This is a genomic window from Shinella oryzae (genome assembly GCF_023038235.1).
Lineage (GTDB): Bacteria > Pseudomonadota > Alphaproteobacteria > Rhizobiales > Rhizobiaceae > Shinella > Shinella sumterensis.
This window is the reverse complement of sequence record NZ_CP081987.1, coordinates 2,655,001-3,107,779: the sequence shown is the minus strand read 5'-3', so window position 1 is coordinate 3,107,779 and position 452,779 is coordinate 2,655,001. Positions and strand designations below refer to the sequence as shown.

The following is a 452,779-nucleotide window of genomic DNA, read 5'->3' as shown; positions in this document are numbered from 1 at the left end:
ATCGGAAGCCGGCCGGAAATACATCAACGTCGCCAGCCGCGTCCTCAGCGGCAAATAAGGTCTCCCGCCCTCCATGACCGTCTCGAAAGAGCTCCTCATCATCAACAAGCGCGGCCTGCACGCCCGCGCCTCGGCGAAATTCGTCCAGACGGTCGATGGCTATGATGCCGAGGTCACCGTCTCCAAGGACGGCATGACCGTGGGCGGCACCTCCATCATGGGCCTGATGATGCTCGCGGCCAGCCCCGGATGCAGCGTGCACGTCACCGCCACCGGCGCGCAGGCCCAGGAAGTTCTCGACGCGCTCGATGCGCTGATCGCCGACAAGTTCGGCGAGGAGATCTAATCCTCCATCAGACATAAGGACATAAAGACTTCTTTATGTCTTGGTTGCTCCAGCCGGCATTTCCTGATAGGAAGCGCCATCAACCAGAGCCAGAAGGCTGGAGTATTTCATGACCACCACGCATGACTACCACGTCGCCGATATCGCGCTTGCCGATTTCGGCCGCAAGGAAATCGAGATCGCCGAGACGGAAATGCCGGGCCTGATGGCCTGCCGCGAAGAGTTCGGCGCCTCCAAGCCGCTCAAGGGCGCGCGCATCACCGGCTCGCTGCACATGACCATCCAGACCGCCGTTCTCATCGAGACGCTGGTGGCGCTGGGCGCGGACGTGCGCTGGGCCTCGTGCAACATCTTCTCCACGCAGGACCACGCCGCTGCGGCCATCGCCGCCGCCGGCATCCCGGTCTATGCCGTGAAGGGCGAGACGCTGACGGAATACTGGGAGTACACCGACAAGATCTTCCAGTGGACCGATGGCGGCCTCTCCAACATGATCCTGGACGACGGCGGCGACGCCACCATGTACATCCTGCTCGGCGCCCGCGCCGAAGCCGGCGAGAACGTGCTCTCCAATCCAGGCTCGGAAGAAGAAGAGATCCTCTTTGCCCAGATCAAGAAGCGCCTTGCCGCCTCCCCGGGCTGGTTCACCAAGCAGCGCGACGCCATCAAGGGCGTGACCGAAGAGACCACGACCGGCGTCAACCGTCTCTACCAGCTGCAGCAGAAGGGCCTGCTTCCCTTCCCGGCGATCAACGTCAACGACTCGGTCACCAAGTCGAAGTTCGACAACAAGTACGGCTGCAAGGAATCGCTGGTCGACGGCATCCGCCGTGGCACCGACGTCATGATGGCCGGCAAGGTCGCCGTGGTCTGCGGTTACGGCGACGTAGGCAAGGGCTCGGCCGCCTCGCTGCGCGGCGCGGGCGCGCGCGTCAAGGTCACGGAAATCGACCCGATCTGCGCCCTGCAGGCCGCCATGGACGGTTTCGAAGTCGTGCAACTCGAGGACGTCGTGTCCTCGGCCGACATCTTCATCACCACGACCGGCAACAAGGACGTCATCCGCGTCGAGCACATGCGCGAGATGAAGGACATGGCGATCGTCGGCAATATCGGCCACTTCGACAACGAGATCCAGGTCGCGGCCCTCAGGAACTTCAAGTGGACCAACATCAAGCCGCAGGTGGACATGGTCGAGTTCCCGAAGGGCAACCGCATGATCCTGCTTTCCGAGGGCCGCCTGCTCAACCTGGGCAACGCCACCGGCCACCCGTCCTTCGTGATGTCCGCCTCGTTCTCCAACCAGGTGCTGGCGCAGATCGAGCTCTTCACCAAGGGCGACGCCTACAAGAACGAAGTCTATGTCCTGCCCAAGCAGCTCGACGAGAAGGTCGCACGCCTGCACCTCGCCAAGCTCGGCGCGAAGCTGACCGAGCTTTCCGATGAACAGGCCGGCTATATCGGCGTGACGGTGCAGGGCCCGTTCAAGGCCGAACACTACAGGTACTGATCCTTACCCGGATTATCCACAACATCTAGAGGCGGCGTGCTTGACACAAGCGCGCCGCCTCTTTTTTAGGCCCATCCCTTCCCGACGATTCGGTAAACAAGTATCGTTAACGCGTTGATTCGGCGTGCAGATGCGGACCCTTCGCGCCGGATTGGGATGTCTTGTCGATCAGGCGGCAAACGGACGGAGACATACCGGGGATGATGTCGGAACTGAAACGAGGCCGTTCCGGGCAGGCTTTTGGCATGCCGGAGCGGGACAGGGCGCATTCGGTTGCGCCGCAAAATAGCTTTATGGTTAACAGACGGTTGATGCGCCCCGTGGCGCGCCGCCTGGCATCCGTGCTGGCGGCGGGATCGGCGCTGACGATGCTTGCCGGACCGGCCCATGCCGCCGGCCCCTATCTCGCCACCACGGAAATCGTCACCGTGTCGATGCTGCTCGGCGTGATGTCCGCGGCCATGCTCTCCGCCATCTGGATGATCCGCCAGCGCGGCCGCATGGAAGCGGAAAACCGCGAGCTGCGCGCCCATCTCTCCGACGCCCGCCACAACGTGTCGCGCCTGCAGGCGCTGATCGGCGACAAGGACCGCCGGATCGTCATGTGGGACGGCCTGTCGGGCAAGCCCGAATTCCTCGGCCAGCTGGCGCCGGAAACAGGCGCACCGGTCGCCGACCGCGATTTCCTCGCCTTCGGCCGCTGGCTGAAGCCCACTTCCGCCGCCGAGATCGAGCGTGCCGTCGAGCGGCTGCGCACGCAGGCACAGAGCTTCGACCTCATTCTCGAAACGGGGCGTGACGAAGTGCTGGAGGCACAGGGCCGCGTTTCCGGCGGGCAGGCCTTCGTGCGCTTCGTGGCGCTGAACAATCTGCGCGCGGAAGCCGCCGAGCTGAAGCTCGAACGCGAACGGCTCGTCGCCGCGCTGAGCACATTGCAATGCCTCATCGACCAGATCGATCTTCCCGTCTGGCAGCGTGCGCCCGACGGCTCGCTTGCCTGGGTGAACGAGGCCTATGCGGAGGCCGTCGAGGCGAAGGACGCCGCCGCCGCCGTGCGCGAGGCGCGCGAGCTTCTGCCGACCGTCGCGCGCGAAAAGATCCGGGCGACCAGCACCTACGACACGCCGTTCCGCGACAAGGTCTCGACCGTCGTTCGCGGCAATCGCAGCTTCTTCGACGTGGTGGACGCGCGCACGCCCAATGGCTCGGCCGGCATCGCGATCGACGTCTCGGATGTCGAGGCGGTGCGCGAGGAACTGACGCGCACGCTGAAAAGCCATGCCGAAACGCTCGATCACCTTGCCACGCCCGTCGCCACCTTCGACGGTGAGCAGCGCCTGCAATTCTATAACCAGGCCTTCCAGCGCATGTGGGAGTTCGACACTGCGTTCCTGGAGAGCAAGCCCGGCAACGGCGAACTGCTCGACCGCCTGCGCGCCGCCGGCAAGCTGCCCGAACAGCTGAACTGGAAGCAGTGGAAGGACACAGCCCTTTCCGTCTACCGCGCCATCGACACCCAGAGCGACCTCTGGCACCTGCCGAACGGCCAGACGCTGCGCGTCTTCGCCACCGCCCGCCCGCAGGGCGGCGCCACCTGGGTTTTCGAGAACCTGACCGAGAAGGTCGACCTCGAGACGCGCTACAACACGCTGATGCTGGTGCAGGACGAGACCATCGACCACCTGGCCGAGGGTGTCGCGGTGTTCAGCCCCGACGGGCGCATCCGCCTGTCCAACCCGGCCTTCCGCGCCATCTGGGGCATCAGCGAGGCCGAGGCGAAGTCCGGCACGCATATCCGCGCCATCGAGCAGGCCTGCGCGCCGTCCTATGACAAGCCGGACGGCTGGAAGCGCTTCGGCCAGATGATCACCAGCTTTGACGACGAACGGCCCTCCTCGCAGGGCATGCTGGAACTGCGCACCGGCCTCGTGCTCGACTACGCCGTCATCCCGCTCTCCAACGCGCAGACGATGCTGACCTTCGTCAACATCACCGACAGCGTGCGGGTCAGCCGGGCGCTTACCGAAAAGAACGAGGCGCTGCGCAAGGCGGACGCGCTGAAGAACGATTTCGTCCAGCACGTTTCCTACGAGCTGCGCTCGCCGCTGACCAATATCATCGGTTTCGCCGATCTCCTGAAGACGCCGACCATGGGCGAACTGAACGAGCGGCAGGCCGAATATGTCGACCATATCGCCACCTCGTCCGCGGTGCTGCTGACCATCGTCAACGATATCCTCGACCTTGCGACCGTCGACGCCGGCATCATGGAGCTCGACTATACCGAGATCAACCTGACGGACCTGCTCGACGACGTGTCCATGCAGTTCGCCGACCGGCTGCACGAGGCGCAGGTGACGCTCGAGATCACCGCGCCCGACAGCCTCGGCACCATCGTCGCCGACCAGCAGCGCCTCAAGCAGATCCTCATCAAGCTCCTGAGCAATGCCGCCAATTTCGCGCCGGAGGGCAGCGCCATCGGCCTGCGCTGCTGGCGCGAGGGGGCCGACCTCGTGCTGACCGTGACCGACCGTGGCCCCGGCATCCCGCAGGACCTGCTGACCACCGTCTTCAACCGCTTCGAAAGCCATGGCCGCCAGGGCGGTCCGGGGCTTGGCCTCTCGATCGTCGAGAGCTTCGTCAGCCTGCACCACGGCACCGTCACCATCGACAGCCAGGAAGGCCGCGGCACGAAGGTCGCCGTGCGCATTCCTTCCGCGTCGATGACCTCGTTTGCAGCGGCGGAATAGCATGGCGCTCGACATCGTCCTTGCCGATGAAGCCGCGACCATCCGCTTCGGCGAGGACATGGCACTGGCGCTGAAGCGCGGCGACTATGTCGCACTGTCGGGCGATCTGGGTGCGGGAAAATCCACCTTCTCCCGCGCCCTGATCCGCGCCATCGCCGACGATGCGTTTCTCGAAGTGCCGAGCCCGACCTTCACGCTCGTCCAGACCTATGACCTGCGCATTCCCGTCGCGCATTTCGACCTCTACCGCATCGCCGATGCCGCCGAGATCGACGAGCTGGGTTTCGACGAGGCGCTGTCGGACGGCATCTGCCTGGTGGAATGGCCGGAAAAGGCCGACGGCACGCTGCCCGCCGATGGCATAAGCCTGACCTTCGTGCATGAAGGCGATGGCCGGCGCGTCTTCATCGACGGCCCGGCAGCGGCGCTCGCCCGCATCCGCCGGTCGCTCGCGATCCGCGCATTTCTTGACGAAGCCGGCTACGGAAACGCCACGCGCCGCCACCTGACGGGCGACGCCTCCACGCGCGCCTATGAACATATCCATACCGGCGCGGGCCGCTTGGTGCTGATGGATTCGCCGGCGCACCTGCCCGGGCCGATCCTCGCGCAGGGCAAGTATTACCAGCAGATCGCCCATATCGCCGAGGACGTGAAGCCGTTCATCGCCGTGGGCCGCTATCTCGTTTCGCGCGGCCTGCGCGCGCCGGCAATCCACGCCATGGATATCGCGCAGGGCATTCTCCTGATCGAGGATCTCGGCAGCGACGGCGTACTCGATGCCGACGGCGCGCCGATCCCCGAGCGCTACCGCGAAAGCGCGGCCTGTCTTGCGCATCTGCACGGACAGGCTTTCGAACGCGACCTGCCGGTGGCCGACGGTATCATCCACCGCGTGCCGGATTTCGACCGGGACGCCATGCAGATCGAGGTGAGCCTGCTCACCGACTGGTACCTTCCCTTCACGCGCGGCACGCCGGCAAGCGACGCCGAGCGCCGCGACTATATCGCCATCTGGGACGGGCTGATCGAAAGCCTCGGCGCGGCGGAGCACAATCTGCTGCTGCGCGACTTCCATTCGCCCAACATCATCTGGCGGCCGGATGCCGCGGGCACCGACCGGGTCGGTATCATCGACTTCCAGGACGCGATGATCGGTCCTTCGGCCTACGACGTCGCCTCGCTGGTGCAGGATGCCCGCGTCGACGTGCCCGACGCGGTCGCGCAAGGCGTGCTCGACCACTATCTTTCGCTGCGCGCGGCTGAGGGCGGCTTCGACCGGGAGCGCTTCCTGCGCGACTGGCACGTTATGGCGGCGCAGCGCAACTGCAAGCTCATCGGCCTGTGGGTGCGGCTGATGCAGCGCGACGGCAAGCCGGCCTATATGCGCCACATGCCGCGCACCTTCCGCAATCTCACGCGCGCACTTTCCCATCCCGACCTCGCCCCCTTGCGCGACTGGTGCGAAAAGGCTGGAATCCTCGCGACCGAATCATAAGCGCGGGATAGTAATGAAGATCGAAGACGCCATGGTGCTGGCCGCCGGCCTTGGAACGCGCCTGCGGCCCATCACCGATACGATGCCGAAGCCCCTGGTGCCGATCGCCGGAAAACCGATGATCGACTACGGGCTCGATGCGCTCGCCGCAGCGGGCATCACGCGCGCCGTCGTCAACGTGCATCACTTCGCCGCGCAGATGCGTGCGCATCTCGTCCACCGCGCGGTGCCGGAAATCCTTCTCTCCGACGAGACGGACCGGCTGATGAATTCCGGCGGCGGGCTGGCCAGGGGCCTGAAGCTGCTCGGGCGCGGGCCGGTGATGGTGATGAATGCCGATCTCTTCTGGATCGGCGAGAAAGCCGGCGAAAGAACCAATCTCCAGCGGCTTGCCGAACGGTTCGACCCTGACGCCATGGACATGCTGATGCTCTGCGTGCGGCTGGAGGATACGACGGGCCATAACGGCAAGATCGATTTTTCGCTCGATGATGCTGGACGCCTCACCCGCTATCGTGAAGGCTTCGGCACGCCGGTCGTCTATGCCGGTGCACTGGTGCTGATGCCGGGCCTGCTCGACGACGCGCCCGACGACGCCTTCAACCTCAACATCTATTTCGACCGGGCCATCGAGAAGGGGCGGCTTCACGGCATGCTGCTCGACGGGCACTGGATCACCGTCGGCACGCCCGAGGCGGTCGGCGCTGCGGAGGCCGTGATCGCCTCGTTCGGCGAGGCGGCGGCATGAGCGGCGCGCCGGGCGGCCGGATCTATACGATCCCGGCGAGCCTGCCCTTCCTGAAGACAGTCGCCGAAGCGCTTGTCGACGGGCGGCTCGTACCCGGCTTCACCTACGATCCCGCCGACCCGCTGGCCTTGGCGGATGTCACCATCTATGTGCCGACCCGCCGCTCCGCACGCGTGCTGCGCTCGGAATTCGTCGACCTGTTCGGCGGCCGCTCGGCCATCCTGCCCACCATCCGGGCGCTGGGCGAGACAGAGGACGACAGCGGCTTCTTCGACGAGGTGGCGCCGGCCTTGCTCGACATGGCCGAGCCGCTCTCCGGCTCGACGCGGCTTCTGGAACTTGCCCGCCTCGTGCTGGCCTGGCGCAACCAGCTGCCGGCCGCCGTGACCGCGGTGCATGCCGAAAGCCCGCTTGTCGCCCCGGCGAGCCCGGCGGATGCCGTCTGGCTTGCCCGCAATCTCGCCGACATCATCGATGCGATGGAGACGGAGGAGCTGGACTGGACGGCGCTCGATACGCTCGATACCTCCAACCATGCGCTGTGGTGGCAGCTGACGGCCGAATTCCTGAAGATCGCCAGCGATTTCTGGCCGGCGCGGCTGGCAGAACTCGGTCGCTCCTCCCCTTCCCTAAGGCGCAATGCGACGCTGCACGCCGAAACGGAACGCTATCGCCACTCGCCGCCGGCCGGCCCCGTGATCATCGCGGGCTCGACGGGCTCGATTCCCGCCACCGCGGGGCTGATCGCGGCAGTGGCAAAGCTGCCGAACGGCGTCGTCATCCTGCCCGGCCTCGACCGCTTCATGAGCGATACGGACTGGCTGCTCGTCGGGCATCAGGGCGGCGGCGCGGACACGGCGCGCAAGCCGGATGCGGCCTCGCGCAGCCATCCGCAATACGGGCTCCACCGCCTGCTTGCCCGCATGGGCTGCACGCGCGACGATGTCGAGCCGCTGGGCAAGCCGCCGGAGACGCTGGAATACCGCGCGCGGATCCTCTCCAGCGCATTCCTGCCGACGCAGGCCACGGCGGGCTGGGGCGACGTGCGCTCGACGCTGGATGCCGGGCGCGTGGCCGACGCCTTCCGCGACGTCGCGCTGGTGGAGGCGGCCAATGAACGCGAGGAGGCCGTGGCGATCGCCATCGCGCTGCGGCTCGCGCTGGAGGACGGCCCGGACGCGCAGGCGGCGCTGATCACGCCGGACCGCAAGCTTGGCCGTCGCGTCGCCGCCGAGCTTGCCCGTTTCGGCATCGAGGCGGACGATTCCGCCGGCACGCCGCTCCTTTCCACCCCGCAGGGCACGCTGCTGCGCCTGCTCGCCGAGGCGGCCCTGCGCCCGGGCGATCCCGTGGCGCTCGTGGCGCTGCTAAAACATCCGCTTGCCCGCTTCGGGCTTTCCGCCGACGACCGGCGCGACGCGGTGACGGCGCTGGAGCTGACCGCCCTGCGCGGCGGCACGGCGGAAATCGACATTTCGACGCTGGAGCCTTTGCTCGACGCCGCCGTGGCGCGGCAGGCCGACGACCGCCACCCGCCGCGCTGGCGCAGTGCGCTGCCGGAAACCGCCCTTCCCCTGGCGCGCATGCTTGCACAGCGCGTGGCGGATGCAGTGGAGCCGCTTGCCGGTGTGCTCGTGCAGCAGAGCCGCACGGGGCGGCGCTTCTCTTCCAGGCTTGCCGTCTCGGACTGGGCGGAACGCACCGGCCGTGCGCTGGAGGCCGTCGCCATCGACGAGCGCAACGACCTGGCTGCGCTGTGGTCGGGCGAGGCGGGCGACAGCCTCGCCAACCTGCTCAAGAGCGTGATGGAGACCGACGGGCAGATCGAGGCCGACGGGCCGCAATGGTGCGATATCATCGAGGCGCTGGCGGCGAGCGAAAGCGTCAAGCCGCGCTCGATGCGCCATCCCCGGGTCTTCATCTTCGGCGCGCTCGAATCGCGCCTCCAGAGCGTCGATACCGTGGTGATCGGCGGGCTCAACGAGGGCACCTGGCCAGGCCAGGCGGCCAACGACGCCTTTCTCTCCCGCATCATGAAGGTGGAGATCGGCCTGGAGCCGCCGGAGCGCCGCATCGGCCAGCTCGGCCACGACCTGCAGATGGCTGCGGGCACGCGCAAGCTGACCCTCACACGGGCGTTGCGCAACGGCACCGCCCCGACCGTCGCCTCGCGCTGGCTGCAACGGCTGCTCGCCGTGGGCGGTCCTTCGCTGGCAAGCGACCTGCGCAGCCGCGGCCGCGACCTGATCGACTGGGCCGGTCGGATCGATCAGGGCCGGAGCGTGCCGAACGCGCCGCGCCCATCGCCCAAACCGCCGGCCGGGCTGCAACCGAAGAAATACTCCTTCAGCGAGGTCGGGCGACTGCGCCGCGACCCCTATGCGATCTATGCGCGGCATATCCTGCGGCTCGACCCCATCGCGCCGTTCAACCTCGACCCCGGGCCGACCGAGCGCGGTTCGCTCTATCACCGCATCGTCGACCGGTTCGTGCGCGAGGAGAAGACCGGCGAACCGCTTTCCCTGATCGACCGTATCCTGCACGAGGAATTCGATGCGGTGGCGCTGCCGCCGCATATCGATGCCGTCTGGCGGCCGCGCTTTGCCGCCGTCGCCCGCGCCTTCGTCGCCTGGCATGGCGAGCGCGCCGGCGGCGTGCGCGAGAGCCTGACGGAGGTGCCGGCGTCGCTCGATCTCTCGGTCGGCGACATAAGGCTGACCGGCATTGCCGACCGCATCGACATCCTGCCCGACGGCAGCGCCGACATTCTCGACTACAAGACCGGCAGCACGCCTTCGCTCAAGGTGGCGCGCGCGCTGCTTGATCCGCAGCTGGCGCTGGAGGCGGCGGCGATGCGGCGCGGGGCCTTCCGCGGGCCGGGACGCCGCGACCCGGCTAACCTTCTCTATGTGCGTCTGAAGCCCGGCGAGCGTTTCAAGGTCGAGCAGGTCAACAACGAACACACGAAATCCGCCAGCACTACGCCGAAATCCGCGTTCGATCTGGGCGAGGAGGCGCTGACGGAGCTGGAAAAGCTGCTGACCGGGCTGATCGAAGGGCGCTTCGGCTTCGCCTCGCGGCTCATTCCCGAACAGGAGCGCGACTATGGCGGCGAATATGACCATCTGGCGCGCGTCGCCGAATGGTCGTCTGCCGAAAATAGCGGGGAGAGCGACGATGCTTGAAGACGACCGTCCCGCATCGGCGGAGCCGGCCGCCTGGCTGAGCTGGACCACGCAGAAACAGGCGATGGCGTCCGATCCCGCCCGCTCGGCCTGGGTTTCGGCCAATGCCGGCTCGGGCAAGACCCATGTGCTGACGCAGCGGGTGATCCGGCTGCTGCTCGCCGGCTGCCGGCCATCCGCCATCCTCTGCCTGACCTATACCAAGGCCGCCGCCTCCGAAATGTCGAACCGCGTCTTCGAGCGGCTGGCCGAATGGGCGACGCTCTCGGATTCGGACCTGTCCGACCGGGTGGCGGCCATCGAGGGCGCGCGGCCCGACGTCTTCAAGCTCGCGGAGGCACGGCGGCTTTTTGCACGCGCGCTCGAAACACCGGGCGGCCTGAAGATCCAGACCATCCACGCCTTTTGCGAAGCGCTGCTGCACCAGTTTCCGCTCGAGGCCAATGTCGCCGGCCACTTCTCCGTGCTCGACGACCGTGCGGCCGCCGTGCTGCTGGCGGATGCGCGGCGCACGCTGCTGACGGCGACGGCGAGCGAGGACGACCAGGCGCTGGCGGATGCCTTCGCCACGGTGCTCGACATTGCCGACGATACTGGGCTGGAACGGCTGATCTCCGACATCATCGCCAGCCGCGGGCCGATCCGCGACGTCCTCGAGCGGGCGGACGCGGCGGGCGGCATCGAGGCGATCCTTCGCCGGGAAACGGGTCTTCGCCCGCAGGAAACGGCTGAGGACATCCTCGCCGCCTTCTGGCCGCTCGATGGGCTGAACGGCGCGGTGCTGGACGCCTATCTCTCGGCGGCGGAAAACCTCGGCAGCGAGACGGTGAAGACGTCAGCCGCCGGCCTGCGCGGCGTGATGCGCCTCACAGATGCCGAAGCGCGCCGGGCTGCGCTGCACGATCTGTTCTTCACGGCGACCGGCTCGCCGCGCAGCATCGACCGGTCCTTCCTCTCGAAGAAAGTGCGCGACAGCGCGCCGCATTTCGAGGCGGCCCTGCTTTCCGCGCAGGCCCATGTCATTGCCTGCGACGACCGCCTGCGGCGCTTTCGCATGTATGAGGCGACGAAGGCGGCGCTCGTCATCGCCGAGCGGCTGACCGGCGACTACGAAGACCTGAAGCGGGCGCGCAGCCTGCTCGATTTCGACGACCTGATCGACCGGACGGCGACGCTTCTGACGCGCGACCGGGTGAGCGCCTGGGTGCATTACAAGCTCGACCAGGGCATCGACCATATCCTCGTCGACGAGGCGCAGGACACCAGCCCCCGCCAGTGGGAGATCGTAAAAGCGCTGACGGACGATTTCTTCGCCGGCGAAACAGCCCGCATCGCCGGCCGCACGATCTTTGCCGTGGGCGACGAGAAACAGTCGATCTACTCCTTCCAGGGCGCGCGGCCCGAGCGGTTTGCCGAGGAAGGCCGCGCGGTCGCCCGTCGCACGCAGGTGGCCGAAACCGCCTTCAGCCCGATCCGCCTCCTCCTGTCCTTCCGCTCGACGCGGGACGTGCTTTCCGCGGTCGACCAGGTCTTTCTCGATCCCGCCAATGCGCGCGGGCTCACGCCCGACGGCGGCGATATCGTGCATGCCTCCAATCGCGGGCGCGAGCCGGGGGCCGTCGATGTGTGGGCCATGATCGCCGCGCCGCCCGGCCTCGACGAGGAGGACTGGACCGCGCCCTTCGACGCGGTGGCCGAGGAAGCGCCGATCAATGTGCTGGCGCGGCGCATCGCCGATACGCTTGCCGGCTGGATCGGCCACGAGACGGTGACGGAAAAGGGCAAGGCGCGGCCCATGGCGGCCGGCGACATCATCGTGCTGGTGCGCAAGCGCGACGCCTTCGTGAATGCGCTGACACGCACCCTGAAACAACGCCACGACCTGCCGGTGGCGGGCGCCGACCGGCTGGTGTTGACCAAGCACATCGCCGTGCAGGACCTGATGGCACTGGGCCGCTTCGCCGTGCTGTCGCAGGACGATCTGTCGCTCGCCGCGCTCCTGAAAAGCCCGCTCTTCGGCCTGAGCGAGGAGACGCTGTTCGAACTTGCCGCCCGGCGCGGCGAGAACGAGGCGCTCTGGGCGCATCTTTGCAGCGTGGCCGCGTCGGACGACCGACTTGCGCCCGTCGTCGCACGGCTGGAACGGCTGATTGCCGATGCGGGCACGCAGTCCGTGCATGATTTCTATGCGCGCATCCTCGGCGCGGGCGGCGGGCGGCGGGCGTTCCTTGCGCGGCTCGGCGTCGAGGCGGGCGAGATCATCGACGAGTTCCTGACCTTCGCCCTGGAGCAGGAGGACAACGGCCTGCCCGGCCTGCAGGCCTTCGTCTCCACGCTGGAACTGGAGGCGCCGACGGTCAAGCGCGAACAGGACAAGGCGCGCGGCGAGATCCGCATCATGACCGTGCATGCCGCCAAGGGGCTGGAGGCGCCGGTCGTCTTTCTCGTGGATGGCGGCGCCAAGCCCTTCAGCCACAGCCACATGCCGCAGCTGCGCTTTCTCTCAACGACGGATCTTGCCGGCGGCCTGCCGGCCTGGCTGCCGCTCAAGGACTTCGCCAACACGCTGACGGAAGCGGATGCGGAGCGCATCAAGGACAGCGCCGAGGAGGAATATCGCCGCCTGCTCTATGTCGCGATGACGCGTGCGGCCGACCGGCTGATCGTCTGCGGTTATCGCGGGCGGCAGGAGAACAAGGACACCTGGCACACGATGATCGCGACGGCGCTCGCCGCCGACACCCAGCGTTGCGTAGAAACAACCTTCTCGACGCGCAGCGAAAGCTGGGAAGGGCTGTCCTGGCGCGAGGCGGGCGCGGCGGCGATCGGCGAGGTGACGGTGGCAAGCGCCGAGGAAAAGCCGCAGATCCGGCTGCCGGAGGCGCTTGCAAGACCGCTGCCGCCGCAGAAATCCCTGCCGCGACCGCTCAGCCCCTCGGGTGCGGCGGCGGTGATCGAGACGGATGCGGCCGATCTGCTCGTGCCCTCCGCCCTGTTCGGCAAGGGCAAAGGCGGCCCGCCGGGCGCCGGGCTTGCGCTGGAGCGCGGGCGCATCCTGCACCGCTTCCTGCAGGTCCTGCCGGGCTTCGACCCCGCCGAGCGGCCGGCGGCGGCGCGGCGCTATCTGGAGCGTGCGGCCGCCCATTGGCCGGAGGGCGCGCGGGCCGGGCTGATTGCCGCGGCGCTTCACGTCATCGACGACGAGAGCCTGCGCGCCGTCTTCTCACCTGCGGCGCGCGCGGAAGTCTCCATTATGGGCACGTTGACGCTGGGCAGCCGGGAGTTTGCGGTATCCGGCCGCATCGACCGCATGGTGGTGACGGAGAGCGCGGTCGAGATCGTGGATTTCAAGACGAACCGCGTGCCGCCGGATACCGTCGACGCCATCCCGTTCGAGCACCGGGCGCAGCTTGCCATCTACCGCGCAATCCTCGCGCCGCTCTATCCCGGCCGGGAGATCCGCTGCGGGCTGATCTACACGGAGGCGGCGAAAACCTTCTGGCTGGAGGCGGCGCTGATGGAGGCGAGCCTTGCCGAACTCACGGCAAAGTGAGATACGGGACAGGACGTTTCGCTCACGGTGCGCGCCCTGACGGGCTTGAAAACGCAGCCCGGCGGCATCACATCTTGTGCAACACCCACCATTCAAGGAGCAGCCCTTATGGCTACCGTTAAAGTCGACCAGTCCAATTTCGAAGCCGAAGTGCTGAAGTCCGCAGAGCCGGTCGTTGTGGATTTCTGGGCCGAATGGTGTGGCCCGTGCAAGATGATCGCGCCCGCGCTGGAAGAAATCTCGACGGAACTCGCCGGCAAGGTGAAGGTCGCCAAGCTCAACATCGACGAGAACCCGGAGCTGGCCGCCCAGTTCGGCGTGCGCTCGATCCCGACGCTCGCCATGTTCAAGGGCGGCGAAGTGGCCGACATCAAGGTCGGCGCCGCACCGAAGACGGCCCTGTCGTCCTGGATTTCCGGCGCCGCCTGATCGGCCCGACCGGTCCAACCGAAAAGCCCGGCTTAAAGCCGGGCTTTTTGTTGTCAGGTGGGCGGCGTACCGTTGTCGGCCAGCACGTCGCCGACGAGATAGAGCGAACCGCCGATCAGGATGCGCGGCGGCACCGAATCCTCGGCCGTGATGCGCACGATCTCCACCAGCGCCTCGCCCACCGTCGCAAGCGGCGCGGCCTCCAGGCCCGCGCGTGCGGCATCCTCGGCGAGTGCGGCTGGGTCGAGCCCGGCATCGGAGCCGCGGATCGGCACGGTGAAGACCCGCTCGGCAAGGCCGCGGAACGGGTCGAAATAGCCGACGGGATCCTTCGTGTTGATCATGCCCGTGATGAGGAAGAGCGGACGCGCCTCGCGCTCCTCGAAATTGGCCATGGTCTCGGCAATGACCTGTCCCGCACCGGGATTGTGGCCGCCGTCGACCCAGATCTCGCTTGCGGGCGGAGCAAGGCGGAAGAGCGCCCCATCGGGGAGCCTTTGCAGGCGGCCCGGCCATTCGACGCGTGACAGCCCCGTCTCGATCGCCGGCTCGCCGACAGCGAAGCCGGCCGCCTTGACGGCGCGGATGGCGGCGGCGGCATTGGCATATTGGTGCCGGCCCGGCAGGCGCGGCAGGGGAAGATCGGCAAGGCCGAACTCGTCCTGGTAGACGAGGCGGCCGAATTCCTCATGGGCGAGAAAATCCTGGCCGTAGACGGCGTGCGGGCAGCCCAGCCGTTCGGCGGTCTCGATCAGCACGTCGCGGGCCGCCTCTTCCGGCTGGTAGCCGATGACGACGGGCACGCCGCGCTTCATGATGCCGGCCTTTTCGGCGGCGATGAGTTCGACCCGGTCGCCGAGATAGGCCTGGTGGTCGAGCGAGATCGGCATGATGACGCATGCGGCCGGTCGCGGCATGACATTCGTGGCATCGAAGCGGCCGCCGAGGCCGACCTCGATGATCGCCACATCCGCCGGATGCTCGGCAAACAGCAGGAAAGTGACCGCGGTCAGGATTTCGAAGACGGTGATCTTCTCGCCGCCATTGGCATCGGCCACGCGGCGCACGGCATCGGCGAGAACGGCGTCCTCGACGAACTGACCGCGGCCGCCAGCGACACCGAGGCGATAGCGCTCGTGCCAGTTGACGAGGTGGGGCGAGGTGTGGACGTGGACGCTGAGGCCCTGGGCCTCGAGGATCGCCCGGCAGAAGGCCGTGACCGAGCCCTTGCCGTTGGTGCCGGCCACATGGATGACCGGCGGCAGTTTCAGGTGGGGATTGTCGAGCGCCGCGAGAAGCCGCGTGATGCGGTCGAGCGAGAGGTCGAAGCCCTTGGGGTGGAGACCGAGAAGCTTCTCGATCTCCAGCGCCGCTTCGCTGACCGCGACGCCCGTCATGTTATTGCGCCGCGATGGCGACGGCGCCGGTTTTTTCCACCACGGGTGCGGAGGCGGCCGGCTTCTTCATCAGGATCTTGAGAAGGCGGGCAAGCGTGGCGGGAATATCGTGGCGCTTGACGACCATGTCGACCATGCCGTGCTCAAGAAGGTATTCCGACGTCTGGAAGCCCTCGGGCAGCTTTTCGCGGATGGTCTGCTCGATGACGCGCTTGCCGGCAAAGCAGATTTCGGCGCCCGGCTCGGCGAGATGGATATCGCCCAGCATGGCGTAGGACGCCGTCACGCCGCCCGTCGTGGGGTTGGTGAGCACGACGATATAGGGCAGGCCGGCTTCCTTGAGCATTTCCACGGCGACCGTGGTGCGCGGAAGCTGCATCAGCGAGAGGATGCCTTCCTGCATGCGCGCGCCGCCGGAGGCGGGGAACATGACGAGCGGGCACTTCTCGGCGATGGCGCGCTCGAAGGCCTTGATGATGGCTTCGCCGGCGGCGATGCCGAGCGAACCGCCCATGAAGCTGAATTCATGCACGACGGCGACCAGCTTGACGCCGCGCACCTTGCCGACGCCGGCGAGGATCGTGTCCTCGAGGTCCGTCTTGATGCGGCTGTCCTTCAGGCGATCGACATATTTCTTGGAATCGCGGAACTTCAGAGGGTCCTGCGCCACCTTCGGCTGCTGCAACGACTCGAAGACGCCATCGTCGAACAGGTCCTTGAGGCGGGCTTTCGCCGGCATCTTCATGTGGTAGCCCGAGGCCGGGATGACCCACTTGTTTTCCTCGAGATCGCGATGGAACACCATCTCGCCGGTTTCCGGGCACTTGATCCAGAGATTTTCCGGCACATCCCGGTCAGGGCGGCCGAGCATCGAGTTGATCTTCGGCCGAACGTAATTCGTGATCCAGTTCACGGTCTAGACTCCCGTTAATCTGCGCAATTCCGGGCGGAAAACCGCTTCACGGTTCTCCTGAAATTGCTTTCCGGTCCCATGTGGGAACTTTACTCCGCTGCCGCAAGGCGCGATGCGCGCACGCCGGATGCGAGGCTCCTGACGAGCGTCTCGACACCGGGAACGGTGGCCGCGCTCGCCTTGCCGTCCGCCGTCAGGCTGGAGGCGATCTGGTTGACGATGGTGGTGCCGACGACGACGCCATCCGCCGACGCGCCGATGGCGCGGGCATGTTCGGCCGTCTTGACGCCGAACCCGACGCAGACCGGCAGCCGGGTATGCGCCTTGATGCGACCGACCGCGTCGCCGATCAGCGACGGATCCGGCAGGGCCGAACCGGTGATGCCGTTCATCGAGACATAGTAGACGAAGCCCGAGGTATTCTTCAGCACAGCCGGCAGACGCTTTTCATCCGTTGTCGGCGTGGCGAGACGAATGAAATTGATGCCGCGTGCCAGCGCCGGGATGCACAGTTCGTCGTCCATTTCCGGCGGCAGATCCACGACGATGAGGCCGTCGATGCCGGCTTCCACGGCGTCATCGAGGAAACGCTCGACGCCGTAGATGTAGATGGGGTTGTAGTAGCCCATCATGACGATCGGCGTCGCATCGTCCTCACGGCGGAAATCGCGCGCCATCTGGATGGTCTTGGCGAGCGTCTGGCCCGCCTTCAGCGCGCGCTGGCCGGCCACCTGGATCGCCGGGCCGTCGGCCATCGGATCGGAAAACGGCATGCCCAGCTCGATGACATCGGAGCCTGCCTTGGGCAGCGCCTTCATGATCTCCAGCGAGCTCGCGTAATCCGGATCGCCACCCATGAAATAGGTGACGAGCGCCGGGCGACCTTCGGCTGCGAGATCCGCAAAACGTTTGTCCATGCGTGCGGTCATCTTAAAGCTCCATGCCGAGGATCTTGCCGACGGTGAAGATATCCTTGTCGCCGCGGCCCGAGAGGTTCATCAGGATGATCTGGTCCTTGCCCATCTGCGGGGCGCGCTTGATCACCTCGGCAATGGCATGGCTCGGCTCCAGCGCGGGAATGATGCCTTCGAGCTTGGTCAGCAGCTGGAAGGCCTCCAGCGCCTCGTCATCCATGATCGGCACATATTCGGCACGGCCGATATCGTGCAGCCAGGCATGTTCCGGACCGATGCCGGGATAATCCAGACCGGCCGAAATGGAATGGCCTTCCTTGATCTGGCCGTCCTCGTCCTGCAGCAGATAGGTGCGGTTGCCGTGCAGCACGCCCGGGGAACCCGCGGTCAGCGATGCGCAATGCTCCTCGCCCTCCAGCCCCCGGCCGCCAGCCTCGACACCGACGATCTGCACGTCCTTGTCGTCCAGGAACGGATGGAAGATGCCGATGGCGTTCGAACCGCCGCCGACGGCGGCGATCACCATATCCGGCAGGCGGCCTTCGGCGGCCAGGATCTGTTCGCGCGCTTCCGTGCCGATGACCGACTGGAAATCGCGCACCAGCTCCGGATAGGGATGCGGGCCGGCCGCGGTGCCGATGAGGTAATAGGTGTCGTCGACATTGGTGACCCAGTCGCGCAGCGCCTCGTTCATGGCGTCCTTCAGCGTGCCGCTGCCGGCGGTGACGGGCTTTACCTCGGCACCGAGCAGCTTCATGCGGAAGACGTTCGGCGCCTGACGCTCGACATCGGTCGCGCCCATATAGACGACGCAGGGCAGGCCGAAGCGCGCGGCGACCGTGGCGGAGGCCACGCCGTGCTGGCCGGCACCGGTTTCGGCGATGATGCGCGTCTTGCCCATGCGCTTGGCAAGAAGGATCTGGCCGATACAGTTGTTGATCTTGTGCGAGCCGGTGTGGTTCAGCTCCTCGCGCTTGAAGTAGATCTTCGCGCCGCCGAGATGCTGCGTCAGGCGCTCGGCATAATAGAGCGGGCTCGGACGGCCGATATAGTGGGCGCCGAGGTCCTTGAGTTCGGCCTGAAAGGCCGGATCGGTCTTGGCCTTGTTCCACTCTTCCTGGAGATCGAGGATCAGCGGCATCAGGGTTTCGGCAACGAAACGACCGCCGAAGATGCCGAAGCGGCCGTCTTCATCCGGTCCTTCGCGGAACGAATTCAGGTTGGGTGACTGGTTCACGTGCCTCTCCCTGCGACGGCGGTTTCGCTTTGCGCGTTTCGTGCCGCTTCAAAAAACGCTTCGATCAGGCCGAGGTCCTTGACGCCGGGCGCACTCTCGACGCCGGAACTGGCGTCGATGCCGGGCGCGCCGGTCAGCTGGATCGCCTCGGCGAGGTTATCCTTGTTCAGCCCACCCGAAAGCATGTAATCCACGCTTCCGTCAAGCAAATGCATGAGGTTCCAGTCGAAGGAAACCCCGTTGCCGCCCGGAAGCTCAGAGCCTGCCGGCGGCTTGGCATCGAAGAGGAACCGGTCGGCGATGCCGATATAGGGATCGATCTTCCTGAGGTCGTCGGCTTCGCGCACCGAGAAGGCCTTGATGACCGGCAGGCCATAGACCGCCTTGACGGTGAGGACCCGTTCGGGACTTTCCTTGCCGTGCAGCTGGAGAATGTCAGGCGAAAGCTGGTCGACGATCTCGTCCAGCGTATCGCTGTCGGCATCGACCGTCACCGCGACGATCTTGACGCGGCCGCGCACGCGATCGGCCAGCCGGCCGGCATCGGCCGGTTCGATGTTGCGCGGGCTCTTGGGAAAGAAGATGAAGCCGATATGAGTCGCGCCGAGCGCCACCGCCTTGTCGACGGCCTCCTCGGTCTTCAAACCGCAGATCTTGATATCGAGTGTCATGGGGGACGAAGTCGCACGAATCACCGGAAGAGTCGAGCCGAAAGACGGCGGCAATAGGGCTTGCTGCGACGCCCTTGTCCGCCGCGTTGCCGGGCCCATATGGAAGGAAACGACCGATCGGAGACCATCATGCGGCTCATCATCGCCATCCTCCTGCCCTTTCTCGCGTTTTTCACCATCGGACGGCCTGTTGCCGGCATCATCTGCCTTATCCTGCAAGTCACGCTGATCGGCTGGCTGCCCGCCGCGATCTGGGCCGTCTATGCGCTTGGCCAATACAACACAGACAGGAAGATCAGCGAAGCGCTCGGCAACCGGCGCTAGTCTTCACCGCGCTGTCGGGCCGGATCAGCCGAAATCGACTGCGTGCAGGAGGCTGCCGTTGCGTTTCAGCCAGCGCTTGGCCTCCTCCGTCGCGGGGCAGAGCCTTTCGCACAGCGCCCAGAAGGCCGAACTGTGGTTCATCTCCTCTAGATGCGCGACCTCGTGGGCGGCGAGATAATCGATGACATGGGGCGGCGCCATGGCGATGCGCCAGGAGAAGCTGAGCGCGCCATCCGCCGAGCAGGAGCCCCAGCGGCTGCGGGTATCGCGCAGCGTCATCGACTTGACCTTGCGCCCGATGCGGCCGGCATGGACGGCAACCAGCCGGTCGAGATCCAGCCGCGCCTCCTTCTTCAGGAAATCGCAGATGCGGCGGGGAATGCTTTCCTCCATGCCGCCGACACGCAGCACCGCCTCGTCGTCCACCACCACCGCTTCCGTGATCCCGCGCAGGCGGCCCGTCGCCTCGATGCGATGGGACACGCCGCGGATCATGACATAGCCGCCATCGGCCAGTTCGTTCGTCGTGCGGAACCTGGCAAGCTTCGTCATCAGCCAGCCCTGATGACGATCGAGAAAATCCTTGATGTCACGCTCTGCGATGCCCGAGGGCACCGTCATGCGCAGCGCCCGGCCGCCGGGTTCGATGCGCAGCGTCAGGCGCGTCGCGCGCAGATCCCGCCGGATGGTGAGCGGCAGCTGCCGGCCGTTGACGTCGATCTCCCGCCGCTCCGGCGGAGGCGGTGACTTCAGGGCCTTTCTGGGCGTGCGGAACGAGGGAAACATGCTGTTCTTCTTAGCCGATTCGAGACCGTCTGAAACGGCCCAACAAAAAACCGGCGCTCGCGGCGCCGGTCGATTTCAGTGCTTGTCCAGCCTCTCCGCATCATGGCCAGGTTGACCCGACCATGACGAGAACGGAGGCGGCTTACGTCGCCGGGAAGCCGGGGACGTCGCCTTTGCCTTCGCTGCGGCGCTCGCGCATGAAGCGGTCGAACTCCTCCTGGTCCTTGGCGCGGCGAAGCTCGCGGACATAGGAATCGAACTCTTCACGCATCTCGTCGAGCTTGCGGCGTTCCTCATCGAGGCGCGACAGTTCGGCGTCGCGCCAGTCGTCGAAGGCGACATTGCCGGTGGCACGGCGGAAGGCCGGGCCCTTGCCGCGGCCGAAGGCGCTGCGGCAGGAGGCGAACATGCCATCGACGGTATCATTGGCGTCCTTCCTAAAGGACTTCAGGCGGTCGCCGAAGATGATGTAGGCCAGCATGGCGAGGCCGAGCGGCCAGAACACCACGAAGCCGAGCACCATCAGGGCGATGGTCGCGGGGGTCCAGTCGGGACGGATCAAGGCTGACTGATTCATGTGCAATCTTCCTCACGATCGGCGGAAACCACCTCGGTTTCCGGTGAATCCGATGTGGTTAGACCGCCTGTCGCGTTCAAGACAGCGCAAGGTTAATTCGGGCAAGTGCCTGTAAACGGCCTGAAAAATCAGGCCGCGCCGTCGGATTTGCCGCCCTTGATGACCCGCGGCACCGGTTTGGCCGGCCTGGCCTTGGACGCCTTGCCATGCGCCTGCACGAAGGAGACGATGCGCGGCGCGATCTCCTTGCGGAAGCGCGAGCCGTTGAAGACGCCATAATGGCCGACATCGGGCTGCATGTAATGCATGCGCATGTCATCGGGGATGTTGGTGCAGATCGTCTGCGCCGCCTTGGTCTGGCCGACGCCGGAGATGTCGTCGTTCTCGCCCTCGACGGTCAAGAGCGCCACGTTGCGGATGGCGGTCGTATCGACCGGGCGGTCGCGATGCATCATCTCGCCCTTCGGCAAGGCGTGCTTCATGAACACGGTTTCCACGGTCTGGAGGTAGAACTCCGCCGTCAGGTCCATGACCGCGAGATATTCGTCGTAGAAATCGCGGTGCTTTTCGGCGGCGTCGCCGTCGTTCTTCACGAGATGGGCGAAGAACTCCTTATGGGCGATGACGTGGCGGTCGAGGTTCATCGACATGAAGCCCGACAGTTGCAGGAAACCGGGATAGACCATGCGCATGAAGCCCGGCTGCGGCCACGGCACCGGCATGATGACATTGTCGCGGAACCACTCGATCGGCTTTTCTTTTGCCAGCTGGTTGACGGCGGTGGGGTTGATGCGCGTGTCGATCGGCCCGCCCATCAGCGTCATGGTGGAGGGCGCGAGCGGGTCGTTGTCGGCTTCCATCACCGCGACGGCGGCCAGCACCGGCACCGCCGGCTGGCAGACCGCCACGACATGGGTATCCGGTCCCAGCGCATGCAGCATCTGGATGACGTAATCGATGTAATCGTCGAGGTCGAAGCCGCCGTCGGCCAAGGGCACCATGCGCGCATCCACCCAATCGGTGATGTGCACCTCGGCATGCGGCAGCAGCGCTTCCACGGTGCCGCGCAGCAGCGTCGCATAGTGGCCGGACATCGGCGCGACGATCAGGATCTTCGGGTCCTTGGGATGGCCCGCCGGCAGACAGCGCTCGAAATGGATGAGATTGCAGAAGGGCTGCTTCCAGACGATCTTCTCATGCACGGACACGCTCTTGCCGTCGATGGTGGTCTGCGGCAGGTCGAAATCGGGCTTGCCATAGCGGCGGGTGCTGCGCTCGAGAACCTCGAAGCCCGCCGCCATCGTGCGGCCGAGATAGGTGTGCGCGATCGGGTTGAGCGGGTTGCGGAAGGCGATCCGCATCTGGTCGGCCGCCGCGCGCCAGGGCGCCATCATCGCATGGTTGAGTTCATAGAGCTGATAATACATCGGTCGCGTTATCCCATTTCCCGATGCGGGCCGTTGGGCCGCCGCACCGTCTCACCCGGTTTCCGCAGTTGCGAAAACACTAACAGGTTTTCGCTGCGTGGCAACATGCCACGCCGGCATCCTAGACGCGCGATCCTTTCCGGGAAATGAACGGGTTGCGGCCAGGCCGCGCACCGCCGCGGTTCAGGCCGCGACATGCACGATGGCCTTGATCAGCCCGGATTTCTGGGTTGCCCAGCGGGCGAGATCCCCGGGCGCATCGTCCAGCGTGGTGCGGTGGGTGACGAGTGCCTCGACCGGCACCCGGCCCGCCCGCATGCTGGCCATGACGTGATCGAAATCGACGCGCAGCGCATTGCGGCTGCCGACCAGCATCATCTCGCGCTTGTGGAATTCCGGGTCGGAAAAGCGGATCTCGTCCTTCACCACGCTCACCAGCACCAGCGTGCCGCCATGGGCGACATGGGCGAAGGCGCCCTCCATGGAGCCGGCGTGACCGGTCGCGTCGAACACCACGTCGAAACCCTCGCCATCCGTCATCCGCGCGACACCGGCGGCGGCCGACGCGCCCGCAAGCAGGCCCTCGCGGAAGCCGAAATGCGTATCGGCCATGGCCAGCCGTTCGGCGGAGGTATCCATCATCGTGACCGCATGGCCGGCGATGCGCGAGAAGATCGCGGTGCCGAGACCGATCGGCCCGGCACCGATGACCAGCGCCCGTGACCCTTCCGGCGCCAGCGAACGGCGCACGGCATGCGCGCCAATGGCCAGGAACTCGACCATGGCCGCAGCCTCGGGCGACAATCCTTCGGCCGGATAGAGGTTTTCGCCGGGCACGACGATCTCCTCGCAGAAGGCCCCGTCCGTGTGCACGCCGAGCACGCGGATCGCCGTGCAGCAATTGGGCTTGCCCTTGCGGCAGGCAATGCAGGTGCCGCAGGAAATGTAGGGGTTGACCACCACGGTCATGCCGGTGGCCAGCCCACTCTCACCCGGCTCGACGACGGTGCCGGAGATCTCGTGGCCCATGATGCGCGGATATTCGAGGAACGGGTGCTTGCCCTCGAAGATGTGGTAATCGGTGCCGCAGATGCCGACATGGCTGACGGCGACGCGCGCCCAGCCCGGCGGCACGCTGGCCGGCGGCTCCCGTTCGACCAGCGCCAGGCGGCCGGGTTCAAGGCAGATGACGGCTCTCATCTCAGCGGCTTCCGCGGCGACGCAACTGGTCGAAATAGACGATCACGATGATCAGCAGGCCGGTGATGATGCGCTGCCAGAACGAATTGACGTTGAGCAGGTTGGCGCCGTTGTTGATCGTCGCGAGGATGAAGGCGCCGAGCAGCGGGCCGTGCACCGAACCGACCGCGCCGAACAGGCTCGTGCCGCCGATCACCGACGAGGCGATCGCCTGGAGTTCCCAGCCTTCCGCCTGCGTGGCATTGCCGATGCCGATGCGCGAGGCGAGCAGCAGGCCGACGAAGGCCGCGCAGGTGGCCGACAGGATATAGGCGAGATAGATCGTGCGATCGACATTCACGCCGGAAAGCCGCGCCGCCTCCTTGTTGGAGCCGACGGCGAAAAGATAGCGGCCGAAGCGCGAGAGATGGAGGAAGATGAAGGCCGGGATGCCCACCAGGATGACCATCCAGAACAGGCTCGGGATGCCCAGGAAATCCGCGCGGGAGAAGTTGGTGAACCCCTCGTGCGTGATCGAGATGGTGGAGCCGTTCGTGATCAGAAGGCCGATCCCGCGCAGCGAGGTCAGCGTCGCCAGCGTGATGATGAAGGGCGGCAGGCCCATGCGCACGATGCCGAAACCGTGGAAGGCCCCGATCGCCACGCCCATCAGCAGCGTGAGGATGATCGCGGCCCAGAGCGGCACGCCGGCCTGCAGCAGCCAGGCGACGATGACGCTGGTGAAGCCGACAATGGCCCCCACCGAAAGATCGATGCCGGCGGTGATGATCACGAAGGTCTGGCCGACGGCGAGGATCGCCGTCATCGCGCCCTGGCGCAGCAGGTTCGAGATGTTGTTCGGCGACCAGAAGGCATTCGTTGCAAAGCCCAATGCCACCCAGAGCGCCAGCAGGAGCCCGAGCAGCGTCAGGCCGAGCAGGATGTTCGTGCCCTTTCTGGGTGCCGGTGCGCTTTCCGTGGTCGTCTCAACGCTCATGTTCTTCTCCCTTTCTGCGCGACGCTCAGCCTGTCCTGCGCGGTTGCGGACGAATGCCGCCGCGCAGTCCTGCCGGCACTGCTCTAACTGCCGATGGCCTGGGTCAGGACGTCTTCATGCGTGGCCGCCCGGTGGTCGTGGCTGGCGACGAGCCGGCCGCCGCGGAAGACGTGCAGCCGGTCGGCGAGCTCGTAGACCTCCGGCAGGTAGGACGAGATCAGGATGATGCCCGCCCCCTGCTTGAGCAACTCGCCGAACAGCCGGTAGATTTCCGCCTTGGTGCCGACATCGACGCCGACGGTCGGCTCGTCGAAGATGAAGAGCCGGGCGCCATGGCTCAGCCACTTGCCGATGACGATCTTCTGCTGGTTGCCGCCGGACATGGCCGAGGCGAGCACGTGGCGCGATGGCGTCTTGATACGGAGGTCGGCGATCTGGCGCTCGGCGTTGCGGGCGGCATCGCCCCGCCTAATCGTCAGGCCCGAACTCAGCCGCTTGAGGACCGGCAGGTTGATGTTGAGCCCGATGGGCAGGTTGAGGCACAGGCCCTGGTCGCGCCGGCTTTCCGGCGCAAGCGCGATGCCGAGCGCCATGGCGACCCGCTCATTGGGAATGGAAACCTTGCGGCCCTCCCAGAAAATCTCTCCGGCGGTCACGGGCTGGCGGCCGTAGAGGCCGAGCGCGAACTCGCTGCGCCCTGCCCCGATGAGGCCGTAGAGGCCGACGATCTCGCCGGCACGGACCGTCATCGAGACATCCTCGAAACCCGGGCCGGACAGGCCCTTCGTCTCGACGATGACATCGCCGACGGGCACCTGTTCCTTGTGGTAGATCTGTTCGATCGAGCGGTTGATCATCAGGGCGATCAGCTCGTTCTCGTTGGTCTCGCCGATGAGGCGCGTGCCGACATGGGTGCCGTCGCGAAGCACGGACACGCGGTCGGCGAGCTCGAAGACCTCCTCCATGCGGTGGCTGATATAGACGACGGTGACGCCCTGATCGCGCAGGCGGCGGATGAGGCGGAAGAGCTGGGCGGATTCCTGGCGCGTCAGATAGGCCGTCGGCTCGTCGAAGATGATGAAGCGGATGCCGCGCATGGCGGCCTTGGCGGTGGCGACCAGCTGCTGCTGGCCGATGGTGAGGCTCTCCAGGCGCGCGCCGGCCGGCAAGTGGAAGCCGAGATCGTCCAGCACCGCCTGCGCGGCCTTTTCCATGGCGGCTTTGCGCATCAGGCCATTGCGGTTCATCTCGTCGCCGAGGAACATGTTGGCGGCCACGGAGAGGTGCGGGCACAGCACGACTTCCTGATGCACTGCATTGATGCCGCGGGAGATGGCCTCGGTGGGGGTGGCGAGCTGCACCGGCTTGCCGCACCAGAAGACCTCGCCGGCCGTGCGCCGGATAACCCCGGTCAGAAGCTTGATCAGCGTCGATTTGCCGGCACCGTTCTCGCCGACGATGGCGTGGATTTCACCCGCCAGGAAGCTGACCGTCACCGGCTTCAGGGCCTCCACCAGGCCGTATTTCTTCTGCAGGCCACGCAATTCGAGGATCGGCGCGCCGCGCGGGACGGTATCGGATTCGGCAAGCCCGGCCTGGTCTTCATGCCGGCGGCTGAGTTCTTCGAGGCTGCTCATGGCGTTTCCTCCCGGACTGGGGAAAGCATCCCGCCCGAAGCAGAGCCCGGGCGGGATGTGGCTGGGCCGCGAAGGCCCGGCCGATCAGTTGACCTTCGGGTTCAGCAGGGCGTCGATCTTGGGATCGGCCATGTTGTCCTTGGTCACGAGGTTGGCGCCGGTATCGACGAAGGTTTCGACCTTCTCGCCCTTGGAGACGGCGAGCGCCGTTTTCACGCCGTCATAGCCCATGCGGTAGGGATCCTGCACGACGAGGCCGGCCAGCACGCCTTCCTTGAGGAAACCGACGGTCTTTTCGTCGCTGTCGAAGCCGATGACCTTGATCTTGTCGCCGAGCTTGTTTTCCGCGATCGCCTGGCCGACGCCCTGCGCCATGATGAGGTTGGAGGCGAAGACTCCGACGAGGTTCGGATTGGCGGTGATGAGGTCGGTCATGATGTTGAGGCCGGTCGTGGCCTGACCGTCCGCATATTTGTCCGCGACCACCTTGAGGCCCGGATACTTGGTCTTCACCTCATCCAGGAAGCCTTCGCGGCGCTGGTCGAGCGAGCCGACGCCCGGAAGGCTGGTGATGATGGCGATGTCGCCCTCGTCCTTGCCGGTGGCGGCCTTGATGGCGGCGGCGAGGCCATCGGCGGCGATGCGGCCGCCCTGGACGTTATCCGTCGTCAGGAACGAGGTGAAGGCCTTGGAATCCGCCGACGAGTCGATGCCGATGATCGGAACGGACTTCGCCGCCTCGTCGATCGGCTTGCCGAGCGCCTTGAACTCCGTGGGCGAAATGACCACGGCGGCCGGTGCGCCGGCCACCGCGTTTTCGAGAATGGTGATCTGGCCGTTGATGTCGGCTTCCGACTGAGCGCCGAGTTCCGGCACCTTGACGCCGAGGTCCTTGCCGGCCTGGCGCGCGCCGGCCAGCACGATCTGCCAGTAGAAGGAGGTGGTGTCCTTCACGATGATCGGAATGGTGACTTCCTGCGCGAACGACTGCGCAGGCGTCATGGTGGCGAGGACTGCGGCACCCGCAAGCGCGGTGAAGGCGCGGCGGGTCAGAAGCGATCTTACAATGCTCATCTGGTTTCTCCTCTCAGGTGCTTCCTGTCCTCCTTGCGGGATCGGGTTGCAGGAAGCGAACAACTCGATCTTTTATCGATAAAAAACATTTATCGTTGCAAGCTACACCCGCTGCCATGCCTTGGCAAGCGGGGCATTTCTCTCTCGGAAACCTTGTTTTCCAGCACTCCAGTCCATGCCCTCGTCCTCCCAAACGACGGCGTCGGGTCCTAGACCCGGACGGATTCCTGCGGGTGCACGACACCCATCTTCAAGATCAGATTGCCATAAAGACGGGCTTCCGTCGTGGCCACAATGCAGGCGGCCTTGCGCGCCATCTCGTAGAAGGCGAAACGCTCGACTGGATGGATCGTGAAATCGCCCGCATGGCGATGCACGACCTCCTGGAAGGTGGCGCAGACCTCCGGCACCGCGCCCGGATCGCCCACGACCTCCATGCGCCAGGCGGCCTTCGGCACGAAGGTATCGAGCGGCATGTGGGTCAGGATCGCCTCGGCCATCGCGACGGCGTCCACACCATCCGCGCGCACGACCCTGGGCCCGAGGAACGTCACCGGGAAATTGGCATCGGCGATGACGATATCGTCGCCGTGGCCCATCGACCGCAGCGCATGCAGCAGGTCGGGACCGAGCAGGGGATGAATGCCTTTCAACATGGGTTTCGACCTTCCACGCTATTGCCGCACGGCCTCTTGCCCGAGTTCGGGCGCGACCAGCGTATACGGCTCGAAAGCCGGGTAAATGTTTTGGGGCAACGGCGCGCGCGCCAGCTGCATGTTCCGGCGCAGGCTCTCGGGCCGCGCGGTGCCGATGAGGATGGAGGCGACCGACGGGTTTTCCAGCGGGAACCGCAGCGCCGGTGCGGCGAGCGGCACGCCGTTCTTCTCCGCGATCTCCACCATCGCGCCGACCTTGGCGGCGACATCCGATGTTGCCGGCATGTAATCGAAATGCGCGCCCTCGACCGGCCCCGTCGCGAGAATGCCGGAATTGAAGACACCGCCCACCACCAGCGACGTTCCGCGCGCCGCGCAGAGCGGCAGGAGCGCGCTCTCGGCGGTGCGGTCCAGCAATGTGTAGCGTCCGGCAAGCAGGATGCAGTCGAGATCGGCATGGCGCATGACATCGAGGCAGACCGGCACCTCGTTCACGCCGAGCCCATAAGCCTTGATCGCGCCCGACGACTTCAGCTCCGACAGCGCTTTCAGGCCGGAATCGAGCAGCTGGCGCAGATGGAAGGCGTTGCGTTCGGCACCGTGCGTATAGACCCCGATATCGTGCACATAGAGGATATCGATGCGGTTGAGGCCAAGGCGTGCGTGGCTGAGTTCCACCGAGCGCATGATGCCGTCATAGCTGTAGTCGTAGCGCACATCGAAGGGCAGCGGATCGACATAGCCGTAGTCCGGCACCTTGTCGTCGGCGACGGGAACCATGATGCGGCCGACCTTGCTGGACAGCACATAGCTTTCCGACGGCTTGTCGCGCAGGAAATCGCCGGTGCGGCGCTCCGCCAGGCCGAAGCCGTACCAGGGCGCGGTATCGAAATAGCGGATGCCCTCATCCCACACCGCTTCGAGCGTCGCCATCGCCGCATCGCGCGGGCAGGCCCGGTACAGGCCGCCAAGCGCTGCCGTGCCGAAACTGAATTCGGTGACGGCAAGGCCGGTGCGCGCAATGGTGCGTGTCTTCATGGGTCCTCCCGACCGGCGTCCTCCCGCCGGCTATTTGTCTTTTATCGACAATAGACAGATCGTCGTCAATGGGTAATATGAAGTCCCCAACGCAACAGGACGGCGTGCACTCCGCCAGGACATCTGGCCATTCGCCCGTTCAGCCGCTAAGGGGCGCAGGACACAACGAACGGCAGCATTCATGGCCAAGCAGAACACCGTCTTCAAGGACGCCTTCAACCGCTGCCTCAAGCTTCTGGAACAGACGGCGAGCCTGCCTTCGGAACCGGAACTGGGCGCCACGCTCGGCGTGAGCCGCACCACCGTCCGCGCGGTGCTCGGGCGGCTGGAGGAGGTGGGCCTCTTGGCCTGGGACAAGCGGCGCAAGATCGTGCTCCGCAAACCCGTGGCGGCCGACTACTTTCCGACGGAAGAGACGGATTCGCTTTCCGAGATCATCGAGCGCAGCTTCATGCGCCGGATTCTCGACGGCGGCGCACAGCCCGGCATGCAGATCAACGAACTGGAACTTGCCCGCGAGATCGGCATCGGCACGACGGGCGTGCGCGAATTCCTGATCCGCTTCAGCCGCTTCGGCCTGATCGAGAAGAGGCCCAACAGCCATTGGGTGCTGAAAGGCTTTACCCGGGAGTTCGCGCTCGAACTCACGGAGGTGCGCGAGATCTTCGAACTGCGCTCGGCGGCGGCCTTCGCGCATCTGCCGAAGGATCACGCGGCTTGGCAGGAGCTGGACGCCATCGAGGCCGTGCACCGTGACATCCTCGCCGACATCGACAATCGTTACCTGGATTTCTCCGAGCTCGACGAGCGCTTCCATCTTCTGGTGCACCGCGCCTCGCGCAACCGTTTCATCGTCGATTTCTACGACGTGATCGCCATCGTCTTCCACTATCACTACCAGTGGAACAAGACGAATGCGCGCCAACGCAATGCCCGCGCGCTGGAGGAACACCTGGCCTATATCGCGGCCTTGCGCTCGCGGGACCCGATCGAGATCGAGCTGGCCTGCCGCCAACACCTGAAATCCGCCCGCGAAACCCTGCTTCAGTCCATCAACTGACGGAGCCGCCATGGCCACGCCGATCCTGCAATTCGGAACCAGCCGCTTCCTCCAGGCGCATGCCGACCTCTTCGTCGACGAGGCCCTGAGAAGCGGCGACGCGCTCGGCCGTATCACGGTGGTGCAGACCACGGGCGCGGCGGAACGCGCCGGCCGGCTCACCGCACTTGCGGCTCCCGGCGGCTATCCCGTCATCATCCGCGGCCGCAAGGACGGCCGCGACATCGAACGGCAGCAGCAGGTCGAAAGCATCGCCCGCACGCTTTCGACGGCAAGCGGCTGGGACGCGGTGCGCCGGGTGTTCCGTGACGAGGCCGCCGTGATCATCTCCAATACCGGCGATACCGGCTATCGGGTCGAGGCCGACGATCTGCGCAATCCGGTGCCGGCGTCCTTTCCCGGCAAGCTGCTTGCCCTTCTCAAGGCGCGCTTTTCGGCGAACGGCCGGCCGCTCACCATCCTGCCCTGCGAACTGGTGTCGCGAAACGGCGACGTGCTGAAGCGGATCGTGCTGGAGCTCCAGGTCGATCATTACCCGGATTCGGCTTTTCGGGACTGGCTGGCGAACGCCGTCATCTGGGCCAATACGCTGGTCGACCGGATCGTTTCCGAACCGCTCGAGCCGGCGGGCGCGATCGCCGAACCCTATGCGCTTTGGGCGATCGAGATGCAGCCGGGCCTTACCCTGCCCTGCCGCCATCCCGATATGGTGCTGGTCGACGACCTCACGCCTTACGAAAAGCTCAAGCTGCACATCCTCAATCTCGGCCATACCGTTCTGGCGGATATCTGGATGCGGGAGAGCCGGCCGGCCGATGAGACGGTAAAGGCCATTCTGGCCGATCCCGCCGTTCGTGGGCGGCTTGTCTCACTCTATCGCGGCGAAGTCATTCCCGGTTTTGCCGCGCACGGCCTTGGCGCAGAGGCCGAGGCCTATATTGCCGCAACGCTGGAACGCTTCGACAATCCGTTTCTGGCGCACGGCCTGCGCGATATCGCGAACCATCATGCGGAAAAGCGTGCCCGCCGCATCGGCGATTTCCTGGCCTGGAGCCCGTCCGTCCCGATGCCGGGACTGGCGGCCATCGCCCGCGGTCAGTAACCGCCGCCGCGCGCCGCTGGAGCGGCTTCGCTGAGAAACTGGCGTCGCAGATCGCCCACGGCCGCGACAAGGCAATTGACGTCGGTGCCGATCGCCATGAAATCCGCGCCGAGATCACGATAGACCGCAGCCTGCGGCAGCGAGACCGTCATGATGCCGCGGGCCTTGCCATGCGCCTTGATCCGGCTAAAGGCATGGATGATCGCAGCCAGTACCTCCGGCGCGCCGGGATTGCCGAGATGGCCCATGTCGGCGGCGAGGTCGGACGGGCCGATGAAGACGCCGTCGACACCCTCGACCGCCGCGATCTCGTCGATGGCGGCGAGGCCCGCGCGGTTTTCCACCTGCACGATGAGACAGATCTCGTCATTGGCGGTCGTCACGTAATCCGCCACGCGGTTGAAATCGCTGGCACGGCCGAGGCCCGCGCCGACACCGCGGATGCCGTGCGGCGGATAGCGCAGCGCCCGCACCAGCGCCCTGGCCTGTTCGGCGGATTCGACCATGGGAATGAGGAAGGTCTGGGCGCCCTGATCGAGCAGCTGCTTGAGGATCCAGGCCTCACCCATGGGCGGGCGGACCATGGCATGCGTCGGCGTATGGCGCAACGCGCCGAGCTGGGCGCCCATCAAGGGCACGTCGTTCGGGCCATGCTCGCCGTCGATCAGCAGCCAGTCATAGCCGCTGGTCGCGAGGATCTCGGCCGCATAGGCGCTGCCGAGCGCTGCCCAGAGCCCGAGCTGGAACCGGCCTTCGCGCAGCGCGGCCTTGAAGGTGTTTTTCGGAGCGGACACGGTCTTTCCCTTCTTCAAACGCAAACCGGCCGGCAAGCGCCGGCCGGAAACATCAAACCCTTGCCTGATCTCAGCCGATACCGCCGAGGCAGACATATTTGATTTCGGTGAACTCCTCGATGCCGTAGCGCGAGCCCTCGCGGCCGAGGCCGGAGAGTTTTACGCCGCCGAAGGGCGCTTCGGCCGTGGAGATGAGGCCGGTATTGACGCCCACCATGCCGTATTCAAGCGCTTCGGCCACGCGGAACACCCGCGACAGGTCCTTGGCGTAGAAATAGGAGGCAAGGCCGAACTCGGTGTCGTTGGCCTGCGCGATGACATCGTCCTCGTCCTTGAAGCGGAAGAGCGGTGCGACCGGACCGAAGGTCTCCTCGCGCGCCACCGCCATATCGGGCGTCACGCCGGCAATGACCGTCGCCTCGTAGAAGGTGCCGCCCAGTTCATGGCGCTTGCCGCCCTGGATGACCTTGCCGCCCTTCCTGACGGCATCGGCCACGTGTTCCTCGACCTTCTCCAGCGCGGCCTCGTCGATCAGCGGCCCGAGGATCACGCCCTCGTCGAAGCCGTTGCCGGTCTTCAGCTTTCCGACGGCCGCCGCGAGCTTTTCGGAGAAGGCGTCATAGACACCGTCCTGCACATAGAGCCGGTTGGCGCAGACGCAGGTCTGGCCGTTGTTGCGGAACTTGGCGATCATCGCGCCCTCGACGGCCGCATCCAGATCGGCATCGTCGAAGACGATGAAGGGGGCGTTGCCGCCGAGCTCCAGGCCGAGCTTCTTGATGGTCGGTGCGCACTGCTTGTAAAGCTCGGCGCCGATTTCCGTCGAGCCGGTGAAGGTGAGCTTGCGCACGGTCGGATTGGCGGTCAGTTCCGCACCGATATCGCGGGCCGAGCCCGTGACGACGGAAAACAGGCCGGCGGGGAGGCCGGCGCGCTCGGCCAGCACGGCAATGGCAATGGCCGAGAACGGCGTCTGCGAAGCCGGCTTCAGCACCATGGCGCAGCCGGCAGCGAAGGCCGGGCCGGCCTTGCGCGTGATCATCGCGTTGGGGAAGTTCCACGGCGTGATGGCCGCGACCACGCCGATCGGCTGCTTCATCACGAGGATGCGCTTGTCCTTCTGGTGGCCAGGCACGATATCGCCGTAGAGACGGCGGGCTTCCTCGGCGAACCACTCGATGAAGCTTGCGCCATAGACGATCTCGCCGGTGGCTTCCGCCAGCGGCTTGCCCTGTTCCATGGTGAGGATGCGCCCGAGATCGTCCTTGTTCTCGATCATCAGGTCGAACCACTTGCGCAGCACCGTGGAGCGTTCCTTGGCGGTGCGCGCCGCCCAGCCCTTCTGAGCCGCCGCGGCCGCGTCGATGGCTTCCTTCGTCTCCGCAGCACCAAGCTTCGGGACATAGCCGACCAGTTCACCCGTCGCCGGGTTCTTCACCGCGATGCCGCTCCCATCCGCGTCGATCCAGCGCGTGCCGACAAGGGCTGCCTGGCGCAGCAGGCTCGGGTCTTTCAGGCTCATCGGTATTCTCCCATGTCACGATGCCATCCGGTCTTCGACCGATGTTATAGGGCGCCAGCCACCCCTTCGACAATGCGACAGACATGCAATTTTGGCGCTTCGCAGCGGCCGGGCGCGGGTCTAATGTTTCGACGCACAGTCTGACATTCGAGGTTCGCAATGACCCATCCGACCGGCCGCAAGGCCGACCACACCATCGATCCAATCTTTCTCGACCGCTGGTCACCCCGCGCCTTTACCGGCGAAGCCATGCCGCAGGAGACGCTGCTGTCGCTGTTCGAAGCCGCCCGCTGGGCGCCGTCGGCCGCCAACAGCCAGCCGTGGCATTTCGTCTACGGCCACCGCGGCACGGAGGCCTTCGACACGATCTTCAACACGCTTTTCGAGGGAAACCGGCGCTGGGCCGACAAGGCCTCGGTGCTCGTCGCCATCGTGTCCCAGACCCATATTCCCTATGCCGAAGGCGAGTTGCGCCCGGCCTTTACCCACGCCTTCGATACCGGCGCGGCCTGGGCCTATCTGGCACTGGAAGCGACGCGCGCTGGCTACTACGCCCATGCGATGGGCGGTGTCGACCGGGAGGCCCTGAAAGAGGTTTTGGGCGTTCCCGACAATTTCCGGGTGGAAGCAGCGCTTGCCATCGGCAAGATCGCACCGAAGGAGACCCTGCCGGAAGACCTGATGCAGCGCGAAGTGCCGAGCACGCGCAAACCCGTCACGGCGTTCATTTCCGAAGGCAAGTTCTCCGCCTGAGCCCGATATGAAAGAGCCGCCCTGTGGGCGGCTCTTTGTCATCAGATGTCCAGGTTGGCGACGCTGAGCGCGTTTTCCTGGATGAAGTCGCGCCGTGGCTCCACCTCGTCACCCATCAGGCGGGCAAACAGGCCATCCGCGTCGGTGGCGTCGTTGACCTTGACCTGCAGCAGCGAGCGCACGTTCGGATCGAGCGTCGTTTCCCACAGCTGCTCGGCGTTCATTTCACCGAGACCCTTATAGCGCTGCATGGACAGGCCCTTGCGGCCGGCGGCGAAGACGGCGTCCAGAAGGGCGCGCGGACCGGTGATCTCCGTCTGGCCATCCTTGCGGCGCAGCACCGGCGGCACCGCGTAGGTTTCCTTCAGGCGGGCGGAGAGCTGATCGATATGGCGCGCATCGGCAGAGCCAATCAGGGCCATGTCGAGATGGGCGAATTCCTTGACACCGCGCACCATGCGCTCGAACCGCAGGCCGCCATCGGTTGCGACGGAACCCTCCCAGCCACGCTCGGTCTCCTCGGCAATGATGTCGAGGCGGCGGGCGACTTCCGTTGCCATGACGGCATAGGCGTCGCGGTCGTGGCTGGTTTCGAGGTTCAGCGCGCCGGCAATGGCGGCCTGCTCGATGAGATCACGGTTGTAGCGCGAATGCAGGCCTTCAAGCAGCGTGCGCAGGCGCAGGGCATCCTGGATGAGCTCCATGATATCGCGCCCGACGCGCACTTCGCCGGTCGAAAGCTCCAGCGCCGCATCATCGAGGCCGGTGCCGATCAGGTAGTCTTCCAGCGCCTTTTCGTTTTTCAGGTACTGGCTCGATTTGCCGCGCGACACCTTATAGAGCGGCGGCTGCGCGATATAGAGATGGCCGCGCTCGATCAGCTCCGGCATCTGGCGGAAGAAGAAGGTGAGCAGCAGGGTGCGGATATGGGCGCCGTCCACGTCGGCGTCCGTCATGATGATGATCTTGTGGTAGCGCAGCTTGTCGGCGTTGAACTCGTCCTTGCCGATCGACGTGCCGAGCGCGGTGATCAGCGTGCCGATTTCCTGGCTGGAGAGCATCTTGTCGAAGCGCGCGCGCTCCACGTTGAGGATCTTGCCGCGCAGCGGCAGGATTGCCTGGTTCTCGCGCGAGCGGCCCTGCTTGGCCGAGCCGCCGGCCGAATCGCCCTCGACGAGGAAGACTTCCGACTTGGCCGGATCGCGCTCCGAGCAGTCGGCAAGCTTGCCGGGCAGCGAGGAAATGTCGAGCGCGCCCTTGCGGCGTGTCAGTTCGCGCGCCTTGCGGGCGGCCTCGCGGGCGGCAGCGGCCTCGACGACCTTGCCGATCAGCGTCTTGGCATCCGTCGGATGCTCTTCCATCCAGGTGCTGAGCGCCTCGTTGACGAGGCTTTCCACGACGGGACGAACCTCCGACGACACCAGCTTGTCCTTGGTCTGCGAGGAGAATTTCGGATCGGGCACCTTCACCGAGAGAACCGCGGTCAGGCCTTCGCGGCAGTCATCGCCGGTCAGCGTGACCTTTTCCTTCTTCATAATGCCGGAGCTTTCGGCATAGGAGACGACCTGGCGCGTCAGCGCGCCACGGAAGCCCGCCATATGCGTGCCGCCATCGCGCTGGGGAATGTTGTTGGTGAAGCAGAGCACGTTCTCGTGGTAGCTGTCGTTCCACCACATGGCGACTTCGACGGTGATGCCGTCCTTCTCGCCGCGGATAGAGATCGGCTTGTCGACCAGCGGCTTCTTCGCCCGGTCGAGGAAGGTCACGAAGGCTTCGAGCCCGCCTTCGTACATCAGCTCGTCCTGCTTGATATCCGAATGCCGGCGATCGGTCAGGAGGATGCGCACGCCGGAATTGAGGAAGGCGAGCTCGCGCAGGCGGTGTTCAAGCGTCGAATAGTTGAAATCGATATTGGAGAAGGTCTCCGTCGAGGGCAGGAAGGTCACTTCCGTGCCGGTCTCGTTGCCGGCATCGCCCGTCACGGTCAGCGGGCCGTCCGCAACGCCATGGGTGAAGGACATTTCGTGGATCTTGCCGCTGCGGCGGATCTTGAGCTTGAGCTTGACGGAGAGCGCGTTCACCACAGACACGCCCACGCCGTGCAGGCCGCCCGACACCTTGTAGGAGTTCTGGTCGAACTTGCCGCCGGCATGGAGCTGGGTCATGATGACCTCGGCCGCCGACACGCCCTCTTCCTTGTGGATGTCGGTCGGGATGCCACGGCCGTTGTCCGTCACCGTGACGGAACCGTCCGGATTGAGCGTGACCGTCACGATATCCGCATGGCCTGCCAGCGCCTCGTCGATCGCGTTGTCGACGACTTCGTAGACCATGTGGTGCAGGCCCGAGCCGTCATCGGTGTCGCCGATATACATGCCGGGGCGCTTGCGCACCGCGTCAAGCCCCTTCAGAACCTTGATCGAATCTGCGCCATACTCGGCCGGGCCGTTTTCGGTCTCGGGTGTGTCAGTCATACAAACGTCTTTCCAGAGGTTTCGCGAAACGCGGGAGGCGCGGCGAATCACCGCTTTCCAAGTCCCTGAATATAGGGATTTTGGACCCAAGTTCCAAATCGGAGAGCACCGAAAACCGGCAGAATTCAGGGTATCTTCAGGGTTTTACCCGGGAATTGCACGCTTTTTCGAGAATACCCGCCAGACGGCGGACGGTCGCGGGCGGCAGATTGCGGATCTCGGCAGAAAGCCGGTTCGCCAAGGCGGTATATTCCGGTGGAAGACCCGATGTATCCACCACCACGCGGGGGTCGGAAATCTCGGCGATACGGAACAGTTCTTCCGCCTCGTCCCAGATGACGTTGAAGTAACCGGCGACGCGCTGGAGGAAATCGAAACTCGGTGTGCCGCGCTTGCCGTGTTCCAGCGCCGAGAGGTAGGCCGGGCTCACGCCGAGGGCCGCCGCCATCTCCTTTTGCGAAACGCCCTTGCGATCGCGCAGGTGGCGCACGGCCTTGCCGAAGGGCGTGGTCATCGCTTTTCCCCCGGCTGGCGGGCGAGCCGGACATAGAGCGCGCCCTCGCCGCCGTGATTGCGTGCGGCAGGCTCGTAGGACGAGATGAGCGGCCGGAATTCCGGCAGCGAGAACCAGAGCGGCACCGCCCGCTTCAGCGCACCGTCGCTGCCGAGCGACGTGCCCTTGCCGGTGATGACGAGCACGTGGCGCATGCCGCGCTCGTGGGCGCGGATAAGGAAGCCCAGCAGAAAGCCGTGCGCCTCGCTCTGGACCATGCCGTGCAGGTCGATGCGTGCCTCCAGCGCCAGGCGGCCCTTGGCGATCTTGCGCTTGACGGGAAGCTCCAGCGGATGGTGCCTCGTCTCCTTGCCGCGGCCGACGCTGAGCGCGATGCCGTCGCCGGCCGGCTTCTCCGCCTTCGCCTTTTTCGGTGCGGCAACCGGCTGCTCCTCGGCGGTCTCGATGAAAGCCGCCTCGAATTCGCTCAGCGCGTCGAGCTTGCCCGGCATGGCGCGCGTGCTGCGCGCCACCTTGCCCCACAGGATGCGATCCTCGCTGGAAAGGTTCTTATCCTTCGGCATGCAGGTAGCGCTCCGCTGCCGCCCGGGGGAGGAGAATGTGGAAGGTCGCGGGGTTGCGCACATGGCCCGCCAGCGCACCCGCCGCGTCGCCCGATCCGGTGAAGATATCGCCGCGCGCCGGCCCGACAATGGCCGTGCCGGTGTCCAGCGCCAGCATCAGCCGCCGGAACGGCTTGCCGCCGTCCATGTGGGTGAGGCTGTCGCTCGAGATGAAGAAGGGCAGGCCGAACGTATGGATCATCCGGTCGACGGCAAGCGAGCGTCCGGCGACCAGCGGCACCTTGGCGGCGGCGATCGGCCCGAGGTCGATATCGTCGACCACGGCCTCCTTGAAGAAGATGAAGGAGCGGTTGTGCCACAAGACGGCATCGACCTCACCCTCATGGCGGGCGAGCCAGTCGCGGATCGAGGCCATCGAGACGGTTGCCGCATCGATCTCGCCGCGATCGATCAGCAGCTTGCCGATCGGCGAGAAGGGATGGCCCGACTTGCCGGCATAGGTGATGCGCTTGAGCGTGCCATCGGGGTAGACGAGCCGTGCCGCGCCCTGCACATGCGCGAAGAACACGTCGACCTTCGAGCGGGCATAGGCGATTTCCAACCCGCGTTCCGAGAGGAAACCGCGTTCGATTTCGCCGCGATCCGGATGCTCGACGATGCCGCCCTCGGTCTGAAGGCCGAAGGCGTAGCCGGCCGGAAAACCCGCCGGCCGATTGTCGTCGTCGATATCGACCAGGTCGTCCGGCCGGCGATAGAACGGATAGCGATATTCCGCATCCGGTTCGGCATGCACGGACACTTCAGGCTCGTAGAACGCGGTGACGAAGCCGGGCGCGCCATCGGCCTTTTCGATCAGGAACGGAATGGTGTGGGCCTCGAAAAAGGCGCGCACGGCGTCCACGCCTTGCGGGTCTTCGGCGGCCATCGCATCCAGCAAGGACAAAAGCTCGCCGGCGGTGATGCCGAGCGAGCCTGTCTTGTAGGGCTTGACGTCGCGGATATGGTCGCGACAGCGGCGCATGGCCGCCATCAGCGGTGTCGGATCGTCCTCGTCCCAGCCGGGAATCGCGGAAAACCGGGCCGGAACCAGACGGTAGTCCATGACGCTTGCTCAGCCTTCCGATTCGGTGGCGATCAGTTTCCAGTTCGGATCGCGCGAGCGGGTGTCGCGGGCGAAGGTCCAGAGGTCGTTGACCTCGGCCACCGTCTCCGCGTCGCCCTCGACCAGCTTGCCTTCCTTGTCATAGGTGGCGGAAATCAGCTGGCTGACGATGCGCAACGTGATGTTCGCCTCGCTGTCCTTGACCTCGGCGCCGACGATATCGGCCTTCTCGATGCCGACGAACGAGGACCGCACGACCTCGCCCTTGCTCTCGCGCTCGGAAATCGCGGCGTCGAAGCCCTCATAAACCTCGCGGGAGAGAAGGTTCTTCAGCGTCTTGCGGTCGCCATCGGCGAAGGCGACGACGATCATCTCATAGGCCATGCGCGCGCCGTCGATAAATTTCTTCGGCTCGAAGGACGGGTCGGTCTTGGCGAGTGCGCGCAGCGACTCGTTGAGCGGCGTGCCGGGGGCGGCATAGGCATCGATCGCGGCATAGGGATTTTCATCCTCATCGAGATCCCGCCGCGGCAGGGTGACGACCTTGCCGCGATCGGCCGAATCAGCCGGCTCCACGCCTTCCCGCTTGGAATAGGGATCGAACGGCGGGCGCTCGTTACCGGTGCGGCGGCCGAGCACACTGCGCAACTGGAGAAAGATCACCACCGCAGCCACGAGGAAGAAAATCGTTACAAAGTCGAATGAGCCCATTATCGATCCGCTGCCGGTTCCTGTTTTTAGTTATCTTCCCCATATAGTCCGCAACGGCGGATCATTCAAATGGCGATGACGTGAATGCGCCGGCCATCTGCACGCGGTATCGGCTGACGGAAATCTATGCGACACTGGAGACCATGTTGAGACTTCTCTTTGCGTTCTTCTTTCTTCTCTTGCCGCTGGCGGAAATCGCCTGCTTCATCCTTGTCGGACGGCGGATCGGACTGATGCCCACGCTCGGGCTCGTCGTGCTCTCCGGCGTGGCCGGTATCGTGCTGATGCGCATACAGGGGTTCGGCGTGCTGGCGCGCATCCGCCAGTCCGGCCGGCAGGGCCGCGCGCCCGGCAAGGAACTGCTCGACGCCGCGATGATCCTGATTGCCGGCATCCTCTTCATCATTCCCGGCTTCCTGACCGATATCGTCGGGCTGGCGCTGTTTCTTCCGCCCGTGCGGACCTTTTTGTGGAACCGGCTGATGCGCAACATGGTTGTGGTGGATATCGGCAACATGCAGGGTGGATCGCGTCCGCAAACCGGACCGGACCGGACCATCGATCTCGACCGGGACGACTTCCATCGCGACGGCCGGCCTTGAGCCGAGGGTTGTAAGCCTATGGCCGAAATGCTAGATGGCCTGACTTTCCAGAGTCCCCGAGGATATTTCCATGACTGACGCAGCCACCCAGAACGACGCCGCGAACCCCTCGCTCAACATCCTTGCGCAGTATGTGAAGGACTTCTCCTTCGAAAATCCGGGTGCCCCGCGCTCGCTCCAGGCCCGCGACAAGGCCCCTGCGATCAATATCAGCGTCAATGTCAACGCCAACCCGCTGGCCGAATCCGATTTCGACGTCGTGCTTTCGCTGAACGCCGAAGCCAAGGACGGCGACAAGGTGCTGTTCAACGCCGAACTGTCCTACGGAGGCGTGTTCCGCATCACGGGCTTCCCGCAGGAGCACATGCTGCCGGTTCTCTTCATCGAGTGCCCGCGCCTGCTCTTCCCCTTCGCCCGCCAGATCATTTCCGACGCCACCCGCAACGGCGGCTTCCCGCCGCTGATGATCGACCCGATCGATTTCGCGCAGATGTTCGCCCAGCGCATGGCCGAAGAACAGGTCAAGGCAAAGGTCCAGCCGAACTAAGCGGCCGAACCACACGCACACGAAAACGCCCGGTCACCATGTGGCCGGGCGTTTTACTTTATCGGTCATGAGCCGGATTCAATCGCCGTATCTGTCCCAGATGGCCTTCGCGCCCATCTTCTCCACCATGGCGGCATGGGCGGCGCGCTCCTCGTCAGAAAGGCGGGGCGCAAGGGGCCTGGGCCGTATGCCGAGCGGCTGGATAATCTCGTCGTCCGCTTCGACCAGGGTCTTGCGGCCGTTCTCGGCGGTGCCGAGACCGAGCGCCGCCTGCCGGCCGCCGATCATCTCGATATAGACTTCAGCGAGAAGTTCGGAGTCGAGGAGTGCGCCGTGCTTCGTACGGTGCGAATTGTCGATGCCGTAGCGCCGGCAAAGCGCATCCAGCGAGTTGGGCCCCATCGGGTGCTTGCGACGGGCCAGCGCCAGCGTGTCCGTCACATATTCCATGGAGATGGGCGGCATGCCGAGCCGCTCGAATTCGGCGTTGATGAAGCCCATGTCGAAATTGGCATTGTGCGCCACCCAGCGGGCTCCCGCGAAGAACGTGGTGATCTCGTCCGCCACCTCGGCGAACGGCTTCTTGTCCTTCAGGAACTCATCGGTGATGCCGTGCACGGCAAGCGCATCCGGATGAACCTTGCGATCGCCCGGATTGATGAAGATGTGCAGCGTGCGGCCGGTCGGAAAATGGTTCTCCAGCTCAACGCCACCGATTTCGATGATGCGGTCGAGCTTGTTGTCGAGGCCGGTGGTTTCCGTGTCGAAGATGATCTCGCGCATCCGTCCGTCGTCCTTTCAAAGTCCTGGCCGCGCCTCATGCGCACAGGCGATTCACATCGGGGATGTGAGTTCCGCAATCACCTCTTCCACCTGTTTGCGCGCCGCTTCAAGCCCCCGGCCCGTATCGATGATGAAATCGGCCCGCCGGCGCTTCTCCGCGTCCGGCATCTGGCGCGACAGGATCAGTTCGAATTTTTCCTCTGTCATGCCCGGGCGGGCCAGGACACGCGCACGCTGCGTCTGTGGATCGCAGGTCACGACGACCACCTTGTCCACCCGCGTTTCGCCGCCGGTTTCGTAGAGCAGCGGGATATCGAGCACGACGAGAGGCTCGCCCTTCTCCCGCTCACGGGCGAGAAACGCCGCCTCACGCGCCCGCACCAGCGGATGGATGATCGCCTCCAGGTCGCGAAATCCGTCCGGCGCTTCGGCGAGAATGGCCGACAGCGCCTTGCGGTCGATGACGCCTTCCTTCAGCGCCTCGGGAAAGCGCGCCGCCACCGGCAGCACCGCCTCCCCCCGATAGAGGTCGTGCACGGTCGCGTCCGCGTCATGCACGGGGATATCCAGATCACGGAACATCGCAGCCGTCGTCGACTTTCCCGTGCCGATCGATCCGGTCAATCCCAACACGATCATCAGTGCGCATCCATGTCGGCCAGCACGACGGCGCGCAGCGCCGCGTCGACCTCAGGGCGAACGCCGAACCATTTCTCGAAACCCGGAACCGCCTGGTGCAGCAGCATGCCGAGACCGTCCACCGTCGCGAAGCCCTGTTCCTGCGCCTGGTGCAGGATCGGCGTGACGAGCGGCACGTAGACGATATCCGTCACGACCGCGCCGGGCGCCAGCGGCGAGAAATCGAAATCCGGCGCCGGCTCTCCTTCCATGCCGAGCGACGTGGTGTTGATAAAAAGCCCTGCCCCGCTCAAGACTTCGGCCAGCGCATCCATGGCATGCGCATGAACCCGCGGCCCGAACCGGTCGGCCAGTTCACGGGCGCGGGGTACGGTGCGGTTCAGCACATGGATTTCCCCCACGCCGCGATCGCGCACCGCCTGGATGATCGCCCGGCTCGCACCGCCGGCGCCCAGAACCACGGCACGCTCCGTCCTATCCCAGCCCGGCGCCAGCGCATCGAGATTGGCCAGGAAGCCGTAGCCATCCGTATTGGTGGCGTGAAGCTCTCCCTCGTCGAGCCAGAGTGTGTTGGCCGCGCCGAGCTCCTCGCTCAGGGCATCCGGCCTGTCGGCCAGCTGGAAGGCCAGCTCCTTGTGCGGGATGGTGACATTCCCCCCGATGAAGCCGGATTCACCGCTCTTGAGCCTTGATATGAAGCCGGCGAACTCAGCTGGGTCGACCTCCTGGCGCGTATAATTTCCCGCAAGGCCAAGCCTTTCCAGCCAGTGGCCGTGGATCAAGGGCGATCGCGAATGTTTGACCGGATAGCCCGTGACGAAGGCGCGGCGGGGGAATGTTTCACGTGAATCATGCATCGATGGCATCCAGATCGCGAAGTTTAGCCAGCAAGGGAAGAAGCGGCAGGCCGAGGATCGTGAAGTAATCGCCCTCGATACGCTCGAAGAGCTGCACGCCCTCCCCCTCCAGCTGGTAGGCGCCGACGCTGGCCAGAACGCGGGTTCCGACGCGCGCGAGATGGCGGTCGATGAAATCGGACGACAGCGGCCGCATCGTAAGATGGGCGACGGACACGTGACGCCACAGCACCGTCCCGTCCTGCACAAGCGCAATGCCGCAGTTCAGAGAATGGGTGCGTCCGGACATGGCGGCGAGATGCGACTTCGCTTCCGCCATATCAGCAGGCTTGTGAAACACGCGGCCTTCCAGCGAAAGCGTCTGGTCCGAGCCGATGACCAGTGCGCCGGGGTTGCGGCCGGACACGTCGCGCGCCTTTTCGACGGCAAGCGCCTCGGCAATCGCCTGCGGCGTCGGATTGCTTGCGGCCAGCGCTGCTTCGGCGGCGCGCTCGTCGATGGTCGCGGCCTCGGCCGTAAAGGCAAGGCCGGCATTCTCCATCAACATGCGGCGGAAGGGGCTTTGTGAAGCAAGGATGAGTGGCGGCGTCATGGCAATCTCCCGTTACCCCTCCGCGTTACCGAAGCTTGGGACGAAGAGCAACGATGGCGGCGGCCGTTTCCTCGATCGAACGGCGCGTGACATCGATGACGGGCCAGTTGTTGCGGGCACAGATCGCCCGAGCGTACTTCAGTTCCTCGGAAATCTGCGCGCGGTCGATATAGTCGTCACCGCGAAAATCCTGGGTCTGGCCGAGCACCCGGTTCTGCCGCACCTGGGCGATCCGGTCGGTGGTGGCGATGAGGCCGACGATCAACGGCCGCCTGGCCTCCGACAGGCGCTCGGGCAGCGGCACGCCGAGCACGATCGGCACATTGGCCGTCTTGATGCCCCTGTTCGCCAGATAGATGCTGGTCGGCGTCTTCGACGTGCGGCTGATGCCGATGAGAATGACATCGGCCTCTTCCAGATCGAGCGGAAGCTGTCCGTCGTCATGGTCCATCGTGAAGTTCAACGCATCGATGCGCGCGAAATAATCCGCGTTCATCACATGCTGCGCCCCGACGCGACGGCGCGACGGGGCGCCGAGATAGGACTGGAAGAGATCGATCACCGGCTCCAGCACGGAGACACAGGGCACGCCCATTTCCCGGCAGCGCTGGTCGATGATTTCCGAAAGCTCGCGGTCGACGACGGTGTAGAGCACGATGCCGGGGGCGCCGTCGATGGCCTCGAGCACCGGCATGAGCTGCTTGCGATTGCGAATCAGCGGATAGACATGCTCCAGCGCCTGGGAAGACTGGAATTGCGCGGCGGCAGCCCGGCCCGCGGCAATCAGCGTTTCGCCCGTCGAGTCCGAAATCAGGTGCAAATGAAAGTAGTTCTTGGTGCTGTCCACATTATCCTCCGCCCCCTGTTGATGACGCGGGACAAAGCGGAGCTAAGAACGGCCGGCGGGCGGAGGCAAGAGGATAAGTGCCGACTTGTCCACAATTGGCGATCGGCGGGAGACGGCGCGAAACGGCATGTGGATAAGACTCACGGCCATGGCATAGTGTCGCTGTTGCCCACAGCCTGTCCACAGACATGCGGTTTTGGAGGCCTCGGCAATCCGTTTGATTCCAAAGAGCGAATCGGCTTTTCCGCGTTTTGCATCCACAATCCGCTTTCGCAGATTGCTTTGTCCCGGCCACAACCGCAGCCGCTGGCTTTGTGTGGACGGGATTTAATCCTTGATAGTCACCGACTCTAAGAAATAGAAACCTCTTTAAAGAGATTATTTCTTGATTGGGAGAACCCTTGAGGTGTCTGTGAAAAGCCGGAAGATCGTCGATGTCCTGAATGGGAAGACGATTTCCCCTCCTCCCCTGTGGCTCATGCGTCAGGCCGGCCGTTACCTGCCGGAATACCGTGCAACGCGCGCAGCGGCCGGAAGTTTCCTCGATCTCTGTTATTCGCCGGAGCTGGCCACCGAAGTCACGCTCCAGCCGATCCGCCGCTATGGCTTCGATGCGGCGATCCTGTTTTCCGACATCCTCGTCATTCCCGATGCGCTCGATCGGAATGTCCGCTTCGAAGAGGGCCACGGACCGCGTCTCGATCCGATCGATACCGACGGCATCTTCGCCCTGAAGCAGGACGGCGTGCAGCAGCACCTCACGCCGGTCATCGAAGCGGTGAGCCGCATCCGCCACGCCCTTCCCGATGAAACCGCCCTACTCGGCTTCTGTGGCGCGCCCTGGACCGTTGCGACCTACATGATCGCCGGACACGGCACGCCCGACCAAGCGCCGGCGCGGCTGTTCGCCTATCGAGAACCGAAGGCCTTCGCGCATCTGCTCGATCTGCTTGCCGATCTCTCCGCCGATTACCTGGTGGCGCAGATCGATGCGGGAGCGGATGCCGTTCAGATCTTCGATTCCTGGGCCGGCGTTCTCGGTGAAAAGGAATTTGCCGACTATGCCATCCGGCCCGTGCGGCGTATCATCCAGTCGGTCAAGGCGCGGCGGCCGCATGCCAAGGTCATCGCCTTTGCCAAGGGCGCGGGCCTGCTCCTGAAGACCTATCGCCAGCAGACCGGTGCGGACGCGATCGGTCTCGACTGGTCGGTTCCGCTGTCCTTCGCGGCGGACCTGCAGAAGGAGGGACCCGTTCAGGGCAATCTCGATCCGATGCGGGTGGTGGCCGGCGGAAACGCGCTCGACGAGGGTATCGATGCCATTCTCCAGGCGCTCGGCAATGGGCCCCTGATCTTCAATCTCGGCCACGGCATCACGCCGCAGGCCGATCCGGAAAACGTGACGCGGCTGGTGGCGCGGGTGCGGGGAGACGTTCGGTGACCGACAGGCAGACGGGGGACGATGCGGGACGCCGCGCACGGATTCGCGCCGCCGCAGCCCTGACCGTCTTCGTCCTCGTGGCCGGCCTGCTGGTGCTCTTTCCGCCCGACGATCTCTATCTCTGGATCAAGGCGCTGCACATCGTGGCGGTGATTTCCTGGATGGCCGGCCTGCTCTACTTGCCGCGCCTGTTCGTCTATCACACGGATGCGCGTGCCGGTTCCCCGCAATCGGAGACGTTCAAGGTGATGGAGCAGCGGCTTTTCGGCACGATCATGCGGCCGGCCATGGCGCTTTCCTGGTTGCTCGGTCTCTATCTCGCCTGGTCGGTCTACGGCTTCCAGGGCGGTTGGCTGCATGCCAAGCTCGCTTTCGTGGTGCTTTTGACCGGCGTGCATCAATTCTACGGCCGCGCCGTCAAGGCCTTCGCCGAGGACAGGAACCGCAGGACCGGCCGGCAATGGCGCCTGTGGAACGAGGTGCCGGCGGTGCTGATGGTCCTCATCGTGATCATGGTCGTCGTCAAACCTTTGTGAGCCGCCGCGACAAATCGGACGAAATTCCAAAGCCCCCTTGCGAGCAGGGGCCGGAACCGCTATTTTCCGCGCATCTCATCTTTCGTGGCATGTGTATTCGTTCAGTGAACTGCATCCTTCCCCTCGCAGTTCGTCCTTGACCCGCACGCCTTTTTCCATCCCGATGACCCGCAGCATGGACCATTCATGGCCGAAATGAAGCTACAAGACCTCAAGAACAAGACTCCAACCGACCTCCTTGCTTTTGCCGAATCGCTCGAGGTCGAGAACGCGAGCACGATGCGCAAGCAGGAACTGATGTTTGCCATCCTCAAGATGCTGGCCTCCCAGGATGTGGAAATCATTGGCGAAGGCGTCGTGGAAGTGCTGCAGGACGGTTTCGGCTTCCTGCGGTCGGCCAATGCGAACTACCTGCCGGGCCCCGACGACATCTACATCTCGCCGTCGCAGATCCGCCGCTTCTCGCTGAAGACCGGCGACACGGTCGAGGGTCCGATCCGCGGCCCCAAGGAAGGCGAGCGCTACTTCGCCCTGCTCAAGGTCAACACGATCAACTTCGACGACCCGGAGAAGATCCGCCACAAGGTCCATTTCGACAACCTGACGCCGCTCTATCCGAACGAGCGCTTCAAGATGGAACTGGACATCCCGACGTCCAAGGACCTCTCCCCCCGCGTCATCGACCTCGTGGCGCCGCTCGGCAAGGGCCAGCGCGGCCTGATCGTCGCGCCGCCGCGCACGGGTAAGACCGTTCTGCTGCAGAACATCGCCCATTCGATCACCGCCAACCATCCGGAATGTTATCTCATCGTCCTGCTGATCGACGAGCGTCCGGAAGAAGTGACGGACATGCAGCGTTCGGTGAAGGGCGAAGTGGTTTCCTCCACCTTCGACGAACCGGCGACGCGCCACGTGCAGGTCGCCGAAATGGTCATCGAGAAGGCCAAGCGTCTCGTCGAACATGGCCGTGACGTCGTCATCCTGCTCGATTCGATCACCCGTCTCGGCCGCGCCTACAACACGGTCGTTCCGTCGTCCGGTAAGGTCCTGACCGGCGGTGTGGATGCCAATGCCCTGCAGCGCCCGAAGCGCTTCTTCGGTGCGGCGCGCAATATCGAAGAGGGCGGCTCGCTGACGATCATCGCGACGGCGCTGATCGATACCGGCAGCCGCATGGACGAAGTCATCTTCGAAGAGTTCAAGGGCACCGGCAACTCGGAAATCGTGCTGGATCGCAAGGTCGCAGACAAGCGCATCTTCCCGGCCATGGACATCCTCAAGTCCGGTACCCGCAAGGAAGACCTGCTCGTCCCGCGCCAGGATCTCCAGAAGATCTTCGTGCTGCGCCGCATCCTTGCGCCGATGGGCACCACCGACGCGATCGAGTTCCTAATCGACAAGCTGAAGCAGACGAAGAACAACGGCGATTTCTTCGACTCGATGAATACCTGATCATCGTTCGGGTAAAAATATCCGATGGTCCCGCCCTCGTGCGGGGCCATTTTTGTTTGAGACCATATTGATTCTCGACCGAAACGAACTTTTTCGATTCGTATCCGGAATAGCTTAGATGCGTGCTGGAACCATTTTTGCGCTGTCGAGCGGCGGCTTACCCTCCGGTGTTGCGGTCATCCGCATCAGCGGACCGGATTGCCGCACCGCGGTGGCGCAGCTTTGCGGCGCAGTGCCCCCTGAGCGCCGGGCCTCGTTGCGATCGATTCGGGACCGCAACGGTGATGTGATCGACCAGGGAATCGTGTTGTTCTTCCCGGGGCCCCACTCATTTTCCGGCGAGGATTGTGCGGAACTGCAAATTCACGGCGGGCGCGCGACCGTCGCCGCCGTGCTTGCTGCCTTGGGCGCTATCGACGGTCTGCGTCCGGCAGAGGCCGGTGAGTTCTCACGCCGCGCCTTCCTGAACGGTCGCATGGACCTTGTCGAAGTCGAGGGTTTGGCGGACCTGATCACCGCCGAGACCGAAATGCAGCGTCGTTTGGCAGCGGAGCAGGCGTCTGGCGGCCTGTCGCGCCTGTACGATTCGTGGGCGAAACGATTGACGCATGCGCGCGCGATGATCGAAGCAGAACTCGATTTCGCAGATGAAGACGATGTGCCCGGTTCCGTCGCTGCGTCCGTATGGTCGGATATGCGCGCCTTGTCGCAAGACATCCTTAACCATACCGACGGCGCGCGCGCGGGCGAGATTGTCCGAGACGGCCTGAAAGTCGTGATTGCGGGCCCGCCCAATGCCGGGAAATCGAGCCTTCTCAATTATCTCGCACGGCGTGACGTCGCTATTGTAACCGATGTCCCCGGCACGACGCGTGATGTTCTGCATGTCGATCTCGATATCGGCGGTTATGCGGTTCGTCTCTACGACACCGCGGGTTTGCGGGAGACGGATGATGTGGTGGAGCGCGAGGGTATTCGGCGTACCCAACTTTCGCTTCAACAGGCAGATTTGGTCCTTCTGCTTTCCGACGATGATGTGACGGATGCGGCAGACTTCCTGGGGAGCTACAGCGGACCTTTTCTACGCATTCGAAGCAAATCGGACATTTTTGGCGAGACTTTGCCGCAAGGTGCGATCGATGTTATGATCTCGACCAAGTCCGGTGACGGTATCGATGACCTGATCGAGCTGATCAGAGCTTATCTACCGACGCTCGAAGTCGGGAACGCTTTGGCCTTGCCGACACGCGCGCGACACAGGGACGGTCTTGTAGCCTGCCGGCAGCATATCCAGGCGGCTATGGAGAATGCGTCAGCGGGTCTCGATATCCAGGCAGAACATCTGCGTTTGGCGGGTCAGGCCCTCGGACGGATCACGGGCCGGGTCGATGTCGAGAATCTTCTTGACGTGATCTTCTCGGAATTTTGTATAGGAAAATGATTCACGTGAAACAATACAACGTCTACGAGTCGTGCGACGCGTTTCACGTGAAACAGGTGGATGAACCATGACCACAAAAGATCATTACGACGTCATCGTTATCGGCGGTGGGCATGCGGGCATGGAAGCGGCCGCGGCGTCAGCGCGTTTCGGCGCTTCGACCGCACTGGTCACGCACAAGGCGAACACGATTGGCGTGATGTCCTGTAACCCGGCCATTGGCGGCCTTGGCAAAGGGCATCTTGTCAGGGAGATCGACGCGCTCGATGGGCTGATGGGCCGCGTCGCGGACAAGGCGGGTATTCAGTTCCGCTTGCTGAACCGTCGTAAGGGCCCGGCTGTCCGCGGACCGCGCACCCAAGCGGACCGGAAGCTGTATCGCGAAGCCATGCAGGCCGAAGCCACTTCCATTGCAAATCTTGATATTATCGAGGGCGACGCCTTCGATATCGTCCTTGATCAGGGACGCGTCGCTGGGCTGACCCTCAAAGACGAACGGTCCCTATCCTGTCGTGCCGTGGTGGTCACCACCGGCACCTTCCTGCGCGGGCTCATTCATATCGGGAACGAAAAGATTCCGGCGGGGCGCGTGGGCGAAGCCCCATCCCTTGGTTTATCGGCGACCTTCGAACGTCTGGGTCTTGCTCTGGGGCGCCTGAAGACCGGAACGCCAGCGCGGCTGGATGGGCGCACCATCGACTGGGCGGCGGTCGGTCGCCAGGCAGCCGATGCAGATCCCGTTCCCTTCTCCTTTATGACGGACCGGATCACAACGCCGCAGATCGAATGCGGCGTCACGCGCACGACATCAGCGACGCATCGCATCATCGAAGAGAATATCGGCAAATCCGCCATGTATTCCGGCCAGATCGAGGGCGTTGGGCCGCGGTACTGCCCGTCGATTGAGGACAAGATCGTCAAATTCGGCGAGCGGGACGGGCACCAGATCTTTCTGGAGCCGGAAGGGCTGGATGATCCCACGGTGTATCCCAACGGTATTTCGACATCGCTCCCGGCGGACGTCCAAGCCGCGTTCATCCATACGATACCCGGGCTTGAGACCGTTACCATCCTCCAGCCGGGTTATGCCATCGAATACGACCATGTCGATCCGCGAGAACTTTCTCCGACGCTGGAAGTGAAGCGCCAAGAAGGTCTTTTTCTTGCCGGCCAGATCAATGGCACGACCGGATATGAGGAAGCCGCGGCGCAGGGTCTCGTTGCGGGGCTGAACGCCGCGCGCCGGGCCGCCGGTCGCGACGGGCACGTCTTCAGCCGGACGGACAGCTATATCGGCGTGATGATCGACGACCTGACCTCGCGCGGCGTCACGGAGCCCTATCGCATGTTTACCTCGCGGGCAGAGTATCGCCTCTCCCTGCGCGCGGACAATGCGGATGTGCGTCTGACGCCGCTTGGGATCGATCTTTGTATCGTCGGTCGCGAGCGGGCGGCCCGTTTCTCGGCCTGGTCCGATGCGATTCAGGCATTACGCGAGACGTTGCATGCGCTGAAGCTGTCCCCAAATGAAGCTGGTGCCCAAGGCATCCGCCTGAACCAGGACGGCGTGCGGCGCAGCGCCTATGAGCTTCTCGCCTATCCTGACATCGATTATGCGCGCCTTGCGGCCGTCTGGCCCGAAGCGCTTGCCGATGTGCCTGCTCGCGTTTCCGAGGCGGTTGAAATCGAGGCGGCTTATGCAGTCTATATGAACCGGCAGGAAGCGGATATTTCAGAAGCGCGCCGCGAGGAGCAGCGGCAGATTCCGGATGATTTCGACTTCAACACGCTGCCGGGCCTCTCCATCGAGCTGCGTCAAAAGCTGACGGTTGCGCGGCCTGCCAACTTAGCGCAGGCGGCCCGCGTGGATGGCGTTACCCCCGCCGCGCTCACCCTCCTGCTTGCCTATCTCAAACGCCTCGGTACAGAACCGGCGCAAAGAATTGCGAAGACATGACTGCACTTCCCCGGCTTTTGCGCGATCTCGATGTTTCACGTGAAACTGAAGAGCGTCTGACGATCTTTGTCGCGCTGTTTCAGAAATGGGCGAAAGCGATCAATCTCGTCGCGCCCTCCACCCTGTCGGAGCTCTGGAACCGCCATATCGTCGATAGCGCTCAGATTTACGCCCTTCGACCGGGCGCACGGATATGGGCCGATCTCGGCAGCGGAGGCGGCTTTCCGGGGATTGTCACAGGCATCCTGTTGGCCGGAATCGGTGACGGATGGGTGCATCTCGTTGAGAGCAACAAAAAAAAGGCGGCATTCCTGCGGACTGCGATCCTGGAAACGGGCGCCCGCGCTTCCGTTCATGCCATCCGCATCGAGCAGGCACCTGCTGTCATCGAGCATTGCGACACCATTTCCGCGCGTGCCCTCGCTGATCTCGATTTGCTGTTCGAATTCGGTTTGCCCTGGGCCGAACGAAATCCCGATCTCAGATTTTTTCTGCACAAAGGCCGGGATTACCAGCGCGAGGTCGATAAAGCGCTTGGTCGCTGGAGATTCGATCTGATAAAACATGCCAGTGTGGTCGAGCCGGATTCTGTCGTGCTCGAAATCGCAAAGCTTTCGCGACAACCTCAGTGAGACTGGCAGCGTCCATGATAGGCGATAAGAACCGGATCATCACCATTGCAAACCAGAAGGGTGGCGTCGGCAAGACGACGACGGCCATCAATCTGGCGACCGCCCTCGCCGCCATCGGCGAACGGGTTCTGATCGTCGACCTTGATCCTCAGGGCAATGCCAGCACGGGTCTCGGCATCGACCGGCGCAATCGCGAACTTTCGTCCTACGATCTTCTCGTCGGCAGCCACGGTGTGGCGGAAACGGCGTTGGCGACAGCGGTACCGAATCTCTCGATCATTCCGTCGACCATGGACCTGCTCGGTATCGAGATGGAGATCGCGCAGCAGAATGATCGGGTGTTCCGCCTCAAGCGCGCGCTGGCATCGGCCGATGCGATGGCTTACTCTTACGTCCTGGTCGATTGTCCGCCGTCCTTCAATCTTCTCACGATGAACGCGCTTGCCGCGGCGCATTCCGTTCTGGTGCCGCTGCAATGCGAGTTCTTCGCGTTAGAAGGTTTGAGCCAGCTGCTGGAGACCGTCGATCAGGTGCGTCGTACGGTCAATCCGCGCCTCGATATCCAGGGAATCGTGCTGACCATGTTCGATTCGCGCAACAATCTGGCGCAGCAGGTCGTCAACGATGTGCGCACCCATCTCGGCGAAAAGGTCTACCACACGCTCATTCCCCGGAACGTGCGGGTGTCGGAAGCGCCGTCCTATGGTAAACCGGCCATTCTTTACGATCTCAAATGCGCCGGAAGCCAGGCTTACCTTCAGCTCGCTTCCGAGGTCATCCAGCGTGAAAGGCAGCGCAAGGCGGCCTGAAATCCGTATCTGTGAGTAGAATCGATGAATGAAGACAACTCAAAGAGGCGGCTTGGCCGCGGACTTGCGGCCCTGATCGGCGAGATGGACCAGATTCCGGCCGCCGAGATCGGCGCTGCGCCATCGGTGAATCCCGACCGGCTCGTCCCCATCGAGTTTGTCGGGCGCAACCCTCGCAATCCGCGCCGGTACTTCGACGAGTCGGAACTTCAGGATCTTGCGTCCTCGATCCGCCAGCACGGCATCGTCCAGCCGGTCGTCGTGCGCACCACATCCGACAATCGCTACGAGATCATTGCCGGTGAGCGGCGCTGGCGGGCGGCGCAGCTTGCAGGCCTCACGGATATTCCTGTCATCATTCGCGACGTCGATGACCGTACGGCGCTGGAAATCGCCATCGTCGAGAACGTGCAGCGTTCCGATCTCAACCCGCTTGAAGAAGCGATGGGCTACGAGCTGTTGATCGCCGATCACGGTTATACGCAGAACGACCTCGGCGAAATCATCGGCAAGAGCCGCAGTCATGTGGCGAACAGCCTTCGCCTGTTGAAACTGCCAGATCCTGTTAGGGATATGCTGGCGTCGGGCACGATTTCGGCCGGTCATGCGCGCGCGCTTGTCCCGACCTCCGACCCGGTCGCGCTCGCCCGGACGATTGTCGCCAAGGGCATGTCGGTGCGCGATGCCGAGCGTCTGGCGCAAAACGATATCAAGTCGCAGAACGATCCGAACCACGGCCAGGCGCCGCGCAAGGACGAGAAGGACGCCGATACGCTGGCGCTGGAACGCACGCTGTCGGACGTCCTGGGCCTCGACGTGACCGTCAACCACAAGGGCAATGGCGGACACCTGAAGATTTCCTACAAGACGCTGGAGCAGCTCGAGGAAATCTGCCGGCTTCTGGAGCGCCGGTAACTTCTTTAGCCGGATTCAGCGCCGTGCGGATTGCAGCACCGTCGCCAGCAGGGTCTGCATGGCGATGGTGTCTTCCAGGGCCGGCCGCTGCCGGCTTTGCAGAATGGCGGCCTGCAGGCGCTGCGTTTCACGCCGGATTGCGGGTGACGCCCATGTCTTCAGCGCATTTTCCACGATCGGCTTGCGCCGGAAATGCAGATGGCGGCCGAGCGTTGCCATGGCCTGGGCGGCCGGTGCCCGTTTCTCGTCCATTTCCGCACGCATCAGTTCCAGCAGCTGGAACTGCCTGAGGCAGCCCTGCAGCACGAGGAAGATGGGCGTTTTCGACGTCACGATCTTCTGGATCGCGTGGAGAAAACCGTCCTTGTCGCCCTTGAGGATGGCATCGATCGCGTCATCCGTGGAGATGGCGCTGGCATCTCCGACGATCTCCTCGACATCCTGCTCCTCAATGAGCTCGCGTCCGCGGCAGTAGAGCGCGAGCTTGCGCAGTTCATTGCGGGAGGCCAGCCGGTCGCCGCCGATCGTTTCAACGAGTCGCTGGCGTGCGGCGGGCGCGATACGAAGGCCCTCTGCCGCAAGCTCCTGATCGATCAGTGCCTGAAGCGCGCGTCCGTCATCGGCATAACACGGGATCGCAACGGCCTGGGATGCGGCTTCCGCCGCCTTCCGCAGGGCCGAACCTTTTTTGAGGTCACTAGCCTCGACGATGAGTGTCGACGGACCGGGGGATGCGCTGGCCAGCATATCGATGGCGTCGGCGACGCCCTTTTCGCTTGCGGCATTGCGGACCCAGACGAGACGTTCGCCGCCGAAAAGGCCGATGGCGTTCATCTCGTCCATCAGGCGTCCCGGCTGGTTGCCGATTTCGCCCGCATCGAGCTTCACGACGGAAAAGGCGTCATCGAGATCAACGCCGCTGGCGGCCGCGATTGCCGCCGCCCGCTCGGACACCAAACCCCTGTCGGGGCCGTAGATCAGAAAAAGCCGCACGGGCAACGGCTTCCGTTTCAGGAAGGCGTCGAATTCGTGCGACTTCACTTCCGCCATGACAGATCAGCGACGGCTGAGCGCCGTGGCGACGTCGGCGCGGATCAGCTCGGCAAGCTCGCGGGCGGCGCGGTTTTCCGCGTCGCGAATGGCGCGGAGCTTGGCGAACTCCTGCCGGGGGAAGTCGACGAGAGCGATTGCGGAGCGCTTTCCGGAGGTGACCGTTTCGCCCGTATCGACCTTCACCAGGGTGAAGGTTCCCGAAACGGTCGTGCGGCCCGCGCGCATCGTGTCGGTCGCGGGGTCGTTGAGCACGCCACCGGTTCCCGCGGTGACGCCGAGGTTGAGCCGGTAGGCCGCATTCTGCGGCTCGCCCGCGCCGCCGGCGAAGAGGAAGATCAGGTCGTTGCGAACCTGCTGCCCGACGCGGTTGTTGATCTCCGGGATCGACACCGATGCAAGCTTGCCTTCCGTGCCGCTTGCCGTGGAGTAGAGGGGACGCACCTGGCAGCCGGCGACGGCGGCCAGAAGCAGGACACCCGCGATGGTCTTTCCAAGCCGCGAGAAACCGGTTCCGTTAGACAACAACATTCACGATCCTCTGCGGTACGACGATGATCTTCTTCGGGCGCTGGCCGGCAAGAGCGGCCTGGACCGCCTCTATGGTCAGAACCGCGGCCTCGACCGCACTCTGGTCTGCGTCGCGGCTGATTGTCAAATCCGCACGCTTCTTGCCGTTGATCTGCACGGGCAGCGTCACTTCATTTTCGGCGACCAGGCGCTCTTCGTATTCCGGCCACGCGCTCATGGCGATGAGGCCCTCGCCGCCGATGGCACGCCAGCATTCCTCGGCAAGGTGCGGCGTCATCGGCGCGACGATGCGGATCAGGATATCGACGGCGTCGCGCAGGGCAGCCACGAGGTCGTCTGAGGCCTTGCCGGCGGCGGCCGTGGTCAGCGGTGCGGCCAGCGCATTGACGAATTCGTAGATGCGGGCCACCGCCTTGTTGAAGGCAAGCTTGTCGTAGTCGCCCTGGACGGCCTTCAGCGTGCGGTGCGCGACCTGCGATACGGCCAGTGCTTCGCCTTCAGCGCCCGGCCGGCCTTGCACGGCCTTCAGGGCCGGTGCGGCTTCGGACAGCAGGCGCCAGACGCGCTGAATGAAGCGATGTGCGCCTTCGACGCCGGCTTCCGACCAGATCACGTCACGATCCGGCGGCGAGTCCGACAGCATGAAGAAGCGGGCGGTATCGGCGCCGTAAGAGGCGATGATGTCGTCGGGGTCGACCACGTTCTTCTTGGACTTCGACATCTTCTCGATCGAGCCGATGGCGACTTCTTCGCCGGATTCGACGTGGATCGCGCGCCGCTTGCCGTCGATATCCTCGATGCGGATTTCGGCCGGCGTCACCCATTCGCGCTTGGCACCCTCGCCGCGGCTGTAGGTTTCATGCACCACCATGCCCTGCGTGAAGAGGCCCTTGAAGGGTTCCTTGAGATCGAGATGGCCCGTCGCCTGCATGGCGCGGGTGAAGAAGCGCGAGTAGAGCAGGTGCAGGATCGCATGCTCGATGCCGCCGATATACTGGTCGACCGGCAGCCAGGCATTGGCGGCCGCCGGATCGGTCGGATTGTTTTCCCACGGCGCGGTGAAGCGGGCGAAGTACCAGGACGAATCGACGAAGGTGTCCATCGTGTCGGTCTCGCGGCGTGCATCCTTGCCGCAATTCGGGCAGGCCACGTGACGCCAGGTCGGATGGCGATCGAGCGGGTTGCCCGGCTTGTCGAAGGTCACGTCGTCGGGCAGTTTCACCGGCAGGTCGGCCTTCGGCACGGGAACCACACCGCAGTCCTGGCAATGGATGATCGGGATCGGGCAGCCCCAGTAGCGCTGGCGCGAAATGCCCCAGTCGCGCAGGCGGAAATTCACCTTGCGCTCGCCCACCGGCCTATTGCCGAGCGTGGCGGCGCTGAGGCGGTTGGCGACCTCCTCGAAGGCTTCCCTGGTGTCGAGACCATCCAGGAAACGCGAATTGATCATCACGCCGTCGCCGACATAGGCTTCGTCACCAATGGTGAAGCTGGCGGCGTCCGCACCCTTCGGCATGACGACGGGCACGACGGGCAGGTCGTATTTGCGGGCGAAATCCAGGTCGCGCTGGTCGCCGGACGGGCAGCCGAAGATCGCGCCCGTGCCGTAGTCCATCAGCACGAAATTGGCGATGTAGACCGGCAGCTCCCATTCCGGGTCGAAGGGATGGCGCACGCGAATGCCGGTGTCGATGCCCTTCTTCTCGGCCGTTTCCAGCGCAGCGAGCGATGTGCCGGCGCGGCGGCACTCCTCGGCAAAGGCTTCGATAGCCGGATTCTGCGCGGCAACGGCCTTGGCCCACGGGTGGTCGGCCGCAATCGCGATGAAGGACGCGCCGAACAGCGTATCCGGGCGCGTCGTGTAGACGGTGATTTCGGGCGAGAGCTGTTCTTCGGCGGCGAGCGCCGTGGCGGCCAGCTTTGCGTCCTTGACCACTTCCCAGCGGACCAGCATGCCTTCCGAGCGGCCGATCCAGTTGCTCTGCATCAGGCGGACCTTTTCCGGCCACTGGTCGAGCGTCTCCAGCGAATCCAACAGATCCTGGCTGAAATCGGTGATGCGGAAGAACCACTGCGTCAGCTCGCGCTGTTCGACCAGCGCGCCGGACCGCCAGCCGCGGCCGTCGATGACCTGCTCGTTGGCGAGAACGGTATGATCGACCGGATCCCAGTTCACCTTGGACTGCTTGCGGTAGACAAGTCCCTTCTCCAGGAAATCCAGGAAGAGGTGCTGCTGGCGCTGATAGTACTCGACGTCGCAGGTGGCGAATTCGCGCGACCAGTCGAGCGACAGGCCCATCGATTTCAGCTGGCCGCGCATGGTCGCGATGTTCTCGTAGGTCCAGCCCTTGGGGTGGACCTTGTTCTGCATGGCGGCGTTTTCGGCCGGCATGCCGAAGGCATCCCAGCCCATCGGATGCAGCACGTTATAACCGCGCGCGCGCTTGTAGCGAGCGACGACGTCGCCCATCGCGTAGTTGCGCACATGGCCCATATGGATGCGGCCGGAGGGATAGGGGAACATCTCGAGGACGTAGTACTTCTCGCGCGGATCGTCGTTGTCCGTCAGGAAGACGTTTTCATCGTTCCATTTTGCCTGCCAGCGGGGTTCGGCATCGCGCGGGTTGTAACGTTCGGTGGCCATGTCTTTGATGTTCCGGAAGTCTTTTGGGAGTCTTGGAGGGCGGTTCGCCCCTGCGAATATGGTGTCGAGACCTTCATCATGAAACCACCGAAGCGTCAAGTTTTCCGGGCTTGCGGCGCTTGGCAAGGCGTGCCGTTTTCGCTAGGTCCGGGGTCTGGATGCCCGCGCATGCCGTTTCCGCAGATTTGCCCTTTAAATCCGCCCGGCCTGCCTTCGCCGATGGAGAATGATCATGGAACTTGAGGACCGTCTCGAAGAGGTGCGCAGCCGCGTGCGCAAGGCCGCAAGCGAGGCTGGCCGCAACCCCGAACAGGTCACGCTGGTCGCGGTATCGAAGACCTTCGATGCCGATGCGATCCGGCCCGCCATCGCAGCCGGGCAGCGCGTTTTCGGCGAAAACCGCGTGCAGGAAGCACAGGGCAAGTGGCCGGAATTGCGCGCGCAGACGGCAGGCATCGAGTTGCACCTGATCGGTCCCCTGCAATCGAACAAGACCGCGGATGCCGTTGCCCTGTTCGACGTGATCGAGACCGTGGACCGGGAAAAGATCGCGCGCAGCATCGCCGACGAGATGAAGCGGCAGGGACGGGCGCTGCGGCTCTATGTGCAGGTCAATACGGGGCTCGAGCCCCAGAAGGCCGGCATCGCGCCTGACGATACCCTCTCTTTCGTGACCTTCTGCCGCGAGGAGCTGGGCCTGACCATCGAGGGTCTGATGTGCATTCCGCCGGCGGATGAAAATCCCGGGCCGCATTTTGCCCTGCTGGCCAAGCTTGCTGCCCGCTGCAGCCTCGACCGGCTGTCGATGGGCATGTCGGGCGACTATGAGGTTGCTATCGGCTTCGGCGCGACCAGCGTCCGTGTCGGTTCGGCGATCTTCGGCACGCGCTGACAAAACGGCGTCAAGGCATTCCGGCCGCCCATCTCAGGCTTTGGTCTGGCTTTGCGGCGGTATCGCCCTCCCCTATTCTTCCTCTCGGAGGAACCGGCCGCTGCCGGGCATGTGGGAGAAGACGATGCAAAAGACCTATGCCGAGATTTATCGCGCGTGGAAGGACGATCACACGCGTCACTGGGCCGAGGCCGCGCGGGTGATAGACTGGTTCACGCCACCGGATGCGATTTTCGACGAGCGGCAAGGTGTCTATGGCCGCTGGTTTCCCGATGCCACCGGCAATACCTGCCACAATTGCGTCGATCGCCATATCGCGGCCGGCCGCGGCGACCAGGTGGCGCTGATCTATGACAGCCCGGTGACGGGCTGCAAGGCGATCTACAGCTACGACGACCTGCTTTCGAATGTCAGCGCCATGGCGGCCGTGCTCGTCGATCACGGGGTGGAAAAGGGCGACCGCATCATTCTCTATATGCCGATGATCCCGGAAGCCGTGTTCGCCATGCTGGCCTGCGCGCGCATCGGTGCGATCCATTCCGTGGTCTTCGGCGGCTTTGCGGCAAGCGAGCTTGCAACGCGCATCGACGATTCGTCGGCCAAGCTGGTCGTCTCGGCAAGCTGCGGCGTCGAGCCGAACCGGGTGGTGGCGTATAAACCGCTGCTGGATGCGGCCATCGGGCTGGCCCGGCACAAGCCGGTGCGATGCCTCGTGTTGCAACGGCCGGAACTGACGGCCGAGCTTAATCCCGCGCGCGATGTCGATCTCGGTTCGGCGCTTGTTGCGGCCCAGGGCCGGACGGTGCCCTGTGCGAATCTGGCCGCAACCGATCCGCTCTATATTCTCTACACCTCGGGCACGACCGGCCAGCCGAAGGGCGTCATCCGCGACAATGGCGGGCATATGGTGGCGCTCGCCTGGACGATGCGGGCGCTGTACGGCGTCGAACCCGGCGAGGTCTACTGGGCGGCCTCGGATATCGGCTGGGTCGTCGGCCATTCCTATATCGTCTATGCGCCGCTGCTGAACGGCAGCACGACGGTGCTCTATGAGGGAAAGCCGGTCGGCACGCCGGATGCCGGCGCCTTCTGGCGCGTGGTGGAAGAATACAGGGTTTCGGTGCTGTTCACCGCGCCCACCGCCTTTCGCGCCATCCGCAAGGAAGACCCGGATGGTGTTCTCGTCAAACGGTACGATCTCTCCGGCCTGCGGGCGCTGTTCCTGGCAGGCGAGCGGGCCGATCCCGATACGGTGCGCTGGGCGGAGGCCGTGCTCGGCGTGCCCGTCATCGATCACTGGTGGCAGACGGAAACCGGCTGGGCCATCGTCGGCAATCCGCTCGGTCTCGACCGGCTGCCCGTGAAACACGGCTCGCCTACCGTCCCGATGCCGGGCTACGAGCTCCATGTGCTCGACGATGCCGGCCACGCGGTGGCGCCGGGCACGCTCGGCAACATCGCCATCAAGCTGCCCCTGCCCCCGGGCTGCCTTCCGACATTCTGGAACGCGGATGCGCGGTTTCGCGAGGCCTGCCTTTCGGAGTTTCCCGGCTACTACAAGACGGCGGATGCCGGCTATGTCGATGAGGACGGTTACGTTTTCATCATGTCGCGCACCGACGACATCATCAATGTCGCCGGCCATCGCCTTTCGACGGGGGCGATGGAGGAAATCTGCGCCAGCCACCGAGACGTCGCCGAATGTGCGGTCATCGGCGTGGCCGACGCGGTGAAAGGGCAGATCCCGGTCGGCTTCCTCGTTTTGAAGAGCGGTGTTTCACGTGAATCATCGGAGGTGGAGCAGGAGGTGGTCGCGATGGTGCGCGAGCGGATAGGCCCCGTCGCCGCCTTCAAGACGGCGATCTGCGTGAAGCGGCTGCCGAAAACCCGGTCGGGCAAGATCCTGCGCGGCACCATGCAGAAGATCGCCGCCGGTCAGGATTGGACGATGCCGGCAACGATCGATGACCCGGCGATTCTCGACGAGATCGCCCAGGCTCTTTCAGGGCGTAGGATCTGCTGAGATGGAAAGCCGGTTGGCAGCCAGAGCCTGAAGGTGCCGGAGACAAAAAAACCGGCCGCTTGTGGCGACCGGTTTGTCATTTCGATTTGACGACGGCTCAGAAATTGTCGTCTTCGTCCTCGTCCGGCGTGGACGACTTCAGCGACTTGAGCTTGGCGAAGACGGCGTCGGCGTTGATTTCCTGCTCGTCCTCGCGGTCGGTGCTGTAGGGCAGCTTTTCCGTTTCCTGGGCCGATTCGAGGGTGGCGCCGAGTTCGGCGGCGGTCGGCAGCGGACGGCCCTTGGAGGCGCGCTCGACTTCCAGGTCCAGGTCGATCTGCGAGCACAGGCCGAGCGTCACCGGGTCCATCGGCGCCAGGTTGGCCGAGTTCCAGTGGGTGCGGTCGCGGATCTGCTCGATCGTCGACTTGGTGGTGCCGACGAGACGCGAGATCTGGGCGTCCTTCAGTTCCGGATGGTTGCGCACCAGCCAGAGAATAGCATTGGGACGATCCTGACGCTTGGAAACCGGCGTGTAACGCGGGCCCTTGCGCTTGGATTCGGGAACGCGGACCTTCGGGTCGGAAAGCTTCAGCTTGTGGGCGGGATTGGCTTCCGCGCGGGCGATCTCGTCGCGCGAGAGCTGGCCGGTGGCGATCGGGTCGAGACCTTTGATGCCCTGGGCCGATTCGCCGTCGGCGATGGCCTTCACTTCGAGCGGGTGCAGTTTGCAGAATGTCGCGATCTGTTCGAAAGACAGCGCCGTGTTGTCGACCAACCAGACCGCGGTCGCTTTTGGCATGAGGAGCTGCTGAGCCATGCATATAGTCCTTCTGTCCGTCCGCGCCGGGGTCGCGGGCCGTGGGTCGTAAACCACAATGTTCCGGGAATTCGGCCCTCTATAACCTCACTGTCTCAGAAATGCAATTCTTCAAGCACAAATGACCTTTTGTCTAATTGCCGGAAGGATTTGACCTGATATGAATGGTGCCGGAATGGCCGGGGCCGGAGGAAAAGCGGTGTCCCGCGCATGCGCAGTGAGGAGGCATCCATGTTCGCAAAGACCTATCCGGTCCTGAAATCCGCAAAAAGCCGTACGCTGATCGACAACGACACCTATCAGAAATGGTATCGCGAAAGCGTCGAGAACCCGGAGCGTTTCTGGGACAAGCACGGCATGCGGATCGACTGGTTCAAGCCTTATACGAAGGTCAAGAACACCTCGTTCAATGGCAAGGTCTCGATCAAGTGGTTCGAGGACGGCATCACCAATGTCTCCTATAACTGTATCGACCGCCACCTGAAGGCGCATGGTGACGACATCGCCATCATCTGGGAAGGCGACAACCCGTATATCGACAAGAAGATCACCTATAACGAGCTTCACGAACACGTCTGCCGCATGGCGAATGTGATGAAGAAGCATGGCGTGAAGAAGGGCGATCGCGTCACCATCTACATGCCGATGATCCCGGAAGCGGCCTATGCCATGCTCGCCTGCGCGCGCATCGGCGCCATCCATTCGGTGGTCTTCGGCGGCTTCTCGCCGGATGCGCTGGCCGGCCGCATCGTCGACTGCGAATCGACCTTCGTCGTGACCTGTGACGAAGGCGTGCGCGGCGGCAAGCCGATCCCGCTCAAGGAAAACACGGACACGGCGATCGATATCGCCGCGAAGAACCACGTCATCGTCAACAAGGTCCTCGTCGTGCGCCGCACCGGCGGCAAGACCGGCTGGGCGCCGGGCCGCGACATCTGGTACCACAAGGAAGTGCTGACGGTGCCGCGCGATTGTCCGCCGGCAAAGATGAAGGCGGAAGATCCGCTGTTCATCCTGTACACGTCGGGTTCGACCGGAAAGCCGAAGGGCGTGCTGCACACCACCGGCGGCTACCTCGTCTATGCCTCGATGACGCACAAGTACGTCTTCGATTACCAGGACGGCGATATCTACTGGTGCACGGCCGATGTGGGCTGGGTCACCGGCCACTCCTATATCGTCTACGGGCCGCTCGCCAACCGCGCGACGACCCTGATGTTCGAGGGCGTGCCGAACTTCCCGGATGCCGGCCGCTTCTGGGAGGTGGTCGACAAGCACAAGGTCAACATCTTCTACACCGCACCGACGGCGATCCGCGCGCTCATGGGCGCCGGAGACGATTTCGTGAAGCGTTCGTCGCGTTCGTCGCTGCGGCTGCTCGGCTCGGTCGGCGAGCCGATCAATCCCGAGGCCTGGGAATGGTATTACAACGTGGTCGGCGAAGGCCGCTCCCCGATCGTCGATACGTGGTGGCAGACGGAGACCGGCGGCATTCTCATCACCCCCCTGCCCGGCGCGACGGAGCTGAAGCCCGGCTCGGCGACCCGGCCCTTCTTCGGCGTCAAGCCGGAACTGGTCGACAACGAGGGCCGTGTGCTGGAGGGTGTCGCCGACGGAAACCTCTGCATCACCGACAGCTGGCCGGGCCAGATGCGCTCGGTCTATGGCGATCACAAGCGCTTCGTGGAAACCTATTTCTCCACCTACAAGGGCAAGTATTTTACCGGTGACGGCTGCCGCCGCGACGAGGACGGCTACTACTGGATCACCGGCCGCGTCGATGACGTGCTCAACATTTCCGGCCACCGCCTCGGCACGGCGGAAATCGAATCGGCGCTCGTCTCGCACCATCTCGTGTCGGAAGCGGCCGTCGTCGGCTATCCGCATAGCCTCAAGGGCCAGGGCATCTATTGCTATGTCTCGCTGATGGCCGGCGAGGAAGGCAACGATGCGCTGCGCCAGGACCTGGTCAAGCACGTCCGCAAGGAGATCGGCCCCATCGCGACCCCTGACAAGATCCAGTTCGCGCCGGGCCTGCCGAAGACCCGATCGGGCAAGATCATGCGCCGCATCCTGCGCAAGATCGCCGAGGACGATTTCGGTTCGCTGGGCGACACCTCGACGCTCGCCGATCCCGCCGTCGTCGACGACCTGATCGCCAATCGCCAGAACAAGGCGGGCGGCTGACAAGCGGACGTCACGACAAAGCGAAACGGCGGCCGATCGGCCGCCGTTTTCGTTTGGGGATTTCTGACTCCGGAAATTCATGGCTTCCTGAGCCGGCTTCCTAAACCTCAGAAATCGATGGCGCGGCCCTTGATTTCCCAGTCGCCAAAGCGGGCGGGGTCTTCGCCGCCGCGGCCGCCGATCTCGGGTTCCCGTTCCACCGGAGCGGCCGCCTTGCGTCGCTCTTCGGCTTCCTTCAGAGCGCGCTGCGCTGCGGGCGTGAGCACCTTGCGGCCATCCGAATGATTGTCGTTGTCGCTTTCCATAAAAACCGGCATCCTCCAGGGATATTGAAGACGTGCTGTTGGTTCACCATCATATAGGAGCGTGAGCGCGCTGTGGAAAGCGCTGATTCACGTGAAACATTCCCTTGACACGGGGAATTGTCAGGCAAGCACACGATTTTTACGGGAGCCGGAAACGCATGAACATCCTTCGCACAGCCATGCTTCTCGCCTTCATGACGGCGCTTTTCATGGGCGTGGGTCTGCTCATCGGCGGCAAGGGCGGCATGATGATCGCGCTCCTCGTCGCGATCGCCATGAACTTCTTCTCCTACTGGAATTCCGACAAGATGGTGCTGTCCATGTATGGCGCCAAGGAGGTGGATGAACGCTCGGCGCCGGAATATTACGGCATTGTGCGCGATCTCGCCAAGCGGGCCGGCCTGCCCATGCCGCGCGTCTTCGTCATCAACAGCGAGCAGCCGAACGCCTTTGCGACCGGCCGCAACCCGCAGAATGCCGCCGTCGCCGCCTCCACCGGCCTTCTCCAGGCGCTGAGCTATGAAGAGGTCGCCGGCGTGATGGCGCATGAACTGGCGCATATCCAGAACCGCGACACGCTCACCATGACGCTGACGGCGACGATCGCCGGTGCGATCTCCATGCTCGCGAACTTTGCGATGTTCTTCGGCGGCAGCGGCAACCGCGAGAACAACAATCCGCTCGGCTTCATCGGTATTCTCATCGCCATGATCGTCGCACCCTTCGCCGCGATGCTGGTGCAGATGGCGATCAGCCGCACGCGCGAATACTCCGCCGACAAGCGCGGCGCGGAAATCTGCGGCAATCCTCTCTGGCTCGCCTCGGCCCTGAAGAAGATCGCGGTCGCCGCCGGCCGCATTCCCAATGATGCCGCCGAGCATAACCCGGCGACGGCGCATATGTTCATCATCAATCCGCTGTCGGGCGAGCGCATGGACAACCTGTTTTCGACGCATCCGAACACGGAAAACCGCATCGCCGCGCTGCAGGAAATGGCCCGCGGCATGCAGGCCCGCTCGACGGAACCGGTCCGGACTGATAATGCCTCGCGCAAATCGCGTTCCGTCCCGACCACCGGCTGGGGACGCGGTGGTTCCGAACCACCCAAGGGTCCCTGGTCTTGAACGACGAAAATCGCAGAAGCAAACCGCATCCCAACCGGCATCGTGGCACACGGGGCCCGAAACCCGCGCCGGCCGCGGATCACGTCGAAAAACCGGGCCTGCGTGCCCGGCAGGCGGCAGCCAAGATCCTTGCGGCGGTGGTCGACCGCAGGACGCCGCTCGACGGGATGCTGGATACCGAAAACGGCAATCCGGCCTATCGGCAGCTGAACGACGCCGACCGCGCGCTGGTTCGCGCTATCATCAACACGGCGCTGCGCCATCTGCCGCGCATCGAGGCGATCCTGGATACGCTTGTCGGCACGCCGCTGCCGGACGGCGCCCGCGCGCTGCATCATGTGCTGGCGGTGGCCGCTGCGCAGATCCTCTATCTCGATGTGCCCGATCATTCCGCCGTCGACCTCGCGGTGGAGCAGGCGCAGCTCGATCCGCGCAACCGCCGTTTCGCCAGTCTCACCAATGCCGTGCTGCGCCGCCTGTCGCGCGAGAAGGCCACGCATCTTGCGGCCACGCAGGCGCTGCCGGTCATTCCGGCCTGGTTCTATGAGCGGCTGATATCGGTCTACGGCGAGGCGCATGCCGCCAGCATCGCGGATGCCGTGCTGGAACCGTCGGCCATCGACCTCACCGTCAAATCGGACCCGAAGGGCTGGGCCGACAAGCTGGGCGGGCTCGTCCTGCCGACCGGCTCCGTTCGCCTGCCTGCCGCCTCCGGCGCCATTCCGGCGCTCGAGGGTTTCGAGGCGGGTGAATGGTGGGTGCAGGACGCCGCTGCGAGCCTGCCGGCCAGGCTTTTCGGTGACCTCGCGGGCAAGCATGTCGCGGATCTGTGCGCCGCACCGGGCGGCAAGACCGCGCAGCTTGTGCTGGCCGGTGGCGCGGTGACGGCGCTCGACCAATCGGGCAACCGGCTTCGGCGGCTGGAAAGCAATCTGGCGCGGCTTGGCCTTTCCGCGACCACGCTCGAGGCCAATATGGCGGATTTCCGCCCCGAGACGCTGTTCGATGCCGTCCTGCTCGATGCGCCCTGCTCCTCGACGGGCACGATCCGCAAGCATCCCGACGTGCTCTGGACCAAGGGGCCGGAGGATATCGAAAAGCTGGCACGCCTGCAGGAACGCCTGCTGCGCCACGCCTTGACGCTGGTGAAGCCGGGCGGCGATCTCGTCTTCTCCAACTGCTCGCTCGATCCCGCCGAGGGCGAGGACATGATCGACCGGGTGCTGGCGGACAATCCGGACTGGCGGCTCATTCCCGTCGACGCGGCGGACTGGCCGGGCCTGGAGGAGGCGATTTCGCCGCGCGGCGAATTCCGCACCACGCCCGCCATGCTGCCTGCGACCGCCAGTCACGCCGGCGGCGTCGACGGCTTCTATGCGGTGCGGCTGCGCAGAAAGGGCTGATCCCGCCTGCATATTGCCGTCATCAACAGTCCATCAGCAGGCGATGAATTGACGCCGCTCCTCTCCTCGGCCTACCTATAGGCTTGGAGGCATTTGTTAACCATGCAGCTTTCCGACCGCCAACGGCTACTCTATCTGTATCTGCGTGAGGGTTGGCGCCGCTTCTCGCGAAGGCTTGCCCTGGGCAAGATCAGCGCCGTTCGCTTTTCCGGCAGCGCGCCGGACCGTCTCATCGTCGCGCCGACGGACCTGCATCCTGCCGATTCCTTCGCCGGCGAAGAGATTACCGCCGGTCGTTTCCCGCTTGCCGGTCGCGTATTGGACTGCGAGGGCGAATCACCCTTCGCGCTGGAGCTTCCGTCCGAAGAATTCGCCGTCCGCCTGCATTCCTTTGGCTGGTTGCGCCATCTGCGGCTCGTCGATCCCGACAAGGCGGCGCATACGGCCCGCTTCATCGTCGACGACTGGCTGCAAAGCCATGGCCGTGTCATCGGCGGGCTTGCCTGGCGCCCGGATGTCGCCGCGCAACGCATCATCGCCTGGCTGTCCCATTCGCCCGTCGTGCTCAAGGATGCGGATTATCCGTTCTACCGCCGCTTCCTCAAGAGCCTTGCCTTCCAGGTGCGTTATCTGCGCCATGTCGCCGATACGACGCGCGACGGCGAGCCGCGGCTTCGTGTGCGCATCGCGCTGGCCATGGCCTCGATCGCCATGCCCGCGACTGCGTCCAAGATGCGCAGCGCCGCCCGCAATCTCGATGCGGAGCTGGATCGGCAGATCCTGCCCGATGGCGGCCATTGCTCGCGCAATCCGCGGGCGGCACTCGACCTGCTGCTCGACCTGCTGCCACTGCGCCAGACCTATGTGAATCTCGGCCACGACATGCCCTTGCAGCTCATACCGAGCATCGACCGCATCTTTCCGGCCCTGCGCTTCTTCCGCCACCAGGGCGGTGAACTCGCGTTGTTCAACGGCGCGACCTATACGCTCGCCAACGAACTGATGTCTGTGCTGCGCTACGACGAGACCGGCGGCGCCCCCTTCAAGGCCCTGCCTTCGATCAATTACGACCGGCTTGCCGTGAAGGAGACGGTGGTGCTGATGGATACCGGCATGCCGAAATCCATCGATCTCTCCACGACGCATTCCGCCGGCACGCTGTCCATCGAGATGTCGTCGGGCAAGAACCGCTTCATCGTGAATTCCGGCCGGCCGCGCTTTGCCGGCGATGCGATGCGCCAGATGGCACGCATGACGGCGGCGCATTCGGTCGCCACCCTCAACGACACCTCCTCGTCGCGCATCTCCACTTCCCGCTTCCTCGGGCCGATCATCATCGGCGGCGTCAGCAAGGTGAATGTCGCCCGCGCAGAGCGCGATTCCGGCGCCGACGGCATCACGGCGAGCCATGACGGCTATCTCCAGCGCTTCGGCCTGATCTACGAGCGGGATATCTTCGTTTCCGCCTCGGGCACGGAAATTCGCGGCAGGGAGCGCTTCTTCAAGCCGGGCGCGCCCGGTGCCGCAATCGACAAGGGCACGGCCGTCGTGCGCTTCCACGTCCATCCGAACATCCAGCTCTATCCGGCTTCCGACAATGAAGTGCGGCTGGTCGCGCCCGATGGCGAGGCCTGGGCGCTGACCTGCCTCGATATCGGCATCGAGGAGGAGGAGGATGTGTTCTTCGCCGATCCCTCGGGCGTGCGCGCGTCGCGCCAGCTGACATTGACCATGCCGCTTGCGGAGACGCCGGAAGTCCAGTGGTCGCTGGCGCGTCGGCGCTGAGCTTTTCTCATTCGAGGTTTTCTCCGGGCGGCGCCTGTGTTAACGGGGCGCATGACCATCCGGCCCCCTCCTCCCGGGCCGTCAGAACGGAGCGCCCAATGGCCGTTGTTTCCAAGAAGATCCCCGCCCCCGATCGTGTTGCCGTGCGCACCGCGCTGCTCTCCGTCTCCGACAAGACCGGGGTCGTCGCGCTCGCCAGGGCGCTCGCCGACAAGGGCGTTCGTCTGCTCTCGACGGGCGGCACGCACAAGGCGCTCAGCGATGCTGGGCTTGCCGTCACCGACGTGTCGGAGGTTACGGGCTTTCCGGAAATCATGGACGGTCGCGTGAAGACGCTGCATCCTTCCGTTCATGGCGGCCTGCTGGCGATCCGTGACGATGCCGAGCATGTCGAAGCGATGAAGGCGCACGGCATCGGCGCTATCGACCTTGCCATCATCAACCTCTATCCGTTCGAAGATGTCCGCGCCAAGGGCGGCGACTATCCGACGACCGTCGAGAACATCGATATCGGCGGCCCGGCCATGATCCGCGCTTCGGCCAAGAACCACGCCTATGTCACCATCGTCACCGATCCCGCCGATTACGAGGCGCTGATCGCGGAACTGGCCGACGGCACGACTTCCTATGCCTTCCGCCAGCGCATGGCGGCGAAGGCCTATGCGCGCACCGCCGCCTATGACGCCGCGATCTCCAACTGGTTCGCCGAAGCGCTCGACATCGCCATGCCGCGCCATCGCGTCATCGGCGGCGTGCTGAAGGAAGAGATGCGCTACGGCGAGAACCCGCACCAGAAGGCGGGCTTCTACGTGACCGGCGAAAACCGTCCCGGCGTCGCCACCGCGACGCTCCTGCAGGGCAAGCAGCTTTCCTACAACAACATCAACGATACGGATGCCGCCTTCGAGCTGGTCGCCGAGTTCCTGCCGGAAAACGGCCCGGCCTGCGCGATCATCAAGCATGCAAACCCCTGCGGCGTCGCCACCGGCAAGACGCTGAAGGATGCCTATGCGCGGGCGCTGGCCTGCGACCCGGTCTCCGCCTTCGGCGGTATCATCGCGCTCAATTCGACGCTGGACGGCGAGACGGCGGAAGAGATCGTCAAGCTGTTCACCGAGGTCATCATCGCCCCGGATGCGGATGAAAAGGCCCGCGCGGTGATTGCCGGCAAGCCCAATCTGCGCCTTCTCGTGACGGGCGGCCTGCCCGATCCGCGCGCGCCCGGCCTGTCTGCCAAGACCGTTTCGGGTGGTCTCCTGGTGCAGAGCCGTGACAATGGCGTGGTCGAGGACCTGGAGCTGAAGGTCGTCACCAAGCGCGCGCCGACCGAGCAGGAACTGATCGACATGAAGTTCGCCTTCAAGGTCGCCAAGCACGTGAAGTCGAACGCCGTTGTCTATGCCAAGGACGGCCAGACGGCCGGCATCGGCGCCGGCCAGATGAGCCGCGTCGATTCGGCCCGCATCGCCGGCTTGAAGGCCGAGGAAGCCGCCAAGGCCATGGGGCTTTCCGAGCCGCTGACGCGCGGCTCGGCGGTGGCGTCGGAAGCGTTCCTGCCCTTTGCCGACGGCCTGCTCTCCGCCATTGCCGCCGGTGCCACGGCCGTCATCCAGCCCGGCGGCTCGATGCGCGATGCCGAAGTCATCGCCGCGGCCGACGAGGCGGGCGTTGCCATGGTGTTCACCGGCATGCGCCACTTCCGCCATTGATCCTTAGCCGGATTCTTGCCTAGACGGAGACGCCCCGCTTGCGGGGCGTTTTGCGTTTCAGAGGGAGACTTTGGCGGCGGGATAAGGCGTGCGCAGCAGGAGCAGGAAACCGGCCACGAGGAAGACGATCAGCGCCATCATGCCCAGGCGCGCCGAACCCGTCGCCGTGGTGACGAGGGCGACGGAAAGCGGCGCCAGGAAGGATGTCGCGCGGCCCGAAAGCGCATAGAGCCCGAAATAGCGGCCCGCCTCGTCCGGGTGGATGCTCTGGGCGAGATAGGAGCGCGCAGACGCCTGGACAGGGCCGAATGCGAGCCCGACCAGCAGGCCGTAGAGGATGTAGGCCTTTTCCGCGGCCGTGCCGAACAGCCCGCCCGTACTCTCGATGGGCAGCGGGACGAGGCCGAAGAGCGTGAAACCCGGTCCCGTCGAGACGATGCCGATCGTCGCGATCGTCAGGCAGACGAGACTTCCGACGACCACGGCCTTCGAGCCGAGGCGCTTGTCCAGCCGGCTGGCATAGAGGCAGCCGCCGATAGCAACGACATTGAGGATGATGCCGTAGATGCCGAGCTCGAAGGTCTGCCACGCGAACATGCCGGCGGCGAAGGTGCCGCCGAGCGCGATGAGGCCGTTGACGCCGTCCTGGTAGACCATGCGTGCGATGAGAAAGCGCAGGATGCCCGGCCTGCTGCGAAGATCGCGCAAGGCTGCGGTGAGGTCCGCAAAGCCTGCGCGAACGGCGTGTGCGATCGGCAGGCCCCTGCTCTGGTCCGGCGTGAAGAAAAACATCGGCAGGATGAAGACGAGATACCAGATCGCCGAGATCGGTCCGGTGATGCGGGCATCCTCGCCGGTCGCGGGATCGAGCCCGAATATCGGCCTGATGCCGAGGACAGTCTCGCCCGTTACGGGATTGGCGGCGATCAGCGCGATGACGACGATCAGCACGATCATGCCGCCGAGATAGCCGAGGCCCCAGGCAATGTTGGAGATGCGGCCGGTATCGGCCGGGCTTACCAGCCGCGGCATCATGGAATCGTTGAAGACGATCGAAAATTCCGCCGCGACGGTGGCGAGCACGATCATCGCCATGGCGAAGACGAGGCTGCTGCCCGGCGTGGCATACCAAAGCCCCATGAGCGACAGGATCTTCACCACGGCGAAGGCGGCGATCCAGGGTTTTCGGGCGCCCGAGGCGTCAGCGATCGAGCCCATGACGGGCGCCAGCAAGGCAATCACGATACCGGCGATCGTCAGCGTGTAGCTCCAGGCCGCCTGTCCCGCGACCGGATCGTCCGTCAGGCGCGCGACGAGATAGGGACCGAAGATGAAGGTGGTGATAACGGTGAAAAAAGGCTGCGCCGCCCAGTCGAACAGCATCCAGCCGGCAATGCCGAGACGGCTTGTGCGCGGCGCGGCGGTTTTCGTGTCCATGTTCATCGCCCCTCCTTTGCCGGGGCGATGATGCGCCCGTCCTCAAGCCGGCTAACGGAGCGTCGTCCGCCAGCCGGCAGGGGACTGTGTCATTTCACCCTTTCCTGCGCAAGGTCGCTCAGGATGCCGGCGGCGACGCTGACCTTGGCGAGGGTCGCCTCGCCGGTCTCGGTCAGCGCGGAAAGGTTGGCCGTCACACGGGCCAGCCGCTCCTTCTCGCTCTGCTGCCAGGCGGCAAGCGGCGCCTTGTCGCCCTTGTGGCGGGTCAGCACGGCGGTGGTGAGATCGCGGCGGGCATTGGCGATGTCGGTGAGGCTGCGCTGCAGGGCCAGCGCCTCGTAGAGATCGCCGGTCGGAATGCGGGCGGCGGCGGCCAGCAGGCGGCCGATGTTCAAGCTGCCGCTGATGCCCGCGAAGGCCTGCGCGGTCTTGCTCAGCGTATCGCCGGTCGCCGTCGCGATCAGCATCACCTCGGGAACGAAGATCAGCATGGAAAGCGTCGTGATCTCGGCGGCCAGTTCCGCCGGCACGCCTTCGTCCTCATAGGCATGGGCCCTGCGGCGGGCTTCGTCGCCGGCGGCCTCCGACACGAGCGTCGAAAGATGCGGGCGAAGCTGCTTCAGCGCCTGCTTGAGCTTGTGGATCGCCTGGTCGAGCGGGCCGGACACCGCGCCCGTGGTCAGGAGCAGGCTGGTGACCGTCGCATAGATGCGGCCGATCTCCTCGTAGAGCTCGTTCTGGACGTCTCCGGAAACCTGGTTGTCCAGCGCATCGACGCCGGCATAGAGCGCCGGCAGGCCGTAGCCGTCCCGTGCGATGACGGCAGCCTTGACCGCGTCGGCCGGGCCGAAGCCGGTGCCGTCGGTGAGGCCGTTGATGAAGGCCGGACCGCCGCGGTTGATCACCTCGTTGACGAGGATGGTCGCGATGATCTCGCGGCGCAGCCGATGCGAACGGATGTCGTCGGCATAGGCCTTCTGCATCTTGGCGGGGAAGTAGCCCGCCAGCGTCGGCTCGAAATAGGGATCGTCAGGCAGGCTGGTGTGAATGAGTTCGTCGAACAGCACTAGCTTGGCATAGGAGAGCAGCACGCCGATCTCCGGGCGCGTCAGCGACTTGCCGGCCTGGTAGCGTTCGGCGAGCGTGCGGTCATCAGGCAGGGTCTCGACCTTGCGGTTGAGATGGCCGGAGCCCTCCAGACGGTCCATCAGGCGGGTCAGGGATGCGCGGTTGCCCGTGCCCTGCCGTTCCGTGAGCGAAATCGCCAGCGATTGCAGGTAGTTGTTGCGCAGGACGAGTTCGGCGACCTCGTCGGTCATGGAGGCGAGCAGCACGTTGCGCTTGGCGCGCGTGAGCCGCTCGTCGCGCATGGCCGAGGCGAGCGCGATCTTGATGTTGACCTCGACGTCGGAGGAATTGACGCCCGCCGAGTTGTCGATGGCGTCGGAATTGCTGCGTCCGCCTTTCAGGCCGAAGGCGATGCGGCCGCGCTGGGTGACGCCGAGATTGGCGCCCTCGCCGATCACCTTGGCGCGCACGTCCTCGCCGACGATGCGGATGGCGTCGTTGGCGCGGTCGCCGACCTCGGCATCCGTCTCGTTCTGGCCGCGGATATAGGTGCCGATGCCGCCGAACCACAGCAGGTCGACGGGGGCTTTCAGGATCGCCGTCATGATCTCGAACGGCGTCGCCTTGGCCTTGTCAATGCCGATGACCGCCATGGCCTCCGGCGTCAGCGTCACGGATTTTTCCGTACGCGGAATGATCATCGCACCCTTTGAAAGTACCGAGCGGTCGTAATCCTGCCAGCTGGAGCGCGGCAGGTTAAACATGCGGCGCCGCTCGGCAAAGGACGTGTCGGTATCCGGGTTCGGATCGATGAAGATGTCGCGATGGTCGAAGGCCGCGACGAGGCGGATCTTGCGTGACAGCAGCATGCCGTTGCCGAAGACGTCGCCCGACATGTCGCCGACGCCGGCCACCGTGAAAGGCGTCTTCTGGATGTCGATGTTCATTTCGCGGAAGTGGCGTTTGACGGTTTCCCAGGCGCCGCGCGCGGTGATGCCCATCTTCTTGTGGTCGTAGCCGGCCGAGCCGCCGGAGGCGAAGGCGTCGTCGAGCCAGAAGCCGGCTTCCTGGGCAAGGCCGTTGGCCGTGTCGGAGAAGGTGGCCGTGCCCTTGTCGGCCGCGACGACGAAATAAGGATCGTCACCGTCGAGACGGACGGTATCGGCCGGCGGCACGACGTCCTGCCCGACAATGTTGTCGGTGACGGAGAGCAGCGTGCGGATATAGGTCTTGTAGGCCTCGGTGCCGGCCTTGAAGATGGCGTCGCGGCTGCCGCCGGCGGGAAGCTGCTTGGGGTAGAAGCCGCCCTTGGCGCCGACAGGCACGATGACGGCGTTCTTCACCTGCTGCGCCTTCACGAGGCCGAGCACTTCGGTGCGGTAATCCTGCGCCCGGTCGGACCAGCGCAGGCCGCCGCGGGCGACTTTGCCGAAGCGCAGATGCACGCCCTCCACCTCGGCGCCATAGACGAAGATCTCGCGGAACGGCCGCGGTTCCGGCAGACCGTCGAGCGCCTTCGGGTCGAGCTTGATCGCCAGCGTCTTGCGCGGTTTGCCGTCGGCGTCATGCTGGAAGTAGTTGGTGCGCAGCGTCGCCTGCAGCGCATTGACGTAGCGGCGCAGGATCCGGTCCTCGTCGAGGCTCGGCACGTCGGCCAGCGCATCCTCGATGGCCGTTGCGGCTTCCGTGGATTTCTTGTCGCGCTGTCGTTCGGACAGTTTCGGGTCGAGGCGCGAATCAAACAGGCGGAACAGGCTTGCGGCAATGGCCGGGTATTTGTTCAGCGTATCGGCGATATAGCCTTGGGAATAGGCGATGCCGGTCTGGCGCAGGTAGCGCGAATAGGTCCTGAGCGCCATGACCTCGCGGGCGGAAAGCCCGGCGGTGATGATGAGCCGGTTCAACGCGTCGTCGTCCACCTCGCCGTGCCAGGCGGCGAGGAAAGCCTCCTCCAGCATCGGGCGCAGCTTGGCGAGATTGATCTCGATACCGTCGCGGTGCTTCAGCTCCATGTCATGCAGCAGCACGCGGCGCTGCTCGCCATCGAGACCGACGACGGTGAGGTCGTGCGTCTGCTCGCTGATGACGTTGAAACCGAGATTCTCGAGCAGTGGCACGCGGCGCGACAGCGAGACCGGCTCGTTGGCGTGGAAGATCTTCAGCTCCACGGAGCTGAGATCGGTGTTCCAGGCCTTGCGGTAGAAGGCGATGCTGATCGGGTTGTCGGCGGTCGCGGTGGTGATGAGCGCGAGGTCCGCATGGGCTTCCGCGGGGGTGAAGTCCTCCTGATAGCCGCGATCGGCGATGAGCCTGAGGCCATCCCTGTTGGACAGCGCCTCGAAGCGGTCCGTCCAGCGCGTCGCGATCTCGCGCACGGCCTGTTCGAGCTTGTTCTGCGCGATGCGCGGCGTCTTGCCGCCTGAGCGGCCGATGATGAAATGCACGCGCGCGAGGCCCCCTTCCGGGAAGGCCGGATAATAGGCGGAGACGCGGCCGTCGTAGGCCGACTTCAGGTAATTGCCGATCTTCTCGCGCACATCCGAATCATATTGCTCGCGCGGCACATAGACGATGACGGAGACGAAGCGGTCGAAGCGGTCGATGCGCGGCAGGACGCGGATGCGCGGCCGGTCGGACAGTTCGTTGATCTGTTCGCAGAAGGTGGCGAGCAGGCCGGTGTCGATCTGGAAGAGATCGTCGCGCGGATAGGATTCCAGCGTGTTCATCAGCATCTTGCCGGAATGGCTCTTCGGGTCGTAGCCGAAATGCTCGACGACATGCTCCACCTTGGAGCGCAGCAGCGGGATCTGGCTGGCTGCGTGGGTATAGGCGGTGGAGGTGAACAGGCCGACGATACGCAATTCGCCGATGACCTTGCCCTTCTCATCGAAGCGCTTGAGGCCGATATAGTCCATATAGGCGCGCCGGTGCACGACGGACTTGGCATTGGCCTTGGTGACGATGAGGAAATCCGGCCCCTCGAGGAATTCCAGGATTTCCGGTGTTGTCGTCACGGCATCCTTGCCGAGGCGCAGCACGCGGACGTCGGGATCGGAGAGAATGCCGAGGCCCTCGCCGCCACGCTCCACCGTCGCATTCGCGCCCTTGCCGGAATAGCTGTATTCCCGCATGCCGAGGAAGGTGAAGTTGTTGCCGCGCAGCCAGTCGAGGAAGGCGAGCGCTTCGCTCTTGCCGGCTTTCTCCTTGGCGAAGCGCTCCAGGTCGCCCCGCGCGCCATCGAGCTTTTCCAGCATGGCGGGCCAGTCGTCCACCGCGAGATGGACCTGATTGAGGACGTTTCTCACGCGCTCTGTGAGGGCCGCGGCTTCCGCTGCCGACATCTCGGGCAGGTGGATCTCGATATGGCTGACCCGTTGGCCGGGTTCGCTTGGCTCGTCCGGCGAAAACAGCTTCGGCGCGGCACCGGGCGCGACAACGAGAATGGGGTGGATCGCGAGAAGGATATCGCGGTAGCTGCTGGTCACCTCGCCCATCACCGAATCATAAAGGAACGGCTGGTTGCGGTCGGTGACGGCGAGGACGGAGACCGGCTGGCCCTGCGGTTTCACGTCCGGCAGGGTGGTGACCGTCACGCGCGGGGCGGTGCCGTCCCAGGCTTCCAGCTCGCCCATGGCATGGGCGGAAGCAACCGCCAGCATCGCGCCGGTATAGTGGTCGAGGTCGTCCTTGCTGGCACGTCCGAAGAGGATGTCCGGGTTCAGTGTTTTCGCGCCGAGGGCTGCGGCGGCCGCCTTGGCGGCCTCGATATGCTTTTCTCTTTTCATGCTCATCCTGGAACCCCTGGAAATTCCTTCGAATCCGATGCCGGGACGTTAGCAGAAGAAAAAAACGGCGCGATGAAATTTGTGTTTTCCTGAGAAAATTCAATCGATTTTGTCTGGAATAGGTCAGTTATACTGTCGTTTCGACGGGAAATTCATGGATTTTCGCCGGAATGCCGTTTGAAGCGGCTCTGGACTGTATCGGACGTCGGTCTGCATGATGCCTTCTGTAGGTGCCGACGTTGACAGGGCGTGGTGCGGTTTGCCATCACTTTTGCGCAGAAGGGGAGCAGGCCATGGGTGAGAGCGACAAGGGCGCGGTCATCGTCATTTCGAGCCATGTGGTGCGTGGCACGGTGGGCAATCGCGCGGCCGTCTTCGCGCTGGAGACGCTCGGCCATCCCGTCTGGGCGCTGCCGACGGTCATCCTGCCGTGGCACCCGGGCCATGGGAAATCCACGCGCGTCGTGCTGTCGCCGGAAGAGTTCGATGCGATGATCTCCGACCTGATCCAGGCGCCCTGGCGCGGCGAGGTCAAGGCCGTCCTGACCGGCTATCTCGGCAGTGCCGCGCAGGTGCGCTCCGTCGCGCGGCTGGTCGAGAGCCTCAGGGCCGACAATCCCGATCTTCTCTATATGTGCGATCCGGTCTGCGGCGACGAGAAGGGCCTCTACATCGCGGAGGAGACGGCGGTCGCCATTCGCGACGACCTTATTCCACTCGCATCGATCGCAACGCCCAACCGGTTCGAACTCGCCTGGCTTGCCGGCGCGCCCTTGGAGACGAACGGGCAGATCATGGAGGCGGCGCTGGCGCTCGGTCCCTCACGCATGCTGGTCACCTCGGCGCTGCCGCTGATGGCGGGCAGTACGGGCAATCTCTACCTGTCCGGCCGCAACGCGCTCTTGGCCGAGCACCGGCTCGTGCCCGACCCGCCGAACGGCACCGGCGACCTGCTGGCCGCCATTTTCCTGTCGCGCCTGATGGAGGATCTGACGGAGGAGCGGCGCCTGATGACGGCGACGGCCAGCGTCTTCGAGATCGTTGCGCGCACGGCCAAGCGCGGTGCCGACGAGCTCACGCTGGAACAGGACGCATCCAGCATCTCCACGCCGATGGCCATGGTGCACATGCGCCGGCTGATGCATCCGGCGCAGACGCGCAAGACCTGATGCGATCCGGCCTTGCGCGGTGGCCTTCGGGATGGTTTATGCAGAACCGGATGAGGCCATCCGCCAGATCGCACACGGGGTATTCCGACACCATGAACCGCTTTCCCGATCGCCTCCTGAACGGCTACCGCAATTTCATGTCCGGGCGTTATGCCGAGCAGTCGGCGCGTTACCGCGCGCTGGCCGAGACCGGCCAGAAACCCAAGACGCTCGTGGTCGCCTGTTGCGACTCCCGCGCCGCACCGGAGACGATCTTCGACAGCGGCCCGGGTGAACTCTTCGTCGTCCGCAACGTGGCCAACCTCGTGCCGCCCTATGAGCCGGACGGGCAGTTCCACGCCACGTCGGCCGCGCTCGAATTCGCGGTGCAGTCGTTGAAGGTCACGGACATCCTCGTCATGGGCCATGGCCGCTGCGGCGGTATCTCGGCCGCGCTCGATCCGGAAGCCGAACCGCTTTCGCCGGGCGATTTCATCGGCAAGTGGATGGGCATGCTCAAGCCCGTCGCCGAGCAGATCCAGGGTGCGGAAATGCTCACGCAGGGCGAGCGCCAGCGTGCGCTGGAGCGCGTTTCCATCCGCAATTCCATCGCCAATCTCAGGACCTTCCCCTGCGTGCGCATCCTGGAGGAAAAGGGTCGCCTCCAGCTGCATGGCGCCTGGTTCGATATCTCGACGGGCGAACTGTGGATCATGGATGCCGCCACCGGCGATTTCCGGCGCCCGAGCGCATGAAAAAACCGGCGTGGTTGCCCGCGCCGGTTTCATGTCCATGAGTTGGTAGCCTTGCCGCGGCGCGATGCGCCGCGCAGCAAGACGTTCCTCAGTTGCCGTCGATTTCAGCGCCGATGATGGCAATCGCGCGCTGGTAGACGCTTGCGGCGTTCCAGCCCTGAAGCGCGCCGAAGTTCGGCTGGCCGGGCTGGTAGCCCGCGCCCGCGCTCCAGCCATGGCCGCGCAGGAAGTTGGCCGTGGAGGCCAGCGCGTCGGCCTTGGAGCCGACGAGATCGATGCGGCCGTTGCCGTCGCCGTCGACGCCGTATTTCAGGACGTTTGCCGGCAGGAACTGCGTCTGGCCGATCTCGCCATGCGCCGCGCCGCGGGCCGTGGTCGAAAGCGTGCCGTTCTGCACGAGCTGCAGCGTCGCGTAGAGCTGGTTGGTGAAGTATTCCGAGCGGCGGCAGTCATAGGCGAGCGTCGCGACGGCGGAGATGGTGTGCTCCTTGCCGAGGAAGCTGCCGAAGCCGGTTTCCATGCCCCAGATCGCCAGAAGCGGGCCGGCGGGAACGCCGTAGCGGGCTTCGATGCGGTTGAAGAGGGCCGCGTTCTGCTGCTTCAGGCTCTTGCCGCGGCGAATGATCGCCTGGCCGCCGCGCTTCTGCATGAACTGGTCGAGGGAAAGCTTGAAGCTTTTCTGCCCGCGGTCGGCGCGGATCGTCGCGCGGGCGTAGCTGACATTGGAAAAGGCCTTGTCCAGCGTCGAACGGCTGATGCCGCGGCTTGCCGCCTCGCCCTTGAAAGCGTCGATCCAGGCGGGGAACCCGCCCGCGTCGTTGCCACACTTGGCAGCGTGTGCCGCCGCCGGCATCGCCGCGATGGCGATCATTGCGGCCAGAACCTTGCCCGCGCTCTTTGTCATGCCCATCAAGAACCCCGTGATCTCGTCAATACCGCTGCGGGAACATGCCATGCTCCCCTGTTCCTGTCATCGCAACTCGGCGTGAACCGGCCGAGGCCTTCAAGACAAAGCCCCGACTGTTCTTTAACGGAACAACCGGGACTTTTATTGAAACATGATTAAGAGAACGTTGCCATTTCTTGAGAAAGCCGGCCGAACCGTTCCCTTATCCTATCAGGCCGCCTGCTTCTTCGCCTTGATCAGGCCGCGGGCCACGAGCAGCTCCGCGATCTGGATGGCGTTGAGGGCCGCGCCCTTGCGCAGGTTGTCGGAAACGACCCACATGTTCAGGCCGTTCTCGACGGTCGCGTCTTCGCGGATGCGCGAGATGTAGGTGGCGTCCTCACCAGCGGATTCGTAGGGCGTGATGTAGCCGCCGTTCTCGTGCTTGTCGATCACCTGGCAACCGGGCGCCTCGCGCAGGATCTCGCGCGCCTCGTCGGCGGTGATTTCCTTCTCGAACTCGATGTTGACCGATTCCGAATGGCCGATGAAGACGGGAACGCGCACGGCCGTGCAGGTGACCTTGATCTTCGGGTCGAGCATCTTCTTGGTTTCGGCGAGAACCTTCCACTCTTCCTTCGTGTAGCCGTCTTCCATGAAGTTATCGATGTGCGGAATGACGTTGAAGGCGATGCGCTTGGTGAACTTCTTCGATTCGACGGGATCGGCGACGAAGACGGCGCGGGTCTGCTGGAAGAGTTCGTCCATGCCTTCCTTGCCGGCGCCGGAGACGGACTGGTAGGTCGAGACGACGACGCGCTTGATGGTGGCGCGGTCGTGCAGCGGCTTCAGCGCCACGACGAGCTGGGCGGTCGAGCAATTCGGGTTGGCGATGATGTTCTTCTTGCTGAAGCCCGCAATCGCATCCGGGTTCACTTCGGGAACGATCAGCGGAACCTCGGCGTCGTAGCGCCAGGCCGACGAATTGTCGATGACGACGCAGCCCTGGGCGCCGATCTTCGGCGAATACTTCTGCGAAACGGTGCCGCCGGCCGACATCAGGCAGATGTCCGTATCGGAGAAATCGTAGTTCTCGAGGTTCTGCACCTTCAGCGTCTTGTCGCCGAAGGAGACCTCGGTGCCCTGCGAACGGGCGGAGGCGAGCGCCACGACCTCATCGGCGGGAAAACCGCGCTCGGAAAGGATGTTCAGCATTTCACGGCCGACATTGCCGGTCGCGCCGGCGACTGCGATCTTGAAACCCATGTCTAAAGCTCTCTTTCTCTGTCTCTCCGCTGGGTCAGGAGGGGAAACCCGTCGGCCATGACGCGGGTTTCGGTCCCCGGCCATACCGGGGAGAGAGCGGTGGCCAGAGACGTCAGACGGTTTTCGTCGTCGTTTTGGCCGTTGTTTTGGAAATCGATACGCAATGACGAACCCGTCCGGCGTTGAAGGCCGGAGCGATCATGCGGGCGATGGAATTTCCAAGGCGAAACATGGCGGTCCCTTTTGCGTGCGTGCTGAATACGCTCATCTGGTGAAGAGTCAAGTGTTCCTTGACGCTCGGCGGCATTCATCAGCCACCCCCGCCTTCCACTTAAGTCTTACGCCAAAAGTCATAAGCCGAAAGCAGCGGTGATGTCACAATCTGTTTTCTGTCATCCTTTCATCAGGCGCACCCTGCCCTGTGTTCTCGGGAGGAACACGGGGCGTTTCACGGGCTGCCCGACACGCCGTTTTTGTGGAGGACAATGAAATGGCAAATGTTTCGACCGTGGGCGACGCCAAGGCCGCGCCCATGACGGGCGAGCAGAAGAAGGTGATCTTCGCCTCTTCGCTCGGCACCGTCTTCGAGTGGTACGACTTCTATCTTTACGGTTCGCTGGCCATCTATATCGGCGCGACCTTCTTCAGCCAGTATCCGGAAACGACGCGCAACATCTTCGCGCTCCTGGCCTTTGCCGCCGGCTTCCTGGTGCGCCCCTTCGGCGCGCTGGTGTTCGGCCGCCTCGGCGATCTCGTCGGGCGCAAGTACACCTTCCTCGTCACCATCCTGATCATGGGCGTCTCGACCTTCGTGGTGGGCCTGCTGCCCGGCGCCGCCACCATCGGCATTGCGGCCCCGATCATCCTGATCATCCTGCGCATGCTGCAGGGCCTGGCGCTCGGCGGCGAATACGGCGGTGCTGCGACCTATGTCGCCGAGCACGCCCCGCAGGGCCGGCGCGGTTACTTCACCTCGTGGATCCAGACGACGGCGACGCTCGGCCTGTTCCTGTCGCTGGTGGTGATCCTCTCGGTTCAATTCATCGTCGGCAAGGAAGCCTTCGCCGAATGGGGCTGGCGCATTCCGTTCCTGCTGTCGGTCGTTCTGCTGGGCGTTTCCGTCTGGATTCGCCTGAAGATGAACGAATCGCCCGCCTTCAAGAAGATGAAGGAAGAGGGCAAGGGCTCCAAGGCACCGCTGACGGAAGCCTTCGGCCAGTGGCGCAACGCCAAGATCGCACTGCTCGCGCTGTTCGGTGCCGTCGTCGGCCAGGCCGTCGTCTGGTATTCCGGCCAGTTCTACGCGCTGTTCTTCCTGACGGGCGTGCTGAAGGTGGACGGCCAGGCGGCCAATATCATGGTCGCCTGTTCGCTTCTCATCGGCACGGGCTTCTTCGTCTTCTTCGGCTGGCTGTCGGACAAGATCGGCCGCAAGCCCATCATCATGGCCGGCCTGCTGCTGGCGATGCTGACCTACTTCCCGCTGTTCAAGGCACTGACCTGGGCCGGCAACCCGGCGCTCGCCGAGGCGCAGGCGACGATCCGCGCGACCGTCACCGCCGCGCCCGGCGACTGCAAGTTCCAGTTCAACCCGACGGGCACGGCGAAGTTCACGACATCGTGCGATATCGCCACCTCGTTCCTCACCCGCAACTCGGTGCCCTATGACGTCGTCACGACGGCGCCGGCCGGCACGCCGGCCACGGTGAAGATCGGCGAACAGACGATCACGAGCTATGACGCGATCGCTGCCGGCGACCAGGCCAAGGCCCTCGACGGCGCCTTCCAGAAGCAGACCAACATCGCGCTCCACGACGCCGGCTATCCGCTGGTGCGCGGCGCGGCCAAGGTCCCGGACTCCAAGCTCGACGCCTTCGTCGCGGCCAATCCGGAACTTGCGCTCGATGCGACGGCGATCCGTGCCGGCGAGAAGGCAACCACGCCGGTCGCCGATCTGGTCACGGCCAAGCTCTTGACGGCCGAAGAGGCTGCCGGCGCCACCGAGATGGATGTCTACACGATTGCCAATGGCGGCGCCTTCACCATGGTCGCCGACCCCGCAAACGTGAACTGGATCGGCACCATCGCGGTCCTGACCGTCCTCGTGATCTATGTCACGATGGTCTATGGCCCGATCGCCGCGCTGCTGGTCGAACTGTTCCCGACCCGCATCCGCTACACCGGCATGTCGCTGCCCTACCATATCGGTAACGGCTGGTTCGGCGGCCTGCTGCCGGCAACCGCCTTCGCGATGAGCGCGGCCCAGGGCGATATCTATTACGGTCTCTGGTATCCGATCGTCTTCGCAGGCATCACGCTGGTCATCGGCCTTCTGTTCCTGCCGGAAACGAAGGACCGCGACATCCACGCCATGGATTGATCACCCCCTTCCGATCCGCCCATGGTGACCCGGCTCGTGGCAACACGGGCCGGGTTCTTTCATTTCGGGGGTGGAAGAAGCGTGGTCAGCCGCGGCCAGCCGCTTTCGCCGAACCGGAAGAGCCATTGTCGGCTGGCGAAGAAAAAGGCGGTTGCCACGGCCGTCCAGAGGCCGAGCAGGAGGCCTGCGGCCACGTCGCTCGGATAATGCGCGCCGACGATGACGCGCGAGACGCCGATCGTAAGAGCGCCCAGCAGGAAAAGCGGCCGCAGCCGCGGCGCGAGCATGGAGAAGGCGCCGAAAAAGGCCCCGACGGCCGCCGAATGGCCGGACGGGAAGCTGGAATAGAGATCGTCATAGGCGAACGGCGTCAGGCTGTAGGCGCCGTGGTCGGCAAAGAGTTCCGGCCGTGCCCGGCCCACGATCAGCTTGAAAAGGTGCACCAGCGCGCTCGTCGCGCCGATGGTCACGAAGAAATAGAGCGCGAGCCATCCCGCCGCCGTCGCCCGCTCTCCCAGCGCATGGTTCCAGCTCACGCGCCCGAGGATGTAGGCGAGGATCACGACCAGCCCGGAGCCGTAGATCATCCAGCGGAAGGTACCGAAATCCGTGATGTGCCGGTTGAAGGTGACGATGGCGTCCGGAAGCCCCTGCGCGTGTTGTGAAATCAACGGATCGAGGGGAAGCAGGGCCACGACGAGCACGGCCGTGGCGGCGAAAATCCAGAGCGAGGAGGTCGCAAGCGATCGGTTCATGGTGGTCCTTTGCAACAGGCGTCGTCTGCATGTGTTCGCCGGTTGTGACTTTTCAAGGGATGCAAACGAAAAAGCTCCCGGCGCGCTGGCGACGGGAGCCTTTTTGGACCACGCCGGCGGTGCCGGCGTGTGTTGTCAGGCAGAGAGTTTCTTGAAGGCGGCGAGGATGGCGTCGCCCATTTCGACCGTGCCGACCTGGCGGCAGCCTTCGGCCATGATGTCGCCGGTGCGCACGCCGCTGTCCAGGACCTCGGCGATGGCCTTTTCCAGGTTGTCGGCCTCGGCGATCATGTTGAAGGAGTAGCGCAGGCACATGGCGAACGATGCGATCATGGCGATCGGGTTGGCGATGCCCTTGCCGGCAATGTCGGGCGCCGAGCCGTGCACGGGCTCGTACAGCGCCTTGCGCCGACCCTTGACGTCGGGGGCACCGAGCGAGGCCGACGGCAGCATGCCGAGCGAGCCCGTCAGCATGGCGGCGACGTCGGAGAGCATGTCGCCGAACAGGTTGTCCGTTACGATGACGTCGAACTGTTTTGGCGCACGGACGAGCTGCATGCCGCCGGCGTCGGCGAGCATATGCTCCAGCTTAACGTCGGAATAGCTGCGCTTGTGCGTTTCCGTCACGACCTGGTTCCACAGGACGCCGGACTTCATGACATTGCGCTTTTCCATGGAGCAGACGCGGTTGTTGCGCGTGCGGGCCAGTTCGAAGGCAACGCCTGCGATGCGCTCGATCTCATAGGTGTCGTAGACCTGCGTGTCGATGCCGCGCTTCTGGCCGTTGCCGAGATCGATGATCTCCTTCGGCTCGCCGAAATAGACGCCGCCCGTCAATTCGCGCACGATGAGGATGTCGAGGCCTTCCACGAGCTCCGGCTTCAGCGAAGAGGCATTGGCAAGCGCCGGGTAGCAGATCGCCGGGCGCAGATTCGCGAAAAGCTGCAGGTCCTTGCGCAGGCGCAGCAGGCCGGCTTCCGGCCGCACTTCATAGGGCACGTCATCCCACTTCGGGCCACCCACGGCGCCGAACAGGACGGCGTCGGCCGCAAGCGCCTTCTCCATGTCGCTTTCCGAGATCGCCGCGCCATGGGCGTCGTAGGCGCTGCCGCCGACGAGGCCTTCGTCGGTGGTGAAGCCCGCGCCGAGTTCGGCGTTCATATAGGCGATGATCTTGCGGACTTCCGCCATGGCTTCCGGGCCAATGCCGTCGCCGGGCAGAAGGAGGAGGTTACGCGCTGTCATGGGATTGTCCTTGATGTCACGGAATGGTCGCGCGCTTCTTAGCGCAACTTCCGTTCAAGGAAAATCGCCGAAAAGAAAGAATTTTGCGCGATTGCCTCGGTCGTTCGGCTAGGTCCGGCGCAGGGCCGTCACTTCGATCTCGATCAGCATTTCAGGCCGGATGAGATCGCAGACGATCATGGTCGCAGCCGGCCGGACCGTGCCGAAGGTTTTGCCGAGAATGGGAAAGACGCGGTCCGCAAAGGCGGGGTCCGTGACGTAGTAATGGCAGCGCACGATGTCTTCGACGCCAAAGCCGGCCTCGGTCAGAACGTCGCTGATGGTGGCAAGGCAGTTGCGCGCCTGATCCTCGACGCTGTCGGGCATGGTCATGGTGGCATAGTCGTAGCCGGTCGTGCCGGAAACGAAGCACCAGTCGCCCTGCACGACGGCGCGCGAATAGCCCGCCGTCACTTCGAAGGGAGAGCCGGACGAGATCAGCCGGCGCATGGCATCAAGCCCAGGGGCGCGAGGATGCGGTCTGCTTCTCGAAACTGTCGATGGCGGTCGCCTTCTCCAGCGTCAGGCCGATGTCGTCGAGGCCGTTCAGCAGGCAGTGGCGGCGGAAGGCATCGATTTCGAAGCCGATGCGGCCACCGTCGGGACCGGTGATTTCCTGGGCTTCCAGGTCGACGGTCAGGATGGCGTTCGAACCGCGGCTGGCGTCGTCCATCAGCTTGTCCAGGTCTTCCTGGCTGACGACGATCGGCAGGATGCCGTTCTTGAAACAGTTGTTGTAGAAGATGTCGGCGAAGCTCGTGGAGATCACGCAGCGGATGCCGAAGTCGAGCAGGGCCCACGGCGCATGTTCGCGCGAGGAGCCGCAGCCGAAATTGTCGCCGGCAACGAGGATCGAGGCGTTCTGGTATGCCGGCTTGTTCAGCACGAAGGTGTCGTTGAGGCTGCCATCCTCATTGTAACGCGCTTCGGCGAAGAGACCCTTGCCGAGGCCCGTACGCTTGATGGTCTTGAGGTAGTCCTTCGGAATGATCATGTCCGTGTCGATATTGACGACGGGGAGCGGCGCGGCGACGCCGGTCAGCTTGACGAACTTGTCCATGCGGAAACCCTCGGAATATGGAAGTCGATTTCGCCAAGCGTTTAAATCAGTTTTCCCGGAATTTGAAGGAAAATCTTGATTAGGGCCGCAAGGGCGGCGCCGGGCGCGGAGGCAGGCGCCCGGATGTCCTCTTTCGGGAGGACGCCTCTGTCAGAGGTCGATGATCGTACCGCGGCCGTCGTTCCAGATCCGCGGCTCGCGCTGGCCGGCGGTCGCTCGGTCGTTGCGGGTGCGCGCCGTTGCGCGGACCGGGGTCGGCTGGAATTTCGCTGCAAGCAGGGAGCCGAGCATCAGGACGGCGGTGATGCCGACGATGGCGATGCCGACCGAGGCGGCGAACACGATGGTCACGCCGGCGACAAGCATGGCGAAGACGGTGAAGATGATGGAGCGAATGCGCTGCATTTTGATTTGCCCTTTTCTCTGACAAGCAATGTGGGGGGCGATTTTGTCCATTGCAAGGCTGAATCTCATCGTGCTTGCGGGTTGCGACAAAGCGCGTCACAAAGGCACGATGAACAGGACGCCCCATCACCATCCGCTTCACTTGCGCCGCTCGCTGTTGAGCGTTCCCGCGGTCAATGCGCGGGCGCTCGCGAAATCCGCGTCGCTCGATTGCGACGCGATCATCTATGATCTCGAGGATTCCGTCCTGCCGGAGAAGAAGGCCGAGGCGCGCGCCGCGCTGATTGCGCATTTCGCCGCGCTTGACCGTGGCGACGGGCGCGAGCACGTGATGCGGATCAACCCGCTCGACGGGCCGGACGGCCTGCGCGACCTCGAGGCCGCGCTCCAGTGCATGCCCGATGCCGTGCTTCTGCCAAAGGTGTCGGGGCCGCAGGACATCCTCGCGGCTGCCGACTGGTTTTCCGAAGCCGGTGCCGACGACGGGCCGCGCCTCTGGGCGATGATCGAGACGGCCGCCGCCCTTCTCAATCTCTCTTCCATCGCCGAGGCGGGTCGTACGCAGGGCGGACGCCTGGATTGCTTCATCGTCGGGCTGAACGACCTGCGCAAGGAAACCGGGATCGCCGATATTGCCGGCCGGCCCTTCCTCGTGCCTCTGTTGCTTCAGGTGGTCGTGGCCGCGCGCGCCTGCGGCCTCGATGTCGTCGACAGCGTCTTCAACGATTTCGCGGACAGCGACGGCCTGGCCGCCGAATGCCGGCAGGGCCGCCAGATGGGGTTCGACGGCAAGATGCTGATCCATCCCGCGCAGATAGCCGCCGCCAATGACGCCTTCGGCGTGACGGAAGCGGAAGCCGCCGAGGCGATCGCCGTCGTCGCTGCCTTTTCGGCGCCCGAAAATGTCGGCAAGGCCGTCGTGAATATCGCCGGCCGCATGGTGGAGAAGTTGCATGCCGAGCAGGCGGAGCGTCTGCTTAGCAAGGCCGACCTGATCAACGAGAGAAAGAAAGCATGAAAGTCTACCGATTCCTGACCGGCCCCGATGACGCATCCTTCTGCCACAAGGTTACGCTTGCGCTGAACAAGGGCTGGGAGCTGCACGGCTCGCCGACCTACGCCTACAATGCCGAGGCGAAGATCATGCAGTGCGGCCAGGCCGTGGTGAAGGATGTGCCCGGCAAGGACTACACGCCCGATATCAAGCTTTCGGAGCAATGAGCGCGATATAAAGCGGCTGCTACGTGCACCGCCGAAGCGCTTCAAGCCCGATTATTCCGGTATCATCGGTCGGGCTTGACCTGCCTCAGGAGGATTGCTCTGCCGCGATCTCCGCGCTCGCCTCGATGCGCTCCATGTCGTCATCCGACAGGCCGAAATGATGGCCGATCTCGTGGATGAGGACATGGGTGACGATGTCGCCGAGCGTTTCCTCGTTCTCCGCCCAGTAATCCAGGATCGGACGGCGATAGAGCGTGATGCGGTTCGGCATTTCGCCTGTCTCGACGGTGAAACGCTCGGTGATGCCGCGGCCCTCGAACAGGCCGAGCAGATCGAAGGGCGTTTCGAGCGCCATGTCCTCGAAAACATCGTCGCTGGGGAATTCGGAGATCTCGATGATCAGGTTGCCCGTCAGCGCGCGGAATTCCTCCGGCAGGTGGCCATAGGCCTCCAGCGCAAGGGATTCGAATGTGCTGATGGTCGGGGCGTGGCGGTTGCGCCAATCCTCGGTCTGGTCAATGCGGGCCATGAAGTCTCCTTTGACCGTCATATAGACGATTTCCAGCGTTTTTCGAGGGTTGAATTTGCACGCCGGGCATGCGCGCTGGGCGTCCCTCATGGCGAGGCGGGACGATTCGTGTCGCCAGAGGCAGGGCAAAGGCGTCAGACCGTCGGTTATGCAATAAAACGTGATCGGTCAGTTTGTCGCACGTTGTCGCGTTTTTTGCCCGCCGGCCCGAGCCGTAAGCGCATGAAAAGACGATATTTTTAATCAAGATTAGAACGACTCTAAGTTTGCGCGCGGCAGCAAGTGATGCGATCATTCTTGACAGTCAATGTCCTCTTTTGCTTAATCCCGGAAACTCAGTGCTTTGCGTATGATGGGCAAGTCGAAATGCTGGTTTGCAGCTGCAATTTCATCACCGAAAAGGACATCGTGGACGTGATCAACGGCCTCCTCGACGAGGACTGTTGGCAGCTCATCGTGCCTGCGAAAGTCTATCACGCGATGCAAAAGCGTGGCCGTTGCTGTGGCTGTTTTCCCAACGTCGTGGACATCATCATCCGCACGACGGAGCAATACCACGCCCGCGGCGACTCGACGGATGCCGAGATTTTTGATTTCATGACCCGCCTCAAACAATTCCATGAAGAAAACAGGAGAGCGGATCTTGAAAGGCGACACAAGGGTCATCGAGCAGCTTAACGAAGCGCTCTATCTCGAGCTGGGTGCTGTCAACCAGTACTGGCTTCACTACCGCCTTCTCGAGGACTGGGGTTACACGCTTCTCGCCAAGAAGGAACGTGCCGAGTCCATCGAAGAAATGCAGCACGCCGACAAGCTCGTCGCCCGCATCATCTTCCTTGAAGGCCACCCGAACCTGCAGACCGTCGCACCGCTGCGCATCGGCCAGAACGTCAAGGAAGTTCTGGAAGCCGACCTCGCCGGCGAATACGATGCCCGCACGGCCTACAAGAAGTCGCGTGACATCTGTCACGACGCCGGTGACTACGTCACCATGAAGCTGTTCGAAGAGCTGCTGATCGACGAGGAAGGCCATATCGACTTCCTCGAGACCCAGCTTGAGCTGCTCGGCAAGCTCGGCGAGGAAAAGTACGGCCAGCTCAACGCGGCGCCGGCGAACGAAGCCGAATAAGACCGGCCTTCATCGACAAATACGAAAATCCCCGGCTTGCCGGGGATTTTTGTTTGTCAGGGCGCGAGATAGGCGAAGGTCGCCACGACCTCCTCGTAGACCTTGCGCTTGAACGGAACGATGAGTTCGGGCAGGTCGCGCATGGGCTTCCAGGCCCATTCGTCGAACTCGGCCGTGTGCCCGCCCGGCGGCGGGTTGATGGCGATCTCGCTTTCATCGCCCTCGAAGCGGAAGGCGAACCAGCGCTGCGTCTGGCCGCGATATTTTCCCTTCAGGCCAATGCCGATCAGGTGTGCCGGCAGGTCGTAGTTGATCCAGCGGCCGGCATCGGCGATCAGCGAGACGCTCTTCATGCCGGTCTCTTCGTAGAGCTCGCGATACGCGGCCTCCAGCGGGTCCTCGCCCTCGTCGATGCCGCCCTGCGGCATCTGCCAGAGCTGCGGCGAGCCGTCATATTCGGAATTGCCGACCGCGAGCCGGTGCCCGGCCCAGACCTTGTTTTCGGCGTTCAGCACCATGATGCCCACACAGGGGCGGTAAGGCAGGTCCTCGGCCCTGACCACCTTGTCCTTTTCCTTGCCCATCGGGAGTTCCTATCGTTTGGCGGGGATGTCTGCGAGCGATGCGACGCCGACGATCTCGATGCCGCGCGTGCCGGCTTCCTCGCACCATTCGCGGATGGCGTCCACACTTTCGTCGAAGGCCGAGGCGATGCCGATCGCGGTGCCGTTGCGCCGTGCGATGCGTTCCAGCTCATCGAGCTTCTTCAGGACGGCCGTGCGCGAGAGATCGGCGTCGAGCTGGAGGTCGGCAAAGGCATGCGGTGCGGAGACGGCGCCGGCAATGGTGCCCGAAAGCGACTGGGCGGAGCTGGCGTCGTCCAGGAAGAGCAGGCCGCGGCTTGCCACGTCGCGCATCACGGGCTCCAGCGCGTCGGCGCTGGAGAGGAAGCGACCGCCCATGAAATTCACGATGCCGGTATAATTGGTGATCCGCGCCATCGCGCGGTGCAACTCGGCGAGGTTCTGCGCCTCGCTCATATCCGTGCGCAGCGTGTAGGGGCCGGGATCGTTCTGCGGATAATCGAAGGGTTCGAGCGGCAATTGCAGCAGGATTTCGTGGCCGGCGCGCCGCGCCTCCTGCATCCAGCGCTGCAGGCTGTTGCCGCTGGCGGCAAAGGCCAGCGTCACCTCGCCCGGCAGTTCGCGGATGGCGCGCTGCGTGCCCGTCTGGCTGAGGCCGAGGCCGCCCACCACGATGGCGATCCGCGTGCCGCGCGCGCCCGACCAAGGGCGGGCGTACTGGTCCATCGGGCGCGTGCCGTCGAGACCGATGATCGGGATCTTGCCGTCGGAGGTGTCTTCCAGGAGGTCTTCGTTCGGGAAGGCTGCCGTGCGGGCATCCTGGCCGACGCGGTTTGCCTCGAGGATAACGGGACCGGTGCCGTCGCGCGTGCCGGGCGCATATTTGCGCACGACGCTTCCGTCGTCGGTGACGGTTTCCTCGACGCGGGCGCCGGAAAGGCCATTGGCCCGGCGCACGCCGTCGCCGGGCTCGGCGGCCTTTTGATCGGGCCTAGCGTCTGCGGTTTCGATGGTTTCAGCAGGGGCGACGAACGGTTCGGTGCGCAGGCCGCTTGGCGCCAGCGCCGTCCAGCCGGACAGCCCGATCAAGCCCGCGACGGCCAAAGCAGACACGACCCTGCCGGCGGAGAACCGTGACGGTCCCCTCCGTCCTGGCCTTGCCTTGCGGTCCTGGCCGAGAGGTGCGTGAATGTCTGTGCCCAAGGTCAGTCCGCGCTGGCCGGAAGGTGCGTGAAGACAGGGCCCGCGCGGTGACGGGCCCTGCGAATGCGACTTACTGCTTCAGCTCGGCCTTTTCCGGATTGGCCGGGAAGGACGGGTCGGACTTCTGGCCACGCAGCAGTTCGAGCGCGTATTGAAGCTGGACGTCGTCCTTGGCTTCCGGCGGCACGTAGGCGGAGGAGCCCGAACCCGCTTCCGTCTCGCTCTGGCCCTGGATATGGCCGCGCAGGCTGGATTCGGCCGCGTTCTCGATCTTGCCCTGCAATTCGGGCGGCAGCGGCTGCTCGACGGTGATGTCGGGCGTAATGCCGGTGCCCTGGATCGATTTGCCCGACGGCGTGTAGTAGAGCGCCGTCGTCAGGCGCAGCGCGCCGGCGTCGCCCATCGGGATGATGGTCTGGACCGAGCCCTTGCCGAAGGACCGCGTGCCGAGCACGGTGGCGCGGCGCAGGTCTTGCAGCGCGCCGGCGACGATTTCCGAAGCCGAGGCCGAGCCGCCGTTGATCAGCACGACGACCGGCTTGCCGTCGGTGATGTCGCCCGGGGTCGCGTTGAAGCGGCGGGTTTCGTCATCGTTGCGGCCGCGCGTCGAAACGACTTCGCCGCGCTCCAGGAAGGCGTCGGAGACGTTGATCGCCTGGTCGAGCAGACCGCCCGGGTTGAGGCGCAGGTCGAGCACGTAGCCCTTCAGCTTGTCGGCCGGAACCTCTTCCTTGATCTTGGTGATCGCGGCTTCGAGATCGTCATAGGTCTTCTCCGTGAAGGAGATGACGCGCAGATAGCCGACATTGTCCTCGACACGCGACTTGACGGCCCTAACAGCGATGATGTCGCGCTTGATCGTCAGCTCGATCGGCTTGTCGGCGCCCTTGCGGATCAGCGTGAGCTTGATGGGCGTGTTGACCGCGCCGCGCATCTTCTCGACGGCGTCCTCGAGCTTCAGGCCGCGCACGTCCTGTCCGTCGATCTTGGAGATGAAGTCGCCGGCCAGAACGCCCGCGCGCGAAGCCGGCGTATCGTCGATCGGCGTGATGACCTTGACGAGTTCGTCTTCCATCGTGACCTCGATGCCGAGGCCGCCGAATTCACCCTTGGTCTGGGTGCGCATGTCCTCGGCATCCTTGGCATTCATGTAGGACGAATGCGGGTCGAGCGAGGTCAGCATGCCGTTGATGGCATTCTCGATCAGCTGGTCTTCCTTCGGCGGCGTCACATACTGGGCGCGCACGCGTTCGAAGACATCCCCGAAAATGGAAAGCTCGCGATAGGTCGACGAGCCGGCGGCTTCCGCGGGCAGCGTAACCGTGTTGATGACGCTCATGGCCGTGGCACCCATGAGTGCACCGACGATAACAAGTGAAGCCCTACGTATCATTGCGTGCCTTTCCAGAAATCTTGGCGGACCACCACGGTCGGGAATCAACCGGTTTTCCGTTCTTTCGAAACTCAATGTAAAGTGTCGGCTTGTCCGTTTCCAGCGTCAAAGCGTTCACACTTGCGATCCTCTTTTCGCCCATCACGGCGAGCGGCTCTCCCGCCACGACGAACTGGCCTTCCCGCACGTTCACCTTGTCCATGCCGGACAGGACGAGGTGGTAACCCTCCCCCGCGTTCAGAATGATCATGCGTCCGTAACTGCGAAACGTCCCGGCAAAGACGATCCATCCATCGGCAGGGGCCGTGACGAGCGCGCCGGGATTGGTGGCGAGCGTCAGCCCTTGGGAATCGTGGCCGGTTCCGTCGGCGTCGCCGAATTGGCGCAACGGGTCGCCTGCCACGGGATAATCGAGTTTTGCCTGCAACTGTGAAAATTCATATGCGGGAGCAATGCGGTTTTTGTCGGGCACGCTGTCGCGCGCCAGCGCCCTCGCCTTCTCGCGCTCGGCCTCGCTCAGGCCGCGCCGTTCCTCTTCCTTGGCGCGGGCAAGCGCAGCGGCATCACGCACCGAGCCGATCTCCTTCTCCAGGCTGCCGATCAGGCCTTCCAGGCTCGTCGCGCGGCCGGCCAGCTCCTCCGCGCGCCGCTTTTCGGCGGCAAGCGTGCGATTGTTGGTTTCCGTCAGCGCCTCGTTCTGGGCGACCAGCAGCTCCGAGCGCTTTTCTTCGTCCAGGCGGATCTGCATGGCGTCCGTCAGCTCGGTCTTTTCGCGGTCGATGTCGCTCTTGATGTCCATTAGGGCGGCGAGATCGTCGATCAGCGCATCGGTTTCCTTGCGGATGCCGGGCACGACGGCGCCAAGCAGGATGGCGCTGCGCACGGAAGCCAGCGCGTCGTCGGGCGTCACCAGCAGGGCGGGCGGCGGATTGCGGCCCATGCGCTGCAAGGCGGCGAGAACCTCGGCCAGCACGCCGCGCCGCTCGTGCAGCGAGGCGCGCACGCCCGCCTCCTGTTCGCGCATGCCTTCGAGCCGCTTTTCGCCGGCGAGAATCTTCTCCTCCATCTGCTTGCGCAGGGCGGCGGACTGCACGATGGCGTCGCGCAGGGTCTGGCGGGACTTGTCGAGCCGGGCGATCTCCGCCTCCAGCTCTTTCGTCTTTTCCTCGGAAACGCTGATGGACTGGGAGAGCGATTCGAGTTCGCGGCGCGTGCTGTCGCGGCGAAGGGCAAGGGCCGCGGCGGGATCCGGTTCGACGCGGGGCAGGGAACCGGTCTTTTCGGTCGTGACGACCGTTTCGTCCGGTTCGGCAAGCACGGGATGGGCAATCGCAGCTGCCAGGAGCACAGCCGACAGCATTGCCGGCCGCAGCAGGCGGCTGACACATTCACCGGGATGGGCTGTGCCAGTTTTCCTCATCGTCTTCCGAACATCCGTTCCCTTCGCTCTATGCTGATTTGCGGACTTCGCCAAGAAGAGCGCCAAAAATAGGGCTGGCGGCACAGTGCACGGTCAGGCTTGTGCCGCCATGGCGCGTGTGTCAGCTGCGATGATAGGGGTGGCCGGAAAGAATGGTGACGGCGCGATAGAGCTGCTCGGCCAAAAGGATGCGCACGAGCTGGTGCGGCCAGGTCATCTTGCCGAGGCAGAGTGTTGCGTCCGCGCGGTCGTAGAGGGCGGGATCGAGCCCGTCGGCACCGCCGATCGCGATCATCAGCTCGCGCTTGCCGGCATCGCGAAAGCCGCCGAGAAGAGTGGCGAAGCCGGGCGAATCGAGCGACTTGCCGCGCTCGTCGAGCAGGATCAGCATGGCGCCGTCAGGCAGTGCCTTTTCCAGCATCGCCGCTTCCTCGCGCTTTCGCGTATCGGCATTGCCGGCGCGGCTTTCGCCGACCTCCGTCATCTTGCCGAGTTCGAGGCCGATCGCCGGACCGGCCTTGGCGAAACGGTCGATATAGCGGGCCGCAAGATCCTTCTCAGGGCCGGCCTTGAGCCGTCCAACCGCAAAAAGTCCCACCCGCATCGCCGAAGCCCTGTCCGTTGTCGTGGTGCGGCGATCTCTACGCACGCACCGCTCTTCCTCGCCGGACAGGCGCCCGGCGTTATGTCAAAGCGCAGGTCTCGCGCAAAACCGCATCGCGGTCTTGCCGGATCCGCTCAGTGAACCGTACCGTCCTCGATTTCGGGAGCCGCCCACATCCGTTCGATGTTGTAGAACTCCCGGATTTCCGGCCGGAACACATGGATGATGATATCGCCCGTGTCGATCAGCACCCAGTCGCCGGCTTCAAGGCCCTCGACGCGGGCGTTGCCCAGGCCTTCGTCCTTGAGATCGGAGATGAGGTGATCGGCGATCGCCATCACATGACGGTTCGAGCGTCCGGACACGACCACCATGTAGTCGCCCAGCGCCGATTTCCCGGCAATGTTGATGGACACGATATCTTCTGCCTTCGAGTCCTCGAGGCTGGCGAGGACCAGTTGAAGGGCACGGTCGGCTGCATCGTCGCTGCGTCCCGCGCTCTTGGAGAAAACGCCATAGACGTTCCCCTTTGCGTGCACTGTTGTCAGGTTCGTTCCTTTCTGGATCAGAACAGCACGTCCCGTACCGGCAAAGCGCGCCGATACCTGCCAAATGTAGGCATCAATGGGTATCGGTTTCAAGACGTCACTTCTGAGGGATGGTTTTATCTAGGTCGGTGCGCGTGCGCAGGGCCGTGGAACTGAGCGCCGAGCGCGGCCCGTGGATGAAGGTCCAGGCGGGTGCGCGCCGGCCCGGCAGCGTCATGGCGTCCTCTTCGTCGACGCGGGCATAGTCGAAGGTCTTGGCCATGCGCGAGGAGAGATAGGCGAGCGTCGAGCCCGGCCGGTCGATGACGGCGATGGGGAAGGTGCAGGCGATCTTCCGCCAGTTCTGCCACTTGTGGAATGTCGCGAGATTGTCCGCGCCCATGATCCAGACGAAGTTCACCCCACGGTTCAGCGCCTGCACGCGCTCCAGCGTTTTGGCGGTATAGCTCTGGCCGAGCCGCTTTTCGAAGGCCGTCACCTTCACACGCGGCCCGGGCGCGATGGCCTCGCTCATGTGGATGCGCTCTGCGAGCGGCGCAAGCTGCTTGTGGTCCTTCAGCGGGTTTCCAGGCGTCACCATCCACCAGAGCTGGTCGAGGCCGAGCCGGCGCAGGGCCGTTTCGGCCACGAGCGCATGGCCCTCGTGCGGCGGGTTGAAGGAACCGCCGAACAGGCCGACCGCCATGCCTTTCTCGACATGGGGCATTCTCAGATAGCGTTCTTCGACCGCGTCCGACGTCACCTCAGGGCCGCACCTGTCCGGTGCCGCGCACTCGGTACTTGAAGGAGGTGAGCTGCTCGACGCCGACAGGGCCGCGCGCATGCATCTTGCCGGTGGCGATGCCGATCTCGCCGCCCATGCCGAATTCGCCGCCATCGGCGAACTGCGTGGAGGCATTGTGCAGCAGGATCGCCGAATCGATCTCGGTGAAGAAGCGCTCGACCACGTCGGGGTCGTCGGCGATGACAGCCTCCGTATGGGCAGAAGACCAGCGGTTTATGTGCTCGATGGCGCCCGAGATACCGTCGACCAGCGAAATGGAGATGATCGCGTCGAGATATTCGGTCGACCAGTCCGCCTCGGTCGCCGGCACGAGATTGGGGATGCGCGCGCGGATCTCGTCCGTCGCACGGACCTCGCAACCGGCGGCCAGCAAGCCTTCGACCAGCGGGGCAAGATGCGTATCGGCCACGGCGCGGTCGATCAGCAGCGTTTCGGCGGAGCCGCAGACGCCGGTGCGGCGCATCTTGGCGTTCAGGACGATGTCCCTTGCCATTTCCAGCCTGGCGGATTTGTCGACATAGACGTGGCAAAGGCCTTCGAGATGCGCGAAGACCGGCACGCGGGCCTCGCTCTGCACGCGCGCGACGAGGCTCTTGCCGCCGCGCGGCACGATGACGTCGATGGCGCCGCCAAGCCCGGAAAGCATGGCGCCGACGGCCGCGCGATCCGTGACCGGCACATACTGGATGGCGTGCTTCGGCAGGCCGGCGGCCTTGAGGCCGGCGACCAGGCAGGAATGGATAGCCTGCGATGAATTCACACTGTCCGACCCGCCGCGCAGGATCACGGCGTTTCCGGCCTTCAGGCACAGCGCGCCGGCATCCGCCGTCACGTTCGGGCGGCTCTCGTAGATCACGCCGATGACGCCGAGCGGCGTGCGCACGCGCTCGATATGCAGGCCGTTCGGCCGGTCCCATTCGGCAATGACGTCGCCGACCGGATCCTTGAGGCCGGCGATATCGCGGATGGCGGAGGCGATGCCCTCGATGCGCTCCGGCGTCAGCGTCAGCCGGTCGAGGAAGGATGCGGCGACGCCGCTTTCCTTCGCATTGGCAAGGTCGAGCGCATTGGCGGCAAGGATCGCGTCGCGGTTTGCCAGGATTTCGGCGGCCATGACCTCCAGCGCGCGGTTCTTCTGTTCCGCGCTGGCGATGGAAAGCGGACGGGCGGCGGCGCGGGCATTGCGGCCGATCGTGTCCATCAGGGCGTCGATATCGGTCCTGACCTGGTCAAGCATGGCTCAAATCCTTCCCTGCCTCGGCAGCGGCCGGCACGGCGAGGCCGGTCACCACGAGGTCGTCCCGGTGCACCATGGCGGCGCGGCCGGCATAACCCAGAATGGCGGCGATATCCGCCGATTTCTTGCCGACGATCAGCCGCGCTTCGTCGGCATCGTAGCCCGCGAGGCCGCGGGCGATCTCGCGGCCGTTCGTGCCGTAGATCGAAACCGTGTCACCGCGCGAAAACGACCCCCACACGCCGCGCACGCCGGCGGGCAGCAGGCTCTTGCCGGCGCTGAGCGCGGTTTCCGCACCCGCATCGATTTCCAGCCGTCCGGCCGGCTGCAACTGCCCGGCAATCCACGTCTTGCGCGCGGTCACGGGCGACCCCGACGGTGCAAACCAGGAGGAGCGTGCGCCTTCTTCGATGGCGCGCAGGGGATGGTCGACCTTGCCCGAGGCGATGATCATGGCGCAGCCCGCGCCCGTCGCGATCTTGCCGGCATCGATCTTGGTGCGCATGCCGCCGCGCGACAGTTCCGACGCCGCACCACCGGCCATCGCCTCGATCTCCGGCGTGATGGCCGCGATGGTCTCGAGGAATTTCGCGTCGGGATCGAGATGCGGCGGTGCCGTATAGAGCCCGTCGATGTCCGACAGCAGCACCAGCAGGTCGGCGCCCGTCATGGTGGCGACGCGGGCGGCAAGCCGGTCGTTGTCGCCATAGCGGATTTCCGTGGTGGCGACCGTGTCGTTCTCGTTGATGATCGGCACGGCGCCGAGCTTCAGGAGCTGGTTGATCGTCGCGCGCGCATTGAGATAGCGGCGGCGCTCCTCGGTATCGCCGAGCGTCAGGAGGATCTGGCCGGCGACGATCGCGTCGGCCGACAGGCTTTCCGACCAGGCGCGCGCCAGCGCGATCTGGCCCACGGCGGCGGCAGCCTGGCTTTCCTCCAGCTTCAGGGCGCCCGAGGGCACCCTCAGCACGGAGCGACCGAGCGCGATGGCGCCGGAGGAGACGACGAGAACCTCGGTGCCGCCGGCCTTCAGCGCGGCAATATCCTTGCACATCGCGTCAAGCCAGGCCTTCCTGAGGCCGCTTGCGCGGTCGACAAGCAGCGCCGAGCCGATCTTGATCACAATCCGGCGGTATTTTCCGAGCGGTTTGCGGTTCCTGGTCATCTCAGTCGTCGGATCCGGCATTCTTCGATTGAACGATGACGTCGCGCAGCGCGCGCAGCGTGCTGACCATGCCGACATTGGCGACGGCGGAAAGCTGCAGCACAGGCTGGCCGCAGGCCTTCTGCAGCGCCTTGGACTTCTTCTTCAGTTCGTCCTCGTCGAGCAGGTCGATCTGCGAGAGCGCCACGATCTCCGGCTTGTCGGTGATGCCGCCGCCATAGGCTTCCAGCTCGTGCTTCACCGTCTTGTAGGCCTTGGCGACATCCTCCTCCTGGGCGGAGACGAGATGCAGCAGCACGCGCGTGCGCTCGACATGGCCGAGGAAACGATCGCCGAGGCCCACACCGTCATGAGCGCCTTCGATGAGGCCGGGAATGTCCGCCAGAATGAACTCGCCGCCGTCGATGGTGGCCACGCCCAGATTGGGATGCAGCGTCGTGAACGGATAGTTGGCGATCTTCGGCCGGGCGCGCGTGCAGGTCGCGAGGAAGGTCGACTTGCCGGCATTGGGCAGCCCGACGAGACCGGCATCGGCAATCAGCTTCAGCCGCAGCCAGATGGTCTTTTCCTCGCCCTCCAGGCCGGGATTGGCCCAGTTCGGCGCCTGATTGGTCGAGGATTTGAAATGCGCGTTGCCGAAGCCGCCATTGCCGCCGGCGGCCAGCTTGAAGCGCTGCCCCTCCTGCACGAGATCCACGATCAGCGTTTCGTTGTCTTCCTCGAAGATCTGCGTGCCGACGGGCACCTTCAACGTCACGCTCGCGCCGTTCGCGCCGGTGCGGTTGCGGCCCATGCCGTGCGTGCCGATCGTCGCCTTGAAGTGCTGCTGGTAACGGAAGTCGATCAGCGTGTTGAGGCCGTTGACGGCCTCCACCCACACGTCGCCGCCGCGTCCGCCGTCACCGCCGTCGGGGCCGCCGAATTCGATGAATTTTTCGCGGCGGAACGAGACAGCCCCTGCCCCGCCGTCGCCGGACCGGATATAGACTTTTGCTTCGTCCAGGAACTTCATCGGCTCGCCGTTCGCTTTACTCTGATCAATATGGTCATTTTGCCGTCTTCGATATAGCCGCTTCCCGCAGAGGTCAAAGACTATCGTGAAATTCGTCAGCTATAACATCCAGTACGGGATCGGTCTCGACGATCGCCTCGACCTGCCGCGCATCGTCTCCTCGATCCATGGCGCCGACATCATCGCGTTGCAGGAAGTGACCCGCAACTTCCACCGCAATGGCGGCATCGACATGGTCGCCGAATTGCAGACCCTGCTGGCGAACCACTACTCCGTCTTCTGGCCGGCCTGCGATCTCGACGCCGGATCGGCGATCGAAAAGGGCCGCGTGGTCAATCGCCGCTTCCAGTTCGGCAACATGATCTTCTCCCGCTGGCCCATCCTCTCCAGCCGTCTCATCCCGCTGCCGCGCACCCGCACGCTGGACAAACTGAACCTCCAGCGCGGCGCCACCGAAGCGGTCATCGCCACACCGGGTGGCGCGCTGCGCGTCTATTCCGTGCATCTCGACCATGTGCACCGCGACGAGCGCATCGCCCAGATCCGGTATCTCAAGGACCGCGCCCAGCTCTACGGCTTCGAGGGCGGCGCGATTTCCGGCGCCCATGAACTCGGCCTGCCCGAACCACCCGTGCCGGAGGACTATGTCCTGATGGGCGATTTCAACATGGTGCCGGAATCGCCCGAATATTGCGAAATGGTCGGCGGCGTCGATCCGCTTTATGGCCGCCAGATCCGCGCCGGCAACCCGGTCGATGCCATCGCCGGCCTCGGCAAGCGCCATGCCGCGAGCTTCAGCTGGATCAATCCCCAGGACCATGCCGACCGCATGTTCCTCGATTACTGTTTTCTCAGCCACGGCCTCGTGGAGCGCCTGACGGATGCCTGGGTCGACGAGACGGCCTTCGGCTCCGACCACATGCCCGTCTGGTTCGAATTGTCGTAGACCGGGGCGGATCGCTCCGCCCCGGTCGATGTCAGTGCCGCGGCGCGGCCGGGCGAAAATCGCCCGGCGCCAGTACGGTCTCGAGATGTGGCACCATGGCGGCGCGCGCGACGCTGAAGACCTCGCTGCAGCCGGTGATGCGGAAGCCCGCCTTTTCCTGCACGCGAAGAGACGCGAGGTTGTCGGCGAAGATGCCCGAGTGGATTTCCGTGCCCGGCATGCGCATCAGGAAGCGGGCGATGGCCGCATGCACGGCCTCGCTCATATAGCCGCGCCGCCAATAGAAGCGGTTCAGCCAGTAGCCGATTTCCCAGCCCTTGCTCCGTCTCTCGAAGGAAACGCAGCCGATATGCACGTCGTCGCCAGCGGTGATGGCGAAGGCCCAGCCATCGTTAAGATCGGTGGTCGCCATGCCAAGCCATTCGGCGGCATCCTGCCGGTCATAGGGGGCGGGAACCCGCGCCAGCATGCGCGAGACCTGGAAGTCGGCAAGCGACTGGGCGATGGCGTCGGCATCGGACATGCGGTGCGGACGCAGCGTGAGGCGCGCCGTCGCAATGGTCGGGCAGGGGCCAGGCCCGGCGGTGCGAGCCCGTTCGACGGAGGTTTGCATGGCGTTCATCGCATGCCTCCCCAGCTCTTCAGCGAGACCCAGGTCTTGCGATCGAGCCGGTACCATTCGACGGGCACCATGCCGCCGACGGCAAGGCTCTGCACCATGCCGGTCGCCTGGAACTGGAAGCCGCACTTCTGGATGACCCGCCGCGAGGGGATGTTCATGACCCGGCAGCGCGCATCGATCTGTTCGATGTCGCGGGTGCGGAAGACCATGTCGATCAGCGCATGGGCCGCTTCCGTGACATAACCCTGGTTCCAGTAGGGTTCGCCCAGCCAGTACCCCAGCTCGACCGTGCGTCCGTCGTCATGCGGCTCGATCCCGCAGCAACCGAGGAAGGCGCCGTTGTCGGCTTTCGTGATGGCATAGACGCACTTGCCAATCGCGCCGTCGCGCGTGCGTCGCACGAAATCGGCGGCGTCCGCAACCGTGTAGGGGTGCGGCATGCGGGCGACCATGTTGGCGATATTGGCGTTGTTGGCGAGATGGGCAAGGGCGTCGATGTCGTCTTCGTGCGGGGCTCTCATGACAAGCCGCGGCGACAGTAAGATCGGGCAATCGGTCCTCGACCGGTCAGGCCTTGGCCTTTCCTGGGGAGACCTTGATTGGTCTTCCCGCAACAGTTCGGTTTGCATGTTCAGTCCTCCAGAACGAAAAAGGGAGATAAGGTCTTGCCTCATCTCCCTTTTTCTTCTTCAGGCCTGAAACCTGTCGCGCCAGCCGGGTCGATGAGACGCCGGCTGTTTTAGAGCGCTACCGGCTTATTCCGCTGCTTCCGCTTTCGGGGCTACAGACACGTAAACGCGACCGTTGGCCTTCGTACGGAAATTCACATTGCCAGCCGTAAGAGCGAAGATCGTGTGATCCTTGCCGAGACCGACATTGGCACCGGGATGCCACTGCGTACCGCGCTGACGCACGATAATGTTGCCTGCGAGGACGGCTTCGCCGCCGAACTTCTTCACGCCAAGACGCTTGGACTCGGAATCGCGACCGTTGCGCGAGGAACCGCCAGCTTTTTTGTGTGCCATGGGAGTTCTCCTTTACCTGTCCGGGTTATTCGGCTGCTGCAACGGCTTCGGCTTCAGACTTCTTGGAAGCCTTCTTTGCCTTGCCGCCGGCGGCTGCGATGTCGAGGATACGGACAGTCGTGTTGTGCTGACGATGTCCGCGCGAACGCTTCGAGTTCTGGCGACGACGCTTCTTGAAGGCGATGACCTTCTTGGCGCGGCCGTGCTCGACGACTTCTGCGGTGACGATCGCGCCTTCGACGAAGGGCGCACCGATCGTCGCATCGGCGCCGACGCCGACCATCAGCACTTCGGTGAATTCGATCTTTGCACCAGCGTCGCCCGACAGCTTTTCAATCGTCAGAACGTCGTTGGCGGCCACGCGGTACTGCTTACCGCCGGTCTTGATGACTGCGAACATTTTGTATCCTTTCATGTTCGTACCGGCTCTGCGCCCTGGGGCACGGCCGTCTTTTTATCAGTCGACAGGGATGGCGATGCATTGGCGCATCACCGGCTCGGGTGGTTCCCGCAGAACGCGGCGCCGAAAAATCAGGCCGCTCGACAAAAAGAACCATGTCGCGGCACAGGTCAGACCCATGCCACTGCACCTTGCGCAATAGGTGAGGGGCGGGAAACTGTCAAGGGAATTTCCGTCACCATGACAAATAGATGACCTTTCAACGGTCAAGGCCTCTTGCAAGCCTGCACGACACCCGCTATGTACCGCCCGCGCCTCAAAGGTGCCGACCGACATCCGGAGAGGTGGCAGAGTGGTCGAATGCACCGCACTCGAAATGCGGCATACCTGCAAGGGTATCGTGGGTTCGAATCCCACCCTCTCCGCCATTCCCCGCTGATGATCGCACTCAGAAAAATTGTCTTCACAGGCGTGCTGCAATACCCGCTGATATATTGGCTATAGCTGCAGAACGAGAGGGCAGTGATCCGAGACTTCCGGGTCGTGGATGACGTCGAACGATGTCACGGCGTCCACGCGGTTCACAAGCATATAGTCGGCGAACCGGCCCGGTTTCTTGTAGTGCGTGGTTCGGGTGCTCTCAATGCCACGCCCCGTCACCAGCTCATGCAGTCCGGCATCGGCCAAGATCGCGAGCGTTTCGCTGCCGGGTTCGACATTGAAGTCGCCGCAGACCACCACGATGTCACCCGGCTCTGAAATCTGTCGGGAAAGATCGAGCAACCTTCGTGCCTGCGCGGCGCGTTCGGGTGTGTCCATCTTGCCGTTCAGATCGCGCAACCCGTGCATATGCGTGATGCTGACGCACCGCCCCGCTCTGTCATCATAGACCCTGACGCCATGGGCGCTGCGAGACCGCGGATGGTCACCATAGCCGGCCGGTGAAAAGCCCTTGTGAACAAAGCCCTGTATCTGGCCGATGATGGGCAGAGAGCGGCGCACGAACGTCGCCAGCCCCCATTGCGACGGGACGGGTTGGTCCTGATCCCAGAGGACGCCCTGTGCCGCCGGGCAGAAGATGGCGACATGATCGGGTAAGGCGTTCGAGACATCGCGAAAGAAGTTGGCGCGCTGCGCCAGGACGTGGTCGCCATCGCGATAGGTCAGCCAGTCCTTGCCGGATTCGGGACTGTGAATGACTTCCTGCAGGCAAAGGACATCGGGTTCGCTGTTTTTGAGATAGGGCAACAGTTTTTCGTGCAGCTTACCGCCCCAGCCGTTCAGGCACATCACTTTCACGGATCTATCCTTCAAGCCGCAGAGTCTCGAAGTACACGACTTTGGATGCTTTGAGAAACGCCTGCAAGCCGGGTTAAAGCGAATGGGGTTATCCGTATCAGCGGCGCAATTTCAGCCGGGACGACAAGGTCCCAGAACATAACGATCCGGCATATTAAAGTTGAAAAAAATCATTAAAACGGGTGTTGGCCGCTGTTAGCCTCTTGGTAATCGGGAGGAGAAGAATGGCGACATTGGAGGAAATGTTCGACGTTCGCGGCAAGTCGGTCATCGTGACCGGCGGCGCCAGTGGCATCGGGCGCGCTTACGCCGAGGTCATGGCGGACAACGGCGCGCGGGTCTGTATTTTCGATCTCAATCCAGCGCAGCTCGACAGCGTCGTGGCCGAACTCAAGGCGGATGGCGGCGATGTCTGGGGGCAGGTGGTCGATGTGGCCGATCGTGCCCGCATGAAGGAAGCCTTCGATGCGGTGGCCGAACGCCATGGCCGCATCGACGTGGTCTTCGCCAATGCCGGCGTCGATGCCGGACCGGGCTTCCTGTCGACGACCGGCGAACGTATCCCCGAAGGCGCCATCGACGTGCTCGACGACCATCACTGGGACCGGGTCATCGAGGTCAATCTTTCATCCGTCTACACCACCGTGAAACATTCCGCGCGCCACATGAAGGCGACGGGCGGCGGCCGCATCATCGTGACATCCTCCATCGCTGCGCAGATCAACGAGGCGATCGTCGGTACGCCCTATATGCCGGCCAAGGCGGGCGTCGACCATTTCGTCCGGCAGATGGCGATGGAGCTGGGCATGTTCGGCATCCTGGTGAACTGCATCTCGCCCGGGCCCTTCATGACCAACATTGCCGGCGGGCGGCTGAAGATCCCGGCCGACCGCAAGGCCTTCGAAGAGCAGTCGCTGATCGGCCGGATCGGCGACACCGAGGATATCAAGGGGCTGGCGCTTTATCTGGCGTCGCCCTGCTCATCCTATGTCACAGGGAGCCAGATCGTGATCGACGGCGGTTCGATGAACCGCATCAAGTGAGGCGATTGCCGGGTCTGGGAGGACCGGCCGCCACCGCATGCGCGTCAGACGACAAGAACACCAGAGGGAGGAGACCAAGGTGGACCTGAAGACGAAATTTGCGCAGCCATCCCGCCGCACCGTGCTCAAGGGCATGGGGGCCGGCCTTGCCGCCGCCACGCTCGGCGCGCCGATGATCGCCAGGGCGCAATCGGCCGGCACGATCAAGCTCGGCTTCGTGACGCCCACGACCGGTCCGCTTGCGCTGTTCGGCGAGACGGACGGCTGGGCGGCGCAGAAGGTCAAGGAGATGCTGAAGGACGGGCTGGAGACAGCCGCCGGCAGGTTCGATGTCGAGATCCTGATCCGCGACAGCCAGTCCGATCCGAACCGTGCCGCAGAAGTCGCGGGCGACCTCATCCTGAACGACGGCGTGCATCTGCTCCTGCCGGCCTCGACGACCGACACCGTCAGCCCTTCGGCCGATCAGGCCGAACTCAACGAATGCCCGTGCCTGTCGACCGGCGCTCCCTGGCAGGCGGTCATCTTTCCGCGCGGCGGCCAGAACGAGCCGTTCAACTGGACCTACCACTTCTTCTGGGGTCTCGACGAGGCGCTGAACACCTTTGTCGGCCTGTGGAACACGCTCGACACGAACCGCAAGGTCGGCATGCTGTTTCCGCAGAACGCCGATGGCGAGACCTGGGGCAACAACGATTATGGCCTGCCCGCGCCTGCCCAGAAGGCCGGCTTCGAGATCACCGTTCCCGGCTTCTTCCAGCCGCGCACCAATGACTATTCGGCACAGATCGCCGCGTTCAAGAACGCCGGCTGCGAAATCGTCGGCGGCATCACCTATCCCGACGACCTCAAGACCTTCGTCAACCAGTGCGCCCAGCAGGGTTACAAGCCGAAGGCCATCACCGTGGCCGCAGCACTTCTCTTCCCGGGTGGCGTGCAGGCGCTCGGGCCGCTCGGTGACGGCATGTCCTCGGAAGTCTGGTGGACGCCCGCCTTCCCGTTCAAGTCGACGCTGACGGGCCAGGTGAGCCGCGAGATCGCCGACCAGTGGGAAAGCGAGACCAAGAAGCAGTGGACGCAGCCGCTCGGCTACAGCCATGCGATCTGGGAAGTGGCGCTCGACATCCTCAAGCGCGCCGCCAACCCGCTCGATCGCACCTCGATCCGCGACGCCATGGTCGAGACCAAGGTGGAGACGCTGATCGGCAAGGTCGATTTCTCCAGCGGACCGCACAAGAATGTCTCGACGACGCCGATTTTCGGCGGCCAGTGGGTGAAGGGCGATAAATGGCCCTACGACCTGAAGATCGTCGACAACACCGTCAACAAGCTGTTCGAGCCCGAGCAGAAGATGAAGGTAATCCCCTGGGCGAGCTGAGCCCGGGCATGCTGGACATGGCTGCCGGGCGGCAATGTGCCCGGCCACAGGCAGAACCATCCGAGTGCATGAGAAAACCGGGCACGCAGCGCGTGGAGGCGCCTGCCGCGGCCCGGGGCGGAGGATCGATTGGACGGCGTATTGCTAGAAGCGAGAGGATTGAGCAAATCCTTCGGTGCGCTCCGCGTGCTGCACGACATCAGTTTCGATGTCCGGCGCGGCGAGGTGCTGGGTATTCTCGGTCCCAACGGCGCCGGCAAGACCACGCTGTTCAACCTGATCAGCGGCGACCTGCACAACGATGCCGGCGACCTTGTTTTTGGCGGTGAACGGCTCGTCGGCCAACCGCCCTATGCGCGCTGCAAGATCGGCATCGGCCGGACCTACCAGATTCCCCGGCCCTATGTGGGCATGTCGACCTTCGAGAACCTGCTCGTGGCGGCCACCTTCGGGGGCGGGCGCACGGAGGCGCAGAGCTATGCGTTCTGCGCCGAGATCCTGCGCGACTGCGAGCTGGCGGACAAGGCCAATCGCTCGGCCGGATCGCTGACGCTGCTCGATCGCAAGCGGCTGGAACTGGCCCGCGCGCTGGCCTCGGGCCCGAGCCTGCTGCTGCTCGACGAAATCGCCGGCGGTCTCACGGACGAGGAAGGCAAGGCGCTCGTGCAGCTGATCCGCCGCATCCGCGATCGTGGCGTCACCATCGTATGGATCGAACATGTGCTGCACGCCCTGCTGGCGGTGGCCGACCGGATCATGGTGCTGAACTTCGGCGAGAAGATCGCCGAGGGCCAGCCGGATGACGTCATCAAGGACCCGGAAGTCCGCCGCGTCTATATGGGGATCGAGGCATGACGGCAAAGACGCTCCTCTCCACCCACGATCTCAAGGCCCGTTACGGCGATTTCCAGGCGCTCTACGGCGTCGATTTCGATATCGCCGAGGGTGAAGTCGTCGCCCTGATCGGCGCCAACGGTGCCGGCAAATCCACCCTCTTGAAATCGATCATGGGCCTGATCAGGGTCGCACCTGACATGGTGCGTCTCAATGGCCGGCCGGTCGGCGGCAGCAAGCCGCACCACATGGTGGCCGACGGCGTGGCCATCGTGCCGGAGGGGCGCCGGCTGTTTGCCGGCATGTCGGTGCTCGACAACCTGCGCGTCGCCGTCGACCATGCCGCACCCGGCCGCGGCGATGCCTGGACGATCGAGCGCGTCCATGCGCTGTTCCCGATCCTGAAGGAAAAACAGGCGGTGCCGGTCCAGTCGCTTTCCGGCGGCCAGCAGCAGATGGTGGCGATCGGCCGCGCGCTGCTCAACCAGCCGCGCCTGCTTCTGTGCGACGAGATCAGCCTCGGGCTGGCGCCGAAGGTGGTCAAGGAAATCTACCAGTCCATCCCGTCGATTTCGGCAAACGGTACGGCCATCGTTCTGGTGGAGCAGGATGTCGGCCTCGCCAAGTCCTCTTCGGACCGGCTCTACTGCATGCTTGAGGGCCGCGTGACGCTGACCGGCCGCTCCGCGGACCTGTCGCGAGAGGCGATCGGCGAAGCCTATTTCGGAGCATCCCATGCAGTGGCTTGACGGACTAGTCCAGGGCGTTCTTCTGGGCGGCCTCTATGCACAATATGCCCTCGGCATGGCGCTGATGTTCGGGGTGATGCGGGTCGTCAACATCACCCATGGCGACCTCATGATCCTGCTGGCGCTGGTCGGCATCAGCCTCGCCTCGACGTTCGGCCTCGGCCCTTGGTCGGTGCTGGTGGTGCTGGTCGCGCTCGGCGGCATCATCGGCATCATTTTGCAGCGGCTGATCCTCAACCGCGTCGTCGGCGCCGATCCGCTGCCATCGCTGATCGCTACCTTCGGCCTGTCGATCGCGCTGCAGAACGCGATGTTGCAGGTCTGGTCGGCTGATACGCGGTCGCTGCCGAGCGACGGCCTCGCCCAGGCGTCCTTCCAGCTTGGGCCGCTTTTCGTCGGCGTGCTGCCGGTGATCGTACTGGGTACGGCCACCGTGCTGACGGCGGCGCTTGCGGCCACGATGCAATATACCCGCTTCGGGCGTTCGCTGCGCGCGGCCGCCGCCGATGTCGAGGCGGCCGCGATGACGGGTATCGACCCGAAAGCCGTCTATGCCGGCGCGACCGCGCTTGCCGTCGGCATCCTGGGCTTTGCGGCTGTCTTCCAGTCGATGCGCTCGACGGTCTCGCCGGCCGATGGCGCCTTCCAACTCATCTATGCCTTCGAGGCGGTCATCATCGGTGGCATGGGCTCGATCTGGGGGGCCTTCATCGGGGCCATGGTGCTCGGCATCAGCCAATCGATCGGGTTCCGCATCGATCCCGGCTTCGGCATCCTCGCCGGCCACCTCGTCTTCCTCATCATTCTCGCACTGCGGCCGCAGGGCATCCTCGGAAAGGGCTGAGACCGTGACCCAAGCGTTCGCAACCGCATCAGCATCTGCCGCCGCCATGGATCTTCCGCCGGTGCGCGTTCAGCGCCAGACCCTGTCGGGCGTCATCGCGATGGGGCTCGGCATCGTCGCGCTCCTCGCCATCGCCGCGATGCCGTTCTGGGCGAGCCAGGGGCTGATCCGCGATGTCGTCGAGCTCTGCTGCTACATCGCCGTCGCGCAGATGTGGAACCTGCTTGCCGGCTATGCCGGGCTGGTATCGGTCGGCCAGCAGGCCTTCATCGGCGTTTCCGCCTACATGATGTTCGTGATGGCGCAGCTCTGGGGCATCAACCCCTTCGTCGCCGTCGTGCTGGCGATGATCGCGCCGGCCCTGCTTGCCATTCCCACCTATGGCCTGCTGCACCGGCTCGACGGTCCCTATTTCGCGATCGGCACCTGGGTCATCGCCGAGGTGCTGCGGCTTGGCACATCGGTCTTCGGCTATGTTAATGGCGGCGCGGGCATGAGCCTGCGCGTCATGACCGGCTACTCGCCCATGGAGCGCGCCATCGGCGTCTCGCTGCTCTGCGCGCTGATGCTGCTCGTCACGGTCGGCGGCAGCTACTGGCTGCTGCGCTCGCGCTACGGGCTGGCGCTCATCGCCATGCGGGACAATCCCGTCGCGGCGGCCAGCCAGGGGGTGAATGTCGGCCGGCTGCGCTTCCTTATCTGGGTCGCGGCGGCGGTCGGCACGGGCCTTGCCGGCGCCATCTATTTCATGGCGCAGCTGCGCATCACCCCGCCCTCCGCCTACGATCCGAGCTGGGCCAATATCGCGATCTTCATCGTCATGGTCGGCGGGCTGGGCTCGCTGGAGGGCGTGCTGATCGGGGCGCTGATCTACTTCTTCGCCGAGCGCTGGTTCGGTGAATATGGCGCGACCTACATGGTGGTGCTCGGCCTGCTCACCGTGTTCATGGCGCTGTTTGCGCGCGGCGGCCTCTGGGGCCTGATCTGCAAGGTCGTCGATGCCCCCTGGTTCCCGACGCGCCGCCGCCTGATGGAGGACCGTATATGAAGGCCGTTCTGTTCGATGCCGTCGGACTGCCGTTGACGGTGGGCGAGCGCCCCGTCCCGGAGCCGGCAGAGGATGAAGTCCTGCTGAGGATCGCAGCCTGCGGCATCTGCGGGTCCGACCTGCATATGACCGAGGACCCGAAGACCTTCGGGCTCAACCGCCATGACGTGCTCGGCCACGAATTCGCCGGCGAGGTGATCCGCTGCGGCAGCACCGTCTTGGGGCTCAAGCCGGGTGACCGCGTGGCGGTGGCGCCGATGCGCGGCTGCGGCGCCTGCGGCAGTTGCCGCAAGGGCGAACCGGCTTGGTGCGCCGAGATGCGGCTGATCGGCGGCGGCTATGCCGAATTCACCACCGTCGCCGCCCGTCAATGCCGCATCCTGCCCGACGACCTGCCCATCGAGGAGGGCGCGCTGGCCGAGCCGGTCGCCGTGGCGCTGCATTGCGTCATGCGGTCGGGCCTGAAGCCGGGTGATCGCGTGCTGATCCTCGGCGCCGGGCCGATCGGCCTGCTGGTCGCCTTCTGGGCGCGACGCCACGGTGCGCGCGACGTCATCGTCGCCGATATCAACCGGCATCAGGAAGAGCGCGCCGCCGCTGTCGGCGCCACCGGTTTTGCCCTTTCCGGTCCCGGCCTTGCCGAGGACTTCAAGGCCCGGACGGGCGGGGAGGCCGACATCGTCTTCGAATGTGTCGGCAAGCGCGGGCTCATCGATTTCGCCTGCAAGCTCGTGCGTACCCACGGAACGGTGGTTGGTGTGGGCCTCTGCGTCGGCGGTGACGAATGGGATCCGTTCGTCGCCCTGTCGAAGGAAATCCGGCTCGTCTTCGCGGTGTTCTTCAACATGGCCGAATTCGAGACGGCGCTGGGCGCGCTCGGCCCCGGCCGTTACCGCCCGCAGGCGCTGATCACGGATCGAATCGGCTTCGATGCCGTGCCCGAGACTTTCGAAGGGCTGAGGCGCCGCACGACCCAATGCAAGGTGCTGATCGCTGCCGATGCCGCGTGAAGCGAATGGACGAGGAGGAGAGGTTATGGAATTCGAAACGCTGACGGAGGACATCGACGGTGTGCGGACGGTCGTCAAGGCGATCGGCAACGGACCGGCCGTGATCGCCCTGCACGGCGCGGCGACGATTGAGGGTTACGACTGGGCGCGCGGCCTTGCCGACCGCTTCCGTGTCTACCTGCCCTTCCATCCCGGTTTCGGCGAGAGCGCCGAAGCGCCGCATATTGCCGGCATGCAGGACATGGTGGTCCACAATCTCCGCCTCGTTGCCGCGCTCGGCCTCGAGCGCCCGCATCTCGTCGGCCATTCCATGGGCGGCTGGATGGCGGCCGAGATCGCCGCCGTCGCGGGCGAGCGGTTCGGCAAGCTGGTGCTGAATGCGCCGGCCGGGCTCAATCATCCTGATCATCGCGGCGCTGACCTGAGCCGTATCCCGCCAGAGGAGTTTCCCGCCTATCTCGCCCACGATGCCGCGGTCGCGGCGCGCTACTTTCCCGGCGGTTCGGAATGCCATTCGGCAGAGGCCTTCGTGGCGGCCCGCGAGAAAGAGGGTCCGGCACTCGGCAACATTCTCAAGGTGCACGGCATGGGCCATCCCAATCTCGGCCGCTGGCTGAGCCGCATTCCCAACGAGACGCTGATCGTCTGGGGCGACAGGGACCGCATGCTGCCGGCCTCGCAGGCGCCGCTCTGGCAGGCCGCCATTCCCAATGCCCGAACGCTGATCATCGAGGAGGTCGGCCATTTCGCCATGCAGGAAGATCCGCGCACCGTCGCGGCCATCGGCGACTTCCTGGTCACGTGAAACCCGAGCGCGGCGCTTAGAGCGATCCGCGACAACAGGACCATCAAGGAGGAATTGTCATGAACGCACCTATCAAGCACGCATCCGGCTACTGGGGCACGAAGACGGACTTCGCATCCCTCATGGCGCATATCGAGACGGTCGGCCCGATCCTCGACAAAAATTCCGAGGCAAACGAGAAGCTCGGCCGCCTGAACGAGGAAACTTTCGAGGCGCTCAAGCCTGTCCGCATGAGCCATATCTTCGCGGGCGAGGATATCGGCGGCGCGCAGCTCTCGCCGACGCAGGGCCTGCAACTCATCGAGGCCATCACCTATCACAGCGGCGCGGCCGGCTGGGTGTCGATGGTCCATGCCTGCATCGGCGCGATGTCGGCGGCCTTCCTGCCCGATACTGCCATCAGCCGTCTCTATGACGGCAAGACCGACAACCGGTTCTCCGGCCAGGGTACGCCCACCGGCATGTTGAAGAAGGTCGACGGCGGTTATCGCCTGAATGGCAAGTGGGCCTATGCGAGCGGCATCTATCACGCGACCTACACGCACACCGCCGCCCTGCTCGACGACGGCAACGGCCAGCCGGCCAAGGATGAAAATGGCGACGTGATCGTGCTCTGCGCCCATGCGCCGGTGGACGAACATGAACTGCTCGGCAACTGGAACGTGCTCGGCCTTCAGGCCACGGGCAGCATCGATTACGCCGCCAACGATGTCTTCATCCCTGACGACATGGTGTTCCCGATCCTGACGGCCGAGCCGCAGCGCATGCAGGAATTTTTCAGCCTCGGCGTGGTGGGGCTTGCTGCCATCGGCCATTCCGGCTGGGCCATCGGCGCCGCGCGTCGCATGCTGGACGAAGCCGCGAAATATGCCAAGACCAAGACGGGCCGCGCCGGCCTGCTCGGCGAGAGCGACAAGTTCTGGTACGATTTCGGCCGTGCCGAGGCGCGCGTCCGCGCCGCCCGTGCCTTCCTGTTCGAAGTCTGGCGCGACGTGGAATCCTCCATCGAGGCCGGCAACCGCATGACGACACGCCAGATCAGCCTGGTGCATCTCGCCAAGTCGGAAGTGCACGAGGCCGGCGTGGATGCGTGCCATTTCGTCTACCGCTCACTCGGCGGGGCCTCGCTGCGCTACGGTGTGATGCAGCGGATCTACCGCGAGATGCTGACAGCGGCGAACCATTTCACCATCAACCCGAACATCGTCGGTGCCGCCGGCCGCGACCTTGCCGGCCTGTGGAGCGACCGCACCTGGCAGTTCTACGACCTGATCGAAAAGAAATGAGCGCGCCGGCGAAAGACATGCCGGGCAAGGGGGCTGCGCCTGAAACGGGCGCCGCCGCCGCTGGCTCCGGCCTCACCGAGGCGTTCCTGGCCGCCTTCCGGCATCATCCCTCCGGCGTCGCCATCATCACGGCGGAGGGAGCGGACGGGCCGGTGGCACTGACGGTGAGCTCGCTGATCTCGATCAGCGCGTCCCCGCCGATGGTCGCCTTCTCGCTTTCGGCATCGTCCTCCAGCGCGAAGGTGGTCGAGCGCGCCGCGTCGGTGGTCGTGCATTTCGTGCGCCGCGCCGACATGCAGCTCGCCCGGCTCTGCGCCACGTCCGGCAAGGATCGCTTCGGGCCGGATGTGCGGTGGTCGCGGCTCGACAGCGGGGAACCTTACTATCCGCAGGTCGAGTTGTGGTTCCGCGCCGAGCTGCGCGGCCGGCTGGAAACGCCGGGCGCCTGCCTGGTGACAGCGGAGCTGACCTCCGTCTCCGCCGGGGCGCATGCCACGCGGCAGGCCGAGGCACTGGTCTATTCCAACCGCGCCTGGCACGCGCTGGGGCCGGTGGTCGATACGGCATCGGCGCCGGTGCTGTTGTGGCCGGACGATTCCGCGACCTTCTGAGACAAGAGCCGGCGAGATGCCGCCGGCTCTCCCCTACATGCCCCAGATAACGGATTGTTCGTGGCGCTTGATGAGATGCCGCAGATTCTCGAAACTTTTGCGCAGATGCGCCGAAAACGCCTCGATCGCCGGGGCCCCGAGATCGCCCGAGCGCCGGAGCAGGCCGAGCGCCCGCTCCGGATGGGGGATTTCGACCGGCAGCGCGGTGATCGCGCGGTCGTTGCGATAGGCGAAGACGACGCTGTGCGGCAGGATCGTCAATGCATCGCTTTCCTTCATGTAGTTGATCGCGCTGGTCAGCGAACCGCCGGCATAGCGGATCTTCGTCTCGGTGGCGCCGAGCGAGAGGACGAGGCTGCGCAGGTCGGCGAGCAGCGGGCTGCCGGGCGGCGGCGCGATCCAGGGAAAGTCGAGCAGTTCGGGGCCCGAAAGCTTGCGCTTGAGCAGCAGCGGATGCGTGACGCGGCAGGCGACGACGTTTCGCCCGGGCAGCAATTCCTGGAAATGCATGCCCGAGCCCTCTTCGAGCATGTCGATCGGGCAGATGGCGAGGTCGATGCGATCCGCGACGATGGCGGCTTTCAGTTCCGAAAGGTAGCCGTAGCTCTGCTCGACGCGCACGTCGGGGAAGGCATTCTGGAAGCCCGCCAGCATACCGGCGATCAACGCATCCATGAAGAAGGGCGTGCCGCCGACGCGCACCAGCCCGGTGCGGCCATGACGAAAGCCTTCCACGAGGCTCGAAGCCTTGCGGGCGGAGGTCAGGATCGCCTGGCCGTGATCGGCCAGCGCCCGGCCGAGCGGCGTGGGTTGCAGCGGGCGCCGTCCCTTGAGGAACAGCGGCTCGCCCAGGCGCTTTTCCAGCATTGCAAGCGTGCGCGACACGGCCGGCTGGCTGAGGCCGAGCATGGTCGCGCCCTCGGTCACGCCACCCGCCTGGACGACCGCCGCAAGCTGCGCAAGGTGCCTTTCGTCAATCTTCATAACAATAACGAATATAAATCGCCGAAAAAATTATCAAGCACGCAGTTTCGGCCTGTTAGGTTCTCGTTATGGGAGAAGTCATGCCAGACATATCGTTCAGTGAGCGCACCTCTGCGCAGCGCGTTGCCGAGCGGCTCGACAAGCACGCCGCAGGACCGCTGCAAGCCTTCATGGTTCCCTTCATCGAGCACCTGCACAAGCTGATCCGGGAGACGCGTCCCTCGCAGGCCGACTGGCGGCGGGCGATGGAATTCCTGACGGATGTCGGCCATGCCAGCGATGGCCGCCGGCAGGAATGGGTGCTGCTGTCCGACCTGCTCGGCGTGACCGCGCTGGTGGAGGAGATCAACACGAACCGGCCGAAGGGCGCGACGCCCAACACGGTGCGCGGTCCCTTCTACCGGGCCGATGCGCCCCGGCTGCCGCTCGACGCCAACATATCGCTCGACGGTGTCGGCCCCGCGCTGTCCGTCAGCGGCCATGTGCGGGATCTCGACGGCAAGCCCATTTCCGGCGCCACGATCGAGACCTGGCAGGCCAACAGCGAAGGCTTCTACGAGAACCAGCAGCCGGACCAGCAGCCGGAATTCAACCTTCGCGGCATCTTCACGACCGATGGCCAGGGGTGCTTCCGTTACAAGACCGTGCGCCCGGGCGGCTATGCCGTGCCGAGCGACGGGCCCGTGGGCCAGATGCTGGGCGGGCTGGGTTTTGCCATGCGCCGTCCGGCCCATCTTCACTTCCTGATCAAGGCCGCCGGCTTCGAGACGATCAGCACGCATGTCTATGACGGCAGCGATCCGCATCTCGGCCAGGACGCATTGTTCGGCGTGAAGGACGAGCTGATCGGTGAATTCAAGCCGACCGGGAAGGGGGATGCGTCGACGCTCGACTTCACCTTCACCATGGTCCGGGCGAAGAAGGGGCGCGTCACGCCATGACACTCGACTTTACCTACCAGGCAAGTGCGGCGCGTATCGTCTTCGGCAACGGGGCGAGCGGCGATGTCGGCAAATGGGTGGAGGCGCTGGACTGCCGGCGCGCGGTGGTGCTGTCGACGCCGCATCAGGCCGCCGATGCGGAGGCGCTCTCGAAGCGGCTCGGGCCGCTTTCGGTCGGCACCTTCACCGAGGCCACTATGCATACGCCCGTCGATGTGACCGAGCGCGCCGTCGCGCGCGCGGCCGAAGTCGGCGCCGATTGCGTCGTCTCGCTCGGCGGCGGCTCGACGACCGGGCTCGGCAAGGCCATGGCTTATCGCACGGATATCCAGCAGATCGTGATACCCACCACCTATGCCGGTTCCGAAGTCACGCCGATCCTCGGCCAGACGGAAAACGGCGTCAAAACCACCGTCCGCAGCCCGAAAATCACGCCGGAAGTGGTGATCTACGATCCGCAGCTGACGCTCGGCCTGCCCGTCGGCATGAGCGTCACCAGCGGCCTGAACGCCATCGCGCATGCGGCCGAAGGGCTTTACGCGCCGGATCGCAATCCCATCACGACGATGATGAGCATCGATGGCATTCGCGCGCTCAAGGAGGCCCTGCCCGCCCTGATCGACAGCCCGCGCGATGGCGCGGCGCGCGAAAAGGCGCTTTACGGCGCATGGCTCTGCGGCACCGTCCTCGGCCAGATCTCGATGTCGCTGCATCACAAGATCTGCCACACGCTGGGCGGCAGCTTCGACACGCCGCATGCCGAAACCCATTCCATCATGCTGCCACACACGATCGGCTTCAACGCCTCCGCGGTGCCGGAGTTGATGACGCCGATCTCCGATATCTTCGGCGGCGCGACACCCGGACAGGCGCTCTACGATTTCGCCAAATCCATCGGCTCGCCGATGGCGCTGAAGGATTTCGGACTCAGCGAGGCGGACCTCGACCGCGCCGCCGATATCGCCACCAGGAACCCGTATTCCAATCCGCGCCCGATCGACCGCACGGCGATCCGCGCACTGTTACAGGACGCCTGGAGCGGAACACGACCGCCATATTGAATTCTTTTGGGAGGAGGAATGAATATGCTTACGAGACGTGACTTGCTGAAATCCGCAGCCGCCACGGGCGCATTGGCGGCGACATCCGGCCTCGCCATGCCGGCCCTGGCCCAGGGCGCGCCGATCAAGCTCGGCTATGTCAGCCCGCAGACCGGACCGCTCGCCGCGTTCGCCGAGGCCGACAAATTCATCATCGACGGCTTCTTGGCCGCGACCAAGGCGGCCGGCCTGAACTACGAAGTGGTGGTGAAGGACAGCCAGTCCAACCCGAACCGCGCCGCCGAGGTCGCCAAGGAGCTGATCGTCAGCGACGAGGTCAATCTCGTGCTCGTGGCCTCGACGCCCGAGACGACCAACCCCGTGGCCACGACCTGTGAGGCGGAGGAGGTGCCGTGCATCTCGACGGCCGCGCCCTGGCAGCCCTGGTTTATCGGCCAGCAGGCCAATCCGGGCGACCCGGCCTCGTGGAAGCCGTTCAACAGCGTCTTCCATTTCTTCTGGGGGCTGGAAGACGTCATCGCTGTCTACACCAATATGTGGGAACAGCTTGAGACCAACAAGAAGGTCGGCGGCCTGTTTCCCAACGACGGCGACGGCAACGCCTGGGGCGACAAGGCCGTGGGCTTCCCGCCGGTCCTGGAAAAGCTCGGTTACAGCCTCAACGATCCCGGCCGCTACCAGAACCTGACCGACGACTTTTCCGCCCAGATCAATGCCTTCAAGTCCGACGGCAGCGATGTCATCACGGGCGTGATGATCCCGCCCGACTTCACCACCTTCTGGAACCAGGCGCAGCAGCAGGGCTTCAAGCCCAAGGTCGCGTCGATCGGCAAGGCGATCCTGTTTCCGCAGGCGGTGGAAGCGCTCGGCAAGAACGGCCACAACCTGTCCTGCGAGGTCTGGTGGTCGGCGAACCATCCGTTCAAATCGTCGCTGACCGGCCAGAGCGCCGGGGAGCTCGCCGAGGGCTTCACGAAGGCCACCGGCCGGCCCTGGACCCAGCCCATCGGCTTCGTCCATGCGCTGTTCGAGGTCGCCGTCGATGTGATGAAGCGCGCCGATCCGACAGACAGCGAAGCGGTGATTGCCGCCATCGCCGCCTCCAATATCGAGACGATCGTCGGCAAGGTGGCCTGGGATGGCGCCCACCTGCCGCCCTTTGCCGGCAAGAATGTCGCCAAGACGCCGCTGGTCGGCGGACAGTGGCGCCTCAAGGACGGCGGCGGCTACGACCTCGTCATCGTCGACAACCAGACGGCGCCCAGCATTCCGACCGGCGGCAAAATGGAAGTGATCGGCTGAGCCATGCCTATCCTCGCCCTCGACCAGGTCTCGAAAAGCTTCGGTGCTCTCAAGGTCGCCGACCGGATTTCGTTTGCGCTGGAAAAGGGCGAGGCCCTGGGCGTGATCGGGCCGAACGGCGCGGGCAAGTCGACGCTGTTCAACCTCGTCACCGGCAATATCCGCGTCGATGCCGGCACCATCCGCTTCGACGGCGAGGACGTGACGCGCCAGCCGCCGATGGCGCGGTGCCTGGCCGGCGTCGGGCGGACATTCCAGATTCCGCAGCCCTTCGAAAAGCTGACGGTGTTCGAAAACCTGCTGGTCGCCGGCGCCTTCGGCTCGCGCAAGGCGGAGAAGGAGGTCGGTGACCGCTGCGCCGACATTCTCGTCGAGACCGGGCTTTACCCCAAGGCGAACCAGCCCGCCGGAAGCCTCGGCCTGTTGCAGCGCAAGCGTCTCGAGCTTGCCCGCGCACTTGCGACTGACCCGAAAATCCTGCTGCTCGACGAGATCGCCGGCGGATTGACCGAAGGGGAATGTCAGGAGCTTGTGGAAACGATCCGCGCCATCCACCGGCGCGGCGTCTCCATCATCTGGGTCGAGCATGTGCTGCATGCGCTGAATTCGGTGGTCGGCCGCCTCGTCGTCCTGCATTTCGGCCGGGTGATCGGCGACGGCGATCCCGAGACGATCATGGCGTCGAAGGATGTGCGCGAAATCTATCTCGGGATCGATGTGTGATGGCGCTGCTCGAGACCCATGGCCTGACGGCCTTCTATGGCGACTTCCAGGCCCTGTTCGGCGTCGATCTCGCACTCGATGAAGGCGAGACGGTCGCCGTGATCGGCGCCAACGGTGCGGGCAAATCGACCCTGCTGCGCTCGATTTCCGGCCTCATCCGCAATGTGCCGGGACAGATCCGCTTCGATGGGCGGGAGATCGGCGCGCTTGCCGCGCCCGATGTCCTGCAACTGGGCATCGCCATGGTGCCGGAAGGCCGCCGTCTCTTTCCATCGCTTTCCGTCGAGGAGAACCTGCTGATCGGCAAATACGGCCGCGCCGGCAACGGCGCCTGGTCGCTCGACGGCATCTATGAACTCTTCCCCGTGCTGAAGGAGCGCCGTCACCAGCCCGGCACCGCGCTGTCAGGCGGGCAGCAGCAGATGGTCGCGATCGGCCGCGGGCTGATGTCCAATCCGCGCGTGCTGCTCTGCGACGAGGTGAGCCTTGGGCTGGCCCCCGTCGTCGTCAGGGACATCTACGCGGCCTTTCCGAAGATCCGCGCGACGGGCGCATCCATCGTCATCATCGAACAGGATATCGGCCAGGCGCTGAAGGTCGCCGACCGGGTCTATTGCATGATGGAGGGACGGGTGACGCTTTCGGGAACGCCGGCAACGCTGAGCCGCGAGGATATCCACGCCGCCTATTTCGGAGCGCATGCGCGATGAGCTGGCTCGACACCATCCTTCAGGGCATCCTGCTCGGCGGCCTCTATGCGCTCTTCGCGGCGGGCCTCGCCCTCGTCTTCGGCATCATGCGGCTCGTCAATCTCGCCCATGGCGACCTGATCGTGCTCGCCGCCTTCCTGATCTTGCTGCTGGTCTCGGCGCTCGGCCTCAATCCTTTTATCGCCGCCGCGGTCGCGCTGCCGGTGATGTTCATGCTCGGCTGGGCGCTGCAATTCCTCGTGCTCAACCGCACGCTGGGCAAGGATATCCTGCCGCCGCTGCTGGTGACCTTCGGCCTTTCGGTGGTGATCCAGAACGGCCTGCTCGAGGGCTTTTCGGCCGATAGCCGGCGGATCTCGGCGGGCGCGCTGGAAACGGGGTCTCTGCAGATCGGGCCTATCAGCATCGGCACCATGCCGCTCCTCACCTTCCTGTCGGCGGTGGGCGTCATCGTCGCGCTCAACCTCGTCTTCTACCGCACCTCGCTCGGCCGCGCCTTCCGCGCCACCTCGGATGACAGCGCGACGGCCGGCCTGATGGGCATCCGCGCCGAGCGCATCTTCGCCACCGCCACCGGGCTTGCCATGATGGTGGTGACGATCGCCGCGCTCTATCTCGGCACGCGCGCGAATTTCGACCCCACCATGGGGCCGGCGCGGCTGATCTATGCCTTCGAGGCCGTCATCATCGGCGGGCTCGGCTCCTTCTGGGGCACGCTCGCCGGCGGCATCATCATCGGCGTCGCGCAGACCGTGGGCGCGGCGATCAACCCGGAATGGCAGATCCTTGCGGGCCATATCGCCTTCCTGCTGGTGCTGCTTGTGCGGCCGCGCGGCCTTTTCCCACGGGCGGTGGACTGACATGAGCGATCATCTTTCCGCATCCTCCTGGACCGTTTCGACCCGCACCCGCGGCTCCGCGGTATCGATGCTGGCGATCCTTGCGCTCGTGGCAATCGCCTTTGCCGCGCCGCTCTTCGTCTCGCGTTCGGTGGTGCAGGATCTCTTCTTCATCCTGACCATGCTGGTGCTGGCGCAATGCTGGAACCTGCTTGCCGGCTATGCCGGCCTCGTCTCCGTCGGGCAGCAGGCCTTTGTCGGCTTCGGCGCCTATGCGATGTTTGCCGGCGTCAGCCTGCTCGGCATGGACCCGATGGCGGCGATCCTGCTTGGCGGGCTTGCGGCGCTAGCGCTGTCGGTGCCCACGGCCTTCTTCGTCTTCCGCCTGCAGGGCGCCTATTTCGCCATCGGCACCTGGGTCATCGCCGAGATCGTGCGGCTGTCGCTGGCGCAGTGGAAGGCGCTCGGCGGCGGCACCGGCACGTCGCTGCCATCGGGCGCCACGCGCGACATGGTCGGTGTGCGCTTCGTGGCCGATCTGCTCGGCGTTCGCGGGCCGCAGGCCACCGATATCGTCTGCTACTGGCTGGCGCTCTTCCTGGCCGTCGTCACCATCGGTGCAATCTACAAGCTGCTGCGCTCGAAGCAGGGCCTGGGGCTTGCTGCCGTGCGCGATAACCGCGAGGCGGCCCGCTCCGTCGGCGTCGATCCGACCTGGACGAAGTCCTTCGTCTATCTGGTGGCCGCACTCGCGACGGGCCTAGCCGGCGCGCTGATCTATGTGCAGAAGGCGCGCATTTCGCCGGATGCCGCCTTCTCGGTTCCCGACTGGACCGCCTATGTGATCTTCATCGTGGTGATCGGCGGCATCGGCACGATCGAGGGGCCGATCGTCGGCGTGATCGTGTTCTACATCCTGCAGAACCTGCTGGCCGATTACGGCTCCTGGTATCTGCTGATCCTCGGCCTCATCGGCATCCTGATCATGCTGTTTGCGCCGCGCGGCCTGTGGGGCCTGTTTGCCGACCGCACCGGACTCCAGCTTTTTCCTGTCCGCCGTATCCTGGCGGGCCAGCCGAAACCCAAAGACATCAGAGGGAGTGACTGATGGCCGATATCGAAACCGACGTCCTGATCATCGGAACCGGCCCCGCCGGCTCTGCGACCGCCGCGCTGCTTGCGAGCTACGGCGTCGAGAACATGGCGATCAACCGTTACCGCTGGCTGGCCAACACGCCGCGCGCCCACATCACCAACCAGCGCACGATGGAGGTGCTGCGTGATCTCGGCCGCGAGGTCGAGGCGGAAGGCTACCTCCATGCCAGCCCGCAGGAGATCATGGGCGAGAACGTGTTCTGCACCGCGATTGCCGGCGAGGAACTGGGCCGTCTCAAGACCTGGGGCACCCATCCGACGTCGAAGGCCGAGCATCTGCTCTCCTCGCCGAGCGAGATGAACGACCTGCCGCAGACCTTCATGGAGCCGCTTCTGTTCAAGACCGCCTGCGCGCGCGGTACGCAGGCGCGCATGTCGACGGAATATGTGAGCCACGTGCAGGACGCCGAGGGCGTGACGACCACCTGCCGCGACCGCCTGACCGGCAAGGACTTCACCGTCCGCTCGAAATACCTGGTCGGCGCCGATGGCGGCAATTCGCTGGTCGCCCAGCATCTCGGCCTGCCCTTCGAGGGCAAGATGGGCGTCGCCGGCTCGATGAACATCCTGTTCAAGGCCGACCTCACCCGCTACGTCGCACATCGCCCCTCGGTGCTCTACTGGGTGCTGCAGCCGGGCTCGAATGTCGGCGGCATCGGCATGGGCCTCGTGCGCATGATCCGGCCGTGGAACGAGTGGCTGATCAACTGGGGCTATGACATCAGCCAGGGCGTGCCCGATGTCGACAACGCCTTTGCCGAGGGCGTGGCCCGCGACCTCATCGGCGATCCCGATATCGACATCGAGATCACCTCGGTCTCCACCTGGACGGTGAACAACTGCTACGCCACGCGCACCCAGAAGGGGCGCGTCTTCTGCATGGGCGACGCGATCCACCGCCACCCGCCGTCGAACGGGCTCGGCTCCAACACCTCGATCCAGGACGGTTTCAACCTCGCCTGGAAGCTCGCCATGGTGCTGAAGGGCCAGGCCGGTCCCGGCCTGCTCGAAACCTATACGGAAGAGCGCGCACCGGTCGCCAAGCAGATCGTCACGCGTGCCAACCAGTCGATCGAGGAATTCGGCCCGATCTTCGGCGCGCTCGGCCTGCTCGATTCCATCGATCCGGTGAAGATGCAGGAGAACATGGATCGCCGCTGCGAGGATGGCAGTGCCGCCGAAAGCCAGCGCGCGGCGCTGCGCGAGGCCATCGCCTTCAAGGTCTATGAATTCGATGCTCATGGCGTGGAGATGAACCACCGCTACAAATCCTCTGGTGTCGCGACCGACGGCCAGCCCGAGCCGGCCTTCACCCGCAATCCGGAACTGCATTTCGAACAGACCACCTGGCCCGGCGCGCGCCTGCCGCATGCCTGGCTGTTCGGCGAGGGCAACCGCAAGGCTTCCACGCTCGATCTGTGCGGCCACGGCAAGTTCACGCTCCTGACGGGTATCGGCGGGCAGGCCTGGGTCGATGCGGCCGAGACGCTGTCGGCGGAGCTTGGCCTGCCGCTCGTGGCCCATGTCATCGGGCCGCGGCAGACCTGGCAGGATCATTACGGCGACTGGGCGCGTGCCCGCGAGGTGGGCGATGCCGGCGTCGTGCTCGTCCGGCCCGATCATCATGTCGCATGGCGTTCGGAAGGGCTGGCGGCCGACCCCGCCGGCGAACTGCGCCGTGTGCTGAAGACAATTCTGGATCTGTGAGGCGACGATGGAAGCGCATGAGAAGGGTTATTTCACCGAGGAGAACTCCGTCGAGGTCGTGACCGGCCGCAATGCCGGCGCCAAGGACGCACGCCTGAAGGAGGTGATGGAGGTCATCACCCGCAAGCTGCATGAGGCGGTGAAGGAATTGGAGCCGACGCAGGAGGAATGGATGGAGGCGATCCTCTTCCTCACCCGCACCGGCCAGATGTGCAACGAGTGGCGGCAGGAATTCATCCTGCTGTCGGACGTGCTGGGCGTGTCGATGCTGGTGGATGCGATCAACAACCGCAAGCCCTCCGGCGCCTCGGAAAGCACCGTGCTCGGCCCGTTTCACGTGGCCGACGCGCCGGAACTGCCGATGGGCGCCAATATCTGCCTCGACAGCAAGGGCGAGGACATGGTCATCGAGGGGCGCATCCTCGATACCGAGGGCAAGCCGATCGCCGATGCCGTCATCGATGTCTGGCAGGCCAATGACGAGGGTTTTTATGACGTGCAGCAGAAAGGCATCCAGCCCGATTTCAATCTGCGCGGCATCTTCCGCACCGGGCCGGACGGGCATTACTGGTTCCGCGCCGTGAAGCCGAAATACTATCCGATCCCGGACGACGGCCCGGTCGGGCAGTTGCTCGGCCATCTCGGCCGCCACCCCTACCGCCCGGCGCACCTGCACTACATCATCAGCGCGGATGGTTTCGAGACGCTGACGACGCATATCTTCGATCCCGATGATCCCTATATCCATTCGGACGCGGTGTTCGGGGTCAAGGAAAGCCTGCTTGCGAAATTCGACCGGGTGAACGACCCGGCGCGCGCGAAGGCGTATGAATTCGATGGCGAATTCTGGGAAGTCAAACACGACTTCGTGCTGGCGCGCGACCACGCCTGACAGCAGTTCCGAAAGAAGAGGGGCGGATGCGCGGATCGCGTCCGCCCCCTTTTTCATTCTGCCGAATGAATGCGTTCGCGCTCGCCCATGAACGGTCCCTGCACCCACTGGATCGTCTTTTCGTGCTTTTCGACCGCGCGGCGAAGTTCGGCGAACTCCCGGCGCATATGGCCGAGAAACTTGCGGCCGGCGGGGTTTGAGTAGGGTTTCTTGCGCGTCATGACGCCGAGCACGCGTTCGGGCTGGGGAATATCGAGCGGGATGATGCTGATCTTGTTTTCGCCGCGGAAGGCGTGGACGACGGAATGCGGCAGGATCGCCAGCGCGTCCGTGCCGGCAAGATAATTCACGACACTCAGAAGCGAGCCGCCCGCATAGCGCAGCGACACCTCCGCCAGCCCCAGCGTCAGCAGGATATTGTGCAGGTCGAGCACCAGCGGCGAGCCCGGCAGCGGCGCGATCCAGGGGTAGTTGACGATATCCTCGGTCGCGAGGGTGCGCTTGCGCACCAGGGGATGCCCGGCGCCGCAGGTGAGCACGTTGCGCGCCGTCAGGATCGGCTCGAAATGCAGGTCGGCGCGCAGATCGACGGAGCCCGTCGGGGTCACCGCAAGGTCGATCTGTCCGGAATCCAACTCCGCCACGAGGTCGGGATAGTTTCCGTAGGACTGGTAGACCATGATTCCAGGCTCGCCGCGCTGGAACGAGGCGATCATCGGCGACACCACCGCATCCATGAAGAAGGGCACGCCGCCGATCCGCACCCGCCCCGACGAGCCGGACTTGAAGCTGCGGATGATTTCCATCGCCTTGCGCGACGATGCCAGGATGGCCTTGCCCTGCTGGCCGAGCTGTTCGCCGAGCGGTGTCGGCTGCATCGGCCGCCGGCCGGACACGAAGAGCGGTTCGCCGATGCGCTTTTCCAGGATCGACAGCGTGCGCGACACCGCCGACTGCGTCATGCCGAGCATGGCGGCCGCTTCGGTGACGCCGCCGGTCTCGATGACGGCCGCGAGCTGGACAAGATGGGCTTCGACGATCTTCATAGCAAATTGCTATAGCTTGCATGAACAAAGTCAATCACCGGCAGGCTCGAACCTCTATAGTGGAGACAATCACGGCCGGCTTGCGACAGGCGGGCTCCGGCCGTGGTTCCCGAGGCGGTGGAGGAACCGCATCCGGAATTGCAATGTCTTTGGAGGAGGACACCATGGCCCTTGTCAGCGGCTATCATCACCTGACGCTCTGCACCGACGGCGTGCAGGAGGATTACGATTTCTACACGAAGGTGCTCGGGCTCTATTCGGTCAAACGCACCGTGCTGTTCGACGGCACGATCCCCGTCTATCACCTCTATTACGGCTCGCGGAACGGCGATGCCTCGACCATCATCACCACCTTCCCCTTCCGCAAGCCGGCGGTTTTCGGCAAGCGCGGCACCAACCAGTCGAAGATCATCCAGCAGGCCATTCCGGTCGGCTCGGCCGACTATTGGGTCGACCGGCTGAACGAGAAGGGCGTCGAGGCCGCCAAGACGTCGCGTTTCGGCATTACCCGCGTGGCCTTCAAGCATCCGTGCGGCATTCCGCACGAGCTGGTCGAAAGCCCGGCCGACAACCGCCCGTCGATCGTCAACGAGGCGCAGGGCGTGAAGCCCGAGCACGGCATCAAGGGCATCTACGGCGCGGCCATCGCCGTCTTCGACCGCACCGCGATGGACGACTTCCTCGGCGTCGGCATGTCGATGACGAAGGAAGCCGACAGCGACGAGGGCCTGATGTTCTCGGTGCCGAATGCCGGCGGGCCGAACAGCATCGTCGAGGTGCTGCACGAATCCTCCGGTCCGCAGGGCACCTGGACCTTGGCCGGCGGCACGATCCACCACCTCGCGCTGAACACCGGCAACGAGGAAAACCAGCTCAAGCTCAAGGCGCATCTGGAAGGTCTCGGCTTCACCGACGTGTCGGACCAGAAGGACCGCAACTACTTCAAGTCCTGCTATGTCCGCTCGCCCGGCGGTGCGTTGTTCGAGATCGCCTGGTCGGTCGAAGGCGGCTGGGCGCTCGACGAGCCGGCCGACCAGATCGGCACGACGCTGGTCTTCCCGCCATGGTTCGAAGATCGCCGGCAGGAGCTTATTGCAGGCCTCGAACCCGCAGAATTCTGAGCCCGGCGCCATGTCGAACCACGACACGCCACTCCTCCTCGGCGCGAGCCCCGGGGAGGCCCTGGTGCACTGCGTCTTCATCCACGGGCGGACCCAGTCGCCCGAGGATATGGTCGAGCAGGTCATTTCCAGGCTGAAGGCGCCGGGCGTGGCCTTCGTGCTGCCCCGGGCCCGCGGCAACAGCTGGTATGATGCGCGCGCGACGGACGCGCTGACGGATCGCACCCGCAAACAGCTCGAGCAGTCGATCGCCTATGTCAGGCAGCTTGTCGGCGATCTCTCGGGCGCGAAAGATCATGCCAAGCCGCTCCTGCTCGGCGGCTTCAGCCAGGGGGCGTGTCTTTCGATCGAATATGCGATGCGGCACGGCCCGTGGAACGGCGCGCTCGCAAGCCTCACGGGGTGCCGCGTCGGCACGCCGGATTGCGACCGCCCCTTTGCCGATCTCGATCGGCTGCCGGCCTATCTGACCGGCTCGGACAAGGATCCCTGGATCCCCGTCGATGCCTTTGCCCAGGCAGCCGCGGCGCTCGCCCGCGCCCGCGCAAGGCTTCATTGCGATGTTCTGCCGGACAGGTCGCACGAGGTCTCGGCAAGCGAGATCGCGCAGTTCGAGACGATGCTGCGCGGCCTTTCGCATCAAAGCTGGTGGTAGCCGCGAACCGGGCGCTGGTTGGCGCCCGGTGCTTCATTCATTCGCCCAGGAAATCGGCCATTTCGACCTGATAGAAGGTCTTGGTGCGCGGGCCGGCGAGGAGCGGGTCGATGCGGCGCACGCATTCCTGGTAGTGCGCGGTCTTGCGGTGTTCGTCGACGGCTTCGGGCGAGGTGAACACCTCGTAGATCGTGAAGCTGTTTTCGTCCTCGGGATTGCGAAGCACGTCGAAGCGCACATTGCCCGGCTCCTGCCGAGTGCCTTCGTAATTGATGCGGAACGCTTCGAGAAACTCCGCGGTATGGCCCGGCTTGACGTTGATGCTGACCATCTGGATGAGCATGTCTTATTCCCTGTTATCTGTTGAAGTCCTGGATGAAGGGGTCAGAGGCCCGGCGCTTTCCACATGGCGGTGGTGACGCCCTCGTCGACGAGCTGGCGCTGAAGCGCGTAGGCCCGTGCCCAGCGTTCGCCCGCCTCGTCATAGATGGCCTTGTGCGTGAAATCGGGCTCGAAGTGCCTGTCCCAGCGCACCCAGCCGTCCGCCACCTCGACGAAATTCCGGCGCAGGCCGATGCCGATGGCCGCGGCCGCCGCGCAGCCGAGCGCGGTCGCTTCCTTCACGACGGGCGTGACGACGGGAAGGCCGGTGGCGCTCGACAGGATCTGCGACCAATGGGCGGATTTCGATGCGCCGGCGGCAAAGACGATCTTGTCGGGCGTCCTGCCCGACAGCTTGAAGATGGCGGCGAGATTGCGCGCCGCGACGATCGCCGCATTTTCCTGCAAGGCGCGGAAGATCGCCGCCTTGCCGGATTTTTCCGGATCGATGGAGAGGTTCAGCAGCGAGGGGGCTGCGTGATACCAGTTGCCGTAGTGCATGACGTCGGAAAAGACCGGGATGATGCCGTGCGCGCCGACCGGCACGTTAGCCGCCTTCTCCTCCAGCAGCCGGTAGGCATCGCCGCCGGGGCCAGCCGCCGCCACTTCCTCCGCGCCGAAACTGTCGCGGAACCAGCGCATGACGATGCCGACGAAGAAGCTGATCGCTTCGGCCTGGTTGAGGCCGGTCACGACATGCGGATTGATGCGCAGGTCCATCGACGGGTCGGAGACATCGAGGCCGACATTCACCACCTGCTGCCAGAAGGTGCCGCCGAGCACGGCGCAGTCGCCCTCGTTGACGACGCCGATGGCAGCAGCCCCGCTCTGGCAGTCGCCGCCGCCCATGACGACGGGCGTGCCGGGCGCAAGGCCGGTCTCGTCGGCCGCCTTTTCCGTGACGCGGCCGATGATCGTGCCGGGCTCGACGCTTTCGGGGAAGATATCGTCGCGCATGCCGGCCTTGGCCATCGCTTCCGGCAGCCAGTCGCGTTTCGAAAGGCTGTAGAGGCCGGTCGTTCCCGCATTGGACGGATCGCTGGCGATGACGCCGGACAGGCGTGCGAGCACCCAGTCTGACAGCATGCTGATCCGGTCGATGCGGGCATAGACGTCGGGCAGGTTGCGCTTCAGCCAGAGCAGGCGGGGCAGAGCGCCGAGCGCGAAGGTCTGGCCGCTTTGCGCATAAAGCTCGCTTTCGAGGCCTGGAAAATCGCGCTTGAGGTCGCGCACTTCGCTGACGGCGCGGCTGTCGACATTGGCGCAGGCCCAGATTTCCCGTCCGCCGCGATCATAGGCGACGATGGCCTCGCGCATGCTGGTGGCGCTGACGGCGCGGATATCGGCGGCCGTTATGCCGGCCTCGGCGATCGCCTGCCGGATGGCGCGCGAAAGGAGCGCCCAGTTGCCCTCCACGTCGAAATCCATCGAGCCGGGAAAGCGCGGATCGGTCTTGTGCCACCATTCGTGCTGGGCGCTGGCGATCTGGTTGCCGTTTTCGTCGAAGATCACAGCCCGGCCGCTGCCGGTGCCGGCATCGACAGCCAGCAGATATGTCGTCGTCATGGCGGTTCAGTCCTTGATTTCGAGGAGGCCGGCGGCCGTCGTCTCGTCCGTGATGAGGATGCCGACGAACTTTCCGCGCAGGGCGGCGTGGATGGCCTGGACCTTCTGGATGCCGCCGGCCGCCGCCACGACCTTTTCGGCGCGCGAGAGCCCCGCGAGCTTCACGCCGATCACCCGGTCGTGCAGGGGCAGGTCGAGCGCTTCGCCGCGCTCGTTGTAGAACTGGCAGAGGATATCGCCGACCGCGCCCTTGCGGCGCAGCGGCTCCACCTCGTCGGGGCTGACATAGCCGGCCCGCACCACCGTCGAGGCGGCGGAAAGCTCGCCGATACCGACGAGCTGGTAGGTGGCGTTGAGCGCCATGTCGAGCAGGTTCGCGACGGCCGGTTCGGAGGAAAGATTGCGCGCCACGTCCGGGTCGCGCACGACGAGCGGTGCCGGCACCAGATGCACGCCGCTGCCCCAATTGGCCGTGCGCATGCCGTCCACATAGGTGCTGACGCCGCCGGTGAGGCTGACGAGGCCGATATTGCGCTCGTTGGCGAGATGGCCGAGGCGCTGGATCGTGTTGGAGACGGTGGCGCCCCAGCCCACCGCCAGCAGGTCATCGGTCTGGAGGCGCTGCATCAGGAACTGCGCGGCGGCCTGACCGAGGCGATCGCTCGGATCCTGGTCGGGCAGCTGCGGCACGACATAGGCCTCGAGCAGCCCGTAGCGTTCCTTGATCTGCCGTTCGAGGGTGAGGCAGCCCTGATAACGCGAGTTGATGCGCACCTGGATGATGCCGGAACGGCGGCCGCTTTCGAGCAGGCGCGACACCTTGATGCGCGACATGTTCAGCTTTTCGCCGATCTCGTTCTGCGTCAGTCCGTCGTTGTAATAATACCAGGCGATGCGGGTGAGGATTTCCTCGTCCGTATCGGCATAACTCCATTCCCCGTTATCCGTCGCCATCAAGCGCCCTTTCGGTCATTTTCTGATCATTTGAATAACAAAAAAACTTTTGATACGTCAACGCATCGCGGCGGCTAAAAATTCTTCGCGCGGGCAATGCATTGATTTTCGCCGAGAAATCATATTTTGCAGTGCAATATCGCACGTTTGCAGCGACACCGCGCGCCTTGAGCATATTGACGGCCTTCGGTCACTATGATCACATGATTGCCGTGAATTACATATGAACAGGTGCAGAATGACGGATCAAGCGGCGACCGGGAGGGTCGCGCAGCTGACGGATATCTGGAAGTCCTACGGTGCCGTCCCGGTGCTGAAGGGCGTTTCGCTCGCCTTGCAGGCAGGGGAGGTGCATGCGCTTCTCGGCGGCAACGGTGCGGGCAAGTCGAGCCTCATGAAGATCATGTCGGGCGTCATTGCGGCCAATTCCGGCGCAATCGAGATCAACGGCCGGCCGCTCACCCAGGCCTCGCCGGCACTTGCGCAGGAGCTTGGCCTCTATCTGGTGCCGCAGGAAGCGCATATCCTGCCCAACCAGAGCGTTCTGGAAAACATCTGCCTCGGTCTTTCCGCCTCGCCGCGGGCGTTGCGCCCGCGTGTCGCGCAGCTGGTGGCGGAGCTTGCGGTGTCGCTCGATCTCGATGCGCAGGCCGCGGCACTTGAGATCGCCGAGCGGCAGATCGTCGAAATCCTGCGCGGCCTCGTGCGCGATGCGCGCGTGCTCATCCTCGACGAACCCACCTCGGCGCTGACACCCTTCGAGACGAATGCGCTGTTCCAGCGGGTGCGCAAGTTGCAGGCGCAGGGCGTCGGTATCTTTTTCATCTCGCACAAGCTGCGGGAAATCCGCGAAATCTGCCGCACGATCAGCGTTCTGCGCGACGGCGTCATCGTGCTGTCCGGTCCGCTCGACAGCTACAGCGATGCCGAGATCATCGATGCGATGAGCCGGGTTCAGATCAACGAGGCCTCCGGCAAGGACCGCACCGGCCGCAAGGTCTCGCAAATCGGCCAGCCGCGTCTCAGCGTGCGCGGCCTGAGCGGCGAGGGCTTCCGCGATATCAGCCTCGATGTCCGGGCGGGCGAGATCCTCGGCCTTGCCGGCGTCGTCGGCGCGGGCCGCACCGAATTCGCCGAAACGCTGTTCGGCCTGCGTCCCCAGACGGCGGGCAGCGTCGTCTTCGACGGCGCCGAGATGAAGAAGCGCTCGCCGCGTGTGTGCATCGACCGCGGCCTCGTCTACCTGCCGGAGGACCGCCAGCAGCACGGCCTCTTTCTGGAAGCGCCGCTGTTCTGGAATGTCTCGTCCTATCTCGTGCACCGCCTGCCGTTCTTCCTGCGCCCGGGCGCCGAGCGCAAGGTCTTCGACACGTTCCGGTCCTCCATGGGCATCAAGTGCACCGGACCCGGACAGGAGGCGCGTGGCCTTTCGGGCGGCAACCAGCAGAAGGTTCTGCTGGCGAAGTGCTTGTCGGCCCAGCCGAAGGTGCTGATCCTCGACGAGCCGACGCGCGGCGTCGACGTTGCGGCGCGCAACGATATCTACGATCTCATCCGCGAGCTTGCCGCCGAGGGCGTCGCCATCATACTCATCTCCTCGGATTTCGACGAGATCGAGCAGCTTGCCGACCGGGTGGAGGTCATGGCGTTCGGCCAGTCCGGCGGGGCGCTTACGGACAATATCTCGGTCGACGCCATCGCCCGGCTTGCCTTCGGCGCTTCGGAGGCCCGTCATGCTTGATCTTTTCGCACGCAACCGCGTTGCAACGCTCATCGTCGTGCTTACCGTCGCCTATGCGGCGATCGGCGCGGCCGCGCCCGGCTATCTCTCGGGCGCCACCGCCGCCGTGGTCATCTCCAACAGCCTCGTCTTGATGCTGATTTCGCTCGGCACGATGATCGTCATCCTGACGCGCAACATCGATGTGTCCAGCGGTTCGGTACTGGGGCTCAGCGCCGCCGTGCTGGGCCTCTCGCTCAATGCCGGCGCCGGCCTGCCGCTCGCCATCGTCTTCTGCCTGATGACCGGTGCCGCCGCCGGCGCCTTCAACGGGCTGATGGTCGCCTATCTCGGCATCCCCTCCATCGTCGCCACGCTCGGCACGCTCGGCCTTTATCGCGGCATCATGCTGGTGCTGACGGGCGGGCGGTGGATCGAGGACCTGCCGCAGGGCCTGAAGGCGCTGGCCGGCAATCTCGGCTTCGGCTTCTCGGCGCTGACCGTCGTCGTGCTTCTTCTCGTCGCGCTCGCCTGGTATTTCCTGCGCAAGACGCGCTTCGGCCGCTATTTCTACGCCGTCGGCGACAATCGCGCCGCCGCGCACCATCTCGGCGTGCCGGTCCGGCGCGTTCAGTTCACGGCCTTCGTCGCGACGGGCCTTTGCGCCGCCCTTGCCGGCCTCGTCTTCGCCGCGCAGATCGGCTTCATTCCCAACCAGGCCGGCAACGGTGTCGAGCTGAAGGCGATCGCCGTCAACGTGCTCGGCGGTGTCAGCCTGCTCGGCGGCACCGGCTCGGTCGCCGGCGTGTTTTCCGCCGTCATCTTCATCACGTCGATCGACAGCGCGCTCGTCTTCCTGAAGATCCCGGCCTACTGGAACGACTTCATCGCCGGCGCCATCCTGCTTTCGGTGCTTTTGCTCGACGGGCGCATCCGCCAGATCATCGACCGGCGCATCCGTGCCCGCCGCTACGCCGTGCATGAGCGCAGCCCTGTCCCATCCGATGAAACGACAACGGCACAGACCGTGGAGGCGGGCCGATGAAAAAGCTGATCTTCCGCTGGGAGACCGCGCTCCTCGTCATGCTGGTCGCCGAACTCGTCATCTTCGGCATCATCAATCCGCGCTTCCTCAATGTCGCGAACCTGATCTACGGCACCTCGGATTTCGTGCAGATCGGTATCGTCGCCCTGCCGCTCACCCTGGTCATCATCGCCGGCGGCATCGATGTGTCCTTCGCCTCGGTGATCGGCCTTGCCGCCATCGTCTTCGGTGTCGCCACCTTCTACGGCGTGCCGCTGCTGCTCTCGATTGCGCTGGCGCTTGTCGCCGGTGCGCTCTGCGGGCTGCTCAACGCTACCGTCATCCACCTGTCGAAGATCCAGCCGCTCGTCGTGACACTCGGCAGCCTCTATCTCTTCCAGGGCACTGCGACGGTCGCGTCGGGTCTTGTCGGCGCGGGCGGCTATGAGGGCATCGGCAACTTCCCGGATGCCTTCAACGCCTTCGGCTATGCCCAGATCCTCGGCCTGCCGGCGCCGCTCGCGCTGTTCCTTGTGCTCGCGCTGGTGCTGATCGTGCTTTTGCACTTCACGCGTTTCGGCCGCGCCGTCTTCCTGTCCGGCCAGTCGGAAAGTGCGGCACGCTTTGCCGGCATCCCGGTCGGACGCGTGCAGACCATCACCTATGTCATCACCGGCGTTTCGGCCGCCATCGCCGGTCTCGTCATGTCGGCCTATTTCGGTTCGGCCCGCGTGGACCTCGGTTCGGCGACGCTTCTGCCGGCGGTGACGGCCGCCGTGCTTGGCGGGGCCTCCATCTATGGCGGCCAGGGCTCCATCCTCGGCACGCTGATCGCCACCTTCGTGATCGGCTACCTGCAGCAGGGCCTGCAGGCCACCGGTGTGCCCAGCCAGATTTCCAGCGCACTTTCGGGAGGGTTGCTGGTTGTCGCGGTCGCATTGCGCCACGGAAGCGCCATGCTAGCCGATTTCATCGCCGTCGCCCGGCAACAGAAAAAATCCCGGGCGGCAGTCACTTCAGGAGGAGAATGATAATGATCAAGTCCATGTTGAAATCCGGTGCTCTGGCCGCCGCGCTCGTTGCCGGCACCATGCTCGCCTCGGGCACGGCCCATGCCGAAAACCAGATCGCCTTCATCCCCAAGCTGGTGGGTGTCGGCTTCTTCACCTCCGGCGGCGCCGGCGCGACGAAGGCGGGCGAGGAGCTCGGCGTGAAGGTCACCTATGATGGCCCGACGGAACCCAGCGTTTCCGGCCAGGTGCAGTTCATCAACAACTTCGTCAACCAGGGCTACAATGCGCTGGTCGTCTCCTCCGTCTCGCCGGACGGCCTGTGCCCGGCGCTGAAGCGCGCCATGGACCGCGGCGTGCTCGTGATGACCTGGGACAGCGACGTCAACCCGGATTGCCGCAGCTACTACATCAACCAGGGCACGCCCGAGCAGCTCGGCGGCCTGCTCGTCGACATGGCGGCCGAAGGCGTGACGAAGGAAAAGGCCAAGGTCGCCTTCTTCTATTCCAGCCCGACCGTGACGGACCAGAACGCCTGGGCAGAAGCCGCCAAGGCGAAGATCGCCAAGGAGCATCCGGGCTGGGAAATCGTCACCACCCAGTACGGCTATAACGACGCGCAGAAGTCGCTGCAGACGGCCGAAAGCATCCTGCAGACCTATCCGGATCTCGACGCGATCATCGCGCCCGATGCCAATGCCCTGCCGGCCGCCGCGCAGGCCGCGGAGAACCTGAAGCGCGCCGAAGGCGTCACCATCGTCGGCTTCTCCACGCCCAACGTCATGCGCCCCTATATCGAGCGCGGCACCATCCAGCGCTTCGGCCTGTGGGATGTCACGCAGCAGGGCAAGATCTCGGTCTATGTCGCCGATCATGTCCTGAAGAACGGCCCGATGAAGGTCGGCGACAAGCTGGAAATCCCCGGCGTCGGCACCGTCGAAGTCTCGGCCAACAAGGTGCAGGGCTACGACTACGAAGCCGACGGCAATGGCATCATCCTGCTTCCCGAGCGCACGGTCTTCACCAAGGACAATATCGCCAACTTCGACTTCTGATCCCGCATACGCGGCGGGCGGCTTCGGCCGCCCGCCGTATCCATTCGAAAAAACAGGACGATACGCATGAAAAGCCGCTGGAACGACGAGACCGCAGCCCGTTACGTGGAGGCCGCGCTGGCGGCAGGGCAGAGCGAGGCGCTCGGCCTTCGCATCTATACCTCCCGCATCATCGGCGGTGATCCCGATCTCGTGCTGCATGGCGGCGGAAACACTTCCGTCAAGGTCACGTCGGCGACGGGCGAGGCGCTGATGCATATCAAGGGCAGCGGCTGGGACCTCGACACGATCGAGGCGCCGGGCCTGCCGGCCGTGCGTCTCGAACCATTGCTGGAAACCCGCAATGGACCCAGGCTTTCCGACCCCGATATGGTGTCGCTGCTGCGCGCCAGCCTGATCGATGCTGACGCGCCCAATCCGTCCGTCGAGGCGCTGCTGCACGCCTTCCTGCCCTTCGCCTTCGTCGACCATACCCATGCGACGGCCATCCTGGCGCTGGCGGACCAGCCGGACATGCGCGAGACGGTCCGGCGCATCTATGGCGAGCGGCTCGCCTATGTGCCCTATGTCATGCCGGGCTTCGACCTTTCCATCGTCGCCGACCGCATCTATCGCGAGCATCCGGGCTGCGAGGGCCTCTGGCTGGAGAACCACGGCCTCTTCACCTTCGCCGACGATGCCCGCGCCTCCTACGAACTGATGATCGAATTCGTCACCATGGCCGAGCAGGAGCTTGCCCGGAAGGGCGTGGCGCTCTCCGGCCCACAGCCCAGCGACGGCCCGGAGGACATGGCGCTGAGGGCGCGGCTGGAGGCGGCGCTTGTCCGTGACGGCTCGCCTTTCGCAAAGGGCGTCTTCCTGGATTATCGCTCCACCGCCGCCATCCGCGCCCATGCGGGTAAGGCCAATGTGGAGGAGATCGGCCTGCGCGGCACGGTGACGCCCGATCACGTCATCCGCATCAAACCGTGGCCGATGGTCATCGAGGCCGATGCGGGTGCCGCCGCGATCGATGCGGCGCTTGCCGCCTATGCCGAGCGCTACCGCGCTTATTTCGCGCGCAACGCCACGCGCACCAGCGAGCCGAAGCAGATGCTCGACGTTTATCCGCGCGCCGTTCTCGTCAGGAACAATGGGGTCTACGCGCTGGGTGCGAGCGCCAAGGCCGCCGCGATCGGCGGCGATCTCTGCGAGCAGGCGACACGCGCCATCAATGCCGCCGAAGCCTATGGCCGCTTCACCCCCATCGGCGAGGCCGACCTGTTCGACATGGAATACTGGTCGCTGGAGCAGGCCAAGCTGAAGGTCGGCGCGGCGTAGCATCGCAAGCCCGTCGAATGCGTTGCCGTGAGGCCCTTGACCTTCTAGGACAATCGACCTAAAGCTAATTAGGTCGATTGTCCTAATGCGTTTTCGGGCTTCCCCGATTGCGCCATGGCCTGGAGGGTGGATCGTTGGGGGCTGGTGAAACACGCAGTCTGATCGTGGCCGCAGCCGACCGGCTCTTCTACGAGCGGGGCTATGAGGCCACGTCCTTTGCCGACATCGCCGAGGACGTCGGCCTGTCGCGCGGGAATTTCTATTATCACTTCAGGACAAAGGACGAGATTCTCGAGGCCGTGATCGGCCGGCGCATGGATAACACGCGCGCTTTGCTGGAGCGTTGGGAACAGGATGCGGACGCCCCTGTGGAGCGTATCCTTCGCTTCGTCGATATCCTCATCGCGAACCGGTCCAGGATCATGGAGCATGGATGCCCCGTCGGCACGCTCTGCACCGAACTGGCGAAGCTCGACCATGCCGCACACAATGACGCAGCCGAACTGTTCACGCTATTCCGGGACTGGTTGGCGCGGCAGTTCTCCAATCTCGGGCGCGCGGCGGATGCCGATGCGCTGGCCCTTCACCTTTTGATGCGCAGCCAGGGGGTCGCTACACTCGCCACGGCTTTCCGTGACGAGAAATTCATCCGCCGTGAGGTCGCCGACATGGAGGCCTGGCTGCTTGCGCAATGCCCGGCCGCTGCCCCCCCGTTCCAACTGATGGAGACATCATGTTCGTCATAACGCTTCGATTTGCCGACAAGACCAAGGCCGGACCGCTGATGGAGAGCCACAATGCCTGGATCAGCCGCGGCTTCGACGAGGGCGTCTTCCTGCTGGTCGGCAGCCTCCAGCCGGCCGCCGGCGGCGCGATCCTCGCGCATAACGCCTCGCGGGCTGAGATCGAGGCCCGCGTGCAGGAGGATCCGTTCGTTGTGGAAGGCGTCGTCCAGGCCGAGATCCTGGAGGTTTCGCCCGGTCGCCTCGATGAGCGGCTCGCCTTTCTGAAAGCCTGACGCCTCCCAAGAGGTGTCGTCGTGCATGCGAAATGTGCTAATGGCGCGCCATGAACTCGTATTCGGAAGATGCGCCGGTCTATCATCCGCCGCTGGAGCCCTATCTGTCGCTGCTTCACCGCGATGCCGACCTGCTCGTCTATGACAAGCCGAGCGGACTGCTTTCGGTGCCCGGACGGCATCCCGCGCTGCAGGACAGCCTGCTGACACGGGTGCAGGCGTCGTCGCCGCAGGCGCTGATCGTGCATCGGCTGGACAAGGACACCTCCGGCGTCGTCGTCTTCTCGCGCAATCGCAAGGCCCATGCCTTCGTGGCGCAGCAGTTCGAGGCGCGCACCACGCGCAAGTCCTATGTGGCCGTGGTCTGGGGGCGGGTCGCTGACGAGGCGGGCGAGATCGACCTGCCGCTGGCGATCGACCCCGAGAACAAGCCGCGGCACCGCGTGGATTTCGAAAACGGCAAGCCGGCCCGCACGCGCTTTGAAGTGATGGCGCGCGGCGAGACCACGACACGGTTGCGGCTCTTTCCGCTGACCGGCCGCACCCATCAGCTGCGGGTACACATGAAAGCGCTCGGCCATGTCATCCTCGGCGATGAATTCTACGCGGACGGTCTTGCGCTTTCGAGCGTGAACCGCTTGCATCTGCATGCGGAGGAACTGGGCTTCCGCCATCCCGATGGCTCGGAGGTCACTTACCGGGCTCCCGTTCCCTTCTGAGACCGACAGCGTGCAGAAACTCGAAAAATCGCCATTGATCGTCGATTTCGTCGGTGGAGCCGTCGGCCACCGCTTCCGTTCGGGTGAAGGGCGCGGGCAGGGGCTGGCGAAGGCCGCGGGCTTTTCCGCCGGCGTCACGCCGGACATCGTGGATGCGACGGCGGGCCTGGGGCGGGATGCGTTTCTGCTCGCATCGCTCGGCGCGCGGGTCACGCTCATCGAGCGGTCCGAACAGATGCATGCGCTGCTTGCGGAGGGAATCGAACGAGCGAAAGCGGAAGGCGGGCGCTATGCCGAGACGGTCGCGCGCATGACACTGATCCACGGCGATTCTCGCGAGTTATTGGCGGGACTGGCGCCGCAGGTCGTGCTGATCGACCCGATGCATCCGCCGCGCGACAAGACGGCGCTGGTGAAGAAGGAGATGCGACTGATCCGCGATATCGTCGGCGCCGATCCCGATGCCATGGAGCTGATGCAGGCCGCGCTCGAAGCCGCGCAGAACCGCGTCGTGCTGAAATGGCCCCTGCGCGCCGAACCCATGGCGGGCGTACGCAAGCCCTCCCACCAGATCATCGGAAAGAGCACGCGCTACGACGTGTTCGTCAAGGCGAAGATCGCCGCGCCGAAGAACTAGGCGGGCTCGGCCCCGGATTGTGCGGTTTGCCGTGACGAATGCGTGGACTTTTTGCGCTGCGTCATGGCATAGGGCTGGCACACGACGAGGCCCGTTTCCATGATCCGCATCGAGAATATCAGCAAGTCCAACAGCCATCGCATCCTCTTCATCGAGGCGGCCGCTGCGCTCAATCGCGGTGAGAAGATCGGGCTTGTCGGGCCGAACGGCGCCGGCAAGACGACGCTGTTTCGCATGATCACCGGGCAGGAGCAGCCGGACGAGGGGCAGGTCTCCGTCGAGAAGAACGTCTCGATCGGCTATTTCAGCCAGGATGTCGGCGAGATGGCGGGCCGCAGCGCCGTCACCGAGGTGATGGACGGGGCAGGGCCGGTCAGTTCAGTCGCCGCCGAACTGCGCGAACTCGAGGCCGCCATGGTCGATCCTGATCGCCTCGACGAGATGGACGAGATCATCGAACGCTACGGCGAGGTGCAGGCGCGCTACGAGGAACTCGACGGCTACGGGCTGGAAAGCCGGGCGCGCGAGGTTCTGGCGGGCCTGAGCTTCAGCGAGGAGATGATGGACGGCGACGTCGGCAAGCTCTCCGGAGGCTGGAAGATGCGCGTGGCGCTTGCCCGCATTCTTTTGATGCGCCCCGACGTCATGCTGCTCGACGAGCCGAGCAACCACCTCGATCTGGAAAGCCTGATCTGGCTGGAGCAGTTCCTGAAAAACTACGACGGCGCGCTTCTCATGACCTCGCACGACCGCGAGTTCATGAACCGCATCGTAACGAAGATCATCGAGATCGACGCCGGCTCGCTCAACACCTATTCGGGTGATTACGGCTTCTACGAGCAGCAGCGCGCGCAGAACGAAAAACAGCAGCAGGCGCAGTTCGAGCGCCAGCAGGCGATGCTCGCCAAGGAGATCAAGTTCATCGAGCGCTTCAAGGCGCGTGCCTCCCACGCCGCGCAGGTGCAGAGCCGCGTGAAGAAGCTCGACAAGATCGAGCGCGTCGAGCCGCCGCGGCGGCGCCAGACCGTGATGTTCGAGTTCCAGCCGGCGCCGCGCTCCGGCGAGGACGTCGTGAACATCCGCAACATCGACAAGAGCTACGGAAGCCGTGCGATCTACCGGGATTTCAGCTTCCTCATCCGCCGGCGCGAGCGCTGGTGCGTGATGGGCGTCAACGGCGCGGGCAAGTCGACGCTGCTGAAGCTTGTCGCAGGTGCCGCGGAACCTGATAGCGGCAGCGTGACCGTCGGCGCGAGCGTCAAGGTCGGCTATTTTGCACAGCATGCGATGGATCTGCTCGATGGCGACCTGACGGTGTTCGAATGGCTGGAGGCGGAGTTTCCGCGGGCCGGCCAGGGGCCGTTGCGCACGCTGGCCGGCTGCTTCGGCTTTTCCGGCGACGACGTCGAAAAGAAGTGCCGGGTGCTGTCCGGCGGCGAGAAGGCGCGTCTGGTGATGGCGGCGATGCTGTTCGATCCGCCGAACTTCCTCATCCTCGACGAGCCGACGAACCACCTCGACCTCGACACGAAGGAAATGCTGATCAAGGCGCTGTCGGACTATGAGGGCACCATGCTCTTCGTCTCGCACGACCGCCACTTCCTCGGCGCGCTGTCGAACCGGGTTCTGGAACTCAACGGCGACGACGTGCACCAATATCCGGGCGGCTATACGGAATATGTCGCGCAGACGGGCCAGGAGGCGCCGGGCCTGCACGGCTGAGCTATCGGCTGGCGGCGCCTGCCTGTCAGGCGCCCTTGCCGTGGTACTGTTCGTCCGTCACCTTTTCCAGCCAGGTTACCGGCGAGCCGTTCTCGGCTTCGGCGATGGCGACATGGGTCATGGCGGTCCTGTCGGTGGCGCCGTGCCAGTGCTTCTCGCCGGGCGGAAACCACACGACATCGCCCGGACGGATTTCCTCGATCGGGCCGCCCTCGCGCTGCGCCCAGCCGAGGCCGGCGGTGACGATGACGAGCTGGCCGAGGGGGTGGGTGTGCCAGGCGGTGCGCGCGCCGGGTTCGAATGTCACGATCGCGCCGCCGGCGCGACCCGGCGCTTCCGCCTTGAACGGCGTGTCGAGGCGCACATTGCCGGTGAAGTAATCCGCAGGGCCCGATGTGGAGGGGCTGGTGCCATTACGTCTGATATCCATGGCTGTCTCCGATTCGCTGCCGCTATCCTACACGCCGGACGGGCCACGATCACTGGCGCGGTCGCCGCGGAGCCTCTATGAGAACGGCGACGGGTTTGAAGGCGGGTGAGCGATGGGCAAGCGGATCGGGATCGTCGGCGGCGGGCCGGCCGGGCTGATGGCGGCGGAGGTGCTGTCGGCGCGCGGCCATGCGGTCACCGTGCTGGAGGCGATGCCCACCATCGGGCGGAAGTTCCTGCTTGCCGGCAAATCCGGCCTGAACCTCACCCACGCGGAGCCCTACGACCGCTTCGTCACTCGTTTCGGGGCCGCCAATGAACGGTTGCGGCCGGCACTCGATGGTTTTACGCCGCAGGATATGCGGGCCTGGGCGCAGGGCCTCGGTACGGAAACCTTCGTCGGCACGTCCGGTCGTGTCTTCCCGACGGTGATGAAGGCCTCGCCGCTGCTGCGCGCCTGGCGCGCGCGGCTCGAGGCGCAGGGCGTCGACATCCGCGTGCGCCATCGCTGGACCTGTTTTGTGCCGGGCGGGCTTTCGGTCGAGACGCCGAAAGGGCCCGGGACCATGGCCTTCGATGCGGTGATGCTGGCGCTCGGCGGTGCGAGCTGGCCACGGCTCGGTTCGGATGCCGGCTGGGTCGACATGCTTGCCGCGAAGGGCGTGGCAATGGCGCCGTTCCGTCCGGCCAATTGCGGTTTCGACGTGGACTGGTCGGCCTTTTTCACGGAGAAATTCGCCGGGGCGCCGGTCAAGGGCGTGACGGCGCAGTCGGCGGCCGGCATCATTCCGGGCGAGTTCGTGATTTCGAAGACGGGCGTGGAAGGCAGCCTGATCTATGCGCATGCCGCGGTGCTGCGCGATGCGCTGGAGGAGACGGGGGCGGCGACGCTGATGCTCGACCTGGCGCCCGGCCGCAGCGTCGAGCGACTGGAATGCGATCTCGCGCGGCAGGGCGGCAAGGCAAGCTTCTCCAGCCGGCTGCGCAAAGGCGCGGGGCTCGACGGCGTGAAGGCGGCGCTCCTGCGCGAAGGTTTTGCCGATAGCGCGGCACTCTCCCCCGCCGCGCTGGCGGCCGCCATAAAGGCGGTGCCGGTCCGGCTCGTGCGGCCGCGCCCGATCGCCGAGGCGATTTCATCGGCCGGCGGTGTCGCATTCGATGCCATCGACGCGGCCTTCATGCTCAAGGCGCTGCCGGGGGTCTTCGTCGCAGGCGAAATGCTCGACTGGGAGGCCCCGACCGGGGGCTACCTCCTGACCGCCTGCCTTGCAAGCGGACGCGCGGCGGCAAACGGTCTGGATCGCTGGCTTTCGGGCCTCAAAGACGCATTTGAGGGTGCTCCCGCCGGCTAGCGGAGGCTTTCGCTTGCCGCGTGGCAATTTCGACGCACTGGATGTCGCGAACCGGAAGGAGTCGCGGCAAGCGACAGCGTAGCTTTTGGCCATTCCAGGGGCTTGCACTGTCGCCAACCACCTGAAATATGCGCCAAGCCGTCGTTGCGGCCTCAGACAGGGGATTGCCGGGGCCACGCGCGCCGGCCGAACATGAGAAAAGAACCGATGACCAGCCACGTCCTGACCGTTTCCTGCCAATCGACCCGCGGCATCGTTGCTGCGATCACCGGCTATCTCGCCGAGAAGGAATGCAACATCGTCGACAGTTCGCAGTTCGACGATCTGGAGACCGGCCTGTTCTTCATGCGCCTGACCTTCACCAACGAGGGCGATGTGCCGGAGGAGGACATCACGGCAGGCTTCGCGCCGGTCGCCAAGCCCTTCGACATGAACTACCAGTTCCATTCGAGCGAGGAGCGCATGAAGGTGCTGCTCATGGTCTCGCGCTTCGGCCATTGCCTCAACGACCTGCTCTACCGCTGGAAGATCGGCGCGCTGCCGATCGACATCGTCGGCGTCGTCTCCAACCACTTCGATTACCAGAAGGTCATCGTCAATCACGACCTGCCCTTCTACCACATCAAGGTGACGAAGGAGAACAAGCCGCAGGCCGAGGCGCGCCTGATGGAAGTGGTCGAGCAGTCCGGCGCCGAACTCATCGTTCTCGCCCGCTACATGCAGGTGCTTTCGGATGCCGTCTGCAAGAAGATGTCGGGCCGCATCATCAACATCCACCACTCGTTCCTGCCGTCGTTCAAGGGCGCCAACCCCTACAAGCAGGCCTTCGAGCGTGGCGTGAAGCTGATCGGTGCGACGGCGCACTACGTCACGGAGGATCTTGACGAGGGTCCGATCATCGAGCAGGACGTCGCGCGCATCACGCATGCGCAGTCGGCGGAGGACTATGTGTCGATCGGCCGTGACGTCGAAAGCCAGGTCCTGGCGCGCGCCGTGCACGCCCACATCCATCACCGCGTCTTCATGAACGGCAACAAGACCATCGTCTTCCCGCCGAGCCCGGGCTCCTACGCTTCCGAGCGCATGGGGTGATTGAAGCCACCAACACAAAAAAGCCGGCGGAAACGCCGGCTTTTTTGTTGGTTTAAAGACCGAAGGCATCCTTGAACTGATACCACCAGGAGCCGATGGTGGAATATTGCGCGCGGAACATGCGCCCGCCGGGGAAGGGGATCCACGGCAGCTTCTCGAACTGGCTGAAGCGTGACAGGTCGCCATGGATCGCTTCGCTCAGGATCTTGCCGAAGAGATGCGAGCCGGTGACGCCGTGGCCGCTATAGCCGTGGGCGAAATAGGTGTTCTTGCCGATCTTGCCCATCTGCGGCACGCGGGAGAAGGACAGGGCGAAATTGCCGCTCCAGGCGTAGTCGATCTTCACGCCCTTGAGCGAAGGGAAGACCTTTTCAAGGTTCGGGCGGATCTTTGCGCGGACATCGGCGGGGTCGGTGCCGCCATAGACGGTGCCGCCGCCGAAGATCATGCGCTTGTCGGCCGACAGGCGGAAATAATCGAGGATGTAGCGCACGTCCTCCACGCACATGTCGGAGGGGATCAGCGCATCGGCGCGCTCGCCGAGCGGTTCGGTGGCGATCATCTGGGTCGAGACCGGCATGACGCGCGAGACGAGCTTCGGCACCACATGGCCGAGATAGGCATTGCCGCAGAGCACGGCCGTGTTGGCCGTCACGCTGCCCCTGGCCGTATGGATGACCGGCTTTTCCGCCTCGTGCTCGACGCGCACGACGGGCGACTGCTCGTAGATCACGCCGCCGAGCGATTCCAGTGCCGCCGCCTCGCCGAGCGTGAGGTTGAGCGGGTGCATGTGGCCGCCGGTCGTGTCCAGCATGCCGCCGATATAGGCGTCGGTGTTGACGAGCTTGCGCATCGCCGCCTTGTCGAGCATCTGGTGATCGTTCATCCCGTAGCTCGCCCACAGCGCCTTCTTGTGCTCCAGCTCCTTCATGTGGGCGGGCGTGTAGGCGGCGTAGATATTGCCGTCCTTCAGATCGCACTCGATGCCGTATTGCGAGACGATCCGGCGGATGATCCTGCCGCCCTCCTGCACGAGGCTGCCGACGAAGGCGCCCGCCTCGTCGCCGTAGCGCCGCTTGATCGTGTCGAGGCTGGCGTTGAGGCCGTTGACGATCTGGCCGCCGTTGCGCCCCGAGGCGCCCCAGCCGACGCCCGCACCTTCCACGACCACGACCTTGTAGCCTTTTTCCGCAAGGTGGATGGCGGTGGACAGGCCGGAATAGCCCGCACCGAGCACGGCGACGTCCGCGGTCACGGCGCCTTCCAGCACCTTGGGCGTGCGGATGATGTTGCGCGAGGCGGCGTAATAGCTGTCGGGATAGGCGCCGTTGCCGGCATAGGACGCGGTGTTTGCCATCAGACGATTTCCAGGTAGGCGCTGAATTCGAAGTCGGTCACCTGTTCGGCGAAACCGGCGATTTCCTGCCGCTTGCAGGCGATCAGCATGGAGCGGAGATCCTGGTCGAAGATCTCCGAGACGATCGAGCCATTCTCGAAGGCCGTCACGGCCGAGCCCCATTCGGAGGGAATGCGCGGCAGCTGGGACTGGTAGGCGCGGCCCGAGACGGGTGCCGGCGGCTCCCACTTGTTGCGGATGCCGACGAGGGCGGCGCCGAGGATGCCGGCCATGACGAGATAGGGATTGGCGTCGGCGCCGGCCACGCGATGCTCGATGCGCCGCGCCTTGTTGTTACCGCCGGGAATGCGGATGGCGGCGGTGCGGTTCTCGTAGCCCCAGGAGATGGAGGTCGGCGCGTGCGTGTCGGGGCGAAGGCGGCGATAGGAATTGAAATGCGGCGCAAAGAGCAGCGTCGATTCCGCCATGCCGCGCGTCAGGCCCGCCACGGCATGCTTCATGATGTCCGATCCTTCGGGCGTGCCGTCGTCGAAGACGTTGTTGCCGTCGGCGTCGACAAGGCTGAAATGCATGTGCATGCCGCTGCCCGAGCGCATGCCGTAGGGCTTGGCCATGAAGGTGGCGGCAAAGCCGTGCTTGCGCGCCACGCCCTTGATGATGCGCTTGAAGAACAGCGCGTCGTCGGCGGCCTTCAGCGGATCGTCGGAATGGATGAGGTTGATCTCGAACTGGCCGATGCCGTTTTCGGCGACGGCCGAATCCGCCGGCACGTTCTGCCGCTCGCATTCCGCATAGACGTCCGAGAAGAACTGGCCGAAATCGTCGAGCTCGTCGATGGACAGGATCGCGTCGGAATCGAGCCGCTTGCCGGTATAGGGCGAGATCGGCGGCTCGGCGTGGTCGGGCTCGGCGTCGATTAGGTAGAATTCCATCTCGGAGGCGACGACGGGCTTGAGGCCCAGGTCGTGATACTGGCGCACGATATTGGCGAGCGCCTGGCGCGGATCGGCAAGGAAGGGCTCGCCGTTTTCCTTGAACAGCCACAACGGTACCACGGCGGACGGTTTCAGCGTCCAGCTCACCGGCAGCGCGCCGCGGCCGGTCGCCGCGCAGATGCCGTCCATGTCGCCCGAAGCGAAGACGTGGCTCGAGCCGACGATATCCTCGCCCCAGACATCGACGCCGACGATGGACAGCGGCATGCGGATGCCGCCCTTCAGCACCTTCTCGGCCTGTCCGACGGGAACACGCTTGCCGCGCAGAATGCCGTTGAGGTCGCAGACGACGGCCTGGATGCTTTCCACGCCATCGGCATTGATCAGCCATGCGGAATCTTCGCTCAAGGTCATGGTTCCCCTTCCATATCACATAATTATTTTTGTGATCACATTTTTGAAATATGCACACTTTCTTGTCACGGGTCAAGCTGCTAGAAACTGTGACAAGGGATCGAACAGCACCCGGCAGCCTGGCACAGGAGGAATGGATTGGGCAACTTGGCGCTTGAGCCGCTGGACCGGCCGGACGGCATGACAACGCATGAATATGCGCACCGGCGCCTGCGCCAGGCGATCATGGTGGGCTCCATCCGGCCCGGTGAATCGCTGACGATACGGGGCATCGCCGAGGCTATGGAATCGAGCCCGACGCCCGTGCGCGAGGCGCTGCGCCGGCTGTCCTCGGAAGGAGCGCTCAGGGTGCTGGACAACCGGCGCATCATGGTGCCGCGCATGACGGCGGACCGGTTCAGTGAACTCGTCTCGCTCAGGGCTGTGCTGGAACAGCATGCCGCCCGCCGCGCCGTGCCGCACATCACCGAACGCCGCATCGACCGGCTCGAGGAGATCGATAAGGCGCAGGACGAGGCCATCGCCCGCAAGGACAACGGCACGGCGCTGTTGCTGAACCAGGAATTCCACCGCACGCTCTACACGGCCAATCCCGAGCAGGTGATCATGCCGATGGTGGAAAGCGTGTGGCTGCAGCTCGGGCCCTTCCTCGGCATCGCCATGGAGCATGTCGCCCAGCTTTACTTCGTCGATCGTCACCAGGAAGCGATCGCGGCGCTGCGCAAGCGCGATGCCGACGGCGTGGCCGCGGCCATCAAGGCGGATATTTCCGAGGGTATCGGCGGTTTCGAGCGTTCGGCGATCGAAAACCTGCTGCGGCTCGCCGGGCAGTAGCGCTAGACGACGGTCACGCCGTCGCCGCATGCCACGCGGCCCGTGTCCACCACGTTCGCCAGCACCCCGAAACCGCCGCCGCCATGCCGGGCGATCGCGTGCAGGACGTCCTTGTCGAAGGGGATGCCGGGCTGGCCGAGCGCGGTGAAGGCGCATCGAGCACAGGGTTCGGTGATCTCCACCGTCGCATTTCCAAGCGAGAGCCGACGGCCGACAAGCCTCTGCTCGGCGAAATCGGCATCGTCGTCATCGGTCGCGATCAGGATGTTCGGCCGGAACCGGCGGACATCCAGGACCGCTTGTGGCAGCAGGGCCTGAAGGCGCGCGAGCGAGGATGTCGTCAGGATGTGCAGGTGGCCGCGCTCGTAGCGCGGTGCGGCTTCCGTGCCGAAGGGCAGGAAGCGCACGGGAAATCCGAGATGGCCGGAGGCGGCTTCGTCGGCCTGCGGCGAGGGCGCGGCATGCCAGACCGCGCCACCGCGGCTGATCTCAAGCCCGCCTGCGCCGAGCCGCGAGAAAAGATCGGGCACGGGCCGCCAGCGTCGCGCGCTTTCAGGTGCTGCGGCTTCCAGGCTGCCTATGTCGAAGAGGCCCCATTGCCGGTCCCCGGCGACACCGCCATCGTCGAGATCCGCGGCCTCGAGCCGTTCGCCCATGAGCGAGCTTACGGGGTAGCGCCAGAGTTCGCGCACGGTACCGAACCGCATGCCGTTTCCTTTCCGTGCCGATCGGATGCGACGCTATCGCCACATTCGCCTGGTGTCGACCGTCGTCGCCCACGGCGCTTTACCGCGGCCGGGCGGCTTGCATCGCGCGTTCGGGCCATGCAATGGATCGACAAGCGTGGCTATCGACGAAGGGGCGGGTGCATGAAGACGGATGTCATCGTTCTCGGTGCGGGCGTGGTGGGCATTTCGACCGCGATCCATCTGGCGCGGCGCGGCAAGTCCGTGGTGCTGGTCGACCGGCGCGGCGCGGCGGAAGAGACCTCCTACGGCAATGCCGGGCTCATCCAGCGCGAGGGCGTGTTTCCCTATGGTTTCCCGCACGATTTCGGTGCGCTGTTCCGCTATGCGCTGAACAACACGATCGACGCGCATTACCATCCCTCGGCCATTCCCGGCATCATTCCGTTCCTCGCCCGCTACTGGTGGCATTCGGGCTTTCGCCAGCACCAGAGCATCGCCCATCTCTATGCGCCGCTGATCGAGAACTCGATTTCCGAGCATGCCGACCTCATCGCGGCCTCCGGTGCCGAGGACCTCATCCGCAAGGACGGCTGGATGAAGGTTTTTCGCACGGAGAAGGAGCGCGACAAGGCCTATGCGGATGCGGAAAAGCTTTCCGCCAATTTCGGCGTCAACCACCAGAAGCTGACGACGGCGGACGTGGCGGCGGCCGAACCGTCAATCCGGGCCGATCTCACCGGCGGCCTGCGCTGGACCGATCCATGGTCGATCCTCGATCCGCAAGGTCTTCTCAAGCGCTACCTTGCCTATTTCCAGTCGCTGGGCGGGCAGCTGAAGGCGGGCGACGCCGCGACCATCGAGCATGTGCTGGAAGGCGAAGGCTGGCGCATCGCGACCCCCGAGGGGCCGCTGGAGGGCAGGGAGGTCGTCGTGGCGCTCGGTCCCTGGGCCGATACGGTGACACGCAAGCTCGGCTACCGCTTCCCGCTCGCCGTCAAGCGCGGCTACCACATGCATTACGGCGCGCAGGACGGGGCAAGCCTCAACAACTGGGTGCTGGATGCCGAGCGCGGCTATTTCCTCGCACCGATGAACCAGGGCATCCGCCTTACCACAGGAGCGGAATTCGCCCGACGCGACACGCGCAAGACGCCGGTGCAGCTGCGCCGGGCGGAAAAGGTGGCGCGCGAATTCTTCCCGCTTGCGGAACGCCGCGACGAGGAGCCGTGGATGGGCTCGCGCCCCTGCACGCCCGACATGATGCCCATCATCGGCAAGGCCCCGCGCCATGCCGGCCTCTGGTTCGCCTTCGGCCACGCCCATCACGGCATGACGCTCGGGCCGATCACCGGCCGCGTGCTGGCCGAGAAGATGCTGGGCGAGCGCACCGTCATCAATATCGGCCCGTACCGGCCGGAGCGCTTCATCGCCTGATGGCGGTGATGTGAAGGCGGAAGCGCCGTGAAGGGAAGACGTCTGGGCAAAGGGTGCTGGCCAAGCAGGCTGATTTGCCGCTGCCGCCTACCCCACCCACCGTCATCCTCGGGCTTGACCCGAGGATCCACACCTCACGGCACGTCTTGAGTTTTGTGGCATGGATCCTCGGGTCAAGCCCGAGGATGACGAAAGAGAGGTGGTGCGCTTCCGTCGGGACCGTTCCCACCTGTACCACTGTCTTCCTACCGCCTTATCCGCGTCGACAGGATGATCGACGACAGCGTGCGCTCAACGCCCTCGATTTCACCGATGCGGTCGATCAGGTGGTCGAGTTCGGCGATTGACGTCGCCTCCACGATGGCGATCAGATCGAAGCTGCCGCTGACCGAGTGCAGCGTGCGCACGGCCGAGATGGCGTGCAGTTCCGTCGTGATTCGCGCCAGCGTCTTCGGCGCGATGGTGATGAGCACATGGGCCTTCACCATGCCGCTCTCATAGGCGTCGGAGAGTTTCACGCCGTAGCCGGCAATGACCCCGTCCCGTTCCAGCCGGTCGATCTTCGCCTGCACCGTCGTGCGGGACAGGCCGAGCCTGCGGGCGATGGTCGCCGTCTGCTCACGGGCGTTCTCGCTGAGGATGGCGAGGAGTTCGCGATCCTTGGCGCCTAGCGTCGAAATGCTCATCTTCACCGTCATTCTGCCGATACTAGTCATGTATTATGTCATGTATGGCGCTTTAAATCGACGGGTCCCGCCTCCAAAATGTGTGCATCAGTTCATGCCGGAGGGAAATCACATGAAGGACATCGTCGTCATCGGCGCAGGCAAGATCGGTTCGACCATCGCGCGCATGCTGGCTCACAGTGGAGACTACCGCGTCACCGTCGCGGACCGCTCGGAAGATCAGCTTGCCGGCATCGAACGCCACGCTGCCGTCGCGACCAAGGTCGTCGACATCGCTGACGCGGCCGCGATGAAAGCCCTCCTGTCCGGCAAGTTCGCCGTTCTCTCGGCTGCGCCGTACCACCTGACCGTTGCGATCGCCGAAGCGGCTGCCGCTGCCGGCGTGCACTATCTCGACCTCACCGAGGATGTCGAATCCACGCGCCAGGTCAAGCGCATCGCCGAAAACGCCAAAACGGCCTTCATTCCGCAGTGCGGGCTGGCGCCGGGCTTCATTTCCATCGTCGCCAACGATCTCGCCAGCCGCTTCGACACGCTCGAAAGCGTGCGCATGCGCGTCGGCGCGCTGCCGCAGTATCCGTCCAACGCGCTGAACTATAACCTGACCTGGAGCACGGACGGCGTCATCAACGAATATATCGAGCCCTGCGAAGCTATCGTCGAGAGCGCGCTGATCGAGGTTCCGGCGCTGGAAGAGCGCGAGGAATTCTCGCTCGACGGCGTGACCTACGAGGCCTTCAACACGTCGGGCGGCCTAGGCACGCTGTGCGAGACGCTGAAGGGCAAGGTGCGCACGCTGAACTACAAGACGATCCGCTATCCCGGCCATGCCGCCATCATGAAGGCGCTCCTGAACGACCTCGGCCTGCGCCATCGCCGCGACGTCCTCAAGGACATCTTCGAGAACGCGTTGCCGACCACCACGCAGGATGTCGTCATCATCTTCGTGACGGTTTCGGGCCGCAAGGGCGGGCGCCTGATCCAGGAAACCTATGCCAACAAGGTCTACAGCGCGCCCGTCGCCGGCACCCTGCATTCCGCCATCCAGATCACGACGGCCGGCTCGATCTGCGCGGTGCTCGACATGCTCGCCGACGGCACGCTGCGCGCCGAGGGCTTCGTGCGCCAGGAGGAAATCGCGCTCGACGCTTTCCTCGCCAACCGCTTCGGCCATCATTACGCCCAGGAGCAGCACGGCGCCCGCGCCGCCTGATTCTCCGAAGACTTCAGACGCCTCGGCCTCAAAAAGGGCCGGGGTGTTTTCGCATCTGTGGCCCAAGGCTGCGGGGAAGAGAGAAGAACGCCAGAAGGCGCGGACACATAAAAATGGGGCCTCTTTCGAGGCCCCTTTTCTTTGCCGGGCTCAGACGAGCTTGTCGCAGGCGTCGGCGATGCGTTTCAGGGCTTCCGTCAATTCCGCTTCCGACGTGGCGTAGGAGATGCGGAAATAGGGGGAGAGGCCGAAGGCGGAGCCGGGCACGACGGCGACATGGGCGTCTTCGAGGAGATAATCTGTGAAGTCGCTGTCGGCCTCGATGCGCTTGCCCTTCGGCGTCGTCTTGCCGATCATGCCGGCGCAGCCGGAGAAGGTGTAGAAGGCGCCTTCCGGGGTGCGGCAGGCAAGGCCGGGAATGGCGTTCAGCGCCGAGACGACGAGGTCGCGGCGGTGCTTGAAGCTTGCCTGGCGGTCCTTCAAAAAGTCCTGCGGGCCGTTGAGGGCCTCGACGGAGGCGGCCTGGCTGACAGAGGAGGGGCAGGAGGTCGCCTGGCTCTGTATGACGGCCATGGCCTTGATCAGCGCCTTCGGACCGCCGGCATAGCCGATGCGCCAGCCGGTCATCGCATAGGCCTTCGAGACGCCGTTGATCGTTAGCGTGCGGCTTTTCAGGCGTGGCTCGATGGCGACGGGCGTCACGAACTTGAATCCATCGTAGACGATGTGTTCGTACATGTCGTCGACCATCAGCCAGACATGCGGGTGCTTCAGGAGCACGTCGAGCAGCGGCCGGTAGTCGGCTTCGCTGTAGGCGGCGCCTGACGGGTTGGACGGCGAGTTGAGCAGCACCCAGCGCGTCTTCGGCGTGATCGCCTTTTCCAGCTGTTCGGCCTTCAGGCGAAAACCGGCTTCCGCGTCGCAGGGGATCAGCACCGGCACGCCGCCGCAGATTTCCACGATGTCGGAATAGGAGGTCCAGTAGGGCGTCGGGATGATCACTTCGTCGCCCGGATTGACGCTCGCCATGAAGGCGTTGAACAGGATCTGCTTGGCGCCCGTCGCGACGGTGACTTCGTCGAGTGCGTAGTCGACGTTGTTTTCGCGCCGAAACTTCTCCGAAATCGCCTTCTTCAGCGCCGGGGTACCGTCGAGCGCGGTATACTTGGTGTCGCCGCGGTCGATGGCGGCCTTGGCGGCTTCCTTGACGTTGTCGGGCGTATCGAAATCAGGCTCACCGGCGCCAAGGATGATGACCGGCAGGCCGTCCTTCTTCATGGCAGCAGCGCGCGCGCCGATCTGCAGGATTTTTGAAACGCCGATAGAGGCTATGCGCGAGGCGGGCTGGAAGCCCGCCTCCTCGATCTTGTTCTGACTGTTCATATCGGTTTACTCGATATCGAAGGAGACGCCCTGGGCGAGCGGCAGGGCCTTCGAGTAGTTCACCGTGTTGGTGGCGCGGCGCATGTAAGCCTTCCAGGCGTCGGAGCCGGATTCGCGGCCGCCGCCGGTTTCCTTCTCGCCGCCGAACGCGCCGCCGATCTCGGCGCCCGAGGTGCCGATGTTGACGTTTGCGATACCGCAATCCGAACCGTCGGCCGACAGGAAGCGCTCGGCTTCCTGGACGTTGAGCGTGAAGATCGACGAGGAAAGACCGGCCGAGACGGCGTTGTGGTCGTCCAGCACGGCGTCGAAGTCGGAATACTTCATGACATAGAGGATCGGCGCGAAGGTCTCTTCGAGAACCGGGCCGGCCTGCTTCGGCATTTCGACGATGGCCGGCTTCACGTAGTAGGCCGTGTCCTTGCCGGCCTCAGTGACGCGCTCGCCGCCGGTGACGGAACCGCCCTCGGCCTTGGCCGCTTCCAGCGCCTTCTGCATGTTGTCGAAGGCCTGCTTATCCACGAGCGGGCCGACGAGGGCCGAGGTCTCCAGCGGGTTGCCGACGGAAACGCTGGTATAGGCCTTCTTCAGGCGCGGCACGAGCTGGTCGTAGACGCTGTCGTGCACGAAGAGGCGGCGCAGCGTCGTGCAGCGCTGGCCGGCCGTGCCCATGGCGCCGAAGGCAATCGCGCGCAGCGCCATGTCGAGATCGGCGGACGGGCAGACGATGCCGGCATTGTTGCCGCCAAGTTCGAGGATCGAGCGGGCGAAACGCTTGGCCAGACGCGGGCCGACTTCCTTGCCCATGCAGGTGGAGCCGGTGGCCGAGACGAGCGCGACCTTGGGATTGTCGACAAGGGCTTCACCGATGGCGCGATCACCGATGAGGACCTGGCTGAGGTTTGCCGGCGCATCACCGAAGCGGGCGAGAGCACGCTCAAGGATGGCCTGGCTGGCGAGTGCCGTCAGCGGGGTCTTTTCGGAGGGCTTCCAGACGATGGAATTGCCGGCGACGAGGGCCAGCGCCGCATTCCACGACCAGACGGCGACCGGGAAGTTGAAGGCGGAGATGATGCCGACGACGCCGAGCGGGTGCCAGGTTTCCATCATGCGGTGGCCGGGGCGCTCGGTGGCGATGGTGAGGCCATAGAGCTGGCGGGAGAGACCGACGGCGAAATCGCAGATGTCGATCATTTCCTGCACTTCGCCGAGGCCTTCCGAGGTGATCTTGCCGGCTTCGATGGAAACGAGGCGGCCGAGATCGGCCTTGGCGGCGCGCAGCTCTTCACCGAGCAGGCGCACGAGTTCGCCGCGCTTGGGGGCGGGCACGAGGCGCCATGCCTTGAAGGCTTCATGGGCGGCGTCGATGGCCTTGTCGGTCTCTGCGCTGGAGACGGTCTTCAGCTTGCCGATTTCCTCGCCGCTGACCGGGCTGAAGGAGGCCATGTCGCCACCCTGCCAGGCGCTGCGGGCAACGCCGAGCTTGTCGAGAAGGGCTTCGGTTTCCTTTTTCACGTCGACTGTCGTCATGGGGTATCTCCCTGTTATCTCTCAGAATGTCATGGCGCCGAGCGGACCCGGCGAGGTGATGGTTTTCAGCCCGGCCGCGAGCTCGCGGAGCTTTTCCGGGGTGTATTGGTCGTAGAAGGTCTGGTTCTTGCGGCCGATGGCATGTTCGGCGCTAAAACTGCCGCCGAAGTTTTCGACGGCGACGGTGAAGACCCATGCGCGCAGGTCCGCCTCGAAATCGGGATCGGCAAGGCGCGGGTCGTCCTTGGCGACGACGAGGTTGAAGTGCACGCCGCCATCGCCGATATGGCCGAAGTCGCAGATCGTGACGTCCTCGAAATGCTCCGGCATCTCGGCCTTCATATGGGCGAGGAAGGGCATGATGTCACCCCGGCGAAAGGACAGATCGAAGGCGATCAATCGCCCGCTATGCTTCACGCCTTCGGACAGCGCGTGGCGCAGCGCCCAGATCTCGTGCGGCGGGCCGACGAAGGCATCGGCGAGCGGCGCATCCTCGCGTTCCCAGATCGCGGCAAGCACTTCCTCCAGCACCGCATCGAGCGGCTGTTCGCCTTCGCGTGGCGGGGTCGAGCGGGAGATTTCGGCGAGGATGACGAAATCGGGCACCACGCCGCCCTGGAAGGGATTGCGCAGCGAGGGCACATGGTCGAGGGCTGCGCTGATCGCGTTGCCGGACATGCCCTCGAAGGCCGAGAGGTAGCTGCCGAGCGCATCTTCCATGGCGACCAGCAGTGTCGCGACCTCAGCGGGCGAGGAGGGCACGAGCAGGGCGGTTGCGGACTGCTTCGGCGCAGGCTCCAGGTTGAGAACGCATTCCGTGATGATGCCGAAGGCGCCCGAGGTGCCGATGAACAGATGCTTCCAGTCGACGCCGGTGTTGTTCTTGCGCAGGTCCGAGGACAGGTCGAGCACGGTGCCGGCTTCGTCGGCGAGCACGACGGTGAGGCCCAGCGTGTTGCGGCGCACGTCGCCGTAGCGCAGGAAGCGCGAGCCGCCGGTGTTCGTCGCGATCATGCCGCCGAGGCGCGGATCGGCGCCGAGGTCGATCGGGAAGAATAGGCCGGTGTCTTCGAGCTTTGCGTTGAGGTCGGAGAGGCGAACGCCCGCGCCGGCCTTCACCGAGCGGTTCACCCGGTCCAGCTCGAAGGGGGCCGTCAGGCGGTCGAGGCTTAGAACGCCCTGTCGGCCGCTGTCGTCGGGTGTCGAGCCGGAAACGAGGCCGGTATTGCCGGATTGCGGGACGAGCGCGATGCCGTTCTGCACGCAATAGGCGACGATGGCGGAGGTCTCGGCGGTCGTCGCGGGTCGGGCGACGAAGGCGGCGCTGCCCTTGTCGTAGCGCGCGCCCGTCTCATAGGCCGCCCTATCGCCGGGCGCGGTGAGAAGGCCCTTCTCGCCGAGTAGGCTTTTCAGCGTTTCGATATGGCGCGCCTCGATCATCCGCTTGTCCCCTATTCCGCAGCGGCCGCCATGTTGACGATGCCGAGGCACTTTTCAAGCGAGGCGCGCTCGATGCCGGCATAGTGGGCGAACTCGTCGAGGACGGTGGCGCCGAGATCGCGTTCGAACATCACCTGGTTGGGGCTTGCGACGAAATCCTGCGTGGCGTCGTCGCCAAGGTTGGACTGGAAGATGCCGGCGGCGCTGACCGGCAGGAAATCCTCATAGACGATGGGGTCGAACTGGATGAGGCCGGCTTCGATCGCGGTTTCGAGGTCGGCGCTGCGGTCGGAGGACGCCTTGCCTTTTTCCGTCAGCGAATAGCGGAAATAGCCGAGGCCGGCCTTGCGAATACCGTCCCAGGTGTCCGGGAAGGCCTTGAAGACGTCGGCAAGCGCTGCCTCGTATTCCGCGGCGTTGGAGCCGTCGGCGGCCGGGCGCACGCGGGCGCGGGTATCGTTCAGCAGCTTGTCGTAGAGCGCGCGGCCCTTCGGGGTCAGCGCCACGCCGCGCTGCTCGATCTCGCCGAAGCGGGCGGTGTGCGAGCCCTTCTGCCAGCTGCCGTCCGCGCCGATGAAGGACACGGCCTCTTCCAGCGCCTTGAACGAGGTCTGGCGCAGCAGGATGGGGCAGGTGCGGGTCGGCGGACCCTCGACGATGGCCTTGGGCGCGATGCCTTCTTCCGGCATGCGGGCCTGCACCTTGTCGATATCGAGCGTGCGCGGCGTCAGGTGGTTGATGTGCGGGCCCTTGAAGGACACCACGTCGGCGATCAGGCGGTGCGCGTCGTGCAGGCGCTTGTACATGTCGGCGCTGACGATGGCATGGTCGTGCCAGCGGAAGGTTTCCAGCACTTCCGCCACGAAACGGGCGGCGTCGTCCTCACCGAGGCCGCCGTCACGCTCGGCCTTTTCGACCAGCCGGACGGCCTCGTCGGTGAAGATCTTGCGCGCTGCGAGCACGGCGGCGGCCTCTTCCCGGAGCTTTTCATCGGCGATCAGGTCGAGACGCAGCAGCGAGGTGAAGACGCGGAAGGGATTGCGGCTCAGGCTCTCCGCGCCGACCGGGCGGAAGGCCGTGGAGTGGACCGGCACGCCGGCCGTCGACAGGTCGTAATAGCCGACCGGGAACATGCCCATGACGGCGAAAACGCGGCGCATCATGGAAAGCTCTTCCGGCGTGCCCAGGCGGATGGCGCCGTGGCGCTCTTCCGAGATGCGGTCGAGCGAATCGGTCGCCTCCAGGCGTTCCTTCAGATGCGGATCGGCGGCGAGCGTCTCGTCGTTGACCCTGGCGACCAGCGCCATCAGCGTGCCATAGGCCGGAACCTCGTCGCGGTACATGGCCGACATGGCGGCGGAGAAATCCGAGCGGATCTTGTCGGCGGAAAGGATCGAATTTGCCTGCATGGGAAGTTGTCTCATCTGTTTGACGCGATTCCGGACGGAAAACCGTTTCACACTTTTCCTGGAATTGCTGTACAAGGTGGGAGGCCCTGTTCATTCTCAAAACGGATCATACCGGATCGTTTCCTTGAGTGATTGCGACCGTTCTGACTATGTTGATGCGAGGAATGAATGAAGCTCAGTCGAAGGCTGATCCCCGACGTCACCACGCTGCAGGCGTTCGAATGCGCCGCACGCCATGGCTCCTTCACGCAGGCCGCGCACGAGCTGAACCTCACCCAGAGCGCCGTCAGCCGCCAGATCAAGGATCTGGAGGAACAGCTCGGCGTGCTGCTCTTCGAGCGTGTGCGCCAGCGCGTGGTGCTGTCGGATGACGGGCGGCGCTTCCTGCCGGAGGTGCGCAAGCTCCTGCACCAGACGGAAGAGACGATGCTGCGCGCCATGGCATCCGCGTCGTCGGAACACAGCCTCGCCATCGCGACCCTGCCGACCTTCGGAAGCCGCTGGCTGACGCCGCGCATCCCCGGCTTCCTCGCGCAGCATCCCGGCACGATCATCAACATCGCCTCGCGCTCGGCGCCGTTCGATTTCGACGAGGAGAATTTCGACCTCGCGATCCATTACGGCCAGCCCGTCTGGGCGCGCGCCTCCTGCTCCTATCTGTGCAGCGAGATCATCCTGCCGGCGGCAAGCCCGGATCTCCTGAAGTCCTGGGCCCCGTCGGAGCCGAAGGATCTGGAAACGGCGCCGCTGCTGCATCTCGCCACCCGGCCGAAGCTGTGGGCGCAATGGTTCGAGCTGAACGGCGGATCGGCCGATACCGCCTATCGCGGCCACCGCTTCGACCAGTTCTCGATGGTGATCGAATCCGCGGTCGCCGGCCTCGGCTTCGCGCTCCTGCCGAAATACCTGATCGAGCAGGAGCTTGCGAGCGGACGCCTTGCCGTCGTCTTCGACCGGCCGATGGAGACGGAGAACAGCTACTATCTCGTCGTGCCGGAGGGCAAGCTAGAGAACCCGCTCAGCCAGGCGTTCCGGGCCTGGATCGCCGGGCAGGTGCCGGCCTGACAGCCCGCCGGCATCATGCGGTGGGGGCATGACCCGGTTCGCAATTTTTGCTTTAGTGAGAAAGCCGCATGGTCGATGCTGTGCGGACAATCCTCCTTGTGAAAAGACACACCACGATGCTCAATGATCCGCGCTCCCATGGCCTCTGGGAGATGACCGCCCCGCCCGCCCCCGACACCGTCGCCTTCTCCGGAAAGGCCGAAGCGGATGTCGTCATCGTCGGCGGCGGCTATACCGGGTTTTCCGCAGCGCTCCATCTGGCCGAACGCGGCACGGGGGTCGTCCTGCTGGAAGGCGCGGAGATCGGCTATGGCGGGTCGGGCCGCAATGTCGGCCTCGTCAATGCCGGCATGTGGGTGATGCCCAACGAACTGCCGGGCGTTCTCGGCGATGTCTACGGCAGCCGCCTGCTCGATGTTCTCGGCAACGCGCCACGCCTCGTCTTCGACCTCGTCGAAAAACACGGGATCGACTGCGAGATCAATCCGGCCGGCACGCTGCATTGCGCCGTCGGCCAATCCGGCCTCGACGAGCTGAAGCAGCGCGCCGAGCAATGGTCCCGCCGGGGTGCGCCCGTGCGGCTGCTCGATGCGGCGGAAACGGCCACGAAGGTCGGCACCGACGCCTATGCCGGCGCCCTGCTCGACATGCGCGCCGGCACGATCCAGCCGCTCGCCTATGCGCGCGGCCTTGCCCGCGCCGCCATTGCGGCCGGCGCGCAGGTGTTTACCGGAAGCCCGGTGACGGGGGCGGAGCGCAACGGCGCCCGCTGGACCGTGAAGACGGCGCGCGGCGACGTGACGGCCGATTGGGTGATCGTGGCGACCAATGCCTATACCGTCTCCCCCTGGAACGTGGTGCGCACGGAACTCGTGCACCTTCCCTATTTCAATTTCGCCACGGTGCCGCTGTCGGCCGAAATGCAGGCGAGGATCCTGCCGGAGCGCCAGGGAGCATGGGATACGAAGGAGGTGCTGTCCTCCTTCCGGTTCGACAAGCGCGGCCGGCTGGTCTTCGGCAGCGTCGGCGCTCTGCGCGGCACGGGGCTCGGCATCCACAAGGCATGGGCGCGCCGTTCGCTCAGGAAGCTGTTTCCCGGCATCGGTGACGTCGCCTTCGAGGCGGAATGGTACGGCAAGATCGGCATGACGGCAGACAACCTGCCGCGCTTCCACCGGCTGGCCGATAACGTCGTCGGCTTCTCGGGCTACAATGGCCGCGGCATCGCGCCGGGCACCGTCTTCGGCCGCACGCTGGCCGAGCTCGTGTCCGGCCGCATCGCGGAAGCCGACCTGCCGCTGCCGGTCACCGACCCGCAGGCGCAATCCTTCCGCTCCGCGCGGGAGGGTTACTACGAACTCGGCGCCCAGGTGGCCCATTTCGCAGGCGCGCGGTTCTAGACGATGCCACAAACAAGACGCCCGGCCGAAGCCGGGCGTTCTGCGTTTTTGGGCCAGCCTCAGTGCTTCGCCGGCAGGCGCGGCAGGAAGATCGTGAGGATGCCGAGAAGCGGCAGATACGAGCAGATCTGGTAGACGAAGTTGATGCCGTGGCTGTCGGCAACGCCGCCGAGCAGGGCCGCACCCAGGCCGCCCGCGCCGAAGGCGAAGCCGAAGAAGATGCCGGCGATCATGCCGACGCGGCCCGGCACCAGTTCCTGCGCGAAGACGACGATGTTGGAGAAGGCCGAGGAGAAGATCAGGCCGATCAGCACCGTCAGCGCGCCCGTCCAGAACAAGTTGGCATAGGGCAGCATCAGCGCGAACGGGATGACGCCGAGGATCGAGAACCAGATCACGAAGCGCGTGCCGAAGCGGTCGCCGATCGGCCCGCCCATGAAGACGCCGAGCGCGGAGGCGCCGAGGAACAGGAAGAGCATCAGCTGTGCCTGCTGCACATCGAGCCCGAAACGGCCGATCGTGTAGAAGGTGAAGTAGCTCGAGATGCTGGCGAGATAGGCATTCTTCGTGGTGGTCAGGAGGACGAGGACGGCGAGCGCCCAGGCGACGCGGCCGCGCGGCAGCGGCAGGTCGCGGCTGGCGGCGGGCCGGCCGGCGGCCAGGCGGCGCTCGCCGGCATACCAGTTGCCGACCCAGGTCAGGATCGTCATGCCGAGCAGGGCGGCGACCGAAAACCACGCGACGCTGGACTGGCCGAAGGGCAGCACGATGAAGGCGGCGAGCAGCGGACCGAGGGCGGTGCCGGCATTGCCGCCGACCTGGAACATCGACTGCGCCAGGCCGTGGCGACCGCCCGAGGCGAGGCGCGCGACACGCGAGGATTCCGGGTGGAAGATCGCCGAGCCGAGGCCGATCAGGCAGGCGCCGAAGACCAGCACGGGGAAGGAATGCGCATAGGCCAGCATGATCAGGCCGCAGAAGGTGCTGCCCATGCCGACCGGCAGCGAGAAGGGCATCGGCCAGCGGTCCGTCACGATGCCGACGGCCGGCTGCAGGAGCGAGGCCGTGACCTGGAAGGCGAGCGTCAGGAAGCCGATCTGCATGAAGTCGAGCGCGTAGTTCGCCTTCAGCAGCGGATAGAGCGACGTCAGGAGCGACTGCATGATGTCGTTCAGCATGTGGCAGGCGCTGACGGCGATGATGATGGAATAGGATGTGGTGGCGGCGCTACGGGGCGCCGCGGGGACGACAGTCGACATTTTTTCCTCGAGGTTTCGACCCGGACAGGTTTTTTCTTGCTGAATTACAAGGATTGCCTGCGGCCTGCTTTCGTGCTGAGGTCCATTTCTTACGCGATTGGGCCAAAGATGGAAAAACTCACGGAATCCCGCCTCAAGACGCTGATTGAGGAGCATGTCCGCAATCTTGCCCGCATGGAGCAGTCGAACGAGGACGTTCTGGTGCACAGCACCGACGTTCCGGGCGGCTATACCGTTCCGCCGCACCATCACCGCCGCACGCAGTTCCTCTGCGTTTTCTCCGGCGTCGTGCTGGTCGCGACGGATCGCGGCCGCTGGATGATCCCGCCGGGCCACGCCCTGCTCATCCCGCGCGGGCTGGAGCATTCCGTCGAGATGTATTCGGATGTCAGCATGCGCTCGGTCTATATCTATTCGCCCGAGGGACGCGCGGCGGCGCGCGAGCCCGTCGTGCTGGAGGTGACCGATCTCGCCCGCCAGCTCATCGCCGAGGCGCTGCGCAAGGGGGCGGTGGCCGAAGACCGGGTGCGGGGCGAACTGGTGATGGCCCTGCTGCTCGACGAGATCGGCCGCCTGCAGGAGCGCCGGCTGGGCCTGCCCTTTCCGGCGAGCGGCCGGCTTGCCGGGCTTTGCCGCGATTTCGTCGCGCAGCCTTCGCCGGCCGCCAAGATCGACGACTGGGCGCGTCGCCTCAACATGAGCCGGCGCACCTTCACGCGCTTCTTCCGGCAGGAAATGGGGGTCAGCTTCGTGACGTGGCGCCAGCAGGCCTGCCTTTTTGCCTGCCTGCCGCGCCTTGCGGCCGGCGAGCCGGTGACGCGGGTGGCGCTCGATGCCGGCTATGAAAGCGTGCCGGCCTTCACCACCATGTTCAGGCGCATGCTGGGGGCGGCACCGCGCGCCTATCTGACGAGCCGCGAGGCGGCCTAAAGTCTCAAAAAGACCGACAAAGGACGTGATCGGGGGGCTGTTTTCCGCGGGCTTTTGGGATTAGGAAGGGCTGCGGGACCCAAACCGGGCCGCAAACCGGGAGCGCTGGCCGCACGGGAGAGGGGCATGAAAAAGATATCGGTCATCGGCATCGGTGCGGGCAACCCCGAGCACATGACCATTCAGGCCATCAATGCGCTGAACCGGGCGGATGTGCTGCTCATTCCGCTGAAGGGCGACGAGAAGGCGTTCCTGGCCGATGCGCGCCGCGATATCTGCGCGCGTTTCCTCACCAATCCCGGCTGCCGCGTCCTGGATTATGCCGTGCCGGTGCGCAATGCCGACGGCGTCTACGAAGACGGCGTGCGCGACTGGCACCAGGCCATCGCCGCCATCTACGAACGCACGCTCCTGAACGAACTCGGCGACGACGAGACGCTCGGCCTGCTCGTCTGGGGCGATCCGATGCTTTACGACAGCACGCTGCGCATCGTCGATCACGTGCGCGCCGCCGGCCGCGTCGCCTTCGAGATGGAGGTCATTCCCGGCATCACCAGCGTGCAGGCGCTCTGCGCCGGCCACGGCATCGCGCTCAACCGTATCGGCCTGCCCGTCGAGATCACCACCGGCCGCCGGCTGGCGGAGGGCTGGCCGGCGGCGACGCGCGATGCGCTGGTCATGCTGGATGGCGTGCAGGCTTTCAAGACGGTGCAGGACCCCGACGCGGAAATCTGGTGGGGCGCCTATCTCGGCACCCCGCACGAGATCCTGCTGTCGGGCCGGCTTGCCGACATGGCCGAGACGATCACGCAGACCCGATCCAGGGCGCGGGCCGAACACGGCTGGATCATGGACACCTACCTGATCCGCCGCCCCGTCGCCGATGCCGGGGAGGACGCAGCATGACGGCCGCGTCCCACCGTATCGATACCGACACCCTGCGCCGCGGTGCCTGCCCCTCGCTTGCCGCGCCCATGCAGACCGGCGACGGCCTTCTCGTGCGCCTTCGGCCCGTCGCGCCTGCGCTGACGGCGGATGATCTGCTCGCACTCGCCAGCCTCGCGCGCGAAACCGGCAACGGGCTTATCGAAATCACCGCACGCGGCAATATCCAGCTGCGCGGTCTCACGGGCGCTTCGGTGCCGCGTCTGGCGCAGGGCCTTGCCGCCGTCGGCATCGTGCCGCAGACCGGCGTCGCGATCGAGACGCCGGCGCTGTCCGGTATCGACCCGTCCGAAATCGCCGACGCCACGCCGATGGCCGATGCCTTGCGCGCCGCAATCGCGGCTGCCGGGCTTACTCTCGCGCCGAAACTCGCCATCGTCGTGGATGGCGGCGGCGTGCTGTCGCTTGCCGATATGGTTGCCGATATCAGGCTCGATGCCGTCGTGGCGAATGAGGGCACCGTCTGGCGCCTGGCCGTCGGCGGCGATCGCGAAACGGCGCGTTCCGCCACCCTTCTGGCTGCGGATGCCGTTATCGACGGCACGATGGCCGTCATCGCCGCGCTGGCGGCCGCAGGTCCGGCGACGCGTGGCCGCGATCTGGACCTTCCGACCCTGAGCGCCAGCCTCCCCGAGGGGGAGACGGGGCAGGAAACGCTTTCCTGGTCCAAATCCGGCCCACGGCATCCGATCGGCAAACACAATATCGGCGGCCATCCGGTTCTCGGTGTCGCGCCCGCCTATGGCCAGATGCATGCGGATCGCCTTGCAGCCCTCATTCAAAGCCTCTCGGCCTGCGGCGCCACGGAGTTTCGTCTTGCGCCGCACCGCACCCTTCTGGTGCGCGGCCTTTCGGAAGACGGGCTGGTCGCCGCACAAGGGGCGGCTGAGCGCGAAGGCTTCTGGTGCACGGATCAGGCGCCGGGGCGTTCTGTCTCGATTTGCGCCGGAGCCGCAGGCTGCGCGTCCGCAAGCTTCGATACGCATGCCGCAGCCGATGCCGTGGCGGCCCACGCGGCCGGCCTGCTCGACGGCTCCGTCGATGTCCATGTTTCCGGGTGCCCCAAGGGCTGCGCCCATCCGGCGCGCGCGGCCGTCACGCTGTGCGGCACGGCGGGTGGCGTCGGCCTTGTCATGAGCGGCAAGGCATCCGATCCGGTGCTGGCAACCGTTCCCGCCGAGGGCTTCGTGCCGGCGATCCAGCGTCTCGGCGCCCTCTTGTCCAATCGCCGCGCCGAAAGCGAGACGGCGAAAACCCTTCTCGACCGCACGGCGCCCGACACCATCGTTTCCGCATATCAAGGCCATCCATGACTGAATACGACTACATCAAGGATGGCATGGCCATCTACGAGAAATCCTTCGCGATCATCCGCTCGGAGGCCGATCTTGCGCGCTTTTCCGAGGCGGAGGCCGATGTCGCGGTGCGCATGATCCATGCCGCCGGCCTCGTCGAGGCAGCACGGCATTTCGTCTTCTCGCCGGATTTCGTGTCGTCGGCGCGGGCCGCGCTTCAGGCCGGTGCGCCGATCTTCTGCGACGCCGAAATGGTGGCCCGCGGCGTGACCGCCGCCCGCCTGCCGGCCGGCAACGACGTCATCTGCACGCTGCGCGATCCGCGCACGCCGGAACTGGCAGGCGAGATCGGCAATACGCGCTCGGCCGCCGCCATCCGGCTCTGGCTGGAGCGCATGGCCGGCTCCGTCGTTGCCATCGGCAATGCGCCGACGGCGCTGTTCTACCTGCTTGAACTGCTGCGCGACGGCGCGCCGAAGCCGGCGGCCATCCTCGGCATGCCGGTCGGCTTCGTCGGCGCGGCGGAATCGAAGGATGCCCTGGCCGAAAATTCCTACGGCGTGCCCTTCGCCATCGTGCGCGGCCGTCTCGGCGGCAGCGCGATGACGGCCGCCGCCCTCAATTCGCTGGCGAGGCCGGGCCTATGAGCACGATGACGGGACGACTCTATGGCGTGGGCACGGGACCGGGCGACCCGGAACTGCTGACGCTGAAGGCGGTGCGGGCGATCGGCGAAGCTGATGTGCTCGCCTATTTCGCCAAGGCCGGCCGCTCCGGCAACGGGCGCGCCATCGTCGAGGGCCTGCTGAAGCCCGGCATGGCGGAACTGCCGCTCTACTATCCCGTGACGACGGAAATCGACAAGGGACACGACGACTACAAGGGCCAGATTACCGGCTTCTACGATGCGTCGGCCGACGCGGTCGCCGCGCATCTGGCGGCCGGCCGCACGGTCGCGATCCTCTCGGAGGGCGATCCGATGTTCTACGGCTCCTACATGCATCTGCATGTGCGGCTGGCCCATCGCTTCCCGACGGAGGTCATTCCCGGCATCACGGCGATGTCCGGCTGCTGGTCGCTCTCCGGCCTGCCGATCGTGCAGGGCGACGACGTGCTGTCCGTCCTGCCGGGCACGATGGCCGAGGGCGAGCTGGAGCGCCGGCTGGGCGACACGCAGGCCGCCGTCATCATGAAGGTCGGCCGCAACCTGCCGAAGATCCGCCGCGCGCTCGCAAGCGCCGGACGCCTCGGCGAGGCCGTTTACGTCGAGCGCGGCACCACGCCGTCGAGCATGTCCATTCGCCTGTCCGAAAAGCTCGACGACACCGCGCCCTATTTCTCGCTGGTGCTCGTGCCCGGCTGGGGCGGGCGGGCATGACGGGCAAGCTCTTCGTGATCGGCACGGGGCCGGGCAATCCCGACCAGATGACGCCGGAAGCGCTGCGGGCGGTCGAGGCGTCCAGCGAATTCTTCGGCTATTTTCCCTATATCGACCGCCTGAACCTCAGGCCCGACCAGATCAAGGTCGCCTCCGACAACCGCGAGGAGCTGAACCGCGCCCAGGCGGCGCTGACGCGCGCGGCCGCCGGGGTGAATGTCTGCGTCGTCTCCGGCGGTGATCCCGGTGTCTTTGCCATGGCGGCCGCGGTCTGCGAGGCGATCGACGCGGGGCCTGAGGAATGGAGAACGGTCGACCTCGTCGTCGTGCCCGGCGTCACCGCCATGCTGGCGGTCGCCGCCCGCATCGGCGCGCCGCTCGGGCATGATTTCTGCGCGATCTCGCTGTCCGACAATCTGAAGCCCTGGGAGATCATCGAGAAGCGGCTGCGCATGGTTTCCGAGGCGGGCCTCGTCATCGCGCTCTACAATCCGATCAGCAAGGCGCGGCCCTGGCAGCTCGGCAAGGCGTTCGAGATCCTGCGCGAGACGCTGCCGGCCGAAACCCCCGTCATCTTCGGCCGCGCGGCGGGCCGTCCCGACGAGCGCATGCTGGTCATGCCGCTGCGGGAAGCCGAGGCGGAGCGCGCCGACATGGCGACCTGCGTGGTCATCGGCTCGCCGGAGACGCGCGTCATCGCCCGCTCCGGCCTGCCCGACCTCGTCTACACGCCGCGCTTCCTCAGGGACGAGAGCAGATGATCGGCGAGCCGCTCCGCTTCCTCGGCCGTTCCGGCGCGATGCCCGTCATCGGCCGCCGCCCGCTCGACGAGCACGACGGGCAGGCCGAGAATGCGCGCGGCGACGATCTTGCCGTGGGTGGCCTCGCCGCCGGAATTCTTGCTGACGATCACTTCGATCCGGTGTTCGCGAAGAAGAGCGACCTCGTCTTCCACCGCGAAGGGGCCGCGCGCCAGCAGGTATTCGACCTGCGGCGCATCGAGCGGCGGGTCGACCGGATCGACGCTGCGCACGAGATAGCGGTGCTGCGGCGCGGCGTCGAAAGCCTTGGCCTCCTGCCGGCCGATGGCGAGGAAGACGCGGCGCGGGTCTTTTCCGAGCGCTGCGACGGCGTCGGCCATCGTGGCGACGCGCGTCCAGCGGTCGCCGTCCGTTTCGTCCCAGCCGCGACGTTCCAGTCGCAGAAGCGGAATGCCGGTTTCCCGGCTTGCGGCACGGGCATTGGCGGAAATCTGCCGGGCGAAGGGATGCGTGGCGTCGATCAGGAGATCGATCGCCTGCGCGCCGAGATAATCGACGAGGCCGGCCACGCCGCCGAAGCCGCCGCTGCGCACCGGCACGGGCTGCGGGGCGGGGTCGATCGTGCGGCCGGCAAGCGAGAGCGTTACGGCGAGATCGTCGCGTTTCGCCAGGCGCGCGGCGAGTTCGCGGGCCTCTGCCGTTCCGCCCAGTATGAGGATGCGTTTCTTGTCCACGCCTGATCCGACCCTTTCGACGGCCGCCCCGTGGCTTTCCATCGTCGGGATCGGCGAGGATGGTCTAGCGGGTCTGGGTGACGAGGCCAAGGCCGCCATCTCCGCCGCGACCGTGGTTTTCGGCGGCGCGCGGCACCTGGAGCTCGCCGACAGCGCCATTAACGGCACGCGGCAGGGCTGGCTCAGTCCGTTCGAGCGGTCGGTGGAGGCGGTGCTTGCCGCCCGCGGTCATCAGGTCGTCGTGCTCGCCTCGGGCGATCCCTTCTTCTACGGCGTCGGCGTCACGCTGTCGCGCCGCATTCCCCGCGAGGAGATGCGGGTCTTTCCCGCGCCCTCGGCCTTCAGCCTCGCGGCCTCGCGCCTGGGCTGGGCGCTGCAGGACACGGTCTGCGTTTCCCTGCACGGTCGCCCCGACGATCTCATTCGCCCGCACCTGCATCCGGGCGCGCGCATCCTGGCATTGACATCCGACAGCGACGGGCCGGCCGCGCTCGCTGCCCTTCTTGCCGAAAGCGGGTTCGGCGAATCGCGGCTTACGGTGCTGGAAGCGCTCGGCGGGACACGCGAACGTGTCAGCCATCACACGGCCGGGAGATTCGCGCTCGTGGGTGCGGATATGCTCAATGTCTGCGCGGTAGAGGTCGCGGCCGCGCATGATGCGCGCATCCTCGCTTTTACGCCGGGGTTGAACGACGCGCTCTTCGAGCATGATGGGCAGATCACCAAGCACGAGGTCCGCGCGCTGACGCTGTCGGCGCTGGCGCCGCGCCGGGGCGAGCTCCTTTGGGATATCGGCGCGGGGTCGGGCTCGATCGGCATCGAATGGATGCTGGCCGACCCGTCGCTCAGCGCCATCGCCATCGAAGGCCATCCCGAGCGCGCTGGCCGCATCCGCCGCAATGCCGGCAAATTCGGCGTGCCGGGGCTTGCCGTCGTCGAAGGCACGGCGCCGGATGCGCTGGCCGGGCTTGCCGCGCCGGATGCCGTTTTCATCGGCGGCGGCGGCAGCGAGGCGGGCGTGATGGACGCGGCGATCGCAGGGCTCAAGCCCGGCGGACGGCTCGTCGCCAATGCGGTGACCACGGAAATGGAGGCGGTGCTGCTGGCGCATCATGCCCGGCTCGGTGGCGTGCTCATCCGCATCGATATCGCACGCGCGTCGCCCGTCGGGCAGATGACGGGCTGGCGGCCGGCCATGCCGGTCACGCAATGGCGCTGGGTCAAACCGGCCGAACAAGTCGAGGACTAGCACATGACCGTTCACTTCATCGGCGCTGGACCGGGTGCCGCCGACCTCATCACCGTGCGCGGCCGTGACCTCATCGGCACATGCCCGGTCTGCCTCTATGCCGGCTCCATCGTCTCGCCCGAACTCCTGCAATATTGCCCGCCCGGCGCGCGCATCGTCGATACCGCGCCGATGTCGCTCGACGAGATCGAGGCGGAGTATCTCAAGGCCGCGGCAGCCGGTGAGGACGTGGCGCGGCTGCATTCCGGCGACCTGTCCGTCTGGAGCGCGGTTGCCGAGCAGATCCGCCGGCTGGAGAAGCACGGCCTCGCCTATACGATGACCCCCGGCGTGCCGTCGTTTGCGGCGGCCGCAGCGGCGCTCGGCCGCGAGCTGACCATTCCCGCCGTGGCCCAGAGCCTCGTTCTCACCCGCGTTTCGGGCCGCGCGTCGCCGATGCCGAACCGCGAGACGCTGCAGGGATTCGGTGCGACGGGCGCGACGCTTGCCATCCACCTCGCCATCCATGCGCTCGACCAGGTGGTGACGGAACTGACGCCGCTCTACGGCGCCGATTGCCCTGTCGCGATCGTGGTGAAGGCCTCCTGGCCGGATGAGCGCGTGGTGCGCGGCACGCTCGCCGACATCGCTGCCAAGGTGGCGGAAGAGCCTATCGAGCGCACGGCGCTGATCTTCGTCGGGCGGTCGCTCGGGGCCGAGGATTTCCGCGAAAGCTCGCTCTACGACCCCGCCTACCAGCGCCGCTTCCGCGGCCGCGGGGTGTGATTATTCGGCAGCTGCGACGGCGTTGACCGGCACGTAGTTCAGCACTGGACCAAGCCAGCGTTCCACCTCGGAAACCGCCATGGCCTTGCGGCGGGCATAGTCCTCCACCTGGTCGCGTTCCACCTTGGCGACGCCGAAATAGTAGCTTTCGGGCGAGGCGATATAGAGGCCCGAAACGGAGGAGCCAGGCCACATGGCGTAGCTTTCCGTCAGTTTGACACCGATCTGCTGTTCCGCGTCGAGAAGGCGGAACAGTGTCGTCTTTTCCGTGTGATCAGGCTGCGCGGGATAGCCCGGTGCCGGGCGGATACCGGCATAGGGCTCGCCGATCAGGTCGGTCGGGGCGTAAGTCTCGTCCGGCGCGTAGGCCCAGAGTTCCTTGCGCACGACCTCATGCATGCGCTCGGCGAAGGCCTCCGCGAAACGATCGGCCAGCGCCTTGACGAGGATCGAGTTGTAATCGTCGTTCGCCCGCTCGAAGCGCTCGGCAATGGCGATCTCGCCGATGCCGGCCGTCACGACGAAGCCGCCGAGATAATCGGGTTTGCCGCTGTCGACGGGCGCGACGAAATCGGAGAGCGCCACGTTCGGCCGGCCGTCGCGCTTGGAGAGCTGCTGGCGCAGCGTGAAGAATGTGGCCAGCTCCTTATTGCGGGCCTCGTCGGTGAAGAGCCTGATATCGTCGCCCACGGCGCCGGCCGGCCAGAAGCCGACGACGGCTTTCGGTGTGAACCACTTTTCCGAAATGATCTTCTCCAGCATCGCCTGCGCGTCCGCAAAGAGCTGGCGGGCAGCAGGGCCCTGCTTCTCGTCGTCGAGGATCTTCGGATAGACGCCCTTCAGCTCCCAGGTCTGGAAGAACGGCGTCCAGTCGATGTAGCGGGCGAGGTCCGCGAGGTCCCAATCCTGCCAGACGCGCGTACCGAGGAAGGAGGGCGTCTTCGGCTGGTAGGCCGACCAGTCGGCCCTGAACGCGTTGTCGCGCGCCTTGGCGATGGGCAGGCGCTGCTTTTCGGCCTCGCTGCGGGCATGGGCATCGGCCACCTTGCGGTACTCCGCCTGAAGCGTCTCGACATAGCCCGGCTTCATGTCGGCGGAGAGCAGGCTGCCGACGACGCCGACGGCGCGGCTGGCATCGGTGACATAGACCGCCTGGCCGCGATCGTAGCGCGGATGGATCTTGACGGCGGTGTGCACGCGGCTCGTCGTGGCGCCACCGATGAGGAGGGGAATGTCGAAGCCTTCGCGCTCCATCTCCGCGGCGACATGCACCATCTCGTCGAGCGAGGGGGTGATGAGGCCGGAGAGGCCGATGATATCAACCTTCTCGGCCTTCGCCGTCTCGAGGATCTTCGTCGCGGGCACCATGACGCCGAGGTCGATGATCTCGTAATTGTTGCAGGCGAGCACGACGCCGACGATGTTCTTGCCGATGTCGTGCACGTCGCCCTTGACCGTCGCCATCAGGATTTTTCCCGCACTCTGGCGTTCGCCGCTGCCGCCATTGGCGCGCTTTTCGGCTTCCATGTAGGGCAGGAGCACGGCGACGGCCTGCTTCATCACACGGGCGGACTTCACGACCTGCGGCAGGAACATCTTGCCCGCGCCGAAGAGGTCACCGACCACGTTCATGCCGGCCATCAGCGGTCCCTCGATGACGTGCAGCGGACGTTCTGCGTTCTGGCGGGCTTCTTCGGTATCCTCTTCGACGAATTCGGTGATGCCGTTGACCAGCGCATGTTCCAGCCGCTTCTCGACCGGCCATTCGCGCCAGGCGAGATCGCGCTCCTTGGCTTCCTTGCCGGCCGCGCCCTTGAAGCGTTCGGCGATGTCGAGCAGCCGTTCGGTGGCGGTGCCGCCGGCCTTCGGCTGGCGGTTCAGCACCACGTCCTCGCAGGCCTCGCGCAGGTCCGGTTCGATCGTGTCGTAGACGGCGAGCTGGCCGGCGTTCACGATGCCCATGTCCATACCGGCCTGGATGGCGTGGTAGAGGAAGACCGCGTGCATTGCCTCGCGCACCGGCTCGTTGCCGCGGAAGGAGAAGGAAAGGTTGGACACGCCGCCCGAGATATGGACATGCGGCAGCGTGCGCGTGATCTCGGCCGTCGCCTCGATGAAGTCGACACCGTAATTGTCGTGCTCCTCGATGCCCGTCGCCACCGCGAAGATGTTGGGGTCGAAGACGATATCCTCGGGTGCGAGCCCGGCAACCTCCGTCAGCAGCCTGTAGGCGCGCGTGCAGATTTCCACCTTACGGGCCCTGGTGTCGGCCTGTCCGGTCTCGTCGAAGGCCATCACCACGACGGCCGCGCCATAGGCGCGCACGAGCCTGGCGTGGTGCAGGAAGGCTTCCTCGCCTTCCTTCAGCGAGATGGAATTGACCAGCGGCTTGCCCTGCACGCATTTCAGGCCGGCCTCGATCACCTCCCATTTGGAACTGTCGATCATGACGGGCACGCGGGCGATATCCGGCTCGGCGGCGATGAGGTTGAGGTATTCCACCATCGCCCTGCCGGAATCGATCAGGCCCTCGTCCATGTTGATGTCGATGATCTGGGCACCGTTCGCGACCTGATCGCGCGCAACGTCGAGCGCTGCGGCATAGTCGCCGGCGGTGATGAGCTTGCGGAATTTTGCCGAGCCCGTGACATTGGTGCGCTCGCCGACATTCACGAAGGGAATGGCGTCGGTCAGCGTGAAGGGTTCGAGGCCGGACAGGCGCATGTGGCGCGGGATGTCGGGGATTTCGCGCGGCTTGTGGCGCGCGGCGGCCGCGGCGATGGCGCGGATATGGTCCGGCGTCGAGCCGCAGCAGCCGCCGACGATGTTGACCAGCCCGTCGCGCATGAAGCCTTCGATCTGGGCGGCCATTTCCTCCGGGCTTTCGTCATACTGGCCGAAGGCGTTGGGCAGGCCGGCATTCGGATAGGCGCAGACGAAGGTCTGCGCGACGGCGGAAATCTCGGCGAGATGGGCGCGCATGGCATTGGCGCCGAGCGCGCAGTTGAGGCCGATGGAGAAGGGATCGGCATGGCGAACCGAATTCCAGAAGGCCTCTGGCGTCTGGCCGGAGAGCGTGCGGCCGGAGAGATCGGTGATCGTGCCCGAGATCATGACGGGCAGGTGGATGGCCTTTTCCGCGTAGACCTCGTGCGTGGCAAAGATCGCCGCCTTGGCATTCAGCGTGTCGAAGATCGTCTCGATGAGGATGATATCGGCGCCGCCGTCGATGAGGCCGCGCACCTGCTCGGCATAGGCGATGCGCAGGTCGTCGAAGGTCACGGCGCGATAGCCGGGATTGTTGACGTCGGGCGAAATGGAGGCGGTGCGGTTGGTCGGCCCCAGCGCGCCGGCCACGAAACGGCGCTTGCCGTCCTTCTGCTCGGCGCGCAGGCCCGCGCGGCGCGCAAGGCGGGCGCCGTCGCGGTTCAGCTCATAGACCATGTCCTCCATGCCGTAATCGGCCTGGGCGATGGTGGTGGAGGAAAACGTGTTGGTCTCGAGGATATCGGCGCCAGCGAGCGCATAGCGGTAATGGATGTCCTCGATGGCGCCCGGCTGGGTCAGCGTCAGCAGGTCGTTGTTGCCCTGCTGGTGGCAGGCGCAATCACCGAAACGGTCGCCGCGGAAATCGTCTTCCACCAGCTTCAGCGTCTGGATCTCGGTTCCCATCGCGCCGTCGAGCACGAGGATGCGTTCGCGCGCGGCGGCCTTGAGGGCGGCGAGGACTTCGCTTCCGTCGCGCGGCGGCTGTTCGGGGCCGAACAGGTCGTCCAGGTGGGAATTGGCCATGGGAGAACCCTCCGGTACTTTCATTCAGTATCGGAGATCACATAAAGATATCTTTATGTCAACATATGTTTCGTGTTTCTGCCTAATGTAGCGGCCCGTCCGCGCCCGCCAGCGACGTGAACAGCGCCTTCAGCCGCGCGATATCAGGGTCGGGATTGTCGAGTCGTGCGAGCTTGTGCACTTCCTTCAGCGCCTCGGCGGCGAGGTCGGCGTCGCGCGGCTGCCAGAGAATCCAGGAAATGAACACGGATTCCGGGTTGCCGGTGCCGGATGCCTGTTTTTCGGTGAATTGAAACATGTCTTTCCCCAATCGGATCATTGGGGGATGGCCGGACGCACGTTGTTGCCAATCCATGGCATTGCAAGCGCACCCTTGGGACACCCCGCCCAGGTCGTTACAGCTATCAGGGCAGGTCTCCTGGCTTGCGGGTCGTCGCGTCTGTCTGGCCTTCCCGGTGCGCATGACACCAGTGGCGCGGATCGACAGACGCTCGCCGCTTACAGTTGCGGGGGCAGCGCCGGTTTTGATGCCCAAGTCTGATGTCCTGGGCTTCGCACCGGCTTCCCTCTTAGCCTCCGGACCGTTTTCGATTCGGAAGACCCTGATGCCGGCAACCTCGCGCCGCTTGGATTTCAAGTCAATGGCAGGCGGCGCGCATTCGGGCGGGAACCTTTTTTATCCCCGCGCATTGTTTGTCCGCCTGCACCTCGCGCGGGCTCGCCTCCCGTTCAGGGTGCGCGATTCACCAAAACCGCAGATGAGGGTCCATGCTGCGCCATCCTGCCCTGTTGACAGGTTGCAAGTCTCTGTCCTTACGGCTAAAAAATGCCGTTTTCATGCACCACGCGGCGTGGATGACAAACAGCGTGTCGCTTGAGCCAAAACCGCACCTGGAGCGCCATGAGGGCGCGGTCGGGTGTCATGGCTGATCGCGACAGCAGAACGAAGCCCGCCCGCGAAAGACAATCCGGCGCAACGGCCGCTGCCGGGTGGCTCAACATGGCCGGTTCCAGAATCAGAGACATGTCCTTTCATACTACGCCGCAAGCCCCTTCGCGCGACGCCGATATCCGGCAGATCGACTATAACGACTCGATCCGCGCCACCTATCTCACGCTGGAGGAGCTCGCCGCCTGCGGCGAAGCGCTCGCCCGAGACAAGACGGCGGTGCTTCCGGGTTTCCGCCCCTTCGATTTCCGGGCACGGCACAAGGAAAACGAGAAGGAGATCTTCCGCGTCTACCAGGTCACGGCCAAGGACGTGGAGGCCGGCGCGCAGATCACGCCGGCGGCCGAGTGGCTGCTCGACAATTTCTATGTGATCGAAGAAGCCATCCAGGAGGTCCGGCGCGACTTCCCCCGCCGCTTCTACCGGCAGCTTCCCACCATGGAGATCGACGGCCAGCCCTTTCCGCGCACGCTGGCCCTGGCCTGGCTCTATGTCGCCCATACGCACAGCAGTGTCTCGCAGGAAAGCCTGACCGCCTTCGTGCAGGGCTTCCAGACGGTGGATCCGCTGAAGATCGGCGAACTCTGGGCCCTGCCGTCATTCGTGCGCTTCGTGCTTCTGGAGAACCTGCGGCGTATTTCCAGCCGCGTCGAACGCTCGCGCAAGATGCGCTTCAAGGCCAATGACGTGGCCGACGAGCTGGTGCGCCTCAACGATCCGGAGAAGTCGATTGCGCATCTGCGCACCATCGAGAGCCTGACCGAAGACAACACTTTCGTCGTCCAGCTTCTCTACCGCCTGCGCGACGGCCTTCAGACATCGGGCGCGGTCATCCAGTGGCTGGAGCGCAAGATCGAGAGCCGGGGCACCGACCTCGAGGAACTGATCGTCGCGGAAAACAACCGCCTGTCTTCCGGCAACGTGACGATGAGTTCGCTCATCAAGGGCCTGCGTACGATAGATGACGCGGAATGGCCGGTCTGGTTCGAGAGCGTCAGCCGCCTCGACGAGGCGCTGCGCCAGCGGTCGGACTACAGCGATCTGGATTTCGGCTCGCGCAACAAATACCGCAACACGATCGAGCGTTTCGCCCGCCGCTCCGGCAAGAGCGAGCTGGAGGTCACCGAAATCGCGCTCGCCATGACCGAGGAAGACGCCGCGGAAAATGCCGGCGATCCCGATTATCGCGCCAATGTCGGCGCGTTCCTCGTGGGCAAGAAGCGCAAGCTGCTCGAAAAGCGCATCGGCTACCATCCCTCGGTCGTCCAGCGCGTCGTTCGCATGACGCGCAAGCTGAACTGGCTCGCCATTGCCGGCCCCAACATCATCCTCACGCTGCTGGCGATGATCGCGGTCTACTATTTCCTCGACCAGCTCGATATTCCCAATGGCGCCTGGCTGATCATGCTCGTGCTGTTCGCGCTGCCGGCCTCGGAAGGTGCCACGGGTCTGTTCAATACGCTCGTGACCTTCTTCGTCACGCCGTCACGGCTGGTCGGCTACGAGTTCAAGGACGGCATCCCTGAGGATGCGCGCACGATGCTCGTCGTGCCCTGCCTCATCTCGAAACGCGACCATGTCGATGAACTGGTGCGCAATCTCGAGGTCCACTATCTCGCCAATCCGCGCGGCGAGATCTATTTCGCGCTTCTCAGCGACTGGGCCGACAGCCAGAGCGAGGAAACGCCTGCCGATCTCGACGTTCTCGAATATGCCAAGCGCGAGATCGCCGAACTGTCGGCGCGCTACGCCTTTGACGGGCGCACGCGCTTCTACCTGCTGCACCGCCGCCGCCTCTACAATCCGTCGGAAGGCGCGTGGATGGGCTGGGAGCGCAAGCGCGGCAAGCTGCACGAGCTGAACCTGCTGCTGCGCGGCGATGGCGACACGACCTTCCTGCCGGGCGCCAACGTCGTGCCGTCGGACGTGAAATACGTCATGACGCTCGATTCCGACACGCGCCTGATGCGCGATGCCGTGACCAAGCTCGTCGGCAAGATGCACCATCCGATCAACCGTCCCGTCATCGACGAGGCGACCGGCGAGATCACCGCAGGCTACTCGATCCTCCAGCCGCGCGTGACGCCCTCGCTGACGACGGGCAAGGAAGCCTCGACCTTCCAGCGCATCTTCTCCGCCGATCGCGGCGTCGACCCCTACGTCTTCACCGTTTCCGACGTCTACCAGGACCTCGCGGGCGAGGGCACGTTCACCGGCAAGGGGCTCTACCACGTCGATGCCTTCGAGGCCGCCGTGAAGGGCCGCATCGAGGAGAACTCGGTGCTCAGCCACGACCTGCTCGAAGGCTCGCTGTCGCACTGTGCGCTGGTGACCGATGTGGAGCTCGTCGAGGACTTCCCGACCCGCTACGGCGTGGAGACCTCGCGCCAGCATCGCTGGGCCCGCGGCGACTGGCAGCTCCTGCCCTACCTCTTCGGACCGTCGAGCGGCATTTCCATGCTCGGCCGCTGGAAGATGTACGATAACCTCCGGCGCAGCCTCATCCCGATCGCCTGGCTCGTCGCCTCCGTGATGGGCTGGTACTATATGGAGCCGCGCCAGGCGCTGATCTGGCAGCTGGTGCTGATCTTCCTGCTCTTCGTGGCGCCAACGCTCTCGCTCATTTCCGGCCTCATGCCGCGCAGCAGCGATATCGTGGCGCGCGCCCATGTGCACCGCGTGTTCTCCGATATCCGCGCGGCCAATGCGCAGGTCGCCCTGCGCATCGCCTTCATCGCGCATTCCGCAGCACTGATGGGCGACGCCATCGTTCGCTCGCTCTACCGCACCTTCGTCAGCCGCAAGATGATGCTGGAATGGCGCACCGCCGCCCAGGCCGACAGCGCGGCGCGCGGCGGCATCCTCGCCCATTACAAGGCGATGTGGCAGGCCCCGGCACTCGCGGTCGCTTCCGTCGCCCTTGCCGCGATTTCCAAGACCGGCCTGCCTTTCATCGGCGTGCCCTTCGCGCTCGTCTGGATGCTGTCACCGATGATCGCCTGGTCCGTCAGCCAGACGGCGGAGACGGAAGACCAGCTCGTGGTGTCCGATCATGTCGCCAGCGAGCTGCGCAAGATCGCGCGGCGCACCTGGCGCTATTTCGAGACCTTCGTCACCGCCGAGCAGCACTTCCTGCCGCCGGACAATTTCCAGGAGACGCCCAATCCGGTTCTGGCCGAGCGCACCTCGCCCACCAATATCGGCGTCTATCTCCTGTCGGTGATTTCGGCGCGCGATTTCGGCTGGATCAGCTTCGAGGAAACCGTGCGCCGGATGGAGCAGACCATCGCCACCATCGACGGCATGCCGAAATACCGCGGCCATCTGTTCAACTGGTATCGCACCAACACGCTCGAAACGCTCGGCCCGCGTTATGTCTCGGCGGTCGACAGCGGCAACCTTGCCGGCCATCTCATCGCCGTATCCTCCATGTGCCGCGAATGGGCGGAGGCGCCCTCGGCGCATCTGCAGGGAAGTCTCGACGGTATCGGCGATGTTGCTTCCATTCTGTCGGAGACGCTCAAGCAGCTTCCCGACGACCGCAAGACTGTGCGTCCGCTGCGCCGTCTGGTGGAAGAGCGCCTCGCCGGCTTCCACAACGCGCTCGCCGCCGTCAAGCGCGAGCATGAATTCGCTTCCATCCGCGTCATCAACCTCGCGGTGCTGGCGCGCGACATCAACAAGCTCATCGTCAATCTCGATCACGAGGTGAAGTCGCCGCAGAGTGGCGAGTTCGTGCATTGGGCGGGCGCGCTGGTGGCGACCTGCGAAGCGCATATCGCCGACAGTGTCTTCGATCTCGGCAGCATCGAACAGCTGCGCACGCGGCTCATCGTGCTGCGCGACCGGGCGCGCGATATCGCGTTCTCCATGGATTTCGGCTTCCTGTTCCGTCCGGAACGGCGCCTGCTGTCGATCGGCTACCGCGTCGAGACCAACGAGCTGGACGAGGCCTGCTACGACCTTCTCGCCTCGGAAGCGCGCCTGACGAGCCTGTTCGCCATCGCCAAGGGCGACTTGCCCACCGAGCACTGGTACAAGCTCGGCCGTCCGGTCGTGCCGGTCGGTTCGCGCGGCGCGCTGATCTCCTGGTCGGGCTCGATGTTCGAATATCTGATGCCGCCGCTCGTCATGCAGGAGCGCCAGGGCGGCATTCTCAACCAGACGAACAATCTCGTCGTGGTCGAACAGATGAACCACGGCCGCCGCCTCGGCACGCCCTGGGGCATTTCGGAAGCGGCTTTCAACGCCCGCGACCACGAACTGACCTACCAGTACACCAATTTCGGCGTGCCGACGCTCGGCCTCAAGCGCGGCCTTGGCCAGAACGCCGTCATCGCGCCCTATGCCTCGCTGCTGGCGGCGCAATATGCGCCGAAGGAAGCGCTCGACAATCTGGAGCGGCTGCGCAAGCTCGGCGCGCTCGGCGTCTACGGCTTCCACGATGCCGTCGACTTCACGCCGACCCGCGTGCCGGAGGGCAAGACCTGTGCGGTGGTGCGCAATTACATGGCCCACCATCACGGCATGTCGATCGCCGCCGTCGCCAATGTCGTCTTCAACGGCGCGCTGCGCGAACGTTTCCATGCCGATCCGGTGATCGAGGCGGCCGAGCTTCTGCTGCAGGAAAAGGCCCCGCGCGACATTCCTGTCATCAACGCTAAGCGCGAGCCGGAAACCGTCGGCAGCACGCAGGCCGACCTGCTTCGCCCGGAAATCCGTATCTTCAAGGACCCGATCAGCCGCGAGCGCGAGACGGTCTTCCTGTCGAACGGCCATTATTCGGTGATGCTGACGGCGACCGGCGCCGGTTATTCGCGCTGGAACGGCCAGTCCGTCACGCGCTGGAAGCCCGACCCGACGGAAGACCGCTGGGGCTCCTTCCTGTTCCTGCGCGATACCGCGACGAACGAATGGTGGTCCGCCACCGCCGAACCGAAGCGCGCCGAGGATGAGGAGACGAAGACCCAGTTTGGCGACGACAAGGCGGAATTCATCAAGACCGTCGGCACGCTGACAAGCGAGGTCGAGGTCATCGTCGCGACCGAGCACGATGCCGAAGGCCGTCGCCTGACGCTCGTCAACACGGGCACGGAGGACCGCTTCATCGAGGTGACGTCCTATCTGGAGCCGGTCATCACGACCGACGATACCGACAATGCGCATCCGCTCTTCTCGAAGATGTTCATCCGCACCGACATCGACGAGCGCGGCGACGTGATCCGCGCGGAGCGCCAGAAGCGTCATCCCAACGAACCCGACATGGCGATCGCCCATCTGATCGTCGACAATGCCGGCCCCGCGCGCCGCACCGAGGTCGAGACGGATCGCCGCCGGTTCATCGGCCGTGGCCGCTCGCTCGCGACGGCGGCGGCCTTCGATGCCGGCGCGCAGCTCTCCGGCACGGATGGTTTCACGCTCGATCCGATCATGGCATTGCGCCGCGTCGTGCGCGTTCCCGCCGGCAAGAAGGTGAAGGTCATCTTCTGGACGATTGCCGCGCCGACCCGCGCGGACGTGGATGCGGCCATCGACCGCTATCGCCACCCGGACAGCTTCAACCACGAAATGATCCATGCCTGGACGCGCTCGCAGGTGCATATGCGCCATGTCGGCGTGACCTCGCAGGAGGCGGCGAGCTTCCAGATGCTCGGCCGCTACCTCACCTATCCGGATCTGCACCTGCGCGCCGACACCGGGACGATCCAGACCGGCCTGACCTCGCAGTCGGCGCTCTGGCCCATGGCGATCTCGGGCGATTTTCCAATCTTCGTGCTGCGCATCAACGACGAGATCGATCTCGATGTCGCCCGCGAGGCGCTTCGCGCGCAGGAGTATCTGCGCCATCGCGGTGTCACCGCAGACCTCGTCATCCTCAACGAGCGTGCGGCGTCCTATGCGCAGGACATGCAGCACACGCTCGATCAGATGTGCGAGAACCTGCGCATGCGCGGTCAGTCGGATGGCGTGCGCCAGCACGTCTTCACAGTGCGCCGCGACCTGATGGATGTCACGACCTGGCAGGCCCTGTTGGCCGCGGCCCGCGCCGTCTTCCACGCCCGCAACGGCTCGCTGGCCGACCAGATCGCCCGCACGGTCTCGCTCTTCTCCTCGCCGCCGCGCGGCGAGGACGAGACGAAGGCCGAGGCGCTGCCGGCCAAGGCCTTGCCGGCACCGGCAGCCGCTGCCGCTCCGGTGGCGATCGACGGAAACGGCCTGTCCTTCTGGAACGGGTTCGGCGGCTTCAATGCCGACCGCCGCGAATATGCCGTGCGCCTGCGCGGCGGCGAGGCGACGCCGCAACCGTGGATCAACGTGATCGCGAACCGTGAATTCGGCTTCCATGTCCCCGCAGAAGGTGGCGGCTTCACCTGGAGCCGCAATTCCCGCGACTACCAGCTCACGCCCTGGACGAACGATCCCGTCGTCAACCGGCCGGGCGAGGCCTTCTATGTGCGCGATCGCGACAGCGGTACGGTGATGACACCCTTCGCCGCGCTGTCGCGCAAGGCCTCGGTCAAATTCGAGACCTGGCATGGCCTCGGCTACACCGCTTTCCGCAGCTGGGAGGACGGCATCGAGCTCGACCTCGTGCAGACGGTCGATCCGGAAGACCCGGTGAAATATTCGCGCCTCGTCGTGAAGAACACCGGCGAGACCGAGCGCAGCCTCTCCGTCTACGGCTACGTCGAATGGGTGCTGGGCAACAACCCCGCCAAGACGGCGCCTTTCGTGCTGACAAGCCATGACCAGGAAAGCGGTGCTCTCTTCGCGACCAATCCCTATAGCCTCGAATTCGCCGGCCGGGCCAGCTTCTTCGGCGTCGATGCCGCCCTTTCAGGCTTCACGATGCGGCGGCGGGATTTCATCGGCCGCACCGGCGATATCGTTTCGCCGGCGGCGCTGTTCAACGGCCAGCCCCTGTCGGGCGCGGCCGACGGCATCAGCGATCCCTGCGCGGCGCTTTCCGTCGATCTCACGTTGAGGCCGGGCGAAAAGCGGGAGCTGCTTTTCGTGCTCGGCGATGCCGCGGATGCGGAGGGCGCCCGCGTGTTGGCCGAGAAGAGCCGCAAGGCCGATTTCGATGCCGTCATGGCGGCGGTGCGTTCGTTCTGGGAAAGCTTCACCGGCACGGTGCAGGTCAAGACGCCCGATCCGGCGCTCGACCGCATGGTGAACGACTGGCTGCCCTACCAGGCGCTCGGCTGCCGCATCATGGCGCGAACCGCCTTCTATCAGGCGAGCGGCGCCTATGGTTTCCGCGATCAGCTGCAGGACACGCTGGCCTTCATCCTGCACCGGCCGGACCTCGCCCGCGCGCAGATCCTGAACGCCGCCGCACGCCAGTTCGTCGAAGGCGACGTGCAACACTGGTGGCTGCCGGACACCGGCGCGGGCGTGCGCACCATGATCTCCGACGATGTGGTCTGGCTTGCCCACGCGGTCGAATACTACTGCCGCGTCACCGGCGACCGCCGCGTGCTCGACGAAAGGCTTGCCTTCATCGACGGCCCGCCGCTTGCGGAGGGGCAGCACGATGCCTTCTTCAAACCGGGCCATTCGGCCGAGGATGCATCGCTTTACGATCATTGCTCCCGCGCGCTCGACCTGGCGCTTGCCCGCACCGGCGAGAACGGCCTGCCGCTCATTCTCGGCGGCGACTGGAACGACGGCATGAACCGGGTCGGCGAAGCCGGCCGCGGCACGAGCGTCTGGCTGGGCTGGTTCCTTGCCGGCACGCTGCGCGGCTTCATCCCGCTTGCGCGCGAGCGGGGCGATGACATCCATGCCGAGGCGTGGGAGATCCACCTCGATCGCCTCAAGCAGGCGCTGGAAACGGCCGGCTGGGACGGCGAATATTATCGTCGCGGCTACTATGACGACGGCACGCCCCTCGGCACGTCCGACAGCGCCGAATGCCGCATCGATTCCATCGCGCAGAGCTGGAGTGTTCTGTCCGGCGAGGGCGATGCCGGGCGCTCGCGCCAGGCCATGGATGCCGTCATGGCGCAACTGGTCGACCGCGAGAACGGCGTCATCCGCCTGTTCACGCCGCCGCTTGTCGAAACCGTGCAGGACCCGGGTTACATCAAGGCCTATCCGCCCGGCGTGCGCGAGAATGGCGGGCAGTATACCCATGCCGCGACCTGGGTCGTCATGGCGCTGGCGCGCCTTGGCCGGGGCAATGAGGCCTTTGCCTGCCTCGACCTGCTCAATCCGGTCAAGCATGCGCTCGATGCCGAGGCGGCGGAACGCTACCGCGTCGAGCCCTATGTCGTGGCCGCCGATGTCTATGGCGAAGGCGAGCGGGCGGGGCGGGGCGGATGGTCCTGGTACACCGGCTCGGCCGGCTGGCTCTACCGCGCCGCCGTCGAGGGCATTCTGGGCATCCGCAAGGAAGGCGGCCGCCTCTTCGTCGAACCCGTCCTGCCGGACGTCTGGAACGGCTACAGCGCGACGCTCGTTGTCGATGGCCGCAAGCTGACGCTGCGTGTGGATCGTGGGGATGACGGCGGGTGGCAGGCCACAATCAACGGCTCTGTCATCAAATCTTCAAAAGAGGGCTATTTGCTCTGATCCACCCATGTGGATCAGAGTACCATGACAGACACATCTGGACCGGTGGGCGTCCTGCCGCGGCAACGCGACACGCGCCTCGACGTCTTCCGGGCCCTCGCCCTCCTGACGATCTTTGTCAATCACGTTCCGGGACAGTATCTGGAACATCTCACGCACAAGAATTTCGGCTTCTCGGATTCCGCCGAGGCCTTCGTGCTGATTTCGGGCATGTCGGTGGGGCTTGCCTATGGATCGCGCTTTGCCGTCGGCGCGCGGCTCGCCGTCACGCTGCGCATCCTGCGCCGGGCCCTGACGCTCTACGTCGCCCACATCATGACCAGCATCCTCACCTTCGCGATCTTCGCGGGTGGGGCCCTGTGGTTCGGCCGGCCGGATCTCCTGTCGGAGATCAACCTGCGCGCCGTCGTCGACCGCACGGAGCAGGGCGTGGTCAGCATGGTGCTGCTCGGCCACCAGTTCGGCTATAACAACATCCTGTCGATGTATGCCGTGCTGTTCCTCATGCTGCCCGGCTTCCTCTGGCTTTATCAGCGCGGGCCGCGCCTGCTGCTCGCCGTCTCCGGCACGATCTGGCTCTGCGCCGGCATCTGGCGCATCGCGCCGTCGAACTTCCTCGATGACGGCAAGTGGTTCCTCAACCCGCTGTCCTGGCAGTTCCTTTTCGTCATCGGTTTCGTCGGCGTGTTGCGGGCACGGTCGAAGGGCATCCCGCGCAATGCGCTGCTGTTTGCGCTCAGCGGCACCTATCTCGCCGTCTCGATGCTGTGGGTCGTGCTGGGCTGGTGGCACATCGACTTCTCGTATGGCCTGCCGGCGGTGCTGACCGGCTTCGACAAGACCTACCTGTCGGCGACGCGCCTCCTGCATGTGCTGGCCGGCGCCTATCTCATCGCCACGATCCCGGTCCTGTCGAACTGGGCGGCCCTGCCGCTTTCCCATCCGCTCGTCGCGATCGGGCGCCATTCGCTGGCCATCTTCATCTTCGGCACCATCCTGGCCATGGTGGGGCAGGTGCTGATGTTCGTGACGGGAAAGAACCCGTTCTTCGGCACGCTCTATGTGGCCGGTGGCATCGGGCTGCATTTCGCCTATGCGCGCTATCTCGACTGGCAGGCGGATGTGATCGCCGACCACGCAAAACGGCAGGGCATGCGAGCCCTGCCGGTCAAGGGGCGCGACGGCCCGAAGCGCTGATGCCGATCAGGCGGCGGTGTGGCTCTTGCGCACGTCGTCGTCCGTCAGGATGCCGCTGGCGCGCAGCAGGGCGGCGAAGCGGCCGTTGCTCTGGCTGAGCTCGTTGAACGTGCCCATCTCGGCGATCCGGCCGTGATCGAGGAAGATGACCTTGTCGGCCTCGCGCACGGTGGAGAGGCGGTGCGCGATGATGAAGGTCGTGCGGTTCTTGCGCAGCGAGTCGATCGCGGCCTTCACCCGGGCTTCCGTTTCCACGTCGAGCGCACTCGTCGCCTCGTCGAGCACGAGGATGGGCGCGTTCTTCAGGATCGCGCGGGCAATGGCGATGCGCTGGCGCTCGCCGCCCGAGAGGCGGTTGCCGCGCTCGCCGACATGGGTTTCGTAACCGCTCTGGCGCGACGTGATGAAGTCGTTGGCTGCCGCGGCCTCGGCTGCCGCCATGATCTCCTCGTCCGTCGCGCCCTCGCGGCCGAGACGGATATTGTCGGAGATCGAGCGGTTGAGCAGGCCCGCATCCTGGAACACGGTGGCGATCGAGCGGCGCAGCGACTTGCGCGTCACCTTCGAGATATCGACGCCGTCGATGAGGATCTGGCCCGACTGCGGCTCGTAGACCCGCTGGAGCAGGTTGACGAGCGTCGTCTTGCCCGCACCCGTCGGGCCGACGATGGCGACGGTCTGGCCGGCTTCCACGGTGAACGAGATGTTGCGCACGCCCTGCGTGGTGTTGGCAAAGTCGAAGGTGATGTCGCGGTATTCGACCTTGCCCTTGACGTCGCCGAGGTCGCCGGCGTCGCTCGGCTCCTCGCGATCCTTGACGGCATCCTCCAGGGTGAAGAAGTCCTCCAGCTTGGCGCGGGCCTCGAAGATCTGTTCGACGAAGGCCTTCATCTGGTCGAGACGGCCGATCAGCAGGCCGGCAAAGCCGATGAACGCAATGACGTCACCCACCTTGATTTCGCCGCGCTGCACCAGGACCGTGCCGATGACGAGGATGACCATCATGGAGAGGGTGGAGGCGATGCGGTTGAGCGCGCTTGCCAGCGCCCACCAGTCGAGCACAGGATACTGGGCGTTGATCAGCCGTTCGGCGAAGCGCTTCAGTTCGCGCGTCTCGGCTTCGATACGGTTGTAGCTGTGCACCACGGAGACGTTGCTGATGGAATCCGATACGTGGGAGAACACGGTGTGGTAATGGTTCTCCACCGACGCTTGGCCTTCGCGGGTGCGGTTCATTACCACCTTGCCGATCAGCACATAGAGCGCGCCGAGCACGACCAGAACCATCGACAGGCGGTAGTCCATCGCGAAGGCAGTGGGCACGAGCAGGACGAGCGCGACGGCCGTCGCCAGGTGCGTGCGCATGAATTCCAGCCACAGGCCGAACAGCGTTTCGCAGGCGCGCAGCAGCGTATGCAGGGCATTGGAGGTGCCGCGCTGGCTGTGCCAGGCAAGCGGCATGGAAATGATGCGGCCGAACGCTTCCGTCAGCAGGCTCGCGCGGCGGCCATGGGCCAGCCGGTCGGCCTCGCGGGCGACGAGAACGAAGGCGATGGTGTTGAACAGGCCGAAGCCGGCCCACATCAGCAGCAGGGGCGTGACATGCCCGTCAGCGCTGGAGATGGCATCGATGATGCGGCCGAACAGGATGGGTTCGGCAATGGCGATGACCGCAAGCACGACGTTGGCGGCAACGACCGAGCCGACGCGCAGCTTGTAGACGCTCAAGTAGCTGAGAGCTCTTGCATAAACCTGAAACAAAGACACGAATTCGGGCCTTTCCGGCAAAACCTGTTGTGCGGTGCAGTGCGAGCACCTCGATCCCTTCGCTCCTGTGATTGGGTAACACGGGAGCGAGCGAGAAGTTCTTCACGCGTGTGAGAATCTCATGATGCAACTCATAACTTGCACGATGATGTCCTTTTGCATGGCGTGTCGTCCTTATCCGATTGATTTTCATCGCTCGATCCTGCCAATTGTATGTGGGGCAACATGAATGGGACATGACTGACTTGGAGGACGGGTCAGGCATCGCTTGGAATTTGACGGGGCGCTTCCGGCGCGGGGTATATGAAAGTCAATTTGCTGGTGCAGTTTCTTGCACTGCTTGAGGAGACGCGCGATCGCGCGGAGACGACGTCCGAGTTCCAGCGCCTGCTCGAATTCTATGGTTTCGATTATTACGCCGTCGTCCGCGTGCCGCTTCCGGTGGACACGCCCGACGCGCTGCTTCTGGCCGGCCGCTGGCCGAAGGGCTGGCCCGAGACCTATGTGCGCAAGCGCTACATGCAGGTCGATCCGACCGTCCGCTATCTCGGCCATGCGCGGGAAGGGTTCCGCTGGCGCGACACGCTCGATGTCTATCGCGCCAGTCCTGACCGCAAGCGCATGGAGCGCATGATGGTGGATGCCCGCCAGAACGGGTTGGAGGACGGCTATATCTTCCCGGTTCACGGCCGGCGCGGCCTCTTGGGCAGCCTCAGCCTGGGCGGGCGGCCGGTGGATCTCGAAAGCATCGAGATGAGCCTGTTCGACGGCATCGCCCGGCGCCTCTTCTGGAAGCTGATCCACGAGATCGATCCGGAGATGGCGGCGCGCTCCTCCGCGGTCGTCGACGTGGACCTGACGCGTCGCGAGATGGAGGCGCTGATGCTGCTGGGCGCGGGCATGACCTCGCCCGAGATCGGCCGGGAGCTGGGCATTTCCAGCCATACCGTCGACTGGTACATGAACGGCATCCAGGAGAAGCTCGGCGCGCGCAACCGGCACCATGCCATCGCGATCGCGTTCCGGCTGGGGCTCGTTTCGTGACGACGCAAATCTTGCGTCTCATGGCGAGTCCGAAATTGCACTTTGCAAATTAGCCGCTAATAATTCTCTTCGCGGGTGCAGCAATTCCCGCTTTCAAGTCATTGAGGAGTTCGACTTGCCCATTTCCAAGATTCTTGTCGCCAACCGTTCCGAAATCGCCATCCGCGTGTTCCGCGCAGCCAATGAGCTCGGCATAAAAACGGTGGCGATCTGGGCGGAAGAGGACAAGCTCGCGCTGCACCGTTTCAAGGCGGACGAGAGCTACCAGATCGGCCGGGGACCGCATCTGGCACGCGATCTCGGCCCGATCGAGAGCTATCTGTCGATCGAGGAGGTGATCCGCGTCGCCAAGCTGTCGGGCGCCGACGCCATTCACCCCGGCTACGGCCTTCTGTCGGAAAGCCCGGAATTCGTCGATGCCTGCGATGCCGCCGGCATCACCTTCATCGGCCCGCGCCCGGCCACCATGCGCCAGCTCGGCAACAAGGTCGCCGCGCGCAACCTGGCCATTTCCGTCGGCGTGCCGGTCGTTCCCGCCACCGATCCGCTGCCGGATGACGATGCGGAGATCCACCGCCTCGCCGAGGAGATCGGCTATCCCGTCATGCTCAAGGCGTCCTGGGGCGGCGGCGGGCGCGGCATGCGCGCCATCCGCGATCCCAAGGACCTGATCCGCGAGGTCCGCGAGGCCAAGCGCGAGGCCAAGGCCGCCTTCGGCAAGGACGAGGTCTACCTGGAAAAGCTCGTCGAACGCGCGCGCCATGTCGAAAGCCAGATCCTCGGCGATACCCACGGCAATGTCGTGCATCTCTTCGAGCGCGACTGCTCCATCCAGCGCCGTAACCAGAAGGTCGTGGAGCGGGCTCCCGCACCCTATCTTTCGGAGGCGCAGCGCCAGGAGCTGGCCGACTATTCGCTGAAGATCGCCCGGGCGACGAATTATATCGGCGCCGGCACGGTCGAGTATCTGATGGATGCCGACAGCGGCAAATTCTATTTCATCGAGGTCAATCCGCGCATCCAGGTCGAGCACACCGTCACGGAGGTCGTGACCGGCATCGATATCGTCAAGGCGCAGATCCACATCCTCGACGGCGAGGCGATCGGAACGCCGGCATCCGGCGTTCCCGCGCAGGCGGATATCCGCCTCAATGGCCATGCGCTGCAGTGCCGCATCACCACCGAGGACCCCGAGCACAACTTCATTCCGGACTACGGCCGCATCACCGGCTACCGCTCGGCGTCCGGCTTCGGCATCCGCCTCGACGGCGGCACGGCCTATCCGGGTGCGGTCATCACCCGCTTTTACGATCCGCTGCTCGTGAAGGTCACGGCCTGGGCGCCGAACCCGGTGGAGGCCATCGACCGCATGGACCGCGCGCTGCGCGAATTCCGCATCCGCGGGGTTGCGACCAACCTCACCTTCCTCGAGGCGATCATCAGCCACGAGGCCTTCCGCAACAACACCTATACGACCCGCTTCATCGACACGACGCCGGAGCTGTTCCAGCAGGTGAAGCGCCAGGACCGCGCCACCAAGCTGCTCACCTATCTCGCCGATGTCACGGTCAACGGGCATCCCGAGGCGAAGGGCCGGCCGAAGCCGCCGGCGGATGCCGCCAAGCCCGTCGTGCCCTTCATCGAGGGCGACATCGTCGCCGGCACCAAGCAGAAGCTCGACGAACTCGGCCCGAAGAAGTTCGCCGAATGGGTGCGCGGCGAAAAGCGCGTGCTCATGACGGACACGACGATGCGCGACGGCCACCAGTCGCTGCTCGCCACCCGCATGCGCACCCATGATATCGCCCGCGTCGCCGGCACCTACGCGCGCGCGCTGCCGCAGCTCTTCTCGCTGGAATGCTGGGGCGGGGCGACCTTCGATGTCTCCATGCGCTTCCTGACGGAAGACCCGTGGGATCGTCTTGCCCGCATCCGCGAAGATGCGCCGAACCTGCTGTTGCAGATGCTGCTGCGCGGCGCCAACGGCGTGGGCTACAAGAACTACCCCAACAATGTCGTGAAGTACTTCGTGCGCCAGGCGGCGAAGGGCGGCATCGACGTGTTCCGCGTGTTCGACTGCCTGAACTGGGTCGACAACATGCGCATCTCGATGGATGCGGTCGTCGAAGAGAACCGGATCTGCGAGGCGGCGATCTGCTACACCGGCGATCTGCTCAATTCGGCCCGCCCGAAATACGACCTGAAATACTATACAGCTCTTGCCGCCGAGCTGGAAAAGGCCGGCGCGCACATGATCGCGGTCAAGGACATGGCGGGTCTCCTGAAGCCCGCGGCCGCGCGCGTCCTGTTCAAGGCGCTGCGCGAGGCGACCGACCTGCCCATCCATTTCCACACGCATGATACGTCGGGCATTGCGGCCGCCACGGTGCTGGCGGCTGTCGAATCCGGCGTCGACGTGGTCGATGCGGCGATGGACGCGCTGTCCGGCAACACCTCGCAGCCCTGCCTCGGTTCCATCGTCGAGGCGCTGAAGGGCTCGGAGCGCGATCCGGGTCTCGATCCCGAATGGATCCGCCGCATCTCCTTCTACTGGGAGGCCGTGCGCTTCCAGTATGCCGCCTTCGAAAGCGACCTCAAGGGGCCCGCCTCCGAAGTCTACCTGCATGAGATGCCGGGCGGCCAGTTCACCAACCTCAAGGAGCAGGCCCGTTCGCTGGGCCTTGAGACCAGGTGGCACAAGGTCGCCCAGGCCTATGCCGACGCCAACCAGATGTTCGGCGATATCGTCAAGGTCACGCCGTCGTCCAAGGTGGTGGGCGACATGGCGCTGATGATGGTCAGCCAGGATCTCACCGTCGCCGATGTCGAGAACCCGGCCAAGGACATCGCCTTCCCGGAATCGGTCGTCTCCATGCTGCGCGGCGATCTCGGCCAGCCTCCGGGCGGCTGGCCGGAAGGCCTGCAGAAGAAGGCGCTGAAGGGCGAGGCGGCCTATACCGAAGTGCCCGGTTCGCTCCTGCCGCCGGCCGATCTCGATGCCGAGCGTACGGCGATCGAGGAGAAGCTGGAGCGCAAGGTCGACGATTTCGAATTCGCCTCCTACCTGATGTATCCGAAGGTCTTCACCGACTATGCGCTGGCCGCGGACCTGTACGGCCCCGTTAGCGTGCTGCCGACCCCGGCCTACTTCTACGGCCTGTCGGCCGGCGAGGAACTCCAGCCGGAGATCGAGAAGGGCAAGTCGCTCGTCATCCTGCACCAGGCGACGAGCGAGCCGGATGCGCAGGGCATGGTGAAGGTGTTCTTCGAGCTGAACGGCCAGCCGCGCCTCATCAAGGTGCCGGACCGCAACCGCGCCGCCTCGTCCGCCGTCCGCCGTAAGGCCGACAACGGCAATGCCGCCCATCTCGGCGCGCCGATGCCGGGCGTCATCTCGACGGTCTCCGTTTCGGCCGGCCAGGCGGTCAAGGCCGGCGACGTGCTGCTCTCCATCGAGGCGATGAAGATGGAAACGGCGCTGCATGCGGAGAAGGACGGTACGATCTCCGAGGTGCTCGTCAAGGCCGGCGACCAGATCGACGCCAAGGACCTCCTCATCGTCTACGGCGCCTGATCGCCTGCGGCGGAGGCACAAAGCAATGAACCGGTTCGGGGGTGAGGGTTAACCTCATCCCCGTCCTGGTCTTGATTTCCGCCCGGCGCGGACGCAAAAGGCGTCGGACCTTTCAACAGCTGCCGGCGCCCATGAACTTCATCATCCGCACCGCCGTTTCCGGCGACATCGCCGCCTTCACCGAGATTTACCGCGAATCCGTGCTGAACGGCGTGGCGAGCTACGAGATCGATCCGCCATCGCCCGACGAGATGGCGGCGCGCTTTGCGGCGATCACCGGCAAGGGCTATCCCTATATCGTGGCGGTGGAGCAAACCGGCCTCATTCTGGGCTATGCCTATGCCTCCGCCTTCCGCACGCGCCCGGCCTATCGCTGGCTTGTCGAGGATTCCGTCTATCTGGCGCCGGAGGCACGCGGCAAGGGTGTCGGCCGCGCGCTTCTGGCGGAGCTCATCCGCCGGTGCACGGCACTCGGCTTCCGCCAGATGGTGGCCGTCATCGGCGGGGCGCATCCCGCCTCCATCGCCGTTCACGCCGCCGCGGGTTTCGAGCACAGCGGCCACATGAAGGCGACGGGCTTCAAGCACGGCCGCTGGCTGGATACGGTGTTCATGCAGCGCGCGCTCGGCGACGGCGCGGAAACGGAGCCGTCGGCGGCGGATTATCCGGGCACGATGGCATGAAAACGCGGTGGTGAAATCCCGGGGCGCTGCCTAGAGCATTTCCAGCCGAAGCGAAGTCGCTTCGGCGTCGGATAATGCGGTAAAAACAGGAATCTAGAGCATTTCCGGTGAATCGGAGTTCACCGGAAAAGCTCTAGGTCTCGACGAGACGCAGCACCTTGTCGAAGACCTTCAGCACCTGCTTCAACTCGTGGCCGCGTTTCAGGATCGTGCCGTGCTGGTTGATGACGCTGTAGGCACCCTGCTTGGCGGCGAGCTTGGGGTCCTTCTCGATGCGGTAGAGCGGCATTTCGCCGGAGCGCTTGAAGATGGAAAACACCGCCCGGTCGCGCATATGGTCGATCGCGTAATCGCGCCAGGCACCCTCGCCGACCATGCGGCCATAGACCCAGAGGATTGCGTCGAGCTCCCTGCGATCGAAGGTGACCGGCAGCGGATCCTTGCTGCTGCGGTATTCCCTGAGGTCGACCACGACGTTGGACGCCTGCAAATCCGGCTGATCTGTCATCGAATCTCCGTACCTGCTGTATGACGGCACGGTGACAGTTTGCCTGAGTGGCCTTGAAATGCAAGCCGAAGCGCCGAGACTTGCGATTTCGCAAAAAAGCGGTCCCGCCGCATTTCAGACAAACAGACGCCCAAATTTGAGACGACAGTCCCGCTGTCCGCTCACGCCGGCCTGCTGCCTTGTGCACAAAGCAGGTTTGCAGGGAGCGCGTCACTCGGAGCTGCCTTGTATTCCGTTGCCGGCAGCTTCGTCCAGGTCCGGTCCGTCTCTCTTCGAACCCTCAAGCCCCAGCCCCTCGAGGAAGCCGGGCCGGACCTTCCTCCACGCCTATCGCGAAGATTTTTCGCCCGTGAGCACGGTGGCGCCCAGAATGGCGCCGGGCGTGTCCGCCGTCTTCATGCGCTGGACCAGCACGGCGCAGCCGCCGGCCTTCTTTTTCTTCTTCAGCATGTCGGCGGGAAGCACGAGATTGGTTTCCTTGCCTTCCCACATGCCGATCGTTTCCATCGAGGTCACGGCGTGCCAGTAGTTGACCGTCTTGCCGCGGTTTTCGCCCTTGTCGATGTTGATCGTCCGCTCGCGCTCGAAATAGGCGATGACGATGTTGGCCTTGCCTTCGCCGGCGCCGACGCGGATGCGCAACTCGTCGTTCGCCACGGCCACGTCGACCGGCACCTTCAGGCCCTTGCCTTCGGTGGACAGGGCGCCGATGCGGTCGCGGATGCCGGAGATATTGGCGCCGTTGATGTGCTCGCGGCCGTTCAGCACGGCCTGGGGCGTGTAGACGCCGTTGCGGCCGAACATGCGGGCATAGGCATATTGCCGGTCGGTATTGTCCTTGGAGGCGAGCGTGTCGGCCCAGCCGAGATAGTTCCAGTAATCGACGTGATAGGCAAGCGCCACGACCTCGCCCTCGCGCACCAGGGTTTCCAGCGCCTTGTCGGCGGGCGGACAGGACGAGCAGCCCTGGCTGGTGAAGAGTTCGACCACACCCTTGGGCGCGACGGCCTCCTGCGCATGGGCAGCGCCGGCAGCGAGCGTCAGCAGGATCGCCAGACATTCCGGAAGATGCGGTCTCGGCATGATCATTCCCAATGGAGCACCGGCATGGGCCGGCCTTTTCGAGCCCGTCATACGCCGTTGCGGCTTCAACAGGAAGTCACGATGGAGTGAGATTTTGGGGGGCAAATCCGGCAAAACATGAACCGATTTTGCGTTCGGAAGGGCGAAACGCACCCCAAAACGAAAAATGCCGGGGCTAAAGCCCCGGCATCGTCTCTTTCAGGCCGGATCGCTCAGGCGGCGAGGTCGCGAAGAACGGTCTGCAGGATACCGCCGTTGTTCATGTACATGACCTCGTCGAGCGTATCGATGCGGCAAAGCAGCGGTACGTCCTTCACCGTGCCGTCGGAGTAGGTGATCTTGGCGATCTTCTTCTCGCGCGGCTTGATGTCGCCTTCCAGGCCCTCGATCGTGACGATCTCGTCGCCCTTCAGGTCGAGCGAAGCCCAGCTCGTGCCTTCCTCGAAGACGAAGGGCACCACGCCCATGCCGACGAGGTTCGAGCGGTGGATGCGCTCGAAGGACTGGGCGATCACGGCCTTCACGCCGAGCAGGTTGGTGCCCTTGGCCGCCCAGTCGCGCGACGAGCCGTTGCCGTATTCGACGCCGGCGAAGATGACGAGCGGAACGCCCTCGGCCTTGTACTTCATGGCCGCATCGTAGATCGAAAGCTCTTCCTTCGTCGGGTAATGGATGGTGTAGCCACCTTCCTTGCCGTTCGGGCCGAGCATGTGGTTGCGGATGCGGATATTGGCGAAGGTGCCGCGCATCATGACTTCATGGTTGCCGCGGCGCGTGCCGTACTGGTTGAAGTCGGCGACGGCGACGCCGTTTTCCGTGAGGTAGGCACCGGCAGGCGAGGCCGCCTTGATCGAACCGGCCGGCGAGATGTGGTCGGTCGTGATCTTGTCGCCGAAGAGACCCAGGACGCGGGCGCCCTTGATGTCCTTGAGGCCCGAACCGGTCTTGCCCATGCCCACGAAGTAGGGCGGGTTCTGCACGTAGGTCGACTGGTCGTCCCATGCATAGGTCTGTCCATCCGGCACCTGAACGGCCTGCCAGTTGGCGTCGCCCTTGAAGACGTCGGCATATTTCGCGGCATAGAGCGCGCGGGTGACGTATTTCAGGATGAATTCCTGGATTTCCTGAGAGGTCGGCCAGATGTCCTTGAGGTAGACGGGGTTGCCGTTCTGGTCTTCACCGAGCGGTTCCGTCGTCAGGTCCTTCTGGACCGTGCCGGCCAGGGCGTAGGCCACGACGAGCGGCGGGGAGGCGAGGTAGTTCGCCTGCACGTCCGGCGAGATGCGGCCTTCGAAGTTGCGGTTGCCGGACAGGACGCCGGCGGCGATCAGGCCCTTGTCGTTGATCGTCTTGGAGATCGGTGCGGGCAGCGGGCCGGAATTGCCGATGCAGGTCGTGCAGCCGAAGCCGACGAGGTTGAAGCCGAGCGTGTCGAGATCGGCCTGGAGGCCGGACTTGGCAAGGTATTCGCCCACCACCTGCGATCCCGGTGCCAGCGACGTCTTGACCCAGGGCTTGGTCTTCAGGCCCTTGGCGACGGCGTTGCGGGCGAGCAGGCCGGCGGCGATGAGGACCGACGGGTTGGACGTGTTGGTGCACGACGTGATGGCGGCGATGGCGACGTCGCCATGGCCGAGGTCGTAGTCGGTGCCTTCGACGGCGTAGCGGGTGGAAAGCTGGCCGGGCTTCTTGTAGTCGTTCTCAAGCGCCGTGGCGAAGCCCGATGCGATGTTCTCGAGCGGGATGCGGCCTTCCGGACGCTTCGGGCCGGCCATGGCCGGAACGACGTCGCCGAGGTCGAGTTCGAGCGTGTCGGTGAAGACGAGGTCGGCGCCGTCGCCGTCACGCCACATGCCCTGGGCCTTCGAATAGGCTTCGACGAGTGCGATGCGCTGCTCTTCGCGGCCGGACATGGTGAGGTAGTTGACGGTTTCGCTGTCGACCGGGAAGAAGCCGCAGGTCGCGCCGTATTCCGGGCCCATATTGCCGATCGTCGCGCGGTCGGCGAGCGTCATGTTGTCGAGGCCGGGGCCGAAGAATTCGACGAACTTCGAGACCACGCCCTTCTTGCGCAGCATCTGCACGACCATCAGCACGAGGTCGGTCGCGGTGACGCCTTCCTTGAGCTTGCCGGTCAGCTTGAAGCCGATGACCTCGGGCAGCAGCATGGAGACCGGCTGGCCGAGCATGGCGGCTTCGGCTTCGATGCCGCCCACACCCCAGCCCAGGACGCCGAGACCGTTGATCATGGTCGTGTGGCTGTCGGTGCCCACGCAGGTATCCGGGTAGGCGATGGTCTCGCCGTCTTCTTCCTTGGTCCAGACCGTCTGGCCCAGATATTCCAGATTGACCTGGTGACAGATACCCGTGCCCGGAGGAACGACGCGGAAGTTCTTGAAGGCCTGCTGGCCCCACTTGAGGAAGCGGTAGCGCTCGCCGTTGCGCTCGTATTCGAGCTCGACGTTGCGGGCAAAGGCGGTCGGCGTGCCGAATTCGTCGACGATGACGGAGTGGTCGATGACGAGGTCGACGGGAACGAGCGGGTTGATCTTTTCCGGATCACCGCCGAGCGAAACCATCGCGTCGCGCATGGCGGCGAGGTCGACGACGGCGGGAACGCCGGTGAAGTCCTGCATCAGCACGCGCGCCGGGCGATAGGCTATCTCGTTTTCGACGGTGCCCTTGTTCTTGAGCCATTCGACGACGGAGAGGATCTGCTCCTTGGTGACCGAACGGCCGTCCTCGAAGCGCAGCAGGTTTTCCAAGAGCACCTTCATGGAGTAGGGCAGCTTGGAGATGCCGGCGAGGCCGTTCGCTTCAGCCTTGGGCAGGCTGTAATACACATAGTCTTTGCCGTTGACCGTGAGGACCGAACGACAATTGAAACTGTCTAGGGATTTGGACACTTGATACCCCGTCTCGTCTGGCGCCAGAAATCTGACGTACGAACGCCCGTGCGCGTTTAGCGCGAATGGGATGCGGGTGCGGTCATTTCCGCTGTCCGTACGCGGAAATCATTCCCGTGTTCGGCGCTTGGATGATATTCACGCCGACCGCTGGCGTGTTGCGGGCGTTATAGATAATTTCTAAGGAACGATCCAGAGCGCCGAACGGTAAAACGGCACAATTTTTTTGCATTGCGACCCAGGTCGTAAAGGGAAAGTGAAGCACCATGCGGCTCGTCGCCGAAGGATTGAGCGCCAGGCGCGGCGAAGACCTGATTTTCCGGGATATTTCCTTCGAAATCGCCAGCGGCGAAGCGCTCGTCGTCACGGGTGCGAACGGCTCGGGCAAGTCGACGCTCTTGCGTGTGCTGGCCGGATTGCTGGCCGCGGAGGCCGGCACGGCGCGGCTTCTTGCTGCAGCGCAACCGGTGGAGCGTCTCGCCGAAGCCGCCCACTATCTCGGCCACCGCAACGCCATGAAGCGCGAACTGACCGTCGACGAGAACCTCACCTTCTGGAAAGCCTTCCTTGGCGATTTCGCCGGCGGCGCGGGCCTGTCCGTCGATGAGGCGGCCGACAGGGTGGGGCTTGGTGGAATCGTGCATCTGCCCTTCGGCACGCTCTCCGCCGGCCAGCAGCGCCGCATGGCGATGGCCAAGCTGCTCGTCGCCTGGCGCCCGGTCTGGATCCTCGACGAGCCGACGGCTGCGCTGGACGTGGCGGCCGAAAGCATGTTCGCCGGGCTGGTGACGGCCCATCTGTCGCGCGGCGGCATCGCGATCGCCGCAACGCACCAGCCGCTCGGGCTCGACGGGGTGAGGGAACTGCGGATGACGGGGTTTACGGGCGTGGCGGAGACGGTGTGGTGATGACGCCTGCATATGCCTCGATCCCCCCTCATCCGCCTGCCGGCACCTTCTCCCCGGTGGGGAGAAGGGGAAAATCGCAAACGTTTCCTGTTTCCTTCTCCCCGCCGGGGAGAAGGTGGCCCGAAGGGTCGGATGAGGGGGGTGAACAGGCGTCACCGCTGCTGTTCGCCAAGGTTCCCGCATGATCGCCCTCCTCGCCCGCGACCTGAAACTCTCCATGCGTGCCGGCGGCGGGGCGCTGATCGGCGTGCTGTTCTTCATGACGGTCGTCGCCGTCATTCCCTTCGGCGTGGGGCCGGACCTCAACCTTCTCGCGCGCATCGGGCCCGCCATCCTCTGGATCGGCGCGTTGCTCGCCTCGCTGCTCGGGCTCGACCGGCTGTTCCAGGCGGAGCGCGAGGACGGTTCGCTCGATCTTCTGTTGATGCAGGAGACGCCGCTGGTGCTCACCGTCTTCATCAAGTGCCTGGCGCACTGGCTGGCGACCGGCCTGCCGCTGGTCATCGCCTCGCCGCTGCTCGGCCTCTTCATGAACATGGACGAGGTGGCGATCGGTGCCACGACGCTGACGCTTCTGGTCGGCACGCCGGCGATAACGTTCATCGGTGCGGCCGGGGCCGGCATCGCTGTTGCCTTGCCGCGCGGCGGGTTGCTCGTCTCCATCCTCGTGCTGCCACTCGCCATTCCCGTGCTGATCTTCGGCGTCTCCGCTGTTTATGCGGCGATCCAGGATCCCGCACCCTTCCTGCCGCCCTTCCTCATCCTCGTGGCGCTCAACCTGTTCTTCGCGGTGATCGGTCCCGTGGCGGCGGCCGCCGCGCTTCGCCTATCCAGCGATTGACGGGCCGAGTTGACAGGCCGAATTGACAGGAATGTGATTGCGGCAGATCAATTGAAGAGACGGGGCTGACGCGTTAAAGAACCATCATGAGCGAACCGAGCCTTGCCATCCGAAAATTCAGCGACCTTGCCAACCCGACGCGGTTCCTGGCGCTGGTCGCCATCGTCTGGCCGTGGCTTGCCGCGCTGACGGTCTGTCTGTTCGCCGTCGGGCTCTACCTCTCCTTCGCATCGGTGGATGATTATCAGCAGGGCCAGACGGTGCGCATCATGTATGTGCATGTGCCGGCGGCCTGGCTTTCGATGATGTGCTACACGGTCATGGCGCTATCGGCGCTCGGCACGCTGGTCTGGCGCCACCCGCTGGCCGATGTCTCGGCCAAGGTCGCAGCACCGCTCGGTGCCGGCTTCACCCTCGTCGCCCTCATCACGGGGTCGCTGTGGGGCAAGCCGATGTGGGGCACCTGGTGGGTGTGGGATGCGCGGCTCACCTCGGTCTTCGTGCTGTTCCTGATGTATCTCGGCCTCATCGCGCTCAACCGCGCCATGGACGACCCGACGCGCGCCGCCAAGGCCAGCGCCATCCTCATCCTGGTCGGCTTCGTCAATATCCCGATCATCAAGTTCTCGGTCGAATGGTGGAACACGCTGCACCAGCCGGCGAGCGTGATGCGCATGGATGGCCCGACCATCGACCCGGCCTTCCTGTGGCCGCTGCTGATCATGGCCGTCGCCTTCACCATGCTGTTCTTCACGCTGCATATCCTTGCCATGCGCAACGAGATCCTGCGCCGCCGCATCGCCGTGCTGCGCCGCCATGCCGCCCGTTCCGCCGGAGAGGCCGCATGAGCCACGCCTTCTACGTCACGGCGTCCTATATCGCCGCCTTCGCCGTCGTCTTCGGCCTCGTGCTGTGGGTCTGGCTCGACCATCGCGGTCGCCACCGCGAGCTTGCGCGCCTCGAAGCCGCCGGCATCCGCCGCCGCTCCGCGCGCCAGGAGAATGCGGGATGAGCGAGACCGAAGGCAATGCGGGAGCCGGCGGCAAGCGCATGCGCGTCATCCTGGCCGCCCTGCCGCTCGCGATCTTCGTCGGCCTCGCGCTGATCTTCTGGACGCAGCTCACCTCCGGCCGCAGCACGTCGGAAATCCCCTCGGCGCTCATCGGCACCAAGGCGCCCTACCGTGACCTGGAGCCGCTGGCCGGCGCTATCAGGAACGGCGCGCCGGTGCCGGCGCTCACCACCGAAACGGGCAAGGGCAAGCTGACGCTGGTGAATTTCTGGGCCTCCTGGTGCGTGCCTTGCCGGCAGGAACACCCGATCATTCTCGCCCTCTCGCAGGACCCGCGGCTCAACGTCGTCGGCGTCAACTACAAGGATCGCGCGGAGGGTGCGCTCGGCTTCCTCGGCGAGCTCGGCAATCCCTTCTCGGCCATCGGTCTCGACCCCGTCGGCAAGATGGCGATCGACTGGGGCGTCTACGGCATTCCGGAAAGCTATCTCGTCGGCCCCGACGGCACGATCCTCTACAAGCGGGTCGGTCCGTTCGACGACAGGAGCCTGAAGGAAGGCCTGTTCCCGGCCATCGAGAAGGCACTGGGCACGCCCGCGCAGGGCGGCTGACGGCCGGTCCTCATCCTCAAAATGTCAGGCAATGGCCGAGGCGAAAGCCTCAGTCGTCCTCGCCGTGGCCGACGATCATCATGGCCTCGAAGGCCATGCGCTCGACCTTGCGCATGCGCTCGGATTCCGATTTCAGCTGGCCGCAGGCGGCGAGGATGTCGCGGCCGCGCGGCGTGCGGATCGGAGAGGCATAGCCGGCCTGGTTGATGAAATCGGCGAAACGCTCGATCTGCTCCCAGTCCGAACACTGGTAGTTCGTGCCCGGCCAGGGATTGAACGGAATGAGGTTGATCTTGGCGGGAATGCCCTTCAGGAGCTGGATGAGCAGCTTGGCATCTTCCAGGCTGTCGTTCACGTCCTTCAGCATCACATATTCGAAGGTGATGCGGCGGGCGTTCGACAGGCTCGGATAGGCGCGGCAGGCGTCGAGCAGTTCCTTGAGCGGATACTTCTTGTTGATCGGCACCAGCATGTCGCGCAGCTCGTCGCGCACGGCATGCAGCGAGATCGCGAGCATCACGCCGATTTCCGAGCCGGTGCGGTAGATTTCCGGCACGATGCCCGATGTCGACAGCGTGACGCGGCGCTTGGAGAGCGACAGGCCGTCGCCGTCGGTTGCGATCAGCAGGGCGGTCTTGACGTTCTCGAAATTGTAGAGCGGCTCGCCCATGCCCATCATGACGATGTTGGAGACCTTGCGTCCCTCGGCGGGCACGATCGCACCGGCCGGCGTGTCGCGGTCCGGGAAGTCGCCCAGCCGGTCGCGCGCTAGCAGCAGCTGGGAGAGGATTTCCTCCGCCGTGAGGTTGCGCACCAGCTTCTGCGTGCCGGTGTGACAGAAGGAGCAGGTGAGCGTGCAGCCGACCTGGCTGGAAATGCACAGCGTCCCGCGGCCTTCCTCGGGAATGTAGACGGTCTCGATCTCCACCGGGCGGCCGGCGCCGCGCGCGGGAAAGCGCAGCAGCCACTTGCGGGTGCCGTCGCTGGAGATCTGCTCGTCGACGATTTCCGGGCGTGCGATGGTGAAATGCGTCTTCAGCATTTCGCGCATGTCCTTGGAGACATTGGTCATGTCGTCGAAATCGGAGACGCCGCGCACATAGAGCCAGTGCCAGAGCTGGCTGACGCGCATTTTGACCTGACGCTCGTTGACACCCTTTTCCACGAGCGCGCGGCCCATGTCCTCGCGAGAAAGACCGATCAGCGTCGGCTTTTCGGCGGCCGGGATGTTGCGGACGACGGGTGCCTTCACCGGCTCGGCGGTATTGAGAAAATCCATGCTTGCCATCGGGTCATTCCCCAGGAACAGGCTGCCCCGGCGCAGGCTTTTGCGCCACAAGCGGTCCATGCTCGACAGAAGTTACGACGGGCCAAACAGCGCGTGGTGATGCGGTTTGCGGCCCAGTTGCGCGCCCTTTAGCACTGTTCCGGCGGAAAGTCACCAGTCTTGCCCGTGCACACCTCGCGGAAGCAGGCGCGCAGCCAGCGGTGCGCCGGGTCGGCATCCATGCGCGGATGCCACAGCATGGAAACCGTGAAGTCCGGAAGGTCCACCGGCAGCGCGAAACTTGCAACGCCATCACGGAAGGCAGCCGTCGCACGGTCGGAGACCTGCGCGATGAGGTTGGAGCTGCGGGCAAGCGCCACGGCCTCGGAAAAGCTCGCGACGGTCACGGCGATGTGGCACTTCAGGCCCATCCGCTCCAGCGCCTCATCGACCGGCCCGCGCTCGCGGCGTCCGCGCGAGACGAGGATATGGTCGCCCGCGGCGTAGCGCGCCGCGTCCAGCGGGCCGTCGAGCAGCGGATGGCCCGCGCGCACGATGCCGATGAAGCGGTCGCGAAACAGCGCCTGCGCGCGCACCTCCGGCCCTGTCGTGTCGCCGATCACGCCGGTTTCGAGATCCACCGTGCCGTCGCGCAGCGGCGTGCTCTCCTTGTCGGGTTTCGCCACGAAGCGCAGGACGACGCGCGGCGCCTCGCCGGCGATGCGGGCGACGAGTGCCGGGCCGAACGTCTCGACGAAGCCCTCGCGGTTGCGCAGCGTAAAGGTGCGCTCGAGCGTTTTGAGATCGAGGCTGCGTGCCGGGCGCAGCAGCGCTTCGGCGTCCTCCACGACCCGGCCCACCAGTCCACGCAGTTCCAGCGCACGCGGCGTCGGCACCAGTCCGCGCCCGGCGCGCACCAAAAGCGGGTCGCCGGTGACGTCGCGCAGCCGCGCCAGCGCCCGGCTCATGGCGGAGGGGCTGAGCCTCAGCCGTTGAGCGGCACGCGCGACATTGCCTTCGGCAAGCAGCACGTCGAGCGTGACGAGGAGATTGAGGTCGGGTCTGGCCATGCGGGTCATCCTAGCACGGCTGCGAGACGATGACATGGCGTCAAACGCACGAATGAAGTGCAAATGCTGCGCCTTCCGCCATGTTTCACCTGGGCCTATCTCTCTGACCAAACCAGAGGATCAGACCATGGACCATATGCACGTCATCGCAAAGGATCGATCGGGCCGGATGGGCGCGCTGGCGGGCCTGTCGCTCGCCATTCTGCTCTCGTCGCTCGGCACCAGCATCGCCAACGTCGCCCTGCCGACGCTCGGCCACGTCTTTTCCGCCAGCTTCCAGCAGGTCCAGTGGGTCGTGCTGGCCTATCTGCTTGCCAGTACGGTGCTGATCGCCGGGATCGGGCGTCTCGGCGATCTCTTCGGCCGGCGGCTCCTGCTGCTCGGCGGGCTTGCGCTCTTTTCCGTCGCCTCGCTGCTGGCCGCCGCCGCGCCGTCGCTCGCCGTGCTCATCGTCGCCCGGGCGTTCCAGGGGGCGGGGGCTGCCGCGATGATGGCGCTCGCCATGGCCTTTGTCAGCGAAACGGTGCCGCAGGCGCGTATCGGCAGCGTCATGGGGCTGTTCGGCACGACGTCGGCCGTCGGCACGGCGCTCGGTCCGTCGCTGGGCGGCTTGCTGATCGCGACTTTCGGCTGGCCGTCGATCTTCCTTATCGCGGTCCCTTTCGGCATCCTGGCCTTCGCGCTCGTGTGGCGGTTCGTGCCCGCCAGGCGGGTGGCGAAAGGCGCGGGCCGCTTCGATCTGGCCGGCGCCGCGCTGCTCGCCGCAGCACTCGGCGCCTATGCGCTGGCGATGACCGTCGGTGCGGGCGGCGTCGACGCCTGGAATGTCGGCCTGCTTGCCACGGCAGCGGTGGCGGCGGCGCTCTTCGTCCTCCGGCAGCGCCGGGCGGCTTTCCCGCTCATCCGCCCCGCGGCGTTTCGCCGCCCGGGTTTTGCGGCCAGCCTCGTTGCCAGCATGCAGGTGGCGACGGTCATCATGGTCACGCTGGTCGTCGGGCCCTTCTACCTGTCGCGCACGCTCGGCCTCGGCCCCGCCCATGTCGGCTTCGTTCTGGCGGCCGGCCCTTTGGTCTCCGTGCTGACCGGGGTCGTGGCGGGGCGCATGGTCGATCGCTTCGGCGCCGTCAGGATGACGCTCGCCGGGCTTGCCACCATGGCGGCCGGTGCGGGCGCACTGCCCGTGCTGGCCAGCCTGTTCGGCCTTGCCGGCTATATCGCCGCCATCGTCGTGCTGACACCCGGCTACCAGCTTTTCCAGGCGGCGAACAATGCGGCCGTCATGTCCGGCGTGCCCGAGGGGGAACGCGGCGTCACGTCAGCGCTCCTGAACCTGTCGCGCAATCTCGGCCTGATCACCGGGGCATCGCTGATGGGCGCGATCTTCACGCTGGCGGTCGGAACCAAGGATGTGGCCAATGCCGGCGGTGCCGCCGTCGCGACCGGCCTTCACGTCACCTTCGCCGTGGCGGCGGCGCTTCTCTTGGCCGCGCTCGCCCTGATGGCTTTCCGTTTCAGGCCGAACAGATCAGGCACCGCCTGAAACGACAAAGGCCGGCGTGACGCCGGCCTTTGTGTGTATTGGACGAGCGCGTCTCAGCGGCAGGTTTCGATCTGCTTCAGCGCCGCCGAAATGCCCGAGAGCGAGTAGGAATAGTTGGTGCCGGTGCCGCGGCGCGAGGTCGCCTGCACCTTCATGTCGCGGCCGCTGCGCATGGCGGCGACAAGCGCCGGCTCTTCGGCGGCGTTCTCGACCCAGGCAGAGTTGCCCTTGACGAACATCACGAAGTTGCGGCCGTCGATGTTGACGTTGACCTTGGAGCCTTCCTTCAGCGGATAGCCCATCATGGCCTGCGGCTCGTAGGAGATGTTCTGGCCCGGGCGCTGCGAGACGAGGAAGAAGATGTCGCCGTGGTCGACGCCGGCCGGGTTCTTCTCCTTGGGAACGGAGAGGACGTAGCACACCTTGCCGCCATTCGCCTGGTAGGAATAGGCACCCCAGGCATTGAACTGCTGAATGCGCGTCGGCGACTGGGCCGAGGCAACGCCGGCGGTCGTGAGAACGAGGGCGAGTGCGGTTGCGAGCTTTCTTACAAACATGTTTTCCTGCCGGTTGTCTTGCCAGTGGTTGCGGCCGAAGGCGATGCCTGTCCTGCCGGTGTCGGCCATGCATGATGACGATTTGATTTATTTTGACTTAATTCAGGTTACCAAACCGTCAACATACACGCATTTTACGAAGGCCATCCGCGCCGCACCGGGACATGATTGCGTCGAACCGCACCGCTGCCTTCTGAAAGAAAGGCGGGCGTCCCCAGTCCCCATTTGGTGAGATAGAACCCGTCGAACCCCTTAAAGGCACAAGGAATAGGGCAAGATTTTGACCCGGATCGTGGCAGTCCTGTGGCGGGCGGCCTATCGCGTCGGTTGCAGGTCCGGTTCGTCCGCAAGCGCCTTGTCGGCGGCGACATAGTGATCGTCGCGCACATGGCCGCGGACGGCGGCAAACGCGGCCGTCAGGACGGCGATGTCATCGGTGAAACCAACCACCGCCAGGAAGTCGGGAACGACGTCGATGGGCATCACGAAATAGGCGAGAGCACCGAGCAGCGTGCCCCGGACGCGCAGCGGCGTGCGGGGATCGAGCGCGCAATAATAGGAGGCGATGAGGTCGCGCGAAAATGGGATCTGCCGCACGGCGCGCTTGAGAACCGGCCAGAACCGCTTCTGCACACGCTCGCGCTGGCGCTCCTGTTTGGCTTCGTCTCCCGGCAGAAGAATCTCGCCGATCTTCACATCATCCATGCACGGCCTCCTTCAGGTGGCGATGCCGGTTTCGCCCGGCGTTCCTCACATGGGAATGCAGTCACGTCGCTTCAACTCTTCGTGCGCAGAGCCGCCGCGCCGTCCATCGCCGCTGCCAGCTTGAAGTCTAACGCGGTCAGGCCGCCCGCATCGTGGTTGGTCAGCCGCACGTCAACGCGGTTGTAGACGTTGAACCATTCGGGGTGATGGTTGAACTTCTCCGCGGCGAGCGCGCCTTCGGTCATGAAGCCAAAGGCCTCGCGGAAGGACTTGAACCGGAACGTCTTCTCGATGGCGATGCCGTCCTTCGAACGGGACCAGCCATCCACGGTGGCGAGCGCCTCGGTGATGGCGGCTTCGTCGAGCTTTTCCTGTTTCATCGGCCCTTCCTTTCTGTCGCGCCATGGAGAACGGCGCCGCAAGGCGCCGTGTTCCGTGGCATGTGGCGTCGGCGTCAGACGAAGAACTGCCCGCCATTGGCCGAGATGGTCGAGCCGGTGATGAAGCCGGCATCGTCGGAGGCCAGGAAGACGACGACGCGGGCGATTTCCTCGGGTTCGCCAAGACGCCCGACGGGGATGAGCGGAATGATCCGCTCGTTGAGCACCTTCTCGGGAATGGCGCGCACCATCTCGGTGCCGATATAGCCGGGGCAGATTGCGTTGACGGTGATGCCCTTGGCGGCCCCCTCCTGCGCCAGCGCCTTGGTGAAGCCCAGGTCACCGGCCTTGGCGGCCGAATAGTTCGCCTGGCCCATCTGGCCCTTCTGGCCGTTGATCGAGGAGATGTTGATGACGCGGCCGAAACTCCGGTCTCGCATGCCCGACCAGATCGGATGCGTCATGTTGAAGAGGCCGGTGAGGTTGGTGCCGATCACGGAGCCCCATTGCTCCGGGGTCATCTTGTGAAACATCGCATCACGCGTGATGCCGGCATTGTTGACGAGAACGTCGACCGGGCCGAGATCCGCCTCCACCCTGCCGATGCCCTCCACGCAGGCCTCGTAGCTCGATACGTCCCACTTGTAGACCGCAATCCCGGTCTCGGCCTTGAAAGCTTCGGCAGCCTCGTCATTGCCGGCATAGTTGGCGGCCACCCTGTATCCGGCTGCCTTCAGCGCCACCGAAATGGCTGCGCCGATGCCCCGCGATCCGCCCGTTACCAGTGCTACCCTGCTCATTTGGCTCACTCCCCTTGTGTTTTTTTCAGTGAGACCCGACGCCCCGCTGGCGGCGGGTCATGGCAAAGCAGCGTGCAAGCCGGCGCTTACAGGCGCTCGACGCACATTGCCACGCCCATGCCGCCGCCGATGCAGAGCGTGGCAAGGCCCTTGGACGCGCCGCGGCGCTTCATTTCGAAGAGCAGCGTGTTGAGGATGCGGGCGCCCGACGCGCCGATCGGATGGCCGATGGCGATGGCGCCGCCGTTGACGTTGACGATCGAAGGATCCCAGCCGAGATCCTTGTTGACCGCGCAGGCCTGCGCCGCGAAGGCCTCGTTGGCCTCGACGAGATCGAGGTCGCCGATCGACCAGCCGGCGCGTTCCAGCGCCTTGCGCGAGGCCGGGATGGGGCCGGTGCCCATGATCTTCGGGTCGACGCCGGCCGTCGCCCAGGACACGATGCGGGCAAGCGGCTCGATGCTGCGGCGCGCGGCTTCCGCCTCGCTCATCAGCAGCGTGGCGGCCGCGCCGTCATTGATGCCTGAGGCGTTGCCGGCGGTCACCGTGCCTTCCTTGTCGAAGGCGGGACGCAGCTTCGTCATGGAATCGAGCGTGGCGCCGTGGCGGATATATTCGTCGGCATCGACGGTCACGTCGCCCTTGCGGCCCTTGACGATGAAGGGAACGATCTCGTCCTTGAAGCGGCCTTGCGTCTGCGCGGCCTCGGCCTTGTTCTGCGAGGCGACCGCGAAGGCATCCTGCTCGTCGCGCGACAGCTGCCACTGCCGGGCGACGTTTTCGGCGGTGATGCCCATGTGGTAGCCGTAGAAGGCGTCGGTCAGGCCATCCTTGATCATCGTGTCGATCATCTTGAAGTCGCCCATCTTCACGCCGCCGCGCAGATGCGCGCAATGCGGCGCCATGGACATGGATTCCATGCCGCCGGCCACGATGATGTCGGCGTCGCCGGTGGCGATCTGCTGCATGCCGAGGGCGACGGCGCGCAGGCCCGAGCCGCAGAGCTGGTTAAGGCCCCAGGCGGTCGCCTCCTGCGGAATGCCGGCCTTCATGGCGGCCTGGCGGGCCGGGTTCTGGCCTTCGCCGGCCGGCAGGACCTGGCCGAGAATCACTTCGTTCACCTCGCCGGCCTCCACGCCCGCGCGCTCCAGCACCGCCGAGATCGCCGCGGCCCCGAGTTCGTGGGCGGGCGTGTTGGCGAAGGCGCCGTTGAAGGCGCCGACGGCTGTACGGGCGGCACTGGCGATGACGATGGACGAGGTGCTCATGGTGTGTTCTTCCTCAGTTCTGCGGCCGGGCTTGCGGCCTTGGAACCAGGCTCCAGCGTGCAAACGACGCAGGCCCGGCGGTTCTCCCGACGTCAAAACTGGCAAAGCGGAGGGGGAGAGTCAAACCCGATATCCGGCCTCGCTAAAATTTCATCGGCGCGACATGCAGCATGAAAATTCATGTTGCGCAGCATTCCTCGCCGCATCGCACAAATCGATTGTCAGGCGGGGTGTTTTTGCCGATACTCGAAACGACCAAAAAGAAAATGGAAGACGGGTATGAGGAGACCCTAATGGCCAAAAACGACGGTCAGATCGTCATCAAGAAATATGCGAACCGCCGGCTCTACAACACGGGCACGAGCACCTATGTGACGCTCGACGATCTCGCGGTCATGGTGAAGAAGGGCGAGGACTTCACCGTGCAGGACGCCAAGTCGGGTGACGACATCACCCATTCGGTGCTGACGCAGATCATTTTCGAGCAGGAATCGAAGACGGGCAATACGCTCCTGCCGATCTCCTTCCTTCGCCAGTTGATCTCCTACTACGGCGACCAGATGCAGATGGTCGTCCCGAGCTATCTCGAACATTCCATGCAGGCCTTCACGGACCAGCAGGTGCAGATGCGCGAGCAGATCAACAAGACTTTCGGCGATACCCCGCTCGGCAAGAATCTTCAGGTGCCGATGGCGCTCGTCGAGGAGACGGTGCGGCGCAATACCGAGATGTTCCAGCAGGCGATGAAGATGTTCTCGCCCTTTGCCAATGCCGCTCCGCCCAAGGAAACGCGCAAGGCCGAGGCCAAGGACATCGACGAGCTGAAGGAACAGCTGCGCGCGCTCCAGACGAAGCTCGACAATCTCGGCTAACGCCGGGGGAAGGGCGCGGGTCCGACCCGCGCCGTCAAAGCCCGATCGAGAGATCGCGGCTCGCCGTGCGGATCGAGACCGCGAAACCGGCGACGACATCGATGAAGATGATGGTCATCAGGATGAAGAAGATCTGCGTTGCCGCGCCCTGCACCAGCAGGAACTCGACGAGTGCGACGACGAACAGCACCATCGACAGCATGTGATCGAGCAGCGCGCGCGAGCCTGGCCGCGTGGCTTTCAGGATTTCCACGAACAGCAGCGCCAGTGCGATGAGGATGATGAGGTCGCCGAAGGCCAGCGTCCACGTCGCGCCCGAGAGCATGTTGACGGATAGGACCTCGCTGTCGAGCACGGCAATGCCGCCGGTGCCGAACAGGCCGGTCATGGCGAGATTGTATAGCGCAAAGGGCAGGATCAGCAGCGGTATGGCCAGCAACATCGGCAAACTCCCGGTGGCCGCGCGTCATGGCGGCGTCCGGGCCCTCTTAGCCGAAGATCGCCCGCAAGGAAACGGCGGCGTGCCGGAATGGGGCGGATCGATAAAAAATGCCGGCAAAAGAAAAGGGCCGGTCGCCCGGCCCCTGATCTCAGCTGACGCTGGAAACGCGGATTACGCGCTTTCCTTCGGCGTCAGAACCTGGCGACCGCGGTACATGCCGGTCTTCAGGTCGATGTGGTGCGGACGGCGCAGTTCGCCCGAATTCTTGTCTTCGACGTAGGTCGAGCCCTTGAGCGCGTCTGCCGAACGGCGCATGCCGCGCTTGGACGGGCTTACTTTTCTTTTCGGTACAGCCATTTGACTAACTCCACTTATCAGGCAAACACATCCTCGCGCCACCGAATGGCTGACAAGAACATGTCGTTATCTCGGAAATTGGGCCGGCTTATACACAGCAAAACCCTGCTTGACCAGTCCCCGCCCGGTTTTTTTCGATTCCGCCGCCTAGGCCTCGTCCTCCGGCACGATCCACGGTTCGGCCAGCGCGGCCGCCTGCCACTTCTGCCATGCCGGATGCGCCTTCACGCGGGCGATATAGGCGAGCACGGCGTCGTCCTGCGTGAGGCGATAGGTTTCCAGCCGGTTGACCACCGGCGCATACATCGCATCCGCTGCCGAGAAGGCGCCGAACAGGAAGGGGCCGCCAGAGCGCGCCAGCGCCTCCTTCCAGATCGTCTCGATGCGCGCGACGTCGTCCGTCACGCCGTCGGGAAGTGCGATGGCGCGCGGTGCGCGGCGAATGTTCATCGGGCAGGCATTGCGCAGCGCGCGGAAGCCGGACAGCATCTCCATCGAAATCGCGCGGGCCTCGGCGCGGGCGCCTGCATCCTTCGGCCAGATGCCTTTATCGGGGAAAAGCTCGGCGACATATTCGATGATGGCGAGCGATTCCCACACGCGCACATCGCCGTGATGCAGCACCGGCACGCGCCCCGTCGGCGAGATCGCCTTGAACTTCGGATTGCCCGCCGGGAAATCGAAGGGGATCACCTCATCTGTGAACGGCACGCCGGCCGCTTCCATGGCGATCCACGGCCGCAGCGACCAGGACGAATAGTTCTTGTTGCCGATATAGAGGATGAGGTCGGACATGGCATGGGCTCCGTGTGAGAGGCCGCATGGTTACGCGCTCAAGGGTGCCGGCGCCAATGAAAAGCCGTGACGTCAGTCATAAAGGCATGTGATGTAATCGCCCGAGCGGCCCGCCCGCCGGTCGATCAGCCGCGCCAGGCTCTGCAGGCCAGGGCCGGGCTTGCCGGCATTGCGTGTATAGGGATTGGGCAGCGAGACCGCCAGCAGTGCTGCCTGGCGGCGCGAGAGCTTGGCGGCGGAAACGTTGAAATGATACTGCGCCGCCGCCTCGATGCCGTAGATGCCAGGGCCCCATTCGGCGACGTTGAGGTAGATTTCCATCAGGCGGCGCTTGCTCCAGACGAAGTCCGCGACCACGGCGAGCGGCACCTCCATGGCCTTGCGCACGAAGGAGCGGCCGTTCCACAGGAAGAGGTTCTTGGCGGTCTGCATGGGGATGGTGCTGGCCCCGCGCGTCTGCTCGCCGGCCAGCGCCTCGTTGACGACCTCGCGCATGGCGCCCCAGTCGACGCCGGCATGACGGCAGTACTGCCCGTCCTCCGACATCATCACGGCGCGCACCACATTGGGCGAGATGTCCTCGAAATCCACCCATTGTCTGTCATAGCCGCGCAGCAGCACGACATCGCGCAGCATGAGGGTGGAGATCGGACGGACGAATTCCACGGTATAGAGCAGGATCAGCACATAGGGCAGGGCAATGAAGGCCAGAAGCGCCAGACAGAGGCGTCGCCAGTTCCTGCGGAGGCGGGTCATCCAGCCATCCCTGTCATCGGGCTGCGTCTCCCTTTCGATCGTGTCTTCCCGCGTCTCAGGTACGATGTCCAAGTGCCGGCGCCCGTCCTTCTAGTGTTGCGACTTCATACCGTTCCGGCGCGCCAAAAACCAGCACTGTGCCGCGATTCTTTGTCGCCATCCCGTCCTTCCCGTTGCTTCGGCCGGGGGGCCATGCCAAAGAGCGGCCATGAGCGAGCGTCATCAGGAATTTCTGTCCCTCTTGAAGAGCAATGGCGAGGCGGTGGAGACCGTCCTGGCCACGCTGCTCTCTGCGGATGTGCAGCCGGGCGAGATCGCGCGCCCGGCGCGGCTTCTCGCCGCCATGCGCCACGGCGTGCTGAACGGCGGCAAGCGCCTGCGCCCGTTCCTCGTCATCGAGGCGGCCGCGCTGTTTGACGGAGCGGAGCGCGAGACGGCGCTGCGCGTCGGTGCCGCGCTGGAATGCATCCACTGCTATTCGCTGGTGCATGACGACCTGCCGGCCATGGACGATGACGACCTGCGCCGCGGCCAGCCGACCGTGCACATCGCCTTCGACGAGGCCGCCGCGATCCTTGCCGGAGACAGCCTTCTGACGCTCGCCTTCGATATCGTCGCTTCGCCCGAAACGCGGCTGCCCGACGCCACGAAAACAGCGCTCGTGCTGGCGCTTTCGCGCGCCGCGGGCATCGGCGGCATGGCCGGCGGCCAGGCACTCGATCTCGATGCCGAGAAGACGGCGCCGGACGAGGCCGGTATCGTCACATTGCAGGCGATGAAAACGGGGGCGCTGTTGCGCTTTGCCTGCGAGGCCGGCGCGATCATCGCGGGCGCGTCGCCTGCCGATCGCGCGACGCTGCGCCGCTACGGCGAAACCGTCGGCCTGGCGTTCCAGATCGCCGACGACCTGCTCGATCTCACCGCCGATGCCGCCACCATGGGCAAGGCGACGGGCAAGGATGCGGAGCGCGGCAAGGCGACGCTGGTGGCGCGCCGCGGGCAGGCCTGGGCGGAAGACCGCCTCCAGGCGCTTGTGAAGGAGGCCGAGGCGCTTCTTGCGCCCTTCAGCCATCGGGCCGGAATCCTTATCGAAACCGCCCACTTCATCGCCAATCGCAGGAACTGACGCCATGAGCAAATTCTGGTCGCCGATCGTCGCCACGCTCAAGCCCTATGTCGCGGGCGAACAGCCGCGCATTCAAGATCTCATCAAGCTCAACACCAATGAAAATCCCTACGGGCCGTCGCCCAAGGCCATCGCCGCCATGCAGGCTGCCGTCGCCGACAGCCTGAAGCTCTATCCAGACCCGTCGGCGCTGGCGCTGCGCCAGTCGATCGCCCGCTTTCATGGCGTGGCGGAGGACGAGGTGTTTGTCGGAAACGGTTCCGACGAGGTGCTGGCGCATGTCTTCGCCGCCCTGCTCAAGCACGAGAAGCCGCTCCTCTACCCCGATATCACCTACAGCTTCTACCCGACCTATTGCCGCCTGTTCGGCATCGAGGCGGTGGAGATCGCGCTGAAGGACGATTTCACCGTCGACCTCAAGGATTATGACCGCCCCTGCGGCGCCATCATCCTCGCCAACCCGAACGCGCCGACGGGCATCGGCCTGCCGCTTTCCGCCATCGAGGCGCTGGTTGCCGCCCATCCCGACCAGCCGGTGGTGATCGACGAGGCCTATATCGATTTCGGCGGCGAAAGCGCGATCCCGCTGACGAAGACATACGACAACCTGCTCGTGGTGCACACGCTGTCCAAGTCGCGCTCGCTGGCCGGCCTGCGCGTCGGCTACGCCATCGGCCAGCGCCCGCTGATCGATGCGCTGGAGCGCGTCAAGGACAGCTTCAATTCCTATCCGCTCGACCGCATCGCCCAGGCCGGCGCCACCGCCGCCATCGATGACCGCGCATGGTTCGACGAGACGCGCGGCAAGGTCATCGAGAGCCGCGAACGCGTCACCGGTGCGCTGCGCCAGCGCGGCTTCGAGGTTTTGCCCTCGCAGGCGAATTTCGTCTTCGTCCGCCACCCCGATCACAGCGGCGAGGCGCTCGCGAGCGGCCTGCGCGAGCGGGCGGTGCTCGTGCGCCACTTCGCCAAGCCCCGCATCTCGGATTTCCTGCGCATCACCATCGGCACGCCGGAAGAATGCGACCGCCTGATCGCGGCGCTTGAAGAGATCGTCTGAATTTTCGCCAGCCCCCTCATCCGCCTGCCGGCACCTTCTCCCAAGCGGGGAGAAGGTGGCCCGAAGGGCCGGATGAGGGGGATGCTTCCCGTCACGCCCCGACAGGGACATGTGGTGCAATTCTCCGGCTGTCGGACGACAAGCGGATCGCGTATCGTTGCCGCAAATCCATCCGGTGACCCCATGACCGACCTTACCCCCTACCTGCCGCAGCTTGCCGTCGCCTGGACGGCGTACCTCATCGGGACCGCCTCGCCGGGCCCGGCGATCCTCGCGATCATCTCGACATCGATCAGCCGCGGCCGGCAGGCGGGCGTGGCGCTCGCGCTTGGCGTCCTCACGGGCTCCTATGTCTGGGCGATCCTCACCGCCTCGGGCCTGTCCGCCCTCATCCGCACCTATGGCGAGGCGATCATCGTGCTGAAGATCGTCGGCGGCTGCTACCTGCTGTGGCTGGCCTGGAACGCGTATCGCGCCGCACGCAAGAGCGAGGAAACCTACCGCGCGCAGATCGCGGCCATGCCGGCGCTGTCGCCGCGGCGACAATATCTCAAGGGGCTCGGCATCCACATCACCAACCCAAAGGCGATCTTCAACTGGATCATGCTGACGTCGCTCGGCATGCCGCCGGGCGCACCGGGCGGCGTCATGGCGACCTTCATCGCCGGCTGCATGGTTATGGGCGTCTGCGTCTTTCTCGGCTTCGCGCTGGTCTTCTCGCTCGCACCGGTGCACCGCGCCTATCTGAAGTCGCGCCGTGCCATCGAGGGCGTCATGGCCGCCTTCTTCGCCTTTGCCGGCTTCAAGCTCCTGACGACGCGGCTTTGAGCCGCGCCGGAAGGCTCATTCCGCGGCCGCCTGGCCCTGGCCGTAGCGCTTCTCGATATAGTCGTTGACCAGTGCCTCGAAGTCGCCGGCGATGTTGGTGCCGCGCAGCGTCATCGCCTTCTTGCCGTCGATATAGACGGGAGCGATCGGCAGTTCGCCGGTGCCGGGCAGCGAGATGCCGATATCGGCATGCTTGCTTTCGCCCGGCCCGTTGACGATGCAGCCCATGACGGCGACCTTGAGGCCTTCCACGCCGGGATATTTCCCGCGCCACACCGGCATGTTCTTGCGGATGTCGTCCTGGATCTTCTGCGCCAGTTCCTGGAACACCGTGGAGGTGGTGCGGCCGCATCCCGGACAGGCGGCGACCACGGGAATGAACTGGCGGAAGCCCATGACCTGCAGCAGTTCCTGCGCCACCTGCACCTCGCGGGTGCGGTCTCCGCCGGGCTCCGGCGTCAGCGAGATGCGGATCGTATCGCCGATGCCCTGCTGCATGAGAATGCCGAGCGAGGCGGAGGAGGCGACGACGCCCTTGGTGCCCATGCCGGCTTCGGTGAGGCCGAGATGCAGCGCATGGTCGGAGCGCGACGAGAGCATGGCGTAGACGGCGATGAGGTCCTGCACGGCCGACACCTTGGCCGAGAGGATGATGCGGCTGCGCGGCAGGCCGATCTCCTCGGCCATCTCAGCCGAAAGCAGTGCCGACTGGCAGATCGCCTCGCGCATCACCTGCTGGGCGGTGAGCGGCGAGCCCCTGTCCTGGTTCTCGTCCATCAGCCGGGTCAGGAGCTCCTGGTCGAGCGAGCCCCAGTTGACGCCGATGCGCACCGGCTTGTCGTAGCGGATGGCGGTCTCGACGATGGCCGAGAACTGCTTGTCCTTCTTGTCCTTGAAGCCGACATTGCCGGGATTGATGCGGTATTTCGCCAGCGCCTCGGCGCAGGCCGGATGATCGGCCAGCAGCTTGTGGCCGATATAGTGGAAGTCGCCGACCAGCGGCACGTCGAGGCCCAGGCGCTCCAGGCGCTCGCGGATCTTCGGCACGGCGGCCGCACTCTCGTCGCGGTCGACGGTGATGCGCACGATTTCCGAACCGGCGCGATGCAGGGCTGCGACCTGCGCCACCGTGCCATCGATATCGGCGGTATCGGTGTTGGTCATCGACTGGACGACGACAGGCGCGCCGCCGCCGACCAGCACGCCGCCGACATCGACACCGACGGACTGGCGCCGCGGCTTCGGTTCAAAGTCGAAGGAGAAGGACATTTTGGAGCCTCTTGCGCGAACGCGGCCGCGCGGGGCTTGCAGCGCGGCCTTTGCCCTCAGGTGGCGCAGGAAAAGAGGCTTGTCAACCGCAGGCCCCGGCAGGCGCGACGATTTGATCGCCGCAGGGGCGCGGCAAAGGAAAGCGCACCATAAAAAACCCCGCCGTCGCCGGCGGGGTGTCGATAACCAGCCCTTCGGCTGCCTGGCTTACTCGCGGTTGCCGAGGAAGCGCAGCAGGAAGAGGAAGAGGTTGATGAAGTCGAGGTAGAGCGTCAGCGCGCCCATGATGGCCTTGCGGCCGGCCACGGCGGCATCGTCGGCCTCGAAATACATTTCCTTGATCTTCTGCGTGTCCCAGGCAGTCAGGCCGGCGAAGACGAGAACGCCGATCGCGGAGATGGCGAAGTCGAGTGCCGACGACTGAAGGAACAGGTTGACGAGCGAGGCGATGATCAGGCCGAACAGGCCCATGATCAGGAACGAGCCCATCGCGGAGAGATCACGCTTCGTCGTGTAGCCGAACAGCGACAGCGCGCCGAAGGCGGCGGCCGAGACGAAGAAGGTCTGCGCGATGCTGGCGCCCGTGTAGACCAGGAAGATCGACGAGAGCGACAGGCCCATCAGGCCCGCATAGATCCAGAACGTCGTCTGCGCTGCGCCGACGCTCATCGACTGGATGCGGAAGCTCAGGAAGAAGACGAGGGCGAGCGGGGCGAGCATCACGACCCACTTCAGCGGGCTCACATAGATGGCGTAGCCGAAGCTCGTGAGCTGGCCGCCGGCAAAGGCAGCCTGCGAAGCGAAGTAGGCGACGACACCCGTGATCGCGAGACCCAATGCCATCAGGTTGTAGACCCGAAGCATGTAGGTGCGCAGGCCCTGGTCGATGACGGCGCCGGCCTGAGCGCCGGTATTCACCGTTCGAGTCTGGTAGTTACGGAGATCAGCCATGTTTTCCTCTATGTTCAAGCCCCATAGTCTATACGGTGTCGGGCGCCCGGTTATTCGCTTCGACGGTTCGAAACGCTTTCTCCGGGTCCGGGCAGCCGCTGCGGGGCTCCAGCTTGCCTGACGTAAATATGCGCATCAATTGTGTTGTGCACAAGACCTGCGACCCCAGGGAGAGTAGTGGGGCGTGCGATTTAGAGCTCCCGCAGCACCGGCGCGGCCTTCTGTCCCAGAATGCGCCACGTCCCGGCCAGGCCGATACCGACCGTCATGATCAGCGCCGTCGCCACAGTCATCACGGCCACATCCGGCAGGAAGCTCGACGGCAGCTTCATGATGCGGGCCACCACGAACCAGGCCGATACGCCGCCGGCAAAGAGCGCAAACACCGCCGTCGCCAGCCCGAGCATCAGGTATTCGTAGCTGAAGGCGCGGATCAGCGTGGCGCGGGTGGCGCCCAGCGTCTTCAGGACGACGGCATCGTGCACGCGCGCCCGGTTGCCGGCAGCCAGCGCGCCGGCCAGCACCAGGATGGAGGCGATCAGCGCCACGGCGGCGGCGGCGCGGATGGCGGTCGCCAGCTGGCCGACCAGCTCGTTCACCACATCGAGCGCATCCTTGACGCGCACGCTGGTCACGGTCGGATAGGCATTGGTGATGGCTCTCAGCGTCGTGGCTTCCTGCGCCGCCGTCGCGCCCGGATCGATCACGGTGGCGAGCCAGGCATGCGGCGCGCCGGCGAAGGTGTTGGGTGAGAAGACCATCACGAAGTTGATCGACAGCGATTCCCACTCGACATTGCGGAAGTTGGCGATGCGCGCCGTGATGTTGCGGCCGAGCACGTTGACGGTCACGGTGTCGCCGAGCTTCAGGCCGAGTTCGCGGCCCTCGTCGGTGGAGAAGGAGACGAGCGGTTCGCCCGTATAATCCTCCGGCCACCATTCGCCCGCGCTCAGCGTCGAATTCTCCGGCACGTTCTTCGCATAGGTGATGCCGCGGTCGCCGCGCAGCACCCATTGGCCCTCCGGCGGCACCTCCACCTTGGCGACATCCACGCCGTTCAGCTCCATCACGCGGCCGCGCAGCATCGGCACCTCGATGATCTTGCCCTCGGGCATGTTGGCGGAGAGCACGTTGCGGAAGCCGTCGAGTTCGCTGCCCTGGATGTCGACGAAGAAGAAGTTCGGCGCGCGGTCCGGCAGGCTGCCGGTCAGCTCACGGCGCAAATTGCCGTCGATCAGCGTCAGCGTCACGAGCAGCGCGAGCCCCAGGCCGAGCGACAGCACGACCGAGGATGTGAGCGCGCCCGGCCGGTGGATGTTGCCGATGGCGAGCCTGAGCGAGGGCGAGTTCACCCGCGGGCTGCGCTTGGCGATTGCCGTGATCAGCATGGCGACGGCGCGCAGCACCACGAAGGCGAAGGCGATGGCGCCGAGGAACACCGAAGCGATGTAGCGGTCATAGGCGGTGAAGATCGCCAGTCCCGCCAGCGCCGCCAGGAATGCGGCAGCACCCAGCACATAGGGCCAGCTCGGCAGGCGTGACGATTGGAATCCCTGCTCGCGGAACAGCGCCGTCGCCGGCACCTCGCGGGCATGGCCGAGCGGCATGATGGCGAAGGCGAGTGCGGTCAGAAGGCCGAACACGGCGGCCAGCAGCAGGGCGGAGGGATAAAGCTGCGCCTCGGCCGGCACCGGCAGCACGCCTTCGAGGAACTGCATGGCAACGAGCGGCATCAGCGCGCCCGCGACGAGGCCGATGAGAATGCCGACGGCGGCGATCAGCGCGATCTGCGTGAGATAGACGAGCGCCACCAGCGAGGCCGGCGCGCCAAGGCATTTGAAGGTGGCGATGACCGAGCGCTTGGAATCGAGATAGGCCCGCACCGCGTTCGCCACGCCCACGCCGCCGACGATCAGCGCCGTGAGGCCGACCAGCGTCAGGAATTGTGAAAACCGCGTGATGTTGGCGGTGAGCGAGGGGGCCGCGCTGTCGGCGGTACGGATCGACCATCCCGCGGTCGGGAACGCCTTTGCCGAATCGTCCCGGATCGTCGCGATGGACGCATCGGGATTGGTCAGGCGGATGCGGTAGGCGTTTTCGACGAGGCTGCCGGTCTGGATCAGTCCGCTGGCCTGCAAGGCCTGTTCCGATAGCATCAGGCGCGGGGCAAGCCCGAACCCTTCGGAAACGGCATCCGGCTCGCGCGCCATGGTCGCCGTCACCTTGATCTTCGCGTTGCCGAGCAGGATCTCGTCGCCGACGGCGATGTTGAGCCGGTCGAGGAGCAGCGGCGCGACGATGGCGCCCCAGGCATCGCCCTGCCGGGCCATCAGGTCGGCGGAGGGCTGTTGCGGCACGGTTTCTAGCGCGCCGTAGAGCGGATAGGCGCCGTCGACGCCGCGCGCCTCCACCAGCGTCTGGTCGGACCCGTCGGGCAGGCGCGCCATGGAGCGCAACCCGGTCGATAGCGACACGTCGCCGAGGCCCTGGAAATAGGCCATTTCCTCCGGCGTCGCCATGCGGTTGCGCAGCTCGAAACGCACGTCGCCGGCCAATAGCGACTGGCCTTGCGCGGCGATCGCCTGCGTGATGGCGCTGGAAACGGAATTGACGCCGGCAATGGCCGCCGTGCCGAGCGCGATGCAGGCGAGGAAGATGTAGAAGCCCTTCAGGCCGCCGCGCATCTCGCGCAGCGCCAGGCGAAGGGCAAGCGGAAACTGTTTGAGGACCGCACCGATCCTCATGCCGGCACCGCCTCGGAAACGGTCGCCGCGGGCGCGGCACCCGAGACGATCTCGCCCGAGCGCATGGCGACCTGCCGGCTGCACCGGGCGGCAAGGGCGGGGTCGTGCGTCACCAGCACCAGCGTCATGCCGCGCTCGGCCTGCTTGGAAAACAGGAGGTCGGCGATCTGCCGGCCGGTTTCGGTGTCGAGATTGCCGGTCGGTTCGTCGGCGATCAGCAGCTTGGGCGAGGGCGCCAGTGCGCGGGCAATCGCCACGCGCTGCTGTTCGCCGCCCGAGAGCTGGCCGGGATAGTGCGACAGGCGCTCACCCAGCCCGACGGCCGTCAGCTCGCGTCGCGCGATGTCGAAGGCGCCGGCCACATTGGCCAGTTCCAGCGGCACCGCGACGTTTTCCAGCGCCGTCATGTTGGGAATGAGGTGGAAGGACTGGAAGACGATGCCGATATTGCGGCCGCGGAAATCGGCGACCTGGTCCTCGTTCATGCCGTGCAGCCCGGCGCCGTCGATGTGGATTTCGCCGCTGTCGAGCCGCTCCAGGCCGGCCAGAACCATCAGCAGCGTCGACTTGCCGGAACCCGAGGGTCCGACGATGCCGACCGATTCGCCCGCATCGATCGAAAGGTTGATCCCCTTGAGCACATGCACGGAGGCGGCCGCCTGGCCCAGGGTGAGATCGGCTTTTTTGAGATCGATGATGCTTTTGGCCAAGGAATTCTGCCCTATATGATTGTGAAGAACCGCAATGCCAGCAATCTAGGAACCTCGCCATGGCGTTTAAAGCGACGCTCGGATTTTTAACCGCCCTTGCGATCACAGCTTTGTTATCCGTCGGTGCCGCGCGCGCCGAGCCCGTCAAGCTCGTCGGTTTCGGCGACAGCCTGATGGCCGGCTACCAGCTTCCGGCGGGCGACGCCTTCCCCGTCAAGCTGGAAGCCGCCCTGCGTGCCAAGGGGCATGAGGTGGAGATCGCCAATGCCGGCGTTTCCGGCGATACGACCTCCGGCGGCCTTGCGCGCCTCGACTGGTCGATCCCCGACGGCACGCAGGGCGTGATCCTCGAACTCGGCGCCAACGATGCGCTGCGCGGCATTGCGCCCGAAGAGACCGAAAAGAACCTCGACACGATGATCACGCGGCTGAAGGAGCGCGGCATCGCCGTGTTGCTCGCCGGCATGCTCGCGCCGCCGAACATGGGCCCCGAATATGCCGAGCGCTTCAACGCCGTCTACGGCAAGCTCGCCGAGAAGCACAACGTGCCGCTCTATCCGTTCTTCCTCGAAGGCGTCGTCACCAAGGCCGATCTCCAGCTGGAGGACGGCATGCACCCCAACGCGAAAGGCGTGGATGCAATGGTGCAGGCGATGCTTCCGGCCGCCGAACGTTTCCTGACCTCCCTCAAGGCCGGGGAGTAATTCTCGCGGGTGCGAAATTAGGGTTGCGCGAAACGGCTTTGCGTGATTCGCTGACGTTACATTCCAGTAGGGAGAGGTCATCATGCCGAGACTTTTCGTCGCCCTCGAAGTGCCGCGCAACGCGGCGATGAGCCTCTCGCTTTTGAGAGGCGGCCTTCCCGGAGCCCGCTGGATCGATGTCGAGAACTTCCACATAACCCTTCGTTTCATCGGCGACATCGACGGCCGCACGGCCGACGAGGTGGTCGACCGGCTCGACCGCATCGAGCGGCCGGAATTCCAGCTGGCGCTGTCCGGCATCGGCTCCTTCGGGTCGAAGAAGCCGCATTCCATCTTCGCCGGCGTCACCCAGGCGCCGGAAATGTATGCGCTTCAGGCGGAAATCGAGCGCATCTGCCAGCGGCTCGGGCTGCCGGCCGATCCGCGCAAGTTCACGCCGCATGTCACGCTGGCGCGCCTGCGCAATGCCCGCACCGAGGATGTCGCGCGCTACCTCACCGGCCGCGGCAACTTCCACACCGCCCCCTTCATGGTGAACCGCTTCGTGCTGATGTCCTCCAAGGAATCTGTCGGCGGCGGCCCCTACCTCACCGAGGAGGTCTTCCCCCTCTACGACACCGGAAGCGCCTGGGACGGCACGGATATCTACGACCATCCGGTGTGAAAGGTGTCCACGCCTCTTTAACCGCCTGTTGTCTTTTCCATGCGATTCAACCCTGACTATCGGGGCGATTGGTATGGTCTTGCAGGTTAGCGGCAATGATGCGGCGGGGAAATCGCGATGACGCGGTTCAAGCGGCTTCTCGTGCTTGCTCATCTCTTGCTTTGGGTCGGGTTCGCGTCAGCCGCCTATCTGGAGGCGGGGCCGTTCAGGGCGCGGAGCTGCTGGCAGCTCATCTTGCTTTATTTCCCGCCGCTTCAGTTTGCCTTTATGGCAATCGCTGTGATCAGCGTGGTTACGCTTCTCATGTGTCTGTTCGACGGGAAGCTGCGCATGCATCCGCGGATCGATCTCGCCTGGCACGGGCTGATCCTCGTGGCGGGCCTGACGGCATGCGGTCTTGCCGGCTATGCCGCATCGGGGCCGATAGCCTGCCTCTAGAGGTGTCATGACGAGCGGCCCGATTCAGCATCTTGTGGCGGGATCGTGAGTCCGATCAAGCACTTGCGGTGAACAAAGCCGGAATGCGGGCGAGTCAGCGATTCGTCTCCGTTTCGTTCCGCGGCTGTTCCCTGAGCCGGCAAAACATCGGAAAATCCGGCGCATTTCGCCTTGCCCCTTGCCATCGGTGGCTGCGATGGGCATCTGTTGCCGGAAACGGAACCAGCCGGGGCATGTCTTGTCGCAAGCACCCATGATTGTGAGCGGCCGCGGGGTCACCGCGGTGCTCGGCCCGACCAATACGGGCAAGACCCACTACGCAATCGAACGCATGGTGGCACATGAGACGGGCATTATCGGCCTGCCTCTGCGCCTTCTGGCGCGCGAGGTCTATACGCGCCTCGTCGAGCGGGTCGGCCAGCACAATGTCGCGCTCATCACCGGCGAGGAGAAGATCACGCCGCACATGGCGCGCTTTTCGGTCTGCACGGTGGAGGCCATGCCGCGCGAGACGCGCGCCTCCTTCGTCGCCATCGACGAGGTGCAGCTTGCCGGCGATCTGGAGCGCGGCCACATCTTCACCGACCGGGTGCTGCATCTGCGCGGGCGCGACGAGACGCTGCTTTTGGGTGCGGGCACGATGAAGCCGATCCTCGAGCAGATGCTGCCGGGCATCCATGTCATCGAGCGCCCGCGGCTTTCCCAGCTGTTCTATTCCGGCTCCAAGAAGATCACCCGCCTGCCGCAGCGCACGGCCATCGTCGCCTTCTCCGCCGACGAGGTCTACGCGATCGCCGAGCTCATCCGCCGCCAGCGCGGCGGGGCGGCGGTGGTGCTCGGCGCGCTTTCGCCGCGCACACGCAATGCACAGGTCGCACTCTACCAGGAGGGCGATGTCGAATATCTCGTCGCGACGGACGCGATCGGCATGGGCCTCAACCTCGATGTCGATCACGTCGCCTTCGCGCAGGACCGCAAGTTCGACGGCTACCAGTTCCGCAATCTCAATCCGGCCGAGCTTGCCCAGATCGCCGGCCGCGCCGGCCGCCATCTGCGCGACGGCACGTTCGGCGTCACGGGCCGCGTCGATCCCTTCGATGAGGAGCTTGTCGAGCGCATCGAGACGCACCAGTTCGATCCGGTCAAGGTTCTGCAATGGCGCACGACCCGCTTCGATTATTCCTCGCTGCAATCGCTTCGCCTGTCGCTGGAGGCCGCCCCGCCGATCGGCGGGCTGACGCGGGCGCTTCCGGCGGTCGACCAGCAGGCGCTGGAGCACCTGTCGCGCTACCCCGATATCCGTGAGCTCGCCACCACGCCCGAGCGCGTCGAAAAGCTGTGGGAGGCCTGCGCGCTGCCCGACTATCGCCGCATTACGCCGGCCCAGCATGCCGACCTCATCTCGACGCTCTATGCGGATCTCGTCCGGCGCGGCACGGTCAACGAGGACTTCATGGCCGACCAGGTCCGCCGCTCGGATCGCACGGATGGCGAGATCGACACGCTTTCGGCGCGAATCGCGCAGATAAGGACGTGGACCTATGTGTCGAATCGGCCCGGATGGCTTGCCGATCCGACACACTGGCAGGAAAAGACGCGGGAAATCGAAGACCGATTGTCCGATGCGTTACATGAACGGTTGACGAAACGCTTTGTTGATCGCAGGACATCTGTGCTCATGAAGCGCCTGAGAGAGAATGCGATGCTGGAAGCTGAAATCAGTGTGAATGGCGATGTCTTCGTGGAAGGACATCATGTCGGGCAGTTGGCCGGTTTCCGGTTCACGCTCGTCTCCGGAACGGAAGGTCCCGATGCGAAGGCCGTGCAGGCGGCTGCGCAGAAGGCGCTTGCGCTGGAGTTCGAAGCCCGGGCCGCGCGCCTGCATGCGGCCGGCAATGGCGACCTCGCGCTCGGCTCCGATGGCACCGTGCGCTGGCTGGGCGATCCCGTCGCCCGTCTTGCCGCGTCCGATCACATCATGCGCCCGCGCGTCATCCTGCTCTCCGACGAGCAGCTGACGGGCAATGCGCGCGACCATGTCGCCGCCCGCATCGAGCGTTTCGTGAACCATCACATCGCCACCGTCCTGAAGCCGCTCGACGATCTTTCCCGTGCGGAAGACCTGCAGGGTCTCGCCAAGGGCCTGGCCTTCCAGCTCGTCGAAAACCTCGGCGTGCTGTTCCGCCGTGACGTGGCCGACGACGTGAAGTCGCTTGACCAGGACGGCCGCGCCTCCATGCGCAAGCACGGCATCCGCTTCGGCGCCTACCACATCTTCATGCCCGCACTCCTGAAGCCGGCCCCGGCCGAACTCATCACGCTGCTCTGGGCGCTGAAGAACGACGGCCTCGACAAGCCGGGCTATGGCGATCTCATTCCGGTCCTCGCCGCCGGCCGCACGTCGGTCGTCACCGATCCGAGCTTCGAGCGCACCTTCTACAAGCTCGCCGGCTTCCGGTTCCTCGGCAAGCGCGCCGTGCGCATCGACATTCTCGAGCGTCTCGCCGATCTCATCCGCCCGCTGCTTCAGTGGAAGCCGGGTACGCCGCGTCCGGACGGCGCCTATGACGGCCGCCGCTTCACCGCGACGACCGCCATGCTGTCCATCCTCGGCGCCACGCCCGACGACATGGAAGAGATCCTCAAGGGTCTCGGCTACCGCGCCGACAGCGTGACCGCCGAAGAGGCCGCCGCCTTCCTCGCCGCCCAGGCCCCGGCCGATGCGGCCGCCGCCACTCCGGCGGACGCCGCAGGCGAGCAGGATGGCGATGCCGACGAGGCGCAGGCCGACGCTGCCGAGGAAACGGCCGGCGAAGCCCCTGTCGCGGAAGCACCCGCGTCCGAAACGCCCGTCGAAGAGACACCGGCCGCCGAGACGGCGGAAGCCCCGCCCGCATCGGACGCCGCAGCCCCCGAGGCTGCCGGCGAAAGCGCCGAGCCGGTCGAGGCCAAGCCCGTGCTGCTTTGGCGTCCGGGTTCGCGCCACGACAACCAGCGCCAGGGCGGCCACCGTCATGGCGGCGAGCGGCCCGAGCGTGGCGAACGCCGTGGCGGCGACCGCAACCGCGGCCAGCAGGCCGGTGAGCGCGGCGAGCGTCGCGAAGGCGGCCGCGGCCGTCCCGACCAGAACCGCGGCGGCCGCGACGGAAAGCCGCAGGGTGGCAACCGCGACCGCAACGAACAGCGCGGCGAGCGCAACGAGCGCGGCGGAAAGCCGCAACAGGCGAAGTTCGAGGCCCGTCCGCCCCGCAAGGAGAAGCCGATCGATCCGGATTCGCCCTTCGCAAAGCTCGCGGCGCTCAAGGAGCAACTGAAGAAGTAGGCCATGGCGCGCGACGAGGAACAGCCGGAAGGTCAGGCGCGACAGCGCATCGACAAGTGGCTGTTCTTCGCGCGCCTGCGCAAGTCGCGCTCGCTGGCGGCGAAGTCCGTCGAGGCGGGCGATGTGCGCGTCAACGATCTCGCCGTCCGCCAGCCCTCCTATGCCGTGAGTCCCGGTGATGTCGTCGTGCTTTCGCTCGAGCGCCACGACATGGTGGTGAAGGTGCTCCAGACCGGCGAGCGCCGCGGCCCCTATGAGGAGGCCCGCCTTCTCTACAGCGACATGACGCCGCCCCCGCCGCCGCGCGAGGAACGCAATCTCTTCGCCCAGGCCACGCGCGAGCGCGGCGCCGGCCGGCCCACCAAGCGCGAACGCCGCGAGATCGACCGCCTGCACGATTATCCGGGCGAAGGCGACGACTGAGTGCCGGGCCGTTCCGGGCCGCGCTTTAGAATTCTATACCTCGCAAGCCGCAGATCGCGCATGTATTACGCTTGCAAAGCGCCCGCAAAGCCTTTACCTCAGCCACCGGACAGCCTGCTTCCCGCATCTCCTGCTGTCTGCCAGCCGATTGCGTGACAGGCTTTGCGGCAATGGACGGTTCCGCCGTCCGCCTGCTTGTGATTTTTCTGGAGTTCATCATGACGTATGTCGTGACCGACAACTGCATCCGCTGCAAATATACGGACTGTGTCGAAGTCTGCCCTGTCGACTGCTTCTACGAAGGCGAGAACTTCCTGGTCATCCACCCGGACGAGTGCATCGATTGCGGCGTCTGCGAGCCGGAATGTCCCGCCGAGGCGATCAAGCCCGATACGGAGCCGGGCCTCGACAAGTGGTTGAAGATCAATACGGAATTCGCGTCTATCTGGCCCAATATCACCGTGAAGCGGGATGCGATGCCCGAGGCCAAGGAAATGGACGGCGTGGAAGGCAAGTACGAGCAGTACTTCTCGCCCAATCCGGGCAAGGGCGACTGACCGGCCGCACGGCGGCCGCCGAAGCTGGGGAAAAAAGCCTGTCCTCGCCAAAAGGCGATAGGGCAGGCTTGATGACCCATGCGAAGCAAATTATTGATTTCGGCACTTTTTTGTGGTAGGGTCCTGATACTGATCCACATCGCGGCATTTTGCGTGCCCGAACACCACCACGAAAGCAAACGATCCCTCACCGTCGCTCACCTCCCATAGGCAACCTCGGTTGCTCGCATGTGATCGCGTTGCAGTGGACCTCTTTGCGCATGGCGGACGGACCAGAGTGGTGACACCGCAGGGTGCCCCCCGTCTTTCCCGGGTCCCCGGACCCACCCCGGCCTCATCGGGGAGTGTAACAGGGAGTATTTGAACAGAATGACGACCCAGCAGAAGAAATCTTCCACGCGCCAGGGCTTCAAGACCGGCGAGTCGATCGTCTATCCCGCCCACGGTGTCGGCCAGATCGTGGCCATCGAGGAGCAGGAAGTCGCCGGCATGAAGCTTGAGCTTTTTGTCATCGATTTCGAAAAGGACAAGATGCGTCTCAAGGTGCCGGTTGCCAAGGCCGTTTCCATCGGCATGCGCAAACTGTCGGAGACCGATTTCGTCGACCGCGCGCTGAAGGTTGTCCAGGGCAAGGCCCGCGTGAAGCGCACCATGTGGTCGCGCCGCGCGCAGGAATACGATGCCAAGATCAATTCCGGCGACCTGATCTCGATTGCCGAAGTGGTCCGTGACCTCTATCGCGCCGAGAACCAGCCGGAGCAGTCCTATTCCGAGCGCCAGCTTTACGAAGCCGCTCTCGACCGCATGGCCCGCGAAATCGCCGCCGTCAACAAGATGTCGGAAACCGAAGCCGTCCGTCTCGTCGAGACGAACCTCGCCAAGGGTCCGAAGCGCGGCAAGGCCATCGAGGAAGATGACAGCCAGGACGAGGCCGCCTGATCTAGGGCGCTCCGTCACGATTTAAAGCCCGGCTGGCGACAGCCGGGTTTTTTTATGGAACTTTTTTGCGGCACGCCCGTTTGACTGGCCGAGGATGACCGAAGGGCGCTGTGCCGCGGCATTGTCCCGGCCGTGCCGGGCGATCCACTAGCCTCTCCGGACTGTCTTCTCTATGGGCGAACGGGTGGTTCATGCCTCCCCGGAGCCGGTTCGGTTCACGTGGAGAGACGCATGGCTACGACGACCGCAGAGCGCCGCATGATCAAGCTTGCCATGTCCGCGCCCTACCTTGAGAGGGACGAGGAACAGGCGCTTGCCCAGGCCTGGAAGAACAATCACGATCAGGAAGCCCGCAACCGCATCGCCATGGCCCATATGCGCCTGGTCGTTTCGATGGCGGGCAAGTTCCGCAATTTCGGCCTGCCGCTCAGCGATCTCGTGCAAGAAGGCTATATCGGCCTTCTGGAGGCCGCCGCCCGCTTCGAGCCGGAGCGGCAGGTGCGCTTCTCCACCTATGCCAGCTGGTGGATCCGCGCCTCGGTTCAGGATTACGTGCTGCGCAACTGGTCCATCGTGCGCGGCGGCACCAGCTCGGCGCAGAAGGCGCTGTTCTTCAACCTGCGCCGCCTGCGCGCCCGTCTCGCCCGCGGCGATACCCGTCTCACCGCCGAGGCCATGCATCAGGAAATCGCCGCCGCCATCGGTGTCAGCACCGCCGACGTGCGCACCATGGATGCGCGCCTGTCCTCGTCGGACATCTCGCTGCAGGCGCCGATCTCGCCCAATGAGGGCGAGGGCGCCAGCCGCATCGATCTTCTCGCCAGCGAGGCTCCCCTGCCGGACGAGCAGGCCGAAGGCTCCATCGATGGCGAACGCCGCCATCTCTGGCTCTATTCGGCGCTCGGCGAACTCAACGAACGCGAGATGAAGATCATCCGCGCCCGCCGCCTCGCCGAAAACGGTGCAACGCTTGAAGAACTGGGCGTCCTGCTCGGCATCTCCAAGGAGCGCGTCCGCCAGATCGAGAACCGGGCGCTGGAAAAGCTGAAGGCCGTCCTGGTCAGCAAGACCACGGATTTCGCCTACGCCTGAGCAGCCTGACGCCGGCTGTTTCCTCGCGCTCCCGACAGCAAAGGACCCGGATGCAGGGACATCCGGGCCTTCGGGGAGGTCATTTATGATGACGCTCAGTTGCAGATCTTGATCTTCCGGATCACGACGTCGCCGTAATAATCGTAGGACTTCACCTTCTTGATGAAGCATTGCGGCTGCTCGTAGCCATAGCTGTCGTAGCAGGCATATGACGGTGCCGCGAAGGAAACGGCGGCGACGAGGGCAACAGTGGCGGAAACGATGGTCTTGCGCATGGGTCTCTCCTGATCTCTGGCCTGATGGATGCGACGAGCTGTTCTCGTCCGGTGATGAGAAGGTCGCACAGCGCCGCCTTGCCCGCTGTTTCCTACGGAACAGGCCGATTTTCCGTCCATTCCCGCCTGCCGGGCTTTGCTCTCCGGTCCGCCCCTTGCGCGCCGTCGCGGGCCGGATTATGCCTTGTGCTGCTCTAACGGGGTGCCCGCAGGTTTCGGTCTGCTGGCTGAGAGGCGTCACGCCAACCCGAAGAACCTGATCCGGCTCGTACCGGCGGAGGGATTAGACGGCTCAATCCAGCGCCCTATTCCCGTTGTGACAAACAAGGAGGCGCGGATGCGCACGCTACTTTCCACATTGGTTACGGCGCTTGCCGTTTGTGTCGCTGTGCCCGCATCGGCGCAGGAAAAGACGCTGACCGTCTACACCTATGAGAGCTTCATCGCCGAATGGGGCCCGGGCCCCAAGGTCAAGGAAGAGTTCGAGAAGACATGCGGCTGCAAGGTCGAATGGGTCGGCGTGGCCGATGGCGTGGAGCTCCTGACCCGCCTCAAGCTGGAGGGCGAGGGCACCAAGGCCGACGTGGTGCTCGGTCTCGATACCAATCTAATCGCCGAGGCGAAGGCCACGGGCCTGTTCGAGGCGCATGGCCTCTCGCCGAAGGACCTGACGGTGCCCGGCGGCTTCTCCGACGATACGTTCCTGCCCTACGACTACGGCCACTTCGCCGTCGTCTATGACAGCGAGACCCTGAAGAACCCGCCGACCAGCCTCAAGGAGCTGGTCGAAGGCGACCCCGCGGAGAAGATCGTCATCGAGGATCCGCGCACCTCCACGCCGGGCCTCGGCCTGCTGCTCTGGGTCAAGTCGGTCTATGGCGACAAGGCGCCCGAGGCTTGGGAAAAGCTCAAGCGGCGTGTCCTGACCGTCACGCCGGGCTGGTCGGAAGCCTATGGCCTGTTCACCAAGGGCGAGGCGCCGATGGTGCTGTCCTACACGACCTCGCCCGCCTATCACGTCATCGCGGAGAAGAACGAGCGCTACAAGGCGGCCGCCTTCTCGGAAGGCCACTATATCCAGATCGAGGTTGCCGGCCTCACCCGCACCGCCGGCGACAAGGCGCTGGCCCGCCAGTTCCTCACCTACATGACGGGGCCGGATTTCCAGTCGATCATTCCCGAAACCAACTGGATGATGCCGGCTGGCAAGACCCGTGATCCGCTGCCCGCCGCCTTCGATGCGCTGGTCAAGCCGGAGAAGACCTTCCTCATGTCGCCGGAGGAGGTCGCGGCCAACCGCAAGGCCTGGATCGACGAATGGCTCGCCGTGATGAGCGCCAAGTAGCCGGGTCAACACCGTGATCTTCGCCCGCGCCGAAAGACGCACGCTCGATATCGCCGGCGCGCTCGCGCTTGGCGGCGTGCTGGCCTTCGTCGGCGTGGCGACGGCCGTGCTGCTTGCCCATGCCGGTTCAGGGGCCGGTGCAGGGGCCGGCGCGGGCGCGCCTTTGTTCGATGCCTATATCCTGCGGGTGGCGCGCTTCACGTTCCTTCAGGCCGCGCTTTCCACGCTGCTGTCGGTGGCGCTCGCCATTCCCGTGGCGCGTGCCCTGGCGCGCCAGCGCGCCTTTCTCGGCCGCGTCTGGATCCTGCGGCTGTCGGCCGTGCCGCTCGGCCTGCCGGCGCTCGTCGCCGCCCTCGGCGTCATCGAGATCTGGGGGCGCCAGGGCGTGGTGAACGATCTCCTGCGCCTTGCCGGCCTGCAAAATCCGGTCAGCGTCTACGGGCTGACAGGCATCCTCATCGCCCATGTCTTCTTCAACCTGCCGCTCGCGGTGCGCTTCCTCGTCGCCGCGCTCGACCGCATCCCGGCGGAATACTGGCTGAGTTCGGCCAATCTCGGCATGGGCGGCGTGGCGGTGTTCCGGCTCATCGAATGGCCGGTCATCCGGCGCGTGCTGCCGGGCATTGCCGGCCTCGTCTTCATGCTGTGCGCCACGAGCTTCACCCTCGTTCTGACACTCGGCGGCGGGCCGGCCGCCACCACCATCGAGGTCGCGATCTACCAGGCGCTGCGCTTCGATTTCGATCCCGCCCGCGCCGTCCTGCTCGCCTTCCTGCAGATCGCGGTTACGGCGCTGTTGCTGTTCGTGCTCTCGCTGTTCGGCCGGCCGCAGGATGAGGGCGTGACGGCGGGCCGCGCCATCCGCCGCTTCGACGGCCGCCGGCGGCGCGTCACGGACGGGCTCGTCATCCTCGCCTTCACCCTCTTCACCGCCGCGCCGCTGCTGGCGACGCTCGTTTCGGGCCTCGCCGCCGATTTCGGCCGGCTCGCGCTCGATCCGATGCTGCACCGCGCGCTTCTCACCAGCCTTGCGATCTCGCTTGCCTCCGCCAGCCTCAGCCTCGCCATCGCGCTGCCCGTCGTGCTGGTGCCGCAGCTCGCCGAAAGCGGCGCGGCGGGCCCGGCCCGGCTGATAATGGCGGGCGCGCTTCCGGCCGTCGGCTCGCTCATCCTGCTCGTGCCGCCGGTCGTCGTGGCCACGGGCTGGTTCCTCATGCTGCGGCTTTTCGGCGAAACCGGCCGCTTCGCCCCGGCCATCGTCACCGTCATCAATGCGCTGATGGCGCTTCCCTTCGTGGTGCGCGTGCTGGGGCCTGCCTATCGCACTCATCTTGCCCGCACGGCGCGCCTCGCGCTCAGCCTCGGCATCACGGGTCCCCGCCGCCTCATGACGATCGACTGGCCGGCGCTGAAGAAACCCTTCCTCACCGCCTTTGCCTTCGCCATGGCGCTGTCGCTCGGCGATCTCGGCGCCGTCGCCATCTTCGGCGCGGAGGGTTTCGTCACGCTGCCCTGGCTGCTTTATTCGCGCATGGCAAGCTACCGCACGGCCGATGCCGCCGGCATCGCGCTCATCCTGGGCGTGCTCTGCCTGCTCCTGACGCTGCCCTCGACCGCTCCCGAGCGCGTCCCCGAAAGGCCCGGCCCCGATGCCTGATACCGCCATCGCCCTCTCCGATGTCACCGTGCGCTTTGCCGGAAAGACGCTCGCCTTCGACTGCGCCATAAAGCCCGGCGCGGCCGTCGCCGTGGTCGGCCCGTCGGGTGCGGGCAAGTCGACCCTCTTCAATGTCATCGTCGGTTTCCAGCCGCCGGCGGCCGGTTCGGTCCGCCTGCTGGGCGAGGACATGGCGGGCCGCGATCCCGCCGAGCGGCCGGTCTCCATCGTCTTCCAGGACAACAACCTGTTCTCCCACCTCACCATCGCCGACAATGTCGGCCTCGGCATCGATCCGGGGCTGCGTCTGGATGCGGCGGGGCGGCGCCGCGTGTCCGAGGCGCTCGCCCGCGTCGGTCTCGGCGGCTACGAGACGCGCCTGCCCGGGTCGCTGTCGGGCGGCGAGCGGCAGCGGGTGGCGCTGGCCCGCGCGCTGGTGCGCCGCCGGCCGATCCTGCTGCTCGATGAACCCTTCGCCGCACTCGATCCCGCCATGCGGGCGGATATGGCGGCGCTGCTTGCCGGCCTCGTTGCCGAGACGCAGGCGACCATGCTGTTCATCACCCACCAGCCCGAGGATATCGGCCGGCTGGCGGACGAGGTGATCTACGTGACGGATGGAAAAATCCGCTTCCACGAGCCGGCCGGCGATTTCCTCGCCCGGCGGGAGCCCGCCGACATCGCGAAATTCCTCGGCCGTTCCGTGCCTTAGCGTGGGCCGCGGCGGTTTTGCCGCGCCCGGTGCCACAATTTGGTCGCCCCCCTGTGTCACCGGAGCCACATGGGAACCGTTTGTTGAATAGGGAGTTGCCGACCGTATGGGGCGCGTCTATCTCCTGCATTCACAAACGCACGATCCGCGCCGTGTCCGCATGCTTTGGCTGCAGACCGGGAGCGGACCCATCAAGGGGCGTGGGCTAGAGACATGGCGAAGGCAAGGCAGGCAGCTGCAATCGTATCCGGACGCGGGGTGACCAGGCCCGTCGCGGCCCTGTTGCTCGCCGCCACGATGCTGACCGGCTGCCAGTCGCTGATCGAGCAGAGCTACGAGCCGACGATCGCGCCGTCCTCCAATCCGCAGATCGTCGATGAGGTGCAGAAGAACGACCCGCGGGCCCAGATGGGCGCGCGCGAGCATCCGCGCATCGTCGCGAGCTATGGCGGCGAATACAAGGACGCCAAGACGGAGCGGCTTGTCGCGCGCATTACCGGCGCGCTGACGCAGGTCTCGGAAAACCCGAACCAGTCCTACCGCATCACCATCCTCAATTCGCCCGCGATCAACGCCTTCGCGCTGCCGGGCGGCTATCTCTACGTGACGCGCGGCCTGCTGGCGCTTGCCGACGATGCCTCCGAAGTCGCCGCCGTCCTGTCGCATGAAATGGCGCATGTCACCGCCAACCACGGCATCGAGCGGCAGAAGAAGGAAGAGGCCGAGGTCATCGCCAGCCGCGTGGTGGCCGAGGTCTTGTCCAGCAACATCGCCGGCAAGCAGGCGCTGGCGCGCGGCAAGCTGCGCCTCGCCGCCTTCTCGCGCAACCAGGAGCTCCAGGCCGACGTCATCGGCGTGCGCATGCTGGGCGAGGCGGGTTACGACCCCTACGCCGCCGCCCGCTTCCTGGATTCCATGGCGGCCTATGCCCGCTTCACGGCGGTCGATCCCGATGCCGACCAGAGCCTCGACTTCCTGTCGAGCCACCCCAACGCACCGCAGCGCGTGGAACTGGCGCGCATGCATGCGCGTGCCTTCGGCGCGGAGGGAACCGTCGGCGATCGCGGCCGCGACTACTATCTCGCCGGCATCGACGGGCTGCTCTACGGCGATGCGCCGGAAGAGGGCTATGTGCGCGGGCAGACCTTCCTGCACGGCAAGCTCGGCATCCGTTTCGACGTGCCGGCCGGCTTCCAGATCGACAACAAGGCCGATGCGGTGCTGGCGACCGGCCCCGGCGATGTCGCCATCCGCTTCGACGGCGTGGCCGACAGCCGCGGCCAGAACCTCGTCAACTACATTTCCAGCGGCTGGGTGACGGGCCTGAGGCCCGACACGATCCGCTCCGTCAGCCTCAACGGGCTGGAGGCCGCGACGGCGCGCGCCGCCGCCGACCGCTGGGAATTCGACGTGACCGTCGTGCGCATCGACAAGAAGATCTACCGTTTCCTGACGGCCGTGCCGACCGGCTCGCCGGCGCTGGAGCCGACGGCAAACACCCTGCGCACCTCGTTCCGCAAGCTCACGCCGGCGGAAGTCGAGAGCCTGAAGCCGCTGCGCGTGCGCGTCGTCACCGCGCGCCCGGGCGATACCGTCGCCACGTTGGCCGGCCGCATGCTCGGCACCGACCGCAAGCTCGACCTCTTCCGCCTGATCAACGCCATGACCGTCACCAGCACGGTCCGCCCCGGCGAGAAATACAAGATCATCGCCGAATAATGCGCAGGTGCGGTTATCGGCGCTTGCCGTAGCCGTCGTCATTCCCGGGCTTGACCCGGGGACGTAAACGCATCGCGCCCGCTGATTTTCCAACAAAATCCCGCCTCGATTTCCCCGCCTTCTCCACCCGCCCCTACAATGCCCCCATCCCGCCCTCGGATACACCGCAAGGCGTTGCGGCGAGGCGGGGTCGGCGCGGGGCTTGAGGGGATGACGCAAAACCTCATGCACCGGGCCTGCGGAAAATGGTCTCCCTCCGGCGACACGGGGGAAATGGCGGGATGTCGGACCGATCCCGTCTCAGGCCCCGAACGGCGCGCCGGGCGTGCCTGTGCGGCACACAAGGGGATCGGCATTGGCGGATGCGTCGGCATCGTCCGCCGGCATGGAGAAAGGCCGGGAGGTGGAGACACCTTCCACGGAGCGCCAAGGCGTGCGCTCCGGTTGTCAAACGGCACTGCCCATTCCGGAAACCGGCGAAGGACACCGCCGTGTCGATCCTTGCAGAGAGACTGGAGTCGCGGGCAAAAACCGCCGAACGGGGCGCCGAAAGGTGTCACCTATTCATTTTCAGTCGAGGCAGCTTCCGGCGCCCCGTCCGAATGCTTTTTGAAACCACGGGGAAGCCGCCGCGTGGATATCAGTGCTGGCGGCCCGGTCCACGCCGGCCAATGCCAAATTCTTTCCCTTTCCCCGCAACATGCGCTAAGGGCATCAGCCATGACCATGCCGGCTTCGACAGATGAAACCTATGTCGTCCTTCTCGGCGGCGCGCTCGTCGCGACGCCGCGTCTGGCGCACGATATTGCCGGCGCGCGCTTCATCGCGGCCGATGGCGGCATGCGCCATGCGGCAATGCTTGGCGTGACGCCGGATCTGTGGGTCGGCGATTTCGATTCCACGCCGCCGGAGCTTTTGGCCGCATGGCCCGATGTCGAGCGCCAGCCCTATCCGGCCGCCAAGAACGAGACGGATGGCGCGCTTGCCGTGTCCGTCGCCACCGGGCGCGGCGCCCGCTCCGTCCTCCTTGCCGGCGCGCTCGGCGGCGAGCGCAGCGACCATGCGCTGATGCACCTCATCCACGCCGTCTCGCTTGCGGAAGCCGGCATCGCCATCAAGCTCACCTCCGGGGAGGAAGAGGCGTGGCCGCTCCTGCCGGGCCTCCGCGAGATCGACCTGCCCGCCGGCAGCCTGTTTTCCGTGCTCGGCCTCACGGCGCTCTTAGGGCTTCATCTCGAAAACGTGCGCTATCCGCTCACCGATTTCGCGCTGCCCTTCGGCTCGTCGCGCACCATTTCCAATGTCGCGGAAGGCCCCGTCCGCGTTTCGCTTGCCTCCGGCCGCGCAATCCTCATCGCCCGGCCCTATGATCTCTCAGGAGCCTGATCCTTGGCACCGCCCATTCTCAAACTCGATGATATCTTCTTGAGCTTCGGCGGCACGCCGCTGCTTGCGGGCGCGAGCCTGCAAGTGGAGCCGGGCGACCGCATCTGCCTCGTCGGCCGCAACGGCTCGGGCAAGTCGACGCTGATGAAGATCGCCGCCGGCCTGGCCGAGGCGCAGTCGGGCGAGGTCTTCCGCCACCCCTCGGCAACGATCCGCTACCTGCACCAGGCGCCGGATTTCGACGGCTACGACACGGTCGCCGCCTATGCCGAAGCTGGTCTCGGCCCGAGCGACGACCCCTACCGCGTCACCTACCTGCTCGAACATCTGGGCCTCGACGGCACGGAAGACCCGAAGTCGCTGTCGGGCGGCGAGGCGCGTCGCGCCGCACTCGCCCGCGTCATGGCGCCGGAGCCGGATATCCTTCTGCTCGACGAGCCGACGAACCATCTCGACCTGCCGACCATCGAATGGCTGGAAGGCGAGCTGCAATCGACCCGTTCGGCCCTCGTCGTCATCTCGCACGACCGCCGCTTCCTCGAAAAGGTCTCCAACGCCACCGTCTGGCTGGATCGCGGCCAGTCGCGCCGGCTCAACCGCGGCTTCGGCCATTTCGAAGCCTGGCGCGACGAGGTGCTGGAGGCCGAGGAGCTGGAGCAGCACAAGCTCGGCAAGGCGATCGAGCGCGAGGAACACTGGCTGCGCTACGGCGTGACGGCACGCCGCAAGCGCAACATGCGCCGCCTCGGCGCGCTGCACGACCTGCGCGCCCGCTACCGCGGCCACAAGGGCCCGCAGGGCAGCGTGCAGGCCAGCGCCTCCGACGCGCAGGAATCCGGCAAGCTGGTCATCGAGGCGGAAAAGATCACCAAGGCCTATGGCGAGCGCACCATCGTCGCGCCGTTCTGCATCCGCGTGCACCGCGGCGACTGCATCGGCCTCGTCGGCCCGAACGGCGCGGGCAAGACCACGCTGCTCAAGATGCTCACCGGCCAGCTCGCGCCCGACAGCGGCACGGTGAAGCTCGGCACCAATCTGGAGATCGCCACGCTCGACCAGCGCCGCGAGGACCTCAACCTCGACGACACGCTCGCCCATTACCTCACCGACGGGCGCGGCGAGACGCTGCTGGTCAACGGCGAGCAGCGCCATGTCACCGGCTACATGAAGGAATTCCTGTTCCAGCCGGAGCAGGCCCGCACGCCGATCCGCAACCTCTCGGGCGGCGAGCGCGCCCGCCTCATGCTGGCCCGCATCCTGTCGCGGCCGACCAACCTGCTCATCCTCGACGAGCCGACCAACGATCTCGACATCGAGACGCTGGACCTGTTGCAGGAGATCGTCGCCGGCTTCACCGGCACCGTGCTGCTCGTCAGCCACGACCGCGATTTCCTCGACCGCACCGTCACCTCCACCATCGCACCGGCCGATCCGGAAAATCCGGATGGACGCTGGATCGAATATGCCGGCGGCTACACCGACATGATGGCGCAGCGCCGCGGCGCAATCGAAGAAAAGCGCAAGGCGGAGAAAGCCGAGAAGGCGAAGGCGGCGGAAGCGGCCCCTGCCGCCGCCCCCTCCGACGGCAAGGCCAAGGGCAAGCTCTCCTACAAGCAGAAGTTCGCGCTGGAAAACCTGCCGAAGGAGATGGAGAAGGCGGAAAAGGAGATCGCCGCCCGCGAGGCGAAGATGGCCGACCCCAACCTCTTCACCAAGGACCCCGCCACCTTCAACACGCTCGCCGCCGAAATGGAAAAGCTGCGCGCCTCGCTGACGAGGATGGAAGAGGAATGGCTGGAGCTGGAAATGCTGCGGGAGGAACTGGAGGGCTGAGCAGGCCCGAAACAGGCTCTCTCCTCTTCGTCGTCATCCTCGGCCTTGAGCCGAGGATCCATGCGGCACCCGCGTCGGTGGATGCTCGGGTCAAGCCCGAGCATGACGGAGGAGGGGTGGAATGCAGGCGAATGAAACCCCTGTTCCCCGCGAAACAGCGCGGAAGACGAGGCCATGGGATAGTCGGGTCATCGGATGAGACGCGCTCATCCTGCAACCCGAAAGAGATCAGGAGCCTCCCATGCGCAATTTCATCATCTCCGCCGTCGTCGCCGCTGTCGCCGCCGTATCCTTCGCCGCACCCTCCCATGCCGGCCACTATGGCTACGGCCACAAGCATCACGGCTACAAGAAGCATTACAGCTACAAGAAACACCATGGTGGCCACTACGGCTACAGGAAGCACCATGGCTACAAGAAGCACTACGGCGGCTACGGCTACAACAGCCACAACGGCTACAGCTTCTCGTTCGGCTACTATTGAGCCCTTCGCCTGCATTCTGACCGAGGCCCGGATGCCCGCTGCATCCGGGCCCTTTACACTTGGAGGACGGCGGATTGATTCGCCGGCAAACAGGCGCTATCTAGGAGGTCGTGGTGATTTGGCCGGCCGGCTTGCAGCCACGTTAAACAAGTCGCTAAAGGGCCGCGCGAGGAAGAGCCTTACGTGGACCGGTTGCGACATCGTTGCGGCCGGTTTTTGTTTTGGATCGAGTTGAGACATGCCCATCAAGATTCCCGATACGCTCCCCGCCTTCCAGACCCTCGTCAACGAGGGCGTGCGGGTGATGACCGAAACGGTGGCGATCCGGCAGGATATCCGCCCGCTGCAGATCGGGCTGCTCAACCTCATGCCAAACAAGATCAAGACGGAAGTGCAGATGGCGCGCCTCGTCGGCGCCTCGCCGCTTCAGGTCGAGCTGTCGCTGGTGCGCGTCGGCGCCCACCGCGCGAAGAACACGTCGGAGGAGCACCTGCTTGCCTTCTACGACACCTGGGAAGAGGTGAAGCACCGCAAGTTCGACGGCTTCATCATCACCGGCGCCCCGATCGAGACCCTCGACTACGAGGAAGTCACCTATTGGGACGAGATGAAGCAGATCCTCGACTGGACGACGACCAATGTCCATTCGACGCTCAATGTCTGCTGGGGCGCGATGGCGGCGATCTACCATTTCCACGGCGTGCCCAAATACACGCTCGATGAAAAGGCCTTCGGCGTCTACCGTCACCACAACCGCAAGCCCTCGTCGATCTACCTGAACGGCTTCTCGGATGATTTCGAGGTGCCGGTCTCGCGCTGGACGGAGATCCGCGCGGAGGACATCCGCGCCGTGCCGGACCTCGAAATCCTGCTCGATTCGGATGAGATGGGTGTCTGCCTCGTCGAGGAGAAGGCAGGCAACCGCCTCTACATCTTCAACCATGTCGAATATGATTCGACCTCGCTGGCCGACGAATATTTCCGCGATGTCTCGGCCGGCGTGCCGATCAAGATGCCGCGGAACTACTTCCCGCACAACGACCCGGCCCTGCCGCCGCAGAACCGCTGGCGCGGCCACGCCCATCTCCTGTTCGGCAACTGGATCAACGAGATCTACCAGACCACGCCCTATGACCTCGAGAAGATCGGAACGGGAGCCTGATGCCATGAGCCGCGTCGTCATTCGCCCGCTGCACAAGGACGACGAGGGCGAATGGCGCCGCCTGTGGACCGCTTATCTCGCCTTCTACGAGACGGTTCTGCCCGAGGCGGTCTTCGCCACCACCTTCTCCCGGCTGACGGGCGAGGCGGCCGAGGGCGAGTATCGCGGCCTGCTCGCCACGCTCGACGGCAAGCCCGTGGGCCTCGCGCATTATCTCTTCCATCGCTCCTGCTGGACGACAGGCAATGTCTGCTACCTCCAGGATCTCTTCGCCGACCCCGAAGTGCGCGGCGCGGGCATCGGCCGGGCGCTCATCGAAGGCGTCTATGCCAGGGCGCGCGAGGCCGGCGCACCGGAGGTCTACTGGATGACGCAGGAGTTCAACGCCACCGCGCGCCGGCTCTACGACCGCATCGCGGAAAAGACGCCCTTCATCGTCTATCAGAAGAACCTCTGAACATCCCGAAAAGTATGACTTTTCGATTGCGGATCGGCGGAAATTGCCGCAGTTTGCCGGCCGATGATCAGGGAGGACATTCGATGGGTGAAGGACAGGAGATTTTCGGGCGGCTCGGCTCCGGCGAGGCGGTGGAGCGTGTGACGATCCGCGGCGGCGGCCTCACCGCACGGATCCTCACCTTCGGCGCCATCATTCAGGACCTGCGCCTCGACGGGCACGAGACACCGCTCGTGCTGGGTTTCGAGGATCTCGCAAGCTATCTCACGCACGTCACCTATTTCGGCGCGACGGCCGGGCGCTGCGCCAACCGCATCGCCGGCGGCCGCTTCACCATCGACGGCACGGATTACCAGCTGGAGCGCAACGAGCGCGGCGTGACCCATCTGCACGGCGGCCGTGACGGCGTCAGCCAGCAGAACTGGCGCATCGCCGCGAGCGGCGCGGACTTCGTCACGCTGACGCTGACCGATCCCGCCGGCCGCGCCGGTTATCCCGGCACCTGCGCTCTTACCTGCACCTATGCGCTGTCCGGCAACGGAACGCTCTCCGTCACCTATGACGCGACCACGGATGCGCCGACGCCGGTCAATTTGTGCCAGCACAGCTATTTCATCCTCGACGGCGGCAAGGACATCTTCGATCACGAAATCCGCATCGAGGCGGAACACTATCTGCCTGTCGATGAGACGCTGATCCCGACCGGCGAGATCCGCCCCGTCGCCGGCACGCCCTTCGACCTGCGCGACTGGACGCCGCTCCGCCGTCAGCTGGAACCGGGCGGCGTGGTCTTCGATCACAATTTCTGCCTGTCTGAGAGCCGCAGGGAGCCGCGCCTCGTCGCCGAGGTCCGCAGCCCCGCCTCCGGCCTCTCGCTCCAGGTGGTGACCACCGAGCCCGGCCTGCAACTCTATACCGGCGCCTATATCAAACCGCTGGAGGGCCTCGAAGGCCGCCGCTACGACGCGTTCTCCGGCCTCTGCCTCGAAACCCAGATCTGGCCCGACGCCATCAACCACCCAACCTTCCCCAACGCCATCCTGCGCCCCGGCCAGACCCTGCGGCAGAAGACGGACTACGTGTTCAGCAAGGGGTGACGTAGAGGCCGTCGCTCAAAAAAGATTGGAAAGGCGCTTGCCGCCGGACTTCTCCTGGTCTCGTGCTCGGCGTTCGGCGGGTATGTTGCAGACGCGAGACGGCGAACGTGGTGAGATCCCTGGCCACCGTGACTGCAGGAAGCTCAGTTGACTTGGCCGACCGTCTACAAGAAGCCTGTCCGAGCCTCCGATACGGCGCATGGCAACGTATATGGCGGCTGGGAGGTCTCGCTCGCGTCCGTCACGTACCTTCGACCAGAAGTCGACCAGCATCGGTTCCGCGGCAGCGCGAGCGGGCGGGCCGATGCGGCACATGCCTTCGATTACGGCGCTGTCAGGAGAAAGCGCCAATGTCTGCGCGCGGCGCAAGTAAGGTAGCGCATCCGGGCCCAGATCGCCGAGACGTCCCAAGAGCGGGGACACGCTCCACAGCCAATGCTTGTCGTCTGCGTGATGGTAAAGGGCGAGGATGCGAGGCCCAAATTCATTGAAATGATTGCGGGGGAGGCTTGCAAGCAGCCGCGCAAAGACCGCGCCGTTCTCTGCTGCACTATCCCGATCGCTGATGGTTGCCGATCGCTCCAGCGCGGCCATGATAACCTCTGCGCGCGAGGCCAGGGCATCAGGGCGATGGATGATATCATCGATCTCAAAGCCCTTGATTTTTTCCGCGGGGTTGGCGGCCAGGACATCGAGCACTGCCAACTGTTGCTTAACTGCCGCCTGCTCCACGCTTGCGATCTTTTCAGCGACCAATGTCGGGTCTCCACCCTTACGATCCTCGGCCGTTACGAGGTTCAGGCCCAAAGCGCGCGCCAGGACCACTTTATCCCGGTTGTATTCCATCTCTCCTGACACGATGGGCCAGTATCTCTCACGCAAGAAGGATGCGCTGCATTTGCCATCCGCTCGTGTCGAGATCACTCCGCATCCGAACATCGGGATGGGTAACCAGCGCAGAGGAGACGCATCACCTCCGAGGAGATGGAATTGTTCTCCGTCCGGCATGGTAACGGTTGTAGTGGAACGCCGAACGGGCAGCCATCCTACTCGTGTATTTTCGGTTGCAAGGGAGACTCTCGCCAGAGAAAGCGTCGGCCGTTCGGGCATTGAAAGTTGGCAGAAGCGGGTTTCGAACCGCTGCGCGGTTATGACGCCCTCATTGTGGAATCCCAAGCTATTTATGGCGGCGGCTCGCAAGGCGCGGACGCTGCGGACTCTGTCGCAGACCGCTTTATCCGCTACCCGATACGAAAGATATCCTTCGGGGAAATTCGGATTGGCAGCGTAAGCGACGGACAAGTCGGTATTCTGTGTGAGCCATTCGCCGGAATGGTCATCGACGGCCAGCGAATGAACCGTCGGATCGAACGGGATGGTTATCCGTGCATACTCCGCGTCATAAGCTGCGGTGAGGGAGCGCAGCGTGATGCGATCGTGAACGGCCACTGCGCCGTAGCAGCCGTAAAAAACAAGGGGAACCAACAACCACCAACGCGATACCCGCCCGAAGAGTGCCTCTGCGCCGATACCGACCATGCCCGCGTTCACGAGCAGAGCAGGCCCGACGATGATAAGGAGAAAGGCCGCAAAAGTGATCTCGAGAAAATAAACGATCAATATCGGAATAATCGCGACAAAGAAGATAAGGGATATCGGCAGTGATGAGAGCGTTATGCGCATTGCTTTGGAATTTCCCCACGGAGCATTCCCGATACGCATGGCGAAACGGGATATGGGTAAATAATACCAGAAGTCTCATTAATAGTAGTAAATAACAATGCCAGATTGCATCGGTTTGTGGCGTGTGCGTCTAGGCGAACAACTGGCGTACAAGGCGCTTCGAGCGGATGGTTCTGGTAACTGCAGCGCGCTAGAATAGCGACGGCGTGTCCAAAACGCACAAAAGCCCCGGCGAACCGAGGCTTCGAAACTTTGGAGAGAATGGAGCGGGTGAAGCGATTCGAACGCTCGACCCCAACCTTGGCAAGGTTGTGCTCTACCCCTGAGCTACACCCGCTCATCGTCGACGGCCTGGGGTAGTGGTTGGCCGAAGGTCGCTGCGTTGCGGCGACGGGCGCTATATGACCCAAGGCCTTTTCAATTGCAACAGGGAAATGAAGGATTTTTCAGAAAAAAATGCGCCCTCTTCGAAAGTCCCTGATTTCCGGGCGGTTGCGCGAAGAGGGGTGACGGCCTATCAGCGGACAGGACAAATCGGGCCGGAGCCAAAGAGATGACGGACATGCAGCCGAAGACCGACAAGGAGCTTTTCGCGTTCCTCGACGGACTGGGAATTTCGCACAGCACCAAGGAACACGCGCCGGTCTTCACCGTCGCCGAATCGGTGTCGCTGCGCGATGAAATTCCCGGCGGCCACACGAAGAACCTTTTCGTGAAGGACAAGAAGGACAACTATTTCCTGATGACCGTCGAGGAGCATGCGACGGTCGACCTGAAGACGGTGCACGGCATCATCGGCGCGGCCAGCCGCGTGTCCTTCGGCAAGCCGGAGAAGCTGATGGAGTATCTCGGCGTCATTCCCGGCGCGGTCACGGCCTTCGGGGTGATCAACGACACGGCGGGCAAGGTGAAGATCATCATCGACGCGGACCTGATGGCGTTCGACACGATCAACTGCCATCCGCTGCGCAACGATGCGACGACCTCGATTGGCGCCAAGGACCTGTTGCGCTTCATCGAAGCGACGGGACATGAGCCGCTTGTCTTGAAAGTCACGGCCTGACATACGATTTTGGGCGCTGAAGCGATATTCGGGCGCACCGCGCGAGGAGACACCATGAGCGACAATCCCTATGCATCGTCCTATGGCGGGCAGATGAACGTTTCCGCGAGCTATGGCGGCGGCGTGCCCACGGCGGACGACCTGATCAAGGACACGACGACCGCGAACTTCGCGCGCGATGTGCTCGAGGCCTCGCGTCACCAGCCGGTGCTCGTCGATTTCTGGGCGCCCTGGTGCGGGCCGTGCAAGCAGTTGCAGCCCATTATCGAGAAGGTCGTGCGCGAAAGCGCCGGCCGCGTGAAGCTCGTCAAGCTCAACATCGACGACCATCCCTCCATTCCCGGCCAGCTCGGCATCCAGTCCATCCCCGCCGTCGTCGCCTTCGTCGGCGGACGCCCGGCGGACGGCTTCATGGGTGCGGTGCCGGAGAGCCAGGTCCGCCAGTTCATCGACAAGATCGCCGGCCCCGCCGACGCCGATGAGAAGGCCCAGATCGAGGCGCTGCTTGCCGAGGCGAAGGCGCTGTTCGATGCCGGCGACGTGGCGGGTGCGGCCGATCTCTACGGTGCGCTGCTGCAGGCCGACCCGGAAAATGCCGTCGCGCTTGCCGGCATCGCCGAATGCATGATCGCCGTCGGCCAGCATGACAATGCCCGCCAGGCGCTCACCAACCTGCCCGAGGCCGTGGCGGCCGATCCGGCCGTCGGCGCGGTGCTCAAGAAGCTCGACCAGATCGAGGAAGCCCGCAAGCTTGGCGATCCGGCCGCGCTGGAACAGGCGCTTGCGGCAAACCCCGACGACCATGCCGCGCGCATGAAGCTTGCGAAGATCCGCAATGTCGAGGGCGACCGGCAGGCGGCCGCAGACCACCTGCTGCTGATCATGAAGCGCGACCGGGCCTTCGAGGATGACGGCGCGCGGCGCGAGCTTCTGCAGTTCTTCGAGGTCTGGGGCCCGATGGACCCGGCGACCATCGCCGCCCGCCGCAAGATGTCCTCGATCCTGTTCTCCTGAGTTTTTCAGGTCGGCGGCCCGGCGTCCCTTGAGAATTGCCGGGCCTACCCCACATTCGGGGTAAGGCGCGAGGATGCGGGGCGCGCCGTGGGAATGGAAGGCACTGCAATGCAAGTGGGAAACGCGCGTTATCTGAAGCCGGCGGACCTGCCGGAGACCATTCCGGTCTTTCCGTTGACGGGCGCGCTGCTTCTTCCCGGCGGCCAGCTGCCGCTCAATATCTTCGAGCCGCGCTACCTCGCCATGTTCGACGACGCGCTCTCCTCACACCGGCTGATCGGCATGGTGCAGCCCGTTTTCGGCGGCGAGCGCAAGGATGATGACGAGGCCGAGACGCCAGCGTTGTGCCAGGTCGGCTGCATCGGCCGCATCACCTCCTTTGCCGAGACCGGCGACGGCCGCTACATCGTTTCGCTCACCGGCATCTGCCGCTACCGGCTGATGGAGGAGGTGCGGGGCGCCAAGGCCTATCGCAGCTTCCGCATCGCACCCTTCATCACCGATCTGACGGCGCATGACGACGAGCAGAGCGTCGACCGCGATGCGCTCTTGTCGGCCTTCCGCGCCTATCTCGACGCCAACAAGCTGGAGGCGGACTGGGAGAGCGTGGAGCGCGCCAGCAATGCGACGCTGGTCAATTCCATGGCGATGATGTCGCCGTACGGGCCGGCGGAAAAGCAGGCGCTGCTGGAGGCGCCGGACCTGAAGACCCGGGCCGAAACGCTGATCGCCATCACCGAGATCGTTCTGGCGCGCAGCTATGGCGATGTCGATACGCGGTTGCAGTAGGAGGGAACGATGAGCGCGGGCAAAAGCGGCGTGGACGTCAAGCTGCTCGAACTCCTCGTCTGCCCCCTCACAAAGGGGCGGCTGAGCTATGACGCGGCGGCGGGCGAACTGGTCTCCGAAAAGGCGAAGCTCGCCTATCCGATCCGCGACGGCATTCCGATCATGCTGATTTCCGAGGCGCGCGAGATCAAGGACTGAGGCCTTTCGCGTGGCGATCTAGATTCCTGTTTTTACCGCATTATCCGACGCCGAAGCGACTTCGCTTCGGCTGGAAATGCTCTAGATACGCTGGCCGACCAGCATGCGCGGATGGCCGCTGCCGGCGGTGCCCTTGGCCTGGCGGATGAAGTAGGATTTCAGGCCCGGCAGGCGATCGACCAGGCCGAGGCCCACGTCACGCAGCACGCGCAGCGGCGTCACGTCGTTGGAGAACAGGCGGTTCAGCACATCCGTGGTGATGCCCATGCGCACCGTGTCGAAGCGGCGCCAGGTCTCGTAGCGCTCCAGCACCGAGAGTGCGCCGATATCGAGGCCGAGCCGGTCGGCTTCGACGATGGTTTCGGCCAGCGCCGCCACATCCTTGAAGCCGAGATTGAGGCCCTGGCCGGAAATCGGGTGGATGCCGTGGGCGGCGTCGCCGGCCAGCGCAAAGCGCGGGGCGACGAAGGCGCGGGCGAGCGTGAGGCCGAGCGGGAAGGCGCGGCGGCCGCCGACGACCTTGAGGCTGCCGAGCTTGTGGCCGAAGCGGCGCTCCAGTTCTTCCTCGAAGACCAGGTCATCGCCTCCCACGAGGCGTTTGGCATCCTCCGTGCGCTCGCTCCAGACGAGGGAGGAGCGGTTGCCGGTCAAAGGCAAGGTCGCGAAGGGGCCGGCGGGCAGGAAATGTTCCTCGGCCGTGCCGTCATGCGGGCGTTCGTGCGTGACGGTGGTGACGATGCCGGACTGGCCGTAATCGAAGTGCACGGTCTTGATGCCCGCCATGTCGCGCAGTTTCGAGCGGGCGCCGTCGCAGGCGACGAGGAGGCGCGTGCTGACTTCAGATCCGTCGGAAAGGGTGACCTGCGTGGCGTGCTGACCGGTCTTGAAGTCCGTCGCCGATGTCGACCAGCGCACGGGGATGCCGAGGGCCTCGGCCTGGCGGAGCAGGCTTCCGATCATGGCGCGGTTCGGGATCATGTGCGCGAAGGGCTGGCCGTCCTCGGCGGAGCCGGCGTCCTCGTCGAAGGTGAGGAAGACCGGGCGGACGGGATCGGCCGTGCGCGAATCGGTGATGACCATCCGGCGGATCGGCTCGGCTTCCGCCGCGATCTCGCTCCAGACGCCGAGGACGTCGAGCAGGTTGCGGGCGGCCGCGACGATGGCGGAGGCGCGCTCCTCCTTCTGCCAGGCGTGCTCCGGTGCGCCATCGACCACTTCCACGGCCAGATGCGGCGCCGCCTTCTTGACCGCCACCGCGAGCGACAGGCCGACATAACCGCCGCCGGCGACCAGAACGTCGAGCGATGTGGCTTCGGGCATGATGTCCTCCTGGACGCTTGAGGTCTTTGTTTGCTCTATATAGAGGAGGAAGAGCCCGTTTCCTACCGTGGGAGCCACGTCCAAATGTCGCGCCAGAATGTCCCGAACCCCGCCATGGATGTGCTGCTCCAGACGCTGGATCTCGAGCGGCTGGAGGGGCGGCTGTTCCGGGGCCGCAGCCCGCAGGTCGGCTGGCAGCGGGTGTTCGGCGGGCAGGTCATCGGCCAGGCGCTGGTCGCCGCGACGCGCACGGTGACGCAGGAGCACCGTTACGCGCATTCGCTGCACGCCTATTTCGTGCGGCCGGGCGATCCGGCCGTGCCGATCCTCTACGAGGTCGAAATCATCAGGGACGGCGGGTCCTTCGCCACGCGGCGCGTCGTCGCCATCCAGCACGACAAGCCGATCTTCTTCATGACGGCGTCCTTCCAGGACGACGAGGAGGGCTTCGAGCACCAGGTGGCGATGCCCGACGTGCCGCAGCCGGAAGACCTGCCCGGCGAGGCCGAGCTGAAGGCGCGCTTCATGCAGGAGGCGCCGCCGCCGATCCGCGCCTACTGGGAGCGCCCGCGCCCGATCGAGCTCCGGCCGGTCGCGCTGGCGCACTACCTCTCCAACGACAAACTGGAGCCGCGCCAGAATATCTGGGTGCGCACGACGGGGCCGGTGCCGGCCGATCGCCGCCTGCAGGCCGCGGTGCTGGCCTATCTCTCGGATATGACGCTGCTCGACACGTCGCTCTTCGCGCATGGCACTTCCGTGCTCGACCGCTCCCTGCAGGTGGCGAGCCTCGACCATGCCATGTGGTTCCACCGTCCGCCTGACCTCGACGACTGGCTGCTCTACAGCCAGGACAGCCCGTCGGCCTTCGGCGGGCGCGGCATGACGCGTGGCGCGATTTTCACCCGGTCCGGCACGCTCATTGCCTCCGTTGCCCAGGAAGGGTTGATTCGGAAAAAGGCAACTGACTAAATTTTACCCATTATTCCAATAGCGCCTATTTTTTAATCATTAGCGGTGGCGTTTTTTTACGCCTTGCCGCCTTTGTCATTTTTATCCCTTCTGTTTCAATAGCTTATTGAGTGCGTTCGAATCTGGCACGCCCCTTGAATGTATCTTGCCAGTCGTTGCGGACATGACGTTCAACGGCGAGGAGAGATGGCCCCGGCTGGGGGACAAGCACGAAGGATGGGAAACCAGATGAAAATCGTAATGGCGATTATCAAGCCGTTCAAACTCGATGAGGTGCGCGAAGCCCTCACCGCCGTTGGTATCCAGGGCCTGACCGTTACCGAGGTGAAGGGGTACGGACGTCAGAAGGGGCACACCGAAATCTATCGCGGCACGGAATATGCCGTCAGCTTCCTGCCGAAACTGAAGGTCGAAATCGCCGTGCCCGGCGACCTCGTCGACCGCGCCGTGGAAGCGATCGCATCCGCCGCCAAGACCGGCCAGATCGGTGACGGCAAGATCTTCGTCTACGCCATCGACCATGCCGTGCGCATCCGCACCGGCGAAACCGATTCCGAAGCGCTCTAAGCAAACGGCCTATCAGGGAGCATTTTCAAAATGTCGTCATTCAAACTTACTCACACCCTATCCCGCGTGGCCGCTGCTACGACGGCCGTGCTGGCGCCGGTCGTCGCCTTCGCGCAGGAAGCCGCCCCGGCCGCCACGGAGGCTGCCGCCGCCGCGCCTGTTCCGGACAAGGCCGATACGGCCTTCATGTATCTGGCCACCATCCTCGTCCTCTTCATGCTCATTCCGGGCCTCGGCCTGTTCTACGGCGGCCTCGTCCGCGCCAAGAACATGCTGTCCGTGCTGATGCAGTGCACGGTCATCGGCGCGGTCATGATGATCGTCTGGGTCGTCTACGGTTACTCGTTCGCCTTCGGCGGCTCCACGAGCGCCTATTTCGGCGGCTTCGGCAAGCTGTTCCTGTCGGGCGTCACGCTTGACAGCACGTCCGCCACCTTCACCGATGGCGTCGTGATCTACGAATATGCCTTCATCGCCTTCCAGATGACGTTCGCCGCCATCACGCCCGCGCTCATCGTCGGCGCGTTCGCAGAGCGCATCAAGTTCTCCGCCGCGGTGCTGTTCTGCGTGCTCTGGGCCACCTTCGTCTACTTCCCGATCGCGCACATGGTCTGGGATGGTGCGGGCCTCATCTTCAACATGGGCGCCCTCGACTTCGCAGGCGGTACCGTCGTTCACATCAATGCCGGTGTTGCAGGCCTCGTCGGCGCGATCATGGTCGGCAAGCGCACCGGCTACGGCAAGGACATGATGGCACCGCACTCCATGACGCTCACCCTCGTCGGTGCCGCCATGCTGTGGTTCGGCTGGTTCGGCTTCAACGCCGGCTCCAATCTCGAAGCTTCCGGCGGCGCGGTTCTCGCGACCATCAACACCTTCCTCGCAACGGCCGGCGCAATCGTCGCCTGGTCGCTGGTTGAAACCTTCACCCGCGGCAAGGCTTCGATGCTCGGCGCTGCCTCGGGCATGATCGCCGGTCTCGTCGCCGTCACCCCGGCTGCCGGCTCGGTCGGCCCGATGGGCGCCATCGTTCTCGGTCTGATTGCTTCGCCGGTCTGCTACTTCTTTGTTGCGACCGTGAAGAACAAATTCGGCTACGACGACACGGCTGACGTCTTCGGTGTCCACGGCATCGGCGGCATCATCGGTGCTGTCGGTACCGGTATCCTGACGGCTCCGTCGCTTGGCGGCACCGGCGCTGCCGACTTCTCTATCGCGTCGCAGACCACGACCCAGATCATCGCGGTTGCGATCACCATCGTCTGGTGCGCCGTCGTCTCGGCGATCCTCTACAAGGTCGTCGATCTCATCGTTGGCCTGCGCGTGCCGGTCGAAGCCGAGCGCGAAGGTCTCGACCTGTCCTCGCACGGCGAAGCAGCCTATCACTCCTAAGGGCTCGCGGCGGCCGAAAGGCCGCCGCCACGATCCCGTCGCGGTCATGGGAAACCATGCCGTTCCTGGCCCGGACCCCGCGTCCGGGCCTTTTTCGTTTCGGCGCGGGCATAACAAACGCCATAATAAACGAATGGCGAATATGCATGGTTAACACGCCATTAAGGCTTCCTTCGTAGGGTTTGCAGTGAGGCACCGCGCGCGAATCATGCGGGGCCGGTGCAAACTTCCCTGAGCGGACACAGGCTGAACCATGAGCAGAAGCATCTCGGCAGGACTGGACAACCGGCACGACCGTTTCGTGCTGTCGGCCTTCGTGTGGCGGCAGGTGCAGATCCTCATCGGGCTCTGCGTCTTCCTTTTCCTGGCACTCGCCATCGCCGCGCTATCGACCTGGAACGTGTCCGATCCGAGCCTGTCCTATGCGTCGAGCGGCGAGCCGAAGAACATCCTCGGCTATCCCGGCGCCGTTTTCGCCGACGTCTTCATGCAGTTCTTCGGGCTTGCCAGCGTGATCGCGCTCTTGCCTGTCGTCGCCTGGGCGATCGGCTTGATCACCGGGCGCCGCTTCAACCGCATCCTGCAGCGCGCCGCCGCCTGGCTTGGCGGTGCCATCCTGGCGTCTGCCGCACTCGCCTGCGTGCCCGGCCCGGTGACCTGGCCGCTGCCGACGGGGCTCGGCGGCGTGTTCGGCGACATGATCCTGCGCTTCCCCGCCCTCTTCACCGGCGCCTATCCCACCGGCATGTTCGCCAGCATCGTCGGCGCGATCATCGCCGTTCCCGCGATCTGGCTCATGGTCTTCTCGTCCGGCCTCGTCGGCACCGTGTCGATCGACGACGAGGAGGACTTCGCGCCGGTGCCGGTGGCAAGCCGCAACCGCCCCGCCGTCCAGGACGATGACGACGAGGATGAGGAGCGCGGTGGGCCGTTCACGGTTCTGGCCGGTGCGACGACCCACGCGTGGTACACCGCGCAGGCGCGCGTGCGCCGGCTGTTCGGCCTGTCGAACCAGCGGCGCCGGGCGCGCGGCATCGAGCAGCCCTACGATTTCAACGAGGACGAGTTCGGCACGCTGAACGAGCCGGTGCGCGCGCGCGCCAGCCGGCCGGCCGAGCGCGTCGAGCCGTCCATGGAAGGCCGCCGCGCCGTGTCGGCCCCCTCCATTGCGCTCGACGATGACGACGACATGCCCTTTGACGATGGTCCGCTGTCGCATCCGAGCGGCATTCTGCCGGACGAGGATTCCGACGACATCGCCGCAGACTGGGCGCCGCGCCGCGCACCGGCCCGCGCGCCGCTGCCGTCGGCCAGCGCCCGCGTCGTGCCCCCCGCGTCGCGGCCGAAGCCCGGCCAGCGCATCGAGAGGGAAGCCCAGGCCTCCTTCGTCGGCCAGGACGGCTTCCAGCTGCCCTCTCTGCATCTGCTTGCCGAGGCCAAGGGGCAGGTGCGCGACGCCACGCTTTCGGCCGACGCGCTGGAGCAGAACGCCCGCATGCTGGAAGGCGTGCTGGAGGATTTCGGCGTCAAGGGCGAGATCATCCATGTGCGCCCCGGCCCTGTCGTGACGCTCTACGAACTGGAGCCGGCGCCCGGCATCAAGTCCTCGCGCGTCATCGGCCTTGCCGACGACATCGCCCGCTCGATGAGCGCGATCGCCGCGCGCGTGGCGGTCGTGCCGGGCCGCAACGCCATCGGCATCGAGCTGCCCAACGCCACCCGCGAGACCGTCTATCTGCGCGAACTGCTCGCCAGCCGCGATTTCGAGACCTCCAAGTCGCGCCTCGCCATGGCGCTCGGCAAGACGATCGGCGGCGAGCCCGTCATCACCGATATCGCCAAGATGCCGCATCTACTCGTGGCCGGCACCACCGGCTCGGGCAAGTCGGTCGCCATCAACACCATGATCCTGTCGCTGCTCTACCGCATGAAGCCGGAGCAGTGCCGCCTGATCATGATCGATCCGAAGATGCTGGAACTTTCCGTCTATGACGGCATCCCGCATCTGCTTTCGCCCGTCGTGACCGATCCGAAGAAGGCCGTCGTCGCCTTGAAGTGGACCGTGCGCGAGATGGAGGAGCGCTACAAGAAGATGTCGAAGATCGGCGTGCGCAACATCGACGGCTTCAACAGCCGCGTGGAACAGGCGCTGGCCAAGGGCGAGCAGATCACCCGCACGGTGCAGACCGGCTTCGACCGCCAGACCGGCGAGGCGATGTACGAGACGGAGGAGTTCGATCTCCAGCCGATGCCCTACATCGTCGTGATCATCGACGAAATGGCCGACCTGATGATGGTGGCCGGCAAGGATATCGAAGGCGCGGTGCAGCGCCTCGCGCAGATGGCGCGCGCGGCCGGCATCCACGTCATCATGGCGACGCAGCGCCCGTCCGTCGATGTCATCACCGGCACGATCAAGGCGAACTTCCCGACCCGCATTTCCTTCCAGGTGACCTCGAAGATCGACAGCCGCACCATTCTTGGCGAACAGGGCGCCGAACAGCTGCTCGGCATGGGCGACATGCTCTACATGGCCGGCGGCGGGCGCATCCAGCGCGTGCACGGCCCGTTCGTCTCCGACCACGAGGTCGAGGCCGTCGTCGCGCATCTGAAGACGCAGGGCGCGCCGCAATATCTCGATGCGATCACGCAGGACGACGACGAGGACTGCGAGGGCAATGGCCCGGCCGGCACGGCCAATCTCGAGGATTCCGACGATCCCTACGACCAGGCCGTCGCCGTGGTCCTGCGCGACGGCAAGGCTTCGACCTCCTATATCCAGCGCCGCCTCGGCATCGGCTACAACCGTGCCGCCTCGCTGATCGAGCGCATGGAGCAGGAGGGGCTGATCGGCCCCGCCAACCACGCGGGCAAGCGCGAGATCCTGGTGCCGACGGAAGACTAAATTTCGCGGCGGCGAGCGGGAACGCGCCGCCCGGTGCGGCGTTTCGCCCGGCAAGCCCCGCGCGCCAAGCGTGCGCCGGCCGATGCCATTATGGCGCCGCGTTTGGCCCGCATGACAGACGCATGAAGGAGACCGACATGAACCGATCCGCAACCGGCCGCCTGGCCCCCTCTCTCACCCGTCGTGGTTTCACCGGTCTGATGGGTCTCGTGCTTGCGACCGGCCTTTCGGTGCTGTCGCCGGGCGAGGCCTCGGCGCAGGCAAGTGCCGCCGCGCAGAAGATCGCCGACCACTTCGCCTCCGTGAAGACGATGATGGGCGAGTTCGTGCAGTTCGGCCCGCGCGGCGAGCAGACCGGCGGCAAGTTCTATATCGACCGCCCCGGCCGCATCCGCTTCAATTACGAGGACCCCTCGCCGATGCGCGTCATCGCGGACGGCAAGTCCGTCGTCATCGGCAATCGCAAGCTCAAGACCTGGGACATCTATCCGCTCTCCAAGACGCCGCTGAACCTTCTGCTCGGCAACAAGATCGACCTGTCGGCCAAGATGGTGCGCAATGTAAAGGAAGAGGCGGACCTCACCACCATCGTGCTTGGCGACAAGAGCATGTTCGGCGATTCGACCATCACCATGATGTTCGACCCCAAGACCTACGACCTGCGCCAGTGGACGATCACCGATGCGCAGGGCAAGGACACGTCGGTCATGATCTTCAACGTGCAGACCGGCATGAAGCTCGATGACCGGGTCTTCGCCATTCCCTATGACGAAATTCGCAACCGCGGCTCCAACAAGTGACAAAGACGTTTCCGTTTACACGGCACTTGCGCTAAGACGCCCCGACCGGCCCGCCTGACGGGCCGGACCAGTTTTCGGGGACGGGCATGGCACTTTCGATTGCGACGTGGAACATCAACTCCGTGCGGCTGCGCATGCCGCTCGTCGAGCATTTCCTCAAGACGTTTTCACCCGATATCCTGTGCCTGCAGGAAACCAAGTGCCCGAACGACCAGTTCCCCTCGAAGCCGCTGAAGGCGCTCGGTTACGAGCATATCGTCATGCATGGCCAGAAGGGCTATCACGGCGTCGCCACCGTCTCGCGCCTGCCTTTGACGGAGCTGGTCGAGCGGCGCGATTATTGCGGTGTGGGCGATGCGCGCCATGTCTCGGTGCTGTTCCACCACCGGGGAAAGTCGATCCGCCTGCACAATTTCTATGTGCCGGCCGGCGGCGACGAGCCGGACCGCACCATCAATGTGAAATTCGGCCACAAGCTCGATTTCATCGAGGAGATGAAGCTCTTGCATGCGGAGGCTGAGGCCGGCATCTCCTCCATCCTCGTCGGCGACCTCAATATCGCGCCGCTGGAGCATGACGTGTGGTCGCACAAGCAGCTCCTGAAGATCGTCAGCCACACGCCGATCGAGACCGAGGGCCTGATCGACGTGATGACGAAGGGCGCCTGGGTCGACCTGATGCGGCGCAAGGTGCCGGAGACCGAGAAGCTCTATACGTGGTGGAGCTACCGTTCGGCCGACTGGCAGGCTGCCAACAAGGGCCGCCGCCTCGACCATATCTGGTCGTCCGCCGATCTCGAGCCGCATCTTTCCAACATCGCCGTCATCCGTGAGGCGCGCGGCTGGGAACGGCCGTCCGACCACGTGCCTGTCATTGCGGAATTCGATTTCTGAGGGTGCTTGCCCCTAAGCGAAGCGGCCGGTGAGGCCCCGCATCTGCTCGATCATCGCGGCGAGGTTCTCGCGGATGCGGGCGTCGACCAGCACGGCGACGTCGGGGTATTCTTCCAGCATGCGGCGGAAGAGCGGGCGGTTGATGCGGATGACCTCGCTGTCTTCCAGCGCGAGCGCCGTATATTTGCGCTCGACGGCGGAGATCATCGCGAGTTCAGACAGAAGCGTGCCGGCGCCCGCCGTGCCCTCGTCGCGCACCGAACCATCGCGCAGCGTCGAGGTGAGCTGGAACGCGCCTTCCGCGACGACGAAGCCGCAATCGGCCGAGGTGCCCTCGCGAAACAGCGTCTGCCCCTCGACCAGCCGCCGGCGTTCGGCGCCGAAGGCCATCAGGCGCAGCTTGTCATCGGCAAGGCCCGCGAAAAGCGGCACGCGCGAGAGAAGGGCGATATCGTCGCTGAGAGCCACGTTCGGCGTCTCCTTCTGGGCGGTCGGCATGGAGCCGGGTGAGGCTGCTCCATCCGGCCGCGAAAAACGTTACGGTACGATCTTGTAGCCGCCGTTTTCTGTCACGAGAATCTCCGCATTGGAAGGGTCCCGCTCGATCTTCTGGCGCAGCCGGTAGACATGGGTCTCCAGCGTATGGGTGGTAACGCCGGAATTGTAGCCCCAGACCTCTTCCAGAAGCACGTCGCGCGTCACCACCTTCTGGTCGGCGCGGTAGAGGTAGCGGATGATCGCCGCTTCCTTCTCGGTGAGGCGGATCTTCTGCCCGTTTTCCAGCGTCAGCAGCTTCTGGCCGGGCTTGAACGTGTAGGGGCCGACGGTGAAGGTGGCGTCCTCGCTGCTTTCGTGCTGGCGCAGCTGGGCGCGGATGCGCGCGAGCAGCACGGCGAAGCGGAAGGGTTTTGTGACGTAATCGTTCGCGCCGGCTTCCAGCCCCAGAATGGTGTCCGAATCGGTGTCGTGCCCGGTCAGCATGATGATGGGCGCCTTGAAGCCGCCCTTGCGCAGCAGCTTCACGGCCTCGCGGCCGTCCATATCCGGCAGGCCGACATCCATGATGAGCAGATCGACCTGGCTGGCGCGCGCGGTCTGGATGCCCTTGCCGGCGGTGGATTCCTCGAGCGTGGAGAATTCCTCGTAGAGCGAAAGCTGCTCGACGAGCGTCTCGCGGAGGTCGTTGTCGTCATCGACAAGAAGGATGGTGCGGGATGTCATGCTTTACCTCTCGGCATTCCTCTGGAAAGTAAGGGAACTGGCGCTTTTGGCAAGCCCGCCCATGGACTTAGCCAAAAGGATCGTGGCGTGGCGCGAATATGGCGGAAGAATATGAGCCGGATCACATCTGATGAACATCGCGTGAAGACCATTCTCGTGCGGCCGGTGGCGGGAAACCGCAGCCGGGCCATCGTGCAGGTCGGGCCGCTGCGCCTGCCCGCAGCGCTCGGTCGCTCGGGCCGCACCAGCCGCAAGCGCGAGGGCGATGGCGCGACACCGATCGCCGCCATGCCGCTGCTCCATGGCTTCCTGCGCGGGGACCGGCTCCGCGCGCCGGCGAGCGGTCTTTCGCTGTGGCGCATCCGGCCGTCCATGCTCTGGTGCGATGCGCCAAGCCATCCGAGCTACAACCGGCTCGTGAGGGCGCCCTTCCGGCCGAGCCATGAGGAGATGCAGCGCGCCGACGAGCTCTACGACATCTGCCTCGTGCTGGACTGGAACGTGACGTCGCGGCGGCGCCATTGCGGCTCGGCGATCTTCTTCCATCTGGCCCGCCCCGGTTACGAACCGACCGCCGGCTGCATCGCCGTGGCCCGGCGCGACATGCTGCGCATCCTGCCGCATCTTCGCCGCGGAACCACGGTGCGCGTTCTTTAAAGTCGCAGGCCGCGGCCCTATATCGGTTGCCGCACCGGCACCGGTCCATGGCGCCGAGAGCCCTCGACGGCTCGGCGCGCCCGCATTTCAGGGAGATATTCCGATGAGCGATCAACCAACAATCCTGTTTCATGACGGCAACAGCATTCCCCAGGTCGGCCTCGGCGTCTGGCAGACCCCGAACGACACGGCCGTGACCGCGGTGAAGGCGGCCCTTTCGGAGGGCTACCGCCATATCGACACGGCGGCGATCTACGAGAACGAGCAGGGGGTGGGCGAGGGTATCCGCGCTTCCGGCGTCGATCGCTCGGAGATTTTTCTGACCACCAAGCTCTGGAACGCGGAACAGGGCTACGACTCGACGCTGAAGGCGTTCGATGCCAGCCTGAAGCGCCTCGGCACCGACTATGTCGATCTCTACCTCATCCATTGGCCGGCGCCGAACCGCGACCGGTATGTCGATACCTGGAAGGCCTTCATCCAGATCCAGAAGGAAGGCCGCGCCCGCTCCATCGGCGTGTCCAACTTCTATCCCGAACATCTCCAGCGCCTGATCGACGAGACCGGCATAACGCCGGTCATCAACCAGATCGAGCTGCATCCGGATTTTCCGCAGGCTGAGGCGCGTGCCTGGCACGACAAGCACCGCATCGTCACGCAATCATGGAGCCCGCTCGGTCAGGGCAAGCTCCTGGAAAACCCTGTCGTGGCGCAGGTCGCCGCGAAGCACGGCCGCACGCCGGCGCAGGTCATCATCCGCTGGCATATCGACAATGGGCTGGTCGTGATCCCGAAATCGGTGACGCCGTCGCGCATCGCCGAGAATTTCAAGGTCTTCGATTTCAAGCTGGATGCCGAGGACATGGCGACGCTCGCCGGCCTTGAGAAGGACGGCAAACGTATCGGGCCGGATCCGAAGACCGCGACGTTCTGATGGATTGAAGAGAGCACCCTCATCCGCCTGCCGGCCCCTTCTCCCCGTTGGAGAGAAGGTGGCCCGGAAGGGCCGGATGAGGGGGATGCCGCAGGTCCTGCCGTCGTTTTTGGGATTACAGCAGCGTCTTCGGCGTGACGAAGGCTTCAAGGCGGCCCGCGCCGGGCGTGACGTCCGCCCAACGCGGGCTGTTGCAGGCAATCACCGCCAGTCCTGCGGTCGGGTACTTCATTCTCATCCGTGCAAGGGCGTCGTGATCGCCCTGTGGCGCGAGCAGGGCGGCCAATGCCTCGAAACCCGGATTGTGCCCGATGACGAGCAGTGTTCCGCTCTCTTCGGGCGCGTCCTGTATCGCCGCGAGAATCGTCGCCGGTTCCGCCTCGTAGATCGATGGCACCGCAAGGGAGGGGCACGCTTCGCCGAGCGTCGGCGCGACCAGCGCCCAGGTCTCCTGCGTGCGCCGGGCGGAAGACACCAGTGCAAAGTCCGGTCGCAGACCGGCGGCGGCGATGTAGGCGCCCATGTGCGGCGCGTCGCGGCGGCCGCGGTCGCTCAGCGGGCGGTCGTGGTCTTCCACGCGGTCGGGCCAGGCCGATTTGGCGTGGCGCAGCAGGAGAAGGCGTTTCACGAAGATCTCCTTTAAAGAAAAAGCCCAAGCAAAGAAAAGGACAAACAAAGAAAAAGGCCGGGAGCATGTCCCGGCCTTTTATCATGATGGCGACGGCGCCAGAGTTACTGCCAGTCGCGGATATCGACGAAGTGGCCGGCAATGGCGGCGGCGGCGGCCATGGCTGGCGACACGAGATGCGTGCGGCCCTTGAAGCCCTGACGGCCCTCGAAGTTGCGGTTCGAGGTGGAGGCGCAGCGCTCGCCCGGCTTCAGGCGGTCGTCGTTCATTGCAAGGCACATGGAGCAGCCCGGCTCGCGCCAGTCGAAACCGGCTTCCTTGAAGATCTTGTCGAGACCTTCCTTCTCGGCCTGTTCCTTCACGAGGCCGGAGCCCGGAACGATCATGGCGTTGACGGTGGAGGCAACCTTCTTGCCTTCCACGACGGCGGCGACGGCGCGTAGGTCCTCGATGCGGCCGTTGGTGCACGAGCCGATGAAGACGCGATCGATGGCGATGTCGGTGATCTTCGTGCCCGGCTTCAGGCCCATGTAATCGAGGGCGCGCCACTTGGACGAACGCTTGGTCTCGTCTTCGATATCGTCAGGGTTCGGCACGACGCCTTCGACGGAGACGACGTCTTCCGGCGAGGAGCCCCAGGACACGATGGGCGGCAGGTTGGCGGCATCCAGAACGACGACGCGGTCGAAATGCGCGCCTTCGTCGGTGTGGAGCGTCTTCCAGTAGTCGAGCGCCATTTCCAGCGCCTTGCCCTTGGGCGCGCGCGGCTTGTCCTTGATGTATTCGAAGGTCTTCTCGTCGGGCGCGATAAGGCCGGCGCGCGCGCCGCCTTCGATCGTCATGTTGCAGACCGTCATGCGGCCTTCCATCGACAGCGAGCGGATCGCCTCGCCGGCGAACTCGATGACGTGGCCGGTGCCGCCGGCCGTGCCGATCTCGCCGATGATGGCGAGGATGATGTCCTTGGCGGTCACGCCTTCCGGCAGCTGGCCGTCGACGCGCACCAGCATGTTCTTGGCCTTCTTCTGGATCAGCGTCTGGGTGGCCAGGACGTGTTCCACTTCCGACGTGCCGATGCCGTGCGCGAGCGCGCCGAAGGCGCCGTGCGTGGAGGTGTGGCTGTCACCGCAGACGATGGTCATGCCGGGCAGGGTGAAGCCCTGCTCGGGGCCGACGATGTGCACGATGCCCTGGCGGACATCCTTTTCCGAATAGTATTCGACGCCGAATTCCGCAGCATTGTTGGCCAGCGCCTCGACCTGGATGCGGCTTTCCTCGTTCTTGATGCCCTGGGCGCGATCCGGCGAGGTGGGAACGTTGTGGTCGACGACGGCGAGCGTCTTGCCCGGCGCGCGCACCTTGCGGCCGGTCATGCGCAGACCTTCGAAAGCCTGCGGCGACGTCACTTCGTGAACGAGGTGACGGTCGATGTAGAGAAGACAGGTGCCATCTTCTTGGCGGCTGACGATATGGTCGTCGAAAATCTTGTCATAGAGGGTACGGGGTGCGCTCATGGCTTTTCATCCGTCTGGCATGTGGAAATGAGGGAGAGGCAGCGCGAGGCTGCGGATCGCAAGGGATCAGGATAGGCGGCTGGTGAGCGCCCCGAAGACACGCGCAAAGAAGCGTGCCGGCAGGCGCTTGTGGTCCTGCAGCACGACGACATGCTTTTCCGTGCATCCGAATTTGGATTCCATGATCCCGCATATAGCGATTTTTACGGGTTTCGGCAATCCACGAAGAATCACGGATGGGCACCGCGCCGCAGCCGTCTTTCCAGCGCCCGCAGCGCCAGCGACAGGCCGATGGTGAGGATGAGGTAGACATAGGCGACGATGGAATAGGTCTCGAAGAAGCGGAAGGATCCGGAGGCATAGACCTTGCCCATCTGCGTGATGTCGGCGACGCCGAGCACGGAGACGAGTGAACTATCCTTCACCATCGCCACGAAATCGTTGCCGAGCGGCGGCAGGATGACGCGGATCGCCTGCGGAAAGACCACCAGCCGGAAGCGCTGGACGCGGGAGAGGCCAAGCGCCTTGGCCGCCTCCACCTGCCCCTTGTCGACCGACTGGATGCCCGCGCGAAAAACCTCGGCGATGAAGGCGGAATAGCCGATCATCAGCGCGATGATCGCCCGCCACATCAGCGAGAGGTCGCGCACCAGCATCGGTTCCATCACGCCGGCGGAGACAAGCGGGCTGATCGCGACATTGATCACGGCCACCAGCGCCGGCGCGCCGACGAAGGCGATGTAGAAGAGCAGCACCAGGACCGGAACGCCCCGGATGACTTCCGTGTAGAAGCGCGCGATCTGGCGCAGCAGCTTGCTTTCGGAAAGCGCCATCAGGGCGATGGCGAGACCGAGCAGGGTGGCGAGCAGGAAGGCGACGAGGGTGACGAAGATCGTCACCCACAGACCCTTCAGGACGATGGAGAAGACCTGCCGGTAGAGATCGTTCGCGACGATGACGCCGGCAAGCGCCAGCGCGATCACGGCAAGGGCAACCAGCCACCAGGGATAGTCACCCTTGTCCGCACCGGGGGAAACGGAGGCCATGCCAGTCCGTCACTCACCCATCTTGTAGTCGAGGAACCATTTCTTGTTGAGCGCGTCGAGCGTGCCGTCCGCCTTGAGCGCGGCGATCGCCGCATTGACGGGCGCGACGAGGTCCGAACCTTTGGGGAAGATGAAGCCGAAATCCTCCGTGCCGAGCGGCTCGCCCACCACCTTGAGCTTGCCACCGGAGGAATCGACATAACCCTTGGCCGCGACGCTGTCGGTCAGGACCAGGTCGACGTCGCCGGCCTGGAGCGCCTGCACCGTGGCGCCGAAGGTCTCGAACAGCTTGATGCGCGGGTTCTGCTCGTTGCCGTCGAGGATTTCGTAGACGGCGGTGTAGAAGGGCGAGGTGCCGGGCTGGGCGGCGATCAGGCCGTCCTTGAGCGCGGCGAAGGACTTGGCGTCCGTGAAGCGGCTTTCATCGGCACGCACCAGCATGAACTGTTGCGAGCGCATATAGGGATCGGAGAAGTCGACTTTCTCCTTGCGGTCGTCCTTGATGGTGATGCCGGTCATGCCGATGTTGTACTGGTTGTCGGAGACGGCCTGGATCATCGCGTCCCAGGAGGTGTTCTGATACTCGACCTTGAAGTTCAGTCGCTTGGCGATTTCGTTCATCGCGTCATATTCCCAGCCGATCTGCTCGCCGGTCTTGGGATCGACGAACTGCAGCGGCGGGTAGGCGTTCTCCGTGACCACGACAACAGTCTTGCCGCCAAGATCGGGCAGATCCGAGGCGAGGGCGACGGCGGGCATGAGGACGGCGGCGGTTAGGCCTGCAAGAACGGTGCGGCGGGAAAACATCGAGCTGAACTCCTGGAATTGTGGCGGCGAAACACTGTCACAGGTTCGGGCGGTGAGGCAAGCACGACGCGTGCGCTGCAAGGCGTTTGCGTAAAACAAAAAGCCGTCGGCCAGGGCCGACGGCTTTCAATTCTTTCAGGTAACTGCCGATTATTCGGCGGCGCCTTCGGCAGCCTTTGCTGCTTCTTCAGCAGCGGCCTTCTCGGCAGCTTCGGCGGCGGCCTTTTCAGCGGCGAGCGCCTGAGCGGCTGCGACCTTCTCGGCTTCCAGGCGTGCCTTTTCTTCGGCAATGGCCTGGCGCTCGGCGTCGTTCAGCTTGCGGGCGCGCGTGCCGACGTTCTCGACGATACGGGCCGACTTGCCGCGACGATCGCGCAGGTAGTAGAGCTTGGCGCGGCGGACCTTACCGCGGCGGACGACTTCGACGCCTTCGACGAGCGGCGAGTAAACCGGGAATACGCGCTCGACGCCTTCGCCGTAGGAGATCTTGCGAACGGTGAAGCTCTCGTTGATGCCGCCGCCCGAACGGGCGATGCAGACGCCTTCATAGGCCTGAACGCGGGTACGCGTGCCTTCCGTAACGCGCACGTTGACGCGAACGGTGTCACCCGGGGAGAATTCCGGCAGGGTGCGCTTGGCTTCAATCTTGGCGGCCTGTTCGGCCTCGAGCTGCTTGATGATGCTCATCGGTCTAACCTTCGGTTGTTCTGAAACAGCCAGAGCGCTCGACGGTCCCTCGGAGGTCATGCCTCGTGTGGTAGTCCGTTGCCGGACGGAGCGGATTCGCCATTCTTTGATTGCAGGTCGGCGGGATAATCCCAAATCCGAGCGGGCCAATACACCAATCGCGCCGCCTTGTCATCCCTTATCCCGGAAGAATCAGGCTCGGGCCATGAATTTTCTCGCCTTGCCGGCTTCCGCGCCTGCCGCTATCAGCAATCGAGGGGAGGCCTTTTCAGGCCTGTGGGAGTGAGATGACGATCGTCGACGCCGTTTTCCTGTTCGTCGCTGGTTTCCTGTCCGGCGTGGTCAACGCCATTGCCGGCGGCGGCACCTTCCTGACCTTCGGCGCGATGACGCTCACCGGCCTGCCGCCGATCGTGGCCAGCGCCACATCCGCCATCACGCAATTTCCCGGTTATGTCACCTCCACGCTCGCCTATGCGCGCGAAATCCGCGCGGACAAGCGCGAGGCGATTGTGCTCGGCGCATGGTCGCTGGGGGGCGGGCTGATCGGCGCGCTCATCCTGGTCTCGATGTCGAACGCCGCCTTCCGCGTGCTCGTTCCCTGGCTGATCCTCGGCGCGACGCTGGTCTTCGCGGCGGGGCCCTATCTGCGGCCGAAGACGCTTTCGCCGGAAAAGCCGGTTTCGCCGGCGGGGCTTGCGGGACAGTTCGTGACCTCGATCTATGGCGGGTTCTTCGGCGCGGGCATGGGCATCATGACGCTCGCGGTGCTGGGCCTCACCAAGGGCGGTGATTACCACCGGCTGAACGCGCTCAAGAATTTCCTCGCGCTCGTCATCGCCGGCATGGCGATCGTCGTCTTCGCGAGCGGCGACGTGGTGGCCTGGCCGCAGGCCGCGATCATGGTGCCGGCCGGGGCCATCGGGGGCTATGCCGGCGTATGGGCGGCGCGGCGCGTGCCGCAGCCGGTCATTTGCGGCCTTGTCGTCGCGGTGGGACTGGCGCTGACGGTCTATTATTTCGTGATGGGCTGAGCGGCCAGAAGGTCGGGCCGGCGTTCGCGCGTCAGCTTCAGCGCTTCCTCGGAACGCCATTTCTCGATCGCCGCGTGGTTGCCTGACGTGAGCACCGCGGGAATTTCGCGCTCTTCCCAGACCTGCGGGCGGGTATAGTGCGGATGCTCCAGCAGGCCGCCCTCGAAGCTCTCGTGTTCGCCCGACAGGGCATTGCCCATCACGCCGGGCAGGATGCGCACGACGGCGTCGAGCAGGATCATGGCCGCCGGCTCGCCGCCCGAGAGGATGTAATCGCCAATCGAGACCTCCTCCAGACCGCGCCCCTCGATGACGCGCTGGTCGACACCCTCGAAGCGGCCGCAGACGATGATGGCGCCGTCGCCGGCCGCCAGTTCGCGCACGCGCTTCTGGGTGAGCGGCCGGCCGCGCGGGCTCATCAGCAGGCGGGGGCGGTCGTCGCCTTCGCCGGCATGGTCGATGGCCCTGGCGAGCACATCGGGCTTCAGCACCATGCCCGCGCCGCCGCCGGCCGGCGTATCGTCGACGGAGCGGTGCCGGTCGGTGGCGAAATCACGGATTTGCACGCAGTCCAGCGCCCAGTCGCCGCGCGCAAGGGCCTTGCCGGACAGCGACTGGCCGAGCAGGCCCGGAAACATTTCCGGATAGAGGGTCAGGACGGTGGCGCGGAAAGCCACGTCATTCACCGCCGTCGGACGTCGGCGGGCGGCGGCGACGGCTGCCCGGCCCATTGTCCTTCTCGTCGTCCACCAGGCCGGCGGCGACGGGATCGATCAGCAGGCGGCCGCCTTCGACATCGATCTCCAGCACGGCGGCTTCGGAGAAGGGGATGAGCACCGGGCGCTTGCCGGGGCCCTTGAGTTCCAGCAAGTCACCGGCGCCGAAATCGAAGATGCCCGTGACGGTGCCGTGGCTGCGGCCGCTCTCGTCGACGGCTTCCAGCCCTTCGAGATCGGCATAGAAGAACTCGTCCTCGTCCAGCTCCTCGTCCGGCAGGTTGTCGCGCTCGATATAGAGGTCGAGGCCGTTCAGCGCCTCGGCGGCGTTGCGGTCGTTGATGCCGCGGAAGCGCACGACGACCACGTTCTTCGCCTCGCGGATCTCCAGCACCTCGAAGGAACGGCCGTCCTCGGTATGCAGGTGGCCGTAATCGCCGATTGCGGTGGGGTCGATGGTGTAGGATTTCACGCGGACTTCGCCACGCAGGCCCTGCGCGGCGCCGATGCTGCCCATGAGGATGGGATTTTCCAGTTTCACCATGGTGGCTTCCGAGCGTTCTATCGTTCCGGTTTCAAATGAGAGCGGGCGAAGACGCTTTACGACGTTCCGCGCCGCGCTCCAAACGAAAACGGGCGGCATGAGACACGCCGCCCGCTTCCAGATGGTCTTGCCGTCGATTATTCGGCGGCAGCAGCAGCGGCGTCTTCTTCCTTCTGCTTCTTCTCGGCGGCGCGCTCGACGGCCTTCTTGCCCGGCTTTGCCTTGTTCGGGTTGTTGCGGGCTTCGCGCTTCAGAACGCCGGCGTCGTCCAGGAAGCGGGCAACGCGGTCGGTCGGCTGTGCGCCCTTGGCAATCCATTCCTTGGCGCGGTCGGCGTCGATCTGGACGCGGTTGGCGTCGTCCTTGGCGAGCATCGGGTTCCAGGCGCCGAGGCGGTCGAGGAAGCGGCCGTCACGCGGCGAACGGGCGTCGGCAACGACGATCTGGTAGTACGGACGCTTCTTGGAGCCACCGCGGGCGAGACGAATTTTCAGGGACATGTTTTTCTCCTTCGATGTGGTGAGCCTGCGCTTGGTTTACGCAGGAGCATTCTGGTTTGCACCGCTGTGTTCAGCGGCAATGGCTTCATGATGCCGGATCACCTCGCGGATGATGAAGTTCAGGAACTTCTCCGCGAAATCCGGATCCAGATTGGCGTCCTTCGCCAGGCGGCGGAGGCGTTCGATCTGGTATTCTTCGCGCGCCGGATCGGCCGGCGGCAGTTCATGCGTCGCTTTCAGCACGCCCACCGCCTGGGTGCAGCGGAAGCGCTCGGCGAGCATATGCACGAGGGCGGCGTCGATATTGTCGATCGACTGCCGGTACTGGCCCAGCTGTTCTTTGATCTTCGGATCGATGCTCATGCCTCAGCCCCTCACTTCTTCTTCGGCAGGCCGGGCAGGCCCGGAAGGCCGCCAAGGCCGGGAAGGCGACCGCCGCCGAGACCCGGTAGTCCGCCGCCGCCCAGACCCGGCATGCTGCCCGGCTTGATGCCGGCGGCCTCGGCCTGCTTGGCCAGCGCCTCGAGCTGCTTGGGGTCCATCTTCGACAGGTCCGGCATGCCGCCGCCAAGGCCGCCGAGGCCCATCTTGCCGGCAAGCCCGCCCATCATCTGCTTCATCATGCCGCCCTTCTTGCCGCCCATCATCTTCATCATGTCCGCCATCTGGCGGTGCATCTTGAGAAGCTTGTTGATGTCGGAGGCATCGGTGCCGGAGCCGGCGGCGATGCGCTTCTTGCGGGAATGCTTGAGGATATCGGGGTTGGCGCGCTCTGCCTTGGTCATCGAATTGATGATGGCGATCTGGCGGCCGAACAGCTTGTCGTCGAGGCCGGCGGCCGACATCTTGTCCTTCATGCCGGCCATGCCGGGCATAAGCCCCATGATGCCGCCCATGCCGCCCATCTTCTGCATCTGGCGCAGCTGGTCGGCGAGGTCGTTCAGGTCGAACTTGCCCTTGGCCATCTTGGCGGCCATGGCGGCCGCCTTCTCGGCGTCGATGTTCTCAGCCGCCTTCTCGACGAGCGAGACGATGTCGCCCATGCCGAGGATGCGGTCGGCGACGCGGCGGGGGTGGAATTCCTCCAGCTCGCCCATCTTCTCGCCGACGCCGATCAGCTTGATCGGCTTGCCGGTGACGGCGCGCATGGAAAGGGCCGCACCGCCGCGGCCGTCGCCGTCCATACGGGTGAGCACGAGGCCGGTGATGCCGACGCGCTCGTCGAAATTGCGGGCGAGGTTGACGGCGTCCTGGCCGGTCAGCGCATCGGCGACGAGCAGGATTTCATGCGGATTGGACTTCCGCTTGATCTCCGCCATCTCGATCATCAGCGGCTCGTCGATATGGGTGCGGCCGGCGGTGTCGAGGATGACGACGTCATGGCCGCCGAGCTTGGCGGCTTGCACGGCGCGCGCGGCGATATCGGTCGGCGACTGGCCGGCGATGATGGGCAGCGTGTCGATGCCGGTCTGCACGCCGAGCTGGCGAAGCTGCTCCTGCGCGGCCGGACGGCGCGTGTCGAGCGAGGCCATCAGGACCTTCTTCTTGTCGCGCGTGGTCAGCCGGTTGGCGATCTTGCCCGACGTGGTCGTCTTGCCCGAGCCCTGGAGGCCGACCATCATGATGACGACGGGGGCAGCCGCGTTGAGGTCGATCGAAACGCCCTCGGAGCCGAGCATCGAGACCAGCTCGTCATGCACCAGCTTGACGACCATCTGGCCGGGCTTGATGGACTTCAGGATCTCGGCGCCGACGGCCTTTTCGCGCACCGCATCGGTGAAGGAACGCACCACTTCCAGCGCCACGTCCGCTTCCAGAAGCGCACGGCGGACCTCGCGCAGCGCTGCCGAGACATCGGCCTCGGAAAGCGCGCCACGGCCTGTCAGTCCATTCAGAATGGAGCCAAGGCGGTCCTGGAGTGTTTCAAACATCACGTCTTCCTTCTTGTTTCCGTGTTCGCCGGAAACGTCGGTGCTATCGGCGACGAAAACAAGACGCAAAGCCAAAAAGCACCCGAGGGCGCATCGCGCTGTCGGGTGTTGACCTCCGGGATCTCTTTATACCTTCGCGGGTCCCGGTCGGCGGCTTCAAGCATTCTCACTTGTCGCTGATGGCGCGGCTTTAACCCCATCGGGGCCGGAAAGTCAAGGACATCACCCAAATCCGGCTCGTCGTCACATTTGCGCGAGCGCGCGCCGCGCCGTTGCGGCAAAAGGCGCGCACACCTATCTTCTGGCGATGAATCGTCGCAAATTTCTCAAATGGTCAGGCATAGGTGCTCTCGCGATGCCTGCGGGCGGCGCGGCCGCGAGCACGGGCCGGGCGGCGAACCGCTATTATGACGGCCCCGTCAGCGACCATTTCGACGGAACGCGCTTCTTCAATCCCGATGGCGAGGAGCCGAACAATTTTGTCGAGCTGCTGCGCTGGCAATTCGGTGGCGGACGCGTGGCCTGGCCGACCGACTGGCCGAGCCCGTTTCCGCCGGCGGTGCCGGAGGCGCGGGTCGAGGGTGATCGCCTTGTCGTGACCATGGTGGGCCATGCTACAATCCTGATCCAGACCGCCGGCCTCAACATCCTGACCGACCCCGTCTGGAGCGACCGGGCGAGCCCTTTGCCCTTTGCCGGGCCCAAGCGCGTCAATCCGCCGGGCATCCGGCTCGCCGACCTGCCGAAGATCGACATCGTGCTCGTCACGCACAACCACTACGACCATCTCGACCTCGCGACGCTGAAAACGCTGGCCAGGCGGGACGATTGCCTGATCTTCACGCCGCTCGGCAATGACAGGATCATCGGACCGGCCGCCGGCAAGGGGCGCGTCACGACCATGGACTGGGGCGGCAGCACGCCCTTGACGGCTGATGTGACGCTTCATTGCGAACCGTGCCACCACTGGTCGGCGCGCGGGCTGGCCGATCGCCGCATGGCGCTGTGGTCGGCCTTCCTCATCGAGACGCCGGGCGGAAAGATCTACCATATCGGCGATACCGGCTTTCACCGGGGCATCAACTACCGGGCTATCCGCGAGAAGCATGGGTCGATCCGCCTCGCCAACCTGCCCTTCGGCGCCTACGAACCGCGCTGGTTTATGCGCCCGCAGCACCAGAATCCGGATGAGGCGGTGCAGGGCATGGTGGCGAGCGGTGCCGCCTTTGTCGCCGGCCATCACTGGGGCACGTTCCGGCTGACCAACGAGGGCGTGGACGAACCGCTGGCGGCATTGGAAAGTGCGCTGGATGCGGCCGGCATCGGGCGCGAACGTTTTCGCGCTTTGAGGCCCGGCGAGATGTTTGAGGTTCCCCGCTCCACCGTCTGAGCAAAGTACTGGAAATCCGCGGGCTTTTCCGCCATATACGGCCCAACGGGCCACCTTGGGCCCAATCGGGCAGGCGCAATGACAGAAACGGTCGAATTCGCAAGGATGAACGGGCTGGGAAACATGATCCTGGTCGTGGACATGCGCGGCCGTCCGGATGTCGTCACGCCGGCGGCGGCGATCGCGCTCAATGCCGACCCCGCGACGCGCTTCGACCAGATCATGGCGATCCACGATCCGAAGGTCGACGGCACCGATGCCTTCATCGATATCCTGAATTGCGACGGCACGCGGGCGCAGGCCTGCGGCAACGGCACACGCTGCGTGGTGCAGGCGCTGGCCGCCGAGACGGGCAAGAAGGCCTTCACCTTCCAGACCGTTGCCGGCATCCTGAACGCCGTCGAGCACGCGGACGGCACGATTTCCGTCGACATGGGCAAGCCGGTCTTCGAATGGGACCGCATTCCGCTCGCCGAGGAATTCTACGATACGAGCCGGATCGAGCTGCAGATCGGGCCGATCGACGATCCCGTGCTGCATTCGCCCTCGGTCATGTCGATGGGCAATCCACATGCGATCTTCTGGGTCGACCGCGACCCGATGAGCTTCGATCTCGACCGGTTCGGCCCGCTGCTCGAAAACCACCCGATGTTCCCGGAAAAGGCGAATATAACGCTGGCGCAGGTGACCTCGCCGAACACGATGACGACGCGCACCTGGGAGCGCGGCGCGGGGCTGACGCTCGCCTGCGGATCGGCCGCCTGCTCGGCGGGTGTTTCGGGCGCGCGCACCGGCCGCACGGGCCGCACGGTGGAGATCACCGTCGCCAGCAGCCCGAACCGCGGCAAGCTCACCATCGAATGGCGCGAAGACGATCATGTCGTCATGACCGGCCCCGCCGAATGGGAATGGTCGGGCATGCTTGATCCCACAACCGGCGCGTTCTGCCGGGATGACGCCGAGGCGGCCGCCCTTTGAGCGGGGTCGAGGTCATAACCTTCGGCTGTCGGCTCAACACCTACGAATCGGAAGTGATGCGTGCGGAAGCCGAGAAGGCGGGGCTGAACAATGCCGTGCTGGTGAACACCTGTGCGGTGACCGGTGAGGCCGTGCGCCAGGCGCGGCAGGCGATCCGCCGTGCGCGCCGCGACAATCCGCACGCCCGCATCATCGTCACCGGCTGCGCCGCGCAGACCGAAAGCGAGACCTTCGCCGGCATGCCGGAAGTGGATGCCGTGCTCGGCAACGAGGAGAAGCTGAAAAGCGCCTCCTATCGCCGTTTGCCGGATTTCGGCGTCTCGGCGGAAGAGAAGCTTGTTGTCAACGACATCATGAGCGTGCGGGAAACCGCGCCGCAGATGGTGAAGCTCATCGACGGCCATGTGCGCGCCTTCGTGCAGGTGCAGAACGGCTGCGACCACCGCTGCACCTTCTGCATCATCCCCTATGGTCGCGGCAATTCGCGCTCGGTGCCGATGGGCGCGGTGGTGGAGCAGGCGCGCAAACTCGTCGAGAGCGGCTATTGCGAAATCGTATTGACCGGCGTGGACGCGACCAGCTACGGCGCCGACCTGCCCGGAAAACCGAGCCTCGGCCTGCTTGCCAAGACGCTTTTGAAGCAGGTGCCGGAGATCCGGCGCCTGCGGCTTTCCTCCATCGACAGCATCGAGGCGGACGACCATCTCTGGGACCTGATTTCCGACGAGCCGCGTTTCATGCCGCATCTGCATCTGTCCTTGCAGCACGGCGACGACATGATCCTCAAGCGCATGAAGCGCCGCCATTCGGCCGCCGACGCGCGCGCCTTCTGCGGCCGCGTGCGCGATCTGCGCCCTGAGGCGAGCTTCGGCGCCGACATGATCGCCGGTTTTCCGACGGAAACGGAGGAGATGTTCGCCAATGCCGCGCGGCTTGCGCAGGATTGCGGCATCGCGCATCTGCACGTCTTTCCCTATAGCCCGCGCCCGGGAACGCCGGCCGCGCGCATGCCGCAGCTCGACCGGGCGCTGGTCAAGGAGCGTGCGGGGCGCCTGCGCGAGACTGGAAAACGGCTCGCGGAGGCCCATCTCGTCTCCATGATCGGGAGAGAGGAAATGATCCTCGTCGAGAACAACGGCCTTGCCCACACAGAAAACTTCACGCTTGTCGATGCCGCGGGTCTCAAGCCGCGCGACCTTGTGCCGGTGACGATCACCGGCCACAATGGAAAGCACCTGACGATGCGGCCCGTAACCGCCTTCTCGCATAACTAGCGGACACCTTTCATGGCCCTCGGCTTCATCAAGAAGATCTTCACCTTCGGAAAAGACACCGCGCCCGAGCAGAAGCCGGAGGCGGAGGTTCCCGCCGTCGTGCCTGACGATGTGGCGGTGGCGCCTGCGCCGATTACCGAAGGGCCCGTCGCGACGGAAGAGCGCGACGCGCTGCTCGACGAGGCCGAGGCCGCCAATCCGGAGGCCGGCAGCCACGTTCCCGACGAGCCGGAGCCGGATATCTATCCGCTGCCGCACGCGCCGAACCTGCCGGTCGCCAAGGACCCGGTCGCGCCGGCCGAGATGGAAACGGCGGGCGGGCCTTCGGACGACGTTCCGGCAGAGGCAATCGAAGACCCGACGCCCGACGAGGAACCGGACGCGCCGAGCGAAGACATCGAGGTGGTGGAGGAGCCCGTTGCTCCTGTCGAAGATGTCGTTGAGCCGGAAGAAAGCGTTGCGCCGGCCGAAGAGCAGGCCGTGGCCGCGGCAGCCGAGGATCCCGTTCTGGAAGAGGCTGTTTCCGTCGAGCCGAAGGCGCTGCCCAAGGGCTTTGCCACGGCTGAAAGCAAGCCCGTCGCCGAGGTGGCGGCGCCGGAGCCGAAGCGCACGTGGTTCCAGCGCCTGCGCGAGGGGCTTTCGCGCACCTCCTCGCAGCTCACGGGGCAGATCACCAGCCTTTTCACAAAGCGCAAGCTCGACGACGACACGTTGCAGGATCTGGAGGATCTGCTGATCCAGGCCGATCTCGGTGTGGAGACGGCGCTGCGCATCACCGATACGCTGGCGTCCGAGCGCTACGGCAAGGATGTGACGGGCGCCGACGTCTCGCGCATCATGGCAAGCGAGATCACCAAGGTGCTCGCGCCGGTCGCAAGGCCGCTGGAACTCGACCTCAATCACAAGCCGCATGTCATTCTCGTCGTCGGCGTGAACGGCACGGGCAAGACCACGACCATCGGCAAGCTCGCCGCAAAACTCTCCGGCGCGGGCCTCAAGGTGATGCTCGCCGCCGGCGATACGTTCCGTGCGGCGGCCATCGAGCAGCTGAAGATATGGGCGGAGCGCACCGGCTCGGAGATCGTCTCCTCCAAGCTCGGCGCCGATGCGGCGGGCCTCGCCTACGAGGCCTATGAGCGGGCGAAGGAAAGCAAGAGCGACGTGCTGATCATCGACACCGCCGGGCGGCTCCAGAACAAGACGGAGCTGATGGCTGAACTGGAGAAGATCGTGCGCGTGCTCGGCAAGCTCGATCCGGACGCACCGCACACCGTGCTCCAGACGCTCGATGCCACGACCGGCCAGAACGCCATGAACCAGGTCGAGATTTTCCGCAACGTCGCGGGCGTCTCGGGCCTGATCATGACAAAATTGGACGGTACGGCCCGCGGCGGCATTCTTGTGGCGATCGCCGCCAAGCACAAGCTGCCGGTCTATTTCATCGGTGTCGGGGAAGGGATCGACGATCTCGAACCCTTCGAGGCCAAGGATTTCGCGGAAGCGATTGCAGGAGTACAGGCATGAGCAAGGCAACGATGGACGCCCCGGCAAAGACGGAGGAGAAGGTCAGCCCGCTCCTCAAGATGGTGCTGGAACTCGGCCCGCTCGTCGTGTTCTTCTTCGCCAATTCGCGCGGCGAATGGCTGGCCGCGCACTTTCCCGTGCTGGCCGAAATGGGCGGCCCGATCTTTATCGCCACCGGGCTTTTCATGGCCGCGACGGCGATCGCGCTCATCGTCTCCTGGATCTTGACGCGCACGCTGCCGATGATGCCGCTCATCTCGGGCATCGTGGTCTTCGTTTTCGGAGCGCTGACGCTCTGGCTGCAGAACGACACCTTCATCAAGATGAAGCCCACCATCGTCAACACGCTGTTCGGCGCGATCCTGCTCGGCGGGCTTCTGTTCGGCAAATCGCTGCTCGGCTACGTCTTCCATGCCGCCTTCAAGCTCACCGACGAGGGCTGGCGCAAGCTGACGCTGCGCTGGGGCCTGTTCTTCCTCTTCCTGGCCGTGCTGAACGAGGTCGTCTGGCGCTCGTTCTCGACCGATTTCTGGGTGGCGTTCAAGGTCTGGGGCACGATGCCCATCACCATCGTCTTCACGCTTGCCCAGATGCCGCTCATCATGCGCTATTCCGCCGACCAGACGGAAGAGGGCAAGGTGTCCTGAGGTTTTGCGCCGGCCAGAAGATTCCATCAGAAAATGTGATTGAACGACCGAAGTCCGACAATTGATCTGGCCGGGCGATTTGCCTAGAAAGGCCAAAATTCGTTCAAGGGAGAGACTTCATGCGCCACCTTTTGCTCGCCTGTGCGGCAACGCTTGCCCTTTCGCTGCCTGCAAAGGCCGAAAACGTCACGGTTGCCGTAACCGCCATCGTCGAACATCCGGCGCTGGATGCGGTGCGCGACGGCGTGAAGGAAACGCTGGAAGCGGCAGGCTACAAGGACGGCGAGAACCTGAAGTTCCTCTACGAGTCGGCGCAGGGCAACCCCGCGACGGCGGCGCAGATCGCCCGCCAGTTCGTCGGTGAGGATCCGACGGTGATCGTGCCGATCTCCACGCCGTCGGCCCAGGCCGTCGTGTCCGCGACAAAGGACATTCCCGTGGTCTTCACGGCGGTTTCCGATCCGCTCGGCGCGCAGCTCGTCACCGACATGGACAAGCCGGGCGGCAACGTGACGGGCCTCTCCGACATGTCGCCGGTCGCCGAACATCTCGCGCTGATCAAGGAAATCCTGCCGGAGGCGAAGACCATCGGCTATCTCTACAATTCTGGTGAGGCGAACTCCGTTTCGCTGCTTGCCGTGCTGAAGGCCGAAGCGGAAAAGGCCGGCCTCACCGTCGTCGAATCCGCCGCCACCAAGTCCGCCGAAGTGCAGGGCGCTGCCCGCGCGCTGGTCGGCCGTGCCGACGCGATCTACATCCCGACGGACAACACGATCATCTCCGCGCTGGAAGGCGCGGTCGCCGTTGCCGAGGAAGCCAAGCTGCCGCTCTTCACCGCCGACACGGATTCCGTCTCTCGCGGCGCCATCGCGGCCCTCGGCTTCAACTACAAGGACGTGGGCAAGCAGACGGGCGACATCGTCGTGCGCATCCTCAAGGGCGAGCAGCCGGGTGATATCGCCGTGAAGGTTGCCGCCGGCACGGATCTCGTCGTCAACAAGGGCGCGGCGACCAAGATGGGCGTCACGCTTCCCGAAGCCGTCGTCGGCCGCGCGACCCGCGTCATCGACTAAACGCGGGCCCCCCGCGCATCGCCAATCGGAATCAACCGCTGCCGGATCGCCCGGCAGCGGTTGATCTGTTAAGAGGACCCGACCCGCATGCCTGCGGGAGGTGACCCAAGAGAAAGCCGAGAACCGTGAGCCTGATTGCCTTCTGGGGTGCCGTCGAACTGGGGCTGGTCTATGCCTTCGTCGCGATCGGCGTTTACCTTGCCTTCCGCGTGCTGGATTTTCCAGACCTGACCGTCGACGGGTCGTTTCCGCTGGGGGCCGCCGTGGCCGCCGTGCTGATCATCGCGGGCGTCAATCCGTGGCTGGCCGCCGCGGTCGCCATGGTGGCGGGCGCGCTGGCGGGGCTGGTGACGGCCGTGCTGAACGTGCGGTTCCGCATTCTCAACCTGCTCGCGTCGATCCTGACGATGATCGCGCTCTTCTCCGTCAACCTGCGTGTGATGGGCAAGCCGAACGTCGCGCTGATCAATGCCGAGACGATGATCAGCCCGTTCTTCGGCCATGGCCTGCGGGATTTCTATGTCCGCCCGCTGTTCGTCGGCGTCCTCGTCGTCATCGCGGTCATTGTGGTCTGGCGCTTCCTTGAAAGCGATGCCGGCCTTTCGATGCGCGCGACCGGGGCTAACGCCCGCATGGCGCGCGCGCAGGGCGTCAACACCAACAAGCAGATCTATCTGGGGATTGCGCTTTCCAACGCGCTCGTCGCGCTCGGCGGCGCGCTGTTTGCCCAGACCAACGGCTTTGCCGACGTGACGTCGGGTGTGGGCACGATCGTCGTCGGCCTTGCCGCCGTCATCATCGGCGAGACGCTGTTCGGCGCGCGCGGCATCCTGATCGCGCTGATCGGCTGCGTCGTCGGCTCGATCCTCTACCGCATCGCCATCCAGCTTGCGCTGTCGTCCGATATTCTGGGCCTCCAGGCCTCGGACCTCAACTTCGTGACGGCGCTGCTCGTCACCGTGGCGCTTGTTCTGCCGCGCCTTCGCCGCGGAGGAGCCGCCTGATGATTTCTGTTTCCGATATCAAGGTCACCTTCGGCAAGGGCACGCCGCTGCAGAAGCAGGCGCTGAACGGCGTCAGCCTCACCATCGAGGAGGGGCAGTTCGTCACGGTCATCGGCTCCAACGGTGCGGGCAAGTCCACGCTGCTCGGCGTTCTCGCGGGCGACGTGATCGCGACCGAAGGCAAGGTGACAATCGGCACGGCCGATGTCACGCGACAGGGCACGGCCGCTCGTGCGGGCCGCGTCGCGCGCGTCTTCCAGGATCCGCTGACGGGAAGCTGCGGTGCGCTCTCGATCGAGGAGAACCTGGCGCTCGCCGCCCGTCGCGGCGAACGGCGCGGGCTTGCCTCCGCGCTTGGCCCACAGCGGCGCGCGCTCTTCCGCGACCGCATCGCCGAGCTCAATCTCGGGCTTGAGAACCGCATGCGCGACCGCATGGACCTGCTCTCCGGCGGCCAGCGTCAGGCGGTCTCGCTCGTTATGGCCACGCTTGCCGGTTCCGACGTGCTGCTGCTCGACGAACACACGGCGGCGCTCGATCCGGGCATGGCCGAGTTCATCATGACCCTCACGCAGAAGATCGTTTCGGAGCGCAAGCTGACGACGCTGATGGTGACGCATTCCATGCGCCAGGCGCTCGATTACGGCCACCGCACGGTGATGCTGCACGGCGGCGAGATCGTGCTGGATGTGGCCGGCGACAGCCGCAAGACGCTGCAGGTCGAGGATCTCATCGCGATGTTCCGCAAGATGCGCGGCCAGACGCTGGATGACGACGCCCTGCTGATCGGCTGAGGGATCTGCAATAGGCGGTTCGACCTTCCGCGTCAGCGCGCCTGTGTGAGGAAGATCTTCATCGCGAAGACCGAGAACACGCCGGCGAAGGTGTAGTCGATGCCGCGCAGCACCTTCGGGTTCTGCTGAAGCCAGGCGGCCAGCTTGTCTGCCGCCAGCACGACCATGGCATTGACCGGCATGCCGATCAGGATGAAGAAGACGCCGAAGAAGATGAGCTTGCCGGTGACGTGCGGGTCGCCCGCCGAAACGAACTGCGGCAGGAAGGTCATGAAGAAGATGATGACCTTGGGATTGAGCAGGTTCACCCAGAAGCCCGTCGAGATATTGGCGAGTGCGGTGCCGCGCGGGCCCGTCGCGGCCTTCACCGTGAAGTTCGAACCGTGGCGGATGGCCTGCACGGCAAGCCACAGCAGGTAGGCCGCGCCGCCGGTCTTGAGGATCATGAAGGCGGTGGGCGAGGCGGTGATGAGAGCCGCGATGCCGAAAGCCACGAGCAGCGTGTGCACGCAGATGCCGAGCCCGGTGCCCAGAACGACGAACAGCGCGGCGCCGCGCCCTTGCGACAGCGCCCGGCTGATCGACAATGTCATGTCGGGGCCAGGGGTGGCGGCGAGCAGCAGGCTTGCCGCGGAAAAGGCGAGCAGTGTCGGGAGCGTGGGCAGGAAGTCCATGGCAAGGGTCTCGAAAGCCGGAAAGGTCGAAAACTCTTATCCGGCTTTCCGCCGATTACCAATCAAAGCTTGTTATGGCCCGTCACGTCTCTTCCACGAAGGCGCGAAATTCCTCCGCATAGTCGGGGTGCCAGCGCGACAGCGGCGGGCGGTTTTCGATGACGTCGCCGATCGCCCATGCCATGCGGCGTTCGTCGAGCGCGCGCGGCACGTCGTTATCGGGGCAGAGGATATAGAAATCGCCGCGTTCCAGGCTGTCCATCATGAAATCGACGGTCTGCGCCGGTGTCCAGGCGGCATCCGGCTTTTCCGTGCGGTCGCCCTTCGTGAGCGCGGTATAGACAAAGCCGGGGATGAGGAGATGGGCGGAAAGCCTCGCACCCTCGGTGTTGCGCAGCTCGTGCTGCAGCGCCTCGGTGAAGACCTTCACGCCGGATTTGGAGACATTATACGCGGGATTGCCGGGTGGTGTGGTAATGCCCTGCTTGGAGCCGGTGTTGATGATCAGTCCGGGCTCGCCATGGGCCAGCATGTTGGGCCCGAAGACCTGCGTGCCGTGGATGACGCCCATGAGGTTGACGGCGAGGATGTGGTCCCAGTTCGCCTCGGCGCTGAAGATCGACGTGTCCGGCTGGATGCCGGCATTGTTCATGAGCACATGAACGCGGGCGAAACGCTGCTGGACGGCGTGTTCCAGCGCTTCCAGCTCGTGGCGGTGCGCGACGTCGGTCTCCACCGCCATGATGTTGGCCTCGCCGGCGATGGCCTCGAGCTCGGCACGCGCCTCGGCAAGCTGGTCGGCATTGCGGTCGGCGATCGTCACGAACATGCCGGCCTCGGCAAAGCGCCGTGCGGCGGCAAGGCCGATCCCGGAGGCGCCGCCGGTGATGACGGCGACATTGGCTTCCTTGATGATGTCCTTGAGGTCGGTCATGGGTTCATCCCCTTCCATGGTCCTGTCTGCGCAATATGGGGTCGCCCGCGGCGGCGTCAAACCCTGCTTGCGGCAGGATGCGGCGGGCATCGCCCTTGCGTCACGCGCCAATCTCGCTAAAAGTGCCCGCGAAACCGGGCCTTCGCGGGTTTGCGGCGTCCCTCATGCAACGGACCTCATCATCATGGCATCACATAAAGACGTAAAGAAAGTCGTGCTGGCCTATTCCGGCGGCCTCGATACCTCGATCATCCTGAAGTGGCTTCAGACCGAACTCAACGCGGAAGTCGTGACGTTCACGGCCGACCTCGGCCAGGGCGAAGAGCTGGAGCCGGCGCGCAAGAAGGCCGAGATGCTGGGCATCAAGGAGATCTTCATCGAGGATGTGCGCGAGGAATTCGTGCGCGATTTCGTCTTCCCGATGTTCCGTGCCAATGCGGTCTATGAAGGCGTCTACCTGCTCGGCACGTCGATCGCCCGCCCACTGATCTCCAAGCACCTGATCGAGATCGCCGCCAAGACCGGCGCCGACGCCATCGCGCATGGCGCGACCGGCAAGGGCAACGACCAGGTCCGCTTCGAGCTTTCGGCCTATGCGCTGAACCCCGACATCAAGATCATCGCCCCCTGGCGCGACTGGTCGTTCAAGAGCCGCACGCACCTGCTCGAATTCGCCGAGCAGCACCAGATCCCGGTCGCCAAGGACAAGAAGGGCGAAGCGCCGTTCTCGGTCGACGCCAACCTGCTGCACTCGTCGTCCGAGGGCAAGGTTCTGGAAGATCCGGCCATCGAAGCCCCCGAATACGTGCATATGCGCACCATTTCGCCGGAAGCCGCACCCGACAAGGCGACCATCATCAAGGTCGGCTTCGAGCGCGGCGATGCCGTATCGATCAACGGCGTGCGCATGTCGCCGGCGACGCTGCTGGCCGCGCTCAACACGTACGGTCGTGACAACGGCATCGGCCGTCTCGACCTCGTCGAGAACCGCTTCGTCGGCATGAAGTCGCGCGGCGTCTACGAGACGCCCGGCGGCACGATCCTGCTTGCCGCGCATCGCGCCATCGAGAGCATCACGCTCGACCGCGGTGCCGCGCATCTCAAGGACGAGCTGATGCCGCGCTACGCGGAACTGATCTATTACGGCTTCTGGTTCTCGCCGGAGCGCGAGATGCTGCAGGCGCTGATCGACAAGAGCCAGACCCATGTCGAGGGCGAAGTGACGCTGAAGCTCTACAAGGGCAATGTCATGGTAATCGGCCGTGAGTCGGACAAGTCGCTCTATTCCGACAAGCTCGTCACCTTCGAAGACGACCAGGGCGCCTACGATCAGAAGGACGCCGCCGGCTTCATCAAGCTGAACGCACTGCGCCTGCGCACGCTCGCCGCCCGCAACAAGCGCGGCTGATCGCGAAGGCATCCATATGGAAAGGCCCGCTGCCGGGGACGGCAGCGGGCCTTTTTCATTCCGCGGGTCTTACGGCCGCGGTTTTACCCGCAAGGGCCTGCTCGCGCGCACACCGCACGATGCCAGGCGTAGGCCAGAACCGCCATGAGGCCCATGGACGGGATGATGATGCCGAAGGCGAAGAGCGGCTTGCCGATGGCGGCGGCGATCACGCCGGCTAGGAAGCCGGAGCCCATCTGGATAAAGCCCATCGCCGCCGATGCCGAGCCGGCAATATGGGGGAAGGGTTCCATGGCGGCGGTCATCATGTAGGGCATGACGAAGGCGATGCCGAAGGCATAGAGACCGACCGGGCCCATGACGCTGAGAAAGGTCGGTTGCGCCAGCACATGCGATGCCAGCACGATGAGGATGCTCGCGGTGCCGATGGAACAGAGGCCTGCGATGACGATCCCGTTGGCCGTGAGCCGGCGCATCAGGAGTCGCACGGCGACGGTGCCGAGGAAGAAGAAGCCGGACTGCATGAGCATGCCGACGCCGAACTGGGTGGGTGTCAGCCCGACGCGATCGATGAGAATGAAGGGCAGCATGGTCGCCTGGCCGTAAAGGGCGCCCAAGGCGCCCGCTATCACCAATGTCGCCGACAGAAAGCGCGGGCTGGTGGCGATGGTGCGGTAGGCGCTCAGGATCGGCCGGATATGGCCCCGGGTGGGATCGGGCGTCGTCGTCTCGGCCATGCAGAAATAGACGATGCCGCAGGCCGATAGCGCGAAGCCCACCATCAGGAAGAAGATCGACTGCCAGCCGAACAGGCCGAGTGCGAAACCGCCGAGCGTCGGCGACACGGCCGGGCCGATGGCCAACATCATGCCCACCATGTTCATGATGCGGGCGGCCTCGCTGCCGGTGAACTGGTCGCGCACGATGGCGCGCGAGACGGTCGTGCCGACCGAAACGCCGATGCCCTGCACGAGGCGGCCGGCCAGCAGCACGTCCACGGTCGGCGCGAAGGCCGCCATCAGGCTGCCGATGAGGTAGACGGACAGGAAGATCAGCGTCGTCTTTCGCCGTCCGAGCACGTCGGACATGGTGCCGGACACCAGCTGCGAGAGCGCGAAACCCGCGAAATAGAAGGAGAGCGTCAGCTTGATCGCCGATTCGGTCGAGGCAAAGGCGTGCACCAGCTCCGGCATGGCGGGCGTATAGAGCGCCATGGAAACGGGGCCGATGGCGACCAGGAAGGCGCTGATGATGGAGGTGCGGCGCTCGCTCATGCGGGCCCGGGTCATCGTCCGGTCTCCCGGGCCAGCGTCAGGGCGGCGTCGTCTTCTTCCAGAGCCGAGAGGTTGGCGCGCAGCAGCTTCAGGCGCCCATGGATCTGCGCCAGCTCGTCTGCGCCTATGCCGCTCGTCACCTGCTGCATCAGTTCGAGCTGTTCCGTGCGGATGCCCGTTGTCAGCGCGCTGGCGGCGGGGGTGGTGAAGATCAGCTTGGCGCGCCGGTCGGCCGGGTCCGGCCGCCGTTCGATGAGGCCGAGGCTCTGGAGGCGGTCGAGATAGGTGGAGAGCGTCATCGGTTCGATGCCCATGCGCTGGGCGATATCGAACTGGCGGCTGCCTTCCAGCGAGGCGATGCGGACGAGTGTGCGGGCCTCGCCCGGTGTGAGGCCGAGACCGGCGGAGGCGATGCGCCGCTCGAAGGCACTTCTCAACATGCGTGCGACATCGATGAGGACGAAGCCGAGTGCATCGGGATCGGGACGGGACGACATGAACGCTTTCCAATGTATATTATAAGCCTTGCTTACGATTTCACAGGGTTTGCCGCAACCGGGAAAGTCGGCTTTCCTTTGCATGGCTGCCTTGCAGCGCGACGGCGAGGCTCTTCGCGCCCATCTTGACGAATCCCCTGATAGCGCTGAGATTGAACCATCTCTTGGGGGCAACCATGACAGCCACGATGTTCTTCGGCGCCTTTATGGCCGCCCTTCTCTACGTGCTCATTCCCGGACCGGCTTTCCTCGCGCTTCTCGGCATCGGCGCGGGGCAAGGGCGCAAGGCGGGCGCGCTTTTCATGGGCGGGCATCTGGCGGGCGACCTGCTCTGGTCGGCACTGGCGCTGGTGGCCATCGTCGGAGCCAGAACGATCGGCACGACGGTGTTCGACGTGCTCGGCCTTCTGTGCGGCTTCTATCTGGCATGGATCGGCTGGTCGGCACTGCGGGCGAAGCCGCGTCAGGACGGCAGTGCCGTGATGACGGTGGAGCGGCCGCTGCGGCGCGGCCTCGTCTTCGGGCTCACCAATCCGAAGGGCTATCCGGTGGCGCTGGCCACGTTCACGGCGCTGCTGGCGGGGTCCTCCAACGCGCTCGATTTTTCCGCGCTGCCGGCTTTGCTTGGCGTGTCCTTCTTCGGCTTCCTTGTGGCCGATGTCATCCTGATCGGGATCATCGGCGCAGGCCTGGTGCGGCGCTTCTATCGCCGCCATGAGCTCGCCATCGTGCGCCTGTCGGGCCTGCTCTTCATGGGCTTTGCCGTCCAGGCCATCTGGCACGCGGCGCCCGGCCTCTTCGGCTGGCGCAAGGCTTAGATCATTTCCGGTGAACTCTGGTTCACCGGAAATGATCTAGATTCCTGTTTTTACCGCATTATCCGACGCCGAAGCGACTTCGCTTCGGCTGGAAATGCTCTAGCCGGACCCGCGCGGGAAGCGGACCGTCACGCGCAGCCCGCGATCGTTCTGACCGCTTTCCAGCGAAACCGCCGCGTCGAACAGTGCTGCGATCTCCTCGACGATCGGCAGGCCGAGGCCCATGCCCGGCGCGTCGCGGTGTTCGCCGCGCGAAAACCGCTGGCGCACGAGAGGCTGGCGTTCAGGCGGAATGCCGGGCCCGTTGTCCTCCACCGCAAGAAGCGCCGTATCCGCCACCTGGCGAACGCTGACCGTGACCTCCGCGCCGCGCCCGGCATAGGCGATGGCGTTTTCCACGAGGTTGCGCAGCAGTTCGCCGAACAGCAACGGCTCGGCGCGGGCGAGAACGGGACCGTCGCCCTCATAGCCGAGATCGATGCCGGCTTCGGCCGCCGACGGCACGCGGTCGGCCGTGAGTTGCTGGGCGAGGGCGGCGATGTCGATCGGCGCGGGGCGGCGCGGCTCGTTCGAACCGGCGGCGTCGACCTTCGCCATCAGCAGAAGCTGGGCGAGGATGCGTTCGGCATGGGCGACGGCGGCATCGCCCTTGCGCGCGGCCTCCTGGGCCTCCTCCAGCGTCGCGGCACGGCTCGCCAGCGCGAGCTGGGTGCGGATGATGGCGAGCGGCGTGCGCAGCTGATGGCTGGCATTGCCGGAAAAATGGCGCAGGGCATCGAGCGCGGATTGCAGGCGCACCATGAAGGAATTGACCGTGTCGACCAGCCCCTGCACCTCGCTCGGCACGCGCTGCTCGATGGGGTGGAGATCATCGGGGCTGCGCTCGGCGATGGCATCGCTCAGGCGATAGAGCGGCCGCAGCGACACGGTAACCGCAATCCACACGATGGCGGCCGCACCTGCGATCATCATGGCAAGACGGAGCGCCGAGCGGATGAGGATCGCCTGCGTCAGTTGCCGGCGGGCGATGGTGGTTTCGGCTACCGTGACCGCGAAGGGAACGGAATTGATGCCCGTCGAGGCCGAGCGGTGAAGCACGGCGATGCGGATCGGCTCGCCGCGGAAGGTGGCGTCCTCGAAGCCCATCGACTGGCCTTCCGCCTGGGGGATGGTGGGCAGGTTCTGGTAGCCGGTGATGAACTGGCCGGGCGGCCCGTCCACGCGGTAAAAGACGCGGTCCTGCGCCGCCGAGGTGAGCATTTCCAGCGCGACATAGGGGATGTCCACCTCCAGCGCGCCGTTTTCCGTCACCACGACGCGTTCGGCGATGGCAAGCGCTGAGCCGGCGAGCACGCGGTCGGAGACGGAATTCGCCGTCTTGACGGCCTCGCGGTAGGTGTCGATCAGGGCGATGACGCCGATCACGGCCGTGGAGACGAGCAGCCAGGCCAGCAGGCGGCGGCGCAGCGAGGAGGCGGGCAGGAGCGTCAAGCGACGGTCGCCTTGTCGAGATAGTAGCCGATGCCGCGGGCCGTGCGCACCGTCAGGCCATGCGGCGCGAGCCGTTTCCTGAGCCGGCTAACATATTGCTCGATGGCATTGGCCGAGAGATCGTCGTCGAAGGCGGCAAGCGACTGCATGATCGCCTCCTTCGCGACCACCTTGCCGGCGCGCAGGAAGAGAATTTCGAGCAGCCCGAGTTCGCGGGCGGGAATGTCGAGCGGCGCGCCATCGGCGGAAAAGGTGCGGGAATTGAGGTCGAACGCCACGCCGCCATAGGTGACGGCGGCGGACCGCAGCCCGGCCTGGCGGCGCAGCAGCATGCGCACGCGCGCTTCGAATTCCGAGATGTCGAAGGGCTTGATCATGTAGTCGTCGGCGCCGAGGTCGAGCCCGCGCACCCGCTCCTCCGGCGCGCCGCGGGCGGTGAGGATCATCACGGCCGCCTTGTTCTGGCGCGCGCGCATGGAGCGGAGAACGTCGAGCCCGTCCATTTCCGGCAGGGTCAGGTCGAGCACGACGAGATCGAAGTTTTCCGTTGCGATGGCCGCATCGGCGGACGCGCCGTCGCGCACCACATCCACGGCATGACCGGTGCCCTTGAGGATCGCGGACAGGCCGTCCGCCAGGGCTTCGTTGTCCTCGACCAGCAGAATGCGCACGTTTTGTCCTCCTGCGGCGAACTTAGCGGGCGGCGGCGGACTTGTGAACGGCCTTGCGCTTTGGCAAGGTCTCGCGATGCGCCTTGTCTTCGCCTTCCTGATGCTGCTTGCCATGATGCCGCGCGCCTTCGCGGAGGCTGCGCTGTTTCCGGCCCGGGACAGCAATGCGGATGCGCCGGTTCTCGTCGTCTATTCCTCGCTCGACGAGCCGCTCGCCCGGCCGATGATCGAGGGCTTCCAGGCGGCCAATCCGGATGTGGCGGTACGCTACGAGGAAATGCTGACCGGCGAGGTGCATGACCGGATCGTGCACGAGACCGATGCCGGCCGGAAGACCGCCGACTTCGCCTTCTCCTCGGCCATGGACCTGCAGGTGAAGCTGAGCAATGACGGCTATGCCCAGCGCAGCGACCTGCCGATGAGCGAGCAGTGGCCGCAATGGGCGAACTGGCGCAACACGGCTTATGCCTTGACCTTCGAGCCGGCCGTCTTCGTCTACCACAAGCCGAGCTTCAAGGGCCGCAAGCCGCCCGCCTCGCGCGCCGAATTCGTCGCATACCTGAAGAGCGAAGGCGAAGCGGTCTATGGCCGGATCGGCACCTACGATATCGAGCGCTCGGGCGTGGGCTTTCTCTTCATGGCGCGCGACCAGGAGCAGTTCGGCGATATCTGGACGGTCATCCGGGCGATGGGCGCGGCCGGCGTCAAGCTCTACTCCACCAGCTCGGCCATTCTCGAGCGTGTCGCGGACGGGCGGTTCGTGCTCGGCTACAACATTCTGGGCTCCTATGCGGCGGACTGGGCCTCGCGCAATCCCAATGTCGGTATCGTGCTGCCGAAGGACTATACCGTCGTCATGTCGCGCATCGGCCTCGTGCCGCAGGCCGCGGCGTCTCCCGAACTCGGCCGTCGCTACCTCGCCTTCTTCATGTCGAAGGAGGGGCAGGAAATCCTGTCGCGCGAATTGCAGATCGCGGCCGTCAGCCCGGAGGTTTCCGGCTCCAACACCGCGCGCACCATGCGGGCCCTGCTCGGCGCGCAGCTCAAGCCCGTGCCGGTCAGTCCCGGCCTGATGGTCTATCTCGACCAGGTGAAGCGGGCGCGGCTCATTGCCCGCTGGAACGACGTGCTGCGCATGCAATAGCGCGCCGAAAGGCGGTGCGCCGTCATGTCAGGTAGATGTCAGCTTCCTGTGTTGGCTTAGGGGTCTTCTCGTCCGTGGAGGCGGAGGGAAGACCGGGAGGAGAATTCCGTCGCAACGCGCCCGCCAGCGGGCGCATGCCGTTCGTGGCTGCGCGTGTCCTCTCGCCAAGCAACGATATGCGCGAAATCCGCGCCTGACGGAGGACAGACCCTTGAAACATTTCTTCCTGGCATCCCTTATCGCCGGCGCCATGGCGCTGCCGGCTGCGGCCGCCGATTACACGATCATCGCGCCGGCCGGCCCGGGCGGCGGCTGGGACCAGACGGCCCGCTCGATCCAGACCGTGCTGCAGGACGAGAAGATTTCCGGCAGCGTGCAGGTGGTGAACGTTCCGGGCGCCGGCGGCACGATCGGCCTTGCCCAGTTCGCCAGCCAGAACAGCGGCAATCCCAACGCACTCATCGTCGGCGGTTACGTCATGGTCGGCGCCATCCTCACCAACCAGTCGCCGGTGACGCTGAAGGACGTGACGCCGATCGCGCGCCTGACCGGTGAATACGAGGCGATCGTCGTTCCCGCCGCCTCGCCGATCCAGAACCTGGAAGACCTCGTCAAGGCGCTGAAGGCCGATCCGGGCGCGGTGTCCTGGGCGGGCGGGTCGGCCGGCGGTACGGACCACATCACGGCGGGCCTGATCGCCAAGGCGGCCGGCGTCGATCCGACCAAGATCAACTATGTCGCCTATGCCGGCGGCGGCGAAGCCCTTGCCGCGATCCTCGGCAACCAGGTGACGGCAGGCATTTCCGGCTATGGCGAGTTCGAGGCCCAGGTGAAGGCCGGCACGCTGCGGCTGATCGCCATTTCCAGCGCCGAGCGCATCGAAGGCATCGACGGGCCGACCCTCAAGGAAGGCGGCCTCGACGTCGTCGTGGAAAACTGGCGCATGGTCGCCGCTGCTCCCGGCCTTTCGGACGAGCAGGTCGCGACCATCAACGGCGACATCGAGACGATGGTGAAGTCCGCCGCCTGGCAGGACACGCTGAAGACCAAGGGCTGGCAGGACACCTATCTGGCCGGCGACGCCTTCAAGGAACAGCTCGACAAGGATGTGGCCGCGACCGAAAGCATCCTCAAGGACATCGGGCTCGTCAAATGAGCGAGGTCCCGTCCTCTCACGCAAAGCGCCGCCCCGACCGGGCGGCGCTGTTCATCGCGCCGGTCCTGTTCCTGCTTGCCTGCGTCATCTGGTGGGATGCCGGCCGGCTTGCGGAAGTGACCAACTATTCGCGCATCGGCCCCGCAACCGTGCCGCATGTCGTCGCCATCGGGTTGGCGCTGCTTGCCGTGTGGACGGCCTTCGAGGCCTGGCGCGGCGATTTTCCCGAGCGCGAACCCGTCGAGGTGCAACCGGTCGTGATGATCGTCGCGGGCCTCGCCGGACAGATGCTGCTTTTGAAGACCGCCGGCTTCTCCATCGCGACGGGCGTGCTCTTCGCGCTGACGGCGTTCGGTTTCGGCCGGCGCAAGCTCTGGATCTCCCTGCCGATCGGCATTGCGCTGAGCTTCGTCATCTATGTGATCTTCGGCCGCTTCCTGCAACTCTCGCTGCCCACCGGGCCGCTCGAACACCTGTTCTTCTGAGGGCCTGGCGATGAATACATTCGAATTCCTGCTGCAGGGGCTGATCATCGCCGCCCAGCCGATGAACCTGCTCTATGCGCTGATCGGCGTGACGCTCGGCACCGCCGTCGGCGTTCTGCCCGGCATCGGTCCGGCGCTGACGGTCGCCCTGCTTCTTCCCGTCACCTACAAGCTCGACCCGGCCGGTTCGCTCATCATGTTCGCCGGCATCTATTATGGCGGCATGTATGGGGGATCGACGACGTCGATCCTGCTCAACACGCCGGGGGAAAGCGCTTCCGTCGTCACCGCGCTCGAAGGCAACAAGATGGCGCGGGCGGGGCGCGGCGGCCCGGCGCTGGCGACGGCGGCCATCGGTTCCTTCGTCGCGGGCCTCATCGCCACGCTCGGCCTTGCCTTCATCGCGCCCTTCGTCGTGAAGTTCGCTCTCTCCTTCGGGCCGCGCGAATACTTCGCGCTGATGGTGCTCGCCTTCGTGACGGTGTCGGCGGCGTTCGGCGATTCCACCCTGCGCGGGCTGACGGCGCTCTTCGTCGGGCTCGGCCTTGCCGTCATCGGCATCGACCAGCAGACCGGGCAGGCGCGTCTTTCCTTCGGCGTTCCCGACCTGCTCGACGGTATCGAGGTGACGACGCTGGCCGTGGCGATGTTTGCCATCGGCGAGACGCTCTTTGTCGCCTGTCAGGGCAACCGCATCCCCGAGAAGGTGGAGGCGGTGAAGGGCTCTGTCTGGATGAACGCGCAGGACTGGGCACGCTCCTGGCAACCCTGGCTGCGCGGCACCGCCATCGGCTTTCCCATCGGCGCGATGCCGGCCGGCGGGGCGGATATTGCAAGCTTCCTGTCCTATTCCACGGAAAGGCAGTTTTCCGAGCACAAGGACGAGTTCGGCAAGGGGGCGATCGAGGGCGTGGCGGGGCCGGAAGCGGCCAACAACGCCTCGGCCGCGGGAACGCTGGTGCCGCTCCTGTCGCTCGGCCTGCCGACGACCGCGACGGCCGCCATCATGCTTGCCGGCTTCCAGCAATACGGCCTTCAGCCCGGCCCGCTGTTGTTTGCGACCAACCCGCAGCTCGTCTGGGGCCTGATCGCCAGCCTGCTCATCGCCAATTTCATGCTGCTGGTGCTGAACCTGCCGCTGATCGGCCTGTGGGTGAAGCTGCTGACCATTCCCAAGCCGTGGCTCTATGCCGGCATCCTGCTGTTTGCGACGCTCGGCACCATCGGCGCCAATCCATCGGTCTTCGAACTCGGCATGCTCCTGGTGTTCGGCCTGCTGGGCTTTGCCATGCGCATCTTCGGTTATCCGATCGCGCCTGTCGTCGTCGGCCTGATCCTGGGTCCCATGGCCGAGCAGCAGCTGCGCCGCGCGCTGGCGATCAGCCAGGGCGACGTGACGGCGCTCTTCATGTCGCCGATTGCCGCCGTGCTGTTCGGGCTCGCCCTGCTTGCGGTGCTCGTGCCGCTCGTTCTGCGGGCGCGGGGCAAGGGGGAAGTTCTCTCGCAGTTTGCCGCCAACGAAGACTGAAGTCTTTCGTCCATCGTTGAAAACAATCCAGGCCGGGAACCGCGTTTCCGGCCTGCGTCCGTTGCATGGCTGGGGTGAGAAAGCGTCTGTTGTACTTTCGCGCGAAAAGCCTCATCTATTGCACGTAAGCTAAAACAGAAAGCGAGCAATACAATGACTTCCCTCCGCAATTCCTTCGCCCAGGGCTTTTTCGGCCGGGCCTTCGCCGTGCTGAGCGCTGCCAACGCAGCCGCTGCCGCCGTGGAAGGGCACCGCCGCCCGAAGGAACGCGACCTGAAGACGCTGGGCATCAATCCCGCTGACTTCCCCCGCGTTTAACGCAGAAACAATTCCCGAATGAAAAGGCCCGCTGGTCGCAAGACCGGCGGGCCTTCTGTATTTGGCGTTGCTTTTCTCTCTACTTGAGAGAAGGCCGGCCGTCGGAACGGCCGGCCGCCGTCGTCAGGCGTTCTCGCCGAGCTGGGTTGCCACGCGGTCGGAGGCGGGGGCGTCGGCATGGTGGCCCAAAGCCTGTTCGCGCCTGTTGTAGCGGATCGAGGACCAGAGCGAGATGCCGATAAGCGTCGCGCCGCCCAGGCCAGTGATGACCTCGGGAATGTGCACCAGCGTCTGGCAGTACATGACTACCGACAGGATCAGGATCGCATAGAACGCGCCGTGCTCCAGATATCGGTATTCCGCAAGCGTGCCCTTCTCCACCAGCATGATGGTCATCGAGCGCACATACATGGCGCCGATGCCGAGACCGATGGCGATGATGAACAGGTTCTGGGTCAGCGCGAAGGCGCCGATGACGCCGTCGAAGGAGAAGCTGGCATCCAGCACTTCCAGGTAGATGAACGCGCCCAGGCCGCCCTTGGCGGCTTCCGACATCGCCTTCTGCGAGGCATCGAGCAGGCCGCCGATGACTTCCACCGCCAGGAAGGTCAGAAGACCGTAGATGGCGGAAAAGACGAAGGTGTTGGCATCCTCGCCGTCGAGCAGCCGTGAGAACAGAACGATGAGCAGCAGCACGAAGGCGATCTCGATGCCCTTGACGGTCGCCGAGCGGGCCATGTGCTTCTCGATGAAGCCGATCCAGTGCACGTCCTTCTCATGGTTGAAGAAGTAGGTGAGGCCGACCATCATCAGGAAGGTGCCGCCGAAGGCTGCGATGGGCAGGTGCGCATCGTTCATGATGCGGGCATATTCCGCAGGCTCGCGGGCAGCGAGGATGAGCGCGTCGATCGGGCCGATACCGGCTGCGATGACGACGATCAGAAGCGGGAAGACGATGCGCATGCCGAAGACGGCGATGAGAATGCCCCAGGTCAGGAACCGGCGTTGCCAGAGCGGCGTCATGTCCTTGAGCTTGTTGGCATTCACGATGGCGTTGTCGAAGGACAGCGAGATTTCAAGCACCGCGAGGACGGCGCAGATGAAGAAGACGGTCGCCATGCCGGCGAGCGTGCCTTCGGTCTGCCAGCCCAGCCATGCGCCGAGCGCGAGGCCGATGACGGTCGAGATCAGAGCCCATTTGAGATAGGAAAGTGTGGTCTTGCCTTCGCCGGTGCCGATCATGACAGCGCCTCCATCTTCATGGAGGTAAGCGAAGTGACGTTGCGCATACCACGACGGGCATGCGGGTGAGGCATGGTGAAAATAGTCATGTGCGTATGAATCCGCCGGCTGATTGCTGGCGGTACCGACATCACGAGAGCGCCGTAAAAACTCTCGCCAGAGGGGCCCGGCACCAGGGTTCGCCGCGGCAAACGATGTCAAAGGGCCGCGGGTAAGGCTGTTTTCACCGAAGTTGCCCTCCGCGTCAAGATGCAGCGTGCCGCAGGCCGACAAACGCGCCGTTGCGTCTTTCGTTCCCCGATTTTGCATCGGCACCCTGTACCAACGCCCCCGTCCATTCCTATATTCGCCGCACGCTGATTTGCCAGAAAGGAACTTCCATGACCGAAACGTCGATCGATCCCGCCCTCGTCGAGTGGACCGGCCTCAACGGCCTGCCGCGGTTCGATCTGGTCAAGGACGAGGCCTTCGCCGCAAGCTTCGATGCAGCACTTGCGGCCCATGAAGCGGAAATCGACGCGATCGCCAACAATCCCGACGTGCCGACCTTCGAGAACACGGTCGTGGCGCTGGAGATCGCCGGCGACGCGCTTTCGCGCGTTTCCGCGCTGTTCTGGAGCCGTGCGGGCGCCAACACCAACGACACGATCCAGGCCCTGGAACGGGAGATCGCGCCGAAGATGTCGCGCCACTATTCGAAGATCGGCACCAATGCCGCCCTCTTCAGGCGCATCGATGCGCTGTGGGAAGGGCGCGCCGGCCTCAATCTCTCGCTCGAGCAGCTGCGCGTGCTGGAGCGGCACTGGAAAGGCTTCGTGAAATCGGGCGCCAAGCTGGAGAAGGCCGATCAGGATCGGCTTTCCACGATCAACGAGACGCTGGCGGGGCTCGGCGCGAAATTCGGCCAGAACGTGCTTGCGGACGAAAAGAACTGGGTGCTGTTCCTCGACGAGGGCGAGGCGCTTGACGGCCTGCCGGACTTCCTGAAGGACGCGATGGCTGCGGCGGCCCGCGAACGCGGCGCGGAGGGGCGCTATGCCGTCACGCTGTCGCGCTCGATCATCGAGCCGTTCCTGACCTTTTCCGCCCGCCGGGAGCTGCGCGAGCAGGCGTTCCGGGCCTGGGTGGCGCGTGGCGAGAATGCCGGCGAGACGGACAATCGCGGCATCGTGACGGAAACGCTGGCGCTTCGTTCCGAAAAGGCGGGGCTGCTCGGCTACGAAAACTTTGCCGCCCTGAAGCTCGACAACACCATGGCCAAGACGCCCGAGGCGGTGAACGGGCTGCTCATGCAGGTCTGGGAGAAGGCCGTGGCGCGGGCGCGCGAGGAGGAAGCGGAACTGGCCGACCTCATCGCGGAGGAAGGGCGCAACCACGAGGTCATGCCGTGGGACTGGCGCTACTACGCCGAAAAGCTGCGCGCCAAGAAATTCAACTTCTCCGAGGCCGAGCTGAAGCCCTATCTCCAGCTGGAGAAGATCATCGACGCCTGCTTCGACGTCGCCGAGCGCCTGTTCGGCATTCGCGCCATCGAGAAGAAGGACGTGCCGGTCTATCATCCCGATGTGCGGGTCTTCGAGATCCGCGACCGGGACGACCGGCTGGTCGCCATGTTCCTGGGCGACTATTTCGCCCGCTCCTCGAAGCGGTCGGGCGCCTGGATGAGCTCCTACCAGAGCCAGCACCGCTTGCCGCTGCCGAACGGTTCGGTCGGCGAGATCCCGATCATCTACAATGTCTGCAATTTCGCCAAACCTGCAGAGGGCAAGCCGGCGCTCCTGTCGCTCGACGATGCGCGCACGCTGTTCCACGAATTCGGCCATGCGCTTCACGGCATGCTGTCCGATGTCACCTATCCCTCTGTCTCCGGCACCGGCGTTTCGCGCGATTTCGTGGAGCTGCCCTCGCAGCTTTACGAACACTGGCTGACGGTGCCGGAAATCCTGACGCGCTACGCCGTGCACTACCAGACCGGCGAGCCGATGCCGCAGGCGCTGCTCGACAAGGTACTTGCCGCCCGCACCTTCAATTCCGGTTTCGCGACGGTGGAGTTCACCTCCTCGGCGTTGGTCGACATGGCGTTCCACACCCGTGGACCGGTTGAAGACCCGATGGCCGTGCAGGGCGAGGTCTTGCAGACGATCGGCCTGCCGAAATCCATCGTCATGCGCCATGCCACGCCGCACTTCCAGCACGTCTTCTCCGGCGACGGCTACTCGGCCGGCTACTATTCCTACATGTGGTCGGAGGTGCTGGACGCCGATGCCTTCTCCGCCTTCACCGAGACGGGCGACGCCTTCAACCCGCAGATGGCGGCACGGCTGAAGACCTATATCTACTCCGTCGGCGGTTCGGTGGACCCCGAAGACGCCTACAAGGCCTTCCGCGGCAAGCTGCCGAGCCCCGAGGCCATGCTGGAGAAGAAGGGGCTGGCCGCTTAGGGGCGCTGTCGTTTGGGCGGGTGGCCCCCTCATCCGCCTGCCGGCACCTTCTCCCCGCGGGGGAGAAGGGGTTAAAATTGCGGCGCCTTCGTTCCCTTCTCCCCTCGGGGAGAAGGTGGCCCGATAGGGCCGGATGAGGGGGGCTGCGATGCAGGAGGCCCATCGCCGTCATCATCCCGTTACCGAACTTTCGGCGAACCGTCATCGTGCCGTTACCGTACTGACATGCCGAGGACCGAAGGTCTGCCCGTCGATTCGCGGGTATGGCCGGAGGTGGCATGGCGATTGTTCCGGAAACGCTGACGCGGCGGTCCTTTCTTCTGACCGCCGGGGCCGGTGCGCTTGCAACCTCCTCGGCGCTCGCCGTGCCCTTCTATGCGCGCCGGCATGGCAGCCCGTCCTTCTCGCATGGCGTACAGTCCGGTGACGTGGACTCAGCATCGGGCGTCGTGTGGACGCGCACGGATCGCCCGGCCGAGGTCTTGCTGGAATATGCGACGACCGAGAGCTTCACCGATGCGGCGCGCATGCCGCTGCTCAAGGCGACCGGTGCGTCCGACCACACGGTGAAGGCCCTGCTGCAGGGCCTGTTGCCGGACCAGGATATCTTCTATCGCTTCACGGCGAGCGACCCCGCTTCCAGCCATCTCGTCTCGGAGCCGATCGTCGGGCGCTTCCGCACCGCGCCGATGCGCAACCGCTCGGTGCGCTTCGTCTGGTCGGGCGATACGGCGGGGCAGGGCTGGGGCATCGACGATGTGGGCATGAAGACCTATTCGACCATGTTGCGCCACGAGCCCGACTTCTTCATCCATTCCGGCGACACGATCTATGCCGACGGGCCCATCCCCGACGAGATCACGCTGCGGGACGGCGGCGTGTGGAAGAACCGCATCGTCACCGACGAGAAGCGCGATGTGGCGCGCACGCTGGACGAATTCCGGGGCCAGTGGAAATACAATCTGCTCGACGATCACCTGCTCGCCTTCAACGCGCAGTGCCCGACCTTCTTCCAGTGGGACGATCATGAGGTGCTGAACAACTGGTCGGCGTCCAGCGACCTGACCGGCGACCGGCGCTATCCGGACAAGGACATCCACGTCTACGAGGCGTGCGCCAGGCAGGCGTTCCAGGAAATGACGACGATCCGCTACTGCGCGCAGGAGCCCGGCCGCATCTTCCGCAAGGTCGCCTATGGGCCGCTGCTCGACGTGTTCTTCGTCGACCTGCGCTCCTACCGCAGCGCCAACCGCTCCGCGACGGATCACGATCTCTTCGGCCCCCGGCAGGCGGCCTGGCTGCGCCGGGAACTGGCGGCGTCGCGCGCGACCTGGAAGGTCATCGCCTGCGACATGCCGCTCGGCCTCGTCATCTGGGACGATTACGCCAACAGCCTGGGATTCGAGGGCGTGGCGGACGGGCTGAACGGCCCGCCGGCGGGCCGCGAGCGCGACATCGCCGATCTTCTCACCTTCATGCGGGATAATGCGATCCACAATGTCGTGTGGCTGACGGCGGACGTGCATTATACCGCCGCCCACCATTACGATCCGTCGCGCGCCGTCTTCAAGGACTTCCTGCCGTTCTGGGAATTCGTGTCGGGGCCGCTGCATTCCGGCACCTACGGGCCGAAGCCGCTCGACCGGACCTTCGGGCCGGAGGTGCGGTTCATCAAGTCCTCGAAAGGCGGGATCGACAGCAACCTGCCGCCTTCCGCCGGCCTCCAGTTCTTCGGCCTCGTCGACATTCACGGCGCAAGCCGCGAGATGACGGTGCGGCTCATGGACAGGGAAGATCAGGAGCTCTGGCGCATCACGCTGCCGCCCGTGCTCGCCTCCTGACGGCGCGCGAATGCCGGAAATGCAACGGAGTTGCGGACCGCCCCTTTCGCAATTGCGGAAAAACATGTAAGAGCCCGCCCATTGAAGACGGTGCCCTCGTTTTGCGCGCGCCCCTTAACCTCAGAGATTAAACCATGTCCATCCGCAATATCGCGATCATCGCGCACGTCGACCATGGCAAGACCACGCTCGTCGACGAGCTCCTGAAGCAGTCCGGCTCGTTCCGTGAAAACCAGCGCGTCGCCGAACGCGTCATGGACTCCAACGACATCGAAAAAGAACGCGGCATCACCATTCTCGCCAAGGCCACCTCGGTCGAGTGGAAGGGTGTCCGCATCAACATTGTCGACACGCCCGGCCACGCCGACTTCGGCGGCGAAGTCGAGCGCATCCTCTCGATGGTGGACGGCGCGATCGTTCTCGTCGACTCGTCGGAAGGCCCGATGCCGCAGACCAAGTTCGTGGTCGGCAAGGCGCTCAAAGTCGGCCTCAAGCCGATCGTCGCCATCAACAAGATCGACCGTCCGGACGGCCGTCACGAGGAAGTGCTGAACGAGGTCTTCGACCTTTTCGCCAATCTCGACGCCACCGACGAGCAGCTCGACTTCCCGATCCTCTACGGTTCGGGCCGTAACGGCTGGATGAACGTCAATCCCGAGGGGCCGCAGGACGAAGGCATGGCGCCGCTGCTCGACCTCGTGCTCAAGCACGTGCCGGAGCCGACGGTTGCCGAAGGCCCGTTCCGCATGATCGGCACGATCCTGGAGGCCAGCCCCTTCCTCGGCCGCATCATCACCGGCCGCATCCATTCCGGCTCGATCAAGCCGAACCAGTCCGTCAAGGTTCTCGGCCAGGACGGCCAGCTGATCGAAAACGGCCGTATCTCGAAGATCCTCGCCTTCCGCGGCATCGAGCGCACGGCGATCGAAGAGGCCCATGCTGGCGACATCGTCGCCATTGCCGGCCTCACCAAGGGTACGGTCGCCGACACGTTCTGCGATCCGTCCATCACGGAAGCGCTGAAGGCGCAGCCGATCGACCCGCCGACCGTCACCATGTCCTTCATCGTCAACGACAGCCCGCTGGCCGGCACGGAAGGCGACAAGGTCACGAGCCGCGTCATCCGCGACCGCCTGTTCAAGGAAGCGGAAGGCAACGTTGCGCTGAAGATCGAGGAGTCCGGCGACAAGGATTCGTTCTTCGTTTCCGGCCGCGGCGAACTTCAGCTGGCGGTTCTCATCGAGACCATGCGCCGCGAAGGCTTCGAGCTTGCCGTGTCGCGTCCGCGCGTCGTCATGCACAAGGACGAGGCGACCGGCCAGATGCTGGAGCCGATCGAAGAAGTCGTCATCGACGTCGATGAAGAGCATTCCGGCGTCGTCGTGCAGAAGATGTCCGAGCGCAAGGCCGAGATGGTCGAGCTTCGTCCGTCGGGCGGCAACCGCGTCCGCCTCGTGTTCTTCGCGCCGACGCGCGGCCTGATCGGCTACCAGTCGGAACTGCTGACGGATACCCGCGGCACGGCGATCATGAACCGCCTGTTCCACGACTACCAGCCCTACAAGGGCGAGATCGGCGGCCGCGTCAACGGCGTGCTGCTCGCCAACGAAGCCGGCGAAGCCGTGGCCTATGCGCTCTTCAACCTCGAAGATCGCGGCCCGATGGTCATCGACGCGGGCGAAAAGGTCTATATGGGCATGATCGTCGGCATCCACTCGCGCGACAACGATCTGGAAGTGAACGTGCTGAAGGGCAAGAAGCTCACCAACATCCGCGCCGCCGGCAAGGATGAAGCCGTGCGCCTGACGCCGCCGATCAAGATGACGCTCGAGCGCGCACTGTCCTGGATCCAGGACGACGAACTCGTCGAGGTGACGCCGAAGTCGATTCGCCTGCGCAAGCTGCATCTCGACGCCAATGACCGCAAGCGATTCGAAAAGCAGCGGTCGGCCGGCGCCGCCTGATCGCCCATTCCCGTATCGGAACACATTGGACCCCGGCCTTCGCGCCGGGGTTTTTCATGTGTGTGCCGTCTTTTTACGGCTTGTGACGCTTGTTAAAAATGCGTTAACTTTTCCATGCGCCGTCCGGAACTCGGCTGTGGGCAATGCATGCCTTCAGGTCCTGCGGGATTCCGGTGGAGTCGGTGCAGGAATATGAGTGGTGTTATGAAGACACTGTCGATCGACGTGCGGCGCGCCGAGCCGCAGGACGCACGCGCGATATCCGAAACGCATCGGATCTCGTGGCTGCAAGCCTATGCCGGCCTCATCCCGCACAAGCCGCTGATCCAGATGGTCGACCGACGCGGCGAGACGTGGTGGCGCAAGGCGACCCGTGGCCCGGCCACGCTGCTCGTGCTGGATGTCGCCGGAACGGTCGCGGGCTATGCCACGCTCGGCCTCAACCGCGCCCGTGCGCTCCCCCAGGAAGGGGAAATCTACGAAATCTACCTGCGGCCGGAATATCAGGGCATCGGCCTTGGCCGGCAGCTTTTCGGCGAGGCGAAGCTGTTGCTCAAGTCGCTGGGCTGCAAGGGCCTCATCGTCTGGTGCCTGGAAGACAGTGAACACGCCTATCGCTTTTTCCGCTCCTCCGGCGGTCGCGATATCGCCGAGGGCATGGAGAATTTCGGCGAGAAGGACCTCAAGAAGGTCGGCTTCGTCTGGCCCTAGGCGGTGGCTATTGCACGGCGTCGGGCAGATAGCGCATCGGCTGTTCTGAGAACTTCCCCTGTTTGCCGCGCCATTGCGGCTGCGACGTTCCGCAAATGAAACCGGCGGCCTTTTCGTCCGCGATTTCGCGGGCCAGCGCGTTGGCGTCCTTGTTTTCGAGCGCATCGACATAGCCCACGACGCAGCTTCTCGGGTTCTTTGCCGTCGCGATCGTGGAGACGACGAGGATCTGGCCGTAGCGGGTATCGGTGCTGTCGGTCTGCTCGGGGTCGGCCACGAACCAGCGCGCGATGGCGGCGATCGGCGTGCCGTCGGCGCCAAGCCGCCACTCGATCTTGGCACCCGTATGGTTGAACGGCCCGAAGGTCTCGAAGGCCTGGTCGAGATAGGGCTTTCCGATCGGCCCATAGGCCTGACTCTGGCGCAGGTCGCCCTCCTTGAAATAGACGGGGAGGTCCTTGTAGCCGGCGCATTGCAGCGTGACGCTCGGCCCTTCATCCTCCTGCGCAATCGTCTTGCAGGCATCGAGATTGCGGTCCGTATAGGCGCTTTCGTTGGCGCTCGCGCCAGCGGCATGGCCGAAGACGAGAGCGGCGGAAAGAAGAAGGGGCGTCAGGCGCATGGGGATCCTCCGGTCATGGGGGAAGACGGGGCATGGACCCGGTCTATTCGGCTTGGGCGAAAGTCATGTTGCGCCGCAGCGGGATTCGCATTAGGAAGCCCGCAAATCATTGCTTTTCCAATCAAGGGAGCCCCCATGCGTATCGATGCGATTTCCGTTGGCAAGAACCCGCCTGATGACGTGAACGTGATTGTCGAGGTGCCGGTCGGCGGTCATCCGATCAAGTACGAAATGGACAAGGATGCCGGCGCACTCGTCGTCGACCGCTTCCTTTATACGCCGATGACCTATCCGGGCAATTACGGCTTCGTGCCGCACACGCTGTCCGAAGACGGCGACCCGATCGACGTTCTCATCTGCAACACGCGTCCGCTCATCCCCGGCTGCGTCATCAACGTACGTCCGATCGGCGTCATGGTCATGGAAGACGATGGCGGCCAGGACGAGAAGATCATCGCCGTTCCGGTGCCGAAGCTGACGCGCCGCTACGACAAGGTCGAGAACTATACCGACCTGCCGGAAATCACGCTGAAGCAGATCGAGCACTTCTTCGAGCACTACAAGGATCTGGAGCCCGGCAAGTGGGTGAAGATCGGTGGCTGGCAGGACGTGACCGTGGCCAAGAAGCTGATCCTCGAAGCCGTCGAGCGCTACAACGCGCAGAAGTAAGCTCAGCGCCGCACGGCGGCGTCCAGCCTCAAGACGATATCCTCCGGGTCGCCCTCGATCCGGAGGATTTTCTTTCTCTGGGTATCGCCGCTCACCAGGCTGACGGCGGATTTCGCCACGCCTGCGGCCTTGGCGACAAGAGCGATCAAAGCCTTGTTGGCCTTGCCCTTGTCGGGCGGATCGCTGACCCGTGCCTTGAGGTAGCTTTCGCCATCGGCGCCGGTTTCCCAGCCGTCGACGGCATCGCGCCCGCCGTTCGGCGTCAGCCGCACCGACAGGCGCACATGGTCGTCATGGCGCCGGATCGCGGCGCCCGGCGCGGTCGTCACGGAATCAGGAGAGGAGAGCCGGGGCCAGCACCGTGCGGATCACCTGCTCCAGGAAGAACAGGATGACGAGCACGACGAGCGGCGACAGATCCACGCCGCCGAAATTGGGCAGCACGCGGCGAATGGGCCGGTAGATCGGTTCGGTCAGCTGGTAAAGCGAGCGGCCGATGGTGGCGATGACCTGATTGTTCGTGTTGATCACGTTGAACGCATAGAGCCAGGAGAAGATCGCCGAGGCGATCACCAGGAACCAGGCGATATTGATGATGAACAATAGGGTGTTGATGACCGCTATCATTGATGTCTCCAAATGGTTTTCGTGCTGACATGTAGCCATTGCGGGCCCAGCCAGCAAGGCCGGCGCCGGACGCTGCGGCAACATGTTTAACACGGGCGATCAATCCTCGTGGAAGACCCTTTCCAGGAAGGCGGTCATCCAGAGCCGCAGGGCGGCGTCGTGCAGCAGGCGGCCGTGGAGATGGAGGCTGCCTACCTGCGCGCCCGGCAGCTCGAAACGATGCGCGCCGTGCACGACCCAGCGGTGCATCATGGCCAGTGTCAGCTCGCCGTGGAACTGGATGCCCCAGGCATTGTCGGCGTAACGGAAGGCCTGGTTCTCGTAGTGATGGCCCGTGGCAAGCAGGGTGGCGCCGGACGGCAGGTCGAAGCCCTCGCGGTGAAACTGGTAGACCATGTCGGGCCAGGGCATCAGGGCGGTGCCGGCCTGCGTGGCATTCAGCGGATACCAGCCGATTTCCGTCCAGCCATCGCTATGGCCGAAAACCCTGCCGCCCAGCTGGCGCACGAGCATCTGCGCGCCAAGGCAGATGCCCAGGAAGGGGCGGTTCTCGCGCAGCGGAACGGCGAGCCAGTCGACTTCGTCACGGATATAGGGCTCGTCGTCATTGGCACTCATCGGCCCGCCGAAGACGACGGCGCCGGCATGATGGGCAAGCGTTGCCGGCAGCGGATCGCCGAGCACCGGGCGGCGGATATCCAGCGCGTGGCCCATGCTTTCCAGGATCTGCCCCACACGGCCGGGGCTCGATCTCTCCTGGTGCAGCACCACGAGAACCGGGCGCTTGCGCGGCGGGAAATTGGACAGGTCAGGCATGGTTCAGGTTTCGCCGGCCTCCACGTGCGCCGCTTGTGCGCCGGCGCGCTGGGCCGCTTCCTGCCGCTTCATGATGCGTTCGCGGCCGGAGACACCGAGCAGGTCGGCGATGCGCCAAATGGCGTGATCCTCCATCTCGCTGCGCTCGCCATCCGCATAGACGATTTCCCAGAGCAGGCCGATCAAACCGATGCGCTGTTCTTCCGAAAGCTGCCGCTTCAGCTCCGAGGTGAAGTGGAAGAAATCGATGGCCTCGCTTTCGGCGTCGGCGCCGGCGGCGACAAGCGCATCCAGTTCCTTCTCATCGATATCGTAATAGTCCTTGAAGCGGGCGCGCAGGGCGGCCTTCTCGACATCCAGCACCTTGCCGTCGGCTTCCATCACCTGGATGCAGAGCGCCATGACCGCCACGCGCGGGTCATCGACGGCAAAGGCTCGCTTGTCGTCTCCGCCGGAAAGGCTCGCCAGAAAGTGCTGCAGGCGTTCGAACATCTGCTATCAGCCCCATTGTCGCAAGGCCCTGTCCGCTTCTTGCGACAGGCGCCCATCCTGTTGTCATGTTCGTCGCCCGCCCTCGACCCGGCAGACTTCGCCTTCTAGAACAGCCTGAACCCGCTCGTGCCGTCACGCTTGAGCGCGCCTTCCTTGACGCCCGGATCATCCGGCAGGCCGTAGAAGGGACGTTCTTCCGGCTCGACCGGTGCCGGCTTTGCCTTTTCAGGGGCGGTCTCCGTTCTAGTGCTCTTCACCGTGACCGGTTCGACCACTGTTTCGGCGACAACGACGGGTTTCTCGGGCTCGGTCTTCGCGACGGTCACGACGTTCTCGACGACCGCGACGGGTTTCGTCTCGATTGCGAGCGGAGGAAGGGTGCGGATCGCCTCCTCGACGGAATTGGCGGCGCCGTCTTCGACAGGCGCCTGCAATTCGCTGACCGGTGTCTTCCATTCGAAGGCATCGAGGCGGCCCGTGACGGGCGAGACGGCGCGCCATTCCGGCGATGTGATGCCATCGGCGGTCCAGGCCGGATCGCGCGGCGCCTTCAGCGCCTGGTTCATCCAGTGGCGGATACGGCCCTGATCGCCGGTCTCGGCATCCTCGATATCGGCCAGGAGAAGGAAGACGCTTTCGCGCGGCGAAAGCCGTGCCGAGGCTTCGGCCTTGGCGCGGGCAAGCGGGAAGTTGCGCGTTTCCAGCGCGGCCTCGGCCACGACATAGAGCGCCTCGGCATTGTTGGGGCGCAGCGCCTCCAGCTTTTCCGCGCGCTTCAGGCGATCGGTGGCCGAATCGCCGCTGCGGGCGCGGACATAGAGCTTGGCCACGTCGGCATGCGCCGTCGCCTTCCAGAGCTTTTCGAGGATGCCGGCCGCCTTGCGCAGGTTGTCTTCGCGCAGATAGGCCTTGGCCTCGATCAGGCCGGCGGGAACGAAGGTCTCGTCCAGCTTCAGCGCCTGGTGGGCATCCTCGCGCGCACCCTTCGGGTCGGCGTCCAGCTTGTCGGCAGCGCGGGCGGTGAGCAGCACGGCCTTGCGGCGGGCGAAGGTCTTCTTGTCCTCCGGCGAGCCGGAGCGGCCATCGCCGAGCAGTTTCAGCGCCTCGTCCCAATCGCCCGCTTCCGAGCGATATTCCAGCGCGGCTTCCGTCGCCCAGGGAAGCTGCGGTGCCTTTTCGGCGGCACGCTCGGCATATTGCCGCGCCGCCTCGTTGGCGCCGAGCCGCCGGGCTTCGAGATAGAGGCCGCGCAGGCCGAGTTCGCGCGTTTCCGGGTCATCGGCCATGAGCTCGAACGTCTTGCGCGCGTCGTCATAGCGGCCCTCGATCATCGCGGCCTGCGCTTCGAGCAGGTGGATGAGCGGTTCCTGGTCGGCGCTGAGCAGGCCCCTGGTGCGCGACAGCATCTTGCGGGCACCGGCGGCATCGCCGGCGCCGGCGGCGATCAGGCCGGTCGACAGCGCCTGATAGCCGCGGTCGCGCTTGCGGGCGCGGAAATAGCGCTGGATGGAGTGCGGCGAGGTCCAGACGACCCGCACCAGCCACCAGCAGAACATCACGGCCGCGATCAACGAGACGACGAGCGTCGCCGCCACCATCAGGCTCATATCGGCGCGCTGGCCCTGCCAGATGATGGAGAGTTCGCCCGGACGATCGGCGAGCCAGGCAAAGCCGGCAGCAAGCGCGAGGACGAAGAGAGCGAAAACGAGTATGCGGATCATGAAGCTTCTCCCGTCAGCCCTGTTTCGCCGTGGCGTTGAGCGCACCGGACACGACGTTGCCGATCAGCGCCTCGACCGTGACGCGCTCGTCGAGCTTGCGCTTGTAATCCGCGCCGGCGGCCTGGCCCTTTTCCGGCAGGGTCTGCCATTCGATCTGCGCGCCCTTGAAATCGCCGTTCTGCAGCTTGTTTTCGATACGGGCGACGACGGCCTCGGGGCTGTCGCCCTCGATGCTGCCGACCGGGCGAACGCGGATGGCCGAAGCGGCGCTCGCCATCAGGCGGCTCATGATGCCCTGGTCGCCGTCCGGCTGGTGCACCGCGTCGAGAATGGCATCGGCCGTCTTCTGGAAATCGGCGGCGAGGTCGGCGCGCGACGCGACGCCCACGGCGGCATGGGCGCGCAGGCCCGCGATGGACGGATCGTCCGGCGCGACGCTGGCAAAGGCCTCCAGCTCCGCAAGATAGGGGCCGCCGCGATCGATGGCGGTCTTGAGCGCACTCGCCGCCACGGCCTTGGCCATTTCGATATCGCTGCGCGGCGCGTCGAGCTTCTGTTCGGCGGCAGCGATGCGTTCAGTCAGCTGGCTTTCGGTGGTGCCCACCGCCTCGCTGGTGCGGGCGATCTGGTCACGCAGGCCGGCAAGCTCGCTGTTCAGCCGCGTCACGTCGCCTTCGAGCTTCGTCACGCTTTCCGGGGCCGCGCCGGATGCGCCACCACCTTCGGCGGTGGATTTTTCCAGGGCTGCGAGGCGGGTTTCGAGCGGCTGGAGGTCGACCGGGGCGGCCGACGGGGTTTCCGCCAACCGGGCCTTCAGCGCCTCGACCTCGTTCGCCAGGCTCGAAAGGGCGGCATCGTCGCCGGCGCGTTCGGGGCCGGGCGCGGGCAGATAGCCGCCATATTGCAGGCTGCCGGCGCCGACGAGCGCGATGAGGCCGCCGAGAATGCCAGCGGCCAGCGTGCCGGCATTGCCGCGCTGCGGAGGCGGCGGCGTCTCGACGCGCACGGGCTCCTCATAGGTGGGGCGGGCGGGCTCGACCGGCTCGTCCTTCTGGTCTTCCTGCTCGGGGGGCGTCTCGGAAGCGGTTTCCGCGGCCGGCGTCGTCTCTTCCGCTGCAGGTTCTTCAGCGGCCTGCCGCGTCTCCTCGCCGCTGGCGGGAACGGCTTCGAGATCGATCGTCACGGGTTCGTCGCCGCTCTTCTTGCGACGGGACGGGTTTTCCGGTTCCATGGCGACCTCCTTGCCTTCATGTGCACTGCACTAAAGGTAGACAGGGATGGCGGGGAGGGAAAGACCCCGCCGGCAAATTCATCCGCCGCGGCGCTGCGGTCAGAGCAGCGCGAGCAGGCTCGCCTCATCGGGCGCCCTAGCGGTTTCGGCCTGTGCGGCAAAGCGTTCCGGCACGATCGCCGCGACATTCGGGCTCATGCAGAGAAGACGCAGCGCCGTAAACCGATCCGGCATTTCCAGGAGCGGCGCGAGGCGGAAGAAGGCACGCGCACTTTCCGGCGAATAAAGAAGCACGGCATCGGGCACCGGTTCCAGCAGTGCAGCCGCGACCGCGGCCGGGGGATAGGTGAGCGCCGCCATGCGGTAGCTTTCGACCGTTCGGAACGGGATGCCTGCCGCCCGCAGCCTGTTCTCGAAGCCGGATGCGCGCGGATTGCCGGCGAGATAGAGGATGGGGCTATCCGGCGTACCAGTCGCGCGACCATGCGCGATGATGCTTTCGGCCAGCGCAGCACCGTCGCCGCCGGCCGCGTGGACGTCATGGAAACCGACCGCCTTCATCGCGTCTGCGGTGGCCTGTCCCACGGCGAAGACGCGTGTCGAAAGATGCGGGGCGAGGTCGGTGCCGATCGTCGAAAACAGCCGTGCGATTTCCGCGCTGGTCACGGCGATGGCCGCGTGTGGCGTTGCGAGCGCTTCCCTGACGGCCTCGATATCGTGTTCGGCTTTCGAGAGCGGCAGCGGCACCGCGTCATGGCCTCGCGCGACGAGGGTGTTGGCGGTGCGCGCCGCGGCCGGCTCGGGGCGAAGCACGAGCACGCGCATGGCTCAGGTCCAGCTGTCGAAGAAACCGGCTCCCGCCTTCGCGCGGATCGCCTCGCCGGCATCGGCGCCGAGGCTTGCGGCATCGCTTACCGGGCCGCTCGTCTCGATTTCGTGGAAACGGCTGCCGTCCGGCGTCAGGATCATGCCGCGGAACCGGATGTGGTCGCCCTCGACGGTCGCGTAGCCGGCGATGGGCGTGCGACAGGAGCCGTCGAGCGTGGCGAGAAATCCGCGCTCGCAAGCCACGGCGGCGTGGGTCGTGCGGTCGTCGATGGCGGAAAGCAGGCCGCCGATGCGATCGTCGCCGATGCGGCTTTCGATGCAGATCGCGCCCTGCGCCGGCGCGGGCGGGAAGGAAACGGGGTCGAGAAGTTCAGTTGGCACGTCGGTCTTGCCGAGGCGCTTCAGCCCGGCATAGGCGAGCAGCGTCGCATCGGCCTCGCCGGCAGCAAGCTTGCCGAGACGGGTATCGACCTGGCCACGGAAGACGATGACGTTGAGGTCCGGCCGCAGACGGCGGATGAGCGCCTGCCGGCGCAGCGAGGCCGAGCCGACGGTTGCACCCTGCGGCAGGTCGAGCAGGCGCTTTGCGGTGCGTCCGATGAAGGCGTCGCGGATATCCTCGCGCGGCAGGAAGGCGGAGAGATGCAGCCCTTCCGGCAGTTTCGTCGGCATGTCCTTGGAGGAATGCACGGCGAAATCGAGCTCGCCGGAGGTCAGCTGTGCCTCGATCTCCTCGGTAAACAGCCCCTTGCCGCCGATCAGCGCCAGCGAACGGTCGGTGATGCGGTCGCCCTTCGTGGAGAGCACGACGATCTCGAACATGTCCTCGGCAAGGCCATGGGCCGCCATCAGGTGTGAACGGGTCTCGTGGGCCTGGGCGAGTGCCAGCGGGCTGCCGCGCGTGCCGATCCGGAAAGGTTTTGTTTGCATCCGCCTTGATCCATTGTTACCGGGATGTCTCGTAAACGGGTTTTCCGCCCATCGCAATCAATCCCAAGTGCTTCATGTCGTCCCAACTGACCATTCTCGGCATCGAAACGAGCTGCGACGAGACCGCCGCGGCCGTCGTCACACGCGCGGCGGACGGGCATGGCGAGATCCTGGGCGAGGTGGTGCTGAGCCAGCTCGAGGAGCATAGCGCCTATGGCGGCGTGGTGCCGGAGATCGCGGCGCGCGCCCATGTCGAGGCGCTGGACAGCCTGATTTCCGAGGCGCTCCTGCGGTCCGGGCGCACGCTTGCCGATGTCGATGCCATCGCCGCGACCAGCGGTCCGGGACTGATCGGCGGCCTGATCGTCGGGCTGATGACGGGCAAGGCCATTGCGCGGGCGACTGGCAAGCCGCTCTATGCGGTCAACCATCTCGAGGGACATGCGCTGACGGCCCGGCTGACCGATGGCATCGCCTTTCCCTATCTGATGCTGCTGGTGTCCGGCGGCCATACCCAGCTCGTGCTGGTGCGCGGCGTCGACGATTACGAGCGATGGGGCACCACCATCGACGACGCGCTCGGCGAGGCCTTCGACAAGACGGCCAAGCTGCTCGGCCTGCCCTATCCCGGCGGCCCGGCCGTCGAGCGCATGGCGAAGCGCGGCAATGCCGAACGCTTCACCTTTCCGCGCCCGCTTGTCGGCGAAGCGCGGCTCGATTTCTCCTTTTCCGGGCTCAAGACGGCCGTGCGGCAAGCCGCGCAGTCGATCGAGCCCGTCACCGAGCAGGACATCGCTGACATCTGCGCCTCCTTCCAGCGCGCCGTATCACGCACGCTGAAGGATCGTATCGGCCGCGGGCTGGAGCGTTTCCGCGCGCTCTATCCGGATGTCGCGACACCGGCGCTGGTGGTGGCGGGCGGCGTTGCGGCGAATGCCGAGCTGCGCGCGACCCTTCAGGCGCTGTGCGACAAGAACCGGTTCCGGTTCATCGCGCCGCCGCTGGCGCTCTGCACGGACAATGCGGCGATGATCGCCTGGGCGGGGCTGGAGCGCATGGCCGCGGGGCTTTCGGCGGACGATCTTGCCGTCGCGCCGCGCTCGCGCTGGCCGCTCGACAAGGCGGCCGCGACGCTTCTGGGATCCGGCAAACGGGGAGCCAAGGCATGAGCATCTCGGGCAGGATCGCCGTGGTCGGCGCGGGCGCCTTCGGGACCGCGCTTGCAAGCGTTGCGGCGGCAAGCGGCGGGGATGTCGTTCTCATCGGCCGCGCTGCCGACATTGTCGAGACGATGCGGCTTTCACGCCGTCACGAAAAGGCGCTGCCGGGCATCGACCTGCCGCATGCGCTGACCTACAGCGCGGATATCGAGGCGGTGCGTGGGGCGGGCATCGTGCTTTTCGCCATGCCATCGCAGGCGCAGCGCGAAGCCGCGCGCGCGCTCGCGCCGCTGCTCGCGCCCGGCACGGCCGTCGTTGTCTGCGCCAAGGGCATGGAAAAGGACACGGGCCGCCTCCTGACGGACGTGCTGGAAGAGGAGCTTCCGGGCCGCGAGATCGCGGTGCTGTCCGGTCCCGGCTTCGCCGCCGATATCGCCAAGGGCCTGCCGACGGCCATGGTGATCGCCGCACGCACGATCGAGATCGGTGCTACGCTGGCGCAGGCGCTCTCCGGGCCGACCTTCCGGCTTTACCCGTCGACGGACCGGATCGGCGTGCAGCTCGGCGGCGCGCTCAAGAACGTGCTGGCGATCGCCTGCGGCATCATCGAGGGCACGCAGCTCGGCGATTCGGCCCGGGCGGCGCTGATTTCGCGCGGGCTTGCGGAGCTCTCGCGCTTCGTCGAAGGCCATGGCGGCGAGGGCGTGACCGTCATGGGCCTGTCCGGGCTCGGCGATCTCGTGCTGACCGGCACCAGCCATCAGTCGCGCAACCTGCGCTTCGGCATCGCGCTCGGGCGTGAGGGCAATGCGGCCGGCTGGTCGGGCGACCTCGTCGAGGGCGCATTCGCCGCGTCCGTCGCTTCCGGCGTCGCGGCCAAAATGGGCATCGACATGCCGATCACCGATGCGGTGGCGCGCATCATCGACGGCACGCTCGACGTGAAGACGGCCATCGGGCAGCTGATGACGCGCCCCATCACTCAGGAATGACAGAACGGCCAGAAGCCAGAGAAGGATCGTCCATGCTTTTCGCATTCGTCTGCCAGGACAAGCCCGGCGCGCTGCAGGTGCGCCTCGATACGCGTCCCGAACATGTCGCCTATCTGAATGCGCTCAACACCGAAGGCACGCTTGCCTTTGCCGGTCCCTTCCTCGGCGAGGACGGCAAGCCGACGGGCAGCCTCGTCGTGGTCAAGGCCGAGACGATCGAGGCCGCGCGCGAAATCGCCGCCAACGATCCCTATGCCAAGGCCGGCTTGTTCGCCTCGGTCGAGGTGAAGGCCTGGAACTGGGTCTTCAACAACCCGGAGGCCTGAATCGATGGCGTACTGGCTCTATAAATCCGAACCCTTCAAGTTCTCCTGGGACAAGCTGAAGTCGAAAGGCGAGGCCGGCGAGGAATGGGACGGCGTGCGCAACTACCTGGCGCGCAACAACATGCGGGCCATGAAGATCGGCGACAAGGGCTTCTTCTACCACTCCAACGAGGGGCTGGAGGTCGTCGGCATCACCGAGGTCTGCGCCCTGTCGCACCCCGATTCGACCGCGGGCGACGATCCGCGCTGGGACTGCGTCGATATCCGCGCTGTGTGCGACATGCCGAAGCCCGTCTCGCTCAAGGACGTGAAGGCCAACCCGAAGCTTTCCAAGATGGCGCTCGTCACCTCCATGCGCCTTTCGGTGCAGCCGGTCACGGAGGAGGAGTGGATCGAGGTCTGCCGCATGGGCGGTCTCGACAACCCGCCGCGCTGACCCGCCCGTGAGGACGGACCCGCAGGTCTTCATCATCGACAATACGGACGTGCTGGCGCCGCCGCATGTGCCGGAGGTGAGGCTCAGGCTCGCCTCGGAGGCGCATGACCTGTGGCTGAAAACCGAGGCGGAGCTGGAGGAGATCGGCCTGCCGCCGCCCTTCTGGGCCTTTGCCTGGGCGGGCGGTCAGGGGCTTGCGCGCCATGTGCTGGACCACCCGGCGCTGGTAGCAGGCAAATCGGTGCTGGATTTCGCCAGCGGCTCCGGCCTCGTCGGCATCGCGGCGCTGCTTTCGGGCGCTTCATCGGTGCTGGCGGCGGATATCGATCCCTGGAGCGGAACGGCGATCCGCCTGAACGCGGCGCTGAACGACGTGTCGCTCGACAGCACGAGCGAGGACATGCTTGGACGCGATGAAGGCTGGGACGTCGTTCTTGCTGGCGACGTATTCTACGACCGCGCCTTCGCCGAAGCGCTCATTCCCTGGTTTGCCGCGCTTGCCGCGCGCGGCGCCACGGTGCTGGTCGGCGATCCCGGCCGCGCCTATTGCCCGCGCGAGCGCATGGAAGCGCTCGCCACCTATACGGTGCCGGTGACGCGGGCGCTGGAGGACAGCGAGGTCAAGAAGACCACGGTCTGGCGTTTCACCGGCCCGGCCGGATGACGCAGACGCCCGCTTCCCATGCACAATCGTTGTGGCCCGGGCTGAGCGTTATGATCTTCGGCCCGCTTGCACGGCGCTCCGCCGGCCGGGCGGACCAGCGATAGCCGCCGTCGTCCTCGACATAGAAATAAAGACCGCTGCCGCCCTCACGATAGGCGACGATGCCGCCGGTGTAGAAATCCGGGTCGGCGCGCCTGCCGCCGTCGCCGTGATAGCGCAGCCGGGTGCTGAAGCCGCCGCGGCTGGCATCGGTATCGAGACGCGAGATCGTCTTCAGGCCGCCATGATTGTGGTGATGGCGATGGCGCAGGCCGTCGCCGGCATGGGCGGCCGTCATGCCGCCTGTCACGAGCGCGGCCGCAAGCACGAAGACTTTCGTCGCGCGGAGTGCCGATAACAGAGTCATTCTGTCCTGCCTTCCGTGGGTGGTTAACAAATCGTTAACGGGCAGAATGGCCCTCTGGCCGCGGAAAGTCACTGACAGGCTTGAAGAATTTGCAGATATCGTTAACGGCGCGGCGATGTCTCAAAGCGGCGCGCACGCACGCGCGATCTCTAATCGATTAAATTCATTCTGCACTGCAATGAGGCTTGTGGTTCCGCTTTCCGGTGATTAAACGTCGCAATCACTGCATTGTGCACAACATACTGCAATTCCGGAGAAAATTTGTCCAGTTTATGGCTCTCCGGGGTTCCGTGAGGTTCAGATGGCGAATGTCACTCGAAGCCGGCCGCTCTCGCCGCATCTCCAAGTCTACAAGCCGATCCCGACGATGGTCATGTCCATCGTGCACCGCATCACCGGCGCGGCGCTCTACTTCGGCACGGTGCTCGTCGCCTGGTGGCTGATCGCCGCCGCCTCGGGCGAGGCCTATTTCAGCTGGGTCAGCTGGTTCTTCGGCACGCTGATCGGCCGCCTCGTGCTCTTCGGCTATACCTGGGCGCTGATGCATCACATGCTCGGCGGGCTCCGCCATTTCATGTGGGACATGGGGCACGGCTACGAGAAGCACTTTGCCACCAGGATCGCCATTCTTACTCCGGTCGTCTCGATCACGCTCACCGTGCTGATCTGGGTCGCCGGATATCTGGCCCGCTGAGGACATCGTCATGGATATGCGCACTCCCCTCGGCAAGGTTCGTGGTCTCGGCTCGGCAAAGGACGGCACGGAGCATTTCTGGCGCCAGCGCCTGACGGCCATGTCGAACGTTCCGCTCATTCTATTCTTCGTCGGCTTCCTCATCTGCTACAACGGCGCCTCCTATGCGGAGGTGACGGCCGCGCTGTCGAACCCGTTCGTGGCCGTTATCATGGGCCTCGTCGTGATCTCCGGCCTCGTGCACATGAAGCTCGGCATGCAGGTCATCATCGAGGACTACGTGCATGCGGAAGGCATCAAGATCGCCCTTCTCATGCTCAATACCTTCTTCGCGTTTCTGGTCGGCGCTCTCTGTCTTTTCGCCGTCCTCAAGATCGCCTTCGCAGGATAATCCATCATGGCAGCGAACTCCTCCCCGGCGGCCAACGGCAAGGCCTATACCTATGTGGACCACTACTTCGACGTGATCGTCGTCGGCGCCGGCGGTGCGGGCCTGCGCGCCACGCTCGGCATGGCCGAACAGGGTCTCAAGACGGCCTGCATCACCAAGGTCTTCCCGACGCGTTCGCACACCGTCGCCGCCCAGGGCGGCATTGCCGCCTCGCTCGTCAACATGACGCCCGACTGCTGGCAGTGGCACCTGTACGATACCGTCAAGGGCTCCGACTGGCTCGGCGACGTCGACGCCATGCAGTATCTCGCCATGGAAGCGCCGAAGGCGGTCTATGAGCTCGAGCATTACGGCGTGCCCTTCTCGCGCAATGCCGAAGGCAAGATCTACCAGCGCCCGTTCGGCGGCCACATGCAGAACTATGGCGAAGGCCCGCCGGTGCAGCGCACCTGTGCCGCCGCCGACCGTACCGGCCACGCCATCCTGCACACGCTCTACGGCCAGTCGCTGCGCAACAATGCGGAATTCTTCATCGAGTATTTCGCGCTCGACCTGATCATGTCGGCCGACGGCCGCTGCACCGGCGTCGTCGCATGGAACCTCGACGACGGCACGATCCATCGCTTCGCCGCCAAGATGGTGGTTCTGGCGACCGGCGGTTACGGCCGCGCCTACTTCTCGGCGACCTCCGCACATACCTGCACGGGCGACGGTGGCGGCATGATCGCGCGCGCCGGCCTGCCGCTGCAGGACATGGAATTCGTGCAGTTCCACCCGACCGGCATCTACGGCGCGGGCTGCCTCATCACCGAGGGTGCGCGCGGCGAGGGCGGTTATCTCGTCAATTCCGAAGGCGAGCGCTTCATGGAGCGTTATGCCCCGTCCGCCAAGGACCTCGCCTCGCGCGACGTCGTCTCGCGCTGCATGACGATGGAAATCCGCGAAGGCCGCGGCGTCGGCAAGAACAAGGACCACATCTTCCTGCATCTCGACCATCTCGATCCGGCCGTTCTGCACGAGCGCCTGCCGGGCATTTCCGAGAGCGCGAAGATCTTTGCGGGCGTCGACGTGACGCGCGAGCCGATCCCGGTCCTGCCGACTGTGCACTACAATATGGGCGGCATTCCCACGAACTACTGGGGCGAAGTGCTCAATGCCGACGGCCAGAACCCGGAGCGCATCGCGCCCGGCCTCATGGCCGTGGGCGAAGCCGGCTGCGCTTCGGTGCACGGCGCAAACCGCCTCGGTTCCAACTCGCTGATCGACCTGGTGGTCTTCGGCCGTGCCGCGGCCATCCGCGCCGGCGAGGTCATCGACCGCGACGAGCCGGTCCCGGCGCTCGACATCGCTGCCTGCGACAGGATCATGGATCGCTTCGACCGCCTGCGCTACGCCAATGGCAGCACGCCGACGGCCGTGCTGCGCGACAAGATGCAGCGCACCATGCAGGAAGACGCCGCCGTGTTCCGCACGCAGGAATCGCTGGAAAACGGCTGCAAGCGCATCACGGAAATCTGGAAGGAACTGCCTGACATCAAGGTCACCGACCGTTCGATGATCTGGAATTCCGACCTCGTCGAGACGCTGGAGCTGGAGAACCTGATGGCCAACGCCATCACGACGGTCTATAGCGCCGAGGCGCGTAAGGAAAGCCGCGGCTCGCATGCCCGCGAGGACTATGTCGACGGCCCGTTCGGCGGCCGCGACGACGTCAACTGGCGCAAGCACACGCTCGCATGGGTCAACGAGGCGGGCGATGTGAAGCTCGACTATCGCCCCGTGCACACCGACCTCATCGCCGACGGGATCGATCCCCAGAAGATCGCGCCCAAGGCGCGCGTCTACTGATATCGAGGAGAACAGGACATGGTTGAACTCGCTCTCCCGAAAAACTCGCAGATCAGCGAAGGCAAGGTCTGGCCGAAGCCGGCCGGCGCCACCAATACGCGCGAGCTGCGCGTCTACCGCTGGAACCCCGATGACGGCAAGAACCCGTCGATCGACACCTATTACATCGATGTCGACGATTGCGGGCCGATGGTTCTCGATGCGCTGCTCTACATCAAGAACAAGATCGATCCGACGCTGACGCTGCGCCGCTCCTGCCGCGAGGGCATCTGCGGCTCCTGCGCCATGAACATCGACGGCACGAACACGCTCGCCTGCACCAAGGGCATGGACGAGGTGAAGGGGGCGGTGAAGGTCTATCCGCTGCCGCATATGCCCGTGGTGAAGGATCTCATCCCTGACCTCACCAACTTCTACGCCCAGCACCGCTCGATCGAGCCCTGGCTGAAGACCGTGTCGCCGACGCCGGCCAAGGAGTGGAAGCAGAGCCATGACGACCGCCTCAAGCTGGACGGGCTCTACGAGTGCATTCTCTGCGCCTGCTGCTCGACCTCCTGTCCCAGCTACTGGTGGAACGGCGACCGTTATCTCGGCCCGGCCGTCCTGCTCCAGGCCTATCGTTGGCTGATCGACAGCCGCGACGAAGCCACCGGCGAGCGCCTCGACAATCTGGAAGATCCCTTCCGTCTCTATCGCTGCCACACGATCATGAATTGCGCCCAGGCTTGCCCGAAAGGCCTCAATCCGGCCAAGGCAATCGGCGAGATCAAGAAGATGCTGGTCGAGCGCCGTCTCTGACCTACATAAGCAGCGTTCACGAAACGTGACGAGGCGGCCTGATCATTCGGGCCGTTCCGTCTTGATTCATGCGGGCGATTCACGTTAATTCGGCGAGAATTGCTGCACGGCAGCAGTATCGGGCAGATATCGGGAGTATCGACATGCGGATTCATCATGTGGCAGGCGGACTGATGATGGCCCTTGCTCTTGCGGGGTGCCAGCGGACCGCGCCGATGGACAGCGTGAATACGCAGCCGAACATCACGCCGCTCCAGGGACAGCCCGTCGGCAGCGTCTCGTCCAGCCAGCTGCCCGATCCGACCACGGATACCGCGCAGTTCCCCGCCCAGCCGACGACCGATACGGCCATGGCGACCGGCACGGGCAACGCGGCCGCCGCGGCGAGCGCGCTCGACGTCAAGAAGGAATCCATGGTCGGCAACTGGCGGGTGGCGAACGGTCCGTCCTCCTGCGACATGTTCCTGACGCTCACCAATCTCGGCGGCGGGTCGCGCGGCGGCACGCGCGGCTGCGCAGGCGAGCTGACGGCGATGGGCTCCTGGGAAGTCGCCGGCAAACAGGTCGTGCTCAAGGACCGCGAGGGCAATCCCATCGCGCGCCTCTACAAGACGGCCGATACCCGCTTCGACGGATCGACCAATTCGGGCCAGCCGGTTAGCCTGTCGCGCTGATCCCTTTCTCTTCCGACGCGGATAAGCATCGCCCATGGGCAAGCACTGGGACAGTGTTTCGACACATCCGGAACATGGCGTTTCAGGCAGGCTGAAGGCCCTCGTGGCAAGCGGAACGCTGAAGCCGGATGCGGCGCAGCAGGCGATGGCGCTGCGCTTCGACAGATTGCTGAGTGAACTCCACGTCCAGCGCCCGGCGCGCAAGTCGAGCGCGCTCGGCTGGCTCTTCGCCTCCCGCAAGCCCGAAAGCGTCGCGGCCCCGAAGGGGCTCTACATCCATGGCGGCGTCGGCCGGGGCAAGACCATGTTGATGGACATGTTCTTCGAGCTTGCGCCGCTGAAGCGCAAGCGGCGGGCGCATTTCCACGAATTCATGGCGGATGTGCACGACCGCATCCACAAGCACCGGCAGAAGCTGAAGGCGGGCGAGACCAAACAGGCCGACCCCGTGCCGCCTGTGGCCGCCAGCCTCATCGAGGAAGCACGCCTGCTCTGCTTCGATGAATTCTCCGTGACCGATATCGCGGATGCGATGATCCTGTCGCGGCTCTTCGGCGAGCTTTTCCAGCGTGGCTGCATCCTCGTCGCGACGTCGAATGTCGAGCCGGACAATCTTTATCGCGAGGGTCTCAACCGCGACCTCTTCCTGCCGTTCGTCGATCTTCTCAAACAGTATGTCGAGATCGTGCCGCTCGATTCCGTGACGGACTATCGCATGGAAAAGGACAGCGGCCTGCCCGTTTTCCGCCATCCGCTGGGCAGCGAGGCAGATGCGGCGATGGATGCCGCCTGGCGCCGCGAGACGGCGGGCGCGACGGTCGCGCCGGCGACGCTGTCGTTTCGCGGGCGGACCATCGCCGTGCCGCAGGCGGCCGGGCGGGCCGCCCGCTTCTCCTTTGCCGATCTGTGCGCCAGGCCGCTGGGTGCTGCCGATTACCTCGAGATCCTCGCGCATTACGATACGCTGTTCGTGGATCACATCCCGCTGCTCGGTGCGGAAAAGCGCAACGAGACCAAGCGCTTCATCAATCTCGTGGACACGATCTACGATCATCGTGCGCGGCTTTTTGCGTCCGCCGCCGCCGCGCCCGAAAATCTTCTGGTCACCCGCAAGGGCACGGAAGGCTTCGAATTCGATCGCACCGTCTCGCGCCTCATCGAGATCCGCAGCACCGAGTATCTGGCGGACCACAACGCCAGATACAGCACGGGCGTGACGAAAGCATGACGGAAATTCTTACGTTTACGTAAGAAAATTTGCATCTAACCGATTGAAATACTTCGATCCAAAAGTATGTATTGAATTTTTAACCTGACAAGCGTAAGCCCTTGCGCCGAAGGGTCCTGCGGTTGCGACATTGCCGGGCCTGTTGATCGAAGCAAAGGAAGCTTTCATGGCCCGCAAGAAGATCGCACTTATTGGTTCTGGCATGATCGGTGGCACGCTGGCGCATCTCGCCGGCCTGAAGGAGCTGGGCGACATCGTCCTCTTCGACATTGCCGACGGTATCCCGCAGGGCAAGGGCCTGGATATCGCCCAGTCCTCGCCGGTCGAAGGCTTCAATGCTTCGCTGACGGGCGCCAGCGACTACGCCGCGATCGAGGGCGCCGATGTCTGCATCGTCACCGCAGGCGTTGCCCGCAAGCCCGGCATGAGCCGCGACGACCTGCTCGGCATCAACCTCAAGGTCATGGAACAGGTCGGCGCCGGCATCAAGAAATATGCCCCCGACGCCTTTGTCATCTGCATCACCAACCCGCTCGACGCGATGGTCTGGGCGCTGCAGAAGTTCTCCGGCCTGCCGAAGAACAAGGTCGTCGGCATGGCCGGCGTGCTGGACTCGGCCCGCTTCCGCCTCTTCCTCTCCGAGGAATTCAAGGTTTCCGTCCAGGACGTCACCGCCTTCGTTCTCGGCGGCCACGGCGACACGATGGTGCCGCTCGCCCGTTACTCCACCGTCGCCGGCATTCCGCTGACCGACCTCGTCAAGATGGGCTGGGTCACCAAGGAGCGCCTGGAAGAAATCATCCAGCGCACCCGTGACGGCGGCGCGGAGATCGTCGGCCTGCTCAAGACGGGCTCGGCCTACTATGCACCTGCCGCGTCCGCGATCGAAATGGCCGAGTCCTACCTGAAGGACAAGAAGCGGGTTCTGCCCTGCGCGGCTTACCTGTCGGGCCAGTACGGTGTGAAGGACATGTATGTCGGCGTTCCCACCGTCATCGGCGAGGGTGGCGTCGAGCGCATCATCGAGGTCGAATTCAACAAGGCCGAACAGGAAGCCTTCGAGAAGTCGGTCGCGGCCGTCGCAGGCCTTTGCGAAGCCTGCATCAACATCGCGCCCGCGCTGAAGTAATTCCGGTTCTTTTGTTCACGCATGTCCGGCAAAGGCATTTTGCTGGACATGCTCCAGACAGGATTTCACCATGAACATTCATGAATATCAGGCCAAGGCTCTTCTGAAGAGCTATGGCGCGCCGGTCGCCGAAGGCGTGGCGATCTTCTCCGCCGACGAGGCCGAGGCGGCTGCCAAGTCGCTGCCCGGTCCGCTTTACGTGGTCAAGAGCCAGATCCATGCCGGCGGCCGCGGCAAGGGCAAGTTCAAGGAGCTCGGCCCCGATGCCAAGGGCGGCGTGCGCCTTGCCTTCTCTATCGACGAAGCCAAGGCCCATGCCAAGGAAATGCTCGGCAACACGCTCGTCACCGCCCAGACCGGCCCTGCCGGCAAGCAGGTGAACCGCCTCTATATCGAGGACGGCGCCGATATCGACCGCGAACTCTACCTCTCCCTGCTGGTCGACCGTTCCGTCGGCGAGGTGGCCTTCGTCGTCTCCACCGAAGGCGGCATGGACATCGAGGCCGTCGCGCACGACACCCCGGAGAAGATCGTCACCGTCGCGATCAATCCGGAGAAGGGCGTCACCGCGGACGATCTGGCGAAGCTGACCTCGGCCCTCAAGCTCGAAGGCGAAGCCAAGGCCGACGGCGAGAAGCTGTTCCCCATCCTCTACAAGGCCTTTGTCGAGAAGGACATGAGCCTGCTCGAGATCAACCCGCTGATCGTCATGAAGAACGGCCGCGTGCGCGTTCTCGACGCCAAGGTCTCCTTCGACGGCAACGCGCTGTTCCGCCACGAAGACATCAAGGCGCTGCGCGACGAGACCGAGGAAGACGCCAAGGAAATCGAGGCCTCCAAGTGGGATCTCGCCTATGTGGCGCTCGACGGCAATATCGGCTGCATGGTCAACGGCGCCGGTCTCGCCATGGCGACGATGGACATCATCAAGCTCTACGGCAAGGAGCCGGCGAACTTCTGCGACGTCGGCGGCGGCGCCGGCAAGGAGAAGGTGGCGGCTGCCTTCAAGATCATCACCGCCGACCCGAAGGTCGAGGGCATCCTCGTCAACATCTTCGGCGGCATCATGAAGTGTGACGTCATCGCCGAAGGCGTGGTCGCTGCCGTGCAGGAAGTCGGCCTCAAGGTTCCGCTGGTCGTTCGCCTCGAAGGCACGAATGTCGAGCTTGGCAAGAAGATCCTGAACGAATCCGGCCTGGCGATCACCGCCGCCGACGATCTGGACGACGCTGCCAAGAAGATCGTCGCCGCGATCAACGGCTAACGGAAGGACCAGACCTCATGTCGATTCTCGTCAACAAGAACACCAAGGTCCTCGTTCAGGGCCTGACCGGCAAGACCGGGACCTTCCACACCGAACAGGCGCTCGCCTATTACGGCACGCAGATGGTCGGCGGCATCCACCCGAAGAAGGGCGGCGAAACCTGGACCGGCTCCAAGGGCGAAACCCTGCCGATCTTCGCCTCCGTCGCCGAAGCCAAGGAAAAGACCGGCGCGGATGCGTCCGTGATCTATGTTCCGCCGGCAGGTGCCGCGGATGCGATCATCGAGGCGATCGAAGCGGAAATCCCGTTCATCACCTGCATCACCGAGGGCATCCCGGTCGCCGACATGGTGCGCGTCAAGGCCCGCCTCGACCGCTCCTCCTCGCGCCTGCTCGGCCCGAACTGCCCCGGCATCCTGACGCCGGAAGAATGCAAGATTGGCATCATGCCGGGCTCGATCTTCCGCAAGGGCTCCGTCGGTATTGTTTCGCGCTCCGGCACGCTTACCTATGAAGCCGTGTTCCAGACCTCCAACGAAGGCCTCGGCCAGACCACGGCCGTCGGCATCGGCGGCGACCCGGTCAAGGGCACCGAGTTCATCGACGTGCTGGAGATGTTCCTGGCCGACGACGCCACGACGTCCATCATCATGATCGGCGAAATCGGCGGTTCGGCTGAAGAAGATGCGGCGCAGTTCCTCATCGACGAAGCCAAGAAGGGCCGCAAGAAGCCGATGGCCGGCTTCATCGCGGGCCGCACGGCGCCGAAGGGCCGTACCATGGGTCATGCCGGCGCTGTCGTCTCGGGCGGCAAGGGCGATGCGGAATCCAAGATCGCCGCCATGGAAGCGGCGGGCATCACGGTTTCGCCCTCTCCGGCGCGCCTCGGCAAGACGCTGGTGGAAGTCCTGAAGGGCTGACAACAAAACGGGTTGGCCGGCTGACGAAGCCGGCCGATCCATCTCACCGGTCGCCGGCTAAAAGCCGGGCGGGCGGAAAACCGGGCAGGCCCGGTCAACACGATCGTTCGGGAGGCGGGCGCGGCGCCCGCGAAAGACCATGGCACGGCAAGACGCCAACGAACAATTCCTGGCCACTTCCTTCCTCGACGGAGCGAACGCGGCCTATATCGAGCAGCTCTACGCCCAGTACGAGGCGAATCCCGCCTCCGTCGGCGAGGAATGGCAGGCCTTCTTCAAGGCCCTCGAAGACCAGCCTTCCGATGTCGTGAAGGCTGCCAAGGGTGCTTCGTGGAAGCGCGCGAACTGGCCGATCGCCGCCAATGGCGAACTCGTCTCCGCGCTCGACGGCAATTGGGGCGTCGTCGAAAAGGTTCTGGAAAAGAAGGTGCAGGCGAAGGCTGAAGCCGCCGCCGCGCAGACAGGCACGCCCGTCAACCAGGCCGACGTCAACCAGGCGACGCGCGACAGCGTGCGCGCCATCATGATGATCCGCGCCTACCGCGCCCGCGGCCACCTGCACGCCAAGCTCGACCCGCTCGCCATCGCGGCACCCGTCGAGGACTATCACGAGCTTTCGCCGTCGAATTACGGGTTCGAGGAGAAGGATCTCGACCGCAAGATCTTCATCGATAACGTGCTCGGCCTCGAATACGCCACCGTGCGCGAAATGGTCGAAATCCTCGAGCGCACCTACTGCTCGACGATCGGCGTCGAATTCATGCACATCTCCAACCCGGAAGAGAAGGGCTGGATCCAGGAGCGCATCGAAGGCCCGGACAAGGGCGTCGATTTCACGCCCGAGGGCAAGAAGGCGATCCTCCAGAAGCTGATCGAGGCCGAAGGTTTCGAGCAGTTCATCGACGTCAAGTACAAGGGCACCAAGCGTTTCGGCCTCGATGGCGGCGAAGCGCTGATCCCGGCGCTGGAGCAGATCATCAAGCGCGGCGGTCAGCTGGGCCTCAAGGAAATCGTGCTCGGCATGGCCCACCGCGGCCGCCTGAACGTTCTCACCAATGTGATGGCCAAGCCCCACCGCGCCGTGTTCCACGAGTTCAAGGGCGGCTCCTACGCGCCTGACGACGTCGAAGGCTCCGGTGACGTGAAGTATCACCTCGGCGCCTCCTCGGACCGCGAGTTCGACGGCAACAAGGTGCACCTGTCGCTGACGGCCAACCCTTCGCATCTCGAGATCGTCAACCCTGTCGTGATGGGCAAGGCCCGCGCCAAGCAGGACCAGATGGCGACGGTCTTCGAGGGCGATATCATCCCGCTACGCGAACGCGCGAAGGTGATGCCGCTCTTGCTGCACGGCGATGCGGCCTTCGCGGGCCAGGGCGTCGTGGCCGAAATCCTCGGCCTGTCCGGCCTGCGCGGCCACCGCGTCGCCGGCACGGTCCACGTCATCATCAACAACCAGATCGGCTTCACCACGAACCCGGCCTTCTCGCGCTCTTCGCCCTATCCGTCGGACGTGGCCAAGATGATTGAGGCGCCGATCTTCCATGTGAACGGCGACGATCCGGAAGCGGTGACCTATGCCGCGAAGGTCGCGACCGAATTCCGCATGAAGTTCCACAAGCCGGTCGTGCTGGACATCTTCTGCTACCGCCGCTTCGGCCACAACGAAGGCGACGAGCCGGCGTTCACGCAGCCGAAGATGTACAAGGCGATCCGCGCCCACAAGACCGTGGTCAGCCTCTATGGCGCGCGGCTCATTGCCGAAGGCGTCATCTCGGAAGGCGAATTCGAGAAGATGAAGGCCGACTGGCGCGCCAATCTCGAACAGGAGTTCGAGGCCGGCCAGTCCTACAAGCCGAACAAGGCCGACTGGCTCGACGGTGCATGGTCGGGCCTGCGCTCGGCCGACAACCAGGACGAACAGCGCCGCGGCAAGACCTCGGTGCCCATGAAGCAGCTCAAGGAAATCGGCCGCAAGATCGCGACGATCCCGGAAGGCTTCAAGGCTCACAAGACCATCCAGCGGTTCATGGACAACCGCATGCAGATGATCGAGACGGGCGAGGGCATCGATTGGGCGATGGGCGAGGCTCTGGCCTTCGGCACGCTGTGCGTGGAAGGCACCAAGATTCGCCTCTCCGGTCAGGATTGCGAACGCGGCACGTTCTCGCAGCGTCACTCGGTTCTCTACGATCAGGAGACCGAAGACCGCTACATTCCGCTCTCCAACCTGTCGCCCACGCAGGCGCGCTACGAGGTCATCAACTCGATGCTCTCGGAAGAAGCGGTGCTCGGTTTCGAATACGGCTACTCGCTGGCCCGTCCGAACGCGCTGACCCTTTGGGAAGCCCAGTTCGGCGACTTCGCCAATGGTGCGCAGGTCATCTTCGACCAGTTCATCTCGTCGGGCGAACGCAAGTGGTTGCGCATGTCGGGCCTTGTCTGCCTTCTGCCGCATGGTTACGAGGGCCAGGGGCCGGAGCATTCCTCCGCCCGTCTTGAGCGCTTCCTGCAGCTCTGCGCGGAAGACAACATGCAGGTCGCCAACGTCACGACGCCGGCGAACTATTTCCACATCCTGCGCCGCCAGGTGAAGCGCGATTTCCGCAAGCCGCTCATCATGATGACGCCGAAGTCGCTGCTGCGCCACAAGCGGGCCGTCTCGTCGCTGTCGGAAATGGCGGGGGAAACCTCCTTCCACCGCCTGCTGTGGGACGACGCCGAGGTGATCAAGGACGGTCCGATCAAGCTCCAGAAGGACGCCAAGATCCGCCGTGTCGTCATGTGCTCGGGCAAGGTCTACTACGACCTGCTGGAAGAGCGCGAAAAGCGTGGTATCGACGATGTCTACCTGCTGCGTCTGGAACAGCTCTATCCGTTCCCGGCCAAGGCGCTGATCAACGAGCTTTCGCGCTTCCGCAACGCCGAGATGGTGTGGTGCCAGGAAGAGCCCAAGAACATGGGCGCCTGGGCGTTCATCGACCCTTATCTCGAATGGGTGCTCGCCCATATCGACGCCAAGTACCAGCGCGTGCGCTACACCGGCCGTCCGGCTGCCGCATCGCCGGCAACGGGCCTGATGTCGAAGCACCTCGCGCAGCTCGCTGCCTTCCTCGAGGACGCGCTGGGCGGTTGATCCGCCCGGCAGTTTTTCGCGCAATTCCGGACGGAAAACCGCTTCACGCTTTTCCTGGAATTGCTCCAGTAACCACGACAAGAATCACGAACGGAACACACTCATGGCTACCGAAATCCGCGTCCCCACTTTGGGCGAATCCGTCAGCGAAGCGACCGTCGGCACCTGGTTCAAGAAGGTGGGCGACGTCGTCAAAGCCGACGAACCGCTCTGTGAGCTCGAAACCGACAAGGTGACGATCGAAGTGCCGGCGCCCGCCTCGGGCGTGCTGGGCGAAATCACCGCCAATGCCGGCGAGACCGTCGAGCCGGGCGGCCTGCTCGGCCAGATCACCGAAGGCGCCTCCGCCGGTGCGGCCGCTCCCGCCGCTGCCGAGAAGGTCGAGAAGGCGCCTGCCGCCGCTCCGGCCGCCGAAGCCAAGCCCGCCGCCGGCGGCGCCTCCGCCATGCCGGCGGCTCCTGCCGCCGCAAAGCTTCTTGCCGAAAACAACCTCTCGGCCGACCAGGTCGATGGTTCGGGCAAGCGCGGCCAGGTGCTGAAGGGCGACGTGCTCGCTGCCGTCGCCAAGGGCATCACGGCATCGACGGCTGCATCGGCCGAGCCTGCCAAGGTTGCCGCCCGTCCGGCCTCCTCCGAGGCCGATGCGCCGCGCGAAGAGCGCGTGAAGATGACGCGCCTGCGCCAGACCATCGCCAAGCGCCTCAAGGACGCCCAGAACACCGCAGCCATGCTGACCACCTACAACGAGGTGGACATGTCGGCCGTGATGGACCTGCGCAACCGCTACAAGGACCTCTTCGAGAAGAAGCACGGCGTGAAGCTCGGCTTCATGGGCTTCTTCACCAAGGCCGTGACGCATGCGCTGAAGGAACTGCCGGCCGTCAACGCCGAGATCGACGGCACCGACATCATCTACAAGAACTACTGCCATGTCGGCGTCGCCGTCGGCACGGACAAGGGTCTGGTGGTTCCGGTCGTGCGCGATGCCGACCAGATGGGCATTGCCGCCATCGAGAAGGAAATCGGCCGTCTCGGCAAGGCCGCGCGTGACGGCGCGCTGTCCATGGCCGACATGCAGGGCGGCACGTTCACCATCTCGAACGGCGGCGTCTACGGCTCGCTGATGTCCTCGCCGATCCTGAACGCGCCGCAGTCAGGCATCCTCGGCATGCACAAAATCCAGGAGCGCCCGGTCGTCGTCGGTGGCCAGATCGTCATCCGCCCGATGATGTATCTCGCGCTGTCCTATGACCACCGCATCGTCGACGGCAAGGAAGCCGTGACCTTCCTCGTGCGCGTCAAGGACAGCCTGGAAGATCCGGAGCGCCTGGTTCTGGATCTCTAAGGAGGCTTTCATGGAGACGGCAGCGTTGGCTTATCCCATGCTCGTGCTCATCGTCCTGAGCGTGGCGCTGCTCGTCTTCCATATCCTCCTGCAGGGCATGCTCGCCACGCGCGAGCTCGGTTCGCAATGGAATGCCGGTCCGCGTGACGGCGCGCGCGAACCGCAAGGCATCCTCGCCGGACGCGCCGCGCGCGCGTCCGCCAACTTCCGCGAGACCTATGCCGGTTTCGTCGCGCTCGCTTTGGCGCTTGCGATCGCCGGCGACCCCTCGGACTGGGGCCTCGTCGGCGCATGGCTGTGGTTCGTCGCCCGCCTCGTCTATATCCCGCTCTATCTGACGGGCATTCCCTATATCCGCTCGCTGGTCTGGCTTGCCTCGCTGGCGGGCCTGGCAGTGATGGCGGGCGTCATCATCGTCTAGGAGGACGAGAGCGATGAGCAGCTATCTTCTCGAACTCGCCTCGCTGATGGCCATCTTCTCCTTCGCCATCGTTTCGCCGGGGGCCGATCTCGCCATGGTCATGCGCCAGTCGCTGGTGCACGGGCGCCGGGCGGCGATCGTCACGTCCTTCGGCGTCGGCGCGTCGCTGATGTTCCACGTCACCTACACGATCCTCGGCCTCGGGTTGATCATTTCCCAGTCGATCTATCTCTTCAATATCGTGAAGTGGTGCGGCGTGGCCTATCTCATCTATATCGGCATCAAGGCGCTGCGCGCCGGCAAGGCCGATCTTTCGCTCGAGGCGGTGGAGGGGCGCGAGGGTGCAAAGAGCGACCAGTCGGCGCTGCGCGCCTTCGGGCTCGGCTTCCTCGCCAATGCGCTCAATCCCAAGGCGGTGTTCTTCTTCCTGTCGATCTTCTCCACCGTCGTCAGCGCACACACGCCGATCGCCGTGAAGTTCGGCTACGGCCTCGTCATGGCAACCTGCCTCATCGCCTGGTTCGTCGGCGTCTCGCTCTTCATGACGACGCCGCGCATGCGGACCGCGTTCTCACGGGCCAGCCAGTGGATCGACCGCACGAGCGGCCTCGTCTTCATCGCGCTGGGCATCAAGCTCGCGACGGAAAAGGCACACTAAGCGATGCGCGTCGTCCTCGTCCTTGCCGGTCTGCTTGCCGCAACCTCCGCCTTCGCGGCGGAGTGCCGGCAGGACCGCGCGATCTACGCAGACCGCGACGGCGGCTATGAACTGACCTTCGAACCCACCGGCTCCGACGCCGCGGCGACGAGCCACCATTTCAAGCTGAAGGTCCTTTCAAGCAGCACCGTGCTTGACGGTATCGTCATGCCGGGCGATCCCGCCCGCTCGAACGGCATGGTCATGTACAAGTGCCCGGAGGGCGATGTGACCGGCGAGGAGATCGCCGCCTGCACGGTCTGGGAGGGCGTGATCTACGCACTCGACGGCGCGGGCGATGCGGCCGACCTGCCGGATGAGAGTGCTACGGCAGCGGCAGGCGTGCTGCTCTCCGGCTTCGGCCCGTCGCTGCGCTATTCGAAGCTGTGGGACGAGGGCAAGGCAAAGGTGGTGCCGTGGGATCTTCTCAAGCTGAAGGGGTGCGCGGCGTGAGCGAGGCTCCCGTTCTTCTCGTGACCGGCGGCAGCCGTGGTATCGGCGCCAGCGTCTGCCGGCTGGCGGGCGCCGCCGGCTGGCAGGTGGCCGTGAACTATGTCACCAATCTCCAGGCCGCCGAGGCCGTGGTGGCGGATATCCGCGCGGCCGGCGGATCGGCGATCCCCGTTCAGGGCGATGTGGGCACCGAGCTTGGCCTCGCCTCGATCTTCTCGACCATCGACGGCACGTTCGGCCGGATCGACGGCCTCGTCAACAATGCCGGCATCGTCGCGACGCCGCAGCGCGTCGACGAGATGTCGTCCGAGCGGCTGGAGCGCATGTTCGCCGTCAACGTCATGGGCTCGATCCGCTGCGCGCAGGAAGCCGTGCGTCGCATGTCGAACCGTCACGGCGGCGCGGGCGGCGCGATCGTCAACCTCTCGTCCGTTGCGGCCCAGCTCGGCGCGGCCGGGCAATATGTCGACTATGCCGCCAGCAAGGGCGCGATCGAGAGCTTCACCATCGGCCTCGCCCGCGAGGTCGCAGCCGAAGGCGTTCGCGTGAACCTCGTGCGCCCCGGCATCATCGATACCGAAATCAACGCTTCCGGCGGCTTGCCGGACCGGGCGCGCGACATGGCGTCGCTCATCCCGATGCAGCGGCCGGGCACGGCCGATGAAGTGGCCCGATCCATTCTCTATCTTCTCTCCGATGCGGCATCCTATGTAACGGGTGCCGCCCTCAACGTCAGCGGCGGCCGCTAGGCCCTGCGCAGGAAGGACTTGTCATGGCATATGATCTCATCGTTATCGGTTCCGGCCCCGGCGGCTATGTCTGCGCCATCAAGGCGGCCCAGCTCGGGCTGAAGGTCGCGGTCGTCGAAAAGCGCGCCACCTATGGCGGCACCTGCCTCAATGTCGGCTGCATCCCCTCCAAGGCGCTGCTGCATGCGTCGGAGACCTACAGCCACGCCGCCCACGGCATGGAAGCACTCGGCATCGACGGCGTGAAGCCGACCCTCAACCTGCCGAAGATGATGGCGCACAAGGATGCCACGGTGAAGTCGAACGTCGACGGCGTCGCCTTCCTCTTCAAGAAGAACAAGATCGACGGCATCCAGGGCACCGGCAAGGTGCTGGGCGCCGGCAAGGTCTCCGTCACCAATGACAAGGGCGAGGAGCAGGTCCTCGAAACGAAGAACATCGTGATCGCCACGGGTTCCGACGTCGCTGGCATTCCGGGCGTCCCGGTCGAGATCGACGAGAAGGTCATCGTCTCCTCGAACGGCGGCATTGCGCTCGATAAGGTGCCCGGCCATCTGGTGGTCGTCGGCGGCGGCGTCATCGGGCTGGAGCTCGGCTCGGTCTGGGCGCGCCTCGGCGCCAAGGTCACGGTCGTCGAATATCTCGACACGATCCTTGGCGGCATGGACGGCGAGGTCTCCAAGCAGTTCCAGCGCATGCTGGCCAAGCAGGGCATCGACTTCAAGCTCGGCGCCAAGGTGACGGGCGTGGAGAAGACGGGCGCGGGCGCCAAGGTGACCTTCGAGCCGGTCAAGGGCGGTGAGGCCACCACCATCGACGCCGATGTCGTGCTGATCGCCACCGGCCGCAAGCCCTACACCGAAGGCCTCGGCCTTGCGGAAGCCGGCGTGGCGCTCGACAGCCGCGGCCGCGTCGAGATCGACAAGCATTTCCAGACGAACGTTTCCGGCATCTATGCGCTCGGCGACGTCGTGCGCGGCCCGATGCTCGCCCACAAGGCGGAAGACGAGGGTGTCGCCGTTGCCGAAATCCTCGCCGGCCAGGCGGGTCATGTGAACTATGACGTCATCCCCGGCGTCGTCTACACACAGCCGGAAGTCGCCTCCGTCGGCAAGACCGAGGAAGAGTTGAAGGCCGCAGGCATCGCCTACAAGGTGGGCAAGTTCCCGTTCACCGCCAATGGCCGCGCCCGCGCCATGTTGGCAACGGACGGTTTCGTGAAGGTTCTGGCCGACAAGGACACGGACCGCGTGCTCGGCGTGCACATCGTCGGCTTCGGTGCCGGCGAGATGATCCACGAGGCGGCCGTGCTGATGGAGTTCGGCGGCTCCTCGGAAGATCTCGGCCGCACCTGCCACGCGCATCCGACCATGTCGGAAGCCGTGAAGGAAGCAGCGCTCGCAACCTTCTTCAAGCCCATCCACATGTGATCCGATACGGCGGCTGCGACAACCGGCCGCCTGTCATCTCTCGGCATTAAAGCGCAGCATGGCGGTCTTGAAGGAGACTGCCATGTCGCCCGTGTCGAGACCCGTCTCGCTCCCCCATCCCGTTCTTCCCGCCGCCGACTGGGCGGACCGGTTCACGCTCGGCCTGCCTGTCGATCATCTCACGGCGCGCGAGGCCGCGCGGCTGGCGCTGGAGCATCCGCCGCGCTGGGTTCGCAGGCTGATGGTGCTGCGCAACGCGCTGGTCGCGCCGTTCGGGCTGAAAGGCGCGGCCGGGGAGTTGCGGACATCGGACACGGAGATCGGCGGCTTTCCCGTGGTGAGCGTCACCGACGACCGGGTGGTGCTGGGCTTCGACGACCGGCACCTGGATTTTCGCATCGTCATCGACGTGCGGTCCGACCGGCCCTGCGGCCAGACGCTCTCCATCATGACCCTCGTCCATCGCAACAACCTGCTCGGGCGGCTCTACCTTGCCGCCGTCCTGCCGTTCCACAAGCTGATCGTCCGCACCATGCTGTCAGGGATCGGCGCGCGCGTGGTCAGTTCACGGCCGTAACCGTAAAGCCTTCCTTGCGCAGCAGTTCCACGACGCCTTCCGCGCCGGGAAGATGCAGCGCGCCCACGGCCATGAAGACGTTGCCGTCCGCCAGGATCGGCGCGGCGCGGGTCGCCATGGTGTGGTTGCGGTCGATGATGATGCGCTGCTCGAAATCGGCATAGCTGTCGACCTCGCCCTCTTCCAGGGGGGCGGCGGCGCGCATCATCGGCATGATCATGCCGACATCGCCGGCCAGATAGAGCTGGCTCATCGTCTCGATCACGTCCTGCAGCGTGTCGCCGAGCGCGATGGTCTGCACGAGGCCCTGGATCTGCGGTTCGATGGGCAGCGAATCGAGGGCGGAAATCTGTTCGATCAGGGTTTCGAGGCCCTTGAGGGTCTTGCCTTCGGCCAGCGCATCCGTGGCGAGCTTCTGGTCCAGGAAGGCGGCGCCGGCCGTCTTTCGGGCGATCTCGCAGGCGGGCAGCGCGACGAAGCTTGCGATCATCCACGGCTTCATGCGCGCGACGGCGGCCAGCGACAGGCCGCGGCCTTTCAGCCCCTCGGCCAGCGTCTCGGCATCGTCCTTGTCGAGGAAGTCGGTGATCGACTTGCCGTCGGTGAACATGGTCAGGTCCGGCCGCGCCAGAATGGTGACGCCTGCCTTCTTCTCGTCGGCGATCTCGTCGGATTCGACGACGACCGTCGCAGCCTCGTCGAAGGCCTTGCGTGCGCCGTCCGGCATGGCGACGACGCGCGGATCGGTCACATGCATGGTGCCGAGCAGCCAGGAGGCCGGCCTGCCGTCCTTCTCGATCTTCCAGAAGATGGCCTTGCCGTTCGGCGCGGCATCGGCCTCCGCGCGCAGTTTGGCGAAGGCGGCAGGATCGTTCTTTTCGACCTGGGTGAGCAGGTTGTTGCCGCCGCAGGCCGGAAGGTCCTGGGCGTTCGCCGGCGACAGGGATGCGAGCACGACTAGGAATGCGAGCGCGATGAGCACGTTGACGGCGGCGAGCAGCCACAGGCCGGCATCCGCCGCCCGGTCGGCAAGCGTCGTGCGGCTTTTGTGAAGAAGGACTGTCATGGTCGAACTCCCTGCAATTTGCGGCGACCCTAGTCCCGGGGTTCTCACGAATCTCTTAACGGTTCAGGCGCGCGGATGGGCGCGGTCGTAGATTTCGAGCAGCCGCGCGGAATCGACACCGGTATAGACCTGCGTGGTGGAAAGGCTGGCATGGCCGAGCAGCTCCTGGATGGTGCGCAGGTCGCCGCCGCCGGCCAGAAGATGGGTGGCGAAGGAATGGCGCAGCGCATGCGGCGTGGCGCTGTCCGGCAGGCCGAGCGCGCCGCGCATCTTCTGCATTTCCCGTTGTATGATGGCCGGCTGCAAGGCACCGCCCCGCGCGCCGCGAAACAGCGGCCCGTCCTCGCCGAGCGGGAAGGGGCAGAGTGTGACGTAATCCTCCACGCCCGCGCGGGCGGGCGCAATGAGCGGCACGATGCGCGTCTTGCCGCCCTTGCCGGTGATGCGCAGCGATGTCGGGCTTCCCGCGAAATCGGCTTTCGTCAGCGCCAGCGCCTCCGAAATGCGCAGGCCGCAGCCGTAGAGCAGGGCGAGCACGGCGGCGTTGCGGGCGCGGATCCACGGTTCATCGGCCAGCTGCTCGTACGCATCGACGACGGCGATGGCCTGCCGGTCGGAGAGTGGCTTCGGCAGCGATTTCGGCTGTTTCGGTGAGCGGACCGCGGTCGCGCCGGCGGAATTGGCGAGGCCCTTGCGCTCGAGATGGCGCAGGAAGGAGCGCAGGCCGGCAAGGCCGCGGCCGAGCGTTCGCGCGCCCGCGCCGTCGCGCCGGCGGGCGGCAAGGAAGCCACGCAGGTCCGCCGGCCGCAGGTTGCCGATGTCCTTCAGGCTGGCCGGTGCGGCGAGGTGCCCGGTCAGGAAGGCGAGGAACTGGCGGGTGTCGCGCTCGTAGGCGTCCAGCGTGTTGGCCGAAAGGCGACGCTCGCCGGCAAGCGCTGCGAGCCATGCCTGTCGCTCGTTCATGAGCGTGGGATCGGCGATGATGAGAAGGTCCGTCATGTCCTGCCTTTGGCGATTGCCCCCGGAGTGTCCGTCGCAGGATCGGCGATTTGCGTTAGGGATCTGCTAACGTTCCGCACAGCGCTCGCCAAAGTGGCCTGCCTTCCTGTAGACACGAAGCCGTTCCTAAAACGTGCCTCGACAAACCGGATAGGTCCATGCTGCTGCGTTCCATGTCTGCCGAAAACTACCGCTCGCTGCGCGCGATCCGCATGGATCTCGGGCGCGTGAACCTGTTCGTCGGGGAAAACGGGGCGGGAAAGTCCAACCTCTACCGTTCGCTGCAATTGGTGCAGGCGGCCGTGCGCGGGAATTTTGCGCATGAGATCGCCGCGGAAGGCGGCATGGCCTCGGCGCTTTGGACGGGCAAGCGGCGCGCCAACGAGCCGGTGCGCATCCGGCTGGAAACGGAACTTCTCGACGAGGAGCGTGCGATCACCTTCCGCTACCGTGTCGAGGCGGGACTGCGGCCACCGATAGACGCCGCCGGCTTTACCTTCGAGCCGCAGGTCAAGGCGGAGGAGCTGTCGATCGAGACCGGGCGGCGCCCCGTCACCATCATGAAGCGTGCCGGGCCGGGCATCATGGTGCGCGACGAGAACGGCCGCATGGTCGAATATCCCGAGCAGGCGTTGACATCGGAAACGGCGGTCGCGCTGCTCGGCGATGCCGGGCACTACCCTGAAATCGGCACCTTTCGCCGGGCGGTTTCGCAATGGCGGTTCTTCCATGGCTTCCGCTCCGACCGGGATTCGGCGCTGCGCCAGCCGTGCCTTGCCGTTACCGCCCCGCTGCTCGACCAGGACGGTGCCAATATGGCGGCGGTGTTTGCGACCCTGCGATGGACGCGGCAGGACACGGTCGATCTCGACCGGGCGGTGGCGGATGCGTTCGGCGGGGCTCAGCTTTCGGTGCCGGAACCGGAGGAGTTCGCCTCCTACGGGTTGATCTTCCCGCAGTTTCCGCAGCGCGTCTTTCAGCCACGCGAATTGTCCGACGGGCAGATCCGCTTTCTGGCGCTCGCCGCCGCGCTGTTGTCCTATCGCACGCCGCCGCTGATCGCGCTCAACGAACCGGAGGCGAGCCTTCACCCGGACATGCTCTCGCCGCTCGCCGAAATGATCGCGCAGGCGGCGCAGACGAGCCAGCTGTGGGTCGTCACCCATTCCGAGCGGCTGGCCGCCGAGGTGGAGGCGCGTTGCGGCGTGCGCGCGAAACGGGTCGTGCGCAATGACGGCGCGACGTGGATCGACGGCATGCGTCTGACGGGTGTTATGGCCGACGATGACGAATGAGACCGGCTTCATCTTTGCGGTTTTCTTCCCGCGGCCATGGGGGCATGGTCGCGGGAAATGAGCAGCGATTCGACCGACCTTTTCGGAGACAAACTCTTTCCGCGCACGGTGCCCGTCATGGTGCCGGTGCCGACGCCGGTGCCCTATTCCTATACGGTGCCCGACGGCATGGCGGTTCAGCCGGGCTCGATCGTGCAGGTGCCGCTCGGGCCACGGCTGGTGCCCGGCGTCGTGTGGGACGGCGGCGATGACGGCAAGGTCGATCCGAAGAAGCTCAGGCCCATCGAGAAGGTCTTCGATTGCCCGCCGCTGTCGAAGGAAATGCGCGATTTCCTCGACTGGGTTTCCGCCTATACCGTCACGCCGCCCGGTTTGGTGACGCGCATGGCGCTGCGCGCGCCGACCGCCTTCGATCCCGAGCCGATGATCGAGGGGCTGCGCTTCACCGGCCAACGGCCGGAGCGCCTGACCAGTGCACGCGAGCGCGTGCTGGAACTGGTCGAGGATGGCCTTCCCTGGACGCGTTCGGGGCTGGCCCACGCCTCGGGCACCTCGACGAGTGTCGTCGACGGACTGGTCAAACAGGGCACGTTCGAAACGGTCTTCCTGCCGCCGCCGCCCGTCGTTGCGCCGCCCGACCCCGATTATGTCGCGCCGCGGCTGGAGGGGCCGCAGACGGAAAGTGCGGCCGAACTCATCGAGAGCGTGCGCAAGGGTGAATTCTCGGTGTCCCTGATCGACGGCATCACCGGCTCGGGCAAGACGGAGGTGTATTTCGAGGCGATTGCCGAGACGTTGCGGAAGGGCCGGCAGGTGCTGATCCTGCTGCCGGAAATCGCGCTGACGGCGAGCTTCCTCGAACGCTTCCAGGATCGCTTCGGCGCCAAGCCCGCCGAGTGGCATTCGGATCTTGCGCCGCGCACCCGCGAAAAGGTCTGGCGGCAGGTCACGACGGGGGATGTCCGGGTGGTCGCCGGCGCGCGCTCCGCACTCTTCCTGCCCTTCGAGAATCTCGGCCTCGTCATCGTCGACGAGGAGCACGACCCCGCTTACAAGCAGGAAGACCGCGTCTTCTATAATGCGCGCGACATGGCGGTGGTCAGGGCGCGCATCGGCGATTTTCCGGCCGTGCTCGTCTCGGCGACACCATCGGTGGAAAGCCGCGTCAACAGCGATGTCGGGCGGTACCGGAAACTGCATCTGCCGACGCGCTATGGCGATGCGGCGCTGCCGGATCTGCATCTCATCGACATGCGCCGCCATCCGCCGGCGCGGGGCGGCTTTCTCTCGCCTATCATGCTGCGCGGCATTGCACGCACCATCGAGAAGGAACAGCAGGCGCTGCTCTTCCTCAACCGGCGCGGCTACGCCCCGCTGACGCTTTGCCGGGTTTGCGGCCATCGCTTCCAGTGCCCGCAGTGCTCCAGCTGGCTGGTGGAGCATCGCTTCCGCGGGCAGATCCAGTGCCACCATTGCGGCTATGCCGAGCGCACGCCCGAAGCCTGCCCGGAATGCGGCACGTTCGACCATCTTGCGGCCTGCGGGCCAGGCGTCGAGCGCATCGCGGAGGAGGTGGAGCGGCATTTCCCGGAGGCGCGGACCATCGTGCTTTCCTCCGATCTGATGGGCGTGAAGCGGCTCAGGCTGGAGCTGGAAGCGATCGCGCGCGGCGAGGCGGATATCGTCATCGGCACGCAGCTCGTGGCCAAGGGGCACAATTTCCCGCTGATGTCGCTGGTCGGCGTGGTGGACGCGGATCTCGGCCTGTCGAACGGCGATCCGCGGGCGGCCGAGCGCACGTTCCAGCTGCTGTCGCAGGTGACGGGCCGCGCGGGTCGCTCCGGCCTCAAGAGCCACGGCCTCATCCAGACCTATCAGCCGACACATCCGGTCATGCAAGCCATCGTCTCCGGCGACGCGCAGGCCTTCTACGACCGCGAGATCGGCGAGCGGGAAAAGGCGCTCCTGCCACCCTTCGGCCGGCTCGCCTCCGTCATCGTCTCGGCCGACAGCCGCAACGAGGCCGAAGCGCATGCGCGCGGGCTGCGCCAGGCGGCCCCCCATGCGGACGGCATCTCGATCCTCGGGCCGGCGGAGGCGCCGCTCGCGCTGGTGCGCGGCCGTCATCGCTTCCGCCTTCTGGTGCACGGCCGGCGCGGAAGCGAGATGCAGGCCTTCCTGCGCGCGATGCTCGCCAATGGGCCGAAGGAGCGCGCGTCGATCCAGGTCCAGCTCGACATCGATCCGCAGAGCTTCCTCTGAGGCGCATGGTTAACAAAGAATTGTGCGCAGGCGCCTGCCCCGCTTCTGCGGCGTGGCGCGCCATGCGATAGAGGATGCGCGCGAAGCGACGGAGGCCGCCATGATGGAATTCTACATACCCACCGAAACCGGCGAGTTCCTGGCCTTCTGTGCGGCCGTGGTGACGGGGCTTATCGGATTGTTCGCCCTGTTTGCGCCGGGCACGGTGCTCCGGCTTGCGGGCCTGCAGGTTCAGGAGGCGAGCCGGGAAGGGCTGGCCTTCGTGCGCTCGGCCGGCGGCTTCCATGCCGGGCTTGCCATCGTCGCGCTGATGATGGCGCAAAGCTGGATCTACATGGCGATTGGCGGAGGTTTCGCACTGGCCGCCTTCGGCCGCGTTCTCTCGCTTCTGTCGGATGGTTCCTTCACGTTGAAGAACCTTCTCGTGCTTGCGGTCCAAGCGGTGCTGGCGGTGCTTCCGCTCGGATACGCATTCGGCTTCATTTGAGCCAAAAGCGGTGTTTTATATCCCCGGACAGACGAACACACCTCACGCCGTGAAGTTTCGCCCCGACTATGGCCGACTTATGGCGCATTCCTGCGTCCGGCGTGTTGCGAGTCCGGGTTTCCTATGCTAGACGAACCGCGAAATTCAGAAAAAGCGGGCGTCAAAGCCTGTGGGAGCTGAAGATTACAGCAACGATTTCAGGGTGTTAGGGCCGTAGCTCCGCTACTGACCAGCGCTCTGGATGAAAAGAAGAGAAGCTTGTGCCCGTGGCAGACACATCCCAGCTCGTTTCCGGTGTTGCAGAAAGATACGCGTCTTCGCTTTTCGACCTTGCGCAGGAAGCTGGCTCCGCTGCCGCTGTCGGCGCCGATCTCGACCGTTTCCAGGCCCTGATCGATGAGAGCGATGACCTGAAGCGGCTGATCGTCAGCCCCGTCTTCTCCGCCGAAGATCAGACCAAGGCCATTTCCGCCGTTGCCGCCAAGGCCGGCATCACGGGCCTCGTGGCAAACTTCCTCAAGGTGGTTGCGTCAAATCGCCGCCTCTTCGCCGTTCCCGGCATGATCAAGGCCTACCGCGCCATCGCGGCCCGCGCCCGCGGAGAAATCACGGCCGATGTAACCTCGGCCCATGCGCTCACCGCAGCGCAGGAAACTGAATTGAAGGCGGCGCTGAAAGGCGTCACCGGCAAAGACGTGGCGATCGCCGTCACCGTCGACCCGTCCATTCTCGGTGGTCTGATCGTCAAGGTGGGATCGCGCCAGATCGACACGTCCCTTCGCACCAAACTCTCTACTCTTAAGCTTGCACTGAAAGAGGTCGGCTGATGGATATCCGCGCCGCGGAAATTTCCGCAATTCTCAAAGATCAGATCAAAAATTTCGGCAAAGAGGCGGAAGTCTCTGAAGTCGGCCAGGTGCTCTCCGTCGGTGACGGTATCGCCCGCGTTTACGGCCTCGACAACGTCCAGGCTGGTGAAATGGTCGAATTCCCCGGCGGTATCCGCGGGATGGCGCTGAACCTGGAAAGCGACAACGTCGGTGTCGTTATCTTCGGTTCGGACCGTGACATTAAGGAAGGCGACACCGTCAAGCGGACCGGCGCCATCGTTGACGTTCCGGTCGGTCCGGAACTGCTCGGCCGCGTCGTCGACGCGCTCGGCAACCCGATCGACGGCAAGGGCCCGATCAACGCCGCCAAGCGCGCCCGCGTTGACGTCAAGGCTCCCGGCATCATTCCGCGCAAGTCGGTTCATGAGCCGATGTCGACCGGCCTCAAGGCCATCGACGCCCTCATCCCGGTCGGCCGCGGCCAGCGCGAGCTCGTCATCGGCGACCGCCAGACCGGCAAGACCGCCATCATTCTGGACACGATCCTGAACCAGAAGGCCATCCACGACAACGGTCCGGACGGCGACAAGCTGTACTGCGTCTACGTCGCTATCGGCCAGAAGCGTTCGACCGTTGCCCAGTTCGTGAAGGTTCTCGAAGAGCGCGGCGCTCTCCAGTACTCGATCATCGTTGCCGCAACGGCGTCCGACCCGGCGCCGATGCAGTATCTCGCACCGTTCGCCGGTTGCGCGATGGGCGAATACTTCCGTGACAACGGCCAGCACGCCCTGATCGGCTACGACGACCTTTCCAAGCAGGCCGTTTCCTACCGCCAGATGTCGCTGCTGCTGCGCCGCCCGCCGGGTCGCGAAGCCTATCCGGGCGACGTTTTCTACCTGCATTCGCGTCTCCTCGAGCGCGCTGCAAAGCTCAACGACGAGATGGGCGCCGGCTCGCTGACGGCTCTGCCGGTCATCGAAACCCAGGGCAACGACGTTTCGGCGTTCATCCCGACCAACGTGATCTCGATCACCGACGGCCAGATCTTCCTTGAAACGGACCTGTTCTACCAGGGTATACGCCCGGCCGTTAACGTCGGTCTGTCGGTTTCCCGCGTCGGCTCGTCCGCGCAGATCAAGGCGATGAAGCAGGTCGCCGGCTCGATCAAGGGCGAACTTGCCCAGTATCGCGAAATGGCAGCCTTCGCCCAGTTCGGCTCGGACCTCGACGCCGCAACGCAGCGCCTGCTGAACCGCGGTGCCCGCCTGACCGAACTCCTGAAGCAGCCGCAGTTCTCGCCGCTGAAGACGGAAGAGCAGGTCGTTGTGATCTTCGCCGGCGTGAACGGCTACCTCGACAAGATCGCCGTCTCCGACGTCGGCAAGTTCGAGCAGGGTCTGCTCGCCTACTTCCGTTCGGAAGGCAAGGCGATCCTCGACACCATCCGCACCGACAAGGCGATCAGCGACGACACGAAGGGCAAGCTCAAGGCTGCTCTCGACACCTTCGCCAAGACCTTCGGCTGAGGCTGACGGTTCCAGCCCTGCGCGCCCGAGGCGCGCAGGTGCTCCGAGCTTTTGGATTTGACGCATGACCGTCCCCGACATCTGTCCGGGAGGTCGTGCTACAGGACGGAAAACGGATGCCTTCACTTAAGGATCTGAAAAACCGGATCGCCTCCGTCAAGGCGACGCAGAAGATCACCAAGGCGATGAAGATGGTCGCTGCGGCGAAGCTTCGGCGTGCCCAGGAAGCGGCCGAGGCTGCCCGGCCCTATTCGCAGCGCATGAGCGCGGTTCTCGCCAACATCGCCCAGGCCGTCGGCCAGGACGATAGCGCACCGCGTCTGATGACCGGTACGGGCAAGGACCAGGTTCATCTGCTCGTCGTCTGCACGGCCGAACGCGGCCTGTGCGGCGGTTTCAACTCGCAGATCGCCCGTCTGGCGCGCGACCACACCCGCAAGCTTCTGGCGAGCGGCAAGACGGTCAAGATCATCTGCGTGGGCAAGAAGGGCTTCGATATCCTGCGGCGCGAATACGCCTCGCTGATCATCGACCGCGTCGATCTGCGCGAAGTCAAGCGCATCGGCTTCGAGAACGCTGACCAGGTCGGCCGCAAGGTCATCGGTCTGTTCGAGAAGGGCGAGTTCGACGTCTGCACGCTGTTCTATTCTGAGTTCAAGTCGGTCATCTCGCAGATCCCGACCGCGCTCCAGCTCATCCCGGCCTCCGCTCCGGCGGCCGTGGCGGAGACGACCGGTGCGACCGCGATCTACGACTACGAGCCGGATGCCGCCGCGATCCTCGGTGATCTCATTCCGCGCAACATTTCCGTCCAGATCTTCCGGGCCCTGCTCGAGAACGTCGCCGGCGAAATGGGCGCCAAGATGAGCGCCATGGACAACGCGACCCGCAATGCTGGTGAAATGATCAACAAGCTGACGCTCAACTACAACCGTCAGCGCCAGGCTCAGATCACCAAGGAACTCATCGAAATCATCTCGGGCGCTGAAGCGCTCTAAGGACCAGGACAAAGAGGGTAAGAGACATGGCTAAGGCAGCTACCCCGAAGGACACCGCAGCGGCAAAGAAGCCGGCTGCGACCAAGACGGCCGCAGCAGCGGCGGCTCCGGCCGCAGCCGCAGCAACCAAGGCTCCGGCCGCAAAGGCACCGGCTGCGAAGACCGCTGCCGCCAAGGCCTCCACGAAGGCTGTGGCTCCGGCTGCTTTTGCTGCAACCGGTCGCGTGACGCAGGTCATCGGCGCTGTCGTCGACGTTTCGTTCGACGGTGAGCTTCCGCAGATCCTGAACGCACTGGAAACCGACAACAACGGCAATCGCCTCGTTCTCGAAGTCGCCCAGCACCTCGGCGAAAACACCGTCCGCACGATCGCCATGGATTCGACCGAAGGTCTCGTTCGCGGCCAGGCCGTTGCCGACACGGGCGCTCCGATCACCGTTCCGGTCGGCCCTGAAACGCTTGGCCGCATCATGAACGTCATCGGCGAGCCCGTCGATGAAGCCGGCCCGCTGGTCACCTCCGGCAAGCGTGCGATCCACCAGGAAGCACCGTCCTACGTCGAGCAGTCCACGGAAGCGCAGATCCTCGTCACCGGCATCAAGGTCGTGGACCTTCTTGCTCCCTACGCAAAGGGCGGAAAGATCGGCCTGTTCGGCGGCGCCGGCGTCGGCAAGACGGTTCTCATCATGGAACTGATCAACAACGTCGCCAAGGCGCATGGTGGTTACTCGGTGTTCGCAGGCGTGGGTGAACGTACCCGCGAAGGCAACGACCTCTACCACGAAATGATCGAATCGGGCGTGAACAAGCATGGCGGCGGCGAAGGCTCCAAGGCTGCCCTCGTTTACGGCCAGATGAACGAACCGCCGGGTGCCCGTGCACGCGTCGCCCTGACCGGCCTGACCATTGCTGAAGACTTCCGCGACAAGGGCCAGGACGTTCTGTTCTTCGTCGACAACATCTTCCGCTTCACGCAGGCCGGTTCGGAAGTGTCGGCTCTGCTCGGCCGTATCCCGTCGGCCGTGGGCTACCAGCCGACGCTCGCCACGGACATGGGCCAGATGCAGGAACGCATCACGACCACGACCAAGGGCTCGATCACTTCGGTTCAGGCCATCTACGTTCCCGCCGACGACTTGACCGACCCGGCGCCGGCCACATCGTTCGCCCACCTGGATGCCACGACCGTTCTGTCGCGTTCGATTGCTGAAAAGGGCATCTACCCGGCCGTTGACCCGCTCGACTCGACCTCGCGCATGCTTGACCCGATGATTGTCGGCGAAGAGCACTACGAAGTCGCCCGTAAGGTCCAGACGACGCTGCAGCGCTACAAGGCCCTGCAGGACATCATCGCCATCCTGGGCATGGACGAACTGTCGGAAGACGACAAGCTGGCCGTTGCCCGCGCCCGCAAGATCGAGCGCTTCCTGTCGCAGCCGTTCTTCGTGGCTGAAGTCTTCACCGGTTCGCCGGGCAAGCTGGTTGCTCTCGAAGACACGATCAAGGGCTTCAAGGGTCTCGTCAACGGCGAGTACGACCACCTGCCGGAAGCCGCCTTCTACATGGTCGGCTCCATGGAAGAAGCCGTCGAGAAGGCCAAGAAGCTGGCTGCGGAAGCGGCTTAACAGCGAATAGGGAATAGGGAGTAGCGAATAGGGAAAATGCGGACACCGAATACGAATTCTATTCGCTATTCGCTATTTCCTATTCGCTAAAAGGGTCATGGCTACAGAATTCAACTTTGAACTCGTTTCTCCCGAGCGTCTGCTGGTTTCCGGCAGCGTCAGCGAAGTCGTCATCCCGGCGACCGAGGGCGAGATGACCGTCATGGCCAACCACGCGCCGACCATGACGACGATCAAGCCGGGTGTCGTCACCGTGAAGTTCGCGGACGGCAGGAAGGACCGCTTTGTGGTCTTCGGTGGTTTCGCGGATATCATCCCGACCGGCTGCACGCTGCTCGCCGAATCCGCCGTTCATGTCGACGACTTCAACGTCGAGCAGATCACGCGGCGCGTCGAGGCGGCCCGTGCCGAGCTGGCGCAGGCAACGACGGACGAACACAAGTTCGGCATCGAGAGCTACCTCGCGGAGCTCACCACGCTGCGCGGCATTGTCGTTCCCGCCTGACGCCCGCGTTTATCGCTGCACATCGAACCCGCCTCCGGCGGGTTTTTTGTTGCGGTCATCTGGCGTTGCGGTTGTGGCATTTGCTGTTTGCGCCGACGACCATTAAGAAAGATATCCCGCAGGACGGCCCGCCGGGGTTGGGGGCCATGGCTTCATGGTGAGGAACAATGAGCAGCAAAATCGTGCCCGTAATCATGGCCGGCGGCAAGGGCACCCGCCTGTGGCCGCTGTCGCGCGCATCGGCTCCCAAGCAGTTCCTTGAATTCCTCGGTGAGACGACGCTCTTCCAGCGGACGCTGGCCCGGGTCTCGGACACGACGCGCTATGAGCCGGCCGTCGTGATCACGAACAGCGATTTCCGCTTCCTCGTGGCCGAACAGGCGCGCACGGCGGGCGTTTCGCTCGCATCCATCCTGCTGGAGCCGGTGGCGCGAAACACGGCGCCGGCGCTCGCCGCAGCCGCGACAGTGGTCCTGCGCAAGTACGGCGAGGAGGCGCTCATGCAGGTGCTCGCCTCCGACCACGAGATCGACGCCGATTCCACCTATTTCGGCTGTATCGACAAGGCAGCCCTCGCCGCCAGAGCGGGACGACTGGTGACATTCGGCATTACGCCGAACGAGCCCGCGACCGGCTACGGCTACATTGAGATCGGAGAAGACCTCGGCAATGGCGCGAACGCCGTGCGCCGTTTCGTCGAAAAGCCGGATCGTGAAAGGGCCGTCGAAATGCTTTCGGCGGGCGGCTATCTCTGGAACTCCGGCATGTTCATGCTGCCCGTCGGGCTTTTCCTGCGCGAACTTCAGCAATACGCACCCGAATTGCTTGTGGCCGCGCAGGAGGCCGTGGACAAGGCGCAGCACGATCTCGATTTCGAACGGCTCGATGAGGCGGCCTTCACGCGTGCGCCGGATATCTCCATCGATTATGCGATCTTCGAGAAGACGCCCATCGCGGCCGTCGTTCCCTCGCCGATTTCCTGGTCGGATCTCGGCAGCTGGGATTCCGTGTGGAAGATCGGGCAGCGGGACGAGGCCGGCAACGTTGCCGACGGCAGCACGACGGTGCTCGACACGCGCAATTCGCTGATCATCTCGCGTGACATACACGTGGCGGTACAGGGACTGGACGACATCGCCGTCGTGGCCAGTGAGGATGCGGTCTATGTCGGCCGGCTGGAGGACAGCCAGAATGTCGGCAAGCTCGTCAAGCAGCTTGCCAGCCTGCCCAAGACGCAGAAGCTGACGGAGACCCACCCGACAGCCTACCGGCCGTGGGGCGGTTATACGTCGGTGCTGAACGGCGAGCGTTTCCAGGTGAAGCGCCTGTTCGTCACGCCGGGCAAGCGGCTCTCGCTGCAAAAGCACCATCACCGCTCCGAGCACTGGATCGTGGTGCGCGGTACCGCCGAGGTGACGATCGGCGACAAGACCATCGCGCTCAGGGAAAACGAGTCGGTCTATATTCCGCAGGGTGAGCTGCACCGGCTCGCCAATCCCGGCAAGATCCTCCTGGAACTGATCGAGGTGCAGACGGGGTCCTATCTCGGCGAGGACGATATCATCCGCATCGAGGACGAGTTCGGCCGCGGCTGACGCCGTGGCCCCGCAAGGCCGCTTCATATCGTCCTCTTGACATCTTGGGCCGGGAGGACGACTTCACGGGTACAGATCCACGCGAAGGAGACGGCCATGAGCGAGGCAGCCCGCACGACGATCGACCAGGCGGAAGTCGACCGCTTTTCCGCGATGGCGGCGGAGTGGTGGGACCCCACCGGCAAGTTCCGTCCGCTGCACAAGTTCAACCCGGTGCGGCTCGCCTATATCCGCGATCTCGTCTCGGCGCAGTTCGGCCGCGACCCGCAGGCCCATCGCCCGCTGGAGGGCCTGCGCATCCTCGATATCGGCTGCGGCGGCGGCCTGCTTTCCGAGCCGATGGCGCGCATGGGCGCGGAGGTGCTGGGCGCGGATGCCTCGGAAAAGAACATCGGCATCGCGAAGGCCCATGCGGCCGGAAGCGGCGTTACGGTCGACTATCGCGCGGTGACAGCCGAGGCGCTGGCAGAGGCCGGCGAGACCTTCGATGTCGTGCTGAACATGGAGGTGGTCGAGCACGTTTCCGATGTCGATTTCTTCCTCACGACCTGCGCCTCCATGGTGCGGCCGGGCGGCATGACCTTCGTTGCGACGATCAACCGGACGCTGAAGGCCGCGGCGCTGGCGATCTTCGCGGCGGAGAACGTGCTGCGCTGGCTGCCACGCGGTACGCATCAATATGAAAAGCTGGTGCGCCCGGAGGAGATCGAAAAACCGCTGACGGCGTCGGGCCTCACCGTGACCGACCGAACGGGCGTTTTCTTCAACCCGCTGCTGAACCAGTGGAACCTGTCCAAGGACATGGACGTCAACTACATGCTGGTGGCGCGCCGGCCGGCCTGATCAGGGCTCCAGCAGCCGCATGGCGGCGAGCAGGTCCCGCTGCCCCACGGCATTGCGCGCACCGATGGCCTTCACCCGATCCCTATCGATCACGACGGGCTCGCCATCGGGACAGAACGGTTTCTTGAAGGTGAAGGCGCGGGGTGTCGGGCCATGATCCGCGAGATGTTCCAGACGTTCCGCCCCATCCGCCCAAACCGGCCGTGCGCCTTCCTTCACCCACCAGAGCACCAGAGCCGGCCAGGCCTGCCTCTGGTTCCAGTTGCGGGCGTGCTTGAGCGCATCGGCATGCACGCCGTCATAGGTGAAGGCCATAAGGCTTTCGAGGCTGGACCAGAGGGACAGCGATGACGGCGCGTCTTCGAACCCGCTGCCGGCGAGGAAGCGGGGATAGACCTTCTCGCCCCAGCTTTCAGGCCCCGGCACCTCGTCATAGCCCGAACGGCCGATATAGCCTTCCGCCCGGCTCGCCGCCTTGAAATTGAAGGGCTCGCGCAGGCGAAAGCCCGCGACGCGGTCGCTTTCGTATTCATCGACATGAATGCCGAAGTTGTAGACGGCGAGATGGTGGCCGCGCATCAGTTCGTGTCGTCGGGCAGCACGGGGAGCGGCGCGATCTCGACGCCCTCTTCCAGGAGGTCGCGGACCTCGTCCAGCGTCGCCTGGCCGATGAGGCCCCGCTGTTCCGCCTCGCCGTAATGGATCTTGCGGGCTTCCTCGGGAAAACGCTCCCCGACATCCTCGGAATTGGCGCGGATCGTCGAAACGATCTCCCGCAGCTTGGCAATCATTTCCTTCTGGCCGGCCTGCATCACCATTTCCTGGCGACGCTCCTTCTTGCGGGCGGTCGACACGGAAGGGGCCATGAGGCGCTTGGCGACATGGGTGGAGTTACACACGGGGCAGGAGACCAGCGCCATCTTCTGCTGGCGGTCGAAGTCGTCCGCCGAGCCGAACCAGCCCTCGAAGGGATGGCCGTTGTCGCAGGAGAGATCGTAGCGGATCACGCGGCGACGCCTCCCTTCGAGGCGGCGGAGGTCGTTTCGAGCATGAAGGTCCGTCCGTTGCGCAGGTTGGGAATGCGGTCATGGGCGGCCTTCACGGCGCCGGTGTCGATATCGGCAAGCACGATGGCCTCGCCGGTGCCGCCGGCTTCGGCGAGCACGCGGCCCCAGGGATCGATGATCATGGAATGGCCGAAGGTCTCACGGCCGTCCTCGTGGACGCCGGCCTGCGCGGCAGCGATGATGTAGACGCCGTTCTCAATGGCGCGTGCGCGCAGCAGCGTTTCCCAATGCGCCTCGCCCGTCTGCCGCGTGAAAGCGGCGGGCACGGAGATGATCTCGGCGCCGGCCTGGGCCTGGGCCTTGAAGAGTTCGGGAAAGCGTACGTCGTAGCAGATGGCGAAACCGAGCCTTGCGAAGGGCAGATCCGCCATGCGGGCGATGCTGCCCGGCGTGTAGACCGCGCTCTCGCGCCAGCTCTCGCCATTGTCGAGATCGACATCGAACATGTGGATCTTGTCATAGCTGCAGATGCGCGCACCATCCGGGCCAAACAGGAAACCGCGATTGGCGACCTTGCCGTCGGCCAGCGCGATGGCCGTGGAGCCGACATGGACGTGGATGCCGAGGTCGCGGGCAAGGTCGGCGGCGGCCGCGACCACGAGGTCATCGGCTTCCGGGCGCAGGATAGCGCGCAGGCCCTGGCGGTCCTTCTGGATGGCGCCGGTCATTTCCGGCGTCTGGACGTAGACGGCGCCCTTCGCGGCGGCCTCGCGCACGAGGCGCTGCATCGTCTCCACATTGCGGACCGGGTCGGTGCCCGAGCACATCTGGATGGCGGCGATCGTCGCGGTCATGGCGGGCTCCTGTGCCGGTTCAGGCGGCGAGAAGCGCGTCGAGTTCGCCGGCGCGCTCAAGGGCATGCAGATCGTCGCAGCCGCCGACATGGCGCTCGCCGATGAAGATCTGCGGGAAGGTGTTGCGGCCGTTCGAGCGCTTGATCATCTCCTGGCGCACATCCGGCGCATAGGTCGCGTCATGCTCCTCGTAGGCCACGCCCTTCGTATCGAGAAGTTTCTTCGCGGCGCTGCAATAGCCGCAGAACTGACGCGTGTAGATGACGACCGGGGCCATGCTTTCTGCTCCAACACTTGGAAAAACCTTGCTTTATATAGGTCCCGGAAGCGCCCTTGCAAAGGTCAAAACCGTGATGTCGGCAACACCCGCGCGCTTGAGGGTGCGCGCGACGGCGGCGATGGTGGCGCCTGTCGTATAGACATCGTCGATCAGGACGACGCGTTTGCCGAACAGGGCCTCGCGGCCTGCGGCAGTGATCGCGAAGGCGCCGCGCACGTTCTCCTCGCGGGCGCGCGGGTTGAGACCGATCTGGCGGCGGGTGCGTTTGATGCGGCGCACGGCATCGATGAGAACCGGCCTGCCGGCGAGCGCGCCGAGGGCGCGGGCGAGTTCGGCCGCCTGGTTGAACTTGCGCCAGACCAGCCGCAAGCGGTGCAGCGGCACCGGCACGATCACATCGGCCGCCTCGATCGTGCCATCGCCGGCGCGCAGCATCCATTGCGCCATCATGGGCGCGAGGTCCGTGCGGTCGCGATATTTCAGCGAATGCACGAGAACGCGGGCGAGGTCGTCATAGAGGGCGACGGACCGCAGCCGGTCGAACGGCGGGGGATGGGCGATGGCGTCGGCGCTGAGGATGCCGGGGCCGAGATCGTGCGAGAAGGGCGTGCCGAGCACTTCGCAATAGGGGCGCTCGATCAGCGCAAGCCGCGACCAGCAATGCGCGCAAAGCCCCGCACCGGTGCCCAGCAGCAGGCCGCATCCGGCGCAGGCGGGCGGGTAGACGATATCGAGGGCCGCACCCGCAAAGGCCTTCATCCGGCGGGCGAGGGCCTGCCGGAGCGGGATTGCCGGCAATGCCTCGGCCTCTATTTCGCCCATGCGGTTGACAATAGTCGCACTTGCCGGCCAAAGCGAAGGAATTCCGAACAGGATTGCCGCAATGGAAACGCTCTTCGACCATGCCCTCATCGATACCAACCGGTTGCGCGCGCTTCGCAGCGGCCCGGCGGACTTCCTGCTCGACATCGTCGCGGAGGAGCTTGCCGAGCGGTTGAGCGTGATAGACCGCCGGTTCGAAAAGGCGGTGGAGCTGCATGGCCATACTGGGGCCGTGGCGCGGGCGATCGCCGGCACCGGCAAGGTCGATGCCATCGAACGCGTGGAGAGCGACCGGCGTTTCTCGGCGGGAGAGCCGGTTACGCTGGCAGCGCTGGAAACGGTGCCGCTTGAGCCGCAGTCGGTCAATCTCATCGTCTCGCCGCTTGCGCTGCATCTCACCAACGACACGCCAGGCGTTTTCGTGCAGATCCGGCGGGCGCTGAAGCCGGACGGACTTTTCCTTGCGGCCATTCCCGGCAGCGGCACGTTGCAGGAACTGCGAGAGGTGCTGCTTGCGGCCGAAAGCGAGATTTCCGGGGGGGCGAGCCCGCGCGTCATTCCGTTTCCGGATGTGCGGGATGTCGGCGCCCTGCTCCAGCGCGGCGGCTTTGCGCTGCCGGTGACGGACAAGGAGACCTATACGGTGCGCTACGATTCGATCTTTCCGCTGATGAAGGATCTGCGTGCCATGGGCATGGCGAACCCGCTTTCCGGCCGCAGCCGTCGGCCGTTGGCGCGCGGCGTCCTGCTGCGCGCGGCCGAACTCTATGCCGAACGCTTCTCGGACCCCGACGGCCGGATCAGGGCGACCTTTTCGATCATCTATGTCTCGGGCTGGGCGCCGCATGAAAGCCAGCAGAAGCCGCTGAAGCCGGGTTCGGCGACGATGCGGCTTGCGGATGCGCTCAAGCAGGGCGGGGGTCGCTGACCCCTAATCTGTCCCTCACTTGGGGTCGATCTTCTCGCTGAGCAGCATGAAGGTGTTGTTGAGCGTGTCGGAGAAGGCGCCCAGGCCGGCGAGCATGCCGACGGAGATGAGGGCGGCAAGCAGGCCGTATTCCACGGCGGTTGCGCCATGCTCGGCGGAGAGGAACGATTTCAGCAGTCTCGTCATCATTCCCATCCCCCGCGCCCCTTGCGCATGACCTTACCCGTCAGCAGCCGCTGCCGGCACCTGCGCCATTGACGATGCAGACGGCGCCGGGCATTTCCTGAAGCACGCTGCGGCGCACCGTATAGCGCTTGGTTCCGTCGGTCGGGACGGAGCCGGTCGAAATCATATCGAATTCATCGGGGACGTTCGCCATCATGCGCTTGTCCGACTTTGCGGACAGCACGGGTGTGAGGACGAGCGCCAGCGCTATCACGGCTGTCCCGAAAAGCAGAGCAAGATTCAACGCGCCAGTCCGGGTATCGCCGGCCGGCGTGAAATCTTTCTCCTGAACGGTTTTCCAGAAGTCTTCGTCACGCATCACAGGATCTCGCAGGCATTGCAACGTTCACGGCATTATTTGAACGAGGCTGCTAAACGATTGCTTAACGGAGACTGAAAATTCGCACTTAAATTCTAGTGAACCGGCTCAAAGCAGGTCCATGAGGAAGGGAATGAGGGGCTCGTCGGCGGGTGGCATGGGATAATCGCGCAGTGCTTTCGGGCGCACCCACTTGATGGCCTGCCCCTCGCGTCCATGCGCCGTGCCTTCGAAGCGACGGCAGATGTAGAGCGGCATCAGGAGATGAAAATCGTCATAGGTGTGGCTGGCGAAGGTGAGCGGCGCGAGGCAGGCGACCTTCGTGCGGATGCCGAGTTCCTCGTCGAGCTCGCGGATCAGCGTCTCCTCGGGCGTTTCGCCCGGTTCGACCTTGCCGCCGGGGAACTCCCACAGGCCGGCCAGCGACTTGCCCTCGGGGCGCTGGGCCAGAAGCACGCGCCCGTCCGCGTCGACGAGCGCGCAGGCGGCAACGAGCAGGATGCGGCGGGGCTGTGCGATCGTTTCGGTCATGCGGTCGGCGGTTCCCGATAGCTGTATTGGTAGACGTCCTGGAAGCCGGCGCGGCGATAGAGCGCGAGCGCCGCGGCATTGTCGGCCTCCACCTGCACCCAGGCATGGCGCGCACCCTTGAGCTTCGCCCAGCGCAGGCTCGCATGGAGGATCGCCGTGCCAAGGCCCTGGCCGCGCCGTTCTTCGGCAACGCCGAGTTGCAGGATGCCGACGAGGTCGTTGTCCTGCACCGCGATGGTGACGGCGGTGGGGCCAAAGCCCGGTTCCTCGAAGATGAACAGGCCGGCTTCAGGCTTGATGGCGTTGATGATTTCGGTGAGGCCGGGCTTCAGGGCCGGGTCGTCGCCCGAAACGCTCAGCCGCGCATCCACGAAGCGGCCGACATCGCGGCTCGGCAGGTGATCGAGGCCTTCATCGCGCGGCAGGGTCGCGAGATCCGCCATCATGACGATGGTGCGGCCCATGTCCTTCCAGCCGGCATCGTCCATGAAGGCGATCAACTGTGGCGGCGTGAGCGGGGTCTGGCGCACGAGCAGCGGGCGGCCGTAATCGGCAAAGCGCTTCGCCGCCTTTTCCAGCCGGATGGGGATATCGCGATAATCGGACGGATCGAGCGGGTTGACCGAGTTCAGCCGCCGCGAGGGGTGACCGGCGGTCAGCCGGCACAGCCAGCTTCCATCATACAGCACGGTGGCGGCGGGCCAGGCACGGAAGCCGACGGCTTCCAGCCGCCTGACTTTTGCAAGATCAATCATCGTGGTCTTCTGTCCCGAAAGGGTCACGCTGTCCGGGCCTCTGGTCTGGGCAACCCCACACGCATGGTGCGGCTGCATATCTTTTTCAAAATGGCTCAGCTGCGATAGTCGCCGTTGATCTCGACATATTCCTTGGTGAGGTCGCAGGTCCACACCGTCGCCCGGCCGTTGCCGAGGCCGATCTCGACGCGAACGGGGATATCCTGGCGCTGCATGATCGCGGTCGTCGCTTCCTCGGAATAGTCAGGGTCGCGCTCGCCGTCGACGGCAACGCGAACGTCGCCGAACCAGATGGCGAGGCGATCGCGATCGGCCATTTCGCCGGATTTGCCGACGGCCATGACGATGCGGCCCCAGTTGGCGTCTTCGCCGGCGACGGCCGTCTTGACCAGCGGCGAATTGGCGATCGAAAGCGCGATCCGCTTGGCGGCATCGTCGCTTTCCGCGCCTTCCACGGTGATCTCCACCATCTTGCGCGCACCTTCGCCGTCCCGCACGACCTGGAGGGCGAGATCGCGCAGCAGGTCGTTGAGGGCGGCACGGAAGCCGTCGAGCCCGGCGTCATCCGCCATCACGGCCTTCTGGCCATCGGCTGCCGCGGCACCCGTCGCAAACAGCAGAAGCGTGTCCGAGGTCGACGTGTCGCTGTCCACGGTGATGGCGTTGAACGTAGTGCCGACGCCGGCCGAGAGCAGCGATTGCAGGACGGCGGCCGGAATGTCGGCATCGGTGACGACGAAGGACAGCATGGTCGCCATGTCCGGCGCGATCATGCCGGCGCCCTTGGCAATGCCGTTGATGCGCACGGTGACACCGCCGAGCTCGGCCGTGCGGGTGGCGACCTTCGGATAGGTGTCCGTGGTCATGATCGCCTTGGCCGCCTCCAGCCAGAAGTCGTCCGTTCCCGCGGTGGCAAGGCCATCGAGGACGCCGGAGAACTTCGTGGCATCGAGAGGCTCGCCGATCACGCCCGTCGAGGCGAGGAAGATTTCGGTCTCCTTGCAACCGACTGCCTTTGCCGCGGATTCGGCGGTGAGCTTCGTCGATTCACGGCCCTTGCGGCCGGTGAAGGCATTGGCATTGCCGGAATTGACGACGACCGCGCGTGCCACGCCGCCGGGCAGGTTGGCACGGCAGAAATCGACGGGCGCCGAAGGGCATTTCGAGCGGGTGAAGACGCCGGCGACCGCCGCGGGGCGATCGAAGACCATCATCAGCACGTCCGTCCGGTTCTTGTACTTGATCCCTGCGGCAGCGGTTGCCATGCGCACGCCGCGCACCGGCAGCATTTCGGCATAGGTTTTCGGGGCAAGCGGAGAGATCGAGCCGGACATGCGTGTTTTCCTGCGGTGGGGAAGGGGCCCGGCGGGATCCACCGGGCCATTGTGGTCTTACTGCTGGCCTTCGGCGGCCGGTGCGGCGTCTTCACCCGCTTCGGCGTCCGGCTTGTTGACAGCGTCATAGGCGGTCTTTAGCGCGGGATCCTGGATATCGACGGGCGCTTCCGCCTTGGCCTTTTCAAGCAGTTCCATGTACTTGTCGCGCATGATGAGCTGACGGACCTGCGGCTCGACCTGGTCGAGTGCCGGAGGCTGCTGCTTGCGCTTATCCTCGACCTTGATGACATGGTAGCCGAACTGGGTCTTCACCGGCACCTTGGAATAGGCGCCCTTTTCGAGGGCGAATGCGGCTTCTTCGAATTCCGGAACCATGCGGCCCTTGCTGAAATAGCCGAGGTCGCCGCCTTCCGACTTGTTCGGGTCGGTGGACTTTTCCTTGGCGATTTCGACGAAGTCCTTGCCGGCATCGAGATCCTTGATGATGGCCTTGGCCTCATCCTCGGTCTTGACCAGGATGTGACGGGCATGGATCTCGTCTTCCGGCGTGATGGCCGCGATTTCCTTGTCGTAGCGCGCCTTCACCTCTTCGGGGGTGACGGCATCGACGACATGCTTCTTGAAATAGGCGTTGTGCAGTTCGCGGTCCGTGAGGAAGGCGAGGCGCTGCTTGAAGTCGTCGCTGTCGCGCAGGCCTTCCTTGTCGGCATCGGCAGCCAGAAGCTTCACGTCGATGATGGAGGAAAGCGCGGCGACGCGCTTCTGCTCTTCCGGCAGGTTGGCAAGCTGCGGGTCGAGGCCGGCCATCGCGAGCTTCAGTTCGGATTCATGGATTTCCACGGCGCCGACCTTGGCGACCACCGGATCGGCGGCGGCATCCTGCGCACGGGCGCCCGTGCCGGCGGCGGCGATCGCGATCAGGGCGACCGCTGCGAGCTTGCTGTACTTGAACATACGAAAAAAGACCTTTCACATCCTCGCCGGAATCGGGTCGATATCCGGTGCCAGACTGCTCAACACCACCAGAATGTGGCAGTTGTGCAACCGCCTGAGCCGTTGACATCATTCGACCCCCCTCTTATCTGTCACGCAATCCCGCGTCCAGAACAGTTTCCGGGCGTTTCACGGGTTTGCGCGCAATTATCGTGCGGCCTGTCACGCGCCGGGGCGCCCATAAAGAAAGGACCATCCTGATGGTCAGCCTTGGCGGCCTAGCCCGCAAGTTGTTCGGTTCCTCGAACGATCGCCGCGTTCGCTCCTATAAAGATCGCGTCGACGCGATCAATGCGCTCGAAGCGGAGACCAAAGCGCTCTCCGACGAGGCGCTGAGGGCGAAAACCGTCGAATTCCGCGAACAGCTCGCCGCAGGCAAGACGCTGGACGACATTCTCGTGCCGGCCTTCGCGGTTGCCCGGGAAGCGGCGTTCCGCGTTCTCGGCCTGCGTCCCTTCGACGTACAGCTCATCGGCGGCATGATCCTTCACGAGAAGTCGATCGCCGAAATGAAGACCGGTGAAGGCAAGACGCTCGTCGCGACGCTTCCCGTCTATCTCAATGCGCTGGCCGGCAAGGGCGTGCATGTCGTGACGGTCAACGACTACCTCGCGACCCGCGACAGCGCCCAGATGGGCAAGATCTACGGCTTCCTCGGGCTCACCACGGGCGTTATCGTGCACGGCATCGACGACGACCAGCGCCGTGCGGCCTATGCCTGCGACATCACCTACGCGACCAACAACGAACTCGGCTTCGACTATCTGCGCGACAACATGAAGTACGAGCGCGGCCAGATGGTGCAGCGCGGCCACTTCTTCGCCATCGTCGACGAAGTGGACTCGATCCTCGTCGACGAGGCGCGCACGCCGCTGATCATTTCCGGTCCGCTCGACGACCGCTCGGACCTCTATACCACCATCGACGCCTTCATTCCGATGCTGGACGAGGGTGACTACGAGATCGACGAGAAGCAACGCTCCGCCAACTTCTCGGAAGTGGGTACGGAGAAGCTGGAGAACCTGCTGCGCCAGGCCGGTCTCCTCAAGGGCGAATCGCTTTACGACGTCGAGAATGTCGCGATCGTCCACCACATCAACAATGCGCTGAAGGCCCACAAGCTCTTCACCCGCGACAAGGACTACATCGTCCGCAACGACGAGATCGTCATCATCGACGAGTTCACCGGCCGCATGATGCCCGGCCGCCGCTATTCGGAAGGCCAGCACCAGGCGCTGGAGGCCAAGGAAAAGGTCACGATCCAGCCGGAAAACCAGACGCTGGCCTCGATCACCTTCCAGAACTATTTCCGCATGTATTCCAAGCTCGGCGGCATGACCGGTACGGCGTCGACCGAAGCCGAGGAATTCGGCAACATCTACGGCCTCGAGGTCGTGGAAGTCCCGACGAACCTGCCGATCCAGCGTATCGACGAGGACGACGAGGTCTACCGGACGGCGGAAGAGAAGTACAAGGCGATCATCGAGGAGATCAAGGCAGCCCGCGCCAAGGGCCAGCCGATCCTCGTCGGCACGACCTCGATCGAAAAATCCGAGCTTCTGGCCGAGCTCCTGAAAAAGTCCGGCTTCAAGGACTTCCAGGTCCTCAACGCCCGCTATCACGAGCAGGAAGCCTATATCGTTTCGCAGGCCGGCGTGCCCGGCGCCGTCACGATCGCCACGAACATGGCCGGTCGCGGCACCGACATTCAGCTCGGCGGCAACCTGGAAATGCGCCTCGAGCGCGAGCTGGCCGACATGGAGCCGGGCCCGGAACTTGACGCCAAGCGCAGTGCCGTCATCGCCGAGGTGAAGAAGCTCAAGGAGCAAGCGCTGGCCGCCGGCGGCCTCTACGTTCTCGCCACCGAGCGCCATGAAAGCCGCCGTATCGACAACCAGCTGCGCGGCCGCTCCGGCCGTCAGGGCGACCCGGGCCGTTCGAAATTCTTCCTGTCATTGCAGGACGACCTGATGCGCATCTTCGGGTCCGACCGCATGGATTCGATGCTGCAGAAGCTGGGTCTCAAGGAAGGCGAGGCGATCGTCCATCCCTGGATCAACAAGGCGCTGGAGCGTGCGCAGAAGAAGGTCGAGGCGCGCAACTTCGACGTCCGCAAGAACCTTCTCAAGTATGACGACGTGCTCAACGACCAGCGCAAGGTGATCTTCGAGCAGCGCATCGAGCTCATGGACAGCGAAAACCTGTCCGAGATCGTGAACGACATGCGCCATGAGGTGGTCGAGAACCTCGTCCAACTGAACATTCCGGAAAACGCCTATGCCGAGCAGTGGAATGTCGAGGGCCTGAAGGCCGGCGTTCTCGAACAGCTCAATCTCGACCTTCCCATCGACGCCTGGGCGGCCGAGGAAGGCATCGACGAGAAGGACATTCTCGAGCGCCTGCGCAAGGCTGCCGACGATGCCGCCGCCGACCGCGCCGAGCGTTTCGGCCCCGAGATCATGACCTATGTCGAGCGCTCGGTGCTGCTCCAGACGCTGGATCACCTGTGGCGCGAGCATATCGTCAACCTGGACCACCTGCGTTCCGTCATCGGTTTCCGCGGTTATGCCCAGCGCGATCCATTGCAGGAGTACAAGGCCGAGGCTTTCGAACTCTTCCAGGCGCTCCTGGCCAATCTGCGCCAGACGGTGACCGCGCAGCTGATGCGCGTCGAGCTGGTGCGTCAGGCTGCCGATGCGCCCGTACCGGCACCGCCGGCCATGGAAGGCCATCATATCGACGGCACGACCGGCGAGGACGAATTCAATGTCGGCGAGGCGACGGGCTTCATGGCCGTTGCCGCCGAGGATCGCAATCCCGACGATCCGTCGACCTGGGGTCGTGTCGGTCGCAACGAGCTTTGCCCGTGCGGCTCCGGCAAGAAGTACAAGCACTGCCATGGTGCCTTCGAGCAGGCCTGACCGCTGAAATCCTTCGATAATGCCGCCTCCGGGCGGCATTTTCTTTTGTGTGCGGTTAAGGCTTCCGCGGCGCTGGCCAACCGTTTGTTAACCCTGACCTGACAAGACTGTTGCGTTGAGTTCTGCGTAGCGTTCGGGTTGCTGTGTTGATAGCGGTCATTCAGTCGGCAGAGAAATTGCTGCCATCGGGTCTGCGCGGCAGGGTCGTGCCCTGGCTGCGCGTCCTGGCCAGCGACGATCCGCGCACGCTCGCCCAGCGCATGGCGCTCGTCGCCTTCGCCATTCGCGTCGCCAGCGCGGCAATCGCCTTTCTCACGCAGATTGTTCTGGCCCGCCTGATGGGCGAGTTCGAATACGGCATCTTCGTCTTCGTCTGGGCGCTGGTCGTCATCATCGGCGACATGTCCTGTCTCGGCTTTCACACGACCGTCGTGCGCTTCCTGCCCGGCTATGCCGGCCGCAATGCGCATGCAGAAATCCGCGGCCTCACATCGACCGCGCGCACCTTCGCCATGCTGTCCTCCAGCGCGATCGCAGCCGTCGGGCTGCTATTGCTCTGGCTGCTCCGCGATAGCGTGACAGGCTATTATGTCGTGCCGCTCTTCATCGGCTTCTTCTGCATGCCGATGATCGCGCTGGGCGACGTGCTGGAGAGCACGGCGCGGGCGCACAGTTGGGCGGTGGTGGCGCTGAGCCCAACTTATATTGCGCGGCCGCTGCTCATTCTCGTCTTCATGGTGTTGGCCGTGACATACGGGGCGCCGCATACGGCGCTGACCGCAATGGCAGCCGCGCTGGCCGCCACCTACCTGACGACCGTCGTGCAGTTCTTCAACATCGTCCACCGGCTCGGCAAGCGCTATGTCGCCGGGCCTCGCCGGACCGAGTTCTCGCTGTGGCTCAAGGCCGCGTTGCCGATCTTCCTCATCGAGGGCTTCGGCTTCCTGCTCACCAATTCCGATGTCATCGTGGTCGGCCTGTTTCTCGACCCGGAAAGCGTCGCGATCTATTTCGCAGCCGCCAAGACGATGGCGCTGGTGCATTTCGTGTTCTTTTCGGTGAAGGCGGCGGCCGCGCCGCGCTTCTCGGCGCTCTTCTCCTCCGGCGACCGCGTGGCGCTGGCGACCTTTGCCGGCGAGACGGTGCGCTGGAGCTTCTGGCCGTCGCTCGGCGTGGGGCTCACCGTTCTCGCCCTCGGCCACCTCCTGCTGTCGCTGTTCGGGCCTGCCTTCACGGCGGGCTGGAGCCTGATGTTCATTCTGTTTTCCGGCATCATGGCCAAGGCGCTGGTCGGGCCGGGCGAGGTGCTGCTCACCATGTCGGGAGAGCAGAAGCTCTGCGTCATGGTCTATGCCGCGGCACTGGCGGCAAACATTACCTTCAACGTCACCCTCATACCGCTCTTCGGCATCACCGGGGCCGCCGTGGCGACGGCCGGCGCCATGATGGTGGAAGCGCTGCTCCTGCACCTCGCCGTGCGGGGCAAACTCTCGATCATTCTCTTCGCCTTCGCCAATCCGGTGAAGGCAAGCCTTGTCAACGGGATGGACAACCATGACCGATAGCCACGGCTTCGACCATGCAATCGCCGGCGGGCGCGCGCAGGCCGCCATTCCGCCGGCGCGCCCGCTCGCTCATCCGCCGGCAGACCTGCGGGTGGCCGTCGGCCGCCCCGGCCGTTCGCTCGCGCTCTATCCGGCCGCGGCCGGCTACGAGCTGCAGCAGGAGCTCGACTTCCTGTCGAACCGGGTCATGGAGCCGAATGTCTTCTTCTCGGGGCGTTTCCTGGCGCCCGCCATGCCGCGTCTGGAAGACCGCACCGTCCGCCTTGCCATCGTCAGGGATGAAAGCGCGGAGCGCAGCCGCATCCGCCTGCTCATGCCGTTTTCGGTCGAGAAGCCCGGCTTTTCCATCGGCTCCAGCATCTTGCGGGCCTGGTCCAACCCGTTCGGCCCGATCGGCACGCCGCTGGTCGATGCGGAAGACGCGGCCGAGACGCTGGACAATTTCCTGGAGGCGCTCGGCGGGTCCGGCGTGGCGCTGCCCTCGGTCCTCGTCCTGCCGGACCTGCGGCTCACCGGCCCCTTCGCCCAGCTGATGCGCGCCGTCGCGATCGGCCGCAACCTGCCGGTAACGGTGACCGACACCTATCGCCGTCCGATGCTGGAAAGCCTGCTGGACGGGCAGACCTATCTGCAGAAAGCCATCTCGCCGGAGCATTTCCGCGAATTGCGTCGGCAGTGGCGCAAGCTCGATCGGCTCGGCGCGCTCAGCTACACTGTCGCCCGCCAGCCGGCGGATATCCGCGTGCGCATGGAGGAGTTCCTCCTGCTCGAAGCCTCGGGCTGGAAGGGCCGCAGCCGCACGGCGATGATCAACGACCGCTATCGCGCTGCCTTCGCCCGCGAGGCGATCACCAATCTCGCCGAGACTGACGGCGTGCGTATCCACACGCTCGATCTCGATGGCCGCGCCATCGCGTCCATGGTCGTGTTCCTGATGGGGGGCGAGGCCTATACGTGGAAGACGGCCTATGACGAGGACTTCGCGAAATACTCGCCCGGCAAGCTCCTCGTCGCCGAACTCACCGAGTGGCATCTGGACGACGCCAACATCCTGCGGTCGGATTCCTGCGCGGTGCCGGATCATCCCGTCATGAGCCGGTTCTGGGAAGAGCGCGAGGACATGGGCACGCTGGTCGTGGGGCTTCAGCAGAACAGGGACCGGGATGTGCGCCAGGTGGCGGCTCAGCTGCATCTCTACCGCAACACCCGCAACGTGGCGCGGCTGCTGCGCGAGAAGATCCGCTCGCTCGCCCGGCGTTAGGGTGCTGCACTAGGCATAAAACGGCGCTTCGCTTGCCGCGCGCGCGCGCAGCAGGTGGCGGATGACCTTGCCGGACGTGGTCAACGGCAGCGCATCGACGAATTCCACCTCGCGCGGATATTCGTGCATCGAAAGGCGCGACTTCACCCAGTCGCGGATGTCGGCGGCAAGCGCCGCAGACGGCTCCCGGCCGGGCCGCAGCACGACATAGGCCTTGACGATTTCCGTGCGGACGGGATCGGGCTTGCCGACCGCCGCGGCAAGCTGCACGGCGGGATGCCCGGCAAGGCAATCCTCGATTTCGCTCGGGCCGATGCGGTAGCCGGAGGAGGTGATGACGTCGTCGTCCCGTCCGAAGAAGGTGACATAGCCTTCCTCGTCCATGTGCCCGAGGTCGCCGGTCGTCATCCAGTCGCCGATGAACTTTTCCGCCGTTGCCCTGGCATTGTTCCAGTATCCGAGAAACATCACGGGATCCGGGCGCTTGACCGCGACCTGGCCGACGGTGCCGCGCGGCACTTCCGCACCGTTCGCGTCGATGATGGCGACAACGTGCCCCGGCACGGGCTTGCCGATGGGGCCGGGCCGCGACACGCCGAGCTTGCCGATAGAGCCGAGCACGATGTTGCACTCGGTCTGGCCGTAGAACTCATTGATGGTGATGCCGAGTGTATCGCGGACCCATTCCCAGGTTTCTCGCCCGAGCGATTCGCCGGCCGAGCCGATGGTGCGCAGGTTCAAGCGGTACTTTGCGCGGGGATTGGCGACCGTCTTCATCAGCCGCAGCGCGGTCGGCGGAATGAAGGCATTGCGCACGTCCATGTCCTGCATGATGCGGTAGGCCATGTCGGGATCGAACTTCTGGCCCGGCGAGGAGACGACGGGAACGCCGAGCAGCAGCGCCGGCAACAGGACGTTCAGCAGGCCACCCGCCCAGGCCCAGTCGGCCGGCGTCCAGATGCGGTCTCCCGGCTGCGGCAGGAACTCGTGGTGCATCTGGAAGCCCGGGATGTGGCCGAGCAGGACACGATGCCCGTGCAACGCGCCCTTCGGCGGGCCCGTTGTGCCTGACGTATAGATCATCATCGCGGGGTCATCAGGACCGCTGTCGATGGCGTCGAAGGCGCCTGCGTGACGCGACAGAAGGTCGTGGAAGGGTTTTACGGTCGGGTCACCGGTGGCCTCCGTCGCGATGACCAGTTTCAGCGACGGCAGTTGGTTGCGGATGGGCTGGAGGCGCTCCAGGCCGAAAGCATTCGTGACGATGGCCCTGGCGCCGGCATTTTCCAGGCGGAAGAGCAGGGCGTCGGCACCGAAGAGTAGCGCAAGCGGCAGGGCGATGGCGCCGACCTTGTATGTCGCGAGATGGGCAATGACCGTCTCGAAGCCCTGCGGCAGCAGGATCGCGACGCGGTCGCCCTTCTCGACGCCTTCGGCGCGGAGGGCGGCCGCGAAGGCATCGGATTTTGCGGCAAGTTCGCCGTAGGTCAGCGAAAGGGGCGCGGCGTCCGGCAGGAAATGCTGGAGGCACACGCGATCGGGATCGCGTGCGGCCCATGCATCGGAAACGGCGGTGCCGATATTGAAGCGCTCGGGGATATCCCAGCGGAAATCCGCGTACAGCGCATCATAGCCAGGTCTTTCGACAAGCATCCGGCAGAACTCCCGTTTCATGCTGCATTGCAACTAGCATTCCGGGGTGCGGCCGGGCAATGGCGGCTTTTTGCGGGTCAGAGCCAGGAAAGGCGGCTGTCGACCTCGGTGACATCCTTGACGGACGCGGCGATCTCGACGGCCCGGGCACCCTCTTCCGGGGAGCCGACGCTGCCGGTCAGGATGATGCGCGTTCCCTTGCAGGTAACGGAGATGTCGGACGCATCGATGTCACCGGCTATCGAAAGCGCGTCCGCCACGGCCGTTTCCAGCCATGCCGGGTGGGGGCCTTCGAAATGTTCCGGCTGCTCGCCCTTGAAGGTGCCTTCCTTGAAAACCATGGTGCTCTCCTTTGCCGTCTGCGCGACAGAACGCCGGACAGACGCAATTGTTCGTCTTTGCCGGCGCATGGGTTCGATCATGTTGGAAGTTTGGGAGTATCAGGTGTTTTGGGTTGAGACCCAAGAGCGTGCACATCGCCCTTGGGTCCCCCTCACAACCGCATCCGGGGGTGTCTGCGGTTGCGCTCCCTAAACGAGGCCATAGAAAATTCGTTCCCGCTAAAAAAGAATTTTTTTGAGAAAAAGATGTGGCGGGCGGGATCGATCGAGCAACCGGCCTTTCCCGTTGACACTCCATGCCGCCTCGCTCTATTGGGGGAGGCATGCTCAGGCGCAAATAGCGCCGGCCGGAATCGGCGGCAAATGTGCGGGTGTGGTGAAACTGGTAGACGCGCCGGACTCAAAATCCGGTTCCGAAAGGAGTGTCGGTTCGATTCCGACCACCCGCACCATTCTTCTCAGGGACAGAATTGATTGTCATCGCCCGCGGAGTGTCTTCGTCGGGAAACGGCGAACCCGGCCCGGGTTAATTCAACGTAGCGACACGCCGGCCGATATCGAAGGCGTCCTGCAATCCCTGCTCGGCCGCTGGCTGGTCGATCGGGAGCAACAAGTCCAGGCCGATGGGCTGGATGCCGCAATACCCGAAGATGCCCTGGACGATCTGCGCCTTGATTGCGTCGAGATAGCCGCGGCGCTCGTAGGTGCCGATATCCACGCCGCCGATCGCGACGACCTGTCCTTTCAGGCGTCCCAGAAGGCCGGTCGTCTTCCTGGCGGGGTCGTCGTCGAACGCCCAGTTGCGGATAAAGACGCGATCGATCCACCCCTTCATAACCGCAGGCATGGACCACCAATAGACCGGGAACGCCAGCACCAGGACGTCGGCCCTGTCGACGCGTGCCTGTTGATCGATGACGTCGGCCGGCGTCTGCCCGCCGACATGGAAGAGGTCGTTGTCGGCAACGCCGAAAAGCGGGTCGAAGCCGCTCGATGCCAGATCCAGGATTTCATGCGTGGTGCCGGGCACGCTCTTCAGTCCGTCGACAAGCCGGGCTACCGCAGCGTGGGTGTAGGAAGCGGGATCGGGATGGGCCGTTACGATGAGGACGTGCATCAATGTCTCCGGAAAGGGATGCCGCAGGCTCTTTGAATGAGCCCGGCTCAATGCTACAATCCGTAAGTTACTATTAGTAGCTTTGGTTCAGGTCAAGAGAGATGTGTGATGTCGAAGAAACTGCCGAGACCTGAACGCCGTGCCCAACTCCTCGACGTCGCCTCCGCCATCGTGCGCGAAGAGGGCACGGACGCCTTGACGCTCGGCTCGCTGGCCGAACGTGCGGGCGTGAGCAAGCCGATCGCTTACAGCCACTTCGAGAGCCGTTCGGGGCTGATGATCGCTCTTTCCAAGGCGGCAATGGACCGGCAGGTCGCGGCTCTGGCTGCCGCCTTGGAGAACGCGCCGCAAGAGCCGGAGCAGGTCGCGCGGATCCTGTCGAGCGCCTACCTGGAATGCGCGCTGACGATCGGGCCGGAATGGCATGCGATCGATGCGGCATTGCGCGGTGATGCGACCATGGAGGCCCATCAGCGTCGGACCCGGCAAGACCACGCGGCCTTCTATGCGGCAGCCATTCAGCCGCTTTCGAAACTCGATTCAAAGGTCGTGCAGCGACGGTGCGTCGGCCTGATCGGGACGATGGAGGCGCTATCGGCCGAGGTCATGGAAGGCGGCATGCCCTTGGACGTGGCTGTCGATGACCTCGTAGCCTTGATCCGGAAATGGCTGATCGAGGGCTGAGGCTTTATACCGAAGCGAAAACGGGCTGAGGCAGCCCGTTCGCCACGCATTCAGGTCATGTATCTGCCGGCATCGACATGAATGGTTTGGCCCGTAAGATATTCGGTCTCCATGATCATCCGTGTTGCCGGCCAGAGTTCTTCCGGACGTCCCATGCGTCCCAGAGGCAGATTTTCGGTGGGGCCTGCATCGATCGCGCTGGCCATCCTGCTCTCGATCAGAGCGGGCGCTATGGCATTCGCCGTGATCCGGTGCGGGCGGAGCGCGGTCGCATAGGCGTGCATCAGGCTCTCGACGCCGCCTTTCGACGCGGCATAGGCGGCGGAAAGCCCGCCGCCGGTGCGGGCGGCGGTCGACGACATGAAGATGAGCCGGCCACCGTCCCGGATCATGTGGGGCCATGCCGCCTGCGAGACAAGAAACGCACTCGTCAGGTTGGCATGAAGCGTCTTTTGGAATAGCGCGAGATCGAGACGGTCGATCGGGCAGACCTCGCCGATACCGGCATTGTTGATCACGCAGTCGATGCGGCCGAAATGCGCGAGCGTTTCCTCGATCAGGCGCTGAACATCCTCGGCGATGCCGACATCTGCCCGAATACCGATGCCGTCCTTCAGGCGAGACAGCAGTTGATCGACCTCGGCACTCTCCGAGCGGTAATTCGCAGCCACGTAGTGACCCTCCGCAGCGGCCGCGACGGCCAGCGCGGCGCCGATGCCGCGGCCGGCGCCCGTGATCAGGATGACCTTCGCCGAAGGGTTTTTCGTGTTTTGCATGATCACTCAACCTCATTGACCGGGTTCAATCGACGTTAGCGAGGCTCGGGAAGCCTCGCAATGTCGCGCCGCCTCGATCTCGGCTTTCGATCCGCGAAACTGGCCGGGATACGCCCGTTTGCCATCAACGGGCGTTTCTCCGTCAACCCAGCCCACCGTTCGCGAACACGGTCTGAGCGTCGACCCAGGCGCCGTCCTGCGAGCAGAGAAGCGCGATGACGCCGGCGATGTCGTCCGGCAGGCCCAGGCGGCCGAGGGGGGTCTGTTCGGGAATGCCGCGGAGCGCTTCTTCGCCGTGCTGACGGAGGAGCTGCGTGTCGACGGCTCCGGGTGCCACCGCGTTGACCGAGATGTTGCGACCGGCCAGTTCCTTCGCAAGGACGCTGGAAAAGAGCACCTGGGCGCTTTTCGTGGCGGCATAGGCGCCGGTCGCCGGGGGTGGCGTCTTGATGATGCTCGAGGCCAGGCTGATGATCCGGCCGCCGTCACGCGTCCGCCGCGCCGCCTCGCGCAGCACATTGAAGCTGCCCTTGACATTGGTGGCCATCATGCGGTCGAAGGCGTCGTCCGTCATCTGGGCGAAGGGGCCGACATTCATGATGCCAGCGTTGTTGACCACCACATCGACGCCCCCGAATGCCTGATCATTGGCGTCGAAAAGGGCCTTGACGGCTGCGGGGTCGGCGACGTCCGCCTGCTGGAGGATCGCGCGCCCGCCGGCCGCCTCGATGTCGGCCACGACGCGGGCGGCGAGATCACGGTTCGTGAGGTAGTTCACGGTCACGGCAAAGCCGTCACGCGCCAGGCGTCTTGCGGTCGCCGCGCCGATGCCCCGCGACGAGCCGGTGACGACGGCCGCCTTGCCGGCGCCGGGAAGAGCGGTTGTCTGGGCTGATGCCGCGCCTCCCATGGCGAGAACGGCGGGCGTCGCTGCCGCGAGGGTCATGAAGGTGCGGCGTGAGGTATCGGCATTGGTCATCTTGATGGTTCCTTTCTGGATGCGGGTACTCTGTTGCGACAGGTGCTGCCTCGCCGGGCGGCTTTCAAAACAGCGCGGATTTGCGGCCGACCGGGAGACGGCGAGGGTCACCCCACCTCCGGCAAAGCGGCGATCCGCCGGTTTGCGATCAGCAGGGCAAGGCTGGTTTGGGCCGGTCCGGGCCGGTCTGGGCGTTTGCGATCGGGACCGGCCGGCAGCCCCAGTCGAGGCTATTGGGTGCCGGCGCAGCCGCCACCGCATCGGCGACCATGCCGACGATGACGCCAGCCCACGAAGGCCTGAGCCGATCGTCACGAGGCCGGACGCCTGCGCCTGCGTGCCTTCGTAGGCCACGGGGCGGTATCTTTTGCTTCATTGCTATTGACCGTGCGGCGGCTTCTGTCATGTTCGACGCACTCCTCGCTTGGTTCGCATCCTCAAGCTAGATGGAGTGTCTGATGATCAGAATGCCGGAAGCCTCAAAAAACTTGCCCGATCCTGCAGGCGACGATAGGTTGCCTGTTGAGGGCCGGGTGTTGCGCTGGCCTCGCAAACCTCCGGAGGTGCGTGTGCCGCCATCGCTGTTCGGAGCCGTCGACGCCTATATCGAGGCCCAGGGCGGCGGGCAGGGCGCATTCCCGACGCCGATCGACAGCTTCTATATCGTCCGTTCCTTCAAGGAGAGGATGCGGATGCAGCAGGTTTACAAGCCGTCGATCTGCATCGTGCTCCAGGGGGCGAAGGAAATCGTCGTCGGGGAGGACACGCTTCGCTACGGCGCGATGGAGTGCCTGGCGGTCGGCATGGCGCTGCCGGCGACGGGGCACATCGTCGAGGCAAGCCCTGATGCGCCCTATACCGGATTGATGCTTGCGCTGGACGTGGCGATGATCCGCGACGTGCTGGAACAGCTCGAAGCGCCGCCGGCGCCTCCCGCCGATTCCGGTCCCTGCCTGTTCGTGCGGCAGGTCGATGAACCCTTGGCCGAATGTGCCCTGCGCCTCCTGCGGATGTGCGACACGCCCAAGGCGATCCCGATCCTTTTTCCGTCCGTCATGCGGGAGATCTGCTACTGGCTCTTGAGTGGCCCGAACGGCGGCGAACTCTGCAAGCTGGTCGAGCCTGAGTCGAACGCCGCCCGGATCGCGAAAGCCCTCCACCTCATGCACGAGGACATCGCCCGGACGCTTCGTATGGAGGATCTGGCGGAAGCGGCGGGCATGAGCCTTTCGTCGTTTCATCAGCATTTCAAGGCGATGACATCGATGACGCCGCTGCAGTTCCAGAAGCAGTTGCGCCTTCTCGAGGCGCGGCGCCTGATGGTGATGGAAGATGCAAACGTGGCCGACGCTGCCTACCAGGTCGGCTACGAAAGCGTGTCGCAGTTCAGCCGCGAATATTCCCGGACGTTTGGCGGTGCTCCAAAGCGCGATGCCATCACTCAGCAGCGTCTCTACAATGAATTTGTCGGTCGCAGGATGCAGACTGCGTAGCTGCCTCGCCACGCGTCGGTGACGTTCAGTGCTCGTCTGGAAGAGCGTCATGATTCGGATCGGCGCTTCGCCCGCCCGGCGAAAGCGCCGCCCGCAGGATCGGGCAGATTTTTTGACGCTTCCGGCATTCTGATCCTTGGGCGCTCCCTTTAGCCTGATTGCTGACCGGGACCGGCGCGTTGCGGGGCAATGTCAGGCCGAACCCGGCGATTATCCAAGATTCGAGGTCGCAATGCTTACCCTCATTGAAAATGCATTCGAAAGCTTCCTGAACGACGACGACGGACAACCCGTCGTCATGTTGAATCTCCTGCGGTTTAGGGAAAATGGCGGCAGGGAGCGATATGCGGAGTATCTCGCCGTCGCCGCGCCGATCGTCGCCCGGTTCGGGGCGGAGATCGTCTATGTCGGCAATGGCCTCCCGGCGCTTTCGGCGGAGCCCGGACAGGCCTGGGACGCTGTGGCGCTCGTACGATACCCAAACCGCCGGGCGTTTGCCGATATGGCGATGGATGCCGACTACCGGGACAAGGCGGCACCGATGCGCGAGGCGGCGCTGGCCGAAGCCGTATTGCAGCCCCTCCGGACAGCTTCCTCCTGAAGGCGGCGAACGGATTTCCGGATGCGAGAATGGACGTTTCCGGACGGCAAGAATGCATCACATGTTCGTGCGGTGATTTACTTGGCGACGGCAGGTGGTAAATGTCCGCGAATACGGGATGCGGCACGCTTCTGCCGCCGTCGTCGCGTTTCCCTTGCCGGTTGACGCCGCCCGGGATCTGTCTTGAACTGGAGCATCCATGTCTTTCCAACGTGTTTCCTCGCCCGTGGTCTCCTCCGCGCTGCTCACCCTCGGCATGGTGGCGACGGTGGGCGGCGCCCTGGGCTTCGAGCATATCGGCGGCTACATCCCCTGCGCGCTCTGCCTGTTGCAGCGCGATCCCTATTATTACGGCATCCCGGTCGCTCTTGCGGCCTTGGCCTCGGCGCTTTTCGGCGGCCCGGCCTGGCTCACCCGCACGCTGCTTGCGATCGCCGGCATCATGATGCTCGTGGGCGCCGGCATGGGTGTCTATCATGCGGGCGTCGAATGGGGTTTCTGGGAGGGACCGGCAACCTGCGCGACGACGGCCCAGGGTGTCACGCAGAATGCGGGTGACCTGCTCGCCGATCTCAACAGCAAGCATGGACCGTCGTGCACGGAGGCATCCTTCCGCTTCCTCGGCCTGTCCTTTGCCGGCTGGAACGTGATTGCAAGCCTGATCCTTGCCGCGATCGCCTTTTCCGGCGTGCGGTCGGCCAGGGCATAATTCCCGCAGCCGATCAGGGCTGCAGCTCGACGTCCCAGTAGAGATAGTCCATCCAGCTTTCGTGGAGATAGTTGGGTGGAAACAGTCGCCCGTTGTTGTGCAGATCCTGAACCGTCGGCTGGTAGGGCTTCTGATGCGGGTGCATGCCCGCCTGCTTCGGCAGCTTGCTGCCTTTTCTCAAATTGCACGGGGAGCAGGCGGCGACCACATTCTGCCAGGTCGTCTCGCCGCCATGGGCGCGCGGGATGACATGGTCGAAGGTCAGGTCGTGCGGCGACCCGCAGTACTGGCATTCGAACTTGTCGCGCAGGAACACGTTGAACCGGGTAAAGGCCGGATGGCGTGACGGCTGCACGTAGGTTTTCAGGCACACGACGCTTGGCAGGCGCATCGAGAAACTCGGCGAGGACACCGAGTGTTCGTATTCGGCAATGATGTTTACGCGGTCAAGAAATACGGCCTTGATCGCGTCCTGCCATGACCAGAGCGACAAGGGGTAGTAACTCAGCGGCCTGTAGTCAGCATTCAGTACAAGAGCTGGCAGGGCCTGTGGTGAAACTGAAATCGTCAAGGGCTTCTCCTGAGCGATTCGGCATCTGCCCTTCTATATTAGGCGCGTTGTTACAGCATTGTGAAGCGGGGAATGAAAAGCGAAAACAAGCTAGTTCGCGTTTTTCAGCCTTCGAGCACCGGAGCGACCTCCCGGCGCATCTCCCGGGCATAATATGCCCAGAAAAGCCGGGCCGAAACGCCGCGCCAGGGCGACCATCGCTCAGCAATCCCATCCAGTTCCTGCGGGCTTGGCCGCACGGCGAGGCCGAGCGCATGGGCGACGGCGTTCTGCAGGGCGATGTCGCCAGACGGAAAGATATCGGGATGCCCGCCGCAAAACAGCAGGTAGACGTCCGCCGTCCAGCGGCCGATGCCCTTGATGGCGGTGAGAGTGCGGGTGGCGGCCGGTGCGTCGAGATGGCAGACGGCATCGAGGTCGAGATCGCCGCGGTCGACGGCTTCTGCCGCGCGGCGCAGCGTATCCGTCTTGGCGCGCGACAGGCCGATGGCCCGGCACTCCTCATCCGACAGCCCGAGCACATGGTGGGGCGTGATGTCTCCGGCCGCCGTCTCCAGCCGGCGCCAGATCGCATCGGCGCTCGCGCGCGACACCATCTGGGAGACGATGATGCCGGCAAGGCCGCGATAGCCGGGTTCCAGCCGCCGCAGAGGCACAGGCCCCGCCTTGTCGATGACGCTGAAAAGGCGGGCGTCGAGAAGGGCGAGGTCGACGAGACCTGCTGCGATATCCGCATCCGTCCTGATCATGTGCAGTTGCATTTTTCCAAGCGGCCTCGATCTTTGTCGGACGGGGCCTCTCTGGGCCGGTCTCGCCAGACGCCTGTAGTGACGGACAGGGGGCGTTCATGGCAGAAGACCCCATGCCAAGTGCTTTGTCAAAAAATCGTGTCTTTCGCTTCGCACCGAGCCCGAACGGGCTGCTGCATCTCGGCCACGCGGTGTCGGCGATCCTCAACCACGATCTCGCTGCCGCGAGCGGCGGCCGCTTCCTGCTGCGCGTGGAAGACATAGATCCCGCCCGCTCGCGACCCGAATTCGAAGAGGCGATCTACCGCGATCTCGCCTGGCTCGGCCTTGAATGGGAACAGCCGGTACGCCGCCAGTCCGAGCATGTAGCGTTCTACGGCGTGGCGCTGGAGCGGTTGAAGGAAATGGGCGTGCTCTATCCGGGCTTCCTGAGCCGTGGTGAAGTGAAGGCCCGGGTGGAGGCGGCGGGTGGCGACTGGCCACGCGATCCGGATGGTGCGCCGCTCTACCCGACGGAGGAGCGCTCACTCGACCGTGGACAGGCGCTCGACTGGATTGCGGCGGGACGCCAGCACGCCTGGCGTCTCGACATGGACAAGGCGCAAGCCTTGGCCCCGGCGCTGCTGGAATGGCAGGAAACCGGGGCGGGGCCGGACGGCGAGACCGGGTCCGTACCGGCTCGCCCGGAACGTTGGGGCGATGTCATGCTGTCGCGGCCGGATGCGCCGGCGAGCTATCATCTTGCCGTGGTGCTGGACGACGCGGCGCAGGGCGTGACCGATGTGGTGCGGGGGCAGGACCTTTTCCACGCAACCGCGGTGCATCGGCTGTTGCAAAATCTGCTCGATCTGCCGGCGCCGACCTACCGGCATCATGGACTGGTTCTGGGTGCCGACGGGCGAAAGCTTTCGAAGAGCAACCAGGACACCGGCATCGCCGCCTATCGGGAGAGGGGCGTCTCACCGGCCGGCATTCGCGCCCTGCTCGCGGGCTATGGCTTCGTCTTCGATTGATTCCTGCTCGGCCTGCGGCTGCTTCTTCACGCCGCGAATGCGGTCGAGAACGAGGTGCTTGACGCGATATTTCAGCAATGCGGCGTTGATTTCCGCGCCGATGATGAAGATCGCGCCGATGATGTAGAGGAAGACCAGTGCGACCATGATCGAGGCGAGGCCCGCATAGGTCGAGACATAGCTGGAGAATGTCGCGAGATAGGAGGCGAAGGCATAGGCGCCGATGCTCCAGGCGATCAGCGTGAAGAGGATGCCGGGCAGCACGTCGGCGATCTTTCGCCGCCCCGCAGGCAGCCAGAGATGGGCGATCAGCAGGCCGACGAGCAACACCAGGACCGTTCCGAAGAGCCCCCAGCTCTCTGCCCAGGAATAGATGTAGGTCAGCCAGGGCAGCCAGTCGCCGGTGGCCCGCACGGCAAGCGGTGCCGCGACGAGCACGATGCTGAGGACGGCAAGCGCGACAACGCCGGCGATCACGAAGCCCAGGCTTGCGAGGCGGGTTATGTACCAGTAGCGGGTCTCCGCCACGCGATAGGCGCGGTTGAGCGAAACCCGCAGCGCCTCCACCCCGTTCGAGGCGAAGTAGGCGGCGGCGAGTACGGAAACGGTCAGCAGGCCGCCGCGCGGAATGGTCAGCACGGCCACGACCTCGCGCGAGATGGGGGCGGCGATCGATTCCGGCCAGGTATCGAAGATGAGGTGGACGGCGGTCTCGGCGAACTGGTCCGCACCGAGGAACGAGCCGAGCGCGGTGCCGAAGATCAGGAACGGGAAGATGGCCAGCAGGGTGGAAAGGGCGACATGGCTCGCCATGGCCCAGCCATCATCTTCGGAAAAATGCCAGATCGCGTCGAAAATGACCCTGTAGGCAACGCGGATTGGGCTTGGCATCGGCAATTCCAGTTCGTTCGCGGCCGTTTCCGGCTGCCTGTCTCATTGTCTGTCAGGACATAACCCCTTAAACCGGATTTGGTTTAAGGGGTTATGTCCTATTTCAGATTCTCCGGCCAACGTGCGCGTCGCCGCGCAGGACCCTGGCCTGTGAATATGGGAAAGGGTGGCGACTTTGTACAGGAAACCGCCATGTCTTCTCAAAATGCTGCCGACCGGCCCAGCATCATCGTCACCGGCTGCTCGTCGGGAATCGGGGCCTATTGCGCGCGTGCGCTGAAGGCGGAAGGCTGGCGCGTCTTCGCCACGGTCCGGCGCGAGGAGGACCGCGTTGGCCTTGCGGCCGACGGCATCGAGGCGCTGCTGATGGACTATACGAAGCCGGACACCATCGCCGCGCTCACCGAAAACGTGCTGGCGCGCACCGGCGGGCGGCTCGATGCCCTGTTCAACAACGGTGCCTATGGGCAGGCCGGCGCCGTCGAGGATCTTTCCGTCGAGGTGCTGCGGGCGCAGTTCGAGACCAATGTCTTCGGCTGGCATGACCTGACGCGGCGGGTGATTCCGGTCATGCGCCGGCAGGGCCATGGCCGCATCGTGCAGTGCTCGTCCATCCTCGGCATCGTGCCCTATCGCTGGCGGGGTGCCTACAATGCCTCGAAATTCGCGCTGGAAGGCCTGTCGCTGACCTTGCGCATGGAGCTTGCGGGCTCCGGCATCCATGTCAGCCTCATCGAGCCCGGGCCCATCGCCTCCCGCTTCACCGCCAATGCGCTCACGCAGATCGAAAAGAACATCGACCTCGAGAACTCCGTGCATGCGGACGAGTATCGCCGGCAGCTCCAGCGCTTGCGCGGCGAATCCAAGCCGGCGCGCGGCAAGCTGGGACCTGAGGCGGTGCATGCCGTGCTGCGCCATGCGCTGACGGCGCGCTTGCCGCGCCCGCATTACATCGTGACCACGCCGGCCCGGCAGGGGGCGTTGCTCAAGAAGCTGCTGCCGGCGTCGCTGTTTTACCGTATCATCGGCCGCCTTGGCTGACGCGGCGCGGCGTCGCAGGCACGGCAACGCAAAATGCGTGCACTTTGCGCGAAATGCCCTATGTGAATGGGCTGACAGAAATCAAACCGGAACGCTGGCATGTCTTCCTTCCTCACCTTCCTGACGCTGCTCGTCATGGGTCTTGTCGCCATCGTGCTGGTGCGCGGCCTCGTCAACATGGCCAAGGGCGGCAGCGGCAACACGTCGAACAAGCTGATGCAGGCCCGCGTGCTGCTGCAGGCGATCGCCATCGTGCTCATCATGCTGACGCTGTGGGTGACGGGAGGCGGCCGCGGCTGATGGTCAAGCTCAATAAGATCTATACCCGCACGGGCGATGACGGGACGACCGGCCTCGTCGCCGGCCCTCGCCGCAAGAAGCACGACCTGCGCGTGGAATCCTATGGCGAGGTCGACGAGGCCAATTCCTGCATCGGCCTGGCGCGCCAGCACCTTGCCGATCATCCTTCGCTCGACCGCACCCTCATGCGTATCCAGAACGACCTGTTCGATCTCGGCGCGGATCTCGCGACGCCGGATACGGGCAAGAAGCCCGAATACGAGCCGCTGCGCATCGCCCAGTCGCAGGTCGACCGGCTGGAAAAGGAAATCGATGCGCTGAACGCCGATCTGGAACCGCTGCGCTCCTTCGTCCTGCCGGGCGGCACGCCCGCGGCTGCGGCCCTGCATGTGGCGCGCACCGTGGCGCGGCGGGCGGAGCGCCGCATCGTCGCCCTGCAGGATTGCGAGGGCGAAACGGTCTCTGCGGCTGCGGTCGCCTATATCAACCGGTTGTCGGATTTCCTCTTCGTCGCCGCACGCTGGGTGAACGAAAAGGGCCGTACGGACATATTGTGGGTGCCGGGGCAGAACAGGTAAGGTCCCCGCCAGGGCGAGGCCGGAAGGGGACCCATGTTCATACCGCTGCATGACGCGAATTCCCTGAAATACATCAAGGTCCAGTATGTCACGATCAGCCTGATCGCCATCAATGTCGTGGTCTGGCTGGTAACGGGCCTTGCCTCGACGCAGGCCTTTTCCGATGCGGCGGTCGTCGGGCTCGGCTATATCCCTGCCGTCGTGTTCGATTTCGCGGACCTCGAGCCGGGGCTGGTGCTCGTCCCGGAGAACGCCACCTACATCACCTACGCGTTCCTGCACGGTGATTTCATGCATCTCGCCTCCAATATGCTGTTCCTCTGGGTGTTCGGTGACAATGTCGAGGATGCGCTCGGGCATTTCCGCTTTCTGGTGTTCTATCTCGCCTGTGCGGCGGCGGGTGCGCTCGTGCACGGGCTTGTGCAGCCGTCCTCCGAAGCGCCCCTGATCGGCGCGTCGGGGGCCGTTTCCGGCGTGGTGGCGGCCTATTTCCTGCTGCATCCCAAGGTGCGCGTCTGGGTCCTGGTGTTCTTCCGTATTCCGCTGCCGCTGCCGGCGGTCATTCCGCTCGCCTTCTGGATCGCCCAGCAGTTCTACATGCTGGTGGTGGATGGTGACGGCAGCGTGTCGTGGGGTGCGCATGTCGGCGGCATCCTTGCCGGCGCATTTCTCGTGCTGGTGCTGCGCCGTCGGGGCGTTCCGCTCTTCGACCGCACCATCGTCACGCCGAAGGCCGTTCGCCATGCGGAGCAGAGCCCGGTTCCCGCTGACGACGCGGCTAAGCGCCCCTCCGTTCCCCCGACGCATTGGGGTCGGTAAAGCTGGCAACGCCGGAAATTTGACCTTGACGTAAACGTTACTTATAACCGGCCGCGTTTTCATGCGGAGAGGAGCCGTGCCGCATTGTAATTGGGGAAAAAACGCGTATCGATGTCGCCAACCGACAATCAGGGCGCCCTCGAAAGGCGCATTTTCCCCTCGCGGACATATGTAAGGAAGGAAGCCATGAAGATCCTTGTGCCAGTCAAGCGGGTCGTTGACTACAACGTGAAGATTCGCGTGAAGGCGGATGGCTCGGGTGTCGAGCTTGCGAATGTGAAGATGTCGATGAACCCGTTCGACGAGATTTCGGTCGAAGAGGCGCTTCGCCTGAAGGAGGCCGGCAAGGCTGAGGAAGTGGTGGTGGTGTCGATCGGCCCGGCGAAGGCCGAGGAGACGCTGCGCACGGCGCTCGCCATGGGCGCGGACCGGGCGGTGCTGGTCGAGACGGAGGATGCCGTCGAGCCGCTGGCGGTCGCCAAGATCCTGAAGGGCGTTGTCGAGGCCGAACAGCCCGGCCTCGTCATCGTCGGCAAGCAGGCGATCGACGACGATTCCAACCAGACCGGCCAGATGCTGTCGGCGCTGCTCGGCTGGGCGCAGGCGACGTTTGCCTCCAAGGTCGAGATCGGGTCGGGTTCGGCCCAGGTGACGCGCGAAGTCGACGGCGGTCTGCAGACCATCGAGGTCAAGCTTCCGGCCGTCGTGACGACGGACCTGCGTTTGAACGAGCCGCGCTATGCCTCGCTGCCGAACATCATGAAGGCGAAGAAGAAGCCGCTCGACAAGAAGACGCCCGGCGACTTCGGCGTCGATACCGCCCCGCGCCTGAAGGTGCTGAAGACCGAGGAACCTTCGGGCCGCAAGGCCGGCGTCAAGGTCAAGGACGTCGCCGAACTGGTGGCGAGCCTGAAGACCGCAGGCGTTCTGTAAGGAAGATCGAGGAGATCACGATATGGCCATTCTTCTTCTGGCAGACCACGACAACGCCACCCTTTCCGACCAGACCGCCAAGGCGCTGACGGCGGCTTTGCAGATCGGCTCCGACGTGCATGTGCTCGTCGCCGGCTCCGGCGCCAAGGCCGCGGCCGAGCAGGCTGCCAAGCTTGCGGGCGTCTCCAAGGTTCTCGTCGCCGACGATGCAAGCCTTGCCAATAACCTGGCCGAGCCGCTGGCCGCCCTCATCGTGTCGCTGGCCGGCAACTACGACGCCATCGTCGCGGCGGCCACCTCGGTCGGCAAGAACGTGGCGCCGCGCGTTGCGGCCCTGCTCGATGTCGCGCAGGTCTCCGAGATCATCGAGGTGGTGAGCCCCGACACGTTCAAGCGTCCGATCTATGCCGGCAACGCCATCCAGACGGTTCAGTCGACCGACGCTAAAAAGGTGATCACCGTGCGCACGGCGTCGTTTGCCGCAGCGGGCGAAGGTGGCAATGCGCCGGTCGAGACCGTGGCTGCCGCGGCAAACCCGGGCCTTTCCACCCATGTCAAGGACGCGCTGTCCTCGTCGGATCGTCCGGAGCTGACCTCGGCGAAGATCATCATCTCGGGCGGTCGTGCGCTCGGCTCGTCGGAGAAGTTCCAGGAGGTGATCCTGCCCGTCGCCGACAAGCTCGGTGCGGCCGTCGGCGCCTCGCGCGCCGCGGTGGATGCCGGCTACGCGCCCAACGACTGGCAGGTCGGCCAGACGGGCAAGGTCGTCGCGCCGCAACTCTACATTGCCTGCGGCATCTCCGGCGCCATCCAGCACCTTGCCGGCATGAAGGACTCGAAGGTCATCGTCGCCATCAACAAGGACGAGGAAGCCCCCATCTTCCAGGTCGCAGACTACGGCCTCGTCGGTGACCTCTTCGAAGTCCTGCCGCAGCTCGAAAAGGCGCTCTGAGCCGGCATCGCGCCGTCTATGCGACGATGATTTCACTGGAAATATCCGTCGCGTGCCTTTATCAATTTCACCGGGCCGGCTTGACCGGCCCGGTGTTTTTTTGCCTGCGCACTGGGCTCGGGCTGAAATGACGAGGCGATGGGCGCGATGATCAAGAACGTCGGTATTGTGGGTGCGGGCCAGATGGGATGCGGCATCGCGCATGTTGCTGCCCTTGCCGGATACAAGGTCCATATCTACGACCTCTCCGCCGAGCGGATCGAAGCCGGCCTCGCCACGATCCACGGCAATCTCGCCCGCCAGGTCTCGTCCGGCAAGATGTCCGACGAAGACCGGAAGAAGGCGCTGGCGCTCATCAAGGGCTCCACCGACGTCAACGACCTCTCGGATGCGGACCTGGTCATCGAGGCCGCGACCGAGGACGAGACCGTCAAGCGCAAGATCTACGGTCAGGTCTGTTCGGTGCTGAAGCCCGAGGCGATTCTTGCCACCAATACCTCCTCGCTCTCGATCACACGCCTTGCCTCCGCCACCGATCGGCCCGAGCGCTTCATGGGCATCCATTTCATGAACCCCGTTCCGGTCATGAAGCTGGTTGAACTCGTGCGCGGCATCGCCACGGAGGAAAGCACCTTTTCCGCCGCGAAGGAATTCGTCGCCACGCTGGACAAGACCATTACGGTGGCGGAAGATTTCCCCGCCTTCATCGTCAACCGCATCCTGCTGCCGATGATCAACGAGGCGATCTATACGCTCTATGAAGGCGTCGGCTCGGTGGAGGCCATCGACACCGCCATGAAGCTCGGCGCCAACCATCCCATGGGGCCGCTTCAACTTGCCGATTTCATCGGCCTGGACACCTGCCTCTCCATCATGCAGGTCCTGCACGATGGTCTCGCCGATTCCAAGTACCGCCCGTGCCCGCTGCTGGTGAAGTATGTCGAGGCCGGCTGGCTCGGCCGCAAATCCGGCCGCGGCTTCTACGACTACCGCGGCGAAGTGCCGGTTCCGACGCGCTAACGCGTGTGAAGCTTCGGCTTCAGTTCTTTTGAAAGAATTTGATGATATGCCGCGAAGACTGGTTTAATCAGTCTCGCGACGGTACGATGACGGACATATCTATTTCGCCGGAAAAGCTGGGTGCGCAGCGTTTCATCGGACGTGGCGCGCTTCTGTTCGTGCTGATCGTTGGGTTGTTGCCCAATCTCTTCTTTCTAGCCGTCATGCCGTTCTTCATTGCCGAACGGTTGATCACGCCCCTTCTCTATGTCATTGCCGCGATTGCTGCACTCTTCCTACCACGTTTTGCGGTCTATGCTCTTTTCTTGGCGGTAGCCGTTGTCGATCTCTGCCTTATCGTCATGGTGGCTTTTCATCTGCCTCTCGCATTGGCGATCGACTCTGTGCGGTACATGGCGACGATCGACGTTTCGGCTTCGGGTTTTTATGTCGCCGTCATAAGCATTAATCTGGCGCTCGCGCTGGTTTCCGCATGGTTGTTCGACCGCAACCGCGCGGAGATACGGTCGGCATCGCCGCTGCCAGTGCTTCTTGTCGCCTTGTCGCTCATGGCTGCGGATTTTCATTTCAACTTTCGTTATTTCACCAAGTCTATGTCGCCTTTCGACAGTGCGGTTTCCCAGAACGGGCTAAGTGCCGATGCGGTTGCCGCGCGCGGTGGAAACCTGCTCATCGTGATGGTGGAGGGGCTTGGCGCCTTTGCCGATCCGGCAGAGAAGAGAATTCTGAGCGAGAAACTGGAAAACGCCGCTTCCAGCGCTGGTTATACTTTCACCAGTGGGACCACGCCTTATTCGGGCTCCACGACGGGCGCAGCCTCCCGCGAACTGTGCGGGCGCTGGGGCGATCATCGCGATTATATCTCCGGTGTGCACACGGAAAATTGCCTGCCAAAGCTTCTGCATGCGCGCGGTTTCGAGACAGTTGCCTATCACGGTTACACGTCCGACATGTTTGAGCGGCATGTCTGGTATCCCAATATCGGCTTTTCGGAACTTCATTTTATGGAAACGATGGTGCGGGACGCACCAATGCAGGTCGCGCGTCGCTGCGGCAGCGTCTTTCTCGGGTTGTGCGACAGCGATGTGGCTGCTCTCGTTCATTCCCGTTTGCTTGAGGCAGGCGATAAACCGAAGTTTGTCTATTGGCTCACCTTGAACTCGCACGTGCCGTTTGTCGCGAAGACTGAGGGAACCATGGCTTGCCGGACCGCGGCTGCGCCGATCGCAAATGCAACGACATGCGAATTGGCGGAATTGTGGGGTGATGTCTTCGATTCTGTAGCGGCGATCGCGACTGATACTCGCCTTCCTCCGACGGATATTCTCGTCGTTGGAGATCACCATACTCCCCTATGGGAGCGCGCCGCGAAGGACCGCTTTACTCTCGGTCTTGTGGATTGGTACCTGTTGCGAAAGACATCCTGACGTCTTCTCGACGCGCTGAACGGCGGAAGAATCCGCCAAAGCCTGGTTTCGGGGAAAATTGTTTCGCCTGCTGTGAGGGCCGCGACTGGACCGTATCTCGGATGGTCGCTGGCCTGCCGGTATTGTCTACCCCAATTCTTATTGCATGGGTGTTCAGATGAAACGCATTCTCCTTCTCGGCGCGGCCCTTCTCGGTCTTGCCGCTCCGATCTCCGCGCACGCCGCCGACAAGCTTTTGAACGCCTCTTACGACGTTGCGCGCGAGCTTTTTGCTGCGGAAAACGAAGCCTTCGTGAAGCAGCATCCCGGCGTCACCATCGACCAGTCGCACGGCGGAACGTCCAAGCAGGCGCGCGCCATCGTGGAAGGCCTCGAGGCTGACGTCGTGACCTTCAACCAGGTGACGGATATCGACTTCCTCGTGAAGAACGGCTTCGTCGCCGAAGGCTGGCAGCAGAAGTTCCCGAACAATGCCTCGCCCTTCTACTCCTTCCCGTCCTTCCTCGTTCGCGCCGGCAATCCGAAGAACATCAAGGACTGGTCGGACCTCGCTCGTGACGACGTGAAGGTCATCTTCCCCAACCCGAAAACGTCGGGCAACGCGCGTTACACCTATCTGGCCGCCACCGCCTACGCCAAGGAAGCCTTCAACAACGATCCGGCCAAGGTCGAGGAATTCGTCACCAAGATCTTCGACAACGTCCCGGTCTTCGACACCGGCGGCCGCGCGGCGACGACGACCTTTGTCGAGCGCGAGATCGGCGACGTGATCATCACCTTCGAAGCCGAGACCAAGTCGATCGCCAAGCAATATGGCGAAGACAAGTTCGAAAGCGTCGTGCCGTCCGTTTCGCTGCTCGCCGAGTTCCCGGTCGCCATCGTCGACAAGGTGGCGGATGCCAGGGGCAGCCGTGACCTTGCGAAGTCCTATCTGGATTTCCTCTATGCGCCGGAGGGTCAGAAGATCGCGGCCGAGTTCGGCCATCGCGTCCATGACGAGAAGGTCGCCGCCGAATTCAAGGACCAGTTCCCGGAGATCCGCCTCGTGAATGTCGACGACGTGTTCGGCGGTTGGAAGAAGATCTCCGAAGAGCACTTCGCCGAGGGCGGCACGCTGGACAAGATCTACGGTAGCCGTTGATCCCTTCGACTATTGTTTGTAGGGCAACCGGCGGGCTAGAAGCCCGCCGGTTGTTGTCATGAGAAAGGACCATGCGCTTGAGACGGCGTGTATTGCCAGGATTGCCGCTCGCGCTCGGCATCACCCTTGTCTATGTGGCCATCATCGTCGTGCTGCCGCTGGCCGCGCTCGTCTTCAAGGCGGCGAGCCTGGGGCCCGAGGACTATTGGCGGATCATCTCTTCCGACCGTGCGGTTGCGAGCTATCGCGTGACGGTCACCTGCGCGCTTGCGGCAACGGCGTTCAATCTCGTCTTCGGCCTGGCGCTCGCCTGGGTTCTCGTGCGCTACCGCTTTCCCGGGCGTCGGCTTGTCGATGCGCTGGTGGACCTGCCCTTTGCACTGCCGACCGCTGTTGCCGGCATTGCGCTGACGACGCTCTTTGCCGCCAACGGCTGGTTCGGCGGGCCGCTGTCGCTCGTCGGCATCAAGGTCGCCTATACGCCGCTCGGCATCATGGTCGCCATGAGCTTCACGAGCATTCCCTTCATCGTGCGAACCGTGCAGCCGGTCTTGGAAGAACTCGACCCGGCCCTGGAGGAGGCGGGGCAGACGCTGGGGGCAAGCGATCTCTCGATCTTCGTGACCGTGATCCTGCCGCTGCTGACGCCGGCACTTCTGGCCGGCGTGTCGCTGTCCTTCGCGCGTAGCCTGGGCGAGTTCGGTGCCATCATCTTCATCGCCGGCAACCAGCCGTTCTCGACGGAGATCACCGCACTTCTCGCCTTCATCCGGCTTGAGGAATACGACTATCCGGCCTCTGCCGCGATTGCCTCTGTCATGCTGCTGACCGCCTTCGTCATGCTGGCGATCACCAATCTCATGCAGGCCCGTGCCCTGCGCTACACGGTAAGGGGCTGACCATGGCGCATCCTGGAAAAGGCAAGCCGCCGCGCGTGGGCGACAATCCGGTCTTTCGGCGCGTTCTCCTCACATTCGTCCTCGTTCTGGTCGGGCTGATGATCGTCGCGCCGCTCGTCGTCATCGGCGTCGAGGCGTTTTCGAAGGGGGTCGCCTATTTCGGGGCCGCCATCGCCCATCCCGATACCCGCCATGCCATCATGCTGACGGTCGTCACGGCGCTGATCGCGGTGCCGATCAACACCGCTTTCGGCGTGGCCGCGGCCTGGGCGATCACCAAGCACGATTTTCCCGGCAAGCGATTGCTGATCGTCATCATCGAGATCCCGTTCTCGGTCTCGCCGATCGTCGCCGGCGTGGCCTATCTCTTCGTCTTCGGGCTCCAGGGCCTGTTCGGCCATGCGCTGCAGGCGATGGAGATCAAGATCCTGTTTGCGCTGCCCGGCATCGTGCTGGCCAGCATGTTCGTCACCGCACCGTTCGTGGCGCGTGAACTGATCCCGCTCATGCAGGCGCAGGGCCGCGATGTGGAAGAAGCCGCGACGTCGCTTGGCGCCAGCGGCTGGCGCACCTTCTTCTCCGTCACGCTGCCCAATATCAAATGGGCGCTGCTCTATGGCGTCGTGCTCTGCAATTCGCGCGTGATGGGGGAATTCGGCGCGGTCTCGGTCGTCTCGGGCAATATCCGCGGCCAGACGAACACGCTGCCGCTGCATATCGAGCTGCTCTATCACGATTACAACGCGGCCGGCTCGTTTGCCGCCGCATCCATCCTCGCCGGCCTCGCCATCGTCACGCTCGTCGTCAAGGTGGCGCTCGAGCGGCAGGGCGCGGGCCGCATCCAGCGTCCTTCCGCTCTTGCGGGCGCCGATACCGTCACTCCGGAGGTCAAGCCGTGAAGATCCGCCTCGACAATGTGGTCAAAGAGTTCGAGACCTTTCGCGCCGTGCATGGCGTCTCGCTCGATATCGACAGCGGCGAGCTCGTCGCGCTGCTGGGCCCGTCCGGCTCCGGCAAGACGACGATCCTGCGCATGGTCGCCGGCCTCGAATATGCCGATGCCGGCGCGATCTATTTCGGCGACGAGAATGCCACTGATATCCCGGTGCGCGATCGCGGCGTCGGCTTCGTCTTCCAGCACTATGCGCTCTTCCCGCACATGACCGTCGGCGAGAACATCGCCTTCGGCATGAAGGTCTCGAAGATAAAGCGTTCGCCGCAGGCCATCGCCGCGCGTGTCAAGGAATTGCTCGACCTCGTGCAGCTGAGCGGCCTGAAGGACCGTTTCCCCGGCCAGATCTCGGGCGGCCAGCGGCAGCGCGTGGCGCTGGCGCGCGCGCTTGCCGTCGATCCGCGCGTGCTGCTGCTCGACGAGCCTTTCGGCGCGCTGGATGCGAATGTCCGGCGCGATCTTCGCCGCTGGCTGCGCAAGATCCATGACGAACTCGGCATCACCACGCTCTTCGTGACGCATGACCAGGAAGAGGCGCTCGACCTCGCCGACCGCGTCGTCATCCTCAACAAGGGCAAGATCGTGCAGGAGGGCACGCCAGAGGCGGTGTGCCGCAATCCCGCCGATGCCTTCGTGATGAATTTCCTGGGGGATGCCAACCGGCTGGAGGCTGAAATCCGCGGCGGCAAGGCCCATGTCGACGGCATCGCCTTCGAGGCTGACGGCGTTGCCGACGGCAGCGGGCAGATCCTGTTCCGCCCGGCCGATGTGAGCTGGCGCGAGGACGGGCAGGGCATCGCCGCCCGCATCGTCCGGGTCATCGACCGGCCGGATTCACGTCGCGTGCTGGCGATGACGGAGAGCGGCCAGGCGGTGGAATTCGACACCGCGCCGGAATTCACGCACCGCAGGGGCGACGCAGGCTTCCTCGATATCCGCCGGCCTCGCGTCTACGCGGCGGCCTGACGGTTCGCGCGGGCAGAGGGGGTATGCTTGGCAAGGCCTGGCTTCAACTCTTCGGAACAGCCAGCGCTGCGTTGATCAGTGCCTTGGCATCCTCGCTGTCCCAGGCAGCGGGGCCGTTCATGGCGGAGATCAGGCAGCCCTTGTCGTCCATCAGAAGCGTGACGGGCAGGCCGAAGGCGAGGCCTTCCTTCTTCAGCGTGTTGAAGACGCCCATCGAGGCATCGCGGTAATAGGCGAGCTCATGGACCTTCGTCTCGTCGAGGAAGGTCTTCGGCTTCTCGTCGTCGCCGGTGTCGATGTTGATCGCGACCACCTCGAACTTGTCGCTGCCGAGATCCTTTTCCAGCGCGTTGAGTGCCGGCATTTCCTCGCGGCAGGGCACGCACCAGGTGGCCCAGAGGTTGACGAGCAGGGTCTTGCCCGCGAAATCGGCGATGGTCTTCTTCTTGCCGTCGGGGCCGTCGAAGACGAGTTCCGGCAGCGGGCGGTGCTCGTCGACCGTGCGCATGGCGGCGACCTGGCCCTTCGAGAAGGGCGTGATGGCCTCGGCCCGGGCGGCGGCGAGCGGGCAGGCGGCGGGATCGGCCGACGCGACGGCGCCCGTGGCATTGCCAGACAGGCTCTCCTTCACGTATATCGCAGCACCACCGGCGAGAAGTCCGGCGAGCCCGGCAATGGCGATGAGCTTTCCTGCCGGCAGGCCGAGGGTCTTCTTCACTGACATTTCATTCTCCAGGACACTTTTCCAGGCAGGCACCCATGGCAGACGGCACTTCCGAGACGAAATCCTCGAACCAGATGTGGGGCGGCCGCTTCGCTTCGGGACCGGATGCGATCATGGAGGAGATAAATGCCTCCATCGGCTTCGACAAGAAGCTTTATGCCCAGGACATCCGCGGCTCAAAGGCGCATGCGGAAATGCTCGCCCATCAGGGCATTATTTCGGCGGACGATAAGGAAAAGATCGTTCACGGTCTCGACACGATCCTGTCAGAGATCGAAAGCGGCGCTTTCGAATTCTCCCGCAAGCTCGAAGACATCCATATGAACGTCGAAGCGCGGCTCGCCACGCTGATTGGCCCAGCTGCCGGCCGCCTGCACACCGCCCGTTCGCGCAACGACCAGGTGGCGCTGGATTTCCGCCTCTGGGTGAAGGAAGAGCTGCAGAAGACCGAGAAGGCGCTGACCGGCCTCATCGCCGCCTTCCTCGACCGCGCGGAAGAGCATGCCGAAACCGTCATGCCCGGCTTCACCCATCTCCAGACCGCCCAGCCGGTGACCTTCGGCCACCATTGCATGGCCTATGTCGAAATGTTCGGCCGCGACCGTCAGCGCGTGCGCCACGCCATCGAGCATCTCGACGAGAGCCCGATCGGCGCGGCAGCGCTCGCCGGTACCGGCTACAATATCGATCGCCACATGACGGCCAGGGCGCTGGGCTTCCGCGAGCCGACGCGCAATTCCATCGATACGGTTTCCGATCGCGACTTCGCGCTGGAATTCCTGTCTATTGCCGCCATCGCATCGGTGCACCTGTCGCGCCTGGCGGAGGAAATCGTCATCTGGTCGACGCCGCAGTTCGGCTTCATTCGTCTGTCGGATGCCTTCTCGACCGGATCCTCCATCATGCCGCAGAAGAAGAACCCCGATGCGGCCGAGCTGGTGCGTGCCAAGACCGGCCGCATCAACGGTTCGCTGATCGCGCTTCTCACCGTCATGAAGGGCCTGCCGCTCGCCTATTCCAAGGATATGCAGGAAGACAAGGAGCAGGTCTTCGACGCCGCCGAGAGCCTGGAGCTCGCCATTGCCGCGATGACCGGCATGGTGCGCGACATGACCATTCGCACCGACAGGATGAAGGCTGCGGCCGGTTCCGGTTACTCGACCGCAACCGACCTCGCCGACTGGCTGGTGCGCGAGGCGGGCCTGCCGTTCCGTGATGCGCATCATGTGACCGGCCGTGCCGTGGCGCTGGCGGAAAGCAAGGGCTGCGATCTCGCCGAACTTTCGCTGGAGGAGTTGCAGGCGATCCATGCGGCGATCACCGCCGACATCTTCAACGTTCTGACGGTCGAGGCGTCGGTCGCCAGCCGCAAGAGCTACGGCGGCACGGCGCCGTCGGAGGTGCGCCGGCAGATCGCCTGGTGGCGGCAGCGCAACTGATCAAGGCGCTTGCAGGACCCATCATCAGATTAAGGGTGCACAAGGGCGGGCGAATTCGCTAAGGATGTTGCCCACTCCACCCGGCAATTCCAGGGAACGTTCATGACACGCATCGACATCGGCAAGCTGGCGCTCGTGCTCTGCCTTTCTGCAGCGGTTCTGACGGCGTGCGGCCGCAAGGGCGACCTCGAACGGCCCGGCGCGCAGCCGGCCGTGACGACCGTCGACGGCAAGAAGGTCGAGCAGGTCGAAGACAAACGCTTCCTTCTCGACCCCCTTCTCTAGTTTTTCCCAACGCGATTCCGAGCCGGAATTGCCCTGAACGGACTGCAAGCGTGAACCATTTCGAGCATCGTGACGGCGTCCTCCATGCGGAGGATGTGCCGGTTCCGGAAATCGCCAGGGCGGTCGGCACGCCCTTCTACGTCTATTCGACGGCGACGCTGGAGCGGCACTTCAAGGTGTTCTCCAACGCCTTCGAAGGCGTCGATGCGCTGGTCTGCTACGCCATGAAGGCGAATTCCAACCAGGCGGTGCTGAAGACGCTCGCCCGGCTCGGCGCCGGCATCGACGTGGTTTCCGAGGGGGAGCTGCGCCGTGCGCTTGCCGCCGGCGTGCCCGCCTCGCGCATCATGTTCTCCGGCGTCGGCAAGACGCCACGTGAAATGGATCTCGCGCTCGAGGCCGGCATCTACTGCTTCAACGTCGAATCCGAGCCGGAACTCGAAGTGCTCAACGCCCGCGCCGTGAAGGCCGGCAAGGTCGCGCATGTTTCCTTCCGTATCAATCCCGATGTGGATGCCCGCACCCATGCGAAGATCTCGACGGGCAAGAAGGAAAACAAGTTCGGCATTTCCTGGGAGCGCGCACGCGCGGTCTATGCCCGTGCCGCAACGCTGCCCGGCATCAAGGTGACCGGCATCGACATGCATATCGGCAGCCAGATCACCGAGCTGCAACCCTTCGACGATGCCTTCCGGCTGCTGCGCGAACTCGTCGAGACGCTGCGCGCCGATGGCCATATGATCGATCACGTCGATGTCGGCGGTGGGCTGGGCATTCCCTACAAGACGGACAATGCGCCGCCGCCGCTGCCGGATGCCTATGCGGACATCGTCAAGAACCAGCTCAAGGGCCTCGGCTGCCGGATCGTCACGGAGCCCGGCCGCCTGATCGTCGGCAACGCCGGTATTCTCGTCACCGAGGTTCTCTATGTGAAGGACGGCGGGGAGAAGACCTTCGTCGTGGTCGATGCGGCGATGAACGACCTCATCCGTCCGACGCTTTACGAGGCGTGGCATGAAATCGAGCCGGTCGTCATCTCGGCAGCCAACGCGCCGCGTATTCGCGCGGATGTCGTCGGCCCGGTCTGCGAGACGGGCGATTATCTGGCGCTCGACCGTGAAATGGCGGTACCAAAGCCGGGCGATCTCATCGCCGTCGGTTCGGCCGGCGCCTACGGCGCGGTACAGGCCGGCACCTATAACAGCCGCCTGCTCGTTCCCGAAGTGCTGGTCAACGGGTCGGAATTCCACGTCATCCGGCCGCGTCCCACCTATGACGAGCTGATCGGTCTCGACTCGCTTCCGGCATGGCTTGCTTGACCGTCCGGCTCAAGATACCGTTCACGATTTCGCGCGCGCCCTCGTCTTCGCCACAAAGCGTGTTATCCTCGAAGACCTGACAACAGGCGACGGCGAGCGGTGAACGATGGCAATTGAAGAGCAGCGCAAGAGGGAGGCGACTGGCAATTCGCTGGGGCGCCGGCTTGCGGGCAAGCGCCTCGCTGCCAAGATCGTGCTCTATCTCGAGGCGCTGGCGCCGCGGCTTTTGCCGCTCCTCATGCTCGCGGCGGGTTTCCTGGCGCTGACCTGGTTCGGCTATTTCCGCCACGTGCCGGCATGGCTGCACATCGCAACGCTCGCTGCCTTCGCGCTCGGCGCAATCCTCCTGCTTCTGCGGCTGCGCGGCCTTGTCTGGCCGTCGGCCGATGCCGCCGACCGCATGCTGGAAGCGCGCAATGCGCTTGCTCACCAGGCCATCCGCGTTCAGGACGACCGGCCGGCGGGGGGCGATGCCTTTGCGGACGCCTTGTGGCGCGAACACCAGGCGCGCATGGCCCGCATGGTCGGCGCCCTGCGCACCGGCGCTCCGGAGCCGGACATCGCACGCCACGACCGCCATGCGCTGCGCGCGCTGCCGGTGCTGCTCGTCGCCATCGCATTTGCCTTCTCCTATTCCAACCGCGGCGGCCTTCTGGCCGATGTCGTTTCCGTTCGCGCGCCCGTCGAGGCGGCGCCGGATGTGCGCATCGATGCCTGGGTGACGCCGCCGGCGCATACGTCGCGCGCGCCCGTTTTCCTGACCGGCAACGGGCAGGGCGAGGCGGTGACGGGCGAGGTCCGCATTCCGCAGTTCAGCGAACTGACGGTTCGCGTGACGGGCGGCAGCGGCAACGAGCAGGCGACCTACCAGGCGGCGGGCGAGACCGCCGCGACGGCCATCCGCCCCGAGGAGGCCAAGCCGAAGGATGAGACGGCGGAGGCCGAAAAAACCGAAGCCACGCCACCGGTTGCGGTCGCAGACGCCGCCAGGACCATGCATTACAGCATCCAGAAGGATGGGACGCTGACGGTCGACGGCCGCTCGTGGACGTTTACCGTCATTCCCGACAGGGTGCCGGAAATTGCCTTCGACGGCATTCCGAAGGCAACCGTCACGGCGGCGCTGGATATCAGCTTCATCGCCAAGGACGACTACGGGCTCCAGGAGGCTCATGCCGAGATCGTGCCGGTCGACCAGCCCAAGGAGGCGCGGCCGCTCTATCCGCTGCCCGAATACAGGCTCGACCTGCCGCGCCGCGCGGCGCGCGAAGCCAAGGGCACGACCAGCCGCAACCTTTCCGAACATCCCCTGGCCGGAAAGCGCGTGAAGATCACGCTCGTCGCCAAGGATGCGGCGGGGCAGGAGGGGCGCAGCCAGCCCGTGGAAATGGTGCTGCCGGCGAAGGCCTTCTTCGAGCCGCTCGCCGCCGCCGTCGCCGAGCAGCGGCAGGTCTTCGCGCTCGACGCCAACCAGTTGCCCCATGCCATCGCGCTCAATGAGGCGCTGATGATCCGGCCGGAAGAGACTATTCCGAATCCGACGCATTATCTGCTTCTGCAATCGGCCAATGCCCGCATGAAGCTCGCCCGTACGGACGACCAGCTGCGCGAAGTCGCGGATTATCTCTGGGAAATCGCGCTCGGCATCGAGGACGGCAACCTGTCGCTCGCCGACCGCCGGCTGCGCGACGCTCAAAAGGCGCTTTCGGAGGCGCTGGAGCGCAATGCGCCGGACGAGGAGGTCGCAAAGCTCATGCAGGAGCTGCGCGAGGCGATGCAGGCCTATATGCAGGAGCTCGCCCGGCAGGCCGCGAAGAACGGACAGATGCGTGAGAATGCGCAGCAGCAGGGCCAGATCCTGCGCCAGCAGGATCTCCAGCGCATGATGGACCAGATCGAGAACCTGGCGCGCTCCGGCGCTCGCGACCAGGCGCAGCAGATGCTCTCCGACCTCCAGCGCATGATGAACAACCTGCAGGCCGGCCGGCCGCAGCAAGGCCAGCAGGGTCAGCAGAACGACGCCATGCGCCAGGAGATGGACAAGCTCGGCGAACTCATGCGCAAACAGCAGCAGCTGATGGAAGAGACCTTCAAGCTCGACCAGGCGCTGCGGGACCGCCAGCAGATGGGCGACCCGATGCCGGGCGAGGACGGTGAACAGCAGCAGCAGCAGGGCGACAACGGCGCCGGGCAGCAGGAGACGGACCGGATGACGGCCGAGCAGCTGCGCGATGCGCTGAAGAAGCTGAGGGAGCAGCAGGACGCGCTCGGCAAGCAACTCGGTGAGGTCGAGCAGGCCCTGAAGGGCATGGGCCTCGATCCCGGCGAAGGTTTCGGCCAGGCCGGCCGCGAGATGAAGGGCGCCTCCGAAGCGCTGGGCCAAAGCCAGGGCGAATCGGCGGTGGGCAGCCAGGGCCGCGCGCTGGAGGCGCTGCGTCAGGGTGCGCAGAGCATGATGAGCCAGATGCAGGCGATGGGTGAGGGCCAGGGGCAGGGCATGGGCGTTCCCCAGGCCGGGCGCAACGGGCGCGACCCCCTAGGCCGTGACCGCAACGTCAATGGCCGAGGTCCGGACACCGGCGGACAGACGAAGATCCCGGAAGAGATCGACATCCAGCGGGCGCGCGAAATTCTCGATGAAATCCGCCGCCGTCTCGGCACGGGTGCCGCGCCGGGCTTCGAGCGGGATTATCTGGAGCGGCTGCTCGGCATCCGTTGAACGCGGATGATCAGGCGGCCAGCGCCTGCGCCACGGCGCGCCGGATATCCGGCAGACTGAACGGCTTGCTCACGACATCGACGATCTTCGAGGCGAGGTCGTCGGCGCGTTCGCGCTGTTCGGCATAGCCGGTCATCAGCAGGATCTTGAGGGCAGGATGCGCCGCTGACGCCTTGTGCGCCAGTTCGATACCGTCCATCACAGGCATGCGGATATCGGACAGCAGGAGGTCGAAGCCGCCTTCCGTGAGGGCGTCGAGCCCTGCGGCGCCATCGGGCGCCTCCACGGTCTCATGGCCGTCCAGCCGCAATGCGCGCGCCACGAAGAGACGCAGCGAATCCTCGTCTTCCGTGATCAGGATCTTCGCCATCATATTCCCTTTCAGTCAGTCCGGCACGACAAGACCAGACTTTCCTTGTCGATCGGTAAACGAACGACGGGGGAATTAGCGTGCGGCGTGTTTTCCGGCCGTCTTAGTCAGCGTCACCCGTGACGACACCGACGAAGGGCAATTCGCGGAAAGCGTAGGCGACGTCCATGCCGTATCCGACGACGAAATGGTCCGGGCATTCGAAGCCGACATAGTCTGCTTCCAGGTCGGTCTTGCGCTTCTCGCGCTTGTCGAGCAGCACGGCGATGGTGACGTTGCGCGCGCCGCGCTCGTACATCAGCTCCTTGGCGTAGCTCAGCGTGCGGCCGGATTCCAGGATATCGTCGATGAGCAGGATATCGCGGCCATGCACGTCGCTGTCGATGTCCTTGATGACCTTCACGCCCTGCGAGACGGTGCCCGTGCCGTAGCTCGACAGCGTGATGAACTCGACTTCGGGCGCGAGGCCGGCAGCGTGCAGCGCACGGGTAAGGTCGGCCGCAAAGATGAAGGAGCCCTTCAGAACGGCGATGACGAGGAGATCCTGCGTCGGGCCGGAGGCGATCTGCGCGGCAAGCTCTTCGTTGCGCTTGGCGATCTGCCCGGCATCATAGAGCGTTTCGATCTTCTTTCCGCGGACAATCTGCATCGCGTGGCGGCTCCCTGGATGGATATGAAGGAGCCGATTAGCACAGTCAGGTGGCCGGCGCACCCTCGCGCGCGAGGGAAACCGAGACTTTTGGTACTTTTCCGCCGCTATGCGGGATGCGCAGCGCGAAGTGCTCGGCGCCACCGGGCGCAATCGTTTCGGCATCGAGCACGATCCGGCGCGTGCCGCTGCCTTCCAGCACGACGTCGAGCGGCGGCACGGCCTTCACGCTGTTGCCCGTGTTCGCCAGACGGCCATAGACGGTGAGCACTTTCATGCCATTGCGGTCGTCCACCATCGCGGCGATATCGGTCAGGTTGAGCACATCCGCCTGCGCGGCCGGCAGGATGGCCGCCTTGAGCGCCGTCAGCCCACCGGCGAAAGCGAAGACGAAAAGGAAGGCAAGTGCAACGAGCCCGGCAAAGGCGCGGCCCGGAAGACGCTGGAGCCCGGCTTCGCAAAGGCGGGCACAGGTCGCACCCAGCCGGAACAGCGGGTGGTCCGACATCGGTCGGGCGGACGTTGCGGGCCGCCTGCGGTGATTGTCGTTCGACGTCCGGGCGGCGGCGCTGCGAATCACCACGAAATCGGCGTCCACGACGTCTGTTCTTTTGGAAAACCGCTTGGCGCGGCTTGCAGCTTTCGCGCCGGGTTCGGGCGGCAGGAGATCGACCCGGCTTTTTGCTTCACGCTTGATTTTGAAGGCGTTCATCGCCACCTCCCGTCGCCGGCTTCCCGCATGGTCCAGGCGAAAAGTCGGGCATTGAATGAAATCCTTACGAAACGTAAACCATACTGGTTAATGCTTCGGAAACCTGACCGTGAAAGAGCCGCTTTCCTGTGCGACGTCGACCGCGGTACCGCTGGGTGATCGTGTCTAGAACCGGATTGACCATTGATTCATTTCGAGAATGTCGGGCTGCGCTATGGAATGGGACCGGAGATCCTCCGTGACCTGACCTTCGATATTCCGCGCCGGTCCTTCCAGTTCCTCACCGGGCCGTCAGGTGCCGGCAAGACGACGCTTCTGCGTCTGCTCTTCCTGTCGCTTCAGCCGACGCGCGGCATCATCCGCAGCTTCGACCGGGAAATCTCGACCATTCCGCGTGACGAGCTGCCCATGCTGCGCCGGCGAATCGGTATCGTCTTCCAGGATTTTCGCCTGCTCGATCACCTGACGACCTACGAGAACGTCGCGCTGCCGCTGCGCGTGCGCGGCAAGGAAGAGATCAGCTACCGCGCCGACGTGCTGGAACTCCTGAAATGGGTCGGGCTCGGTGAGCGAATCAACGTGCTGCCGCCTGTCCTGTCGGGCGGGGAAAAGCAGCGCGCGGCGATCGCGCGCGCGCTCATCGACCGGCCGGAATTGCTTCTGGCCGACGAGCCGACCGGTAACGTCGATCCGCCGATGGCGCGGCGGCTGCTCAGCCTCTTCCTCGAACTCAACCGGCTGGGGACCGCCGTGGTGATCGCCACGCACGACCTCTCTTTGATGGATCAGGTCGAGGCGCGGCGCATGATCCTCTCGCAGGGACGGCTCGACATCTATGAGTGACTTGCAGAGAGATATGCGCGACACCGCCGAGACCGAGCAGCCGGCCCGCCGGCCGGAAATGCGCGTGCGGCCTACCGCACCCATCGTGCCGCCGTCGAACGTGTCCGGCAACGCGCTGATGCTCGTCATCGCCATCATGGCCTTTCTCGCCTGCCTCACCTTCGGCGCCGTCAGCATGGTGCGGGCGACGGCGGCGAGCTGGCAGAGCGAGATTTCCCGCGAGATCACCATTCAGATCAAGCCGGACGACAATCTCGACATGGAACAGGCGCTGAGGGATGCGCGCGACCTTGCACTGACCTTCACCGGGACACGGGACGGCACGATCGTCGACAAGGCGGCGACCGCGCGCCTTCTGCAGCCCTGGCTCGGTGACGGACTTGATATCGACGAGCTGCCGGTGCCGCGCCTCGTCATCGTCACCATCGACGAGCAGAGCCCGCCGGATTTCACCGCGATGCGGGCGGCGCTGTCGCAGAAGATCCCCCAGGCATTCCTTGACGATCACCGCACCTGGGTCGATCGCCTGGTGGCCATGGCGCGCACGACCGCCTTCATTGGCACCGGCGTTCTCGTGTTGGTCTTCTCGGCCATGGTGCTGACGGTGGTGTTTGCGACGCGCGGCGCGCTGTCCGGCAACAGGCATATCGTGGAAGTGCTGCATTTCGTGGGTGCGGAAGCGGGTTTCGTCGCATCCGAATTCCAGAAGCACTTCCTGAAGATCAGCCTCAAGGGTTCGCTCGCCGGCGGATTGCTGGCCGCCCTGTTCTTCGCCGTTGCGGGTTTCTGGCAGGGACGGGCGATCGCCACGCCCCAGAGCGACCAGGCGACCGCACTGTTCGGCAGCTTCTCCATGGGGCTCACGGGCTATCTCGGCATTGCCGGAACCATCGCTGTCATCGCGCTCCTGACCACGCTGACGGCCCGCTTCACGGTGATGCGCACGATCCATGAAATCGACCAGATCCGCTCGGATCCATCCCGTACCGATCAACTGCCCGACTCATGATACGGGCGCAGTCTACCACCGTCGTGAAACGGACTAGGGCTTGCCTTAATCCGGTTCTATGGACAGAATCATGAACATGCTGGATCAGGCAAAGGCCGGCATGCCCAACGGGCTGCTGCAGGACGGACGAAGGAGGCGCAAGGGCCCCGTGCGGCTTCTCGTGCGCGCCATTCTCGCGGTGATCCTGCTTGTCGCCATCCTGGGAAGCGCAGGTTTCCTGTATTTCGCCGAAACGGTGGCAGGGCTTGAAACGCCCGATGATCCCAAGGCCGACGCCATCGTCGTGCTGACGGGCGGCTATCAGCGCATTGACCACGCCATCGACCTTCTGAAAAAAGGCGCCGGCGGGCGCTTGCTGATTTCCGGGGCCAACCCGTCGACAAGCGGCAACCAGCTGCGCAAGCTGACCCAGAGTTCCTCGACATTGTTCGAGTGCTGCGTCGACATGGGCTACGATGCCATCGACACGGTGGGCAATGCCAACGAGGCGGCGCGCTGGATCACCGATCACCAGTTCCGGCGCGTTCTCGTCGTCACCAACAACTATCACATGCCGCGCAGCCTGCTCGAGCTGAAGGCCAGCGATCCGCAGACCGAGTTCATCGCCTATCCCGTCGTCAACACGGATCTGAAGAACGGCAACTGGTTGCGCCAGCCGGGCGTTCTCAAGGCGATGCTGTCGGAATATGTGAAATACAGCCTTGCGCAGATAAGGGCATTTGCGGGTGCGCGCAGCTGGTCGGGTCTTCGGGGCGACATCGAAGGCGGCTGACATCGATCAGGCGGGAGTTTCCCCGTCCGGCAATATCGTGTAGGGCGAAAGCATCTTCCGTTCACAGGCCGCCCGATGATCGCTTTCCGCTCCGTGCTTTTCAACGCCGTCTTCTATCTCAATCTCATCGTGCAGATGATCATCTTCACGCCGGTCTACTTCCTGCTGCCGCGCAAGAAGGCCTATTTCGTCCCCAAGTTCTGGGTGCGCAGCAACCATTGGCTTTTCAAGGTCATCGTCGGTACGACATTCGAGATCGAGGGGCTGGAGAACATTCCGGCGGGCGGCTACATCTTCGCGCCGAAGCATCAGTCCTTCTGGGACGCCTATGCCCTGCTGCCCTGGCTCAGCGACCCGTTCTACATTCTCAAGCGCGAGCTGACCTGGATCCCGCTGTTCGGCTGGTACATCAAGAAGCAGCGCATGGTGCCGGTGAACCGCGGCGCACGCGGCAAGGTGATGACCGCGGTCATGGAGCGCACCAAGGCGGAAATGAATGCCGGGCGCCAGCTGATCATCTATCCGGAAGGCACGCGCCGCCCACCGGGTGCGCCGCCGGAATACAAGTACGGCATCGCGCGGCTCTACCGTGATCTGCAGGTGCCGGTCGTGCCCGTGGTGATGCATCCGGGCCTTTTCTGGCCGCGCCGCAAGTTCATCCGCCAGCCGGGCCATTTCAAGGTACAGATCCTGCCGGCCATCGCGCCGGGCATGGATCCCGATGCGTTCCTTGCCCATCTCGTCGACGTCATGGAGACGGCCAGCGACAAGCTGCTCGTCGAGACCGTCGAGGCCAATCCGCATCTCATGCTGCCGCCGACAGCCGTCAAGCGGCTGGCGGAACTGAAGGCTGGAACGCCCGGTCAGGCGGAGATGCGCGCGTAAAGGCCTTCCGCCGTCCGACCGACATCCTCCAGCCAATGGTCGCGGATGCCCATTTCGCGCAGATGCGACAGCGTGTTGCGCACGTAATCCATATTGTGACCTGATTTACCGACCGCGGTGCTGATGGTCCGCGCCGCCTCATCGACGGAGAGCGATCCGGCAAACTGGTGATGGGCGCGGTCGCAGATATAGGTGAGCGTGGAAACGCGGCGCCCGTCGCCGAGCGTGGCAGGGAGCGTGCGCTCCTTGTAGACGTGGGTCACGAGTTCGCGCTCGCGCAGATAATCCACCACGGCATCCCGGGCCTGCGGCGCCACGCGGAACGCCACGCCGCGGCAGGACCCGCCCCGGTCGAGGCCGAGCACCAGGCCGGGTTTTTCCTCGGTGCCGCGATGGACCCAGGAGCGCACGCAGAGCGAACGGCGGAAGCCGAAAAGGTGGGCCGGTTGCCGCTCCTCGTACTCGAAACCCGGATTCCACATCAGCGATCCGTAGCCAAACACCCAGAATTCGTTCATATCCACTGTCACCGGGACCATCTCTCTAAAAGCCGCCGCAATTGCCGGCTTTGACGCGCATTCGGACACGTCGCGTCCGCTACCATTGGAGAACAGTATGGCATCGTCAAGCCGCGCCGACACATCCGGGGTTACGCGCAAGCTGATCCTGCTCGCCGTTGCCATCGTCATCGCTGTCGCGCTCTATACGGGCGGATGGTTTTATGCCGCAAGCCAATTGAAAGAGCGTTTGGCACAGGAGCTTGCCGCGTCGCAACAGGGCATGCATGCGGCGTCCTGCACGGACCTGTCGGTACGGGGCTATCCGTTCCGTATCGGCGTCTTCTGTGATTCGGTCGGCCTCGACGACCGTCCCGCGGGGCTTTCGGCCAGCTTCGGCGCGCTGCGTTCGGCGGCCCAGGTCTACCGGCCGGGGCATGGGATCATCGAACTCGACGGGCCCGCGCAGGTCCGTGTGACGCCCGATCTCGCCTTTGACGCCAATTGGGACCTGATGCGCGCAAGCGTCGTCGCCTGGACGACCGGCCTCGACCGAGCCTCCATCGCCTATGACGGCCTGAAGGGTCGGCTGAACGCGCCGTCACAGGGTGTTTCCGTGGGCGTGTCGGTGACGCATGGCGAAAAACACGTGCGGCAGTCGGGCGATGCGCTCGATGTCGCGGCGTCGCTGGACGGGCTTTCGCTCGATCTCGGCAACAAGACGCTTCCGCCGTTCAACATGGCCGTCGACATGACCATCGCCAATGCCGCCAGTTGGCTTTCGAAGGAAGGTCCGCCGGCCGGAGTGCCGCTCGGGACGACTGCGGAGCTTCGTGCCCTGACATTCGATCTCGGCGAGGGCCGCACGATGACGCTTTCGGGGCCGGTTTCCATCGGGGATGACGGTTACGTCTCCGGCACGGTCGATCTCACCATCGAGGGCATCGACCTGTGGCGTGACCGGATCTCCGAGACGTTTCCGGAAGCGGCCAAGACAGTGCAGCGTGTGGCGAGCGGGCTGCGTGCTCTGTCGGGCGGGCAGGACCGGGCCGTGGTCAAGCTCAACGTGCAGCAGGGCACCGTCTATCTCGGGCCGTTCGCCGTCGCGGAAATTCCGCCGCTCTGATCAGGCCTTCTCGTCGGGAACCGGGCGTCCGAAGTTCGGTGCCGACGTATCCTGGCCCGCGTCGATGATCGAGCGGCGGATGGCGCGGGTGCGGGTGAAGAGATCGAAGAGCTTCTCTCCGTCGCCCCAGCGGATGGCGCGCTGCAGATAGGCCAGGTCCTCCGAGAAACGGGCGAGCATTTCGAGGATCGCATCCTTGTTGTGCAGGCACACGTCGCGCCACATGGTGGGGTCGGAAGCGGCAAGGCGCGTGAAATCGCGAAAGCCTGATGCGGAATATTTGATGACCTCCGATTCCGTGACCGTCTCCAGGTCATCGGCGGTGCCCACGATATTGTAGGCGATGATGTGCGGCAGGTGCGACACGATGGCGAGCACCTTGTCGTGGTGCTCCATGTCCATCTCGTCCACCTTCGAGCCGAGCGCCTCCCAGAAGGCGGCGAGCTTGCGCTTGGCCTCCTTGTCGGTGCCATGCACGGGGGTGAGGATGCACCAGCGGCCCTGGAACAGCTCGGCAAAGCCGGCATCGGGACCGGAATGCTCCGTACCTGCCAGCGGGTGGCCGGGAATGAAATGCACGCCCTTTGGGATATGCGGCAACATCTGCGCCACGACGGAGGCCTTGGTGGAGCCGACATCGGTGACGATGGCGCCCGGCTTCAGGTGCGGTGCGATCGCCTCGGCGACCTTGCCGGATGCGCCGACGGGAACCGAGACGATGACGAGATCGGCATCCTCGACGGCCTCGCCGGCGTCGAGCACGTAGTCGGTGCCGAGGTCAAGCGCCCGGGCGCGGTCCAGCGTCTCCTGACTGCGGCTGGAGATGACGACGGACTTGGCGAGGCCCTTGAGCTTGACGGCGCGAGCGATGGACGAGCCGATGAGGCCGATGCCGATCAGTGCGATCTTGTCGAAATGTCCGTCCGTCATGGTGTCTCGCCCTTTAGCTCTTTCCCGCCCGCTCTAACGGGCAGGCCCGCTTTTGTCGAGAGGATCAGCGCGGCAAGCGATCGCGTGTCGTCGGCACGCCTTGGGGTGCGAGAACGGGAACGAAGACGCGGCGCGATGCGCGGGCGGCGACCGGCAGGCCCTGGTAAAGCCGCTTCTGGGCCTCCACCACGATGACGCCGGAAAACATCGGCCACAGCATGCGGCCCACCCGCTCGAAGGCGCCGCGCAGCTTCTGCACGCTGCGCAGCTTGGACGGCGGGAAGAACAGCGCTTCTGCGGATGCGCCGGGGGTGAAATTGGTTTCGCGCAGAAGCGCCGTCAGCTGGCCGCGCGAATAGGGGCGCCCGGAGCCGAAAGGCGTGTGCTCCATGCGGGCCCACACGCCACGCCGGTTGGGCACCACGATGACGAGCCGTCCGCCGGGCGACAGGACGCGCCACAGCTCCTTCATGGTCTCGCGGGGGTTTTCGGCGAATTCCAGCGAATGCACCATCAGGATCCGGTCGACGGAGGAATCCGGCAGGGGCAGCTCCTCGTCGAAGACGAGCGCGGTGGCCGACATCTCTCCCGCGGGCCAGTTCACGGCACCCTGGCCGGCAGGCATGAAGGCGAAGGTGCGTTCGGTATCGGCACGGAACCGGTCGAGATAGGGCACGGCATAGCCGAGGCCGACCAGTCGCTCGTCCGGCAGGCGCGCCCAGAGCGAGGCGAGCGCCATGGAAATGGAATGGTCGGCGAGGCGGCCAAGCGACGAATGGTAGAACTCACGGAGGTCGACGATATCTGCATGCATGGCAAGGATGTTAGCGATGGTCCGGTAGACTTCAAGGGCGATTGTCTTACATTCGCCTCGACCGACGCCGCGTGAATGACCCCGTGAATGAAAAGGACTGCGCCAATGACCCCGCTCGAAATCGAACTCTTCGCCTGCCGCAGCGACAATTTCGGCGTGCTGCTGCACGATCCGGCGACGGGGGAAACGGCAAGCATCGATGCGCCGGAGGAGCAGGCGATCCTCGATGCGCTGGCCCGGCGCGGCTGGACGCTGAGCCACATCTTCACGACCCATCATCACCAGGATCATGTGGAGGCGAACGCGGCGCTCAAGGCGCGTTTCGGCGTAACGATCATCGGCCCGGCGCATGAAGCCATACCGGGCCTCGATCGCAAGGTGGATGGCGGCGACAGCTTCACCTTTGCCGGCCGGCCGGTCGACGTCATCCTGACGCCCGGCCACACGCTCGGGCATATCTGCTTCCACCTTCCGCAGGACAAGCTGCTGTTTGCGGCCGATACGCTCTTTGCGCTCGGCTGCGGCCGGCTCTTCGAGGGAACGCCGGCGCAGATGTGGGATTCGCTCTCCAAGCTCGCCGCGCTGCCGGATGAAACGGTGGTCTATTTCGGTCACGAATACACGCTGTCCAATGCGCGTTTTGCCCTGACGGTCGATCCTGACAATGCCGCCTTGCGGGCCAGAGCCGAAGAGATCGAGGCCCTGCGGGCGAGGGGGGCCTTCACGGCGCCGACGACGATTGGCCTGGAGAAGGCGACGAACCCCTTCCTGCGCGCTTCCGATCCCGCCATCCGGCAGCATCTCGGCATGAAGACAGCGAGCGACGCGGAGGTCTTCGCCGAAATCCGCGCGCGCAAGGACCGGTTCTGAGATCAGGCCGGGCTGGCGGCTGCCTTGCGGAAGATCATGTCCTTGGCGGCGAGCATCGCGCCGCCTGTCACCAGCAGGCAGGCTATGCCGATGCCGAGCGATGGTTCGGCAAAGCCGGACAGGATGAGCACCAGCGTGGAGAGAAGCGGCGCGCTGTAGCTCGCCGCGCCGAGGATCTGGATATCGCCGTTCTTCACGCTGAAATCCCAGGCATAGAAGGCGGCACCCACGGGCAGCAGGCCGAGGCCGGCGACGGCCAGCCATTCGGACCCGCTCTGCGGCCAGACCGTCGTTTCGAGTGCCAGATGGCACAACAGGGAGAGCATGGAGGTCGCGATGCAGAAGCCGGTCACCACATCGGTCGAGACCGCCTCGAAACGGCGGGTGGCGAGCGAATAGCCCGCCCAGGTGAAGGCGCAGAGGAAGGCGGCGCCGTAGCCGACGAGATAGGCGCTGTCGAAGGAAACGCCGTTGCGCCCGACGATGAGCGCCGTGCCGCCCAGCCCGAGCAGCGTACCGAGGATATGGTTCCACTTCAGCCGCTCGCTCGGCAGCAGCGCGGAGCCGGTGACGATGAGGAGCGGCCAGAGATAGGCGATCAGGCTTGCCTCGACGGCCGGCGCGTTGCGCAGGGCGGTGAAATAGAGGAAATGATAGCCGAACAGGCCGAGGATGCCCGTGATCCACACCTTCGCCGGCTGCCTGAGCAGGCGCATGCGCTCCGGCCGGACCAGCAGGACGACGATGCCGGGCAGGCTGCCGATCAGGAAGCAGATCGCCGAAAGCTGGAAAGGCGGCATCGTGCCGGATGCGGCGGTGAACAGCGCCAGCAGCGCCCACATCAGGATCGCGGTGAAGCCGATCAGGGTTGCGCGCGTCTTCAAGGCCGATGTCTCCGGTCTGCCGAGCGGGGCGCGGCCGACCGAAGGCTCAATCGCCGAAGCGCGTGGCCGATACGGTGACGGGACCGAGCTTGGTCGGGATCTTCACATAAACGGGAGCATATACATTCGCCGCCTCGGCCTTGGCAAACCAGATTTCCATCGTGCTTAGCCGGCGCAGATACTCCACGTCCTCGCGGCCTTTCCTGTAGCCGGATTTCGGGATGAAGCGAATGCCGCAGACCGTGACCTCACCCGCGAAGCCCTTGGTGGTATAGGACCGGGTGCCCTTGGAGGTCAGACGCAGGTCGAGACGCGATTCGCCGTCGAAGATCGGCAGGGTCTTGGGGCAAATGCGGTTGCCTGCGGGAATGATGAGCCCGGAAATCGGATCGAGCACGGAACGCATGTCGGCGGTGGAAACCGGCACCCAGTTGTCCGGCTTCTTGCGCGGGGGCACCATGCTGGCATTGACGACATTGCCGTTGCGGAAGGTGACGTCGATGGCCCGGCCGCGCTTTCCGCTCTGGTAGTTCACCGAATAGGACGTGGCACGCAGCCTGTCGCGGCTGACGATGCCCGAGACCGTGGTCGTGCCCTTCGTCCTGGCAAAGATATCGGCCAGACCGGCGGAGCTCATGCTGCCGGAAATGGAATAGCGCCGTCCGTCGAAGGCGGAACGGAAGCTCGCCGTCGCCACCGGAAGGCCGGAAAGGCGGATGCTGTACTCCGTGCGATGCAGGATTTCTTCCGCCGAAACGGGTGCCGCGCCCGCCATCAAGGCAAGCGACGCGGCCGTACCGGCAATCCAACCCTGCTTGTTCATCTGGCGCTCCCGTTCAAACGCTTCGCCTAGCCCGCCATTGCGGCGATTATACGCCGTGTAGACTTTCAGCGTGTTCTGCTATTCCCGCGAATCGGGTGGCTTGGCAACTGATTTCCAGCCTGTGCGCAGGTTTGGCTTGACGTCGCCGGTCAGTGTGACTATAGAACCGCAACTTTCCAAAAAGGCCAGACGGACTGCGGCCGGTTTCGCTGCCGGAAACGTGTTGTCCTGAACAAGAACAAATAGGTGTACCATGTCCCGTAGTTGCGAATTGACCGGCAAGGGCGTCCAGTCGGGCAACAATGTGAGCCACGCAAACAATAAGACGAAGCGCAAGTTCCTGCCGAACCTGTGCAATGTCACGCTGATTTCCGACGCCCTCGGCCAGCGTTTCCGTCTTCGCGTTTCGGCTGCTGCCCTGCGCTCCGTCGAGCACCGCGGTGGCCTCGATGCCTTCCTTCTGAAGGCTGAAGAGAACGAACTGTCGATGCGCGCTCGTCTGCTGCGCCGCCAGATCGCCAAGAAGACCGCTGCTGCTGCCTGATTTCAGGCACTGAGCCAATGCATTCTCATTGAGGCTTGACCGGTCATCGGGCAGGCCTCAATGCGTTGGGCAAATCATTATCAATCCAACTGGTGGCATCACCCAGGATAAAAAAATGCTAGCGAACCGCATTACCCTTATCTATGTCCTCCTGATGACCGCCGTGGTCGTCGCCTCCAACGTGCTGGTGCAATACCCGCTGTCGGGAGAGCTGTTCGGCATCGCGCTTGGCGATCTTCTGACCTACGGCGCGTTCACCTATCCCGTCGCGTTTCTCATCACGGACCTGACCAACCGGCAGTTCGGCCCGCGCGTTGCGCGCCGGGTCGTCGCGGCGGGTTTTGTGGTGGCGGTGGCCTTCTCCTTTGCCGTGTCGATGCCGCGCATCGCGATTGCCTCCGGCTCGGCGTTCCTGGCCGGCCAGCTGCTCGATATCGCGGTCTTCAACCGGTTGCGCCGGCAGAGCTGGTGGCGCGCGCCGCTGATCGCCTCGCTGATCGGCTCGGTTCTGGACACGGTGATCTTCTTTTCCTTCGCCTTTGCGCCGGTCTTCTCGATCTTCGGGCCGAACGACGATTTCGCCATCGCCTGGGCGCCGATCCTCGGCATCTTCCAGGCCGAGGCGCCGCGCTGGATTTCATGGGCCATGGGCGACTTCTCGGTGAAGGTGCTCGTCGGCGTGGTCATGCTGCTGCCCTATGGCGCGCTGATGACCAAGCTGAAGCCGATGCCCAGCCTCGAAAAAGTCGCCTGAGAACATTCTTTCGCTACCGGATGACAGCCGCCCGCCGAAAGCGGGCGGCTTTTTCAATCGGGAAGCAGCCGGAATTCCAGCATCAGGTTGCGCTGGAGAATGGAGTGGTTGTCGTCGGAAACGACGATGATCCGGATATCGTCCGGCCCCATCACCACCACGTCCAGCCCTTCCATATTGTCGATCTGCTGGCTGAGATCGGCGTCGATCAGCACCTCGCCATCAACGACCGCGCCGGGCCGGATCGTATCGCCGTCGATGCGGCGGATACGCATGCCCATGCCGTCCGCCAGGCGGAACCGCCGCTCCAGGAGGACCAGGTCGCCGTTCGGCAGGAAAGCGCCGTCGGTGATGTCCCAGGGGTCGTTGCGCCTGACGAAGAAGATGCCGGCGCGTGGTCCGGAGAGCACGGCGGCGAAGACGTTGCCGTCGGGATCGAGGCTGCGTTCGGTGACGGTGACGAGCGCGCCACCCAGCGGCCCCGCCGCCGGCGACAGGGCAAGCGTCTCCATGCCGCGGTTGAAGCGCAACTCCTTCGGGTCGATCAGGAAGGGGATGCGGCGCTTCGGCCGCGCCTCCATGAAGCCGGGATCGGGATAGGCGTCGATGCGGTGATAGACCTCGAAGGAAACCAGTGCCTCTCCATCGACGAATGCGAGGCCTTCGGCATCCATCCTGTTCTTGACGCGCTCGTCCTGGCCGTTGCGGTCGAACATGGAGCGCGTTTTCACGTCGGTGATGCCGCTCAATCGTCCCTCGGCATCCCGTTCGATGCGGCCGGTCAGCCAGTGACCGGTATCGAGCACGGTGACGAAATGTTCGCGATCCCCGCGGAAACGGATAGCCGAGATGGAGCCGAGCAGGTTGGTGCTCGAGGTGTAGCTGATGCCGCCGAGGAATTCGAGCTTGCCGAAGACGCGCTTGTCCGACCCGAGCATGAACTGCGAGAAGGCGCGGTTGACGACGGGGACATCGATGACGTCGGCTGCGGCCGGACGCGCGGCGGGCAGGCAAAGGGCGGCGCAGAGCGCCGCACCTGCAAGCCGTTGCAGCAGGGATTGCCGGGCGGGCGCCGGACTAGCCCGCACGGCGGCGGGCCGGACGACTGCTTGTCGCCTCGTCGGCGAAGAGGGAAGCAAGCTGCTCCGTCATGGCACCGGCCAGTTCGTCGGCATCGACAATCGTGACGGCGCGGCGGTAGTAGCGCGTGACGTCATGGCCGATGCCGATAGCCAGAAGCTCGACCGGTGAACGGGTCTCGATCTGTTCGATGACGGCGCGCAGGTGTCGCTCGAGATAATTGCCGGGGTTCACCGAAAGCGTCGAATCATCGACCGGCGCGCCGTCGGAAATCATCATCAGGATGCGGCGCTGCTCGGGCCGTGCCAGAAGACGATCATGCGCCCAGATCAGCGCCTCGCCGTCGATGTTTTCCTTGAGCAGGCCCTCGCGCATCATCAGGCCGAGATTGCGGCGCGCGCGCCGCCAAGGCGCATCGGCAGCCTTGTAGACGATGTGGCGCAGGTCGTTGAGGCGGCCGGGCGATTGCGGCTTGCCACTGCCGAGCCACTTCTCGCGCGACTGGCCGCCCTTCCACGCCTTGGTGGTGAAGCCGAGGATCTCGACCTTCACGCCGCACCGCTCCAGCGTGCGCGCGAGGATATCGGCGCAGGTGGCGGCAACGGTGATCGGCCGGCCGCGCATGGAGCCGGAATTGTCGATGAGCAGCGTTACGACCGTATCGCGGAAGGTCGTGTCCTTCTCGCGCTTGAAGGATAGCGGCTGCATCGGGTCGATGATGATGCGCTGCAGGCGGGCGCTGTCGAGATAGCCTTCTTCAAGATCGAATTCCCAGGCGCGGTTCTGCTGCGCCATCAGGCGGCGTTGCAGGCGGTTGGCGAGGCGGCCAACAGCGCCCTGGAGATGGGCGAGCTGCTTGTCCAGGAAAGCGCGCAGGCGGTCGAGCTCCGCTTCGTCGCAGAGCTCTTCCGCGGTGATCGTCTCGTCGAATTCCTGCGTGAAGACCGTGTAGTCGACCTTCTCGTTGAAATCGGAGAACGGCTGGTTCGGGCGGCGGACTTCGCCGGGTTTGTCCGTCTCGTCGCCGTCGTCGTCGGCGAGGTCGTCGTCGGAGATTTCCGCGCCTTCCATCTCGCCTTCTTCCATCTGCTCGTCGGACGTTTCGTTTTCGTCGGCAGGGGCGCTGTCGTCGCCAGCCTCTTCTTGGCTGTCGCTGTCGTCCTGTTCGTCGCTGCGCGGCTGGTTCTCGTCCTCGGGCGTCTGGCTGTCGTCCGGCTCGGTCTCGTCGTCGCCGTACTGTTCGGCAACGTTCATCGACGCGAGCATGTTGCGCACGACGCGGGAAAAGGCCTGCTGGTCGTTGATGGCGGCCGACAGGCCGTCCATATCCTTGCCGGCCTTGTCCGTGATGAAATCGCGCCAGAGATCGACCACCTGGCCGGCGGATGCCGGCGGGGCCTGCCCCGTCAGCTTCTCGCGCACCAGAAGCGCCACGGCCTCCTCGAGCGGCGCATCGGCCTGACGGGTGATCGCCCCGAAATTGGCCTTGGCGTATTTTTCTGACAGCACGACGTTCAGGTTCTGCGCCATGCCCTGCATGCGGTTGGAACCGATGGCCTCGACACGCGCCTGCTCGACGGCATCGAAGATGGCGCGGGCATCCGCTCCCTGCGGCGACATGGTGGCGTGCACGCGGGCGTCATGGCAGGCCTTGCGCAACGCCATGGAATCGCCGAGGCCGCGGGTGAGCGCGACTTCGGCCGGCGAGGGCCGCTTGCTCAGTTCCGGCAGGCGGATGCGCTCGCCCGTCATGCCTGGACGCTCGTTGGCGAAGGTGACCTCCACCTCCGCATCGCCGGAGACGGCGCGGACACAGCCCGTCACCGCGCGACGGAACGGTTCCATGTCGACCACGCCGCCGGGCCTCGGCTTCGAATTGTCTCCGCGAGCTGCCATGCGCTTCTACCGGGCCTTAGGCCGTGGCCTCCAGCACGATATTGGCCGCACTTTCCTTCAGCTCGATGCCGAAGGCGCGCTGGTAGAGTTCGGCAACCAGCGTGCGTTCAAGCTCATCACACTTGTTGAGGAAGGTGACGCGGAAGGCGAAGGCGATATCACCGAAGATTTCGGCATTTTCTGCCCAGGTGATGACGGTACGCGGGCTCATGACCGTCGACAGGTCGCCGTTGATGAACGCGGCGCGGGTGAGATCGGCCACGCGCACCATGCGCGAGATCGTCTCGCGGCCGTCCTTGCCGGCGGCAAGACGCTTCACCTTGGCGGCGACGATGTTCACTTCGTTGTCGTGCGGCAGATAGTTCAGCGTGGTGACGATCGACCAGCGGTCCATCTGCGCCTGGTTGATCTGCTGGGTGCCGTGATAGAGGCCCGTTGTGTCGCCAAGGCCGACCGTGTTGGCGGTGGCGAACAGGCGGAAAGCGGGGTGCGGGCGGATGACGCGGCTCTGGTCGAGCAGCGTCAGGCGGCCCGACGATTCCAGAACGCGCTGAATGACGAACATGACGTCCGGGCGGCCTGCGTCGTATTCGTCGAAGACGAGCGCGACATTGTGCTGGTAGGCCCAGGGCAGGATGCCGTCCTTGAACTCGGTGACCTGAAGGCCGTCCTTGACGACGATGGCATCCTTACCGACGAGGTCGATACGGCTGACATGGCTGTCGAGGTTGACGCGCACGCATGGCCAGTTGAGGCGGGCTGCGACCTGCTCGATATGGGTCGACTTGCCGGTGCCGTGATAGCCGGAAACCATAACGCGGCGGTTATGGGCAAAGCCTGCGAGGATCGCCAGCGTGGTTTCGCGGTCGAACAGGTAGTCCGGATCGAGATCCGGCACATAGGCGTCCGCCTTGGAGTAGGCCGGGACCCGCAGGTCCGTATCAATGCCGAAAACCTCCCGTACGGAAACCGTGGTGTCCGGGAGGTTGGAAATATCGATATCCATCTTGCTCATCACGTCTCCGCGGGCGGCGGGCTCTCCTCCACCCAAATGTCTGTTGCCGGCGATGCTCGTCTGTTTCGACCGCATTCATGCGATGCCCGGCGGGAATCCGCCCGACTGCAAAATGCTCTAGCAGAAGCCGGCCTGCTTTAACAATTGATATGCTTGGATGACCGCGCGAAAACGCTCTTCCGAGCCTCTATCACCGCCATTTGCATCCGGGTGGTGCTTTTTGACAAGAGATTTGTATGCCGACTTGATGTCGTCGCTTGTCGCATTCGCCGAGAGGCCTAGCGTATCGAAAGCCTTCGCCTCCAGAGTCTTCAGCTTTCTTGCGCGGGGCTCCATCTGCGGGCGGCGGCCCTTGCTCTCGTTGAAGAAGCCGAAGGGGTCGCGTATGCGCTGATTTGCCCCGGCCGAGCCCGAGCGGGCCGTGCCTTGGGTGGGGCCGTTCTTGGACGCCTTGTTGACGCCTATGGTCCAGGTCGGGCGATGGCCGGTAATGGCTTCCTTCTGGTAACGCGCGATCTCGCCGTCGGAGAGGCCGGAGAAGTAGTTGTAGCCCTTGTTGTATTCCTTCACATGCTCGAAGCAGAACATGAAATACTGGCCTTCGGCATTGCGGCCCACGGGCGCGCGATGCACGGCATTCTCTTCGCAGCCGTCCCACTGACAGATCGGCGCGGAACGTTCGGGACGCTCCACGCGCCGCTTCGTGCGAATGCGGTCGAAGTATTTGGAATCGAGTTTCATGGCGCTCATTATGGGGTTGCGGCGAGCCCGCAACAAGAATTGACAAAGCGGTTTGTTGCTGGCTTTGTGAAACTATTTTGTTGCGTTGCGACAAGCCGTTTTTCCAACGCAAAGGTTTTTCAATGCCCGTGAAATCCAGCATCGCCGAGAAGCTTGAAGCAGCCTTTTCGCCCGAACGTCTCGAGGTCATCAACGAGAGCCATCTGCACGCCGGCCATCATGGCCATGACGGCGCGGGCGAGACGCATCTGCGTGTGCGAATCGTCTCGGCCGCCTTCGCCGGCATGGGCCGCGTGGCGCGCCACAGGGCAATCAACGATCTCGTGACGGCGGAATTCGATGCGGGATTGCACGCGCTCGCCGTCGAGGCTGCGGCTCCGGGCGAGTCAACGCGCTGGTAGGTCAGGCTGCGGGCTGTTCCGGCTCGATAGGGCGGATGCGCAGACGCGTGACGCGGTTCTTCACCCGTTTCATCACGATGAAGCGCTTGCCGTAGAAGGTGAAGGCTTGTCGTTCCTTCGGAATGGACTTCGATTCGTGGATGACGAGACCGGCAATCGTCGTTGCTTCCTCATCCGGCAGGTTCCAGTCGAAGGCACGGTTCAGGTCTCGGATCGGGACGCTGCCATCGACGACCAACGAGCCATCGGCTTCGCGCCGCACGCCCTGGACATCGACATCCTTTTCATCGGACAAATCTCCGACGATGACCTTCAGGATGTCCTGGAGCGTGACGAGACCCTGCACCTCGCCATATTCATCCACCACGGTGGCGAAATGCTCTTTGCGGCGCAGGAAAGCCGTGAGCTGTTCCTTCAGCGTCGTCGTGTCGGGCACGAACCACGGTTTCTGCGCGACCTTGGTGATATCGAGGTTATTCGGCTCGACACCGGGCTCGGTGAGAGCACGCAGGAGGTCCTTGGCGTGCACGACGCCCACGATGTTGTCGACCGAACCTGACCAGAGCGGCATGCGCGTGTATGGGCTTTCCAGCACTGCCCTGACGACCTCTTCCGGCGGATCGCCGGCATCGAGCCCGCGCATGGTCGTGCGGTGGATCATGATGTCGGACACTTCGAGCGCATCAAGATCGAGCGCGCTCAGGAGCTTTTCCCGGTCGGGTCTTGCCGACGCGCCGTCGCTCTGGCGGCGTTCGCCCTCGGCGTCGCGCGCACTCTGATGATTGCGCCACCGGAACAGCAGGATGACGAGAAGGATCAGGCCGAGGACAAGGACGATCACCGGCCAGGAGAAGGGAGCGAGCGCGGCGGGCGTTTCGCTGTTCATGTCGGCAGCTTTTCCTTGAGGAAGGCGATGACTTCGGATTGCGGCACGTCATCGGCGACGAAGGACTGGCCGACGCCGCGCGTGAGGATGAAGGTGAGCTTGCCGGCCTTGACCTTCTTGTCCTGCGCGATGGCGTCCATGAGAACCTCCGCCGGCGGCAGGCTTCCCGGAATTTCGCCCATGGTGGTGGGAAGGCCGACCGCGCGCAGATGCGCCTCGACGCGCTTGCCGTCGTCGGGGCTGCACAGGTTCATGCGGGCGGAAAACTGGTGCGCCAGCACCATGCCGATGGAAACACCTTCACCATGGACGAGGCGAGCGCTGTCGTAGTGCGTCGCCGCCTCCAGCGCGTGGCCGAAGGTGTGGCCGAGATTGAGCAGCGCGCGCTGGCCGTTTTCCCGTTCGTCGGCCGCGACCACGTCGGCTTTCGCCTGGCAGCTCGTGGCGATCGCCTCGATGCGGGCTTCGCCGCCGGCAAAGACGGCCTGCCAGTTCTTCTCCAGCCAGGCGAAGAAGTCCGGCTTGTCGATGAGGCCGTATTTGGCGACTTCGGCATAGCCGGCGCGGAATTCGCGGGGCGAGAGCGTATCGAGCACGTCGGTATCGGCGAGCACGAGGTCGGGCTGATGGAAGACGCCGATCAGGTTCTTGCCGTGCGGGGAGTTGATGCCGGTCTTGCCGCCGACGGAGGAATCGACCTGTGCCAGAAGCGATGTCGGGACCTGGATGAAGCGCGAGCCGCGGCGCACGATGCCGGCCGCAAAGCCGGTGAGGTCGCCGATCACGCCGCCGCCGAGCGCCACGACCGCGTCGTTGCGCTCGATGCGGGCGGCCAGCACGCTGTCGCAGACGCTGACGAGATGTTCGAAGCTCTTGGTCTTCTCGCCGGCGGGCAGCACCAGCGAGACGGCGTCGATGCCTTCGGCCTTGAGGGCCGCCATGAAGCCGTCGAGATAGAGCGGGGCGACGTGTTCGTCGGTGATGACGGCGATCTTGCGGCCCTTCAGGCGAAGCGCGATCTCGCGTCCCGCGGCGGCGATCAGTCCGGGGCCGATGAGAATATCGTAGGAGCGGTCGCCGAGGTCGACCCGCACGGTACGGCGCGCGGTGGCTGAAACGGTCATGGCAATCTCGTCATATCTTGCGGGTGGCGGCGATCGCGGCAAGCACCTCGTCCACCATGGTTTCTTTTCTCACATCCCGCGAAATGACCGTAACCTCGGCTTCCGCATAGATCGGATAGCGGGCGTTCATGAGGTTTTCGAGCGTCTGGCGCGGGTTTTCCGTCTTCAGCAGCGGGCGGGTGTCGCGCTTGCTGACCCGCTCCCACAGCACGTCGAGATCGGCCTTCAACCACACGGTCAGCCCGCCGCGCTTGATGTGCCGGCGCGTGTTCTCGTTGATATAGGCCCCGCCGCCGGTGGAGACGACGCGCGGTCCCGAGCGCAGGAGCCGCTTGATGACGCGGGTCTCGAGCGCGCGGAACTCGGCTTCGCCATAGGTGGCGAACAGATCGGGGATCGACATGCGCGAGACGCGCTCGATCTCGTGGTCGGAATCGACGAAGGGAATACCGAGCGCCTGCGAGCTCATGCGCCCGATCGCCGACTTGCCGGCGCCCATAAGGCCGATCAGCACGAGGTTGCGTTTGCCGAGGGCGGCACGGGCCTCTGCGGCAAGCGTAAGGGGGGGCTGTTCGATCAGCTCGGTCATTGCGTTTTCCGGGTTTTCGTCCCTTTCCGTATCGACAAAGCGCCGGAAGCGTCAAGCCTGCGTGACCATCCATCCCTTGCACTGGCGGCAGGGCGGGGCGATATAGAGGGCGTTGCCCCGGAGACCGCCATGCCCACCCTGTTCCGATTCCTGTTCATCTGCGCCGTGATCGCCGGATCGATCTACGGGATCATGGTGGCGCTGGTGACCTTCGTCGAGCCCAGTGAGCGCGAGGTCACGATCCGGATTCCGTCCGAACGGGTCAATCCACCGCAATGAGGGATCTGTCAGCGCTTCAGGTCGAATCCTTCCTCGAAATGATGAGCGCCGAGCGCGGGGCCGCGACGAACACGCTGCAATCCTACGAGCGCGATCTGGAAGACGTGAAATCGTTCCTCAACGCGCGCGGCGTGCGCCTGACGGAGGCGGCGCCGGACGATCTGCGCGCCTATCTCGGCCATCTCGCCAAGCAGGGCTTTGCAGCGTCGTCGCAGGCGCGGCGGCTTTCGGCGCTGCGGCAGTTCTTCAAGTTTCTCTACGGCGAGGGGCTGCGCGGCGACGATCCCACCGCCATCCTCGATGCGCCGAAGAAGGCGCGCTCGCTGCCCAAGACGCTGTCCGTCGACGATGTCACGCGTCTCATCACCCGGGCCGAGACGGAAGCGGGGGAGCCGGGCGGCAATCTTCTCCTGAAACGGCGCATGCATCTGCTCGTCGAACTGCTCTATGCCACGGGCATGCGTGTCAGCGAGCTCGTCTCGCTGCCGGGCAGTGTGCTGGCGCAAACCGGACGGTTCCTCGTGGTGAAGGGCAAGGGCAACAAGGAGCGGCTGGTTCCGCTGTCGCGCGCCGCGGTCACCGCGATGGAGGCCTATGGCGAGGCGCTGGCGGCCGAGATCGGCGACGATCCGGCGACGGGCGATTTCCTGTTTCCGGCGCAGAGCAAGGAGGGGCATTTGCCCCGGCAGGTCTTCGCGCGCGATCTGAAGGCGCTGGCCGGACGGGCGGGAATACGGGCTGCGACCCTGTCGCCTCATGTGCTTCGCCATGCTTTTGCCAGCCATCTGCTTCAGAACGGCGCGGACCTGCGCGCCGTACAGGAACTGCTGGGCCATCAGGACATTTCGACGACACAAATCTATACGCATGTGCTGGAAGAACGGCTGCACGCGCTCGTTCAAAACCATCACCCTCTTGCCAAACAGGCGAAAAAAACGGATTAGGACCCCCATCGCTGGCGACTGGCCCTCTGGCCGACGGCAGCCTGGCGCGGTTTGAGCAAACGATCGGAAACGCATCTCATGCACAATTACCTCGATTTCGAAAAGCCCATCTCGGATCTCGAAGGCAAGATCCACGAGCTGCGCAAGCTCGCCGAAGAAGATGAGAGCATCGACACGAGCGACGAAATCGGTCGGCTGGAAATCCGCGCCCGCGAGGCCATGGCCGATATCTACGCCAAGCTGACGCCTTGGCAGAAGACGCAGGTCGCGCGCCACCCGCAGCGTCCGCATTTCGTCGATTATGCCGCCCAGCTGTTCGAAGAGTTCACTCCGCTTGCCGGCGACCGCAAGTTCGCCGAAGACGAGGCGATCCTGGCGGGCCTCGGCCGCTTTCGCGGCGAGGCCGTCGCCGTCATCGGCCAGGAAAAGGGCAACGACACCAAGTCGCGCCTGAAGCACAATTTCGGCAGCGCGCGCCCGGAAGGCTACCGCAAGGCCATCCGCGTCATGGAAATGGCTGATCGTTTCGGCCTGCCGGTCATCACGCTGATCGACACCGCCGGCGCCTATCCGGGCATCGGCGCGGAAGAGCGCGGCCAGGCGGAAGCCATCGCCCGCTCGACGGAGATGTGCCTCAACGTCCGCGTGCCGATCGTCTCGGTCGTGCTGGGCGAGGGCGGTTCGGGCGGCGCCATCGCGATCGCCACGGGCGACCGCGTCTACATGCTGGAGCATGCGATCTACAGCGTCATTTCGCCGGAAGGTGCGGCATCGATCCTCTGGCGCGATTCGACCCGCGCTAAGGAAGCGGCAAGCAACATGAAAATTACGGCCGAAGACCTGAAAGGCTTCGGAATCATCGATGGTATCATCCCCGAGCCGATGGGCGGCGCCCACCGCGACCCGCAGGCTGTCATCGCGCGTACGGGCGATGTCATCGCTTCGTCGCTGAAGGAGCTTTCGGCCAAGCCGGGCGACCAGCTGCGCAAGGACCGCCGCCAGCGTTACCTCAATATCGGCCGTCAGCTCTGATCGGGGCGGCGCCCGCGCCGCCTTTGCCGCATCTCGGCCATATTCCTTGTGTCTGAAACGGTAGCAGCCGGCGTTCGGCTGCGCGAAGGAATTCCCGGTTAAGCATTTATGAAGTATAAGCCGGTTACGACAGCCTGTTCCGCCCTGCCGGTACGACGGCTCGCGATCTGACGATAGCTCACGGACCCCTGCATGCGCCTGTCTGTTCTTGCCGCTGTTTCGCTTCTCGCCGTGGCTGCCGCGGGATGCACCAACGAGACCCTCGATTCCTTCGACAAGGTCGATGTGGACATCTCCAAGGTCTCGTCCAAGACCAGCTACCAGCTGTCGCCGTCCATCGTGAGCAAGCTCGCGTCGATGAAGATCGACCGTTCCTCGCCCATCATGCTGCGCATCTTCAAGGAAGAGGGCCGGCTCGAACTTTGGAAGGCCGACCGCACCAACCGTTTCCAGCTGGTGCGCAACTACAAGATCTGCGCCTGGTCCGGCAAGCTCGGCCCGAAGATGAAGGAGGGCGACCGCCAGGCGCCGGAAGGATTCTACCCGCTCTCACGCGCGAACATGAATCCGAATTCGAGCTATTTCCTGGCGATCAACACCGGCTTCCCCAATACCTATGACCGCGCCAACAAGGCGAGCGGCACCAACCTCATGATCCATGGCGCATGCTCTTCGTCGGGCTGCTACTCGATGACCGACGAGCAGATGCTGGAGATTTTCGCCTTCGCGCGCGATGCCTTCGACGGCGGACAGAAGTCCGTTCAGCTCCAGGCGTTTCCGTTCCGCATGACGGCCGAGAACATGGCGCGCCATCGCGACAATCCCAATATCGAATTCTGGAAGATGCTGAAGGTCGGCTACGACCATTTCGAAGTGACGAAGCGTCCGCCCGAAGTGAATGTCTGCGAAGGCAAGTATGTCTTCAACCAGCAGGCCGAAAAGCCCTTCTCGCCGACCGGTTCCTGCCCTGCGATGAGCACGCCCGGTGCGCTCCAAACGGCACTTGCGAGCTACAACAAGACCTATGCGACCGCCTATGCCAGGGCGATGAGCAAATATGCCGGCACCGTCTGGATCGAGCCGTCGGAGGCCCAGCGCAAGGCCATTGTGGCCGATCAGCGCAAGGGCCGCGAACTGGCCTATGCGCCGACCGGAAATTCTCTCGATGCCGGCAAGCTGATGACCGAACGCGAGATCGCCGAACAAAAGCGCAAGGCTGAAGAGGCCGAGCGGCGCAAGGTCGAGGCCGCCGAACGTGCGGTGCGCGAAGCCGAGGAAGCCAAGAACAAGGCGGCTGCCGATTTCGCCGCCGACGTCGCCGCCACCAAGGCGGAAAAGCAGGCGAGGGGCGTGGGCTACCTGCCGGTGCCGGAACACAATCCGGGGGTCGCCTCTGCCGTCGAGAAGAAGGAAAAGAAGCCCTTCTGGAAGCTCTTCAGCCAGGACAGCGAGCCGCGCGAAGCCCAGCAGGTCCAGCCGGTCGTCAACGAAAGCGCTGCTCTTCAGGCCGATCAGGGCTCTGGAGAGGCCGCCACGCCTGCCGGCAAGACCGCAAGGACCGCGGCTGTCGCACAAGAGACGGATGCGGTCGCCACCCTTCCCGTCGCCGGCGGCGAAGCGGGCCAGCAGGTCGTCGAGCAGACGCAGAAAAAGCCGTTCTGGAAGTTCTGGCAGAAATGACCGACACCGCGGCGCAGGACGAGGCCGAGGTCTATGACCTGCGCGGCCTGAAATGCCCGCTTCCGGTCATGAAGGCCCGCAAGCGGCTGTCGACCATGCGCGGCGGTGCTGCACTCTGGGTCGAGACGACGGATCCGCTCGCCGCAATCGACATTCCGCATTTCTGCCACGAGGACGGCCATGCGCTCGAGGCAAGCGAGCGCGTCGAGAACGGCCACCGTTTCCTGATCCGAAAGAAGACCTGAGCCCTGGCGCGCTTGGATTATCCTTCCGTCCGGGTTATAGGGTGACCGTCTCGTGAGAAGGAGATTGATGCACAGAAACGAGAATTGAACCGCTTTGTCGCGGTGCTTTGAGCGCCTGCGGGCGCTGTTTTGTGCACTCCAATCTACGGACATATCATGAAAAACGTGGACCTTTATATCCGCGCCTATGACCAGGCGTTGGATCTCCTGAAACTGTCTGCCATCTGGTTCGATGCCTCGATGGCCGCGCATGCGTTCATCGGCGAGGCCCGCCTGCGCGAGCAGCGTGTCGCGATCGAAACGATCTACCTGCCGCAGGCGGAAACCTGGATTGCCTGCCATGCCGGCGAGCCTGTCGGCTTCATCAGCCTTCTGGATGCCTTCATCGGCGGCTTGTTCGTGGCGCCGGGCCGGCAGGGGCTTGGCATCGGCCGGGCACTCGTTCGCCATGCGCTCGATCTGAAGGGCGAACTGAGCCTAGAGGTCTACACGGCCAACCGGCAAGCCTACGGCTTCTACAGGAGCCTCGGCTTCCAAGAGCTGTCACGCCGGGCAACCGACAGCGAAGGGCTGCCTTTCGAGAATGCCATGATGCGCTTGAAAGCCTAGAGCACCGGCAGGGCGGCTTGGCCGCCCTGTTCGGTCCACGAGACTGCCGCTAAAGCTTCAGGCCGGGAATGGCGAGCGGGTTGTCGGCAAGGGCGGCGCGGTCCGGGCGGTCGATCTTCGGCGTGCCGGTGAAGGCGTCGAAGAGGTCGCGCACGAAGGCCTCCGGCAGGTCCTTCGTGATCAGCACCAGGCGTGTGCGGCGCTCGGCGCCCTCCGGCCAGGCGGGCAGCCGCTCGGGCGGGTGGAACACGCTCTGCACGCCATGCAGCACCAGCGGCCGCTCCGGGCTGTTTTCCATCAGCACGATGCCCTTCATGCGCAGCAGCTTTTCGCCATGGGCCGAGCGCAGGAGATCGATGAACATTTCCAGTGCAATCGGATCGATCGGGCGGTCGTGCACGATGCTGAACGAGCGGATCGTCGCGTCATGGCGCGTGACGTCATGGGCGTGCTGATGGCCGTGATCGTGGTGGTGCCCATGATCGCAACCGTGGTCGCAATGCTCATGGTGGTGATGGTCATGTCCATGCGCATGATGGTGGTCGTCGTGCGCCTCTTCGTGCAGCCAGCGGCGGACGTCCGGGATCTTGCTGCCGGGGTCGTAGAGGCCATTGGCCAGCAGGTCGGGACTGGCCAGGCCGGGAGCATCGACATCGGATACGGCGGCGCGCGGATTGAGCGCGGCGATTTCCCGGCGCACGGCGTCGAGCGTCGCCGTGTCGGCAAGCGAGGCCTTGCTGATCAGCACGCGATCGGCCACGGCCACCTGCTTGACGGCTTCCGGATGGTTGGCAAGCGTCGAAAGGCCGTTGACGGCATCGACGACGGTGATCACGCCATCGAGGCTGAAGGACTGCGAGAGGACAGGATTGCCCATCACGGCCTGCAGCACCGGTGCGGGGTCCGCGAGGCCCGTCGTCTCGATCACGACCCGTTTCAGCGGCTGGATCTTGCCCGTCTGCATGCGATCCATCAGATCGGCCAGCGTATCGACCAGCTCGCCGCGGATGGTGCAGCACAGGCATCCGTCCGAAAGCTCGATAATGCCGTCGCCCGATTGTTCGACCAGCAGATGGTCGATGCCGACCTCGCCGAACTCGTTGATGATGACGGCCGTATCGGTGAGCGCGGGATCCTTCAGCAGGCGGTTGAGCAGGGTCGTCTTGCCGGCGCCCAGGAAGCCGGTCAGCACGGAAACCGGCACACGCCGTTCAGCGATGGTCATGGTCGCTCCAGTTCAGAAATTATAGCCAATCAGAAAGTGGGGCGCGGGATGGGAACGGGGACATTGGCGATATCGCCCACGCCATTGGACGCGACCGTCTCGACACCGTCTGGCTTGGCCGTATCGCCGCCGCCCAAGAGGCCGGCGAAAACGAACCGCAGGGGCCGGTCCAGCTCGTGAATGTAGGGCGAAGCCAGTTTCTGGCGTCCGGCCTCATCGCGGCCTTCGCTGCGGACCTTGGCGGCATGCTTGGAGCAGATTTCCTGCGAGATGTCGGCGACGATGTCGCGCGTCTCGCCGTAAGGCCTCAGCTGGCCGAGCGTGGGAACATTGCCGGGGCGCCCCGTCAGGCCCTTCTGCAGCATGCCCGCGGAAATGTCGGCGCGCGCGCCAAGGCTTTCGGAGCCGAGCACGACGGAAACGACGCTGCGGCCATTACGCGTGGCGGACGAGACCTGGTTGAAGCCCGAGGCGCAGATGAAGCCGGTCTTCATGCCATCCGCGCCGTCGAAGCGGCCGATCAGCATATTGAAGTTCGGATACTGCTTCTTGCCCGTCGTGAAGCCTTCCAGCGCGAAATAGGAGGCGTATTGCGGGAATTCCCGCTTCAGTGTGACGGCAAGAACCGCGAGGTCGCGAGCGGTCGTATACTGGCCCTTGCCGGGCAGGCCGTTCGGATTGATGAAGCGCGAGGAACTCATGCCGATGCGTTTGGCCTCGGCGTTCATGCGCTCGACGAAGGCCGGTTCGGACCCGGAAATCGATTCGGCGATGGCGACGGACACGTCATTGGCGGACTTGACGAGGATGATCTTCAGCGCACTGTCCAGCGTCATCCGTTGGCCCGGCTTGAAATACATCTTGCTCGGCGGTTCGGCGGCGGCGTGCTTGCTCATCGTGACCGGGCTGTCCAGCGTGATCTCGCCGGCCTTGACGGCGCGGAAAACGGTATAGGCGGTCATCAGCTTGGTGAGCGAGGCTGGATACCAGCGCTGGAAGGCATCCTCGTGTTCGATGACTTGGAGCGTGTTGACATCCACCAGCATGCGCGGGCCGGCCATGGTCGCCGTTGCGGAGAAGGTGGCTGCAAGCAACAGGGCGGAGCCCAGAAGGCGCGCGCCCATGCGCGTCGTACGTCCGTTCATCTGCAAAGATCTGTCCTCGAAATCGGGAGTTGTCTCGAACCGTCGCCATATTTAACCTATATGGCACCGTGATGGCAAAGCCATCGAGAGCTGATGGCCGAATTTCGGGCCGAAATGACAGGACGTGTTGCATGCCGATTCTGAACCGCGCCGCAGAAATGCAGGATGAAATCGCCGGATGGCGCCGGCACCTGCACCGGGAACCGGAACTGCTCTTCGCGGTGGAGAAGACGGCGGCCTTCGTGGCCGAAAAGCTGCGCGAATTCGGCGTCGATGAGGTCGTGACCGGCATCGGCCGGACGGGCGTCGTCGGCATCATCCGCGGTAAGGGCACGCCTGCCGGCGCGGGGCGCACAATCGGCCTTCGCGCCGATATGGACGCGCTGCCCATCGAGGAGGCGACCGGCAAGCCCTGGGCCTCGACCGTCAGGGGCAAGATGCATGCCTGCGGTCATGACGGCCACACCGCCATGCTGCTGGGGGCGGCCAAATATCTCGCCGAGACGCGAAACTTCACCGGCAGCGTCGCGGTGATCTTCCAGCCGGCGGAAGAGGGTGGCGGCGGCGGCAACGAAATGGTCAAGGACGGCATGATGGAGCGCTTCGGCATCGCCGAGGTCTACGGCATGCACAACCTGCCCGGCATGCCGGTCGGCGCCTTCGGGACGCGCCCGGGCCCCATCATGGCGGCGACCGACGAGTTCACCATCGCGGTGAAGGGACGCGGCGGCCATGCGGCCTTGCCGCACAAGACCGTCGATCCCATCGTCATCGGCGCGCAGGTCGTGACGGCGCTGCAGACCATCGTGTCGCGCGTCGCCGACCCCGTCGATTCGCTCGTCGTGTCCGTGACGAAGTTCAATGCGGGCTTTGCCCACAACGTGATCCCTGAAACCGCGCAGCTCGCCGGCACCGTTCGGACGCTGAGCCCCGATATGCGCGAGGGGGCCGAAGCCCGTATCCGGCAGATCTGCGCCGGCCTTGCGGCTGCCCACGGCGCCGAGATCGTCGTGAATTACCACCGTAACTATCCGGTTACGGTCAATCATGCGGAGGAGGCCGGCTATGCGGTGGCCGTGGCGCGCGAGATCGCCGGCGACGCGTCGGTCGAACCCGCGATCGCCCCGATGATGGGCGGCGAGGATTTCTCCTACATGCTGCTGTCCCGCCCCGGCGCCTTCATCTTCGTCGGCAACGGCGATACGGCCGGACTGCACCACCCCGCCTACGACTTCAACGACGACGCCATCCCCCATGGCGTGACCTACTGGGTCAAGCTCGCGGAAAGCCGTCTCGCCGCCTGACGAAAGGGATGCGTCCTCGATCCACCGAAAATCGCTTGGCTTCACGCCAAGGCTTTTGTATGGGTGCAGTCAGTGGTCCCGTAGCTCAGCAGGATAGAGCACCAGATTCCTAATCTGGGGGTCCCGCGTTCGAATCGCGGCGGGATCACCATTTCCGGAAAGATCAGACGTCTTCCTTTTCACGCTCCGGCGTGACGACGCGTGGCTTGGGGCGTATGGCGGGCACGATGGAGGGTTTGGCGATGACCGTCTTCGGCTGCGGGGCCTTGATGCCGAGCATGTTGCGGATGCGGTCGGAGACCAGCGGACGGAATCGGCTGGCGCGGAAGGGCATGTCGACGGCGCCGTAGCCCTCCGGGCCATCATCCTTGCCGCGATACAGTTCCATCAGCTTGATGCCGTAGAAGTCGCCATCGACATAGTGCCTGTAGTGGCCGGCCCAGCGCACCGTATAGACCTGCCCCTTGCGGATGCCCTGATCGATCGAGACGTTCTTGAAGCGGTCGTTGATGCAGACGACTTTCTGTCCGACCTGGAACGTGGGCATGGCGCTCTTCCTTTCCGTGCCGTCAGCCGGTCTTGCGGCAGATGACGCCGGGGGCGTTTTCGCCCTTCGTCAGGTCGTAGAGCGTCGCTTCGTCGCCCTTCGTCCACCATTCGAACTGGCCGCCGGCATATTTCGCGCCCGACGCCGCCATCACGTTGGATGCGATGAACGTTTCCTCGCCGCGGCGGATCACGGCCAGCGAATTGTCGCCGACATTGATATATTCCACGACGATCCGCAGTTCGTCGTCACACTGGTAGCTGATGGTCTCGCGCGCCACGCTCTGCTCGGGGCCGGGCAGGCGGATGACGATGTCGGTGTTGTTCTTCATGGCAGCGAGGCGAATCGCCGGCGCGCCTTCCTTGGCCGTGAGGTGCAGGATGCCGTTTTCGAGCTTCCACGACGTGACGGTGCCGAGCGCGTCGAAGAACTTCTGCTCCTGATCCATGATGGCGGGCGCGCACATCTTGCGGGTGGCTGCGGCCGGCGCGAAGGCGATGTTGCCGTTCTGCACCTTCAACTTGCCGCGATAGGTGTTGCAGCCTCCATTGCCGCCGTAGGATCCGTCCGGCTTTATCTCCAGCGTCGTCTGGAGATTGTCGATCACGCCGTTGCCGGCGATGTCCTCGGCGAGCCACGTTCCACCGAGACCACCGGGGACCGGCTCGTCGGCACAGGCCGGAGCTGCCGCCAGAATGGCAAGGCAAGCGAGGGTCCATACTCTCAGGCGTCGGTGCACAGGTTTCTCCAATCGCGTCCAGGGCGGCAGACCGTTTGCGGGGACGTTATGGCCGTCCGGGCGAAAAGGTCAAGCGGCGGGTGTCATAAGTCCGCCCAAGCCTTTGCTTTACAGCATTTCCATGACTTGTTGCAGGCGTCTTTCGCCTGTAGAGCCTCTTCTGACAAGAAGAAAACTGCGGACCCCCCTCATGGCTCTCGACGCGCGGCAAAAGCGACGCATCACCATTCTCGGCTCGACCGGCTCGATTGGCACCAGCACGCTGGACGTGCTACGGCAGCTCGGCGGCCGCGACCGTTTCGACGTTCTGGCCGTCACCGGCAACGGCAATGTCGACCTGCTTGCCACGCAGGCCAGGGAGTGCGGGGCGCAACTGGCCGTGACGGCCGACGAGAACCGCTACGGCGCGCTCAAGGATGCGCTTGCCGGCACCGGGATCGCGGTGGCGGCCGGGCGCGCGGCGCTTCTGGAAGCGGCATCCGGCGATGCGGACTGGGTGATGGCGGCGATCGTTGGCACGGCGGGCCTCGCACCGACGCTTGCTGCGGCAAAGCGCGGCGCCGATATCGCGCTTGCCAACAAGGAGTGCCTTGTTTCGGCGGGCGATCTCTTTGTTGGTGCGGTCGCGGAAGGCGGCGGGCGGCTCATCCCCGTCGACAGCGAACACAGCGCGATCTTCCAGGCGCTGGAGGACGACCAGCGCCATGCGGTGGAGCGCATCGTGCTGACCGCCTCCGGCGGCCCGTTCCGCACCTGGAGTCGCGAGCAGATGGCGGGTGTCACCGCCGATATCGCGCGTGCCCATCCCAACTGGTCCATGGGCTTGAAGATTTCCATCGGCAGCGCGTCCATGTTCAACAAGGCGCTGGAGATGATCGAGGCGAAACATCTCTTCGATGTGCGGCCGGACCAGATCGAGGTGGTGGTGCATCCACAATCGATCATTCATTCGATGGTGGGTTATGTCGACGGCTCGGTGCTGGCGCAGCTCGGTGCGCCCGACATGCGCACGGCGATCGGATATGCGCTGACCTATCCGCAGCGCGCGCCGCTCGATGTCGAGCGGCTGGATTTCGCCAGGCTGTCCCGCCTCGATTTCGAAGCGCCTGACGAGACGCGGTTTCCGGCGCTCCGGCTGGCGCGCACGGCGCTCACGCGCGGCGGGCTTCAGGGCGCGATCATGAATGCGGCGGAGGAGGTGGCGTTCCACGCCTTCGTCGGCGGGCGCATCGGCTTCCTGTCGATGGCCGACATCGCCGAGCAGGTGATGGACAAGCTGGCGCATCTTCCGCCGGCTTCGTCCATGGACGATGTCTTCGCCGCAGACGAAGAAGCCCGGCAGGTGGCTGCCGGGCTCATCCGATAAACCTGCGTCGTCTTTATCAGGCGACGGCGCGGGCCAGCGCGCAACGCGACCACAGCGAATGCAGCGCGCCAACGAGGTGCTCGATATCGGCATCCGTGTGCAGCGGCGTCGGCGTGATGCGCAGGCGCTCGGTCTTGCGCGGCACGGTCGGGTAGTTGATCGGCTGGACATAGATGCCGAAATTGTCGAGCAGCAGGTCCGAAATCCATTTGCACTTGGATGCGTCGCCGACCATCACGGGCACGATATGGCTCGGATTCGGCATGTGCGGAATGCCGGCGCGATCGAGCGCGGCGCGCAGCTTGCGAACGCGGTCCTGATGGCCGAAACGTTCGATCTGGCTTTCCTTGAGGTGGCGGATCGAGGCGAGCGCACCGGCGGCGAGTGACGGCGGCAGCGACGTGGTGAAGATGAAGCCGGACGCGAAGGAGCGTACGAAATCGCACAATGCGGTCGAGGCGGCGATATAGCCGCCCATCACGCCGAAGGCCTTGGCAAGCGTACCCTCGATGACGGTGAGGCGATCCATCAGGCCGTCGCGTTCGGCAATGCCGCCGCCGCGCGGGCCGTACATGCCGACGGCATGCACTTCGTCGAGATAGGTCATCGCGCCGTATTTGTCGGCGAGGTCGCAGATTTCCTTAATGGGCGCGATGTCGCCATCCATCGAGTAGACGGATTCGAAGGCGATCAGCTTCGGCGCCTTCGGGTCGGCCGCCGCAAGCTTGGCTTCGAGGTCCTTCAGGTCATTGTGCTTCCAGATCACGCGCTCGCACTTGGAGTGGCGAATGCCCTCGATCATCGACGCGTGGTTCCCGGCATCGGAAAAACAGATGAGGCCCGGGATCTTGGAACAGAGCGTGCCGAGGGCGGCCCAGTTGGACACGTAACCCGAGGTGAAGAGCAGGGCCGCTTCCTTGCCATGCAGGTCGGCGAGTTCCTGTTCGAGCAGCACATGGTAGTGGTTGGTGCCGGAGATGTTGCGGGTGCCGCCGGCACCGGCGCCACACTGGTCGATGGCGAGCTTCATCGCCTCGGTCACCTTCGGGTGCTGGCCCATGCCGAGATAATCGTTGGAACACCAGACCGTGACATCCGTCGGGCCTTCGGCCGTATAGCGGGTCGCCTTGGGGAAGCTGCCCTTCTGGCGCTCGAGGTCGGCGAAGACGCGGTAGCGGCCTTCCTGATGCAGGCTGTCCAGCTCGTTCTTGAAGAAAGTCTCGAAGTCCATCCAGAGTCTCCGGCCGGGCATCGTCCCGGGCATTATCGTCATTGACGGTCGTTCATCCGGCTATACCAGGCGCCCCTACGCTGCAACGCATTCCGCTGCGGCAAATCGGCGCCACCTTTGAACCATTCCAATGTATGTTAGGTCCCCAAAGGCCACTTCCTGTTGATGCATGTCAAGTCTGCACGAAAAAAGGAACGGGCTGAACCCTTCGTTTCATCGAACCAGTTTCAGCTTTTTCGTCGCAATGCGGCGGTAACCGAACGAGGGCGTAATAAACGGAATCGCAGGCATATTTATTCGGAGTCTAAAAAAATAGTTCGCCACCATAGACTTCCCCGTTTCGCGGTATATTTTCGTCTCTGAACAGACATGCCCGTCGTGAGGCGGGCGCGTATGTTGGCTCAACAGAAGGGGATAGTTCGGACCTGGAAAACCGGGACGCAACTCAACTTTGGAGAACACCTTCATGAAGAAAGTCATTGCGCTCGTCCTGGTCGGCCTTGCTGTCGCCAGCTGCACGCAGACGGAAAAGGGTGCGGGTATCGGCGCCGTCTCCGGCGCGATCATCGGTGGCGCCGTCACCGGTAACGTCCGCGGTGCTGCCGTTGGCGCGGCCATCGGTGGCGTTTCCGGCGCTGTCATCGGCAGCGTGTCCGAGCAGCCCGGTCAGTGCTACTACCGTGACCGTTACGGCCGCCGTTACATCGACCGTTGCCCGTCCGGTTACTGATATCAGACAGATGCAACTTTTGCGAAGCCCCGGGCATCCCCCGGGGCTTTTGCATTGTCCGGAAAAGGCACAAAATTACGTTCTGCGCTTCAAATCCGCGGCGCCTGCGTGTAGAACCGGCGTTAACATTACGGAAAACCTAACGCGTTAGGGTCTTTTCTTGCCTAAATGCTCCGAATGAATCGGAGCGCGCCTGGTCTGTGTCGGAAGCTGATGCGCATGCCGCACTTCGAGGAAAAGGCGACGGATAGCTGCGGATGCGGGATAAAGTGAACCGGCCGGAAAAGAGTTTTGCGTTTCTGAAGGCTGGCACCGCACTCGCGGTCGCTGCGGCGCTGGCCTGTGCGCCCGTCTCCGTCCGTCCCGCCATGGCGTTCAAGCTTTTCGGGATGAAGTTCTTCGAAAGTGACGAAGAGGCTACGGCCGTCATCGATCCCGTCAATTATACGCTGACGCTCGATCCGGGCACGGATGACAGCGATCTCAAGGAAGCCATCGAGAACACGACGCGCCTCAAGCAGGACGAGGGCCAGCCGGTATCCGGCGATCTCGGCCTCGTCATCAAGGCGCGCGACGACCGTGACCGCATCTTGGCGGCCCTCTACGAGAACGCCCGCTATGGCGGCGTGGTGACTGTCACCGTCAACGGGCAGGATCTCGATTCGCTGCCGCCCAACCCTGAGTTCAACGACCGCGCCGCCATTCCGGTAACGATCCGTGTCGATCCAGGGCCCGTCTTCACATTCGGCGATGTCGCCTTTTCCGGCGATGCCGACAGGTTCAATCCGGCGGATTACGGCCTCGTGGCCGGTGCGCGCGCGGATTCCACCATCATCCTGAAGGCCGGCGAGAAGGTCGTCGTCGATCTCAAGGCTGAGGGCCGGCCGCTGGCCAAGCTTGTCGAGCGCAATGCGACCGCCGACCACAAGACGCGCACGGTGGATGTTGTCATTGCAGCAGAGGGCGGCCCAGTCGCCCCGGTCGGCGAGGTCGGCGTAACGGGCACGAAGACGGTCGATGCGGGCTTCGTGCAGCGCTATTCGCGCATCAATGCCGGCCAGCCCTATTCGCCCGAGGCGCTCAACAAGGCTGCGGAGCGGCTGCGCACGCTCGGTGTTTTCTCCAGCGTAACGATCCGCGAGGCCAGCCAGCTCGCGCCGGATGGTTCGCTGCCGATGACCATCGAGGTCTCCGAAGGCAAGCACCGCTATTTCGGCGTCGGTGCGCAATATTCCAATACGGACGGTTTCGGCCTGCAGGGGTATTGGGGGCATCGCAACCTGTTCGGCCAGGCGGAATCGCTGCGTATCGAGGGTTCGGTCAACCGCATCGGCGAGTCCGACATCGGCGATCTCGACTACTCGACGGCTATCCTCTTTTCCAAGCCCGGGGCCTTCGGCCCGGCAACGACCTTCAACGCCAGCCTCAAGGCGTCGATCGTCGATCCCGACGCCTACAAGGCCTTCACCACGACGGCGGCGGCAGGGGTGAGCGTCGAGCTTTCGGACCGTGATACGGTGAGCGCCGGCGGCGAGGTGGCGTGGAGCAATATCGAGGACGTGTTCGGCAAGAACAAGTATCTGACGGTGAGCCTGCCGATCGAGTATGTGCGCGATACCCGCAACGACAAACTGAACCCGACGGAAGGCTACCGCTTCCTGATCAATGCGAAGCCGAGCTACGAGACGTATAACAGCACTTTCTTCTCCAGTTTCGAAGGCGCCATTACCGGCTATCAGGCGCTGGGCGCGGAGGAGCGCTTCGTGCTGGCCGGCAAGCTTTCTGCTGGTACGATCATCGGCGGCGACGAGCTTGCGGATATCCCGGCGACGCGCCGCTTCTTCCTGGGCGGTGGCGGCACGGTGCGCGGCTATGGCTATCAGGAGATTTCGCCGCGCAATGCCGACAACAAGCTGCTCGGCGGGCGCTCCTATGTGGCGGGCTCGGCGGAGGTGCGCATCGGTGTCACCGAAACCATCGGCGTCGTGCCGTTCATCGATGTCGGCACCGTCTCGACGGACGAGGTGCCCGATTTCAAGGATATCCGTGCCGGTGCCGGTATCGGCCTGCGCTACGCGACGCCGTTCGGGCCGCTCCGGCTCGACGTCGCGGTGCCGCTCAAGAAATATGAGGGCGGAACGTCCTTCGGGGTCTACGCCGGCATCGGCCAGTCGTTCTGACTGGCGCCGCAATTTTCCGCTAGGCTCTTGATCATCCGTGCGATTGAGATTCTAGACGGTAGGGAGCGATTCTGTGCTCCCGCGCACGTGAAATGGATGAAGCATGACGAGGTTGTCTCGAATTCTCCGCGCCATTCTCCGCTATGCCGGCTACGGCCTTGCGGTGCTGCTTGTCATTCTGGTCGCGGTTCTGGGCTTCGTCGGCTTCACGGATGCGGGCGCCCGCATGGCCGTTTCCTATGTGGAGAAGCTTGCCGCCGCAAGCGGGCAGGTCATTTCCATCAGCGAGCCGTCCGGGCTCCTGACGGGCCGGCTGCGCGTAGGTTCCGTCACCCTTGGCGACGACAAGGGCACCTATGCGGAAATCCGCGACCTCGCCGTCGATTGGTCGCCGCTGGAGCTCTTGTTCTTCAGCTTCGATGCATCTCGTGTCTCGGCGTCCTCGATCTCGCTGCTGCGCCTGCCGGAATCCAAGGCGGATGCACAGCCTTCCGATACGCCGTTCAAGCTGCCCGTCGAAGTCCATGTCGATTCGCTGGCGATCCCGGAACTCTTCGTCTCGGGCTCCGTGGCCGGCCGTGATCAGCGCATCGTCGTCTCCGGCCGTGGCGATGCGACCGCGGAGAGTGTGGCCATCAAGCTTTCCGCCAACGAAGTGGAGCGCCCGGACGCACGACTGGCTGCCGATATCGTCTTCAATCCGGCCGAGAACGTGCTGCGCCTTGAAACCGATGTCGCCGAACCGAAGGGCGGCCTGCTCGCCAATCTGCTCAAACTGCCGAACGAGCCCGCCGTCTCCATCCGCCTGACGGGTGACGGGCCGTTGTCGCAGTGGAAGGGCCGTCTTTCCGCCGCGCTCGACGGTACGGAGATGCTGCGTGTCGATGGCCGCCACGATCTTTCCGCCAATGGGCTGCATACCCTGTCGGTCAAGGGCGGCGGCACGTTCGATGCGTTGATGCCGCCGCAGTTGCGACCGCTTTTCGCCGGCGAGACGAACATCGACCTCGTCGCTGCCTTCGACGGTTCCGACATGGTGCGCATCGAGAAGGGCAACATCGCGACAGGTGCGATGACGCTTGCCGCCTCCGGCGCCGTGAGCGCGACGGGGTCCAACGATTTCAATGTGAAGCTCGACGGGCGCGATGGCCCGATCGATTTCCGCTGGCCGCTCGCCGGTGGCGATGCCCGCATCCTGATCGACGGCGCCGACATTTCGCTCACCGGCGCGGCGAACGCCGCAGCCTTGCGGGCAGATGTCGCCGTGGTATCCGCGGCGCTGCCGGCGGGTCGGGTCGAGAACATCCGCCTTTCCGCCCGTAGCGATGCGTTCAACGTGTCCAGCCAGTCCGGCCGGGTCGATGTGACGGTCGAGACCGGCGACATGGCTTTCGCCAATGCGGATATCGACCGCATGGTGAAGGGGCCGGCCAAGGTCGTCGCAACCCTGAACGTATCGCCGACAGAGATCGCCTTCGATCCCGCAACACTGGAAAGCGCCAGCATCGGCGGAACGCTTTCGGGCCGCTACGGGCTCGAAAGCCGCGAGGCCGACGTCAATTTCCGTCTTTTCGCGCTGCCCGCTGTCCTGCCGCCGGCCTTGTCCGGCAAGTTCGATACGACGATTGCGATGGAAGGGCGTGTTCAGCTGGCCGGCAACGGTGCGCTGCAACTCACCGGTCTGCAGCTCAAGTCGGGGACAGCCGAGGCGGCCGGTGATGTCGCGCTCGCCGAGGGCAATCTCGATGCGACGCTTGCCGGCAAGGTCTTGAACCTCGGCAAGCTGCTGGGCGATGCCTCCGGCGAGGCGGCCTTCGATGTTTCGGCGAAGGGGCCGGTCGATGGGCTCGACGTTGCGGCCAAGGTCACATCCAGTGGCGCGACACTTTCGGGGCGCACGCTGAGCGATCTCGTCGTCACGCTCAACGGGAAGGCCGTTGCGGACAGGCCCTCCGGGGAGCTGACGGCGACGGGTGCGCTTGATGGACAGGCGATCAACGTGCGTTCCAGCATCACCTCGGAAGGCAGGCGCATCTCGGTGCCGGTGCTGGAAGCGGAGATCGGCGCGAACACGCTGAAGGGCTCGCTGGCGCTGACGCCGGATTTCATGCCTGACGGCACGGTCCGCTTCAACTTTCCCGATCTCGGACTGCTTGCGGCCATGGCCGGCCAAAAGGCAGCCGGCGATCTCTCCGGACAGGTGGAGATCGCGACGACCAACGGCAGGACGTCGGCAATCGTTCAGGCGAGCGGTTCCGGTATAAGCCGCGATGCGATCAGCATTTCCAAGCCGACCGTGGACCTCACCATTACCGATCTCGCCACACTTGCGATCAACGGCACGGTTCGGGCCGAGCGCATCGTTTCGGGCGGGAACCGCGTCGATGCCCTCAGCCTTGATTTCTCGCGGGAAGGGCAGGCGACCCGGTTCGATCTCGGTGGTCGTCTCGACAATGCGCCGCTGGTCGCGAAGGGGCAGGTCGTCCAACGTGCCGGCGGTTTGGACGTCGCCTTGCAGACGTTCGAAGGCGCGCCGCGCGGCATCGCCCTGAAGCTCGCAAGTCCGTCCACGATCGCTGTCGATAACGGCGTTGCGGTTCTCGACAAGCTCACCATCCAGGCCGGAACCGGGTCGGTTGCGGTATCGGGTCGGGCCGGCGAGACGCTGGACCTGTCGCTCGGTCTCAATGCCGTGCCGGCGGCGCTCATCAACAATTTCGCGCCAGGCCTCGGTGCGGAAGGTGCGATCGGCGGCACTGTGACGGTCAAGGGCAGGGCGGCCGCGCCTGTCGTCAACTACGCGCTCGACTGGAAGGGCGCCGTCACCAGCCAGACGCGTGGCGCGGGCATCGGCGCCGTCGATATCAACGCCAAGGGCGAATTCGCCAACAATCAGGTCCGGCTCGACACGGTGCTTTCGGGCGCAGGCGGGCTTTCCTTCCGGGGCGGTGGCACGGTCGGGATCGGCGGCGCGACGCCGCTTGGCCTGAAGTTCAATGGCACGGTGCCGTTTGGATTGTTGCAGGGCCAGCTTTCGTCGCAGGGCTTCGTGTTGACCGGCAATGCCAATGCCGATGTCTCGATAGGCGGCACGGCGGCAGCGCCTTCGGTGACCGGCAGCATAACGGCCGGCGGTGCGCGTCTGGTCGATGTCCGGCGCAATCTCGCCGTGGATGACCTGACGGTGCGCATCACCATGGACGGCCGGCAGGCCGTCATCGAGACGCTGTCCGGCAGGCTCGCGAGCGGCGGGCAGCTTTCGGCCACCGGCCGTATCGGCATCGATCCGGCGAGCGGCTTCCCGGTCGACGTGGCGATCAAGCTGGGCGATGTCACCTATGTCGACGGCACGCTGGTCACCGCCAATGTGACCGGCGACCTCACCGTCAAGGGGCCGTTGGCCGATATCGTGCTGGCTGGCCGGGTGCGCATCAACAAGGCGAACATCACCATTCCGCAAAAACTGCCGGCTTCGCTGTCGGAGATCGATATCAAGCATCGCAATGCACCGGCCGACGTTAAGCGCATGAATGCCGACGTGCAGCGCGACCAAGGCGCGAGCGGCGCCTCACGCGGCATCGGCCTCAACCTCACCATCGAGGCGCCGGGCCAGCTTTTCGTGCGTGGCCGCGGCATCAATGCGGAGCTGGGCGGCAGCCTCACCGTGACGGGAACGTCGTCGTCGCCTGTCGTGTCGGGCGGTTTCGAGCTTGAGCGCGGCCGCATGGAAATCCTGGCGCGCCGGCTCGATTTCTCCAGCGCGCATATCGGCTTTACAGGAGGCCTGGTGCCGACCGTCAACCTCGTCGCGGGAAGCACGGCCGGCACGACGGAAATCACCGTGACCGTGGCCGGCGTCGCCAGCAACCCGACGGTGACCTTCGCCTCCTCGCCTGCGCTGCCGCAGGATGAGATCCTGGCGCAGCTCATCTTCAACCGCTCCATGTCGAACCTCTCGGCGGTGCAGATCGCGCAGCTTGCCGCTGCCGCAAGCCAGCTGGCCGGCGGCAGTTCGACCGGCCTTCTCGACAGCCTGCGAAGCAAGCTCGGCGTCGACGATCTCGATATCACGACGGATGCGGAGGGCCGCGCGGCCGTTTCGGCCGGCAAGTATCTCAACGATCGCACCTATATCGAGCTGAAGCAGGATCCGGAGACGAACGGCGCCAAGGCCGTCATCAATCTGGATGTCGGCCGCGGCGTCAAGCTGCGCGGGGAAGCCGGCAGCGGCGGCAGTGCGGGCGCCGGTATCTTCTACGAAAAGGAATACTGAGCCCGCCGCTCAGGCGAAGGCATTCTTCGTCGTCTTGAGGAGGATGTTGGTTTCGGTGCCGTTGATGCCGTCGATCAGACGGATACGATGCAGTGTTTCGTCGAAAGTGCCGAGATCGCGATCTTCGAGTTCGGCGATGAAATCCCAGCGGCCATTGGTCGAGTGAAGCGCGCGGACCTGCGGCAGGCCGCGGAGCTGCGCTGCAACGCGGTCGGCCATCTTGCCATGGACCTCGATCATCACGATGGCGCGCACGCCGCTGCCCGTCAGCTCCGCACCGGTCTTGATGGTGAAGGCGGCGATCGTGCCGGAGGAAACGAGCCGTTCGATCCGTGCGGCAACCGTTGCACGCGAGGCGCCGGTCATCGCGGCGAGCGAGGAGACCGGTGTGCGCGCATTGTGGCGCAAGGCGCTGATCAGGGCGTGGTCGAGATCATCGAGACTTATCATTGTGTCGATCCATACTTGGCAAAATGCTGATCCAACGGTTCTATTTGTCAGTTTTCCCTCTTTTTGCCAACAGCGTGACCGGTGATAATCACTCAAAACCGGGGCAAACCGGCTTCACGCATTCGCGGGGAAATCATGGCTGACAACAACACGCATATCGCGCTGATCGGCGCGCCTCTTGAAGAAGGTTCCGGCCGGCGCGGCGCGTCCATGGGCCCGACGGCCCTGCGCATCGCGGGCGTCGATTCGACCCTGCGCGACCTCGGGCATACGGTCACCGACGAGGGCGACCTGCGGCCCGTTCCGGCGCGCGACCTCGCAAACCATCCGAAGGCCAACAACCTGCAGGTCGTCGCCGCCTTCGCGCGCGCGCTCGATACCGCCGTCTACGATGCCGCGCATAACGGCCGGTTTCCGCTGATCCTCGGCGGCGACCATGCGCTGTCCATGGGGTCCGTCTCCGGCATGGCCCGTCACGCCGCCGATCTCGGCCGTCCGCTGTTCGTGCTCTGGCTGGATGCCCATGCCGACTTCAATTCGCCGGCGAGCTCGCCCTCCGGCAACATGCACGGCATGCCGGTTGCCTTCTTCTGCGGTGAGGCGGAGTTTGCGCCCATCCTCGAGGCGGGACGCCCCCTGGTCGATCCGAAGAATGTCTTTCAGGTCGGTATCCGCTCCGTCGATGCGCGCGAGCGCGAGGAAATCTCCGAGCATGGCGTCAATGTCTTCGACATGCGGGCGGTCGACGAGATCGGCATGGCGCATATCATGCACGACATCATCGCCCGCATCCGCGCGGCAAACGGCCTCTTGCATGTGAGCCTCGACGTCGATTTTCTCGATCCGGATCTCGCGCCCGGCGTCGGCACGACGGTGCCCGGTGGCGCGACTTTCCGCGAGGCCCATCTGATCATGGAGATGCTCTGCGACAGCGGGCTCGTCTCCTCGCTCGATCTCGTCGAGCTCAACCCTTTCCTCGACGACCGCGGCAAGAGCGCCCGCATTCTCGTCGAACTGACCGCAAGTCTTTTCGGCCGCCGGATTCTCGACCGGCCGACCCGTAGCGCCTGAAACCGGAGGGATACAATGTCACCGTCGACCGCCAGCCTGATCGAAACCGAACATCGCCTCGGCGCCCATAACTACAAGCCGCTCGACGTGGTGCTGTCGCGGGGCGAGGGCGTGCATGTCTGGGATGTCGACGGCAATCGGTATATGGATTGCCTTTCGGCCTATTCGGCTGTCAACCAGGGGCATTGCCACCCGAAGATCCTGGCGGCGATGGTGGAGCAGGCGCAGAAGCTCACCCTGACCTCCCGCGCCTTCCGCAACGACCAGCTTGCGCATTTCTACGAAGAGATCGCCGCGCTCACCGGTTCGCACAAGGTGCTGCCGATGAATTCCGGTGCGGAAGCGGTCGAGACCGCCGTCAAGGCGGTGCGCAAATGGGGCTATGAGGTGAAGGGCGTGCCGGAGGGCCAGGCCGAGATCATCGTCTGCGCCAACAACTTCCACGGTCGCACCATGGGCATTGTCGGCTTCTCCACGGATCCGGACGCGCGCATCGGCTTCGGCCCCTTCGCGCCGGGCTTCCGCCACGTGCCCTTCGGCGATATTGATGCCTTCCGCAACGCGATCACCGAAAACACGGTGGCCTTCCTCATCGAGCCCATCCAGGGCGAGGCGGGCGTGCTGATCCCGCCGGCCGGCTATTTCACGTCGGTCCGTGAGCTTTGCACGCAGCACGGCATCACGCTCATCCTGGACGAGATCCAGACGGGGCTCGGCCGCACCGGCAAGCTGCTGGCAGAAGAGCATGAGGGCATCGAGGCGGATGTCACGCTGGTCGGCAAGGCGCTGTCCGGCGGTTTCTATCCGGTCTCGGCGGTGCTTTCGAACAGCGAGGTGCTGGGTGTGCTCAAGCCCGGGCAGCACGGCTCGACCTTCGGCGGCAATCCACTCGCCTGCGCCATCGCACGCGCGGCTTTGAAGGTGCTTGTCGAGGAAGATATGATCGGCAATTCCGCGCGCATGGGCGAACGCTTCCAGGCCGGGCTCAAGGGCATCCGCTCCAATATCATCAGGGAGGTGCGCGGCCGCGGCCTGATGCTGGCGGTCGAGCTCGATCCCGCGGCCGGCGGCGCGCGCAAATATTGCGAGGCACTGAAGGAGCGCGGCATTCTTGCCAAGGATACGCATGGCGACACCATCCGCATTGCCCCGCCGCTCGTCATCACCGGCGATCAGGTCGATTGGGCGCTGGAGCAGTTCGAGGCCGTGCTGCGCACCTGAGCACCCAGTCCGATAGACGAAAGAAAGGCCCTGCGACGCGGGGCCTTTTTTCTGGTCGCGACGGATGTTGGAAAGATTTTAACCAGGGTGTGCATAGGATCGGTCAATTCGTCGCTCCAACTGGGAAGATCCCGATGACCTCCATCAAGACGACCGGCTTTACCGGCGATACGCTCGAAATCATCGCATTCCGTCTGCATGACCAGGAATTCTGCGTGAAGACGACCACGATCCGCGAAATCCGCGGCTGGGCGCCGTCCACGCCGATCCCGCATTCGCCGCCGGATGTCATCGGCGTGATGAACCTGCGCGGCACGGTGATCCCGATCATCGATCTCGCCCACAAGCTCGGCATGAAGAGCACGGAAGCCAATGAGCGCAGCGCGATCGTCGTTGCCGAAGTGCACAATATGGTCGTCGGCCTCGTCGTCGACCGTGTCTCCGATATCCTCACCATTCGCAGCGAGCAGATCCAGCCGGTGCCGGAAGTGACGACCTCCTTCGACAAGGTCTATGCGGAAGGCATCATCGCCCATGAGAACGGCATGATCTGCTTCCTGAACCTTGCGCGCATGTTCAAGGAACGTGACATGGATGATATGGCAGCCTGACCGGCCGCACATCCCCACAATCGGGAAGGCCGTCACACCCCGGTGTGGCGGTCTTTTTTATGCTTCGCCAATGCAACCTATGAGATAGTTCCGCATTGGCGGCGGCGACGTCTGCTTACGTAACGTCAGTCAGCGCTTATGATTTCTTGATTAAGTCACTGTAATATATGGCCCCAAAAAACAGTCATTTTCATTTTTATCAATTTTTAATGAAGCGACTCTATCTTTGATTGTGCAGTCTTTGCTTGCGATGGGGGTTTTCTGCGAGGACTGCGTTCAGGGAGGCCAATGCATGGCGGAGATCATGCCACCACTCCCGCAACCGACGATCGCCACGCGGCAATCACCAAAGGCCGTGGCCGTCACATATGGGGACAGGTCATGATTTCTTTCACAAGGTTTACGGATTCGAGCCATATCATCGACGCCCTGTCGCGTTCGCAGGCCGTGATACAGTTCGATCTCGCCGGCAATGTTCTGACTGCCAACGAAAACTTCTGCACGGCGCTCGGCTACGATCTGGCAGAGATCGTCGGTCAGCATCACCGGATGTTCTGCGACGCCGCGCATACGGCCAGCGACGACTACCGGCAGTTCTGGATGCGCCTTGGGCGTGGAGAGTATGATTCCGGCAGCTACAAGCGTCTGCGCAAGGACGGCAGCGAGATCTGGATCCAGGCGTCGTACAATCCGGTCTTTCGGGGCGGCAAGCCCTACAAGGTGGTCAAGTTCGCGACGGATATCACGCTTGCAAAAATCCGTGCTGCGGAGGACGCGAGCAAGCTCGATGCGATCTCGCGCTCCCAGGCGGTCATCGAATTCACGCCCACCGGCGAAATCCTGCATGCCAACGAGAACTTCTGTGCCGGGCTGGGTTATGATCTGGCGGAGATCGTCGGGAAACACCATCGCATGTTCTGCGACCCCGCCTATGCGCAGACGCCTGCCTATGCCGATTTTTGGAAGAGCCTCGCGGCGGGAAATTTCATCTCCAGCGAGTTCGTGCGTTACGGCAAGGGCGGCAAGGAGATCTGGATCCAGGCGGCCTATAACCCGATCCGGGATCTGAACGGCCGGGTCTACAAGGTCGTCAAGTTCGCAACCGACGTCACGGAGCGCATGTCGGCGATCAATGCGCTTGGCGGCGCGCTCAAGGCGCTCGCGGAAGGCGACCTTACGCAGCATCTCGCCATGCCCTTCGTTCCCTCGATGGAAAAGGTGCGCAGCGACTTCAACGCGGCCGTTGCCGGTCTTCATGCGGCAATGCGGACGGTTGAAACCAATGCGAACGCCATCGCCTCGGGCGCGCAGCAGATCCGTTCGGCAGCGGACGACCTGGCCAGGCGCACGGAACGACAGGCGGCTTCCGTCGAGGAAACCGCTGCCGCGCTCGACCAGATCACGACGACGGTCAGCGATTCGAGCCGGCGGGCCGATGAAGCCGGCAGCCTGGTCGGGCAGACCCGGGCGGGTGCCGAAAAATCCGGCGAGGTCGTCAAGCGCGCGATCGACGCCATGGGCCAGATCGAGCAGTCCTCGCGCGAGATTTCCAGCATCATCGGCGTCATCGACGATATCGCCTTCCAGACCAACCTGCTGGCGCTCAATGCCGGGGTGGAGGCGGCGCGGGCAGGCGAGGCCGGCAAGGGCTTTGCCGTCGTCGCACAGGAAGTGCGTGAGCTCGCGCAGCGTTCGGCCAGTGCCGCAAAGGACATCAAGGCACTGATCACGACGTCGGGCGAGCAGGTGAAGAACGGTGTGTCACTCGTCGACGAGACGGGGCGGACCCTGCGCGAGATCCTGGCACAGGTGCTCGAGGTCCACACGAATGTCGTTGCCATCGTGGAAGCATCGCGCGAGCAGTCGACGGGGCTTCGCGAGATCAATCAGGCCGTCAACGCGATGGACCAGGCGACGCAGCAGAACGCGGCGATGGTGGAGGAGAGCACGGCCGCCAGCCACGCCATGGCGCGTGAGGCGGATGCGCTTCATGGCCTCATCCGCCGCTTCCGCCTGGCGGAAACCGTAAGCCAGGCGCAACGCACGTCATTGCCGGCGCCTGTCGCTCAGCTTCATGCCGTGGCGCGCACGATGCGGGCATCACAGAGCTCGGCGGTTCAGGCGGCCGCCGATTGGGAAGAGTTCTGATCGCTGTGCAGGGGACGCCCGGCCGAGGCGCCGGGCGTTGCGCTCGATATCAGGGCGCTGCCGGTGCCGCGGCCTGCGCGGGCGGCACTTCAGCCGGCGGGGGGCGACGGATCAGCGGCGCGGCCTCCAGCACGAGGCTGTCGAGGCCTCCACCGCCATGGTTGTCGATGAGGTCGAAGAGCTGCCGGCGCATGCGCGGTTCCCAGAACTTGTTGATGTGGTTCGCCACGCCGTTCGGGCCTTCGCTTGCCGGCTGGGAGTGGAAGAAGGTGGCGATCTGGTTCGCCATGCGCACGATCTTGTTGCCTTCCGACATGGTCCGTCTCCTAGCCATTGCCCAGGCGCCGCTCGGCGCCGGTACCGATGCGGTCCGCACCGGTAAAAATCTCGAATTCGTCGCCGCGCACCAATGCGATCAGCGTCATGCCCGCGTCCTCCGCCGTGCGGATGGCGAGCGCCGTCGGTGCGGAGATGGCGATGATGAAGGGGCTGCCGATGATCGCCGTCTTCTGTACCATCTCCACGGAGACGCGGCTCGTCACGACCACCGCGCCCGCATGTCCGGCATGGCCCGCCCGTCGCGCCGCGCCGACCAGCTTGTCGAGCGCGTTGTGACGGCCGACATCCTCCCTAACGGCGATGAGCCCTTTACCCGGCACATAAAAGCCTGCGCCGTGAACGGCGCGCGTCGCCATGTGCAGCGGTTGCTGGCCGTTGAGCAGCCGCACGGCCTCCACCACGTCGTCTTCCGAAAGTGTAAGCGTAGACGCACGCACGGACGGCGTCGTGCGGACGGCCTGTTCGATCGATTCGATGCCGCAGAGGCCGCAACCCACGGGCCCCGCCATGTGCCGGCGGCGGGCGACGAGCGCGTCGTTCTGTTCGTCCGAAAGACGGATCTGCAGGTCGATGCCTTTGTCTTCGGCCTCCACGTCGATCGTCTCGATTTCCGCCGGGTCGGTGATGATGCCTTCGGTCAGGCTGAAGCCGACGGCAAAATCCTCCAGGTCCGCCGGGGTCGCCATCATGACGGCGTGGGTCGAGCCGGCATAGGAGAAGGCGATCGGCGTCTCCTCGGGAACGAAACGTTCGCCGTCAGAGAGCCGCCCGTTGCGCCGGGCGGTCTCGCGGACCTTCGTGGTGGTTGGGAACTCGGGCACGCTCGATCCTATTCCGCCGCCTCCAGCTTGCCCTTGATGCGGCGCGACCGGCGGGCGAGCTCGTCATATTCGACCTGCCAGTCGGACGGTCCGTTCGACGGCGAGATCTGCACGGCCGTCACCTTATACTCGGGGCAGTTCGTCGCCCAGTCCGAGAAATCGGTGGTGATGACGTTTGCCTGCGTCGTCGGGTGGTGGAAGGTCGTGTAGACGACGCCCGGTGCGACGCGATCGGTGATGAGTGCGCGAAGCGTCGTGTCGCCGGCGCGGCTGGAGAGCCGCACCCAGTCACCCTCGCGGATGCCGCGGTTCTCGGCATCGTGCGGATGGATCTCCAGCCGGTCCTCCTCATGCCAGGTGACGTTGTCGGTGCGTCGTGTCTGGGCGCCGACATTGTACTGGCTGAGAATGCGGCCGGTGGTGAGCAGCAGCGGGAAGCGCGGACCGGTCTTCTCATCGGTGGCGACATATTCCGTGCGGATGAACTTACCCTTGCCGCGGACGAAGCCGTTGGTATGCATGATCGGCGAGCCGAGCGGGTTCTTCTCGTTGCAGGGCCACTGCACGGAGCCTACCTTGTCGAGATAATCATAGGACACCAGCGCGAAGCTCGGCGTCGTTGCGGCGATCTCGTCCATGATCTCGGAAGGATGCGTGTAGGTCCAGTCGAGGCCCATGGCCTTGGCGAGGTTCTGCGTGACCTCCCAGTCGGCATAGCCGTTCTTCGGCGTCATGACGCGGCGCACGCGGTTGATGCGGCGCTCCGCATTGGTGAAGGTGCCGTCCTTTTCCAGGAAGGTGGAACCCGGCAGGAAGACATGGGCGTAGTTCGCGGTCTCGTTGAGGAACAGGTCCTGCACGACGACGCATTCCATCGCAGCCAGCCCGGCAGCGACGTGCTTGGTGTCCGGGTCGGACTGGAGGATATCCTCGCCCTGAATGTAGATGCCCTTGAACGTGCCCTCGACGGCGGCATCCAGCATGTTGGGAATGCGCAGGCCCGGCTCGTTGTTGAGCTTCACGCCCCACAGCTTCTCGAAGATATCGCGAGTCGCGTCGTCGGAGATGTGGCGATAGCCGGGCAGTTCGTGCGGGAACGAGCCCATGTCGCACGAGCCCTGCACGTTGTTCTGGCCGCGCAGCGGGTTCACGCCCACGCCGGGACGGCCGATATTGCCGGTCGCCATGGCGAGGTTGGCGATGGCCATGACCGTGGTCGAGCCCTGGCTGTGTTCGGTAACGCCGAGACCGTAATAGATCGAGCCGTTGCCGCCGGTGGCGAAGAGGCGGGCTGCGCCGCGCAGCGCTTCGGCCGGAACGCCGGTGAAGGCTTCCGTTTCCTCGGGGCTGTGGCGCGGTTCGGCGACGAAGGACGCCCAGTCCTCGAATTCCGACCAGTCGCACCGCTCGCGGATGAACGCCTCGTCGCACAGGCCCTCCGTCACGATGACATGGGCGAGCGCGGTGACGACGGCAACGTTCGTGCCGGGCTTCAGCGGCAGGTGGTAGGATGCCTTGATATGCGGCGACGACACGAGCTCCGTGCGGCGCGGATCGATGACGATGAGCTTGGCGCCTTTGCGCAGGCGCTTTTTGAGGCGCGAGCCGAAGACGGGGTGGGCATCTGTGGGGTTGGCGCCGATGACGATGACGACGTCGGTGAATTCGACGCTGTCGAAGTTCTGCGTGCCGGCAGACGTGCCGAAGGCTTGGCCGAGGCCATAGCCCGTGGGCGAATGGCAGACGCGGGCGCAGGTATCAACGTTGTTGTTGCCGAAGCCGGCGCGGATGAGCTTCTGGACGAGGAAGGTTTCCTCGTTCGTGCAGCGCGACGAGGTGATGCCGCCGATGGAATCACGGCCGTACTGGTACTGGATGCGGCGGAACTCGGAGGCGACATGTGCGTAGGCCTCTTCCCAGGTCACTTCGCGCCAGGGATCGGAGATCTTCTCGCGGATCATCGGGTTGAGGATGCGCTCGCGGTGGGTCGAGTAGCCATAGGCGAAGCGGCCCTTGACGCAGGAATGGCCGCGATTGGCCTGTCCGTCCTTCCACGGCACCATGCGCACGAGTTCTTCGCCGCGCATTTCCGCCTTGAAGGAACAGCCGACGCCGCAATAGGCGCAGGTCGTCACGACGGAATGCTCCGGCTGGCCGATCTCGATCACCGACTTTTCGGTCAGCGTCGCCGTCGGGCACGCCTGCACGCAGGCGCCGCAGGAAACGCATTCGGATTCGAGGAAATGCTCGTGCATGCCGGGCGAAACGCGGCTGTCGAAACCGCGGCCTTCGATGGTCAGCGCAAAGGTGCCCTGGACCTCCTCGCAGGCGCGCACGCAGCGCGAACAGACGATGCACTTGGACGGGTCGTAGGTGAAATAGGGGTTGGATTCGTCCTTCGGCATCCAGCGGGCGTTTGCTTCGCCATTGTTGCGCGCCTTGACGTGGTTGTCGCCCTCATAACCGTAGCGCACGTCGCGCAGGCCCACGGCGCCGGCCATGTCCTGCAATTCGCAGTCGCCGTTGGCCGCACAGGTGAGACAGTCGAGCGGGTGATCGGAGATATAGAGCTCCATCACGCCCTTGCGGATGTCCTTCAGGCGGCCGGTCTGGGTGTGGACGACGAGGCCGGGTGCGACCGGCGTCGTGCAGGAGGCCGGCGTGCCGTTGCGGCCTTCGATTTCGACAAGACAGAGCCGGCAGGAGCCGAAGGCATCCACCATGTCGGTGGCGCAGAGTTTCGGCACCTGGATGCCGGCCTCCATCGAGGCGCGCATGATGGACGTGCCTTCGGGGACGGTGATTTCGTTGCCGTCGATGGTGAGCGTCACCATCTTTTCCGAGCGGGAGGCGGGGGTGCCGTAATCGATTTCGGGAACGAGAGGCATGGGCTTACTCCGCTGCTTCGGCGATCGGCGCCGGCGAAAAGTCTTCCGGAAAATGGTTCATGGCACTGAGCACGGGGTAGGGCGTGAACCCGCCGAGCGCGCAGAGCGAACCGAACTTCATCGTGTTGCAGAGATCGGCCAGCAGTTCGCGGTTCTTCTGGGCCTCGATGCCCTGTGCGATCTTGTCGGCCGTCTCGACGCCGCGCGTCGAGCCGATGCGACAGGGTGTGCACTTGCCGCAGCTTTCCACGGCGCAGAACTCCATGGCGAAGCGTGCCTGCTTCAGCATGTCGACGGTGTCGTCGAAGACGGTGATGCCGGCATGGCCGATGAGGCCGTCCCTGGCCGCGAAGGCTTCGTAGTCGAAGGGCGTATCGAACAGCGCGCGCGGGAAATAGGCGCCGAGCGGGCCGCCCACCTGCACGGCGCGGACCGGCCGGCCGGAAGCGGTGCCGCCGCCGATATCGTCGACGATCTCGCCGAGCGTCAGGCCGAAGGCCGTCTCGAAGAGGCCGCCATACTTGATATTGCCCGCGATCTGGATCGGGATCGTGCCGCGCGAGCGGCCCATGCCGAAATCACGATAGAACGCGGCGCCGCGATCCATGATCACAGGCACGGAGGCGAGCGAGATGACGTTGTTGACGACGGTGGGACGGCCGAGGAAGCCTTGCAGGGCGGGCAGCGGCGGCTTGGCGCGCACGATGCCGCGCTTGCCTTCGAGGCTGTTGAGCAGCGCGGTTTCCTCGCCGCAGACATAGGCGCCAGCGCCGACGCGCACCTCCATGTCGAAGGCCTTGCCGGAGCCCAGCACCGACGGTCCGAGGATGCCGGCCTTACGGGCGATCTCGACGGCAGCGGTCATGGTCTCGATGGCGTGGGGATATTCCGAACGGGTGTAGATGAAGCCCTTCGTCGCGCCGGTTGCCAGGCCGGCGATCGCCATGCCCTCGATCAGAACGAAGGGGTCGCCTTCCATGATCATACGGTCGGCGAAGGTGCCGCTATCGCCCTCGTCGGCGTTGCAGACGATGTATTTCTGCGCGCCCGGCGCCTCGAGAACCGTCTTCCATTTGATGCCGGTCGGAAAGCCTGCGCCGCCGCGCCCGCGCAGGCCCGAATCGGTGACCTGCTGGACGATGTCGGCCGGCTGCATGCTCACGGCCTTCTCCAGGCCCTTCATGCCTTGATAATGCCGGTATTCCTCGAGCGAGAGCGGATCGGTGACGCCGCAGCGGGCGAAGGTCAACCTTGTCTGGCGGGCGAGGAACGGTATCTCCTTCGTCCGCCCGCGACAGAGCGGATGATCGGCCCCTTGCAGGAAGCCCGCCTCGAAAAGCGACGGCACGTCCGAAGGTTTGACCGGTCCGTAGGCGATGCGCCCTTTCTCCGTGCGCACCTCGACCAGCGGCTCCAGCCAGTGCATGCCGCGGGAGCCGTTGCGCACGATGCGGGCATCGAGGCCGCGGGTTTCGATTTCGCGCGCGATTGCCGTGGCGACACGGTCTGCGCCCAGCGCCAGGGCAGCGGCATCCCGCGGTACGAAGATGGTGATGGTCATCGGCGTGCCTCCGCGACAAGTTCCCTGGCAAGCTCGGCGTCGACCCTTCCATGCACCTCGCCGTCAAGCATGGCGGCGGGTGCGCAGGAACAGAGCCCGAGACAGTAGACCGGTTCAAGCGTCACTGCGCCATCCAGCGTCGTCTGGTGGAAATCGATGCCGAGCAGCGACTTGACGCGCTCGGCGAGCGCGTCACCGCCCATCGACTGACAGGCCTCGGCGCGACAGAGCTTCAGCACGTGCCTGCCGGTGGGGTGGTCGCGATAATCGTGATAGAAGGTGACGACGCCGTGCACCTCGGCGCGCGAAAGGTTCAGTTCGCGGGCGATGACCGGCAGGCTTTCCTGCGGGACGTAGCCGAACTCCGCCTGGATCTCATGCAGGATGGGGAGAAGCGGCCCCTCAAGCCCCTTCAGGTCGCCGACGATAGCCAGCGTTCTTGTTTCGACATCGCTGCCGAGGACATGCACATTCATGGTCAGGCCTCCCAACCGACACGAATGAACCACGGGAGATATGGGGTTCCTGCGCGCCGATGCTCTTGAAACTGCTCGACGAGAACCGGAACCCTGTCGATTCCCGTGGACTATTCCGACAGCTTCTCAGCCGTGACGCGAGTGGTCAATAAAGCAAAGCCGTTGAACGATAGGAAATTTCTATCAATCCATGCCATTCTCGGCCAGCGTGCGCGCTTCGTGGAGCAGGGCGGAGACGAGCGGCGTGAACGGCTCGCGATGCGTGGCCACCAGGCCGATCGTGTGGTGCGGATCAGGGTTGGTAAGGGAAACTATACTGATTTCGTCAGGAAATCCAAACGATTTCGCGACATTTCGCGGCATGATGCTCGACCATCGGCCGGTGCGCACATGGGAGAACAGCACGATCATCGAATTCGCCTCAAGGGACGGTTCGACCGCAACCCCCGCTTCAGCGAAGTGACGGTTGATAATGCGGCGGTTCTGCATGTCCGCGGTCAATAGGCAAAGCCTAACGCTCCCGGCCTCCTGCCAGGTCACAGTTTCGCGATCCGAGAAGGGATTGCCCTTGGCCGTGATGAGGCAATAGTGCTCGTGCAGCAGCGGCACACTCGTCACGCGACCCAGCGGCTCGTTCTCAAGATAGGTGAGGCCGGCGTCGATCTCGAGATTTTCCAGGAGCCCGAGGATCTTGATCGAGGTGGTCGAGACGATGGAGAAGGTGACGTCGGGATGTTTCTCCTGAAAGGGCGCCGTGATGCGCGGCACCATCGACAGTGTCGTGGGAATGGCGGCAAGGCGGATATGGCCGGAGAGGCCCTTTCGCGCCGCGCGCATTTCCTCGCGCATGGTGCGGGTATCGCCGACGATGCGACGCGCCCATTCTAGCACCCGCTGCCCCTCGGGCGTCAGGCCCTGGAAACGCGAGCCGCGCACGACGAGCATCACGCCAAGCTGATCCTCCAGCTGGCGGATCGCGGCCGAAAGCGTCGGCTGCGAGATGCCGATTTCTTCGGCAGCCCGGGCAAAGTGCCGTTCGCGCGCCAGCGCTATGAAATATTCGAGCTTGTCGATCATGTCCGAACGGCGCCTCCCGCCCCTTGATACAAAAGAACAGTGGCGGCACCAATGCCCTGCGTCCTATATCTCGATGACGCACCGAACAGGAGGAGCATGCGATGACGTTTCAGGCACTGTTGGTAGAGAAGGCCGGTGACGGCGCGGTCACCGCCTCGATCCAGGAGCTCGACGATTCGCGGCTTCCCGACGGTGACGTGACCGTCGCGGTGGAATATTCGACGCTCAATTACAAGGACGGCCTGTGCATCAACGGCAAGGGCGGGCTTGTGCGCACCTTCCCGCATGTGCCGGGCGTGGATTTTGCCGGGACGGTCGAGACGTCCGACGATCCGCGCTACCGGCCGGGCGACCGGGTCGTGCTGACCGGCTGGCGGGTCGGTGAGGTCTGGTGGGGCGGCTATGCGACGCGGGCGCGGGTGAAGGCCGACTGGCTGGTGCCGCTGCCGGACGCGCTTTCGACACGGCAGGCCATGGCGATCGGCACGGCGGGACTGACGTCCATGCTGTCCGTCATCGCGCTGGAAAAGGCGGGCGTCTCGCCATTAAAGGGCGAAGTTCTCGTCACTGGCGCTGCCGGCGGGGTCGGCTCGGTCGGCGTCGCGCTGCTGGCGAGGCTCGGTTACTCGGTCGCCGCCGTCACCGGCCGGCCCGAAACGGCGGGTTATCTGAAATCGCTCGGCGCGGAAACCATCGTCGAACGGGCGGAGCTTGCTGAGGCAAACGGCAAGCCGCTCGAATCGGAGCGCTGGGCCGGCGCCATCGACGCCGTGGGCGGGGACATGCTGGCGCGCGTCCTCAAGCAAATGAAATATGACGGTGCCGTCGCCGCGGTCGGTCTGGCGGCTGGTGCCGGCGTGCCCTCCTTCACCGTCATTCCGTTCCTGCTGCGCGGGGTCAGCCTGCTCGGCATCGATTCCGTCATGCGCCCCTATGACCAGCGGGTCGAGGCCTGGAACCGCATCGCCACTGACCTGCCGATGGAGATGCTGGAAGCGATGGTCGTCGAGCGAAGGCTTTCCGACCTGCCGGACCTGGCAAACCAGATACTCGACGGCAAGGTGAAGGGCCGCGTTGTCATCGACGTCAACGCGTGATCGCCGTCGCGGTCAGCAGATGAGCTGGCCGCCGTTCACCTCCAGCACCTGGCCGGTGACGTAGCCCGAAAGGGCGTTGGACGCCAGGAAGAGGTAGGCGGGCGCGCAATCTTCCGGCGTGCCGAGCCGCTGCAAGGGGATCGTCTTGCGCGTCGCCTCCAGCTTCTCGGTGGACGAGTAGCGCGAATGGAAGTCGGTGGTGATGGTGCCCGGCGAGACGCAATTGACGCGGATACCGTCGGGCGCAAGCTCGCGGGCCAGGGCCTTGGAATAGGTGGAGACGAAAGCCTTGGTGGCGGAATAGATCGCCGAACCCGGGCTGCCGCCGGTCAGCGCTGAAATGGACACCGTGTTGACGATTGCGGCATGCTGCGCGCGGCGCAGCGAGCGCAGGAGTGCGCGGGTCACTTCGACAACCGAGGTCTGGTTGAGGCGCACGACGGTTTCGTATTGCTCATCGGTGAGGTCGGCGGCGGGGAAGCGGCCCACCATCGTACCGGCATTGTTGATCAGCACATCGATGTGGGGAAACAGGCTGTCGGCTCGCTCCAGAAGGGCACCGATGCCGCCTTCCTCCAGGAAATCCGCATAGACGATATGGGCGCGTGCTTCCGCAACGGCATTTTCCAGGAAATCGGGCAGCGGACCGGCGGCGGCCCGGCCGCCATGCAGCAGCACGCGCGCGCCGCAGTCGAGGAACTGCCGGGCGATCTCCAGCCCGATGCCACGGCCCGCGCCGGTAACGACGACATTGGCGCCCTTGAACAAGGCTGGATGAAACATGCGCTTTCCTCCCGATATCACGCGTGCCGGCAGTATCACAAAAAGCGACGCGCGGACCAAGAAGGCATTGCGGGTCAATTGATGTGGGTTCGTTTTTGCATATGATGAAAGAAAACGAAAGCATCGGGAGGAGCATCATGTTTCTGACAGGGCGACAGGCGGAGATCGTGGATCTCGCCAAGGCCGAGGGTCGTGTGCTCGTGGAGGATCTGGCCGCGCGCTTTTCGGTGACGCCGCAGACGATCCGCAAGGACCTCAACGACCTGTGCGACGACAAGGTGCTGACGCGCATTCACGGCGGCGCGCTGTTTCCCAGCGGCAACGAGAATGTGAAATACGAGGCGCGCCGTTCCATCGCCGCGCCGGAAAAGCAGGCGATCGGCCGTGCGGCCGCGGCGATGATCCCGGACAATTCCTCGCTGTTCATCAATATCGGCACCACGACGGAAGCCGTTGGCGAGGCCTTGCTCGACCACAAGGAATTGATGGTCATCACCAACAACATCAATGTCGCCAACCGCTTGCGCGTCTATCCCTCGATCGAGGTGGTGATCGCCGGCGGCGTCGTGCGCGGCGCGGATGGCGGCATCGTCGGGGAGGCGGCGGTCGATTTCATCCGCCAGTTCAAGGTGGATTATGCCGTCATCGGCGCCTCGGCAATCGACCAGGACGGGGCGCTGCTGGACTTCGACTATCGCGAGGTCAAGGTCGCGCAGGCGATCATCGCCAATGCCCGCCATGTCATCCTCGTTTCGGACGCGACGAAGTTCGAACGAACGGCGCCGGTGAGGATCGGCCATCTTTCGCAGGTCAACACCTTCATCACCGACAGCTGTCCCTTCGAGGACATCCGGGTAATCTGCCAGGAAAACGACGTGCGCCTCATCGAGACATCCGCCGTGGAGTGACGGCGGCCAGCGATTTCAGTCCGCATTCGTTTGACATTCGAAATATTTTCGTTTCTACTCTTCATGCTTTCGCAGATGCGCAAATTTGTGCAATGCGAAATGGGAGGGTGTTTTGCAGGGCGACGTGATCCACGATATTTTCGTTATCGGCGGCGGTATCAACGGCTGCGGCATCGCGCGCGATGCCGCCGGCCGCGGCTACTCGGTCGTGCTCGCGGAGATGAAGGATTTTGCGTCGGGCACGTCTTCGGCCTCCACCAAGCTCATTCATGGCGGGCTGCGGTATCTCGAGCATTATGAATTCCGCCTGGTGCGCGAGGCGCTCATGGAGCGTGAGGTGCTGTGGGCCATGGCGCCGCACGTCATCTGGCCCATGCGCTTCGTGCTGCCGTTCCAGAAGGGCGGCCTGCGTCCGGCCTGGCTCATCCGCCTCGGCCTTTTCCTCTATGACTATATCGGCGGCCGCAAGCTGCTGCCGGCCACGCGCACGCTTGATCTCGCCAAGGATCCGGCCGGCCGGCCGCTGAAGACGCTTTTCCGCAAGGCTTTCGAATATTCCGACGGCTGGGTGGACGATGCCCGTCTCGTCGTGCTGAACGCCCGCGACGCCGCCGATCGTGGCGCCGATATCCGCACGGCCACCGCGGTGGTCAATGCGCGGCGGGAAAACGGGCACTGGGTCGTCGAGACGGAGAATGCCGAGACGGGCGCGCGCGAGACGATGCAGGCGCGCATGCTGGTCAATGCCGCCGGGCCCTGGGTGGACCGGGTCCTGTCCTCTGCCGTCGGCCGCAACGACGTGCACAATGTCCGCCTCGTCCAGGGCAGCCACATCGTCGTGAAGAAGAAATTCTCCGATCCCCGCGCCTACTTCTTCCAGAACCCGGATGGGCGTATCATGTTCGCCATCCCCTATCAGGAAGAGTTCACCCTGATCGGGACGACGGACCGGGATTACCAGGGCGACCCGCGCGATGTGCGCATCGCGGACGAGGAGATCGATTACCTCTGCGCCTCGGCAAGCGAGTATTTCGCCGAACCGGTGGTGCGCGACGATATCGTGTGGACCTATTCGGGTGTTCGCCCGCTCTTCGACGACGGCGCGAACAAGGCGCAGGAGGCGACCCGCGACTATGTGCTGAAGGTGGAGGGCGCGGACGGACAGGCGCCGTTGCTCAATATCTTCGGCGGAAAGCTTACCACATACCGCCGGCTTGCGGAGGCCGCGCTGGACAAGATCGGTGAGGCCATCGGCGTCAAGGGGGCACGCTGGACCGCGCATTCGCGCCTGCCCGGCGGCGACTTCAACGTCGATGGTTTCGAGGCCGAGGTGAAGACGCTTTCCGCGCGCTTTCCGTTCCTGCAACCTGCCCATGCGCGCCGGCTGGTGCGGTTGTATGGTACGCGCGCATCGGCTCTGCTTGGCGATGCGCGGACGACGGAGGACATGGGGCGGCATTTCGGCAGCGATCTCTACGAGGCCGAAGTGCGCTGGTTGATGCAGGAGGAATGGGCACGCCACGCCGAGGACGTGCTGTGGCGCCGAACGAAGAGAGGCTTGCATATTTCGGCCGCCGAGGCGGCCGTGCTGGAGGACTATATGCAAGGGCGGTAACGCCCGGCGATAGCGCCTAATCCGGTGTCTGGGAAGAGCTACGGAGACAGGAATGCTTGAACTGAAAAACATCACGAAGATTGTGGGAGGGGAGACGCACATCCACCCGACCGATCTCGTGCTCGAACGCGGCTCTTTGAACGTGCTGCTGGGCCCGACCTTGTCGGGCAAGACGTCTCTGATGCGGCTGATGGCCGGGCTCGACAAGCCGACGGCGGGCTCGGTGTGGTTCGACGGCAAGGATGTCACGGGCGTGCGCGTGCAGGATCGTGGCGTCGCCATGGTCTACCAGCAGTTCATCAACTATCCGGCGCTGACCGTCTACGAGAACATCGCCTCGCCGATGCGCATCAAGGGTGCCGACAAGGCGACCATCGATCGCGAGGTGCGCAAGGCGGCCGAACTCTTGAAGCTCACACCCTATCTCGACCGCACGCCGCTCAACCTGTCGGGCGGCCAGCAGCAGCGCACGGCGCTGGCGCGCGCCATCGTCAAGAATGCCAGCCTCGTTCTGCTCGACGAACCGCTCGCCAATCTCGACTACAAGCTGCGCGAGGAGCTTCGCCTGGAGCTGCCGAAGATCTTCGCCGCCTCTGGCGCGATCTTCGTCTATGCAACGACGGAACCCTCCGAGGCGCTGCTGCTCGGGGGAAACACCGCGACGCTGTCCGAAGGTCGCATCACGCAATTCGGCCGCACCATCGACGTCTATCGCCGGCCGAACGATCTCCTGACAGCCCGCACCTTCGCCGACCCGCCGCTCAACACGATGCAGGTCATAAAGAAGGCCGGGCAGTTCGAGGTCGGCGGCAAGCCGGCACTGCCGGTGCCGGCGCATCTGTCCGCGTTGCCCGACGGTCCCTGCACCATCGCGTTCCATCCGCACCACCTTGCGCTCACCAGCCAGAACCCGGCGTCGGCCAGCCTGCAGGCGCGCACGGCGATCTCCGAGATCGCCGGTTCCGAGAGCTTCATCTACGTCCAGTTCGAGGGCAGCCATTGGGTCATGCTCTCACCGGGCATCCACGATATCGAGCCGGATACGCTGATCACCGTCCATGTCGATACGCGCCATCTGATGGCTTTCGGCGCGGATGGCGGGGCGATCGCCGAGCCCGTGGCCGCGGCGGCCTGAGGAGGACACGATGGCACGTATCACGCTCGATCATATCCGCCACGCCTACGGCGAAAAGCCGAAGTCGGAGGCGGACTATTCGCTGAAGGAAGTGCATCACGAGTGGAACGACGGCGGCGCCTATGCGTTGCTTGGTCCCTCCGGCTGCGGCAAGACCACGCTGCTCAACATCATCTCGGGGCTGTTGCAGCCTTCCGAAGGCCGCATCCTGTTCGATGGGAAGGATGTCACGCATCTGTCGACGCAGCAGCGCAATATCGCGCAGGTCTTCCAGTTTCCCGTCATCTACGACACGATGACGGTCTACGACAATCTGGCGTTCCCGCTGCGCAATCGCGGCGTGGCCGAGCCGGAAGTCGACCGCCGGGTGCGTGAGATCCTCGAGATGATCGATCTCGCCAGCTGGGCGAAGAAGAAGGCGCGCGGCCTGACGGCCGACCAGAAGCAGAAGATCTCGCTCGGCCGCGGCCTCGTACGCAACGATGTGAACGCGATCCTGTTCGACGAGCCGCTGACGGTCATCGACCCGCATATGAAGTGGCAGCTGCGCTCGCAGCTCAAGAAGCTGCACCGCCAGTTCGGCTTCACCATGGTCTATGTGACCCACGACCAGACCGAGGCACTGACCTTCGCCGACAAGGTCGTCGTCATGTATGACGGCCAGATCGTGCAGATCGGCACGCCGGCGGAACTGTTCGAGAAGCCGAAACATACCTTCGTCGGCTATTTCATCGGCTCGCCCGGCATGAACGTGCTGCCGGCCGCCATTGACGGAAGCAGCGTGACTGTCGGCGGGCAAGTGCTGACGCTGGATTACAGGCCGGCGGTCGCCGCCGGCGCAAGAACCGAACTCGGCATCCGCCCGGAATTCATTGCGCTTTCGCGTGACGGTATGCCGGTCTCGATCAGCAAGGTCGAGGATATCGGCCGCCAGAAGATCGTGCGTGCCGAGTTCGCCGGCAAGCCGATTGCCATCGTCGTGCCGGAGGATGGCGAAATCCCCGCCGAGCCGCGCGTGACCTTCGATCCCGCCGCCATCAACATCTACGCCGACAGCTGGCGTGTCGGCAGGGAGGGCTGACCATGAACAAGACCTGGAACAACAAGGCCTGGTTCATGGTGCTGCCGGTGCTGCTGCTGGTCGCGTTTTCGGCGGTCATTCCGCTGATGACGGTCGTGAACTATTCGGTGCAGGATACGTTCGGCAACAACCAGTTCTTCTGGAACGGCGTGGGCTGGTTTTCCGATGTGATGGCATCGGATCGCTTCTGGCAGGCGCTTGGGCGCAACCTGCTGTTCTCCGTCATCATTCTGTCGATCGAAATCCCGCTCGGCATCCTGATTGCGCTCAACATGCCGAAGAAGGGCCTGGGCGTGCCCGTCTGCCTCGTCCTGATGGCGCTGCCGCTGCTCATTCCGTGGAATGTCGTGGGCACGATCTGGCAGGTCTTCGGCCGCGTCGATATCGGGCTGCTTGGTCATGCGCTGGTGTCGCTCGGTATCAGCTACAATTACGTCAACAACATCTTCGATGCCTGGATGACGCTCATCATCATGGATGTCTGGCACTGGACGAGCCTTGTCGTTCTCTTGTGCTATGCGGGCCTCGTCTCCATTCCCGAAGCCTATTACCAGGCCGCCAAGATCGACGGCGCCTCGCGCTGGGCGGTGTTCCGCTACATCCAGCTGCCGAAGATGAAGCGCGTGCTGCTGATCGCATTCCTGCTGCGCTTCATGGACAGTTTCATGATCTACACCGAGCCCTTTGTCGTGACGGGCGGCGGTCCGGGCAACTCCACCACGTTCCTGTCGATCGACCTCGTCAAGATGGCGATCGGCCAGTTCGACCTCGGCCCGGCTGCGGCCATGTCCATCATCTACTTCCTGATCATCCTGCTTCTGTCGTGGATCTTCTACACGGTCATGACCAGCAGCGATGAACAGGCGTGAGGGAGGAAACCATGACCTCACAGGCAACCACCGCAACCGCCCTTCAGGCAACCTCCAGCGATACGCATGTCAGGGCGGGCGTGCGCACCCGACGCAGCCTCTCGTGGCTTGTCCCGACATTTTACATCGTGTTCCTGCTTTTGCCGATCTACTGGCTGGTGAACATGAGCTTCAAGACGAACACGGAGATCATGACGTCGGTATCGTTGTGGCCGGCGAACCCGACGCTCAGGAACTATGCGGTGATCTTCACCGATCCGGCGTGGTATTCGGGTTATGTCAACTCGATCATCTACGTTGTGCTCAACACGGTGATCTCGGTTTCGGTGGCGCTGCCGGCGGCCTATGCCTTCTCGCGCTACCGGTTTTTGGGCGACAAGCACCTGTTCTTCTGGCTGCTCACCAACCGCATGGCGCCGCCGGCGGTGTTCGCGCTGCCGTTCTTCCAGCTCTATTCCGCTTTCGGCCTGATCGATACCCATATCGCGGTGGCCATCGCGCATTGCCTGTTCAACGTGCCGCTGGCGGTGTGGATCCTGGAAGGCTTCATGTCGGGCGTGCCCAAGGAGATCGACGAGACCGCCTATATCGACGGCTATTCGTTCCCGCGCTTCTTCGCCAGGATCTTCGTGCCGCTGATCGCCTCCGGCATCGGGGTGGCGGCCTTCTTCTGCTTCATGTTCTCGTGGGTGGAGCTTCTGATCGCCCGCACGCTGACGACGACGGACGCCAAGCCGATCGCCGCCACGATGACGCGCACGGTCTCGGCGTCCGGCATGGACTGGGGCGTGCTGGCGGCCGCCGGCGTGCTGACGATCATTCCCGGCGCGCTCGTCATCTACTTCGTGCGCAACTACATCGCCAAGGGCTTTGCCCTTGGCCGGGTCTGAAGGGGAGGGGTCCGATGGTCGCCGTCGCCAACCGCAACACACGCTGGCCGGTCGCACTCGCCGCCGTGCTCGTCATCTATGCCGTCATCGCCGGGCTTCTCGTCGCCGCACTGCCCGTCAAGGACGGCGCGCGCGACTGGTTCGCCTCGCTCATCCCCGGCGGCTGGATGGCCTGGTCGTTCCCGACGGCCATGTTCTTCCTGACCATCTTCCTTCTGATCGCGCTGATGGCGGTCTGGGAATATGCGCGGCCCGGGGGCGCGCCGCGCGTCGGCATCCTGCGCTTCGAGACGACCCGCGGCGACCGGCTGTTCGTGTCGCTGCTCGGCTCGGCGTTCATCCATCTCGCATGGCTGGGGCTTGTCGGTCCCAACCTGTGGTGGGCTCTTGCCTTGTCCGTGGTCTACGCCATCGGCGTGTTCCGCTTCGTGTGAGGCAAAGGAAATGGGGGCCTCGGGGAGATTGGGGCTTCCGCACATGCAGTCGCAATCGCAAAACCTTAAGGGAGGATACCATGCGAACGCAACTTCTGACGACGACGGCAGCGATCTTGCTGGCGCTCACCGGCTCCGCCTTCGCGGACATGGACGCGGCCAAGAAGTTCCTGGATGCGGAGATCGGCGACCAGTCGGCGCTCGACCGCGCCGGCCAGGAAGCCGAGATGCAATGGTTCATCGATGCCGCCAAGCCGTTCGCCGGCATGGACATCAAGGTGGTCTCGGAAACCATCACGACGCATGAATACGAATCCAAGGTGCTGGCGCCGGCCTTCACCGCCATCACCGGCATCAAGATCACGCACGACCTGATCGGCGAGGGCGACGTCATCGAGAAGCTGCAGACGCAGATGCAGTCGGGCGAGAACATCTACGACGCCTATGTCAACGATTCGGACCTCATCGGCACCCACTGGCGCTACCAGCAGGCCCGTTCGCTGACCGACTTCATGGCCAACGAGGGCAAGGACGTCACCAATCCGGGCCTCGACATCGACGACTTCATCGGCAAGTCCTTCACGACGGCGCCGGACGGCAAGCTCTACCAGCTGCCCGACCAGCAGTTCGCCAACCTCTACTGGTTCCGCTACGACTGGTTCAACGACGAGAAGAACAAGGCCGACTTCAAGGCGAAGTACGGCTATGACCTCGGCGTGCCCGTCAACTGGTCGGCCTATGAGGACATCGCCGAGTTCTTCACCGGCCGCGAGATCGACGGCAAGAAGGTCTATGGCCACATGGACTATGGCAAGAAGGACCCCTCGCTCGGCTGGCGCTTCACCGACGCCTGGCTGTCGATGGCCGGCAACGGCGACAAGGGCATTCCCAACGGCCTGCCGGTCGACGAATGGGGCATCAAGGTCAACGAGAAGTCGCAGCCGGTCGGCTCGTGCGTGGCGCGCGGCGGCGACACCAACGGCCCGGCGGCGGTCTACTCGATCGAGAAGTATCTGGAATGGCTGAAGGCCTATGCGCCGGCCGCCGCCGCCGGCATGACCTTCTCCGAATCCGGCCCGGTTCCTGCGCAGGGCGAGATCGCCCAGCAGATGTTCACCTACACGGCGTTCACCGCCGACTTCGTCAAGGAAGGCCTGCCGGTCGTCAACGCGGACGGCACGCCGAAGTGGCGCTTCGCCCCGTCCCCGCATGGCGTCTACTGGAAGGACGGCATGAAGCTCGGCTACCAGGACGCCGGCTCCTGGACGCTGATGAAGTCGACGCCCGACGACCGCGCCAAGGCCGCCTGGCTCTATGCGCAGTTCGTGACCTCCAAGACGGTCGACGTGAAGAAGAGCCATGTCGGCCTGACCTTCATCCGCCAGTCGACGCTCGACCACCAGTCGTTCACCGACCGCGCGCCTAAGCTCGGCGGCCTCGTGGAGTTCTACCGTTCGCCGGCCCGCCTGCAATGGTCGCCGACCGGCACGAACATCCCCGACTATCCGAAGCTCGCCCAGCTGTGGTGGCAGGCGATCGGCGATGCCTCGTCGGGTGCCAAGACCGCGCAGGAAGCGATGGATTCGCTGTGCGCCGAGCAGGAGAAGGTGCTCGAACGCCTCGAACGCGCCGGCGTCCAGGGCGACATGGGCCCCAAGCTCGCCGAAGAGCACGATCTCGAATACTGGAACAAGGACGCCGTCGCAAAGGGCAACCTCGCTCCACAGCTCAAGATCGAAAACGAAAAGGAAAAACCCCTCACCGTCAACTATGACGAACTCGTCAAATCCTGGCAGAAGTAAATGACGGGGCTGCGGGCGGTTTTTCGCCCGCAGCCGCTTCCATCGATCCCTCTTGCCCGCGCGCCCCCAAGGTGTGCGGGCTTTTTATTGCTTGCCTGGATCGGTGCTACGCTACGGCCTCGCTCCCCGACGCCCTGTGACCCGTGCCGACACCTTTCATATTCCTGTGCTTGTCGCACCCACACGCACCCGCCGGAGCGCCTTTCCGCCGCACCGTACCCATTGGTACAGTTTGCGCATTGCACAGCGTCGGGTCTTCGGCTAAGAGACGCCGCGGTTTCTCCCGCGCGCCCGCGCGCACATATGGAATAGCGGTACATACCCATGGCACGCATCGTGATGAAATTCGGCGGGACCTCCGTCGCGGACCTCGACCGTATCCACAATGTGGCCCGTCATGTGAAACGTGAAGTCGATGCCGGCCACGAGGTGGCGGTCGTCGTTTCGGCCATGTCCGGCAAGACGAACGAACTGGTGGCCTGGGTGCAGAACATGCCGAAGGTGACGGGTGCAAACTCGCCCTTCTACGATGCGCGCGAATATGACGCCATCGTTGCCTCGGGCGAGCTCGTCACTGCCGGCCTTCTCGCCATCGCGCTGCAATCGATGGGAGTCGACGCCCGCTCCTGGCAGGGCTGGCAGATCCCGATCCGTACGGACAACGCGCACGGCGCGGCCCGTATCCTCGATATCGACGGCGCGGAAATGATCCGCCGCATGGGCGCCGGACAGGTCGCCGTGGTGGCCGGTTTCCAGGGGCTCGGCCCCGACAACCGCGTGGCGACGCTTGGCCGTGGCGGCTCGGATACCTCGGCCGTCGCCATCGCCGCGGCCGTCAAGGCCGACCGTTGCGATATCTATACGGACGTGGACGGCGTCTATACGACCGATCCGCGCATCGAGCCCAAGGCACGCCGCCTGAAGAAGATCGCCTTCGAGGAAATGCTCGAAATGGCCTCGCTCGGCGCCAAGGTGCTGCAGGTGCGCTCCGTCGAGCTCGCCATGGTGCACAAGGTGCGCACCTTCGTTCGTTCCTCCTTCGAGGACCCCGATGCGCCGGGCATGGGCGATCTTCTGAACCCGCCCGGTACGCTGATTTGTGATGAGGATGAGATCGTGGAACAGGAAGTCGTAACCGGCATCGCCTATGCCAAGGATGAAGCGCAGATCTCGCTCCGCCGCGTCGCGGACCGGCCGGGCGTTTCTGCCGCGATCTTCGGCCCGCTGGCCGAAGCGCATATCAATGTCGACATGATCGTCCAGAACATTTCCGAGGACGGCTCCAAGACCGACATGACCTTCACCGTCCCGTTCGGCGACGTCGAGAAGGCGCTCAAGGTTCTCGAGGCTGCCAAGGAACAGGTCGGTTTCGACGTGATCCAGCACGAAACGGGCCTGGTGAAAGTGTCCGTCATCGGCATCGGCATGCGCAGCCATGCGGGCGTCGCCGCCTCGGCCTTCCGCGCGCTGGCCGAGAAGGGCATCAACATCAAGGCGATCACGACCTCCGAGATCAAGATCTCCATCCTGATCGACGGTCCCTATGCCGAACTTGCCGTTCGGACTTTGCATTCCGTCTACGGTCTCGATAAGAAGTAAGCACCGGCTGACTCGGCGTCGATCTCAGGATCGCCGGCGTGGCCATGCGCCGGTGGAGTAACGTCATTTTCGGGAGACGCCACGCGATGAGAGACCTCTCCGCGGGTCCGCGCGTTCTTCTCAAGCGGCTTCGCGAAATTATGGCGGAGCCGCTAGAGCCGCAGGAACGCCTTGACCAGATCGTGCGCCAGATCGCGCAGAACATGGTCGCGGAAGTATGTTCCGTCTACGTGCTGCGTTCCGACGGCGTTCTGGAGCTTTATGCCACCGAAGGCCTCAATCCCGGCGCCGTCCACCTTGCCCAGCTGAAGATGGGCCAGGGTCTCGTCGGCACCATCGCCGCATCCGCGCGGCCCTTGAACCTTTCCGACGCGCAATCGCACCCAGCCTTCACCTATCTCCCGGAAACGGGCGAAGAGATCTACCATTCGTTCCTCGGCGTCCCCATCTTGCGCACGGGCAGGGCGCTCGGCGTGCTTGTTGTACAGAACAAGGCAAGCCGCACCTATCGCGAGGACGAGGTGGAGGCTCTTGAAACGACGGCGATGGTGATCGCCGAAATGGTGGCGACCGGCGAGCTGAAGAAGCTCACCAAGCCCGGCCTGGAACTCGACCTGTCCCGGCCCGTATCGATCGAGGGCGCGAGCTTCGGCGAGGGCATCGGCCTCGGCTATGTCGTGCTGCACGAGCCGCGCATCGTCGTCACCAACCTGCTCAACGAGGATTCCGAGCACGAACTCGGCCGTCTGGCCGAAGCGCTCGGGTCCCTGCGCATCTCCATCGACGACATGCTGTCGCGCCGCGAGGTGTCGATGGAGGGCGAGCACCGCGAGGTGCTGGAAACCTACCGCATGTTCGCCCATGACCGCGGCTGGGTCAGGAAGCTCGAAGAGGCGATCCGCAACGGTCTCACCGCCGAGGCTGCCGTCGAGCGCGTTCAGAGCGAGACCAAAGCGCGCATGATCCGCCTGACGGACCCGTATCTGCGCGAGCGCATGCACGATTTCGACGACCTGGCCAACCGGCTGCTGCGCCAGCTCACCGGCTACGGCGCGAAGCTTTCGGCAAGCAACTTCCCGAACGATGCGATCGTCGTTGCGCGCGCCATGGGTGCGGCCGAGCTGCTCGATTACCCGCGCGAGAACGTGCGTGGCCTCGTCCTGGAGGACGGCGCGGTCACCAGCCATGTCGTCATCGTGGCGCGTGCGATGGGTATTCCCGTCGTCGGGCAGGCCGCCGGGGTGGTTGCGCTGGCGGAAAACGGCGACGCGATCATCATCGACGGCGATGACGGGCGCGTGCACCTGCGCCCGCTGCCCGATCTCCAGCGTTCCTACGAGGAGAAGGTGCGTTTCCGCGCCCGCCGGCAGGAACAGTACCGCGCGCTGCGCGCCGTCGAGCCGGTCACGAAGGACGGACGGGAGATCAATCTCCAGATGAATGCCGGCCTGCTGGTCGACCTGCCGCATCTCAACGAGTCCGGCGCGTCCGGCATCGGCCTTTTCCGCACCGAATTGCAGTTCATGATCGCCTCGACGATGCCGAAGGCGGAGGAACAGGAAGCCTTTTACCGCAATGTTCTGAAGCACGCCGCCGGACGCCCGGTGACGTTCCGCACGCTCGATATCGGCGGCGACAAGGTCGTGCCGTATTTCCGCGCGGCGGAGGAAGAAAACCCGGCGCTCGGCTGGCGGGCCATCCGCCTGTCGCTCGACCGGCCCGGCCTGCTGCGCACGCAGCTTCGCGCCATGCTGCGCGCTGCTGCCGGCGCTGATCTGCGGCTGATGCTGCCGATGGTAACGGAGGTCTCCGAGCTGCGCGAGGTTCGCGGCCTCCTGCAAAAGGAAATCCAGCGGCAGTCGAAGATCGGCGAACAACTGCCGAAGAAGCTGCAATTCGGCGCCATGCTCGAAGTACCGGCGCTGCTCTGGCAGCTCGATGAACTGATGGCGGAGGTCGACTTCGTCTCGGTCGGCTCGAACGACCTCTTCCAGTTCGCCATGGCGGTCGACCGGGGCAATGCGCGTGTCTCCGATCGTTTCGATACGCTCGGGCGCCCGTTCCTGCGCATCCTGCGCGATATCGTGCGCGCCGGCGAGCGCAACGAGACCTCGGTGACGCTTTGTGGCGAGATGGCGAGCAAGCCGATTTCGGCCATGGCGCTGCTGGGCATCGGCTTCCGCTCGGTCTCGATGTCACCAGCGGCGATCGGGCCAGTCAAGTCGATGTTGCTGTCGCTGGATGTGGCCAAGCTGGAATCGGTGCTGATTCCAGCGCTCGACGATGTGCGGCCGACGGCCTCCATCCGCCAGATCCTCGCCGATTTCGCGGCCGAGAACGGTATTCCGCTTTAAAGAAATGATGGGAGTCTGAACGGTGGCGAAGCTTCCCGTTGAAAAGATGCGCGAACTCGAACGCCGTTTCGGCGAGATCGAGGCGCGCATGTCGGCGGGTCCGGATTCGGAGACCTATGTCCGCCTCGCCTCCGAGTATTCCGAGCTTCAGCCGGTCGTGACCAAGGTGCGCGAATACGAAAAGGTCGCGGGCGAGATCGCCGATCTCGAGGCGCTGCTGGCGGATAAGACGACCGACCGCGAGATGCGCGACCTCGCGGACATGGAGCTGCCGGACCTCAAGCAGCGGCTCGAGGCGCTTGAACAGGAGATGCAGATCCTGCTTCTCCCGAAGGATGCCGCCGACGAGAAGAGTGCGATCCTGGAAATCCGCGCGGGCACGGGCGGCTCGGAGGCGGCGCTGTTTGCCGGCGATCTCTTCCGCATGTATGAGCGCTATGCCGCTGCCAATGGCTGGAAGGTGGAGGTCATCTCGTCGAGCGAGGGCGAAGCCGGCGGCTTCAAGGAAATCATTGCGACGATCACCGGCCGCGGCGTCTTCGCCAAGCTTAAGTTCGAATCGGGTGTGCACCGCGTCCAGCGTGTGCCGGAAACCGAAGCAAGCGGGCGCATCCACACGTCGGCGGCGACGGTCGCCGTCCTGCCCGAGGCAGAGGAAATCGACGTCGAGGTGCGGCCCGAGGATATCCGCATCGATACGATGCGCTCATCCGGCGCCGGCGGGCAGCACGTCAACACGACGGACTCGGCCGTGCGCATCACGCATCTTCCGACGGGCATCGTGGTGACGAGCTCGGAGAAGTCGCAGCATCAGAACCGCGCCAAGGCCATGCAGATCCTGCGCTCGCGGCTCTACGACATGGAGCGCCAGCGCGCCGACAGCGAACGATCCGCCGACCGCAAGAGCCAGGTCGGCTCCGGTGACCGTTCCGAGCGCATCCGGACCTACAATTTCCCGCAGGGACGCGTGACCGACCACCGCATCAACCTCACCCTCTACAAGCTCGACCGCATGATGATGGGCGAGATCGACGAGGTGGTGGACGCGCTGCTGGCGGATTATCAGGCGGGCCTTCTGGCGCAGCTCGGCGAACAGGGCCGGGCATGAGCACGACGCTTGCCGAGGCGCTTGCCGCGGCGCGGCGCCGCCTGGAAGATGCGGGCATTGCGGATGCCGCGCGCGACGCGCGGACCTTGCTCGACGGCCTTCTGCATCTGTCGTCCACGGCCTTCCTTGTCGATGGGGACCGCCCGTTGACAGGCGAACAGATGACAATGATTGAAGGTGCAATCGCGCGTCGCGTGGCGCGCGAACCGGTGCATCGCATTCTCGGCCGCCGCGCGTTCTCGCGGCTCGACCTGATGCTTTCTCCTGATACACTCGAACCGCGGCCGGACACCGAGATCCTCGTGGACACGCTCGTGCCCCATGCGCGCCGGTTCGTGTCGGATCGGGGCGCCTGCCGCATTCTCGACCTTGGAACCGGCACGGGCGCGATCTGTCTTGCTTTGCTCGACCTGGTGCCGGGCGCAACCGGCGTCGGCGCGGATGTTTCCATGGGCGCCCTTGAAACGGCCATGCGCAATGCCGATATGAATGGTCTCGCGGGTCGCTTCGACGTGGTCGAAAGCGACTGGTTTGCGGCGGTGACCGGGGTGTTCGACATCATCGTGTCAAATCCGCCCTATATCGCGCATTCCGTGGTCGAGACGCTGGACGAAGAGGTCCGGCTGCATGATCCGATCCTGGCGCTGGATGGCGGTGACGACGGCCTTGATGCCTACCGCGCCATTGCGGCCGGAGCTGCCGATCACCTCGCACAGGACGGCCTGGTGGCTTACGAGATCGGTTACGACCAAAAAGCATCCGTTACCGGGATCATGCGCGAAAAAGGTTTTGCGCGAATCGCAGCGGTAGAGGATCTTGGCGGCAATGATCGTGTCCTCGTCTTTTCGAAGCCAGTCTCTTTGTAGGTATGCTGCCGCAGCGCAGCAAATTCCGCAGTCGCAAAGAAAAAGCTTGGAATTGTGAAGGAAGCGGGATAGGTTGCGGCCACGCACTGGGCAAGAGGTCATGGCGCAGCGATTTGTGCCGCGTGACCCGATCGTGAGGATTGCTCTCTCGAAGAGTTGCTAGGGTTGAAGACTTCCCTGTGCGGGTACCTGTTAATTTGACGTCTTACGGCGACAGGACCACCGGCCGGCGTGGTTTGCCCGCGGGTAAGGATGCTTGATCTGGCGTGTCCCGATCAGGCTGCAGATACATGAATCATCGATACATGGATACGTTAGGTGAGTGACATATGAGGCCAGGACAGCAAAACAAGCGCGGCCGCGGGCGTAATAACAACAACAATAATAATAACAATAACAACAACAACCACCGCAAGGGCGGTAATCCGTTGACGCGAACTTATGACAGTTCTGGTCCGGATGTGAAAATCAGGGGCACGGCCCAGCATATTGCAGAAAAATATGCAGCCCTGGCCCGCGACGCCCAGAGCGCCGGTGACCGCGTCATCGCGGAAAACTACCTCCAGCATGCCGAGCACTATAACCGCATCATCGCTGCCGCACAGGCGCAGATGCAGGAGCGCGCTCCGCGTGAAGACCGCCACGATGGTGGGGATCGCAACGATTACAATGATCGCGATGGTTTCGACCGGGATCACGAAGACGAAGTCGGACATGGCGAAGAGCAGCAGGCTCCGGTTGCCGTCGCTGCCGCCGTTGAAGAACCCGTCGTCGATGGCTCCGGCCCGCAGCCGGTCATCGAGGGAACGCCCGCGGAAGTGGCGCTCGAAGAAGAAGGCGCTGCGCCGGCCGCCGGCCGTGCACCGCGTCGCCGCACTGCCGCCCGTCCGCGCCGCCCGCGTCGCGGTGAGGCCCAGGCTGCCGGTGGCGAGGACGGCCAGTCCGGCGGCGACGATGCGCCCGCCCTTGAGACCGCCTCCGAATAGGTGGACCTGCCTTTACGCATTGCAGAACCCGGCCTTCGTGCCGGGTTCTTGCGTTTCGGCAAGTGCCGGAAAAATCTGCGACGACGGGGCCTTCGCTCCTTTAATTCCGAAAAATTCGCCACCATATTCCTCACAGGCGATTGACCGGCAGCAAAGCCGGCTCAGCGCATCTATGAGAGGCTTGCCTTTGAGGGAGCCTTATCCTGAATCATCGACCGGTGCCTGAAGGGCCGGCCGAGTTATGGAGGCCTATATGAATATCGAGAAATACTCCGAACGCGTTCGCGGTTTCCTGCAATCCGCCCAGACCAAGGCGCTTGCCGACGGAAATCCGCAGTTCACCCCCGAACATGTGCTGAAAGTGCTGCTCGACGACGAACAGGGCATGGCGACCTCGCTCATCGAGCGGGCCGGAGGCAATGCGCGCGATGCGCGGATCGCCAACGATGCCGCCCTTGCCAAGCTGCCGAAGGTTTCCGGCGGCAACGGACAGGTCTACCTGTCGCAGCCGCTGGCCAAAGTCTTCACCACGGCCGAGGATGCCGCCAGCAAGGCCGGCGACAGCTTCGTTACCGTCGAGCGCCTGCTGCTGGCGCTGACCATCGAGAAATCCGCCGCGACGTCCGACATTCTGGCGAAGGCCGGTGTGACGGCCGCAAAGCTCAACCAGGTCATCAACGACATCCGCAAGGGCCGTACCGCCGATACGGCGAGCGCCGAGCAGGGTTTCGATTCGCTGAAGAAGTTCGCCCGCGACCTGACTGCCGATGCGCGCGAAGGCCGTCTCGATCCCGTCATCGGCCGCGACGACGAGATCCGCCGCACGATCCAGGTCCTGTCGCGCCGCACCAAAAACAACCCCGTGCTCATCGGTGAACCCGGCGTCGGTAAGACCGCAATCGCCGAAGGCCTTGCGCTGCGCATCGTCAACGGCGACGTGCCGGAAAGCCTCAAGGACAAGAAGCTGATGGCGCTCGATATGGGCGCGCTGATCGCCGGTGCGAAATACCGCGGTGAATTCGAGGAGCGCCTGAAGGCCGTTCTTGCCGAAGTGCAGGCGGAAGACGGCGAGATCATCCTGTTCATCGACGAGATGCACACGCTGGTCGGCGCCGGCAAGGCGGATGGCGCCATGGACGCGTCCAACCTGCTGAAGCCCGCGCTTGCCCGCGGCGAGCTGCACTGCGTCGGCGCCACCACGCTTGACGAGTACCGCAAGCATGTCGAGAAGGATGCGGCCCTTGCCCGCCGGTTCCAGCCCGTCATGGTGGACGAGCCGACCGTCGAGGACACGATCTCGATCCTGCGCGGCTTGAAGGAGAAGTACGAGCAGCACCACAAGGTCCGGATCTCCGATTCGGCTCTCGTTGCCGCCGCGACGCTTTCCAACCGCTATATCACGGATCGCTTCCTGCCGGACAAAGCCATCGACCTGATGGACGAAGCCGCCTCGCGGCTGCGCATGCAGGTGGATTCCAAGCCTGAAGAACTCGACGAGCTCGACCGCCGCATCATCCAGCTCAAGATCGAGCGCGAGGCCCTGAAGAAGGAAACCGACCGCGCATCGCAGGATCGTCTGGAAAAGCTTGAAGTCGACCTTGCTGCGATCGAGGAGGAAGCCTCTGCGCTGACGGCGCGCTGGCAGGCGGAAAAGTCCAAGCTCGGCCGCGCCGCCGATCTCAAGCGTCAGCTCGACGAGTTGCGCAACGAACTCGCCATTTCGCAGCGAAAGGGTGAATTCCAGCGTGCGGGCGAACTCGCCTACGGCATCATTCCCAAGCTCGAAAAGGAGCTGGAGGAAGCCGAAGGCAGCGATGCCGGCGATGTCGATCCGATGGTGCAGGAGGTCGTGACCGCAGACAACATCGCGCATGTGGTTTCCCGGTGGACGGGCATCCCCGTGGACAAGATGCTGGAAGGCGAACGCGACAAGCTGCTGCGGATGGAAGACGAGCTGGCCAAGTGGGTCGTCGGTCAGGGCGATGCCGTGCAGGCGGTTTCGCGTGCCGTGCGCCGCGCCCGCGCCGGCTTGCAGGATCCGAACCGGCCGATCGGCTCGTTCATCTTCCTCGGCCCGACCGGTGTCGGCAAGACGGAGCTGACCAAGGCGCTTGCGCGCTTCCTCTTCGACGATGAGACGGCGATCCAGCGCATGGATATGTCGGAATACATGGAGAAGCACTCTGTGGCCCGGCTGATCGGTGCGCCTCCCGGCTATGTCGGTTATGAGGAAGGTGGTGCGCTCACCGAATCCGTCCGCCGCCGGCCCTACCAGGTCGTGCTGTTCGACGAGATCGAGAAGGCGCATCCCGACGTCTTCAACGTGCTGCTGCAGGTTCTCGACGATGGCCGCCTGACCGATGGCCAGGGCCGCACCGTCGACTTCCGCAACACGATGATCATCATGACCTCGAACCTTGGTGCCGAATACCTGACGGCTCTCGGCGAGAACGAGGACAGCGACACGGTTCGCGACCAGGTGATGGATGTCGTAAAGACGGCATTCCGCCCGGAATTCCTGAACCGCGTCGACGAGATCATCCTGTTCCACCGCCTGCGGCGGTCGGAAATGGGTGCGATCGTCGATATCCAGCTGGCCCGCCTGCGCCGGCTTCTGGAAGATCGCAAGATCGTTCTCGAGCTGGACGAGGAGGCCGTGCACTGGCTTGCCGAGAAGGGCTACGATCCGGTCTATGGCGCACGTCCGCTGAAGCGGGCGATCCAGAAGCACCTTCAGGATCCGCTCGCCGAGAAGATCCTGGCCGGCGACATCCCCGACGGATCGATCGTCAAGGTCACGGCCGGCTCCGATCGCCTGCTGTTTGCGCCGCGCGGTGCGGCGGTCAGCAAGGCGGCCTAACAGCCGTCAATGCGTGAACAACAAAAGCGCGGGTGAAAGCCCGCGCTTTTTGCTGACCTGGCCAAGCGATGATCAGTGCGTCTCGGCCAGCTCGGTCGCGCTCTCGCCGCTGCCGAGCAGATCGTCGATGCGCTTGCGTTCGCTTTCGAACTTCGCGAGCGCCTTGCCCTCAAGCGACTTGCCGCCGGGCAGTCGGATTTTCAGGGCGTCCACCTTGTTGCCATTGACGATCAGCTCGTAATGCAGGTGAGGCCCGGTCGAAAGCCCGGTCGAACCGACATAGCCGATGACCTGGCCCTGCCTTACCTTGACGCCCGGCTTGATGCCCTTGGCGATGGCGTTCTGGTGATTGTAGGAGGAGACGTATCCGTTGGCGTGGCGGATCAGCGTCTGGTTTCCGTAGCCGCCGGAATCCCAGCCGGCCTTTTCCACGACGCCGTTGCCGGCCGCGATGATCGGCGTGCCGCGCGGCGCTGCCCAGTCCACGCCGGTATGCATGCGCGAAAAGCCGAGGATCGGATGGCGCCGCATGCCGAAGCCGGATCGGAACACGCCGTTGGGAACCGGGTTGCGCAGCAGGAACTGCCGGATGCTCTTGCCGTCGCGATCGTAATAATCGACGGAATCGTCTTCCGGGTTCTGGAAGCGGTAGACCCGCGTTTCGGTATCGCCGAACTTCGCGTCGAGCAGCAGGATCTCGGAGCCCTCGGCGGCGGTGCCGTTCTGATCGGTGACGGAGAAGAATGCTTCGAGGGAATCCGTCGGCCGCAGCTGCGCCTGGAAATCGACGTTGCTGGCGAGGATACGGATCATCTCGGCCGTCATATCCTGGCCCATGCCATAGGACAGTGCGGCTCGATAGATACCGTCATAGACGCGCGGCAGGTCGCGGCCGGCAATGATCGTCGGGCGATCGTCGTCGTCGAAGGCCGTCGCCACGGCATCGAGCACCGGCGGCTCGGCGCCCTTGACGAAGCGGCCCTTGTCGTCGAGCGCCGCCGTCATGACATGGCGGCCGCCGGAATAGATGGTCGCGCGAACGATGCTCGCCTCGTTGCGCTGCTGGGAGACGCAGATGCGCAGCACGTCACCCTCGGAAAGTTCTTTGCTGCCGAGTTCCTCGGCGAAATAGTCCGAGAGGTCCTCGGCCTGGGCCTTGCTGTAGCCTGCGGCCGTCATGAGCTCGTCGATATCGGCCGCGCGCCGCACGGGGATGACGTCGTCGGCATATTCCGTGTCATCGGGCGTCAGCGTGTCGAAACTCGAAACGCTCATGTTCTCTTCCACCACGCGGGCGGTCAGGCCCTGCAGGAGGTCGAGATCGGAGGATTCGGAGGCGAAGCGCTGAGGATCGACGTAATAGAGCGAGGCGACCTGCGTGCTGCCGTCGGTGAGAACCGAGCCGTTGGTGCGCACATTCTCCTCGACCTCCTCGATCGACATCTGGTCCGCATAGTCGAGGTTGGCATCGCCATTCGGGAAGGCGTCGGTTTGAAGCGCCACTTCCGATTCGACATCCGACCCATAGATCGTGCCCATGCGCGAGGCGGGTGCGGCGTCCTTGCCGTTCGTGGAGAAGATCGCGAGCGGATCGAAGCGCGGGTAATCTTCCGTCGTCGCATGATTGGCGGCGAGTGCCATCTTCACATGCGCGAAGGGCTGCCGCCGCACGACTTCCTTCTGCCCGTCATGGATCATGGTGGAGATCTCCATGATCTTCTTGTCGGACGGTTTCGTCACGATCGCGGGTTCGAGAACACGCTGACCGCGCTTCGCCGTCTCGCCGTTCTTGCTCGTCTGGTTCGGTGCGCCGAGAGAGGCGTAGGCCTCGGCGGGAATGGCGAGCTGCTGGCGCCCGTCAAGCGCCGCAAACAGCGCCACGCCCATGAGTATCGAAGAGGTGATGCCGGTCAGGAACGTGCCGGAGAGCCAGCGCAGCG

422 protein-coding genes, 4 tRNA genes, 4 pseudogenes and 3 riboswitches (2 of these 433 running past the window's edge) are annotated in these 452,779 nt (G+C 64.8%); of the genes and pseudogenes, 249 read left to right on the top strand and 181 right to left on the bottom strand.

What is annotated here, in order from left to right; translation table 11 throughout:
- The 9 genes from K6301_RS15110 to trxA (K6301_RS15070) form a co-directional block, all read left to right on the top strand.
- Nucleotides 1-58 carry the 3' end of a PTS sugar transporter subunit IIA gene (locus K6301_RS15110; protein ID WP_134648607.1) on the top strand. It extends 344 nt beyond the left edge of the window, so only the last 58 of its 402 coding nucleotides appear in the window; the start codon falls outside the window, past its left edge; it ends in the stop codon at nt 56-58.
- A 15-nt stretch (nt 59-73) separates the two neighbouring features.
- Entirely contained in the window at nt 74-346 is a 273-nt protein-coding gene (locus K6301_RS15105) for an HPr family phosphocarrier protein (protein WP_247218089.1), read from the top strand.
- Nucleotides 347-455: 109 nt separating this feature from the next.
- Nucleotides 456-1,856: an adenosylhomocysteinase gene (gene ahcY, locus K6301_RS15100; protein ID WP_247218087.1), complete on the top strand. Its 1,401-nt coding sequence runs from the start codon at nt 456-458 to the stop codon at nt 1,854-1,856.
- Nucleotides 1,857-2,059: 203 nt separating this feature from the next.
- Entirely contained in the window at nt 2,060-4,606 is a 2,547-nt protein-coding gene (locus tag K6301_RS15095) for a sensor histidine kinase (protein WP_425475351.1), read from the top strand.
- A gap of 1 nt (nt 4,607) precedes the next feature.
- The gene (tsaE, locus tag K6301_RS15090) at nt 4,608-6,104 is read left to right on the top strand and encodes a tRNA (adenosine(37)-N6)-threonylcarbamoyltransferase complex ATPase subunit type 1 TsaE (RefSeq protein ID WP_247218082.1); all 1,497 of its coding nucleotides are present in this window, start codon (nt 4,608-4,610) and stop codon (nt 6,102-6,104) included.
- 13 nt (nt 6,105-6,117) lie between these two features.
- A complete protein-coding gene (locus K6301_RS15085; protein ID WP_247218080.1) occupies nt 6,118-6,852 on the top strand; it encodes a nucleotidyltransferase family protein in 735 nt (244 codons plus the stop codon).
- Nucleotides 6,849-10,037 (top strand): double-strand break repair protein AddB, encoded by a 3,189-nt coding sequence (gene addB, locus K6301_RS15080; RefSeq protein ID WP_247218078.1) that lies wholly within the window; start codon nt 6,849-6,851, stop codon nt 10,035-10,037. Before K6301_RS15085 ends, addB begins: the two co-directional genes overlap by 4 nt.
- Nucleotides 10,030-13,590 (top strand): double-strand break repair helicase AddA, encoded by a 3,561-nt coding sequence (gene addA / locus K6301_RS15075; RefSeq protein ID WP_247218076.1) that lies wholly within the window; start codon nt 10,030-10,032, stop codon nt 13,588-13,590. Before addB ends, addA begins: the two co-directional genes overlap by 8 nt.
- 108 nt (nt 13,591-13,698) lie before the next feature.
- Nucleotides 13,699-14,019 carry a thioredoxin gene (gene trxA / locus K6301_RS15070; protein WP_134648592.1) on the top strand — a complete coding sequence of 107 codons (321 nt, stop codon included), beginning with the start codon at nt 13,699-13,701 and terminating at the stop codon, nt 14,017-14,019.
- A gap of 53 nt (nt 14,020-14,072) precedes the next feature.
- Here trxA (K6301_RS15070) and K6301_RS15065 read toward each other — a convergent pair whose 3' ends face one another.
- From K6301_RS15065 to K6301_RS15045, 5 genes are all read right to left on the bottom strand, one after another.
- Nucleotides 14,073-15,416 (bottom strand): bifunctional folylpolyglutamate synthase/dihydrofolate synthase, encoded by a 1,344-nt coding sequence (locus tag K6301_RS15065; protein ID WP_247218074.1) that lies wholly within the window; start codon nt 15,414-15,416, stop codon nt 14,073-14,075.
- A 1-nt stretch (nt 15,417) separates the two neighbouring features.
- Nucleotides 15,418-16,329, bottom strand: a complete 912-nt coding sequence (gene accD, locus K6301_RS15060) for an acetyl-CoA carboxylase, carboxyltransferase subunit beta (RefSeq protein ID WP_247218072.1) — start codon at nt 16,327-16,329, stop codon at nt 15,418-15,420.
- An 89-nt stretch (nt 16,330-16,418) separates the two neighbouring features.
- Nucleotides 16,419-17,258, bottom strand: a complete 840-nt coding sequence (trpA, locus tag K6301_RS15055; RefSeq protein WP_134648586.1) for a tryptophan synthase subunit alpha — start codon at nt 17,256-17,258, stop codon at nt 16,419-16,421.
- A 1-nt stretch (nt 17,259) separates the two neighbouring features.
- Entirely contained in the window at nt 17,260-18,480 is a 1,221-nt protein-coding gene (gene trpB, locus K6301_RS15050) for a tryptophan synthase subunit beta (RefSeq protein ID WP_247218069.1), read from the bottom strand.
- Nucleotides 18,477-19,151 (bottom strand): phosphoribosylanthranilate isomerase, encoded by a 675-nt coding sequence (locus K6301_RS15045; protein ID WP_247218067.1) that lies wholly within the window; start codon nt 19,149-19,151, stop codon nt 18,477-18,479. The genes trpB and K6301_RS15045 overlap by 4 nt, the downstream gene beginning before the upstream one ends.
- Before the next feature lie 129 nt (nt 19,152-19,280).
- Here K6301_RS15045 and K6301_RS15040 point away from each other — a divergent pair, with 129 nt between their 5' ends.
- Complete coding sequence (locus K6301_RS15040; RefSeq protein ID WP_134648580.1) at nt 19,281-19,475, top strand: YqaE/Pmp3 family membrane protein; 195 nt, start codon at nt 19,281-19,283, stop codon at nt 19,473-19,475.
- A 24-nt stretch (nt 19,476-19,499) separates the two neighbouring features.
- On the opposite strand, the gene K6301_RS15035 is transcribed toward K6301_RS15040, so the two are convergent.
- From K6301_RS15035 to K6301_RS14995, 9 genes are all read right to left on the bottom strand, one after another.
- Complete coding sequence (locus tag K6301_RS15035) at nt 19,500-20,261, bottom strand: M48 family metallopeptidase (RefSeq protein WP_247218065.1); 762 nt, start codon at nt 20,259-20,261, stop codon at nt 19,500-19,502.
- A 142-nt stretch (nt 20,262-20,403) separates the two neighbouring features.
- Nucleotides 20,404-20,838, bottom strand: coding sequence for a DUF2852 domain-containing protein (locus tag K6301_RS15030; protein WP_241600830.1), 435 nt, complete (start codon nt 20,836-20,838; stop codon nt 20,404-20,406).
- Nucleotides 20,839-20,966: 128 nt separating this feature from the next.
- Nucleotides 20,967-22,265 carry a polyhydroxyalkanoate depolymerase gene (gene phaZ, locus K6301_RS15025; RefSeq protein WP_247218063.1) on the bottom strand — a complete coding sequence of 433 codons (1,299 nt, stop codon included), beginning with the start codon at nt 22,263-22,265 and terminating at the stop codon, nt 20,967-20,969.
- Between the two features lie 183 nt (nt 22,266-22,448).
- The gene (locus K6301_RS15020) at nt 22,449-23,465 is read right to left on the bottom strand and encodes a zinc-binding alcohol dehydrogenase family protein (RefSeq protein ID WP_247218061.1); all 1,017 of its coding nucleotides are present in this window, start codon (nt 23,463-23,465) and stop codon (nt 22,449-22,451) included.
- A 1-nt stretch (nt 23,466) separates the two neighbouring features.
- Nucleotides 23,467-24,441 (bottom strand): ABC transporter permease, encoded by a 975-nt coding sequence (locus K6301_RS15015; protein ID WP_134648570.1) that lies wholly within the window; start codon nt 24,439-24,441, stop codon nt 23,467-23,469.
- An 83-nt stretch (nt 24,442-24,524) separates the two neighbouring features.
- Nucleotides 24,525-26,078 carry a sugar ABC transporter ATP-binding protein gene (locus tag K6301_RS15010; protein WP_247218059.1) on the bottom strand — a complete coding sequence of 518 codons (1,554 nt, stop codon included), beginning with the start codon at nt 26,076-26,078 and terminating at the stop codon, nt 24,525-24,527.
- Between the two features lie 84 nt (nt 26,079-26,162).
- Nucleotides 26,163-27,152 (bottom strand): ABC transporter substrate-binding protein, encoded by a 990-nt coding sequence (locus K6301_RS15005; RefSeq protein ID WP_247218058.1) that lies wholly within the window; start codon nt 27,150-27,152, stop codon nt 26,163-26,165.
- Between the two features lie 209 nt (nt 27,153-27,361).
- A complete protein-coding gene (locus tag K6301_RS15000) occupies nt 27,362-27,808 on the bottom strand; it encodes an RbsD/FucU family protein (protein ID WP_134648564.1) in 447 nt (148 codons plus the stop codon).
- Between the two features lie 18 nt (nt 27,809-27,826).
- Nucleotides 27,827-28,846, bottom strand: a complete 1,020-nt coding sequence (locus tag K6301_RS14995) for an aldo/keto reductase (RefSeq protein ID WP_247218056.1) — start codon at nt 28,844-28,846, stop codon at nt 27,827-27,829.
- A gap of 181 nt (nt 28,847-29,027) precedes the next feature.
- On the opposite strand from K6301_RS14995, the gene K6301_RS14990 reads away from it, so the two are divergent.
- Nucleotides 29,028-29,906: a GntR family transcriptional regulator gene (locus K6301_RS14990; RefSeq protein ID WP_134648560.1), complete on the top strand. Its 879-nt coding sequence runs from the start codon at nt 29,028-29,030 to the stop codon at nt 29,904-29,906.
- 10 nt (nt 29,907-29,916) lie between these two features.
- Nucleotides 29,917-31,008: a mannitol dehydrogenase family protein gene (locus tag K6301_RS14985; protein WP_247218054.1), complete on the top strand. Its 1,092-nt coding sequence runs from the start codon at nt 29,917-29,919 to the stop codon at nt 31,006-31,008.
- Here the strand turns inward: K6301_RS14985 and K6301_RS14980 are convergent.
- Together K6301_RS14980 and gabD are read right to left on the bottom strand one after the other, a co-directional pair.
- Nucleotides 31,002-31,802: an aldolase/citrate lyase family protein gene (locus tag K6301_RS14980; protein WP_247218052.1), complete on the bottom strand. Its 801-nt coding sequence runs from the start codon at nt 31,800-31,802 to the stop codon at nt 31,002-31,004. The genes K6301_RS14985 and K6301_RS14980 overlap by 7 nt on opposite strands.
- A gap of 70 nt (nt 31,803-31,872) precedes the next feature.
- On the bottom strand, nt 31,873-33,324 hold the full coding sequence (gene gabD / locus K6301_RS14975; RefSeq protein WP_247218050.1) for an NADP-dependent succinate-semialdehyde dehydrogenase: 1,452 nt from the start codon (nt 33,322-33,324) through the stop codon (nt 31,873-31,875).
- Nucleotides 33,325-33,483: 159 nt separating this feature from the next.
- On the opposite strand from gabD, the gene K6301_RS14970 reads away from it, so the two are divergent.
- Nucleotides 33,484-34,077, top strand: coding sequence for a nitroreductase family protein (locus tag K6301_RS14970; RefSeq protein WP_247218048.1), 594 nt, complete (start codon nt 33,484-33,486; stop codon nt 34,075-34,077).
- Nucleotides 34,078-34,118: 41 nt separating this feature from the next.
- Here K6301_RS14970 and gyrB read toward each other — a convergent pair whose 3' ends face one another.
- The 6 genes and pseudogenes from gyrB to K6301_RS14945 form a co-directional block, all read right to left on the bottom strand.
- A complete protein-coding gene (gyrB, locus tag K6301_RS14965; RefSeq protein WP_247218046.1) occupies nt 34,119-36,551 on the bottom strand; it encodes a DNA topoisomerase (ATP-hydrolyzing) subunit B in 2,433 nt (810 codons plus the stop codon).
- A 136-nt stretch (nt 36,552-36,687) separates the two neighbouring features.
- Nucleotides 36,688-37,065 (bottom strand): helix-turn-helix domain-containing protein, encoded by a 378-nt coding sequence (locus tag K6301_RS14960; protein ID WP_247218044.1) that lies wholly within the window; start codon nt 37,063-37,065, stop codon nt 36,688-36,690.
- Nucleotides 37,062-37,406 (bottom strand): annotated as a pseudogene (locus K6301_RS25100) (Smr/MutS family protein); the annotation flags it as partial. The pseudogene K6301_RS25100 and the gene K6301_RS14960, both read right to left, overlap by 4 nt.
- A gap of 119 nt (nt 37,407-37,525) precedes the next feature.
- Nucleotides 37,526-37,628, bottom strand: a pseudogene (locus tag K6301_RS25095) (Smr/MutS family protein); the annotation flags it as partial.
- A complete protein-coding gene (gene mltA / locus K6301_RS14950) occupies nt 37,615-38,730 on the bottom strand; it encodes a murein transglycosylase A (RefSeq protein WP_247218039.1) in 1,116 nt (371 codons plus the stop codon). The pseudogene K6301_RS25095 and the gene mltA, both read right to left, overlap by 14 nt.
- Before the next feature lie 9 nt (nt 38,731-38,739).
- The gene (locus K6301_RS14945) at nt 38,740-39,441 is read right to left on the bottom strand and encodes a Tim44/TimA family putative adaptor protein (protein ID WP_247218037.1); all 702 of its coding nucleotides are present in this window, start codon (nt 39,439-39,441) and stop codon (nt 38,740-38,742) included.
- Between the two features lie 80 nt (nt 39,442-39,521).
- On the opposite strand from K6301_RS14945, the gene K6301_RS14940 reads away from it, so the two are divergent.
- Nucleotides 39,522-40,043, top strand: a complete 522-nt coding sequence (locus tag K6301_RS14940) for an FxsA family protein (RefSeq protein ID WP_247218035.1) — start codon at nt 39,522-39,524, stop codon at nt 40,041-40,043.
- 70 nt (nt 40,044-40,113) lie between these two features.
- Nucleotides 40,114-40,590, top strand: a complete 477-nt coding sequence (gene secB / locus K6301_RS14935) for a protein-export chaperone SecB (RefSeq protein ID WP_134648540.1) — start codon at nt 40,114-40,116, stop codon at nt 40,588-40,590.
- Between the two features lie 78 nt (nt 40,591-40,668).
- Here secB and dnaQ read toward each other — a convergent pair whose 3' ends face one another.
- Genes dnaQ through K6301_RS14910 form a run of 5 tightly spaced genes read right to left on the bottom strand, consistent with a single transcriptional unit; the run spans nt 40,669 to nt 44,308 of the window.
- A complete protein-coding gene (gene dnaQ / locus K6301_RS14930) occupies nt 40,669-41,373 on the bottom strand; it encodes a DNA polymerase III subunit epsilon (RefSeq protein ID WP_247218033.1) in 705 nt (234 codons plus the stop codon).
- A 51-nt stretch (nt 41,374-41,424) separates the two neighbouring features.
- A complete protein-coding gene (gene coaE, locus K6301_RS14925; RefSeq protein ID WP_247218031.1) occupies nt 41,425-42,012 on the bottom strand; it encodes a dephospho-CoA kinase in 588 nt (195 codons plus the stop codon).
- On the bottom strand, nt 42,012-42,869 hold the full coding sequence (locus K6301_RS14920) for a shikimate dehydrogenase (RefSeq protein ID WP_247218029.1): 858 nt from the start codon (nt 42,867-42,869) through the stop codon (nt 42,012-42,014). Before K6301_RS14920 ends, coaE begins: the two co-directional genes overlap by 1 nt.
- Nucleotides 42,862-43,461: a Maf-like protein gene (locus tag K6301_RS14915; RefSeq protein WP_247218027.1), complete on the bottom strand. Its 600-nt coding sequence runs from the start codon at nt 43,459-43,461 to the stop codon at nt 42,862-42,864. Before K6301_RS14915 ends, K6301_RS14920 begins: the two co-directional genes overlap by 8 nt.
- A gap of 25 nt (nt 43,462-43,486) precedes the next feature.
- Nucleotides 43,487-44,308: a pyruvate, water dikinase regulatory protein gene (locus K6301_RS14910; protein ID WP_134648530.1), complete on the bottom strand. Its 822-nt coding sequence runs from the start codon at nt 44,306-44,308 to the stop codon at nt 43,487-43,489.
- Between the two features lie 478 nt (nt 44,309-44,786).
- Between K6301_RS14910 and hemE the strand changes: the two genes are divergently transcribed.
- The 8 genes from hemE to K6301_RS14870 all read left to right on the top strand — a co-directional run bounded on the left by hemE (nt 44,787) and on the right by K6301_RS14870 (nt 53,491).
- The gene (hemE, locus tag K6301_RS14905; protein ID WP_425475405.1) at nt 44,787-45,749 is read left to right on the top strand and encodes a uroporphyrinogen decarboxylase; all 963 of its coding nucleotides are present in this window, start codon (nt 44,787-44,789) and stop codon (nt 45,747-45,749) included.
- Nucleotides 45,746-46,285, top strand: coding sequence for a protoporphyrinogen oxidase HemJ (gene hemJ, locus K6301_RS14900; protein WP_247218022.1), 540 nt, complete (start codon nt 45,746-45,748; stop codon nt 46,283-46,285). The genes hemE and hemJ overlap by 4 nt, the downstream gene beginning before the upstream one ends.
- 186 nt (nt 46,286-46,471) lie before the next feature.
- Nucleotides 46,472-47,737, top strand: a complete 1,266-nt coding sequence (gene rho / locus K6301_RS14895; RefSeq protein ID WP_134648524.1) for a transcription termination factor Rho — start codon at nt 46,472-46,474, stop codon at nt 47,735-47,737.
- 118 nt (nt 47,738-47,855) lie between these two features.
- The gene (gene mnmE / locus K6301_RS14890; protein ID WP_247218020.1) at nt 47,856-49,178 is read left to right on the top strand and encodes a tRNA uridine-5-carboxymethylaminomethyl(34) synthesis GTPase MnmE; all 1,323 of its coding nucleotides are present in this window, start codon (nt 47,856-47,858) and stop codon (nt 49,176-49,178) included.
- A 67-nt stretch (nt 49,179-49,245) separates the two neighbouring features.
- Nucleotides 49,246-51,135, top strand: a complete 1,890-nt coding sequence (gene mnmG, locus K6301_RS14885; RefSeq protein ID WP_247218018.1) for a tRNA uridine-5-carboxymethylaminomethyl(34) synthesis enzyme MnmG — start codon at nt 49,246-49,248, stop codon at nt 51,133-51,135.
- Entirely contained in the window at nt 51,132-51,767 is a 636-nt protein-coding gene (gene rsmG, locus K6301_RS14880) for a 16S rRNA (guanine(527)-N(7))-methyltransferase RsmG (protein ID WP_247218015.1), read from the top strand. Before mnmG ends, rsmG begins: the two co-directional genes overlap by 4 nt.
- Before the next feature lie 14 nt (nt 51,768-51,781).
- Nucleotides 51,782-52,576: a ParA family protein gene (locus tag K6301_RS14875; RefSeq protein ID WP_247218013.1), complete on the top strand. Its 795-nt coding sequence runs from the start codon at nt 51,782-51,784 to the stop codon at nt 52,574-52,576.
- A 24-nt stretch (nt 52,577-52,600) separates the two neighbouring features.
- Entirely contained in the window at nt 52,601-53,491 is an 891-nt protein-coding gene (locus tag K6301_RS14870; protein ID WP_247218011.1) for a ParB/RepB/Spo0J family partition protein, read from the top strand.
- 15 nt (nt 53,492-53,506) lie between these two features.
- On the opposite strand, the gene holA is transcribed toward K6301_RS14870, so the two are convergent.
- From holA to leuS, 3 genes are read right to left on the bottom strand one after another with little or no spacing between them, the layout of a single operon-like run.
- The gene (holA, locus tag K6301_RS14865) at nt 53,507-54,541 is read right to left on the bottom strand and encodes a DNA polymerase III subunit delta (protein ID WP_247218009.1); all 1,035 of its coding nucleotides are present in this window, start codon (nt 54,539-54,541) and stop codon (nt 53,507-53,509) included.
- A 6-nt stretch (nt 54,542-54,547) separates the two neighbouring features.
- Complete coding sequence (gene lptE / locus K6301_RS14860; RefSeq protein WP_247218008.1) at nt 54,548-55,072, bottom strand: LPS assembly lipoprotein LptE; 525 nt, start codon at nt 55,070-55,072, stop codon at nt 54,548-54,550.
- Nucleotides 55,059-57,716, bottom strand: a complete 2,658-nt coding sequence (gene leuS, locus K6301_RS14855) for a leucine--tRNA ligase (protein WP_247218006.1) — start codon at nt 57,714-57,716, stop codon at nt 55,059-55,061. The genes lptE and leuS overlap by 14 nt, the downstream gene beginning before the upstream one ends.
- A gap of 232 nt (nt 57,717-57,948) precedes the next feature.
- On the opposite strand from leuS, the gene K6301_RS14850 reads away from it, so the two are divergent.
- Both K6301_RS14850 and K6301_RS14845 read left to right on the top strand, forming a co-directional pair.
- Complete coding sequence (locus K6301_RS14850; protein WP_247218004.1) at nt 57,949-58,608, top strand: YggS family pyridoxal phosphate-dependent enzyme; 660 nt, start codon at nt 57,949-57,951, stop codon at nt 58,606-58,608.
- Between the two features lie 124 nt (nt 58,609-58,732).
- A complete protein-coding gene (locus tag K6301_RS14845) occupies nt 58,733-60,631 on the top strand; it encodes a propionyl-CoA synthetase (RefSeq protein ID WP_247218002.1) in 1,899 nt (632 codons plus the stop codon).
- Nucleotides 60,632-60,728: 97 nt separating this feature from the next.
- On the opposite strand, the gene K6301_RS14840 is transcribed toward K6301_RS14845, so the two are convergent.
- Nucleotides 60,729-61,430: a DUF1013 domain-containing protein gene (locus tag K6301_RS14840; RefSeq protein WP_134648504.1), complete on the bottom strand. Its 702-nt coding sequence runs from the start codon at nt 61,428-61,430 to the stop codon at nt 60,729-60,731.
- Between the two features lie 231 nt (nt 61,431-61,661).
- On the opposite strand from K6301_RS14840, the gene acs reads away from it, so the two are divergent.
- Nucleotides 61,662-63,617 (top strand): acetate--CoA ligase, encoded by a 1,956-nt coding sequence (gene acs, locus K6301_RS14835; RefSeq protein WP_247217999.1) that lies wholly within the window; start codon nt 61,662-61,664, stop codon nt 63,615-63,617.
- A 107-nt stretch (nt 63,618-63,724) separates the two neighbouring features.
- On the opposite strand, the gene K6301_RS14830 is transcribed toward acs, so the two are convergent.
- Nucleotides 63,725-63,922 (bottom strand): DUF1674 domain-containing protein, encoded by a 198-nt coding sequence (locus tag K6301_RS14830; RefSeq protein WP_247217997.1) that lies wholly within the window; start codon nt 63,920-63,922, stop codon nt 63,725-63,727.
- Between the two features lie 158 nt (nt 63,923-64,080).
- Between K6301_RS14830 and htpX the strand changes: the two genes are divergently transcribed.
- From htpX to purH, 4 genes are all read left to right on the top strand, one after another.
- The gene (gene htpX / locus K6301_RS14825) at nt 64,081-65,046 is read left to right on the top strand and encodes a zinc metalloprotease HtpX (RefSeq protein ID WP_247217995.1); all 966 of its coding nucleotides are present in this window, start codon (nt 64,081-64,083) and stop codon (nt 65,044-65,046) included.
- Entirely contained in the window at nt 65,037-66,449 is a 1,413-nt protein-coding gene (locus tag K6301_RS14820) for an RsmB/NOP family class I SAM-dependent RNA methyltransferase (protein WP_425475404.1), read from the top strand. Before htpX ends, K6301_RS14820 begins: the two co-directional genes overlap by 10 nt.
- Before the next feature lie 102 nt (nt 66,450-66,551).
- On the top strand, nt 66,552-68,234 hold the full coding sequence (locus tag K6301_RS14815; RefSeq protein WP_247217993.1) for a heparinase II/III family protein: 1,683 nt from the start codon (nt 66,552-66,554) through the stop codon (nt 68,232-68,234).
- Between the two features lie 98 nt (nt 68,235-68,332).
- On the top strand, nt 68,333-69,943 hold the full coding sequence (gene purH / locus K6301_RS14810; RefSeq protein WP_247217991.1) for a bifunctional phosphoribosylaminoimidazolecarboxamide formyltransferase/IMP cyclohydrolase: 1,611 nt from the start codon (nt 68,333-68,335) through the stop codon (nt 69,941-69,943).
- A gap of 57 nt (nt 69,944-70,000) precedes the next feature.
- On the opposite strand, the gene K6301_RS14805 is transcribed toward purH, so the two are convergent.
- Both K6301_RS14805 and K6301_RS14800 read right to left on the bottom strand, forming a co-directional pair.
- Complete coding sequence (locus tag K6301_RS14805) at nt 70,001-71,380, bottom strand: MFS transporter (RefSeq protein ID WP_425475350.1); 1,380 nt, start codon at nt 71,378-71,380, stop codon at nt 70,001-70,003.
- An 89-nt stretch (nt 71,381-71,469) separates the two neighbouring features.
- Entirely contained in the window at nt 71,470-76,239 is a 4,770-nt protein-coding gene (locus tag K6301_RS14800) for an NAD-glutamate dehydrogenase (RefSeq protein ID WP_247217987.1), read from the bottom strand.
- A gap of 287 nt (nt 76,240-76,526) precedes the next feature.
- Between K6301_RS14800 and pdxY the strand changes: the two genes are divergently transcribed.
- A complete protein-coding gene (gene pdxY, locus K6301_RS14795; RefSeq protein ID WP_247217985.1) occupies nt 76,527-77,402 on the top strand; it encodes a pyridoxal kinase PdxY in 876 nt (291 codons plus the stop codon).
- A gap of 92 nt (nt 77,403-77,494) precedes the next feature.
- Complete coding sequence (locus tag K6301_RS14790) at nt 77,495-78,136, top strand: carbonic anhydrase (protein ID WP_241600875.1); 642 nt, start codon at nt 77,495-77,497, stop codon at nt 78,134-78,136.
- 88 nt (nt 78,137-78,224) lie between these two features.
- Here the strand turns inward: K6301_RS14790 and K6301_RS14785 are convergent, their stop codons facing one another.
- The 3 genes from K6301_RS14785 to K6301_RS14775 all read right to left on the bottom strand — a co-directional run bounded on the left by K6301_RS14785 (nt 78,225) and on the right by K6301_RS14775 (nt 80,595).
- A complete protein-coding gene (locus K6301_RS14785) occupies nt 78,225-79,046 on the bottom strand; it encodes a lytic murein transglycosylase (protein WP_247217984.1) in 822 nt (273 codons plus the stop codon).
- A gap of 207 nt (nt 79,047-79,253) precedes the next feature.
- Nucleotides 79,254-80,288, bottom strand: a complete 1,035-nt coding sequence (locus K6301_RS14780; RefSeq protein WP_134648479.1) for an aspartate-semialdehyde dehydrogenase — start codon at nt 80,286-80,288, stop codon at nt 79,254-79,256.
- A 112-nt stretch (nt 80,289-80,400) separates the two neighbouring features.
- Entirely contained in the window at nt 80,401-80,595 is a 195-nt protein-coding gene (locus K6301_RS14775; RefSeq protein ID WP_246665680.1) for a hypothetical protein, read from the bottom strand.
- 183 nt (nt 80,596-80,778) lie between these two features.
- On the opposite strand from K6301_RS14775, the gene K6301_RS14770 reads away from it, so the two are divergent.
- Complete coding sequence (locus K6301_RS14770; RefSeq protein WP_247217982.1) at nt 80,779-82,668, top strand: MFS transporter; 1,890 nt, start codon at nt 80,779-80,781, stop codon at nt 82,666-82,668.
- 59 nt (nt 82,669-82,727) lie between these two features.
- Here K6301_RS14770 and K6301_RS14765 read toward each other — a convergent pair whose 3' ends face one another.
- From K6301_RS14765 to K6301_RS14745, 5 genes are all read right to left on the bottom strand, one after another.
- Nucleotides 82,728-83,423 (bottom strand): phosphatase PAP2 family protein, encoded by a 696-nt coding sequence (locus K6301_RS14765; RefSeq protein WP_247217980.1) that lies wholly within the window; start codon nt 83,421-83,423, stop codon nt 82,728-82,730.
- A 135-nt stretch (nt 83,424-83,558) separates the two neighbouring features.
- On the bottom strand, nt 83,559-84,668 hold the full coding sequence (leuB, locus tag K6301_RS14760) for a 3-isopropylmalate dehydrogenase (RefSeq protein WP_247217979.1): 1,110 nt from the start codon (nt 84,666-84,668) through the stop codon (nt 83,559-83,561).
- 108 nt (nt 84,669-84,776) lie between these two features.
- Nucleotides 84,777-85,157, bottom strand: a complete 381-nt coding sequence (locus K6301_RS14755) for a RidA family protein (RefSeq protein ID WP_247217978.1) — start codon at nt 85,155-85,157, stop codon at nt 84,777-84,779.
- Between the two features lie 4 nt (nt 85,158-85,161).
- The gene (gene leuD, locus K6301_RS14750) at nt 85,162-85,767 is read right to left on the bottom strand and encodes a 3-isopropylmalate dehydratase small subunit (RefSeq protein ID WP_247217977.1); all 606 of its coding nucleotides are present in this window, start codon (nt 85,765-85,767) and stop codon (nt 85,162-85,164) included.
- Between the two features lie 150 nt (nt 85,768-85,917).
- Nucleotides 85,918-86,172: a hypothetical protein gene (locus tag K6301_RS14745; RefSeq protein ID WP_425475349.1), complete on the bottom strand. Its 255-nt coding sequence runs from the start codon at nt 86,170-86,172 to the stop codon at nt 85,918-85,920.
- 109 nt (nt 86,173-86,281) lie between these two features.
- Between K6301_RS14745 and K6301_RS14740 the strand changes: the two genes are divergently transcribed.
- Together K6301_RS14740 and K6301_RS14735 are read left to right on the top strand one after the other, a co-directional pair.
- Complete coding sequence (locus K6301_RS14740; RefSeq protein ID WP_247217976.1) at nt 86,282-87,190, top strand: HpcH/HpaI aldolase/citrate lyase family protein; 909 nt, start codon at nt 86,282-86,284, stop codon at nt 87,188-87,190.
- On the top strand, nt 87,187-87,393 hold the full coding sequence (locus tag K6301_RS14735; RefSeq protein ID WP_134648463.1) for a DUF1737 domain-containing protein: 207 nt from the start codon (nt 87,187-87,189) through the stop codon (nt 87,391-87,393). The genes K6301_RS14740 and K6301_RS14735 overlap by 4 nt, the downstream gene beginning before the upstream one ends.
- A gap of 85 nt (nt 87,394-87,478) precedes the next feature.
- Here K6301_RS14735 and K6301_RS14730 read toward each other — a convergent pair whose 3' ends face one another.
- Complete coding sequence (locus K6301_RS14730; protein WP_134648461.1) at nt 87,479-87,922, bottom strand: metallopeptidase family protein; 444 nt, start codon at nt 87,920-87,922, stop codon at nt 87,479-87,481.
- Nucleotides 87,923-88,288: 366 nt separating this feature from the next.
- On the opposite strand from K6301_RS14730, the gene K6301_RS14725 reads away from it, so the two are divergent.
- Complete coding sequence (locus K6301_RS14725; protein WP_134648636.1) at nt 88,289-88,600, top strand: (2Fe-2S)-binding protein; 312 nt, start codon at nt 88,289-88,291, stop codon at nt 88,598-88,600.
- A complete protein-coding gene (gene bfr, locus K6301_RS14720) occupies nt 88,566-89,051 on the top strand; it encodes a bacterioferritin (RefSeq protein ID WP_134648459.1) in 486 nt (161 codons plus the stop codon). Before K6301_RS14725 ends, bfr begins: the two co-directional genes overlap by 35 nt.
- 56 nt (nt 89,052-89,107) lie before the next feature.
- Here the strand turns inward: bfr and K6301_RS14715 are convergent, their stop codons facing one another.
- From K6301_RS14715 to obgE, 10 genes are all read right to left on the bottom strand, one after another.
- Complete coding sequence (locus K6301_RS14715; protein ID WP_160871725.1) at nt 89,108-89,635, bottom strand: RNA pyrophosphohydrolase; 528 nt, start codon at nt 89,633-89,635, stop codon at nt 89,108-89,110.
- A 9-nt stretch (nt 89,636-89,644) separates the two neighbouring features.
- Nucleotides 89,645-90,838, bottom strand: coding sequence for a divergent polysaccharide deacetylase family protein (locus tag K6301_RS14710; RefSeq protein WP_247217975.1), 1,194 nt, complete (start codon nt 90,836-90,838; stop codon nt 89,645-89,647).
- Between the two features lie 70 nt (nt 90,839-90,908).
- Complete coding sequence (locus K6301_RS14705; protein WP_134648453.1) at nt 90,909-92,231, bottom strand: S41 family peptidase; 1,323 nt, start codon at nt 92,229-92,231, stop codon at nt 90,909-90,911.
- Nucleotides 92,221-93,606 carry a murein hydrolase activator EnvC family protein gene (locus K6301_RS14700; RefSeq protein ID WP_425475403.1) on the bottom strand — a complete coding sequence of 462 codons (1,386 nt, stop codon included), beginning with the start codon at nt 93,604-93,606 and terminating at the stop codon, nt 92,221-92,223. Before K6301_RS14700 ends, K6301_RS14705 begins: the two co-directional genes overlap by 11 nt.
- A 166-nt stretch (nt 93,607-93,772) precedes the next feature.
- Entirely contained in the window at nt 93,773-94,255 is a 483-nt protein-coding gene (gene rlmH / locus K6301_RS14695) for a 23S rRNA (pseudouridine(1915)-N(3))-methyltransferase RlmH (RefSeq protein ID WP_247220631.1), read from the bottom strand.
- A 134-nt stretch (nt 94,256-94,389) separates the two neighbouring features.
- A complete protein-coding gene (gene rsfS / locus K6301_RS14690) occupies nt 94,390-94,869 on the bottom strand; it encodes a ribosome silencing factor (protein ID WP_160871824.1) in 480 nt (159 codons plus the stop codon).
- A 31-nt stretch (nt 94,870-94,900) separates the two neighbouring features.
- Nucleotides 94,901-95,509: a nicotinate-nucleotide adenylyltransferase gene (locus K6301_RS14685; protein WP_247220630.1), complete on the bottom strand. Its 609-nt coding sequence runs from the start codon at nt 95,507-95,509 to the stop codon at nt 94,901-94,903.
- 37 nt (nt 95,510-95,546) lie between these two features.
- Entirely contained in the window at nt 95,547-96,824 is a 1,278-nt protein-coding gene (locus K6301_RS14680; protein ID WP_247217973.1) for a glutamate-5-semialdehyde dehydrogenase, read from the bottom strand.
- A complete protein-coding gene (gene proB, locus K6301_RS14675) occupies nt 96,817-97,989 on the bottom strand; it encodes a glutamate 5-kinase (protein WP_247217971.1) in 1,173 nt (390 codons plus the stop codon). The genes K6301_RS14680 and proB overlap by 8 nt, the downstream gene beginning before the upstream one ends.
- Before the next feature lies 1 nt (nt 97,990).
- Nucleotides 97,991-99,001, bottom strand: a complete 1,011-nt coding sequence (obgE, locus tag K6301_RS14670) for a GTPase ObgE (RefSeq protein WP_247217969.1) — start codon at nt 98,999-99,001, stop codon at nt 97,991-97,993.
- Between the two features lie 85 nt (nt 99,002-99,086).
- Here obgE and K6301_RS14665 point away from each other — a divergent pair, with 85 nt between their 5' ends.
- On the top strand, nt 99,087-99,947 hold the full coding sequence (locus tag K6301_RS14665) for an endonuclease/exonuclease/phosphatase family protein (protein WP_134648443.1): 861 nt from the start codon (nt 99,087-99,089) through the stop codon (nt 99,945-99,947).
- A gap of 31 nt (nt 99,948-99,978) precedes the next feature.
- Here K6301_RS14665 and K6301_RS14660 read toward each other — a convergent pair whose 3' ends face one another.
- The 4 genes and pseudogenes from K6301_RS14660 to rplU all read right to left on the bottom strand — a co-directional run.
- Complete coding sequence (locus K6301_RS14660) at nt 99,979-100,569, bottom strand: GNAT family N-acetyltransferase (protein WP_247217966.1); 591 nt, start codon at nt 100,567-100,569, stop codon at nt 99,979-99,981.
- Entirely contained in the window at nt 100,566-101,198 is a 633-nt protein-coding gene (locus K6301_RS14655) for a GNAT family N-acetyltransferase (RefSeq protein WP_247217964.1), read from the bottom strand. The genes K6301_RS14660 and K6301_RS14655 overlap by 4 nt, the downstream gene beginning before the upstream one ends.
- A gap of 126 nt (nt 101,199-101,324) precedes the next feature.
- Nucleotides 101,325-101,594 carry a 50S ribosomal protein L27 gene (gene rpmA / locus K6301_RS14650; protein WP_134648437.1) on the bottom strand — a complete coding sequence of 90 codons (270 nt, stop codon included), beginning with the start codon at nt 101,592-101,594 and terminating at the stop codon, nt 101,325-101,327.
- Nucleotides 101,595-101,682: 88 nt separating this feature from the next.
- Nucleotides 101,683-101,994, bottom strand: a pseudogene (gene rplU / locus K6301_RS14645) (50S ribosomal protein L21); the annotation flags it as partial.
- A 338-nt stretch (nt 101,995-102,332) separates the two neighbouring features.
- Here rplU and K6301_RS14640 point away from each other — a divergent pair.
- A tRNA-Ser gene (locus K6301_RS14640) sits at nt 102,333-102,422 on the top strand.
- Nucleotides 102,423-102,492: 70 nt separating this feature from the next.
- On the opposite strand, the gene K6301_RS14635 is transcribed toward K6301_RS14640, so the two are convergent.
- Nucleotides 102,493-103,293, bottom strand: coding sequence for an endonuclease/exonuclease/phosphatase family protein (locus K6301_RS14635; protein WP_247217962.1), 801 nt, complete (start codon nt 103,291-103,293; stop codon nt 102,493-102,495).
- A gap of 224 nt (nt 103,294-103,517) precedes the next feature.
- Between K6301_RS14635 and K6301_RS14630 the strand changes: the two genes are divergently transcribed.
- The 10 genes from K6301_RS14630 (at nt 103,518) to K6301_RS14585 (ending at nt 112,901) form a co-directional block, all read left to right on the top strand.
- Complete coding sequence (locus K6301_RS14630; protein ID WP_247217960.1) at nt 103,518-104,336, top strand: SDR family NAD(P)-dependent oxidoreductase; 819 nt, start codon at nt 103,518-103,520, stop codon at nt 104,334-104,336.
- Between the two features lie 79 nt (nt 104,337-104,415).
- The gene (locus K6301_RS14625; RefSeq protein ID WP_247217958.1) at nt 104,416-105,714 is read left to right on the top strand and encodes an ABC transporter substrate-binding protein; all 1,299 of its coding nucleotides are present in this window, start codon (nt 104,416-104,418) and stop codon (nt 105,712-105,714) included.
- 159 nt (nt 105,715-105,873) lie between these two features.
- Nucleotides 105,874-106,569, top strand: a complete 696-nt coding sequence (locus K6301_RS14620) for an ABC transporter ATP-binding protein (protein WP_425475348.1) — start codon at nt 105,874-105,876, stop codon at nt 106,567-106,569.
- A complete protein-coding gene (locus tag K6301_RS14615; protein ID WP_247217955.1) occupies nt 106,566-107,297 on the top strand; it encodes an ABC transporter ATP-binding protein in 732 nt (243 codons plus the stop codon). The genes K6301_RS14620 and K6301_RS14615 overlap by 4 nt, the downstream gene beginning before the upstream one ends.
- On the top strand, nt 107,284-108,141 hold the full coding sequence (locus tag K6301_RS14610) for a branched-chain amino acid ABC transporter permease (protein ID WP_247217952.1): 858 nt from the start codon (nt 107,284-107,286) through the stop codon (nt 108,139-108,141). The genes K6301_RS14615 and K6301_RS14610 overlap by 14 nt, the downstream gene beginning before the upstream one ends.
- A 4-nt stretch (nt 108,142-108,145) precedes the next feature.
- On the top strand, nt 108,146-109,189 hold the full coding sequence (locus tag K6301_RS14605) for a branched-chain amino acid ABC transporter permease (protein ID WP_247217950.1): 1,044 nt from the start codon (nt 108,146-108,148) through the stop codon (nt 109,187-109,189).
- Nucleotides 109,186-110,199 carry a zinc-dependent alcohol dehydrogenase gene (locus K6301_RS14600; protein WP_247217948.1) on the top strand — a complete coding sequence of 338 codons (1,014 nt, stop codon included), beginning with the start codon at nt 109,186-109,188 and terminating at the stop codon, nt 110,197-110,199. Before K6301_RS14605 ends, K6301_RS14600 begins: the two co-directional genes overlap by 4 nt.
- A gap of 25 nt (nt 110,200-110,224) precedes the next feature.
- On the top strand, nt 110,225-111,004 hold the full coding sequence (locus K6301_RS14595) for an alpha/beta fold hydrolase (RefSeq protein WP_247217946.1): 780 nt from the start codon (nt 110,225-110,227) through the stop codon (nt 111,002-111,004).
- A 59-nt stretch (nt 111,005-111,063) separates the two neighbouring features.
- A complete protein-coding gene (locus K6301_RS14590) occupies nt 111,064-112,290 on the top strand; it encodes an acyl-CoA dehydrogenase family protein (protein ID WP_247217944.1) in 1,227 nt (408 codons plus the stop codon).
- Nucleotides 112,287-112,901: a flavin reductase family protein gene (locus K6301_RS14585; RefSeq protein ID WP_247217942.1), complete on the top strand. Its 615-nt coding sequence runs from the start codon at nt 112,287-112,289 to the stop codon at nt 112,899-112,901. Before K6301_RS14590 ends, K6301_RS14585 begins: the two co-directional genes overlap by 4 nt.
- 33 nt (nt 112,902-112,934) lie before the next feature.
- Here the strand turns inward: K6301_RS14585 and K6301_RS14580 are convergent, their stop codons facing one another.
- Nucleotides 112,935-113,885 (bottom strand): LysR family transcriptional regulator, encoded by a 951-nt coding sequence (locus K6301_RS14580; RefSeq protein ID WP_247217941.1) that lies wholly within the window; start codon nt 113,883-113,885, stop codon nt 112,935-112,937.
- Between the two features lie 80 nt (nt 113,886-113,965).
- Between K6301_RS14580 and K6301_RS14575 the strand changes: the two genes are divergently transcribed.
- Genes K6301_RS14575 through K6301_RS14535 form a run of 9 tightly spaced genes read left to right on the top strand, consistent with a single transcriptional unit; the run spans nt 113,966 to nt 123,215 of the window.
- Complete coding sequence (locus tag K6301_RS14575; RefSeq protein ID WP_247217939.1) at nt 113,966-114,826, top strand: dioxygenase family protein; 861 nt, start codon at nt 113,966-113,968, stop codon at nt 114,824-114,826.
- Nucleotides 114,823-115,887: a maleylacetate reductase gene (locus K6301_RS14570; protein WP_247217937.1), complete on the top strand. Its 1,065-nt coding sequence runs from the start codon at nt 114,823-114,825 to the stop codon at nt 115,885-115,887. Before K6301_RS14575 ends, K6301_RS14570 begins: the two co-directional genes overlap by 4 nt.
- Nucleotides 115,888-115,911: 24 nt before the next feature.
- A complete protein-coding gene (locus K6301_RS14565; RefSeq protein ID WP_247217935.1) occupies nt 115,912-117,189 on the top strand; it encodes an ABC transporter substrate-binding protein in 1,278 nt (425 codons plus the stop codon).
- 3 nt (nt 117,190-117,192) lie between these two features.
- The gene (locus K6301_RS14560; RefSeq protein WP_247217933.1) at nt 117,193-117,912 is read left to right on the top strand and encodes an ABC transporter ATP-binding protein; all 720 of its coding nucleotides are present in this window, start codon (nt 117,193-117,195) and stop codon (nt 117,910-117,912) included.
- Nucleotides 117,912-118,622 (top strand): ABC transporter ATP-binding protein, encoded by a 711-nt coding sequence (locus K6301_RS14555; RefSeq protein WP_247217931.1) that lies wholly within the window; start codon nt 117,912-117,914, stop codon nt 118,620-118,622. Before K6301_RS14560 ends, K6301_RS14555 begins: the two co-directional genes overlap by 1 nt.
- Nucleotides 118,619-119,482, top strand: a complete 864-nt coding sequence (locus K6301_RS14550; protein WP_247217929.1) for a branched-chain amino acid ABC transporter permease — start codon at nt 118,619-118,621, stop codon at nt 119,480-119,482. The genes K6301_RS14555 and K6301_RS14550 overlap by 4 nt, the downstream gene beginning before the upstream one ends.
- A 1-nt stretch (nt 119,483) precedes the next feature.
- Nucleotides 119,484-120,569, top strand: coding sequence for a branched-chain amino acid ABC transporter permease (locus K6301_RS14545; protein WP_247217927.1), 1,086 nt, complete (start codon nt 119,484-119,486; stop codon nt 120,567-120,569).
- Nucleotides 120,569-122,323, top strand: coding sequence for an FAD-dependent oxidoreductase (locus tag K6301_RS14540; protein ID WP_247217925.1), 1,755 nt, complete (start codon nt 120,569-120,571; stop codon nt 122,321-122,323). Before K6301_RS14545 ends, K6301_RS14540 begins: the two co-directional genes overlap by 1 nt.
- Nucleotides 122,324-122,330: 7 nt before the next feature.
- Nucleotides 122,331-123,215 carry an intradiol ring-cleavage dioxygenase gene (locus K6301_RS14535; RefSeq protein ID WP_247217923.1) on the top strand — a complete coding sequence of 295 codons (885 nt, stop codon included), beginning with the start codon at nt 122,331-122,333 and terminating at the stop codon, nt 123,213-123,215.
- 53 nt (nt 123,216-123,268) lie between these two features.
- Here K6301_RS14535 and K6301_RS14530 read toward each other — a convergent pair whose 3' ends face one another.
- Nucleotides 123,269-124,261, bottom strand: a complete 993-nt coding sequence (locus K6301_RS14530; RefSeq protein WP_134648397.1) for a LysR family transcriptional regulator — start codon at nt 124,259-124,261, stop codon at nt 123,269-123,271.
- Between the two features lie 164 nt (nt 124,262-124,425).
- Between K6301_RS14530 and K6301_RS14525 the strand changes: the two genes are divergently transcribed.
- On the top strand, nt 124,426-125,382 hold the full coding sequence (locus tag K6301_RS14525) for a VOC family protein (protein ID WP_247217921.1): 957 nt from the start codon (nt 124,426-124,428) through the stop codon (nt 125,380-125,382).
- A 10-nt stretch (nt 125,383-125,392) separates the two neighbouring features.
- Nucleotides 125,393-126,037: an alpha/beta hydrolase gene (locus K6301_RS14520; protein ID WP_247217919.1), complete on the top strand. Its 645-nt coding sequence runs from the start codon at nt 125,393-125,395 to the stop codon at nt 126,035-126,037.
- Nucleotides 126,038-126,074: 37 nt separating this feature from the next.
- On the opposite strand, the gene K6301_RS14515 is transcribed toward K6301_RS14520, so the two are convergent.
- The 4 genes from K6301_RS14515 to K6301_RS14500 are packed head-to-tail and all read right to left on the bottom strand — an operon-like array spanning nt 126,075 to nt 129,113.
- Nucleotides 126,075-126,380, bottom strand: a complete 306-nt coding sequence (locus tag K6301_RS14515) for an antibiotic biosynthesis monooxygenase (RefSeq protein WP_247217917.1) — start codon at nt 126,378-126,380, stop codon at nt 126,075-126,077.
- Between the two features lie 41 nt (nt 126,381-126,421).
- Complete coding sequence (gene lsrK / locus K6301_RS14510; RefSeq protein WP_247217915.1) at nt 126,422-127,984, bottom strand: autoinducer-2 kinase; 1,563 nt, start codon at nt 127,982-127,984, stop codon at nt 126,422-126,424.
- A gap of 6 nt (nt 127,985-127,990) precedes the next feature.
- Nucleotides 127,991-128,938 carry a sugar-binding transcriptional regulator gene (locus K6301_RS14505; RefSeq protein ID WP_134648389.1) on the bottom strand — a complete coding sequence of 316 codons (948 nt, stop codon included), beginning with the start codon at nt 128,936-128,938 and terminating at the stop codon, nt 127,991-127,993.
- Entirely contained in the window at nt 128,925-129,113 is a 189-nt protein-coding gene (locus K6301_RS14500; RefSeq protein ID WP_247217912.1) for a hypothetical protein, read from the bottom strand. Before K6301_RS14500 ends, K6301_RS14505 begins: the two co-directional genes overlap by 14 nt.
- 63 nt (nt 129,114-129,176) lie before the next feature.
- Between K6301_RS14500 and lsrA the strand changes: the two genes are divergently transcribed.
- The 10 genes from lsrA (at nt 129,177) to K6301_RS14450 (ending at nt 139,163) form a co-directional block, all read left to right on the top strand.
- Nucleotides 129,177-130,679 carry an autoinducer 2 ABC transporter ATP-binding protein LsrA gene (gene lsrA / locus K6301_RS14495; protein WP_247217910.1) on the top strand — a complete coding sequence of 501 codons (1,503 nt, stop codon included), beginning with the start codon at nt 129,177-129,179 and terminating at the stop codon, nt 130,677-130,679.
- Nucleotides 130,672-131,703, top strand: coding sequence for an autoinducer 2 ABC transporter permease LsrC (gene lsrC / locus K6301_RS14490; RefSeq protein WP_247217908.1), 1,032 nt, complete (start codon nt 130,672-130,674; stop codon nt 131,701-131,703). The genes lsrA and lsrC overlap by 8 nt, the downstream gene beginning before the upstream one ends.
- On the top strand, nt 131,700-132,713 hold the full coding sequence (locus K6301_RS14485) for an ABC transporter permease subunit (RefSeq protein WP_247217906.1): 1,014 nt from the start codon (nt 131,700-131,702) through the stop codon (nt 132,711-132,713). The genes lsrC and K6301_RS14485 overlap by 4 nt, the downstream gene beginning before the upstream one ends.
- A 2-nt stretch (nt 132,714-132,715) precedes the next feature.
- Nucleotides 132,716-133,747 (top strand): autoinducer 2 ABC transporter substrate-binding protein LsrB, encoded by a 1,032-nt coding sequence (lsrB, locus tag K6301_RS14480; protein WP_247217904.1) that lies wholly within the window; start codon nt 132,716-132,718, stop codon nt 133,745-133,747.
- 66 nt (nt 133,748-133,813) lie between these two features.
- Complete coding sequence (locus K6301_RS14475) at nt 133,814-135,067, top strand: class II aldolase (protein ID WP_247217902.1); 1,254 nt, start codon at nt 133,814-133,816, stop codon at nt 135,065-135,067.
- Nucleotides 135,068-135,201: 134 nt separating this feature from the next.
- Nucleotides 135,202-135,813, top strand: coding sequence for a TetR/AcrR family transcriptional regulator (locus K6301_RS14470; protein WP_247217900.1), 612 nt, complete (start codon nt 135,202-135,204; stop codon nt 135,811-135,813).
- Nucleotides 135,801-136,085, top strand: a complete 285-nt coding sequence (locus tag K6301_RS14465) for a YciI family protein (protein ID WP_247217898.1) — start codon at nt 135,801-135,803, stop codon at nt 136,083-136,085. Before K6301_RS14470 ends, K6301_RS14465 begins: the two co-directional genes overlap by 13 nt.
- A gap of 50 nt (nt 136,086-136,135) precedes the next feature.
- Complete coding sequence (locus K6301_RS14460) at nt 136,136-136,804, top strand: RluA family pseudouridine synthase (RefSeq protein WP_247217896.1); 669 nt, start codon at nt 136,136-136,138, stop codon at nt 136,802-136,804.
- Between the two features lie 10 nt (nt 136,805-136,814).
- Nucleotides 136,815-137,441: a class I SAM-dependent methyltransferase gene (locus K6301_RS14455; protein WP_247217894.1), complete on the top strand. Its 627-nt coding sequence runs from the start codon at nt 136,815-136,817 to the stop codon at nt 137,439-137,441.
- Between the two features lie 99 nt (nt 137,442-137,540).
- A complete protein-coding gene (locus K6301_RS14450) occupies nt 137,541-139,163 on the top strand; it encodes an ABC-F family ATP-binding cassette domain-containing protein (RefSeq protein WP_247217892.1) in 1,623 nt (540 codons plus the stop codon).
- A 25-nt stretch (nt 139,164-139,188) separates the two neighbouring features.
- Here the strand turns inward: K6301_RS14450 and K6301_RS14445 are convergent, their stop codons facing one another.
- Entirely contained in the window at nt 139,189-139,593 is a 405-nt protein-coding gene (locus tag K6301_RS14445) for a (R)-mandelonitrile lyase (RefSeq protein WP_134648371.1), read from the bottom strand.
- A 112-nt stretch (nt 139,594-139,705) separates the two neighbouring features.
- Between K6301_RS14445 and K6301_RS14440 the strand changes: the two genes are divergently transcribed.
- Both K6301_RS14440 and purU read left to right on the top strand, forming a co-directional pair.
- On the top strand, nt 139,706-140,944 hold the full coding sequence (locus K6301_RS14440; protein WP_247217890.1) for a TIGR03862 family flavoprotein: 1,239 nt from the start codon (nt 139,706-139,708) through the stop codon (nt 140,942-140,944).
- A 207-nt stretch (nt 140,945-141,151) separates the two neighbouring features.
- A complete protein-coding gene (gene purU, locus K6301_RS14435) occupies nt 141,152-142,036 on the top strand; it encodes a formyltetrahydrofolate deformylase (protein WP_247217888.1) in 885 nt (294 codons plus the stop codon).
- Nucleotides 142,037-142,088: 52 nt separating this feature from the next.
- Here the strand turns inward: purU and K6301_RS14430 are convergent, their stop codons facing one another.
- A complete protein-coding gene (locus K6301_RS14430) occupies nt 142,089-143,393 on the bottom strand; it encodes an NAD(P)/FAD-dependent oxidoreductase (RefSeq protein ID WP_247217886.1) in 1,305 nt (434 codons plus the stop codon).
- Nucleotides 143,393-144,742, bottom strand: a complete 1,350-nt coding sequence (locus K6301_RS14425; RefSeq protein WP_247217884.1) for a glutamine synthetase family protein — start codon at nt 144,740-144,742, stop codon at nt 143,393-143,395. The genes K6301_RS14430 and K6301_RS14425 overlap by 1 nt, the downstream gene beginning before the upstream one ends.
- A gap of 138 nt (nt 144,743-144,880) precedes the next feature.
- Between K6301_RS14425 and K6301_RS14420 the strand changes: the two genes are divergently transcribed.
- The gene (locus K6301_RS14420) at nt 144,881-145,576 is read left to right on the top strand and encodes a GntR family transcriptional regulator (protein WP_134648363.1); all 696 of its coding nucleotides are present in this window, start codon (nt 144,881-144,883) and stop codon (nt 145,574-145,576) included.
- Between the two features lie 2 nt (nt 145,577-145,578).
- On the opposite strand, the gene K6301_RS14415 is transcribed toward K6301_RS14420, so the two are convergent.
- The gene (locus tag K6301_RS14415) at nt 145,579-146,283 is read right to left on the bottom strand and encodes an MOSC domain-containing protein (RefSeq protein WP_247217882.1); all 705 of its coding nucleotides are present in this window, start codon (nt 146,281-146,283) and stop codon (nt 145,579-145,581) included.
- A 162-nt stretch (nt 146,284-146,445) separates the two neighbouring features.
- Here K6301_RS14415 and K6301_RS14410 point away from each other — a divergent pair, with 162 nt between their 5' ends.
- Complete coding sequence (locus K6301_RS14410) at nt 146,446-147,699, top strand: NAD(P)/FAD-dependent oxidoreductase (protein WP_247217881.1); 1,254 nt, start codon at nt 146,446-146,448, stop codon at nt 147,697-147,699.
- A gap of 245 nt (nt 147,700-147,944) precedes the next feature.
- Here the strand turns inward: K6301_RS14410 and K6301_RS14405 are convergent, their stop codons facing one another.
- Nucleotides 147,945-148,415: an Lrp/AsnC family transcriptional regulator gene (locus K6301_RS14405; RefSeq protein WP_247217879.1), complete on the bottom strand. Its 471-nt coding sequence runs from the start codon at nt 148,413-148,415 to the stop codon at nt 147,945-147,947.
- Between the two features lie 82 nt (nt 148,416-148,497).
- On the opposite strand from K6301_RS14405, the gene K6301_RS14400 reads away from it, so the two are divergent.
- A complete protein-coding gene (locus K6301_RS14400) occupies nt 148,498-149,598 on the top strand; it encodes a saccharopine dehydrogenase family protein (RefSeq protein WP_247217877.1) in 1,101 nt (366 codons plus the stop codon).
- Nucleotides 149,599-149,748: 150 nt separating this feature from the next.
- Here K6301_RS14400 and K6301_RS14395 read toward each other — a convergent pair whose 3' ends face one another.
- The 4 genes from K6301_RS14395 to hglS are packed head-to-tail and all read right to left on the bottom strand — an operon-like array spanning nt 149,749 to nt 155,360.
- Nucleotides 149,749-150,981 (bottom strand): pyridoxal phosphate-dependent aminotransferase, encoded by a 1,233-nt coding sequence (locus tag K6301_RS14395; RefSeq protein ID WP_247217876.1) that lies wholly within the window; start codon nt 150,979-150,981, stop codon nt 149,749-149,751.
- Nucleotides 150,982-150,987: 6 nt separating this feature from the next.
- On the bottom strand, nt 150,988-152,511 hold the full coding sequence (gene amaB / locus K6301_RS14390) for an L-piperidine-6-carboxylate dehydrogenase (RefSeq protein WP_247217874.1): 1,524 nt from the start codon (nt 152,509-152,511) through the stop codon (nt 150,988-150,990).
- Nucleotides 152,512-152,532: 21 nt separating this feature from the next.
- Entirely contained in the window at nt 152,533-153,951 is a 1,419-nt protein-coding gene (locus K6301_RS14385) for an FAD-binding oxidoreductase (RefSeq protein ID WP_247217872.1), read from the bottom strand.
- 11 nt (nt 153,952-153,962) lie between these two features.
- The gene (gene hglS, locus K6301_RS14380) at nt 153,963-155,360 is read right to left on the bottom strand and encodes a 2-oxoadipate dioxygenase/decarboxylase HglS (RefSeq protein ID WP_247217870.1); all 1,398 of its coding nucleotides are present in this window, start codon (nt 155,358-155,360) and stop codon (nt 153,963-153,965) included.
- Between the two features lie 168 nt (nt 155,361-155,528).
- Here hglS and K6301_RS14375 point away from each other — a divergent pair, with 168 nt between their 5' ends.
- Together K6301_RS14375 and K6301_RS14370 are read left to right on the top strand one after the other, a co-directional pair.
- Nucleotides 155,529-156,425: a LysR family transcriptional regulator gene (locus K6301_RS14375; protein WP_160871780.1), complete on the top strand. Its 897-nt coding sequence runs from the start codon at nt 155,529-155,531 to the stop codon at nt 156,423-156,425.
- 116 nt (nt 156,426-156,541) lie between these two features.
- Nucleotides 156,542-157,825 carry an NAD(P)/FAD-dependent oxidoreductase gene (locus K6301_RS14370; protein ID WP_247217868.1) on the top strand — a complete coding sequence of 428 codons (1,284 nt, stop codon included), beginning with the start codon at nt 156,542-156,544 and terminating at the stop codon, nt 157,823-157,825.
- A 59-nt stretch (nt 157,826-157,884) separates the two neighbouring features.
- Here K6301_RS14370 and K6301_RS14365 read toward each other — a convergent pair whose 3' ends face one another.
- Nucleotides 157,885-159,084, bottom strand: a complete 1,200-nt coding sequence (locus K6301_RS14365) for an MFS transporter (protein WP_247217865.1) — start codon at nt 159,082-159,084, stop codon at nt 157,885-157,887.
- Nucleotides 159,085-159,192: 108 nt separating this feature from the next.
- Between K6301_RS14365 and K6301_RS14360 the strand changes: the two genes are divergently transcribed.
- The 6 genes from K6301_RS14360 (at nt 159,193) to K6301_RS14335 (ending at nt 164,393) form a co-directional block, all read left to right on the top strand.
- The gene (locus K6301_RS14360; RefSeq protein WP_247217864.1) at nt 159,193-160,014 is read left to right on the top strand and encodes an AraC family transcriptional regulator; all 822 of its coding nucleotides are present in this window, start codon (nt 159,193-159,195) and stop codon (nt 160,012-160,014) included.
- A gap of 126 nt (nt 160,015-160,140) precedes the next feature.
- Nucleotides 160,141-160,920 (top strand): precorrin-6A synthase (deacetylating), encoded by a 780-nt coding sequence (cobF, locus tag K6301_RS14355; RefSeq protein ID WP_247217863.1) that lies wholly within the window; start codon nt 160,141-160,143, stop codon nt 160,918-160,920.
- Nucleotides 160,917-162,272, top strand: a complete 1,356-nt coding sequence (gene cobG, locus K6301_RS14350; RefSeq protein WP_247217862.1) for a precorrin-3B synthase — start codon at nt 160,917-160,919, stop codon at nt 162,270-162,272. Before cobF ends, cobG begins: the two co-directional genes overlap by 4 nt.
- Nucleotides 162,269-162,901: a precorrin-8X methylmutase gene (locus K6301_RS14345; RefSeq protein WP_247217861.1), complete on the top strand. Its 633-nt coding sequence runs from the start codon at nt 162,269-162,271 to the stop codon at nt 162,899-162,901. The genes cobG and K6301_RS14345 overlap by 4 nt, the downstream gene beginning before the upstream one ends.
- On the top strand, nt 162,898-163,632 hold the full coding sequence (locus K6301_RS14340; protein WP_247217860.1) for a precorrin-2 C(20)-methyltransferase: 735 nt from the start codon (nt 162,898-162,900) through the stop codon (nt 163,630-163,632). The genes K6301_RS14345 and K6301_RS14340 overlap by 4 nt, the downstream gene beginning before the upstream one ends.
- Nucleotides 163,629-164,393, top strand: coding sequence for a precorrin-3B C(17)-methyltransferase (locus tag K6301_RS14335; protein ID WP_247217859.1), 765 nt, complete (start codon nt 163,629-163,631; stop codon nt 164,391-164,393). Before K6301_RS14340 ends, K6301_RS14335 begins: the two co-directional genes overlap by 4 nt.
- Here K6301_RS14335 and K6301_RS14330 read toward each other — a convergent pair.
- Nucleotides 164,357-165,127 carry a cobalt-precorrin-6A reductase gene (locus K6301_RS14330; RefSeq protein ID WP_247217858.1) on the bottom strand — a complete coding sequence of 257 codons (771 nt, stop codon included), beginning with the start codon at nt 165,125-165,127 and terminating at the stop codon, nt 164,357-164,359. The genes K6301_RS14335 and K6301_RS14330 overlap by 37 nt on opposite strands.
- On the opposite strand from K6301_RS14330, the gene cbiE reads away from it, so the two are divergent.
- Both cbiE and cobM read left to right on the top strand, forming a co-directional pair.
- A complete protein-coding gene (cbiE, locus tag K6301_RS14325) occupies nt 165,111-166,376 on the top strand; it encodes a precorrin-6y C5,15-methyltransferase (decarboxylating) subunit CbiE (protein ID WP_247217856.1) in 1,266 nt (421 codons plus the stop codon). The genes K6301_RS14330 and cbiE overlap by 17 nt on opposite strands.
- Nucleotides 166,377-166,379: 3 nt before the next feature.
- On the top strand, nt 166,380-167,141 hold the full coding sequence (gene cobM / locus K6301_RS14320) for a precorrin-4 C(11)-methyltransferase (RefSeq protein ID WP_247217853.1): 762 nt from the start codon (nt 166,380-166,382) through the stop codon (nt 167,139-167,141).
- Here cobM and metH read toward each other — a convergent pair whose 3' ends face one another.
- The 3 genes from metH to K6301_RS14305 all read right to left on the bottom strand — a co-directional run bounded on the left by metH (nt 167,142) and on the right by K6301_RS14305 (nt 171,959).
- Nucleotides 167,142-170,933: a methionine synthase gene (gene metH / locus K6301_RS14315; RefSeq protein WP_247217851.1), complete on the bottom strand. Its 3,792-nt coding sequence runs from the start codon at nt 170,931-170,933 to the stop codon at nt 167,142-167,144.
- A gap of 82 nt (nt 170,934-171,015) precedes the next feature.
- Nucleotides 171,016-171,231, bottom strand: a complete 216-nt coding sequence (locus K6301_RS14310; RefSeq protein WP_247217849.1) for a hypothetical protein — start codon at nt 171,229-171,231, stop codon at nt 171,016-171,018.
- 93 nt (nt 171,232-171,324) lie between these two features.
- Nucleotides 171,325-171,553, bottom strand: a riboswitch (cobalamin riboswitch).
- Nucleotides 171,554-171,752: 199 nt separating this feature from the next.
- On the bottom strand, nt 171,753-171,959 hold the full coding sequence (locus K6301_RS14305) for a hypothetical protein (protein ID WP_247217847.1): 207 nt from the start codon (nt 171,957-171,959) through the stop codon (nt 171,753-171,755).
- Between K6301_RS14305 and K6301_RS14300 the strand changes: the two genes are divergently transcribed.
- Both K6301_RS14300 and K6301_RS14295 read left to right on the top strand, forming a co-directional pair.
- Nucleotides 171,958-180,459: a glycoside hydrolase family 94 protein gene (locus K6301_RS14300; RefSeq protein ID WP_247217845.1), complete on the top strand. Its 8,502-nt coding sequence runs from the start codon at nt 171,958-171,960 to the stop codon at nt 180,457-180,459. The genes K6301_RS14305 and K6301_RS14300 overlap by 2 nt on opposite strands.
- A 24-nt stretch (nt 180,460-180,483) precedes the next feature.
- A complete protein-coding gene (locus K6301_RS14295) occupies nt 180,484-181,656 on the top strand; it encodes an OpgC family protein (protein WP_247217843.1) in 1,173 nt (390 codons plus the stop codon).
- A gap of 6 nt (nt 181,657-181,662) precedes the next feature.
- Here the strand turns inward: K6301_RS14295 and K6301_RS14290 are convergent, their stop codons facing one another.
- The gene (locus K6301_RS14290; protein WP_160871790.1) at nt 181,663-183,423 is read right to left on the bottom strand and encodes a glucan ABC transporter ATP-binding protein/ permease; all 1,761 of its coding nucleotides are present in this window, start codon (nt 183,421-183,423) and stop codon (nt 181,663-181,665) included.
- A 303-nt stretch (nt 183,424-183,726) separates the two neighbouring features.
- Between K6301_RS14290 and K6301_RS14285 the strand changes: the two genes are divergently transcribed.
- The 3 genes from K6301_RS14285 to K6301_RS14275 all read left to right on the top strand — a co-directional run bounded on the left by K6301_RS14285 (nt 183,727) and on the right by K6301_RS14275 (nt 188,724).
- On the top strand, nt 183,727-184,467 hold the full coding sequence (locus K6301_RS14285; protein WP_247217841.1) for a helix-turn-helix transcriptional regulator: 741 nt from the start codon (nt 183,727-183,729) through the stop codon (nt 184,465-184,467).
- A 115-nt stretch (nt 184,468-184,582) separates the two neighbouring features.
- Entirely contained in the window at nt 184,583-188,041 is a 3,459-nt protein-coding gene (gene pyc / locus K6301_RS14280) for a pyruvate carboxylase (protein WP_247217839.1), read from the top strand.
- 131 nt (nt 188,042-188,172) lie between these two features.
- Complete coding sequence (locus tag K6301_RS14275) at nt 188,173-188,724, top strand: GNAT family N-acetyltransferase (RefSeq protein ID WP_247217837.1); 552 nt, start codon at nt 188,173-188,175, stop codon at nt 188,722-188,724.
- A 133-nt stretch (nt 188,725-188,857) separates the two neighbouring features.
- On the opposite strand, the gene K6301_RS14270 is transcribed toward K6301_RS14275, so the two are convergent.
- The 3 genes from K6301_RS14270 to acnA form a co-directional block, all read right to left on the bottom strand.
- The gene (locus K6301_RS14270; protein WP_134648304.1) at nt 188,858-189,232 is read right to left on the bottom strand and encodes a DUF2794 domain-containing protein; all 375 of its coding nucleotides are present in this window, start codon (nt 189,230-189,232) and stop codon (nt 188,858-188,860) included.
- Nucleotides 189,233-189,559: 327 nt separating this feature from the next.
- Nucleotides 189,560-190,318: a DUF1223 domain-containing protein gene (locus tag K6301_RS14265; RefSeq protein ID WP_425475402.1), complete on the bottom strand. Its 759-nt coding sequence runs from the start codon at nt 190,316-190,318 to the stop codon at nt 189,560-189,562.
- A gap of 209 nt (nt 190,319-190,527) precedes the next feature.
- Nucleotides 190,528-193,221, bottom strand: a complete 2,694-nt coding sequence (gene acnA, locus K6301_RS14260) for an aconitate hydratase AcnA (protein WP_247217833.1) — start codon at nt 193,219-193,221, stop codon at nt 190,528-190,530.
- Nucleotides 193,222-193,487: 266 nt separating this feature from the next.
- On the opposite strand from acnA, the gene ccmA reads away from it, so the two are divergent.
- The 5 genes from ccmA (at nt 193,488) to K6301_RS14235 (ending at nt 196,593) form a co-directional block, all read left to right on the top strand.
- Nucleotides 193,488-194,129: a heme ABC exporter ATP-binding protein CcmA gene (gene ccmA / locus K6301_RS14255; protein ID WP_247217831.1), complete on the top strand. Its 642-nt coding sequence runs from the start codon at nt 193,488-193,490 to the stop codon at nt 194,127-194,129.
- A 181-nt stretch (nt 194,130-194,310) separates the two neighbouring features.
- On the top strand, nt 194,311-194,970 hold the full coding sequence (ccmB, locus tag K6301_RS14250) for a heme exporter protein CcmB (protein WP_134648296.1): 660 nt from the start codon (nt 194,311-194,313) through the stop codon (nt 194,968-194,970).
- Between the two features lie 86 nt (nt 194,971-195,056).
- Complete coding sequence (locus tag K6301_RS14245) at nt 195,057-195,818, top strand: heme ABC transporter permease (RefSeq protein ID WP_247217829.1); 762 nt, start codon at nt 195,057-195,059, stop codon at nt 195,816-195,818.
- Nucleotides 195,815-195,982 carry a heme exporter protein CcmD gene (ccmD, locus tag K6301_RS14240; protein ID WP_247217827.1) on the top strand — a complete coding sequence of 56 codons (168 nt, stop codon included), beginning with the start codon at nt 195,815-195,817 and terminating at the stop codon, nt 195,980-195,982. Before K6301_RS14245 ends, ccmD begins: the two co-directional genes overlap by 4 nt.
- Nucleotides 195,979-196,593, top strand: a complete 615-nt coding sequence (locus tag K6301_RS14235) for a DsbE family thiol:disulfide interchange protein (RefSeq protein ID WP_247217825.1) — start codon at nt 195,979-195,981, stop codon at nt 196,591-196,593. The genes ccmD and K6301_RS14235 overlap by 4 nt, the downstream gene beginning before the upstream one ends.
- Nucleotides 196,594-196,642: 49 nt before the next feature.
- On the opposite strand, the gene rlmN is transcribed toward K6301_RS14235, so the two are convergent.
- Together rlmN and K6301_RS14225 are read right to left on the bottom strand one after the other, a co-directional pair.
- A complete protein-coding gene (rlmN, locus tag K6301_RS14230) occupies nt 196,643-197,872 on the bottom strand; it encodes a dual-specificity RNA methyltransferase RlmN (RefSeq protein ID WP_461675930.1) in 1,230 nt (409 codons plus the stop codon).
- Nucleotides 197,873-198,009: 137 nt separating this feature from the next.
- On the bottom strand, nt 198,010-198,930 hold the full coding sequence (locus K6301_RS14225) for a LysR family transcriptional regulator (RefSeq protein WP_247217824.1): 921 nt from the start codon (nt 198,928-198,930) through the stop codon (nt 198,010-198,012).
- A 127-nt stretch (nt 198,931-199,057) separates the two neighbouring features.
- Here K6301_RS14225 and K6301_RS14220 point away from each other — a divergent pair, with 127 nt between their 5' ends.
- Nucleotides 199,058-200,470 (top strand): MFS transporter, encoded by a 1,413-nt coding sequence (locus K6301_RS14220; protein ID WP_247217822.1) that lies wholly within the window; start codon nt 199,058-199,060, stop codon nt 200,468-200,470.
- Between the two features lie 53 nt (nt 200,471-200,523).
- Here K6301_RS14220 and K6301_RS14215 read toward each other — a convergent pair whose 3' ends face one another.
- The 5 genes from K6301_RS14215 to K6301_RS14195 form a co-directional block, all read right to left on the bottom strand.
- The gene (locus tag K6301_RS14215) at nt 200,524-201,027 is read right to left on the bottom strand and encodes an invasion associated locus B family protein (RefSeq protein WP_247217820.1); all 504 of its coding nucleotides are present in this window, start codon (nt 201,025-201,027) and stop codon (nt 200,524-200,526) included.
- Nucleotides 201,028-201,342: 315 nt separating this feature from the next.
- Nucleotides 201,343-201,732 (bottom strand): YkvA family protein, encoded by a 390-nt coding sequence (locus K6301_RS14210; RefSeq protein WP_247217818.1) that lies wholly within the window; start codon nt 201,730-201,732, stop codon nt 201,343-201,345.
- Between the two features lie 71 nt (nt 201,733-201,803).
- Nucleotides 201,804-202,112, bottom strand: a complete 309-nt coding sequence (locus tag K6301_RS14205; protein ID WP_160871800.1) for a 4a-hydroxytetrahydrobiopterin dehydratase — start codon at nt 202,110-202,112, stop codon at nt 201,804-201,806.
- A gap of 74 nt (nt 202,113-202,186) precedes the next feature.
- Nucleotides 202,187-202,912 (bottom strand): beta-ketoacyl-ACP reductase, encoded by a 726-nt coding sequence (gene phbB, locus K6301_RS14200; RefSeq protein ID WP_247217816.1) that lies wholly within the window; start codon nt 202,910-202,912, stop codon nt 202,187-202,189.
- Nucleotides 202,913-202,998: 86 nt separating this feature from the next.
- Nucleotides 202,999-204,180 carry an acetyl-CoA C-acetyltransferase gene (locus tag K6301_RS14195; RefSeq protein ID WP_247217813.1) on the bottom strand — a complete coding sequence of 394 codons (1,182 nt, stop codon included), beginning with the start codon at nt 204,178-204,180 and terminating at the stop codon, nt 202,999-203,001.
- A 293-nt stretch (nt 204,181-204,473) separates the two neighbouring features.
- Between K6301_RS14195 and phaR the strand changes: the two genes are divergently transcribed.
- Nucleotides 204,474-205,052, top strand: coding sequence for a polyhydroxyalkanoate synthesis repressor PhaR (gene phaR / locus K6301_RS14190; RefSeq protein ID WP_247217811.1), 579 nt, complete (start codon nt 204,474-204,476; stop codon nt 205,050-205,052).
- A 34-nt stretch (nt 205,053-205,086) separates the two neighbouring features.
- Here phaR and K6301_RS14185 read toward each other — a convergent pair whose 3' ends face one another.
- The 4 genes from K6301_RS14185 to mtgA all read right to left on the bottom strand — a co-directional run bounded on the left by K6301_RS14185 (nt 205,087) and on the right by mtgA (nt 207,474).
- Nucleotides 205,087-205,494, bottom strand: coding sequence for a hypothetical protein (locus tag K6301_RS14185; RefSeq protein WP_160871802.1), 408 nt, complete (start codon nt 205,492-205,494; stop codon nt 205,087-205,089).
- Between the two features lie 171 nt (nt 205,495-205,665).
- On the bottom strand, nt 205,666-205,851 hold the full coding sequence (rpmF, locus tag K6301_RS14180; RefSeq protein WP_134648268.1) for a 50S ribosomal protein L32: 186 nt from the start codon (nt 205,849-205,851) through the stop codon (nt 205,666-205,668).
- 147 nt (nt 205,852-205,998) lie between these two features.
- Nucleotides 205,999-206,646, bottom strand: a complete 648-nt coding sequence (locus K6301_RS14175) for a glutathione S-transferase family protein (RefSeq protein ID WP_247217808.1) — start codon at nt 206,644-206,646, stop codon at nt 205,999-206,001.
- 72 nt (nt 206,647-206,718) lie between these two features.
- Nucleotides 206,719-207,474: a monofunctional biosynthetic peptidoglycan transglycosylase gene (mtgA, locus tag K6301_RS14170; RefSeq protein ID WP_425475347.1), complete on the bottom strand. Its 756-nt coding sequence runs from the start codon at nt 207,472-207,474 to the stop codon at nt 206,719-206,721.
- Nucleotides 207,475-207,610: 136 nt separating this feature from the next.
- Between mtgA and K6301_RS14165 the strand changes: the two genes are divergently transcribed.
- The 3 genes from K6301_RS14165 (at nt 207,611) to K6301_RS14155 (ending at nt 210,416) form a co-directional block, all read left to right on the top strand.
- Entirely contained in the window at nt 207,611-208,528 is a 918-nt protein-coding gene (locus K6301_RS14165; protein ID WP_247217806.1) for a polyprenyl synthetase family protein, read from the top strand.
- A 4-nt stretch (nt 208,529-208,532) separates the two neighbouring features.
- The gene (gene hisC, locus K6301_RS14160) at nt 208,533-209,588 is read left to right on the top strand and encodes a histidinol-phosphate transaminase (RefSeq protein ID WP_247217805.1); all 1,056 of its coding nucleotides are present in this window, start codon (nt 208,533-208,535) and stop codon (nt 209,586-209,588) included.
- 183 nt (nt 209,589-209,771) lie between these two features.
- Nucleotides 209,772-210,416 carry a LysE family translocator gene (locus K6301_RS14155; protein ID WP_247217804.1) on the top strand — a complete coding sequence of 215 codons (645 nt, stop codon included), beginning with the start codon at nt 209,772-209,774 and terminating at the stop codon, nt 210,414-210,416.
- A gap of 15 nt (nt 210,417-210,431) precedes the next feature.
- Here the strand turns inward: K6301_RS14155 and ispG are convergent, their stop codons facing one another.
- From ispG to K6301_RS14135, 4 genes are all read right to left on the bottom strand, one after another.
- The gene (gene ispG / locus K6301_RS14150; protein ID WP_134648258.1) at nt 210,432-211,685 is read right to left on the bottom strand and encodes a flavodoxin-dependent (E)-4-hydroxy-3-methylbut-2-enyl-diphosphate synthase; all 1,254 of its coding nucleotides are present in this window, start codon (nt 211,683-211,685) and stop codon (nt 210,432-210,434) included.
- A 207-nt stretch (nt 211,686-211,892) separates the two neighbouring features.
- Nucleotides 211,893-212,636 carry a Bax inhibitor-1/YccA family protein gene (locus K6301_RS14145; protein WP_247217803.1) on the bottom strand — a complete coding sequence of 248 codons (744 nt, stop codon included), beginning with the start codon at nt 212,634-212,636 and terminating at the stop codon, nt 211,893-211,895.
- 191 nt (nt 212,637-212,827) lie between these two features.
- Nucleotides 212,828-215,380, bottom strand: a complete 2,553-nt coding sequence (locus tag K6301_RS14140) for an ABC transporter permease (RefSeq protein WP_247217802.1) — start codon at nt 215,378-215,380, stop codon at nt 212,828-212,830.
- Complete coding sequence (locus K6301_RS14135) at nt 215,377-216,090, bottom strand: ABC transporter ATP-binding protein (protein WP_247217801.1); 714 nt, start codon at nt 216,088-216,090, stop codon at nt 215,377-215,379. Before K6301_RS14135 ends, K6301_RS14140 begins: the two co-directional genes overlap by 4 nt.
- Before the next feature lie 59 nt (nt 216,091-216,149).
- Between K6301_RS14135 and K6301_RS14130 the strand changes: the two genes are divergently transcribed.
- The 8 genes from K6301_RS14130 (at nt 216,150) to K6301_RS14095 (ending at nt 224,229) form a co-directional block, all read left to right on the top strand.
- Complete coding sequence (locus K6301_RS14130) at nt 216,150-216,794, top strand: arylesterase (protein ID WP_247217800.1); 645 nt, start codon at nt 216,150-216,152, stop codon at nt 216,792-216,794.
- An 82-nt stretch (nt 216,795-216,876) separates the two neighbouring features.
- Entirely contained in the window at nt 216,877-217,458 is a 582-nt protein-coding gene (thpR, locus tag K6301_RS14125) for an RNA 2',3'-cyclic phosphodiesterase (RefSeq protein ID WP_247217798.1), read from the top strand.
- A gap of 117 nt (nt 217,459-217,575) precedes the next feature.
- Nucleotides 217,576-217,896 (top strand): hypothetical protein, encoded by a 321-nt coding sequence (locus K6301_RS14120; protein WP_247217796.1) that lies wholly within the window; start codon nt 217,576-217,578, stop codon nt 217,894-217,896.
- Nucleotides 217,897-218,149: 253 nt separating this feature from the next.
- Nucleotides 218,150-221,218: a helicase-related protein gene (locus K6301_RS14115; RefSeq protein ID WP_247217795.1), complete on the top strand. Its 3,069-nt coding sequence runs from the start codon at nt 218,150-218,152 to the stop codon at nt 221,216-221,218.
- 3 nt (nt 221,219-221,221) lie between these two features.
- A complete protein-coding gene (locus K6301_RS14110; RefSeq protein WP_247217794.1) occupies nt 221,222-221,641 on the top strand; it encodes an RNA-binding S4 domain-containing protein in 420 nt (139 codons plus the stop codon).
- A gap of 218 nt (nt 221,642-221,859) precedes the next feature.
- Nucleotides 221,860-222,198, top strand: a complete 339-nt coding sequence (fdxA, locus tag K6301_RS14105; RefSeq protein WP_247217793.1) for a ferredoxin FdxA — start codon at nt 221,860-221,862, stop codon at nt 222,196-222,198.
- A gap of 369 nt (nt 222,199-222,567) precedes the next feature.
- Complete coding sequence (locus K6301_RS14100) at nt 222,568-223,137, top strand: CarD family transcriptional regulator (RefSeq protein ID WP_119257839.1); 570 nt, start codon at nt 222,568-222,570, stop codon at nt 223,135-223,137.
- A 231-nt stretch (nt 223,138-223,368) separates the two neighbouring features.
- A complete protein-coding gene (locus tag K6301_RS14095; protein WP_247217792.1) occupies nt 223,369-224,229 on the top strand; it encodes an RNA polymerase factor sigma-32 in 861 nt (286 codons plus the stop codon).
- Between the two features lie 95 nt (nt 224,230-224,324).
- Here K6301_RS14095 and K6301_RS14090 read toward each other — a convergent pair whose 3' ends face one another.
- Nucleotides 224,325-224,504, bottom strand: a complete 180-nt coding sequence (locus K6301_RS14090) for a hypothetical protein (RefSeq protein WP_247217791.1) — start codon at nt 224,502-224,504, stop codon at nt 224,325-224,327.
- Nucleotides 224,505-224,692: 188 nt separating this feature from the next.
- Nucleotides 224,693-224,804: riboswitch (TPP riboswitch) on the top strand.
- A gap of 37 nt (nt 224,805-224,841) precedes the next feature.
- On the opposite strand from K6301_RS14090, the gene thiB reads away from it, so the two are divergent.
- From thiB to K6301_RS14040, 10 genes are all read left to right on the top strand, one after another.
- Nucleotides 224,842-225,849 carry a thiamine ABC transporter substrate binding subunit gene (gene thiB, locus K6301_RS14085; RefSeq protein WP_247217790.1) on the top strand — a complete coding sequence of 336 codons (1,008 nt, stop codon included), beginning with the start codon at nt 224,842-224,844 and terminating at the stop codon, nt 225,847-225,849.
- Nucleotides 225,850-225,865: 16 nt separating this feature from the next.
- On the top strand, nt 225,866-227,506 hold the full coding sequence (gene thiP / locus K6301_RS14080; RefSeq protein ID WP_247220628.1) for a thiamine/thiamine pyrophosphate ABC transporter permease: 1,641 nt from the start codon (nt 225,866-225,868) through the stop codon (nt 227,504-227,506).
- Entirely contained in the window at nt 227,499-228,218 is a 720-nt protein-coding gene (gene thiQ / locus K6301_RS14075; RefSeq protein ID WP_247217788.1) for a thiamine ABC transporter ATP-binding protein, read from the top strand. Before thiP ends, thiQ begins: the two co-directional genes overlap by 8 nt.
- Nucleotides 228,219-228,431: 213 nt before the next feature.
- Nucleotides 228,432-229,937 (top strand): M48 family metalloprotease, encoded by a 1,506-nt coding sequence (locus K6301_RS14070; RefSeq protein WP_484593999.1) that lies wholly within the window; start codon nt 228,432-228,434, stop codon nt 229,935-229,937.
- 726 nt (nt 229,938-230,663) lie between these two features.
- Nucleotides 230,664-231,323, top strand: coding sequence for a thiamine diphosphokinase (locus K6301_RS14065; RefSeq protein ID WP_247220624.1), 660 nt, complete (start codon nt 230,664-230,666; stop codon nt 231,321-231,323).
- Between the two features lie 3 nt (nt 231,324-231,326).
- A complete protein-coding gene (locus K6301_RS14060) occupies nt 231,327-233,156 on the top strand; it encodes an ABC-F family ATP-binding cassette domain-containing protein (RefSeq protein ID WP_247217785.1) in 1,830 nt (609 codons plus the stop codon).
- A gap of 241 nt (nt 233,157-233,397) precedes the next feature.
- Entirely contained in the window at nt 233,398-233,640 is a 243-nt protein-coding gene (locus K6301_RS14055) for a hypothetical protein (protein WP_134649251.1), read from the top strand.
- 100 nt (nt 233,641-233,740) lie between these two features.
- Nucleotides 233,741-233,818, top strand: a riboswitch (SAM riboswitch).
- A 60-nt stretch (nt 233,819-233,878) separates the two neighbouring features.
- Nucleotides 233,879-234,802, top strand: coding sequence for a homoserine O-acetyltransferase MetA (metA, locus tag K6301_RS14050; protein WP_247217783.1), 924 nt, complete (start codon nt 233,879-233,881; stop codon nt 234,800-234,802).
- 4 nt (nt 234,803-234,806) lie between these two features.
- Nucleotides 234,807-235,259, top strand: coding sequence for a GNAT family N-acetyltransferase (locus tag K6301_RS14045; protein ID WP_247217781.1), 453 nt, complete (start codon nt 234,807-234,809; stop codon nt 235,257-235,259).
- Nucleotides 235,260-235,342: 83 nt separating this feature from the next.
- A complete protein-coding gene (locus tag K6301_RS14040; RefSeq protein WP_247217779.1) occupies nt 235,343-236,356 on the top strand; it encodes an aldose epimerase family protein in 1,014 nt (337 codons plus the stop codon).
- Nucleotides 236,357-236,371: 15 nt separating this feature from the next.
- Here K6301_RS14040 and K6301_RS14035 read toward each other — a convergent pair whose 3' ends face one another.
- Entirely contained in the window at nt 236,372-238,039 is a 1,668-nt protein-coding gene (locus K6301_RS14035; protein WP_247217778.1) for a hypothetical protein, read from the bottom strand.
- Nucleotides 238,040-238,301: 262 nt separating this feature from the next.
- Nucleotides 238,302-238,376: transfer RNA gene (locus K6301_RS14030), tRNA-Gly, on the bottom strand.
- Between the two features lie 216 nt (nt 238,377-238,592).
- On the opposite strand from K6301_RS14030, the gene K6301_RS14025 reads away from it, so the two are divergent.
- The 4 genes from K6301_RS14025 to K6301_RS14010 all read left to right on the top strand — a co-directional run bounded on the left by K6301_RS14025 (nt 238,593) and on the right by K6301_RS14010 (nt 241,103).
- On the top strand, nt 238,593-239,102 hold the full coding sequence (locus K6301_RS14025) for a prolyl-tRNA synthetase associated domain-containing protein (RefSeq protein ID WP_247217776.1): 510 nt from the start codon (nt 238,593-238,595) through the stop codon (nt 239,100-239,102).
- Between the two features lie 54 nt (nt 239,103-239,156).
- Nucleotides 239,157-240,116, top strand: coding sequence for a thioredoxin (gene trxA / locus K6301_RS14020; RefSeq protein WP_247217773.1), 960 nt, complete (start codon nt 239,157-239,159; stop codon nt 240,114-240,116).
- Nucleotides 240,117-240,224: 108 nt separating this feature from the next.
- Complete coding sequence (locus K6301_RS14015) at nt 240,225-240,905, top strand: LON peptidase substrate-binding domain-containing protein (RefSeq protein WP_247217771.1); 681 nt, start codon at nt 240,225-240,227, stop codon at nt 240,903-240,905.
- A 9-nt stretch (nt 240,906-240,914) separates the two neighbouring features.
- On the top strand, nt 240,915-241,103 hold the full coding sequence (locus tag K6301_RS14010) for a Trm112 family protein (protein WP_134649258.1): 189 nt from the start codon (nt 240,915-240,917) through the stop codon (nt 241,101-241,103).
- 81 nt (nt 241,104-241,184) lie between these two features.
- On the opposite strand, the gene K6301_RS14005 is transcribed toward K6301_RS14010, so the two are convergent.
- A complete protein-coding gene (locus K6301_RS14005; RefSeq protein WP_247217770.1) occupies nt 241,185-242,423 on the bottom strand; it encodes a ubiquinone biosynthesis hydroxylase in 1,239 nt (412 codons plus the stop codon).
- Nucleotides 242,424-242,507: 84 nt separating this feature from the next.
- On the opposite strand from K6301_RS14005, the gene tesB reads away from it, so the two are divergent.
- The 6 genes from tesB to K6301_RS13975 all read left to right on the top strand — a co-directional run bounded on the left by tesB (nt 242,508) and on the right by K6301_RS13975 (nt 249,952).
- Nucleotides 242,508-243,395 carry an acyl-CoA thioesterase II gene (gene tesB, locus K6301_RS14000; RefSeq protein ID WP_247217768.1) on the top strand — a complete coding sequence of 296 codons (888 nt, stop codon included), beginning with the start codon at nt 242,508-242,510 and terminating at the stop codon, nt 243,393-243,395.
- 216 nt (nt 243,396-243,611) lie between these two features.
- Entirely contained in the window at nt 243,612-243,962 is a 351-nt protein-coding gene (locus K6301_RS13995; RefSeq protein ID WP_160872107.1) for a P-II family nitrogen regulator, read from the top strand.
- Nucleotides 243,963-243,992: 30 nt separating this feature from the next.
- Complete coding sequence (locus K6301_RS13990; RefSeq protein WP_247217765.1) at nt 243,993-245,354, top strand: ammonium transporter; 1,362 nt, start codon at nt 243,993-243,995, stop codon at nt 245,352-245,354.
- Nucleotides 245,355-245,607: 253 nt separating this feature from the next.
- On the top strand, nt 245,608-248,259 hold the full coding sequence (locus K6301_RS13985; protein WP_247217764.1) for an FtsK/SpoIIIE family DNA translocase: 2,652 nt from the start codon (nt 245,608-245,610) through the stop codon (nt 248,257-248,259).
- Nucleotides 248,260-248,381: 122 nt separating this feature from the next.
- The gene (locus K6301_RS13980) at nt 248,382-249,059 is read left to right on the top strand and encodes an outer membrane lipoprotein carrier protein LolA (protein ID WP_247217762.1); all 678 of its coding nucleotides are present in this window, start codon (nt 248,382-248,384) and stop codon (nt 249,057-249,059) included.
- An 86-nt stretch (nt 249,060-249,145) separates the two neighbouring features.
- On the top strand, nt 249,146-249,952 hold the full coding sequence (locus tag K6301_RS13975; protein WP_134649265.1) for an exodeoxyribonuclease III: 807 nt from the start codon (nt 249,146-249,148) through the stop codon (nt 249,950-249,952).
- A 12-nt stretch (nt 249,953-249,964) separates the two neighbouring features.
- Here the strand turns inward: K6301_RS13975 and K6301_RS13970 are convergent, their stop codons facing one another.
- Both K6301_RS13970 and K6301_RS13965 read right to left on the bottom strand, forming a co-directional pair.
- A complete protein-coding gene (locus tag K6301_RS13970; RefSeq protein WP_247217760.1) occupies nt 249,965-250,420 on the bottom strand; it encodes a cyclic nucleotide-binding domain-containing protein in 456 nt (151 codons plus the stop codon).
- A 69-nt stretch (nt 250,421-250,489) separates the two neighbouring features.
- Complete coding sequence (locus K6301_RS13965; protein ID WP_134649267.1) at nt 250,490-251,173, bottom strand: response regulator transcription factor; 684 nt, start codon at nt 251,171-251,173, stop codon at nt 250,490-250,492.
- A 111-nt stretch (nt 251,174-251,284) separates the two neighbouring features.
- Here K6301_RS13965 and K6301_RS13960 point away from each other — a divergent pair, with 111 nt between their 5' ends.
- Together K6301_RS13960 and K6301_RS13955 are read left to right on the top strand one after the other, a co-directional pair.
- On the top strand, nt 251,285-251,830 hold the full coding sequence (locus K6301_RS13960) for a L,D-transpeptidase family protein (RefSeq protein WP_425475346.1): 546 nt from the start codon (nt 251,285-251,287) through the stop codon (nt 251,828-251,830).
- 103 nt (nt 251,831-251,933) lie between these two features.
- Nucleotides 251,934-252,764, top strand: coding sequence for an aldo/keto reductase (locus K6301_RS13955; RefSeq protein ID WP_247217756.1), 831 nt, complete (start codon nt 251,934-251,936; stop codon nt 252,762-252,764).
- Between the two features lie 115 nt (nt 252,765-252,879).
- On the opposite strand, the gene K6301_RS13950 is transcribed toward K6301_RS13955, so the two are convergent.
- From K6301_RS13950 to rplS, 5 genes are all read right to left on the bottom strand, one after another.
- A complete protein-coding gene (locus K6301_RS13950; RefSeq protein WP_247217754.1) occupies nt 252,880-253,392 on the bottom strand; it encodes a SixA phosphatase family protein in 513 nt (170 codons plus the stop codon).
- Between the two features lie 104 nt (nt 253,393-253,496).
- Nucleotides 253,497-254,906 carry a 3-isopropylmalate dehydratase large subunit gene (gene leuC / locus K6301_RS13945; protein ID WP_160872101.1) on the bottom strand — a complete coding sequence of 470 codons (1,410 nt, stop codon included), beginning with the start codon at nt 254,904-254,906 and terminating at the stop codon, nt 253,497-253,499.
- A gap of 230 nt (nt 254,907-255,136) precedes the next feature.
- Complete coding sequence (locus K6301_RS13940; protein WP_247217752.1) at nt 255,137-255,952, bottom strand: amino acid ABC transporter permease; 816 nt, start codon at nt 255,950-255,952, stop codon at nt 255,137-255,139.
- Nucleotides 255,953-255,961: 9 nt separating this feature from the next.
- On the bottom strand, nt 255,962-256,759 hold the full coding sequence (locus K6301_RS13935) for a basic amino acid ABC transporter substrate-binding protein (protein ID WP_247217750.1): 798 nt from the start codon (nt 256,757-256,759) through the stop codon (nt 255,962-255,964).
- 150 nt (nt 256,760-256,909) lie between these two features.
- The gene (gene rplS, locus K6301_RS13930) at nt 256,910-257,446 is read right to left on the bottom strand and encodes a 50S ribosomal protein L19 (RefSeq protein ID WP_134649275.1); all 537 of its coding nucleotides are present in this window, start codon (nt 257,444-257,446) and stop codon (nt 256,910-256,912) included.
- A gap of 287 nt (nt 257,447-257,733) precedes the next feature.
- Here rplS and K6301_RS13925 point away from each other — a divergent pair, with 287 nt between their 5' ends.
- Nucleotides 257,734-258,480 (top strand): sulfite exporter TauE/SafE family protein, encoded by a 747-nt coding sequence (locus K6301_RS13925; RefSeq protein ID WP_247217748.1) that lies wholly within the window; start codon nt 257,734-257,736, stop codon nt 258,478-258,480.
- Here K6301_RS13925 and trmD read toward each other — a convergent pair.
- From trmD to ffh, 5 genes are all read right to left on the bottom strand, one after another.
- Nucleotides 258,462-259,157: a tRNA (guanosine(37)-N1)-methyltransferase TrmD gene (trmD, locus tag K6301_RS13920; protein ID WP_247220623.1), complete on the bottom strand. Its 696-nt coding sequence runs from the start codon at nt 259,155-259,157 to the stop codon at nt 258,462-258,464. The genes K6301_RS13925 and trmD overlap by 19 nt on opposite strands.
- A 1-nt stretch (nt 259,158) precedes the next feature.
- Nucleotides 259,159-259,740 carry a ribosome maturation factor RimM gene (rimM, locus tag K6301_RS13915; protein WP_247217746.1) on the bottom strand — a complete coding sequence of 194 codons (582 nt, stop codon included), beginning with the start codon at nt 259,738-259,740 and terminating at the stop codon, nt 259,159-259,161.
- A gap of 137 nt (nt 259,741-259,877) precedes the next feature.
- Complete coding sequence (rpsP, locus tag K6301_RS13910) at nt 259,878-260,240, bottom strand: 30S ribosomal protein S16 (protein ID WP_134649278.1); 363 nt, start codon at nt 260,238-260,240, stop codon at nt 259,878-259,880.
- Nucleotides 260,241-260,276: 36 nt separating this feature from the next.
- Entirely contained in the window at nt 260,277-260,603 is a 327-nt protein-coding gene (locus K6301_RS13905) for a chorismate mutase (protein ID WP_134649279.1), read from the bottom strand.
- A gap of 11 nt (nt 260,604-260,614) precedes the next feature.
- Nucleotides 260,615-262,171, bottom strand: a complete 1,557-nt coding sequence (gene ffh, locus K6301_RS13900; protein WP_247217744.1) for a signal recognition particle protein — start codon at nt 262,169-262,171, stop codon at nt 260,615-260,617.
- A 307-nt stretch (nt 262,172-262,478) separates the two neighbouring features.
- Here ffh and K6301_RS13895 point away from each other — a divergent pair, with 307 nt between their 5' ends.
- The 8 genes from K6301_RS13895 (at nt 262,479) to K6301_RS13860 (ending at nt 270,855) form a co-directional block, all read left to right on the top strand.
- Nucleotides 262,479-263,561, top strand: a complete 1,083-nt coding sequence (locus tag K6301_RS13895) for an MBL fold metallo-hydrolase (protein WP_247217741.1) — start codon at nt 262,479-262,481, stop codon at nt 263,559-263,561.
- A 78-nt stretch (nt 263,562-263,639) separates the two neighbouring features.
- Nucleotides 263,640-264,539: a diaminopimelate epimerase gene (gene dapF, locus K6301_RS13890; RefSeq protein ID WP_247217739.1), complete on the top strand. Its 900-nt coding sequence runs from the start codon at nt 263,640-263,642 to the stop codon at nt 264,537-264,539.
- The gene (gene mtaB / locus K6301_RS13885) at nt 264,536-265,813 is read left to right on the top strand and encodes a tRNA (N(6)-L-threonylcarbamoyladenosine(37)-C(2))-methylthiotransferase MtaB (protein ID WP_247217737.1); all 1,278 of its coding nucleotides are present in this window, start codon (nt 264,536-264,538) and stop codon (nt 265,811-265,813) included. Before dapF ends, mtaB begins: the two co-directional genes overlap by 4 nt.
- 12 nt (nt 265,814-265,825) lie before the next feature.
- Nucleotides 265,826-267,337: a signal recognition particle-docking protein FtsY gene (gene ftsY / locus K6301_RS13880; protein WP_247217735.1), complete on the top strand. Its 1,512-nt coding sequence runs from the start codon at nt 265,826-265,828 to the stop codon at nt 267,335-267,337.
- Nucleotides 267,334-267,984, top strand: a complete 651-nt coding sequence (locus K6301_RS13875) for a septation protein A (protein WP_370340540.1) — start codon at nt 267,334-267,336, stop codon at nt 267,982-267,984. Before ftsY ends, K6301_RS13875 begins: the two co-directional genes overlap by 4 nt.
- Nucleotides 267,985-268,103: 119 nt before the next feature.
- A complete protein-coding gene (locus K6301_RS13870; protein ID WP_160872092.1) occupies nt 268,104-269,057 on the top strand; it encodes an ABC transporter substrate-binding protein in 954 nt (317 codons plus the stop codon).
- 125 nt (nt 269,058-269,182) lie between these two features.
- Nucleotides 269,183-270,061 (top strand): ABC transporter permease, encoded by an 879-nt coding sequence (locus K6301_RS13865; RefSeq protein ID WP_134649287.1) that lies wholly within the window; start codon nt 269,183-269,185, stop codon nt 270,059-270,061.
- Nucleotides 270,061-270,855 (top strand): ABC transporter ATP-binding protein, encoded by a 795-nt coding sequence (locus K6301_RS13860; RefSeq protein ID WP_134649288.1) that lies wholly within the window; start codon nt 270,061-270,063, stop codon nt 270,853-270,855. The genes K6301_RS13865 and K6301_RS13860 overlap by 1 nt, the downstream gene beginning before the upstream one ends.
- Nucleotides 270,856-270,887: 32 nt before the next feature.
- On the opposite strand, the gene K6301_RS13855 is transcribed toward K6301_RS13860, so the two are convergent.
- Both K6301_RS13855 and K6301_RS13850 read right to left on the bottom strand, forming a co-directional pair.
- The gene (locus K6301_RS13855; RefSeq protein WP_247217733.1) at nt 270,888-271,529 is read right to left on the bottom strand and encodes a LysE family translocator; all 642 of its coding nucleotides are present in this window, start codon (nt 271,527-271,529) and stop codon (nt 270,888-270,890) included.
- 82 nt (nt 271,530-271,611) lie between these two features.
- Nucleotides 271,612-272,463, bottom strand: a complete 852-nt coding sequence (locus K6301_RS13850) for an SDR family NAD(P)-dependent oxidoreductase (protein WP_247217731.1) — start codon at nt 272,461-272,463, stop codon at nt 271,612-271,614.
- A 184-nt stretch (nt 272,464-272,647) separates the two neighbouring features.
- Between K6301_RS13850 and K6301_RS13845 the strand changes: the two genes are divergently transcribed.
- Nucleotides 272,648-273,871: an argininosuccinate synthase gene (locus tag K6301_RS13845; protein ID WP_160872091.1), complete on the top strand. Its 1,224-nt coding sequence runs from the start codon at nt 272,648-272,650 to the stop codon at nt 273,869-273,871.
- An 83-nt stretch (nt 273,872-273,954) separates the two neighbouring features.
- Here the strand turns inward: K6301_RS13845 and K6301_RS13840 are convergent, their stop codons facing one another.
- Together K6301_RS13840 and K6301_RS13835 are read right to left on the bottom strand one after the other, a co-directional pair.
- Nucleotides 273,955-275,160: a multidrug effflux MFS transporter gene (locus K6301_RS13840; RefSeq protein WP_247217729.1), complete on the bottom strand. Its 1,206-nt coding sequence runs from the start codon at nt 275,158-275,160 to the stop codon at nt 273,955-273,957.
- Nucleotides 275,157-275,642 carry a MarR family winged helix-turn-helix transcriptional regulator gene (locus K6301_RS13835; protein ID WP_247217727.1) on the bottom strand — a complete coding sequence of 162 codons (486 nt, stop codon included), beginning with the start codon at nt 275,640-275,642 and terminating at the stop codon, nt 275,157-275,159. Before K6301_RS13835 ends, K6301_RS13840 begins: the two co-directional genes overlap by 4 nt.
- A 176-nt stretch (nt 275,643-275,818) precedes the next feature.
- On the opposite strand from K6301_RS13835, the gene K6301_RS13830 reads away from it, so the two are divergent.
- The gene (locus tag K6301_RS13830) at nt 275,819-276,460 is read left to right on the top strand and encodes a LysE family translocator (RefSeq protein WP_247217725.1); all 642 of its coding nucleotides are present in this window, start codon (nt 275,819-275,821) and stop codon (nt 276,458-276,460) included.
- A gap of 99 nt (nt 276,461-276,559) precedes the next feature.
- On the opposite strand, the gene K6301_RS13825 is transcribed toward K6301_RS13830, so the two are convergent.
- Together K6301_RS13825 and K6301_RS13820 are read right to left on the bottom strand one after the other, a co-directional pair.
- Nucleotides 276,560-277,942: a sensor histidine kinase gene (locus K6301_RS13825; RefSeq protein WP_425475401.1), complete on the bottom strand. Its 1,383-nt coding sequence runs from the start codon at nt 277,940-277,942 to the stop codon at nt 276,560-276,562.
- Between the two features lie 5 nt (nt 277,943-277,947).
- A complete protein-coding gene (locus K6301_RS13820) occupies nt 277,948-278,622 on the bottom strand; it encodes a response regulator (protein WP_134649296.1) in 675 nt (224 codons plus the stop codon).
- Between the two features lie 100 nt (nt 278,623-278,722).
- Here K6301_RS13820 and K6301_RS13815 point away from each other — a divergent pair, with 100 nt between their 5' ends.
- The 5 genes from K6301_RS13815 (at nt 278,723) to K6301_RS13795 (ending at nt 283,253) form a co-directional block, all read left to right on the top strand.
- On the top strand, nt 278,723-279,766 hold the full coding sequence (locus K6301_RS13815; RefSeq protein WP_247220621.1) for an ABC transporter substrate-binding protein: 1,044 nt from the start codon (nt 278,723-278,725) through the stop codon (nt 279,764-279,766).
- 211 nt (nt 279,767-279,977) lie between these two features.
- A complete protein-coding gene (locus K6301_RS13810) occupies nt 279,978-280,922 on the top strand; it encodes a Bug family tripartite tricarboxylate transporter substrate binding protein (protein ID WP_247217721.1) in 945 nt (314 codons plus the stop codon).
- Nucleotides 280,919-281,407 (top strand): tripartite tricarboxylate transporter TctB family protein, encoded by a 489-nt coding sequence (locus tag K6301_RS13805; protein ID WP_134649299.1) that lies wholly within the window; start codon nt 280,919-280,921, stop codon nt 281,405-281,407. The genes K6301_RS13810 and K6301_RS13805 overlap by 4 nt, the downstream gene beginning before the upstream one ends.
- A 10-nt stretch (nt 281,408-281,417) precedes the next feature.
- Nucleotides 281,418-282,935 (top strand): tripartite tricarboxylate transporter permease, encoded by a 1,518-nt coding sequence (locus K6301_RS13800; RefSeq protein WP_247217719.1) that lies wholly within the window; start codon nt 281,418-281,420, stop codon nt 282,933-282,935.
- Nucleotides 282,936-283,088: 153 nt separating this feature from the next.
- Nucleotides 283,089-283,253 (top strand): hypothetical protein, encoded by a 165-nt coding sequence (locus K6301_RS13795; protein WP_247217717.1) that lies wholly within the window; start codon nt 283,089-283,091, stop codon nt 283,251-283,253.
- A 123-nt stretch (nt 283,254-283,376) separates the two neighbouring features.
- Here the strand turns inward: K6301_RS13795 and K6301_RS13790 are convergent, their stop codons facing one another.
- Nucleotides 283,377-284,696 (bottom strand): DUF475 domain-containing protein, encoded by a 1,320-nt coding sequence (locus K6301_RS13790; protein ID WP_425475400.1) that lies wholly within the window; start codon nt 284,694-284,696, stop codon nt 283,377-283,379.
- Nucleotides 284,697-284,875: 179 nt separating this feature from the next.
- Here K6301_RS13790 and K6301_RS13785 point away from each other — a divergent pair, with 179 nt between their 5' ends.
- From K6301_RS13785 to K6301_RS13770, 4 genes are all read left to right on the top strand, one after another.
- The gene (locus K6301_RS13785; protein WP_247217713.1) at nt 284,876-286,936 is read left to right on the top strand and encodes a M3 family metallopeptidase; all 2,061 of its coding nucleotides are present in this window, start codon (nt 284,876-284,878) and stop codon (nt 286,934-286,936) included.
- A 278-nt stretch (nt 286,937-287,214) separates the two neighbouring features.
- Nucleotides 287,215-288,777 carry an alkaline phosphatase D family protein gene (locus K6301_RS13780; RefSeq protein ID WP_247217711.1) on the top strand — a complete coding sequence of 521 codons (1,563 nt, stop codon included), beginning with the start codon at nt 287,215-287,217 and terminating at the stop codon, nt 288,775-288,777.
- 134 nt (nt 288,778-288,911) lie between these two features.
- Nucleotides 288,912-290,741, top strand: coding sequence for a translational GTPase TypA (typA, locus tag K6301_RS13775; RefSeq protein ID WP_247217709.1), 1,830 nt, complete (start codon nt 288,912-288,914; stop codon nt 290,739-290,741).
- Nucleotides 290,742-290,945: 204 nt separating this feature from the next.
- The gene (locus K6301_RS13770; RefSeq protein WP_134649305.1) at nt 290,946-291,452 is read left to right on the top strand and encodes a GNAT family N-acetyltransferase; all 507 of its coding nucleotides are present in this window, start codon (nt 290,946-290,948) and stop codon (nt 291,450-291,452) included.
- Nucleotides 291,453-291,459: 7 nt separating this feature from the next.
- On the opposite strand, the gene K6301_RS13765 is transcribed toward K6301_RS13770, so the two are convergent.
- Entirely contained in the window at nt 291,460-292,074 is a 615-nt protein-coding gene (locus tag K6301_RS13765; RefSeq protein ID WP_247217707.1) for a hypothetical protein, read from the bottom strand.
- Nucleotides 292,075-292,209: 135 nt separating this feature from the next.
- Between K6301_RS13765 and ppa the strand changes: the two genes are divergently transcribed.
- Nucleotides 292,210-292,743, top strand: coding sequence for an inorganic diphosphatase (gene ppa, locus K6301_RS13760; protein WP_134649307.1), 534 nt, complete (start codon nt 292,210-292,212; stop codon nt 292,741-292,743).
- A 2-nt stretch (nt 292,744-292,745) separates the two neighbouring features.
- Here ppa and K6301_RS13755 read toward each other — a convergent pair whose 3' ends face one another.
- The 8 genes from K6301_RS13755 to hemC all read right to left on the bottom strand — a co-directional run bounded on the left by K6301_RS13755 (nt 292,746) and on the right by hemC (nt 299,388).
- Nucleotides 292,746-293,072: a DUF167 domain-containing protein gene (locus K6301_RS13755; RefSeq protein ID WP_247217705.1), complete on the bottom strand. Its 327-nt coding sequence runs from the start codon at nt 293,070-293,072 to the stop codon at nt 292,746-292,748.
- Between the two features lie 4 nt (nt 293,073-293,076).
- Nucleotides 293,077-293,370 (bottom strand): YggT family protein, encoded by a 294-nt coding sequence (locus K6301_RS13750; protein ID WP_134649308.1) that lies wholly within the window; start codon nt 293,368-293,370, stop codon nt 293,077-293,079.
- 99 nt (nt 293,371-293,469) lie between these two features.
- Nucleotides 293,470-294,186, bottom strand: a complete 717-nt coding sequence (locus K6301_RS13745; protein WP_247217703.1) for a glutamine amidotransferase — start codon at nt 294,184-294,186, stop codon at nt 293,470-293,472.
- Between the two features lie 3 nt (nt 294,187-294,189).
- Entirely contained in the window at nt 294,190-294,678 is a 489-nt protein-coding gene (locus K6301_RS13740) for a tellurite resistance TerB family protein (protein WP_247217701.1), read from the bottom strand.
- A 104-nt stretch (nt 294,679-294,782) separates the two neighbouring features.
- Nucleotides 294,783-296,399 (bottom strand): heme biosynthesis protein HemY, encoded by a 1,617-nt coding sequence (locus tag K6301_RS13735; RefSeq protein WP_247217698.1) that lies wholly within the window; start codon nt 296,397-296,399, stop codon nt 294,783-294,785.
- Between the two features lie 13 nt (nt 296,400-296,412).
- Entirely contained in the window at nt 296,413-297,630 is a 1,218-nt protein-coding gene (locus K6301_RS13730) for a COG4223 family protein (protein WP_247217697.1), read from the bottom strand.
- Nucleotides 297,631-297,729: 99 nt separating this feature from the next.
- Nucleotides 297,730-298,455 (bottom strand): uroporphyrinogen-III synthase, encoded by a 726-nt coding sequence (locus K6301_RS13725; RefSeq protein ID WP_247217694.1) that lies wholly within the window; start codon nt 298,453-298,455, stop codon nt 297,730-297,732.
- Between the two features lie 3 nt (nt 298,456-298,458).
- Nucleotides 298,459-299,388, bottom strand: a complete 930-nt coding sequence (hemC, locus tag K6301_RS13720; RefSeq protein ID WP_247217692.1) for a hydroxymethylbilane synthase — start codon at nt 299,386-299,388, stop codon at nt 298,459-298,461.
- Between the two features lie 74 nt (nt 299,389-299,462).
- On the opposite strand from hemC, the gene tsaD reads away from it, so the two are divergent.
- Genes tsaD through K6301_RS13695 form a run of 5 tightly spaced genes read left to right on the top strand, consistent with a single transcriptional unit; the run spans nt 299,463 to nt 302,966 of the window.
- Nucleotides 299,463-300,557, top strand: coding sequence for a tRNA (adenosine(37)-N6)-threonylcarbamoyltransferase complex transferase subunit TsaD (gene tsaD, locus K6301_RS13715; protein WP_247217690.1), 1,095 nt, complete (start codon nt 299,463-299,465; stop codon nt 300,555-300,557).
- A gap of 2 nt (nt 300,558-300,559) precedes the next feature.
- Nucleotides 300,560-301,540 carry an NAD(P)H-dependent glycerol-3-phosphate dehydrogenase gene (locus K6301_RS13710; RefSeq protein ID WP_247220620.1) on the top strand — a complete coding sequence of 327 codons (981 nt, stop codon included), beginning with the start codon at nt 300,560-300,562 and terminating at the stop codon, nt 301,538-301,540.
- Between the two features lie 32 nt (nt 301,541-301,572).
- Nucleotides 301,573-301,866 (top strand): YciI-like protein, encoded by a 294-nt coding sequence (locus K6301_RS13705; protein WP_134649317.1) that lies wholly within the window; start codon nt 301,573-301,575, stop codon nt 301,864-301,866.
- A gap of 4 nt (nt 301,867-301,870) precedes the next feature.
- Nucleotides 301,871-302,302, top strand: coding sequence for an EVE domain-containing protein (locus tag K6301_RS13700; RefSeq protein WP_247217688.1), 432 nt, complete (start codon nt 301,871-301,873; stop codon nt 302,300-302,302).
- Between the two features lie 7 nt (nt 302,303-302,309).
- The gene (locus tag K6301_RS13695) at nt 302,310-302,966 is read left to right on the top strand and encodes a class I SAM-dependent methyltransferase (RefSeq protein ID WP_247217686.1); all 657 of its coding nucleotides are present in this window, start codon (nt 302,310-302,312) and stop codon (nt 302,964-302,966) included.
- On the opposite strand, the gene K6301_RS13690 is transcribed toward K6301_RS13695, so the two are convergent.
- Nucleotides 302,947-303,372: a hypothetical protein gene (locus tag K6301_RS13690; RefSeq protein WP_247217684.1), complete on the bottom strand. Its 426-nt coding sequence runs from the start codon at nt 303,370-303,372 to the stop codon at nt 302,947-302,949. The genes K6301_RS13695 and K6301_RS13690 overlap by 20 nt on opposite strands.
- Before the next feature lie 301 nt (nt 303,373-303,673).
- Between K6301_RS13690 and sdhC the strand changes: the two genes are divergently transcribed.
- The 17 genes from sdhC (at nt 303,674) to K6301_RS13605 (ending at nt 321,126) form a co-directional block, all read left to right on the top strand.
- The gene (gene sdhC, locus K6301_RS13685; protein ID WP_160872076.1) at nt 303,674-304,066 is read left to right on the top strand and encodes a succinate dehydrogenase, cytochrome b556 subunit; all 393 of its coding nucleotides are present in this window, start codon (nt 303,674-303,676) and stop codon (nt 304,064-304,066) included.
- A 10-nt stretch (nt 304,067-304,076) separates the two neighbouring features.
- Nucleotides 304,077-304,457, top strand: coding sequence for a succinate dehydrogenase, hydrophobic membrane anchor protein (gene sdhD / locus K6301_RS13680; RefSeq protein ID WP_247217682.1), 381 nt, complete (start codon nt 304,077-304,079; stop codon nt 304,455-304,457).
- 6 nt (nt 304,458-304,463) lie between these two features.
- Nucleotides 304,464-306,305 (top strand): succinate dehydrogenase flavoprotein subunit, encoded by a 1,842-nt coding sequence (gene sdhA, locus K6301_RS13675; protein ID WP_247217680.1) that lies wholly within the window; start codon nt 304,464-304,466, stop codon nt 306,303-306,305.
- An 18-nt stretch (nt 306,306-306,323) separates the two neighbouring features.
- Nucleotides 306,324-307,103 (top strand): succinate dehydrogenase iron-sulfur subunit, encoded by a 780-nt coding sequence (locus K6301_RS13670; RefSeq protein ID WP_134649324.1) that lies wholly within the window; start codon nt 306,324-306,326, stop codon nt 307,101-307,103.
- A gap of 143 nt (nt 307,104-307,246) precedes the next feature.
- Nucleotides 307,247-307,777, top strand: a complete 531-nt coding sequence (locus K6301_RS13665) for a protease inhibitor Inh/omp19 family protein (RefSeq protein ID WP_160872074.1) — start codon at nt 307,247-307,249, stop codon at nt 307,775-307,777.
- 34 nt (nt 307,778-307,811) lie between these two features.
- A complete protein-coding gene (zapE, locus tag K6301_RS13660) occupies nt 307,812-309,005 on the top strand; it encodes a cell division protein ZapE (protein WP_247217679.1) in 1,194 nt (397 codons plus the stop codon).
- Nucleotides 309,006-309,171: 166 nt separating this feature from the next.
- Entirely contained in the window at nt 309,172-310,134 is a 963-nt protein-coding gene (mdh, locus tag K6301_RS13655) for a malate dehydrogenase (protein ID WP_134649327.1), read from the top strand.
- A 70-nt stretch (nt 310,135-310,204) separates the two neighbouring features.
- Nucleotides 310,205-311,398 carry an ADP-forming succinate--CoA ligase subunit beta gene (gene sucC, locus K6301_RS13650; protein ID WP_134649328.1) on the top strand — a complete coding sequence of 398 codons (1,194 nt, stop codon included), beginning with the start codon at nt 310,205-310,207 and terminating at the stop codon, nt 311,396-311,398.
- Between the two features lie 17 nt (nt 311,399-311,415).
- Entirely contained in the window at nt 311,416-312,318 is a 903-nt protein-coding gene (sucD, locus tag K6301_RS13645) for a succinate--CoA ligase subunit alpha (protein ID WP_247217677.1), read from the top strand.
- 139 nt (nt 312,319-312,457) lie between these two features.
- Nucleotides 312,458-315,454 (top strand): 2-oxoglutarate dehydrogenase E1 component, encoded by a 2,997-nt coding sequence (locus tag K6301_RS13640; protein ID WP_247217675.1) that lies wholly within the window; start codon nt 312,458-312,460, stop codon nt 315,452-315,454.
- Nucleotides 315,455-315,557: 103 nt separating this feature from the next.
- Nucleotides 315,558-316,799 (top strand): 2-oxoglutarate dehydrogenase complex dihydrolipoyllysine-residue succinyltransferase, encoded by a 1,242-nt coding sequence (odhB, locus tag K6301_RS13635; protein WP_247217673.1) that lies wholly within the window; start codon nt 315,558-315,560, stop codon nt 316,797-316,799.
- 10 nt (nt 316,800-316,809) lie between these two features.
- On the top strand, nt 316,810-317,220 hold the full coding sequence (locus tag K6301_RS13630) for an MAPEG family protein (RefSeq protein ID WP_247217671.1): 411 nt from the start codon (nt 316,810-316,812) through the stop codon (nt 317,218-317,220).
- 13 nt (nt 317,221-317,233) lie between these two features.
- On the top strand, nt 317,234-317,878 hold the full coding sequence (locus K6301_RS13625; protein ID WP_247217669.1) for a LysE family translocator: 645 nt from the start codon (nt 317,234-317,236) through the stop codon (nt 317,876-317,878).
- 3 nt (nt 317,879-317,881) lie between these two features.
- Nucleotides 317,882-318,370, top strand: coding sequence for a hypothetical protein (locus K6301_RS13620; RefSeq protein ID WP_247217667.1), 489 nt, complete (start codon nt 317,882-317,884; stop codon nt 318,368-318,370).
- Nucleotides 318,367-319,119: an SDR family oxidoreductase gene (locus K6301_RS13615; protein WP_247217665.1), complete on the top strand. Its 753-nt coding sequence runs from the start codon at nt 318,367-318,369 to the stop codon at nt 319,117-319,119. The genes K6301_RS13620 and K6301_RS13615 overlap by 4 nt, the downstream gene beginning before the upstream one ends.
- Nucleotides 319,120-319,142: 23 nt before the next feature.
- Nucleotides 319,143-320,549 (top strand): dihydrolipoyl dehydrogenase, encoded by a 1,407-nt coding sequence (gene lpdA / locus K6301_RS13610; protein ID WP_247217663.1) that lies wholly within the window; start codon nt 319,143-319,145, stop codon nt 320,547-320,549.
- 82 nt (nt 320,550-320,631) lie between these two features.
- A complete protein-coding gene (locus K6301_RS13605) occupies nt 320,632-321,126 on the top strand; it encodes a DUF2867 domain-containing protein (RefSeq protein ID WP_247217661.1) in 495 nt (164 codons plus the stop codon).
- Here the strand turns inward: K6301_RS13605 and K6301_RS13600 are convergent.
- Nucleotides 321,110-322,192, bottom strand: a complete 1,083-nt coding sequence (locus K6301_RS13600; RefSeq protein WP_247217659.1) for a TraB/GumN family protein — start codon at nt 322,190-322,192, stop codon at nt 321,110-321,112. The genes K6301_RS13605 and K6301_RS13600 overlap by 17 nt on opposite strands.
- A gap of 63 nt (nt 322,193-322,255) precedes the next feature.
- Nucleotides 322,256-323,191 (bottom strand): tyrosine recombinase XerC, encoded by a 936-nt coding sequence (locus tag K6301_RS13595; RefSeq protein ID WP_247217657.1) that lies wholly within the window; start codon nt 323,189-323,191, stop codon nt 322,256-322,258.
- A 158-nt stretch (nt 323,192-323,349) separates the two neighbouring features.
- On the opposite strand from K6301_RS13595, the gene K6301_RS13590 reads away from it, so the two are divergent.
- From K6301_RS13590 to ubiG, 10 genes are all read left to right on the top strand, one after another.
- Nucleotides 323,350-324,486, top strand: coding sequence for an AAA family ATPase (locus K6301_RS13590; protein WP_247217654.1), 1,137 nt, complete (start codon nt 323,350-323,352; stop codon nt 324,484-324,486).
- A 57-nt stretch (nt 324,487-324,543) separates the two neighbouring features.
- On the top strand, nt 324,544-326,748 hold the full coding sequence (locus K6301_RS13585) for a primosomal protein N' (RefSeq protein WP_247217652.1): 2,205 nt from the start codon (nt 324,544-324,546) through the stop codon (nt 326,746-326,748).
- A gap of 100 nt (nt 326,749-326,848) precedes the next feature.
- Nucleotides 326,849-327,235 carry an AGROH133_08824 family phage infection protein gene (locus tag K6301_RS13580; RefSeq protein WP_425475345.1) on the top strand — a complete coding sequence of 129 codons (387 nt, stop codon included), beginning with the start codon at nt 326,849-326,851 and terminating at the stop codon, nt 327,233-327,235.
- 260 nt (nt 327,236-327,495) lie between these two features.
- Nucleotides 327,496-328,062, top strand: coding sequence for a F0F1 ATP synthase subunit delta (locus K6301_RS13575; protein WP_134649342.1), 567 nt, complete (start codon nt 327,496-327,498; stop codon nt 328,060-328,062).
- Nucleotides 328,062-329,591, top strand: coding sequence for a F0F1 ATP synthase subunit alpha (gene atpA, locus K6301_RS13570; RefSeq protein WP_247217650.1), 1,530 nt, complete (start codon nt 328,062-328,064; stop codon nt 329,589-329,591). The genes K6301_RS13575 and atpA overlap by 1 nt, the downstream gene beginning before the upstream one ends.
- Nucleotides 329,592-329,707: 116 nt before the next feature.
- Nucleotides 329,708-330,589, top strand: coding sequence for a F0F1 ATP synthase subunit gamma (locus K6301_RS13565; protein ID WP_134649344.1), 882 nt, complete (start codon nt 329,708-329,710; stop codon nt 330,587-330,589).
- Between the two features lie 26 nt (nt 330,590-330,615).
- Complete coding sequence (atpD, locus tag K6301_RS13560; RefSeq protein ID WP_247217648.1) at nt 330,616-332,214, top strand: F0F1 ATP synthase subunit beta; 1,599 nt, start codon at nt 330,616-330,618, stop codon at nt 332,212-332,214.
- Between the two features lie 97 nt (nt 332,215-332,311).
- The gene (locus K6301_RS13555) at nt 332,312-332,719 is read left to right on the top strand and encodes a F0F1 ATP synthase subunit epsilon (protein ID WP_247217646.1); all 408 of its coding nucleotides are present in this window, start codon (nt 332,312-332,314) and stop codon (nt 332,717-332,719) included.
- A gap of 167 nt (nt 332,720-332,886) precedes the next feature.
- Nucleotides 332,887-334,314, top strand: a complete 1,428-nt coding sequence (locus K6301_RS13550) for a mannose-1-phosphate guanylyltransferase/mannose-6-phosphate isomerase (RefSeq protein ID WP_247217643.1) — start codon at nt 332,887-332,889, stop codon at nt 334,312-334,314.
- 96 nt (nt 334,315-334,410) lie between these two features.
- Nucleotides 334,411-335,157, top strand: coding sequence for a bifunctional 2-polyprenyl-6-hydroxyphenol methylase/3-demethylubiquinol 3-O-methyltransferase UbiG (gene ubiG / locus K6301_RS13545; RefSeq protein ID WP_160872058.1), 747 nt, complete (start codon nt 334,411-334,413; stop codon nt 335,155-335,157).
- On the opposite strand, the gene K6301_RS13540 is transcribed toward ubiG, so the two are convergent.
- Genes K6301_RS13540 through K6301_RS13520 form a run of 5 tightly spaced genes read right to left on the bottom strand, consistent with a single transcriptional unit; the run spans nt 335,158 to nt 338,120 of the window.
- Nucleotides 335,158-335,736, bottom strand: coding sequence for a DUF3291 domain-containing protein (locus K6301_RS13540; protein WP_247217641.1), 579 nt, complete (start codon nt 335,734-335,736; stop codon nt 335,158-335,160). It lies immediately after the preceding gene.
- Complete coding sequence (locus K6301_RS13535; protein ID WP_134649350.1) at nt 335,736-336,164, bottom strand: DUF1178 family protein; 429 nt, start codon at nt 336,162-336,164, stop codon at nt 335,736-335,738. The genes K6301_RS13540 and K6301_RS13535 overlap by 1 nt, the downstream gene beginning before the upstream one ends.
- Nucleotides 336,161-337,018 (bottom strand): carbon-nitrogen hydrolase family protein, encoded by an 858-nt coding sequence (locus K6301_RS13530; protein WP_247217639.1) that lies wholly within the window; start codon nt 337,016-337,018, stop codon nt 336,161-336,163. Before K6301_RS13530 ends, K6301_RS13535 begins: the two co-directional genes overlap by 4 nt.
- 19 nt (nt 337,019-337,037) lie before the next feature.
- Nucleotides 337,038-337,295 (bottom strand): glutaredoxin 3, encoded by a 258-nt coding sequence (grxC, locus tag K6301_RS13525; protein WP_247217637.1) that lies wholly within the window; start codon nt 337,293-337,295, stop codon nt 337,038-337,040.
- A 33-nt stretch (nt 337,296-337,328) separates the two neighbouring features.
- Nucleotides 337,329-338,120 (bottom strand): ComFC family protein, encoded by a 792-nt coding sequence (locus K6301_RS13520; RefSeq protein ID WP_247217635.1) that lies wholly within the window; start codon nt 338,118-338,120, stop codon nt 337,329-337,331.
- 61 nt (nt 338,121-338,181) lie between these two features.
- Here K6301_RS13520 and K6301_RS13515 point away from each other — a divergent pair, with 61 nt between their 5' ends.
- Nucleotides 338,182-339,048, top strand: a complete 867-nt coding sequence (locus K6301_RS13515; RefSeq protein ID WP_134649354.1) for a methyltransferase domain-containing protein — start codon at nt 338,182-338,184, stop codon at nt 339,046-339,048.
- A 15-nt stretch (nt 339,049-339,063) separates the two neighbouring features.
- Here the strand turns inward: K6301_RS13515 and K6301_RS13510 are convergent, their stop codons facing one another.
- From K6301_RS13510 to K6301_RS13485, 6 genes are all read right to left on the bottom strand, one after another.
- Nucleotides 339,064-339,237 carry a Flp family type IVb pilin gene (locus K6301_RS13510; protein WP_329959099.1) on the bottom strand — a complete coding sequence of 58 codons (174 nt, stop codon included), beginning with the start codon at nt 339,235-339,237 and terminating at the stop codon, nt 339,064-339,066.
- Nucleotides 339,238-339,274: 37 nt separating this feature from the next.
- Complete coding sequence (locus tag K6301_RS13505) at nt 339,275-339,592, bottom strand: hypothetical protein (protein WP_134649355.1); 318 nt, start codon at nt 339,590-339,592, stop codon at nt 339,275-339,277.
- Between the two features lie 108 nt (nt 339,593-339,700).
- Complete coding sequence (mutT, locus tag K6301_RS13500; protein WP_134649356.1) at nt 339,701-340,123, bottom strand: 8-oxo-dGTP diphosphatase MutT; 423 nt, start codon at nt 340,121-340,123, stop codon at nt 339,701-339,703.
- A complete protein-coding gene (locus K6301_RS13495) occupies nt 340,120-340,878 on the bottom strand; it encodes a GNAT family N-acetyltransferase (RefSeq protein ID WP_247217633.1) in 759 nt (252 codons plus the stop codon). The genes mutT and K6301_RS13495 overlap by 4 nt, the downstream gene beginning before the upstream one ends.
- Before the next feature lie 95 nt (nt 340,879-340,973).
- Nucleotides 340,974-342,212, bottom strand: a complete 1,239-nt coding sequence (gene argJ, locus K6301_RS13490) for a bifunctional glutamate N-acetyltransferase/amino-acid acetyltransferase ArgJ (RefSeq protein ID WP_247217631.1) — start codon at nt 342,210-342,212, stop codon at nt 340,974-340,976.
- A gap of 57 nt (nt 342,213-342,269) precedes the next feature.
- Nucleotides 342,270-343,169, bottom strand: coding sequence for a peptidylprolyl isomerase (locus K6301_RS13485; RefSeq protein ID WP_247217629.1), 900 nt, complete (start codon nt 343,167-343,169; stop codon nt 342,270-342,272).
- Nucleotides 343,170-343,408: 239 nt separating this feature from the next.
- On the opposite strand from K6301_RS13485, the gene secA reads away from it, so the two are divergent.
- The 3 genes from secA (at nt 343,409) to K6301_RS13470 (ending at nt 348,955) form a co-directional block, all read left to right on the top strand.
- Nucleotides 343,409-346,129, top strand: coding sequence for a preprotein translocase subunit SecA (secA, locus tag K6301_RS13480; RefSeq protein WP_247217627.1), 2,721 nt, complete (start codon nt 343,409-343,411; stop codon nt 346,127-346,129).
- A 176-nt stretch (nt 346,130-346,305) separates the two neighbouring features.
- The gene (locus K6301_RS13475; RefSeq protein ID WP_247217625.1) at nt 346,306-347,694 is read left to right on the top strand and encodes a lipopolysaccharide biosynthesis protein; all 1,389 of its coding nucleotides are present in this window, start codon (nt 346,306-346,308) and stop codon (nt 347,692-347,694) included.
- Complete coding sequence (locus tag K6301_RS13470; RefSeq protein WP_247217623.1) at nt 347,684-348,955, top strand: GNAT family N-acetyltransferase; 1,272 nt, start codon at nt 347,684-347,686, stop codon at nt 348,953-348,955. The genes K6301_RS13475 and K6301_RS13470 overlap by 11 nt, the downstream gene beginning before the upstream one ends.
- Nucleotides 348,956-348,964: 9 nt before the next feature.
- Here K6301_RS13470 and K6301_RS13465 read toward each other — a convergent pair whose 3' ends face one another.
- Nucleotides 348,965-350,608, bottom strand: coding sequence for an AMP-binding protein (locus K6301_RS13465; protein ID WP_247217621.1), 1,644 nt, complete (start codon nt 350,606-350,608; stop codon nt 348,965-348,967).
- Between the two features lie 77 nt (nt 350,609-350,685).
- Entirely contained in the window at nt 350,686-350,949 is a 264-nt protein-coding gene (locus K6301_RS13460) for a BON domain-containing protein (RefSeq protein WP_134649363.1), read from the bottom strand.
- A 367-nt stretch (nt 350,950-351,316) separates the two neighbouring features.
- Here K6301_RS13460 and K6301_RS13455 point away from each other — a divergent pair.
- Nucleotides 351,317-351,401 (top strand) — tRNA-Leu (locus K6301_RS13455).
- A gap of 74 nt (nt 351,402-351,475) precedes the next feature.
- On the opposite strand, the gene K6301_RS13450 is transcribed toward K6301_RS13455, so the two are convergent.
- A complete protein-coding gene (locus K6301_RS13450; RefSeq protein ID WP_247217619.1) occupies nt 351,476-352,066 on the bottom strand; it encodes an NAD(P)H-dependent oxidoreductase in 591 nt (196 codons plus the stop codon).
- 108 nt (nt 352,067-352,174) lie between these two features.
- Between K6301_RS13450 and K6301_RS13445 the strand changes: the two genes are divergently transcribed.
- The gene (locus tag K6301_RS13445; protein ID WP_247217617.1) at nt 352,175-352,750 is read left to right on the top strand and encodes a TetR/AcrR family transcriptional regulator; all 576 of its coding nucleotides are present in this window, start codon (nt 352,175-352,177) and stop codon (nt 352,748-352,750) included.
- 50 nt (nt 352,751-352,800) lie between these two features.
- Here the strand turns inward: K6301_RS13445 and K6301_RS13440 are convergent, their stop codons facing one another.
- Complete coding sequence (locus K6301_RS13440; protein WP_247217615.1) at nt 352,801-353,526, bottom strand: SDR family NAD(P)-dependent oxidoreductase; 726 nt, start codon at nt 353,524-353,526, stop codon at nt 352,801-352,803.
- A 142-nt stretch (nt 353,527-353,668) separates the two neighbouring features.
- Nucleotides 353,669-354,505, bottom strand: coding sequence for an SDR family oxidoreductase (locus tag K6301_RS13435; RefSeq protein WP_247217614.1), 837 nt, complete (start codon nt 354,503-354,505; stop codon nt 353,669-353,671).
- Nucleotides 354,506-355,074: 569 nt separating this feature from the next.
- Here K6301_RS13435 and K6301_RS13430 point away from each other — a divergent pair.
- The 3 genes from K6301_RS13430 (at nt 355,075) to K6301_RS13420 (ending at nt 357,308) form a co-directional block, all read left to right on the top strand.
- A complete protein-coding gene (locus K6301_RS13430) occupies nt 355,075-355,998 on the top strand; it encodes an AraC family transcriptional regulator (RefSeq protein WP_247220618.1) in 924 nt (307 codons plus the stop codon).
- Between the two features lie 232 nt (nt 355,999-356,230).
- A complete protein-coding gene (locus K6301_RS13425) occupies nt 356,231-356,599 on the top strand; it encodes a DUF1330 domain-containing protein (RefSeq protein WP_247217613.1) in 369 nt (122 codons plus the stop codon).
- 199 nt (nt 356,600-356,798) lie between these two features.
- A complete protein-coding gene (locus K6301_RS13420) occupies nt 356,799-357,308 on the top strand; it encodes a disulfide bond formation protein B (RefSeq protein ID WP_247217612.1) in 510 nt (169 codons plus the stop codon).
- 13 nt (nt 357,309-357,321) lie between these two features.
- On the opposite strand, the gene K6301_RS13415 is transcribed toward K6301_RS13420, so the two are convergent.
- The gene (locus K6301_RS13415; RefSeq protein ID WP_134649370.1) at nt 357,322-357,879 is read right to left on the bottom strand and encodes an HNH endonuclease; all 558 of its coding nucleotides are present in this window, start codon (nt 357,877-357,879) and stop codon (nt 357,322-357,324) included.
- Nucleotides 357,880-357,983: 104 nt separating this feature from the next.
- Nucleotides 357,984-358,634 carry a DNA-3-methyladenine glycosylase family protein gene (locus tag K6301_RS13410; RefSeq protein ID WP_247220616.1) on the bottom strand — a complete coding sequence of 217 codons (651 nt, stop codon included), beginning with the start codon at nt 358,632-358,634 and terminating at the stop codon, nt 357,984-357,986.
- Nucleotides 358,635-358,741: 107 nt separating this feature from the next.
- On the opposite strand from K6301_RS13410, the gene gluQRS reads away from it, so the two are divergent.
- The gene (gene gluQRS, locus K6301_RS13405) at nt 358,742-359,641 is read left to right on the top strand and encodes a tRNA glutamyl-Q(34) synthetase GluQRS (RefSeq protein WP_425475399.1); all 900 of its coding nucleotides are present in this window, start codon (nt 358,742-358,744) and stop codon (nt 359,639-359,641) included.
- On the opposite strand, the gene K6301_RS13400 is transcribed toward gluQRS, so the two are convergent.
- On the bottom strand, nt 359,588-360,532 hold the full coding sequence (locus tag K6301_RS13400) for a YihY/virulence factor BrkB family protein (protein WP_247217610.1): 945 nt from the start codon (nt 360,530-360,532) through the stop codon (nt 359,588-359,590). The genes gluQRS and K6301_RS13400 overlap by 54 nt on opposite strands.
- Nucleotides 360,533-360,724: 192 nt before the next feature.
- Between K6301_RS13400 and K6301_RS13395 the strand changes: the two genes are divergently transcribed.
- The 12 genes from K6301_RS13395 to K6301_RS13340 all read left to right on the top strand — a co-directional run bounded on the left by K6301_RS13395 (nt 360,725) and on the right by K6301_RS13340 (nt 371,560).
- Nucleotides 360,725-361,573 (top strand): SDR family oxidoreductase, encoded by an 849-nt coding sequence (locus K6301_RS13395; protein WP_247217609.1) that lies wholly within the window; start codon nt 360,725-360,727, stop codon nt 361,571-361,573.
- 99 nt (nt 361,574-361,672) lie between these two features.
- Nucleotides 361,673-361,873 carry a twin transmembrane helix small protein gene (locus K6301_RS13390; RefSeq protein ID WP_134649373.1) on the top strand — a complete coding sequence of 67 codons (201 nt, stop codon included), beginning with the start codon at nt 361,673-361,675 and terminating at the stop codon, nt 361,871-361,873.
- Nucleotides 361,873-362,451: a cob(I)yrinic acid a,c-diamide adenosyltransferase gene (locus tag K6301_RS13385; protein WP_134649374.1), complete on the top strand. Its 579-nt coding sequence runs from the start codon at nt 361,873-361,875 to the stop codon at nt 362,449-362,451. The genes K6301_RS13390 and K6301_RS13385 overlap by 1 nt, the downstream gene beginning before the upstream one ends.
- A 33-nt stretch (nt 362,452-362,484) precedes the next feature.
- Nucleotides 362,485-363,270, top strand: a complete 786-nt coding sequence (locus K6301_RS13380) for a rhomboid family intramembrane serine protease (RefSeq protein WP_247217608.1) — start codon at nt 362,485-362,487, stop codon at nt 363,268-363,270.
- A 186-nt stretch (nt 363,271-363,456) separates the two neighbouring features.
- Nucleotides 363,457-364,203: an electron transfer flavoprotein subunit beta/FixA family protein gene (locus K6301_RS13375; protein ID WP_247217606.1), complete on the top strand. Its 747-nt coding sequence runs from the start codon at nt 363,457-363,459 to the stop codon at nt 364,201-364,203.
- 22 nt (nt 364,204-364,225) lie between these two features.
- The gene (locus K6301_RS13370; RefSeq protein WP_247217604.1) at nt 364,226-365,155 is read left to right on the top strand and encodes an electron transfer flavoprotein subunit alpha/FixB family protein; all 930 of its coding nucleotides are present in this window, start codon (nt 364,226-364,228) and stop codon (nt 365,153-365,155) included.
- Between the two features lie 138 nt (nt 365,156-365,293).
- Nucleotides 365,294-366,175 (top strand): 3-hydroxybutyryl-CoA dehydrogenase, encoded by an 882-nt coding sequence (locus K6301_RS13365; RefSeq protein ID WP_247217602.1) that lies wholly within the window; start codon nt 365,294-365,296, stop codon nt 366,173-366,175.
- Between the two features lie 86 nt (nt 366,176-366,261).
- Nucleotides 366,262-367,602, top strand: a complete 1,341-nt coding sequence (locus K6301_RS13360; RefSeq protein WP_247217600.1) for a sulfatase-like hydrolase/transferase — start codon at nt 366,262-366,264, stop codon at nt 367,600-367,602.
- Nucleotides 367,603-367,759: 157 nt separating this feature from the next.
- On the top strand, nt 367,760-368,743 hold the full coding sequence (locus K6301_RS13355) for a sulfate ABC transporter substrate-binding protein (protein WP_247217598.1): 984 nt from the start codon (nt 367,760-367,762) through the stop codon (nt 368,741-368,743).
- A gap of 71 nt (nt 368,744-368,814) precedes the next feature.
- A complete protein-coding gene (gene cysT / locus K6301_RS13350; protein ID WP_247217596.1) occupies nt 368,815-369,642 on the top strand; it encodes a sulfate ABC transporter permease subunit CysT in 828 nt (275 codons plus the stop codon).
- Between the two features lie 2 nt (nt 369,643-369,644).
- Nucleotides 369,645-370,541, top strand: coding sequence for a sulfate ABC transporter permease subunit CysW (gene cysW / locus K6301_RS13345; RefSeq protein ID WP_247217594.1), 897 nt, complete (start codon nt 369,645-369,647; stop codon nt 370,539-370,541).
- The gene (locus K6301_RS13340; protein WP_247217592.1) at nt 370,538-371,560 is read left to right on the top strand and encodes a sulfate/molybdate ABC transporter ATP-binding protein; all 1,023 of its coding nucleotides are present in this window, start codon (nt 370,538-370,540) and stop codon (nt 371,558-371,560) included. The genes cysW and K6301_RS13340 overlap by 4 nt, the downstream gene beginning before the upstream one ends.
- Before the next feature lie 43 nt (nt 371,561-371,603).
- Here the strand turns inward: K6301_RS13340 and tlpA are convergent, their stop codons facing one another.
- Nucleotides 371,604-372,284, bottom strand: a complete 681-nt coding sequence (tlpA, locus tag K6301_RS13335) for a thiol:disulfide interchange protein TlpA (RefSeq protein WP_247217590.1) — start codon at nt 372,282-372,284, stop codon at nt 371,604-371,606.
- 35 nt (nt 372,285-372,319) lie between these two features.
- Between tlpA and argH the strand changes: the two genes are divergently transcribed.
- The 4 genes from argH to K6301_RS13315 all read left to right on the top strand — a co-directional run bounded on the left by argH (nt 372,320) and on the right by K6301_RS13315 (nt 378,046).
- Entirely contained in the window at nt 372,320-373,723 is a 1,404-nt protein-coding gene (argH, locus tag K6301_RS13330; protein WP_247217588.1) for an argininosuccinate lyase, read from the top strand.
- Between the two features lie 102 nt (nt 373,724-373,825).
- Entirely contained in the window at nt 373,826-374,008 is a 183-nt protein-coding gene (lptM, locus tag K6301_RS13325; protein WP_134649386.1) for an LPS translocon maturation chaperone LptM, read from the top strand.
- Between the two features lie 50 nt (nt 374,009-374,058).
- Nucleotides 374,059-375,327, top strand: a complete 1,269-nt coding sequence (gene lysA, locus K6301_RS13320; protein WP_247217586.1) for a diaminopimelate decarboxylase — start codon at nt 374,059-374,061, stop codon at nt 375,325-375,327.
- Between the two features lie 106 nt (nt 375,328-375,433).
- Nucleotides 375,434-378,046 carry a TIGR02302 family protein gene (locus K6301_RS13315; RefSeq protein ID WP_247217584.1) on the top strand — a complete coding sequence of 871 codons (2,613 nt, stop codon included), beginning with the start codon at nt 375,434-375,436 and terminating at the stop codon, nt 378,044-378,046.
- Between the two features lie 10 nt (nt 378,047-378,056).
- On the opposite strand, the gene K6301_RS13310 is transcribed toward K6301_RS13315, so the two are convergent.
- From K6301_RS13310 to K6301_RS13300, 3 genes are all read right to left on the bottom strand, one after another.
- The gene (locus tag K6301_RS13310) at nt 378,057-378,416 is read right to left on the bottom strand and encodes a response regulator (protein WP_134649389.1); all 360 of its coding nucleotides are present in this window, start codon (nt 378,414-378,416) and stop codon (nt 378,057-378,059) included.
- 103 nt (nt 378,417-378,519) lie between these two features.
- Nucleotides 378,520-379,065: a hypoxanthine phosphoribosyltransferase gene (hpt, locus tag K6301_RS13305; protein WP_247217582.1), complete on the bottom strand. Its 546-nt coding sequence runs from the start codon at nt 379,063-379,065 to the stop codon at nt 378,520-378,522.
- Nucleotides 379,066-379,111: 46 nt separating this feature from the next.
- The gene (locus tag K6301_RS13300; RefSeq protein ID WP_247217579.1) at nt 379,112-379,777 is read right to left on the bottom strand and encodes a hypothetical protein; all 666 of its coding nucleotides are present in this window, start codon (nt 379,775-379,777) and stop codon (nt 379,112-379,114) included.
- Nucleotides 379,778-379,960: 183 nt separating this feature from the next.
- On the opposite strand from K6301_RS13300, the gene ftsE reads away from it, so the two are divergent.
- The 4 genes from ftsE to K6301_RS13280 all read left to right on the top strand — a co-directional run bounded on the left by ftsE (nt 379,961) and on the right by K6301_RS13280 (nt 383,286).
- On the top strand, nt 379,961-380,620 hold the full coding sequence (gene ftsE / locus K6301_RS13295; RefSeq protein ID WP_134649392.1) for a cell division ATP-binding protein FtsE: 660 nt from the start codon (nt 379,961-379,963) through the stop codon (nt 380,618-380,620).
- A gap of 13 nt (nt 380,621-380,633) precedes the next feature.
- Nucleotides 380,634-381,629: a cell division protein FtsX gene (locus K6301_RS13290; protein ID WP_425475344.1), complete on the top strand. Its 996-nt coding sequence runs from the start codon at nt 380,634-380,636 to the stop codon at nt 381,627-381,629.
- 70 nt (nt 381,630-381,699) lie between these two features.
- On the top strand, nt 381,700-382,401 hold the full coding sequence (locus K6301_RS13285; RefSeq protein ID WP_425475343.1) for a YdcF family protein: 702 nt from the start codon (nt 381,700-381,702) through the stop codon (nt 382,399-382,401).
- 75 nt (nt 382,402-382,476) lie between these two features.
- Complete coding sequence (locus tag K6301_RS13280) at nt 382,477-383,286, top strand: lysophospholipid acyltransferase family protein (protein WP_247217575.1); 810 nt, start codon at nt 382,477-382,479, stop codon at nt 383,284-383,286.
- On the opposite strand, the gene K6301_RS13275 is transcribed toward K6301_RS13280, so the two are convergent.
- A complete protein-coding gene (locus K6301_RS13275; protein WP_134649395.1) occupies nt 383,265-383,816 on the bottom strand; it encodes a gamma-glutamylcyclotransferase in 552 nt (183 codons plus the stop codon). The two genes, K6301_RS13280 and K6301_RS13275, sit on opposite strands and share 22 nt — an antisense overlap.
- Before the next feature lie 85 nt (nt 383,817-383,901).
- Between K6301_RS13275 and K6301_RS13270 the strand changes: the two genes are divergently transcribed.
- Nucleotides 383,902-384,909: a DUF2125 domain-containing protein gene (locus K6301_RS13270; RefSeq protein WP_247217574.1), complete on the top strand. Its 1,008-nt coding sequence runs from the start codon at nt 383,902-383,904 to the stop codon at nt 384,907-384,909.
- Here the strand turns inward: K6301_RS13270 and K6301_RS13265 are convergent, their stop codons facing one another.
- Nucleotides 384,910-385,839 carry a prephenate/arogenate dehydrogenase family protein gene (locus tag K6301_RS13265; RefSeq protein ID WP_247217572.1) on the bottom strand — a complete coding sequence of 310 codons (930 nt, stop codon included), beginning with the start codon at nt 385,837-385,839 and terminating at the stop codon, nt 384,910-384,912.
- Between the two features lie 64 nt (nt 385,840-385,903).
- The gene (locus K6301_RS13260) at nt 385,904-386,653 is read right to left on the bottom strand and encodes a class I SAM-dependent methyltransferase (protein ID WP_134649398.1); all 750 of its coding nucleotides are present in this window, start codon (nt 386,651-386,653) and stop codon (nt 385,904-385,906) included.
- A gap of 105 nt (nt 386,654-386,758) precedes the next feature.
- Here K6301_RS13260 and gloB point away from each other — a divergent pair, with 105 nt between their 5' ends.
- Nucleotides 386,759-387,523, top strand: coding sequence for a hydroxyacylglutathione hydrolase (gene gloB / locus K6301_RS13255; protein ID WP_247217570.1), 765 nt, complete (start codon nt 386,759-386,761; stop codon nt 387,521-387,523).
- A 2-nt stretch (nt 387,524-387,525) separates the two neighbouring features.
- Here gloB and yddG read toward each other — a convergent pair whose 3' ends face one another.
- Together yddG and K6301_RS13245 are read right to left on the bottom strand one after the other, a co-directional pair.
- Complete coding sequence (gene yddG, locus K6301_RS13250; RefSeq protein WP_247217568.1) at nt 387,526-388,407, bottom strand: aromatic amino acid exporter YddG; 882 nt, start codon at nt 388,405-388,407, stop codon at nt 387,526-387,528.
- A gap of 46 nt (nt 388,408-388,453) precedes the next feature.
- A complete protein-coding gene (locus tag K6301_RS13245; protein WP_247217566.1) occupies nt 388,454-389,230 on the bottom strand; it encodes a DUF3108 domain-containing protein in 777 nt (258 codons plus the stop codon).
- 253 nt (nt 389,231-389,483) lie between these two features.
- Here K6301_RS13245 and rpmB point away from each other — a divergent pair, with 253 nt between their 5' ends.
- Both rpmB and K6301_RS13235 read left to right on the top strand, forming a co-directional pair.
- On the top strand, nt 389,484-389,774 hold the full coding sequence (gene rpmB, locus K6301_RS13240; RefSeq protein ID WP_064331573.1) for a 50S ribosomal protein L28: 291 nt from the start codon (nt 389,484-389,486) through the stop codon (nt 389,772-389,774).
- A 115-nt stretch (nt 389,775-389,889) separates the two neighbouring features.
- Entirely contained in the window at nt 389,890-390,528 is a 639-nt protein-coding gene (locus tag K6301_RS13235; RefSeq protein WP_247217563.1) for a VUT family protein, read from the top strand.
- Nucleotides 390,529-390,581: 53 nt separating this feature from the next.
- Here the strand turns inward: K6301_RS13235 and K6301_RS13230 are convergent, their stop codons facing one another.
- From K6301_RS13230 to K6301_RS13215, 4 genes are all read right to left on the bottom strand, one after another.
- Entirely contained in the window at nt 390,582-391,616 is a 1,035-nt protein-coding gene (locus K6301_RS13230; RefSeq protein WP_425475342.1) for an esterase-like activity of phytase family protein, read from the bottom strand.
- Nucleotides 391,606-393,504 (bottom strand): cobaltochelatase subunit CobT, encoded by a 1,899-nt coding sequence (gene cobT / locus K6301_RS13225; RefSeq protein ID WP_247217561.1) that lies wholly within the window; start codon nt 393,502-393,504, stop codon nt 391,606-391,608. Before cobT ends, K6301_RS13230 begins: the two co-directional genes overlap by 11 nt.
- A gap of 16 nt (nt 393,505-393,520) precedes the next feature.
- Nucleotides 393,521-394,519, bottom strand: coding sequence for a cobaltochelatase subunit CobS (cobS, locus tag K6301_RS13220; protein WP_241601156.1), 999 nt, complete (start codon nt 394,517-394,519; stop codon nt 393,521-393,523).
- A 117-nt stretch (nt 394,520-394,636) separates the two neighbouring features.
- Complete coding sequence (locus tag K6301_RS13215; protein WP_247217559.1) at nt 394,637-395,269, bottom strand: J domain-containing protein; 633 nt, start codon at nt 395,267-395,269, stop codon at nt 394,637-394,639.
- 113 nt (nt 395,270-395,382) lie between these two features.
- On the opposite strand from K6301_RS13215, the gene K6301_RS13210 reads away from it, so the two are divergent.
- Nucleotides 395,383-395,661, top strand: coding sequence for a BolA family protein (locus K6301_RS13210; protein WP_247217557.1), 279 nt, complete (start codon nt 395,383-395,385; stop codon nt 395,659-395,661).
- A gap of 1 nt (nt 395,662) precedes the next feature.
- On the opposite strand, the pseudogene K6301_RS13205 reads toward K6301_RS13210, so the two are convergent.
- The 3 genes and pseudogenes from K6301_RS13205 to K6301_RS13195 form a co-directional block, all read right to left on the bottom strand.
- Nucleotides 395,663-396,361 (bottom strand): annotated as a pseudogene (locus K6301_RS13205) (transporter associated domain-containing protein); the annotation flags it as partial.
- A 182-nt stretch (nt 396,362-396,543) separates the two neighbouring features.
- Nucleotides 396,544-397,671 carry a 3-dehydroquinate synthase gene (aroB, locus tag K6301_RS13200; protein ID WP_247217553.1) on the bottom strand — a complete coding sequence of 376 codons (1,128 nt, stop codon included), beginning with the start codon at nt 397,669-397,671 and terminating at the stop codon, nt 396,544-396,546.
- Nucleotides 397,672-397,681: 10 nt separating this feature from the next.
- A complete protein-coding gene (locus K6301_RS13195) occupies nt 397,682-398,260 on the bottom strand; it encodes a shikimate kinase (RefSeq protein WP_247217551.1) in 579 nt (192 codons plus the stop codon).
- Between the two features lie 129 nt (nt 398,261-398,389).
- On the opposite strand from K6301_RS13195, the gene K6301_RS13190 reads away from it, so the two are divergent.
- The 6 genes from K6301_RS13190 (at nt 398,390) to K6301_RS13165 (ending at nt 403,049) form a co-directional block, all read left to right on the top strand.
- Nucleotides 398,390-398,539: a hypothetical protein gene (locus K6301_RS13190; protein WP_134649410.1), complete on the top strand. Its 150-nt coding sequence runs from the start codon at nt 398,390-398,392 to the stop codon at nt 398,537-398,539.
- On the top strand, nt 398,536-399,483 hold the full coding sequence (xerD, locus tag K6301_RS13185; RefSeq protein ID WP_134649411.1) for a site-specific tyrosine recombinase XerD: 948 nt from the start codon (nt 398,536-398,538) through the stop codon (nt 399,481-399,483). Before K6301_RS13190 ends, xerD begins: the two co-directional genes overlap by 4 nt.
- A gap of 78 nt (nt 399,484-399,561) precedes the next feature.
- A complete protein-coding gene (locus tag K6301_RS13180; RefSeq protein WP_247217549.1) occupies nt 399,562-400,515 on the top strand; it encodes an acetyl-CoA carboxylase carboxyltransferase subunit alpha in 954 nt (317 codons plus the stop codon).
- 192 nt (nt 400,516-400,707) lie between these two features.
- Nucleotides 400,708-402,195, top strand: a complete 1,488-nt coding sequence (locus tag K6301_RS13175) for a L,D-transpeptidase family protein (RefSeq protein ID WP_247217547.1) — start codon at nt 400,708-400,710, stop codon at nt 402,193-402,195.
- Nucleotides 402,192-402,440, top strand: a complete 249-nt coding sequence (locus K6301_RS13170; RefSeq protein WP_247217545.1) for a sulfurtransferase TusA family protein — start codon at nt 402,192-402,194, stop codon at nt 402,438-402,440. The genes K6301_RS13175 and K6301_RS13170 overlap by 4 nt, the downstream gene beginning before the upstream one ends.
- Nucleotides 402,441-402,596: 156 nt before the next feature.
- A complete protein-coding gene (locus K6301_RS13165) occupies nt 402,597-403,049 on the top strand; it encodes a GNAT family N-acetyltransferase (RefSeq protein WP_247217543.1) in 453 nt (150 codons plus the stop codon).
- 49 nt (nt 403,050-403,098) lie between these two features.
- On the opposite strand, the gene K6301_RS13160 is transcribed toward K6301_RS13165, so the two are convergent.
- Nucleotides 403,099-404,274, bottom strand: coding sequence for a CobW family GTP-binding protein (locus tag K6301_RS13160; RefSeq protein WP_247217540.1), 1,176 nt, complete (start codon nt 404,272-404,274; stop codon nt 403,099-403,101).
- 29 nt (nt 404,275-404,303) lie between these two features.
- Nucleotides 404,304-405,419 carry a D-alanyl-D-alanine carboxypeptidase family protein gene (locus K6301_RS13155; protein ID WP_247217538.1) on the bottom strand — a complete coding sequence of 372 codons (1,116 nt, stop codon included), beginning with the start codon at nt 405,417-405,419 and terminating at the stop codon, nt 404,304-404,306.
- A 131-nt stretch (nt 405,420-405,550) separates the two neighbouring features.
- Between K6301_RS13155 and K6301_RS13150 the strand changes: the two genes are divergently transcribed.
- Entirely contained in the window at nt 405,551-406,723 is a 1,173-nt protein-coding gene (locus K6301_RS13150) for a M20 aminoacylase family protein (protein WP_247217536.1), read from the top strand.
- Between the two features lie 74 nt (nt 406,724-406,797).
- Nucleotides 406,798-406,874 (top strand) — tRNA-Arg (locus tag K6301_RS13145).
- A gap of 12 nt (nt 406,875-406,886) precedes the next feature.
- On the opposite strand, the gene K6301_RS13140 is transcribed toward K6301_RS13145, so the two are convergent.
- Both K6301_RS13140 and K6301_RS13135 read right to left on the bottom strand, forming a co-directional pair.
- Entirely contained in the window at nt 406,887-407,270 is a 384-nt protein-coding gene (locus tag K6301_RS13140) for a CAP-Gly domain protein (protein ID WP_247217534.1), read from the bottom strand.
- A 22-nt stretch (nt 407,271-407,292) separates the two neighbouring features.
- The gene (locus tag K6301_RS13135) at nt 407,293-408,009 is read right to left on the bottom strand and encodes an META domain-containing protein (RefSeq protein ID WP_247217531.1); all 717 of its coding nucleotides are present in this window, start codon (nt 408,007-408,009) and stop codon (nt 407,293-407,295) included.
- 190 nt (nt 408,010-408,199) lie between these two features.
- Between K6301_RS13135 and dxr the strand changes: the two genes are divergently transcribed.
- A complete protein-coding gene (gene dxr / locus K6301_RS13130; protein ID WP_247217529.1) occupies nt 408,200-409,375 on the top strand; it encodes a 1-deoxy-D-xylulose-5-phosphate reductoisomerase in 1,176 nt (391 codons plus the stop codon).
- Nucleotides 409,376-409,391: 16 nt separating this feature from the next.
- On the opposite strand, the gene hemA is transcribed toward dxr, so the two are convergent.
- Nucleotides 409,392-410,606 carry a 5-aminolevulinate synthase gene (hemA, locus tag K6301_RS13125; RefSeq protein ID WP_241601174.1) on the bottom strand — a complete coding sequence of 405 codons (1,215 nt, stop codon included), beginning with the start codon at nt 410,604-410,606 and terminating at the stop codon, nt 409,392-409,394.
- Nucleotides 410,607-411,072: 466 nt separating this feature from the next.
- On the opposite strand from hemA, the gene K6301_RS13120 reads away from it, so the two are divergent.
- From K6301_RS13120 to K6301_RS13110, 3 genes are all read left to right on the top strand, one after another.
- Nucleotides 411,073-411,336: a YMGG-like glycine zipper-containing protein gene (locus K6301_RS13120; protein WP_064331830.1), complete on the top strand. Its 264-nt coding sequence runs from the start codon at nt 411,073-411,075 to the stop codon at nt 411,334-411,336.
- 257 nt (nt 411,337-411,593) lie between these two features.
- Nucleotides 411,594-413,516: an autotransporter assembly complex protein TamA gene (locus K6301_RS13115; protein WP_247217527.1), complete on the top strand. Its 1,923-nt coding sequence runs from the start codon at nt 411,594-411,596 to the stop codon at nt 413,514-413,516.
- 103 nt (nt 413,517-413,619) lie between these two features.
- Nucleotides 413,620-417,789 carry a translocation/assembly module TamB domain-containing protein gene (locus tag K6301_RS13110; RefSeq protein WP_247217525.1) on the top strand — a complete coding sequence of 1,390 codons (4,170 nt, stop codon included), beginning with the start codon at nt 413,620-413,622 and terminating at the stop codon, nt 417,787-417,789.
- Nucleotides 417,790-417,798: 9 nt separating this feature from the next.
- Here the strand turns inward: K6301_RS13110 and K6301_RS13105 are convergent, their stop codons facing one another.
- A complete protein-coding gene (locus K6301_RS13105) occupies nt 417,799-418,239 on the bottom strand; it encodes an Lrp/AsnC family transcriptional regulator (RefSeq protein ID WP_134651389.1) in 441 nt (146 codons plus the stop codon).
- A 135-nt stretch (nt 418,240-418,374) separates the two neighbouring features.
- On the opposite strand from K6301_RS13105, the gene rocF reads away from it, so the two are divergent.
- From rocF to K6301_RS13085, 4 genes are all read left to right on the top strand, one after another.
- A complete protein-coding gene (gene rocF, locus K6301_RS13100) occupies nt 418,375-419,310 on the top strand; it encodes an arginase (protein WP_247217523.1) in 936 nt (311 codons plus the stop codon).
- A 15-nt stretch (nt 419,311-419,325) separates the two neighbouring features.
- Nucleotides 419,326-420,531, top strand: coding sequence for an ornithine--oxo-acid transaminase (gene rocD / locus K6301_RS13095; protein WP_247217521.1), 1,206 nt, complete (start codon nt 419,326-419,328; stop codon nt 420,529-420,531).
- A 134-nt stretch (nt 420,532-420,665) separates the two neighbouring features.
- The gene (locus K6301_RS13090) at nt 420,666-421,142 is read left to right on the top strand and encodes a chemotaxis protein CheW (RefSeq protein ID WP_134651395.1); all 477 of its coding nucleotides are present in this window, start codon (nt 420,666-420,668) and stop codon (nt 421,140-421,142) included.
- Nucleotides 421,143-421,523: 381 nt separating this feature from the next.
- Nucleotides 421,524-423,290: a methyl-accepting chemotaxis protein gene (locus tag K6301_RS13085; RefSeq protein ID WP_247217519.1), complete on the top strand. Its 1,767-nt coding sequence runs from the start codon at nt 421,524-421,526 to the stop codon at nt 423,288-423,290.
- Between the two features lie 49 nt (nt 423,291-423,339).
- Here the strand turns inward: K6301_RS13085 and K6301_RS13080 are convergent, their stop codons facing one another.
- The 6 genes from K6301_RS13080 to K6301_RS13055 all read right to left on the bottom strand — a co-directional run bounded on the left by K6301_RS13080 (nt 423,340) and on the right by K6301_RS13055 (nt 430,452).
- On the bottom strand, nt 423,340-423,606 hold the full coding sequence (locus tag K6301_RS13080; protein ID WP_247217517.1) for a formate dehydrogenase subunit delta: 267 nt from the start codon (nt 423,604-423,606) through the stop codon (nt 423,340-423,342).
- A gap of 10 nt (nt 423,607-423,616) precedes the next feature.
- Nucleotides 423,617-424,450, bottom strand: coding sequence for a formate dehydrogenase accessory sulfurtransferase FdhD (gene fdhD / locus K6301_RS13075; protein WP_247217516.1), 834 nt, complete (start codon nt 424,448-424,450; stop codon nt 423,617-423,619).
- 8 nt (nt 424,451-424,458) lie between these two features.
- On the bottom strand, nt 424,459-427,338 hold the full coding sequence (gene fdhF, locus K6301_RS13070; RefSeq protein ID WP_247217515.1) for a formate dehydrogenase subunit alpha: 2,880 nt from the start codon (nt 427,336-427,338) through the stop codon (nt 424,459-424,461).
- Nucleotides 427,339-427,342: 4 nt separating this feature from the next.
- Nucleotides 427,343-428,899 carry a formate dehydrogenase beta subunit gene (locus tag K6301_RS13065; protein ID WP_247217514.1) on the bottom strand — a complete coding sequence of 519 codons (1,557 nt, stop codon included), beginning with the start codon at nt 428,897-428,899 and terminating at the stop codon, nt 427,343-427,345.
- A complete protein-coding gene (locus tag K6301_RS13060) occupies nt 428,896-429,375 on the bottom strand; it encodes a formate dehydrogenase subunit gamma (protein ID WP_247217513.1) in 480 nt (159 codons plus the stop codon). Before K6301_RS13060 ends, K6301_RS13065 begins: the two co-directional genes overlap by 4 nt.
- 183 nt (nt 429,376-429,558) lie before the next feature.
- Complete coding sequence (locus K6301_RS13055; RefSeq protein WP_247217512.1) at nt 429,559-430,452, bottom strand: LysR family transcriptional regulator; 894 nt, start codon at nt 430,450-430,452, stop codon at nt 429,559-429,561.
- Between the two features lie 101 nt (nt 430,453-430,553).
- Between K6301_RS13055 and acuI the strand changes: the two genes are divergently transcribed.
- Entirely contained in the window at nt 430,554-431,549 is a 996-nt protein-coding gene (gene acuI, locus K6301_RS13050) for an acrylyl-CoA reductase (NADPH) (protein WP_247217511.1), read from the top strand.
- Between the two features lie 12 nt (nt 431,550-431,561).
- Here the strand turns inward: acuI and K6301_RS13045 are convergent, their stop codons facing one another.
- Nucleotides 431,562-432,332 (bottom strand): SDR family NAD(P)-dependent oxidoreductase, encoded by a 771-nt coding sequence (locus tag K6301_RS13045; RefSeq protein ID WP_247217510.1) that lies wholly within the window; start codon nt 432,330-432,332, stop codon nt 431,562-431,564.
- A gap of 137 nt (nt 432,333-432,469) precedes the next feature.
- On the opposite strand from K6301_RS13045, the gene K6301_RS13040 reads away from it, so the two are divergent.
- The 14 genes from K6301_RS13040 (at nt 432,470) to clpB (ending at nt 450,839) form a co-directional block, all read left to right on the top strand.
- Entirely contained in the window at nt 432,470-433,240 is a 771-nt protein-coding gene (locus K6301_RS13040; protein WP_247217508.1) for a DeoR/GlpR family DNA-binding transcription regulator, read from the top strand.
- Between the two features lie 112 nt (nt 433,241-433,352).
- Nucleotides 433,353-434,855, top strand: a complete 1,503-nt coding sequence (glpD, locus tag K6301_RS13035) for a glycerol-3-phosphate dehydrogenase (protein ID WP_247217506.1) — start codon at nt 433,353-433,355, stop codon at nt 434,853-434,855.
- 52 nt (nt 434,856-434,907) lie between these two features.
- Nucleotides 434,908-435,990 carry an ABC transporter ATP-binding protein gene (locus K6301_RS13030; RefSeq protein ID WP_247217504.1) on the top strand — a complete coding sequence of 361 codons (1,083 nt, stop codon included), beginning with the start codon at nt 434,908-434,910 and terminating at the stop codon, nt 435,988-435,990.
- 10 nt (nt 435,991-436,000) lie between these two features.
- Nucleotides 436,001-437,071 (top strand): ABC transporter ATP-binding protein, encoded by a 1,071-nt coding sequence (locus K6301_RS13025; protein ID WP_247217502.1) that lies wholly within the window; start codon nt 436,001-436,003, stop codon nt 437,069-437,071.
- Nucleotides 437,072-437,073: 2 nt separating this feature from the next.
- A complete protein-coding gene (locus K6301_RS13020) occupies nt 437,074-437,940 on the top strand; it encodes a carbohydrate ABC transporter permease (protein WP_241947921.1) in 867 nt (288 codons plus the stop codon).
- A gap of 11 nt (nt 437,941-437,951) precedes the next feature.
- Entirely contained in the window at nt 437,952-438,830 is an 879-nt protein-coding gene (locus K6301_RS13015) for a carbohydrate ABC transporter permease (RefSeq protein ID WP_247217500.1), read from the top strand.
- A gap of 14 nt (nt 438,831-438,844) precedes the next feature.
- Complete coding sequence (locus tag K6301_RS13010; protein ID WP_247217498.1) at nt 438,845-439,264, top strand: DUF2160 domain-containing protein; 420 nt, start codon at nt 438,845-438,847, stop codon at nt 439,262-439,264.
- 80 nt (nt 439,265-439,344) lie between these two features.
- A complete protein-coding gene (locus tag K6301_RS13005; protein ID WP_247217495.1) occupies nt 439,345-441,066 on the top strand; it encodes an ABC transporter substrate-binding protein in 1,722 nt (573 codons plus the stop codon).
- 324 nt (nt 441,067-441,390) lie between these two features.
- Nucleotides 441,391-442,665: an aspartate kinase gene (locus K6301_RS13000; protein WP_134652902.1), complete on the top strand. Its 1,275-nt coding sequence runs from the start codon at nt 441,391-441,393 to the stop codon at nt 442,663-442,665.
- 86 nt (nt 442,666-442,751) lie between these two features.
- Nucleotides 442,752-445,019, top strand: coding sequence for a phosphoenolpyruvate--protein phosphotransferase (gene ptsP, locus K6301_RS12995; RefSeq protein WP_134652900.1), 2,268 nt, complete (start codon nt 442,752-442,754; stop codon nt 445,017-445,019).
- 22 nt (nt 445,020-445,041) lie between these two features.
- Nucleotides 445,042-446,127, top strand: a complete 1,086-nt coding sequence (gene prfA, locus K6301_RS12990) for a peptide chain release factor 1 (protein WP_247217492.1) — start codon at nt 445,042-445,044, stop codon at nt 446,125-446,127.
- Complete coding sequence (prmC, locus tag K6301_RS12985; RefSeq protein ID WP_247217490.1) at nt 446,124-446,993, top strand: peptide chain release factor N(5)-glutamine methyltransferase; 870 nt, start codon at nt 446,124-446,126, stop codon at nt 446,991-446,993. The genes prfA and prmC overlap by 4 nt, the downstream gene beginning before the upstream one ends.
- Nucleotides 446,994-447,322: 329 nt before the next feature.
- Entirely contained in the window at nt 447,323-447,979 is a 657-nt protein-coding gene (locus K6301_RS12980; protein ID WP_247217488.1) for a DUF4167 domain-containing protein, read from the top strand.
- 253 nt (nt 447,980-448,232) lie between these two features.
- Nucleotides 448,233-450,839 (top strand): ATP-dependent chaperone ClpB, encoded by a 2,607-nt coding sequence (clpB, locus tag K6301_RS12975; protein ID WP_247217486.1) that lies wholly within the window; start codon nt 448,233-448,235, stop codon nt 450,837-450,839.
- Nucleotides 450,840-450,911: 72 nt separating this feature from the next.
- Here the strand turns inward: clpB and K6301_RS12970 are convergent, their stop codons facing one another.
- Nucleotides 450,912-452,779, bottom strand: the 3' portion of a protein-coding gene (locus K6301_RS12970; RefSeq protein WP_247217484.1) for a M23 family metallopeptidase. It continues 91 nt past the right edge of the window; 1,868 of the gene's 1,959 nt are visible here — the last part of the coding sequence; its start codon lies beyond the right edge, outside the window; it ends in the stop codon at nt 450,912-450,914.

Excerpts from the sequence above, each read along its gene's own strand:
- K6301_RS14065 (WP_247220624.1), top strand. The coding sequence starts at position 230,664 with ATGCCGGCTTCGACAGATGAAACCTATGTCGTCCTTCTCGGCGGCGCG.
- K6301_RS14015 (WP_247217771.1), top strand. The coding sequence starts at position 240,225 with ATGCAAGTGGGAAACGCGCGTTATCTGAAGCCGGCGGACCTGCCGGAG.
- K6301_RS13090 (WP_134651395.1), top strand. The coding sequence starts at position 420,666 with ATGACCTCCATCAAGACGACCGGCTTTACCGGCGATACGCTCGAAATC.
- K6301_RS15035 (WP_247218065.1), bottom strand. The coding sequence starts at position 20,261 with ATGTTTCCCTCGTTCCGCACGCCCAGAAAGGCCCTGAAGTCACCGCCT.
- K6301_RS13420 (WP_247217612.1), top strand. The coding sequence starts at position 356,799 with ATGTCTTTCCAACGTGTTTCCTCGCCCGTGGTCTCCTCCGCGCTGCTC.
- K6301_RS13840 (WP_247217729.1), bottom strand. The coding sequence starts at position 275,160 with ATGACCCGGGCCCGCATGAGCGAGCGCCGCACCTCCATCATCAGCGCC.
- K6301_RS13625 (WP_247217669.1), top strand. The coding sequence starts at position 317,234 with ATGAGCAGCTATCTTCTCGAACTCGCCTCGCTGATGGCCATCTTCTCC.
- K6301_RS15020 (WP_247218061.1), bottom strand. The coding sequence starts at position 23,465 with ATGAGAGCCGTCATCTGCCTTGAACCCGGCCGCCTGGCGCTGGTCGAA.
- hisC (WP_247217805.1), top strand. The coding sequence starts at position 208,533 with ATGAGCAAATTCTGGTCGCCGATCGTCGCCACGCTCAAGCCCTATGTC.
- K6301_RS13245 (WP_247217566.1), bottom strand. The coding sequence starts at position 389,230 with ATGAACAAGCAGGGTTGGATTGCCGGTACGGCCGCGTCGCTTGCCTTG.
- K6301_RS14655 (WP_247217964.1), bottom strand. The coding sequence starts at position 101,198 with ATGCAAACCGAACTGTTGCGGGAAGACCAATCAAGGTCTCCCCAGGAA.
- K6301_RS14850 (WP_247218004.1), top strand. The coding sequence starts at position 57,949 with ATGGAACTTGAGGACCGTCTCGAAGAGGTGCGCAGCCGCGTGCGCAAG.
- tesB (WP_247217768.1), top strand. The coding sequence starts at position 242,508 with ATGTCGCGCCAGAATGTCCCGAACCCCGCCATGGATGTGCTGCTCCAG.
- fdhF (WP_247217515.1), bottom strand. The coding sequence starts at position 427,338 with ATGCCTCTCGTTCCCGAAATCGATTACGGCACCCCCGCCTCCCGCTCG.
- K6301_RS13800 (WP_247217719.1), top strand. The coding sequence starts at position 281,418 with ATGAATACATTCGAATTCCTGCTGCAGGGGCTGATCATCGCCGCCCAG.
- K6301_RS14520 (WP_247217919.1), top strand. The coding sequence starts at position 125,393 with ATGTCGAACCACGACACGCCACTCCTCCTCGGCGCGAGCCCCGGGGAG.
- lptE (WP_247218008.1), bottom strand. The coding sequence starts at position 55,072 with ATGTTGTTGTCTAACGGAACCGGTTTCTCGCGGCTTGGAAAGACCATC.
- sdhD (WP_247217682.1), top strand. The coding sequence starts at position 304,077 with ATGGATATGCGCACTCCCCTCGGCAAGGTTCGTGGTCTCGGCTCGGCA.
- K6301_RS14430 (WP_247217886.1), bottom strand. The coding sequence starts at position 143,393 with ATGGCAAACACCGCGTCCTATGCCGGCAACGGCGCCTATCCCGACAGC.
- K6301_RS14310 (WP_247217849.1), bottom strand. The coding sequence starts at position 171,231 with ATGTTTCAATTCACCGAAAAACAGGCATCCGGCACCGGCAACCCGGAA.
- K6301_RS14360 (WP_247217864.1), top strand. The coding sequence starts at position 159,193 with ATGGAAAAACTCACGGAATCCCGCCTCAAGACGCTGATTGAGGAGCAT.
- K6301_RS14165 (WP_247217806.1), top strand. The coding sequence starts at position 207,611 with ATGAGCGAGCGTCATCAGGAATTTCTGTCCCTCTTGAAGAGCAATGGC.
- K6301_RS13835 (WP_247217727.1), bottom strand. The coding sequence starts at position 275,642 with ATGTCGTCCCGTCCCGATCCCGATGCACTCGGCTTCGTCCTCATCGAT.
- K6301_RS14740 (WP_247217976.1), top strand. The coding sequence starts at position 86,282 with ATGAACAGGACGCCCCATCACCATCCGCTTCACTTGCGCCGCTCGCTG.
- K6301_RS13510 (WP_329959099.1), bottom strand. The coding sequence starts at position 339,237 with ATGATGACGAGACTGCTGAAATCGTTCCTCTCCGCCGAGCATGGCGCA.
- K6301_RS13045 (WP_247217510.1), bottom strand. The coding sequence starts at position 432,332 with ATGTTTCATCCAGCCTTGTTCAAGGGCGCCAATGTCGTCGTTACCGGC.
- K6301_RS13520 (WP_247217635.1), bottom strand. The coding sequence starts at position 338,120 with ATGGGCGAAATAGAGGCCGAGGCATTGCCGGCAATCCCGCTCCGGCAG.
- addA (WP_247218076.1), top strand. The coding sequence starts at position 10,030 with ATGCTTGAAGACGACCGTCCCGCATCGGCGGAGCCGGCCGCCTGGCTG.
- K6301_RS14220 (WP_247217822.1), top strand. The coding sequence starts at position 199,058 with ATGGACCATATGCACGTCATCGCAAAGGATCGATCGGGCCGGATGGGC.
- K6301_RS13665 (WP_160872074.1), top strand. The coding sequence starts at position 307,247 with ATGCGGATTCATCATGTGGCAGGCGGACTGATGATGGCCCTTGCTCTT.
- K6301_RS14600 (WP_247217948.1), top strand. The coding sequence starts at position 109,186 with ATGAAGGCCGTTCTGTTCGATGCCGTCGGACTGCCGTTGACGGTGGGC.
- K6301_RS13985 (WP_247217764.1), top strand. The coding sequence starts at position 245,608 with ATGAGCAGAAGCATCTCGGCAGGACTGGACAACCGGCACGACCGTTTC.
- rplS (WP_134649275.1), bottom strand. The coding sequence starts at position 257,446 with ATGAGCATCATCAAGCAGCTCGAGGCCGAACAGGCCGCCAAGATTGAA.
- K6301_RS14485 (WP_247217906.1), top strand. The coding sequence starts at position 131,700 with ATGAAAAAGCTGATCTTCCGCTGGGAGACCGCGCTCCTCGTCATGCTG.
- thiB (WP_247217790.1), top strand. The coding sequence starts at position 224,842 with ATGCGCACGCTACTTTCCACATTGGTTACGGCGCTTGCCGTTTGTGTC.
- rpmA (WP_134648437.1), bottom strand. The coding sequence starts at position 101,594 with ATGGCACACAAAAAAGCTGGCGGTTCCTCGCGCAACGGTCGCGATTCC.
- ccmA (WP_247217831.1), top strand. The coding sequence starts at position 193,488 with ATGCGGCTCGTCGCCGAAGGATTGAGCGCCAGGCGCGGCGAAGACCTG.
- K6301_RS14370 (WP_247217868.1), top strand. The coding sequence starts at position 156,542 with ATGCTCAATGATCCGCGCTCCCATGGCCTCTGGGAGATGACCGCCCCG.
- K6301_RS14745 (WP_425475349.1), bottom strand. The coding sequence starts at position 86,172 with ATGCAGCGCATTCGCTCCATCATCTTCACCGTCTTCGCCATGCTTGTC.
- K6301_RS13725 (WP_247217694.1), bottom strand. The coding sequence starts at position 298,455 with ATGCGCGTGCTCGTGCTTCGCCCCGAGCCGGCCGCGGCGCGCACCGCC.
- K6301_RS13120 (WP_064331830.1), top strand. The coding sequence starts at position 411,073 with ATGAAGAAAGTCATTGCGCTCGTCCTGGTCGGCCTTGCTGTCGCCAGC.
- ffh (WP_247217744.1), bottom strand. The coding sequence starts at position 262,171 with ATGTTTGAAACACTCCAGGACCGCCTTGGCTCCATTCTGAATGGACTG.
- lsrC (WP_247217908.1), top strand. The coding sequence starts at position 130,672 with ATGCTTGATCTTTTCGCACGCAACCGCGTTGCAACGCTCATCGTCGTG.
- K6301_RS13965 (WP_134649267.1), bottom strand. The coding sequence starts at position 251,173 with ATGACATCCCGCACCATCCTTCTTGTCGATGACGACAACGACCTCCGC.
- K6301_RS13740 (WP_247217701.1), bottom strand. The coding sequence starts at position 294,678 with ATGTTCGAACGCCTGCAGCACTTTCTGGCGAGCCTTTCCGGCGGAGAC.
- K6301_RS14875 (WP_247218013.1), top strand. The coding sequence starts at position 51,782 with ATGATAGGCGATAAGAACCGGATCATCACCATTGCAAACCAGAAGGGT.
- K6301_RS14410 (WP_247217881.1), top strand. The coding sequence starts at position 146,446 with ATGAAGACGGATGTCATCGTTCTCGGTGCGGGCGTGGTGGGCATTTCG.
- K6301_RS13235 (WP_247217563.1), top strand. The coding sequence starts at position 389,890 with ATGCTAGCGAACCGCATTACCCTTATCTATGTCCTCCTGATGACCGCC.
- K6301_RS13565 (WP_134649344.1), top strand. The coding sequence starts at position 329,708 with ATGCCTTCACTTAAGGATCTGAAAAACCGGATCGCCTCCGTCAAGGCG.
- K6301_RS13265 (WP_247217572.1), bottom strand. The coding sequence starts at position 385,839 with ATGACGGACGGACATTTCGACAAGATCGCACTGATCGGCATCGGCCTC.
- purH (WP_247217991.1), top strand. The coding sequence starts at position 68,333 with ATGGCCGTTGTTTCCAAGAAGATCCCCGCCCCCGATCGTGTTGCCGTG.
- hglS (WP_247217870.1), bottom strand. The coding sequence starts at position 155,360 with ATGCAGGCAAATTCGATCCTTTCCGCCGACAAGATCCGCTCGGATTTC.
- K6301_RS13285 (WP_425475343.1), top strand. The coding sequence starts at position 381,700 with ATGAACATGCTGGATCAGGCAAAGGCCGGCATGCCCAACGGGCTGCTG.
- K6301_RS14425 (WP_247217884.1), bottom strand. The coding sequence starts at position 144,742 with ATGACCTTGAGCGAAGATTCCGCATGGCTGATCAATGCCGATGGCGTG.
- K6301_RS13190 (WP_134649410.1), top strand. The coding sequence starts at position 398,390 with ATGCCCACCCTGTTCCGATTCCTGTTCATCTGCGCCGTGATCGCCGGA.
- lptM (WP_134649386.1), top strand. The coding sequence starts at position 373,826 with ATGACACGCATCGACATCGGCAAGCTGGCGCTCGTGCTCTGCCTTTCT.
- ccmD (WP_247217827.1), top strand. The coding sequence starts at position 195,815 with ATGAGCCACGCCTTCTACGTCACGGCGTCCTATATCGCCGCCTTCGCC.
- K6301_RS14210 (WP_247217818.1), bottom strand. The coding sequence starts at position 201,732 with ATGGATGATGTGAAGATCGGCGAGATTCTTCTGCCGGGAGACGAAGCC.
- K6301_RS15005 (WP_247218058.1), bottom strand. The coding sequence starts at position 27,152 with ATGAGCATTGTAAGATCGCTTCTGACCCGCCGCGCCTTCACCGCGCTT.
- rlmH (WP_247220631.1), bottom strand. The coding sequence starts at position 94,255 with ATGCGGGTGGGACTTTTTGCGGTTGGACGGCTCAAGGCCGGCCCTGAG.
- K6301_RS13160 (WP_247217540.1), bottom strand. The coding sequence starts at position 404,274 with ATGACCATCGCTGAACGGCGTGTGCCGGTTTCCGTGCTGACCGGCTTC.
- K6301_RS13785 (WP_247217713.1), top strand. The coding sequence starts at position 284,876 with ATGACCGAAACGTCGATCGATCCCGCCCTCGTCGAGTGGACCGGCCTC.
- K6301_RS13735 (WP_247217698.1), bottom strand. The coding sequence starts at position 296,399 with ATGATCCGCATACTCGTTTTCGCTCTCTTCGTCCTCGCGCTTGCTGCC.
- K6301_RS13150 (WP_247217536.1), top strand. The coding sequence starts at position 405,551 with ATGCCGATTCTGAACCGCGCCGCAGAAATGCAGGATGAAATCGCCGGA.
- rlmN (WP_461675930.1), bottom strand. The coding sequence starts at position 197,872 with ATGGATTTTCTCAATACCGCCGAGCCGGTGAAGGCACCCGTCGTCCGC.
- rsmG (WP_247218015.1), top strand. The coding sequence starts at position 51,132 with ATGACTGCACTTCCCCGGCTTTTGCGCGATCTCGATGTTTCACGTGAA.
- cobS (WP_241601156.1), bottom strand. The coding sequence starts at position 394,519 with ATGAGCAAGATGGATATCGATATTTCCAACCTCCCGGACACCACGGTT.
- K6301_RS13705 (WP_134649317.1), top strand. The coding sequence starts at position 301,573 with ATGCTTTTCGCATTCGTCTGCCAGGACAAGCCCGGCGCGCTGCAGGTG.
- K6301_RS14685 (WP_247220630.1), bottom strand. The coding sequence starts at position 95,509 with ATGCCCCATGTCGAGAAAGGCATGGCGGTCGGCCTGTTCGGCGGTTCC.
- sucC (WP_134649328.1), top strand. The coding sequence starts at position 310,205 with ATGAACATTCATGAATATCAGGCCAAGGCTCTTCTGAAGAGCTATGGC.
- K6301_RS13440 (WP_247217615.1), bottom strand. The coding sequence starts at position 353,526 with ATGCAAAACACGAAAAACCCTTCGGCGAAGGTCATCCTGATCACGGGC.
- K6301_RS13355 (WP_247217598.1), top strand. The coding sequence starts at position 367,760 with ATGAAACGCATTCTCCTTCTCGGCGCGGCCCTTCTCGGTCTTGCCGCT.
- K6301_RS14375 (WP_160871780.1), top strand. The coding sequence starts at position 155,529 with ATGAAGCTCAGTCGAAGGCTGATCCCCGACGTCACCACGCTGCAGGCG.
- K6301_RS14800 (WP_247217987.1), bottom strand. The coding sequence starts at position 76,239 with ATGAGCATGAAAAGAGAAAAGCATATCGAGGCCGCCAAGGCGGCCGCC.
- K6301_RS14715 (WP_160871725.1), bottom strand. The coding sequence starts at position 89,635 with ATGGGCAAGGAAAAGGACAAGGTGGTCAGGGCCGAGGACCTGCCTTAC.
- xerD (WP_134649411.1), top strand. The coding sequence starts at position 398,536 with ATGAGGGATCTGTCAGCGCTTCAGGTCGAATCCTTCCTCGAAATGATG.
- K6301_RS14595 (WP_247217946.1), top strand. The coding sequence starts at position 110,225 with ATGGAATTCGAAACGCTGACGGAGGACATCGACGGTGTGCGGACGGTC.
- mltA (WP_247218039.1), bottom strand. The coding sequence starts at position 38,730 with ATGGACTACCGTCTGGTTCCGGCCCGGTTTTCCGCGATTCCCGGCTGG.
- thiQ (WP_247217788.1), top strand. The coding sequence starts at position 227,499 with ATGCCTGATACCGCCATCGCCCTCTCCGATGTCACCGTGCGCTTTGCC.
- K6301_RS13015 (WP_247217500.1), top strand. The coding sequence starts at position 437,952 with ATGACCTCACAGGCAACCACCGCAACCGCCCTTCAGGCAACCTCCAGC.
- leuC (WP_160872101.1), bottom strand. The coding sequence starts at position 254,906 with ATGAGCGCACCCCGTACCCTCTATGACAAGATTTTCGACGACCATATC.
- K6301_RS13180 (WP_247217549.1), top strand. The coding sequence starts at position 399,562 with ATGCACAATTACCTCGATTTCGAAAAGCCCATCTCGGATCTCGAAGGC.
- K6301_RS13690 (WP_247217684.1), bottom strand. The coding sequence starts at position 303,372 with ATGACTCTGTTATCGGCACTCCGCGCGACGAAAGTCTTCGTGCTTGCG.
- K6301_RS13450 (WP_247217619.1), bottom strand. The coding sequence starts at position 352,066 with ATGCACGTCCTCATCGTAACGGCCCATCCCGATCCCGCTTCCTACACC.
- K6301_RS14445 (WP_134648371.1), bottom strand. The coding sequence starts at position 139,593 with ATGGATATCAGACGTAATGGCACCAGCCCCTCCACATCGGGCCCTGCG.
- K6301_RS14010 (WP_134649258.1), top strand. The coding sequence starts at position 240,915 with ATGAGCGCGGGCAAAAGCGGCGTGGACGTCAAGCTGCTCGAACTCCTC.
- lsrK (WP_247217915.1), bottom strand. The coding sequence starts at position 127,984 with ATGACGACGACATATCTGCTGGCTGTCGATGCCGGCACCGGCAGCGGC.
- K6301_RS14155 (WP_247217804.1), top strand. The coding sequence starts at position 209,772 with ATGACCGACCTTACCCCCTACCTGCCGCAGCTTGCCGTCGCCTGGACG.
- K6301_RS14415 (WP_247217882.1), bottom strand. The coding sequence starts at position 146,283 with ATGCGGTTCGGTACCGTGCGCGAACTCTGGCGCTACCCCGTAAGCTCG.
- K6301_RS14735 (WP_134648463.1), top strand. The coding sequence starts at position 87,187 with ATGAAAGTCTACCGATTCCTGACCGGCCCCGATGACGCATCCTTCTGC.
- K6301_RS13700 (WP_247217688.1), top strand. The coding sequence starts at position 301,871 with ATGGCGTACTGGCTCTATAAATCCGAACCCTTCAAGTTCTCCTGGGAC.
- K6301_RS13975 (WP_134649265.1), top strand. The coding sequence starts at position 249,146 with ATGGCACTTTCGATTGCGACGTGGAACATCAACTCCGTGCGGCTGCGC.
- K6301_RS14465 (WP_247217898.1), top strand. The coding sequence starts at position 135,801 with ATGTTCGTCATAACGCTTCGATTTGCCGACAAGACCAAGGCCGGACCG.
- lsrA (WP_247217910.1), top strand. The coding sequence starts at position 129,177 with ATGACGGATCAAGCGGCGACCGGGAGGGTCGCGCAGCTGACGGATATC.
- K6301_RS13540 (WP_247217641.1), bottom strand. The coding sequence starts at position 335,736 with ATGCGCGGCCACCATCTCGCCGTCTACAACTTCGGCATTCATGTCGAT.
- K6301_RS14345 (WP_247217861.1), top strand. The coding sequence starts at position 162,269 with ATGACTGAATACGACTACATCAAGGATGGCATGGCCATCTACGAGAAA.
- K6301_RS14225 (WP_247217824.1), bottom strand. The coding sequence starts at position 198,930 with ATGGCCAGACCCGACCTCAATCTCCTCGTCACGCTCGACGTGCTGCTT.
- coaE (WP_247218031.1), bottom strand. The coding sequence starts at position 42,012 with ATGATCGTGTTGGGATTGACCGGATCGATCGGCACGGGAAAGTCGACG.
- K6301_RS14560 (WP_247217933.1), top strand. The coding sequence starts at position 117,193 with ATGCCTATCCTCGCCCTCGACCAGGTCTCGAAAAGCTTCGGTGCTCTC.
- K6301_RS14235 (WP_247217825.1), top strand. The coding sequence starts at position 195,979 with ATGAGCGAGACCGAAGGCAATGCGGGAGCCGGCGGCAAGCGCATGCGC.
- K6301_RS14840 (WP_134648504.1), bottom strand. The coding sequence starts at position 61,430 with ATGGCTCAGCAGCTCCTCATGCCAAAAGCGACCGCGGTCTGGTTGGTC.
- rocD (WP_247217521.1), top strand. The coding sequence starts at position 419,326 with ATGTCACCGTCGACCGCCAGCCTGATCGAAACCGAACATCGCCTCGGC.
- K6301_RS14450 (WP_247217892.1), top strand. The coding sequence starts at position 137,541 with ATGATCCGCATCGAGAATATCAGCAAGTCCAACAGCCATCGCATCCTC.
- K6301_RS14985 (WP_247218054.1), top strand. The coding sequence starts at position 29,917 with ATGGCCACGCCGATCCTGCAATTCGGAACCAGCCGCTTCCTCCAGGCG.
- K6301_RS14100 (WP_119257839.1), top strand. The coding sequence starts at position 222,568 with ATGACGACCCAGCAGAAGAAATCTTCCACGCGCCAGGGCTTCAAGACC.
- rpmB (WP_064331573.1), top strand. The coding sequence starts at position 389,484 with ATGTCCCGTAGTTGCGAATTGACCGGCAAGGGCGTCCAGTCGGGCAAC.
- K6301_RS13995 (WP_160872107.1), top strand. The coding sequence starts at position 243,612 with ATGGGAAACCAGATGAAAATCGTAATGGCGATTATCAAGCCGTTCAAA.
- K6301_RS14830 (WP_247217997.1), bottom strand. The coding sequence starts at position 63,922 with ATGGAAAGCGACAACGACAATCATTCGGATGGCCGCAAGGTGCTCACG.
- leuB (WP_247217979.1), bottom strand. The coding sequence starts at position 84,668 with ATGACAGCGCGTAACCTCCTCCTTCTGCCCGGCGACGGCATTGGCCCG.
- phaZ (WP_247218063.1), bottom strand. The coding sequence starts at position 22,265 with ATGTATTATCAGCTCTATGAACTCAACCATGCGATGATGGCGCCCTGG.
- K6301_RS14615 (WP_247217955.1), top strand. The coding sequence starts at position 106,566 with ATGACGGCAAAGACGCTCCTCTCCACCCACGATCTCAAGGCCCGTTAC.
- hpt (WP_247217582.1), bottom strand. The coding sequence starts at position 379,065 with ATGCAGATTGTCCGCGGAAAGAAGATCGAAACGCTCTATGATGCCGGG.
- K6301_RS13505 (WP_134649355.1), bottom strand. The coding sequence starts at position 339,592 with ATGCGTGACGAAGACTTCTGGAAAACCGTTCAGGAGAAAGATTTCACG.
- K6301_RS14500 (WP_247217912.1), bottom strand. The coding sequence starts at position 129,113 with ATGCTCAAGGCGCGCGGTGTCGCTGCAAACGTGCGATATTGCACTGCA.
- rho (WP_134648524.1), top strand. The coding sequence starts at position 46,472 with ATGGCCGAAATGAAGCTACAAGACCTCAAGAACAAGACTCCAACCGAC.
- argJ (WP_247217631.1), bottom strand. The coding sequence starts at position 342,212 with ATGTCCGGCTCGATCTCTCCGCTTGCCCCGAAAACCTATGCCGAAATG.
- cobT (WP_247217561.1), bottom strand. The coding sequence starts at position 393,504 with ATGGCAGCTCGCGGAGACAATTCGAAGCCGAGGCCCGGCGGCGTGGTC.
- K6301_RS15045 (WP_247218067.1), bottom strand. The coding sequence starts at position 19,151 with ATGACACTCGATATCAAGATCTGCGGTTTGAAGACCGAGGAGGCCGTC.
- K6301_RS13360 (WP_247217600.1), top strand. The coding sequence starts at position 366,262 with ATGACGGACATATCTATTTCGCCGGAAAAGCTGGGTGCGCAGCGTTTC.
- K6301_RS14115 (WP_247217795.1), top strand. The coding sequence starts at position 218,150 with ATGATTGTGAGCGGCCGCGGGGTCACCGCGGTGCTCGGCCCGACCAAT.
- K6301_RS14025 (WP_247217776.1), top strand. The coding sequence starts at position 238,593 with ATGACGGACATGCAGCCGAAGACCGACAAGGAGCTTTTCGCGTTCCTC.
- K6301_RS13170 (WP_247217545.1), top strand. The coding sequence starts at position 402,192 with ATGACCGACACCGCGGCGCAGGACGAGGCCGAGGTCTATGACCTGCGC.
- cysW (WP_247217594.1), top strand. The coding sequence starts at position 369,645 with ATGGCGCATCCTGGAAAAGGCAAGCCGCCGCGCGTGGGCGACAATCCG.
- acs (WP_247217999.1), top strand. The coding sequence starts at position 61,662 with ATGTTCGCAAAGACCTATCCGGTCCTGAAATCCGCAAAAAGCCGTACG.
- K6301_RS13065 (WP_247217514.1), bottom strand. The coding sequence starts at position 428,899 with ATGACCATCACCATCTTCGTACCGCGGGATGCCGCTGCCCTGGCGCTG.
- K6301_RS14990 (WP_134648560.1), top strand. The coding sequence starts at position 29,028 with ATGGCCAAGCAGAACACCGTCTTCAAGGACGCCTTCAACCGCTGCCTC.
- K6301_RS14815 (WP_247217993.1), top strand. The coding sequence starts at position 66,552 with ATGCAGCTTTCCGACCGCCAACGGCTACTCTATCTGTATCTGCGTGAG.
- K6301_RS12980 (WP_247217488.1), top strand. The coding sequence starts at position 447,323 with ATGAGGCCAGGACAGCAAAACAAGCGCGGCCGCGGGCGTAATAACAAC.
- K6301_RS14385 (WP_247217872.1), bottom strand. The coding sequence starts at position 153,951 with ATGATCGAGGCGCGCCATATCGAAACGCTGAAAAGCCTACTCGGCGAG.
- K6301_RS14040 (WP_247217779.1), top strand. The coding sequence starts at position 235,343 with ATGGGTGAAGGACAGGAGATTTTCGGGCGGCTCGGCTCCGGCGAGGCG.
- mutT (WP_134649356.1), bottom strand. The coding sequence starts at position 340,123 with ATGACCGAAACGATCGCACAGCCCCGCCGCATCCTGCTCGTTGCCGCC.
- K6301_RS13210 (WP_247217557.1), top strand. The coding sequence starts at position 395,383 with ATGCCCGTGAAATCCAGCATCGCCGAGAAGCTTGAAGCAGCCTTTTCG.
- K6301_RS13010 (WP_247217498.1), top strand. The coding sequence starts at position 438,845 with ATGGTCGCCGTCGCCAACCGCAACACACGCTGGCCGGTCGCACTCGCC.
- trxA (WP_247217773.1), top strand. The coding sequence starts at position 239,157 with ATGAGCGACAATCCCTATGCATCGTCCTATGGCGGGCAGATGAACGTT.
- K6301_RS14790 (WP_241600875.1), top strand. The coding sequence starts at position 77,495 with ATGAACCGCTTTCCCGATCGCCTCCTGAACGGCTACCGCAATTTCATG.
- K6301_RS13580 (WP_425475345.1), top strand. The coding sequence starts at position 326,849 with ATGATGGAATTCTACATACCCACCGAAACCGGCGAGTTCCTGGCCTTC.
- clpB (WP_247217486.1), top strand. The coding sequence starts at position 448,233 with ATGAATATCGAGAAATACTCCGAACGCGTTCGCGGTTTCCTGCAATCC.
- K6301_RS14680 (WP_247217973.1), bottom strand. The coding sequence starts at position 96,824 with ATGCTTGACCAGGTCAGGACCGATATCGACGCCCTGATGGACACGATC.
- cobG (WP_247217862.1), top strand. The coding sequence starts at position 160,917 with ATGACGGCCGCGTCCCACCGTATCGATACCGACACCCTGCGCCGCGGT.
- K6301_RS13750 (WP_134649308.1), bottom strand. The coding sequence starts at position 293,370 with ATGATAGCGGTCATCAACACCCTATTGTTCATCATCAATATCGCCTGG.
- K6301_RS13140 (WP_247217534.1), bottom strand. The coding sequence starts at position 407,270 with ATGCCCACGTTCCAGGTCGGACAGAAAGTCGTCTGCATCAACGACCGC.
- tsaE (WP_247218082.1), top strand. The coding sequence starts at position 4,608 with ATGGCGCTCGACATCGTCCTTGCCGATGAAGCCGCGACCATCCGCTTC.
- sdhA (WP_247217680.1), top strand. The coding sequence starts at position 304,464 with ATGGCAGCGAACTCCTCCCCGGCGGCCAACGGCAAGGCCTATACCTAT.
- tsaD (WP_247217690.1), top strand. The coding sequence starts at position 299,463 with ATGTCGTCCCAACTGACCATTCTCGGCATCGAAACGAGCTGCGACGAG.
- argH (WP_247217588.1), top strand. The coding sequence starts at position 372,320 with ATGGCAGACGGCACTTCCGAGACGAAATCCTCGAACCAGATGTGGGGC.
- ftsY (WP_247217735.1), top strand. The coding sequence starts at position 265,826 with ATGGCCCTCGGCTTCATCAAGAAGATCTTCACCTTCGGAAAAGACACC.
- K6301_RS13585 (WP_247217652.1), top strand. The coding sequence starts at position 324,544 with ATGAGCAGCGATTCGACCGACCTTTTCGGAGACAAACTCTTTCCGCGC.
- K6301_RS14285 (WP_247217841.1), top strand. The coding sequence starts at position 183,727 with ATGAAAGTCAATTTGCTGGTGCAGTTTCTTGCACTGCTTGAGGAGACG.
- K6301_RS13260 (WP_134649398.1), bottom strand. The coding sequence starts at position 386,653 with ATGCATGCAGATATCGTCGACCTCCGTGAGTTCTACCATTCGTCGCTT.
- K6301_RS13005 (WP_247217495.1), top strand. The coding sequence starts at position 439,345 with ATGCGAACGCAACTTCTGACGACGACGGCAGCGATCTTGCTGGCGCTC.
- K6301_RS14755 (WP_247217978.1), bottom strand. The coding sequence starts at position 85,157 with ATGCGCCGGCTGATCTCGTCCGGCTCTCCCTTCGAAGTGACGGCGGGC.
- lpdA (WP_247217663.1), top strand. The coding sequence starts at position 319,143 with ATGGCATATGATCTCATCGTTATCGGTTCCGGCCCCGGCGGCTATGTC.
- K6301_RS14095 (WP_247217792.1), top strand. The coding sequence starts at position 223,369 with ATGGCTACGACGACCGCAGAGCGCCGCATGATCAAGCTTGCCATGTCC.
- K6301_RS15065 (WP_247218074.1), bottom strand. The coding sequence starts at position 15,416 with ATGACGGGCGTCGCGGTCAGCGAAGCGGCGCTGGAGATCGAGAAGCTT.
- K6301_RS13020 (WP_241947921.1), top strand. The coding sequence starts at position 437,074 with ATGAACAAGACCTGGAACAACAAGGCCTGGTTCATGGTGCTGCCGGTG.
- odhB (WP_247217673.1), top strand. The coding sequence starts at position 315,558 with ATGGCTACCGAAATCCGCGTCCCCACTTTGGGCGAATCCGTCAGCGAA.
- secB (WP_134648540.1), top strand. The coding sequence starts at position 40,114 with ATGACTGACGCAGCCACCCAGAACGACGCCGCGAACCCCTCGCTCAAC.
- K6301_RS13055 (WP_247217512.1), bottom strand. The coding sequence starts at position 430,452 with ATGATCGACAAGCTCGAATATTTCATAGCGCTGGCGCGCGAACGGCAC.
- K6301_RS14295 (WP_247217843.1), top strand. The coding sequence starts at position 180,484 with ATGACAGACACATCTGGACCGGTGGGCGTCCTGCCGCGGCAACGCGAC.
- K6301_RS14140 (WP_247217802.1), bottom strand. The coding sequence starts at position 215,380 with ATGAGGATCGGTGCGGTCCTCAAACAGTTTCCGCTTGCCCTTCGCCTG.
- K6301_RS13470 (WP_247217623.1), top strand. The coding sequence starts at position 347,684 with ATGACCGATAGCCACGGCTTCGACCATGCAATCGCCGGCGGGCGCGCG.
- K6301_RS13620 (WP_247217667.1), top strand. The coding sequence starts at position 317,882 with ATGCGCGTCGTCCTCGTCCTTGCCGGTCTGCTTGCCGCAACCTCCGCC.
- K6301_RS14505 (WP_134648389.1), bottom strand. The coding sequence starts at position 128,938 with ATGGCGACGGATAACGGGGAATGGAGTTATGCCGATACGGACGAGGAA.
- K6301_RS14185 (WP_160871802.1), bottom strand. The coding sequence starts at position 205,494 with ATGTTGCTGGCCATACCGCTGCTGATCCTGCCCTTTGCGCTATACAAT.
- K6301_RS13640 (WP_247217675.1), top strand. The coding sequence starts at position 312,458 with ATGGCACGGCAAGACGCCAACGAACAATTCCTGGCCACTTCCTTCCTC.
- K6301_RS15000 (WP_134648564.1), bottom strand. The coding sequence starts at position 27,808 with ATGTTGAAAGGCATTCATCCCCTGCTCGGTCCCGACCTGCTGCATGCG.
- K6301_RS14610 (WP_247217952.1), top strand. The coding sequence starts at position 107,284 with ATGCAGTGGCTTGACGGACTAGTCCAGGGCGTTCTTCTGGGCGGCCTC.
- K6301_RS13530 (WP_247217639.1), bottom strand. The coding sequence starts at position 337,018 with ATGACCGCGACGATCGCCGCCATCCAGATGTGCTCGGGCACCGACCCG.
- ubiG (WP_160872058.1), top strand. The coding sequence starts at position 334,411 with ATGAGCGAGGCAGCCCGCACGACGATCGACCAGGCGGAAGTCGACCGC.
- K6301_RS14590 (WP_247217944.1), top strand. The coding sequence starts at position 111,064 with ATGAACGCACCTATCAAGCACGCATCCGGCTACTGGGGCACGAAGACG.
- K6301_RS14530 (WP_134648397.1), bottom strand. The coding sequence starts at position 124,261 with ATGAAGATCGTCGAAGCCCATCTTGTCCAGCTCGCGGCCGTCATCGAG.
- mdh (WP_134649327.1), top strand. The coding sequence starts at position 309,172 with ATGGCCCGCAAGAAGATCGCACTTATTGGTTCTGGCATGATCGGTGGC.
- K6301_RS13465 (WP_247217621.1), bottom strand. The coding sequence starts at position 350,608 with ATGCTTGTCGAAAGACCTGGCTATGATGCGCTGTACGCGGATTTCCGC.
- gyrB (WP_247218046.1), bottom strand. The coding sequence starts at position 36,551 with ATGACTGACACACCCGAGACCGAAAACGGCCCGGCCGAGTATGGCGCA.
- K6301_RS14870 (WP_247218011.1), top strand. The coding sequence starts at position 52,601 with ATGAATGAAGACAACTCAAAGAGGCGGCTTGGCCGCGGACTTGCGGCC.
- K6301_RS13365 (WP_247217602.1), top strand. The coding sequence starts at position 365,294 with ATGGGCGCGATGATCAAGAACGTCGGTATTGTGGGTGCGGGCCAGATG.
- ptsP (WP_134652900.1), top strand. The coding sequence starts at position 442,752 with ATGAGAGACCTCTCCGCGGGTCCGCGCGTTCTTCTCAAGCGGCTTCGC.
- K6301_RS14055 (WP_134649251.1), top strand. The coding sequence starts at position 233,398 with ATGCGCAATTTCATCATCTCCGCCGTCGTCGCCGCTGTCGCCGCCGTA.
- K6301_RS13550 (WP_247217643.1), top strand. The coding sequence starts at position 332,887 with ATGAGCAGCAAAATCGTGCCCGTAATCATGGCCGGCGGCAAGGGCACC.
- K6301_RS14765 (WP_247217980.1), bottom strand. The coding sequence starts at position 83,423 with ATGAACCGATCGCTTGCGACCTCCTCGCTCTGGATTTTCGCCGCCACG.
- K6301_RS13780 (WP_247217711.1), top strand. The coding sequence starts at position 287,215 with ATGGCGATTGTTCCGGAAACGCTGACGCGGCGGTCCTTTCTTCTGACC.
- K6301_RS14785 (WP_247217984.1), bottom strand. The coding sequence starts at position 79,046 with ATGGGCATGACAAAGAGCGCGGGCAAGGTTCTGGCCGCAATGATCGCC.
- K6301_RS14915 (WP_247218027.1), bottom strand. The coding sequence starts at position 43,461 with ATGACGCCGCCACTCATCCTTGCTTCACAAAGCCCCTTCCGCCGCATG.
- hemC (WP_247217692.1), bottom strand. The coding sequence starts at position 299,388 with ATGCAAACAAAACCTTTCCGGATCGGCACGCGCGGCAGCCCGCTGGCA.
- K6301_RS14400 (WP_247217877.1), top strand. The coding sequence starts at position 148,498 with ATGAAGGACATCGTCGTCATCGGCGCAGGCAAGATCGGTTCGACCATC.
- rpmF (WP_134648268.1), bottom strand. The coding sequence starts at position 205,851 with ATGGCTGTACCGAAAAGAAAAGTAAGCCCGTCCAAGCGCGGCATGCGC.
- K6301_RS14130 (WP_247217800.1), top strand. The coding sequence starts at position 216,150 with ATGGCGTTTAAAGCGACGCTCGGATTTTTAACCGCCCTTGCGATCACA.
- tlpA (WP_247217590.1), bottom strand. The coding sequence starts at position 372,284 with ATGTCAGTGAAGAAGACCCTCGGCCTGCCGGCAGGAAAGCTCATCGCC.
- K6301_RS14245 (WP_247217829.1), top strand. The coding sequence starts at position 195,057 with ATGAGCGAACCGAGCCTTGCCATCCGAAAATTCAGCGACCTTGCCAAC.
- K6301_RS14630 (WP_247217960.1), top strand. The coding sequence starts at position 103,518 with ATGGCGACATTGGAGGAAATGTTCGACGTTCGCGGCAAGTCGGTCATC.
- dapF (WP_247217739.1), top strand. The coding sequence starts at position 263,640 with ATGACAGAAACGGTCGAATTCGCAAGGATGAACGGGCTGGGAAACATG.
- K6301_RS13175 (WP_247217547.1), top strand. The coding sequence starts at position 400,708 with ATGCGCCTGTCTGTTCTTGCCGCTGTTTCGCTTCTCGCCGTGGCTGCC.
- gluQRS (WP_425475399.1), top strand. The coding sequence starts at position 358,742 with ATGCCAAGTGCTTTGTCAAAAAATCGTGTCTTTCGCTTCGCACCGAGC.
- K6301_RS13215 (WP_247217559.1), bottom strand. The coding sequence starts at position 395,269 with ATGAGCGCCATGAAACTCGATTCCAAATACTTCGACCGCATTCGCACG.
- K6301_RS14145 (WP_247217803.1), bottom strand. The coding sequence starts at position 212,636 with ATGGCTGATCTCCGTAACTACCAGACTCGAACGGTGAATACCGGCGCT.
- K6301_RS13860 (WP_134649288.1), top strand. The coding sequence starts at position 270,061 with ATGATTTCTGTTTCCGATATCAAGGTCACCTTCGGCAAGGGCACGCCG.
- K6301_RS14120 (WP_247217796.1), top strand. The coding sequence starts at position 217,576 with ATGACGCGGTTCAAGCGGCTTCTCGTGCTTGCTCATCTCTTGCTTTGG.
- K6301_RS13115 (WP_247217527.1), top strand. The coding sequence starts at position 411,594 with ATGCGGGATAAAGTGAACCGGCCGGAAAAGAGTTTTGCGTTTCTGAAG.
- K6301_RS13400 (WP_247217610.1), bottom strand. The coding sequence starts at position 360,532 with ATGCCAAGCCCAATCCGCGTTGCCTACAGGGTCATTTTCGACGCGATC.
- K6301_RS14770 (WP_247217982.1), top strand. The coding sequence starts at position 80,779 with ATGGCAAATGTTTCGACCGTGGGCGACGCCAAGGCCGCGCCCATGACG.
- K6301_RS13605 (WP_247217661.1), top strand. The coding sequence starts at position 320,632 with ATGTCGCCCGTGTCGAGACCCGTCTCGCTCCCCCATCCCGTTCTTCCC.
- K6301_RS13795 (WP_247217717.1), top strand. The coding sequence starts at position 283,089 with ATGACTTCCCTCCGCAATTCCTTCGCCCAGGGCTTTTTCGGCCGGGCC.
- K6301_RS15040 (WP_134648580.1), top strand. The coding sequence starts at position 19,281 with ATGCGGCTCATCATCGCCATCCTCCTGCCCTTTCTCGCGTTTTTCACC.
- K6301_RS13315 (WP_247217584.1), top strand. The coding sequence starts at position 375,434 with ATGGCAATTGAAGAGCAGCGCAAGAGGGAGGCGACTGGCAATTCGCTG.
- K6301_RS13445 (WP_247217617.1), top strand. The coding sequence starts at position 352,175 with ATGTCGAAGAAACTGCCGAGACCTGAACGCCGTGCCCAACTCCTCGAC.
- dnaQ (WP_247218033.1), bottom strand. The coding sequence starts at position 41,373 with ATGCGCGAGATCATCTTCGACACGGAAACCACCGGCCTCGACAACAAG.
- K6301_RS14195 (WP_247217813.1), bottom strand. The coding sequence starts at position 204,180 with ATGAGCACCTCGTCCATCGTCATCGCCAGTGCCGCCCGTACAGCCGTC.
- K6301_RS13375 (WP_247217606.1), top strand. The coding sequence starts at position 363,457 with ATGAAGATCCTTGTGCCAGTCAAGCGGGTCGTTGACTACAACGTGAAG.
- amaB (WP_247217874.1), bottom strand. The coding sequence starts at position 152,511 with ATGACGACAGTCGACGTGAAAAAGGAAACCGAAGCCCTTCTCGACAAG.
- lsrB (WP_247217904.1), top strand. The coding sequence starts at position 132,716 with ATGATCAAGTCCATGTTGAAATCCGGTGCTCTGGCCGCCGCGCTCGTT.
- obgE (WP_247217969.1), bottom strand. The coding sequence starts at position 99,001 with ATGAAGTTCCTGGACGAAGCAAAAGTCTATATCCGGTCCGGCGACGGC.
- K6301_RS14575 (WP_247217939.1), top strand. The coding sequence starts at position 113,966 with ATGCCAGACATATCGTTCAGTGAGCGCACCTCTGCGCAGCGCGTTGCC.
- K6301_RS13425 (WP_247217613.1), top strand. The coding sequence starts at position 356,231 with ATGCTTACCCTCATTGAAAATGCATTCGAAAGCTTCCTGAACGACGAC.
- K6301_RS14945 (WP_247218037.1), bottom strand. The coding sequence starts at position 39,441 with ATGGGCTCATTCGACTTTGTAACGATTTTCTTCCTCGTGGCTGCGGTG.
- K6301_RS13080 (WP_247217517.1), bottom strand. The coding sequence starts at position 423,606 with ATGTCGGAAGGCAACAAGATCGTGCGCATGGCGAACCAGATCGCCACC.
- prmC (WP_247217490.1), top strand. The coding sequence starts at position 446,124 with ATGAGCACGACGCTTGCCGAGGCGCTTGCCGCGGCGCGGCGCCGCCTG.
- K6301_RS13805 (WP_134649299.1), top strand. The coding sequence starts at position 280,919 with ATGAGCGAGGTCCCGTCCTCTCACGCAAAGCGCCGCCCCGACCGGGCG.
- dxr (WP_247217529.1), top strand. The coding sequence starts at position 408,200 with ATGGCTCTCGACGCGCGGCAAAAGCGACGCATCACCATTCTCGGCTCG.
- K6301_RS13925 (WP_247217748.1), top strand. The coding sequence starts at position 257,734 with ATGACGATCGTCGACGCCGTTTTCCTGTTCGTCGCTGGTTTCCTGTCC.
- cysT (WP_247217596.1), top strand. The coding sequence starts at position 368,815 with ATGCGCTTGAGACGGCGTGTATTGCCAGGATTGCCGCTCGCGCTCGGC.
- K6301_RS14335 (WP_247217859.1), top strand. The coding sequence starts at position 163,629 with ATGACGGGCAAGCTCTTCGTGATCGGCACGGGGCCGGGCAATCCCGAC.
- K6301_RS15010 (WP_247218059.1), bottom strand. The coding sequence starts at position 26,078 with ATGAGCAGCCTCGAAGAACTCAGCCGCCGGCATGAAGACCAGGCCGGG.
- K6301_RS14275 (WP_247217837.1), top strand. The coding sequence starts at position 188,173 with ATGAACTTCATCATCCGCACCGCCGTTTCCGGCGACATCGCCGCCTTC.
- K6301_RS13845 (WP_160872091.1), top strand. The coding sequence starts at position 272,648 with ATGGCATCACATAAAGACGTAAAGAAAGTCGTGCTGGCCTATTCCGGC.
- pdxY (WP_247217985.1), top strand. The coding sequence starts at position 76,527 with ATGGGTGAGAGCGACAAGGGCGCGGTCATCGTCATTTCGAGCCATGTG.
- K6301_RS14970 (WP_247218048.1), top strand. The coding sequence starts at position 33,484 with ATGACCCATCCGACCGGCCGCAAGGCCGACCACACCATCGATCCAATC.
- K6301_RS13385 (WP_134649374.1), top strand. The coding sequence starts at position 361,873 with ATGGTCAAGCTCAATAAGATCTATACCCGCACGGGCGATGACGGGACG.
- K6301_RS15105 (WP_247218089.1), top strand. The coding sequence starts at position 74 with ATGACCGTCTCGAAAGAGCTCCTCATCATCAACAAGCGCGGCCTGCAC.
- K6301_RS14805 (WP_425475350.1), bottom strand. The coding sequence starts at position 71,380 with ATGGACACGAAAACCGCCGCGCCGCGCACAAGCCGTCTCGGCATTGCC.
- K6301_RS13745 (WP_247217703.1), bottom strand. The coding sequence starts at position 294,186 with ATGCCTGACCTGTCCAATTTCCCGCCGCGCAAGCGCCCGGTTCTCGTG.
- K6301_RS13990 (WP_247217765.1), top strand. The coding sequence starts at position 243,993 with ATGTCGTCATTCAAACTTACTCACACCCTATCCCGCGTGGCCGCTGCT.
- proB (WP_247217971.1), bottom strand. The coding sequence starts at position 97,989 with ATGACCAGGAACCGCAAACCGCTCGGAAAATACCGCCGGATTGTGATC.
- K6301_RS15015 (WP_134648570.1), bottom strand. The coding sequence starts at position 24,441 with ATGAGCGTTGAGACGACCACGGAAAGCGCACCGGCACCCAGAAAGGGC.
- rimM (WP_247217746.1), bottom strand. The coding sequence starts at position 259,740 with ATGGTGAAACTGGAAAATCCCATCCTCATGGGCAGCATCGGCGCCGCG.
- cobF (WP_247217863.1), top strand. The coding sequence starts at position 160,141 with ATGAAAAAGATATCGGTCATCGGCATCGGTGCGGGCAACCCCGAGCAC.
- K6301_RS14045 (WP_247217781.1), top strand. The coding sequence starts at position 234,807 with ATGAGCCGCGTCGTCATTCGCCCGCTGCACAAGGACGACGAGGGCGAA.
- K6301_RS13460 (WP_134649363.1), bottom strand. The coding sequence starts at position 350,949 with ATGGTTTTCAAGGAAGGCACCTTCAAGGGCGAGCAGCCGGAACATTTC.
- K6301_RS13555 (WP_247217646.1), top strand. The coding sequence starts at position 332,312 with ATGGCTACAGAATTCAACTTTGAACTCGTTTCTCCCGAGCGTCTGCTG.
- K6301_RS14565 (WP_247217935.1), top strand. The coding sequence starts at position 115,912 with ATGCTTACGAGACGTGACTTGCTGAAATCCGCAGCCGCCACGGGCGCA.
- trpA (WP_134648586.1), bottom strand. The coding sequence starts at position 17,258 with ATGACCGCACGCATGGACAAACGTTTTGCGGATCTCGCAGCCGAAGGT.
- hemE (WP_425475405.1), top strand. The coding sequence starts at position 44,787 with ATGCGTCAGGCCGGCCGTTACCTGCCGGAATACCGTGCAACGCGCGCA.
- K6301_RS14585 (WP_247217942.1), top strand. The coding sequence starts at position 112,287 with ATGAGCGCGCCGGCGAAAGACATGCCGGGCAAGGGGGCTGCGCCTGAA.
- ispG (WP_134648258.1), bottom strand. The coding sequence starts at position 211,685 with ATGTCCTTCTCCTTCGACTTTGAACCGAAGCCGCGGCGCCAGTCCGTC.
- K6301_RS13855 (WP_247217733.1), bottom strand. The coding sequence starts at position 271,529 with ATGGACTTCCTGCCCACGCTCCCGACACTGCTCGCCTTTTCCGCGGCA.
- K6301_RS14995 (WP_247218056.1), bottom strand. The coding sequence starts at position 28,846 with ATGAAGACACGCACCATTGCGCGCACCGGCCTTGCCGTCACCGAATTC.
- K6301_RS15095 (WP_425475351.1), top strand. The coding sequence starts at position 2,060 with ATGTCGGAACTGAAACGAGGCCGTTCCGGGCAGGCTTTTGGCATGCCG.
- metA (WP_247217783.1), top strand. The coding sequence starts at position 233,879 with ATGCCCATCAAGATTCCCGATACGCTCCCCGCCTTCCAGACCCTCGTC.
- K6301_RS13595 (WP_247217657.1), bottom strand. The coding sequence starts at position 323,191 with ATGACGGACCTTCTCATCATCGCCGATCCCACGCTCATGAACGAGCGA.
- grxC (WP_247217637.1), bottom strand. The coding sequence starts at position 337,295 with ATGGCCCCGGTCGTCATCTACACGCGTCAGTTCTGCGGCTATTGCAGC.
- K6301_RS13730 (WP_247217697.1), bottom strand. The coding sequence starts at position 297,630 with ATGGAACCGGAAAACCCGTCCCGTCGCAAGAAGAGCGGCGACGAACCC.
- K6301_RS13765 (WP_247217707.1), bottom strand. The coding sequence starts at position 292,074 with ATGCGCCTGACGCCCCTTCTTCTTTCCGCCGCTCTCGTCTTCGGCCAT.
- K6301_RS14540 (WP_247217925.1), top strand. The coding sequence starts at position 120,569 with ATGGCCGATATCGAAACCGACGTCCTGATCATCGGAACCGGCCCCGCC.
- K6301_RS14545 (WP_247217927.1), top strand. The coding sequence starts at position 119,484 with ATGAGCGATCATCTTTCCGCATCCTCCTGGACCGTTTCGACCCGCACC.
- K6301_RS13300 (WP_247217579.1), bottom strand. The coding sequence starts at position 379,777 with ATGAACGCCTTCAAAATCAAGCGTGAAGCAAAAAGCCGGGTCGATCTC.
- K6301_RS13390 (WP_134649373.1), top strand. The coding sequence starts at position 361,673 with ATGTCTTCCTTCCTCACCTTCCTGACGCTGCTCGTCATGGGTCTTGTC.
- K6301_RS13960 (WP_425475346.1), top strand. The coding sequence starts at position 251,285 with ATGAGCCGGATCACATCTGATGAACATCGCGTGAAGACCATTCTCGTG.
- K6301_RS13395 (WP_247217609.1), top strand. The coding sequence starts at position 360,725 with ATGTCTTCTCAAAATGCTGCCGACCGGCCCAGCATCATCGTCACCGGC.
- K6301_RS14460 (WP_247217896.1), top strand. The coding sequence starts at position 136,136 with ATGAACTCGTATTCGGAAGATGCGCCGGTCTATCATCCGCCGCTGGAG.
- K6301_RS13435 (WP_247217614.1), bottom strand. The coding sequence starts at position 354,505 with ATGACCAATGCCGATACCTCACGCCGCACCTTCATGACCCTCGCGGCA.
- purU (WP_247217888.1), top strand. The coding sequence starts at position 141,152 with ATGACCAGCCACGTCCTGACCGTTTCCTGCCAATCGACCCGCGGCATC.
- K6301_RS13590 (WP_247217654.1), top strand. The coding sequence starts at position 323,350 with ATGCTGCTGCGTTCCATGTCTGCCGAAAACTACCGCTCGCTGCGCGCG.
- K6301_RS14395 (WP_247217876.1), bottom strand. The coding sequence starts at position 150,981 with ATGAACAGTCAGAACAAGATCGAGGAGGCGGGCTTCCAGCCCGCCTCG.
- K6301_RS15085 (WP_247218080.1), top strand. The coding sequence starts at position 6,118 with ATGAAGATCGAAGACGCCATGGTGCTGGCCGCCGGCCTTGGAACGCGC.
- K6301_RS13895 (WP_247217741.1), top strand. The coding sequence starts at position 262,479 with ATGAATCGTCGCAAATTTCTCAAATGGTCAGGCATAGGTGCTCTCGCG.
- K6301_RS13630 (WP_247217671.1), top strand. The coding sequence starts at position 316,810 with ATGGAGACGGCAGCGTTGGCTTATCCCATGCTCGTGCTCATCGTCCTG.
- K6301_RS13155 (WP_247217538.1), bottom strand. The coding sequence starts at position 405,419 with ATGAACGGACGTACGACGCGCATGGGCGCGCGCCTTCTGGGCTCCGCC.
- K6301_RS14215 (WP_247217820.1), bottom strand. The coding sequence starts at position 201,027 with ATGTTTGTAAGAAAGCTCGCAACCGCACTCGCCCTCGTTCTCACGACC.
- secA (WP_247217627.1), top strand. The coding sequence starts at position 343,409 with ATGGTCAGCCTTGGCGGCCTAGCCCGCAAGTTGTTCGGTTCCTCGAAC.
- K6301_RS14580 (WP_247217941.1), bottom strand. The coding sequence starts at position 113,885 with ATGAAGATTGACGAAAGGCACCTTGCGCAGCTTGCGGCGGTCGTCCAG.
- K6301_RS14525 (WP_247217921.1), top strand. The coding sequence starts at position 124,426 with ATGGCCCTTGTCAGCGGCTATCATCACCTGACGCTCTGCACCGACGGC.
- K6301_RS14340 (WP_247217860.1), top strand. The coding sequence starts at position 162,898 with ATGAGCACGATGACGGGACGACTCTATGGCGTGGGCACGGGACCGGGC.
- thpR (WP_247217798.1), top strand. The coding sequence starts at position 216,877 with ATGCCGAGACTTTTCGTCGCCCTCGAAGTGCCGCGCAACGCGGCGATG.
- metH (WP_247217851.1), bottom strand. The coding sequence starts at position 170,933 with ATGGCCAATTCCCACCTGGACGACCTGTTCGGCCCCGAACAGCCGCCG.
- K6301_RS13195 (WP_247217551.1), bottom strand. The coding sequence starts at position 398,260 with ATGACCGAGCTGATCGAACAGCCCCCCCTTACGCTTGCCGCAGAGGCC.
- K6301_RS13850 (WP_247217731.1), bottom strand. The coding sequence starts at position 272,463 with ATGACCGACCTCAAGGACATCATCAAGGAAGCCAATGTCGCCGTCATC.
- K6301_RS14205 (WP_160871800.1), bottom strand. The coding sequence starts at position 202,112 with ATGAAACAGGAAAAGCTCGACGAAGCCGCCATCACCGAGGCGCTCGCC.
- K6301_RS13280 (WP_247217575.1), top strand. The coding sequence starts at position 382,477 with ATGATCGCTTTCCGCTCCGTGCTTTTCAACGCCGTCTTCTATCTCAAT.
- addB (WP_247218078.1), top strand. The coding sequence starts at position 6,849 with ATGAGCGGCGCGCCGGGCGGCCGGATCTATACGATCCCGGCGAGCCTG.
- phaR (WP_247217811.1), top strand. The coding sequence starts at position 204,474 with ATGGCCAAAAACGACGGTCAGATCGTCATCAAGAAATATGCGAACCGC.
- K6301_RS13085 (WP_247217519.1), top strand. The coding sequence starts at position 421,524 with ATGATTTCTTTCACAAGGTTTACGGATTCGAGCCATATCATCGACGCC.
- cobM (WP_247217853.1), top strand. The coding sequence starts at position 166,380 with ATGACCGTTCACTTCATCGGCGCTGGACCGGGTGCCGCCGACCTCATC.
- K6301_RS13370 (WP_247217604.1), top strand. The coding sequence starts at position 364,226 with ATGGCCATTCTTCTTCTGGCAGACCACGACAACGCCACCCTTTCCGAC.
- K6301_RS14570 (WP_247217937.1), top strand. The coding sequence starts at position 114,823 with ATGACACTCGACTTTACCTACCAGGCAAGTGCGGCGCGTATCGTCTTC.
- K6301_RS14730 (WP_134648461.1), bottom strand. The coding sequence starts at position 87,922 with ATGGCCCGCATTGACCAGACCGAGGATTGGCGCAACCGCCACGCCCCG.
- K6301_RS14270 (WP_134648304.1), bottom strand. The coding sequence starts at position 189,232 with ATGACAGATCAGCCGGATTTGCAGGCGTCCAACGTCGTGGTCGACCTC.
- htpX (WP_247217995.1), top strand. The coding sequence starts at position 64,081 with ATGAACATCCTTCGCACAGCCATGCTTCTCGCCTTCATGACGGCGCTT.
- K6301_RS14035 (WP_247217778.1), bottom strand. The coding sequence starts at position 238,039 with ATGCGCATAACGCTCTCATCACTGCCGATATCCCTTATCTTCTTTGTC.
- K6301_RS14475 (WP_247217902.1), top strand. The coding sequence starts at position 133,814 with ATGAAAAGCCGCTGGAACGACGAGACCGCAGCCCGTTACGTGGAGGCC.
- K6301_RS13940 (WP_247217752.1), bottom strand. The coding sequence starts at position 255,952 with ATGGCCTCCGTTTCCCCCGGTGCGGACAAGGGTGACTATCCCTGGTGG.
- K6301_RS13815 (WP_247220621.1), top strand. The coding sequence starts at position 278,723 with ATGCTGCTTGCCATGATGCCGCGCGCCTTCGCGGAGGCTGCGCTGTTT.
- atpD (WP_247217648.1), top strand. The coding sequence starts at position 330,616 with ATGGCTAAGGCAGCTACCCCGAAGGACACCGCAGCGGCAAAGAAGCCG.
- K6301_RS14535 (WP_247217923.1), top strand. The coding sequence starts at position 122,331 with ATGGAAGCGCATGAGAAGGGTTATTTCACCGAGGAGAACTCCGTCGAG.
- K6301_RS13935 (WP_247217750.1), bottom strand. The coding sequence starts at position 256,759 with ATGTTTTCCCGCCGCACCGTTCTTGCAGGCCTAACCGCCGCCGTCCTC.
- K6301_RS13980 (WP_247217762.1), top strand. The coding sequence starts at position 248,382 with ATGAAGGAGACCGACATGAACCGATCCGCAACCGGCCGCCTGGCCCCC.
- K6301_RS14550 (WP_247217929.1), top strand. The coding sequence starts at position 118,619 with ATGAGCTGGCTCGACACCATCCTTCAGGGCATCCTGCTCGGCGGCCTC.
- K6301_RS13670 (WP_134649324.1), top strand. The coding sequence starts at position 306,324 with ATGGTTGAACTCGCTCTCCCGAAAAACTCGCAGATCAGCGAAGGCAAG.
- K6301_RS13955 (WP_247217756.1), top strand. The coding sequence starts at position 251,934 with ATGAGCGATCAACCAACAATCCTGTTTCATGACGGCAACAGCATTCCC.
- typA (WP_247217709.1), top strand. The coding sequence starts at position 288,912 with ATGTCCATCCGCAATATCGCGATCATCGCGCACGTCGACCATGGCAAG.
- K6301_RS13165 (WP_247217543.1), top strand. The coding sequence starts at position 402,597 with ATGAAAAACGTGGACCTTTATATCCGCGCCTATGACCAGGCGTTGGAT.
- gloB (WP_247217570.1), top strand. The coding sequence starts at position 386,759 with ATGACCCCGCTCGAAATCGAACTCTTCGCCTGCCGCAGCGACAATTTC.
- K6301_RS14005 (WP_247217770.1), bottom strand. The coding sequence starts at position 242,423 with ATGCCCGAAGCCACATCGCTCGACGTTCTGGTCGCCGGCGGCGGTTAT.
- K6301_RS13485 (WP_247217629.1), bottom strand. The coding sequence starts at position 343,169 with ATGTTCAAGTACAGCAAGCTCGCAGCGGTCGCCCTGATCGCGATCGCC.
- K6301_RS13290 (WP_425475344.1), top strand. The coding sequence starts at position 380,634 with ATGCGCGACACCGCCGAGACCGAGCAGCCGGCCCGCCGGCCGGAAATG.
- rocF (WP_247217523.1), top strand. The coding sequence starts at position 418,375 with ATGGCTGACAACAACACGCATATCGCGCTGATCGGCGCGCCTCTTGAA.
- K6301_RS14780 (WP_134648479.1), bottom strand. The coding sequence starts at position 80,288 with ATGGGTTTCAAGATCGCAGTCGCCGGCGCGACCGGCAATGTCGGCCGT.
- K6301_RS13270 (WP_247217574.1), top strand. The coding sequence starts at position 383,902 with ATGGCATCGTCAAGCCGCGCCGACACATCCGGGGTTACGCGCAAGCTG.
- K6301_RS14775 (WP_246665680.1), bottom strand. The coding sequence starts at position 80,595 with ATGCCGCCGAGCGTCAAGGAACACTTGACTCTTCACCAGATGAGCGTA.
- fdxA (WP_247217793.1), top strand. The coding sequence starts at position 221,860 with ATGACGTATGTCGTGACCGACAACTGCATCCGCTGCAAATATACGGAC.
- K6301_RS14110 (WP_247217794.1), top strand. The coding sequence starts at position 221,222 with ATGGCGCGCGACGAGGAACAGCCGGAAGGTCAGGCGCGACAGCGCATC.
- mnmG (WP_247218018.1), top strand. The coding sequence starts at position 49,246 with ATGACCACAAAAGATCATTACGACGTCATCGTTATCGGCGGTGGGCAT.
- K6301_RS13310 (WP_134649389.1), bottom strand. The coding sequence starts at position 378,416 with ATGGCGAAGATCCTGATCACGGAAGACGAGGATTCGCTGCGTCTCTTC.
- K6301_RS14405 (WP_247217879.1), bottom strand. The coding sequence starts at position 148,415 with ATGACTAGTATCGGCAGAATGACGGTGAAGATGAGCATTTCGACGCTA.
- K6301_RS13515 (WP_134649354.1), top strand. The coding sequence starts at position 338,182 with ATGGAAACGCTCTTCGACCATGCCCTCATCGATACCAACCGGTTGCGC.
- K6301_RS13870 (WP_160872092.1), top strand. The coding sequence starts at position 268,104 with ATGCGCCACCTTTTGCTCGCCTGTGCGGCAACGCTTGCCCTTTCGCTG.
- K6301_RS14515 (WP_247217917.1), bottom strand. The coding sequence starts at position 126,380 with ATGCTCATCCAGATGGTCAGCATCAACGTCAAGCCGGGCCATACCGCG.
- K6301_RS14090 (WP_247217791.1), bottom strand. The coding sequence starts at position 224,504 with ATGCGCAAGACCATCGTTTCCGCCACTGTTGCCCTCGTCGCCGCCGTT.
- K6301_RS13040 (WP_247217508.1), top strand. The coding sequence starts at position 432,470 with ATGTTTCTGACAGGGCGACAGGCGGAGATCGTGGATCTCGCCAAGGCC.
- K6301_RS14070 (WP_484593999.1), top strand. The coding sequence starts at position 228,432 with ATGGCGAAGGCAAGGCAGGCAGCTGCAATCGTATCCGGACGCGGGGTG.
- K6301_RS13905 (WP_134649279.1), bottom strand. The coding sequence starts at position 260,603 with ATGAGCATCGATCCGAAGATCAAAGAACAGCTGGGCCAGTACCGGCAG.
- K6301_RS13030 (WP_247217504.1), top strand. The coding sequence starts at position 434,908 with ATGCTTGAACTGAAAAACATCACGAAGATTGTGGGAGGGGAGACGCAC.
- K6301_RS13105 (WP_134651389.1), bottom strand. The coding sequence starts at position 418,239 with ATGATAAGTCTCGATGATCTCGACCACGCCCTGATCAGCGCCTTGCGC.
- K6301_RS14175 (WP_247217808.1), bottom strand. The coding sequence starts at position 206,646 with ATGTCCGACCTCATCCTCTATATCGGCAACAAGAACTATTCGTCCTGG.
- K6301_RS13025 (WP_247217502.1), top strand. The coding sequence starts at position 436,001 with ATGGCACGTATCACGCTCGATCATATCCGCCACGCCTACGGCGAAAAG.
- ccmB (WP_134648296.1), top strand. The coding sequence starts at position 194,311 with ATGATCGCCCTCCTCGCCCGCGACCTGAAACTCTCCATGCGTGCCGGC.
- K6301_RS13060 (WP_247217513.1), bottom strand. The coding sequence starts at position 429,375 with ATGAATGTGCATGTCCTCGGCAGCGATGTCGAAACAAGAACGCTGGCT.
- K6301_RS15030 (WP_241600830.1), bottom strand. The coding sequence starts at position 20,838 with ATGAATCAGTCAGCCTTGATCCGTCCCGACTGGACCCCCGCGACCATC.
- zapE (WP_247217679.1), top strand. The coding sequence starts at position 307,812 with ATGGGCAAGCACTGGGACAGTGTTTCGACACATCCGGAACATGGCGTT.
- leuS (WP_247218006.1), bottom strand. The coding sequence starts at position 57,716 with ATGGCCACCGAACGTTACAACCCGCGCGATGCCGAACCCCGCTGGCAG.
- K6301_RS14960 (WP_247218044.1), bottom strand. The coding sequence starts at position 37,065 with ATGACCACGCCCTTCGGCAAGGCCGTGCGCCACCTGCGCGATCGCAAG.
- K6301_RS14725 (WP_134648636.1), top strand. The coding sequence starts at position 88,289 with ATGCTGGTTTGCAGCTGCAATTTCATCACCGAAAAGGACATCGTGGAC.
- K6301_RS14920 (WP_247218029.1), bottom strand. The coding sequence starts at position 42,869 with ATGCATGATTCACGTGAAACATTCCCCCGCCGCGCCTTCGTCACGGGC.
- phbB (WP_247217816.1), bottom strand. The coding sequence starts at position 202,912 with ATGAGCAGGGTAGCACTGGTAACGGGCGGATCGCGGGGCATCGGCGCA.
- K6301_RS14440 (WP_247217890.1), top strand. The coding sequence starts at position 139,706 with ATGGGCAAGCGGATCGGGATCGTCGGCGGCGGGCCGGCCGGGCTGATG.
- K6301_RS13495 (WP_247217633.1), bottom strand. The coding sequence starts at position 340,878 with ATGATTGATCTTGCAAAAGTCAGGCGGCTGGAAGCCGTCGGCTTCCGT.
- K6301_RS14660 (WP_247217966.1), bottom strand. The coding sequence starts at position 100,569 with ATGAACGCCATGCAAACCTCCGTCGAACGGGCTCGCACCGCCGGGCCT.
- cbiE (WP_247217856.1), top strand. The coding sequence starts at position 165,111 with ATGCGTTTCTTGTCCACGCCTGATCCGACCCTTTCGACGGCCGCCCCG.
- sdhC (WP_160872076.1), top strand. The coding sequence starts at position 303,674 with ATGGCGAATGTCACTCGAAGCCGGCCGCTCTCGCCGCATCTCCAAGTC.
- K6301_RS14365 (WP_247217865.1), bottom strand. The coding sequence starts at position 159,084 with ATGTCGACTGTCGTCCCCGCGGCGCCCCGTAGCGCCGCCACCACATCC.
- aroB (WP_247217553.1), bottom strand. The coding sequence starts at position 397,671 with ATGACCGTTTCAGCCACCGCGCGCCGTACCGTGCGGGTCGACCTCGGC.
- K6301_RS13875 (WP_370340540.1), top strand. The coding sequence starts at position 267,334 with ATGAGCAAGGCAACGATGGACGCCCCGGCAAAGACGGAGGAGAAGGTC.
- acuI (WP_247217511.1), top strand. The coding sequence starts at position 430,554 with ATGACGTTTCAGGCACTGTTGGTAGAGAAGGCCGGTGACGGCGCGGTC.
- K6301_RS13770 (WP_134649305.1), top strand. The coding sequence starts at position 290,946 with ATGAAGACACTGTCGATCGACGTGCGGCGCGCCGAGCCGCAGGACGCA.
- ahcY (WP_247218087.1), top strand. The coding sequence starts at position 456 with ATGACCACCACGCATGACTACCACGTCGCCGATATCGCGCTTGCCGAT.
- K6301_RS13830 (WP_247217725.1), top strand. The coding sequence starts at position 275,819 with ATGACAGCCACGATGTTCTTCGGCGCCTTTATGGCCGCCCTTCTCTAC.
- K6301_RS14555 (WP_247217931.1), top strand. The coding sequence starts at position 117,912 with ATGGCGCTGCTCGAGACCCATGGCCTGACGGCCTTCTATGGCGACTTC.
- K6301_RS13600 (WP_247217659.1), bottom strand. The coding sequence starts at position 322,192 with ATGACAGTCCTTCTTCACAAAAGCCGCACGACGCTTGCCGACCGGGCG.
- rpsP (WP_134649278.1), bottom strand. The coding sequence starts at position 260,240 with ATGTCCCTGAAAATTCGTCTCGCCCGCGGTGGCTCCAAGAAGCGTCCG.
- holA (WP_247218009.1), bottom strand. The coding sequence starts at position 54,541 with ATGGCGGAAGTGAAGTCGCACGAATTCGACGCCTTCCTGAAACGGAAG.
- hemA (WP_241601174.1), bottom strand. The coding sequence starts at position 410,606 with ATGGACTTCGAGACTTTCTTCAAGAACGAGCTGGACAGCCTGCATCAG.
- K6301_RS13110 (WP_247217525.1), top strand. The coding sequence starts at position 413,620 with ATGACGAGGTTGTCTCGAATTCTCCGCGCCATTCTCCGCTATGCCGGC.
- gabD (WP_247218050.1), bottom strand. The coding sequence starts at position 33,324 with ATGAGCCTGAAAGACCCGAGCCTGCTGCGCCAGGCAGCCCTTGTCGGC.
- sucD (WP_247217677.1), top strand. The coding sequence starts at position 311,416 with ATGTCGATTCTCGTCAACAAGAACACCAAGGTCCTCGTTCAGGGCCTG.
- K6301_RS14305 (WP_247217847.1), bottom strand. The coding sequence starts at position 171,959 with ATGTCTCTGATTCTGGAACCGGCCATGTTGAGCCACCCGGCAGCGGCC.
- leuD (WP_247217977.1), bottom strand. The coding sequence starts at position 85,767 with ATGGACAAGTTCGTCAAGCTGACCGGCGTCGCCGCGCCGCTCCCCGTC.
- K6301_RS14300 (WP_247217845.1), top strand. The coding sequence starts at position 171,958 with ATGTCCTTTCATACTACGCCGCAAGCCCCTTCGCGCGACGCCGATATC.
- mnmE (WP_247218020.1), top strand. The coding sequence starts at position 47,856 with ATGCGTGCTGGAACCATTTTTGCGCTGTCGAGCGGCGGCTTACCCTCC.
- K6301_RS13380 (WP_247217608.1), top strand. The coding sequence starts at position 362,485 with ATGTTCATACCGCTGCATGACGCGAATTCCCTGAAATACATCAAGGTC.
- K6301_RS14705 (WP_134648453.1), bottom strand. The coding sequence starts at position 92,231 with ATGATACGTAGGGCTTCACTTGTTATCGTCGGTGCACTCATGGGTGCC.
- trxA (WP_134648592.1), top strand. The coding sequence starts at position 13,699 with ATGGCTACCGTTAAAGTCGACCAGTCCAATTTCGAAGCCGAAGTGCTG.
- ppa (WP_134649307.1), top strand. The coding sequence starts at position 292,210 with ATGCGTATCGATGCGATTTCCGTTGGCAAGAACCCGCCTGATGACGTG.
- K6301_RS13000 (WP_134652902.1), top strand. The coding sequence starts at position 441,391 with ATGGCACGCATCGTGATGAAATTCGGCGGGACCTCCGTCGCGGACCTC.
- atpA (WP_247217650.1), top strand. The coding sequence starts at position 328,062 with ATGGATATCCGCGCCGCGGAAATTTCCGCAATTCTCAAAGATCAGATC.
- K6301_RS14845 (WP_247218002.1), top strand. The coding sequence starts at position 58,733 with ATGCAAAAGACCTATGCCGAGATTTATCGCGCGTGGAAGGACGATCAC.